The organism is Klebsiella sp. D5A (assembly GCF_001620885.1).
GTDB classification, from domain to species: domain Bacteria; phylum Pseudomonadota; class Gammaproteobacteria; order Enterobacterales; family Enterobacteriaceae; genus Klebsiella; species Klebsiella variicola.
This window is the reverse complement of sequence record NZ_LOAR01000003.1, coordinates 115,145-522,799: the sequence shown is the minus strand read 5'-3', so window position 1 is coordinate 522,799 and position 407,655 is coordinate 115,145. Positions and strand designations below refer to the sequence as shown.

Below are 407,655 nucleotides of genomic sequence, written 5' to 3'. Positions count from 1 at the left end.
ACCCCCGACCGGGGTTCGACAACTGGCAACGCCAGTTGGACAGACCGCGCACGCAGTAAGCGGGCTGCCCCGACAAAAACGCCGGGAGCGTTTTTGAACAACGCCTGCGTTGGCCCCGCAGGGGCGAGGCCCATGGATGGGCCGAGTAACGGCGAGCGAAGCGAGTCAATCCCCCCTCACCGCCATATTTTAAGAAGAGCTCGTACGCATGTACGGGCTTTTTTTTCGCATGTGGCACCGCAGACATCCCCGGGGTCGGCAGCAATGCCTCCCCCGGCTACCAGACCCTACCCGCCAGGTAGCCCGGCTAAGCGCAGCGCCGCCGGGAGGATGCCCAAAAACAACAAGGCCCGGGCTAGCCCGGGCCTTGCTCACAGTATGACGATTAATAATAGGCTTTCAGCGTCCGCTGGCAGAGAGCCGAGCGCACGCAGTCATCGGTGGTGAAACGCACGATGCCGATCATCTCGTCTTCCTCAAAACGCGCCAGCGCATCACTCAGGCCAGATCTCACACCAGAGGGCAAATCGCACTGGGTGATATCGCCATTGACGATGACCGTCACGTTCTCCCCGAGGCGGGTTAAAAACATCTTCATTTGCGCAGCGGTCACGTTCTGGGCCTCGTCCAGAATCACCACCGCATTTTCAAAGGTACGTCCGCGCATATAGGCGAACGGCGCGATTTCCACCTTGCCGATTTCCGGACGCAGGCAGTACTGCATAAAGGAAGCCCCCAACCTTTTCACCAGCACGTCGTAAACCGGTCGGAAATAGGGCGCGAACTTCTCGGCGATATCTCCCGGTAAGAAGCCAAGATCTTCATCGGCCTGCAGAACGGGACGGGTAACAATAATTCTGTCCACATCCTTATGGATCAGTGCTTCAGCTGCCTTCGCCGCACTGATCCAGGTCTTGCCGCATCCGGCTTCGCCGGTGGCGAAAATCAGCTGTTTATTGTCGATGGCATTCAGATAATGCGCCTGAGCTTCATTGCGCGCCTCAATTGGGGAAGTATCACGGCTGTCCCGCGCCATGCCAATTGCTTCTACGCCACTCATTTGCACAAGCGATGTGACCGATTCTTCTTCACGCTGTTTATGGCTACGTGAATCCCGTCTCAGCACACGTTTTGCTTCACGACGAGCTTTGATCACTGCTTTTTGTCTTCCCATGGATAGCACCTTGCGTTGTAGGTTTACATCACACGCGTCAACATCGACGCGACTATGCGCACGAACGATTGAGGTTTGGCTTCCTTGTAAGCCATTGCTTGCCGGTAGAACTGACAACGAGTCGCGGCTACGCGCACCGCGTACCCTGCCAAGGTGGTAATAATTCGAAGCGGAAGGAGAAAGGGTAAGAAAATCGCTGCCGGAAGCGGGGCTTCCGTGCTGAAGAGTACGGTCTGTGGTTTTACGTTGTCCGGTACGGGACCTTACCATTCGCGATCTCCATAGTGAAACGTCACACTGCCGGGAACTACCGCGTATGTAATAAGTACATCAAAAAAGATTCTTAATGCAACTTATTTTTCACAATGACGCAACAAATAGTTCTTAAGCAAGTGTAGGAGACTATCGGTCATTTGTATTACAGAAATATAACACATGGCAGGAAATATAATAAAAAAGAGAAAAACAGCAGAAAACGCCCTGCCCTCACGGACAGGGTCGGTATCAGGCCTGCAGCAGCGACTCTCCCAGATAGTGTTTTTCATCCACTACGCCGGGTAAAACAAAGAAGTAGCCCCCGCCGATGGGTTTGACGTACTCCTCCAGCGCCTCGCCGTTAAGCCGTTTCTGCACCGTCAGAAAACCCTTTTCCAGATCGTGCTGATAGCAAACGAATAACAGGCCCATATCCAGTTGTCCGGCGTTAGTGACGCCCAGCGAATAGCTGTAGCCGCGGCGCATCATCAGGCTGGACTGGGTTTCCGGCGTGCGAGGATTGGCCAGACGAATATGGCTATCCAGCGCGATCGTTTCGCCGCCAGGATCTTTGCTGTAATCCGGGGTATCGTGTTCGTTTTTCATCCCCAGCGGCGCACCGCTGTGCTTGTCGCGGCCAAAGATCGTCTGCTGCTCTTTCAGCGGCGTCCGATCCCAGAACTCCACGTGAAACTGGATGATGCGCGCCGCCTGATAGCTGCCGCCCACGGTCCAGGCCGGCTCGTCCTGATCGGCTGTCACCCACACGACTTTATCCATCAGCGCGCTGTCGTGGCTCGGCGGGTTAGCGGTGCCGTCCTTGAATCCCAGCAGGTTGATCGGGGTCTCTTTGCCTTTACTGCGCGCCGCGCTGTCGGAGATAAACCCTTCCCGCTTCCAGCGCACACTCAGCAGATCCGGCGTATGTTTGATGACATCGCGCAGGGCGTGGATCACCGTATCCTGAGTATTGGCGCAGATCTGCAGCAGCAGGTCGCCATGGCACAGGGCGGCATCCAGTGAATCGTTGGGGAAGCGGGTCATCGGCTGCAATTTTTTCGGCGCTTTATCCGCCAGGCCAAAACGCTCATCAAACAGTGAATGGCCAACCGAGACGGTCATGGTCAGGTTATCCGGTGCAATCCACGCCCCTAAGATGCCGGAATCCATCGGCGGCAGCCGGGGATTCGGCGTATCCGGCGCCGGGCCGCCCTGGGTTAAAAAGGCGATACGCTGGGTCAGCAGCCGAAACAGACGCTCGAGGTCAGCTTTATCTGACGCCAGCACATCGAACGCCACCAGCATCATCGAGGCCTGCTGCGGCGTCAGGATGCCCGCCTGATGCGGGCCGTAGAAGGGCTGTTTTTCCTGACGGGCGTCGGGTGTGAGCGTCCCGGGGGAACTTTCTGCTTTTGCCGCATGCGCCACCGGGGAGCCGCCGGTGATGGCCAGCGCGCCGCCAAGCGCGCCGATCCCTTTCAGTAAGCGACGACGTGACGGCTCGTTCACGTCGTGGGGTTTCTGTTGTGCCATCGACTTAGTCCAGACCCAGGATCCCGCGCAGCTGAGCCAGATCTTCCGCCAGGGTGGTGATCGGCCCTTTCAGCGCATTACGGTCAGCGGTGGTCAGCTTATCGTAGGTCTCGAAACCGTCTTTGGTGCGATATTTGCTGAGGATGCTGTCCACTTTCTTAAAGTTGGCGTCCACTTTCGCCAGCAGCGCGCTGTTCTCTTTTTGTAGCTGCGGACGCAGCAGGTCGACGATTTTCTGCGCGCCGTCAATGTTGGCCTGGAAGTCCCACAGGTCTGTGTGGCTGTAACGATCTTCTTCGCCGCTGATCTTGCTGGCTGCGACTTCCTCAATTAATCCTGCCGCCCCGCCCACCACTTTTGACGGTGGGAACGCCAGCTCGCTGATGCGTTTTTGCAGCTCCAGCACATCGCTGTTCAGCTGATCGGCATATTTTTCCATGCCCTTGACGCTGTTATCGCCAAACAGCGCCTTTTCCAGACGGTGGAAACCGGTGAATTTCGGATCTTCCGCTTTTTTCTCGAAGTCGTCTTCGCGGGCGTCGATGCTGCCGTCAAGGTCAGAGAACAGCTCGGCAATCGGCTCAATGCGCTCGTAATGCTGGCGCGTCGGGGCGTACAGCGCTTTCGCTTTTTCGATATCGCCCGCTTTCACCGCGTCGGTAAAGGCTTTGGTGCCGCTGACCAGCTGCGCGGTTTCCGCCGTCACATAGGCCTTATAAGCGGTGATCGCGTCGCCGAGGCTCAACACCGCATCCGCTTTCGCCGCGTCTTTGGTTGCTTCGCCGGTGACAATCAGTTTCCCTTTCGGGTTGGTGAGCAGGCCGCAGGTCATATCATATTCGCCTGGCTGCAGGTTAGCGGTGAGCTTTTGGGTAAAGCCCGGCGCGATGTTCTCACGCTCTTCCACCACCATGACCCCTTTCAGAATTTCCCACTCCAGCGCTTTCTGGCTATGGTTCTGAATAATAAACTGGGTTTTACCCGCTTTAACGGTCACCTGCATCGGCTCGCACTGCTTGTCGTTGACGGTGACTTTGACCTGCGGGATATCCGCAGCCTGAGCACCCAATGCAGAGCTGAGCAGCGCGGCCACGGTCGCCCGCAGCGCATTACGGCGAAAATGAATCATCATGATCATCCCTTTCGGTAAGTAGAGTGTCGCTTATAAGCTCGCAGCGCCCGGTCAGGCAGCCCGCGAGGCAGTGGTATTATTCCGCGGCGGCAGGGCAAACAGCACCAGCGCCGGGATCAGATAAAGCAGATAGACCGCCACTTCGCTAACGCTCGGGGTCTCCTGGTAGCCGAAGATCCCTTCAAGCAGTGTGCCGAACAGCGTATGCGTCGACAGCACGTTGCTCAGATCGAAGGCCGTATCCTGGAACATGTTCCACAGGCCAGCCTCGTGGAAGGCGCGGATCGCACCCGCGGCCAGGCCAGCGGCCACCAGCAGAATAAACAGGCTAGTCCATTTGAAGAACACGCCGAGGTTAAGGCGGATACCGCCCCAGTAGAGCAGGAAGCCCAGCACGATTGCCGTGGCCAGGCCCAGCAGCGCCCCCAGCGGCGGCCAGATGCCGACATCCTGCTGGAATGCCGCCAGCAGAAAGAAGACCGACTCCAGCCCCTCACGAGCAACGGCGAAAAAGACCATCATCACCAGCGCCCAGCCATGGTGATTACCGCGCTGCAGCGCCTTGTCCACGGCCTGCTCCAGTTGCTGTTTAACGTTGCGCGAGACATTGCGCATCCAGAAGACCATCCACGTCAGGATCACTACCGCGATGACCGCGACGATCCCCTCGAACAACTCCTGTTCGCGCTGAGGAAATTCCCCGGTGGTTTCGTTGATAAAAATGCCTAAGCCAAGACACAGCGCCGCCGCGAGGATCACGCCAATCCACATCACGCCAATCCAGTTGCCGCGCTGGGTGCGTTTCAGATAGCTGGCGATCAGGCTGACAATCAGCGCCGCCTCAAGGCCTTCGCGTAACATAATGAGAAATGGGACAAACATGCCAATACCCTTAAATGTAAAGCACCGTCAACGAATGCAAAAACAGGTAATATTTATGATAGTGATTATCATTACAATACTCAGAAACACAAGCGAAATGTTTAGAGAATGATGACTATCTGTAAATAAATCGCTGGCAAATAATGACTTACGAAAATATTCGCCTGTTATGAGGGAAAAGAATAAGCAAAGGATTTTTTACGCCAGATATTTACCCGTGGCGGCGGCTATGGCTAAATGGCGGCCTTATTGACCTGCGAAAAGAACAACATGACTGCATTTTTTCATTTCCTGCTGGCGCTGGTGGTGATCCTCGCCCTGGCCTGGCTTGTCAGCTACGACAGACAAAATATTCGTATTCGTTACATTCTCCAGTTGATTATTATCGAAATAGCGCTCGCCTTCTTTTTCCTGCACGCAGAAAGCGGCCTGTGGCTGGTGAAAAATATCTCCGGCTTTTTTGCTTCACTGTTAGGCTTTGCCGCTGAAGGGACCAATTTCGTCTTTGGCGGCATGAGCGAAAAAGGGTTAGCCTTTATTTTCCTGGGCGTCCTGTGTCCGATTGTGTTTATTTCCGCGCTGATTGGTATTCTTCAGCACTGGCGGATCCTGCCGATTTTCATTCGTGTCATCGGCACCCTGCTGTCGAAGGTAAACGGCATGGGTAAGCTGGAATCTTTCAACGCCGTCAGCTCGCTGATCCTCGGCCAGTCGGAGAACTTCATCGCCTACAAAGGCGTACTGGGCGACCTCTCCTCACGGCGTCTGTTCACCATGGCGGCGACGGCCATGTCGACCGTGTCACTGTCGATCGTCGGCGCCTATATGACCATGCTGGATGCCAAATATGTCGTCGCGGCGCTGATCCTGAATATGTTCAGCACCTTTATCGTGCTGTCGGTGATTAACCCGACGCGGCCGGACAGCGAGCAGGAAATAAAACTCGAGAAGCTGCACGAATCGCAGAGTTTCTTTGAAATGCTCGGGGAATATATTCTGGCCGGCTTTAAAGTGGCGATGATTATTCTGGCGATGCTGATCGGCTTTATCGCCCTGATCAGCGCCATTAACGCGCTGTTCGCTACCCTGTTTGGTCTCAGCTTCCAGCAGATCCTCGGCTACGTCTTTTATCCGCTGGCCTGGCTTATCGGCATCCCGCTGAGCGATGCGCTGAACGCCGGCAGCATCATGGCCACCAAACTGGTCGCTAACGAATTCGTGGCGATGATTGAGCTGCAAAAGATTGCCGCCAGCATGACGCCGCGCGGGCTCGGCATTCTCTCGGTCTTCCTGGTGTCGTTTGCCAACTTTGCCTCGATCGGCATTATCGCCGGGGCGATCAAAGGCCTGAATGAACCGCAGGGCAATATCGTCTCCCGCTTCGGCCTGCGGCTGGTGTATAGCGCCACGCTGGTGAGCCTGCTTTCCGCCAGCTTCGCCGGGCTGGTGCTGTAAGACAAACGGCGGGGCTGCCCCCGCCGTTTACTCAGAACTGCACGCAGACCGGCTGGTCGACACGCATCACCGACTCCTGCGCGAAGCGTGATTTATAGCCCTGGCGCAGGGCTTCAATACCGGCCTCGCTCTGCGCATCGTTGCCATGGATCACCATCAGCGCCTTACTCTGCTCCCGCACCACCTGACCATTCTGGCCAAGCCACTGGCCGCGGGCATCAAACACCGTCAGCCCATCGCGAAAGCGCGGCGTGACGTCGCGGTCGACAAACTGTTGCCACTCTTCAGCAGTGATGTCTTTCCCCGCCGGGCGGCTCAGGCCGAAATAAAGCGTGGTTTGCACCATGGACCGATCCGCCGGGCAGGCGCCGGGCTTCGGCGCGCGGGTCGACGAACTTCCACCCGCCACGCAGCCGCTGAGTAACCCTGCCAGCACCAGCGCCATTGCACCCTGTCTGAACGTCATCTTTGCTATCCTCATTGTTATTAGTCAGGAAATATCAGCGGATTTTCAAATAATTAGCAAGGGTTATAATATTCCGGCCCGGCAACAGGTAAAAAAAAGCCCGCCAGCGGCGGGCTCGTGAGCGTCAAATGACCTTACTCAGCCGTGGCGCGTACCGGCGGCGGCGTATGATAATGGGCATCCGCTTCGGCGAAGCGCTGCTGCATGCTGGCCGACGGCGCCTTATCCAGCAGGCTAAAGACCACAATTCCCAGGCTACCGAAGATAAAGCCCGGAATAATTTCATACAGGCCCAGCCAGCCAAACTGCTTCCAGACGATCACGGTCAGGGCGCCAATCACCATCCCGGCCAGCGCGCCGTTACGGGTCATGCGCGACCACATCACCGAGAACAGCACCACCGGACCAAAGGCGGCGCCGAAGCCAGCCCAGGCGTAGCTCACCAGTCCCAGCACGCGGTTTTCCGGATTGGCCGCCAGGGCAATCGCCACCAGGGCAACCACCAGCACCATCATTCGCCCCACCCACACCAGCTCTTTCTGGCCGGCGTTTTTACGCAGGAAGGCTTTATACAGATCTTCGGTGATTGCGCTGGAGCAGACCAGCAACTGACAGCTCAGGGTGGACATCACCGCCGCCAGAATCGCCGACAACAGGATCCCGGCAATCCACGGGTTAAACAGGATTTGCGCCAGTTCGATAAACACGCGCTCGGCGTTCTGGTTCACCGCGCCCGCCAGGCTCGGGTTGTTATTGAAGTAGGCGATACCAAAGAAGCCGACCGCCACCGCGCCCGCCAGGCACAGGATCATCCAGGTCATACTGATGCGACGAGCATGAACGATACTGTGGTGCGAATCCGCCGCCATAAAGCGCGCCAGAATATGCGGCTGACCGAAATAGCCCAGCCCCCAGCCCATCAGCGAAATAATTGCCACGAAGTTCAGCCCCTTGAGCATGTCGATATTTTCGATGCTCTTTTTCTTAATGACTTCCAGCGAATCCCCAAAGCCGCCGACGGAAATAATCACGATCACCGGGGTGAGGATCAGGGCAAAAATCATCAGGCTGGCCTGCACGGTGTCGGTCCAGCTGACGGCGAGGAAACCGCCGACGAAGGTATAGATAATCGTCGCCGCCGCCCCGGCCCACAGTGCGGTTTCATAACTCATGCCGAAGGTGCTTTCAAACAGACGCGCCCCCGCCACAATTCCCGATGCACAATAGATGGTAAAGAACAGCAGAATAACCAGCGCTGAAATAATTCTCAGCACCCGGCTTTTATCTTCAAAACGGCCGGTAAAATAATCGGGCAGCGTCAGGGCGTTATTATTCACCTCGGTATGCACGCGCAGGCGCCCGGCTACCAGCTTCCAGTTAATCCACGCCCCCAGCGTTAAGCCAATGGCAATCCAGCTTTCGGAAATCCCGGAGAGAAAAATGGCGCCCGGCAGGCCCATCAGCAGCCAGCCGCTCATATCCGAGGCGCCGGCGGAAAGCGCGGTCACAAATGGCCCCAGACTCCGCCCCCCGAGAATATAATCATCAAAGTTTTTGGTCGAACGCCAGGCTATAAACCCTATTAAAACCATACCAAAAATATAAACAATAAATGTCACCAGCATCGGTGTGCTAATAGCCATGCAAAGTCTCCAGAATTTTTATCGACAGCATCCCGCTTCGTCGTTTTTTTCCACTACCGGAACGGGGTAATGGTGCGTTGTTTAATTGGGCGACCGTATCCTGACGGAAGCTTCGGTTTTTCACAAATGATTTAACACAGCATTTACACGAAAACCCGACAGCGCAAAACGTCATTTTTTTAGAGGTTGCACTCTCTCACGTTTTTAAAGGTTGCACCAAACAAAAGTGTTAACTCACGCATACAAATACCCTATGAGCACGGGGTTAAAATTCTGCTATTTTAGGCATTATTTTTAACAAATCCGCCATTTCACGGCTTGCGTCACAAGCCATAATTAACAAGGTTGCACAAAGTTGCAACATAGTGGATATTTCCATGCAACCGCATAAGCCTAACGATAAATGACAGGAGTTTTGAGCATGGGCACCACCACCATGGGTGTTAAGCTTGACGACGCAACTCGCGAGCGCATTAAGTCCGCCGCGAGCCGTATTGACCGCACACCGCACTGGCTGATTAAACAGGCCATCTTCAATTATCTGGAAAAGCTGGAAAACGATGAGACGCTGCCTGAGCTGCCGGCGCTTCTGAACGGCGCCGCCAATGAAAGCGATGAAGCGGGTTCACCGGCGGAAGAGCCGTATCAACCGTTCCTCGAATTTGCCGAGCAGATCCTGCCGCAGTCGGTAAGCCGCGCGGCGATCACCGCCGCCTGGCGTCGCCCGGAAACCGACGCGGTGCCGATGCTGCTGGAACAGGCCCGTCTGCCGCAGTCGCTGGGCGAACAGGCGCACAAGCTGGCGTATCAGCTGGCGGAAAAACTGCGCAACCAGAAGACCGCCAGCGGCCGCGCCGGCATGGTGCAGAGTCTTCTGCAGGAGTTCTCCCTCTCCTCACAGGAAGGGGTGGCGCTGATGTGCCTGGCGGAAGCCCTGCTGCGTATTCCGGATAAAGCCACCCGCGATGCGCTGATCCGCGACAAAATCAGCAACGGCAACTGGCAGTCGCACATCGGCCGCAGCCCTTCGTTGTTCGTCAACGCCGCCACCTGGGGGCTGCTGTTTACCGGGAAACTGGTGTCGACCCATAACGAGACCAGCCTCTCCCGCTCCCTGAACCGCATCATCGGTAAGAGCGGCGAACCGCTGATCCGCAAGGGCGTGGATATGGCGATGCGCCTGATGGGCGAGCAGTTCGTCACCGGCGAAACCATCGCCGAAGCGCTGGCTAACGCCCGCAAGCTGGAAGAAAAAGGGTTCCGCTACTCCTACGATATGCTCGGCGAAGCGGCGCTGACCGCCGCCGACGCTCAGGCCTATATGGTCTCTTATCAGCAGGCGATCCACGCCATCGGCAAAGCCTCCAACGGCCGCGGCATTTATGAAGGGCCGGGCATCTCCATTAAGCTCTCCGCGCTGCACCCGCGCTACAGCCGCGCGCAGTATGACCGGGTGATGGAAGAGCTTTACCCGCGTCTGAAATCGCTGACCCTGCTGGCGCGCCAGTACGATATCGGCATCAACATCGACGCCGAAGAGGCCGATCGCCTGGAGATCTCCCTCGATCTGCTGGAAAAACTGTGCTTCGAGCCAGAGCTGGCCGGCTGGAACGGCATCGGTTTTGTTATTCAGGCCTACCAGAAGCGCTGTCCGTTTGTTATTGATTACCTGATTGACCTCGCCACCCGCAGCCGCCGTCGCCTGATGATCCGTCTGGTGAAAGGCGCCTACTGGGATAGCGAAATCAAACGCGCGCAGATGGAAGGCCTCGAAGGCTATCCGGTCTATACCCGCAAGGTTTACACCGACGTCTCCTACCTCGCCTGCGCGAAGAAGCTACTGGCGGTGCCGAACCTGATTTACCCGCAGTTCGCTACCCACAACGCCCATACCCTGGCGGCTATCTACCAGCTGGCGGGCCAGAACTACTACCCGGGCCAGTATGAGTTCCAGTGCCTGCACGGCATGGGCGAACCGCTGTACGAGCAGGTGGTGGGCAAAGTCGCCGACGGCAAACTGAACCGGCCGTGCCGGATCTACGCCCCGGTGGGCACCCACGAAACGCTGCTGGCGTATCTGGTGCGCCGTCTGCTGGAAAACGGCGCCAATACCTCTTTCGTCAACCGTATCGCGGACAATACCCTGCCGCTGGACGAGCTGGTGGCCGACCCGGTCAGCGCGGTAGAAAAACTGGCGCAGCAGGAAGGCCAGGCCGGCCTGCCGCATCCGAAAATCCCGCTGCCGCGTGATCTCTACGGCAGCGGCCGCAGCAACTCCGCCGGTCTCGATCTGGCGAACGAGCACCGTCTGGCCTCCCTCTCCTCTTCCCTGCTCAACAGCGCCCTGCATAAATGGCAGGCATTGCCGATGCTGGAGCAGCCAGTGGCCGAAGGCGAGATGCAGCCGGTGGTTAACCCGGCAGAGCCGAAAGATATCGTCGGCTACGTCCGCGAAGCCAGCGACGCCGAAGTGCAGCAGGCGCTGACCAGCGCTATCAACAATGCGCCGATCTGGTTCGCCACCCCGCCGCAGGAGCGCGCCGCCATTCTTGAGCGCGCCGCGGTGCTGATGGAAAGCCAGATGCCGACGCTGATGGGGATCCTGGTGCGCGAGGCGGGTAAAACCTTCAGCAACGCCATCGCCGAAGTACGCGAAGCCGTCGACTTCCTGCACTATTATGCCGGCCAGGTGCGCGACGATTTCGATAATGAAACCCACCGCCCGCTGGGCCCGGTGGTCTGTATCAGCCCGTGGAACTTCCCGCTGGCGATCTTCACCGGCCAGATTGCCGCCGCGCTGGCGGCCGGCAACAGCGTGCTGGCGAAACCAGCCGAGCAGACGCCGCTGATCGCCGCCCAGGGCGTGGCGATTCTGCTGGAGGCCGGCGTGCCGCCGGGCGTTATTCAACTGTTGCCGGGCCGCGGGGAAACCGTGGGCGCCGCGCTAACCTCCGATGAGCGCGTACGCGGCGTGATGTTCACCGGCTCCACCGAAGTGGCGACGCTGCTGCAGCGCAATATTGCCAGCCGCCTCGACCCCCAGGGTCGCCCGACGCCGCTGATCGCTGAAACCGGTGGGATGAACGCGATGATCGTCGACTCGTCGGCGCTGACCGAGCAGGTGGTGATCGACGTGCTGGCTTCCGCGTTCGACAGCGCCGGCCAGCGCTGCTCCGCCCTGCGCGTCCTCTGCCTGCAGGAGGAAGTCGCCGACCATACGTTGACCATGCTGCGCGGCGCCATGAGCGAGTGCCGGATGGGTAACCCGGGTCGGCTGACCACCGACATCGGCCCGGTTATCGATGCGGAAGCGAAAGAGAATATTGAACGCCATATTCAGGCGATGCGCGCCAAAGGACGCACCGTCTACCAGGCGGTGCGCGAGAATAGCGAAGACGCAAGCGAATGGCGCCACGGGACCTTTGTGCCGCCGACGCTTATCGAACTCGATAGCTTCGACGAGCTGAAAAAAGAGGTCTTCGGCCCGGTGCTGCACGTGGTGCGCTATAACCGTAACGAGCTGGACAAACTGGTGGAGCAGATTAACGCCTCTGGCTACGGCCTGACGCTCGGCGTGCATACCCGCATCGACGAGACCATCGCCCAGGTCACCGGCAGCGCGAAGGTGGGCAACCTGTACGTCAACCGCAATATGGTTGGCGCGGTGGTCGGCGTGCAACCGTTCGGCGGCGAAGGGTTGTCCGGTACCGGTCCGAAAGCCGGCGGTCCGCTGTATCTGTACCGTCTGCTCTCCAGCCGTCCGCAGGACGCGGTTGGCGTGACCTTCGCCCGCCAGGATGCGGAGCGCCCGCTGGACGCCCAGCTGAAAACGCTGCTGGAAAAACCACTCCTGGCGCTGCAGCAGTGGGCGGCGGGCCGTCCTGAGCTGCAGGCGCTGTGCCAGCAGTACAGCGAGCAGGCGCAAAGCGGCACCCAACGCCTGCTGCCGGGGCCAACCGGCGAGCGCAATACCCTGACGCTGATGCCGCGCGAGCGCGTGCTGTGCGTGGCGGATAATGAACAGGATGCGCTGATCCAGCTGGCGGCTGTGCTGGCGGTGGGTTGTGAAGTACTGTGGCCGGACAGCGCCCTGCAGCGCGATCTGGCGAAGAAGCTGCCGCGGGAGGTCAGCGAGCGCATTCGCTTTGCCAAAGCGGAGCAGTTACCTGGCCAGGCCTTCGACGCGGTTATCTACCACGGCGATTCCGACCAGCTGCGCGAGCTGTGCGAGCAGGTGGCGGCGCGCGATGGGGCGATAGTCTCCGTGCAGGGCTTCGCCCGCGGCGAAACCAACCTGCTGCTGGAGCGGCTGTATATTGAGCGCTCGCTGAGCGTTAACACCGCGGCGGCAGGCGGTAACGCCAGCCTGATGACCATCGGCTAAAACAGGCGCCCCCGGTGGCGCTGCGCTTACCGGGGCTACATAACACCGCCAAAGGCACAGAGGACGGCCTGTATTGTAGGTCGGGTAAGCGTAGCGCCACCCGACAATATAACAATACAACGAGGTAGCCCGGATAAGGCGCTGTGCGCCGCCATCCGGGAAATCGGCGCTGTGATCAGCTAATGACAGCCGACGTCAGCTGTGTTTAATTAAGGCTCCCGGACGGGAGCCTTTTTTATGGGAGCAGAACAATGAAACGCACGTTATTTGCCGTGATGGCCCTGCTGGCCAGCGGCGCGGCGCTGGCGGACGAGTGCAGCAACGCCAATACCCAAACCGAAATGAATCAGTGCGCGGCCGCGCAGTATCAGGCGGCCGACAAAAAGCTGAATGACACCTGGCAGCAGGCCCTGCAGCGGGCGGTGGGTAAACAACAAACATTACTGAAGCAGGCGCAGCAGGCATGGATCGCCCTGCGCGACGCCGATTGCGCCTTTCTCGCGTCCGGCGCCGAAGGCGGCAGCATGCAGCCGATGCTGGTAAGCCAGTGCATGACCGATAAGAGCGTGGAGCGGGAGTCTTTCCTCGCCTCGCTGCTGCAGTGCGAGGATGGCGATCAAAGCTGCCCGCTGCCGCCGGCCAATTAACGGACGCGAATGCCTTCGATAATCATCCGCTGGACATTATCGACCGTTTGTTCAAAAAAGGCCGCATCCTGCAGCGTGGCGCCGGTGACCGCCTCCACCTGGGTGGCGAAGTCGGCGTAATGCTGGGTGGTGGCCCAGATCATAAAGATTAAATGCTGCGGATCGACCGGCGCCAGCTTGCCGCGGTCGATCCAGCCGGAGACAATCGCCGATTTCTCATCGACCAGCGCTTTCAGGTCCCCGGTCAGTTCGCCCATCAGCAGCGGCGCCCCCTGCAGCATCTCGAGGCAGAAGAGCTTCGAGGCCTGGGGGTGATCGCGGGACACCTCCAGCTTCAGGCGAATATATTCGCGGATCGCCACCAGCGGGCTGATATCCTCACGAAACGCCTTCAGCGGCGCCAGCCAGATGGCGAGGATCTGCTGCAGGACAGCCACATACAGCGCCTCTTTCGAAGGGTAGTAATAGAGCAGATTGGTTTTCGATACCCCGGCGCGCTCAGCCACCTGCTCCAGTCGCGTACCGTGAATACCAAATTGCGAAAATGCCTCCAGCGCGGCGGCCAGGATGGCCTCCTTTTTGGCGCTGACCGCTTGTGAACGTTTGCCGTTTTTCTTCACCGCGCCCTGTGCCATACATCCTCTCCTTCAGTTGACGCCACCAGCATAGCAAAAGCCCCGCGCCGACACGACCCCGTGCACCCTGATTGCGCATGACTGCCGTTTTTTCGTGCACTGATTTTGACCATCCAGTCCACTTTTTTATCGTCCTTTTTAGCAACTCAAAAGTAACACATTAATAACATTAGCATTTATAAAACTGGCATCGCGTTTGCTTTAGCTCTTCTGCGAGGTGGTCCAGGGAGAGGCAGGATGCCGCACCACCGCAACTCCATCTTCCATGACTGCAGAGAGGTAGGTATGAAAATTGGTGTTTTCGTTCCCATTGGCAACAACGGCTGGCTGATCTCCACCCATGCCCCGCAGTATATGCCGACCTTCGAACTGAATAAGGCTATCGTGCAGAAGGCCGAGCACTACCATTTCGACTTCGCGCTCTCCATGATCAAGCTGCGCGGCTTCGGCGGGAAAACTGAATTCTGGGATCACAACCTGGAGTCCTTCACCCTGATGGCCGGCCTGGCCGCGGTGACCTCGAAGATCCAGATCTACGCCACCGCCGCCACCCTGACGCTGCCGCCGGCGATTGTCGCCCGAATGGCCTCCACTATCGACTCCATCTCCGGCGGCCGGTTTGGCGTCAATCTGGTGACCGGCTGGCAAAAACCGGAATATGACCAGATGGGCATGTGGCCGGGAGATGACTATTTCGCCAGCCGCTATGACTATCTCACCGAATACGTTCAGGTGCTCCGTGACCTGTGGGGCACCGGGCGCAGCGATTTCAAAGGTGATTACTTCACCATGAACGACTGCCGGGTCAGCCCGCGCCCTTCGCAGCCGATGAAGGTGATCTGCGCCGGGCAGAGCGATGCCGGTATGGCCTTCTCCGCCCAGCACGCGGACTACAACTTCTGCTTTGGCAAAGGAGTCAACACGCCAACGGCCTTTGCCCCAACCGCCGCACGCATGATACAGGCGGCGGAAAAAACCGGCCGCGACGTGGGGTCCTATGTGCTGTTTATGGTGATCGCCGACGAAACCGACGAGGCGGCGCGCGCCAAATGGGAACATTACAAAGCGGGCGCCGATGAAGAAGCGCTGGCGTGGCTCACCGAGCAGAGTCAGAAAGACACCCGCTCCGGCAGCGATACCAACGTGCGCCAGATGGCCGACCCCACCTCGGCGGTCAACATTAACATGGGCACCCTTGTCGGATCGTATGCCAGCGTCGCGCGGATGCTCGATGAAGTGGCGAGCGTGCCCGGCACCGACGGCGTGCTGCTGACCTTTGATGATTTTCTTGCCGGCATCGACGCCTTTGGCGAACGCATTCAGCCGCTGATGCGCTGCCGGGACCACATTGCTCCTGTTACCCGTGAGGTGGCCTGATGATTACCCTTCCCGCTCGCCCGGAATCCCTGACCTTCGCGCCGCAGCAGAGCGCGCTGATTGTGGTCGATATGCAGAATGCCTACGCCAGTCAGGGCGGTTATCTGGATCTCGCCGGCTTTGACGTCTCCGCCACCCGGCCGGTTATCGACAATATTAATACCGCCGTCGCCGCCGCCCGCGCCGCGGGCATGCTGATTATCTGGTTCCAGAATGGCTGGGATGACCAGTATGTTGAAGCTGGCGGCCCGGGCTCGCCAAACTATCACAAATCCAACGCGCTGAAAACGATGCGTCAGCGTCCGGAGCTGCAGGGCAAGCTGCTGGCGAAAGGCGGCTGGGATTATCAGCTGGTGGATGAGCTGACGCCGCAGGAAGGCGATATCGTGTTGCCGAAACCGCGTTACAGCGGCTTCTTTAACACCCCGCTCGACAGCATTTTACGCAGCCGCGGCATACGCCACCTGGTGTTCACCGGGATCGCTACCAACGTCTGCGTCGAATCGACGCTGCGCGATGGCTTCTTTCTCGAATACTTCGGCATCGTGCTGGAGGATGCCACCCATCAGGCCGGCCCGGCCTTCGCCCAGCAGGCGGCGCTGTTCAATATTGAAACCTTTTTCGGCTGGGTCAGCGACGTCGAGAGCTTCTGCCACGCGCTGTCCCCCGCCACCCCGCTGTCTTTAGCCAAGGAGAAACGTTATGCCTAAACAGGTGATTATTCCGCCAGGCACCACCACGCCGATTGCCCCCTTTGTTCCGGGAACGCTCGCCGACGGGGTGGTCTACGTCTCGGGCACCCTGCCGTTTGATAAGCAAAACAATGTGGTGCACATCGGCGACCCAAAGGCGCAAACCCGCCACGTGCTGGAGACCATCAAGAGCGTTATCGAAACGGCGGGCGGGAGTATGGCGGATGTGACTTTCAACAGCATCTTTATCACCGACTGGACAAATTACGCCGCGATTAACGAGGTCTACGCCGAGTTCTTCCCCGGCGATAAACCGGCCCGCTTCTGCATTCAGTGCGGACTGGTGAAGCCTGATGCGCTGGTGGAAATCGCCAGCGTCGCCCATATCGGCACCCCGACATGATGAGGCTCAATATTGCTCCAGCCCCATGGCCCGGCGCGCCGGTGGTGGTCCTCAGCGCCGGTCTGGGCGGCGGCGGCGGCTACTGGCTGGCGCAGCGCGCGGCGCTGGAGGCACAGTATCAGCTGGTGAGTTATGACCATAACGGGACCGGGGAAAACGCCGGCCGGCTGCCCGCCGACTACAGCATGGCGACGATGGCCCAGGAGCTGCTCAGCGCCCTGCAGGCGGCGGGGATCACCCGCTTTGCGCTGGTGGGCCACGCCCTGGGGGCGCTGATTGGCCTGCAGCTGGCGCTCGATCGCCCCGAGGCGGTGAGCGCCCTGGTGCTGGTCAACGGCTGGCTGACGCTGTCGCCACACACCCGCCGCTGCTTCCTGGTGCGCGAGCGTCTACTGCATGCCGGCGGCGCGCAGGCGTGGGTTGAAGCGCAACCGCTGTTTCTCTACCCGGCGGAATGGATGGCCGCGCGCCTGCCGCGCCTCGAAGCGGAAGATGCGCTTGCCATCAGCCATTTTCAGGGCAAAGAGAATCTGCTGAAGCGGCTGCAGGCTCTGAAGCAGGCTGATTTTTCACGCCGTGCGGCGGCCATCGCCTGCCCGACGCTGATTGTCAGCGCCGCTGACGACCTGCTGGTCCCGGCCTCCTGCTCCCGCGTGCTGCAGACGGCGATCCCCGGCAGCCAGCGTGTGGAGATGCCGTGGGGCGGCCATGCCTGTAACGTCACCGACGCCGATACCTTTAATACCATTTTACGCGACGGGCTGGCCGCTATGCTGCCGGTCGCCAGGGAGATCCGATGAACGACGCGATAAACCACACGGCCTGCGAGACGCTGTTTACCCAGGCCCGTACCCACAACGGCTGGCTCGATAAACCGGTGAGCGACGCGCAACTGCAGGCCATCTGGGACCTGATGAAAATGGGGCCCACCTCCGCCAACTGTTCGCCAGCGCGCATCGTGTTCGTCCGCAGCGCGGAAGGCAAAGAGAAGCTCCGCCCAACGCTCTCCAGCGGCAATCTGCAGAAAACCATGCAGGCGCCGGTGACCGCCATCGTGGCATGGGATAGCGCCTTCTACGACCGGCTGCCGACCCTGTTTCCCCACGGTGACGCCCGCAGCTGGTTTACCTCCAGCCCGCAGCTGGCGGAAGAGACCGCGTTTCGCAACAGCTCGCTGCAGGCGGCGTACCTGATTTTCGCCTGCCGCGCGCTGGGCCTCGACACCGGGCCGATGTCCGGTTTTGACCGGGAAAAAGTCGACGCGGCGTTTTTTGCCGACAACGGCTGGAAAAGCAACCTGCTGGTGAACATCGGCTATGGCGACCCCGGCAAGCTGTATGGTCGCCTGCCGCGTCTGTCCTTTGATGAAGCCTGCCTGCTGGCATAAGGAGTTGGCGATGGAGTTAGCGGACAAAGCGAATTTTCGTGACGCCATGGCCCACGTCGGCGCCGCGGTTAACATTATTACCACCGATGGCCCGGCGGGCCGGGCGGGGTTCACCGCCAGCGCGGTCTGCAGCGTTACCGACACGCCGCCGACCCTGCTGGTCTGCCTGAACCGCTCGGCCTCGGTGTGGCCGGTGTTCAGCGAACACCACACGCTGTGCGTCAATACCCTGGCGGCCGGACAGGAGGCCCTGTCGACGCTGTTTGGCGGTAAAACGGCAATGGACGAGCGCTTTGCCGCCGCCGACTGGCAGACCGGCGCCACCGGCTGTCCGCGGCTGGAGGCGGCGCTGGTCAGCTTCGACTGCCGCATCGACCAGCGCGTCAGCGTCGGCACGCACGACATCCTGTTTTGTCACGTCGTGGCCATTACCCGTCACCCGGAGCCCCGGGGACTGATGTGGTTTGACCGCGGTTATCACACGCTTACGCGACCCGCTTGTTAACCTTTAACCCGGGATATCATCATGGCACTCTTCGATTTTCCTCGCTGGAAGTTGACCTCCCCCGCCGCTGAGTCCGGCGTTGTCGCCCCCGATGAACGCTTGTCGGCCGGACAAACGCTGGTGATGGGCGTGCAGCACGCCGTTGCGATGTTCGGTGCGACGGTGCTGATGCCGTTGTTGATGGGGCTCGACCCCAACCTGTCGATTCTGATGTCGGGCGTCGGCACTCTGCTGTTCTTTGTCGTCACCGGCGGACGGGTGCCGAGCTATCTCGGCTCCAGCGCCGCTTTTGTCGGGGTGGTGATCGCCATTACCGGCTTTAACGGCCAGGGGCTGAACCCTCATCTGAGCGTCGCCCTTGGCGGGATCATCGCCTGCGGGCTGGTTTACACCCTGATTGGTCTGGTGGTGATGAAGATCGGCACCCGCTGGATCGAGCGCCTGATGCCGCCGGTGGTGACCGGCGCGGTGGTGATGGCAATCGGCCTGAACCTGGCGCCGATTGCCGTGCGCAGCGTGTCCGCCAGCGCCTTCGACAGCTGGATGGCGGTGTTGACCGTGCTCTGCATCGGCATAGTCGCGGTATTTACCCGCGGGATGCTGCAGCGTCTGCTGATCCTGGTCGGCCTGATCGTTGCCTGCGCACTGTACGCCCTGCTGGCTAACGGCTTTGGCCTTGGCAAACCGCTGGACTTCTCCCCCCTCGCCCAGGCGGCGTGGTTCGGGCTGCCGCACTTTACCACCCCATCCTTTAACGGTCAGGCGATGATGTTGATTGCGCCGGTCGCGGTGATCCTGGTGGCCGAGAACCTCGGGCACCTGAAGGCCGTCGCCGGGATGACCGGGCGCAATATGGACCCGTACATGGGGCGCGCCTTCGTCGGCGACGGGCTGGCGACCATGCTCTCCGGCTCGGTGGGCGGCAGCGGGGTCACGACCTATGCGGAGAACATTGGCGTCATGGCGGTGACCAAGGTTTATTCGACGCTGGTCTTTGTCGCCGCGGCGCTGATCGCGATGCTGCTCGGCTTCTCGCCGAAGTTTGGCGCATTAATCCACACTATTCCCGGGCCGGTGATCGGCGGCGCCTCGATCGTGGTCTTTGGCCTGATCGCGGTCGCCGGGGCGCGGATCTGGGTGCAAAACCGCGTCGACCTCAGCCAGAACAGCAATTTGATCATGGTGTCGGTGACCCTGGTGCTGGGCGCCGGCGATTTCGCGCTGTCGCTGGGCGGCTTTACGCTGGGCGGAATTGGTACGGCCACCTTCGGGGCGATCCTGCTGCACGCGCTGCTTCATCGCGGGACGCGCGAGGCGAAGGAGGCCAGGGTAACGCCGGTGTAAGCCACATTAGCGCGGCGTTGGCGCGTGGGCCTGGGTGGTGTGAGCCTGTAGGCCGGATAAGGCATTTATGCCGCCATCCGGCACCGCCGCAGGTACGGAGCCTGACCGACCGGCGGCGCTGCGCTGACGCGGGCCGACTGACCGTCAGGGCTGGATAATTTGATACGGTTATCGGTTTGCAACGGTTTCGCCCCGGCAAAACGGTTGTTCTGTGTTATTTCCGGGCAGATGGCGCTCCCGATAGGTCTTCTGCGTTATGCCTCTCCTGGCGCAGGGAGCGCACAGGGGGCGGCCAGTCGCCGCCGCCCCCTGTACCCCCGGGCTCCGGCCAGCAACATCGCCACTGCGTGGTACCTTCGACTTATCCCTGCAGGCTTCGGGTCGGGCCGAGGCAGCGTCCGTGCAAAACACGGCCCTCAGCCCGCATCCATGCGGGCTGCCCCGGCCTTCCGGGAACGTCTCAGCGATGTTGAGGCCGCCAACAACGGCAGTTTCAGCAGCCCCTACGCCAGCGGTGAGTTGGGGTTGTAGGCCGGGTAAGGCGCAGCCGCCACCCGGCATAAAAGCGACGCCGTGCCTGATGCCATCGCCCGGCGGCGCTGCGCTGGCGCGGGCCTGGAGACAATCAGAGCCGGACGAGTAGGCCAGCCAGGATAAGCGCCGCTGTAGGATCAGAAGCGTAAAATTATGGCTCGCGGCGATCGGCCAGGTCCGTGAGCGGCTGCGCATCGTCGTTTGTGGAAACCTGCGGCGGCGACTTGCGCTTCCACTTCAGCTCGCTTACCAGCACTCCCGCGAGGATCAAGACGCAGCCGAGCAGAGCCAGCAGCGGCAGACGCTCACCGGCCAGCCGGCCAAAAATACCGGCCCATACCGGTTCACCGGTATAGATAAGGGTGGCGCGCGTCGGCGAGACGCTGCGCTGCGCCCAGTTCATGGTCACCTGAATGATCGCGCTGAAAATCCCCAGCCCCAGCGCGACGCCGAGCAGGGCCGGCGTCAACGGCGGAACCGCCTCACCCGCCGGCTTCATGGCGGCGAAAGCCACCAGCGACGCGGTCGCCAGTTGCACGACCGTCACCCGGCGGACATCGACTTTCCCGGCCCAGGCGCTGATAAGGATAATCTCCGCCGCGATCGCCAGCGCGCTCGCCAGAGTAATCATCTCCCCCACGCCAAGCGCCAGCAGATTATTTTCCGGCCCGGCCAGCAGGATCAAACCGATAAACGCCAGCACAATCCCCACGCAGGACATCACCCCCGGCATACGACCCAGGCACAGCCACTGCAGCAGCGGTACCAGCGGCACATACATCGCCGTGATAAAGGCAGATTTACTGCTGGAGATCGACTGCAGTCCCCAGGTCTGCAGGCCATACCCCAGCGCAATCGCCACGCCAATCGCCACCCCCGCCTTCACCTCCAGCCACGTCAGCCCTCGCAGGGTGCGCAGCGAGAGCAGGCCCACCGCCAGCGCGGCAGTCGCGAAACGCAGACCGACAAAAAACAGCGGCCCGCTGAGGCTCACCGCATACTGCACGGCAAGGAACGTCCCTCCCCAGAACATGGTGATCATGATGAGAAGAGCTTCCTGGCGGGTAATGGAGAATTTTAACGAAGACATAAGGCAGCCATGACGATTAACGGGCGACCAGTGTGCAATCCGCCCGGCGGGAGCGCAACCACCGACAGATAAAAAAACCGCCGGCAGATGCCGGCGGCGAGGGCGATGCGGTTGGGTCGGGGAGATTAACACCGCATCAAAGAGAACAGTGCGAGTCGCGCGTTAACTTTCACGACTACCGTGACTGTTTTTACCCCCTTTTTTGCCAGCCTCTGAGGCGCGCTGAGGGTCATTTTTAAAATTCCCCCCGCTATGCTGGCCACCTTTACGTCCTGCTTCTGATGCTCTTTCACGGTCTTCAGCAAAGTTGCCAGAACCGCCACGATGGTTTGCCATTACTGACCTCCATTAGGTTAGACATCATAGTGCATTACGCGGGAGCGGCGACGCCGCTGTCTTACCGCGTATCTATAAGGTTAGTGAATGACTGCCGCTGACGGCGGCAAATGAAATATCCAGAAACAAACCCGGGCGAAAAAAGCCCCCTCGCGGCGCGTACGGGTTCTAACCTGCTCTGCTGGCGGAGAAAAAATAGTCGGCAAAAATGTATCCTGATGCTACACCCTTGCCACACCGGCCAAAATAGCAGGCACAACGCTTCCTCCTTCTCTCCCTTTCAGGCCGCGCGGTGCAAGGAAAAGTAAATAATGCTTTGTCATTTTGTTATAAATCAAATAAATGCCCGTTGGATTTGCACTCTCCGGCGGAGGCTTTATCTTTAAAGGTAACCAGCCATTTGGCTGGCTTATAACGCAACCGAGGAGTGATGGAAATGGCTAAAATTCTGGTGCTTTATTATTCCATGTATGGACACATTGAAACCATGGCTCACGCCGTCGCCGATGGGGCAAACCGGGTGGATGGCGTTGAGGTGGTTGTGAAGCGCGTGCCGGAAACCATGCAGGCTGAAGCATTTGCCAAAGCAGGCGGGAAAACGCAAAACGCGCCCGTCGCCACGCCGCAGGAGCTGGCAGAGTATGACGCCATCATCTTTGGTACCCCAACTCGTTTCGGCAACATGTCCGGTCAGATGCGCACCTTCCTCGATCAAACCGGCGGTCTGTGGGCGTCCGGCGCCCTGTACGGCAAGATCGCCAGCGTATTCAGCTCAACCGGCACCGGCGGCGGACAGGAACAAACCATTACCTCGACCTGGACGACGCTGGCCCACCACGGCATGATCATCGTCCCGATCGGCTACGGCGCCCAGGAGCTGTTTGATATTTCCCAGGTCCGCGGCGGTACCCCTTATGGCGCGACCACCATCGCCGGCGGAGACGGCTCGCGTCAGCCGAGCGAGGAAGAGTTAGCCATCGCCCGCTATCAGGGCGAACATGTCGCCAAACTGGCCGTTAAAGTCCACGGCTAATCTTCTGCAGGAGGAGTAACATGCCAACTCAAGAAGCAAAAGCACATCGCGTCGGCGAATGGGCAAGTTTACGTAACACCTCGCCGGAGATCGCCGAGGCGATTTTCGAAGTCGCCCACTACGATGAAAAACTGGCGGAGCAAATCTGGGAGGAAGGCAGCGACGAAGTGCTGGCGCTGGCCTTTGCCAAAACCGATAAAGATGCGCTGTTCTGGGGTGAACAGACGATTGAGCGTAAAAACGTCTAGAACGTTTATTTCCGCCAGGTCTCGCCCTAACCTGCTAAAAAACCCGGATTGCTCCGGGTTTTTTACATTATTTCGCCGCCTCGTTGATCACCTTTTTAAAGGTCTCCAGCGGACAGAATCCCTGATCGTCAACCGGGCAGCCGTTAAGCGCCAGGGTGACCCGCTGCGGCGGGGCCTGCAGGGTTAACGCGTCGGCGTTACGCAGCTGTTCAGTACTTTGATAGACATACTCAATCTTCATCAGATCGCGATTACCGGCGCTGTCATGCCAGCGCTGAAACAGCAGTTTGCCGCCAATGGGCGTGCGCTCGTACTGGCCAGGTAGTTGATAAGGCTTAAAGTCCAGGGCCGTCAGCAGCGAGGCGATGTTCGAGTCGTGCCCCACCAGCAGCGTGACTTTCGCCTTGTTGGCCTCCTCGCCCACCAGCGCGTTATCGATATATTTAACCAACGGTTTGGCGACGTTTTGTGCCACCGCTACCGAGGTAAACAGACTATCCTGGTAGCCGTTCTTCAGCTTCGACAGCACCTGCCATTGCTTATCGCTGGTGATTTCCCCCCACGCCACCTGGTCTTTCGGGAAACCTTCATAATATTGCAGGGTGAAGGCGTCCACCAGCGAGTTGCCCACCTTCAGCGGACCGGAAACCCCCGGCTCCTGTTGATAACCGGCGCTAAAGGTATCTTTACCCTCGCTCAGCGAGCAGACCTGCTTCTCTTTGCAGGAGGGCGAGTTGCGGTAATCGATCATCGTCTCCAGCAGCTTATAGCTCTCGGTCAGTTGCATCCCCTGACGCTCTTTTTCCATCGCCTGCAGCGCTTTCTCGCGAAACGCGGGGGAGTCGTCGGTAATAACCGGGTTGAAGGTCGGGTCCATGGTGCCCATCTGCGGCTGATGGTGCACCGTGATACCGCAGCCCGGGAACGCGCCGGTGATAAAGAACTGCGCGGTGGCGACGGTGCGCTGCAGGCTGTTGGCATAGGCGTAAACCGCGTTTTCCGGCGGGCACTCACCGCCGGTCACCAGCTTCTGCTGCGCCAGCCATTCGCGCATATAGTGGCCCATATACACCTCCAGCACGCCGCCTTTGGTGGTCAGCTGGCCGCCCGGCACATCCCACTGCGGCCAGGCCTTGGCGGTGGACTGCTCGAGCACGCTGCCGTTATTGGCCAGCGGCGCACGCAGGTTGTGACGGCTCATGATCAGCACCTGCTGCAGCTGATACCCCTCCGGGGCGGCCGAGTCCTGCGCCTGAGCGCCAGCGGATAACATCACCGCGCCGGCAACGGCGGCGGCAAGTAGACGTTTTTTCATCCCTTCATCCTTAGTCGTTTATTATCATCGCGTTAATTGTGACGGATTTATGACATTTTTCCTGGTAATCGCTCGCAAACTTAGACCGTAGCCGAAAATTTCCCCTGCCGGGCAAAGAGTTTTATAATGAAACAATTAACCTGGAGGCTTTCGTGAAACGTACCCGTCTGGAAAACAGCTGTTGCCCTATCGCCCGCTCCCTCGATGTTATCGGCGACTGGTGGTCGCTGCTGATCGTCCGCGATGCTCTACGCGGGGTGTGCCGGTTTAGCGAATTCCAGAAAAACCTCGGTATTGCCAAAAACATGCTCGCCGGGCGGCTGAAAATGCTGGTGGATGAAGGCATCCTGCGCCTGCAGCCGGCCTCCGATGGCAGCGCCTGGCAGGAGTATGTCCTGACCGACAAGGGCCGTGCCCTGCAGACGGTGCTGGTCGCCCTCTCCCAGTGGGCAGACGACTATCTGTTCGAGCCCGACGAACCGGCGACCCGGCTCATTGACCGTCAGCAGCGCCAGCCCCTGCGTAAGCTGGTCCTGCAGGCGGCGGATGGCCGTGAGCTGGCCCCGGCAGACATCACCATCGCTATTCCGCTGAACGACTAAACGCTGCCCGCGGCAGGCAAAAATGAAAAAGTCCGGACAAAATGGTTGCATTATTAAACCTAATATCTCATGCTGAATTTGGTTTAATAATGCAACCTTTTACGAGGCAATTCTCATGACCCAACCATCGCACACTGCTTTTATCACTGGCGCGTCCTCAGGTATCGGCGCGATCTATGCCGAACGACTCGCCGCCCGCGGCTACAACCTGATCCTCGCCGCCCGTCGTGAAGACCGGCTGCTGGCGCTCGCCGACCAGCTGCAGGCGCGCTACGCCATCCAGGCCAGCATCCTCAAAGCCGATCTTAGCGAAGAGCACGGGATTGCCGCCGTAGAGCAGCGTCTGCAGCAGGATCCCGCCATCGACCTGTTCATTAACAACGCCGGCACCGCGAAAATGGCGGGTTTTCTCGCCAGTACGCCGCGGGAGCACCAGGCGATTCATACGCTCAATACCACGGCGCTGCTGCGCCTGAGCTATGCCGCGCTGGCCGCTTTCATCCCACGACGCCGGGGAACGCTCATTAATATTGCCTCCATCCTCGCGCTACATACGCTGCCAGGTAGCGCGGTCTACAGCGCCAGTAAAGCCTGGGTGTTGAGCTTCACCCGCGGTCTGCAGGATGAGTTTGCCGACAGCGGCGTGCGTATTCAGGCGGTATTGCCGGCGGCGACCGCCACCGATCTCTGGCCGACCTCCGGCGTGGCGTTGAACGCCCTGCCCACCGGCACGGTGATGACCACAGAGGATCTGGTGGACGCCGCTCTCAGGGGGCTGGAGATGGGGGAACAGGTCACCTTACCACCGGTTCATGACCTGGGACTATGGGAGGCTTTTGAGCAGTCCAGACTGGCGCTGTTTACCAGCGCACGAACCGGACAGCCTGCGCCGCGGTATCGCTAAGCGGCACCTTGCGGCGGGCATTACTCCGGTAGCGGAACCGCCGTAAGGGTACAAATGGCCTCGTGCTCGCCGCCGCGGCGATCGGTGATCACCACCTTATCGCCCGCTTTTTTGCCTTCACACGGCTTGAGGACCTGCTCCACGATCTGCTCGCGGCTCGCCTGACGTTCACTTTCAGCCTGGCTGGCAAAGGCAGACAGCGCCAGCACCACGCCCAGCAGGCTGAGGGATTTCTTATACATGACTGACTCTCAGATCGTTCTTATTCGCGGTCAGCGTAACCCGCTGTACGCCGCACTTCTGTAAAATCACTTAACGGAGTGTTACATCCTTTCAGGTGAAACCCGGGCGGTCACATTCCTGCGGGAAATATTTTATCACAACCCCGCCGCCGGATATTCTCGCGATGAGGCGTCATCTTTCAGACATATCCCGATGTTATCTTCAAACAGAGCCCTGTATCTTTTTCCCTTTCTAAACAGAATATTAGGTTGGTCTATGTCGGGTCTTATTCTCTTTATCGTCGCGGTGGCGCTGCTGGGCGTCGCCATCTACAGCCTGGTGTCGTACCTCAAAGAGCGGCGCGCCAGTCAGTTACCTGTCCATAAAAAGAAGAAATAATACCTTCCGTTCCCCGCCGTTTTCTGCTGATTTCTTTACCGTCCTGTACTGTCCCTTACCGAACCAAAAACCAAGGCAGGCCTGTGGGCCTGCCTTGGTTCAATCGCAGCATCAAACGTTTATGACTCCCAGGCCTGCTCCGCTTTGGTGGCATCGAACTGCGGCGGCGGTTTACGGAAGCGTCGGGTCAGGTAAGCCAGGTACAGCAGGCCAAGCGCCGCCCACACCAGGCCGAGCGTTAGCGAGGTGGCCTCGAGGTTGATCCACAGCACGCCCACCGTCAACGCGCCGACCATCGGCAACAGCAGATAGTGCAGCCGATCCTTCCAGGTTTTGTTATACCCCTTGCGCCGCCAGAAGTGGTTGAACACCGACAGATTTACGAAGGTGAACGCCACCAGCGCGCCGAAGTTGATCAACGCCGTGGCGGTCACCAGGTCGAAGAACAGCGCCGACAGCGCGACAATACCCACCATAATCACGTTCAGCGCCGGGGTACGCCATTTCGGATGCACATAGCCAAAAATGCGCTCCGGGAAGACGTTGTCGCGGCCCATCACGTACAGCAGACGGGAGACGCTGGCATGCGAGGCCAGGCCCGATGCCAGGGTGTTAACAAAGGTGGTGCAGAGGAAAATCGACTGGAACAGCTTGCCGCCCACGTACAGCGCAATCTCCGGCAGCGCGGCATCGGGGTCTTTAAAGCGATGAATATCCGGGAAGAACAGCTGCATAAAGAACGACGCGACGATGAAAATAATGCCGCCGTACATCGCAGTAAGAAAAATCGCTTTCGGGATCACCCGTGCGGCGTCAGGGGTTTCTTCCGACAGCGTGGTCACCGCGTCGAAGCCGAGAAACGAGAAGCAGACAATCGTCGCGCCGGTAATAATCGGGATCAGATACGCATTCTGGCTGATAAACGGCTGCAGCGACCAGACGGTCCCTACCCCCTCGCCTTTGTGCAGCCCCTGCACCACCAGAATGACAAACACCACCATGATCGAAATCTGCACGAGCACGAACAGGGTGTTGAAGTTGGCCACCAGGTTAACGCTTTTCAGGTTCGCGGCGGTCAGAATGGCGACAAAGGTGACCACCCACACCCATGGCGGCACCTCCGGGAACAGCGCCGAGAGATAGATCTTCGCCAGCAGGACGTTGATCATCGGCAGAAACAGATAATCGAGCAGCGACGACCAGCCGACCATAAAACCGACGTGCGGACTGATGGATTTTTGCGCGTAGGTATAGGCGGAACCGGCTTCCGGGAACTGACGCACCAGTTTGCCGTAGCTGATGGCGGTGAACAGCACCCCGGCCAGCGCCAACAGATAAGACGCCGGTACGTGGCCATTGCTGATGCCGGAGACGATGCCGAAGGTATCAAACACCGTCATCGGCGTCAGATAGGCCAGCCCCATCATCACCACTTGCCAGAGTTTGAGGGATTTACGCAGGCGTGGTCTGCCCGCCTGAGCGGCGTTATGCACAGGAAGATTAATAGCCATCGCCCATTCCCCCCTTGCTGTTAACAGTTTGCGGACCCAACGTCCGCGTGACAAACCTGCTTAGCAAAGGGGTAAGGCATAGATAAAAGGGTAAGACGGACCGGTGAGCGGTAGCTGGCTGGCATTCCATGCGGCCTGAGCGGCCTCCCTCTCCCTGCGGATATTTGAACATCTGCATCATCTCATTTCCTCGTCACACACTGTGTCGTTAACTGAAGCCCCGTTGCCGCCTGCGCTCCTTAACGCGACATCCGGGAAATGGCTGGGCTCCCAGCAAAAAGGACGACCAGGCTCCGCTCAGGCCGTATGATGCTACTGATTACCAAACTCATGGGCCCCTCGCGGGGCGACCATCAGGCGTTTTTCAACATCCACTCAATTTCGGTTTCTGTGATAAGACGCTCAAACTGCAGTAATTCATCATGCTTACAGGCATGGAAAACGTGGCAGAAACGCTCACCGAGGCGCTCGCGCAGATGATCGTTCTGCATAAACTCCCACAGCGCATCGCTCTGGCGGATCGGGAACGGCAGGCCCTCTTGTTCCAGACCGTTACCTTCCACCTCTTCCTGCAAAGGCAGCTGGGGGTTATCCAGCCCGTGCAGAATGCCGGCAAAAATCGCCGCCATCACCAGATACGGGTTGGCGTCCGCCCCCGCCACGCGATACTCGACGCGGTGGTTCTGCCGCTCGCCGCACGGAATACGCAAGGCCACGGTGCGGTTGTTATGCCCCCACGAAGCCTGCGTCGGGACGTACATCCCCGGCTGGAAGCGGCGATACGAGTTCACGTTCGGCGCCAGCAGCGCCATCGAGGCCGGCATCAGATCGATCATCCCGGCCAGCGCGCGTTTGAGCAGCACAGAGTCTTCCCCGTCGCCGTCCACCAGCACGTTTTCCCCTTTATTGTTCAGCATGCTGATGTGGATGTGCATCCCGCTGCCCGCATGCTCTTCATAAGGCTTCGCCATAAAAGTGGCGTGCATCTTATGCTTCTCCGCCATTAAACGCACGAGACGTTTTAACGCCAGCGCATCATCGCAGGCATCCAGCACGTTATCGGTATGGTGAAGGTTGATTTCAAACTGGCCCGGCGAGGCTTCCGCCACCGCGCCGTCGGCGGGGATCAGCTGTAGTTTGGCCAGCTCGTCGATGTCATAAAGCACGTCGGCAAAGTGGTTCAGGTTATCGACGGAGTAGACCTGGCTTTGGGTGTTGCGATCGTCGGTGCCCGGCGCGCACGGCGGCTGGAGGTAGCCTTCTGCGTCGCGTTTGCGGTCCAGTAAATAGAACTCCAGCTCTACCGCTACCACGGGGAACAGCCCGCGCTGGCGTAACTGCTGCCAGAGGCGGTTGAGTACGTTCCGCGGCTCAACGTCAAAGGGAGCGCCATCTTCATCAACCATGGTCAGCTGTACCTGGGCTATCGATTGTGGGTCAGCCGCCGAAGGCGTTAAGGTGCCGGGTACCGGAATGCAGCTGCGATCCGGTTCGCCCATATCCTGACCCAGGCCGGCCTCTTCCACCACATTGCCAAGAATATCCATTGCAAACACCGAGGCCGGGAAATAACAGCCTTTCTCCAGTTTGCTCAGGCCGGCAACCGGAATGCGCTTGCCGCGGAAGCAGCCGTTCAGGTCGGTAAGGAGGACATCGACATACTGGGTATCGGGGTAGGTTTCGAGGTAGCGCTTCACTTCTTTCGCGAACGCGCTGACCCGTCTCTCTTCCGTCTGCTGAACAAAGTTCTCAACTTCTACGATATTGGTTTCCATGATTCACCGCCGTTGGTTGGGTTTCGGTCCTGTGCTCAGACCGTTAAATATAATGTCCACCCCATCGACTGTGTATGCAAATAAATTGTTTGTCAAATGTTAAATTAAGTTTGCAAAGGGCTATTTCCACTGCTAGATTGAGAAAATATTGAACGATATGGCCGTTAAACCCGCTATAGCGGTCATAATTTAGTCCACTTTGTGAGGGCGATCATGGAAAATATAATGTACAAGCCAGTTATTGGCGTCGTGATGTGTAGAAACAGGCTTAAGGGTCACCAGACCCAGACTCTGCAAGAAAAGTACCTGAATGCCATTGTTAACCACGGCGGATTGCCGATCGCCCTGCCGCATGCGCTGGCGGAGCCGGAGCTGCTGAACGCGTTAGTCGATAAACTGGACGGGATTTACCTGCCAGGCAGCCCCAGTAATGTGCAGCCGCACCTTTATGGTGAAAACGGCGATGAGCCTGACGCCGACCCCGGGCGTGATCTTCTGAGCATGGCGCTGATTAACGCCGCGCTCGAAAGGCGCATCCCCATTTTCGCCATCTGTCGTGGACTGCAGGAACTGGTTGTCGCCACCGGCGGGACTCTGTATCGTCGTCTGTTCGAGCAGCCTGAGCTCCTTGAACATCGTGAAGATCCTGAACTACCCGTCGAGCAGCAGTATGCGCCGTCCCATCAGGTTGAGGTTCAGGAAGGAGGATTGCTGTCGCAATTGATACCGGGCTGCAACACGTTTTGGGTAAACTCGCTACATGGGCAAGGGGCAAAAACCCTGAGTCCGCAGCTGCGCGTGGAGGCGCGAGCGCCGGATGGACTGGTGGAAGCGGTCAGCGTGAACGATCATCCTTTCGCGTTGGGCGTACAGTGGCATCCTGAATGGAACAGTAGCGAATACGCCCTGTCGCGTATGTTGTTTGATGGTTTTATCACCGCCTGTCAGGGCCATCATGCTGAAAAGCGGCGGCGCTGACCACTACCGTTAAGGAAATGCAAATATGAGCGATGACGGACTGGCGCCAGGGAAACGTCTGTCAGAGATCCGCCAACAGCTGGGTCTCTCACAGCGTCGTGCCGCCGAACTGTCTGGGTTGACACATAGTGCCATCAGCACCATAGAGCAGGACAAAGTCAGTCCTGCCATCAGTACGCTGCAAAAGCTGCTGAAAGTCTATGGGCTGTCGCTCTCGGAATTCTTTTCTGAACCCGAAAAGCCGGACGAACCCCAGGTGGTCATTAATCAGGATGACCTGATTGAGATGGGAAGTCAGGGCGTTTCCATGAAGCTGGTTCATAACGGAAATCCGAACCGTACGCTGGCGATGATTTTTGAAACTTACCAGCCTGGAACCACGACCGGGGAGAGAATTAAGCATCAGGGTGAGGAGATAGGCACCATACTGGAAGGTGAGATCGTGCTGACCATTAACGGTCAGTCGTATCACCTGGTGGCTGGACAGAGCTATGCCATTAATACCGGCATCCCGCACAGCTTCAGCAACACCTCGGCAGGCATCTGCCGCATCATCAGTGCCCACACCCCCACCACATTCTGATTATTTAGCCTGAACGAGGTTCAGGCTTTCTTCAGGCCTGTCGCGGCGGAATATCTATTTTCGTCGCGGCGAAGAAATCGTAGTAATTACGCCTGCGCCGTACGGAATATTATTTCCTGTTGGCCCCGAAATAATTAACGCCAGTGAATGGCGACTCGCTCCTGAATAATTCGGGTTGTAAACAACCTGTCGCCATTCAGGGGAATAAAACGGTATTCAACTCCGGGGATACGTTATGCCTGCGCCCGGCGCAGTGCCCCCGTGCAGCCTGAAAACGCCGAACTGATTAATGTGCCGATAATGTTTTTAAGGAGTCATGATGAATTTTCAGCACCTGGCTTACTGGCAGGAAAAAGCGAAAAACCTGGCCATTGAAACGCGCTTATTTATTAACGGCGAATATTGCGCCGCGGCCGATAATACCACCTTTGAAACTATCGACCCTGCCGCGCAGCAGACATTAGCGCAGGTCGCCCGCGGTAAAAAAGCCGACGTCGAACGGGCGGTGAAGGCCGCGCGCCAGACTTTTGATAATGGCGACTGGTCGCAGGCCTCTCCGGCCCGGCGTAAAGCGGTTCTCACTCGCTTTGCTGACCTGATGGAAACCCATTGTGAAGAGCTGGCGCTGTTGGAAACGCTGGATACCGGCAAACCGATCCGCCACAGCCTGCGCGACGATATTCCCGGCGCCGCCCGCGCCATTCGCTGGTACGCCGAGGCGCTGGATAAAGTCTATGGCGAAGTCGCGCCCACCGGCGGCAACGAGCTGGCGATGATCGTTCGTGAACCAATTGGCGTGATTGCCGCGGTGGTGCCGTGGAACTTCCCGCTACTGCTGGCCTGCTGGAAACTCGGTCCGGCGCTGGCGGCGGGCAACAGCGTGATCCTCAAACCCTCAGAAAAATCGCCGCTCACCGCCCTGCGTCTGGCCGGGCTGGCGAAAGAGGCCGGCCTGCCGGACGGCGTGTTGAACGTGGTCAGCGGCTTTGGCCACGAGGCCGGACAGGCGCTGGCCCTGCATCCTGATGTTGAAGTCATTACCTTTACCGGCTCCACCCGTACCGGCAAGCAGCTGCTGAAAGACGCCGGCGACAGCAATATGAAGCGCGTGTGGCTGGAAGCGGGCGGCAAGAGCGCCAACATCGTCTTCGCCGACTGCCCGGATCTGCAACAAGCGGTCAGCGCCACCGCCGGCGGCATCTTCTATAACCAAGGCCAGGTGTGTATCGCCGGGACCCGTCTGCTGCTGGAGGAGAGCATCGCTGACGAGTTTCTGGCGCGGCTGAAAACCGAAGCACAACACTGGCAGCCGGGTAACCCGCTCGATCCGGACACCACCATGGGCATGTTGATTGATAACGCCCATGCCGACAACGTGCACAGTTTTATCCGCGGTGGCGAAGCCAAAAGCACGCTGTTCCTCGACGGACGGAAAAATCCGTGGCCTGCCGCCGTCGGCCCGACCATTTTCGTTGACGTCGACCCGGCATCGACCCTCAGCCGGGAAGAGATCTTCGGCCCGGTACTGGTGGTCACGCGCTTCAAAAGCGAAGAACAGGCGCTGCTGCTTGCCAATGACAGCGACTACGGTCTCGGCGCCGCCGTGTGGACCCGCGATCTGTCACGCGCCCACCGCATGAGCCGTCGCCTGAAGGCTGGCTCGGTCTTCGTCAACAACTATAACGATGGTGATATGACCGTTCCGTTCGGCGGCTACAAGCAGAGCGGCAACGGGCGCGATAAATCGCTGCACGCGCTGGAAAAATTCACCGAACTGAAAACCATCTGGATTGCCCTGGAGTCTTGATCATGACTGAACATACCACTAGCTACTACGCCGCCAGCGCCAATAAGTATGAACCGTTCCCGACGCTGGAGGGCTCCATCAACTGTGACGTCTGCGTTGTCGGCGGCGGCTACACCGGCCTCTCCTCAGCTCTGCATCTGGCCGAAATGGGCTACGACGTGGTGGTGCTGGAAGGGGCGCGCATCGGCTTCGGCGCCAGCGGCCGCAACGGCGGTCAGCTGGTCAACTCCTATAGCCGCGATATCGACGTCATTGAGAAGAACTACGGCCCGGATGCGGCCAAAATGCTCGGCAGCATGATGTTCGAAGGCGGCGATATTATTCGCGAGCGCATCCAGCGGTATCAGATCCAGTGCGATTACCGCCCGGGCGGCCTGTTCGTGGCGATGAACCATAAACAGCTGGAAACCCTGGAAGAGCAGAAAGCCAACTGGGAGCGCTACGGCAACACCCAACTGGAGCTGCTGGACAGAGAGGCCATTCGTCGTGAAGTGGACAGCGACCGCTACGTCGGCGCCCTGCTTGACCACAGCGGCGGCCATATTCACCCGCTGAACCTCGCCATCGGTGAAGCGGACGCCATTCGCCTGAACGGCGGCCGGGTGTATGAGCAGTCGCCGGTCACCCGCATCCAGCACAGCAGCCCGGCGGTGGTCAGCACCGCGCGCGGCCAGGTCACCGCGCGCTACGTGATCGTCGCCGGCAACGCCTATCTTGGCGATAAACTGGAGCCGGAGCTGGCGAAACGCAGCATGCCGTGTGGCACCCAGGTGGTCACTACCGCTCCGCTGTCGGAAGAGGTCGCCCGCTCGCTGATCCCGAAAAACTACTGTGTGGAAGATTGTAACTACCTGCTGGACTACTACCGTCTGACCGGCGACAACCGTCTGCTGTACGGCGGCGGCGTGGTCTACGGCGCGCGCGATCCGGACGACGTGGAGCGGCTGATTATGCCGAAGCTGCTGAAAACCTTCCCGCAGCTGCAGGGGGTGAAAATTGACTACCGCTGGACCGGCAACTTCCTGCTGACCCTGTCGCGGATGCCGCAGTTCGGCCGTCTCGATAACAATATTTACTACATGCAGGGCTACAGCGGCCACGGCGTGACCTGTACCCACCTTGCCGGACGCTTGATTTCAGAGCTGCTGCGCGGCGACGCCGAGCGGTTCGACGCCTTCGCCAAACTGCCGCACTACCCGTTCCCGGGCGGCCGCAGCCTGCGCATTCCTTTTACCGCCATGGGCGCCGCCTACTACAGCCTGCGCGACCGCCTTGGGGTTTAATCGCCTCTGCCGACGGCGCTGGCCGTCGGCTCATGCTGCGGATAGTGCTGCTGAAAGTAGTGGCGCAGAAACTCCACGGTGGTGCGAATTTTAGCCGACGTCGCCAACCGGGAGACATAGACTGCCCAGACGTTTGCAGGCTGAAAGAATTCCGGCAGCACATGCACCAGATGGCCGCTGGCGATATTCTCCCGGACGTCCCACCATGAACGTAACGCAATCCCCTGCCCGTCAAGACACCACTGATGCACAATTTCACCATGGTTGGACGACAGCGGCCCGGTCACCTTGATCGCATGCTGCCCCTCTTTGCTGTGCAACTGCCAGATGCCAAACGGATGATCGCGTTCTTTAATCACCAGGCAGGGTAAGGCGGCCAGATCGCTCAGCTGTTTCGGCGGTGGATGGCGGGCAAGGAATTGCGGCGAGGCGCAGAGCACGCGGTGGTTGGCCGCCAGCTGGCGGGCAATCAGATTCGGCGCGATATCATCGCCCACGCGAATATCGAGATCCACCCCTTCATTGACTAAATCCACCAGCCGGTCCTGGACATCGAAACGCAGTTCCAGCTGCGGGTACTGAAGGGCCAGCGCCGACAGCGCCGGGGCCACCACCCGGCGACCAAAGCCGAAGCTACTGATAATACGCAGCGTTCCCTGCGGCACCTGACGTACGTCGGAAAGCTCGTCCATCATCTCATCGACATCCTGCAAAATGCGCTGCGCCCATTCGTAGATCCGCTCCCCCTCCTCGGTAATGGTGACCCGGCGGGTAGTCCGGTGCAGCAACACCACATTCAGGGTTTGCTCCAGCAGCGAAACCCGCTTGCTGACGAACGCCGGTGATACGCCAAGCTCTTCGGCGGCGGCGGCGAACCCGGCCCGGCGAGCGACCAGCATAAAGACGCGTAAATCATTTAGCAGCGGCAGATTATTCATGATCTGTGTTTTATGTTTCACCAGTTAGCGTGATTAATTATGAACCAGTCAATTATAGGATAGGCAGGTGGTCAAACATCATCGCTAAAAAGTGAGAACCGGAATGAAAAAAACCTATCGTATTGCCGCCATCCCGGGTGACGGAATTGGCAAAGAAGTTCTGCCTGAAGGGATTCGCGTGCTGCAAGCCGCCGCACAGCGTTGGGATCTGTCATTGAGCTTCGAGCAGATGGAGTGGGCAAGCTGCGAATATTATGCCCATCACGGCAAGATGATGCCGGACGACTGGCGCGAGCAGCTGCAGGGCTTCGATGCCATCTACTTCGGCGCCGTCGGCTGGCCGGATACCGTTCCCGACCACATTTCGCTGTGGGGGTCGCTGCTGAAGTTCCGCCGTGAGTTTGACCAATACGTCAACCTGCGTCCGGTGCGTCTGTTCCCCGGCGTCCCCTGCCCGCTGGCGGGTAAAAAGGCCGGCGATATCGATTTTTACGTGGTGCGCGAAAATACCGAGGGCGAATATTCCGCCCTCGGCGGGCGCGCCAATGAAGGCACCGAGCATGAAGTGGTGATTCAGGAGTCGGTCTTTACCCGCCGCGGCGTGGACCGGATCCTGCGCTACGCCTTCGAACTGGCGCAAAGCCGCCCACGCAAAACGCTGACTTCGGCGACCAAATCCAACGGTCTGGCGATCAGCATGCCCTACTGGGATGAGCGGGTGGAAGAGATGGCCAAAAACTATCCGGATATTCGCTGGGACAAGCAGCATATCGATATCCTGTGCGCCCGCTTCGTGCTGCAGCCGGAGCGTTTTGACGTGGTGGTCGGCTCCAACCTGTTCGGCGATATTCTCTCCGATCTCGGCCCGGCCTGTACCGGCACTATCGGTATTGCGCCGTCGGCCAATCTCAATCCGGAGCGCACCTTCCCGTCACTGTTCGAGCCGGTTCACGGATCCGCGCCGGATATCTACGGTAAAAATATCGCCAACCCGATCGCCACCATATGGGCCGGGGCGATGATGCTCGATTTCCTCGGCAACGGCGATGCGCGCTATCACGCCGCGCACAACGGCATCCTGGCGGCGATTGAGCAGGTGATTGCCAGCGGGCCGAAAACCCCGGATATGAAAGGCAGCGCGTCAACGCAACAGGTCAGCGACGCCATCTGCAAGGCCATTTTGGCGTAATTACCCCGGCCGCTCCCCGGTGGCGCGGCGCTTACCGGGGCTACAAAAGGCACGATAATGTAGATACTGTTATCGGTTTGCAACAGTTTCGCCCCGGGAAAAACGTTTGTTCTGTGTTATTTCCGGGCACATTGCGCTCCCGATATGTCTTCCGTGTTATGTCTCTTCTGGCGCAGGGAGCGCACAGGGGGCGGCCAGTCGCCGCCGCCCCCTGTACCCCCGGGCTCCGGCCAGCAACATCGCCACTTCGTGGTGCCTTCGACTTATCCCTGCAGGCTTCGGGTCGGGCCGAGGCAGCGTCCGTGCAAAACACGGCCCTCAGCCCGCATCCCTGCGGGCTGCCCCGACCTGCCGGGAACGTCTCAGCGATGTTGAGGCCGCCAACACCGGCAGTTTCAGTAGCCATAGGGACAAGGTAGAGATCTTAAGCTCGCAATGGCACGGACCGTAGGTCGGGTAAGGCGTTAGCCGCCACCCGACAAAAAAACGACACCGCGAGTAGCAAGCACGGGTAAGGCGCAGCCGCTACCCGGGAAGACCTGCGCCAACTTCCCTCTCTTTTCGCTATGCAGAATCCCCCACGATTGACAAGTGGACCGCATCACAGCGGTGAACTTTATTAATTCCTGAAAGGACAGAACCTGCGCCAATTCACCTTTTATTATTTCCGTTCCGTGTTTTATTGCTTCACGAAACGGCCAATTGTTTAATTCATGTAACGAAGAAATAATCCGATTGTTAATAGCTTTTGCTACGAACCTTGACCCTACAGCGTGATAACAACGACAGGCTAAAGCCACCGACGGGCAATCATGCCCAGGAGATCACCCATGTTGAGCAACGTAAAGAAAAAAGATGTGCCGCTGATTGCCATCAGCCTGGCGGCCATTGTTTTCATCGCCGCTACATTAAGTCTCTTCCCGCAGCAAACCGCGCAGGCGGCTGATTCGATTTTTAACGGCGTGACCCGCCTGCTGGGTTCCACGGTACAGGTACTGGTGCTGCTGGCGCTGGGACTGGTGCTCTATCTGGCGACCAGCAAATACGGCAATATCCGTCTCGGCGAAGGTAAAGTCGAATACAGTACCCTCTCATGGCTGTTTATGTTTATCTGCGCCGGGCTCGGCTCCTCCACGCTGTACTGGGGCGTTGCCGAATGGGCTTATTACTACCAGACCCCGGGCCTGAACATTGCTCCGCAATCGCCGAAAGCGCTGGAATACAGCATCCCTTATTCTTTCTTCCACTGGGGGGTTAGCGCCTGGGCGACCTACACTCTCGCTTCGCTGATCATGGCCTATCACTTCCACGTGCGGAAAAATAAAGGCCTCAGCCTCTCCGGGATCATTTCAGCGATCACCGGAGTGAGTCCGCAGGGCTTCTGGGGCCGTCTGGTCGATCTGATGTTCCTGATCGCTACCGTCGGCGCGTTAACCATTTCGCTGGTGGTCACTGCCGCCACCTTCACCCGCGGCCTGTCAGCGCTGACCGGACTGCCGGATAACTTCACCGTGCAGGCGTTTGTGATCCTGCTCTCCGGCGGTATTTTCTGCATGAGTTCGTGGATTGGCATCAACAACGGCCTGCAGCGCCTGAGCAAAATGGTCGGCTGGGGGGCGTTTCTGCTGCCGTTGGTGGTATTACTGGTTGGCCCGACCGAATTCATCACCAATAACATCATTAACGCCGTCGGCCTGACGACTCAGAACTTCCTGCAGATGAGCCTGTTTACCGATCCCCTCGGCGACGGCGCCTTTACCCGCAACTGGACCGTCTTCTACTGGCTGTGGTGGATCTCCTATACCCCGGGCGTGGCGATGTTCGTCACCCGCGTCTCCCGCGGGCGCAAAATCAAAGAGGTGATCTGGGGACTGCTCCTTGGTAGCACCGCTGGCTGCTGGTTCTTCTTTGGGGTGATGGAAAGCTACGCCATGCACCAGTTCGTTAACGGCGTGATTAACGTACCGCAGGTGATGCAAACTCTTGGCGGCGAAACCGCCGTCCAGCAGGTCCTGATGTCGCTGCCGGCGGGCAAGCTGTTCCTCGCCGCCTATCTGTTCGTGATGATCGTTTTCCTCGCCTCGCACATGGATGCGGTGGCCTACACCATGGCGGCGACCAGTACCCGTAACCTGCGCGAAGGCGACGATCCGGATCGCGGCATGCGCCTGTTCTGGTGCGTGGTGATCACCCTCATCCCGCTATCGATTCTGTTTACCGGCGCTTCGCTTGAGACCATGAAAACCACCGTGGTGCTGACCGCCCTACCATTCCTGGCCATTTTACTGATCAAGACCGGCGGCTTCGTGCGCTGGCTAAAACAGGACTACGCCCACGTGCCGGTCAATCAGATAGAAACCCATACGCCCGAGCCAATGATTAAAGCCGAGACGCTACCGGTTGGCACGGTACTCAAAGGCGACGGCCAGTCGCTGTAAAACCTCTTACTGACAATAATCACAAGGTGACCTTACATGAGCAATTTGAGCCCTGACTTTACTCTGCCGATTAACTTTTGCGCCAATCCGCAGGATGCCTGGACCATTCCGGCCCGTTTTTATACCGACAGCCAGGCGTTTGAACACGAGAAAGAGCGCATCTTCGCCAATAGCTGGATTTGCGTCGCCCACGGCAGCGAGGTCGCCCGGCCGAACGACTACATCACCCGGGAGATCATTGGCGAAAATATCGTTATCGTCCGCGGCCGCGACAATATTCTGCGCGCTTTCTATAACGTCTGCCCGCACCGCGGCCACCAGCTGCTGAGCGGTGAAGGTAAAGCCAAAAACGTGATTACCTGCCCCTATCACGCCTGGGCCTTCAAGCTTGACGGCAATCTCGCCCACGCCCGCAACTGCGAAAACGTGGCGAATTTCGATAGCGAAAAGGCAACGCTGGTGCCGGTTCGCCTGGAAGAGTATGCCGGCTTTGTGTTTATCAATATGAACCCGCAAGCGGAGAGCGTGGAAACGCAGCTGCCGGGCCTGCAGGACAAAGTGCTGGAAGCCTGCCCGGACGTACATGATCTGAAACTGGCGGCGCGCTTTACCACTCTCACCCCGGCGAACTGGAAAAATATCGTCGATAACTATCTGGAATGTTACCACTGCGGCCCGGCGCACCCGGGCTTCTCGGATTCCGTACAGGTTGACCGTTACTGGCACACCATGCACGGCAAATGGACGCTGCAGTATGGCTTCGCCAAGCCGTCCGAGCAGTCGTTTAAATTCGAAGAAGGTACCGACGCCGCGTTCCACGGTTTCTGGCTATGGCCGTGCACCATGTTCAACGTGACGCCGATCAAGGGCATGATGACCGTGATCTATGAATTCCCGGTGGATGAAGAGACCACTCTGCAGAATTACGACATCTATTTCACCAACGAAGAGCTGACTGACGATCAGAAAGCGCTGATTGAGTGGTATCGCGACGTGTTCCGCCCGGAAGATTTACGCCTGGTGGAAAGCGTGCAGAAGGGGCTGAAGTCCCGCGGCTATCGCGGACAGGGGCGCATTATGGCGGATAACAGCGGCAGCGGGATCTCCGAGCACGGGATCGCGCATTTCCACAATCTGGTGGCCCAGGTGTTCCAGCCGTAATCGTTGAAGGAGTTGGCTATGTCCGTGTTTCACTCAGATCTGTTTCGCCAGCAGGCGCTGATTGCCGGAAGCTGGCGCGACGCCGCCGACGGCACGACGCTTGCCGTCAGCAACCCTTCCACCGGCGCGACGCTCGGCCTGATCCCCAATATGGGCCGGACGGAAGCGCAGCAGGCGGTGGATGCCGCCGTGGCCGCGCTGCCGGCCTGGCGCGCGCTTACCGCCGCCCAGCGCGCCGCGTTATTGAAGAACTGGCACCGCCTGATCCTCGAAAACAAGACCGCGCTGGCGCAGATCATGACCGCCGAGCAGGGCAAGCCGCTGGCGGAGGCGGAAGGTGAAATCGCCTATGCCGCCTCGTTTATCGAGTGGTTTGCCGAACAGGGCAAACGCACCAACGGCGAAATAATCCCCTCCCCTGGCGCGGATAAACGCCTGATGGTGATCCGCCAGGGCGTGGGCGTCTGCGCGGCGATCACCCCGTGGAACTTCCCGGCGGCGATGATCACCCGCAAGGCTGGCCCGGCGCTGGCCGCTGGCTGCACGATGGTGATTAAGCCGGCTAACGAAACGCCGTTTACCGCGCTGGCGATGGCGGAACTGGCGATTCAGGCCGGGATCCCGCAGGGCGTTATTAACGTCGTTACCGGCCAGTCGCGCGAAATTGGCGCGGTGTTCACCGGCGATGAGCGGGTGCGTAAACTCTCCTTTACCGGCTCGACCGAAGTTGGCCGCGTGCTGATGCGCCAGTGCGCGGAATCCATCAAAAAGCTCTCTTTAGAGCTCGGCGGTAACGCGCCGTTTATCGTCTTTGACGATGCCGATATCGATAAAGCGGTCGAGGGAGCGCTGATCGCCAAGTTCCGCAACGCCGGGCAAACCTGCGTCTGCGTTAACCGCTTCTATATTCATCGCGCCGTCTACGACCAATTCTGCGATAAGTTCGTGGCCCGCGTCGCCGCCCTGAAAGTTGGCGATGGCAGCGAGTCCGATGTACAGATTGGCCCGCTTATCAACGCCGACGCCGGGCGCAAAGTCCAGTCCCTGCTCGACGACGCCCTGACCCGCGGCGCAACGCTGTTAACCGGCGGTAAAGCGCACCCACTGGGCGGTAATTTCTTCACCCCTACGGTTATCGGCGACGTACAGCCGGGGTCACTGCTGCTGCAGGAAGAGATCTTCGGCCCGGTGGCCGCGCTGGTGAAATTTGACGATGAGCAGCAGGTCATCGAGCAGGCGAATAACACCATCTACGGCCTCGCCTCCTATTTTTACAGCAACGATGCCGCCCGTATCTGGCGCGTCTCCGAGCAGCTGGAATACGGGATGGTCGGCATCAATACCGGGCTGATTTCCAACGAAGTCGCGCCATTTGGCGGAGTGAAGCAGTCCGGCCTTGGCCGCGAAGGGTCGGAACACGGAATCGAAGATTACCTGGAGATGAAGTACCTCTGCCAGGGGTTGTAAATGTCCTCTCCCGGCGGCGGCGCTGGCCACGCCGGGATTTTTGATGGAGTTCAGCGATGTCTGATTATCAAATGTTTGAGGCGATCGTTCGCGATGTTGAACAGATCACCGCCCAGGTGAAGCGTTTTACGCTAGTGTCGCCGACCGGCGCCCCGCTGCCGGGATTCAGCGGCGGTAGCCATATTATCGTCCAGATGCAGGATGGCGAGCAGCGCTACAGCAATGCCTATTCGCTGATGAGCTCGCCGCTGGATACCACCAGTTGGCAGATTGCGGTGCGTCTTGAGTCGCCTTCCAAAGGCGGCTCGCGCTTTATGCACCAGCAGGTGCGCCCGGGCGATACCCTGACGGTGTCCACGCCCAACAACCTGTTCGCCATCGAACCACAGGCGCGAAAACATCTGCTGATCGCCGGCGGTATCGGCATCACGCCATTCTTGTCCCATATTCCGGAACTGGAACAACAGCAGGCCAACTGGCAGCTGCACTACTGTTTCCACGACGCCGACAATAATGCTTTCGTCGATGCGCTCAGCGCCGCGCCGTGGCGAGATCGGGTCAATATTCATGTATCAGCGCTCGGCAGCCGTCTCGACCTGCCGCGCCTGTTCGCCGACCTCGAGCCCGGAACCCACGTGTATACCTGCGGCCCGGCGGCGCTTAACGAGGCGGTGAAAGCCGCCGCCGAACGCCATCAGGTGCCCGCCAGTCAGCTGCACTTTGAGCAGTTTATCGTTGAGGATAAAGGCGGAGAGGCGTTTACCCTGGTGCTGGCGCGTTCCGGACGCGAATTTACCGTACCGCAGGACATGACCATTTTGCAGGTTATTGAGAATAACAAAGCGGCGAAGGTGGAATGCCTGTGCCGCGAAGGGGTGTGCGGCACCTGCGAAACGATGATTCTGGAAGGGGAAGCGGACCACCGCGATCAGTATTACAGCGAGGAAGAGAAAGCCAGCCAGCAGAGTATGCTGATCTGCTGCTCGCGCGCCAAAGGCGGCCGCCTGGTACTGGATTTGTAAAGCGCACACCGGCCGGCACCGCTGGCCGGTGTGCAGATCACAGTTCCAGCTCGCGGCGCAGCAGGTCGGCAATATCCTCGCTGCTCTCCGCGGATACCAGAGATTGGCGGAACTCCGCGTGCATAATGCGCCGCGCCAGCCGCGAGAAGATACGCATATGCTGATCGCCCGCCGAGTGCTTGTTCAGCGTCAGCATAATCACAAACTGCGCCTCTTCATCGCCCCACACCACCGGCTGCGCCAGACGGGCGACGCTGATGGTCGACTGCTCGATATGCTCGGATTTACTGTGCGGAATGGCGAAGCTAAAGCCCAGACCGGTGGAGAACACCGCCTCGCGGGCCCACAGGTCAGCCTCCAGCTTTCGCGGATAGCGGCAGCGTCCGGCCAGCAGCAGGTTATCCGTCATCCCTTTCAGCACCTCCTCCTTGCTGCGCCAGTCGCTATTGAGCGTAATGCACTCGGCGCTCACCAGCGGCACATCCTGCTGACGCATGCGGAACTGGGCCAACAGATGCTCCACTTCCAGTGAGGTACGGCACTGCATGGCCTGATTCAGCAGCTGGCGGCAGGCGCGGCTGTCCAGTTGCGCCAGGCGCGATTTGGTCGCCGGGATCGCCGGCGCGCTCATGCTCAATTCATCTAAACCGAGGCCTACCAGCAGCGGAAGCACCGATCCTTTGGCCCCCAGTTCGCCGCACAGACCGATCCATTTCCCCTGCCGATGCACCGCCTGTACCGCATAGTCCAGCGCGCGCAGGAAGGCGGGATTCAGGCTGTTGTAGTGGCGCGTCACTTTCGCGTTATCGCGATCCACCGCCAGCAGATACTGCGTTAAGTCGTTGCTGCCGATGCTAAAGAAATCCACTTCTTCACAACACTGATCGATGATAAACATCACCGACGGCACTTCCAGCATGATGCCGAGCGGGATCTTTTCATCAAACGGGATCTGCTCGGCGCGCAGCGACTGTTTGGCCTCCGCCAGTCGCTCTTTCACCCACAGGATCTCTTCCATTGATGAAATCATGGGGATCATAATCTTCAGCGAGCCGTGCGCCGAGGCGCGTAAAATCGCCCGTAGCTGAGTGTGAAACAGCGCCTGATACTCTTCATAGATGCGCACCGCGCGGTAGCCGAGGAACGGATTGTTTTCCGCAGGGATGTTGAGATAGGCCACCGGCTTATCACCGCCGATATCCATAGTCCGCACGATAATGCTGCGCCCGGCAGCGGGTTCCAGCGCCTGGCAGAAGATGTTGTAGAGCTCATCTTCCGACGGCGCGCTCGGGCGATCCATATACAGCATTTCAGTGCGGAACAACCCTACCGACTGCGCGCCCTGGTTGAATGCCGCCACCGCTTCCACCGAATGGGCGATATTGGCGGCGATCTCCACGCGGATACCGTCTTGCGTCTGCCCGGCTTTATCCAGCCATACCTGCTGCTGTTGCCGGATTTGCGCCTGTAGCCAGGCCTCCTGCTGATAGTAGCGCGCTACCGCCGGACTCGGATCCACCACCAGCAGCCCGGCGTTGCCGTCAATCTGCACCTGCGTATCCACCCACGGCAGCAGCGCGGCTAAATCCACACCCACCAGAGTAGGGATATTGAATGAGCGTGCCAGAATCACGGTATGCGAGGTGGTGCCGCCGCTGCGCAGCAGCAGCCCTTTGAGATGCGTTTTATCCAGTTCCAGAAACTGGCTGGGGGTCAGCTCGTCGGCAAGACAAATGGCCGCTTCCCGCAACTGGCCCGGCGCCGGGAAACGGGCTTCGCCGTAGATATGCTGTAACAGCTGGAAGCAAACGTCGCGTACATCCAGTACCCGCTCCTGCAGATAGCTGTTGCCGGAGTCGCGGAACTGGGCGCAGAAGTGGTCGCCGGTGGCGACAATCGCCTGGGCGCAGCTCAACCCGGTGAGAATACCGCCAAGCAGGTGCTGGCGCAGCGAGGCATCCGTCGCCAGCGAACGGTGAGCTTCCAGGATCGCGCTGGCGGTGCCGTCATTGTCCAGCAGCCGCAGCTCGATATCTTTCACCAGCAGGCGCAGGCCATTATCCAGCGCCGCCTGCTCCTGTTCGGGACTGGCGGCGACGGGCAGTTCGCCCAGCTCGTGCAGATCGCGTGATTTGAGATGAACCAGCGTCCCTCCCGCGCTGCCGGCGCACACCGGGTGGGCATGAAACAGCGTCGGGTTCAGCCGCGAAAGCGACTCTGGCACCGGCTGGACATCCAGCGTTGGCGCAGCGGGCAGCGGCGCGTCACAGTGGGGAAATTCATCGCGCATAAAAGCCGTTAACGCGGCGAATGCCTCAGCTTCATCTTCGCCGCTGATAAGCAGCTGGCAGGCGTCGCCCTTCAGGGTATTGCTGCCGATAATCGCCAGCGCGCTCTTGGCATTTCCGCCGGTCTCGCTGCGCAAGTTCCGCCACTCAATCGCCGATGAAAAACGGTTACACAGCGTTTCGACCAGACTGGCCGGACGCGCATGCACGCCGTTGGGCAAATCACATGTAAATTCAATGACCAGAGCCATCGCCTTCCTCCAGAGCAATCCATTATTTCCTCAAAAAGTAATAAAAGACGGCCCCAGGGACTAGGTGATAAAACTGGCAATTACTGGACTATTGTACACACAATATTTTTTTATGCCCGCCATCACAATTCCACCCTGTTAGCGCTCATCTCTCCTGTCATCACTAAGATTTGAGGTGGATCGCAATTCTTTTCTCACCTTACAAATATCCAGTAAATGCACTTTTTCTCTACTGTTTAATACCCCGCCCTTTTTCTAATGTTGAGGCATCAATACTGTCACGGGCCCTACAGCGCTCAGGAGCAAGCAATGAACGAACTGGTGCAAATACTAAAAAATACCCGCCAGCATCTGATGACCGGCGTGTCACATATGATCCCCTTCGTGGTCTCCGGCGGGATCCTGCTGGCGGTCTCCGTCATGTTGTATGGCAAAGGCGCGGTACCCGATGCCGCCACCGACCCTAATCTGAAGAAACTTTTTGATATCGGCGTCGCCGGGCTGACGCTGATGGTGCCCTTTCTCGCCGCCTACATCGGCTACTCCATTTCTGACCGCGCCGCGCTGGCCCCCTGCGCCATCGGCGCCTGGGTGGGCAACAGCTTTGGCGCCGGTTTCTTCGGCGCGCTGATCGCCGGCATGATTGGCGGCCTGGTGGTCTATTACCTGAAAAAAATCCCCGTACATAAAGTTCTGCGCTCGGTGATGCCGATTTTCATCATTCCCATCGTCGGCACCTTCATCACCGCCGGGATCATGATGTGGGGGCTTGGCGAGCCGGTTGGCGCGCTGACCGCTAACCTGACCGGCTGGCTGCAGGGGATGCGCGAGGGCAGCATCGTGGTGCTGGCCATCATTATGGGTCTGATGCTGGCCTTTGATATGGGCGGCCCGGTGAACAAAGTAGCCTACGCCTTCATGCTGATTTGCGTTTCGCAGGGCGTCTACAGCGTGGTGGCTATCGCTGCCGTCGGTATCGCCGTACCGCCGCTGGGCATGGGGCTGGCGACGCTGATTGGCCGCAAATATTTCACCGCCGAAGAGCGGGAAACCGGCAAAGCCGCGCTGGTGATGGGCTGTGTCGGCGTGACCGAAGGGGCGATTCCCTTTGCCGCCGCGGATCCGCTGCGCGTCATTCCGGCCAATATGATTGGCGCCGCCAGCGGCTGCGTCACCGCCGCGCTGATGGGCGCCCAGTGTTACGCCGGCTGGGGCGGGCTCATCGTGCTGCCGGTGGTCCAGGGCAAGCTCGGGTTTGTTGCCGCGCTGCTGGTCGGCGCCTGCGTCAGCGCTGCCTGCGTCATCCTGCTGAAAGCCTTCGCCAAAAAGAAACCCACTGACGTCGCCGCTGACGATGAACTAGACCTTGATTTCGAAATTAACTAACAGACTGGAAGGAACAGATTATGACCCACATTATCGCTGTCACCGCCTGCCCGTCGGGCGTGGCTCACACCTACATGGCCGCTGAATCGCTGGAAAGCGCCGCCAAAGCCAAAGGCTGGCAGGTCAAGGTTGAAACGCAGGGTTCCATTGGCATTGAAAACGAACTGACGGCGGAGGAGATTGCCGCCGCCGATATGGTCATTCTGACCAAAGATATCGGCATCAAATTCGAAGAGCGTTTTGCCGGGAAAACTATCGTGCGCGTCAATATCAGCGATGCGGTCAAGCGCGCCGACGCCATCATGAACAAGATAGACAGCCACCTTTCCCAGAGCGCCTGAAGCCTTAAAAGGGCGCCTTCGCGCCCTTCGCCACAACATGGAGTTTATCATGACGAATCGTACCCAACGCCTGAAAGTCAGCCTGTTCGCCCAGCCGCGCGAAATCTCCCTTGAGCGCGCATTACTCTACACTGCCAGCCATCGGCAGACGGAGGGCGAGCCGGTGATTATCCGCCGGGCGAAAGCCACCGCGTGGATCCTCGATAAGGTGATGATTTCGATTCGTGAGGATGAACTGATCGCCGGCAACCGCACCGTCAAACCGCGGGCAGGGATTATGTCGCCCGAGATGGACCCCTACTGGCTGCTCAACGAGCTCGACGCCTTTCCGACCCGCCCACAGGACCGCTTCGCAATAAGCGAAGAAGATAAGCAAATCTACCGCGAAACGCTGTACCCCTACTGGGAAAAGCGTTCAATGAAAGATTTCATCAACGGCCAGATGACTGAAGAGGTCAAGGCCGCCGTCAACACCCAGATATTCAGCGTGAACCAGACCGATAAAGGCCAGGGCCATATCATCATCGACTATCCACGGCTGCTGAATCATGGCCTTGGCGCCCTGGTCGCCGAACTCAAAACGCACTGCGCCCGGCAACCGGAGAACCCCTTTTATCAGGCGGTACTGATCCTGCTGGAAGCTTCCCAGCGCCATATTCTGCGCTACGCCGCGCTGGCAGAGGAGATGGCTGGGCACTGTCAGGACCCGCAGCGTCAGCAGGAGCTGTTAACCATCGCCGCTATTTCGCGCCACAACGCGCAGCACCGGCCAACGGATTTCCCCCAGGCCTGCCAGCTGTTCTGGTATATGAATATCATTCTGCAGTACGAATCCAATGCCAGCTCGATTTCGCTGGGGCGTTTTGACCAGTATATGCTGCCGTTTTATCAGGCATCGCTGAATCAGGGTCAGGATCCCGCGTATCTCAAGGAGTTGCTGGAGTCGCTGTGGGTGAAATGCAACGATATCGTCCTGCTACGCTCCTCCAGCAGCGCGCGCTATTTCGCGGGTTTTCCCACCGGCTATACCGCCCTGCTCGGCGGGCTGACGGACACCGGGCGCAGCGCGGTCAACGTGCTGTCATTTTTATGCCTCGACGCCTATCAAAACGTTCAGCTGCCGCAGCCGAATCTGGGCGTGCGGGTCAACGAGCTGATTGATCGCCCGTTCCTGCGTAAAACCGCTGAGACCATTCGCCTGGGTACCGGGATCCCGCAGATTTTCAACGATGAGGTGGTCGTGCCGGCCTTCCTTAACCGCGGCGTGTCGCTGGAAGATGCCCGCGATTACGCGGTGGTCGGCTGCGTGGAGCTCTCTATTCCAGGGCGCACCTACGGCCTGCATGATATCGCCATGTTTAATCTGCTGAAGGTGATGGAAATTGTGCTGCAGGAAAATGAACATCAGCCTGACGTCAGCTGGGACGGCCTTATCTGCCAGATCCGCGACAAAATTCGCCATTACATCAAGCTGATGGTCGAGGGCAGCAACATTTGCGATATCGGCCACCGCGACTGGGCGCCGGTCCCGCTGCTCTCCTCGTTCATTGAAGATTGCGTGCAGCACGGCAAAGATATCACCGCCGGCGGCGCGCGCTATAACTTCTCCGGCGTCCAGGGTATCGGGATCGCTAACCTGAGCGATTCGCTGTACGCCCTGAAGGGTATGGTCTTCGACCAGCAGCGTCTCAGCTTTGACCAACTGATGGCCGTGCTGAAAGCCAATTTCCAGACGCCGGAAGGGGAAAAAATCCGCGCCCGGCTGATTAACCGTTTTGACAAATACGGCAACGATATCGACGATGTCGACAATATTAGCGCCGATCTGCTGCGTTTTTACTGCAAAGAAGTCGAGCAGTATCTGAACCCGCGCGGCGGCCATTTTACCCCCGGCTCCTACACCGTCTCCGCGCACGTGCCGCTGGGTTCGGTGGTGGGCGCCACCCCGGACGGGCGACTGGCCGGCGAACAGCTGGCGGACGGCGGCCTGTCGCCGATGGTCGGTCAGGATTCCCAGGGGCCGACGGCAGTGCTGAAATCGGTCAGCAAGCTGGATAACTATCTGCTGTCGAACGGTACGCTGCTGAACGTCAAATTCACTCCGGCAACGCTGGCCGGCGACGGCGGCCTGAACAAACTGGCCGATTTTTTACAGGCCTTCTGCAAGCTCAAGCTGCAGCATATTCAGTTCAACGTGGTCAATGCCGGCACCCTGCGTGAAGCGCAGCAGCGGCCGCAGGACTTTGCCGGTCTGGTGGTACGGGTCGCGGGCTACAGCGCCTTCTTTGTTGAGCTGTCGAAGGAGATTCAGGATGACATTATCCGCCGCACCGCGCATCAGCTGTGAGGTCATCGACACGCGCGCCGACCGGGCGCGTATTTTTAACCTCCAGCGCTACTCGCTCAACGATGGCCAGGGGATCCGCACGGTAGTCTTTTTTAAAGGCTGCCCTCATACCTGCCCGTGGTGCGCCAATCCCGAATCAATTTCACCCAGGATTCAGACCCTGCGCCGGGAGAGTAAATGCCTGCGCTGCACCCGCTGCCAGCAGGACGTCGCCGAATGTCCGTCCGGAGCGTGGGAACAGATTGGCCGCGATGTGACGCTGGATAACCTATTGCAGGAGGTGCTGAAGGATGAGGTCTTCTTTCGCGCCTCCGGCGGCGGCGTCACCCTCTCCGGGGGCGAAGTGCTCATGCAGGCCGGGTTTGCCGCCCGCTTTCTCCAGCGCCTGCGCCAGTGGGGGATCCGCACCGCCATCGAAACCGCGGGCGACGGCGCTTTTGACCGCTTCCTGCCGGTGGCCGAAGCCTGCAATGAAGTGCTGTTTGATTTTAAAATCATGGAACCTGAGCGGGCGCGGTCGCTGCTGCGAATGAATCAGCCACGGGTGCTGGACAATTTTCGCCAGCTGGCGGCGAGAAAAATCAACCTGATCCCGCGGGTGCCGCTGATCCCGGGCTACACACTGAATACCGATAATTTTCGCCAAATTCTGGCGTTCCTCGCCCCTTTCGCGCTAAAAGAAATGCACCTGTTGCCGTTTCATCAATATGGCGAGCCCAAATACCGTCTGCTGGGCAAACCCTGGACGCTGGCCAGCGTGAAAGCGCCTGACGAAGCGGAAATTCAACCATATCGGGTGATGGCCGAAGCGGCCGGTTTCCACGTCACTATCGGCGGTTAACGCCAGGAGGATGTTATGGACTTCAATATTGTCGCCGTCACCGCCTGCGTCAGCGGCGTGGCGCATACCTACATGGCCGCCGAACGACTGGAAAAGGTCGGTCATCATGAAAAATGGCACCTGAAGGTGGAAACCCAGGGGGCGCTCGGCGTAGAAAATCGGATCACCGCGGAAGATATCGCCCGCGCCGAAGTGGTGCTGCTGGTGACGGATATCGAAATCGACGACCCTCATCGCTTTCGCGGCCTGCGGACGATTAAAACCAGCATCAAGAGCTTCCTGCTGCAGCCGCAGCAGATCGTCGAGGCCGTGAAAAGCATCATGAAAAAGCCGGTCGTCTATGTAGAACTTCCCTGACCGGCGACAGACCTTATTCTACATCCAGCAGCCACTTTTGCGCCGGCGTCAGGCGGCTTGCCGTCTCCGGCGTGAGCCAACGCCGCTGGTCCTGCTGCGGCGTATCCGCACGATCGATATATAACCCATGCAGTACGCGTCGTCTGCTGCCTTCACGATTACGGGTGCCGCCGTGCCAGGCGTGGGCGTTGTAGATCATCACGCTGCCAGCCGGCGCGGCAAACACAATCTCATCGGGATGGGCCTGTTCCGGGTCGGCCAGCACCTCCTCTGGTAACTCGGGGCGGAGGTGGGTACCAGGAATGATCCGCGGCGCGCCGTTGGCGGCGCTCAAATCGTCTATCGCCCAGATGGTATTCACCAGGTGGACTTTGGGAAAATCCGGGCGAGGCTTTTTCCAGTCGGCGTGCAGCGGCTGGTGGCCGCCGTTATACAGCGCCTCGCGGGCGTTCAGGCTGGAGACTTTAAAATCCCCGTTGAAGATATAGCGACAAGCGGAGAGGATCAGCGGGTGTGACCAGACTTTCTCCCAGATAACCCCCTTATTAATCAGGTTAGCGATCCGCGTCGCCGTCGCCTCCTGATGGTGCTCCATCGCCAGATTATCGCCTTCGCGTTCAACCAGGGTGTCAATGAGCAGGCGCATTTCGCTCAGCCACTGGGCGTCAACGACGTTATGCACGACGGTGTAGCCGAAGGTGTCGAGCTCGTGTTTCATTTGCGCGCTGAGCGTCTGGCTGGCGCCTAACGCATCGAGAAAGTTAGCCGATGATGAGTTCATTTTACGTTCCTTTTTAACGTTCCGATAACACAAACAAACTCTACTGGTCCCTCCGCGGCATGACACGAGGCGAGCGCTACAAAAAACTGGACATACGTACGCGAGCCCACAAAGTGTGATGGACATCAATAATCTCTTTTCCGGCGATGCATGCGCTACAGCTGGCCGGCAATCCGCTGCGCAAAATGGCTAAACTAACGCTGCCGGGAAGGAAAAAATAGATTACCATCAACAGGATAATGCGCATGCTGAGGGCAAAGAATGATTGAAGATCTGCCGGATATACTGCATCGGTTAATCGGTCAAAAAGATCACCTACAGGTGAGATTTCCTGAGCCGGATATCTCCGTGCCTGCCCTCGCCTTCAACGTGCCGTTTCCGCGTCTGGAAATTGTGCTGGAGGGCCAACTGAATGAACAGGGACTGCCGCTGGCCGCCTCGACGTTAACCACGCTGCAGGTACTGTACGTGCAGGCGGGGAAGTGGACGCTGCCGCAGTGGACCGGTCCGGCCACTACCCTGAGCATTCTGTTTGGTCGGCAGAAACTGGGATTCAGTATTCAGCGCTGGGACGGAAAAAGCCTGCACACGGAAAAACAGAGCGTTTCCCGGCTTGGGCCGCGCGTGGGTTCCTACCTGTTGCTGAGCCTGAATGAAGTCAGCCTGCAGCCCGATCCGCTGACCGCGCGACTGGTGATCGCCGCGCTGCTGAGTCATTGTCGTGAACAGCTGGTCGGGCTGGAGATGCGCGTCAGCCGCAGCCGGGATCTGTTTCTCGCCGTCCAGGACTACCTCGAGGAAAATCTCAGTCTACCGCTGACGCGGGAATCGGTAGCCAAACGTTTTCACATCACGCCCAACTATCTATCGCATATTTTTCAGAAATCAGGCTCGGTGGGATTTAATGAATATCTGACCCGGGTTCGCCTGGAAAAGGCGAAGCAGCTATTGCGCGGCTATGACCTGAAGGTGAAAGAGATTGCGCACAATTGCGGCTTTGTCGACAGCAACTATTTTTGCCGGGTTTTTAAACGCTACACAGAACGCTCGCCATCGGAGTATCGGCGACACTGCCGTAGCGCGCAGCAGGCCTAACCTGCCGCACCGGCAGATGGCGCCCACTCCACGCGGCCGCGGCCGTTATGCTTGGCCTTGTACAGCGCCTCGTCGACTTTACGGATAAACGTCTCCTGCGCTTCGCCTGGCCGCCAGGTTCCGACGCCAATGCTGATCGACAGCGGCGTCTGATGATTGATCAGGATGGTGCGGGCGTTAGCAAGGATCGACTGCGCCAGAGCGTGCAGCTCGGGCTCGGACAGGCCATCGACGATAATGGCGAACTCTTCCCCACCGATCCGCGCCGGCTGGACCTGCTCGCTGGTTAGTTTCGCCAGCTGTTTCCCCAGCGAAAATAACACTTCATCCCCCACCAGGTGGCCCCAGCTATCATTGATTTTCTTAAAAAAATCGATATCCAGAATCATGAGTCCCAGCGCATGCCCGGACTTCTCGCGAATGGTATCAATGAAAAAACGCCGGTTGGGTAACTGGGTCAGTTCATCCTTCAGGGATTGCGAGCGCGCATCGACGTACAGCAAATTGATTCGCTCAATAATTTTGTAGACCCCCACCACGGTCAGCAGCATCCCGGAGAGGCGCAGCAGATCTTCGCAGTAGTAGCCCATCCAGCGCGGCTGAACCACGATCTCATCCATCACGTCAAAGGTGCCGCCGGCAATCCACAACAGCAGCCCATAGCGTACCCAGTTGACGGCAATGTGGCTCATCCGCACCTTCGCCGAGCTCCACAGCATAAACACCAGAAACAACAACGCCAGCAGATCGATATAGAGGCCGGGGTTAGTCAGGATCTCGTGTCGTGTACCGACCGGAGGCGACACCAGGGCGCAGCCGACAGCAACAGCGACGATAACCAGCAGCGCAGGCAGGAGCGTCACCCGGGCCACAGCGGCCGGGCCGGGGCGATTCGCAGGAGTATGGAGTTCAGGCATAGCGGTGTCTCATGGTAACAACAGGGCCGATCGCGAGACAGGATAACAGTTAAGCGTAGCGGGACGAATGAAAAAGCGACGGTTCGGTAAAATGGCGGGAACTGGACTGACCCCGCGGAATTGTTCCAACGTACTACCACTCCATGGCGACGAGGTCAGTGGCGCGGATACTAGCGGCTTCATCCGCCATCTAATTAGCTTTCCGTGCGGCGCCGTCGATAGCCGGCGCCGCCTGCTCAGGGATTAGCCGCTAAACACTCGCGCCTTGCCGCTGACCGTCAGTCTCACCATCGCGCCGGGCTGCCACGCCGGCTGGCTCACGGTTCGCAGGACAATCGGCCGCTCGTGCCCAGCCATCGACAGCGTCAACGTGGAAAGCTGGCCTGAGAAATCGACATCGCGGATAATGGCGGTACTTTCCTGCGGCCCGCTCACACTGACGCTCAGCTGTTCCGGACGCAGCATCACCCTACCTTCGCCAGCAGGATGCAGTGCGTCCGTCGCCAGGTCCCCCAGCGCGCAGCTTGCCCGGCCGGGGCTAAGGCGTGCGGGGAGGATCAGGGCATCGCCAAGAAATAACGCCGTCTCTTCATCCACCGGCTGCGAGTAAACCGTCAGCGGGGTTCCAACCTGGGCGAAGCGCCCCTGACGCATTACCGCCACCTGCGTAGCGAACGACAGCGCCTCGTTCTGGTCATGAGTCACCAGAATCGAGGCGATCCCCGTCTCGGCCAGCAGGTCCGCCGTCGCTTTGCGTGTGCTGGCGCGCAGCCCGGTATCCAGTGCAGAAAACGGCTCATCCAGCAGCATCAGCGCCGGCTGCTGAGCCAGCGCGCGGGCCAGGGCAACACGCTGCTGCTGGCCACCGGAAATTTCGTGTGGCCAGTGACTCGCCAGACCAGGGTCGAGGGCGACCATCTCCATTAGCGCCCCCACGCGGCGACGCTTCTCCTCACGGCTGGCGTCGAGCCCCCAGGCGATATTGTCCGCAACATTAAGATGAGGAAACAGCGCCCCTTCCTGCGGAACATAGCCGATCCGTCGCTGGTGGGCGGGGACAAACACACCGTCGGCAAACAGAGACTTACCGTGCATGACGATCCGCCCGCGATCGGGCGTTTCAAAACCGGCGAGAATGCGCAGCAACGTGGTCTTCCCCGAGCCGGACGGACCAACAATGGCCGTCCGGCTCCCCGGCGCTACGGTCAGATTGAGATTATCGAGGACCAGCGCATCAGCGAAGGATTTCGAAATAGAAGACAATTCCAGCATGTTACAACCCTGCCATTTTTTTCGACTGCATATAAAGAACCGCGGTCAGCGGCAGCGAAATGACGATCATCAATAGCGCGTACGGTGCCGCCGCTACGTAGTCGATCTCACTGGTTAACGCCCAGAAACCGGTCGACAAGGTGCGGGTGCCTAACGGCGAAAGCAGTAGTGTGGCGGTGAGCTCATTGCTGACGCCAAGGAACACCAGCGCGGCACCTGCGGCCGCGCCCGGCGCGGCAAGCCGCATAGTGATACTCCACAGGGCGCGGGCCGGACTGCGTCCGAGACTACGGGCAACGTTTTCCAGCTCCACCGGCGCCTGCGCGATACCGGCGCGCAGGTTAATCAGCGCACGCGGCATAAACATCAACAGATAGGCCAGAAACAGCGTCACTTCGGTCTGGTACACCGGACGGGCGTAGTGGATGGTGACCGTCACCAGCGCCAGCGCGGTGACGATGCCGGGCAGCGAGCTGGTGATGTAATTACACCCCTCCAGCAGGCGGAACAGCGGGCGCGGATAGCGCACGCCGAGCCACGCAATGGGGATCGCGCAAACCGTTGTCAGCAGCGCCCCGCCCGCCCCCAGGAGCAGGGTCTGGCGCAGAGAATGCCAGAGATCGGCATGCAGCCAGTTGTCGATGCCGCCCAGCCATAGCCAGCGGCACAGGACCAGTAAGGGAACCCCCATCGCCAGCATCACCAGCAGCAGAAGCAGTAGCTGCGCGCCAAAAGCGGCCCCTTTACCCAGCACAAGCCGCTTCTGCTCGCGGGCCGCCCCGGCGCCGATACGCGCGTAACGCGCTTTACCGCGTGAGGCGCTCTCAAGCAGCAGGATCGCCAGGCAGCACAAGGCCAGCACGCCTGCCAGCATATTGGCGGCCGGACCGCTGAAGGTCGACTGGAACTGATCGTAAATAGCGGTCGTGAAGGTATCGAAGCGGATCATCACATACAGGCCATATTCCGCCAGCAGATGCAGGGCCACCAGCAGCGCACCGCCGCAGATTGCCAGACGCAGCTGCGGGAGCACCACCCGGAAGAACACTTTCCACGGCGGCGTGCCCAGCGACGCGGCGACATCTTCAAGGGTGGGATCGAGGCGGCGCAGCACGGCCGCCACCGGCATATAAATAAACGGATAGTAGGCGAGCACCGAGAGAAACACCCCGGCGGAGAGGCCATGCAGCGAAGGCACGGCACTGACCCAGGCGTAGCTCTGGACAAAGGCCGGGATCGCCAGCGGGGCTACCGCCAGCGCCGACCACAGCTGCCGACCGGCAAGGGCAGTACGTTCCGTCAGCCAGGCCAGCGTCACGCCGAGCACAATGCTGATGGGGACCGCCAGCACCGTCAGCCACAGGGTATTGCTGAGCAGCTCCCCTACCCGCGGACGAAAGACCAGCGCTTTAATGGTCGGCCAGCCGGTGTCGAACCCAACCGCCACCACAAACCCTAACGGCAACAGCGCCAGCAATGAAAACAGCAGCGCTAACGCCACCATCGGAAATGCAGGACGCCTGCGCTCGGGCAGGCGTCCTGTTTTCTTTCCGAGCGACAAACTCAGAACAGACATAGCAACATCACTTCCTCAGGATCAGAGCAGGCCAGCCTGCGTCATCAGCTCAATGACCTTTTTACTGTTCAGCGAGGAAGGTTCTACCTTCGGTGCATCCAGATCTTTCAGCGGGGTCAGTTTCGGGTTAGAGGCCGCATCTACCCCCACGGCATATTCGAAGGCGTTATTGGTGCGCAGTGCATCCTGCCCCTGCTTGCCGGTGATCCATTTAATAAAGGCCTGCGCCTGCGCTTTATGTTTGCTGGAGGCCAGCACACCGCCACCAGAAATGCTGACGAAGGCGCCCGGATCCTGGTGTTTGAAGTAATACAGTTGGGTGTTTTTACTGTTTTCGCCGGTTTTTGACTGATCGACGAAGCGGTAGTAGTGGTAGATCACCCCGCCGTCGATCTGCCCGGCGTTGACCGCTTTCATCACCGTGCTATTGCCTTTGTAAGCGACAAAGTTGGTTTTCATCGCCTTCAGCCAGTCGAGAGTCGCCTGCTCACCCTTCAGCGCCAGCATCGCGCTGACGATAGCCTGGAAATCAGCCCCCGATGGCGAAGCCGCCCAGCGCCCTTTCCACTCCGGTTTTGCCAGATCCATCAGGGAATGCGGCAGCTGCGCCTCGCTGATTTTCGCCGGGTTGTAGACGAAAACGGTGCTGCGCGCGGCGATGCCGATCCAGCGCCCATGCTGCGGACGGTACTGCGCCGGAACCTGCTGCAGGGTGGCGGCATCCAGCGGGGCGAAAAGTTTGGCATTATCGACCAGCACCATCGACGGCGAGTTCTCGGTCAGAAACACATCGGCCGGCGACGCGGAGCCTTCCTGAACCAGCTGATTACCCAGCTCACTGTCATCGCCATTGCGCAGCGTGACCTTAATACCGGTCTCTTTGGTGAATCCATCCACCCACGACTTCACCAGATTTTCGTGCTGGGCGTTGTAAACCACAATCCCGTTCTGAGCGTCAGCCGCCATCCCCTGCGGCGCCAGAAACAGAGAAGCGGCAACCAGCGCTGCCGTACGGAGGGGCGATAAGCGAAATTTCATGAACGCATCCTTAATGAAATAGGGCAAAAAACGGTAAATAGCCTGAGCGGAGAGGATTAAATCACAGCAAAAAAAGAATGATAATGAAAACAATTATCATAAACTTAAAAAAGCAAAAAATAACGCCGGTCGGTTATTAGGGATTAGAAAATGCTTAAAACCATCCACTCCCGAAATTTAGATTAAGAAAACATTAAGCTGCGATTTTTTTATTACCTTCGTGACAGAACAGCCGCCTCTGCACGTTATCCGCGGTCTTTGCCGGCGGGTATTGTGATACTGATCATGTTTTTAATATGCGCCGTCATCACGAAAGATATCCCCCTTCTACGATCATTAAAAAGCCTTTACCGTCAGAGGGATGATTAACTTTATGCACACTCACCCTGGCACGCACGATAAATGAAAGAGATAAAGCGGCGAAACGCATGGATTGCCTTTTCCCTGGCGCTGGTGGTGTTTCTTGCTGGCGTGTTCGTCATTAACTGGCAACTGTGGCATTCGGACCAGGCGACTCATGTCGCGGCCGCCCGTCAGGCGGCGAAAAAGATCGCAGCCATTCTGGATGAGGCCCATGCGGCGACGGCCACGGCGCTGAACGTTAGCCGCAACGGTTGCTCTGGTCAGGGTCAATTTCAGCTCGGAACGGAGGCCGCCCTGCAGCCGCATCTGCGCACTATTCTGCTGATAAAAGATGGCCAGGTGTGGTGCTCGTCACTCCCCGGCAACCGAGTCCTGACGCTCCATCCGGAATCCTTGCCTGATGAGAAGCTGCAGCTGCTGCCCGCCAGGATGATGGTTAACAAGCGGCCGGTGCTGATCTATCATACGCGTTCAGCGCAGGTGAGAGTCATTGTCAGTATCAGCGACATCCATTTGCGCGATGCCTTGTATAGCGATGAGGATAACGCCGGGCTGGCGCTCTCGGTCAACCATCAGATGATCGCCAGATATGGCGATGTGGAGCCGCTGAAAGCCAGCCCACATCAGGATATATTTAGCTCACCGGACTACCCGTTTCGCATTATCTATCCCGAGTCGCCTTTTTTTAGCCCCGGCCGCTTATTTCAAAATGGTTTCGGTCTGCTGATTTTCATTTTCTCTGTCTCGCTATTGTTTTATTTCCTGCTGCGCAAATACCTCAATGTCTATACCTCTGAAGAAGAAAACCTGCGCTACGCCATCGCCCAGGGGTATATCGTTCCCTTCTACCAGCCCGTCGTGAATGGGAAAACGGGGGAGATATACGGTGTGGAAATTCTCGCCCGCTGGAAAAATGCTACCACGCAGCGGCGTTCGCCCGCGGAATTTATTCCACTGGCCGAACGTACCGGCTTAATTATCCCGCTGACCCGCAGCCTGATGGCGCAGGTCGCCGCCCAGATGAATCCCATCTTCAGTAAGCTGCCGGATGGGTTTCATATTGGCCTGAATATCAGCGTGTCACACATTAACGCCCCGTCGTTTATCGATGACTGCCTGCACTATCAGCGCGGCTTTGAGGGGAAAGCGGTGAAGCTGATGCTGGAGATCACGGAGCAGGAGCCGCTGTTGCTCAACGACGCGGTCGTGGACAAGCTCAATACGTTACACTCCCGCGGGTTTTCCATCGCGCTGGACGACTTTGGCACCGGCTATTCCGGGCTTTCCTGTCTCCACGAGCTGATTTTCGACTATATCAAAATCGATCAGAGTTTTGTCGGCCGGGTAACCGGGGAGGCGCCGTCAAGCAAGCTGCTGGACTGCGTGATAGAGATGGCCCGGACGCTGTCACTGCGCATCATTGCCGAGGGTGTCGAAACCCAGGTCCAGCTGGAGTATCTCAATCGCCAGAATATTCATCTGCTGCAGGGCTACTATTTCTGGAAGCCGATGCCCTACGTCGCGCTGGTGATGCTCCTGCTGAGCAAACCGAAGGCGCGGATTGTCGAAGAATGAGGGGCGTTGTGAAAAGTCCTGCCATGCGACGGGCTATGTATCCGTCAGCGCGCTGGGAATGAAAACATCGTCGGTCACTGTCCGGGTCATGCACGACCGACCGGACAAAGCAAGAAGGGGCTACCTTTCGGTAACCCCTTCTTTTATATGGCGGAAGCGCAGAGATTCGAACTCTGGAACCCTTTCGGGTCGCCGGTTTTCAAGACCGGTGCCTTCAACCGCTCGGCCACACTTCCGGTGTGAGGCGCACTATAAACACCTCGGCGGATGCTGTAAAGCACCATTTTGTTCAACTGCCTTAAAAACAAACAATTCTGTGTTATTCGTCTGAATTTCAGGCAGTTCGCACAGAAAATCAGCGCTCCTCACCACTATCAGATGACTATTTTTTAATGTACATGTCTTTGGTGTAGTAATACCCCAGCTTATCCGGCGTGAAACCGCCCACCCTGGGTTTCACTAAATGGGTACGCACATAGTGATAGACCGGAATGGCGGGAACATCCTGCGCCAGCAGATCTTCCGCCTGCTGATAGTATTTGCCCCGGGTCGCTACGTCGGAGGCTTTCGCCGCATTGCGCAGGGCCTCATCGTAAGCCGGGTTGCTGTACTGACTGGTGTTCTCGCTATCACCGGTACGGAACGTATTGAGGAAAGTGGCGGCATCGTCGTAATCGGCGATCCAGGCATAGCGGACGGCGTCAAAGTTATGCGTATGCATGGTATCCAGCATCGTCTTCCATTCCTGGTTCTGCAGCTTCACCTCGACGCCGAGGTTTTTCTTCCACATAGAGCTGGCGGCGATGGCGATACGCTGGTGCGACTCATAGGTGTTATACAGCAGGGTAAAGACCAATGGGTGACTGTCATCATACCCCGCCTGCGCCAGCAGTTTTTTCGCCTCAGCAATCCGCTTCTCGCGCGGCCAGCTGGCGTAGTCCGGGTTGCGCAGCGTCACGCCGCCGATATCCGGCTGGCTGATCACCCAGGCCGGGCGCTGCCCCTGGCCAAGCACTTTTCCGGCAATGATATCTTTATCAAGCGCCATATTCAGCGCGCGCCGCACGCGGGCGTCGTTAAACGGCGGGCGGGTAGTATTGAATTCGTAGTAATAGGTCGCCAGCTGCGGCGAAACGTCCAGCTGATCGCCCATGGTTTTCTGCAACTGCGCAAACTGATTGATCGGCACCGTATAAACAATATCGATCTCCCCCGCTTTGTAGCGGTTGACATCGGCAGCCTCCGAAGAGATGGGCAGGTAAGTCACTTTATTAATAACGGTGTGCGCATTATCCCAGTACTTCGCATTACGTTCAGCCACCAGCCGCTCATTCACCACCCATTGGGTCAGCTTATACGGGCCGCTGGTGACGATATGCTCTGGTCGGGTCCATTTATCGGCAAAACGCTCCACCAGCACTTTGTCGATCGGTACCAGCGAAGGGTGCGCCAGCATCGCCAGGAAAGCGGCATTCGGCTGGCTCAGAGTGACCTGCAGCGTGGAGTCATTCAGCGCTTTCACCCCCAGCGTCTCGGGTCCCTTTTGCCCCAGGGCAATTTCGCGAGCGTTGGCGATATGCATATTGCCGGGATAGCTCGCATAGGGCGAGGCGGTGGCCGGCGAGACCAGCCGTTGCCAGCTCCAGACGATATCCTGCGCCGTGATGGCCGTGCCGTCGGACCAGGTCAGACCGGGGCGTAAATGGAAGGTCCATAACAGGTTGTCCTTGTTTTCCCAGCGCTCCGCCAGCCGGGGCTGGATCGCCCCCGCAGGCGTCACGCTGACCAGCCCTTCAAAGAGATCGCTAATGATGTTGAATTCAATGTCGCTCTCGACTTTATGCGGATCGAGTGAGGCAGGTTCACTGCCGTTATTTCTGACCAGCTCCTGCTTTTCCGCCAACTGGGTGCCAGGCGGCACCTGTGCCGCCAGCGCCCCGCCGGTTATGACCATCAGACTCATTGCCAGGAGCGTCCGCGTGATGTGATTGTTTTTGTGTAATGTCATTTCCCTTTGCCTTTAACGTACGGAGTTATTCCCCCTTCCACACTTAGTCGCAGAATTTAAATAAAGCAATATATTTCAGCAACCTATAAGATTTCGATCGGCTCACCGAAGCGAAACGCGAAAACATATCGCTTTTCCCAATCCATGTAGAATTTTATGCTGGACAAAAGCGGCAAAAGCTAAGTAAAGATGGGTAAAAGCATTAGGGCTTCACGCTTGTTTTTCTTATTCTTTATCCCTAATTACATCTGTCATAAGAGAGTGACTCATGGATCGCATAATTACATCATCGCGTGACCGTTCCTCGCTGCTCAGCACGCACAAGGTTCTGCGTAACACCTACTTCCTGCTCAGCCTGACGCTGGCGTTTTCCGCTATCACCGCCACCGCCAGCACGGTGCTGATGCTCCCTTCCCCGGGGCTGATTTTAACCCTCGTGGGGATGTACGGTCTGATGTTCCTGACCTACAAAACGGCGAATAAACCCACCGGGATTATTTCCGCCTTCGCTTTCACTGGGTTCCTCGGCTATATCCTTGGGCCGATGCTGAACGCGTACCTTTCTGCCGGCATGGGCGATTTGATCGGCCTGGCGCTGGGCGGCACCGCACTGGTCTTCTTCTGCTGCTCGGCCTACGTGCTGACGACGCGCAAAGATATGTCATTCCTCGGCGGAATGCTGATGGCGGGCGTGGTGGTCGTCCTGATTGGTATGGTCGCTAACCTGTTCCTGCAGCTGCCGGCGCTTCATCTGGCGATTAGCGCGGTGTTCATCCTGATCTCTTCGGGTGCCATCCTGTTCGAGACCAGCAACATCATCCGCGGCGGTGAAACCAACTACATCCGCGCCACGGTCAGCCTGTATGTCTCGCTGTACAACATCTTTGTCAGCCTGCTGAGCATCCTGGGCTTCGCCAGCCGGGACTAACCGCTCCCCTGCTTCACCGAGGCCTCGCTTATGCGGGGCCTTTTTTTTTGCTACACTGCGGCCAGTTTCAGGCGGTATGTGAAAAATCATGTTTATTTTTGAAGGCAACGAAATTGAAACGGATAGCGAAGGCTATCTGAAAGATACCACCCAGTGGAGCGAGGCGATGGCGGAAGTCATTGCCGCGCAGGAAGGGATAACGCTCGCCGTTGAACACTGGGAAGTGGTGCGCTTTGTGCGCGAGTTTTACCTTGAGTTCAACACCTCTCCGGCGATCCGCATGCTGGTGAAGGCGATGGCCAACAAGTTTGGCGAAGAGAAAGGCAACAGCCGCTATCTCTATCGCCTGTTCCCGAAAGGCCCCGCCAAACAGGCGACCAAAATCGCCGGGCTGCCGAAGCCGGTGAAGTGCATCTAATAGAGAATCGCGAATTTTTCCCAGCTGCGGGTGGATTGATGGGGTTCGGTTAACACCCGGTCAACCCGCGCGCTGCGCGGCCCCCCGGCTTTCAGCCAGGCGATGAGTTTCTCCACCTGCTCTGCCTCGCCGCAGGCAAGCACTTCCACCCCGCCGTCGTCCAGATTACGGGCATAGCCGGTCAACCCCAGTTGCAGCGCTTCCCGCTGTGTTGAATAGCGAAATCCCACGCCCTGAACCGAACCGTAAACCCATGCCATCGTGCAGATACTGGCCATTATCATCTCCTTTTCGCTCACACTTTACGCTGAGGATAGCAAATTCGCTCAGCGTACGTGCTTCGGCAGTAAACCATAATGCTGACGGAAGCGCGCGGTAAAGCGCGATCCCGACTGATATCCGCTGTTCTGCGCGATTTCGCCTATTGGCCGCGAGGTGGTCTGCAGCTGCCCCAGGGCGTGAGCCATCCGCACCTCCTCGACGATCTGGCGAAAACTCTGCGATTCCTGCTGCAGCCGACGGCGCAGCGTGGACTCGCCGAGAAAGAGCATTTTCGCCACCCGCGACACGCTCCATGCCTGCGCCGGCGACAGCATGACCAGTTGTCGAACCTGCGCCGACAGATCCTGCTGCCGCTCGACGAGCAGCGGGCCCGCATAGCCCGCCTCGTGCAGGGCCAGCAGCAGGCCCATAGTCTGGTGGAGCTGTAGAGAGGTGGATAATCCCTCCCGCACCGCCTGCAGAACGCTTTGCCACATAAACGCCAGCTCTGTCGTCACCGGGGCGCAGAGCGAGGTCAGACGCCCTGGGGGTGGTTCGCTGAGATAACGGGTCTTAAACGTCGTCAGCAGCTCGGGGGTCAGCGACAGCAGATCGGAGCAAAACAGGCCGTTCTCCGGCTGGTTAATCACCTCCAGCTCAACGTCAGCCGGCAACACAATCAGCTGTTGCGGCGTCGCCAGCACCCGGCTCTCCCCTTGCACAATCACTTTGCTGCCGCGTTTCACCCGACAGAGCGCCGGGGAGAACAGCCGCACCCGATGCAGTCTGCACAGCCGTCGGGTGGTGACCTCTGCCGCGGTTAAGGCGTTATGCTGAAAGTGGATACTCTCCATCGGATCGACCCTTTATTTTAGCGCCCGGCCATCGCCGTCAACTGTACGCTGGCGAGAGCATGGCTGTGTAACAGATAGCCGACCAGCGCCCCGCTGGCCCCGGCATCCACCGGCAGCGTAGGGACATCCAGCGCCCATACCGTAAAGCGGTAGCGATGCGGTTTATCTCCCGCCGGCGGACAGGCGCCGCCGAAACCGGCATAGCCAAAATCGTTGCGGCCCTGTACCGCTCCGCCCGGCAGTGTAGCGCTGTTTTTATCTCCCGCGCCAGCGGGCAGCGAAAAGACGCTGCTGGCGATATTGACCACCGTCCAGTGCCACCAGCCGCTGCCGGTAGGCGCATCGGGATCTCTGACAGTGACCGCGAAGCTTCGCGTCCCCGCCGGGGCATTTTTCCATGCCAGCTGCGGAGAGACATTGCCTCCGGTACAGCCGAAACCGGCAAACCAGTGCTTCCGGGCCAGCGCCTGCCCGTCATGCATATCATCGCTGCTCACGCTAAACGGCGCAGCCATCGCGCCACTACTCACTGCCGCGACCATCGCCACGGCCATGCGGATACCTGTTTTCATCGTCTGCTCCTCGTTGGGGTGAGAAAACAGGGTATGAGAGTCCGCACAAACTGAATGTGCCGAAGCGCCTGCATTTTGTGCCGAAACGCTCACCTGTGCCTGCCGGGCGAAAGATGCTTGCGTGCGCCAGGTGTGCTACTCTACGCGCCATTTTTCGGTGCCGACATTCCCGTTGCTTAAAGGTAGCTCCATGACAGATTCCCTATTCCCCCGCTTAGTGTTAGCCAAAGGACGCGAGAAATCCCTGCTGCGTCGCCATCCGTGGATTTTCTCAGGCGGCGTCGCCCGCATGGAGGGTAAAGCCCGCAGCGGTGAAACCATCGATATTGTTGACCATCAGGGAAAATGGCTGGCCCGCGGCGCTTACTCGCCGTCGTCGCAGATCCGCGCCCGCGTGTGGACCTTCGACCGCAATGAAGCCATCGATAGCACCTTCTTTGAACGCCGCCTGCAGCAAGCGCAAACCTGGCGGGCATGGCTGGCCGAGCGCGATGGTCTCGACAGCTACCGTCTGATCGCCGGCGAGTCCGATGGGCTGCCGGGCGTCACTATCGACCGCTTTGGCAACTTTTTCGTGCTGCAGTTGCTCAGCGCAGGCGCCGAATACCAGCGGGCCGCCATCATCAGCGCCCTGCAGAACCTGTTCCCGGACTGCGCCATTTACGATCGCAGCGATGTCGCCGTGCGTAAAAAAGAGGGACTGGAGCTGGCCCAGGGGCCGGTGGTGGGCGAGCTGCCCCCGGCGCTGCTGCCGATCACCGAGCACGGCATGAAACTATTGGTTGATATCCAGGGCGGGCACAAAACCGGCTACTACCTCGACCAGCGCGACAGTCGCCTGGCTACTCGCCGCTATGTCGCGGATAAGCGGGTGCTGAACTGCTTCTCTTATACTGGCGGCTTTGCGGTGTCAGCGCTGATGGGCGGCTGCCGCCAGGTCACCAGCGTGGATACCTCTCAGGAAGCGCTGGACGTCGCCCGACAGAACGTCGAGCTCAACGGACTGGATCTGTCCAAAGCGGAATTTGTGCGCGACGACGTGTTCAAACTGCTGCGTAAATACCGCGATCAGGGAGAGAAATTCGACGTGATCGTGATGGATCCGCCGAAATTCGTGGAAAACAAAAGCCAGCTGATGGGCGCCTGCCGCGGTTATAAAGATATCAATATGCTGGCGATCCAGCTGCTGAACCCCGGCGGCGTGCTGCTGACTTTCTCCTGCTCCGGCCTGATGACCACCGATTTATTTCAGAAAATCATCGCCGATGCCGCAATTGATGCCGGGCGTGATGTACAATTTATAGAACAGTTCCGTCAGGCTGCCGACCACCCGGTGATCGCAACCTACCCGGAAGGGCTGTATCTGAAGGGGTTTGCCTGTCGCGTCATGTAACTTGAAAAACGAAACATGAGCCTCATATAGGGAGTATTCATGTTTCCCAGGAGGTGCCTATGATAGCCAGCAAATTCGGTATCGGCCAACAGGTCCGCCATACGCTCTTGGGCTACCTGGGTGTCATCGTCGATGTCGATCCCGAGTATTCACTCGCGGAACCGGAAGAGGATGAGATTGCCGCCAATGACGAACTGCGTGCGGCGCCCTGGTACCATGTGGTGATGGAAGATGATGATGGTCAGCCGATCCACACCTATCTGGCAGAAGCGCAGCTGAGCAGCGAAACCCGCGACGAACACCCGGAACAGCCGTCCCTCGACGAACTGGCCAAAACGATTCGTCAGCAGCTGCAGGCTCCGCGCCTTCGCAACTAAAACAAAACCCCGCCAGGCGGGGTTTTTTGTTATTTTGCTAATCCCAGTCGCGGTAGCTCAATGGCCGGGCAACGATCCATCACCACGTTCAATCCGGCTTCTCTGGCCAGCACCGCGGCCTGCTCATTGATCACCCCCAGCTGCAGCCACAGCGTTTTCGCGCCGATGGCTATCGCCTCCTGCGCCACGCCCCACGCCGCTTCTGAATTACGGAAGACATCAACCATGTCGACCTTTTCCGGAACGTCGGCGAGCGTCGCATACCCTTGCTGTCCCAGCAGCGTCTTGCCCGCCACCTTCGGCGAAACCGGGATAACGTGATACCCCTGATCCAACAGATACTTCATGACCCGGTAGCTCGGGCGGTCAGGTTTGTCGCTGGCGCCAACCAGCGCAATCGTCCGTGTCGACGTCAGGATGCCGGCAATATCGTTCTCTTTCATGGGTTCCTCCTGCTATTTCACCTAAGTGTATGCTAATCCGCAGCAGGCGGCCATCCAGGCTAACCCACAGATTCGACAAAATTTTCACCCCGATGCTTGCAGCGGCAGCCACATTCAGTAATCTGTCTGCAGGTCAAAATGTGGAATGAAAATATGGAACTGACAACTCGTACCCTGTCCGCGCAAAAACATATCGCGCTGGTGGCTCACGATCACTGTAAAGATATGCTGATGAAATGGGTCGCTCGCCATCAGGCGTTGCTGGCGCAACACGTTTTGTATGCCACCGGCACCACCGGTAACCTGGTCTCGCGGGCTACCGGACTGGAGGTCAATGCCATGCTGAGCGGCCCGATGGGCGGTGACCAGCAGGTTGGCGCGCTTATTTCAGAAGGCAAAATCGACGTGCTGATCTTCTTCTGGGATCCGCTGAACGCCGTGCCTCACGACCCGGACGTCAAAGCGTTGCTGCGCCTGGCCACCGTCTGGAACATTCCGGTCGCTACTAACGTCTCCACCGCTGACTTTATCATCCAGTCACCGCACTTTAATCAGCCGCTCGATATTCTGATCCCGGATTATCCGCGTTATCTTGCCGAGCGCCTGAAATAACCCACACGTGATTAGGGTTTCCTGGCCACCGGCACATCCAGGGCCTGCAGGATGTCGACAAACGGCGAAGGTTGCGCTTTGTTAAACAACAACCACACCCGATGACGTGCGCGGGTTATCGCCACGTACAGTAGTCGACGCTCCTCCGCATCAGGAAAATCTTCCGGCTGCGGCAGGAGCGCCTGCTCCATGATCGACTCGCGCGCCGGCGCGGGAAACGCATCCTCTCCCTCCTGCAGTCCCAGCACAATCACATAGTCCGCCTGCTGGCCCTTGCTGGCATGAATAGTCATAAAATCAAGCTGCAGATGCGGCCAGCGCGTCGCCGCCTTGTTGAGCGCGTCGGGCTTCAGATGATGGTAACGGGCAAGCAGTAGGATCCGCTGCTCGGGCTTAACGTAGCCGCTCAGTTTATCCAGTAAATCATCCAGCTTATCGTCGGCTAACAGCGTGACGGCCTTTTTATCGCCCGCCGTCAGGCTGTTCAGCGGCTTACTTAACTGATGCGGATTCTGCTGGATAAAGCCATTGGCGATTTCGCCAATGCGGCCGTTAAAGCGATAGGTGGTATCCAGCGCGCAGCTATCCCCTTCGCCAAAGTAATGATTAAACGCGGTGGTCAGGGAAAGCTGGGCCCCGCTGAACCGGTAAATCGCCTGCCAGTCATCCCCGACGGCAAAGAGCGTGGTTTGGCTGTTCTGCCGGCGTAATGCAGCCAACAGCGAGGCCCGCTGCGGCGAGATATCCTGAAATTCATCCACCAGAATGTGTTTCCAGGGGCTGACGAAGCGGCCTTTATCGAGAATATTGACCGCCTGATGGATCAGGCCGGAAAAATCGACCGCATTCTCGGCCTTCAGCGCCGCCTTCCACTCTTTCATCAGAGGCGACATCAGTTTCACCCGTTTACTGAACTGATCGCGTACCGCCTCCGGCGCCCCGGCAATCATCTCTGCCTGGGAGCCGCCGTGCATACGCATCAGGCTGACCCAGCGGTCGAGCCGGCTGGCCATACGCCGCTGCACCTTCTTGTCCTGCCAGAAATCGCCTTCCGGCAGTTGCCAGCCCATCTCCTCTTCCAGCCACAGGCGCCAGCCTTTCGCCTGCGCTTTTTTCTCCTGACACTGCTGCTGCCAGCTTTTCACGAGCAGCGCCTGACGAGCTGCGCTATCGCTTTCCAGTTTACTGATGGTGGGGACTTTTTTGCTGCCCTGCTGAATAATATGTAGCGCCAGCGAGTGGAAGGTACGCGCGGTGATATCGTCGGATGCAAGACGCTCGCGGATCCGCGCATCCATCTCTTGCGCCGCCTGGCGGCCGAATGCCAGTAACAAAATTTGCTCTGCTGCCGCTTCTCCCCTCGCCAGCAGCCAGCCTGCCCGCGCCACCAGCACCGAGGTTTTGCCGCTGCCCGCGCCCGCCAGCACCAGCAGGGAACGTTCGCCGTTCACCACCGCCCGCGCCTGTGAGGCATTAAGAGGGGACGACTCAACGCCGTCAAAAAAGCCGCGATACTGCTCAAGCATCGCCTCGGTGAAGGCCTGGTTATGGGCCAGGCGTGTCGCTTCAATATCCCCTAACCAGCGCTGACACTCCCGCCACAGCTCCCGACAGTTGTCAAAGGCCTCAAGCCGGCTGGTGGGCATCGGCAAACCAGTCAACGCCTGGCGAATGTTATCCTGCACATCCGCCACCTGCTGACGCGTCAACCATTTGCCTTCCGCACGGGTGCGCTCGATCGTCGCCAGCTGCCGCTTCAGTACGCCAGCGGCGATGTCACTCATTTCCGCGCTCCACTGCTCCCAGAGCGTTTGTAAATGGTGATAGAAGCGCTGCGTTTCGCTCCACTCGGTACCGTGCAAACGCACGACTTTGCTGTCAGGCAACACAAACTCCAGTTCGCCCCAGACCAGACCGCGCTTACAATGCACTGACAATAACTGATTGAAAGGGATAAGATACTCGTGACGGTCGCCGGAAACCTTTACGCCGGCGTTCAGTAACTGCACCCGATCATAAGGGTGCTGAGCCATGCGTTTGCCCAATGTTGTCGCTTTAAGTTCCATATAATGTCGATTTTCAATCAGGGTGGATTGTTTTTCAGTTTAACCGCCCGGGACCAGGTGCTCCAGCGCAAAAAAACGTTACAATTGTCAGGTCTTATTATCCACAGGGCAAAACCGAGGCTTTATGCGTACCATTCTGAATATTTTGAACTTTATCCTTGGCGGTTTCGCCACCACTCTAGGCTGGCTGCTCGCCACGCTGGTTAGCATCATTCTGGTCGTCACGCTGCCGCTGACCCGCTCCTGCTGGGAAATCACCCGACTCTCCTTATTCCCATACGGTAACGAGGCGATTCATGTGGATGAGCTGGAGCCGGGCCGTAAAAATGGCCTCCTCAACGCCGGCGGCACCGTGCTGAATATTCTGTGGTTCATTTTTTTCGGCTGGTGGTTGTGCCTGATGCATATTTTCAGCGGCATAGCTCAATGTCTGACCATTATTGGCATCCCGGTGGGGATCGCGAACTTTAAAATTGCTGCCATTGCCCTTTGGCCTGTAGGGCGCCGGGTCGTCTCTGTGGAAACCGCGCGTGCCGCACGTGAAGCCAATGCGCGTCGTCGCTTTCAGTAACCGAACGGAACACGGACATGATTAGCCCCCTGCTACGCCGCTATACCTGGAACAGTGCCTGGCTTTATAACGTACGGATCTTTATCGCGCTCTGCGGCACAACGCTGTTTCCCTGGTGGATCGGCGAAGTCAAACTGACCATCCCTCTCACCCTTGGCGTTGTTGCCGCGGCCCTGACCGACCTCGACGACCGGCTGACCGGTCGTCTGCGCAACCTCGCCATTACCCTGGTCTGTTTTTTTATCGCCTCCGCCTCCGTGGAACTGCTGTTTCCGTGGCCGCCGCTGTTTGCCCTCGGCCTGACCGTGTCTACCATCGGCTTTATTTTGCTCGGCGGCCTCGGCCAGCGCTATGCCACCATCGCCTTCGGCGCCCTGCTCATCGCCATCTACACCATGCTCGGCGTCACACTGTACGATCACTGGTATCTACAGCCGTTGTTCCTGCTGGCGGGGGCCGTGTGGTACAACCTGCTGACGCTGTCCGGGCACCTCATTTTTCCGATTCGTCCATTGCAGGACAACCTGGCGCGTAGCTATGAGCAACTGGCTCGCTATCTGGAGCTCAAATCCCGGCTGTTTGATCCTGACCTGGAGGATGAGAGCCAGGCGCCGCTGTACGATCTGGCCCTCGCCAACGGCCAGCTGGTTGCTACGCTTAACCAAACCAAGGTCTCGCTGCTAACCCGACTGCGAGGCGATCGGGGCCAGCGCGGCACCCGCCGCACCCTGCAGTACTACTTTGTGGCCCAGGATATTCATGAACGCGCCAGCTCATCGCATATTCAGTATCAGACTCTGCGCGATCAATTCCGCTACAGCGACGTGATGTTCCGTTTCCAGCGCATGCTCTCGATGCAGGCCCAGGCCTGCCAGAAGCTCTCGCGGGCGATTTTACTGCGCGAACCCTACCAACATGACGCCCATTTTGAACGCGCGTTTATGCATCTCGACGCGGCGCTTGACCGTGTGCGCGCCAGCGGCGCGTCCGACGAGCAGATCAATGCCCTTGGGTTTTTACTCAATAACCTGCGCGCTATCGATGCGCAGCTGGCCACGATTGAATCGGTGCAAACGACCGCCCCTGCCGGGAGCAACACCGAGACGCTGTTGGCCGACGACAGACTCGGCGGGCTGAACGACATCTGGCTGCGTCTGCGGCGCAACATGTCACCGGAGTCCGCTCTCTTTCGCCACGCGGTACGTATGTCGCTGGTGCTCTGCGCCGGCTATGCCTTTATCCAGTTTACCGGGCTCCAGCATGGCTACTGGATCCTGCTGACCAGCCTGTTTGTCTGTCAGCCGAACTATAACGCCACCCGCCACCGACTAGCGCTGAGGATCATCGGCACGCTGGTGGGGGTGGCGATCGGCCTGCCCGTCCTGCTGCTGGTGCCTTCGATTGAAGGGCAACTGGTGTTGATCGTGCTCACCGGCGTGCTGTTCTTTGCCTTTCGTAACGTGCAGTACGCCCATGCCACCATGTTTATTACGCTGCTGGTGCTGCTGTGCTTTAACCTGCTTGGCGAAGGTTTTGAGGTCGCGCTACCGCGCATTATTGATACCCTGATCGGCTGCGCCATCGCCTGGGCGGCGGTCAGCTTCATCTGGCCGGACTGGAAATTTCGCAATCTGCCGCGCGTCCTGGACCGGGCGATGAACGCGAACTGCCGTTATCTGGATGCCATTCTGGAGCAGTATCACCAGGGCCGCGACAACCGTCTGGCCTATCGTGTCGCCCGCCGTGATGCCTACAACCGTGATGCCGAACTGGCCTCCGTGGTCTCGAATTTGTCGACTGAACCGCGCGCGGATGGCGCCCAGCGCGAGACCGCTTTTCGCTTGCTGTGTCTCAACCATACCTTCACCAGCTACATCTCCGCTCTCGGTGCGCATCGGGAAAAACTGTCCACCCCCGATATTCTTGCCCTGCTGGATGATGCTGTTTGTTATGTTGATGACGCCCTGCACCATACCCCCGCCGATGAACATCGGGTGCAGAAGTCTTTGACCAGCCTGCAAAGCCGGATCCAGCATCTGGAACCACGCGCGGACAGTAAAGAGCCGCTGGTATTACAGCAGATTGGCTTGTTGCTCGCGCTGCTGCCTGAAATTTGCCGCCTGCAACAACGCGTTCACGCTCAGACAGAATAACGGCGGCTGTCCGCTAGCGGGCTCCAGCCCATTCGAGCAGCTCCTGACGCCGCAGCGTCGGGAGCGCGGCGGCGTGAACGCCGACAATCGCCCCCTCCAGCGCCAGCAAGACATTGAGCGACAGAGAGGCGTTGTTTTCTCGTAGCCGTTGCCAGGCCTGCTGAGCGCCTACCTCCCGAAGCGTCCTGACATCCGGTATGCCCGCGTGGATCAGCTGCAATTCCATATGAAAGCTGATATTGGGTAAATCCTTCAGACGGCCCGACGCCCGTCGGTGGTTCTTTTCACGCTGCGCACTCTGCCACGACAACAGCGACAGCCGAAAAAGCTGAGTCTCATCGCGCCACAATGCGTCGTCAATTTGATAATACTTCATCGGCACGATGCGCCCATGTCGGCGCAGCGTTAATAAAGGATTGCGATGTTCAACCCGATACGCGGCGCTCTGCTCGCAGGCCCTCAGGTAAATATCGCCCTCTGCCACCATCGCAAACACCGTATCATCAATGGCCAGGCTATAGCCGCCAAAAAGCGGACGAGAATGTAACTGACCCAGCTGCGAGACGCAGGCCTGAAATTGCGGGAACCGCGGACATACTAGTTTTCTCATGATCATTCCTTTGTTAATCATGTAATTAAACTTAAGTTGTTAACGGATCCGCTAAGAGAAAACATAAGGGACTTCCCGAACAGCAGCAAGATGATTTTCGCCGACTTTTCCACCAGAATGCGGTTTTGCGAGACGCTTTCAGAAAATCACTGACGTTGCTGCAATCAACAGGGTGGAAAGAAATCATTAGCCGGCATTAAGGATATCGTTGAGGAGAGGTGCGCATCGCTATAAATCAGACGCGGCGGGAAATGATTAAATTTCAGCCAGCAAAATGGCAAATTGCGGTTGATCTTTTCCCCAGGTAGATATACTGTATATGCATACAGTAACTACAGGCGGGATAGACTATGTTTACTTCAGCTCACGCAAATCGTTCAGCACAGGCTTCTGCTTCTGCAGGCCACTACGCTCATCGTTCTGGCGAACAGACCGCCAATGGGCTGATCAGTGAAATTGTCTATCGTGAAGATCAACCCATGATGACACAGTTACTGCTGCTACCTTTATTACAGCAGCTGGGTCAACAGTCTCGCTGGCAGCTGTGGCTCACGCCGCAACAAAAGCTTAGCCGTGAGTGGGTCCAGTCTGCCGGTCTGCCGCTGTCTAAAGTCATGCAAATTAGCCAGCTGTCACCCTGCCATACCGTAGACTCAATGATCCGCGCGCTGCGCACCGGTAATTATAGTGTGGTTATCTGCTGGCTAACGGAGGAGCTAACCGCGGAAGAACATGAGCGTCTGGTCAATGCCGCCCAGGAAGGTTGCGCGATGGGATTCATCATGCGCCCGGTGAGAAATCAAGGCACGCTCGGCAGACAACTCAGCGGGCTAAAAATTCACTCAAATTTGTATCATTGAGTGAAATTAGGATTATTCCTGGAATTTTTTTTACCGATGGTAAAGACACAGCGTTTTTCAGGGACTTTTTCGCGCAATGCCTGTCACACGGGGATTTCTGCCTTTTTTCTGCGTACGAAAATCAACCATATTTGTTAAATATTGTGTACACAACCCTTTTTTTTCATATGCCTGACAGAGTTCACACTTGTAAGTTTCGAACTAAGTTGTAGACTTTACATCGCCAGGGGTGATCGGCTTACGCTGCATGTATCAGCATAGTTAACAACAAGTCACGCCCCGGGTGAAGGATTTAACCGTGAGGTCTTTTGTAACTTCATGGCGAATTTTGGATGATAATGAGGCGCAAAAAATGAAAAAGACAGCTATCGCGATTGCAGTGGCACTGGCTGGCTTCGCTACCGTAGCGCAGGCCGCTCCGAAAGATAACACCTGGTATGCAGGTGGTAAACTGGGTTGGTCCCAGTTCCATGACACTGGCTGGTACAACAGCTCTCTGAACAACAATGGCCCGACCCACGAAAGCCAGCTGGGCGCTGGTGCGTTCGGTGGTTACCAGGTTAACCCGTACCTCGGTTTCGAAATGGGTTACGACTGGCTGGGCCGTATGCCGTACAAAGGCGACCAGGTTAATGGCGCATTCAAAGCTCAGGGCGTTCAGCTGACCGCTAAACTGGGTTACCCGATCACTGACGATCTGGACATCTACACCCGTCTGGGCGGCATGGTATGGCGCGCAGACTCCAGCAACAGCATCGCTGGCGACAACCACGACACTGGCGTATCTCCGGTATTTGCTGGCGGCGTAGAGTGGGCTGTGACTCGTGACATCGCTACCCGTCTGGAATACCAGTGGGTTAACAACATCGGTGACGCGGGCACCGTTGGCGTTCGTCCGGACAACGGCATGCTGAGCGTGGGTGTTTCCTACCGTTTCGGTCAGGAAGATGCTGCACCGGTTGTAGCTCCGGCTCCGGCTCCGGCTCCGGAAGTGACTACCAAGCACTTCACCCTGAAGTCTGACGTTCTGTTCAACTTCAACAAAGCAACCCTGAAACCGGAAGGTCAGCAGGCTCTGGATCAGCTGTACACCCAGCTGAGCAACATGGATCCGAAAGACGGTTCTGCAGTTGTTATGGGCTTCACCGACCGTATCGGTTCCGAAGCTTACAACCAGCAGCTGTCTGAGAAACGTGCTCAGTCCGTTGTTGACTACCTGGTTGCTAAAGGCATCCCGGCTGGCAAAATCTCCGCACGCGGTATGGGTAAATCCAACCCGGTTACTGGCAACACCTGTGACAACGTGAAAGCTCGCGCTGCACTGATCGACTGCCTGGCCCCGGATCGTCGTGTAGAGATCGAAGTTAAAGGCTACAAAGAAGTTGTAACTCAGCCAGCGGCTTAAGTTATAACTGATGAAAAAACCCGCCTCGGCGGGTTTTTTTATGCCTTCTCTCCCGCTTTTGCGGTGGTGGGCCCCATATCAGAGTAGCCTCTGACAGGCCGCCGTAAAGACTACTCTTTGCCTAACAGTTCCTGCAGATCGTGTTTCAGGCTCGACATTTTGCTGGCGTACTTCTCTTTATGCTCAGCATCCTCAATCAGCTGCACGATGGTTTCGGACAAGGTTTTACCCCGCCGCTGCGCCAGGCCGGCAAGACGCTGCCAGACGACAAACTCCAGATCGATAGACTTCTTGCGCGTGTGCTGATGCTCCGCGTTAAAATGCCGTTTCCGTCGCGCGCGGATGGTCTGCTTCATGCGGTTCATCAGCGCCGGATTCATATGCTGCTCAATCCAGGCATGCACCAGCACAGGTTCATTCTCGAGCGTCAGCAAGTCATCTACCGCAGCTTGCGCAGCGCTGGCCTCAATGTAGCGGGTAATCAGCTCACCTTCCCGGTGCTTCTTTACCAGATATTTCCATTTCCAGCCGCTTTCAAGATTTTCCAGTTGTTGATATTTCATTGCGATCTCAATGTGACCGTGTAACTCATTTCAGGATATCAGTTTTTTCCTGATGTGCTGAATATAAATCATTATTCGTGAGGTGTATGGCCGGGGAATCATCGGGGTAATCATAATCCTCCGTGTGCTCAGTCGCGGCATCAGGTATAATTGCGCGCTTTACATCTAACTAAAAAACAGCGACTTTGACCATTACGAAACTGACCCGAACCGACCTTGCGCCCGATATGGAACCTTATCAGGCGCTGTTTGCCCAAGCTGCTCTCTCTCAACCGGCCCCCTCTCTCTCGGGCGATCTGCAGCCGCGTCTGTTCTACGCGCTTGAGCAATTGCTGTGCACGCCGGCAGTCTCCTCCTTCATGCTGGTGAAAGCCCCCGAAGAACCGGAGTATCTGCAATGGCTGACGGCAGAAACCCGTACGCTGCATGAACCTACCGCCCCGCTCTACGGGGTCCGCTATGACGTTGACGGCGCTCGCGTGACGCTCTCCCCGGCGCAACGGGCTGAGGATAATTTTGCCAGCACCGCCCCGGTCGTCGCGGCCGATTGGGTAGAGGCGGAACAGCTGTTTGGCTGCGTACGCCAGTTTAACGGCGACATCACCCTCCAGCCAGGCCTGGTTCATCAGGCCAATGGTGGCGTGCTGGTAATCTCGCTTCGCACACTGCTGGCGCAGCCGCTTCTGTGGGTGCGCCTGAAAAATATGGTGACCCGTCAACGGTTTGACTGGCTCTCCATCGATGAGTCGCGCCCGCTGCCGGTCAGCATTCCCTCCATGCCGCTGAGCCTGAAAGTCATGCTGGTCGGCGAACGCGAATCGCTGGCGGATTTCCAGGAAATGGAACCAGAGCTTTGCGCTCAGGCGATCTACAGTGAGTATGAAGACACTTTGCAGTTTGCTGACGCCGAGACGCTGAAAGCCTGGTGCCAGTGGGTATGGCAAAATGCCCAGCAGCTGACGCTGCCAGGTCCGGCGGCCGACGCCTGGCCACTGCTGATCGATGAGGGGACGCGCTACACCGGCGATCAGGAGACCCTGCCACTCAGTCCGCTATGGATAGCCCGCCAGCTGCGAGAGGCCGCCGCGTTCTGCGAAGGCGAGGAGATTACTGGCGAAGAAATGCAGACGATGCTGGCACGCCGGGAGTGGCGTGAAGGCTACCTCGCAGAACGAATGCAGGATGAAATCCTGCAGGAACAGATCCTGATTGAAACCGAAGGCGAATGCGTCGGGCAGATCAACGCCCTGTCGGTGATTGAATTTCCCGGCCATCCGCGCGCGTTCGGTGAACCTTCGCGCATCAGCTGCGTCGTGCACATTGGTGATGGCGAGTTTATTGACGTCGAACGCAAAGCCGAGCTCGGCGGCAATATTCATGCGAAAGGCATGATGATCATGCAGGCTTTTCTGATGTCCGAGCTGGAGCTGGAGCAGCAGCTTCCCTTCTCCGCTTCGCTGACCTTCGAACAGTCCTACAGTGAAGTGGACGGCGACAGCGCCTCCATGGCTGAACTCTGCGCCTTAATCAGCGCGCTGGCCAATGTGCCGATTAATCAGAGCATTGCGATTACCGGTTCCGTTGACCAGTTTGGTCGCGTGCAGCCGGTCGGCGGTCTGAACGAAAAAATTGAAGGTTTCTTCACTATCTGTCAACAGCGCGGGCTAACCGGTAAACAGGGCGTCATTATCCCTGCGGCCAACGTGCGTCATCTCAGTCTTAGCCAGGAGCTCCGTCAGGCCGTTGCCGAAAACCAGTTTGCCATCTGGGCCATTGACGATATTACCGAAGCGCTGCCGATGCTGACCCAACTGATGTGGGACGGTGAAGGGCAGACGCTGCGACAAACCATTCAGGAGCGGATAGCGCAGGCGACCCAGCAAGAGACTCGCCATCGTTTTCCGTGGCCGCTACGCTGGTTAGGTGGGACAAGTTCTAACTGATCGGACTTGTTCAGCTTACACGTGTTAGCTATCCTGCGTCCCGAACTTAAAATAAGGCTTACTGAAAACATGGTAGATAAACGCGAATCCTATACAAAAGAAGATCTTCTTGCCTCTGGTCGTGGTGAACTGTTCGGCGCGAAAGGCCCGCAGTTGCCAGCGCCAAACATGCTGATGATGGACCGCGTCATCAAAATGAGCGAAACCGGTGGTAACTATGACAAAGGTTATGTTGAGGCGGAACTCGACATCAACCCGGACCTGTGGTTCTTCGGTTGCCACTTCATCGGCGATCCGGTGATGCCGGGCTGCCTGGGCCTGGATGCGATGTGGCAGCTGGTCGGGTTCTATCTTGGCTGGCTCGGCGGCGAAGGCAAAGGCCGTGCGCTGGGCGTTGGCGAAGTGAAATTCACCGGTCAGGTTCTGCCGACCGCGAAAAAAGTCACCTACCGCATCCACTTCAAGCGCATTGTTAACCGTCGTCTGATTATGGGCCTGGCGGATGGCGAAGTGCTGGTTGACGATCGTCTGATCTATACCGCGAACGATCTGAAAGTCGGCCTGTTCCAGGATACTTCCGCTTTCTGATAATTATCGGCAGCGATTAAAAGGCGAAGCCCCCGCTATGCGGAGGCTTCTTTTTTAAAGAGACAGTGTCAGGCCGTTAGTACCCTGTCCTCCATGGCTTCTCGCCAGCCTCCCAGCCACCATGAGCGTTGATTCAAGCTCTGGTATGGACACATTTCTTTCGATCTCCCCGCGATACCCGCTTGATATCCACGTTGATGTGCCCGTTCCAGGCGATCTCGTTTTTGTCTCTTCATGCCTCGTTTCCCTCATTCTTTGATCTGGTGGAAAAGAAAACAGTGGTCGCAAATTGTGCAGCCACGGGTTACGAATACCGCGAAATGAAGACAACGTCAATGCGCAAAATTCACGCCAGTGTCATATTTGTGACCTATATAAGAGTTCATTTTTTGTTCATTCGGCGCAGCGCTCGGTAACAAACTGACCTGGCAAAAAAAATGCCGCGCGGCTCAGATGAACCACGCGGCATATCACTTTTATGAAATTTACTTATGGCAGACGGTTAAGCTCTCCGGCAATGGCCACCGCCTCCTGGCTCCACGCCTGGGCCAGGGTCTTCACCATCGCGTCATAGCCATCCTGCTGCTGCTTGAGCACGATGTTAAACGGGCGCTTAATCAGCTGTCCCTGATGCTTCAATAGCCACTCGCCGCTGACGATAACCCGCCCGTCGTAGCGCCCGTGAAAGCCATTTACCGCCACATTGAGCGTATCCTGCTCGCTGCCCAAGGGTTGGGACGACACTACCCAGCCCGGCAACTGCTGGCTGAGGTTTGCCACCAGCGTAGTACGCAGCTGCTGGTCCAGCGGGCTGGCCCACAGATTATTATTGGCGATTACATACTGCACATCGGTGGTTTGATAGACCACTCCATTGCCCGCCAGATAATCCGGGATGCTGACCTGCTCAACCCACAGCAGACGTGCCCCCTGGCTGGCGGCGCTCTGCGCGCCGCCCTGCACCACCGGCAACTGGTAATATGTTTTGCTCTCACCGCCGCTACTGCACGCCGTCATCACGCAAACGGCTGCCACCAGTAACCATTTTTTCATTATTTCGCTCCCTTCGGCTGTGGGTCTTTTTTATCCTTCGCCTCAAATACCAGCGCATTGCTCTTATCATTGAGCGTTTTCAGGACCGGCTGCAGCTCACGCAGCACCTGATCCAGACGCTGCATATCGGCCACCATCTTATTGTAGGCCGCGGAGCCCGGCTGGAAGCCCTGCATGCTGCGGTTCAGCTCGCGCAGCGTCGTCTGCATATCGGCAGGTAGCTGCTGCATCGACTGACTGGAGGTGATCTTATTCAGACTATCCAGCGTGGTCTGTACATGCTGCATGGTCTTCTCGCTTTGCGCCAGCGTACTGGTTGCCTGTTCCAGTAGCGGATTGAGCGGCAGGTTATTGATTTTATCCAGCGCATCCATCAGACGCTGCTGGATCTGCGCCAGTCCACCGCTAATGGTCGGGATAATCGGATAGCCGTTAAACTCCTGAATTTTCCCACGCGGCGGCGCTTTCGGATAGAAGTCGAGATCGATATACAGCGCGCCGGTCACCAGGTTACCGGTTTTCAGCGAGCCGCGCAGTCCGCGGTTGATCAGATCGTCAATGTGAGCGCGAATATTCGGATCGCCGCCGAGCTGGTTGACCAGACGCTGCGGTTCAACCCGCACTTCCACCGGAATGCGATAGTCATCGTTCAAACGCTGCTTCAGCCCAGGAATAAAGAACGGCACTTTGCCGACGGTTCCCAGACGGATGCCGCGGAACTCCACCGGCGCGCCGGGCTGCAGGCCACGAACCGAGTCTTTGAAGAACATCACGTAATCGATATGCTCGGTAAAGACCGAATCCTGGATGCTCTTCTGATCGTCAAACAGGTGATATTCCGTTTTGTTCGCCACCGGCTCGCCGAGGTCCAGTCCTTCCGGAATATCGAAGCTCACCCCGCCGCCAAACAGCGTCGACAACGAGCCCATCTCGACGCGCATCCCCGCCGCGGTCAAATCAACGGCGATCCCGCTGTCCTTCCAGAAGCGAACGTTAGTGGTCACCAGGCGGTCATTAGGCGCATTGATGAACAACTGATAAGTGATATGACGTTTCTGCGCATCAAAGGTGCTGGTTTCCACCGACCCCACGCGATAGCCGCGGAACAGCACCGGGTCGCCTGGCGACAGCTGGCCTGCCTTGCTGCTTTCCAGCAAAATCCGGATCCCCTTGGCATCCGGCGAGGCCAGCGGCGGAGAATCCAGCAGCGGATACTGCGCCGGCACCGAACCTTTCGACCCCGGCTGCAGTTCAATATAGGCCCCGGACAATAATGTCCCGAGACCACTGATCCCCTCGCGCCCTACCTGCGGTTTCACCACCCAGAAGACGGAATCGTTATGCAGTAATTTCTGCATCCCGGAATTGAGGCGAGCTTTGATTTCCACGTGGGTTAAATCGTCGGTCAGCGTCGCGCTCTCTACCACCCCAACATCCACGCTGCGGCTCTTGATCCGGGTTTTTCCCCCTTCAATGCCTTCCGCGTTAGTGGTGATCAGCGTGACCTCTGGTCCCTGATGGCTGTAATGATAAAACAGGATCCACGCCCCGATCAGCGCAGTGACGATAGGGAAGATCCACACCGGTGACCAGTTCTTCACCTTCTGCACTTTCGCTTCTCCGCTCTTATTTTCCATGTTGTTGTATTTCCTCATGGCTTGAATCTGGCTCACGATCCCACAGTAAACGGGGATCAAACGTCATCGCTGAAAACATGGTCATCACCACCACCAGCGCAAACATGACCGCGCCGATGGCGGGATAGATATTCATCAACCCTCCCATGCGCACCAGCGCAGAGAGCACGGCGATGACAAAAACGTCAATCATTGACCAGCGGCCAACAAATTCCACCACTTCATAAATCAGATGCATGCGTTCCGAATCGCGCGCGCCGTTGCCGTTAGCATTCCAGCACAGCCAGGCGATAGCGATCATCTTCAGCGTCGGCACCATAATACTGGCGATAAAGATCACCAGCGCCACCGGATAGGAGCCCTCGCTCCACAGTAACACCACCCCGGCCATAATGGTCGACGGCATTTTATCGCCCAGCAGATCGGTGATCATGATCGGCATAATATTGGCGGGAAGATAGAGAATAAATGAGGTCACCAGCAGCGCCAGCGTCCACTGCAGGCTATTTTTACGCCGCGCCGTCCCTTTGCTGTGACAGCGCGGGCAGACGGTCTGGTCGGCCGGTAACACCGCCGTGCAGCAGCCGCAGGAGCGCAGCCCCTGGCGGATCCCGGCTACCCCGACCTTCAGCGGCTGGGTAATCGCCGGCATAGGGGCAATATCATCCCATAGCCAGCGGCGGTCGACGCACTGGAAGGTGCGTAACTGCAGCAGGCAAAACATGCACCAGGGAATAAAGCTCAGGCCGATGCCGATATCGCCGTAGGCCATCAGTTTGACGAAGCTCACCAGCACGCCGGCAAGAAAGATCTCCGCCATGCCCCAGGTCTTGAGGTGAAACAAAATGCGCGCCAGAAACGCCTTAAGCCCAGCGGGCATCCTGACCCGATTGACCAGCAGCAAAATGGTGACCAGACAAAAGGCCGGTACCAGTTGCACAAAGAGTAAAAAGAAGGTGCCGAGGCTGGCGTAATCCTCGGTAAACAGCACGTTGGGAATTTCCAGCAGCGCTATTTCGCTGCTGATGCCACCCACTTTCATATAGATAAAAGGAAAGAGGTTGGCCAGCAGCAGCATAAACAGCGCGACCAGCGCGTAAGCCGTGGGACGCTGGCGAGGCGCGTCCCACGTGGTGGTTAACGTTGTACCGCAGCGCGGGCAGGCGGCTTTCTGGCGATGCTCAAGCTGCGGCAAAGCCACCAGCAAATCACATTGGGGACATAAAATATGTCGCGCAGCATGATGGTGATCGCACATGACAACTCCTCGGCTCAGGCGCCGTTCTTTAATCCTTCGAGATATTCCCAGCGTTCAAAGGCGGCTTCCAGCGCCTGCTCCGCTTCGGCCAGCTGCGCCAGCACTTGCTGCGTACGATCGTGCGATTGGCCAAAGAAGTCAGGATCGGCTACCTGCTCCTGCAGCGTTTGCAGTTCGGCCTCAAGCGTTTCCAGCTTCTGCGGCAGTTGCTCCAGCTCGCGCTGCAGGTTATAGCTTAGTTTGTTCCCGCCGCGTTTGACAGTTTCTGCTTTTGGCTGAGCGACTTCCGTCGTTTTTTTAACGATCGTCTGCTTTTGCGCCAAAGACTGGGCCTGCTGACCGCGGGCGTCGTGATAACCGCCTACGTACTGACCAATATGGCCGCCGCCTTCGAAGATCCAGCACTCGGTCACGGTATTGTCGACAAACTGACGATCGTGGCTGACCAGCATCACGGTGCCCTGATAGCCATCGATCAGCTCTTCCAGCAGCTCCAGCGTTTCGACATCAAGGTCGTTTGTCGGTTCATCGAGAATCAATAAGTTACTGGGTTTCAGGAACAGTCGCGCCAGCAGCAGACGGTTACGCTCCCCGCCGGACAGCGCGCGGACTGGCGTCATCGCCCGTTTCGGATGGAACAGGAAGTCCTGCAGATAGCCCAGCACGTGCCGCGGCTTACCGTTAACCATCACCTCTTGCTTACCTTCGGCGAGGTTATCCATCACCGTCCGGTCCGGATCCAGCTCTGCACGGTGCTGGTCGAAGTAGGCGACTTCCAGCTTGGTGCCAACGTGGATCCGCCCGCTGTCGGCCTGCAACTGGCCAAGCATCAGCTTCAGCAGCGTGGTTTTCCCGCAGCCATTGGGGCCGATCAGGGCAATCTTATCGCCGCGCTGGATTTGCGCGGAGAAATCTTTCACCAGCACTTTGCCGTCAACCTGATAGTTGACGTTCTCCATTTCGAAAACGATTTTGCCGGAGCGCGAAGCCTCTTCCACCTGCATCTTCGCACTGCCCATCACTTCCCGGCGCTCGCCGCGCTCGCGACGCATCGCTTTCAGGGCGCGAACGCGGCCTTCGTTGCGGGTACGACGCGCTTTAATCCCCTGGCGGATCCACACCTCTTCCTGGGCCAGCTTGCGGTCGAATTCAGCATTCTGCAGCTCTTCAACCCGCAGCGCTTCTTCTTTTTCCAACAGATACTGATCGTAATTGCCCGGATAAGTCACCAGCTTGCCGCGATCGAGATCGACGATGCGCGTCGCCATGTTGCGGATGAAGGAGCGGTCGTGCGAAATAAAGATAATGGTGCCTTTAAAGCTTTTCAGGAACCCTTCCAGCCAGTCGATAGTTTCGATATCGAGGTGGTTCGTCGGTTCATCCAGCAACAGCACGCGCGGCCCGCTGACCAGGGCACGGCCCAGCGCCGCTTTACGCAACCAGCCGCCGGAAAGCGAAGCCAGCTGCGCGTCGGCGTTAAGACCAAGCTGCTCGATCACTTCATTGATGCGGCTATCCAGCTGCCACAGGCCCAGGTTATCCAGCTGTTCCTGCAGACGGGCCAGTTCATTTAAATTTTTGTCGCTCGGGTCGGTCATCACCTGATGCGAAACATCATGGTAGGCCTTCAGGTAAGCGGCCTGTTCGGCGATCCCTTCGGCGACGAAATCGTACACCGTACCGGCAACGTTGCGCGGCGGATCCTGCTGCAGACGCGCGACGATCAGATCCTGTTCATAAATAATACGCCCGTCATCCAGCCCCTGTTCACGGTTAAGGATCTTCATCAGGGTCGATTTACCGGCGCCGTTGCGCCCAACCAGACAGACGCGTTCGTTATCTTCGATATGCAGTTCAGCATTATCCAGCAGCGGCGCATCGCTGAATGAAAGCCAGGCGCCGTGCATACTAATCAGTGACATTCTTTATTCCTTTCAGGCTGCAGTAATCAGCCAGCAGTTGTGGATCTGACGGTTGCGGGCAAAATCCTGCGACAGCGTTTTTTGCGAAATCTCTTGCGCCTTCAGGCCAAGCGCCGCCAGCCCGTCATGATCCATACGGAAACCGCGTTTGTTGTTCGAGAACATAATGGTGCCGCCTTTACGCAGCAGACGTTTCAGATCGGTCATCAGGCGAATATGATCGCGCTGCACGTCAAAGGCATCTTCCATTCGTTTGGAGTTAGAGAAAGTCGGCGGATCGATAAAGATCAGATCGAACTGCTCGGTGCTTTCCCGCAGCCAGCCCAGCACGTCAGCCTGCATCAGGCGATGCGCACGACCGGTCAGGCCATTAAGACGCAGGTTGCGCTCCGCCCACTCCAGATAGGTACGCGACATATCCACCGTGGTCGTAGAGCGCGCGCCGCCCAGACCGGCGTGGACGCTGGCGCTGCCGGTATAGGAGAACAGGTTAAGGAAATCCTTACCCTTGCTCATCTGGCCGAGCATACGACGGGCGATACGGTGGTCGAGGAACAGACCGGTATCGAGGTAGTCGGTGAGGTTAACCCACAGGCGCGCGTTGTACTCCTGCACCTCGATAAAGTCGCCCTTCTCCGCCATCTTCTGATACTGGTTTTTACCCTTTTGCCGCTCGCGGGTCTTCAGCACCAGCTTGTTGGGGGCGATTTCCAGCACGGCGATGGTCGCCGCGATAATATCAAACAGACGCTGGCGCGCTTTGTGCGCATCGACGGTTTTCGGCGGCGCATACTCCTGGACCACCACCCAGTCACCGTAGCGATCGATCGCCACGTTATATTCCGGCAGATCGGCATCGTACAGGCGATAGCATTCAATGCCTTCCTGACGGGCCCACTTTTCAAATTTCTTCAGATTCTTACGCAGACGGTTGGCAAAATCTTCCGCCAGCATCGCCGGCTTGCCGCCTTCGCTTTCCGCCAGGTGATAGTTTTTCTGTATGCAGTCCAGCGGGCCGTTCTTCGCTTTGAACTGTTTATCGGCACGCAGCTGCAGGCAGCTCAGCAGTTCCGGCGAGGCGCTGAACACCGACAGGTTCCAGCCGCCAAACTGACTTTTCATGATCCGGCCCAGCAGGCTGTGCAGGGCAATCAGCGCCGGTTCGCTTTCCAGGCGCTCGCCGTACGGCGGGTTGCTGATCACGGTGCCGTACGGGCCTTTCGGCAGCGGGTTATTCAGCTGGGCGACGTCTTTGACTGCAAAATCGATCAGCTCGCCGATGCCGGCCCGGCGGGCGTTGCGGCGCGCGCGCTCAATGACGCGCTCGTCGACGTCAGAGCCATAGAAGCGCGACCCATAGGCCGCCAGCCCCTGGCGGGCGCGGGTTTGCGCTTCCGCCTTCACCTCTTTCCAGATAGCGTCATCGTGCTGCGCCCAACCGCCAAAGCCCCAGTGGCCGCGGTGCAGACCCGGCGCACGATCGGTCGCCAGCATCGCCGCTTCAATCAGCAGGGTACCGGAGCCGCACATCGGATCGAGCAGCGGCGTACCCGGTACCCAACCAGAGCGCATGACGATCGCCGCCGCGAGGTTTTCTTTGATCGGCGCCATACCGGTACCATCGCGGTAGCCGCGCAGATGCAACCCTTCCCCGCTCAGATCCAGGGAGATATGCGCCGTCTCTTTGTTCAGCCAGACGTTGATCCGCAGATCGGGCGACTCACGATCGACATTCGGGCGCGGCAGGTTTTTACGCGTGAAGCTGTCGACGATGGCGTCTTTGACTTTTAATGCGCCATACTGGCTGTTGCGGATCTCGTCATTGAGGCCGCTAAAATGTACCGCGAAGGTGGCGCCAGGGTTAAACATCTCCGTCCACGGAATGGCCTGTACGCCGAGGTACAGATCCAGATCGCTGTATACGCGACACTCGCCCAGCGGCAGCATGATGCGCGAAGCCAGCCGGCTCCACATCAGGCTTTGATACAGCAGGCGCGTATCCCCCTGAAAATGGACCCCGCCCTGGACGACCTGGCAGTCCGTCGCGCCAAGTCCTTCCAGTTCAGTTTTTAACAGCTCTTCCAGCCCACGAGCCGTACTGGCAAACAGAGAATTCATATCGTCACTTTTACTTAAAGAAAATTGGTGCGCATTATAGCCAATATGTGCCCTATGTCATAAAGTTATAGGCTTATTTTTGGAACCCGGAGGCAGCGTATGGTAACGCTCTCGCGACTTTTTATTCATCCCGTTAAATCCATGCGCGGCATGGGCCTGACCCACGCCTTTGCTGATATCAGCGGCCTGGCCTTCGATCGCCTGTTTATGGTCACCGAAACCGACGGGACCTTTATTACCGCCCGCCAGTTTCCGCAAATGGTAAAATTTATTCCGGCGCCGCTGCATGATGGCCTTCACCTGACCGCGCCGGACGGCAGCAGCGCCGTGGTGCGTTTTAGCGATTTCGCCCTGCAGGCCGAGCCCACCGAAGTCTGGGGCAACCATTTCACCGCCCTTATCGCACCCGCCGCCGTTAACCAGTGGCTCAGCGGCTTTTTCAAGCGCGATGTCCAGCTGCGCTGGCTGGGGCCGCAGTTAACCCGCCGGGTGAAGCGCCACGATGCGGTACCGCTCTCCTTCGCCGACGGCTACCCGTACCTGCTGGCTAACGAGGCCTCGCTGCGCGATCTGCAGCAACGCTGCCCGGCCAGCGTAAGCATAGAACAGTTTCGTCCTAACCTCGTGGTCACCGGCGCGGCCGCCTGGGATGAAGATAGCTGGAAAGTGATCCGCGTCGGCGAAGTGGTGTTTGACGTCGCTAAGCCATGCAGCCGCTGCATTTTTACCACCGTCAGTCCAGAGCGCGGGCAGAAGCATCCCACCGGGGAGCCGCTGGAAACCTTAAAGCGTTTTCGTACTGCGCTGGACAATAGCGATGTCGATTTTGGCCAGAACCTGATTGCCCGCAACAGCGGGGTGATCCGGGTGGGTGATGAAGTCGAAATCCTCGCCCGCGGCCCGGCGAAAGCCTACGGCGCCGGCGAGAGCGACGATACTCCGGCCCCGGAAGCGCAGCAGCAGGCTACGGTTGCCATCGAATGGCAGGGTCAACAGTTTAGCGGGAATAACCAGCAGGTGCTGCTGGAGCAACTGGAGCAACAGGGCATTCGCGTACCCTATTCGTGTCGGGCAGGGATCTGCGGCAGCTGCCGCATTCGGCTGGAAGAGGGCGAAGTCAGCGCGTTAAAGAAAAATGCGGTCGCCGGGGACGGCACCATTCTCGCCTGCAGCTGCGTACCGAAAACGGCGCTGCGCCTGGCGCCTTAAACCGCCTGTCCCAGGCTGTAGCTGACCGCGCTCTGTGCCGGCTGCAGCCTGTCGTTCATGATTTTAATAACGTCGCCTAACTGCATCACGCGCCCGGCAAGGGTGAGACCCGGCTGGGCCAGCAGACAAAGCGCGGCGTTATCTCCCGGCTCCACCACCAGCAAATTCACCTGCTCCCCGGTATCGCTCAGCCAGACGCAGGCGGCGTCGCCGCCGCTCGGCTGCCACTGGTGGGGATGAGCGATAAAGTGCCAGCTTTTCGGCATCTGCGGTTTGAGAAAACGGATCGCGGTTAACGCATTGAGGACTAATTCCGCTCGCTGTTCTTTCGACAGTTCGAGATCGCGACATTTTTCTTCAAAGGAGAAATAGAGCGCGGCGTCATCGACGCAGAATCCCGACGGCGCAAAGGCATCCGGGGTCAGCATTCGCCGGGCGAAGCGCGAGCGAAATAACATGCCATTGGCCAAATCGAGCATCATGCGGTCATGCTCTTCATCGTAATACCAACGCCAGTTATCGTCAGGTTTAATGCGCATTTTTCCCCCTGTCCCCTTTCATACGCCTCTGCAAAGTTGTTGCGACTTGCCGCAGAATATTTTCTAAAATTAAGAAAAGTCTAAAATGTTTAAATAAGCAACAGTGAGGGAATATAAAACAACCAGGGCCGGAAATAAAGCCCTGGGTGGGTTTCAGCGGAGGAAAAGATTAGATGTGGGTAACAATTTCTTTAATCAGCGGCGGACCTTTAAAAATAAATCCGGAATAGATCTGCACCAACGATGCTCCGGCGGCTATCTTTTCTCGCGCAGCAATCACCGAATCAATACCGCCCACGCCGATGATAGGCAAACGACCATTCAGCTCAGCGGAGAGCATACGGATAATTTCAGTGCTCTTTAATTGTAATGGACGACCGCTAAGCCCACCGGTCTCATCACAATGTTTCATTCCCTGAACCAGAGAACGATCGAGGGTGGTATTGGTTGCAATTACCCCATCAATATTATGACGCACGAGGCTATCGGCAACCTGGATCAATTCCTCTGGTAAAAGATCCGGCGCGATCTTCACGGCGACCGGAACATATTTCTGATGCTTTTGCTGCAGCTCAAGCTGCTTATTTTTAATACCGGAGAGTAAATCATCGAGCGCTTCACCGTATTGCAGCGTACGCAGCCCCGGGGTATTCGGTGAGGAGATATTAATGGCGATATACCCGGCGTAAGGATAGACTTTTTCCATACAAATCAGGTAATCATCTTTACCGTGCTCCACCGGCGTATCTTTATTTTTGCCGATATTGATGCCCAGCACGCCGTCAAAATGCGCCTTTTTCACGTTCTCAACCAGGTTATCAACGCCATGGTTATTAAAGCCCATGCGGTTGATCAACCCCTCGGCATCCACCAGACGGAAGATCCTCGGTTTATCGTTGCCCGGCTGCGGACGCGGGGTGACGGTGCCGATCTCAATCGAACCAAAACCCATCGCGCCCAGCGCGTCAATGCATTCCCCATTTTTATCCAGCCCGGCCGCCAGACCCAGCGGATTTTTAAAGGTCAGCCCCATGCAGGTAACGGGCCTGGCCGGTACCTTCTGGCGAACCAGCATTTCCAGCGGCGTCCCGGTGACACGGCGTAATTGTTGAAAGGTAACTTCATGAGCGCGCTCAGGATCGAGCTGAAAAAGGGCTTTACGAACGAAGGGGTAGTACATGAACTCTCCTGGATTCCCGGTGTGCAAACCGGGGGCGTATTATGTGCGATCCGCAGCTGAAAGGGAATTGACCTGCGACAAAAAATCACCCATCAGCGCAAACGATTACCTCTCCCCGCGCCGTTATGCGCTTTTCGGCTATCTAACGGTGGATAAATCATTTAGGGAAATAATGGTGCTCTGTCACACTCACTGCAAATGTTATCAATTATAGATAAATGCAAACATTTAGTTATAAGGAGAGAGAGATGCGCGTCATTACGCTTGCGGGCAGCCCGCGTTACCCTTCCCGTTCCAGCGCCCTGCTGGAATATGCCAGAGAGACGCTCACCGCCGCCGATATCGAAGTCTGCCACTGGCATCTGCAGAACTTTGCCCCGGAAGACCTCCTGTACGCTCGCTTTGACAACCCGGCGCTACAAACGCTCAATGAGCAACTGGCCGGGGCCGACGGTCTGATTATCGCCACGCCGGTGTATAAAGCCTCGTTTTCCGGCGCCCTGAAAACCCTGCTCGATCTGCTTCCTGAGCGCGCGCTGGAGGGCAAAATCGTGCTACCGCTGGCCACTGGCGGCACCATCGCCCACATGCTGGCGGTGGACTACGCTCTGAAACCCGTCCTGAATGCCCTGAAGGCCCAGGAGATCCTCCATGGCGTCTTCGCCGATGACAGCCAGGTCACGGATTACCAGCATAAGCCGCAGTTCACCCCTAACCTGCAGCGGCGCCTGGATGAGTCCCTGGAGACCTTCTGGCAGGCGCTGCATCGTCCCAGCAGCCGCGCCCCGTCGTTAACGTCTCTGCGTGGGGTGGAACATGTTTAATCCTCTCCGCGCGCTGACCCTCGGCGGACTGCTGTTGTTCTCCGCGCTGGGCCACGCCGCCCCGGCGGCGCCCGATGCCCTGCGCATTGGTTATCAGAAAGGCAGCGTCAGCATGGTGCTGGCGAAGAGCCATCAGCTGCTGGAGCAGCGCTATCCGGGCACCCATATCTCGTGGATTGAATTCCCGGCCGGTCCGCAGATGCTGGAGGCGCTGAACGTCGGCAGCATTGACATCGGCAGTACTGGCGACATTCCGCCTATCTTTGCTCAGGCGGCGGGCGCCGATCTGGTCTATATCGGTTCGGAGCCGCCCAAGCCGAAAGCGGAAGTCATCCTGGTGGCGCAAGGCAGTCCTATTCACAACGTTGCCGAATTAAAAGGGAAAAAGGTCGCTTTCCAGAAAGGTTCCAGCTCCCACAATCTGCTGCTGCGCGCCCTGCAGCTGGCGGGCCTGAAATTTAGCGATATTCAGCCGGTTTACCTTGCCCCCGCCGATGCGCGCGCCGCCTTCCAGCAGGGTAATGTCGACGCCTGGGCCATCTGGGATCCGTACTACTCCGCCGCGCTGCTGCAGGGCGGCGCCCGGGTACTCACTGACGGAACCGATCTGAAACAGACGGGATCGTTCTATCTTGCTTCCCGCCCCTACGCTGAACGCAATGGCGCTTTCATTGAAGGCGTACTCGATACCTTTACTCAGGCCGATGCCCTGACCCATAGCCAGCGCGCGCAAAGCATTACGCTGCTGGCGAAAACGATGGGATTACCGGAAGCGGTGATCGCCAGCTATCTGGACCATCGTCCCCCCACCTCAGTAACCCCGGTGAGTGCCGAAACCGCCGCTCGCCAGCAGCAGACGGCCGACCTGTTCTATGAGAACAAGCTGGTGCCGAAAAAAGTTGATATCCGGGCCCGTATCTGGCAGCCCGCCGCCGCACAAGGAGCGAAATCATGAGTCTGAATATGTTCTGGTTTTTACCGACCCATGGTGATGGTCGTTATCTGGGCACCGAAGAGGGCGCCCGTCCGGTCGATTACGGCTATCTGCAGCAAATCGCGCAGACGGCGGATCGGCTGGGGTTCACCGGCGTGCTGATCCCGACCGGACGCTCATGTGAAGATGCCTGGCTGGTTGCGGCCTCGATGATCCCGGTGACGCAGCGGCTGAAATTTCTTGTCGCCCTCAGGCCTAGCGTGGTGTCGCCGACGGTAGCCGCCCGCCAGGCGGCGACCCTGGACCGACTGTCAAACGGCCGGGCGCTGTTCAATCTGGTCACCGGCAGCGATCCCGCCGAGCTGGCCGGCGACGGCGTCTTCCTCGACCACACCGAGCGCTATGAGGCCTCAGCTGAATTTACCCACATCTGGCGCAAGCTGATGGAGGGAGAAACCGTCACCTTTAACGGCAAGCATCAGCGCGTTCGCGACGCTAAGCTGCTGTTCCCGCCGCTCCAGCAGCCCCGTCCACCGCTCTATTTCGGCGGATCGTCTGACGTCGCGCAGGATCTGGCCGCCGAGCAGGTCGATCTCTATCTCACCTGGGGTGAACCGCCGAAGCAGGTGGCAGAGAAGATTGCTCAGGTCCGGGAGAAAGCGGCCCGGCATGGGCGCCGGGTGCGTTTTGGCATCCGTCTGCACGTGATCGTGCGGGAAACCAACGAGGAAGCCTGGCAGGCGGCGGACAGCCTTATCTCCCACCTTGATGATGAAACGATCGCCCGCGCCCAGGCGGCCTTCGCCAGAACCGACTCCGTCGGTCAAAAGCGAATGGCTGCGCTGCACAACGGTCGACGCGATCAGCTCGAGATCAGCCCCAACCTGTGGGCCGGCGTCGGCTTAGCGCGCGGCGGCGCCGGTACTGCGCTGGTGGGCGATGCCGCCACCGTTGCCGAACGAATCAATGAATACGCTGCGCTGGGTATTGATAGCTTTATCTTCTCCGGCTATCCGCATCTGGAAGAGGCGTATCGGGTCGGCGAGCTGTTGTTCCCCCTGCTCGACGTCGCCGTGCCGTCTATCCCGCAGCCGCAAAACCTGCGCCTGCAGGGGGAAGCGGTCGCCAACGAGTTTATCCCGCGTAAAGTGGCGCAAAGCTGAGGAGACACTGATGGCAAAATCAACCCATCCCCTGTTGTTACGCCTCGCCCCCTGGCTGCTGCCGGTGGGGACGGTCATTATCTGGCAGCTGGCCTCGTCCGTCGGCTGGCTCTCGACGCGGGTGCTTCCCTCGCCGGAGGGGGTATTGAAAGCGTTCTGGACGCTCTCGGCCAGCGGTGAGCTGTGGCAGCATCTGGCCATCAGCTCGTGGCGGGCGCTGGTCGGCTTCGCCATCGGCGGCTCCATCGGGCTGGTGCTCGGCCTGATCAGCGGCCTGTCACGCTGGGGCGAGCGTCTGCTGGACACCTCGATCCAGATGCTGCGCAATGTCCCGCATCTGGCGCTGATCCCGCTGGTAATTCTGTGGTTCGGCATCGACGAGACCGCCAAGATCTTCCTTGTGTCGCTGGGCACCCTGTTCCCGATCTATATCAACACATGGCATGGGATCCGTAATATCGACCGTGGGCTGGTAGAGATGGCGCGCAGCTATGGTTTATCCGGCTTCGCGCTGTTCCGTCACGTGATTTTACCCGGCGCCCTGCCCTCAATTATGGTCGGCGTGCGTTTCGCTCTTGGCCTGATGTGGCTGACGCTTATTGTCGCTGAAACCATCTCGGCGAATGCCGGTATCGGTTATCTGGCGATGAATGCGCGTGAATTTCTACAAACCGACGTGGTGGTGGTCGCCATCATTCTTTACGCCATCCTTGGCAAACTGGCCGATGTCTGCGCCCAGCTGCTGGAACGGCTCTGGCTGCGCTGGAACCCGGCGTATCATCTTCAGGAGGCTAACGCATGAACACTGCCCGTCTGACCCCAGGTATCCCGCTGCTGCTGAACGGGGTGACGAAACGCTATGGCGATAACACTATTCTTAACGAGCTGGATCTGCATATTCCCAGCGGCCAGTTTGTGGCGGTGGTGGGCCGCAGCGGCGGCGGCAAGAGTACCCTGCTGCGCCTGCTGGCGGGTCTGGAAAAACCGAACGCTGGAGAGCTGCTGGCGGGCGCGACACCCCTGGCGGCGATCCAGGACGACACCCGGATGATGTTTCAGGATGCGCGCCTGCTGCCGTGGAAAACGGTGATTGATAACGTCGGGCTGGGGTTAAAAGGCGCCTGGCGCGACGCCGCCCTACAGGCATTGGCCAGCGTCGGACTCGAGAGCCGTGCGCAGGAGTGGCCGGCGGCGCTGTCAGGTGGGCAAAAGCAGCGCGTTGCGCTGGCCCGCGCGCTGATCCATCGCCCGCGCCTGCTGCTGCTGGACGAGCCGCTGGGAGCGCTGGACGCCCTCACCCGTCTGGAGATGCAGGAGCTGATCGTCTCCCTGTGGCAGGAGCATGGTTTTACGGTCCTGCTGGTGACGCACGACGTCAGTGAAGCGGTGGCCATGGCCGACCGGGTGCTGTTAATTGAAGAGAAGAAAATTGGCCTCGATTTGAACGTGGATATTCCGCGACCGCGGCGCACCGGGTCGGCGAAGCTGGCCGAGCTGGAGGCAGAGGTGCTGGATCGGGTGATGAAACGCGGCAAGAGCGAGAGCGCACCGCGTTTGTTTAGTCATGGCTAACTAACGTCCCCGGCCCGCGCTTCGCTCGGCCGGGCTACCAAATCGCACAGCGCTGTAGCCCCGGTAAGCGAGAGCGCAACCGGGGATTTTGCCACCGTTACGCCAGCGCCTTACTGATTTTCTCGAACAGATCGCCGGAGAGATTCTCCAGCCCCTTTAACTGCTCCAGCGCAGCGCGCATCAGCGCCTGTCGCTTCTCATCATAACGCTTCAGACGAATCAACGGCTCAATAAGACGCGACGCCACCTGCGGGTTGCGCTGGTTAAGTTCGGTCAGCATCTCCACCAGGAACTGGTAGCCGCTGCCGTCTTCAGCATGGAACGCCGCCGGGTTGCTGCTGGCGAAAGCGCCGATTAACGACCGCACACGGTTCGGGTTGCTCATGCTGAATGAACGGTGATTCAGCAGACCACGCACTGTTTCCACCACATTGGCCGCCGGGCTGGTGGACTGCAGGATAAACCACTTATCCATCACCAGACCGTCCTGATGCCATTTATCGTCATACTCCTGCATCAGCGCATCGCGGCTCGGCAGCTCGGCGGCAACCGCTGCCGACAGCGCAGCCAGCGCGTCGGTCATGTTATCCGCCTGGTGATACTGCGCCGACACCAGTTTATCGCCCAGCGTTGGCTCCGCAAACGCCAGATAGCGCAGGCAGGTATTGCGCAGGGCACGCTTACCAATATCGGCGTGCTCCACACGGTAGCTGTCGAGTTTATTGGCGTGATAAACCGCGAGGAATTCGTCCGCCAGTTCGTTCGCCAGAGTGCGGGTGAGCGCTTCGCGCACGGTGGCGATGGCGATTGGATCGATAATGGCGAACATCTCGGCGATTTCGTTGGCCGACGGCAGGGTTAAGATCTCGGCGGCCAGCGCCGGGTCAATCTTCTCGTCCAGCAGGATGGCGCGGAAGGCGTCCGCCACGTGTACCGGCAGCGACAGCGGCTGTCCCTGCTGATGACGGTTGACGTTCAGCTTGATGTAGGTCGCGAGCAGGCTCTGCGCCGCATCCCAGCGCGAGAAATCATTCCGCGCATGGCGCATCAGGAAGGTGAGCTGCTGATCGCTCCACTTATATTCCAGTTTCACTGGTGCTGAAAATTCGCACAGCAGCGCCGGCACCGGCTGGAAATAGACGTTATCGAAGACGAAAGTCTGCTCGGCCTGAGTTACATTGAGCACCGGGTGCAGCGGATGGCCGCCCTTCTGCAGGGGGATCACCTTGCCTTCGTTATCGTACAGCTCAATGGCAAACGGGATATGCAACGGCTGCTTCTCGGCCTGCTCAGCGGTCGGCGGCGTACGCTGGCTGATGGTCAGCGTGTACTGCTCGGTTTCCGGGTTGTAGTCGTCATGCACGGTGACGATTGGCGTACCGGACTGGCTGTACCAGCGGCGGAAGTGTGACAGATCGACGTTAGAGGCATCCTCCATCGCCTGGACGAAATCATCGCAGGTCGCGGCGCTGCCGTCATGGCGTTCAAAGTACAGCTGCATCCCTTTCTGGAAGTTTTCTTCACCCAGCAGGGTGTGCAGCATGCGGATCACTTCGGCACCCTTTTCATAAACCGTCAGGGTGTAGAAGTTGTTCATTTCGATAACCATATCCGGGCGGATCGGGTGCGCCATCGGGCTGGCGTCTTCAGCAAACTGCAACCCGCGCATGGTGCGCACATTGTTGATGCGGTTAACCGCCCGTGAGCCGAGGTCGGAGCTGAACTCCTGATCGCGGAACACGGTCAGCCCTTCTTTCAGGCTGAGCTGGAACCAGTCGCGGCAGGTGACGCGGTTGCCGGTCCAGTTATGGAAATACTCATGACCAATCACCCGCTCGATATCAAGATAGTCTTTATCGGTGGCGGTATCGGTACGGGCCAGGACATATTTGGAGTTAAAGACGTTGAGTCCTTTGTTCTCCATCGCGCCCATATTAAAGAAGTCGACGGCGACAATCATATAGATGTCGAGGTCATACTCGAGGCCAAAGCGCTCCTCATCCCATTTCATGGAATTTTTCAGCGAGGTCATTGCCCACGGCGCGCGGTCGAGATTGCCGCGATCGACGTACAGCTCCAGCGCCACTTCACGACCGGAGCGAGTGGTAAAGGTGTCACGCAGGACGTCAAAATCACCGGCCACCAGCGCAAACAGGTAGCACGGTTTCGGGAACGGATCCTGCCACTGTACCCAGTGACGGCCATTCTCCAGCTCTCCCTGCGCCATGCGGTTGCCGTTGGAGAGCAGGAACGGGTATTTCGCTTTGTCGGCGATGATTTTGGTGGTAAACCGCGCCAGCACGTCCGGGCGGTCCAGGTACCAGGTAATATGGCGGAAACCTTCCGCTTCGCACTGAGTACACAGCGCTTCGCCTGACTGATACAAGCCTTCCAGCGCGGTGTTCGCCGCCGGGCTGATCTCATTGACGATGGTCAGGGTGAAATGCTCCGGCAGACCGCCGATCACCAGCTGATTGTTTTCTTCTTTATAGTCACTCCACGGCTGGCCGTTCACTTGCAGCGCGATCAGGGTCAGATCTTCGCCGTCGAGGCGCAATGGCACATCAGACGCAGCCGCGTGGCGGGAGACCTTGCTCTCGGCCGTAACGACGGTTTTTGCGGCATCCAGGTCAAAGGTCAAATCGATATCGCTAATCAGATACTCCGGCGCACGATAGTCGTGGCGGTATTTGGCTTGGGGCTGTTGTGTCATAAAAAACCTTTCGCATCTTGGGTAAAGTGTCGTCCCAGTCTATTCCCGTTGTGTCAATCGCGCTATGCAGAATCTTCATCTTTTCAATGTGAAACACGAAAACCGCTACATTTTGTTAACACGCGCGGCACGAAATGCCCTCGACCCGACGCAAAGCTTGTGGTGTGATCCATGTTCAATATATTAAACTAGGCCTCGCAAATGACCGTCAGCGTCGCCATCGCTCGCCATCGCGGGACAGAGCCGGGTAATAAAGGTATACTCCGCCTCCTTTTTTCGCGTTGGTTTGGATGGAACGCTCCAGTGAGAGGATGCTACTGCGCACCATGACACAATTCACTTCTCCTGTACTGCACTCGCTGCTTGATACGGATGCCTACAAGCTGCACATGCAGCAGGCTGTCTTCCACCGCTACGGCGATGTGCATGTGGCGGCGGAGTTTCGCTGCCGCGGAGACGACCTTCTCGGCATTTATGCCGACGCGATCCGCGAGCAGGTGGAGTCCATGCGCGACCTGAGACTGCGGGATGATGAATATCACTGGTTGTCCACCCTTCCCTTTTTCCGCCAGGATTATCTCGACTGGCTGCGCGATTTTCGCTATGACCCGCGCCAGGTCACGGTCAGCAATGACAACGGCAAGCTGAACATTCGCCTTACCGGCCCGTGGCGTGAAGCCATCATGTGGGAAGTCCCGCTGCTGGCGGTGATAAGCGAGCTGGTCCATCGCTATCGTTCACCAGAAATGGGCGTCGATCAGGCGCTGAACACGCTGGAACATAAGCTAGGCGACTTCGCCAGCATGACCGCTGGCCTCGATATGCGCGCCTTCCGCCTGATGGACTTCGGCACCCGCCGTCGTTTTTCACGCGAAGTGCAAGAGGCCATTGTGCAACGTCTGCAGCAGGAGCCGTGGTTTGTCGGCACCAGCAATTACGATCTGGCTCGTCGTTTACATTTAGCCCCGATGGGCACCCAGGCGCACGAATGGTTCCAGGCCCACCAGCAGATCAGCCCGAACCTCGCCAGCAGCCAGCGGGCGGCCCTTGCCGCCTGGCTGGAAGAGTATCCCGACCAGCTGGGCATCGCGCTGACCGACTGCATCACCATGGATGCGTTCCTGCGCGATTTTGGTCCGGAATTCGCTACCCGCTATCAGGGTTTGCGCCATGACTCCGGCGACCCGGTGGAATGGGGTGAAAAAGCCATCGCCCATTATCAGAAGCTGGGCATCGATCCGCTGAGCAAAGTGCTGGTCTTCTCCGATAATCTCGATCTCGCCAAAGCGGTCGATTTGTATCGCCACTTCGCCTCGCGGGTGAAATTGAGCTTTGGTATCGGCACCCGTTTAACCTGCGATCTGCCGCAGGTTAAACCGCTCAATATCGTGATTAAGCTGGTGGAATGTAACGGCAAACCGGTGGCGAAACTCTCCGACAGCCCGGGAAAAACCATCTGCCACGATAAGGCCTTCGTCCGCGCCCTGCGCGAGGCGTTCGACCTGCCGCCGATTAAAAAGGCGAGCTAATTCCCCTAAGGAGCCTTTCAGGCTCCTTTTTCTTTATTATTTATTGCCGAATTATCCGCTTATGATGCGAAATCTACTTGTCTGATGGAAGATGACAGGTAACATAGATATCCCCCCGCTGTAGGGGGAAGAGACTTTTTTATTGGACTACATAGAGAGATTATTATGAGCGTTGTGCCTGTAGCCGACGTACTCCAGGGCCGCGTTGCCGTTGACAGCGAAGTCACGGTCCGCGGATGGGTGCGTACCCGCCGAGATTCTAAAGCTGGCTTTTCATTCCTCGCCGTCTATGACGGTTCCTGCTTTGATCCTGTACAGGCCGTTATTAATAATTCTCTGCCCAATTACAATCAGGAAGTGCTGCGTCTGACCACCGGTTGCTCGGTGATTGTCACCGGTAAAGTCGTGGCTTCCCAGGGCCAGGGTCAAAGCTTTGAGATCCAGGCGACCAGCGTGGAAGTCACCGGCTGGGTGGAAGACCCGGACACCTACCCGATGGCGGCCAAGCGCCACAGCATCGAGTATCTGCGTGAAGTAGCGCACCTGCGTCCGCGCACCAACCTGATTGGCGCGGTAGCTCGCGTGCGTCATACCCTGGCGCAGGCGCTGCACCGATTCTTCGACGAACAGGGCTTCTTCTGGGTTTCCACCCCGCTGATCACCGCTTCCGATACCGAAGGCGCCGGCGAAATGTTCCGCGTGTCGACGCTGGATCTGGAAAACCTGCCGCGTAACGATCAGGGCAAAGTCGACTTCGATAAAGACTTCTTTGGTAAAGAGTCGTTCCTGACCGTATCCGGCCAGCTGAACGGCGAGACCTATGCCTGCGCACTGTCGAAAATCTACACCTTCGGCCCAACCTTCCGCGCCGAAAACTCCAACACCAGCCGCCACCTGGCGGAGTTCTGGATGCTGGAGCCGGAAGTCGCCTTCGCGAGCCTGAACGATGTTGCTGGTCTGGCGGAAGCGATGCTCAAGTACGTCTTTAAGGCGGTACTGGAAGAGCGTGCGGATGACATGCAGTTCTTCGCCGAGCGCGTAGACAAAGACGCTATCGACCGTCTGCAGCGTTTCGTCTCCGCTGATTTTGCTCAGGTGGATTACACCGATGCCGTCACTATCCTGGAAAACTGCGGCAAGCAGTTTGAGAACCCGGTTTACTGGGGCGTGGATCTCTCCTCCGAGCACGAGCGTTATCTGGCTGAAGAACACTTCAAAGCGCCGGTCGTGGTGAAAAACTATCCGAAAGACATTAAGGCCTTCTACATGCGCCTTAACGAAGACGGTAAAACCGTCGCGGCAATGGACGTGCTGGCGCCGGGCATCGGCGAGATCATCGGTGGTTCCCAGCGTGAGGAGCGTCTCGACGTGCTGGACGCGCGTATGGCAGAGATGGGGCTCAACAAAGAAGACTACTGGTGGTATCGCGACCTGCGCCGCTACGGCACCGTACCGCACTCCGGCTTCGGTCTGGGCTTCGAACGTCTGATCGCTTACGTCACCGGCGTGCAGAACGTCCGCGATGTCATTCCGTTCCCGCGTACCCCGCGCAACGCGACATTCTAAATTTTTCTGACATAAACCTGAAAGGCCAGCGCAAGCTGGCCTTTTTTTATGTCAATTACTGTTAGCAAAATTCAACAAACTTAAACATCAAGGCCTGGAAATCACATTTATGTTACGCACTGTTTCGGTGCACACCGGTGATGCAGATCGCACTTTATGTTCATATCAGAGCAAAACCCCTGATAAATTTGCTCATTTTTTAACCATGCGCCGCACGTCTTGCCAAGACAGAGGCTGAATAAAAAGAAGACGAATTCAACACATAAAATGAACGAATTGCCGCTTATCCAAATTAATCATAAATAATTCATATAGATAGATAAGCAATGACGTTTTACCTCATCAGGTGGAACGGAATTTTGATTAAGTTCACAAAGTTCCCCAAAATACACACTTAGTTACATGATTTTTCGTTTTGTTACTCATATGAGATATTCGTAGCATTTTCCGGCTAGCGAAACGTTGTCGCGGATGGAAAGATGCCTTCAGACACCAAACTCTCATCAATGGTTCTGTAAGTTTTTATTGACAGAACTTATTGACGGCAGTGGCACGTGTTCATATAAAAAATATTAATGAGGGTAATAAATAATGATGAAGCGCAATATTCTGGCAGTGGTGATCCCTGCCCTGCTGGTAGCCGGTGCAGCCAACGCTGCAGAAATCTATAACAAAAACGGCAACAAACTGGACTTCTATGGGAAAATGGTCGGCGAGCACGTCTGGACCACCAATGGCGACACCAGCAGCGACGATACCACCTATGCCCGTATCGGCCTGAAAGGCGAAACTCAGATCAACGATCAGCTGACCGGTTACGGCCAGTGGGAATACAACATGGATGCGTCCAATGTTGAAGGTTCCCAGCCGACGAAAACCCGTCTGGCGTTCGCGGGTCTGAAAGCGGGCGAATACGGTTCATTCGACTACGGCCGTAACTACGGCGCGATCTACGACGTCGAAGCAGCAACCGATATGCTGGTTGAATGGGGCGGCGACGGCTGGAACTACACCGACAACTACATGACCGGCCGTACCAACGGCGTGGCAACCTACCGTAACTCTGACTTCTTTGGTCTGGTTGACGGCCTGAGCTTCGCGCTGCAGTACCAGGGTAAAAACGACCACGACCGTGCGGTTCGCAAGCAGAATGGCGACGGCTTCAGCACCGCAGCCACTTACGCGTTCGACAACGGTATCGCACTGTCTGCAGGCTACTCCGGCTCCAACCGTAGCGTCGATCAGAAAGCTGACGGCAATGGCGACAAAGCCGAAGCCTGGGCAACCTCTGCAAAATATGACGCCAACAACGTCTATGCAGCGGTCATGTACTCTCAGACCTACAACATGACTCCGGAAGAAGATAACCACTTCGCGGGCAAAACCCAGAACTTTGAAGCTGTCGTACAGTATCAGTTCGACTTCGGCCTGCGTCCGTCCATCGGTTACGTGCAGACCAAAGGTAAAGACCTGCAGTCACGTGCTGGCTTCTCCGGCGGCGATGCGGATCTGGTTAAATACATCGAAGTGGGTACCTGGTACTACTTCAACAAGAACATGAACGTCTACGCTGCGTATAAATTCAACCAGCTGGACGACAACGATTACACCAAAGCGGCTGGCGTAGCCACCGACGACCAGGCGGCCGTGGGTATCGTTTACCAGTTCTAATCTGCAGTACACCCCTTCGTGATATGCCTTCAAAGCAGGACTTCGGTCCTGCTTTTCTGTATTCGTGAGGCAAAGATCGTATCTTTCGAAAACCTTCTCGCTTTTTGTCGCAAACGGTTGGCAATTCGTTATTCTCCCGTTAACCTGATAGCGGATTTCCCTTCAGTAATCACAATGGAACCTCGTCATGTTTGAGAACATTACCGCCGCCCCAGCCGACCCGATTTTAGGTCTGGCCGATCTGTTTCGTGCCGATGACCGCCCTGAAAAAATTAACCTCGGAATTGGTGTTTACAAGGATGAAACCGGTAAAACACCCGTTCTGACCAGCGTCAAGAAAGCAGAGCAGTACCTGCTGGAAAATGAAACGACTAAAAACTATCTGGGCATCGATGGTATTCCTGAATTTGGTCGCTGCACTCAGGAGCTGCTGTTCGGTAAAGGCAATGCGATTATCGCTGATAAACGCGCCCGCACTGCGCAGACCCCTGGCGGTACTGGCGCTCTGCGTGTCGCAGCTGACTTCCTCGCCAAAAACACCGACGTGAAACGCGTGTGGGTGAGCAACCCAAGCTGGCCGAACCACAAGAGCGTGTTTACCTCTGCCGGGCTGGAAGTGCGCGAATATACCTACTACGACGCCGCTAACCATGCGCTGGACTTTGATGGTCTGCTGGCCAGCCTGAACGAAGCCCAGCCCGGCGACGTGGTGCTGTTCCACGGCTGCTGCCACAACCCGACCGGTATCGATCCGACGCTCGACCAGTGGCAGCAGCTGGCTCAGCTGTCAGTGGAAAAAGGCTGGCTCCCGCTGTTTGATTTCGCCTACCAGGGCTTTGCCCGCGGTCTGGAAGAAGATGCTGAAGGTCTGCGCGCCTTTGCTGCGCTGCACAAAGAGCTGCTGGTCGCCAGCTCCTACTCGAAAAACTTTGGCCTGTACAACGAGCGCGTCGGCGCCTGCACGCTGGTCGCCGCCGATCAGGAGACCGTGGACCGCGCATTCAGTCAGATGAAATCGGTGATCCGCGCCAACTACTCCAACCCGCCTGCGCATGGCGCCTCCGTGGTCGCCACCATTCTGAGCAACGATGCGCTGCGTGCGATCTGGGAGCAGGAGCTGACCGATATGCGCCAGCGCATCCAGCGTATGCGCCTGCTGTTCGTCAATACCCTGCAGGAGAAAGGCGCGAGCCGCGACTTCAGCTTTATCAGCCAGCAGAACGGCATGTTCTCATTCAGCGGCCTGACTAAAGAGCAGGTGCTGCGCCTGCGTGAAGAGTTCGCCATCTATGCGGTTGCTTCCGGACGTATCAACGTGGCCGGGATGACGCCTGACAATATGGCGCCGCTGTGCGAAGCCATCGTCGCAGTACTGTAAGCGACAGCGTGCTCTAAGCGAGATAAAAGAAAAAGGCCGCGAATGCGGCCTTTTTTATGTGTTCGCGTCATGTCTGTTACCAGACCGGCATCTCATCCTGCAGGAACGGGTTGTTACGACGTTCCTCACCCAGCGTCGACAGCGGACCATGGCCGGGAATAAAGGTCACGTCATCGCCCAGCGGCAACAGCTTATCCTTAATGGCCGCAATCAACTGTCCATGGTCGCCGCGTGGAAAATCGCTGCGCCCCACCCCGCCTTTAAAAATCACGTCTCCGGAAATGAGCAATCGGGAAGCGTCATCAAAGAAGACCACGTGACCCGGCGTATGGCCCGGACAGTGCAGTACCTGCAGCGCCACATTCCCTACATTGACCACATCGCCTTCATTGAGCCAGCGATCCGGACGCAGCGGCTGGCAATCCTCCAGGCCGAACATCCGGCTTTGCGCCGGCAATCCTTCCAGCCAGAACTCATCTTCTTTTTCCGGACCAATAACCGGTACGCCATAATGCTGCGCCAGTTCCGCAGCGGCGCCGACGTGATCGAGATGGCCATGCGTCAGCAGGATCTGCATCAGCGTGACGCCCGCCTCCGCCACCACCGCTTTGATGCGTTCAGCATCGCCGCCAGGATCGACCAGCGCCGCCAGGCGGGTTTGTTCGCACCAGATGAGAGAACAGTTCTGCGCGAACGCGGTAACCGGAATAATACGATAGTTCATGACGCTCCTTTCGTTACCAGTGCCTTACGGGACCGGTATCAATATGCACAAAGTTACTACGTGGGTAATATCCTACACCACCTGCGCGCATAGATAACGCCGCTTTGCGAATATTGCTTAACGAAATACCTTCAATATGGAAATCCATTGCCTGCCCCTTGGTGTGATAGCTGTGTTTTGCCACACCACGGCTTCGTGCGCGAAGCTCATCATTGGTATCGAGGGAACGATAACCAGAAATAAGCTGGACAGGTTTGTTAGTGCCAAGCAATCCCTGCAACCGATAAAGATGATCGAACAGATTTGGATCGATGGACTTAATTTTATTCGCGCGGTAATCACGGAAAAAATGATTAAGTCTTGCTAATTCATCCTGAATATAGCCTCTGCCATCGAAAAACTCCGCCTTGAGCGATTCACCGGTATGCAGGTTATTCAGCGTCAAAATACGCGGACGGGGGGTCGAGAGGGTGGCAAATGCCGGCGCAGGGAGAATGGCGGCAGCACCCAGCGCAGCACCACCCAACGCCAGCAATCTGCGGCGATTAGCGTCAAATTTGTCCATGATAATCAGGTCTACAGTCAATGAATCGTTATATACTTTTTCCGCATCGCGCGAGGCTAACCGCCAGCTCGCCATCGCTCGCCACAGCCGTGATGCTTTCCGGCAAAGGAGAGCGTTCGCGCTGACCGCGCTACGCATTGAGCGGAATGATATGTATATGCACTTCTGGCGCACGAAAGGCACCTTACCGGGCATTATTGCCAACGTCAAGGCAGCCTCACCCCAGGAAAATCGGGCGCTGCAGAGGAGCAGCGCCCTTTTTTACCCAGTGCTAGGACAACAAAATTCATTGAACTACTTCATTTACCTGATTAATTGTTCAGCTTTCGTCAGAATTTGTGCACTGGATCGCGCGGTGAGATCGTAATTGTAAATATCTGTTCGATATTGTGTACGTCCATCAGCGTCCACAAAAGCCGTTAAGTAATATAAATTCACCGGTATATTTTGCCGAATATTGACATAGCGCGTGTCCCCTTGCTTCAGGGCATCGGAAATACGCGTGTCGTTCCAGCCCGCGTCCTGCAGCAACATATTGGCCAGCTCCGAGGCCTTATTGACGCGTACGCAGCCGGAGCTGAGCGCGCGAACATCTTTCTGGAACAGATTATGGTTCGGCGTATCGTGCAGATAAATAGCATCTGAACTCGGCATATTAAACTTGTAGCGGCCCAGTGAGTTACGCGCTCCAGGCGCCTGCTGAAAACGGAACGGTAAATTATTCTCGGTGATGGTCGACCAGTCGACCCGATAAGGATCGATGGTCTCTTTACTGTTCCAGCCGCGCATCACGGTGTAGCCATGCTGCTCCAGATAGCCTGGATTGTTACGCACCTTCGGCAGGATATCTTTGCGCGCCAGCGTCGGCGGCACGTTCCACGGTGGATTGACCACCACGTTGTTCAGCGCGCTGCTCATCATTGGCGTTTTGCGGTCCGGACGCCCGACGATCACCCGCGAGGCCAGCACCTGGCTGCCATCCTGGTAATAGACCAGCGAGAAAGCGGGAATATTCACCATAATGCCGGTCGACAGTTTGCCCGGCAGCAGGCGTAAACGCTGAATATTCAAGGCGAGCACCCCCGCACGCTGCGCGGAAGAGACGTTGAGCCAGTCGCGGGTGGACTGGCCAATGACGCCATCCGCACCCAGCCCCTGCATGGCCTGAAAGCGCTTAACCCCCTCCACCAGCTGGCGATCGTACACGCCGCGCGCCGCGGGTTTGCTCTTTTTCTTCGCCGACGGGCTCACCACATCGCCGGGCAGAACGATATTGGCGGTATTGTCCAGCATCCCGGTACGCTGGAGGATCTCGCGCAGGGCACCGATATCATTGCTCCATTCGCCGGGGCGCAGCGAGCCGCTACCGGTCATCTGCGGCCACGGGCGAGAATCAGCCACCAGCGCCAACAACGACTGGTGCATGGCCTCATACTGCGGATGATGCGGCGCCAGGCCAGCGATAAACGCCGGCAGGGAGCCATTGTCCAGCGCCAGCTGCCACTGGTTAATCACCGATAGCGGCGGGGTCGCCATCTTGTACGGCGTCGAGCTATATAGCCAGCGGGTCCCCTGGGTGGGGATGCCGCTGATAAAGTGCAGATAGCCCATCATGGCATCCGACAACACCACATCGCGCGCCATGCCGCTGACGGCGGGATCGGTCAGCAGGCTGACCCAGGTGGTAAACTGCGGCTGAAAACCGGCGATGGCGATCTCCGCCAGCTGCTGCTGGAACGCCTGCACCGCCTCGCGGTTCTCCCACATCGGTTTCATATCCCTGGCGGCGTACAGCGACACCAGCGGATTGATAAAGACAGGTTTGTACCCTGCCGGCAACAGCGCCTCGATCTGGGCGCGACTGTTTGCCGCCGCCTCCATCGACAGCGGCTGCTCACCGGCCAGCTTCGCGACCGCCGGCGATTGCCCATCGCTTTGCGTCAGCGCGACGGAAAGCTCTCCAGGCGTAGCGGAGCTATCACCAGGTACGACTTCAGGCTCTGCGGCCTGGACATTGAACAGCGGAGCAAATGCCAGTGCCAGGCTCAGGCTGAGCGCTGACAATGGACGACCATACCGTTTCTTTAGCAACATCCCTTGCCCCCTGTTGTCACACATTGCCGCCCACAAATTAGTGGGCTTTATCACAGTATATAAAGACGGAAAGGCTTTTGCCTTACCTAATGTAAAGAAGCTTAAAGATTATACCACCCAGGCATACCAGGCTGGATAGCAAAAAGGGCAACTTAACGTTGCCCTTTTCAGCGCTTAGCCGCCAGAATTTAGCCGCAGCCTCAGGAGGCGTCGGCCGTACCCGGCAGTGCTTCCGGTACCGGCGCGGCAAAACCGCGCAGGCCGACAACGTGTACGTGTTCGTGATTATTAAACACTTTACGCACCAGTTTATAGGTCGTGCCTTTTTCCGGGCTGATATTTTCCGGCGCCGCGATAATCAGCTGCATCTCCAGACGTTCGCACAGCTCGAACAACGTGGCGATGGAGCGGGCGTCGAGACGCGCCGCTTCATCGAGGAACAGCAGACGGCAAGGCGAGATATCCTTGCCGCGCAGGCGACGAGACTCATCTTCCCAGCTCTGCACCACCATTACCAGAATCGACATCCCGGTACCGATCGCTTCCCCGGTCGACAGCGCGCCGGACTCCGCGCGCAGCCAGCCGTCAGAGCCGCGGTTAACTTCCACTTCCATCTCCAGATAGTTGCGGTAGTCGAGTAGCTCTTCGCCGATGGTTTGCGGCGTGCGCTGCCCCATGTCGATCTGCGGGTTCAGGCGCTGATACAGCTTGGCCAGCGCTTCCGAGAAGGTCAGGCGATTGCTGTTAAACAGATCCTGATGCTGCTCATGCTGTTCAGACAGGACATCCAGCAGCGTCGAGTGGGTCTCGCGCACGTTAACGTTCAGACGCACGCTGTTAACCTGGCCGAACGAGACGCTCTGCAGCCCCTGGTTGAGCATCCGGATACGGTTCTGCTCACGCTGAATAGTTTTGCGAATGATATTCGCCACGCTGCGGGAACTGATCGCCAGCTTCTGTTCGCGGTTGGTCAGCTCTTCGGTCAGACGACTGAGCTCGATCTCCATCTGCTCGATCGCTTCCACCGGGTCATCGGTACGAATAATATCCTGACGGATACGCTCGCGCAGATGCTGATAGACGGCGACGAAGAACTGGATTTTGCGCTCCGGACGTTTCGGATCTTCCGATATACGCAGCACGTCGCGCAGATGTTCGTTATCGGCGACCGCCAGACGCAGCGCACCGAGCGCCTTATCCGACATCGAACGCAGTTCGTCGGCAGAGAGATAGGCCAGTTCGCGGCGATGCAGACGACGTTCGACGCCATTGTCTTTCACCAGACGCATCACCGCGCACCAGCCCGCCTTGGCGCTGACAACCTGCTCACGCATTTCGCAGTAATCGCGTTCCAGCTTGCGCAGTTTACGGGTCAGGTTGTCCATTTCCGCTTCGCAGAAGGTCAACGCTTTTTCCAGCTGATTGCGACGGGAGCGGTTGTTGCTCAGCTGCGTGTGCAGCTCGTCACGACGCTGACGCGCGCGCTCTTCCGCCCCGGCATCGGCACGCACGCCGATATCCTGCAGCTCTTTATACAGATCGTTGAGCAGCTCTTTTTTGGTGTCATACGAGCTCTTCAGCGACGCCAGCACCTGGTTGTACTGGTTCAACTGCGCAACGTGGCTACGCATCGCTTCGCGCGCGCGGCTACGCTCAGATTCCGCTTGTTGCAGACGCTGGCGCAGCTTCTCGTTGAGATCGCTGTTGCCACTGAGCATCTCCGCCGAATCGGAGTAGCTGAAGTGGGCCCGGCGCTGCACGACTTCCGCCAGCGCAAAGGCCTGCTGACGCGCATCGCGCTGGGTTTGCTGCGCATAGGCGTAATCTTCTTTCAGCTGCTCAAACTGCTCCGGATCGCTCTGCAATACCGAGACGATCGGCTCCAGCTTCGCCAGCTGATTGCCATGCTGCTGAATAAAGCGCACTGCCTCCTGCGCTTCGTCCAGACGTTCCTGGATCTCGTCCACGCGGTCAGCCAGCGTATCATCCGCCAGCAGGTTCAGGCGCGGCAGCAGGCGGTTGAGCGCCGACACGCCCTCTTTCGCCTGCTCATACTGCACGCGGTTCTGTTGGTTATCGCTCTCATGGGCGTTCAGCGCACGCTCCAGCTCGCCGCGGCGGCTGTTAAGCTTGCGGATCTCTTCTTCCGGATCGTCCTCGAAAGCCACCGCCAGATGGCTGCCAATGAAGCGGCTGAAAGCCTGGTGCAGACGCTGGGTTTTCTGCACGTCGAACGACAGGGTCGCGAAACGCTCGGAGAGACTCTCACGCTCAGCATGCAGTGTTTCGATGCGATTTTCGCGCGCCGCGCGACCAAACAGCGGCAGCGTTGGGAAACGTGAATAACGCCACTGGCGGTCGGCAATCTTCACCACCACCGCTTTTTCCAGCTCGTCAACGCTGAACACGCTGTCGTCGAAGGACTGCGGATCGCCTTCGATCAGATACAGGTCTTCCGGACAATCTTCCAGCCCTTCGAGCTGCTCCGCCACCTGCGACAGATCCGGCACCACGATCGCATGGCGCGATGGGCCATACAGCGCGGAGAAGTACGGCGCATCTTCGAGGCTAACGTCGTCATAAATTTCCGACAACAGGACGCCGCCAAAGCGCTCCGCCAGCGCGTTCAGACGCGGGTCTTCAGAGCCGCCCGGCTGACTGAGTCGCTCGATCTCTTCGTCGATGGCACGCTTGCGGGCGCCGACCTCGTCACGTTCAACGATAGCCTCGCGCTCGCGCTCCAGCAGCTGCTGCAGGTATTCGGTGACCTCCTGGCCGGACTCAAACTGTTCGCCGCTCTGCTCGCACAGCTGGTTGAGGCTGTTTTGCGCCGCCAGCCAGATCGGCGCCCGGCGCATCAGCGTCTGGGTGCGCGACTGCAGTTGCTCCAGCTCCTGACGCAAGGTCATGCGCTGTTCCTGAGCGTTAGAGACGCTGTCGGCCAGCGACGCGATGCGCGCTTCCAGCTCCTGATGCAGCGTTTCCAGATCGTCGATATCGTAGCGTTTGCCCTGGCGTTTGCAGAACTCAGCCAGCTGACGCTCGGCGTCCTGCTGCTCGCGCAGACGCTGTTCCAGCTCGTTGAGACGGCTGCGCAGCCCCTGCGCCTGCTCGGCCTGATGGCGCTGGTTAACGCCGTCGCGCAGCAATTCGCGCGCCACGTCCCAGGCTTCATTACGCGCCAGCGGGCCGTTAATCGCCGCCACCAGCTGGTACGCCTGTTCGAACTGGCTGTGCGCGGTTTGCGCCACGCTCATTTTCTGTTCCAGCGACAGCATTTTCTCCGTCGCTTCCTGCTCTTTCGCCTGGAAGGTTTCCAGCCACTCGTCGGCGCTCTCAGGCGTCAGATCCGGCAGATGGCACAGCGCCTTCGCGCGCTCCAGCGCCTGCAGCGCCTGGTTATACTGAATGGCGCGGGTCTGCTGGACGTCGAGCGCCTGCTGATAGTCGGCGAGCTGGTTTTTCAGCTCATCCACTTCCAGTTCGGCGGCTTCGGCGCGGGCTTCGTTCTCTTCCTGCTGGTCGGCGGCTTCCGCCACCACTTCATTCTGCTCTTCCAGACGGATCTGCAGCTCGTCGAGATCCGCTTCGTAGCGCTCAATTTTTTCCTGCTGACGCAGGGCGGTCTGCACCAGGTTCAGGTGATCGCTGGCGGCCTGGTAATCGGCTTCCAGATCGCCCTCCGCGCCGTTGTGCTCCTGCAGCTCGCGCGCCATCTCGACGTGCTTATACTGCTCGGCCGCCAACTGCGAACGCGAGGTAAAGAGATCGCGACGATACTCCAGCGCCTTATCCAGGTGAATGCGCCGCTCGTTGGCGTGACGCATATAGTCCGCCGCCACGTAGTTGGTGGCTTCGCTGATCAGGTGTTTAAACAGATCGCGGTCAGACTGGGTTACGCGAATGGCTTCCAGCGTCATGCGGTTTTCCCGCAGCGCCGCTTCCATATCCTGGAACGCTTTACGCACGCCGCTGTTTTCCGGCAGCAGGTAGTCGCGCAGCGAGCGGGTAATGGTGCTGGAGATCCCGCCGTACAGCGAGGCCTCAATCAGGCGGTAGTATTTGCTACGATCGGAGGCGGAACGCAGACGACGCGCCACCACGCCCAGATCGAACATTAGCGAGTGATATTCGGTGATCGAGTTGAACTGTTTAAACTGGACGCCTTCCATCGCCTCGAGTTTGTCTTTCAGCTCATTGAGACTGACCACGCGCGCCTGACGATCGTTCAGCGTTTCGGTCAACAGCTGGGTCGGCAGGATAGAGGTCGGCAGCCCCTGAATGGCGAACGGCTTAATATCGACTTTACGATCGCGTCCGGCGACCTGCTGCAGGCGCACGCCGACCACCACGCGCTGGTGGCGGGAGTTGATCACATCAAGCACCGAGTAACACACCCCGGCGCGCAGCTTACCATGCAGGCCTTTATCGCGTGAGCCGCTGGTGGCCCCCGCTTCAGTGGTGTTACGGAAGTGCAGCAGGGTTAAATCCGGGATCAGCGCCGTGACGAAAGCCGCCATGGTCGTGGACTTACCCGCGCCGTTCCCCCCGGAGAGGGTGGTCACCAGTTCATCAAGATCAAAGGTCCGGGCAAAGAAACCGTTCCAGTTCACCAGCGTTAGCGAGCGAAACTTACCGCGTTCAATCATTACTCTTCCTCCCCGCTATCCGGCTGGTTTTCTTCATTCTCATCATTGAGCTGCAGGTGATTTTCCAGAGCCATCGCTTCCCCGTCGCGGATCAGGCGGCGCTGCGCCTCGCGCGGGTCGTCGCCGGCGCGCACATCGGCGCCAAAGCGGAATACCGATTCGGTAATGCGAAACTTGCTACTGTCATGGCCCATAAACCACACCATCCCCAGGCGGCGCAGGCGGTTAAGCGACGCGCGCATTTTTTCCTGCAGCTTCTGGCGGTCCAGATCCGAACCGGTGGAACGATTGTTCACCAGCTTCAGCAGCCTGGATTCATCCGCCAGGGTCAGCAGTTCGTCATAGAGCTCCTGCTGGGTGAAAATCCCTTCGTTTGCCAGGCGCTCCGGGCTGAGATAGAGATAGCAAAGAATTTTGCCCACCATCATATCCAGCTCCGACAGCACCGAGCGCGAAATCAGCGTGGTGGAGCGCGGGCGCAGATAGAAGAACCCTTCCGGTGCGCGGATCAACTCGACGTTATAGCGAGCGTAAAATTCTTCCAGGTAATCCTGGAAATCCATCAAAAATGCGTGATTATCCAGCTCGTCGAGACCGATATGACGGCCCGCGCGCAGGGCGCTGTCCAGCGCCGGAAATAACGGATTGGCCAACGCCTGCGCCAGCTTAACCGGCATCACTTGTTCAATATTTGTCAATGACATGCGCCTGTACCTTGGCTCCGTAATCATTAATCGGCTGCCATTTTGCCGGCAGTCCGGTGAAATCTGCCTGGGCGACGCCCAGCTGTACCGCCTGATCCACGACGATCCGCGCCACGTCGAAGTGACGTCCGCGCGGATACTGCGCCAGGAACTCCCGCGCCACCAGGCCGAGGTCCAGCGGTATTCCCTTCTCTTTATAGACCGCCAGCTGCGCTTCGATCAGCGCCGCCAGCTGCTCGCGAATTTCGTTAAACTCTTCAAATTCGAGATCCGCCGGCAGTTCGCCGGTGACCTCTTCATCGCGCAGCGCCATCTCTTCATCGCGCATATCCAGCAGACGGTCGGCGTTGGCGTAAGTCAGCGCCCACGGTTCATCAAAATAGGTCTGTACCGACTGGCGCAGACGCTGGGCGAAGACGCGGTTCTTATCCATATCGATAGCGGTACGGATAAACTTGTGCACATGGCGGTCGTAGCCGATCCACAGGTCAATCGCCTGCTGACCCCAGCTGACGATGCGGTCGAGTTTGCTTTGCAGGTCGAATACCAGCCGGTCGACAAAATGCAAATCGTCGCGCGCCATGGTCGAATCCTGAATGCGCAGCAGATTCGCCTGCAGTTTATCCCCCGCCGCATCCAGCGTATCCTGCAGTTCGCGCAGGGTGCCGGAGGTTTCCGACAGCAGCAGTTCACAGCTGGAAATCGCCGCGCGCCAGTCTTTATTTAACAACTGTGCGATATCGTCTTTCACCAGCTGCTGCTGCTCATCCATAATGCGCTGCGTCAGGTCGATGCTGTCGAAAATTTCCGCCACGGAATATTTCAGCGGAGCGAAAACATTGCGATGCCAGTGGAACTCATCCCCGCCCTCTTCTGCCGCATCCGCCGCACGCTTCAGCTCGCCGGCGACGATCGACAGCTGCATCGAGAGACGCAGCGTCGAGAATTCACGCTGACGGATATAGTAATCGGTGATCCCGATCCCCAACGGCGTCAGGCGATAGATCGCATTGCCTTCGGTAATTTCGCTGGTAAAGCGGTTCAGCAGACGCTGGCGCACCAAATCGTTGATCGCATTATTGGCGCGCTGGCTGATGGTTTCGCTGGTCTGCTCAAACGCATCACTGACGTGGCGGAACGCATCCACCAGTTCTCCCTCGCTCATTTCCCCTTCCAGCCGTTCGCCGTTCAGCGTGGCGACCGCCAGCAGAAAAGAGAGTCTGTCGACCGGCAGCGAGATAGAAAAATCATTTTTCCTGGCCCAGGCAACCAGTTCGGGGACTGTCTGGGAAAATTCACTCATACTTTATCCTTGCATCTGCGGCTATGAGCCTGGCTCTTAAGCGCGGTGACATGAATATAACGGCCCAGGCTGAGATACGGCTCCTGACGACAGTAGCGCGTTTCCAGCTCCAGCAGCGCCGCATAGCTGTCATGCTGTTGGCGTTTTTCACGCAGATAATCATGAAACACCCGCACGCCGGTTTTGCTGACAATCTGCCAGCCAATCTCTTCCAGCCAGTGATAAACCTGCTGCGGCTCACGCGGATAATCCGGCGACAGCGTGCGTTTTTTCTTTTTTGGCATGCCCAATTGTACGTAATCGAAATTACCGGCCACCATATTGTGCATCAGCAGGCCGTTAGCATTGTAGAACATCAACGACAGCCCACCGCCAGGACGCAGTGTCGACCACAGCGTACGCAGCACCTCCTGGGGCTCCGCCACCCACTCCAGCACCGCATGAAACAGTACCAGATCAACCGGGCTTTCCAAATGCTGCGCAATATCCTGAGCCGCGCATTGTACAAAATGCATGTTGTCGATCACACCTTTATCGACGGCCGCCTGGCGGGCGCGCGCCACCATTTCAGCGGAGAGATCGCACAGCGTCACGTGATGGCCCAGTTGCGCCACTTTAATGGCTGTTTGCCCTTCGCCGCCGCCGGCATCCAGCACCCTCAGCGGTCCCGGCCCCAGCTGCGCCAGCAGCGGTTCCAGATCCTGCCAGAGGATCGCCTGGCGCAGCTGACCTTTTGTGGTGCCGTAAATATTGCGCGAAAACTTTTCAGCAATGTCATCGAAATTGCGATCCTGCACGGGCGACTCCACAAGCCAACACAAAACCGCTATTTTGTCATACCCACGCCGAGAATGAAGCGATCTGTTATAAGATCCGAACATAACTTTGGTTATATGGTTAAAAAAGGAACCATCTGGCATGCTTTTCACGCTAAAAAAGATCGTCGGCGGTCTGCTGTTGCCGCTTCCCGCCCTGCTGTTGCTGATCGGGATCGGGATCGCGCTGTTATGGTTCAGCCGCTTTCAACGTACCGGCAAGCTATGCGTGAGCCTCGGCTGGCTGCTGCTGGCGCTGCTGAGCCTGCAACCGGTGGCCGACAGCCTGTTGAAACCGATTGAAGATAGCTACCCCACCTGGCGCGGCGAGCAGCCGGTGAGCTACGTGGTGGTGTTGGGCGGCGGCTATACCTGGAATCCGGAGTGGGCGCCAAGCTCTAATCTTATCAATAACAGCCTGCCGCGCCTGACGGAGGGCATTCGCCTGTGGCAGGCGAATCCCGGGTCGAAAATGATCTTCACCGGCGCGGCAGCGAAAACGAATCCCGTCAGCACGGCAGAAGCTGGGGCGAGAGTGGCCGAGAGCCTCGGCGTACCACGCAGCGATATCATCGTGCTCGATCGGCCGAAAGATACAGAAGAGGAAGCGCAGGCGGTGAAGCGCGCCATCGGCGATGCGCCCTTCCTGCTGGTCACTTCGGCGTCACACCTGCCACGGGCGATGATTTTCTTTCGTCATGCCGGTCTGGATCCCCTGCCCGCGCCGGCAAATCAGTTAGCGGTGACCTCGCCGCTTAATCCGTGGGAACGAGCCATCCCCTCCCCGGTATGGCTGATGCACAGCGACCGGGTCGGCTATGAAACCCTCGGTCGCGTCTGGCAATGGCTGAAAGGTGGCTCAGGCGAGCCAGGGCAGGAGTGATTTTGTCGCGAGGTCGAAACGGGCGCGGTCAAAGCGCCCGGTATTGACCAGATTATCCACCTCATCCCACAGCAGATAGAGCCAGCGCCGCCAGACAAAGGCCTCGGAAACTGGCGCCTGCTGCAGGTAGCGCCACAGCAACTGTTCCGCCTGGCCGCCTTCTGCAAGGCGGAACAGTTCATACTCGCGTGGCGCCCACAGCATCATCCCCGGGCCCACCATCGCCAGCAGCTGATCGCTGCGTGGGTCTTTCAGCATACTGCGCAAGGTGAAATTACCGTGTACCAGCACGGCATTGTCATTGAAATCGCGAAACAGCTCCGGAAGGCACTCGCGGGAGCGGAACAAAATACGCTTATCCTGCATCGTCAGGCCGGTATCCTGATACAGGTTCAGGGTGCTCCACAGCATCTCTACCCGCTGACGGTACCAGTTCGACCACAGATTGTCCTGGGTATTGTCGACCATTCCTACGCAGCCGCCGCTGTCCTGACGATGCCAGGCGAGCAGCGCCTCGACGATTTGCTCCTGCAGTTGCTCCCAGCGCGCTGGTGTGCGCGTGGGGGCCTCCACCGGAACGCCGCGCAAGCGCTCAAGCAGCAGCACATCCGGCCCGGGATGCTCTTCATGCGTCATCACGCCGTAAACCACCGGCATGCGCACTGTACCACTGCGCGCGAGGGTGGAGATCTTCCATGCCAGTTGCCGCGCCACACCGGGCGTGGTGAAACTGCGCGCCAGCAGCGGCATCGGGTTTCCCTGCGCGTCGTACAGGGACCACAGCGCCGTAGCGGGTTTTTCACTGACACACTCCACCCGGCTCAGCTTTTCGCCAAGCAGGTGACTGAGTTCGGTTCGCAACTGTTCCATTGTCGATTACCCCTATGAACACTACTGGTTTCATAATGAGCGCCCGCACCTGGGTTGTCATCGAATAAGATCAAAAAGGGACAAAAAAAGCGAAAAACCGGCGGGGATATCCCCCCCTGCAAGGAGGGGACAGGGGATTAACGCAGTTCAGCGCGGACGCGCTCCAGATCTTCCGGGGTATCCACACCGGTGCCGGGCACTTCTGCCGCCACGGCAACATGGATTTTCTCGCCATACCACAGCACCCGCAGCTGCTCGAGCATTTCAATCTGCTCCAGCGGGCTCGGCGCCCAGCTGACATAGCGGCGAATAAAGCCAGCGCGGTAGCCATAAATGCCGATGTGACGCAGCAGGGAATCACCGATGTTCTCGCGGGAGTGGGCAAAGCGATCGCGATCCCAGGGAATGGTGGCACGTGAAAAATAGAGCGCATAGCCCTGGGCATCCATCACCACTTTCACCGCATTTGGATTAAACGCCTCTTCCGCATCGTGGATCGGTACCGCCAGCGTCGCCATTCCACTGCTGCTGGACGCCAGATTCTCCGCCACCTGGCGGACGATCGCCGGGGGGATCATCGGCTCATCGCCCTGAATATTGACGATAATAGTGTCATCGCTGAACGCGCACTTCTCCACCACTTCCGCCAGCCGTTCGGTGCCGGACTGGTGATCGGCGCGGGTCATGCACACTTCACCACCCGCCGCTTCAACGGCGCTGGCTACGTCCGGATGATCGGTGGCGACAATAATGCGATCCGCGCCGGATTCGCGCGCGCGCTCCAGCACGTGGACAATCATCGGTTTGCCGTTAATGTCCTGCAGTGGTTTTCCCGGCAGGCGCGTAGAGGCGAAACGCGCAGGAATAATAACCACGAAACTCATGAGTGACTCTCTTCAACCGTCAGCGCTCGGGCCTCTGTCTCCAGCAGCACAGGAATACCATCGCGCAGCGGAAACGCCAGACTATCAAGTTTGCAAATAAGTTCTTGCTTATCCTGACTGTAATACAGCTTACCGTTACAGACCGGGCAGGCGATGATTTCAAGTAAACGGTGATCCATGTTTCCTCCTGATGGACCGGATAGATTTCACAGCAGCATATCACAGGAAGGTCGGCGCCGGGATCAATCGGCGTTGATTTCCCACCCCTGCTCCTGGCCGACAAACAGCCCTTCCGGCAAGCGTCGGCACAGGATCCGCTCCGCCGATTGCCATCGCGCGAAGTCGTTAATCGCCCGGCGCAGCCCCTGCTCAAGGCCACGGGTGATCTTCACCCCCTCCTCCAGCCACAGGGAGAAGATCTCCAGCTCCTGGCTTTTGCGATGTATTTTACTGTCCATCCGCCCAACCAGTTTTCCCTGGTGCAGCAGGGGCAGTACGAAGTAGCCATACTGCCGCTTCGGCGCTGGGGTATAGCACTCCAGGCGATAGCTGAAGTTGAAGAGTTGCTCCGCGCGTTTCCGATCCCAGACCACCGGGTCAAAAGGAGAGAGCACGGCGCTATGGCTGGCGATCAGCTTACCGCCAGGCGCTGACTCAAGCTGCGCCAGCGCGTCGCGATGCAACCACATCTCGCCGAGTGCTTCCACGTTAACCAGCACCACCAGGCCCTCTTCCTGCCAGGCAGCCAGCAGACCCGGTAGCGACGGCTGGCGCAAGCGATAGTAATCGGCCAGCCACTGGGGACGAAAGATACCGAGGCTGCGGGCGCTGTTGCGCAGCATGATGGCCTCTGCGTCTTCGCGGGACAGCGCGTCGCGTTCGTCATCCCAGTCCGGCATCACCCGCTGGGTTAAATCATACACGCGGTGAAAATTGCGCCGTTCCACCACCATCACTTCGCCGGCGGTAAACAGCCCTTCCAGATGGCGCTTATGCGGTTTCCACTCCCACCAGCCGCTGGCGCCTTTGCGCGGGTGGGTAAAATCCGCCGAGCGAACCGGGCCGTTTTGCCCGATATGCGCCAGCAGCTCTGCAATACTCCCGGCATGCTCCTCCATCCACGCGCGATGGTATTTCCAGCCCATATTGTCGGGATTCAACATGCGATGGCGCACCAGGGCGAAATCGCTGCGCGGTAGAAAGCAGGCTTCATGCGCCCAGTATTCCATTAGCTCGCCGCTGCGCAACGACTCATCCAGCCAGTGCTGCGGATAGCTGCCGAGGCGGCTGAACAGCACCAGATAGGGGCTGCGGGCCACCACGTTGATGGTATCGATTTGCAGCAGCGACATCTGCTGGATGGTGGAAAGAATGTCTTTCGGGCGAGCGCGACGTCGGGGCTTCTTTAACAACCCCTGCGCCGCGAGATGGAGGTGGCGCGCCTCGTTAAGCGATAATTGCAATACCGACATGCAGGTTCTCCGTCAGGAATTCCAGCACAGCGGCGAGCAAAGCCGGCGCGTCAGTTAACGTTGCGCCAACGTCGCTAAGTCCGCAAGCAACCGCTGTGCGCGTTCATCGGCCATTATGGCGTCGACCGGTAAATACCACCAGTTTGCGGCGGCGAAATCGCGACATTTCACCGCGTCTTTCTCGGTCATTAGCAGCGTCTGCCCGGTGGTTACCAGGGCGGCGACATCGGCCTGGCTCAGCGCCTGATGGTCCGCCAGCGCCACGGTTTTGACCGGCTGGACGCCACAGCTTTCAAGGGTGGCGAAAAAGCGCGGCGGATGGCCGATGCCAGCCATCGCCACTACGTTCGTGAAAGTCGAGACATCGCGACGTTCGCCGGTAAGCAGGTTAACCACCATCCCTGGACGCAGTTGCATCGGGATCTCCCCCGGACGCGCCACGCCGCCGTTAACGATAACCGCATCAACGCTTTGCAAGCGCGACGCCCGCTCGCGCATCGGCCCGGCAGGCAGCCACCAGCCGTTGCCAAAGCGGCGCACGCCGTCGATAACGACAATTTCTCTGTCCCGCGCCAGCTTATAGTGCTGCAACCCGTCGTCGGTCACGATAATCTGCAGATCGTGCGCGCTGAGCAGCGCTTTCACCGCGTCGCTGCGCAGCGGAGAAACCGCCACCGGCGCGCCGGTACGCTGATGAATTAACACCGGCTCATCACCCGCCTGCGCCGTACTGGTCCGGTCAGTTAATACCAGTGGGTAGCGGTCGGCTTTACCGCCGTAGCCGCGAGAGACCACCCCCACGCGAATACCGCGCTGCTGCAGCTGCTCCACCAGCCAGATCACCACCGGCGTTTTACCATTGCCGCCGGCGGTCAGGTTACCGACCACCACCACCGGCACCGGCGCGCGCCAGGCTTTTTGCCACCCCAGCTTATAGCTGAGGCGAATCACCGCGCTCACCAGGCCATACAGCCAGGAGAGTGGCAGCAGCAGGCGCCACAGCGGCGATTCCCCGGACCAGATGCGCGCGATCATTCGCCGAATTGCATCTTATGCAGCTGGGCGTACACGCCCTTATGCTCCAGCAGATCGTGGTGCGTTCCGCGTTCCACGATCCGCCCATCTTCAACCACCACAATTTCATCAGCCTGCTCAATGGTCGACAGACGGTGGGCGATAACCAGCGAGGTGCGGTTTTTCTGCAGCTCATCCAGCGCTGCCTGAATGGCTCGCTCGGACTCGGTATCCAGCGCCGAGGTGGCTTCATCAAGGATCAGGATCGGGCTGTTACGCAGCAGCGCACGGGCGATAGCAATACGCTGGCGCTGGCCACCGGACAGCATTACGCCATTCTCACCAATGATCGTATCCAGACCATTGTCCATCTTGTTGATGAAGTCCATGGCGTAGGCCATTCGCGCGGCCTCTTCAATCTGCTCGCGGCTGTACTCTTCGGTACGGGCATAGGCGATGTTGTTGGCGACAGTATCGTTGAACAGATGCACGTTCTGTGAAACGAGTGCCACCTGGTCGCGCAGCGAGCTCAGCTTGTACTCGCGCAGGTCGTGACCATCCAGCAGGATCTGGCCGTCGTCAACATCGTAGAAGCGGGTGATCAGGCTGGCAATGGTCGATTTACCCGACCCTGAGCGCCCCACCAGCGCGACGGTTTTCCCTTCCGGGATATCGAGATTGATATTGCGCAGCGCGGCCACTTCGCGCCCCGGATAGGTGAACGTGACGTTCTCAAACTTGAGATTGCCTTTGGCCCGCTCAATGACCCGCGTACCTTCGTCTTTTTCCTGCTCGGAATCGAGGATCGCAAACAGCGTCTGGCACGCCGCCATCCCACGCTGGAACTGGGCATTGACGTTGGTCAGCGACTTCAGCGGGCGCATCAGCGCAATCATTGAGGAGAAGACCACGGTAATGGTCCCGGCGGTCAGGGTGTCCATTACGCTCGGGAAGCTGGCGGCATACAGGACAAAGGCCAGCGCCAGCGACGCGATAAGCTGAATGATCGGGTCGGAGATAGACGAGGCAGAAACCATCTTCATCCCCTGCAGACGCATTTTATTGCTGACCTTATCAAAACGTTTGGTTTCCACCTCCTGGCCACCAAACATCAGCACCTCTTTGTGCCCTTTCAGCATCTGCTCAGCGCTGGTGGTGACCTGCCCCATCGTGTTCTGCATATTCTTACTGATATTACGAAAACGCTTGGAGACCACGCGGATTGCTACCGACACGATCGGCGCCAGTACGATCAGGATCAGCGACAGCTGCCAGCTGTAATAGAACATCATCACGAACAGGCCGATAATCGATGCCCCTTCGCGGACCACGGTGATCAGCGCGCTGGAGGAAGATGAGGCGACCTGCTCAGAATCATAGGTAATGCGTGACAGCAGCGTCCCGGTAGACTGCTTGTCAAAGAAGGCCACCGGCATGCCCATCATGTGGCCGAACAGGCGACGACGCATGGTCATCACGACTTTGCCGGAAACCCAGGAGATACAATAGCTCGAGATGTAGCTGGTGATCCCACGCAGCACCATCAGCCCGATAACCACCAGCGGCATCCATAGCAGCACTGAGCGATCCGTTTTACCAAAACCATCATCCAATAACGGTTTAAGAAGCGATAACATGAAGGTGTCACTGCCCGCGTTAAGCACTAACGCCACCGCCGCGACGATTAGCCCGGCTTTAAACGGTGCAATAATCGGCCAAAGTCGGCGGAAGGTCTGCCACGTGGAGAGATCTTTATCGTTCTGCATTCAATAAACCAGCTTGTGTTGAAATAGCCGCATATTCTACCCGTTATCGGCGGGCGCGCCAAACCACTGATGATACCAACGTGGTAAAACTTGATCCCGTAAGCTATGGATTTGCCACCCTTCTGCGGAAAAAACCACCGTTATCTGTCCCTGCTGCGGCGTGGCGAACCAGCGATACCCCCGCTGGCGATAGCGCTGAACCACCTTGTACGAGGGCATCCGCCACGCATTGTAGCGCGAAGCGGATGCCAGCGCGGCCTCACCCTCTACCCGGTGGACCAGCAATTCGCTGGAAGAGGTGTTGCTACCGTGGTGGGGAACCTGGATAAGTGTAGACGTCAGATGCTGCCAGTAACGGCTGATCATCGCCTGCTCTGCCTGACGTTCTATATCGCCGGTGAGCAGGATGCTGGAGCGACCATCATCGATGCGCACCACGCAGGAGTGATTATTACCCTTTGCCGTGCTGCCCGGCAGCGGCCACAGGGCCTGGAAGTTGAGTCCCTGCCATTGCCAGCGCTCGCCGCGATGACACGGCAGATGACGCGCCCAGCCTAAAGGGCTGCGCACCCACGCCTGCGGCCATGCCTGTAGCACTGAATTAAGGCCGCCGCGATGATCCAGATGCTCGTGGCTTAGCACAATGCCCTGCAGCTGCAGATGATGCCAGCGCAGCCACGGGATAATCACCTGCTGACCGCTGTCGCCCTGCGGCCATGCTGGCCCGGTATCATAGAGGAGCGCCTTGCCGTGACGTTCGATAACCATCGCCAGCCCCTGCCCGACATCCAGCATCGTCACCCGCCATTCGTCCGCGGGAAACGGCCTCCAGAAGGGCCGCATCAGCAGGAACAGCACGCTCAGACACAGGGCCGGGAAATGCCGCCAGCTCTGAAAGCGCCAGCCCATCACCAGCAGCCACGGCAGGCTACTGATCCAGAGCCAGCGGGCGTCCAGCGGCAGCCAGCCGTCCGGTAAACGCCGTAATGCCCAGAACAGCAGCGCCAGCACGCGATCGGCCGCCAGCCAGAGCAGCGACTCCACCATCCCCGGTCCTGTGAGATGCAGCAGCATCGCGCCGAGAATAAGCGGCACCGCCAGCAGGGTCACTAAGGGTACCGCCAGCAAATTGGCGGCCATGGACGTCAGGCTGACGCCATGGAAGAGCAGGAGCTGGAGCGGCATCAGCAACAGCGTCACGCCAGCCTGCAAATGAACGAGGGCGAACAGTGCCTTCCATGGCCAGCGCCAGCGACCGGCAGGCAGCGGTACCCACTGAAACCAGAAGATCAGCCCCGCCACGGCGAAAGCGGATAGCCACAGGCTTTGCGACAGCACCGCCAGCGGGTCGGTAACGAGTATCGCCCCCAGACAGCAGAGCCACACCTGCCACGCCGTCCAGCGTTGGCCCGACAAGCGTAAGGCGCAGCACACGCCCAACCCTACGCAGGTGCGCAGCGCCGGCGGCTGCATGCCGGTCAGCCAGGCATAGCAGACGGCGCCGGCCAGCCCGGCCAGCAGCGGCAACCGCCAGCCGATCCAGCGGCCCGGGAGAATATACTGCACGCCGCGCAGCAGGAGCACGATAAGGGAAGCCGCGAGGGCGATATGGAGACCAGAGATGGCCATCAGATGGGAGGTGCCCGTGTTCTGCATCAGGACCTTAATCGCCGTCGGCAGGGTCAGTCGCTCCCCCATCCCTAATCCCAGCATCACCGCACGCCAGGGATAAGGCTCCAGACGCCGGGTCAACGACGCCAGGTAGCGGGCGCGCAGGCTGCAGCGGGGATCCAGCGCGGAAGCTGCAACAATCCCCCCGCTCAGCGGCCGGTGCTGCGCCAGCGCATAACGCTGGCTGTCGAAGCCCCCGTCGTTGAGCTGCCCGTGCACCGGGCGCAGGCGCAGCGTCATCAACCAGTGCTGACCCGCACAGGCGGGCGCAGGTGTAAGTTCCCCGTACAGCGTCACGCCCACCGGGGGAAACAGGTAGCGGCCCGCCAGGCGCACAATCTGACAACGGTGCAGGGCCTGGCCATCCGTCTCGCTGAGGATCACTTCCGCCTGCCGGATGGCGCCGGTAAGGTGCCGGGTCGGCCACAGCGCCTGATGCGCGCTCAATACTCCCCAGATCATCAGCAGAAGCGTCATCGCCACACAAGCCATGGCCGTTCCGCGCAGGCGGGTCAGCAACAGCGCCGCAAGGCACGCGCTCGCCAGAACGTGCGGGCCCGGCAAGACGGGTAGCCAGAGTAGCGGCAGCATCGCGATGCTGGCGCATCCGGCAAGCCATGGTAGACGCATAAACACCTCCCTGTGAGCAGGCAGTGTTACGCAAAGCGACGGTGGCGTCCCGCCGCTGAATTCAGGCGTGCGTAGCGCCTTCCAGACAATCGTATCTGTTGCAGTCAGGCACGGTTTTTTTGCGAAGCTGGAGGTAAATCGCGGACACAAAAAAAGCACCCGCAGGTGCTTTTTTTATCATCAGGCAGGTTGCACGTCGTGCAACTTACTCTTCATAAATATTGGCGCGGTCACGTAATTCTTTCCCGGGCTTAAAGTGCGGAACGTACTTACCTTCCAGTTCGACTTTATCACCAGTTTTCGGGTTACGTCCGGTGCGAGGTGCTCGATAGTGCAGAGAGAAGCTGCCGAAACCGCGGATTTCAATGCGCTCACCTTGAGCAAGCGTTGAGGCCATATGTTCCAGCATTTCTTTAACAGCATCTTCCACCGCTTTCGCCGGAATGTGAGATTGCTGGCTGGCAAGTCTTTCAATCAATTCTGACTTGGTCATTATTCCTCCGGTTTCCTTCAAGGCAAAAATTAGCTAACAGCTTAAACAAGGGCGGCCGTAGCCGCCCTTTGTGCTTGATTACAGGACGAATCCTGCAATCTGTCAAGTAAACTCGTCACTATTCAGGTTGTTATTACCTGAATGACAAAGATTACTCGCCTTTCGCTGCTTTGAACGCTTCAGCCATAGCGTTGTTGGAGAAGTTCGCGTCTTCCTGCTTGTTCACGGTAGCGATAGCGTCTTTTTCTTCCGCTTCGTCTTTCGCACGTACAGACAGGCTCACTACGCGGTTCTTACGATCCACGCCGGTGAATTTCGCTTCAACTTCGTCGCCAACGCTCAGAACCAGAGTTGCGTCTTCAACGCGGTCACGGGATGCTTCAGAAGCACGCAGGTAACCTTCTACGCCGTCAGCCAGTTCTACGGTTGCGCCTTTAGCGTCAACTGCAGTGACTTTACCAACAACGATAGCGCCTTTCTTGTTCAGAGCAACGTAGTTGTTGAACGGATCTTCCGCGAGCTGTTTAACGCCCAGGGAGATACGCTCACGCTCTGCGTCAACCTGCAGAACAACTGCTGCGATTTCGTCGCCTTTTTTGTATTCACGAACTGCTTCTTCGCCTGCAACGTTCCAGGAGATGTCAGACAGGTGAACCAGGCCGTCGATGCCGCCGTCCAGGCCGATGAAGATACCGAAGTCAGTGATAGACTTGATTTTACCTTCAACACGGTCGCCCTTGTTGTGGGTTTCCGCGAACTGCTGCCATGGGTTAGATTTGCACTGCTTCAGACCCAGGGAGATACGACGACGCTCTTCGTCGATATCCAGAACCATCACTTCCACAACGTCGCCAACGTTAACAACTTTGGACGGGTGGATGTTTTTGTTGGTCCAATCCATTTCGGAAACGTGAACCAGGCCTTCAACGCCTTCTTCGATTTCAACGAAGCAGCCGTAGTCGGTCAGGTTGGTCACGCGACCGGTCAGTTTGGTACCTTCCGGATAACGTTTAGCGATAGCTACCCACGGATCTTCGCCCAGCTGTTTCAGGCCCAGGGATACACGGGTACGCTCGCGGTCGAACTTCAGCACTTTAACAGTGATTTCGTCGCCAACGTTTACGATTTCGCTCGGATGCTTAACGCGTTTCCAGGCCATATCGGTGATGTGCAGCAGGCCGTCAACGCCGCCCAGATCAACGAATGCACCGTAGTCAGTGAGGTTCTTAACGATACCTTTGACTTCCATGCCTTCCTGCAGGTTTTCCAGCAGCTGATCGCGCTCTGCGCTGTTTTCGGATTCGATAACGGCACGACGAGAAACAACAACGTTGTTACGCTTCTGGTCCAGCTTGATGACTTTGAACTCAAGCTCTTTGCCTTCCAGGTGCAGCGTGTCGCGCACCGGACGAACGTCTACCAGGGAACCCGGCAGGAACGCACGAATACCGTTCAGCTCAACAGTGAAGCCACCTTTAACTTTGCCGTTGATAACACCGGTAACAGTTTCAGCGTCTTCGTAAGCTTTTTCCAGCGTGATCCAAGCTTCGTGACGTTTAGCTTTCTCACGGGACAGCAGAGTTTCACCGAAGCCGTCTTCTACTGCATCCAGAGCAACGTCAACTTCGTCACCAACCTGGATTTCCAGCTCGCCCTGGGCGTTTTTGAACTGCTCAGCCGGGATGGCGGACTCAGATTTCAGACCGGCGTCAACCAGTACTACGTCTTTGTCGATAGCAACAACAACACCACGAACGATGGAACCCGGGCGGGTTTCGATTTCTTTTAAGGATTCTTCAAACAGTTGAGCAAAAGATTCAGTCATGTTTAATCTTCAGGTTAATATTAACGTCCACCTGGCTCCGTGCCGGATGGGGTTGTTTCACATACCCGCTGACCATCCATTGCCGCGGGGTACTGCTATAATTCGGAGGCTTCGGCGCGCTACCGGTTAAGGCTCACGCAACGGCCAATTTTTCGCGCGCATATTGTAGCGCTTTTTCAATCACTTGCTCAATGTTTAGTTCTGTTGAATCGAGAACTAATGCATCGGCAGCCGGGACAAGCGGCGCCACGGCGCGATTTCGGTCGCGATCGTCACGCTCTTTTATCTCGGACAAAAGACGTTCAAAGTTAACATCAAAGCCCTTTTCCTGCAACTGCCGCATGCGGCGATGCGCCCGCTCATCGGCCGAGGCATCGAGGAAAATTTTCACCGGCGCGTCCGGGAAAACCACCGTGCCCATATCGCGCCCGTCGGCGATGAGCCCCGGCAGTTCACGGAAAGCACGCTGGCGGCGCAGCAGCGCTTCGCGAACGCGGGGGAAAGCGGCCACTTTCGAGGCGGCATTGGCGACCTCCTGAGTGCGAATTTCGCCGCTGACATCTTCCCCTTCCAGCACCACTTCCAGGGTGCCGTCAGTAGAAATAAAGCGCACGTCAAGATGGGCCGCCAGGGGCACCAGCGCCTCTTCGGACTCTACGTCAACATGATGATGCAGCGCCGCCAGCGCCAGAACGCGGTAGATCGCGCCTGAATCTAACAGATGCCAGCCCAGCGCTTCCGCCATTGCCTTGCACAACGTACCTTTACCCGCACCGCCAGGCCCATCAATGGTGATTACCGGAATATTCGCCGTCATCTTTTTCTCCTTCAGCAAGGCGCATGGAATATAAACGCCGCGCATTATACGCATCAATACGCCGGAAAGTGAGCATTGCTTGTAAATTACGGACTACAGGAAATGAAAAGCAGAAGTTTTGCGCAATTATAGCGGGCTGACAGGACATCAGCCCGCGGGATGACAAAGTTTTACTCAGGCGAGGGTACTGATCCGCGCCAGTTGCTCAAAATAGTCCGGGAACGTTTTGGCCGTACATTTGGGATCAAGGATGGTCACCGGCGTATCAGACAGCGCCACCAGCGAGAAGCACATCGCCATCCGGTGGTCGTTATAGGTGCCGATTTCAGCATATTTCAACTTTGCCGGCGGGGTGATGCGAATATAATCTTCACCCTCTTCCACCTCGGCGCCCACTTTACGCAACTCGGTCGTCATGGCGAACAGACGGTCCGTCTCTTTGACCCGCCAGTTGTAGATATTGCGCAGCGTAGTGGTCCCTTGCGCGAACAGCGCGGCGGTGGTGATGGTCATCGCCGCGTCCGGGATATGGTTCATATCCATATCGATAGCCTTGAGCTCGCCGCGGGTGCAGGCGATAAAATCGTCGCCCCAGGTCACGGTAGCGCCCATTTTCTCCAGGACGTCGGCGAAACGGATATCGCCCTGCACACTGCCGCGGCCGATACCGGTGACTTTTACCGTGCCGCCCTTAATGGCGCCAGCGGCGAGGAAATACGAGGCCGAGGAAGCATCGCCTTCCACCAGGTAATCCCCTGGCGACTGATACTGCTGCTTGCCGCGCACCACAAAACGCTGATAAGACTGATTGTCCACCTCAACGCCGAAGGTTTTCATCAGGTGCAGCGTAATGTCGATATAGGGTTTCGACACCAGATCGCCCTTAATGGCGATCACGGTATCCTGCGGCGCCAGCGGCGCGGTCATCAGCAGCGCGGTCAGGAACTGACTGGAGACGCTGCCGTCAACCTCGACGTTCCCGCCCTGAAAACCGCCGCGCAGGCGCAGCGGTGGATAATTTTCCTGCTCAAGATAGTCGATCTGAGCGCCGCCCTGACGCAGGGCATCCACCAGATGGCCGATCGGGCGCTCTTTCATCCGCGGTTCGCCGGTCAGCACAATATCGTTGCTGCCAAGGCACAGGGCCGCCGCCAGCGGACGCATCGCGGTTCCGGCGTTGCCGAGGAATAGCTCCAGCGCCGCAGCAGCGCGCAGCGGGCCGCCGTTGCCGGTCACTTCGCAGCGGGTGCGGTCGGCAGACAGGGTATATTGAACCCCCAGCGCACTCAGGGCATTCAGCATATGGCGCACATCGTCGCTGTCCAGCAGGTTGGTCAGCACCGTCGTGCCGCGGGCCAGAGCGGCCAGCAGCAGCGCGCGGTTGGAGACGCTTTTCGAACCTGGCAGGTTCACGGTGCCCTCTACGCGTGCGATGGGTTGTAACGTCAGGGATTCCATCAAACTTCACTCTCAAACAAACAGAATAAAAACCCCGCAGACAGGCCGCGGGGAGGAAGAAAGAAACAGGCGATTAACCGTGGCGGCGTTCGAAGTCCAGCATAAAGTCGGTTAACGCCTTCACGCCGTCCAGCGGCATCGCATTGTAGATGGAGGCGCGCATGCCGCCCACCACGCGGTGGCCCTTCAGCGCGTGCAGCCCGGCGGCAAACGACTCTTCGAGGAACAGTTTGTCCAGTGCGCTGTCCGCCAGCTGGAACGGCACGTTCATGCGTGAGCGGTTGGCTTGCGCCACATCGTTACGGTAGAACCCGCTGTTATCGATAACGCCATAAAGCAGTTCGGCTTTCTGCTGGTTGATTTTATCCATCGCAGCGACGCCGCCCTGCTGTTTCAGCCACTTAAACACCAGACCAGCCAGATACCAGGCGAACGTCGGCGGCGTGTTAAACATCGAGTCGTTCTCGCTTAACACGGTATAGTCGAGGATCGACGGACAGGCCACGCTGGCTTTGCCCAGCAGATCTTCACGCACGATGACCAGCGTCAGCCCTGCCGGGCCAATATTTTTCTGCGCGCCGGCGTAGATTACACCGAAGCGGTTGACGTCAATTTCGCGGGACAGAATGGTGGAGGAGAAATCAGCAGCGACGATGACGTCGTCGCCGAAATTCGGCGTATCATCAATCGCGATACCGTCAATGGTTTCGTTCGGGCAGTAATGCAGATAGGCCGCGCCCGGCGTCAGCTGCCACTCGCTCATCGGCGTAACAGCTCGCTTGCCATCGACAGTGATTTTCGCGTCGATAACGTTCGGCGTGCAGTATTTCTTCGCCTCTTTGACCGCGCTGGCGGCCCAGTAGCCGGCGTCCACATAGTCAGCGACGTTTTTATCGCCGAGGATGTTCAGCGGGATCCCCGCGAACTGGCCGCGGCCGCCGCCGTGGCAGAACAAAACTTTATAGTTGGAAGGGATATTCAGCAGAGAGCGGAAGTCCTGTTCTGCCTCTTCTGCCACCTGGATAAACTCCTTACCACGGTGACTGATCTCCATGACCGACGTACCCAGACCGTGCCAGTCGCACAGTTCTTGCTGAGCCAGTTTGAGTACTTCCGCCGGCAGCATTGCCGGGCCCGAACTGAAGTTATAGACCTGAGCCATTTCCCCTCACCACGTTGCTATGTTGTTTTGCCCGCGAACCGCCGCGGGCATAAGTTATTCCTGTGGCTATCGGTTTTATCATTCAGTGACACGGTCCGCAATGGCTAAAACTCGCCGACGGTAAAACGCGGCCACCGTCACACAACAGAATCTATCGGCTTGACGTAATAAAACCGACATATTTGCTGTCAGGTGAGTCGTTTCGCTCGGCTGGCCTTCGACCATTCTGCATTTGCGCAGCGGGAACATATTCGCTTTTCTCCCGCCTGCATCGCCATCACGATGCTGCAGCGTACGCAGGCATAGATCCCCTCCTGCGGAATCGTGGTGTAACGCGCAGTACAGTGGGTAGGCAGGATAGACAACCCCGCTCTGACCTCTTCATCCGGATAATAAAACACGCTGATCTGCCCGTTGGTTTCAAGGATCGCCAGCCGGACCTGGCCAAGCTGCTCGACGCTGTTGACCCGCAGCTCCATAAAGAATTCGAATTCGGTCATGTTTTCCGCATGCAGCTTCTCCCACGCCAACTGCCCCTCCTCGACCACCACGATAGGTTTACCTTCCAGGAGATCCTCCAGCTTTTCGCTGTGCCCCATCAGCCACATGATGCCGCGATACAGCAGCGCCAGCGTGATGAAGACCACCAGCACCGGCAGTAGCGGTACATCGTCATAAAACGCCACGTCCCCTGCCGCCGAACCGAGGGTCAGAATAATCAACACCTCGAACAGCGACATCTGCCGCACGCCGCGCCGTCCGGTAATCTTGAGGAAAATAAAGACCAGAACGAAGGTATAGAGGCTGCGCAACGCCACCTCGGCAAGAAACTCCACCGGCACTTTATCGAGCGCCATCCGCTGCCAGTCAAAGGCTTTCATCTATCATCTCCCTGTGGGTCATAAGTTGCCTCTAAGCATAGCCAGATGATGGAGATAGCACCTGTCAGATAAAAGCCGTATCATTGCGCGCTTTCCGTACGACAAAAGTGATCGCCATGACCCAAACGTTTATTCCCGGCAAAGATGCCGCCCTGGAAGATTCCATCGCTCGCTTCCAGCAAAAATTGCTCGACCTCGGATTTGATATCGAAGAGGCCTCGTGGCTGAACCCGGTGCCGCACGTGTGGTCCGTTCACATTCGCGATAAAGAATGCGCGCTGTGCTTTACCAATGGTAAAGGCGCCACCAAAAAGGCAGCCCTGGCCTCCGCGCTGGGCGAATATTTCGAGCGCCTGTCCACCAACTATTTCTTCGCCGACTTCTGGTTAGGCGACACTATCGCTAATGGCCCGTTTGTTCACTACCCGAACGAAAAGTGGTTCCCGCTGACCGAAAACGACGATGTCCCGGAAGGTCTGCTGGATGCCCGTCTGCTCGCGTTCTACGATCCGGACGATCAGCTGACCGCCAGCATGCTGGTGGATCTGCAGTCGGGGAACGATGAGCGCGGCGTATGCGGCCTGCCCTTTACCCGCCAGTCCGACGGCGAAACCGTCTATATTCCGATGAATATCGTTGGCAACTTGTACGTATCCAACGGTATGTCTGCAGGGAATACCCCGAATGAAGCACGTGTGCAGGGCCTGTCAGAGGTCTTTGAACGTCACATAAAAAACCGCATCATCGCAGAGAGCATCAGCCTGCCGGAGATCCCGGCGGAAGTCATGGCGCGCTATCCTGGCGTCGTGGAGTCGATCGCAAAACTTGAAGCCGAAGGCTTCCCGATTTTCGCCTACGATGGTTCGCTGGGCGGCAAATACCCGGTTATCTGCGTCGTGCTGTTTAACCCGACTAACGGCACCTGCTTCGCTTCCTTTGGCGCCCACCCGGACTTCGGCGTGGCGCTGGAGCGTACGGTCACAGAACTGCTGCAGGGTCGCAGCCTGAAAGACCTTGATGTCTTTACGCCGCCGACCTTTGATGACGAAGAAGTCGCCGAGCACGCGAACCTCGAAACCCACTTCATCGACTCCAGCGGCCTGATCTCCTGGGATATGTTCAAGCAGGATGCCGACTATCCGTTCGTTGACTGGAGTTTCTCCGGCACCACCGAAGAAGAGTTCGCCACCCTGATGGCCATCTTCAAGGCCGAAGATAAAGAAGTGTACATTGCCGACTACGAGCATCTGGGCGTTTACGCCTGCCGTATCATCGTTCCGGGCATGTCGGATATTTATCCGGCAGAAGACCTGTGGCTGGCAAACAACAGCATGGGCGCCCATCTGCGGGACACAATTCTGTCTCTGCCGGGCAGCGAGTGGGAAAAAGAAGATTATCTGGCGCTCATCGAACAAATGGATGACGAAGGCCTGGATGATTTCACCCGCGTTCGCGAACTGCTGGGCCTTGCCACCGGGAAAGACAACGGCTGGTATACCCTGCGCGTCGGCGAGCTGAAAGCGATGCTGGCCCTGGCTGGCGGCGATCTGGAACAGGCGCTGATCTGGACCGAATGGACCATGGAATTCAATGCCTCTGTCTTCAGCCCTGAGCGCGCAAACTACTATCGCTGCCTGCAGACCCTGCTGCTGCTGAGCCAGGAAGAGGAGCGTCAGCCGCTGCAGTATCTGAACGCCTTCATCCGTATGTATGGCGCCGATGCGGTCGAAGCCGCCAGCGCTGCGCTGAGCGGCGAAGCCCCGTTCTATGGCCTTCAGGCTGTCGACAGCGATCTGCAAGCCTTCCCGGCTCATCAGTCGCTGCTGAAAGCGTATGAAAAGCTGCAGCGGGCGAAAGCGGCGTTCTGGGCAAAATAAGCCCCCATTACGCCAACATGCTTGCCAACAACGGAGCCCGATGCGGCTCCGTTATTTTAACCTGGCGAGGGAGCCACTATAGTTTGTAGTTGTAAAGTTAATTAATAGTAAATATCGCACTTATATCATTTACCAATTGTTAATTTAAAATAAAATACTCCATTTTAATTAACTCAAATACTGGGGCAAAAACGAAAAAATTCAACATAACTTATAAATTTTAAAATTTATTTTCCATAAAAAATTCAAATAGTTAAGCATCAAACAAGCAAAAACCACACACTAAAAAGGCATATAGTTCCGGTGAGATATGATCTATATCAATTTCCCTTCTATAATGCTTTGTTAGTATCTCACCGCCAACTTATATAAAGAGAGAGTTAGTGTGAAAGCTGACAACCCTTTTGATCTTTTGCTCCCTGCCGCGATGGCGAAAGTCGCCGAAGAAGCAGGTGTCTATAAAGCAACGAAGCATCCGATGAAGACCTTTTATCTGGCGATCACCGCTGGCGTTTTCATCTCCATCGCTTTCGTATTCTATATCACCGCGACCACCGGCACTGCCGCGATGCCTTTTGGGATTGCCAAGCTTATCGGTGGGGTCTGTTTTTCCCTGGGTCTGATTCTGTGCGTTATCTGCGGCGCTGACCTCTTTACCTCTACTGTGCTGATCGTGGTGGCGAAAGCCAGCGGTCGAATCACCTGGGGGCAACTGGCAAAAAACTGGCTCAACGTCTATTTTGGTAACCTGGTGGGCGCACTGCTGTTTGTGCTGCTGATGTGGTTATCAGGCGAATATATGACTGCCAACGGCGGTTGGGGGCTAAACGTCCTGCAGACCGCTGACCACAAATTGCACCATACTTTTGTGGAGGCCGTGAGCCTGGGTATCCTCGCTAACCTGATGGTTTGTCTCGCCGTATGGATGAGCTATTCCGGTCGTAGCCTGATGGATAAAGCGATGATCATGGTCCTGCCGGTAGCGATGTTTGTTGCCAGCGGCTTTGAGCACAGCATCGCCAACATGTTTATGATCCCGATGGGTATCGTAATCCGCAATTTTGCGAGCCCGGAATTCTGGACCGCTATCGGTTCAACTCCGGAAAGTTTCTCACACTTGACCGTTATGAACTTCATCACTGATAACCTGATTCCGGTGACTATCGGGAACATTATCGGCGGAGGTTTGCTGGTCGGGTTGACATACTGGGTCATTTACCTGCGTGGCAACGACCATCACTAAGGGTTGTTTCAGGCAGTAAATAAAAAATCCACTTAAGAAGGTAGGTGTTACATGTCCGAGCTTAATGAAAAGTTAGCCACAGCCTGGGAAGGTTTTGCGAAAGGTGACTGGCAGAATGAAGTCAACGTCCGTGACTTTATTCAGAAAAACTACACCCCATATGAAGGCGACGAATCCTTCCTGGCTGGCGCAACTGAAGCGACCACCAAGCTGTGGGACACCGTAATGGAAGGTGTAAAACAGGAAAACCGCACTCACGCGCCTGTTGATTTTGACACTGCCCTGGCTTCCACCATCACCTCTCACGACGCTGGCTATATCGAGAAAGGTCTGGAAAAAATCGTTGGTCTGCAGACCGAAGCGCCGCTGAAACGTGCGATCATCCCGTTCGGTGGTATTAAAATGGTTGAAGGTTCCTGCAAAGCGTACAATCGCGAGCTGGATCCGATGCTGAAAAAAATCTTTACCGAGTACCGTAAAACCCACAACCAGGGCGTATTTGATGTTTACACCAAAGACATCCTGAACTGCCGTAAATCCGGCGTGCTGACCGGTCTGCCGGATGCTTACGGCCGCGGTCGTATCATCGGTGACTACCGTCGCGTTGCGCTGTACGGTATCGACTTCCTGATGAAAGACAAATACGCTCAGTTCCAGTCTCTGCAAGAAAAACTGGAAAGCGGCGAAGATCTGGAAGCGACCATCCGTCTGCGTGAAGAGATCTCTGAACAACACCGTGCACTGGGTCAGATCAAAGAGATGGCGGCTAAATATGGCTACGACATCTCCGGTCCGGCAACGACTGCTCAGGAAGCTATCCAGTGGACCTACTTCGGTTACCTGGCTGCCGTGAAATCTCAGAACGGCGCAGCAATGTCCTTCGGTCGTACCTCCAGCTTCCTGGATATCTACATCGAACGTGACCTTCAGGCCGGTAAAATCACCGAGCAAGACGCGCAGGAAATGGTTGACCACCTGGTCATGAAACTGCGTATGGTTCGCTTCCTGCGTACCCCGGAATATGATGAACTGTTCTCCGGCGACCCGATTTGGGCAACAGAATCCATCGGCGGTATGGGTGTTGACGGCCGTACTCTGGTCACCAAAAACAGCTTCCGCTTCCTGAACACCCTGTACACCATGGGGCCGTCTCCGGAGCCGAACATTACTATCCTGTGGTCTGAAAAACTGCCACTGAGCTTCAAGAAATTCGCGGCTAAAGTGTCCATCGATACCTCTTCTCTGCAGTATGAGAACGATGACCTGATGCGTCCGGACTTCAACAACGACGACTACGCTATCGCATGCTGCGTAAGCCCGATGGTTGTTGGTAAGCAAATGCAGTTCTTCGGTGCTCGTGCTAACCTCGCGAAAACCATGCTGTACGCTATCAACGGCGGCGTGGATGAAAAACTGAAAATGCAGGTAGGTCCGAAATCTGAACCGATCAAAGGCGACGTCCTGAACTTCGACGAAGTCATGGATCGCATGGATCACTTCATGGACTGGCTGGCGAAACAGTATGTCACCGCGCTGAACATCATCCACTACATGCACGACAAGTACAGCTACGAAGCCTCTCTGATGGCGCTGCACGACCGTGACGTTATCCGCACCATGGCGTGTGGTATCGCTGGTCTGTCCGTTGCTGCTGACTCCCTGTCTGCTATCAAATATGCGAAAGTTAAACCGATTCGTGACGAAGACGGTCTGGCTATCGACTTCGAAATCGAAGGCGAATACCCGCAGTTTGGTAACAACGATGCTCGCGTCGATGACATGGCCGTTGACCTGGTTGAACGTTTCATGAAGAAAATTCAGAAACTGCACACCTACCGCAACGCTATCCCGACTCAGTCTGTTCTGACCATCACCTCTAACGTGGTATATGGTAAGAAAACCGGTAACACCCCAGACGGTCGTCGCGCTGGCGCGCCGTTCGGACCAGGTGCTAACCCGATGCACGGTCGTGACCAGAAAGGTGCTGTTGCCTCACTGACTTCCGTTGCTAAACTGCCGTTTGCTTACGCGAAAGATGGTATCTCTTACACCTTCTCTATCGTGCCGAACGCGCTGGGTAAAGATGACGAAGTTCGTAAGACCAACCTGGCCGGTCTGATGGATGGTTACTTCCACCACGAAGCGTCCATCGAAGGTGGTCAGCACCTGAACGTGAACGTCATGAACCGCGAAATGCTGCTCGACGCGATGGAAAACCCGGAAAAATATCCGCAGCTGACCATCCGCGTATCTGGCTACGCCGTACGTTTTAACTCCCTGACCAAAGAACAGCAGCAGGACGTTATTACCCGTACCTTCACTCAGACCATGTAATTCCCAGTCTGACTGAAAAAGCGTACAATAAAGGCCCCACATCAGTGGGGCCTTTTTAACAAGTGATCCCCGCCCCAGCCTGCTTTGCCAGTTATCTATACTTTGGGTACCTGTCAAAACAGACTCGACGCAGCCGCTGAGCTGTGCACCAACACGGCCCCGGATGGGCCACATCTGGAGAAAACACCGCAATGTCAGTTATTGGTCGCATTCACTCCTTTGAATCCTGTGGCACCGTTGATGGCCCGGGCATCCGCTTTATTACCTTTTTCCAGGGCTGCCTGATGCGCTGCCTGTACTGCCATAACCGTGACACCTGGGATACCCACGGCGGCAAAGAAATCACCGTTGAAGAGTTAATGAAAGAGGTGGTGACCTATCGTCACTTTATGAATGCCTCCGGCGGCGGCGTTACGGCATCAGGCGGCGAAGCGATCCTGCAGGCGGAGTTTGTTCGCGACTGGTTCCGCGCCTGTAAAAAGGAAGGTATTCATACCTGTCTCGATACCAACGGCTTTGTCCGTCGCTACGATCCGGTTATCGACGAACTGCTGGAGGTGACTGACCTGGTCATGCTGGATCTTAAGCAGATGAACGATGAGATCCACCAGAACCTGGTCGGCGTTTCCAACCACCGCACCCTCGAGTTTGCCCAGTATCTGGCGAAAAAGAATATCAATGTCTGGATCCGCTACGTCGTGGTTCCGGGCTGGTCAGACGATGATGACTCCGCGCACCGCCTGGGCGAATTTACCCGCGATATGGGCAACGTCGAGAAAATTGAACTGCTGCCCTACCATGAGCTGGGCAAACACAAATGGGTAGCGATGGGCGAAGAGTACAAGCTGGACGGCGTTCATCCGCCGAAAAAAGAGACCATGGAGCGGGTGAAAGGCATTCTTGAGCAGTATGGTCACAAGGTGATGTACTAAGAGCCTCATCAGGGTCGGTGGTGCGCTTACGCCGGCCCGAAGCGACACTGGAAATCATTCCAGCCCCGCCGTTGATCCTCATGAAAAGCGCAATGCCGTCTCTCTGCAGTGGAAAACATGCGATAGAAACAGATGACGTGCAGCCTTCGCTGCACGTCAGAATGGTTATGCGTGCGCCACCGGCGTCGGATGATGCCCGGCTTTACGCAGCAGGGTCAGCAGATAGATAAACGACACGCTGGCGATCATGATAAATAACAGATTGTCTGAGAAATTCTGCATCAGCATTGCTGTCAGGGTCGGGCCCAGCAGACTGCCGATGGTATAACTCATCAGCAGCGCCTGATTCATCGCCACCAGTTGGTGATGTTCGACTTTTTCGCAGGCCCAGGCCATCGCCACCGGATACAGCGTGAAACCGGATGCCCCAAGCACAAACAGCGCCGGGGCCATTGCCGCCTGACTCAGCATCGCCATACAGCCCAGAATGACCACAAAGACCTGCACCCGCAGCACCAGCAGACGGCCATAGCGGTCAGCCAGGCGCCCTACCGGCCACTGGCCGAGGATCCCCGCGCTCACCATCACCGCCATCCAGAAGCCAATGCCGGAGTCGCTCACACCCTGATGGTTCAGCCACAGCGGCATCAGGCCATACAGCGAACCGAGGACAATCCCCGAGATAATACAGCCATTGACCCCGTGGCGCGCCTGGCGCAGCTTCAGCATTGGCCAGATACGAACTGTTTCGTGCGGCTCTTCAGCCTGTCCCATAATACGGGTGAACAGCAGCGGCAGGATCGCCGCCAGCGCCAGGCCAGTCACCCACGGCAGGACGCTCATTAAATCGGTAGGTAACTTACTGACCATCAGCTGGCCCAGTACGGTACCGACATAATAGACCATCATGTACGCCGCCAGCAGACGGCCGCGGCTGCGGGAAGTCCCGCTGCAGACCAGCGCGCTTTCCACCACCACCCAAATCATCGCGCAGCCTACGCCAGCGATAAACCGCCAGCTCAGCCACGTCCAGAAGCCAACGGTGATCCCCAGCCCTACGCAGCCGACGGCGAAAATTAACGACGCGAGATAATAGCTGCGGTTAAACCCAAGGCGCTTAATCACCCAACCAGCCAGCAACGTACCGGCCAGGTTGCCGGTAAAATAGGATGACCCCACCATGCCGACCTGCCAGGTTGGCATATTTTCATGGGCGAGCCAGAGCGGGACGAGCGTATTCAGCACCGCTATCGCCAGGGTCAATAAAAGCAGGCCACAGAGCAGCATTTGCACTGGCCGGGTGTAGATGGTCATGGGTAAAAAACCGTGAGGAATGTTCAGATCGCGAGCGCATCATGCCACCGCTAAAAACATTGTCAATCCACCTGAAATCAGGCGTGATGCGGTTTTGCAGGCTACGATAGAAGTTTTTTATCCACAGAATGGGTAAAGGTGAGGCAACAGATAATACACTGTTGTTTTTCTTAATTTATTAATAAATGTCGACGTTGATTTCAGTTGAAAAATTTCATCTATCGACAGCACGTTTTCATCATGCCGGCGTATGACCGCCGGCATGATGACGCCGATTAACTGGCGATAGCCATCCCCACGGTCATATGCAGACCATAGAATACGCCGCGGCCAATCATCTCTCCCGCCAGCACCAGAACAAACGCCAGGCTAAGCAGCGAGACCGCCGGCTTGCGGCCGCGGATCTGCGGCACGCACCAGCAGGCCAGGGCCAGCGCCAGCAGCACCATACGCCAGGCCATAAGCAACCCATAATCCGGCACCAGAGCGGAGGCCTGCTGGATTGAACTGCGGATAGTGGCGAGTTCACTCCCCTGCATCAGGACCACGACAATACTCGCCAGCAGCGCCAACAAAGTAACCACCGGCAGCAAGCGCAGCGCCCAACCGTCAACGCCTGCCACGCGCAGCAGCAGGTAGCCCAGCAGCGGACCGCCGATAAACAGCGTCAGGAAGAAGCTCAGCGGCGTCCAGACGGTGTACCAGGTCGGCACCGTGTCGATAGTGTTGTATACCCGCACCATCATCCAGACGAAGATCACGCCCAGCACCATGGTGACTATCAGCCACAGGCTACGCAGGCCGGCAGGCAGTTTTTTACACACGGCCAGTAGCCAGCCAATCCCGCCGACGGCGAAGAAGATCGCCCCGCTGGCTATCTCATTACTCAGCGACGAGGCTCCCACGCGATTCAGCGAGTTAAAGGCCCGTAGCGGCGAACCGAGGTGCATTGTCGAGGCGATAAACCCGATCCCCATCAATACCCACAGGCCAAACATACTCCCAACCACGCGCTGCTCCTGCTCGCGAGAAAGATTGCCCGTCATCAGCGCCAGGGCCATGACGATAAACCCGCCCGCGACGCACTGGCCGAAGACAGTAAAGATCATCAGCGGCCATTCATGCCATCCGTTTCCCATCTCACACCTCCTTCGGATTCGCCAGGTAACCGGTGGTATCGCCACACGGCCGGGCATTGGCGTTAGGTTTAATAACGATACTCGGCCTGGTAAAGTGCGCCGACGGCAGCGGGGCTACCGCGGCCAGCTGGCCATGCTTAGCGCGCAGCTCGGCAATCGGCCCGAAATCAAGCGCCCGCAGCGGGCAGGACTCGACGCAGATCGGCTTTTTCCCCTCGGCGACGCGCTCATGGCAACCGTCGCACTTGGTCATGTGGCCCTTGTCGGCGTTGTACTGCGGGGCGCCGTACGGGCAGGCCATATGGCAGTAACGGCAGCCAATGCACACCTCTTCGTTGACCACAACAAAACCATCTTCACGCTTGTGCATTGCCCCGCTCGGACAGACCTTGGTGCAGGCCGGATCTTCGCAGTGGTTACAGGCGATGGAGAGGTAATAAGCAAAAACGTTCTGATTCCAGACACCGTTATCCTCCTGCCAGTCGCCACCGGCATACTCATAGATGCGGCGGAAGCTGACCTCCGGGGTCAGGTTCTTGTAATCCTTACAGGCCAGTTCGCAGGTCTTGCAACCGGTGCAACGGGCGGAATCAATAAAAAATCCATACTGAGTTGTCATCGGTTACTCCTTACAGCTTCTCAACCTGGACGAGGTTGGTATGCGACGGGTTCCCCTTCGCCAGCGGCGACGGACGCTGGGTGGTCAGCACGTTAATGCTGCCCGCCTGATCCACCCGTGAAGCGTCCGGGTTATACCAGGCCCCTTCCCCCAGCGCGACAACGCCCGGCATCATGCGCGGCGTCACCTTCGCTTCAATATGCACTTCTCCACGGTCGTTGAAGATGCGAATGCGATCGCCGTTGGCAATGCCGCGTTGCTTCGCGTCGATCGGGTTAATCCACATCTCCTGCCGACAGGCGGCCTTCAGTACATCGACGTTGCCGTAAGTTGAGTGAACGCGCGATTTATAGTGGAAGCCGGTCAGCTGTAGCGGGTATTTCGCCGTCAATGGATCGTTGTAGTTTTCGAAGCCCGGGGTGTAGATCGGCAGTGGATCGATAACATCCCCTTCCGGCAGCTCCCAGGTGGCCGCGATTTTCGCCAGCGCCTGCGAGTAGATTTCGATCTTGCCCGACGGCGTGGTCAGCGGATTGGCCTGCGGATCCTCGCGGAAGGCTTTGTAGGCCACATGGTGTCCTTGCGGATCGCGCTGCTTATAAATGCCCTGCTGGCGGAAGGTGTCGAAATCTGGTAGGTCAGGAATCGCTTTCTGCGACTGTTCATACAGATGGCGCATCCAGCCTTCCTGGGTACGGCCTTCGGTAAACTGCTGCTCCACACCGAGGCGTTTTGCCAGCTCGGTGGTCATCTCATAGATGGTTTTGCATTCGAAACGCGGCTTGATGGCCTGATCGGCAAAGATGACGTAGGACATGTTGCCGCAGGAGGCATCCAGCGCGAAATCCATCTGCTCGGAGGCGGTGCAGTCCGGCAGCAGAATATCGGCGTATTTCGCGGACGAGGTCATATGGCAGTCGATGACTACGATCATCTCGCACTTCTTGTCGTCCTGCAGGATCTCATGGGTACGGTTGATCTCAGAATGCTGGTTAATCAGGCAATTGCCCGCATAGTTCCAGATCATTTTGATCGGCACGTCGAGCTTATCTTTGCCACGAACGCCGTCGCGCAGCGCGGTCATTTCCGGACCACGCTCAATAGCGTCGGTCCACATAAACATCGAGATACTGGTCTGAACCGGATTCTCCAGCGTCGGCATGCGCTCAAAGGGCAGGCTGTAAGAGCCCTCGCGCGCGCCGCTGTTGCCGCCGTTGATCCCGACGTTACCCGTCAGGATAGCGAGCATCGAGATAGCCCGGGTGGCGATTTCGCCGTTGGCGTGACGCTGCGGCCCCCAACCCTGGCTGATATAGGCCGGTTTGGCGGTGGCAATTTCGCGCGCCAGTTTAACAATGCGTTCGCGCGGAATACCGGTAATCGTCGAGGCCCACTCCGGCGTTTTGGCGATACCGTCCGTGCCCTGGCCAAGAATGTAAGCTTTGTAGTGACCATTGGCTGGCGCATCGGCGGGCAGCGTTTTCTCGTCGTATCCCACGCAGTATTTATCGAGGAACGGCTGATCGACCAGATTCTCGGTGATCATCACCCACGCCAGACCCGATACCAGCGCCGCATCGGTGCCGGGGCGAATCGGGATCCATTCATCTTCGCGTCCGGCGCCGGTGTCGGTATAGCGTGGATCGATAATGATCATCCGGGCATTGGATTTCTGCCGCGCCTGCTCAAGGTAGTACGTCACCCCGCCGCCGCTCATCCGCGTTTCGCCGGGATTATTGCCGAACAGCACCACCAGCTGGCTGTTTTCAATATCCGACGGGCTATTGCCGTCGGCCCAGCCGCCGTAGGTATAATTGAGGCCCTCGGCAATCTGCGCCGAAGAGTAATCGCCATAGTGGTTCAGATAACCGCCGCAGCAGTTCATCAGACGGGCAATCAGCGTTTTTCCTGGCGGCCAGGAACGAGTCAGCGTGCCGCCGAGCGTACCGGTGCCGTAGTTCAGATAGATGGATTCGTTGCCGTATTCTTTAATCAGCCGCTGCATATTGCTGGCGATAGTATCGAACGCCTCTTCCCAGCTGATTTGCTCGAATTTCCCTTCCCCGCGTTTGCCAACGCGCTTCATCGGGTACTTCAGGCGATCCGGGTTATAGACGCGGCGGCGCATCGAACGCCCGCGCAGGCAGGCGCGGACCTGGTGCAAACCGTCATAGTTATCGTCACCGGTATTATCGGTTTCGACGTATTTAATCGCGCCATCCACCACGTGCATGCGCAGCGGGCAGCGGCTGCCGCAGTTGACGGTACAGGCACTCCAGACCACCTTCTCGTTGGCGGGTGCCGGCGTATCGGCGGCATGCGCCAGTCGGGTAAAGGGTAATGTTAGTGCGTTGCTGGCCAGCGCCAGGCCGCCTATTGCCGTGGTTTTCATCAGACCACGGCGGCTTACCTCAGCAGCCAGTAAAGCATCGGGGGCTTTAATTTTCATGGATACTCGCTTTGGTTGCTCACAATAAACTGAAAAGCGCTATATAGTCATATATATATTGCTTTGAAATATTATTGGTTTTTTATGCTGATTTAATCCAAAGGGAGTATCACTGCATTCGTAGAATGGATTATTGCCCGGTATCAATAAGGGCGTAAAAAAAGCGCCCGCAGGCGCTTTTAAAAGAGAGGAAGAAAAAATTACCCGATATATTCGAGGCCACGCATATACGGGCGCAGAATTTCCGGGATCTCAATACGGCCATCGGCCTGCTGATAGTTTTCCATCAGCGCCACCAGGGTACGACCTACCGCCAGACCAGAACCATTCAGAGTATGAACGAGGCGAGTCTTCTTGTCGGACTTGCTGCGGCAGCGGGCCTGCATACGACGCGCCTGGAAATCCCAGACGTTAGAGCAGGAAGAGATTTCACGGTAGGTGTTCTGCGCCGGAACCCACACTTCCAGGTCGTAGGTTTTGCAGGCGCTGAAGCCCATATCGCCGGTGCACAGCGCGACCTTACGGTACGGCAGACCCAGCAGCTGCAGCACTTTCTCGGCGTGACCGGTCATCTCTTCCAGCGCGGCCATGGAGTCTTCCGGACGCACGATCTGCACCATTTCAACTTTGTCGAACTGGTGCATGCGGATCAGACCGCGGGTGTCGCGACCATAGGAACCGGCTTCAGAGCGGAAGCACGGCGTATGGGCGGTCATTTTGATCGGCAGGTCGTCTTCGTCGATGATTTCATCGCGTACCAGGTTGGTCAGCGGCACTTCCGCCGTCGGGATCAGCGCGTAGTTGCTGCTGTCGGCTTCTTCTTCCAGCGGACGAGTATGGAACAGGTCGCCAGCGAATTTCGGCAACTGGCCGGTGCCATACAGCGTGTCCTGGTTCACCAGGTACGGGACATAGTTTTCGCTATAGCCATGCTGTTCGGTGTGCAGATCCAGCATGAACTGCGCCAGGGCGCGGTGCAGACGGGCCAGCTGGCCTTTCATCACCACAAAACGCGAACCAGTCAGCTTAACGGCGGCGGCAAAATCCAGCCCCCCGTGCATTTCCCCCAGCGTCACGTGATCGCGCACTTCAAAATCGAACTGGCGCGGCGTGCCCCAGCGGCTGACTTCAACGTTGTCGTTTTCGTCACGGCCAACCGGCACATCATCATGAGGAATATTCGGGATCGCCAGCGCGATATCGCGAATTTCCGCCAGCAGCGTTTCCAGCTCGGACTTTGCAGCATCCAACTGTTCGCCGAGTTTGTTCACTTCCAGGCGTAATGGCTCGATGTCTTCCCCGCGCGCTTTCGCCTGGCCAATGGATTTCGATCGGGAGTTACGCTCCGCCTGCAGGTTTTCCGTTTGCACCTGCAGAACTTTACGACGCTCTTCAAGCGCGCGAAGTTTATCTACATCCAGCTTAAAGCCCCGGCGTGCCAGTTTTTCTGCGACTGCGTCTGGCTCGGTACGCAGCAGATTGGGATCGAGCATGCTTATCCTGTGCTTATCGAATTAAATAAAGAAAAGTGGCCGCAGACTACGACCACGGAAATAGAGTAATAACCTTACCGCAACGCCTCAATTAGCGGTAGCGTTTTATCGGGCTATTTTGATCCTGTTCAGCGAGCCAGGCGAGCTTTTCGCCAATTTTGCCCTCAAGCCCCCGGTTTGTCGGGTGATAATAGCGCGTTTGCGCCATTTCCTGCGGGAAGTACTGTTCGCCGGCGGCGTAGGCGTTGGGTTCGTCATGAGCGTAACGATACTCCTGTCCGTAACCCATCTCTTTCATCAGCTTCGTCGGCGCATTGCGCAGATGCACCGGAACGTCGTAGTCAGGACGATCCCGCGCGTCGGACAGCGCCGCTTTAAAGGCGGTGTAGACGGCGTTACTTTTCGGCGCGCAGGCCAGATAGACAATGGCCTGGGCAATCGCCCGTTCGCCTTCCGCCGGCCCGACGCGGGTAAAGCAATCCCACGCCGAAATGGCGACCTGCATCGCCCGTGGGTCGGCGTTGCCGACATCTTCCGAGGCTATCGCCAGACAGCGGCGGGCAACGTACAGCGGATCGCCGCCGGCGGTGATGATCCGCGCATACCAGTAAAGTGCCGCATCCGGCGCGCTACCGCGCACCGACTTATGCAGAGCAGAAATCAAATCGTAGAACCGGTCGCCTTTGTTATCAAAGCGCGCGCTGCGCTCGCCAGCGATCTCGGTCAGCAGTTCCGCCTTCAGCACCCGCTTGCCCGAGTCATCGCTCTCGGCCATATCAGCCATCATTTCCAGGGTATTCAGCGCCCGCCTCGCGTCGCCGTTCACCAGTTCGGCGATGGCCTTGCGGGTCTCTTCCGGCAGAATAATATCCTGCCCGCCGTAGCCGCGGGACTTATCGTTCATCGCCTGGTCAAGCACCCGCTCGATATCGTCGGTGGTCAGCGATTTCAGTAAGTAGACGCGGGCGCGGGAGAGCAGCGCTGAATTAAGCTCAAAGGAGGGGTTTTCGGTGGTCGCGCCAATAAAAGTGATGGTGCCGTCTTCAATATGGGGCAGAAAGGCATCCTGCTGGCTTTTATTAAAGCGATGCACTTCGTCAACAAACAGGATGGTCCGCCGGCCGGCGTTGCGATTTTGCCGCGCGCGCTCAATAGCCTCGCGAATCTCTTTCACCCCTGAGGTCACCGCCGAGATCCGTTCGACATCGGCGCTGGCGTAGCGGGCAATCACTTCCGCGAGGGTGGTCTTGCCGGTGCCCGGCGGCCCCCAGAGGATCATTGAATGCAGGTGCCCGGCTTCAATCGCCCGCGGCAGGGGTTTACCCGGCGCCAGCAGATGCTGCTGGCCAATATACTGCGCTAAATTTTCTGGCCGCATGCGAGCGGCCAGAGGTTGAAACGCGTTGTCGGAAAAATCGAGCGACAGATTGCTCACTTTCGCCTCTACTTACGTTGATCGTCCACCGTCACCCCTTTCGGCGGCGTAAAGGTGAACTTAGATGCGTCGACGGCGCCGTTCTGCTGCGACTTCAGCTGATAGCTGCTGCGCTGGTCATCCTGCTCGACGGCGCTGAACTGATGGATGGTGCCGTCCCGACCGACGTTGATCGTGAACTGCTTCAGGTTACCGCTGCCGCTTTTCGGCGTCAGCACAAAATCATCGCCGTTTTGTTTGATATTGTACTGCTGCCAGTCACTGGACTGGTTGCGGGCAATCAACATAAACGGCGTGTTGCTGGTAGCATCTTTCAGCCAGGTCGCCGTAGCCTGCTCAACGAACGGGTTGTAGAACCACAGCGTTTTGCCATCCGAGACAAGAACGCTTTCATCTGGCTGGGTCATATGCCAGTTAAACAGGTTCGGACGTTTTACCCACAGGTCGCCCTGTCCGTCCTGGACGGCGTTACCGCTGCCGTCGGTGACTTTCTGCGTGAAGCTGGCATGGAAACTGCTCACTTTATCAAGACGGCTTTTTAAGTCACTGGCCGCATCTGCCCAGACCTGGCTGACGACCATACCAGACAGTAATGCACAGGTGATTGCGAGTTTTTTCATTGTTATTCCTTAATGTGCGTCACTCCCGACGCGAGAGCCTCTTCTGTCCCTAATGTAGGACCGCCGACGGCGGCGGAACAGAAGAATTGGCTGATTTTGCGCTTATTTACCCAACTTTGCACTCATTCAAAGGGCGGCGGCGCCAGCACTTCGCGGTTACCGTTATGGCCCTGTTCGCTGACGATCCCCTGCGCTTCCATCTGTTCGATAATGCGTGCTGCCCGGTTATAGCCAATGCGGAACTGACGCTGGACCCCGGAAATCGACGCTTTGCGCTTCTCAGTCACAAAACTGACCGCCTGATCGAACAGCGGGTCCAGCTCTTCACCGCCGTCGAAACCACCGCCGCCGCCTTCGCTTTCGCTGTCGGAGGTAATGCCATCGACGTACTGCGGACGGCCGCGGGCTTTCCAGTCCTGAACCACAGCGTGGACTTCCTGGTCGCGCACAAACGCCCCGTGGACGCGCACCGGCGTGGTAGAGTTCGGTCCGGAGTAAAGCATATCCCCCATACCCAGCAGCGATTCCGCGCCGCCCTGATCGAGAATGGTACGCGAGTCAATTTTACTCGACACGGTAAAGGCGATGCGCGTCGGAATGTTAGCCTTAATCAGGCCGGTAATAACATCTACCGACGGACGCTGCGTCGCCAGCACCAGGTGGATCCCCGCCGCACGCGCTTTTTGCGCCAGACGGGCAATCAGCTCTTCCACCTTCTTACCGACGGTCATCATCAGGTCGGCGAACTCGTCCACCAGCACCACGATATACGGCAGTTTTTCCAGCACCGGATGAACGGCATCCATGCTGTCGCCCGGCTTCCAGTACGGATCCGGAATCGGACGCCCCATGCGCGCGGCCTCGGCGATCTTCTCGTTATAGCCCGCCAGGTTACGCACGCCCAGCGCTGACATCAGCTTGTAGCGGCGCTCCATCTCGTTGACGCTCCAGCGCAGCGCATTGGCGGCGTCTTTCATGTCGGTGACCACTTCCGTCAGCAGATGCGGAATACCTTCGTAGACCGACAGCTCGAGCATTTTCGGGTCGATCATGATGAAACGCACATCTTCCGGCTGCGCTTTGTAGAGCATGCTGAGGATCATGGCGTTCACACCGACTGACTTACCGGAACCGGTAGTACCAGCAACCAGCAGGTGCGGCATTTTCGCCAGGTCAGCTACCACCGGGTCGCCAGCGATATCTTTACCCAGCACCACGGTCAGCGGCGATGGGTTATCGCGGAACTTGGCGTTGTCGAGCACTTCACGCAGATAGACGGTCTGACGCTTTTTATTCGGCAGCTCAAGACCGACATACGGTTTACCCGGGATCACTTCCACCACGCGCACGGCAACCGTCGACAGCGAACGCGCCAGATCGCGTGACAGGTTAGAGATTCGAGCCGCTTTGACGCCAGGCGCCAGATTCAGTTCGAAGCGGGTGATCACCGGCCCCGGCGAGTAGTTCACCACATCCGCTTTAATGCGGAAATCGGCCAGACGTGCTTCCACCAGTCGCGCCATCTGCTCGAGAGCAAAGGTATCCACCGGCTCGACTTCACTGGGTGGTGGGGTTAACAGATCCAGCGACGGCAACGGCGTGGTCGGCTTTTGCAGCGGACGGCTATCGCCATTGCGCATCAGCAGCGGGTGGATCAGGCTCTCCTGCGGCGCGGGCGCGGCAGGCTGATGCCCCTGCGGGACAACCGGCTGTTGCTGCTGCACGGGCTGCGGTGCAGTCTGGTAAGGCTGCGGCGGCACTGGCTGAGGGTGTACCGGCTGGTGCTGCGCAGGTTGATAACCCTGCTGCGGAGCGGCGGCCGGTTGTTGATAGTGCGGGGCCGGTTGTTGCGGCTGGACTTCCGGCGTCGGCGTAAACAGCGGCTCGCTCGGCCCCTCATTGACCAGCGTTTTCATCGGCGAGAATTCATAATCCGCCGGCGAGAACGGATTAGCGCCCGGCGGCTGCTCAGCGGAGTAGCGCTGCTGCTGGGTGGCGGCAAACTGGCGCGCCAGCTCCGCTTCCGCCGCAGTGTCGGCGTCATCGTCATCAGTCGCGTTATCGTCTTCCCAGCGATGGCCATAGCGCTGCTGCTGGATGGCGGCGAACTGGCGAGCCAGTTCATCCTGCTCCATAGCATCCGCTTCCTCATCCGAGAGCAGCTCATCGTCATAATGGGGGTCGCGCTCCGCCTGCCGCGCACGCTGTTCCGCCTCCCGTTGCGACGGTAGCTTGATGCCGTAAGAGGCCAGCTCCCGACGCGTCGGGACACGAACGCGGTTTGGTCGCGGTAGTTTTGGACCAATACCTTCTTTCACCTGGACCCGCGGTCCGCTGGATGCCGGGCTGAACAATGGCGCAGCCGCAGCGGATGCGGCCGTCGCCGAGGTTGCCGCCGCCGCGCCGCCGCTGGCGGCCGTTGCCTGATGCACCCCTGCCGCGACCGCAGAGACCACGGTTGTCTCCACTGGCGGTTTGGACGAGGAGGCTGGCGGCGTCAGCGGTTTAGTGGCAATCGGACTTTCAGGCTCCGGAATTGGCTGATACCAGGAGGCCAGCAGCTCGCGTTCACGTGCCCGCTTCTCTTCGACTTCTTCGAAGTAATAGAGCGGTGGACGTTTCACCTCTTCCGGCGCAACCTCTGGTTCTGGCTCCGGTGACGGCACTGGCGCGCTTTGCGGCTGATACGCCTGCGGCGCAGGCTGAGCGGCATGCGGATCGTAAGTCGGCTGCTGATACGGCGCCGGCTCTGGCTGATACCCTTGCGGCGCAGGCTGAGCGGCATACGGATCGTAAGTCGGCTGCTGATACGGCGCCGGCTCTGGCTGATACCCTTGCGGCGCAGGCTGAGCGGCATACGGATCGTAAGTCGGCTGCTGATACGGCGCCGGCTCTGGCTGATACGCCTGCGGCGCCGGCTGACCGGCATGCGGAGCATAAGCCGGCTGCTGATACGGCGCCGACTCTGGCTGGTACGCCTGCGGCGCCGGCTGAGCGGCATACGGATCGTAAGTCGGCTGCTGATACGGCGCCGGCTCTGGCTGATACGCCTGCGGCGCAGGCTGAGCAGCATGCGAAGCATAAGCCGGCTGCTGATACGGCGCCGGCTCTGGCTGGTACGCCTGCGGCGCCGGCTGACCAGCATGCGGATCGTAAACCGGCTGCTGATACGGCGCCGGCTCTGGCTGGTACGCCTGCGGCGGGTAACCCGCTTCCGGCTGATAAGCAGGCGCAGCGCCCTGATGGCCAGCCGCGGATTCAGCCCACGCCTGTGGCGCGGCAGTGGCCGCCGCCGCTGCACCCACGGGCTCAGCGATACTATGACCATTCAGCAACGGATCGTAAGGGTCGAAATCTCCAGGGCGCGCGGCGCTGGCGCCGGAGAACAGCACATCATCCTCTGTGGGACGTGCCGCGCTGGCGCCGGAAAACAGGACATCGTCGGCGGCGACAGGCGCACCGCTGGCGCTGTATTGCACCGCCTCTTCACCGTCATCCATCCGTTTGCCGGAGAAAAGCGCCGCGTCGGTTTTACGCCCCATGGGGTTGGTAAACTTCTCGGCCAGACGCTTACGTCGCGCCAGCGCGCTGCGTAAAATACGGGCACGACGCGACTCCTGAGGGGTTGCCGCCTCTTCGTCGTCGTACTCTTCATCGTCATCTTCGTATTCGCCTTCATCGGCCCAGGTATCATCGCGACGGGTACGGTTGCTGGCAAAGGTGAGTACCGACAGGATCCCGCCGCCCAATTTTTCCGCAATGCTGACCCACGACCAACCGGTGAACAGCGTCAGGCCGGCCGCCCAGATGCATAACAGGGCGATGGTGCCGCCGCTGCTGTGCAGCAGCGGTTGCAGCGTGGTGCTCAGCAGGCTGCCGATCACTCCGCCCGAGGCAAAGTACCAGATATCATCGGCGTTAATGGCTGCCAGACCACAGGAGGTCAGGATCAGGGCTAACGCGCCAATGAGGCGCAGGGAAACGGCGAAATAATCAATGTATTCGTCGTTTTCCTGATGCCGCCAGGCAAACCAGCATCCGCCAATAATGATGACCGGGATGGTGTAGGCCATGACGCCAAAAATGAAAAAGAGGGTATCGGCAAGCCACGCACCGGGGGCGCCGCCTAAATTATGAATAGGCTCATGCCACGCCGTCTGCGACCAGCTTGGATCCGAGGGGTTAAAGCTCAGTAGTGCCGCCATCAGCCAGATGGCGAAGAGGGAGCAAAGGATGAGCATCGCCTCAAGGAGTCGGCGCCCGCTGCTGAGTTTGGTTAGTTTGACTTCTTTGTCTTCGGTGTATTCCTGGCTCAAGAAAGGCTCTCCAGGTATCAGGCTGTTTCCTGCCTGCTGCTAAAACGGACAACAGCGCCGGGTCTCCCCGGCACTGTTGCTGTATGGATTAACAGGAGTGTAATCAAACTACGTCGATTTTGCACCTGTTCCGTGTTAGCGCGTCTTAATAACCAGACGATTACTTTGCTTGACTTCTTCCATCACCACGTAGGTACGGGTGTCGTTTACGCCCGGCAGGCGCAGCAAGGTCTCGCCCAGTAATTTACGATACGCTGACATATCCGGTACGCGGGTTTTCAACAGGTAGTCGAAATCACCGGAAACCAGATGACACTCTTGAATTTCTTCAAGTTTTTGCACTGCGGCGTTAAATTGCTCAAACACATCCGGTGCGCCACGATTCAGAGTAATCTCAACAAATACCAGAAGTGATGCATCCAGATAATGCGGGTTGAGCAGCGCCGTATAGCCCTGAATAAAACCCTGTCTTTCAAGACGACGCACGCGCTCAAGGCAAGGCGTCGGAGAAAGTCCCACCCGTTTAGAAAGCTCGACGTTAGAAATTCGCCCATCTTTTTGCAATTCATTCAGGATGTTACGATCAATGCGGTCGAGATCTTTGCCAGGGCGCTTCTTGCTATCTACCATTATTATTGTCTCTCTGTATTCCTTCCCTACTCCTGTTCCGGCTCTGTGCCTTCACTGCCAGAGCCCATCCTGTTATTACCCGTACGACAATGGGTAACCCAGGGGTACGTGAGAAGCCCGTTGCCTGACGGCAGTCACCGACATCACGCATGGCGTCTGTCCACACCATGCGTAGATTTCGTTAACCCGGATAAAAATGGCATTTGCGTGCATGAAAATTCGCCGCACGCTAAATACTGCTTTTCTTCTTCCATGAATGTTTTCGCAAAAGCACAGGGGATTGTCAAAGCAAAACATCGATTTTTAGTACAAGATGCCAGATATTCATCATCCCCCCTGGTTGATTCTCATTTTTTCGTCTTATAATTGTCCCGCTGACAGTAGAAATAGTTATATTCTTTGCCGGTAAAATCGCCAATTCATCGGTCGCTTCTATTGCACACATCGTTAACAAAATCGCTGCGCTCTTTTTTTACGACAACAAATTCCCTACAATCTCTGCCCAATGTATGCCAATTATTATGGGGATCTCATGGGCACAGCCAAACACAGTAAACTGCTTATCCTTGGTTCTGGACCTGCGGGATACACCGCGGCGGTCTATGCCGCACGCGCCAACCTGCAGCCGGTGCTGATCACCGGGATGGAAAAAGGCGGTCAGCTGACCACCACGACGGAAGTGGAAAACTGGCCGGGCGATCCTAACGATCTCACCGGCCCGCTGCTGATGGAGCGCATGCACGAGCATGCCGCGAAATTTGAAACGGAAATTATTTTCGACCACATTAGCCGCGTCGATCTGCAAAACCGTCCGTTCCGTCTGACAGGCGATAGCGGTGAGTACACCTGTGATGCGCTGATCATTGCCACAGGCGCATCGGCGCGCTACCTCGGTCTGCCATCGGAAGAGGCGTTTAAAGGCCGTGGCGTTTCAGCTTGCGCCACCTGTGACGGATTCTTCTATCGCAATCAGAAAGTGGCGGTGATCGGCGGCGGTAACACCGCGGTTGAAGAGGCTCTGTATCTGTCCAATATTGCCTCTGAGGTGCATCTGATCCACCGTCGCGACGCCTTCCGCGCGGAAAAAATCCTCATCAAACGTCTGATGGATAAAGTGGCGAGCGGCAACATCGTGCTGCATACCGATCGCACCCTCGAAGAGGTGACCGGCGACCAGATGGGCGTCAGCGGCCTGCGCCTGCGCGATACCAAAAACAGCGACAACGTCGAGTCTCTGGAAGTGGCAGGCTTGTTCGTTGCCATTGGCCACAGCCCGAACACCGCCATCTTTGAAGGTCAGCTGGAACTGGAAAACGGCTATATCAAAGTGCAGTCCGGGATCCACGGCAACGCCACGCAAACCAGTATCCCGGGCGTATTTGCCGCTGGCGATGTCATGGACCATATCTATCGTCAGGCGATCACCTCCGCTGGCACCGGCTGCATGGCGGCGCTGGACGCCGAGCGTTACCTGGACGGTTTGGCCGACGCTTGCAAATAATCTTTACAAGTCAGTAACAAAGGTAAAGAAGGCGACGAAAAGTCGCCTTTATTTTTGCCGCGATGTAACATTGCCGTGCCCAATATTCCCATAACGATACCTGCAAAGCGCGCAATGAATAAAACCCGTCAACAAGAGTTAACCCGCTGGTTAAAACAGCAAAGTATTATCTCCCGTCGCTGGTTGATGATTTCCCGCCTGCTTGGCGTGGCAAGCGGTCTGCTGATCGTCGCGCAGGCCTGGTTCCTGGCGCGGATCCTGCACCGGATGGTGATGGAAAATATTCCGGCAACCGCCCTGCTGCTGCCGCTGACGCTGCTGGTACTGGTCTTTGTGCTGCGCGCCTGGGTGGTCTGGCTGCGTGAGCGGGTTGGTTTTCAGGCCGGGCAGCATATCCGCTATGAAATTCGCCGTCAGGTTCTCGACCGCCTCCAGCAGGCGGGCCCCGCCTGGATCCAGGGCAAACCGGCCGGCAGTTGGGCAACGCTTATCCTTGAGCAGATCGATGATATGCACGATTATTATGCGCGCTACCTGCCCCAGATGACGCTGGCGGCCTGCGTGCCGCTGCTGATCGTTATCACTATTTTCCCGATTAACTGGGCCGCCGCATTGATCCTCCTCGGCACCGCCCCGCTGATCCCGCTTTTCATGGCGCTGGTCGGGATGGGCGCCGCCGATGCCAACCGGCGTAACTTCCAGGCGCTGGCCCGCCTGAGCGGCCATTTCCTCGATCGCCTGCGCGGCATGGAAACCCTGCGTATTTTTCACCGCGGTCAGGCAGAAATCGATAATATTCGCGACGCCTCGCAGGATTTTCGCCAACGCACCATGGAAGTCCTGCGTCTGGCCTTCCTCTCCTCCGGGGTGCTGGAGTTTTTCACCTCCCTCTCCATTGCGCTGGTGGCGGTCTATTTTGGCTTCTCTTACCTTGGCGAGCTGAACTTCGGCCACTACGGCGCGGGCGTCACGCTGATGGCAGGCTTCCTGACGCTGATCCTCGCGCCGGAATTTTTCCAGCCGTTACGTGACCTGGGCACTTTCTACCATGCCAAAGCTCAGGCCGTGGGCGCCGCAGACAGCCTGAAAACGTTTATGGAAACCCCATTGACTCAGGTGGAGCGCGGCGAGAAAACCTTAAACGATAACGATCTGATTGGCGTGGAAGCGCGCGATCTGGTGATCACCTCTCCGGAAGGTAAAGTCCTGGCCGGGCCGCTTAACTTTTCACTGCCTGCTGGCGCACGCGTTGTGCTGGTCGGTCAGAGCGGCTCCGGGAAAAGTTCACTGCTGAACACACTGCTTGGCTTCTTGCCCTACGAGGGCTCGCTGAAGGTCAACGGCGCGGAGCTGCGCGAACTGGACGCCGATCGCTGGCGCCGCCTGTTAAGTTGGGTGGGACAGAATCCTCAACTACCTGCCGCCACGCTGCGGGAGAATGTGCTGCTGGCGTGGCCGGAAGCCAGCGATGCCCAGCTTCGGCTGGCGCTGGATAAAGCCTGGGTCAGTGAGTTTATCGCCCTGTTGCCGGACGGGATCCATACCGCCGTGGGCGATCAGGCGGGTCGCCTGTCGGTAGGACAGGCGCAGCGTATCGCGGTTGCTCGCGCGCTGTTGGTGCCCTGCCGCCTGCTGTTGCTGGATGAACCCGCCGCCAGCCTCGACGCCCATAGCGAACAGCGGGTGATGCAGGCCCTGACCCATGCCTCCACCGAGCAAACCACGCTGCTGGTCACCCACCAGCTCGAGGGACTGGCTGACTGGGATGCCGTCTGGGTCATGAAGGACGGACAGATTATCGAACAAGGCGACTACGCCACGCTGGCCCGTGCCGGTGGGGTCTTCTCGGCGCTGCTGGCCCATCGTCAGGAGGAGATTTAAATGCGCGCACTTTTACCCTATCTGGCGCTCTATAAACGCCATAAATGGATGCTGCTGCTCGGCGTCGTGCTGGCCATCGTGACTCTGCTGGCCAGCATCGGCCTGCTGACGCTCTCCGGCTGGTTCCTCTCCGCCTCAGCGGTGGTGGGTGTCGCCGGGATCTACAGTTTTAACTATATGCTGCCTGCCGCGGGCGTCCGCGGCGCGGCGATTATCCGTACCGCCGGGCGCTACTTCGAGCGTCTGGTCAGTCATGACGCGACCTTCCGCGTGCTGCAGCACCTGCGCGTCTTCACCTTCAGCAAACTACTCCCCCTCTCTCCCGCGGGGCTGGCGCGCTTTCGCCAGGGTGAACTGCTCAACCGGGTGGTGGCCGATGTCGATACCCTGGATCATCTCTACCTGCGGGTGATTTCACCGCTGGTCGGCGCGCTGGTGGTGATTGTAGTGGTCACCTGCGGATTAAGCCTGCTCGACGTTACCCTTGCGCTGACGCTCGGCGGCATCATGCTGGTCACCCTGCTGGTTATGCCGCCGCTGTTCTATCGCGCAGGTAAACCAGCCGGCGAAAGTATGACGCAGTTGCGCGGCCAGTATCGCCAACAGCTCACTGCCTGGCTGCAGGGCCAGGCAGAGCTGATGGTGTTTAACGCCAGCGACCGCTACCGCGCGCAAATGGAAAAGACCGAGCTCAGCTGGCAGGACGCACAGCGCCGTCAGGCCGAGCTGACCGCGCTTTCGCAGGCAGTAATGCTATTAATCGGCGGCATCGCCGTGGTGGCCATGCTCTGGCTGGCGTCCGCCGGCATCGGGGGTAACAGCCAGCCAGGGGCGCTGATCGCGCTGTTTGTTTTCTGCGCCCTGGCGACCTTCGAAGCCCTGGCGCCAGTCACTGGCGCTTTCCAGCATTTAGGTCAGGTGATCGCCTCCGCACGGCGGATCTCGCAGATCACCGACCAGCAGCCGGAGGTCACTTTCGTCGAGGGTGAAGCCAGCGTGCCTGCGCAGGTGGCCTTAACCTTCACCCAGGTTACCTTCCGCTACCCGCACCAACCCTCCCCCGCCCTGGAGAATATCTCCCTGCAGATTGCCGCCGGAGAACACATCGCCATTCTTGGCCGGACCGGCTGCGGAAAGTCGACGCTGTTGCAACTCCTCACCCGGGCCTGGGATCCAACGCAGGGAGAGATTTTGCTCAACGACCAGCCGCTGTCCCAGCTCAGCGAAGCCACCCTGCGTCAGGCGATGAGCGTGGTGCCGCAGCGCGTGCACCTGTTCAGCGCTACGCTGCGCGACAACCTGCTGCTGGCGGCGCCAGACGCTGACGATACCGCGCTCTGCGCGACCCTCGAGAAAGTGGGGCTGGAAAAACTGCTGGAAGATGGCGGACTGAACAGCTGGCTGGGGGAAGGCGGGCGCCAGCTATCCGGCGGCGAACTGCGCCGGCTGGCGATTGCCCGCGCACTGCTCCACGATGCGCCGCTGATGCTGCTCGATGAGCCGACAGAAGGCCTGGATGCGGCCACCGAAAGCCAGATCCTGCATCTTCTGGCGGAAGTGATGCGCGAGAAAACCGTGCTGATGGTGACTCACCGCCTGCGGGGCCTGGCGCGTTTTAATCAGATAATAGTCATGGACAACGGCCAGATAATTGAGCAAGGTAGTCACGCGGATCTGCTCGCTAAACAGGGCCGGTACTTCCAGTTTAAACAGCGTCTGTAGGCTATTATCTAATTTTTGCTGATGCGTATTGAGGTTAAAATGCGTCTGGTTCAGCTCTCCCGGCATTCTATCGCCTTCCCTTCCCCGGAAGGCGCCCTGCGTGAACCTAACGGCCTGCTGGCGCTCGGCGGCGATCTGAGCCCGGCACGTCTGCTGATGGCCTATCAGCGCGGTATCTTTCCATGGTTTTCTCCGGGCGACCCGATCCTCTGGTGGTCGCCCGATCCCCGGGCGGTGCTCTGGCCGGAACAGTTTCATCTCAGCCGCAGCATGAAGCGTTTTCATCAGCGTTCGCCTTATCGCGTCACGCTGAATCATGCCTTTGGTGAGGTCATTGAAGGCTGCGCCAGCGATCGTGACGAAGGCACCTGGATAACCAGCAGTATCGTTCGCGCCTATCACCAACTCCATGAGCTGGGCCATGCCCATTCCATTGAAGTCTGGCAAGAGAATACGCTGGTAGGTGGAATGTACGGCGTGGCGCAGGGGGCGCTGTTTTGCGGCGAATCGATGTTCAGCCGGGCAGAAAATGCCTCCAAAACCGCGCTGCTGGTATTCTGTCAGGCTTTTACGCAGAGTGGTGGTAAATTAATCGACTGCCAGGTACTGAACAACCATACCGCCTCATTAGGCGCGGTGGATATTCCCCGCCGCGATTATCTTGACTACCTGTCAGTATTACGCGGCTACCGCCTGCCCGAGCTATTTTGGGTGCCGCGGGTGCTATTTCCGGGCGCGCAATAAAAATGTTTTCAGCACATTTTGCGTCAGGATGGTATAATTGCGCGGTAGAGTAGCTTCTGCCTGTTGCCCCGCCGCCGTTTGGGAATAATAAGAGTCAGATAACGCCCATCGTTCTGTCACTCCCCTTTACGTTTGCGCCTGTCACGCGGCATAGCCGTGTGTGTTCCGGGCAATGCGCCAAAACTACTTCGGCGATTCATACCCGTCATATATCCGTTGCCGGTGTGCTGACTGCGCACCTTGCGGCAAGGCGAATGATTCAGAGTAGATACGTAAAACTTTACTTACATGATGAACTTCGGCATTATCTTGCCGGTTCAAAACTACGGTAGTGATACCCCAGAGGACTAGATGGCCAAAGAAGACAATATTGAAATGCAGGGCACCGTACTTGAAACGTTGCCTAACACTATGTTCCGCGTAGAACTGGAAAACGGTCACGTGGTAACTGCGCATATTTCCGGTAAAATGCGTAAAAACTACATCCGCATTCTGACGGGCGACAAAGTGACTGTTGAGCTGACCCCGTACGACCTGAGCAAAGGCCGCATTGTCTTCCGTAGTCGCTGATTGTTTTCGCCCTTAAGGCGTCAGATGCTGAAGGCCGGGATAATTCCCGGTCTTTTCATATCTGCCGCCGGCAAAAAAAAACCGGCCCAGGGCCGGTTTTTACGTTGAAGACATCGCTTTAGTGGGCGGCTTCCGGTTTGTGCTTCTGCGCGCTCTGGAAATCGTAGGTCAGCGCATTCTTCGCGCTGTCCAGAGACACTGTCACCTGGCCACCATCGACCAGCGAGCCGAACAGCAGCTCGTTCGCCAGCGGCTTTTTCAGGTTGTCCTGAATGACGCGTCCCATTGGACGTGCACCCATCGCCCGGTCGTAACCTTTCTCCGCCAGCCAGTCGCGCGCTTCCTGACTGACTTCCAGGGAGACGCCTTTCTGGTCCAGCTGGACCTGCAGCTCGACGATAAACTTGTCGACAACCTGATGGATCACCGTGGTAGAGAGATGATCGAACCAGATAATGTTGTCGAGGCGGTTACGGAACTCCGGCGTAAAGATCTTCTTGATCTCATCCATTGCATCCGGACTGTTGTCCTGCTGAATAAGGCCAATCGATTTACGCTCAGTTTCCCGCACCCCGGCGTTAGTGGTCATCACCAGCACCACGTTGCGGAAGTCCGCTTTACGCCCGTTGTTATCGGTCAGCGTACCGTTATCCATCACCTGCAGCAGCAGGTTGAACACATCCGGATGCGCTTTTTCGATCTCATCAAGCAGCAGCACCGCGTGCGGATGTTTAATCACCGCATCGGTCAGCAGCCCGCCCTGATCGAAGCCAACGTAGCCCGGAGGCGCCCCGATTAAACGGCTGACGGTATGACGTTCCATATATTCGGACATGTCAAAACGCAGCAGCTCAATACCCAGCGCCTTCGCCAGCTGCACGGTCACTTCGGTTTTCCCGACCCCGGTAGGCCCGGCGAACAGGAATGACCCAACCGGCTTGTGCTCATGGCCCAGCCCGGCGCGCGCCATTTTGATGGCTTCGGTCAGCGCCTCAATGGCTTTATCCTGACCGAAGACCAGCATTTTCAGACGGTCGCCAAGGTTTTTCAGCGTATCGCGATCGCTCTGGGAGACGCTCTTCTCAGGGATCCGCGCAATCCGCGCCACCACTGACTCGATATCCGCCACATTGACCGTTTTCTTACGCTTGCTGACCGGCATTAAGCGCGCCCGCGCGCCCGCTTCGTCAATGACGTCAATTGCCTTATCCGGCAGATGACGATCGTTAATGTATTTTACCGCCAGCTCAACCGCCGCACGCACCGCCTTAGCGGTATAACGCACGTCATGGTGCGCTTCGTACTTCGGCTTCAGGCCGTTGATAATCTGCACCGTCTCTTCCACCGACGGTTCGGTGATATCGATCTTCTGGAAACGACGGGCCAGCGCACGATCTTTCTCAAAGATGTTGCTGAACTCCTGGTAGGTGGTGGAGCCGATCACCCGGATCTTGCCGCTGGAAAGCAGCGGTTTAATCAGGTTAGCCGCATCGACCTGGCCGCCAGAAGCCGCCCCCGCACCGATAATGGTGTGGATTTCATCAATAAACAGGATGCTGTTGGTATCCTGCTCCAGCTGTTTGAGCAACGCTTTGAAACGTTTTTCAAAATCGCCACGATATTTGGTCCCTGCCAGCAAAGAGCCAATGTCGAGCGAGTAGATGGTGCAGTCGGCCATCACTTCCGGCACATCGCCCTGCACAATGCGCCAGGCAAGGCCTTCGGCGATCGCAGTTTTACCGACGCCGGATTCACCCACCAGCAATGGGTTATTTTTACGGCGACGGCACAGGACCTGAATCGCACGCTCCAGCTCTTTTTCACGGCCGATCAGGGGATCAATGCCGCCGACGCGAGCAAGCTGATTGAGGTTGGTGGTGAAGTTTTCCATACGTTCCTCCCCGCCGGCTTGCTCTTCATTGCCAGGCTGGCTTCCGCTGTTATCGGAAGACTGGCTCGGCTCGTCTTTGCGTGTACCATGAGAAATGAAGTTCACCACATCGAGTCGGCTGACTTCATGTTTACGCAGCAGGTAAGCGGCCTGCGACTCCTGCTCGCTGAAAATGGCCACCAGTACGTTGGCGCCGGTCACTTCGCTGCGGCCAGAAGATTGCACGTGGAAGACGGCGCGCTGCAGCACACGCTGGAAGCTCAGCGTCGGCTGGGTGTCGCGCTCTTCTTCCGTGGCTGGCAGGACGGGTGTGGTTTGTTCGATGAAGGCTTCAAGTTCCTGACGCAATGCCACCAGGTCCACTGAACACGCTTCCAGGGCCTCACGGGCCGAGGGGTTGCTTAGCAGAGCCAGCAGCAAGTGCTCGACGGTCATAAACTCATGACGGTGCTCGCGCGCTCTGGCGAAAGCCATATTTAAACTGAGTTCCAGTTCTTGATTGAGCATAGGCACCTCCCCCAATTTTCATGCCTGTATTCAGGCTTTTTCCAGCGTACACAGCAATGGATGCTCGTTCTCCCTCGCGTACTGATTCACCATAGCGACTTTGGTCTCCGCCACTTCCGCGGTAAACACGCCACAAATCGCCTTACCTTCATAGTGAACCGTGAGCATCAGTTGCGTTGCACGTTCAACATCATAAGAAAAGAATTTTTGTAACACGTCAATAACAAACTCCATTGGAGTGTAGTCATCATTGACTAATATCACTTTATACATAGATGGCGGTTTAATCGCATCACGAACTTCGTCGTCAACCAGGTGCTCGAAGTCCAGCCAATCTCTCTTACTCATCGTCAGTGTTCATCATCGGTTGCTGTTGCCAACAGGCGGAGGCCTGTCGATGACCAGAGGTTATGCTCATCACAAATCTACAACAGATCATAGATAACTATCATCTATCGCTTCTATCCGCGACGGCTGTCACATTCCCCGGCAATAGCGTTAACTGCTTCAAATTTTGACGCATTTTTCGCCGTTCCCCCTCCTCAATCGCTTGACGCGTTTTCGTATTTCTCTAAATTGTAGTGGCGAGAGTTGGCGAGCAATTGAACAACTCGTCACTCCACCACCGGTTCATTCCATCTTACTTATAAAGATTTACGAAGGATGTCGAAGTATGGAAATGGGTACTGTTAAGTGGTTCAACAATGCCAAAGGGTTCGGTTTTATCTGCCCTGAGGGCGGCGGCGAAGACATTTTCGCCCATTACTCCACCATCCAGATGGATGGTTACAGAACGCTAAAAGCCGGACAAGCCGTTCGGTTTGATGTTCACCAGGGGCCAAAAGGCAACCACGCCAGCGTGATCGTCCCTGTGGAAGCGGAAACGGCTGCATAACTCTTTTGCTTCATTGTGTACATCCTGCTAATAAAATGCCAGTCCTTCTGACTGGCATTTTTATTTCTATTCGCGTGCCAGCGCATCCACCGGATCGAGCCGTGCCGCGTTGCGCGCTGGCAGCCAACCAAACAGCACCCCGGTCAACGTCGAACAGAGAAAAGCCGTTAGCAGAGCCAGCGGGGAAAAACCGATCTCCCAGCCGGGCAGAAACAGCTGCAGAATAAATGCGATCATCAGCGATAATGTGACCCCCAGCGCGCCACCGACCAGGCAAACCAGCACCGCTTCGATGAGAAACTGCTGCAGTACATCGCTGGCCCGCGCGCCAACCGCCATGCGGATGCCGATTTCGCGCGTCCGTTCGGTCACCGACACCAGCATAATATTCATTACACCAATACCGCCAACCACCAGGGCAATCACCGCCACCAATGTCAGGAACAGCTGTAAGGTATGTGTGGTCCTTTCTGCAGTTTTCAAGATGCTGTCCATATTCCAGGTGAATACATCTTTTTTACCATGCCGCAGCTCCAGTAGACGCAGCAGCTGTTTCTCCGCGGTTTCACTGTCATAACCTTCATGAACGCGTACCGTAATGGAGTTCAGCCACGACTGGCCCATCACTCTTCCCGCCATGGTGGTGTAAGGCAACCAGACGCGGAGAATTTTACTGCTGCCAAACATTGACTGTTTTTCATCCGCGACGCCGATCACCGTGGCCGGCATATTGCCCACCAGAATCACCTCGCCCACCACTTTCGCTTTATTGGGAAACAGCTGGCGACGGGTATTGCTGTCGAGCACTACCACCTGCGCCCGACTGTTGAGCTGCAGTTCATTAAAGGTATTGCCTTCGCTGAAGGTCATGCCGTAAACATTAAAGTACTGCGGCCCGACCCCCTCCGCGCTGGCGGCAACGTCAATATTGTTGGCGCGCAGGCGCAGGCTTTTCGATACCGCCGGCGTGGCGGAACGCACCCATGGCTGTTTCTGGATCGCCAGCAAATCGTCATACTTCAGCGCCTGCTGATAACGCGGGTCGTCATCGCCAAAATCCTTTCCGGGATAGACATCGATGGTGTTGGTGCCGATGGCGCGAATATCCGCCAGCACCATCTGTTTGGCGGCATCACCGACCACCACGATCGATACCACCGACGCAATGCCGATAATAATGCCGAGCATGGTCAGCAGGGTACGCATTTTATTCGCCGCCATCGCCCGCCACGCCATAACCAGCGCTTCGCGAAAGCCACTGGTAAACTGACGCCACGCCGAGGGTTCCGGCTGCTGACGGGCGCGCAGCCCACCGCCCTGGCGGCTGCCGGGCGGATTGCGGACGATCTCGCCATCGCGGATCTCAATGATCCGTTCCGCCTGGGCCGCGACCTGCGGATCGTGGGTGACAATGATGACCGTATGGCCCTGAGCTTTGAGCTGATGCAGGATCGCCATCACCTCTTCGCCGGAATGGCTGTCCAGCGCGCCGGTCGGTTCATCCGCCAGAATCACTTCCCCGCCGTTCATCAGCGCACGGGCGATACTCACCCGCTGCTGCTGGCCGCCGGACAGTTGCGACGGCTGATAGTCAGCCCGATCGCCAAGCCCCAGACGCACCAGCAGATCATGGGCGCGCGCCAGGCGTGCCCGTCGCTCGCTGCCGGCATACACCGCAGGCACTTCAACGTTCTGCGCGGCGGTAAGATGTGACAGCAAGTGGTAGCGTTGAAAGATAAAACCAAAGTGTTCCCGCCGCAGCCGAGCCAGCGCATCGCCATTCAACTGCGCGATATCGGTTCCCGCCACCCGGTAGGTGCCGCTGGTCGGTTTGTCGAGACATCCGAGAATATTCATCAGCGTCGATTTGCCCGAGCCGGAGGCACCCACGATCGCCACCATCTCCCCCGCATTGATGCTGAGGGTGATCCCCTTCAGTACCTCAACGCTGCCGTCGCCGGAAGGGTAGCTGCGACGAATATCACGCAGCTCAAGCAGCGCCGTCATTTTGCCGCCCCGCTCGCGCTCTCGCCGACGATCACTTCATCTCCCTCATCCAGCCCCTGCACCACCGCGACGTCGGTATCGTTGCGGGCGCCAATGGCAACCTCACGCTCTTTTACCTCGCCGGTGCGCAACAACCGGACGTGATAGCGGTTATCACCCACCGCGTCACCCAGGGCGCTCAGCGGGATGGTAATCACGTTTTTCACCTCGGCCAGCTGGATATGCACCTGCGCGGTCATGTCGAGACGCAGGATGCCCTGCGGATTCGGCACCTCGAAGCGGGCATAGTAGAAGATGGCGTCATTGACTTTTTCCGGCGTCGGCAAAATGTCTTTCAGCGTGCCTTCATAGCGAGTCAGCGGATCCCCCAGCACGGTAAACCACGCCTTTTGCCCCGGTCTGAGGTGGATGACATCCGCTTCAGAGACCTGCGCTTTGACCAGCATGGTGCTGAGATCCGCCAGCGTCAGAATGTTCGGCGCCTGCTGGGCGGCGATCACCGTCTGTCCCTGCAGGGTGGTAATTTGCGTCACTTCGCCAGCCATCGGCGCCAGGATCCGCGTGTAGTCGAGGTTGGTCTTCGCGGTGTCGAGCGTCGCCTGGTTACGCTTGATTTGCGCTTCAATAGTGCCGATCTGCGCTTGTTTCACCGCCAGATCGGTGGCCGCGGTATCAAGGTCCTGTCGCGAGACCAGCTGGCGCTGCGCCAGCTGCTGCTGACGGGCCAGAGTCACCTGCGCCAGTTTGCTCTCCGCGCGCGCCTGATTGAGCTGGGCACGCAGTTCCATCAGCGTCGCTTCAACCTCTTTAATTTGGTTTTGCGCCTGCTCCGGATCGATAACCCCCAGCAACTGGTCCTTTTTGACCTTATCGCCGATATTGACGTGCAGCGTTTTCAGCTGTCCGCTGACCTGGGCGCCGACGTCAACTTTCCGCAGGGCATCCAGCTTACCGGTGGCCAGCACGCTCTGCTGGAGGTCACCTTTGCGCACCACCAGCGTCTGGTAGTTCGGCAGCGGCGCATTCAGGATCCGCCATCCCCAGACGGCCAGACCCAGCACAACGATCGCTAACAACCACCAGATTGTCCTGCGTTTTCCCTTCACTTTCATTATCCGATTCCTGCTGTTTCCCTGCCGCTCCAGACGGTGATTCTATCCAAACCCGTCGACAACAGAACACCCATTTTTAACGTTGCTTACGTTTTGTTTAGCTACCGGAGAGCTTTGCGCCAGCCCTACGGCGCAGGTTAATCTGCACGACCACGAGCCAGCCACAGTACCCGCGAGAACATTTTCTTTAACAGCGTCGGCACCGCGTCCACCCCGCGTCGGCCGGCCTCCATCGCCACCTCAATCGCCAGGTCGGGCTTGGATGAACGATGGATGGCCTTGGTGATCACCCGCCGCATATTCATAGGGACATTATCCGGGATCTGCGCCACCCGGTGATAAACGTCATCAAATCCCTGGCGATACATAAAGTGCTCCATATCCATCGCTGGCAGGCTCGTCAAATGGTCACGCTCCAGCTCGCGATCGTTATTCAGCAGGCCGAGCACGGTGGCGGCATATTTTTTCCCCGCCTCATCGCCATCCACCAGCACGTGCCACTGGATCCCCATCCGGCGGGCAAATTTGATCAGTGGTTTAAGGCCTGACTGGGCGAACTCGATCACCTTCACGCCCTCGGCATCAAAATGATGGCCACACTGGCGGGCCAGTTCGTTGATAACCCAGGTCTCCGTCTCCCCTTCCACCAGCAGCCAACAGCGGGCGAAGAGCGATGAGGCGCGATTGAAGCGAATATGGAAGGCGATACGCCGGCTGTCTTCGGCATTCATTCCGCCGGGTCCCAGCCGCCATGCCGACACCCTCGACGACTCACGAACCAGTCGACAGACCTGCTCCACCGGCGTCAGGGACAACAGCTCCCCGGAGTTGGTGGTGGTCACGCGCTGCAGCGGCAATAAATTCAGCAGGTGCCAGGCGACAGAGAGCATAATCGGATGCAAACGCGTCTCCGGATCTTCAATCAGCAACAGCGGCCGCGCGTCGCGATCGAGGCGCACCGTCCCTTTTGCCTGCAGGAGGGTGGAAAACAGTCCCAGCAGAATCACCCGATGGCTGCGCCCGCCGGGTTTATCGATCATCCGGTTGATAATATCCAGATAGCGCCAGCTGCGCTGCTCATCATGGGAGCGCCGCCGCATCAGACGATGCCGTGTCTGGGCGCTGCTTTGCTCGGCAAAGTAATGCTCCAGCAGTTGCACCATGGCCGACAACCCCTCGCGGATCTGACCGTCCGATAAATTTTGCGGATGGCTGACCAGCTCCCGGGAGAGAAAATCGAGCTGGCGGGCGGTGATCTCTATCTGCGGCGAATGCGGTACCGTCCCGTTATGGATGCGCCGCATAAAGCGCGCGTCGCGCAGGCGCAGCACCGGCATCAGACGCACCAGGTGTCTGGCCAGATCATCAATATCCTCAACCGCCAGCGCTTCGCCTTCGCCATCGATAAAGCTCCGCAGGGTCATCACGCTGTCGTCATCGGCGAGCTCACCTTCCAGACGGTAGAACACCCGATGATAACCATCGTCACAAGGTACCCAGCAGCGCTGAAGCGGACGAAAACGCCGGACCCGATGGCGGCCCGGTTCGGTTTCGCGGAAGGTCAGGATAATATGCAAATGGTGCTCGCGCCCCTGGATGTCGCCCGGGGGAAACCAGAAGTCATCGCGTACAAAGTGATAAAGATCGAACTCAGGGGACAAAAGCAGGGTCAGCGCATCAAGCAGACTGGACTTCCCCCACGCGTTCTCCCCGATCAGGACGTTATTTTGCTCCAGCATCAACGACAAACGATTGATACCGCGAAAACCGACGATTTCTACGCGCTCAAGAAGCATATCCCCTCCGCTAAACCACCACTCTCCTTCAGTAATCAACAGTATAGCGAGGGCAGCGGCAAGATGACACTCTGCTTAATCGCATCGGCGCATCATATTCAGCAGATTAAATATATTCATAAAATTACTCACTTATCGCCTATTACCGGCTGTTGATTATTCATCAAACAAAATAGTTTTATTTCAGGCGTTATGATCTACACTATTGATAATCTTCCACGGATATAAGGAAAGACTACACTGGCAAACGGAATCCCTTCACCTTGCCCTAAATCAAATAATATCAATATATTTAACTGGCTCTGGGATGGCGATTATCTCTAGAATAACGCCGCTTTATTTTTATCGTCATCCCTTATCACGATAAATAAAGACCGGCACGGTCCGCTCGTGCGCGTATACATTTTAATTGAGGTGGTTATGTTCAGAAAATTAGCAGCAGAATGCTTCGGCACTTTCTGGCTTGTATTTGGTGGCTGCGGTAGCGCCGTGCTTGCCGCAGCCTTCCCTGAGCTCGGTATTGGTTTTGCCGGCGTCGCGCTGGCATTTGGCTTAACGGTATTAACCATGGCATTTGCGGTCGGCCATATTTCCGGGGGGCATTTCAACCCGGCGGTGACCCTGGGCCTGTGGGCCGGCGGCCGTTTCCCGGCGAAAGAAGTCATTGGCTATATTATCGCTCAGGTGGTCGGCGGCATTATTGCCGCGGCGGTGCTGTACGTGGTGGCCAGCGGTAAAGCCGGCTTTGATGCCGCCGCCAGCGGATTTGCCTCCAATGGCTATGGCGAACACTCCCCGGGCGGCTTCTCCATGCTGTCGGCTATCGTCATTGAAATTGTCCTGACCTGTGGCTTCCTGCTGGTTATCCATGGCGCGACCGATAAATACGCACCGGCGGGCTTTGCGCCGATCGCTATCGGCCTGGCGCTGACCCTCATCCATTTGATCAGCATTCCGGTTACCAACACCTCGGTCAACCCGGCGCGCAGCACCGCGGTAGCGATTTTCCAGGGCGGCTGGGCTCTGCAGCAGCTGTGGCTGTTCTGGGTCATGCCGATCGTCGGCGGGATCCTCGGCGGCGTGCTGTATCGCACCCTGCTGGAAAAACGCGATTAATCCTTTGTAAAGCCCGGGTTTCCGGGCTTTTTCTTTCTGGTGGCAGCTTTACTCGGCCCGGTGATTTGGGTAGTGTCATGGGCGCTATTCTCATTATGCAAGGGCTGCATCGTTCATGTTATCGGGACTCTTCATCATTCTGTTGCCGCTGGTTGTCGGCTATCTGGTGCCACTTCGTCAACCCTCCGCGCTAAAACTGATTAACCGGATGCTCAGCTGGATTGTCTATGTCATCCTTTTTTTTATGGGGATCAGCCTGGCATTCCTCGACAATCTGGCCATCAACCTGCTGGCCATATTGCATTACGCTGCAGTGAGCGTGGTCATCATTTTACTGTGTAATATTGCCGCCCTGTTGTGGCTGGAAAGTAAAATGCCATGGCGCAGTCAGCATCGGCAGGAGAAATTACCTTCGCGCCTGGCCATGGCCCTGGAATCGCTGCAGCTGTGCGGCGTGGTGGTGCTCGGTTTTCTGCTCGGCCTGACCGGCCTGTCTTTTTTACAGCACGCGACCGAAGCCAGCGAATATACGCTGATCTTTCTCCTGTTCCTCGTCGGTATTCAATTACGCAATAATGGAATGAGTCTGCGACAAATAGTCCTTAACCGTCGGGGAATGATCGTCGCCGTGGTGGTTATGGCCAGTTCATTACTTGGCGGGATACTTAACGCCTTTATTCTCGGTCTGCCGTTAAAGACCGGTCTGGCGATGGCGAGCGGTTTCGGCTGGTATTCGCTCTCCGGTATTTTACTCACTGAATCCTTTGGCCCGGTGATCGGCAGTGCGGCGTTCTTTAACGATCTGTGTCGCGAGCTGCTGGCTATCATGTTAATTCCGGGCCTTGTTCGCCGCAGCCGCTCCACAGCGCTGGGGCTGTGCGGCGCCACTTCGATGGACTTCACCTTACCGGTACTCCAGCGTTCCGGCGGCGTCGAGATTGTTCCTGCCGCCATCGTGCACGGTTTTCTGCTTAGCCTGCTGGTCCCGATCCTGATCGCCTTTTTTACCGCCTGAATACCCGCTGGCGGCAGACTTACTGCCGCCAAATTTGCGCTAAATCAATCTCCCTTTAAGTTGTATCAGAAATGCCTTTTCACCTTGTGCCATGCGGCATAACCTTAAACATGTATATTAAATATAACTTTAAAGGTGTGACCATGTTTTGTGTGCAATGTGAACAAACCATTCGTACCCCAGCCGGCAACGGCTGCTCTTACGCGCAGGGGATGTGCGGTAAAACAGCGGAAACCTCCGATCTGCAGGATCTGCTGATTGCGTCACTGCAAGGCCTGTCCGCCTGGGCGCTCAAGGCCCGCGAATATGGCATTATCGATCATGAGGTCGACAGTTTCGCCCCCCGCGCCTTCTTCTCCACCCTGACCAACGTCAACTTCGATTCTCCGCGTATCGTCGGCTACGCCCGCCAGGCGATTGCCCTGCGTGAGGCGCTGAAAGCGCAGTGCCAGAACCTCGACGCCAGCGCCGCGGTTGATAACCCGGTAGCCGATTTACACCTGGTCAGCGACGATCTGGGTGACCTGCAGCGTCAGGCGGCAGACTATGCCCCAAATAAAGATAAAGCCGCCATCGGCGAGAATATTCTCGGTCTGCGTCTGCTGTGCCTGTACGGCCTGAAAGGCGCGGCGGCCTATATGGAGCACGCCCACGTACTCGGCCAGTACGACAACGCGATTTATGCCCAGTACCATAAAATCATGGCATGGCTGGGAACCTGGCCGGCGGATATGAACGCGCTGCTGGAATGTTCGATGGAAATCGGCCAGATGAACTTCCAGGTGATGAGCATCCTTGACGCCGGTGAAACCACTAAATATGGCCACCCGACGCCGACTCAGGTGAACGTTAAAGCCACCGAAGGGAAGTGCATCCTGATCTCCGGCCATGATCTGAAAGATCTGTATAACCTGCTTGAGCAGACGGAAGGCACCGGCGTTAACGTCTATACCCACGGCGAAATGCTGCCGGCGCACGGCTATCCGGAGCTGCGTAAATTCAAACATCTGATCGGCAACTACGGCAGCGGCTGGCAAAACCAGCAAGTGGAATTCGCCCGCTTCCCGGGCCCTATCGTGATGACCTCGAACTGCATCATCGACCCCACCGTCGGCGCCTACGACGACCGCATCTGGACCCGCAGCATCGTCGGCTGGCCGGGCGTGAACCATCTGGAAGGTGAAGACTTCGCCCCGGTTATCACCCAGGCACAGCAGATGGCGGGCTTCCCGTACAGCGAAATCCCGCATCTGATCACCGTCGGCTTTGGCCGTCAGACCCTGCTTGGCGCGGCGGATACGCTGATCGATCTGGTCAGCCGTGAAAAACTGCGCCATATCTTCCTCGTCGGCGGCTGCGACGGCGCCCGCGGGGAGCGTAACTACTTCACCGATTTCGCCACCAGCGTGCCGGATGACTGCCTGATCCTGACCCTGGCCTGCGGTAAATACCGCTTTAACAAGCTGGACTTCGGCGATATCGAAGGTCTGCCGCGTCTGGTCGACGCCGGGCAGTGCAACGATGCCTACTCGGCAATTATTCTCGCGGTTACGCTGGCGGAAAAACTGGGCTGCGGTGTTAACGACCTACCGCTGTCGCTGGTGCTCTCCTGGTTCGAACAGAAAGCGATCGTCATCCTGCTGACGCTGCTGTCGCTGGGGGTGAAAAACATCGTCACCGGCCCGACGGCGCCTGGCTTCTTCACCCCGGATCTGCTGGCGATCCTCAATGAGAAGTTTGGACTGCGTTCCGTGACCACCGTGGAACAAGATATGCAGCAGCTGCTGAGCGCTTAAGGAGTCCCTGATGACCATGCCAACCTCCCAGTGCCCGTGGCGGATGCAGGTTCACCACATTCACCAGGAAACCCCGGACGTGTGGACCCTTTCGCTGCTGTGCCACGATTACTATCCGTACCGCGCCGGCCAGTATGCCCTGGTCAGCGTGCGTCACTCGGCGGAAACGCTGCGCGCCTATACCCTTTCCTCCACGCCGGGGGTCAGCGAGTACATTACGCTGACCGTTCGCGGTATTGACGAGGGCGCGGGTTCGCAGTGGTTGACCCGCGAGGTCAAACGCGGCGATTACCTTTGGCTGTCCGATGCGATGGGCGAGTTTACCTGCGACGATAAAGCGGAAGATAAATTCCTGCTGCTGGCCGCCGGCTGCGGCGTAACGCCGATAATGTCGATGCGTCGCTGGCTGGCGAAGTATCGACCGCAGGCCGACGTGCAGGTGATCTATAGCGTGCGTTCGCCGGAAGATGTGATCTTTGCCGAGGAGTGGCGCCAGTATCCGGTCACCCTGGTGGCAGAGCACCATGCCACTCATGGCTTTGTCGCCGGCCGTCTGACCCGGGAGCTGCTGCAGAGCGTGCCGGATTTAGCCAGCCGCACCGTGATGACCTGCGGCCCGGCGCCTTATATGGAGAAGGTCGAGCAGGATGTTGCCGCCCTGGGCGTCACCCGCTTCTTTAAGGAGAAGTTCTTCACCCCGGTGGCGGAAGCCGCGACCAGTGGACTGAAATTTACCAAACTGCAGCCGGCGCGCGAGTTTTACGCGCCGGTGGGCACCACACTGCTTGATGCGCTAGAGAGCAATAAAGTGCCGGTGACCGTCGCCTGCCGCGCCGGTGTCTGCGGCTGCTGTAAAACCAAAGTGGTTTCCGGGAAGTACAGCGTCACCAGCACCATGACGTTAACCGACGCCGAAATCGCCGACGGCTATGTGCTGGCCTGCTCCTGCCATCCGCAGAGCGATCTGGTTCTCGCCTGAGGTCAAAATCCCCGGTGGCGCTACCGCTTACCGGGGCTACAGCGCTGTGCGATTGGGTAGCCCGGAGAAGGCGCAATGCGCCGCCTCCGGGAAAATCCCGGGCGACAATAAACGCTCAGGCGACATGAGATAAACATTTTCTCAGACTGAAAAAGTTGCAAACCGGCAACAGTATCGACTTTACGCCCCAGGACGAATGAGGCATTTTTACCGCCAGGCCGACTGGCCGGCCAGCGAATAACGCCCTGCGCCGAGTAGCGCAATCGCCAGTGCGCCAACAAAGAAATAGACCAGGTTCTCAATGGCCCACGCCCCCACCGCATCAAGCGCAAACGTCTTGCCGAGACCGACCATCAGCCACGCCACCACCATGGTGAACGCCAGCACCAGCGCCGCCGGGCGGGTCAGGACGCCGAGAATTAACAAGCAGGGAGCGACCACTTCCCCCACCAGCACACCGTAGGCGATGAACCCCGGCAACCCCTTCGCCACCAGCATGCCGCTGATCCCGCCCACGCCGTCCAGCAGCTTGTGCAGACCGTGAAACAGCATTAACCCGCCGACGGCGAGTCGTAACAAGAGTTTACCGGCGTCGTCATGCGACAGCGTTTTATTTACTGCGTTTAACATTCCCTTAACCATCTGATGTGCTTCCTGTTTTACAACCTGTGAGGTCCCTGAGTATGCACAATTTTTCAGCAATAAAACCAGCAAAAAATAAGGGACAATCAGCAACGTAACCTGCAGTTTCATCTAAGCTTGAAGGCGTTATCACAAAAAGGAGATGGAGATCATGAAACAAACCGTGGCCGCATACATTGCCAAAACGCTGGAACAGGCCGGCGTGAAACGTATCTGGGGCGTCACCGGAGATTCCCTCAATGGATTGAGCGACAGTCTGAACCGCATGGGCACCATCGACTGGATGCCCACCCGGCACGAAGAGGTGGCTGCTTTCGCCGCTGGCGCCGAGGCGCAGCTGACCGGCGAACTGGCGGTCTGCGCCGGCTCCTGCGGGCCGGGCAACCTGCATCTGATTAACGGTCTGTTTGACTGTCATCGTAACCATGTGCCGGTGCTGGCCATTGCCGCCCACATCCCCTCCAGCGAAATCGGCAGCGGCTATTTTCAGGAGACCCATCCCCAGGAGCTGTTCCGCGAATGCAGCCACTACTGCGAGCTGGTCTCCACCCCGGAACAGATTCCGCAGGTGCTGGCCATCGCCATGCGTAAAGCGGTGATTAACCGCGGCGTCTCGGTGGTGGTGCTGCCCGGCGACGTGGCGCTGAAGGCTGCCCCGGAGAGCGCCAGCAGCCACTGGTATCATGCGCCGTTGCCGACGGTCACTCCGGCGGAAGAAGAACTGCGCAAGCTGGCGCAGCTTATTCGCTACTCCAGCAATATCGCGCTCATGTGCGGCAGCGGCTGCGCCGGCGCTCATCAGGAGCTGGTGGAGTTCGCGGCCAAAATTAAAGCCCCCATCGTCCACGCCCTGCGCGGCAAAGAGCACGTGGAGTACGACAATCCGTACGATGTCGGCATGACCGGGCTGATTGGCTTCTCCTCTGGCTTCCACACCATGATGAACGCCGATACCCTGATCCTGCTGGGCACCCAGTTCCCCTATCGCGCCTTCTATCCAACCGACGCCAAAATTATTCAGATCGACATCAATCCCGGCAGCATCGGCGCCCACAGTAAGGTCGATATGGCGCTGGTGGGCGATATTAAATCGACGCTAAAAGCGCTGCTGCCGCTGCTGGAAGAGAAAACCGATCGCCACTTCCTGGATAAAGCGCTGGAGCACTATCGCGACGCGCGAAAAGGGCTCGACGATCTGGCAAAACCCAGCGATAAGGCAATCCACCCGCAATATCTGGCACAGCAGATCAGTCATTTTGCCGATGAAGACGCCATTTTCACCTGCGATGTCGGCACCCCAACCGTCTGGGCGGCACGCTACCTCAAAATGAACGGCAAACGCCGCCTGCTGGGCTCGTTCAACCACGGCTCAATGGCCAACGCCATGCCGCAGGCCATCGGCGCCCAGGCTACTGCCCCGGAGCGGCAGGTGGTGGCCATGTGCGGCGACGGCGGGTTCAGCATGCTGATGGGCGATTTTCTGTCGCTGGCGCAGATGAAGCTGCCGGTGAAAATTGTCATCTTTAACAACAGCGTGCTGGGCTTCGTGGCGATGGAGATGAAGGCCGGGGGCTATCTCACCGACGGTACGGAGCTCCACGATACCAACTTCGCCCGCATCGCCGAGGCCTGCGGTATCAAAGGTATACGCGTTGAAAAAGCCTCCGAGGTGGATGAAGCGCTGCAGACCGCCTTCCGCACCGACGGTCCGGTGCTGGTCGACGTCGTCGTCGCCAAAGAGGAGCTGGCTATCCCGCCGCAGATCAAGCTGGAGCAGGCGAAAGGCTTTAGCCTGTATATGCTGCGGGCGATCATCAGCGGGCGCGGCGATGAGGTCATCGAACTGGCGAAAACCAACTGGCTCAGGTAAAACAGAAGCAATACGTTGAACCAGACCAAGGAAAAGCCGTGATCGATTTACGCAGTGATACCGTTACCCGTCCCGGGCGCGCCATGCTGGAGGCCATGATGGCCGCCCCGGTCGGGGACGATGTGTATGGCGACGACCCTACCGTCAATGAACTGCAGCGCTATGCCGCCGACCTCGCGGGCAAAGAGGCGGCGCTGTTTCTGCCCACTGGCACCCAGGCCAACCTCGTTGGCCTGCTCAGCCACTGTCAGCGCGGCGAAGAGTATATCGTCGGCCAGGGGGCGCACAACTATCTGTACGAAGCCGGCGGCGCGGCAGTACTCGGCAGTATTCAGCCACAGCCGATTGACGCCGCAGCCGATGGTTCGCTGCCGCTGGATAAAGTGGCGGCGAAAATCAAACCCGACGATATCCATTTTGCCCCCACCCGCCTGCTGAGCCTGGAAAACACCCACAACGGTAAGGTGCTGCCGCGCGACTATCTGCAGGAAGCCTGGGCGTTTACCCGCCAGCGCGACCTGGCGCTGCACGTCGACGGCGCGCGTATCTTTAACGCCGTAGTGGCCTACGGCTGCGAACTGCGTGATATCGCTCAGTACTGCGACTCCTTCACCATCTGCCTGTCAAAGGGGCTTGGCACCCCGGTAGGCTCGCTATTGCTGGGCAGCGAGGCATACATTCGCCGTGCTATCCGCTGGCGGAAAATGGTCGGCGGCGGGATGCGCCAGGCGGGCATACTGGCCGCTGCCGGGCTGTACGCGCTGAAAAATAACGTGCAGCGCTTGCAGGAGGATCATGACAACGCCGCGTGGATGGCGGAGCAGCTTCGCGCCATCGGCGCCGACGTCACCCGCCATGATACCAACATGCTGTTTGTGCGCGTTGGCGAAGCGCAGGCCCCGGCGCTCGGCGAGTTTATGCAGGCGCGCGGCGTGTTGATTAACGCCTCGCCTGTTGTCCGTCTGGTCACTCACCTGGATGTCAACCGTCAGCAGCTGAGCGAGGTGGTCGCTCACTGGCAGGCTTTTTTACAGCGCTAAGGAGTCAGGCGTGTCGCAATCGGTTCTGGTGCTCGGCGCCAGCGGCTATATTGGCCAGCATTTGGTGCGCGAGTTAAGCGCGCGGGGTTATCCAGTGCTGGCGGCGGCACGCCATATCGACCGACTGCAAAAGCTCGATTTGCCCGGCGTCACCTGTCGGTCAGTCGATCTTAATCAGCCGCAGGCTCTGCCTGCACTGCTCGCCGGCATCGATACCCTTTATTATCTGGTCCACGGTATGGGCGAAGGCGGCGATTTTATCGCCCATGAACGCCGGGTGGCCACGCATGTGCGCGATGCCCTGCGTCAGTCGTCAGTGCGCCAGGTGATATTTCTCAGTTCGCTACAGGCCCCGGCGCAGGAGCAATCTGACCATTTGCGCGCCCGCCAGGTGACCGGTGAGGTCCTGCGTGAGTCGGGCGTGCCGGTGACCGAACTGCGGGCCGGGATTATCGTCGGCGCCGGCTCTGCCGCCTTCGAGGTGATGCGCGATATGGTTTATAACCTGCCAGTGCTCACTCCCCCGCGCTGGGTACGCTCGCGTACCACCCCTGTCGCCCTGGAAAATCTGCTCTTTGACCTGGTTGAGCTGCTGAATCATCCGTCCAACGCGCATCGCGTCTTCGAAGCCGCCGGTCCGGAGGTGTTAAGCTATCAGCAGCAGTTTATCCACTTTATGGCCGTCAGCGGTAAACATCGCCCGCTCATTCCCATTCCCCTGCCGACGCGCTGGATCTCAGTGTGGTTTCTTAACGTTATCACCTCGGTGCCGCCTACCATCGCCAGGGCGCTGATTCAGGGGCTGAAGCACGATCTGATCGCCGACGACCGGGCGCTGCGAGCGCTGATCCCGCAAACGCTGATCCCCTTCGATCAGGCGGTTCGCCGCACGCTGAAAGAAGAAGAGCAGCTGGTAAACTCCAGCGACTGGGGCTACGACGCCCAGGCTTTCGCCCGCTGGCGACCGGAGTACGGCTACTTTCCGAAACAGGCTGGCTGCACCGTCACCACCCAGGCGAGCCGCCAGGCCTTGTGGCAGGTCGTTAACCAAATCGGTGGTAAAGAGGGGTATTTTTTCGGCAATCTGCTGTGGAAAACCCGTGGTGCGATGGACCTGCTGGTCGGCCATCGGTTAGCCAAAGGACGGCCGCAGCGCGACTATCTGCAAACCGGCGATACGGTCGACAGCTGGAAGGTAATTATCGTGGAGGAAGAAAAACAGCTCACCCTGCTGTTCGGTATGAAAGCGCCGGGGCTGGGCCGGTTAAGCTTTACGATAAACGATAAAGGCGACCATCGCGAACTGGACGTGCGCGCCTGGTGGCACCCGCACGGTATGCCCGGACTGATCTACTGGCTGCTGATGATCCCGGCGCACCTGTTTATTTTCCGCGGTATGGCGCAACGCATCGCCCGGCTGGCCGAACAAATCTCAGGCAGAGACCAAGGATAAGCATTATTCTTTCATGATTCTCATTGCATAGTCGGGAGAATCACGGAAAAATGCGCACGAAATTCTTTTCTGGGACAGTAGAGTGATATGAAGGTACTGGTTACCGGTGCGACCAGCGGATTAGGCCGCAACGCAGTGGAATATCTGCGCAATAAGGGCATCAGCGTGAGAGCCACCGGGCGCAACGAAGCGATGGGTAAGCTTCTGAGCAAAATGGGGGCAGAATTCATCCCGGCCGATTTAACCGAGCTGGTCTCTTCGCAGGCTAAAGTGATGCTCGCCGGTATCGATACCCTGTGGCACTGCTCCAGCTTTACCTCGCCCTGGGGCACCCAGCAGGCTTTCGATCTCGCTAACGTCCGCGCCACCCGCCGTCTGGGCGAATGGTCTGTGGCATGGGGGGTGCGCAATTTCGTCCATATCTCTTCGCCATCGCTCTATTTCGATTATCACCACCATCGCGATATCCAGGAAGATTTCCGCCCGCATCGCTTCGCCAACGAGTTTGCCCGCAGCAAGGCGGCCAGCGAGGAGGTGATCAACCTGCTGGCGCAGGCCAACCCGCACACCCGTTTTACCATTCTGCGTCCGCAGAGCTTGTTCGGGCCGCACGATAAAGTCTTTATTCCCCGGCTGGCGCAAATGATGCAGCATTATGGCAGCGTCCTGTTGCCGCGTGGCGGCAGCGCGCTGGTCGACATGACCTATTATGAAAACGCCGTGCATGCGATGTGGCTGGCGAGCCAGTCGGCCTGCGATCATCTTCCTTCCGCCCGCGCGTGGAATATCAGCAACGGCGAACCGCGCACCTTGCGAAGCATCGTGCAGAAACTGATCGACGAGCTGGGCATCAAGTGCCGGATCCGCTCAGTTCCCTACCCGATGCTGGATATTATTGCCCGCAGCATGGAACGTTTTGGCGATAAAACAGCCAAAGAGCCCGCCTTTACCCACTACGGCGTTTCCAAACTTAACTTTGATTTTACGCTCGACATCACCCGCGCGCAGGATGAACTGGGCTATCAGCCGGTGGTGACGCTTGACGACGGCATTGTGCGTACCGCCGCCTGGCTACGCGACCACGGTAAACTTCACCGCTAACCCTGGCCATATTTTTCTAACAGCGCCTCGGCTATCGCTTCAGTTTGCGCATCCGCTACGCCATCCCAGCGCTGCGGACGGAAGTGCATCTGGAAGGCGATAATCACCCGCTTCTTCTGCGCGGGGGTCATCTCCGGCGTCACCTGATAGCCGTAGCGCGCCAGTAAATCCAGCACCACCTCTGGGTCAACGGGATCGCTGGCCGGCCGTCCGTTCAGATAAAAGGCCACTCGCTGCTCGTCAGGCCAGGCGCCAATCCCCTGCTGCGCCAGCTGTTGCCAGGGAAACAGCGGCCCCGGATCGTCTTTACGCTGCGGCGCGATATCGGCATGGGCCACCACGTTCTGCGGCGCGATGTGGTAGCGGGTGATAATATCGCGCGCCAGCGGGATCAGGGCCGCTATCTGTTCCGGGTGGAAGGGGGTAAAGCTTTTGACGCCCGCCGTCTTCTGCCAGCCGCGGTTCTCCAGCTCAATGCCGATGGACGTATCATTGATACGCGTACTGCCGCGCCAGTAGCTCACCCCGGCGTGCCAGGCTAAATCCTCTTCCGGCACCAGCTGCCAGATCCGCGGTTTATGCTGATAACGCGGCGGCTGCTCGGGGATTAAATAGTGGGAGCTGACCTCTTTATCGGTCAACGTCGCCAGAGAAACATCAAAATTGTCTGCCGTATAGTGGATCACCAGCACTTTTATTCGCGGATAGGCCGCCTGCGCCGGATGGCGAGTGTCCAGCTGGTATCCATCGCGATCGATAATTCCCTTTTCCCCGGCACAGCCGGTTAACAGCAGCGCCAGCAGGGCGACCTGCGCAATCCGTTTCATCCCCTTTCCCTCGCCCGGCAGTGGAGCCGGGTTAATAAGACCATTGATTACGTCCTTTATTTTTAGCCTGGTACAACGCACTGTCCGCCCGGGCGATCAGCGTCTCCATCGGGACCGTGCCGTCGGAAGCCACCACGCCCATGCTGACGGTCACTACCGCCGCCACCGCAGAGGCTTCATGCGGCAAGGCCGCGTCGTGGATTTTCTGCTGAATGCGCTCGGCAATGACGGTGGCGTGCGCTAAGGAAACCCCCGGCAGCGACACGACAAACTCCTCGCCGCCGTAGCGGGCCACCAAATCGTCCTCAGCCCGCACCGCCATTTTAAGCACCTGCGCGACAGACGATAAGCAGTCATCGCCGGCCTGATGGCCGTAATGGTCGTTATAACGCTTAAAGTAATCGACATCGATCATGATCAGCGCTAACGGCGCTTTTTGCTCCCAGAGCTGCGCCAGAAAAGCATTCAGTGCCCGGCGATTGGCCGTTCCGGTTAAGGCATCCCGGTTAGCGATACTTTCCAGCCGCTGGATAAGCTGCATATTTTCCTGATGCGTATCCCAGGCTTCATCATACCAGCGCTGCAGAATACGCCGTCCATAAAGTAAAATCGCGGTGAAAATAGCCCATAAGGTCAAAAAACGAAATTCACCGTCATAGTGAATCTGCACCCCTGCCAGCAAGGCGGTCACCCACATTGGGAGCATAAAGGCGATAATGCCGGGCCAGTGGTGATAGAGCGCGGTGAGCCCGGTGGTCATTAAAATCACCAGCAGCGGCCAGGCGAAGGGCAAGGTCCAGAAAAAGATAAAACAGTAATTACTCAGGGACCAGCACAGGCTGAGCGCCAGCAGCAGCCCGGTGATGATATTCAGCGTATATCGCCCCTGCGCCAGCCGCGGCGTGACGGCAATAATCACTAAAATGGCCGAAATAATAATAACCGCGATCAGCGCCACTTCGATATAAGGAATAACCGCCCGGTGCGTCAGTAACTTCTTATCAAAATAGGTAAAGATAAAATTGCGGAAGAAAATCATTAACGCAAAAGCGATATTGACAAAGGCCAGCCAGGGCATACTCATGGACAGCGCATGGCGCTGAACATTATCTTTGGTGGCCCACAACGCGGCTCGCTGCTGCCGGGCCTGCTCTCGCTTATTTGTTAACATCTTATCTCCCTGGTGACCTGCATGACCATGGGTGCAGCCCCTGCTGTTCTATATAATAAACCATGTTACCGGGAATGTCTGTCAGCGTCCCGGCCCCTTCTCCTGCGTGCGCCTCAGCTAATTTTCAGCTAACCACAGTAAAAAAAGGTCTTGCGTCGCCTCAATGTTCATTCCGCAAAAAAAAGCAAGCATTATCAATGAGAACCTCGTCATCTTTTCTTTAAAAAAGCGTTAACTAATCGTCATAAAATTGCAGTATTTTGCTTGAAAAAAAAGCGGCGTTAGTACAATCTGAAATCGCTCATTGGTGAGTTAAAACAAGAGCATGATGATAGCAAAATAAACAATGGAGTCTAAAAATATGAAATATGCAGCTTTAGTGGCAGGTGCAGCATTGTTTTTAACGGCGAACGCCTTCTCCGCTGAGATTTTAACGAAAGAAGCCTTTAATAAGGTCCATACGCAATATACCAAAATCGGCACCATTTCCTCTACCGGCCAGACTGCGCCGAGCGATGCCCGTGAAGAGCTGATTAAAAAGGCCGATGAAAAAGGCGCGGACGTTATCGTGCTCTCTTCCGGTAATACCGATAAAAAACTGCACGTCTCCGCTAACATCTATAAGAAGAAGTAATTAATCTTATATCTCAAGAAACATTATCCTATTGTCCGGGTAATGTTTCTTGTTTGCCCAAAAAGTCTGTTTATTTTTAAACGGCGCCTGGTTTTTCCTGCCTGAATATCATTCGGTGATGCTCATTGTCGATTTCCTGCCCTAAGGCCGTTGTCACATCAAGGTCTTAGCTCTTTGCGTCAAGTACAATCCGCACGCTATACGCTATGCTTTAACGGAAACTGAAAACGTAGTTCGCTTATAAGGAAATCATCATGCGCTACAAACTTCTTGCTGTACTTCTCCCTTGCGCGCTGGCGCTCAGCGCCTGTACGACCGTCACCCCGGCCTATAAAGATAATGGTACCCGCAGCGGCCCCTGTGTCGAAGGCGGCCCTGACGACGTAGCGCAAAAATTCTATGACACTCAGATCCAGAACCGCACTCAGGATCCGGCGGCGCTGCGCCCCTATCTGAGCGACGGACTGGCGCAGTTACTCAATGACGCCCGCCAGGATCCGGCCAACAGCAAACTGCTGCAGGCTAACCCGTTCTCCAGCAGCAGCACCCCAGCAGACAGCGCCGTGGTCGCCAGCGCCTCCACCATCCCGAACCGTGATGCGCGCAATATTCCGCTGCGCGTCGAACTAAAACAGGGCACCCAGAGCTGGAAAGATGAAGTGCTGATGATCCAGGAAGGCCAGTGCTGGGCTGTCGATGACGTCCGCTATCTCGGCAACAACAGCCATGCGCCAGCCGGGACGCTGCGACAGAGTCTGGAGAAACGCTGATTCCGGAGTTGAAGCCACCCCGCTGAAACGATAACCCCGGTAAAATGTCGGTATTCGCCCCAGGAATGCCGACATTTGCGCCCCCCTCACCCACCAGGCCATATTTTGTGCTAACTTTAAAGCTAAACGTGGTTTAGATTTAACTTTTAACGCATAAATATTGCATAACTATTCTGCCAAAGGTAGTATTTGCGGCCTCAATAGCTATTCGTATCAGACTGCCCAGATGAGTATTAAACTAAACGGCATTAATTGCTTCTACGGCGCACACCAGGCGCTGTTCGACATCACGCTGGATTGCCCGCAGGGGGAAACGCTGGTGCTGCTCGGCCCCAGCGGTGCCGGGAAGAGCTCGCTGCTGCGCGTACTCAACCTGCTGGAGATGCCGCGGTCCGGTTCGTTATCCATCGCCGGCAACCAATTCGACTTCACCAAAGCGCCATCCGATAAAGCGATTCGCGAGCTGCGTCAGAACGTCGGCATGGTCTTCCAGCAATACAACCTGTGGCCGCACCTGACGGTACAGCAGAACCTGATCGAAGCCCCCTGCCGCGTACTGGGGTTAAGCAAGGATCAGGCGCTGGCTCGCGCAGAGAAACTGCTGGAGCGTCTGCGTCTGAAGCCTTACAGCGATCGCTACCCGCTGCATTTATCCGGCGGCCAGCAGCAGCGTGTGGCTATCGCCCGCGCGCTGATGATGGAGCCGCAGGTCCTGCTGTTCGATGAGCCTACCGCGGCGCTTGACCCGGAAATCACGGCTCAGATCGTCAGCATCATTCGCGAGCTGGCTGAAACCGGCATCACCCAGGTTATCGTCACCCACGAAGTTGAAGTGGCGCGCAAGACGGCCAGCCGGGTGGTGTATATGGAAAATGGCCATATCGTCGAGCAAGGGGATGCCTCCTGCTTCACGCATCCGCAAACTGACGCGTTTAAAAACTATCTTTCACATTGATGTTCTTCGGGGAAATGACGATGAAAAAAGTACTGATAGCCGCCCTGCTCGCAGGCATGAGCCTCTCCGCTTCCGCCGCGCAGACCATTCGTTTCGCCACCGAGGCCTCCTACCCTCCGTTTGAGCTGGTGGACGCCAACAACCAGATCGTCGGTTTCGATGTCGATCTGGCGAACGCGCTGTGTAAAGAGATCGATGCCACTTGTACCTTTACCAACCAGGCCTTTGACAGCCTGATCCCGGGACTGAAATTCCGCCGTTTCGACGCGGTCATGGCCGGGATGGACATCACGCCGGAGCGTGAAAAGCAGGTGCTGTTCTCTACCCCGTATTATGACAACTCGGCGCTGTTCGTCGGTCAGCAGGGTAAGTTCACCAGCATTGACCAGCTGAAGGGCAAAAAAGTGGGCGTGCAGAACGGCACCACCCACCAGAAATTCATCACCGATAAACATCCGGAAATTACTACCGTTCCTTACGACAGCTACCAGAATGCGAAGCTGGATCTGCAGAATGGTCGTATTGACGCGGTCTTTGGCGATACCGCCGTGGTGACCGAATGGCTGAAGAGCAATCCGAAGCTGGCGGCCGTGGGCGATAAAGTGACCGACAAAGCCTATTTCGGCACCGGGCTGGGCATTGCCGTACGTCAGGGCAACACCGACCTGCAGCAGAAATTTAACGCTGCGCTGGAAAAAGTGAAGAAAGACGGCACTTACCAGACCATCTATAACAAATGGTTCCAGAAGTAAGACTGAATGAACGAAATTTTTCCATTAGCAAGCGCCGCCGGGATGACCGTCGGCCTTGCCGTTTGCGCGCTCGTCATCGGCCTGGTCCTGGCGATGCTCTTTGCGGTACTGGAGTCAGTGAAATGGCGCCCGGTAGCCTGGCTTGCAACCGGCATTGTGACCATCCTGCGCGGACTACCGGAAATTCTGGTGGTGCTGTTTATCTATTTCGGCTCTTCCCAGCTGCTGCTGACGCTCTCTGACGGTTTTACCATCCCGCTCGGGTTCACGCAGATCCCGGTGCAGATGCAGATTGAGAACTTTGACGTCAGTCCGTTCCTCTGCGGGGCGATCGCCCTGTCGCTGCTGTATGCCGCCTACGCCTCGCAAACGCTGCGCGGCGCGCTGAAAGCCGTTCCGCAGGGTCAGTGGGAGTCCGGCCAGGCGCTGGGGCTGTCGAAAGCGGCTATATTCTTCCGTCTGGTGATGCCGCAGATGTGGCGCCATGCTCTGCCTGGCCTCGGTAACCAGTGGCTGGTGCTGCTGAAGGACACCGCGCTGGTGAGCCTGATCAGCGTCAACGATCTGATGCTGCAGACCAAAAGCATCGCCACCCGCACTCAGGAACCCTTTAACTGGTATATCATTGCGGCGGCAATCTATCTCGTCATCACCCTGTTGAGTCAATACATCCTTAAGCGGATTGACCAGCGTGCGACGCGCTTCGAACGGAGACCAGGCTGATGCTCGACTACTTACCCGAACTGCTGAAAGGGCTTCATACCAGCCTGACGCTGACCGTGGCGTCGATTATCGTGGCGCTGATCCTGTCGCTGATTTTTACCATTATCCTGACGCTGAAGACGCCGGGGCTGGTGTGGATAGTCCGCGGCTATATCACCCTGTTTACCGGTACGCCGCTGCTGGTGCAGATCTTCCTGATTTACTACGGCCCCGGACAGTTTCCTTCGCTGCAGGATTATCCGTGGCTGTGGCATCTTATCTCTGAACCGTGGCTGTGCGCTCTGATCGCCCTGTCGCTCAACAGCGCCGCCTACACCACTCAGTTGTTTTATGGCGCCATCCGGGCGATCCCCGACGGGCAATGGCAGTCGTGCAGCGCACTGGGGATGAGTAAAAAGGATACCCTGGCGATCCTGCTGCCGTATGCCTTTAAGCGTGCGCTGTCGTCCTATTCCAACGAAGTGGTGCTGGTTTTCAAGAGTACCTCTCTGGCCTACACCATCACCCTGATGGAAGTAATGGGCCACGGCCAGCTGCTGTACGGACGCACCTACGACGTGATGGTGTTCGGCGCCGCCGGGATTATCTATCTCATCGTCAACGGACTGCTGACGCTGCTGATGCGCCTGGTGGAACGTAAAGCGCTGGCCTTCGAGCGACGTAACTAGCGCCTGAGCCTTATTGCATAAAAAGCAGACAACAAGACGGACAAGTCTAACACCTGTCCGTCTTTTTTTATGGCATTAAAAATATTTAATCATATTTATTGCATATAAATTCATTTAATGGCATTGTCACTCTATGCCGCAGACACGGCGAATAATCATAAGATTGACAGACGGGAGTTCCACGATGAAAAAGTTAGTTCTGGCTGCACTGCTCACCACGTTCACCTTCGGCGCTGCCGCCGCAGAGAAAATCAGCTTCGGCGTGTCCGCAACCTATCCGCCGTTTGAATCGATGGATGCCAATAATCAGATTGTTGGTTTCGATCTCGACCTGGCCAAAGCGCTGTGCAAACAAATGCAGGCAGAATGTACCTTTACCAACCACGCTTTTGACAGCCTGATCCCGGCACTGAAGTTCAAGAAATATGATGCGGTGATTTCCGGAATGGATATTACGCCGGAACGCAGCAAGCAGGTGGCCTTCACCGACCCGTACTACGCCAACTCGGCGCTGGTGATCGCCAAAAAAGACGCGTTCCATTCCTTCGATGACCTGAAAAGCAAACGGATCGGCATGGAAAACGGCACCACCCATCAGAAATATCTGCAGGATAAACATCCTGAGGTGAAGACCGTCGCCTATGACAGCTACCAGAATGCGATTATCGATCTGAAAAATGGCCGTATCGACGGCGTGTTCGGCGATACCGCAGTGGTCAACGAGTGGCTGAAAACCAACCCGCAGTTGGGCGCAGCCACGCCGAAAGTGACGGATCCGCAATACTTCGGCACCGGACTCGGCATTGCCGTGCGCCCGGATAACAAGGCGCTGCTGGAGAAACTGAACGCCGCGCTGAAAGCGATTAAGGCCGACGGTACCTACCAGAAAATCAGCAACCAATGGTTCCCGGAGTAAATTTTTTGCCGGGTGGCACTGCGCTTACCCGGCCTACTCTTCCCCCGTAGCCGGGTAAGGCGTATCCGCCATCCGGCAATGTCTTAAAGTGGCACGAAGAACCTGAACCGCGCCCCGCTTACCGACTCCACCAGTCTGATACCGCCCCCGTGCAACTCCAGCATTCGTTTCACAATCAGTAGCCCTAACCCGCCGCGATCCTCCCGCGATGCCTGGGTAGACAACGCCGACGGCCGCTGGAACAGATCGTCGCGCAGCGCGGCATCGACGCCCGTTCCGTTGTCGGCCACTTCCACCTGGAGCTGTTGTTCCTCCTGCCAGACCGCCAGACGGATCTCCCCGCCGACGGGCGTATGCCGCATCGCGTTATCGAGCAGGTTGGTCACCACCCTCTCAATCATCGACACATCGGCGTTAATCAGCGGCAGCGGTCCCGGCACATCAATACGCAGGTTCACCTCGCGCGTGCGGGCAGTTAATTCAAACTTCTGCGCGACATCGGAGATCAGCTCCCCCATCGCAAAACGCTCGCGCTGCGGCTTAATGCTCCCATGCTCCAGTCGCGCCAGCTCAAACAGCTGCTGCGAGAGATGGCGCACTTTGTTGCCCTGACGCAGGGCGATGGTGAGATATTGCCTGCGCTCCTCGGCGGTCAGCCGTTCATCCTTCAGCGTCAGCGTTTCCAGATACCCCAGCAGCGAGGTGAGCGGCGTACGCAAATCATGGGAGATATTGGCCACAAATTCGCGGCGCTGGCGGTCGCTGTCGGCCAGCCGATCCCACTGGCCGGCTATCTGCTGCGCAAGGTCAATAAAGCGATTCTCGAGCACCGCCACCTCGTTACCAGGCAGGGGCTCCGGCGTGCGGGCCGCCAGGGTTTTGATGGCGCTGATGCTGTCCTGGCCGCTCGCCGCGACCTGGGCGGTGAGCTGGCGGACCGGCCGGGTGACCCAGAACCATGCCAGCCCCCCTGTCAGAAGGCCAAACAGGGCCACCAGCAGCAGCGTCCACAGAACAATGCTCCACAGCGTTTTTTGCCAGGCGTCGGCCGCCAGCTGATTAAAGGTCTCTCCCTGCAAAATGATATACAGGTAGCCGCGCAGCTGCCCGTCGACGCGCAGCGGAGCGGCGCTGAAGACTTTTCGTCCGTCGAGACTACGTGGATCGTCGCCATACACCGGCGACGCACTGCCGGTGAGAAAAGCCTGCACTGGCGCCATATCGATACGCTGGCGCTGGATATGTCCCGGCGGCGCCGCATCGGCCAGCAGGTCGCCATCCGGCGACAACAGATAGAGCTCCACGCTGGGATTAAAGGTCATCAGGCGGTCAAACAACGACTTCAGGGTTTGTCGGTTGACCTCGCCGTGGGCGTCCAGCAGCGGCTCGCGGGCGACAATCTGCTGAGCCAGCCCGGCGGAGAGGCGCTGCACCATGGCGTTGCCATACTGCGCGCTGCTGTGTAACTGAACGGCGCATACTGCCGCCGCGCACAGCATCAGCAGGGAGACCACCACCAGCGCCAACCGCTGGCTGAGGCTCAGGCGGCGGATCACGGGGCGACCTCTTGCGACATCGGGGCGAATTTATAGCCTTTACCCCAGACGGTAAGAATGATGTCCGGCTCCGCCGGGTCACGTTCGATTTTGCTGCGCAGGCGGTTGATATGGGTATTAACCGTGTGCTCATAGCCCTCGTGCTGATATCCCCAGACCTGCTCCAGCAGCGCCAGCCGCGAAAACACCTCACCGGGATGGCGGGCGAAGTAATAGAGCAGATCGAATTCGCGCGGCGTAAGGTCCACCACCTCGCCGCGCAGCTTCACTTCGCGCGACAGCGGATCGATGCTCAGGCCATGGCAGGACAGGCGCCCGGCGTCCATCAGCAGGTTCTGCCCCATAGCCTCCTGGCGACGAAACAGCGCTTTGACGCGGGCGATAAGCTCCAGCAGTGAAAAGGGCTTCGCCAGATAATCATCGGCGCCCATCTCCAGGCCCAGCACGCGGTGCATTTCGCTGGTGCGAGCGCTGATGATAATTACTGGCAGGTAACGGGTCATCTGACGGATACGCCGGCAGATCTCCAGGCCATCGACGCCAGGCAGCATCAAATCAAGGATCACCGCATCCCAGACCTGCTTTTCCAGCTGGACAAGGGCCTGGTCGCCGTCGGCTTCATGCACAATCTGATAGCCCTCATCCTGAAGATTGAGCCGCAGCAGCGTGGCAATATCCTCGTCATCTTCCACCAGCAGAATGGTTTTGGCCATTAGATTCCCCCCACCAATAACAAAACATGCAGCGCCAAGCTTACCTGATTTCAGCGGCGCAAAGCCTTCACATTTTGTTTAAACTTCGCGGACCAGCAGGGTCAGCACTTCGTAGTGCGCGGTGTGAGGGAACATATCAAACAGCTGGACCCGCTCGACGCGATAGCCGCGAAGACGGGCAATATCGGTCGCCATGGTGCGAGCGTTACAGCTGGAATAGATGATATAGGGCGGCGCCATGCGGCTTAAATAGTCGCACAGTTCGGCGCCAATGCCGCGGCGCGGCGGGTTGACCAACACCAGCTGCGGGATATCCGCTTCATGAGTGGCGAACTGCGTCGAGTCCAGCGCCTGAAAATGCAGATTGCTGAGCCCCAGCTGCGCGGCTGACTGTCTGGCGCAGGCGATCGCTTCCGGGGCAATCTCGATACCGGTCAGGCGCATCGCCGGCGTCGCGCAGTGCAGGCCAAATCCCCCGACGCCGCAAAACAGATCCCACATATGCTGGACCGGCAGCGCGCGCACCCAGTCGCGGGCGGTGGCATACAGCCGACTGGCTACCGCCGGGTTGGTCTGAAAGAAACTTTGCGGGCGGATCCACAGCGGCACCTCGTTAAAGACCTCCCCCAGCGCCTGCTGTTCGGTGAAGAAGATCTCCTGCTCGCCTTCCATGATTGCCATATGCACCGGCTGGATATTCGCCGTGATCACCTTGAGCTGCGGGAGCTGCGCCTGCAGCCACGGCAGCGCGGCGCGCAGCTGAGCCAGCTTGGCCTCTGAGCGCAGTACGAAGCGCAGCATCATCTCCCCCTGCTGGCTGGCGGTTAGCAGCAGATATTTCAGCTCCCCGCGCTTGCGCGCGACGTTATAGGGGGTTAACCCGGCGCGGGCGATAAAGGGCTTCAGGACGGCAAACACCGGCGCAAACGATGAAGGATAGAGCGGGCAGTCGGTGAGATCCACCGGGGTGCCATCGCGATGCAGCATCCCCAGCAGCGGACGCTCAACGCTGCCGCTGACCACCATCTTGGCCTTGTTACGAAAGGCCGTCTCTGGCCCGCTGACCGGCTCGCCCCAGGCAGCGACCGGGATCGCCGCCAGCAGCGTGCGCAGATCGGCCATTTTATCGGCGAGCTGTTGCGGGACCGGCCGCTCCAGCCATTGACAGGAGCGGCAGCGGCCGGCGTCGTAGAGTGCGCAATGCATAATTGACCTTCAAAAATCCAGGGGCGGGGATTGTATCACCGTTATTGCAGGCGGAAAAACCGACGGCAGTTCGCCGGCACAAACAGCAGCGTCAGAACCAGCAGATCCGGCAGTTTTTGCATCACCAGCGAGTGGAAGATCTCCCGTTTGGATTCGCCGGGAATGCTGAACAGTTCCGGATACCCGTAGCCCAGCGACGCCGCCCACAGGTAGCCGGCGGCGATAATCTGCGTCAGCAGATAGACCCAGCGCGCCCAGTTGCGCCCTTTCACCAGCGAGAAGGCGCACCAGATTTCGACAAATACCAGCGCCAGGCTGCCGAGGAAGACCAGCGTCAGGTTCCAGGTCTGGACGCTGCGGTGTATGAATTCGTTCAGCCCCTGCAGACCCAACAGATTGAGGATCATCAGCAGGTCCAGAGCGCGGATCAAAATAATAGCAAAGGCCGCCACCTGCACCAGCGCAGGGACGTTAAGGCGGGCATGCGATGAGCGAGTTTTCGTAAACAATCCCAACGTAATGTCTTCCATGAAAACGGCGCCACAGGGTGGCGCCGACCGGAGGCTGCTGTACCGATTTTAGGTGGTTCAGCCTTGTCTTGCACGCTGGATATCGCGCACTCGCTGCTTTTCTGCGCGGGCCATCAAATACCAGGCGATAAAACCAACAATACCGACCACGCCAAGGATGAGCGTCGCCAGGGCGTTAATCTCCGGGTTGACCCCCATACGCACGCTGGAGAAGACCAGCATCGGTAACGTCGTGGCCCCGGGACCGGAGACAAAGCTGGCGATCACCAGGTCATCCAGCGACAGCGTGAACGCCAGCAGCCAGCCGGAGATCACCGCTGGCATAATCATCGGCAGCGTGATGACGAAAAAGACCTTCAGCGGCGCGGCGCCCAGATCCATCGCCGCCTCTTCAATCGAGTGGTCCAGCTCACGCAGCCGCGAGGAGATCACCACCGCCACGTAGGCGGTACAGAAGGTGACGTGCGCCAGCCAGATGGTCAACATCCCGCGATCCGACGGCCAGCCAATGGCATGTCCCAGCGCCACGAACAGCAGCAGCAGCGAGAGACCGGTGATCACGTCCGGCATAACCAGCGGCGCGGTGATCATAAATGCGAAGCCATTAGACCCGCGAAAGCGTCCAAAGCGCACCATCACCACCGCGGCGATGGTACCGAGGATCGCCGCCGCCGTCGCCGCGCAGGCGGCGATGGTCAGGCTCAACCCTACCGCGCTCATCATCGCATCATCGTGGAACAGTTCGCTATACCAGCGCGTCGACCACCCGGCCCAGACCGTTACCAGCTTCGAGCTGTTGAACGAGTAGATCACCAGCATCAGCATCGGGGCATAGAGGAAGGTGAACCCAAGCACGAGGATCAGAATGCGCCACGGCGAGCGTACTACCGGCAAGTCGTTCATCCCTGCTCTCCCATCTGTTTTTGCTGGTGCTTGTGGAACCACATGATCGGCACGATCAGCAGCAGCAGCATGACAATCGCCACCGCCGAGGCGACCGGCCAGTCGCGGTTGTTAAAGAACTCCTGCCACAGCACGCGGCCAATCATGATGCTGTCCGGCCCGCCCAGCAGTTCCGGGATCACGAACTCCCCCACCGCCGGGATAAACACCAGCATCGAACCGGCAATAATGCCGCCTTTGGTGAGCGGGACGATCACCTGGAAGAAGGTCTTCAGCGGCCGGGCGCCGAGATCCAGCGAGGCCTCCACCAGCGAATAGTCGATGCGGGTCAGCGCGGTGTAGATCGGCAGCACCATAAACGGCAGATAGGCATACACAATACCGATATACACCGCCAGGTTGGTGTGCAGGATCTCCAGCGGTTGATCGATAACCCCTAACCACAGCAGGAAGTTATTCAACACGCCGTTGCTTTTCAGCAGCCCCATCCAGGCATAAACGCGGATTAAGAATGACGTCCACGACGGCAGGATCACCAGCAGCAGCAGAATATTGCGCGTCGACGGCTTGCTGTGCGCCACCGCCCAGGCCAGCGGATAGCCCAGCAGCAGGCAGCAGATCGTCGATATGCCCGCCACCTGCAGCGACTGGAGATAAGCTTCGAAATAGAGCGGATCGTCAGTCAACTGCAGGAAGTTGGCAAAGTTGAGGGTCAGCGTCAGCTGGCCATCCGCCCACTCCATCAGCTCGGTGTAGGGAGGGATCGCCCGCGCCATCTCGGCAAGACTTATCTTGAACACGATCAGGAACGGCAGCATGAACAACAGGATCAGCCACAGATAGGGCAGCGCAATCACCAGCTTGCGGCCATGCGCCATCTGCAGGCGCGCCGCCCACAGCCCGAAGCCGCCCGGTTTTTTCGCCCCTGACGGGGATTCAACGGTACTCATCGCCCTCTCCTTACACCGTCAGCACTACGCAGCTATCCGCATCCCAGCATAAACGCACCTCGTCACCCCAGGTGGGCGTTCCTTTCCGATGGCGGTGTTCATTCTGCAACTGGGCGCTGATCATCTGCCCGCTTTGCAGGCGCACATGATAGATAGAGAGATCCCCGAGATAGGCGATATGAATCACCTCGCCGACGGCAAAATTGTAGCCGTCCGCCGGTGGTTCATCGCACAGCATGATCTTCTCCGGGCGCAGCGCCACCCAGACCGGCACGTTATCCACCACCGACGCGTCGGGGTCGACCTTCAGCGGATGCATCAATCCCGGCGAGCTTAGCACCAGGCCATCCTCCAGACGCTCCTTCACCAGCCCTTCAAAGACGTTTACCGAGCCGATGAACTCGGCGCTATAGCGGGTGGTCGGGTGCTCGTAAATCTCTTCCGGTTCGCCAATCTGCACAAACTTGCCGCGGTTCATGATGGCGATACGGCCCGCCATGGTCATCGCCTCTTCCTGGTCGTGAGTCACCATCACGCAGGTCACGCCAACGCGTTCGAGAATATCCACTACCTCCAGCTGCATGCGATCGCGCAGCTTTTTGTCCAGCGCGCCCATCGGCTCATCGAGTAGCAGCAGCTTCGGCCGTTTCGCCAGGCTACGCGCCAGCGCGACGCGCTGGCGCTGGCCGCCAGAGAGCTGGTGCGGCTTGCGTTTGGCATATTCCTGCATATGCACCAGAGCCAGCATCTCCTGCACCCGGGCGGTGATTTCCGCCTTAGGCAGACGATCCTGCTTCAGACCGAAGGCGATATTCTGCTCAACGGTCATATGGGGAAACAGGGCGTAGGACTGGAACATCATATTGATAGGCCGCTGATAGGGCGGCACGCGCGCCAGATCCACGCCGTCGAGCATAATCTGCCCGGCGGTCGGTTGTTCAAAGCCCGCCAGCATACGCAGCAGGGTCGATTTCCCGCAGCCTGATGCGCCCAGCAGAGCAAAAATTTCGCCTTTATAGATAGTGAGACTGACGTCGTCGACCGCGTGCTGGCCATCGAACGACTTGGTTAAGTTACGGATTTCCAGTAGCGGGGTCAGCGCTTTGGGGGCTTTCGCCTGTGGGCGGGGCATTACGTCGTTCAATCGGGTGCTCTCCGGCAAAAAAACGATCACCATATGGTCCGGTGCCATACTTCGTGCTTAACAGTGCAATTGCACCATCCTGGTGCTTCTGCTCGCCGGGCGCGCTGCCATTTCCCGGCGAGTGCAGATCTGATTCGGCCCGTGTTCGACGGGCCGTCAGAGATTATTTGCCGCTCTTCACTTTGGTCCACGCGCGAGTGCGCACGCGGTCAATCTTCGGATCCTGCACCTTCAGCGTGAACAGTTTGGCGAACACATCCGCTGGCGGATAAATCGCCGGGTTGTTACGGATCGTCTCGCTGACCAGCGGTGTGGAGGCCTTGTTGCCGTTGGCGTAGAACACCTGGTCGCTGATTTTAGCGATCACATCCGGGCGCATCAGATAGTTAAGGAACTGATAGGCTTCATCTTTATTCTTGGCGTCGGCCGGCATGGCAAAGACATCAAAGAACGCCAGCGCGCCTTCTTTCGGAATAAAGTAGGAGACGTTAACGCCGTTCTTCGCCTCTTTCGCGCGGTTGGCCGCCTGCCAGACATCCCCTGCCCAGCCGATCGCCACGCAGATGTCGCCGTTGGCAAGGTCATTAATATATTGCGAAGAGTGGAAGTAGCGAATGTTCGGCCGCAGCTTCAGCAGCAGATCGGTCGCCGGGCCGGTGTAATCATCCGCTTTGCTGCTGTTCGGATCCTTGCCGAGGTAGTTCAGCACGGTGGCGAAAATCTCTTCCGGCGCGTCGAGGAAGGAGACGCCGCAGCTTTTCAGTTTTTCAAGGTTCTCCGGCTTCAGCACCAGATCCCAGCTGTCCACCGGCGCATCTTTACCGAGGACGGCTTTCACCTTATCCACGTTGTAGCCAATGCCCGTCGTCGCCCACAGGTAAGGCATGGCGTATTTATTCTCAGGGTCATGCTTGGCGACCAGCTTCAACACTTCGGGATCAAGGTTCTTCCAGTTGGGCAGCTTGCTCTTGTCCAGCGGCTGGAACACGCCCGCCGCCAGCTGGCGCTCAAGGAAGCTTGCCGACGGTACCACCAGGTCGAAACCGGTGCTGCCGGCCATTAATTTGCCTTCCAGTACTTCGTTGGAATCAAAAACGTCATACACGACTTTAATCCCGGTCTCTTTTTCAAAATTCGCTACCGTGTCCGGCGCAATATAATCAGACCAGTTATAAACATGCAGGGTTTTTTGTTCGGCGGCGAGCGAACCGGCAGAGACGGCCATCAGCGCACCCGTAACCAGACCTGTTAACCATTTTTTACCAAAGGCGGTCATATCTCTTATCCTTCTCAACGCCCGTTAATTTACGGGCTCAAATATACGCATTTCAACGCATGCAAGAATCATGCATATTTTTTCATTGCCTGAGAAAAGGAGAGCGGATCTCTCCCGGAGTGGTTGCTCGCAACTGGAAGCATCGCCAGAATAACTGTAGCCAGAATAAGAGGCTATAGCCCAGGTAAAAAAACGCCTTTTATCAAATTTTTATGCAATAACGGTCTACGTGATAAGCCAAAACGGCCTGAATGGCGGTGAATAATGCTTTAAGAGAAGGATAAACGCAGAATAAAAGCGGGTAATACGCAGCCGCTGCGGTAGTGGCTGCGCTAATTTTAGGCAGGTTTAGTGAAGAAAATGGTATTGCACGTTTTCCGCCGCGGGCTCTTCTTCTTCGCCTTTGTACAGCAGCTGGTTGGCGCCGGCTTCGAGGATCACCATTGAGATCTGCTCTTCGCTTTGGCGGAAGAACCAGGCGAACTGCTCCATGGTCACCCCCGGGCCGATAGACAACGACTGACAGACCACCAGCTTGGGCAAGTTATCGTCCTGAATATCGATAAACGCCTTCACAGTTAACGAACTGGCGTTGATAGCCGAGAGATCCGCCGACAGCGCCAGCAGAGCGGACGGCTTCACCTCCGCGAGGGCGGAAAAGAGCACCACGTTGTCTACCAGGTCAATTTTGGCATCAAAAATACCGTCGAAATTCTGCATATGCGGCAGATGCAATGCCTGGCAGGAATCGCACTCAAAAAAGCTGATGCCGATCTCATCCAGCCAGCGGCGTAGCGTATCCAGACCTGGAACGACCAGTGAATCCATAGTGCCTGTGACCCCTTACAATGAAAAAACGACGCCATAGCTTACGCAAAAAAAGCGCCGCATACCATGACAGACTTGCATCCAGCGGCTAGCCGCCTATTTTCAAACAGAATTCCGGCGTCGCCTGGCGCTCGATCCAGGCGATCATCCGGCTGGCGATGTCCACGCCGGTGGTGGTTTCCACCCCTTCCAGCCCCGGCGAGGCATTCACCTCCATCACCAGCGGCCCGCGGGTGGCGCGTAAAATATCGACACCGGCGACATCGAGCCCAAGGGTTTGCGTCGCCTTGATGGCAATCGCCCGCTCCTCGTCGCTAATCTGCGCCACCGTGGCCATGCCGCCGCGGTGCAGGTTAGAACGAAAGTCGCCCTCTTTAGCCCGCCGTTCGATCGCCGCCACCACCTCATTGCCGACCACCAGGCAGCGAATATCGCAGCCTTTCGCCTCGGCAATATATTCCTGCACCAGAATATGCGCATTCAGCCCGCGAAAGGCGTCGATCACGCTCTCCGCCGCCTGACGGGTCTCCGCCAGCACCACGCCGATCCCCTGGGTGCCTTCCACCAGCTTCACCACCAGCGGTGCCCCGCCCACCATGGCGATCAGGTCGCTGGTGTCATCGGGGGAGTGAGCGATGCCGGTCAGCGGCAAATCGATACCCTGGCGCGCCAGCAGCTGCAGCGAGCGCAGCTTATCGCGAGCGCGGGTGATGGCGACCGACTCATTCAGCGGATAGCTTCCCAATAGTTCAAACTGACGCAAAGCCGCGGTGCCATAGTAGGTGATCGCCGAGCCAATCCGCGGGATCACCGCATCAAAATGCGGTAGCTGACGCCCTTTGTAGTGGATGGACGACGCCACCGGACTGACATTCATATAGCAGGAAAGCGGATCGAGGATCTCGACCTGATGCCCGCGCTGTTGCGCCGCTTCGCGCAGGCGTCGACATGAATAAAGCGTTCCATCCCGGGATAATATGGCAATTTTCATCCTGCACCTCTGCAAAAAGACCCGCTCTGGCGGGCCTCAGCTATCGAACACACTTTCACCTTTCCTGCGGCCGGCGGCGGAGATCACCTGGCCGGAGCAGCAGTGTACACGTAATCAGCGTGTTGCCCACCCCTGCTTATGCAGATAGTCGAGAATAAACGGACGACTCTCTTTCACGATAGTGCGACGGATATGATCGCTCCAGGTATCGCGGCGGGCGTTGCTGCCGCGCGACAGATAATAGTGCGCCAGCTGGTCGTCATAGTCCGCCAGCAGCGCGTTATCCAGCGGCTGATAGCGGTTCTCATGCACCAGCATGGCGGCCGGCATCCGCGGCTTGATGTCCGGGTTATCCGCCGGCCAGCCAAGGCAAAGACCGAACAGCGGCAGGACGTGCTGCGGCAGCGCCAGCAGCTCAGTCACCGCCTCGATGCTATTACGCAACCCGCCGATATAGACGCCGCCCAGCCCGAGGGACTCGGCGGCAATCAGCGCGTTTTGCGCCAGCAGCGCCGTATCGACGACGCCGATCAGCAGCTGTTCAGCCAGCCCCAGCTGCGCCTGTGGGCAAATCTGCAGGTGGCGGTTAAAGTCGGCGCAGAAAACCCAAAACTCCGCCGCCTGGGCGACGTGCTGCTGGCCGCCGGTCAGCGGGACCAGTTGCTCACGCAGCGCGGGGTCGGTAATACGGATGATGGAGGTGCACTGTAAAAAACTCGAGGTAGATGCCGCTTGCGCGCTGGCGATAATCTCTGCGCGCTGTTCGTCGCTCACGGGGGCATCGGTGAAGTGGCGGATGGAACGATGGCTGCGCAGCAGCTCAATGGTCGGCGTCATTACGTTTTTCTCTGTCAGACAAGGATTCAGGCTTTGGAGAGTGCGTTAACTGCGGGGCCACGATCTGCGCCATCCGCCACATAACGACGATGGCGGCGGGGATCATCAGCACGATCCCGGCAAAGAGCATCACCAGCGCCGCGGTCGGGCTGGCAATGGGCGCAGGCAGCTGGACATACTGGTTAAGCGAGAGCCAGGCGAGGGTTAACAGCCCCATCCCGAGGATCTCAACCAGCAGAATGCTTTTCGGCAACGGGGCAAATTTTCGCATCACACCTCTCCGGTTGATAAGCGCGGCGCATCAGACAATCTCACTACGCCGCCGGGTCAGTATACGGGTTTTGATAGTACGACATTTATCAAACATAGCCGTAAACCATCGAAGCAAAAGGCAGAACCTTCTTTCCCTCACCGGTCAATGCAGGCATCATAAGCGCCATTCGCCATCCGGCTGAGGTTTAAGGAGAGAAGCAATGTTTACCGTTATTTTTGGTCGTCCAGGCTGCCCTTACTGCGTTCGCGCCAAAGAGCTGGCAGAAAAACTGACCAACGAGCGTGATGACTTTAACTACCGTTACGTGGATATTCACGCCGAAGGCATCAGCAAAGCTGACCTGGAAAAGACCGTCGGCAAACCGGTTGAAACCGTGCCGCAGATCTTCGTCGACCAGAAACACATCGGCGGTTGCACCGATTTCGAAGCCTGGGCGAAAGAGAACCTTGGCCTGTTTGCCTGAGTCAATTTATTTGCTCGATGAGTGACTGCGCCAGGTATCAAGCCAGGCGCAGATAAACAAAAAGCACAACGCCCCGAGTGCGCACCAGAACACCGCGCTCAGTACCCACGCCATCTCCTGCCAGAACGTTCTGTGCGTCACGAAGAACAGCCGCATCGTCACCATACAGACCGGCGCCGCCAGCATCGCACCCAGCAAAGGACGCAGTACCCGCTGTCCGGGAGAGAGGCAGCTCGCCGCCGCCCCTGGCAGCAAAAAGAAGAGCAGGCCCAGCTCCGGGTTGCCGCTGGCGCGAAAGGCCCCTTTCATATGTAGTAGCAGCGATAAGCACACCACAATGAACAGAACGAAGCCGCAGATAATACCGGCCCAACTACGCTCAGACTTCACCGTATCCTCCTGATGTTGCCTCTAACTCACGTCCACGTCGCCCAGTCAGATAAAGCATTTCGGCAATCCATGCCAATAACTCCCCAACCAGCCTAAAAACGATTGTCACTAGCCGCCGCATCCAGGAAGGATTAAACTAGCGGGTATATTTTTGCTGGTTATAACAGGGTGCCAGAATAGGTTCGCCACAACGCGAACGCCTGAGCAACCTTAGACCAAATAACCATTTCCTTCAACAACTTACTAGTAAATGAGAAGTTGGCTTTCGTGAATATAAACGTCGCAGATTTGTTAAACGGGAATTACATCCTGTTATTATTCGTTGTACTTGCATTAGGACTATGCCTGGGAAAACTGCGTCTCGGCTCAGTACAACTTGGTAATTCCATTGGCGTTTTAGTCGTTTCTCTCTTATTAGGTCAACAGCATTTCGCGATTAACACTGATGCCCTTAATCTCGGCTTTATGCTGTTTATTTTTTGCGTCGGCGTGGAAGCCGGGCCCAACTTTTTTTCCATTTTTTTCCGCGACGGCAAAAACTACCTGATGCTGGCGTTGGTGATGGTCGGCAGCGCGATGCTGATCGCCACCGTGCTGGGCAAAGTGTTCGGCTGGGATATTGGTCTTACCGCCGGTATGCTGGCGGGCGCCATGACCTCCACCCCGGTGCTGGTGGGCGCGGGCGACACCCTGCGCCATTTCGGCCTGCCCAGCGATCAGCTGGCGCAGTCGCTTGACCATCTGAGCCTCGGCTATGCCCTGACCTACCTGGTCGGCCTGGTGAGTCTGATCGTCGGCGCCCGTTATATGCCCAAGCTGCAGCATCAGGATCTGCAGACCAGCGCCCAACAAATCGCCCGTGAGCGCGGCCTCGATACCGATTCAAAACGTAAAGTGTACCTGCCTGTGATCCGCGCCTACCGCGTTGGCCCGGAGCTGGTGGCCTGGGCGGATGGCAAAAATCTGCGCGAGCTGGGGATTTATCGCCAGACCGGCTGCTATATCGAACGCATCCGCCGCAACGGCATTCTGGCCAACCCGGACGGCGACGCGGTGCTGCAGATGGGCGACGATATTGCGCTGGTGGGTTATCCGGACGCGCACGCTCGCCTCGACCCGAGCTTCCGTAACGGCAAAGAGGTATTCGACCGCGATCTGCTCGACATGCGCATCGTCACCGAAGAGATTGTGGTCAAAAACCACAACGCCGTCGGCCGCCGCCTGGCGCAGCTGAAGCTCACCGACCACGGCTGCTTCTTAAACCGGGTGATCCGCAGCCAGATTGAAATGCCTATCGACGATAACGTGGTGCTGAACAAAGGCGACGTGCTGCAGGTCAGCGGCGACGCCCGCCGCGTAAAAACCGTGGCCGACCGCATCGGCTTCATCTCCATTCACAGCCAGGTGACCGACCTGCTGGCCTTCTGCGCCTTCTTTATCGTCGGCCTGATGATCGGCATGATCACCTTCCAGTTCAGCTCTTTTAGCTTCGGAATCGGCAACGCCGCCGGCCTGCTGTTCGCCGGCATTATGCTTGGCTTCCTGCGCGCCAACCACCCAACCTTCGGCTATATCCCGCAGGGGGCGCTGAACATGGTGAAAGAGTTTGGCCTGATGGTGTTTATGGCCGGGGTCGGACTCAGCGCCGGGGCCGGGATCAATAACGGTCTGGGCGCCGTCGGCGGTCAGATGCTGGCGGCAGGGCTTATTGTCAGCCTGTTGCCGGTGGTGATCTGCTTCCTGTTCGGCGCCTATGTGCTGCGCATGAACCGGGCGATGCTGTTTGGCGCCATGATGGGCGCCCGCACCTGCGCCCCGGCAATGGAGATCATCAGCGATACCGCGCGCAGCAACATTCCGGCGCTCGGCTACGCAGGCACCTACGCCATCGCCAACGTGCTGCTTACCCTTGCCGGGACGCTCATCGTGATCATCTGGCCAGGGCTACAATAAATTTTTGAGAAAAAAGCCGTCACAGGCAGAACTTTTTCTCAGGGCATCAGTCATAAGTAATGCCACTGCTTTTCTTTGATGTCCCCATTTTGTGGAGCCCATCAACCCCGCCACTTCGGTTCAAGGTTGATGGGTTTTTTGTTGCCTGAATTTATCCCTCACGCATGTCTCGCACCGCCTCAGCGCCCCTCTTCCTGCGCCCTCTCCCCCGCCAGCTGCCCAACCAGCAGCCGGATTGCCGCCTTCGACAGCGGCGCGCGGTCGGTGACAAAGTGCAAAGTCATTCCTTCAATAAAGGCGTCGAGGCCGCGGGCGGTATCGGGGGCGAACCATTGCTCCAGCGTCTGCTGGCTGCGCCGCATCCAGTTCTGCATCACCCCCTTTAGCGCCGGCTGACTGCTGCAGAACGCGTACAGCTGATACATCAGCTCCATATTGCGCGCCGTGGTCACCTGGGCGCTGAAGATCAGCTCCGCGATGGCATCGCAGGCTTGTTCCCGGTTCGTTACCCCGGCAAAGCATTGCTGATACTGCGCCGACATCTCGGCGGTAAACAGGCTGAACGCCTCCTCGACCAGCGCCTCGATGCCGCTGAAATAATAGGTCAACGACCCCAGCGGCACATTCGCGCAGAGGGCGATTTTGCGGTGCGTCACCGCCTGGACGCCGTGCGCCGCGATGGTGTCCAGCGTCGCTTGCAGGATGCGCTCGCGGCGCTGCGGATCGTTCGGTCTACGGGCCATAATTTTCCTCTTCCGGTTTATGTACAAATGTACACATGCTTGCTACTGTTGTCTTCACTCTTCTCCTTTAAGGCGTTTACGGATGACGACGCAAACCTCGCGCAGAGCGCTCCAGCTTCGGCTGTGGGCGCTGTTTATGTTCTTTTTCATCCCCGGCTTATTAATGGCCTCCTGGGCCACCCGCACGCCGGCGATCCGCGATCAGTTGATGCTTTCTACGGCAAAAATGGGCGTGGTGCTGTTTGGTCTGTCGGTGGGGTCGATGAGCGGTATTCTCTGCTCAGCGTGGCTGGTGAAGCGCTTTGGTACCCGCAAGGTTATCCGCACCACCATGTCCTTCGCCGTACTCGGCATGCTGGTGCTCAGCCTGGCCCTGTGGGTCTCTTCCGCCCCGCTGTTCGCCTTCGGCCTGGCCATCTTTGGCGCCAGCTTTGGCTCCGCCGAAGTCGCTATTAACGTCGAAGGCGCGGCCATCGAGCGAGAGATGAATAAAACGGTGCTGCCGATGATGCATGGCTTCTACAGCTTTGGCACCCTGTTCGGCGCCGGGGTGGGCATGGCAGTGACCGGATTCGGCCTGCCTGCCGCCCCGCATATCCTGGCGGCCGCGCTGGTGGCTATTCTGCCCATCGCCATTGCCATCCGCGCCATTCCCGATGGCACCGGTAAAAACGCCGCCGAAGCCGCCCACGGTGAGGCGAAAGGTCTGCCGGTATGGCGCGACGCGCAGTTGCTGCTGATCGGGGTCATCGTCCTGGCGATGGCATTTGCCGAAGGCTCGGCCAACGACTGGCTGCCGCTGCTGATGGTGGACGGCCACGGCTTTAGCCCCACCTCCGGCTCGCTGATCTATGCCGGCTTCACCCTCGGCATGACGCTGGGCCGCTTTACCGGCGGCTGGTTTATCGATCGCTACAGCCGGGTGACGGTGGTCCGCGGCAGCGCGGTGATGGGCGCCCTGGGTATTGGCCTGATCATCTTCGTCGATAACCCCTGGGTGGCGGGCATCTCGGTACTGCTGTGGGGCATTGGCGCCTCGCTCGGCTTCCCGCTGACCATCTCCGCCGCCAGCGATACCGGGCCGGACGCGCCCAAGCGTGTCAGCGTGGTGGCGATTACCGGTTATCTTGCTTTCCTCGTCGGGCCGCCGCTGCTGGGCTTCCTCGGCGAACACTTCGGCCTGCGCAGCGCCATGATGGTGGTGCTGGGTCTGGTCATGGTGGCGGCACTGGTCGCCCGCGCGGTGGCTAAGCCACAATCTGAACCCGTTATGGAGAACAGCTAATGAGCATCAAACTGATTGCGGTGGATATGGACGGCACCTTTTTAAGCGATGCCAAAACTTACAACCGGCCGCGCTTCCTCGCCCAGTACCAGCGAATGCGTGAACAGAATATTCGCTTCGTGGTCGCCAGCGGCAACCAGTATTATCAGCTGATCTCCTTTTTCCCGGAGATCGCCCATCAGATCGCCTTTGTGGCGGAAAACGGCGGCTGGGTGGTGAGCGGCAATGAAGACGTCTTCAACTGCCAGCTGCCGCTCCACCATTTCAACGCCGTGGTCGATCATCTGCAGACCCTGCCGAATATCGAAATCATCGCCTGCGGGAAGCGCAGCGCCTACACTCTCAACCGCTATAACGACGCGCTGAAGAATGTGGCGGCGAAGTATTATCACCGCCTCGAACTGGTGGATGATTTTAACCACCTTGATGACGCGATCCTCAAATTTGGTCTCAACGTACCGGACAGCCTGATCCCGGAAATTCAGCCGAAGCTGCACGCGGCGCTGGGGGATATGGTCACCGCGGTGGCCACCGGCTACGGCAGTATTGACTTAATTATGCCTGGGGTGCACAAAGCCAACGGCTTGCGCATTTTGCAGCAGCGCTGGGGCATTGAGGATCATGAGGTGGTGGCGTTCGGCGATAGCGGCAATGATATCGAGATGCTGCAGCACGCCGGATTTGGCTTTGCCATGGCCAACGCCCGGGAAGACGTCAAAGCCGTCGCCAGCCATCACGCGCCGCACAACAACGAAGAAGGCGTGCTGCAGATTATTGATAAGGTGTTAAATCGCGAAGCGCCGTTCGCCTGATAAGACCCCGGATGCCTTTGTGCATCCGGGTTTGCCACCGGTTACGCCTGCTGCGAATTGCCGACGCTTTTATCTTTCAGGAAGTAGATCATCAGCCCCAGCCACAGTACCCCGCCCAGCAGGTTAAACAGGCTGAACAAGCCGTTGCCCCCCAGTTCATAAGCATGTTTGCTGAGCTCGATGCCGACGGTGAAGATCAGCATCTGCAGCATTCCCATCGCCGCCGAGACCGTGCCTTTGCTCATCTCGCTGGCGAACAGCGTTAAGCGCACCAGACCGGCATTCGCGAGGCCAATTCCGAAGGCGTAAAAGCTCAGGCCGGCGGTCATCCACAGATAAGCGTGGGAAGAGACCACGGTCGCCGCCGCGGAGAGGATCAGACCAAACATGATCGGCCAGCCGCCCATGATAATCAGCGAGCGCACGGTACGGCGCGAAGTGAGGCGCGCCAGCACCAGGTTACCGGCAATCAGCGCGCCGAAAATCGGCACCTGCAGCATGCCATACTCATAGCTGGTGGCCTGTTCGCCGCTGATAATAATCACCGGCGACTGGGCAATCCACGCCAGCAACGGCAGGCTGACGAAGCCTGTCGCCAGCGCGCCGGCGACGAAGCGCAGGTTTTTCAGCACCAGGCGATAATCGCGGCCCAGCTCTTTAACCGACAGCTTTTCGCCCAACCGCGTCGCGGTTTCCGGCATCGCCCGCTGCAGCCCGACGAATGAGATGGCCGCCAGCACGGCGAACAGGACGAACATCATCTCCCATGGCAGCACGTGCACCCAGGCGGCGCCCACCAGCGGCCCCAGCAGCGGAGCAATCAGCGCCACGTTGGCCATCAGGGCGGTGATTTTGATACACACCGCCTCCTCAAAGGACTCCTGAATCGCCGCATAGCCTACCGCGCCGATAAAGCACAGGCTGATCCCCTGCAGGAAGCGCAGCAGGGTAAACTGCTCAATGGTCTGCGCCAGCAGCGTCGCCAGACAGGTGACGATAAACCATACCACCCCGGTCAACATCACCGGGCGGCGGCCAATACGGTCCGACAGCGGCCCCAGCAGCCACTGTAAAAACATGCCGCCGGCCAGATAGGCGGTCATCGAGGTAGGTACCCATTCGTTGCCCACCTGAAACTCCTGAACCACGGCCAGCATACCCGGCTGGATCATATCGTTGCCGATATAGGTGGAAAACTCGTACAGCACCAGACATAGCGGGAACAGCAACGCCTGCCTTCCGAGGCGGCGGCCTGAAAGCGAATAATTTTGCATGAAATCTCTTATCTATCAAAAATCGCGCAAAGTGTAATGAAACTCCCGGCGCGGAGATAGTGAATTGTGGGTGACACCGCACAATATTGCGAATTGCGCGCCGCCGTCCGCACTCTCCCCCTGCTATTCAGCCTGCGTATATATTCCGTTTATGTTTCAGCAATGTGACAAACGATATACTGGCGCTTTTCAGGCGGTTAGCATTGAAATCCATTTGCAAGATTTCTTAACAACCTGATCTTTAAGACAATGCTGCTTTATCTCCACACCGCTTTTTTTTAGGGTAGGCGGCTTATTTGCTATCGGACCAACGAGCCTGGAAGTCTATGCTGGAAAATATTAACTACGCGCTGTTCGCCCTGATCAACGCGACGCCGGCCTCGCCGCAGTGGGCCATTGAGGTGGCGATCCTGATCGCCAAAGATCTGATTCTGATCGTGCCCTTGCTGGTAGTGACATTATGGCTGTGGGGGCCTGCCCAGCGGCAGATGGTGTTTAAGCTGATGCTGGCGCTGATGATTAGCCTGACCGTGTCGTGGGCGATCGGCCACCTCTATCCGCACGATCGGCCGTTTGTCGCCGGCGTAGGCTATAACTTCCTGCATCACGCGGCGGACGACTCCTTCCCCAGCGATCATGGCACCGTCAGCTTTACCTTTGCCCTGGCTTTTCTGTTCTGGCACCGCCTGTGGTCCGGCGCGCTGCTGATGGCCATCGCCGCCGCCATCGCCTGGTCCCGCGTCTATCTCGGCGTGCACTGGCCGCTGGATATGGTCGGTGGTCTGCTGGCCGGAATGTGCGGCTGCCTTGGCGCGGCGCTGATCTGGCATACGTTCGGCCCGGCGCTGTATCGCCAGCTGCAGCGACTGTATCGTCTCTGCTTCTCCCTGCCGATCCGCAAAGGCTGGGTACGCGGCTAAACGCCAGCCGTCGCTGCGGCCACCGCGTGACTAACCCGTAAGCGACAGGTAAAATCCCGCTAACGCCCTGCCCCCGCAGGGCGATTTTAGCGCAGAGGGAATATGGAAACTCGCCGTGACGAACGTATCAGTCAGCTCATTCAGGCACTCAAACGCAGCGATAAGCTACATCTGAAAGAAGCCGCCTCCCTGCTTGGGGTGTCGGAAATGACCATTCGTCGCGACCTCAATGGCCACAGCGGCCCGGTTGTGCTGCTCGGCGGATACATTGTGCTGGAGCCGCGCAGCGCCACCCATTACCTGCTCAGCGATCAAAAAACCCGGCTGGTCGAGGAAAAGCGCCGCGCCGCTCGCCATGCGGCCGCGCTGCTGGAGGCCCATCAGATGGCTTTCTTCGACTGCGGGACCACCACGCCGTGGATCATTGACGCCATCGATGATGCCCTGCCCTTCACCGGCGTCTGTTACTCCCTGAATACCTTCCTGGCCCTGCAGGAGAAACCGCAGTGTCGCGCGGTCCTGTGCGGTGGGGAATTTCACGCCAGCAACGCGATTTTTATGCCGCTGAGCCTTGAGGACACCCTCAGCCATCTGAGCCCTGACATCGCCTTTTACTCGGCGGCAGGCATTGACTGCGAGCAGGGGGCGACCTGCTATAACCTGGAGGAGCTGCCGGTCAAGCACTGGGCGATGCGTCACGCGCGCTACCACGTGCTGGTGGTCGACCACAGCAAGTTTGGCAAAGTGCGTCCGGCGCGCATGGGGGCGTTAGCGAAATTTGACGTGATCGCCAGCGATATCTGCCCGGATGATGAGCTGGTCGCGCTGGCGAAGGCGCAGCAGATCTCCCTGCTGTATTGAGGCGTCACTGACCGCGCCCCGCCGGGCGCGGTCATGGCATCAGGAGAACCAGCTGCCGAACCAGCCGTGGAGTTTCATCAGTACGAAGTCGATCATCCGGCTGAAGAAACCGCCCTCTTTCACCGGCTCCATGACGATCAGCGGGCGCTGCTCGATGGTTTTATCATTCAGCTTAAAGTCGATAGTCCCGACCACCTGCCCCTTCTCCAGCGGCGCGGTAAGCTGCGGCTGATTTAAGGTGTAGCTGGCTTTCAGGTTTTTCAGCTGGCCCTTCGGCAGGGTGATAGAGCCCGCCTCGCCGGCTCCCAGTTTCGCTTCGCTGCTGTCGCCAAACCATACGCGCTGGGTAACGAAGGTGGCATCCGGTTTAATCGGCGTCACGGTTTCATAGAAGCGGAAGCCCCAGGTCAGCAGTTTTTCTGACTCGTTAAAGCGAATGCGGTCAGTTTTGGTCCCCAGTACCACGGCGATCAGACGCATATCACCCTGGGTGGCCGAGGAGACCAGGTTATAGCCGGCCCCGGCGGTGGTCCCGGTTTTTACACCATCGGCGTTGAGGTTGGTGCTCCACAGCAGACGGTTGCGGTTCGGCTGGCGAATTTTATTGAAGGTGAACTCTTTCTCTTTATGTACCGCGTACTCTTCCGGCACATCGTGGATCATCGCTTTGGTCAGCAGCGCCATATCGCGGGCGGTACTGAACTGACCCGGCGCATCAAGGCCGTGGACGGTCATAAAGGTGGTGTTGGTCAGCCCCATTTTTTTGGCATAGCCGTTCATCAGGCTGACGAATGCATCCTGGCTGCCCGCCACGTAGTCGGCAATGGCAATACTGGCGTCGTTACCGGACTGAATAATGACCCCTTTGTTCAGATCTTCCACCGAGACCTGCATGCCAGGCTTGAGGAACATCACCGATGAGCCGCGCAGCGCCGGGTTGCCGGTCGCCCAGGCATCACGTCCGACGGTCACCATATCGGTGAGCTTGATTTTTCCCGCTTTTATCGCCTGCCCCACCACGTAGCTGGTCATGATCTTCGTCAGACTGGCCGGGTCGAGTTTTTCATCGGCATTGCCTTCGCTGAGCACCTTCCCGCTGGCGTAGTCCATCAGGATCCAGGCGCGAGCGTCAATCGAAGGGGCGTCGGGGAGTTGTTCTGCAGCCTGCACCGCAGGTGCGACAAGAAATAACAGCGCGCAACCTGCAGCGAGGCCGCGAAGGGAAAAAGCGTCATGCATCATAAGAGCCACCCAAGTATCCTTTCCAAACAAAATATGCCGCACCACTCTGACCGCGCCGCAGCAACCGGTGAGTAAAGCGTACAAATGACCTTAAAGAAACAGCGAGTTGGTAAAGTTTTTAAAGTTTACGCAATAACGTGCCGCTGTGCTTTAATCAGAACAACTTTTTTGATCGTGATTGCCTAAATATTAACTTTATCCCAACATGATCGCCGATCGCGCTGCAACGGCAGTGAAACAAACTCAGGAGCGAAAATGATTACACTGTGGGGACGTAATAACTCGACCAACGTGAAGAAAGTACGCTGGGTGCTGGAGGAGTTGGATCTTCCTTATGAGCAGATCCTCGCCGGGCTGGAGTTTGGTCTCAATCATGACCCGGAATATCTGGCGATGAACCCGAACGGGCTGGTGCCGCTGTTAAAAGACGATGCTACCGGGGTGGTGTTGTGGGAATCAAATACCATTATTCGCTACCTTGCCGCCCAGTACGGCGTCGATCGCCTGTGGCTGGCCGCACCGGCGCAGCGCGCGCAAGGGGAAAAGTGGATGGACTGGTCCAACGGCACGCTCTCTCCCGCCCATCGCCCGGTGTTAATGGGCCTGGTCAGGACGCCGCCGGAGCAGCGCGATCCGGCGGTCATCGCCGCGGGGATCGGCGCCTGTGAATCGCTGTTTGCCATGCTTGATGACGAACTGGCGAAAACGCCATGGCTCTCTGGCGAGCACTTCGGCCTTGGCGATATTGCCGTTGCCCCCTTCGTCTACAATCTGCTGACGATCCTCGATACCTGGCAACCGCGACCCCATCTGCAGCGCTGGTATCAGCAGATTAGCCAGCGCCCCGCCTGGCACGCGGTCGTGAAGATCCCGGTCACCTGAGGTTAACCCTCCGGACTCAAGCGCAACAGTTCGCCGTTAGACTCGTCGGTTAATACGTACAGATAGCCGTCGGGTCCCACGCGGACGTCGCGGATACGCTTCCCGCGCGCCTCCAGTAACCTCCCCTCCTCGCGGACCTGATTACCGTCCACCGATAAGACGATAAGCGACGTCTCCTTCAGCGCGCCGATAAACAGCTTATGCTGCCACTGGGGAAAAGTCTGCGCCGCGTAAAAGGCCATCCCGCTCACCCCGGGGGAGACCGGCCAGACATACAGGGGAGGCTCGGTACCCGGGGCCGTCTTGCCCTTGGCCTCCGGGATCGGCAGGCCGCTGTAGTTAATGCCATGCGTCGCCAGCGGCCAGCCGTAGTTTTTCCCCGCCTGCGGGATGTTAATTTCATCCCCGCCGCGCGGGCCGTGCTCATTGAGCCACAGCGCGTCGCTCCATGGGTTCATCGCCATGCCCTGCGGATTGCGAATACCGTAGGCCCAGATCTCTGGCCTGGCGTCAGCCCGGCCGACAAAGGGATTATCCGGTGGAACGTCCCCGCTCTCCGTCAGGCGGACCACTTTCCCCTGCAGCTTGCTGAGCTCCTGGGCGGTGGCGCGCTGATTGTTCTCTCCCAGACCGATAAACAGATACCCTTTGCCGTCGAACACCAGCCGGCCACCGAAATGATTGCCCACGGAGAGCTTCGGCTGCTGGCGAAACACCACGGTAAAGTTCGACAGCTGCGTGGCATCCTCACTTAACCGCCCGTAGCCTACCGCGGTGCCCGCTTTGCCGCTGGCGTCGCTTTCCGCATAGCTCAGCCAAACCCGTCGCGACTGCGCAAAATCCGGCGCCAGCGCTACATCCAGTAAGCCGCCCTGACCGTTGGCCCACACCTGCGGCACGCCGGATATCGGCGCCGACAGGCCTTTACCTGACTGCCAGCGCTTGAGCTCGCCGCCGCGCAGGGTAATCAACATGCCCTGATCGTCGGGGAGAAACGCCAGACCCCACGGATGGGCCAGCCGGTTTTGCAATACCTCCACCCGCACCGCGGCCTGGCTCAGGGCTGGCAGCGCTAAGGCGCTCAATATCAACAGCAGCGGGATTGGACGCATGGCATTCTCCTTTAGTCAGCTCTGCGCTAAAGGGTAGCCAGCGGGGAAATTTGCGCGGGGATTTTTACATAACCTTTAACAGGGGAAGCGTCCACTTCCCCTGAGTTTCAGCCGATCAGGCATGAGTGATTGGCGACAATTTATTCAATTTATGAATATTTGAAGTCAATCCTGTCAGACAGCGTTCTAGCTTCTCTACGTTAACAGCGATGTACAGCGGACAATCATGATGCCCGCTCATCAGGCATACTGCAGCGGCGGCGAGGGACTCGCCCGCCAGGCGAAGGGCCTCCTTCTCCTCCGGTGAAACGACATTCTGCAGGCGCGGGGCCTGCGCACGCATTTCACGGCAAAGCTCAAACAAGTTATCACGCAGATGGTCATTTTCGCTGACTGACATGTAGCCTTTAGCCTTTCGCAGCTGCAGATAGGCATCAATATCGATATTGGCATTGATGAGCTTCTGCAAAAGATGGCGATATTGTCTGTCAACGGTCATCACAGTTCCTCCTCTGTCGTCCTTTACCCTATCCATAATACGGTTATTTTTTGTGCAAAATGATGCGCCAGGTCAATTATTCCCAAGCCTGTAACACCCTTTACAATGTGACAACCTTACCGCTTTGTAGGATATATACCAAAGATAATGTCATACGATCACAATTAATTTCAAAAAGAAATTAACTCGCAATCATTACCATTAAAAGGCGGAAATAGTGCTGCTAAGATCACACTATACCACAAATGCTATTGCGCGATCGCCAGCCAGAATGCCATAACAAACCATTAATGTAATACGTATAACATTTCATAAAAACAGCGAACGCGGCCCGCGGATCGCTGATAATCTCTCTGCCCGTTTGCAAGGAACTGAAACATGACGCCCGGTAAAAGAAACTACCTCCTGTTGAGTCTTTTCGATTTCCTCTACCTGTTCGCCTGGTCGTCGACCATGGCTTTCTTCGTCATCTGGACCACCCAGCATCTTGGCATCAGCGCCACGAAGACTGGCCTGCTGTACTCGGTCAACGCTTTTATCGCCCTGCTGATGCAACCTTTCTTCGGCTTTATCTCCGACAAGTTCGGCCTGAAAAAACGGCTTATCTGGCTGCTGGTCGCCCTGCTCCTGCCGGTGGGCCCCTTCTTTATCTATGTTTACGCGCCGCTGCTGGTGCACAATTTCTGGTTCGGCGCGCTGCTGGGGGGGATCTATCTGGGGATCATCTTTAACTCCGGCTGCGGGGTGATCGACTCTTACATCGATAAGATTTCCCGTCGCTACCAGTTCGAATACGGTCGGGTGCGGATGTGGGGCTCGTTAGGCTGGGCAGCGGCGGCCTGGATTGTGGGTAAATATATCGACAGCAATCCTAATCTGGCCTTCTGGCTCGCCAGCCTCGCCATCGTCATCGCCGCCATCTGCTTTATGCTGACCAAAATTGAATTAACCGACGCCGATGTGGCGCGAAGCGAATCGCTGAAGGTCTCCCATGCCCTCGAGCTGGCGAAGAACGGTCAGTTCTGGATGCTGCTGCTCTTTACCCTGTTCGTCACGCAAATTTATGACACCTACGATCAGCAGTTTGCCCAGTATTTCTCGCTGCAGTTCTCGACGCCGGAGGAAGGCAACCGCTGGTATGGGATCCTCGCCTCCATTCAGGTGTGCGGCGAAACGCTGTTCTTATGCCTGATGCCGTGGTTTGTTAACCGGACCGGCGCCAAATGGGCGCTGATCATCGCCGGGTTGATCATGTCGGTACGTATTGTCGGGTCAGCCGTGCCCCTCGGTCCGGTGTGGATTGGCGCGGTGAAAATGATGCATGCCCTGGAGAAACCGTTAATTCTGGTATCGGTCTTTAAATTCATCGCTGCCAACTTCGACCACAAGCTCTCTTCGACGGTCTATTTGCTGGTGCTGTTTGTCGCCTCGATCGCCACCGCCATCTACTCTCCGCTGGCAGGCTATCTGTACGATACCATTGGCTTCGCCGACACCTATCTGATCCTCGGCGGCATCGCCGGGCTCTTTACGCTGATCTCCATTTTCACCCTGAAGGATAAGCGCGAGCCGAAAAAGCCCAGCGCCAGGCCTTCCGGGGCCGTTACGCCGGCGCAATAGTCCTCTGCCCGGTAGCCACGCCGGGCGCTACACGTTGCGCGCGACTAACGGCTTTTGCAGGAGCGTTTCCAGCACCCGCAGCGGCGAGAGCTGCGGGTGACTCATCGCTTTCACCGGCAACAGAAAGGTCTGCTCAAGCAGATACTGGCCGCGCATCGCGGCGTGCGGGGTCTGATCGGAAAAGCAGATCCAGGTACTGCCGGCGGCAAAGTCGATCTCCTGCTGCACCCCCTGTCGCTGGTACTCAGGGGTGCTTTTCATCGCATCGTGCAGGGCCAGCATCAGATGATCGTAATGGCTACGCCGACTTTTGGTGATCCCCAGCGCTGCCAGCAGCCAGGCGCCTGACGGCGACCAGGGTTTCAGCCGCGGCAGAAAGCGTGCCGCGAGGGTATCGAAATGCTCCCCTGTCCGCCAGGTTCGCGGTTCGCCGCGGGGATGAATATTGCAAAAGATGCGCAGAATACGATCACCCTTGACCGGGCGCGACGGGAATGCGTCCACATGCAGGCGCGAATCGTCTTTGCGCCAGGAGGTCGTTTCACGCCAGGCGGTAATGGGATGCAGACGCAGACTGGTTTGCGGATGGTGCAGCGCCTCGCCATAGCCTGGCAATAACGCGTCGATCAGCTGCAGCGTCATCTGGTGGTAACGCGCCATCAACCGGGCGATGGCAGCCGTTTTCTGCTTATCCGCCACGCCTCTGAGCATGCGGGTGTCGGGTTGATAGCTGATATTCTTGCGCCTCGGCGCGACCAGCTCAGGGGTCAGCAATGCCTGCTCCGTGGCGGTTAATGAAAACGCCAGCTGCGGCAGATAGAGCACATTTCCCTGCTCAAGGGAGTGTTGGATCTGCGGCGGTTGCGGGGGGATCTCCAGATTACTGAATGGCAGGGTGGCTATCGCCACCGGGGAGCCTGTTGGTGTCATTTCCTTGCCTCTTCTCCTCGCGGTCATCGAGGTATTTAGTAAAGAAATTGTTATCACTTTGTAGATTACAACGTAAATGACGGGCGTTTTTATCAGGAATGGCGGTTTTGACCCGGTGCTGAAGCCCACGCGCTCCTCACCCGAGCGCTTTTTCACCATTAACCGCGACGGAGCTATACTCTTTTTCGCAAAGATCTGTAGAATTCCTGCCCTGACCATTCCAATAATTGAACACTTTTTAAGCTATGAGCAATGTCACGCACCAGCCGAAAATCGGCTTCGTCTCCCTGGGCTGCCCGAAAAATCTCGTGGACTCAGAGCGTATCCTGACCGAACTGCGCACCGAAGGTTATGACGTCGTCCCTACCTACGACAACGCCGATATGGTCATCGTTAACACCTGCGGCTTTATCGATAGCGCTGTGCAGGAATCGCTGGAAGCGATCGGCGAAGCGTTAAAAGAGAACGGCAAGGTGATCGTCACCGGCTGCCTTGGCGCGAAAGAGGATCAGATCCGCGAAGTTCACCCGAAGGTGCTGGAGATCACCGGTCCGCACAGCTATGAGCAGGTGCTGGAGCACGTCCACCACTACTCGCCGAAGCCGAAGCACAACCCGTTCCTCAGCCTGGTGCCGGAACAGGGCGTTAAGCTGACGCCGCGTCACTACGCCTACTTAAAAATTTCTGAAGGCTGCAACCATCGCTGCACCTTCTGCATCATCCCGTCCATGCGTGGCGATCTGGTGAGCCGTCCGATTGGCGAAGTGCTGGCGGAAGCCAAACGCCTCGCTGACGCCGGCGTGAAAGAGCTGCTGGTGATTTCTCAGGACACCTCCGCCTACGGCGTCGATGTCAAGCACCGTACCGGTTTCCACAACGGCATGCCGGTGAAGACCAGCATGGTCAGCCTGTGCGAAGAGCTGGCGAAGCTCGGCATCTGGGTGCGCCTGCATTATGTTTACCCGTATCCGCACGTCGACGATGTGATCCCGCTGATGGCGGAAGGCAAAATTCTGCCGTACCTCGATATTCCGCTGCAGCACGCCAGCCCGCGTATTCTGAAGCTGATGAAGCGTCCTGGCTCTGCAGACCGCCAGCTGGCGCGCATTAAGCAGTGGCGTGAAATTTGCCCGGATCTGACCCTGCGCTCTACCTTTATCGTGGGCTTCCCGGGCGAAACGGAAGAAGATTTCCAGATGCTGCTCGACTTCCTGAAAGAGGCGCGTCTCGACCGCGTCGGCTGCTTCAAGTACAGCCCGGTTGAAGGCGCCACCGCCAACGAACTGGCGGATCAGGTGCCGGAAGAGGTGAAAGAGGAGCGCTGGAACCGCTTTATGCAGCTGCAGCAGCAGATCTCTGCCGAGCGTCTGCAGGAGAAAGTGGGCCGCGAAATCCTGGTGCTGGTGGATGAAGTTGACGAAGAAGGCGCCATTGGCCGCAGCATGGCCGACGCCCCGGAAATCGACGGCGCGGTCTACCTGAACGGCGAAACCCGCGTTAAGCCGGGCGACGTGGTGCGGGTGAAAGTCGAGCATGCCGACGAATACGACCTGTGGGGTACCCGGGTCTAGTCCAGCTTCCCGGATAGCGGCTTATCGCATTCCCCAGCCTACGGGGTCCTCCCGTAGGCTCACCCCCCAGGTCCGCGCAAGCGCAGCGCCGCCGGGCAAGCATTGATTATCTTCCAGGCAGCCCTGTTGCGCCGTTATTTTGCCGGGTGGCGCTACGCTTACCCGGCCTACAAATGCCGCCTGTAAGCACAGATACGGTAGGCCCGCGCAAGCGCAGCGCCGCCGGGCAAGCATTGATTACCTTCCAGGCACCCCTGTTGCGCCGTTATTTTGCCGGGTGGCGCTACGCTTACCCGGCCTACGGGATCCAGTCCCAATATGTGAATCGCCGCCGGACATGGGGCCGCTGAAACTGCCGGTGCTGGCGGCCTCAACATCGCTAAGACGTTCCCGGAAGGCCGGGGCAGCCCGCAGGGATGCGGGCTGAGGGCCGTGTTTTGCACGGACGCTGCCTCGGCCCGACCCGAAGCCTGCAGGGATAAGTCGAAGGCACCACGCCGTGGCGATGTTGCTGGCCGGAGCCCGGGGGTACAGGGGGCGGCGGCGACTGGCCGCCCCCTGTACGCTCCCTGCGCTATGAGAGACATAACGCAGAAGATTAACCGGGAGCGCAATGTGCGCTGAAGCCACAAATAATATAAAGCACCGCACGGCGAAGCTTTCCCTCACCCTAACCCTCTCCCGGAGGGCGAGGGAACCGTCCGGCAGTCGTTTCGCCCCACACCGCTCCCTGCGCTATGAGAGACATAACCCAGAAGATTAACCGGGAGCGCAATGTGCACTGAAGCCACAAATAATATAAAGCACCGCACGGCGAAGCTTTCCCTCACCCTAACCCTCTCCCGGAGGGAGAGGGAACCGTCCGGCAGTCGTTTCGCCCCACACCGCTCCCTGTGCTATGAGAGACATAACGCAGAAGACTAACCGGGAGCGCAATGTGCGCTGAAGCCGCAAATAATATAAAGCACCGCACGGCGGTGCTTTCCCTCACCCTACCCCTTTAACTTCGGATCCAGCGCATCGCGCAGGCCATCGCCCAGCAGATTAAACGCCAGCACGGTCACAAAAATCGCCACCGCCGGAAACAGCGCTACGTGCGGGGACATCACCATATCCGCCCGCGCCTCGTTGAGCATCGCGCCCCACTCTGGCGTGGGCGGCTGCGCGCCGAGGCCGAGAAACGACAGACTGGCCGCCGAAATAATCGATACCCCAATGCGCATCGTGAAATAAACCACGATCGATGACACCGTCCCCGGCAGAATATGGTTGAACAGAATGGTGGCGTCGCTGGCGCCGATGCTGCGCGCCGATTCAATAAAGGTCTGCTGCTTTAACACCAGCGTATTGCCGCGCACCAGACGAGCAAACGCCGGGATCGAGAAGATCGCCACGGCGATGATCACGTTGGCCATCCCGCTGCCCATGACAGCGACCACCGCGATCGCCAGCAGGATCCCCGGAAAGGCGAACAGCACGTCGCAAAGTCGCATAATGAGCCGGTCCCACCAGCCCTCATAGTAGCCGGCCAGCAGCCCAAGCACCGTGCCGATAGCCGCGCCAATCAGCACCGCCAGTACCCCGGCAGCCAGCGAGATCTGCGCCCCGACCAGCACCCGGCTGAAAATATCGCGCCCCAGCGAGTCGACACCGAACCAGTGCACCAGCGAGGGCCCCTCGTTAAGCCGGTCATAATCGAAATAATTTTCCGCATCGTACGGCGCTATCCATGGCGCAACGATGGCTACCGCAATCAGCAACAGCACGAAAATACCAGCGCCCATCGCCACCGGCTGGCGACGAAAGCGCCGCCAGAACTCATGCCATGGGGTATGGATCTCGCCGGGTCTGATACCCGGCATGGCGTTCAGCGCCGCCTGCCTTCTCCAGTTGAGCAATCGCACCTTACTTATACCTGATAGCCGGGTTAATGGCCGCGTACAGCACATCCACCACTAAATTGATAAGAATAAACTCCAGCGAAAAGAGCAGGACTTCCGCCTGAATTACCGGGTAATCGCGCATCTCTACCGAATCGACCAACAGGCGCCCAAGTCCCGGCCAGTTAAACACCTTTTCCACGACGATCGACCCACCGAGCAGAAAGCCGAACTGTAGCCCCATCATGGTCACCACCGGGATCATCGCATTGCGCAGGCCATGCTTGAGCACCACCCACGTTTCGCTCACCCCTTTCGCCCGCGCGGTACGCATATAGTCTTCATGCAACACATCAACGAACGACGCGCGGGTAAAGCGCGCCATGACCGCCGCTACCGCCGCGCCAAGGGTCAACGACGGCAAAATATAGTGCCGCCAGCTGTCGGCCCCCACCGTCGGCAGCCAGCCCAGCTCAACCGAAAACACCTGCATCAGCAGCATGCCGAGAGCAAAAGCCGGAAACGAAATGCCGCTCACCGCCAGCGCCATTCCCAGACGGTCGGGCCAGCGATTGCGCCACACCGCGGCCGCGATCCCCGCCGCCATCCCGAACAGTACCGCCCAGCTCATGCTGGCCAGCGTCAGCCACAGCGTGGGCATAAAGCGGCTGGCTATTTCACTGGAAACGGGACGCCGCGAGGCCATGGAAATGCCAAAATCGCCGCGCAGCACGTTGGTGATATAGTGCCAGAACTGGACATGCAGCGGCTGGTCAAGCCCCAGCTGCTGGCGCACCATCGCCACCACCTGGGCATCGGCCTCCGGTCCGGCAATCAGCCGCGCCGGGTCACCGGGCAGCATATGGACGAACAGAAACACCAGTACTGCGACGATAAGCAGGGTGGGGATCAGCCCCAGCAGGCGCTTAATCACATAGTTGAGCATCATACCTCCGCAACCCGCCCCGCGGAAAAACCGCCCCCCGCGCGCTGGCGCCGGAGAGCATCATCCCATCCTTCACGGTGTTAAATCTGCCTGTTCAAAACTAAAGCCAGTATCCGGCTGGATATAGAAACCGGTGAGGTTCTTGCTGTGGGCGGAGACCAGTTTCTCGACCACCAGCGGTACCCACGGCGACTCTTTCCAGATAATATCCTGCGCCTCTTTATAGAGTTTGGTTTTCTCTTGCGGGTCGGTGGTTTTCAGCGCCTCGCTCAGCGCGTTATCCACCTGCGGGTTGCTGTAAAACGCGGTATTAAACAGCGTCGGCGGCCAGTTTTGCGAGGCGAACAGCGGCGACAACGCCCAGTCGGCTTCACCGGTGGAGGCGGACCAGCCGGTATAGAACATCCGTACACCGCTCTCTTTCTGCCCTTTACCTTCCACTTCCGCCGCCCGCTGACCAGCGTCCATCGCCGTCACCTGCGCCTTAATCCCCACCTGCGCCAGCTGCTGCTGGGTGAACTGCAGTACTTTCTGCGAGGTGCTGTGATTATGTGATGACCATAGCGTGGTGCTGAAACCGTTAGGGTAGCCAGCCTCTTTCAGCAACTGGCGAGCTTTCGCCGGATCGTAGGGCCAGGCGGTGTAAGTCTGGGCGTAGGCAATCGACGGCGGCACCACCCCGGTCGCCGGGGTGGCGTATCCGGCAAACGCCACCTTGACCAGCGCCTGACGGTTAATCGCATAGTTGATGGCTTCACGCACCTTCGGATTATCGAACGGCTTCTGCGTCACGTTCATGCTGATGTAGCGCTGCATGATCGACGGGCTGGCCACCAGCTCCAGTTTGCTGTTTTTTGCCAGCAGCGGCGCCTGTTCGTAAGGGATCGGGAAAGCAAACTGCGCTTCGCCGGTCTGCAGCATCGCCGCCCGGGTGTTGTTATCCACCACCGGACGCCAGGTGATGGAGTCCAGCTTCGGCAGGCCTGGCTGCCAGTAACCATCGAACTTGCTGACCTTCACGAAATCGGTCTGGTTCCAGGTGTCGAGCTTATACGGCCCGGTACCCACCGGATGGAAGCCAATATCCTTGCCATATTTTTTCAGCGCCGCCGGCGAAATCATCGCCGTCGCCGGATGGGCGAGAATGTTAATAAATGCCGAGAAGGGCTGCTTCAGGGTAATTTTGACCGTGGTCGGATCGACCGCCTCGGTGCTGGCGATATTTTTATACAGGTTATAGCGCTTGAGATGGTTATCCGGGTTACTCGCGCGGTCGAGGTTAGCCTTGACCGCCTCGGCGTTAAAGTCGGTGCCATCCTGGAATTTCACCCCGCTGTGCAGCTTGATGGTGTACACCAGGCCGTCCGGTGACACGGTATAGCTCTCGGCAAGAACATTTTGTAGCTTCATCTCTTTATCAAGGCCGAACAGGCCTTGATAAAAGGACTTCGCCACCGCCTGCGACAGGGTATCGTTGGCATCATAGGGATCGAGCGTCGTAAAGTTAGACCCGACCGCCACGACCACATCTTTGGCGGCAAAGGCAGGGGCGCTCGCCAGGGCCGCCGCGATACTCAGCGCCAGCCACCATTTGCGTGAAACAGGTTGTGTCATCGTATTCTCCTGAAAAGGTGCGTTATGTGTTGTTATGCTCTGCCCAGCACATCGGCGGATTCGCGGGCGACAAAGTGGCCCGGCCCAACCTGCTGCAATGGCACGCTGGCCATCTCCTCGCCCCGCTTATAGATATTGCCCGGGACGTCATCAGACAGCAGGACCCGCTGCGGATGACGGTAGGCCGGGTCGGCCACCGGTACGGCGGCCATTAGCTTACGGGTATAGGGGTGCTGCGGGTTTTCAAACACCGCGCGGCGCGGGCCTATTTCGACAATGCGACCGCGATACATCACCGCCACGCGGTGGCTGATGCGCTCTACCACCGCCATATCATGGGAAATAAACAGAAACGCGATACCCATCTCGCGCTGCAGGTCGAGCATCAGATTGATAATCTGCGCCCGAATGGAGACATCCAGGGCCGACACCGACTCATCGGCTATCACCACCTTCGGATTCAGCGCCAGCGCGCGGGCAATGCAGATCCGCTGCCGCTGGCCGCCGGAAAAGGCATGGGGGTAACGCCAGGCATGCTCCGGCTGAAGCCCCACGCGCTTCAGTAGCCAGGAAACCCGCTCACGCGCGGCTTCACCATGCAGCAGGCCATGCACCCGCAGCGGCTCCATGATCGAGTCACCGACCGTCTGACGCGGGTCAAGCGAAGCGTAAGGATCCTGAAAAATAAACTGAATATTACGGCGCAGGGATTGCAGCTTGCTGCCGGAGAGCGTATCAATCCGTTGGCCGTCGAAGGTAATGGTGCCGCCCTGGGTTTCGACCAGTCTCAGCAGCGCCCGGCCGGTGGTCGACTTGCCGCAGCCGGACTCTCCCACCAGCGACAGGGTCTCTCCCGGCCAGAGATCAAAACTGATCTTCTCCACCGCATGCACTTCGCGCGTCACGCGATTGAGCAGCCCACCGCGCACCGGAAAACGGGCCACCAGGTCGCGCACCTGCAGGATAGGCTCCCCCGCCGCCACCGTGTCTGGCGTTTCGGTCTCCGCCTGCGGCTGACCGGGAAGCGAAAAACGGCGCGGCAGATCCTGACCCCGCATCTCCCCCAGCCGCGGAACCGCCGCCAGCAGCGACTGAGTATAAGGGTGCTGCGGCGAACGAAAGATCTCCTCAACGCTGCCGGTCTCTACCGCCTCACCGCGATACATCACCAGCACCCGATCGGCGATATCGGCCACGACGCCCATATCGTGGGTAATAAAGATCACCCCCATCGCCATCTCCTTTTGCAGGACGGCAATGAGTTGCAAAATTTGCGCCTGGATGGTGACATCCAGGGCCGTGGTCGGCTCATCGGCTATCAACACCGCCGGCCGGCAGGAGAGCGCCATGGCGATCATCACCCGCTGGCGCATGCCGCCGGAGAGCTGGTGCGGATAGCGTGAGAGCATCTCTTCCGCCTGGGGAATACGCACCTGGTCGAGCATCTTTTTCGCCGCGCGCAGCGCCTCTTCGCGCCCCAGCCCCTGGTGCAGGCGCAGGGATTCGGCGATTTGTTCGCCGATGGTAAAAACCGGATTCAGCGAGGTCATCGGCTCCTGAAAAATCATGGCCAGATCCGCGCCGCGCACCCGGCGCATCTCGGCGTCCGTTTGCTCATTGAGCGCGATCACCTGCCGGTTACGCCGCCGCAGCCACAGCCCCTCGCTGCTCACTTCGCTGCTGGCGGCGTCAAGCAAACGCATCAGCGCCAGCGCGGTCACCGATTTTCCCGAACCGGACTCACCCACTATCGCCAGCGTCTCGCCGCGACGCAGGCTGAAGGATAGCTGACGCACGGCCTGCACCTCTGGCGCATCCTGTTGGCGAAAGGCCACGTTCAGGTTGCGCACTACCAGCACTTCGCAGGTATCGGTTTCGTGAGTTTGCGACACTCTCCCTCTCCCTTCTTCTATTCGCGATAAATGCCAATGGTCGGCGTATCGCCGGCATAGCACCAGGCGCGGTACATGCCTTCACTGTTAAACGGTAAAACGACGTTACCTTCGCGATCGACGGCAATCAGCCCGCCGCTACCGCCGAGAGCCGGCAGTTTCTCCATCACCACCCGCTCGCAGGCGGTGTAGAGACTCAACTGACCATACTCCATTAAGGCGGCGATATCGTAGGCCGCCAGGGTGCGCATAAAGACTTCGCCGGTGCCGGTGCAGGAGACCGCCACGCTGGCATTGTTGGCATAGCATCCCGCGCCCGGCAGCGGGCTGTCGCCGACGCGTCCGGGCAATTTGTTGGTCATGCCGCCGGTGGAGGTTGCCGCCGCCAAATTGCCAGCCAGGTCGAGCGCCACCGCGCCGACGGTGCCCATTTTCTGGCGTTCATCGAGCGGGGCGGCGTGGTGGTCGAGGATAATCTCCCCGCCCGCTTTCGCCTCCTGCAGCTGCAGCAGGCGCTCGGGCGTGGAGAAGAGATCGTTTTCCACGCGTTCCATCCCCCGGGAGAAGGCGAAATTTTCCGCGCCCTCGCCAATCAGCAGCACGTGCGGGCTCTCCTCCAGTACCAGACGCGCCGCCAGCACCGGATTACGCAAATGTTTGACCCCGGCCACCGCGCCCGCCTGCAGGCTGTAGCCATCCATTACGCAGGCGTCCAGCTCATGGGTTTGATCGTGGGTAAATACCGCGCCCATCCCGGCGTTAAACAGCGGGCACTCTTCCAGCAGCCGAACGGCCTCGGTTACGGTATCCAGCGCACTGGCGCCCGCAGCCAACATCTTCTGCCCGCTTTCGACGATAGTCGACAGCGCCGCCACATACTCTCGCTCCCGCTCCGGCGTCATCTGCGCGCGAGAAATCGCCCCTGCGCCGCCGTGAATTGCTATAACCGCCTTGCCCATTTCGCCAGTCCTTAACGATGAAGTGGATCGCCCCTGCCCCGTCGTACCGCGGCGCGGCGCTGGTCACGTCAGGAATAAGGGTATTGATATCATTATATTGCTGAATGTCTTATACAATTTTTGAATATAGAAAGAGCGGCGGGCGATGTAAAGCCTCGTACCCAAGTGGCATACAGCCCGCGCCGCTTTTCTGCCATAATAGGCGTTTTCGCTGTTTTGCCCGCAGGAGTGACCCATGGATTTTACCGCCGGACTGATGCCGCTCGACACAGCCCTCGCCCAGATGCTCGATCGTATTACGCCGCTGAACGCGACGGAAACTGTACCGCTGTTGCAGGCCTTCTCGCGTGTGACTGCCCATGACATCGTCTCCCCGCTGGATGTGCCCGGCTTTGATAACGCCGCGATGGATGGCTATGCCGTCCGGCTGAACGACCTTCGCGACGGCGCGGCGCTGCCGGTCGCCGGTAAGGCCTTTGCCGGCCAGCCTTTCAACGACGCCTGGCCCACCGGCACCTGTATTCGCATCATGACCGGCGCGCCGGTGCCTGCGGGCTGCGACGCGGTGGTCATGCAGGAAGAGACCGAACAGACCGACGCCGGCGTGCATTTTACCGCGCCGGTGAAAGCCGGGCAGCACATTCGCCGTCGCGGAGAAGATATCGCCCACGGCGCGGTGGTCTTCCCGGCGGGGACGCCCCTGACGGTGGCCGAGCTGCCGGTGCTGGCCTCGCTGGGCATTGCCGAGGTCGAGGTGGTGCGCAAGGTCCGCGTCGCGGTCTTCTCAACCGGCGATGAGCTGCAGCTGCCGGGTCAACAGCTCGGCGACGGCCAGATTTACGATACCAACCGCCTGGCGGTGCACCTGATGCTGCAGCAGCTGGGCTACGAGGTCATTAACCTCGGCATTATTCCTGACGACCCGGCGAAGCTGCGTGACGCGTTTATCGCCGCCGACCAGCAGGCCGACGTGGTCATCAGCTCCGGTGGCGTCTCGGTGGGCGAAGCCGACTACACCAAAACCATTCTTGAAGAGCTGGGGGAGATCGGCTTCTGGAAACTGGCGATCAAGCCGGGGAAACCCTTCGCCTTCGGCAAACTCAGTAGCAGCTGGTTCTGCGGCCTGCCGGGTAACCCGGTTTCCGCCACCGTCACCTTCTGTCAGTTGGTGCAGCCGCTGCTGGCGAAACTCTCGGGCAAGCACGGCCCGCTTCAGGCAACCCGCCTGCGGGTACGCGCCGCCACGCGACTGAAGAAGTCGCCGGGCCGTCTCGACTTCCAGCGCGGTATTCTGCAGCGCAACCCCGACGGCGAGCTGGTGGTGACCACCACCGGCCATCAGGGCTCGCACATTTTCAGCTCATTCAGCCTCGGTAACTGCTTTATCGTACTGGAGCGCGAACGCGGCCACGTCGAAGCGGGCGAATGGGTCGAAGTCGAGCCCTTTAATCATCTGTTTGGGGGGCTGTAATGGCCGTTGAGCTGAGCGACGAGGAGATGCTGCGCTATAACCGGCAGATCGTCTTGCGCGGTTTTGATTTCGACGGTCAGGAGCGGCTAAAAGCCGCTCGCGTACTGGTGGTCGGCCTCGGCGGGCTCGGCTGCGCCACCGCTCAATATCTGGCGGCGGCCGGCGTGGGTCAGCTCACCCTGCTCGATTTCGACACCGTCTCGCTGTCCAACCTCCAGCGCCAGACGCTGCACAGCGACGCGACCATCGGCCAACCCAAGGTGGATTCTGCCCGCGAGGCGCTGGCGCGCATTAACCCGTACGTCCGGCTGGTCCCGCTCAATGCTTTGCTGGATGAGACCGCGCTGGCGGGGCAGATTGCCGATCACGATCTGGTGCTGGACTGCACCGACAACGTCGCCATTCGTAACCAGCTCAACGCCGGCTGTTTCCAGCACACCACCCCGCTGGTCTCCGGGGCGGCGATCCGCATGGAGGGGCAAATCAGCGTCTTCACGTATCAGGATGGCGAACCCTGCTACCGCTGCCTGAGCCGTCTGTTCGGCGAAAATGCCCTCACCTGCGTCGAAGCCGGGGTAATGGCCCCGCTGGTGGGCACTATCGGTTCACTGCAGGCGATGGAGGCCATTAAACTGCTGACCGGCTACGGCACCCCTGCCAGCGGAAAAATCGTGATGTACGACGCCATGACCTGCCAGTTTCGTGAAATGAAGCTGATGCGTCATCCGCAGTGCGAGGTATGCGGCTCGCACTAACCCCCACACCGGCGACGAGGGTCGTCGGTGGTTTTGTGACCTCTCTCGTTTTTTTATCCCCAGGAGCTTAGCCCCATCCCGCTTGTTGATTTGCGTCAATATAACTTTCATTCGAAAGTGTTTTTATATTCATACGCAAAAAAGAGGATAAGCCATGATCTTCAACATCCAGCGCTACTCCACCCATGACGGCCCAGGGATCCGTACCGTCGTCTTCCTGAAAGGCTGCTCGCTGGGCTGCCGCTGGTGCCAGAACCCGGAAAGCCGCGCCCGCAGCGAAGATCTGCTGTATGACTCGCGGCTGTGCCTGGCCGGCTGCGATCTGTGCCAGCAGGCGGCGCCGGAGGTTATCACCCGTACCCTCGATGGTTTGATCATTGATCGGCAAAACGTTAACGACAAGCATATTACTGCGCTGCGTGACTGCTGCCCCACCACCGCGCTAACGGTCTGCGGCGAGGAGAAAAACGTCGAAGCGATCATGGCGACGGTGCTGCGTGATAAACCGTTCTACGATCGCAGCGGCGGCGGCATCACCCTTTCCGGCGGCGAACCCTTTATGAACCCGACGCTGGCGCAGGCGCTTTTCGAAGCCAGCCATCAGGCAGGTATTCACACCGCCGTGGAAACCTGCCTGCACGTGCCGTGGAAATACATTGAACCGGCTTTACCCTTTGTCGACCTGTTTCTCGCCGACCTGAAACACGTCGACGAGGCCGTTTTCCAGCAGTGGACCGACGGCAGCGCCCGCCGGGTGCTGGATAACCTGCAGCGACTGGCGCAGGCAGGGAAAAAAATGATTATTCGCGTGCCGCTGATCCAGGGATTCAACGCCAGTGAAGCCGACATTGCCGCGATCACCGATTTTGCCGCCGACCGCCTGCAGGTCAGCGAGATCCATTTCCTGCCGTACCACACGCTGGGAATGAACAAATACCAGTTACTCAGTCAGCCCTACACCGCACCGGACAAACCGCTGGATGCTCCTGAGCTGCTCGCCTTCGCGCAGGATTATGCGCGGAGCAAGGGGCTAACGGCGATCTTACGAGGATAACCTTATGACGACTCTCAAACTCAATACCCTCAGCGCCCGCATCCAGGCCCATAAAATGGCGCTGGTGCATATTGTCAAACCGCCGGTCTGTACCGAACGCGCCCGCCACTACACCGAGATGTATCAGCAGCATCTTGATAAGCCAATCCCGGTACGTCGCGCCCTGGCGCTGGCACATCACCTTGCCGAGCGCACCATCTGGATCAAGCACGACGAACTGATCGTCGGCAACCAGGCCAGCGAAGTGCGCGCCGCGCCGATTTTCCCGGAATACACCGTCAGCTGGATTGAGAAAGAGATCGACGATCTTGCCGACCGCCCCGGCGCCGGCTTCTCGGTCAGCGAAGAGAACAAACGCGTGCTGCATGAAGTGTGCCCATGGTGGCGCGGTCAGACCGTACAGGACCGCTGCTACGGTATGTTTACCGATGAGCAAAAAGCGCTGCTCGCCACCGGCATTATTAAGGCGGAAGGCAATATGACCTCCGGTGACGCTCACCTGGCGGTCAACTACCAGCTGCTGCTGGAGAAAGGCCTCGACGGTATGCGCGCCAAGGTCGCCGAACGCCGGTCGCGCATTAACCTGACGGTACTGGAAGACCTGCACGGCGAGCAGTTCCTGAAAGCGATTGATATCGTTCTGGAAGCGGTCAGCGACCACAGCAAACGCTTCGCCGCGCTGGCGCGCGAGATGGCGACAGCAGAATCCCGTGAATCACGCCGCCACGAACTGCTGACGATAGCCGAAAACTGCGACATCATCGCCCATGAGCCGCCGAAAACCTTCTGGCAGGCGCTGCAGCTGTGCTACTTCATTCAGCTGATCCTGCAGATTGAATCCAATGGCCACTCGGTCTCCTTTGGCCGTATGGACCAGTACCTCTATCCGTACTACCGTCGCGACGTTGAACTGCAGCAGTCGCTGGATCGCGAACAGGCCATTGAGCTGCTGCACAGCTGCTGGCTGAAGCTGCTGGAGGTCAACAAAATTCGCTCCGGCTCGCACTCCAAGGCCTCTGCCGGCAGCCCGCTGTACCAGAACGTCACCATTGGCGGCCAGAACCTGGTCGACGGCCAGCCGCAGGACGCCGTCAACCCGCTGTCGTATGCCATCCTGGAATCCTGTGGTCGTCTGCGCTCTACCCAGCCGAACCTCAGCGTGCGTTACCATGCCGGGATGAGCAACGACTTCCTCGACGCCTGCGTCCAGGTGATCCGCTGCGGCTTCGGCATGCCGGCGTTTAATAACGACGAAATCGTCATCCCGGAATTTATCAAACTCGGCATCGAGCCGCAGGACGCCTACGATTACGCCGCCATCGGCTGCATCGAAACCGCGGTTGGCGGCAAATGGGGCTACCGCTGCACCGGCATGAGCTTTATCAACTTCGCGCGGGTGATGCTGGCGACGCTGGAAGGTGGCCGCGATGCCACCAGCGGTCAGGTATTCCTACCCCAGGAGCATGCCCTGTCGAAAGGCAACTTCGCTAATTTCGACCAGGTGCTGGCAGACTGGGATAACCAGATCCGCTACTACACCCGTAAATCCATTGAGATTGAGTACGTGGTCGATACCATGCTGGAGGAAAACGTCCACGATATTCTCTGTTCGGCGCTGGTGGATGACTGTATCGAACGGGCGAAAAGCATCAAGCAAGGCGGCGCGAAATATGACTGGGTTTCCGGCCTGCAGGTGGGTATCGCCAACCTCGGCAACAGCCTGGCGGCGGTGAAAAAACTGGTCTTCGATCAGGGCGCCATCGGCCAGCAGGAACTGGCGAAGGCGCTGGCGGAAGATTTCGACGGTCTGACCCACGAGCAACTGCGCCAGCGGTTGATCAACGGCGCGCCGAAGTACGGTAACGATGATGACAGCGTCGACGAGTTGCTGGCGCGGGCCTACCAGACCTATATCGACGAGCTGAAGCAGTATCACAACCCGCGCTATGGCCGCGGCCCAATCGGCGGCAACTATTACGCTGGCACGTCGTCTATCTCCGCCAACGTTCCGTTCGGCGCCCAGACGATGGCGACACCGGATGGCCGTAAAGCGCACACCCCGCTGGCGGAAGGGGCCAGCCCGGCCTCCGGTACCGACCATCTGGGGCCGACAGCGGTCATCAGTTCGGTGGGCAAACTCCCCACCGGCGCGATCCTCGGCGGCGTGCTGCTTAACCAGAAGCTGAATCCGTCCACCCTGGAGAATGAGTCCGACAAGCAGAAGCTGATGGTGCTGCTGCGCACCTTCTTCGAGGTGCACAAAGGCTGGCATATCCAGTACAACATCGTGTCCCGCGACACGCTGCTGGAGGCGAAGAAACACCCTGACCAGTACCGCGATTTAGTGGTCCGCGTCGCCGGATACTCGGCGTTCTTCACCGCCCTGTCGCCGGATACCCAGGACGATATCATCGCCCGAACCGAACATACGCTGTAACCCTTCGTGCCCGCTGGCGCTATGCTTAGCGGGCCTACCCTGTTCTGCAGGCCGGGTAAGGCAACGTTGCCACCCGGCATTTTCTGCGCTGAGTGAACTTTCATTCGAAATAAATTTGTGCTCCCCATCACATTGTAATTAGAATGTTACTGGTCGAAGTTAAGCCAGGAGCATCCCCTTATGACCGTTAAAGTTATCGTCACCGATATGGACGGAACTTTTCTCAATGACGCCAAAACCTACGATCGCTCACGGTTTCTGGCGCAATTCGCCCAGCTGCAGCAGCGCGGCATTGAATTTGTTGTCGCCAGCGGCAACCAGTACTATCAGTTGATCTCCTTCTTCCCGGAGATCCGCGAGCAGATTTCGTTCGTCGCCGAAAACGGCGCGCTGGTCTTTGAGCATGGCAAGCAGCTGTTCCACGGCGAACTGACCCGCCACGAATCACAGGTGGTGATTGGCGAATTGCTCAAAGATCCGCAGCTCAACTTTGTCGCCTGCGGCCTGCAGAGCGCGTATGTGAGCGATAAAGCTCCGGATGCCTTCGTCGACCTGATGTCAAAGCACTACCACCGTCTGCAGCGGGTAAGCGATTACCATCGCATCGACGACACGCTGTTCAAATTCTCCCTCAACCTGCCGGACAGCGAGATCCCACAGCTGATCGATAAACTGCACGTGTCGCTCGACGGGATCATGAAGCCGGTCACCAGCGGCTTTGGCTTTGTCGATTTGATTATCCCCGGCCTGCATAAAGCCAACGGCATCAGCCGCCTGCTCAAACGCTGGAACCTTTCGCCCCAGCAGTGCGTGGCCATCGGCGACAGCGGCAACGACGCCGAAATGCTGAAGCTGGTGAAATACGCTTTCGCCATGGGTAACGCCGCCGACACCATCAAGGCTATCGCCGGCTACGCCACTGACGATAATAACCATGACGGCGCGCTGAACGTCATTCAGGCCGTCCTCGATAATACCGCTCCCTTCAACGCGTGACCCTTCGCCGGGGCATCGCGCCCCGGTTTTTCCATTTTGTGCGCCGTAGCGAGATTTTAAACTTGCATTAACTCCATTTTAACTTAAATTAACGTTTGTAAGATTTAACACTTTCAAATGAAAGATACAGCGAGGTTATTATGGCTGCTCTCCCGACCCACGAAACATTACCTGCCGACCACAAAGCGGCAATTCGCCAGATGAAACAGGCCTTACGGGCACAAATTGGCGATGTCCAGGCAGTGTTCGATAAACTCTCGGCGCGTATCAGCGAGCGCCTGGACGAGATTAATGCCCTGAAAGCCACAGGCCAGGAGGTCTGGCCGACGATCCCGTTCAGCGATATCGCCGAAGGAAAAGTGAGCGATGAGCAGCGCGCGGCGATTAAGCGCCGGGGCTGCGCAGTGATCAAAGGACACTACCCGCGCGAACAGGCGCTGGCCTGGGACAACGCGATGCTGGAATACCTCGATCTGAACCATTTCGATGATGTTTACAAAGGACCTGGCGACAGCTTCTTCGGTTCGCTGGAGGCTTCGCGTCCGGAAATCTATCCGATCTACTGGTCCCCCTCGCAAATGCAGGCGCGACAGAGTGATGAAATGGCGGCGGTGCAATCCTTCCTCAATCGCCTGTGGCGCTTTGAACAGAATGGCAAGCGCTGGTTCGATCCGGATGTCAGCGTGATTTACCCTGACCGTATCCGCCGCCGCCCGCCGGGAACCACGTCAAAGGGGCTGGGGGCGCATACCGATTCTGGCGCGCTGGAGCGCTGGCTGCTTCCCGCCTATCAGCAGGTTTTCGCCAACGTCTTTAATGGCAATATCGACGCCTACGATCCGTGGGACGCCGCGCACCGTACCGAAGTGGAAGAGTACACCGTCGACAACACCACCAAATGCTCGGTGTTCCGCACCTTCCAGGGCTGGACCGCGCTGTCGGACATGATCCCGGGTCAGGGGCTGCTACACGTGGTGCCGATCCCGGAGGCGATGGCTTATGTGCTGCTGCGCCCCCTGCTCGACGATGTGCCGGAAGATGAGCTGTGCGGCGTCGCGCCGGGCAGAGTGCTGCCGATCTCTGAGCAATGGCACCCACTCTTAATTAAAGCGTTAAGCTCGATTCCGGCGCTGAACGCTGGCGATTCCGTCTGGTGGCACTGCGATGTTATTCACTCAGTGGCGCCGGTGGAAAATCAACAGGGCTGGGGCAACGTGATGTACATCCCGGCCGCGCCGATGTGCGAAAAGAACCTCGCCTACGCGCAGAAAGTGAAAATTGCTCTGGAAAAAGGGGCCTCGCCGGGGGATTTCCCGCGCGAGGACTATGAGGCCAGCTGGCAGGGGCGCTTCACCCTGGAAGATCTGAATATTCACGGGAAACGGGCGCTGGGTATCCCGGTTTAATCGTCATACAGCCCCTGCGGCTCCACGGCGGTATGGCCTTTGCCCGGCCGGATCCGCCGTACCGAATCACGTACCACCAGCGTGCCGTGCAACAGTAGCGAGCCGTGCGGCGCCTCCGGGCGCAGCAGGCGCTGCTGCAGGAGATGCACCGCCTCGCTGCCCAGCTCATCTCGCGGCACATGCACCGCGGTCAGCGGCACCTCCTGGATCGCCGCCAGATTAAACCCGTCGATACTCATTACCGAAACATCCTGCGGCACCCGCAGGCCTCGTTTTTGCAGGGCGCTGACGGTGCCGGCGGCCATAAAATCGCCGCCTACCAGGAAGGCGGTAGGCATCGGGCGCCCCTGTAAGCCGTCAAGCCAGGCCCCTACCTGCTCTTCCGTCTCTCTGGCGCTAAAGTTGGCGACGCTGATGAGATCCCGGCTGGCGGTAAAGCGCAGATTGCGCGCGCGCCATGCTTCCTGGATCCCGCCCAGCCGCAGCTCCATGGTATAGCGGCGCAGGCACATCACGTTCATCACCGCCCGATGGCCCATATCAAACAGATAGCGGGCGGCGCACTGGCCAATCAGACGATGGTCGGGGGCAATGGACGGCAGCCGCATCCCTTCATCCCGACAGTTGATCAATACGCAGGGTTTGCCCACATCCGCCGCCAGGCCATGAATATGCGGATCGTCGATCCCCAGCAGCACCGCGGCCTGGGTCTCCGCTTCGTTCATGCGGGCAAGAAACAGGTTGGCGTCGCTGTCGTTCTCGTCCAGTGCGCAGTAGCGCAGGCGCACTTCATGCGCCGCCAGCGCGTTATTGATGCTCTGGATCACCCGGTAGTAGAAGATATCCGATCGCTCATCGAAGGCGCGCTGCGGAGCAAACACCAGCAGATTATTGAGCAGCAGACGCCCGGCGGCCAGTCCCTGCATGACCCCCAGCTCGCGGGCGCACTCCAGCACCGCCCGGCGCGCCTTATCGCTGGTATTCGCCTTTCCGGCCAGGACGCGCGAAACGGTGCTGGCCGACAGCCCGGTGCGGGCGGCGATTTCGGCGACGCGCAGCTTTTTATCCATTTTGTGATCCAGCTCCAATTGGAAAATGAAAGAATTTTCATAATCGCCAAAGCGCTTCCTGTAAGCAAATGACAGAGCGAAATTTGAGATCTCGGTCATTTCATGAAAAAAGTTGCATAAATAGCACTTTGCCCGACGTTTTTTCTCCCTTAGCCTGAATTGGTCCAACATCTCCCATACTAGTTATACCAATGATGTTGAGATAAAAAATAGACTATTCAAATAGTTAAAAAAACTATGTGACCACTCAGGGAAAGAGGCCGTCACTTTCCCCCTACAACGTCTTGTGGAGTGTGCTATGAGTCAAGGCCTCAACAATGATATCGCGGTCAGTAAAACGCGCCGGGTGGTAAAAAACCTGCGCTGGTGGGTGCTGGTCCTGTTTTTACTCGGCGTCACCGTCAACTACATCACACGTAACTCGCTGGGGATTATCGCCCCGGAACTGAAAGCGACGCTCGGTATTACCACCGAACAATATTCCTGGATCGTCGGCGCGTTTCAGCTGGCTTACACGATTTTCCAGCCGCTCTGTGGCTGGCTTATCGACGTCATCGGCCTGAAGCTCGGGTTTATGATCTGCGCTACCCTGTGGGCGCTGGCCTGTATCGCCCACGCCGGGGCTGGCAGCTGGCTGCACCTGGCTATGTTGCGCTTCTTTATGGGCGGCGCCGAGGCGGCCGCCACGCCGGCGAACGCCAAAACCATCGGCGAATGGTTCCCGAAATCTGAACGGCCAATCGCCGCCGGCTGGGCTGGCGTCGGCTTCTCTATCGGCGCGATGCTGGCCCCGCCGATTATCTACTTCGCCCACGCCTCCTTCGGCTGGCAGGGGGCGTTTATGTTTACCGGCGCGCTGGCGCTGCTGTGGGTGGTGCTGTGGTGGGCTTTCTATCAGAACCCGGAAAAGCACCCGAACCTCAGCAAAAGCGAGCTGGAGTACATCAAGCAGGATAACGAAGCCCCGCCGGTGAAACAGCCCTTCTTTACCGCGCTCAAAACCGTCTCGAAGAATAAACGTTTCTATGGGATCGCCATCCCCGCCTTTATGGCCGAGCCTGCCTGGGCGGTACTGAGCTTCTGGGTGCCGCTGTACCTGGCGAAAGAGCACGGCATGGATCTGAAGCAGATCGCGATGTTCGCCTGGCTGCCGTTCCTCGCCGCCGATCTTGGCAGCGTGGTCAGCGGCTATCTCACCCGCCTGTACGTTCGCTGGTTCGGCTGCACGCGAGTCAACTCGGTTATCGCCAGCTCGGTAACCGGCGCGTTTCTGATGATCTCGCTGGCCCTGGTCGCCATTACTCGCGATCCCTATATCACCATCATCCTGATCTCCATTGGTGGTTTCGGCCATCAGATCATCTCCTGCATGCTCAGCGCGCTGGTGGTGGAATCTTTCGACAAGGGACAAATGGCGACGGTCAACGGTATGCGCGGCTCCGCGGCGTGGATCGCCAGCTTCCTGTTCTCATTATTAATCGGGGTGACCGCCGACAAAATTGGCTTCAACCCGCTGTTTATCGCCATGGGTTTCTTTGACCTCATTGGCGCCGTTTTCCTGGTGGCATTTATTGCTGAACGTCGCGCCAAGCGCGCCTGAGAGTGGATGTAAAATATGAAGACGTTGAAACACTGGAGTTTGCACCAACAGCTGGAGCATCACGTTGAACTGACCGTTGATGGTCAGCACACTTTGTGTCTGTATGTGCTGGAAGAGAATTTATTCCGCGTCCTGCTGAAGCGCCAGGGCCAACTGGCGCTGGATCGCACCTGGAGTATCGCCCCGCAGCAGGATGTGCCGTGGGAAGGCCGCGCGCGGGATGACCTCAGCGGTTTTAGCCTCCCGGCCTGGCAGATGACCAAAGAAGATGACGCGCTGACCATCGCCACCCGCCAGCTGCGCGTCACCGTCCACCAGCCGCTATGGCTGGAGTGGAGCTATCGCGACGACGCCGGCGAGTGGCAGACGCTCGCCAGTGACCGCCCCACCAGCGCCTATCTGGCAAACGCTCACGGCGACGGCGTCGCCCATTATCTGAGCCGCCGCAAAGATGAGCGTTTCTACGGCCTGGGCGAAAAGGCCGGCGACCTGCAGCGTAACGGCAAACGCTATGAAATGCGTAACCTCGATGCCATGGGCTACAACGCCGTCAGCACCGACCCGCTGTATAAACATATTCCGTTTACCATCACCCAGCGCAGCGATATCAGCTACGGCCTGTTCTATGACAACCTGAGCAGCTGCTGGCTGGATCTGGGCAATGAAATCGACAACTACCACACCGCCTATCGCCGCTGGCAGGCGGAGGCCGGCGATATCGATTATTACCTGTTTACCGGTAAACAGGTGCTGGATGTGACCAAAGCCTTCGTCCGCCTGACCGGTAAAACCTTGTTCGGGCCAAAATGGAGCCTCGGCTACAGCGGCTCCACGATGCACTATACCGACGCGCCGGATGCGCAAAATCAGCTGATGAACTTCATCCGCCTGTGCGAGCAGCACGCGATCCCTTGCGACTCGTTCCAGCTCTCTTCCGGCTATACCTCGATCAACGGCAAGCGCTACGTCTTTAACTGGAACTACGACAAGGTGCCGCAGCCAAAAGTGATGAGCCAGTCGTTCCATGATGCCGGGCTGAAGCTGGCCGCCAATATCAAACCCTGCCTGCTGCAGGATCATCCGCGCTATGGCGAAGTGGCGGAGCGCGGTCTTTTTATTCGCGATTCGCAAACCGACGCGCCGGAGCGCTCCAGCTTCTGGGATGATGAAGGGTCGCATCTCGACTTCACCAACCCGCACACCGTGGCCTGGTGGCAGGAAGGCGTGACCACCCAGCTACTGGAGATGGGTATCGATTCGACCTGGAACGATAATAACGAGTATGAGGTGTGGGACGGCGAGGCGCGCTGCTACGGCTTTGGCCGCGAAATCGCCATTAAACATATTCGCCCGGTGATGCCGTTGCTGATGATGCGCGCCTCCATGGAAGCCCAGCAGCGCTTTGCGCCGCAAAAGCGCCCGTATCTGATCTCCCGCTCCGGCTGCGCCGGGATGCAGCGCTACGTACAGACCTGGAGCGGCGACAACCGCACCAACTGGGATACGCTGCGCTATAACACCCGTATGGGATTAGGGATGAGTCTTTCCGGCTTGTTTAACGTCGGCCATGACGTCGGCGGTTTCTCCGGCGATAAACCCGAGCCGGAGCTGTTCGTGCGCTGGGTACAAAACGGCGTGATGCATCCGCGCTTTACCATTCATTCGTGGAATGACGACCAGACGGTCAATGAAGCCTGGATGTACCCGGAAATCACCCCGGCGATCCGCTCAGCCATCGAGCTGCGCTACCGTCTGCTGCCCTATTTGTACACCCTGTTATGGCAGGCGCATGCCGATGACGAACCGATGCTGCGCCCGACCTTCCTCGATCACCAGCACGATACCCAGACCTTCGCCGAGTGCGATGACTTCCTGCTGGGTCGCGATCTGCTGGTGGCCAGCGTGGTCGAGCCCGGCGCCCGTCAACGCCAGCTGTGGCTGCCCGATAATCAGGACGGCTGGTACGATTTTTACAGCCACCAGTGGTTCGCCGGCGGCCAGTGGGTGACGCTGGACGCGCCGCTGGAAAAACTGCCGCTGCTGGTCCGCGCCGGCGCCGGTCTGCCGCTTAGTGAACGTATCAGCCACGTCGATGCGCAAAAAGACGATCGTCGCGAACTGCAGTTGTTCCCGCTGAAAGGTACCGGCTCAACCCGCGGTCTGCTGTTTGAAGACGACGGCGAAAGCTGGGGCTATAAAGAAGGTGATGCGCTATGGCTGGAGTGGGAAATGATCTGCAGCGCCAACAGCATAAACCTGAATATCAACGCTCGCGGCAGCTACCGTCCGGCGTGGAAAGCGCTGAAGCTGTCATTACCGGCGGGAGAAAAGCGCAAGCTGCTGGTGAATGGCGTTGAAGGGACCGAGTGGAGGCGCTAAGCGATATGCCAGGCGGCGGCTTACGCCTTGCCCGGCCTGGATTTTATGATGTTCCCGGATTGCGCTACGCTAATCCGGGCTACAAACGGGTGGCCTCAAAATCCCCGGTGGCGCTACCGCTTACCGGGGCTACAGCACTGTGCGGTTTGGTAGCCCGGGTAACGGACAGTTTCAGTAACCATGGGTACAAGATAGCGCTCTTAAGCTCACAATGGCACGGATCGTAGGCCGGATAAGGCGCAACCGCCATCCGGCGCGAAAGTGGCTCTTTATCCGCGGTTATTGCCCGGCGGCGCTACGCTTGCGCGGGCCTACAGATCACATGCCAGGCGTAGCCCGGGTAAGGCGTAGCCGCTACCCGGGTAACGGACAGGGATTACTCGATACCTTTGCTGCGCAGGTAGTCTTCGTAGTTACCGCTGAAATCGATCACGCGTTCTGGGGTGATCTCCAGGACGCGGGTCGCCAGCGAGCTGACGAACTCGCGGTCGTGAGAAACGAAGATCAGGGTGCCCTGATACATCTCCAGCGCCATGTTCAGCGATTCGATCGATTCCATATCCAGGTGGTTGGTCGGTTCGTCCATGATCAGGATGTTTGGCTTCTGCATCATCAGCTTACCGAACAGCATGCGCCCTTTCTCACCACCAGAAAGGACTTTCGCCGGCTTTTTGATATCGTCCTGGCTAAACAACAGACGGCCGAGGATACTGCGTACCGCCTGCTCGTCGTCGCTTTCCTGCTTCCACTGGCTCATCCACTCGAAGACCGTCAGGTCGTTTTCGAACTCGTACTCATGATCCTGCGCGTAGTAACCAATTTGCGCGTTTTCAGACCATTTCACGGTGCCGTTGTCCGGCTGCAGTTCGCCTACCAGAGTTTTCAGCATGGTGGATTTACCCACGCCATTGGCGCCCAGAATGGCAATCTTCTCGCCCACTTCCAGCAACAGGTTGACCTTTTTGAACAGCGGACCTTCATCAAAGCCTTTGGTAAGGGCTTCCACTTCCAGCGCGTTACGGAACAGTTTCTTGTCCTGTTCGAAGCGGATAAACGGGTTCTGACGGCTGGAGGCTTTAACCTCTTCCAGCTTGATTTTGTCAATCTGGCGCGCGCGCGAGGTGGCCTGACGTGATTTAGAAGCGTTGGCGCTAAAGCGGCTAACGAAGGACTGCAGGTCCGCAATCTGCGCTTTTTTCTTGGCGTTGTCCGCCAGCAGACGCTCACGCGCCTGGGTGGCCGCGGTCATGTATTCGTCGTAGTTGCCCGGATAGACGCGCAGCTCGCCGTAGTCGAGGTCCGCCATGTGGGTGCAGACCATGTTCAGGAAGTGACGGTCGTGCGAGATGATGATCATGGTGCTGTCGCGATCGTTCAGCGTCTGCTCCAGCCAGCGGATGGTGTCGATGTCCAGGTTGTTCGTCGGTTCGTCGAGCAGCAGGATATCCGGATTGGAGAACAGCGCCTGCGCCAGCAGGACGCGCAGTTTCCAGCCCGGCGCGACTTCGCTCATCGGGCCGTAATGCTGTTCAACCGGAATGCCGACGCCGAGCAGCAGTTCGCCGGCGCGCGCTTCGGCGGAGTAACCGTCCATCTCGCCGTATTTGACTTCCAGGTCGGCCACTTTATAGCCGTCTTCCTCGCTCATTTCGGGCAGCGCGTAGATGCGATCGCGCTCTTGCTTCACTTCCCACAGCTCGCCGTGGCCCATGATAACCGTATCCAGCACGGTGAATGCTTCGAAGGCGAACTGATCCTGGCGCAGCTTACCGATACGCTCGTTCGGGTCGAGAGAAACGTTGCCCAGCGTCGGCTCGAGATCGCCGCCGAGGATCTTCATAAAGGTCGATTTACCGCTGCCGTTGGCGCCGATCAGACCATAACGGTTGCCGCCGCCAAATTTAACGGAGATATTTTCGAACAGCGGCTTACTGCCAAACTGCATGGTAACGTTGCTGGATACTAGCACGGGGATATCCTGAAAAAAGAGAATGAGGGGTGTGACACAACAGACATTATGCCAGCAAATGACACACTTTTCACGGCCTGCGGTAAATTCCGCCGCGGCGCTTGTGCTAAGGTCTTTGTCAGATGAGCCGCAGACCAGGGCTCAAACGGTTATTCTGTACGTCATTATGAGGAACCCCATGACCACCAGCCTACCGCGACACCCGGCTTTTTTATCCCTGCAGGGCGGTATCAATTTTCGCGACCTCGGCGGCCAGCGCGCCGCCGACGGACGCACGGTACGCAGCGGCAAGCTGCTACGCTCCGGCGCGCTAAATCGGTTGACGGCGGACGATCTCAACCATCTGGCGACGCTGCCGCTCAGTCGGGTGCTCGACTATCGCGACCCCGGCGAAGTGCAGCGCACCCCTGACAAGCTTAGCCCGCTCACTCACTATTTAAACGCGCCCGCTAATCCGCCGCTCGGCGATGTGAATGCGAAAGTCACCGAGCTGAATGCTGCCACCCTTAACGCGCTGAACGGGGAGCAGTTTATGCTGCAACTGTATCGCCAGTTGCCCTTTAATAACCCGGCCTATCGCCAGCTCGCCGCCTGGCTGACCACGCCTTTTGAAGGCGCTTTACTGCAACACTGCGCCGTCGGCAAAGATCGCACCGGCGTCGGCTGCGCGTTAACCCTGTTTGCCGTCGGATGCGACAGCGAGACGGTCATGGAGGAGTATCTGCTCACCCACGGCATGCTGACACAAGTGGAAGCCTGGATGCTGGAGATGCTGGGCAACGACCTGACGCCCCAGGGACGCCAGAGTCTGGCGGATATCCTGACGGTGAAAGAGTCCTATCTCGCCGCCGCGCTGTCAGCCATCCACCAGCGCTATGGCACGGTCGACGCCTGGCTGGCAGAAGAGTACCAGCTCACCGCCCCGGCACGCGCTTCGCTACAGGACCGGTTACTGGAAGGATAACCTCCCTGTCACCCGCGTGAGAGGCGGCGATTGCATCATCCGCCAGCCCCGTCAGCCGAGGCGACAGGGAAAAAAATGTGATTTCGTACACATCTGATTTACCTGTTTAGCGGAATGCACATATAATGCGCTCCCATCTACTGTCTCAATCATTAACAAAGGCCTGTGTGGCGTTGATTTCGCACACGACATTAAAGACTATGAAATTATCTACACTCTTAGCGGCAGCCTTCGCCCTCGTAGGCTTTTGCAATACAGCGTCTGCTGTCACCTATCCTTTGCCGACCGACGGCAGCCGTTTGGTTGGTCAGAATCAGGTCATCACCATTCCGGATGATAACAAGCAGCCGCTGGAATACTTTGCGGCGAAATATCAGATGGGGCTGTCCAACATGCTGGAAGCCAACCCGGGGGTGGACACCTATCTGCCAAAAGGCGGTAGCGTCCTGAACATCCCGCAGCAGCTGATCCTGCCGGACACCGTCCACGAAGGCATCGTCATCAACAGCGCCGAGATGCGTCTGTATTACTATCCGAAAGGCACCAACACCGTGATCGTTCTGCCGATCGGTATCGGCCAGTTAGGTAAAGATACGCCGATTAACTGGACCACCAAAGTCGAACGCAAGAAGGCCGGCCCGACCTGGACGCCGACCGCCAAGATGCACGCTGAATACGCCGCTGCCGGCAACCCGCTGCCAGCCGTCGTACCGGCCGGTCCGGATAACCCGATGGGTCTGTACGCGTTATATATTGGCCGTCTGTACGCCATCCACGGCACCAACGCTAACTTTGGTATTGGCCTGCGCGTGAGCCACGGCTGCGTGCGTCTGCGCAACGATGACATCAAATTCCTGTTTGAGAATGTGCCGGTCGGCACCCGCGTGCAGTTTATCGATGAGCCGGTAAAAGCGACCACCGAGCCGGACGGCAGCCGTTACATTGAGGTTCACAACCCGCTGTCGACCACCGAAGCGCAGTTCCAGGGCGGCGAAATCGTGCCGATCACCCTGACTCAGCCGGTACAGGCGATCACCAGCCAGTCTGATGTCGATCAGAACGTGGTTGAGCAGGCTATCCAGAACCGCTCCGGTATGCCGGTGCGTCTGAACTAAGTTCTGCATGACAAGAAAAACGGCGGGCCTGATGCCCGCCGTTTTTTTATCTGCATTTCCCCGGGCTGCGGCTGACGCCTTGCCTGGGTTACCAAACCTGACAACACCCTGGGCCTGCTAAGCGCTGCGCAAACAGGGGTCCCCGGTCTAGCCGTTATTCACCAGAATAATCCCGCCGTGATCGTAGCGATAGTGACAGTGGGCATACTCCAGCGGCGTACCGTCTTCGAGGTAGATCACCTGTTCAACCTCCAGCACCGGGTCGGAGAGGTCGCAGTGAAGATGTAATTTATCCAGTTCATCCGGCTTCATCGCACGCACCACGCGGTAAGATCCCATCAGCTTCAGCCCCAGCGTCTCCTGGATATAGCGAAACACCGAGCTTTCCAGATGGCTTTTATTGAGCCCCGGCACCAGCCCCACCGGCATGACCGTCAGATCCAGCGACACCGGTTCCCCGTTGAGCAACCGCAGGCGAACGAAGTCATACACCGGCGCATCGGCGTCAATCAGCAGCGAACTCTGCTCTTTGTCGCTGGGAAAACGCACCTCAAAGCGCACCACTTCGCTTTGTACCTCGCCAAGATGCTCCCAGGTTTTGGTGGCGCCAAAATAGTCGCTGCCGGGCAACTCCCACTGCGACAGCTGGAGAAAATTTTTCCGCACAAAGGTACCCAGTCCTTTGCGGGTATAGATAAGCCCTTCGACGATTAACTGACGCATCGCCTGCTGGATCGTCATCCGGCTGGTGTTGAACTCCGCCGCCAGCGCAAACTGGTCGGGTAGCGGCGCGCTGGCAGGATACTGCTGGCTGATGATGCGTTTTTTTATTTCCCGCGCGATTTGCAGATACTTCGCCGTCATTCCCGGTCCTTTTACATTCTGTGTGTGGCTGGCGGACAGCATACTTGACCTGACCGCCAGGACACTGTTACATCGCTTCGCCGTTGCTGTGGATCACCTGCTTTAGCCACGCATAGCTCTTCTTCGGCACCCGCCGCAGATCCTTGAGGTCATGGTTCTCACGATTGACGTACACCACGCCGTAGCGCTTACGCATATCGCCCTGAGAGCTGAGGATATCGATTAATCCCCAGCCGAGATAGCCAATCACCTGCGCGCCGTCCTCAAATATCGCCGCTTTCATGGCGTTAATATGGTCGCGATGGTAGGCGATGCGGTAATCATCGGCAATGGGATGTTCGCCATCCCAGGATTCGATCACCCCGATGCCATTTTCAATCGGGAACACCGGTAGCCGCCAGTCATTGTAATAGCGGGTGATGATCATGCGAAATCCCAGCGGATCGATCTGCCAGTTCCATTCCGTCGCTTTCAGGTACGGGTTATCCTGATTACCGAATAGCATGTAATTGTTGACCGCCGTTCCCGGCGGGATCGCGTCGCTATTGAGCGCACGGCTGGCGTAATAGCTGAACGCCAGATAATCGACCTTCACCGTCGCCATCAGCGCGATATCTTCAGGGCGATAAATATCGTCAAAGCCTTGGCGAGCGACAAAATGCATCACCTCCGGGCTATAACCCTCGCCGGCGTAGGCGCGCAGCAGGTTCTGGTTTAAAAACTCGTCCAGTTGCTGGGCGCAGAGAATATCGCGTGGTTTGCAGGTAGCCGGATAGACCAGCGCATGGGCCAGCATTCCGCCCATCAGGCACTGCGGCTTCGTCTGATGCAGATAGTGGGTCAGATGGACATGCGCCATCATCACGTGGTGCTGGATCTGGTAGAGTTCGCGCAGCGTTTTATCGCCACGCAAATAGCCGGTGATCAGGAAGGCTTCCGGCGAATGGTAGAGGTTCTGTTCATTGAAGGTCAGCCAGTACTTCACCTTATCGCCGTAACAGTCGATCATCTTCTGGCCATAGCGGATAAAGGCGTCCATGACCCGGCGGTCGGTAAAACCGTTGTAACGCTCCGCCAGCGACAGCGGCATATCAAAGTGATACAGGCAGATCATCGGTTCAATACCGCGGGCAATGAGTTCATCGATAAACTGATGGTAGAACGCGATCCCCTCTTCATTGAATTCGCCGTCCCCTTCCGGGCACACCCGGCTCCAGGCGATCTGGAAGCGGTAGCAGTTCATGCCCAGATCCTGCATCAGATCGAAATCTTCGCGAAAGCGATGATAGGAGTCGGTCGCGACCTTCCAGTCCGAGGCGAATTCCGCCGGTTGACGAATATCGTACACCGACATCCCCTTGCCCCCCTCGTTCCACGCCCCCTCCGTCTGCATGCTGGAGACGGAATTACCCCATAAAAAATCTGCCGGTAGTGTGTTCTTCATGCTGCGCCTCGGTATATGACTAGTCATTTAACTGTAATGACTAGTCATATACAAAAGATCCGCCACCGAAGCAAAAGTCGGATCGTTTTCTGTGAGCCAGGCAAACAAAAAAGATCGCCGCAAGCGGCGATCTTTATAGGCACGGAAAAAACGGCGTTACTGCGCGTCAAGCTGATGACGACGATATTCCCCCTGTCGCTCCAGCATCCAGCCCGGATATTCGCGCGGCAGGGCGCTGACCGCGTCAAGCTGGCGCAACTCATCATCGCTCAGGCGGATAGCGGTCGCAGCGATGTTATCCTGCAACTGCTCGGCCCGTTTGGCGCCAATAATGACGCTGGTCACCGCCGGCTGATGCAGCAGCCACGCCAGGGCAATCTGCGCCACCGATACCCCTTTTGCTTCAGCTATCACCCGCATGACGTCGATGCAATCAAATGCGCGCGCTTTATCCACGGGCGGAAAGTCGAACGCCAGGCGACGACCACCCGCTTCCGCCTCGCCGTCGCGGCGGTATTTCCCGCTCAGCAGGCCGCCCGCCAGCGGGCTCCAGACCATCAGGCCGAGTCCTTCGCTTTGCAGCATCGGCACCAGCTCACGTTCCAGGTCACGCCCGGCAATCGTGTAGTAGGCCTGCAGAGAAGCAAAGCGCGAGAGTCCAAGGCGTTCCGCGATGCCCAGCGCTTTGGCGATTTGCCAGGCCGCCCAGTTTGAAACACCGATGTAGCGCACATGCCCCTGCTGTACCAGGGTATCCAGGGCCGATAGCGTCTCTTCGATCGGCGTCGCCGGATCGAAGCCATGCAATTGATAGAGATCGATATGATCGAGCTGCAGGCGGCGCAGGCTCTCCTTCACGCTGCCCATGATGTGGTACCGTGAGCTGCCGCGCGAGTTCACGCCGGCGGTGCCGGTTTCGCCAAACACTTTGGTCGCCACCACCACGTTTTCACGCGGGATTTTCAGGTTTTTCAGCGCCTGACCGGTAATCTCTTCAGAGCGCCCTTCCGAGTAGACGTTGGCGGTATCGATAAAGTTGATCCCGGCGTCCAGCGCGCTGCCGACCAGCTGTTCGGCTTCAGCCTGGCGCAGCTGGCCGATTTTGCCCCACATCCCTTCTTCGCCGCCGAAGGTCATGGTGCCCAGGCACAGCTCAGAGACAAACAGACCGGTATTGCCCAGTTTTTGATATCGCATAGCACTCTCCTCAACAGGATGGTTAACGTCAGCGGTATAGTTATACCGCTGTGTCGAGGCGTGCGAATGGGGTGTTTCTGTCAGTTTCTTGCCCAATTCTGCAGAAATCAGGCGCAGAGTTTAAAGAGCCAATAGCCGCTGATGGCCGCCCATAGCAGCATAGGAATGGAGTAAAGATGGAAGCGCCACCAGATCCGCCGATCGCTGGCCATGCGCAGGGCGATGATATTGGCCAGCGATCCTGGCAGCAGACCAAAGCCGCCCACGTTAACCGCCCAGGCAAGCAGTATCGACGGCGGGACATAGTTGAGCAGCAGAATGGTCGAGGGCACATTACTGATCACCTGAGACAGGCCGATGGCGGTCAGCCACAGTCCGCCGCCGGAAAGCGTCCCGACGCCGCTCAGCACATGATGCAGCGCCGGAAGCTGGGTCAGCAGGTGGACGTCGATAAACATCACCATAAACACCAGCAGCAGCGACCAGTCCACATGGACGATCACCGCCCGGGCCAGAATCAGGAAGCCCAGCAGCACCAGCGCCAGCCCCCACAGCGCCTGATTCATCTCCAGCGCCGTCAGGAACACCAGATACAATCCCAGACAGCTCCAGACCAGCTTAGGCTGCCACGATGGCGCCTTATCGCTACTCTGGTAGCTGAGCCGGTTTGCCGGGAAACAGAACCAGCACAGCACCAGCAGGGTCAACATCATTGCCGCCGCCAGGGGTAACATCTCGCCGATAAACCCGACGAAAGAGAGGCCGGACCGTCCCCACAGCAAAATGTTCTGCGGGTTGCCGATCGGCGTCAGCAGCGACCCGGCGTTAACCGCCAGCGCTTCGAAGATAATCAGACGGTTAACCGGGATCGCACACCACTTTTTCAGCGTCAGCGTCAGCGGCACCACAATAAACAGGGCCACATCGTTGGTCAGGAAGGTGGACAGGAGCGCTGCCGCCAGCACCATAAAGATGGCCAGCTGGCGCTCAGTCACGAAGCGGCGGGCCATTTTCCGCCCCAGCACGTCAAAGTAGCCGCTCAGTTCAATGCCCTTGGTCAACAGCATCAGGCCGCTGAGCGTGATGATGGTATGCCAGTCAATGGCCGCCGGCCAGCTTGCCGGGACAAACGGCACGATGGCGCTGAGCACGCAGGCGATAATCAGCAGCAGGTGTAAAAAACGGTCGCGCAGCAGCGACTGAACAAAGGGAAGAGTCATGCTTCCTGGGATCCCTGTTTCTGGGTAAATTTCAGGAACATCGCCAGCGTCTCTTCACTCACGTGATGCTCCATTCCCTCCGCATCGCGGCGGGCGATTTCCGGACTGACGCCAATGGCCAGCAGAAAGTTTTCCACAATCTGGTGGCGTTCGCGACTTTCCTGGGCCAGCTTTTCCCCTTCCGGGGTTAAGAAGATCCCGCGCCAGGGGATCTGTTCGATCAGACCCACGCTGGCCAGGCGTTTGAGCATTTTGGCGACCGTGGGCTGCGAAACGCCAAGACGCGCCGCCATATCCACCTGGCGCGCCTCCCCCACTTCGTTGATCAGATCGGAGATCAGCTCCACATAGTCATCGATCAGTTCGCGGCGATGCGCTTCCCGCACCTGACGGAACCCCTCAACGTGCTCTTCAACATTTACTAACTGCGTCACTTTTTTTGTTATTGGCTTACCTGCGCGACGGTTCATTGTGCTTCCTCATTCGTGTGACGCGTCAAGCATCATATAAAAAGATCCACATTGTAATGGATTGCGCCAAGAGCACAAAAAATTAACGTTTTAGCCATAGCTATAAAATATAGCCTGTGCTATATCTGTATGTAATGCAAACAGCCATCATGGATTGACGGCGTGAACAGGCAGGAGGAGAGCAGATGAACGAATTCAAGAGGTGCTTAAACGTGTTTAGCCATTCACCCTTTAAAGTACGATTAATGCTGATCGGTATGCTGTGCGAGATGATCAACGGTAAACCACAGCAGGGCAAACCCCATTCCTAAGGCGGCGTCGCGGTACGCCGCTTCATTTTTCTGTCATCTTCTGCCGGCAAAATGACCGGTTTCCCCCGTTTCCCTGACCTTTTTTCAAGTTTTGTAAGCGCCCTCGCAAAACAATCTGTTATGTCTGGTTGACCTTACCATTTACAAGCCCTATCTTTGCACAGCCCTGCCACATTCGCGGCTCGCAGAGACCCTCTTCACGCACTGTCCAGCAGGTTTTACCCCTTGTCGCCAGGGGATGCGCATGGCCTCTTTTTGATTGTTTACTATGAATGTCACCACCCTGAAAGATACGCTGGTCGCCCGCCGACTGGCACTGAACCCATGGACAGGATTCTACTTTTTACAATCGCTGTTGATTAACCTGGCGCTGGGCTATGAATTTAGCCTGCTCTATACCGTGGCATTTACCTGCGTGTTACATCTTCTGTGGCGCGCTTTTCCGCGCGTCCAGAAAGGGGTAGTCGGCGCCTATTCGCTGCTGGCGGCCCTGTATTACCCCTTTGGCCAGGCTTACGGCGCCCCCAATTTCAACACCTTGCTGGCGCTGCACGCGACCAACGTGGAAGAATCTACGGAAATTCTGACCATCTTCCCGTGGTACAACTATCTGCTGGCGGTCTTCATTTTCGCACTGGGGATCATTGCGGTCCGCCGCAGGATCGTTGAGCCCTCCCGCTGGGGAAAAATGGAGACCCTGGGCCTGCTGTTCAGCGTCGGGATCTTCTTTCTGCAGCCGGTGCAAAACCTCGCCTGGGGCGGCGTGTTCAAGGTGATTGACACCGGTTATCCGGCCTTTCGTTTTGTGAAAGACGTGGTGGTGAATAATAACGAGGTGCTGGACGAGCAGGCGCGAATGGCGCAGCTGGCCGGCATGAAAGACAGCTGGCACGTGCTGGCGGTGAAGCCAAAGTACCATCTCTATGTGGTGGTGATTGGCGAGAGCGCCCGTCGCGACGCCCTCGGCGCCTTCGGCGGCCACTGGGATAACACGCCGTTTGCCAGCTCAGTAAACGGTTATCTGTTTAACAACTATGTCGCCGCCAGCGGCTCGACGCAGAAATCGCTCGGCCTGACGCTTAACCGGGTGGTCGACGGCAAACCGCAGTTTCAGGATAACTTTGTCACCCTCGCCAACCGCGCGGGTTTCCAGACCTGGTGGTTCTCCAACCAGGGGCAGATTGGCGAGTACGACACCGCTATCGCCAGCATCGCCAAACGTGCGGATGAAGTCCAGTTCCTGAAAAACGGCGATTTCGAGGCCAATAAAAATACTCAGGACGAGCAGTTATTAAAGCTGACCGAGCAGGTACTCTCTACGCAGCGCACCCAGCCGCAGCTGATTGTCCTGCATCTGATGGGTTCTCACCCGCAGGCCTGCGATCGGACCAAAGGCAAGTACACGGTTTTCGTCCAGTCGAAAGAGACCTCCTGTTATCTCTACAGCATGACGCAGACCGATTCGCTGCTGGCTAAGCTATACAGTCAGTTGCAAAACTCCGGCGATACCTTTTCACTGACCTACTTTTCCGATCATGGTCTGGCGTTCAAGGAGCGGGGAAAAGAGGTGCAGTATCTGGCGCATGACGATAAGTTCCAGCAGAACTTCCAGGTGCCGTTTATGGTGCTATCCAGCGATGACAAAGCGCATAAAGTGATTAAAGCGCAGCGCTCAGCGAATGATTTCCTCAGTTTCTTCTCCCAGTGGACCGGGATCAAGGCGGCGGAAATCGTCCCGCGCTATCGTTTTATCTCTGAGCAAAAGGCCGGTCCGGTGTACATCACCAACTTCCAGCTGCAGAAGGTGGACTACGCTCACCTCGGTACCGATGAGTTCACCGTCAATTAATCGTGCAGGCCCGGCCAGTCGCTCAGGCTGGCCGGCAACAGGCAAAAAAAATCCGCCCCGAAAGGCGGATTTTTTATATCACCGGAGTGATTAGAAGCGGTAACCCACGCCAGCAATCCAGGTACCGACGTCAACGTTACGAATACGAGACTGCTCGTAGGAGAAGTCCAGAGCAACGTTTTCGATCGGGTTGAACTGCAGACCAGCACCGTAGGAGAAACCGTAGTCGCTCATATCGGATTTCTGGTTCGGGAAGTTGTTGTTCTGGAATTTACCGTAACCAACACCCACTACACCGTAGATGCTTGCCCAGTCGTTCAGACGGTAAGCCGGACCTGCGGTGATGCCGTAGTACTGACCTTTGTTGTAAGTACCGTTGCTGGTGTTATCCTTTTCGGTGTAGGTGAAGGAACCGATAACGCCCAGCGGGTTGTTATCTTGCTCGTAACGGTATTTCAGGTTGAAACCGCCAGCTTTGTTCGCTTTACCCTGCATGTCGCTCTGCGCGTAACCGCCGGTTACGGTAGAAGTTGCAGCAAATGCAGTGGTACCTACGGATGCAGCCAGAACAACGGCCAGTGCTGAAAGACGTGCAATTTTATTCATAACCACCTCAAATGTGTTTCTAATAAGTCCTAAGCCTTAAATATATCAAAAACTTTTGGGAAACTCTTTGGAGTTTACATTGTCTAACATACTTTTTCATGTAACCAAAAGTTTCCATATTTCTATAACAATATGGAAAACAACAATTTTTGGCGTTAACGTACATCTTAACGCTCATTAAGAAATTCGCAAGCATCCAGATTAATCTTAATCACCTGGCGAATTTCTCAGCAACGTGCGCCATTCTACTGTTTTCGCCTCTGTTTTTTTCAACATTAGCTCAACCGTCAGCAGGTTATTCCAGTACACTGGCACTTTTACGACTTTTGACAAAACCTGACAGGAGAAAGGATGCCCGGTCCATCCCGAAAAGCGGCGGCATGGTTGCCGATTCTGGTGATTTTAATCGCCATGACCTCGATTCAGAGCGGCGCATCGCTCGCCAAATCGCTGTTCCCGTTGGTCGGCGCCCCGGGGGTCACCGCCCTGCGCCTGGCGCTCGGGACGCTGATTCTGGTGGTCGTGTTCAAGCCATGGCGGTTACGTTTCTCCCCGACACAGCGCGTGCCGCTGCTACTGTACGGCCTGGCGCTCGGCGCGATGAACTATCTCTTTTATTTATCCCTGCAGCGTATTCCGCTCGGCGTGGCGGTAGCCCTGGAGTTTACCGGCCCGCTGGCGGTGGCGCTGTTTGGTTCGCGCCGACCGCTGGATTTTGTCTGGGTGGCGCTGGCGATCCTCGGACTGTGGTATCTCCTGCCGCTGGGGCAGAATGTGGCGCAGGTCGATTTAACCGGCGCGCTCTTTGCCCTGGGCGCCGGCGCCTGCTGGGCGGTCTATATTCTGACCGGGCAGCGCGCCGGTGAAGAGCATGGGCCAGCCACGGTGGCGATGGGGTCGCTCATCGCCTCGCTGGTGTTTGTTCCGTTAGGCATGGCGCAGGCTACGGATACACTGTGGCAATGGTCGCTGCTGCCGATGGGGCTGGGGATTGCTATTCTCTCAACCGCGCTGCCCTACTCTCTCGAAATGATGGCCTTGACGCGCCTGCCGACGCGCACCTTCGGCACGCTGATGAGCCTTGAACCAGCATTAGCCGCCCTTTCCGGTATGGTCTTCCTCGGCGAAACGTTGAAGCTCTCCCAGACCCTGGCGCTGGGCGCGATCATTATCGCCTCGATGGGCGCCACGCTGACCATGCAGCGACAAAGTAAAATCGAGCAAGTCGATATCAATTAACATTCTGTTACGCCGCCGGCCCGTGAGAAATCCGGGCCGTTCAGCTAAATATAACCCTATGATATTTAGCGACTTTCAAAATAACCAACCACTTTGCGCTATCGAAGTGATATGGCCTGCCGATGCCTCACTCTTTGAAACCCTTGCTATACTTAGTCCCGAAGTTACCTGGGACAACGCTCCACATCATTCAGATTTGAAGTGTGACGAGCATCAATATCAAGAGGATATGAAACGATGAGTACCGCAAAACTGGTTAAATCAAAAGCATCTAATCTGGTCTATACCCGCAACGATGTCGCTGACAGCGAAAAGAAAGCGACCATTGAGCTGTTGAATCGCCAGGTGATCCAGTTCATTGACCTGTCACTTATCACCAAGCAGGCACACTGGAATATGCGCGGTGCGAACTTTATCGCCGTGCACGAAATGCTGGATGGCTTCCGTACCGCGCTAACCGAGCACCTGGACACCATGGCGGAGCGCGCCGTGCAGCTGGGCGGCGTCGCACTGGGCACCACTCAGGTCATTAACAGCAAAACGCCGCTGCAGAGCTACCCGCTCGATATCCATCACGTTCAGGATCACCTGAAAGCGCTGGCTGACCGCTATGCCGTCGTCGCTAACGATGTGCGCAAGGCGATCGATGAAGCCAAAGACGAGGATACTGCGGATATTTTCACCGCGGCCTCCCGCGATCTGGATAAATTCCTGTGGTTCATTGAAGCGAATATCGAGTAAGGCTTTGCCGCCGGCCGCAGCGCGGTCGGCGGCGCCTTTACTTTTCTCGCCCACCTTTCTGTTTTCCGTTCTATCCGTTTCCCCTTCTATGCTTTTCGTCCCCCTGCTGGCCATGCACTGTTTTAGGGCGCCAAATTGATGAAAATGCGCGCAAAAGTAAAACAATTGTAATAATAACCTCACACAATCGTTACGTTGAGATTGTTTTCCCATCAGGGTTTGCGCTAAAAATGTGCTCGTTATTCAGCAACTCTATAACGCACCAAAGTGACGCCCCATCCTGGTGCAGTGAGTGCCTGTCATGATCGAAATTGTGCAACCGCTCGCGCTTCGTTTGTTGAAAAACAACAGCTTGTAAAAGTGGCACGATTTTTTCATTAGGCTAGTCGTTCTCGCAGGGGATCGTCCCGTGGATATAAAAGGAAATGCTATGAAGTCTGTATTTAAAGTTTCACTGGCTGCACTGACCCTGGCTTTTGCGGTTTCTTCCCATGCCGCCAATAAGACCCTGGTTGTCGCCACCGATACGGCGTTCGTCCCGTTCGAATTTAAGCAAGGCGATAAATATGTCGGGTTTGACGTTGACCTGTGGGCGGCTATCGCCAAAGAGCTGAAGCTCGACTACACCCTGAAGCCAATGGACTTCAGCGGCATTATCCCGGCGCTGCAAACTAAAAATATCGATCTGGCGCTGGCCGGGATCACCATCACCGACGAACGTAAAAAAGCGATCGACTTCTCCGACGGCTACTACAAAAGCGGCCTGCTGGTGATGGTCAACGCCAATAATAACGACATCAAAGATGTGAAAGATCTGAACGGTAAAGTGGTCGCGGTGAAGAGCGGTACCGGCTCCGTTGATTACGCGAAAGCCAATATCAAAACCAAAGATCTGCGTCAGTTCCCGAACATCGATAACGCCTATATGGAACTGGGTACCGGCCGCGCTGATGCCGTGCTGCACGATACGCCAAATATTCTGTACTTCATCAAAACCGCAGGCAACGGCAAGTTCAAAGCGGTAGGCGAATCACTGGAAGCGCAAAACTACGGTATCGCTTTCCCGAAAGGCAGCGACGAGCTGCGTGAGAAAGTGAACGGTGCGCTGAAAACGCTGCGCGAGAATGGTACCTACAACGAAATTTATAAAAAATGGTTCGGCACTGAACCAAAATAATAAGAACACACTTCGCCAGACGCAGCTCCGGCGACATCACAACGGTCTTCCGGCACAGACTCGGCGGGAGACCGTATTTTGGCGGAGGATTTCCTCTGCTCTCGACACGGTAACAGGAACGTATTATGCAGTTTGACTGGAGTGCCATCTGGCCTGCCATTCCGATTTTGCTGGAAGGCGCCAAAATGACGCTGTGGATTTCCGTCCTCGGCCTGGCCGGCGGCCTGATAATCGGTCTGGTGGCCGGTTTCGCCCGCTGCTTCGGCGGCTGGATCGCCAACCACATCGCACTGGTGTTTATTGAAATCATTCGCGGCACCCCGATTGTGGTGCAGGTCATGTTCATCTACTTTGCGCTGCCGATGGCCTTTAGCGACCTGCGCATCGACCCCTTCTCCGCAGCGGTAGTGACCATCATGATTAACTCGGGCGCCTATATCGCGGAAATTACCCGCGGCGCGGTGCTGTCCATTCATAAAGGCTTCCGCGAAGCGGGCCTGGCGCTGGGCCTGTCGCGTCGCGAAACCATTCGCCACGTGATCCTGCCGCTTGCGCTACGCCGCATGCTGCCGCCGCTGGGCAACCAGTGGATTATCAGCATCAAGGATACCTCGCTGTTCATCGTCATCGGCGTCGCCGAACTGACCCGTCAGGGACAGGAGATCATCGCGGGCAACTTCCGCGCCCTGGAAATCTGGAGCGCCGTTGCTGTTATCTACCTGATTATCACCCTGGTCCTGAGCTTTATTCTGCGTCGTCTTGAAAGAAGGATGAAAATCCTGTGATTGAATTTAAAAACGTCTCCAAGCACTTTGGCCCGACCCAGGTGCTGCACGATATCTCCCTGAAAATTAATCAGGGTGAAGTGGTGGTCATTATCGGCCCGTCCGGCTCCGGTAAATCAACGATGCTGCGCTGCATCAATAAACTGGAAGAGATCACCAGCGGCGATCTGATTGTCGATGGCCTGAAGGTCAACGACCCGAAGGTGGACGAACGTCTGATTCGTCAGGAAGCCGGGATGGTATTTCAGCAGTTTTATCTGTTCCCGCACCTCACGGCGCTGGAGAACGTCATGTTTGGTCCGCTGCGGGTGCGCGGCGCCAGCAAGCAGGCGGCAGAGAAGCAGGCGAAAGATCTGCTGGCGAAAGTCGGCCTGGCCGAGCGCGCGCATCACTATCCGTCTGAACTCTCCGGCGGCCAGCAGCAGCGTGTGGCCATTGCCCGCGCGCTGGCGGTGAAGCCAAAGATGATGCTGTTTGATGAACCGACCTCCGCGCTCGACCCGGAACTGCGCCATGAAGTGCTCAAGGTGATGCAGGATCTGGCTGAAGAGGGGATGACGATGGTGATCGTAACCCACGAAATCGGCTTTGCCGAAAAAGTGGCTTCGCGATTGATCTTTATCGACAAAGGACGCATTGCTGAAGACGGCAACCCGCAGGAGCTGGTGAAGAACCCGCCAAGCCCGCGCCTGCGCGAATTCCTGCAGCACGTCGCCTGACCCGCAACGGCTCTCTTCCTCCGCGGAGAGAGCCGCTTTTCCAGATTCCTCTTCCCTCCCCTTCCGCCATCGGCTTCTATACTTACCCGTTTACGTTGCAACGGAGGTGCCCATGCCGTGGATCCTGCTTTTGCTCGCTGCACTGTTTACTGCCCCGCTTTCCGCCGCCGCCCTGCCCGGCGTGCCGACAGCTAACGCCGATAAAACCAGCGCCAGCGAACCCGATGCGGAACAGAAAAGAGCGGCCTACGCCGCGCTGGCTGACGTGCTGGCTAACGACAGCGCCCGTCAGGAGCTCATTGACCAGTTACGTAAAGCAGCCGCCACGCCGCCGCCAGACAGCACCCCGACGCTGACGCCGCCGGCGGTGAAAGAAGAGACCACGGTGCTGGAGAACGTCACGCAGATCAGCCGGGAATACGGCGAGCAGCTCTCGTCTCGCTTCTCTCAACTGTGGCGCAATATCACCGGCTCACCGCATAAACCTTTTAATTCGCAAACCTTCACCAGCGCGGCCTGGCATTTTTTACTGCTGGCCGGCCTGGTCTTTGCCTTCTGGTGGCTGGTGCGTCTTGCGGCGCTGCCGCTGTATCGCAAAATGGGTGAATGGGGGCGGCATAAAAACCGCGATCGCGGAAACTGGCTCCAGCTGCCCCTGACCATCGCCGGGGCGTTTGTTATCGACCTGCTGCTGCTGGCGCTGACCCTGTTTGTCGGCCAGTTGTTAAGCGATCGCCTGAATGGTAATAACCCCACCATCGCCTTCCAGCAGAGTCTTTTCCTCAATGCCTTCGCGTTGATCGAGTTTTTTAAAGCCATTCTGCGGCTCATTTTCTGCCCGCGCATCCCGGCGCTCCGGCCTTTTAACCTCAGCGACGAAGCCGCGTCATACTGGAGCCTGCGCCTGAGCGCGCTCAGCAGCCTGATTGGCTATGGCCTGATCGTCGCGGTGCCGATTATCTCCAATCAGGTGAATGTTCAGGTTGGCGCGCTGGCTAACGTCGTCATCATGCTGTGCATTACGCTGTGGGCGCTGTACCTGATTTTTCATAACAAGACCTTGATTACGCAGGGGCTAATCCATCTGGCCGACCGTTCGCTCTCCTTCTTTAGCCTGTTTATCCGCGCCTTCGCGCTGGTCTGGCACTGGCTGGCCTGCGCCTACTTTGTGGTGCTCTTTTTCTTCTCCCTGTTCGACCCGGGCAATAGCCTGAAATTCATGATGGGCGCCACCCTGCGCAGCCTGGCCATTATCGGCGGCGCGGCGCTGGTGTCCGGCATCCTGTCGCGCTGGATAGCCAAAACCATCACCCTGTCACCCGCCACCCAGCGCAATTATCCTGAGCTGCAAAAGCGGCTGAATGGCTGGATCTCCGCCTCGCTGAAGGCCGCGCGCATTCTCACCGTCTGCGTCGCCGTCATGCTGCTGCTGAGCGCCTGGGGCCTGTTTGACTTCCGCGAATGGCTGCATAACGATGCCGGGCAAAAAACGGTGGATGTGCTGATCCGCATCGCCCTCATCCTCTTCTTCTCTGCCATCGGCTGGACGGTGCTGGCCAGCCTGATCGAAAACCGGCTGGCCTCGGATATCCATGGTCGCCCGCTGCCCAGCGCGCGGGCCCGGACGCTGCTGACCCTGTTTCGCAACGCGCTGGCGGTGGTGATCAGCACCATCACGGTGATGATCCTGCTTTCGGAGATTGGGGTTAACATTGCGCCGCTGCTGGCGGGCGCCGGGGCGTTAGGGCTGGCGATTTCGTTTGGCGCGCAAACGCTGGTTAAAGATATTATCACCGGCATATTTATCCAGTTTGAGAACGGGATGAATACCGGCGACCTGGTCACCATCGGCCCTTTGACCGGCACCGTGGAACGAATGTCGATTCGCTCCGTGGGGGTACGGCAGGATACCGGCGCCTATCACATTATTCCCTGGTCCTCGATCACCACTTTTGCCAACTTCGTGCGCGGCATTGGCTCGGTAGTCGCCAACTATGATGTCGACCGTCATGAGGATCTGGATAAAGCCAGCCAGGCTCTGAAGGCGGCGGTGGACGATCTGCTGGCCCAGGAGGAGATCCGCGGCCTGATCATTGGCGAACCGTCATTCGCCGGGCTGGTGGGGCTGAGCAATACCGCCTTTACGCTACGCGTCAGCTTCACCACCCTGCCGCTGAAGCAGTGGACGGTGCGCTTTGCCCTCGACACTCAGGTGAAAAAGCACTTCGATCGCGCCGGGGTTCGCGCCCCGGTACAGACCTGGCAACAGCTGCCGATGCCGGGCTCAGACAGCCCGGCCGCCGAGTAGTTAGAACGGACGGCGGCGTTTGGCGTCGTCCATAAAGCTCCAGGCGATAAAGCGGCTCTGCTTTTGACCCTGGGCCATCTCTTTTTTCACCACTTTCACGGCCCCAACCTCGGTCAGCAGGCGGTAGAGCGGCGGCAGATTGTCGCCGCGCGACACCAGCGAGGTAAACCATTTAACCTGGCGGGCGAAGGCCTGACTTTCGCGGATCATCTGCGAGATAAAGGCCACTTCGCCTCCTTCGCACCACAGCTCCTGCTGCTGACCGCCAAAGTTAAGCGCGCTGTCGGCGCCGAGTCCGAGATTGCGGCGCTTGCGCTCACCGCCCGCCCGGGCGCTCTCTGCGGAGTCATGGAACGGCGGATTACACAGCGTGGCGTCATAGGTCTCGTTTTTGTGGATGACGCCGTGGAAGATGGCCTGGCTCTCTTTTTGCCGACGCAGACGGATCTGCCGGGTCAATCCGGGGTTGCCATTGACAATCGCCTGCGCGCTGGCGAAGGCTTCCGGGCTGATTTCGCTGCCGGTAAAGCGCCAGCCGTACTCGTGAACGCCGATCAGGGGATAGATGAGGTTGGCGCCGGTACCAATATCAAGGATCGTGGCTTGCTTCGGCACCTCGCCACTATCCTGCGCCAGCAGATCCGCCAGATGATGAATATAATCGGCACGCCCGGGCACCGGCGGACAGAGAAAACCGTCAGGAATGTCCCAGTGTTTGACCGCGTAGAAATGCGCCAGCAGCGCTTTATTCAACGCCTTTACTGCCTGCGGATTGGCAAAATCAATGGTCTGCTCACCCAGCGGATTGAGCGTAATGTATCCCTGCAGGTCAGGATGCGCCTGGCAGAGCGCAGGCAGGTCGTAGCGTTGATGGTGGCGGTTACGCGGGTGTAACCCCGGTTTCTGGGCTTTCATGACAATCTCCTTTGAACAGCCGCGTAAGATACCCGTTGACGGCGGCGCGGTAAATAAGGGAGTCTGGATATCTCCTTTATCCGTGACAGGTGCAGCATGTACTTTTATCAACCTTCGCAGGGCCACGGCCTGCCGCACGACCCGCTGAACGCGATAATCGGGCCTCGCCCGATAGGCTGGATCGCCTCGCAGGACGCCGAGGGCCAGCGAAATCTGGCGCCATACAGCTTTTTTAACTGCTTTAACTATCGCCCGCCGATCATTGGTTTCGCCAGCAGCGGCTGGAAAGACAGCGTGCGAAATATCGTCGAAACAAAGGAGTTCGTCTGGAACCTGGCGACGCGACCGCTGGCCGTGGCGATGAATGAAACGTCTGCCTCGATCCCGCACCATGAGGACGAGTTCGTGCGCGCCGGTCTCACCGCCGCCGCCAGCCGCCTGGTCAGCGCCCCCCGAGTCGCGGAGAGTCCGGTGAACTTTGAGTGCCGTCTGTCACAATGTATTCAACTCACCACCGCCGACGGTAACCCTGTTGATACGTGGCTGGTGCTCGGCGAAGTGGTCGCCGTGCATATTGATGAATCACTGCTGGACAACGGCATCTATCAAACCGCCCGCGCCCAGCCGATCCTGCGCGCCGGAGGTCCGAGCGCCTATTACAGTATTGATGATAGTCTGCGTTTTGACATGATCCGCCCTGACGCCCGCTAAATAATCTACCGGCCAGAGTACCGCTGCCCTGCGCCGGTAGCCTACTAAACGCCTTGTTTTGCATTAAAAATTCCCTATCGCACGGTCGGGAAAGACCTACACTTAAGCTATGTCCCATGCTGTTTATGAGGATATGCTGATGAAAATCACCTCGCTGCTATTCGCCGCTGCGCTCAGCGCTCATGCCACCGCGGCCTCTCCCCTGCCACCGACACCCGTACTGCCCTATGCCGGGCCGCTCCGCCCTGTCGGCACCGTCTCCGCCTCCGGTGCCAGCACCCTTGATGATCTGGTGGCCGCCCTCGCGGATAAGGCCCACCGCCAGGGGGCGATAGCCTGGCGGGTCAATGCCGCCAGTAGCGGTAACCGACTGCACGGTTCAGCTATAATTTATCAATAACCTTTCACAGGAGGCAGACGATGGCATCAGGTTGGGCAGGCGATGGGGCCGTTCAGGATCAGATCGACAGCACCATTGACGATGCGGTGGCTCGCGCGCGCCGTGAGCTTCCGCGCGGCGAAAGCAACAAATTTTGTGATGAATGTGGAGAGCCGATTCCGGAGGCCCGTCGACAGGCCATCCCAGGGGTCAGATATTGCGTGAAGTGCCAACAGGAGAAAGATTTACATAACAATACATTTTCAGGATATAATCGCCGCGGATCCAAGGATAGCCAGCTACGCTGACTTTCCTTTACCGTTCATGACAGCCTTTCGCATTATCTTTTCGCGCACATTTTTTGGCGGAAAAAGTCGCAATATGTGCCCTTAAACGCGTCGGTCTACCTCGCTACGCTTCGTGACGAAAAGAATGAGAAATAATTTATTAATAATCAGTAAATTATTAATCATTCAAAAAATTCGATGAAGACTGTGAATTTCCTTCGATTTTATCTCCCGCAAAAAAGCGTGATACTTATCACATCGACGGAACATCGTCCCCTGAACAGAACAACCTGCGAGAGATTAACTATGAAAAACATCAAATATGCTGCCGCTGCCATCGCTCTGACCGCCCTTTCCTTCGGCGCCTTTGCCGCCGAACCGGTCACCCCCGCTCAGGCTGAAAGCATGAATAAAATCGGTGTGGTGTCTGCGCAAGGCGCAACCACTTTAGATGGTCTGGAAGCAAAACTGGCTGCTAAAGCCGAAGCCGCTGGCGCGACCGGCTACAGCATTACTTCCGCTAACACCAACAACAAACTGAGCGGTACTGCGGTTATCTATAAATAATCGCTGTTCCCTCTGTAAGCCACTGAATTAACCCTGAAAAGACCTTTAATACCCTTGCCTTGCCCGTCCGAGCCACCGGACGGGCTTTTTTTTATCCTGCAGATCCGATCACCAGCAGTCGTTGACGCGGCTGAGGCCCTGTTCCAGGGTGGTGACTTCCCCGCTGGCCAGCAGACAACAGGCAAGCTGAATTTTCAACGAGTGGGGCACCGGTTCAACGCCGGCGACGCAGCGCTCGATCCAGCGCGCCGTGACCTCGGGATCTTTCGAGGCCGGCAGGACCACCGCCTCCGCTGCCGTCTCAGTCTGGCGTTCGTACAGCACCCGCACGCCCTGCTCATCGATCAGGCTGATCTGCGGGCAGCGCTGCGGGTTGGCATACACTTCGCCCTCGGTACCGTGCATCAACAGCGCGCGGCCACCGGTCTCACGAAAGAAGTTCGCCACCCGCGGAACATATTCCGGATGCGACACGCTGGAGAGACGCAATGCCTCCGCTTCGCCAAACGGTGTAGCCAGCTTGGCCAGGGTATGGGCGCTGTTGCGCACGCCCATCCGCCAGCGCATCGCCAGCTGTTTCTCCAGCGGCGGACAGAAAGCCCCCACCGGGATATACACCGGTTCATGGCCCTCCAGCTGCGCCTGAGCCTGTCCGGCGTGCCGGGTGGCCGGAATATCCAGCAGGGTAAAAATGGTCTCGGTCAGCACCCGGGTGGGATCGTGACTGACGCCGTGAACCACCACCGGAAACCCCAGCTTGTGCAGAAGCATCGCCAGCAGGGGCGTCAGGTTCGCCTGCTTGCGCGCGCCGTTGTAGCTGGGGATGACAATCGGCATCGGCTTGCCGGCCGGCGGGGTCAGGCGCAGCGTATGCTGCTGCATCGCCGCGTAAAACCCTTTCATCTCCGCTTCGCCTTCGCCTTTGATGCGCAGGGCGATTAATATTCCCCCCAGCTCCAGCTCCGGCACCTCGCCGTCCAGCATCCGCGCATAGAGCGCACGGGCGGTCTCTTCATCGAGGTCGCGGGCATGATTCTTACCGCGACCCACCTCTTTTATAATTTTGCTGTACTCCATGGCTCCCCCTGGTGCATCACGCGCCGGCGTCAGCGACGTTTGCGGCCTGACTGTTTTGCTGTCTGTTTTGCTTTCCGTTTTACTATAACCTCCGGGACGCCCGGCTGCTCTATGGGAAAAACAGGTAACGCGTTCAGTAGACGCGCGCCATAGTTTTTGGTCAACAGACGCTTATCGTAAATCACCACCTCTCCCCAGCAGTGATGGCTGCGGATCAGACGCCCCACCTGCTGAATAAGATTAAAGGAGGCGCTGGGCAAACTCTGTACCTCGAAAGGGTAACGATTAAGGCTTTTCAGCCATTCGCCTTCGGTGATCACCACCGGGCTGTCGATGGGCGGAAAGGCGATTTTATGGATATGTACCTGGCTTAGCAGATCGCCCTTTAAATCCAGCCCTTCGGCAAAGGACTGCAGACCCACCAGCACGCTGCGCTCGCCGCTTTCCACCCGTTTGCGATGCAGCTCCACCAGCCGATAGCGCGGCTGGTCGCCCTGCACCAGCAGCATCAGGCGCAGATCGGTCACATGCTCCAGGAAGCGGTTCATCGCCCGCCCGCTGGCAAACAGCACCAGCATCCCGAGATGTTTCTTGCTCTCTACCTGCTGGCGAAAATAGGCCGCCATCTCGGCAATGTGCTGCTCTTCGTTATCCATCAGCGGTTCATAGCGCATTTGAGGAATAATAATTTTCCCCTGCTCCACGTGGTTGAACGGCGAATCCAGCGCCACGAAGCGGTCACCCGCTTTCTCCTTCAGACCACTCATCTCCTGCAGGCGCGAGAAGCTGTTTAGCGAGCGCAGCGTCGCTGACGTCACGACGATATGCGGTACGCTGCGCCACAGCAGCCGTTCCAGCTGATCGCTGACGCGGATGCCGACACAGTGGAACCAGACATGGATCTGGCCGTCGCGCACCACTCGCGTCGCCCATTTGGTTACCGGCGCGCCTGAGGATTGCGCCAGCGACGCCAGGCGCCATAGCTTGCTTTGGCTTTCAAACATGCCGAGCGCGCGGTTCATCTGCAGCAGCACCCGATGCAGGCGCACCACGTCATGGCTGCCGGTCTTTTCGCTGAGATCGTTAAGAAACAGCTCCGCCAGCCCGCGCAGCATCTCGGTGAGCTTCGCCAGCCGCTGGCAGATCTCCATCACCTCCTGCGGCAGTTCGCCCATCGGGAAGCGATGCTCCGCTTCCTGACCGGCGGGCATGTAGAGATTGAGAATATTATTCAACGACGCAATCAGCTCGAACAGCTCTTCGCAATGGCCGGTGAGCCGCTCCGGATTGGCCAGCGGCGGTGTGGTTTTCGGACGAAACTGCTCCATGCAGGTGGCGACCAGCTTGCAGAACAGATCCAGCTGCAGGCGAAACCAGGGGGCGGTGATCTCAGCGCTCATCTCCAGCGCGTCGCGGGCGACGTCCGGCAGATGATGGCCTTCATCGAGGACCAACAGCAGGTTTTTCGGCTCCGGCAGCACTGCCTCGCTCTCCATCGCCGCCATCACCAGCGCATGGTTGGCCACCACCACTTCCGCCTCCTGAATTTCCCGCCGTGCCACGAAGAACGGGCACTCGCGATAGTAGTGGCAGTTGCGGTTCAGGCAGCTGGCCTTATCGGTGCTCAGCCGGCTCCACAGCGCGTCATCGATGGCTTTATCGGTATGATCGCGCAGGCCGTCCCAGCGGTAGCTGTCGAGGTCCTGCTTCAGGGTCGCACACAGCTTCTGCTCGGCCTGGTTGTTCGGGGTGAGATCGTCATCGAGGAAGGCCAGCAGATCCTGCTGCGACGGCTCGGTGCTGGCCAGCGCCGTCAGGTTACGCGGACAGACGTAGCGCCCACGACCGAAGGCGGCGGTAAAGCGCAGGTCGGGAATAATTTTACGCAGCAGCGGCAGGTCTTTACTGTAGATTTGATCCTGCAGGGCGACGTTGGCGGTGCTGACCACCAGCGTTTTTTGTTCCTCCCGGGCGATGGCGATGCCCGGGATCAGGTATGACAGCGTTTTACCTACGCCGGTCGGCGCTTCGATAGCCAGATGCCTGCCCTCTTCCCCGGCGAGAGTTTTCGCCACATCGGCGATCATCTGCCGCTGCGGGGGGCGGGGAATAAAGTCCGGGATCTGTTCCTGAAGCGCCTTATACCAGGCGGCGATTTGCGCTTTCAGCGCAGCGGTCAAAGCCATGAGAAAACCTGAATACTGTATAAACAGCCACTATTGTGCCATTTTTGCCCGCCTGGAGGTATTGCTTTCTGCTGAGTGTGGAAGCGTGCTCGACAAATAGTGTAATGGAAAGAAAAAGGCCCGCCGCCGCGTAGCGGACAGACGGGCCTGAGCCGGGCCGCGTTATCGCGGCCGGGGCATCAGCGTGTTATTCGCCAGCCGGTTTACGCGGACGACGGCGGCGCGGCGGTTTGCCGTCCTGCGTACGCGCTTTCGGCGCCTCGCCGTCCTGACGGCGCGGGGCGCTGTTCTGGCTGCGCGGCTGTCCGCTGCGTCCCTGACCCTGGCCACCGCGTCCCTGACCTTGCCCACGACCGCCGCCGCGCTGCTGGCGACCGTTCTGGATAGGTTCGGCTTTAATGGACGGATCCGGCTCATAGCCGGCAATCGCGATGCGCGGGATCTCTTTTTTCAGCAGGCGCTCGATATCGCGCAGCAGCTTATGCTCATCCACACACACCAGCGACAAGGCTTCACCGGTGGCCGCCGCGCGACCGGTACGGCCGATACGGTGGACGTAATCTTCCGGTACGTTCGGCAGCTCGTAGTTCACCACGTGCGGCAGCTCTTCGATATCCAGACCACGGGCGGCGATATCGGTCGCCACCAGCACGCGAATGCCGCCGGATTTAAAGTCGGCCAGCGCGCGGGTACGCGCTCCCTGGCTCTTGTTGCCATGGATCGCCGCGCTGCGGATGCCGTCTTTATTAAGCTGCTCCGCGAGGTGGTTGGCGCCATGCTTGGTGCGGGTAAACACCAGCACCTGCTGCCAGTTGCCTTCGCCGATCAGCTGCGACAACAGTTCGCGCTTGCGGTTCTTATCAACGAAATGGACGTGCTGGGTGATCTGCTCGGACGCGGTGTTGCGACGCGCCACTTCCACTTCCAGCGGGTTGTGCAGCAGTTTCTCGGCCAGGCCCTTGATCTCGTCGGAGAAGGTGGCCGAGAACAGCAGGTTCTGTCGACGCGCCGGCAGTTTAGCCAGTACGCGACGGATGTCATGGATAAAGCCCATATCCAGCATGCGGTCCGCTTCGTCCAGCACAAGGATTTCCACGCTATCAAGGCTGACCGCGTTCTGATGTTCGAGGTCCAGCAGACGGCCCGGGGTGGCAACGAGGATGTCGACGCCACCGCGCAGCTTCATCATCTGCGGGTTGATGCTCACGCCGCCGAATACCACCAGCGAGCGAATATTCAGGTACTTGCTGTAATCGCGGACGTTCTCGCCCACCTGCGCCGCCAGCTCACGGGTCGGGGTCAGGATCAGCGCGCGCACCGGGCGGCGACCCTTTGCGTGCGGCTCTTTGTCAATCAGGCGCTGCAGCAGCGGCAGGGTAAAGCCCGCCGTCTTACCGGTACCGGTCTGGGCGCTGGCCATCAGGTCGCGCCCCTGCATTACTGCCGGGATCGCCTGCTGTTGGATAGGGGTCGGCTCAACGTAGCCCTGCTCAGCGACAGCGCGCAGGATATCGGGATTCAGGCCAAGGGAATCAAAAGACATAACAACTCCGAACCGCCCCGGCCCGGTGAAGGGCGTAGTTTTCAGGGAGATTATTGCGATAAGAGATGGCAAAAACCACAATGCCATGAAGGGGCGCAGTCTAGCAGATTTTGTGACAGGCCGCATAAAATCTGCAAAAGAATACCGCGCCTGGCTGGCGGGCATGAGAAGGCCGCTGAGCGAGCTCAGCGGCCTGGTGCGTCATGGCAAAGCGATTAACGCAGACGATACTTAAGTTTTTCAACGATCTTCGCGGTGGAGATGCCGTAACGATCGTGAAGGGTCGGCAGCGCACCGGCTAACAGGAACGCGTCGGGCAGCCCCACAGTATCCAGCTCACAGCGCACACCCTTACGCATCAACAGCGCGGCCACCGCCTCCCCCAGGCCGCCGACCGCGGTGTGGTTTTCCGCAGTCACCACCAGACGACCTGGCTTCGACGCCTGTTCAATAATCGCTTTTTCATCCAGCGGTTTGATGGTCGGCACGTGCAGGACCGCCACGCTGATGTTATCGGCCCGCAGCTTTTCAGCCGCCTCCAGCGCGCGCATGGTCATCAGCCCGGAGGAGATGATCAGCACATCGTTGCCGTCCTCCAGCAGCTTTGCTTTACCCAGTTCGAACTGATAGTCGTATTTATCCAGCACCAGCGGCACCTTACCGCGCAGCAGGCGCATATACACCGGCCCCTGGTGATCGGCAATGGCCGGCACCGCCTGCTCTATCTCCAGCGCATCGCAAGGATCGACGATGACCATGCCGGGGATACCGCGCATAATCGCCAGATCTTCAGTGGCCTGATGGCTGGGGCCATAACCGGTCGTCAGGCCCGGCAGCGCCGCGCAGATCTTCACGTTCAGATGCTCTTCGGCGATGACCTGATGAATAAAATCATAGGCGCGACGGGTTGCAAAGGCGGCATAGGTGGTGGCGAAAGGAATAAATCCCTCCTTCGCCATTCCCCCCGCCGCCGCCATCAGCAGCTGCTCGGCCATGCCCATCTGGAAGAAACGATCCGGGAAGGCCTGGGCGAAAATATGCAGATCGGTATATTTTGACAGGTCCGCGGTCATGCCGACGATTTCCGGACGCTGCGCCGCCAGTTTTGACAGCGCGACGCCGAAGGGCGCAGAGATGGTCGCCTGGCCCTCATCGGCAATCGAGGCGATCATCGCCGACGTTTTTAAACGGGGTTGACTCTGGCTCATTACAGCACTCCTTCTGGTTTGTTAGCATCCAGCACCGCAATCGCTTTTTGCCATTCGTCGGCATCGACGCGAATAAAATGGTTTTTATCGCGGGTTTCGAGGAACGGCACCCCTTTGCCCATCAGCGTGTCGCATAAAATGACCCGCGGCTGGTTGCCGGAATAACTTTTCGCGTTGTCAAAGGCGGCCATCACCGCCGGCAGATCGTTACCGTCCACGCGCTGTACGTACCAGCCGAAGGCGGCCCATTTTTCATGCAGCGGCTCAAAGCCGAGGATTTTGCGTGAATCGCCGTCGGCCTGCTGTTTGTTGACGTCGACAAGGTTAATCAGGTTGCTCAGGCCATAGTGAGCCGCCGACATCGCCGCTTCCCAGGTCGACCCTTCGTCCAGCTCCCCATCGGACATGGAGTTGTAGACCCAGGCCGTGCTCTGTTTCTGCCGCAGCCCAAGCGCCATGCCGACGGCAATGGACAGCCCCTGTCCCAGCGAACCGCCGGACATCTCCATCCCCGGGGTGTAGGTCGCCATGCCGGACATCGGCAGGCGGCTGTCGTCGGAGCCGTAAGTTTCCAGCTCGGCTTCCGGGATAATGCCCGCCTCCAGCAGCGCGGCATAATAAGCGATAGCGTAATGGCCATGAGAGAGCAGGAAGCGATCGCGCCCCTCCCACTCGGGATCTTCCGGACGATAGGTCATGGCGTGGCTGAAGGCGGTGGCCAGCACATCGGCATAGCCCAGCGCCTGGCCGATATAGCCCTGCCCCTGCACTTCCCCCATTTGCAGGGCGTAACGGCGAATACGCCACGCCGCCGCGGCGACTTTTTGTGATTCGGTCATCTTCATCTGTTGCCTCGCTTAGTGAATTAACATGCCGCCGTTAACGTCCAGGGTGATACCGGTGGAGTAGGAAGAGAGGTCGCTGCCGAGGAACAGCGCAGCGCGCGCGATGTCTACCGCATCGCCGAGGCGGTTCATCGGGATCCCGGCAAGAATGTTGGCCGTCATGTCGTCGGTCAGCTTGCCGGCGGTAATGTCGGTCTGAATCAGCCCCGGGGTGATGCAGTTAACGCGGACGTTATCCGGGCCAAGCTCGCGCGCCATCGCCCGCGCCAGACCCAGCACCCCGGCTTTTGCCGCGCTGTAGTGCGGGCCGCCGAAGATACCGCCGCCGCGCTGGGCGGAAACGGACGAGATGCAGACGATGCTGCCGGATTTTTGCGCCCGCATGGTGGGAATAACCGCCTGCGACATCAGCAGCGTACCGCGCAGGCTGACATCAAGTACCGCGTCATAGTTGGCGCGCTTGATCTCCATCAGCTTCAGCGGCTGGGTAATCCCGGCGTTATTCACCAGCACATCAACCCGGCCATATTTCGCCAGAATTTGTTCGATGGCCGCCTGTACCTGCACTTCATCAGCGACGTTCGCCGCCAGGCCGAGATGGCCTTCGCCTAATGCCGCCGCCGCGGTTTTGCTGGCTTCACCATTGAGGTCGATAATGACCACTTTCGCGCCGTTGTCGGCGAATAATTTCGCGGTGGCGAAACCCAAACCGCGAGCGGAGGCCGCGCCAGTAATAATGGCGACTTTATCTTTTAATAACATAGTTTCACTCCATGACATTACGTCATATTAATTAACAGGATATATTTCCGTTATTGTGGTTCATCGAGGAAAAGAATCACCACCAAACCAATGGCGGCGCAGATACCAAAATAGGTAAATACAGAATTAAAACTCCCGGTTTTATCAAGTAAGAAACCGGCTGCCATCGGCGCGACAAATCCACCGAGGTTGCCGCCGCTATTAATTATGGAAGAGGCAATTGGATAGGTTTTGCTGTCCGAAACGGCCATACCGTAGGCGGTAAAAGCCGGCCAGCCGATATTCAAACAAAAACCGACAAAAAATAATCCAATACAGACCGCCAGGGTGCTTGCCGGGATATTCAGCATAATTAACATCATGACCACCGTTGACACGGCAGTAAACATCATGGTGGGTTTACGTCGGCGGCCCAGGACTTTATCTGAAATCCACCCGCCGCCAATCGCGCCAATAAAGCCGCCGATGCACGGCATACTGGCCACGAAACCCATACTCATTACATCAAAGCCACGCTCTTTGACTAAATACAGGGGGATCCAGGTTAATAATCCGTACAGCACGCTAACCATCATAAAATACGCCAGGCAGTCACCGAGAATATTTTTTGAGGTGAATAAGCCTTTCGCCGTATCAATTGGCGCCATCTTCTTTACCCGAATGATTTTATCCAGCCAGGTGAATCGATCGGCAATTAATATATTTTCGCGTACGCTATTATTATGACTTTCACGCCCGGCATTAATCTCTGCCAGTTCACTTTGTGAAACAAATCCGCTTTCTGATGGCTTTGACTTCACCAATAGATACCAGGCTATCGCTGCCACAATCCCGGGTATCGCGAAGGAGAAAAAGACCCACCGCCAGCCCCAGGTCACCGCAATCCACACCGCCAGCGGCGGGACAATAATCGGCGCAAACATGGTCGCCGCGATGTAAACGCCGGTTGCCGTGGCTTTCTCTTTTGGTGGAAACCAGTTATTTATGGTGGAAGCCAGCCCCACCGGGCAAGGCCCTTCGCTTAGCCCCAGTCCCAGCCGCACCAGCTTCAGGCCAAACACGGAGCTCACCGTGCCCATCAGCCAGGTAAAGGCGGAGAAGCCGAAAATGGACAGCGAAACCAGCCCCCGGGTACCACGTTTGGCGATGAAAAAACCGGCCGGGATCTGGCTTACCGCATAGCCGAGGAAAAACATACTGGCGATGGCCCCGGCTTCAAAATTATTGATATGAAACTCATCAATGATAAACGGCAGAACCGCGCCAATATTGGTTCTGTCGGCGTAATTGATGGCATATACCAGGAAAATCATCGTCAAAACCACGAAACGATATTTCGTTTTCCTGGCGCCAGTACAGACTAGAGTATCTATACGTGACATAGGGTTTCCTCATCTTATACCTCATCCACTTCGCTGCCCGTTGCCGCTTCGGATCACCGCGTTTTCACGTTCCATACAGCAGCAAAAGATAAATATCTTTTCGCTCAGCTAAACAGGTGGTTAGGTGTTTTATAATGGCGATCTCAACGCATCGCCGTTTGTGATCAGGCCTGTGAGAGGAATATAACAACCCCAAAATGAAACGGTATTCAAAAAACCTCAATTATGATTGAGAAAAATTGAGTTAGTGACTTCCCGCAAATTTTTAGTCTTTACTGACACGCGCGCTTTTAACGAGATAAATTGTTAAGCCCATCACAAATTAAAATCATTTTTTTCCTTTTCCCTATGCTGGCTATCACGACTGCGCCACGCTGTTCGCTATTTTCTTTTAGAAACGCCCTGCCCAGGATGCTGCCATGAGTCAACCGCTGCCCAATAAAAATTTGCCGATGCCCTCTTTACGCAATATCCAGGCCTTTATTGAAGTCGCCGCTACCGGCAGCCTCAACCTGGCCGCAGAGAATCTCAATATTACCGCCTCGGCGGTCAGCCATCAGATAGCCAGCCTGGAGCACTTTCTGGGGAAAAAACTGTTCTCCCGCAGCAGTAAAGGCGTCATGTTAACGGCGGTGGGAGAAAAATATCTCAAAGAGGTCTCCGGGGCGCTGAATATGATTGGCCAGGCCACCAGCCAGGTGATCAATGATATCCATCAGGATTATTTACGTATTCACTCGGCGCCGAGCTTCGGCCTGCTGTGGTTGATGCCTCGCCTGGATAAATTTCGCCAGGCGTGGCCGGAGTTAAAAATCAGCCTGACCTGTTCCTACGAAAGCATCCAGTTCTCCCGGGATAATATTGATATCGATATTCGTCACGGGCTATCACAGTGGCCAACGCTGTTGGTCAGAACCATTAAAAATGAGTGTGTCCTGCCCTACAGCGCAGCGTCTTATTTAGCCAGCCATCCTGTGCATGCGGTGGAAGATCTGCTGGCCTGCGATCTGATCCACTCCGACAGCACCTTAATTAACTGGAGCAGTTGGCTGTCGTGGCACAAGGTCCGCGGCTGGCATAAAAACTTCATTTTTAATTTCGACCGGTCGTACATGAGCATCGAGGCGGCCAGAATGGGGATGGGCGTGATCCTCGAAAGCAATCTGCTGGCCGGCGGGCACGTGCGTCAGGGGCAGCTGACGCCGGTATTTGACGACGAGCGGAGTATGCCGGTCGGCGCGCACCACTTCGTTCTTCCCCATGCCAATGAACAGAAGGAGAAGGTCCAGCGTTTCTTCGCCTGGGTCGCCGGGGAGCTGAAGGAGGAAGGATTCCATATTTGATCCCGGCTGGTGGACAAACCGCCGATCGAGGCCTAAAGTTAATCAATCGATTGATTAACTTTTACCGAGCGCGATGACCAGTAAAGGCGAACAGGCAAAAAATCAGCTTATCGCGGCCGCTATCGCCCAGTTTGGCGAGTATGGTCAGCATGCCACCACCCGCGATATCGCCGCCCAGGCCGGGCAGAATATCGCCGCTATCACCTATTATTTTGGCTCGAAAGACGACTTATATCTCGCCTGTGCCCAATGGATCGCCGATTTTATCGGCGACAATTTTCGCCCACAGGCCGAAGCGGCGGAGGCCCTGCTCGCCGGGAAGTCGCCGGATCGCCAGGCAATACGCGCCCTCATTCTCAACGCCTGCCATAACATGATCCTGCTGCTGACCCAGGATGATACGGTCAACTTAAGCAAATTCATTTCCCGTGAGCAGCTGGCGCCGACCGCCGCCTACCATCTGATCCACCAGCAGGTGATCGCCCCCCTGCACCACTATCTCACCCGGCTGATTGCCGCCTGGACAGGCCGCGATGCCGGTGATACGCAAATGATCCTCCACACCCACGCCCTGCTGGGCGAGGTGCTGGCTTTCCGTCTTGGGCGTGAAACCATCCTGCTACGCACCGGCTGGACGCAGTTTGACGCGCAAAAGACCGAACAGATTTTCGAGGTCATTACCTGTCATATCGATTTCATTCTGCATGGGTTATCGCAAAGGAGTTTGGGCTGATGAAAAAACCCGTCGTCGTCATTCTGCTGATCGTGATTCTTCTCGCCGCGCTGGGCGGCGGCTGGTGGTGGTACCAGAGCAGCCAGCAGCAGCCGCTGACCCTGTATGGCAATGTCGATATCCGCACCGTCAACATGAGCTTCCGCGTCGGCGGCAGACTGGCTTCGCTGACCGTCGACGAAGGCGACAGCATCCGCGCCGGGCAAACTCTCGGCGAGCTTGATCGCGCGCCGTATGAAAATGCCCTGCTGCAGGCCCAGGCCAACGTCTCTACCGCCCAGGCGCAGTATGACCTGATGATGGCCGGCTACCGCGCGGAAGAGATTGCCCAGGCCGCGGCGGCGGTGAAACAGGCGCAGGCCGCTTACGACTATGCGCAAAACTTTTATCAGCGCCAGCTCGGGCTGCGCGCCAGCAGCGCGATTTCCGCCAACGATCTGGAGAATGCCCGCTCCTCGCGCGACCAGGCGCAGGCAACGCTCAAATCGGCGCAGGACAAACTGCGTCAGTACCGCGCCGGTAACCGCCCGCAGGAAATTGCGCAGGCCAAAGCCAGTCTGGAACAGGCGCAGGCGGCGCTGGCCCAGGCCAAACTGGACCTGCACGATACCGTGCTCACCGCCCCTTCCGACGGTACGCTGATGACCCGCGCCGTCGAGCCCGGCACCATGCTCAACGCCGGCGGCACCGTACTGACGCTGTCGTTAACCCATCCGGTATGGGTCCGCGCCTATGTTGACGAAAAAAACCTTGGTCAGGCGCAGCCGGGACGTGAAGTGCTGCTGTATACCGACAGCCGGCCGGATAAGCCCTATCACGGCAAAATCGGCTTTGTCTCGCCAAGCGCTGAATTCACGCCGAAGACCGTTGAAACGCCGGATCTGCGTACCGACCTCGTTTATCGTCTGCGTATTGTGGTGAACGATGCCGACGGCGCCCTGCGCCAGGGGATGCCGGTGACCGTCTCCTTTAACCACGGGAACGGACATGAGTGAGGCCATCATTGCCTTAAACGGTCTGAGCCGCCGTTTTCCCGGAATGGACAGGCCAGCGGTGGCGCCGCTCACCTGCACGATCCACGCCGGCTACGTCACCGGGCTGGTGGGGCCCGACGGCGCGGGGAAAACCACCCTGATGCGAATGCTGGCCGGTTTGCTCAAGCCTGATGAGGGCCGCGCCAGCGTGATCGGCTTCGACCCGCTAAAAGACGACAGCGCCCTGCACGCGGTGCTCGGCTATATGCCGCAGAAGTTCGGCCTGTATGAAGATCTGACGGTGATGGAAAACCTGACCCTGTACGCCGACCTGCGCAGCGTCACCGGCGAGGCGCGGAAGAAAATTTTCGACCGTCTGCTGGAGTTCACCTCCCTTGGCCCGTTCACCGAACGGCTGGCAGGCAAGCTTTCCGGCGGCATGAAGCAAAAGCTGGGGCTCGCCTGTACCCTGGTGGGCGACCCGAAAGTACTGCTGCTGGATGAGCCCGGCGTCGGCGTCGACCCTATCTCGCGCCGCGAGCTGTGGCAGATGGTGCACGAGCTGGCCGGCGACGGCATGCTGATCCTGTGGAGCACCTCCTATCTCGATGAAGCGGAACAATGCCGCGACGTGCTGCTGATGAACGAAGGCAAACTGCTCTACCAGGGTGAGCCGACGGCGCTGACGCAAACCATGGCCGGGCGCAGTTTCCTCGTCTCCAGCCCACAGGAAAACAACCGCCGTCTGCTGCAGCGGGCGCTGAAGCTGCCGCAGGTCAGCGATGGCGTGATCCAGGGCAAATCGGTGCGCCTGATCCTGAAAAAGGACGCCCGCATTGAGGAAGTCCAGCAGCATGGCGACATGCCGCCGCTGCAGGTGGCCGACACCGCGCCGCGCTTTGAAGATGCGTTTATCGATCTGCTCGGCGGAGCGGGAACCGCCGAATCGCCGTTGGGAGCGATTATCCATCGTGTTGACGGCAGCAAAGACGAAACGGTCATTGAAGCCCAGTCGTTAACGAAAAAGTTTGGTGATTTCGCCGCTACCGACCACGTCGATTTCCAGGTTAAGCGCGGTGAAATTTTCGGCCTGCTCGGCCCCAACGGCGCCGGGAAATCCACCACCTTCAAAATGATGTGCGGCCTGCTGGTGCCCACCTCCGGCAAAGCGCTGGTGCTGGGGATGGATCTTAAGGTCAGCTCTGGCAAGGCGCGCCAGCATCTGGGCTATATGGCGCAAAAATTTTCGCTGTACGGCAACCTCAGCGTCGAGCAGAACCTGCGCTTTTTCTCCGGCGTCTATGGCCTGCGCGGCCGGGCGCAAAATGAAAAAATCGCCCGAATGAGCGATGCCTTTGGCCTGAAAAGTATCGCCCGTCACGCCGCCGACGAGCTGCCGCTCGGCTACAAGCAGCGGCTGGCGCTGGCCTGCTCGCTGATGCATGAGCCCGATATTCTGTTTCTCGATGAACCGACCTCCGGCGTCGACCCCCTCACCCGCCGCGAGTTCTGGCTGCATATCAACAGCATGGTCGATAAAGGGGTGACGGTGATGGTGACCACCCACTTTATGGATGAGGCGGAATACTGCGACCGTATCGGGCTGGTTTACCACGGTAAACTTATCGCCAGCGGCACCCCGGACGCGCTGAAGGCCCAGGCGGCGGATGACAGCCAGACGGACCCGACCATGGAGCAGGCGTTCATTACCCTGATTAACCGCTGGGATAAGGAGAATAGCCATGAGCAATAGCATTCTCTCCTGGCGGCGGGTCCGCGCCCTGTGCGTCAAAGAGACCCGGCAGATCGTCCGCGATCCCAGCAGCTGGCTGATCGCGGTGGTGATCCCGCTACTCCTGCTGTTTATCTTCGGCTATGGCATTAACCTCGACTCCAGCAAACTGCGGGTCGGCGTATTGCTGGAGCAACAGAGCGAAGAGGCGCTGGATTTCGTCCATACCATGACCGGCTCGCCCTATATCGACGCCACGGTCAGCGATAATCGCCAGCAACTGATTCAAATGATGCAGGCCGGGCGCATCCGCGCCATGGTGGTCATTCCGGTGGACTTCGACCGCCAGATGGCCCGCGCCGGCGCCGACGCACCGCTGCAGCTCATCACCGACGGCAGCGAGCCCAATACCGCCAACTTCGCTCAGGGCTACGTGGAAGGTATCTGGCAGATCTGGCAGCAGCAGCGGGCGGAAGACCGCGGCGAAACCTTTGAACCGCTGATCGACGTGCAGATGCGCTACTGGTTTAACCCGGCGGCTATTAGCCAGCACTTTATTATCCCCGGCGCAATTACCATCATCATGACCGTGGTCGGCGCGATCCTGACCTCGCTGGTGGTGGCGCGCGAATGGGAGCGCGGCACCATGGAGGCGCTGCTGTCGACGGAGATCACCCGCGCCGAACTGCTGCTGTGCAAGCTCATTCCCTACTATTTCCTCGGCATGCTGGCGATGTTGCTCTGTATGCTGGTGTCGGTATTTATTCTCGGCGTGCCCTATCGCGGCTCGCTGCCGATCCTGTTTGTCATCACCAGTCTGTTTTTGCTCAGCACCCTGGGGATGGGGCTGCTGATCTCAACCATTACCCGCAACCAGTTTAACGCCGCGCAGGTGGCGCTGAATGCCGCGTTTTTACCGTCGATTATGCTGTCCGGGTTTATTTTCCAGATAGACAGTATGCCGGCGGTGATCCGCGCGGTGACCTACGTGATCCCGGCGCGCTATTTCGTCAACACCCTGCAAAGCCTGTTTCTGGCGGGCAATATTCCGGTGGTGCTGCTGGTGAATGTGCTGTTTTTGATTGCGTCGGCGGTGATGTTTATCGGCCTGACGTGGTTAAAAACCAAGCGGCGTCTGGATTAGGTTTTGCCAGGTGGCGCTGCGCTGACCGGGCCTACGGTTTAACCAACATCGATTATACGGTTCGCCGATCCCCCAGGCCGGGCAAACGCAGTGCCGCCCGGCGTGGTTGAATGGGCCAAAGGAGCAATTATGTTTCACCGTTTATGGACATTGATCCGCAAAGAGCTGCAGTCGCTGCTGCGCGAGCCGCAAACGCGGGCAATTTTAATCATGCCGGTGCTGATTCAGGTATTGTTGTTTCCCTTTGCCGCGACGCTGGAGGTGACCAACGCCACCATCGCCATCTACAACGAAGACAGCGGCCGCCACGCGGTGGAACTCACTCAGCGCTTCGCCCGCGCCAAAGCCTTTACCCACGTCCTGTTGCTGAAAAGCCCGCAGGCGATCCAGCCGACCATCGATGAACAAAAAGCCCTGCTGGTGGTACGCTTCCCGGCGGATTTCTCGCGTAATCTCGACAACTATCAAACCGCCCCGCTGCAGCTCCTGCTCGACGGGCGCAACTCCAACAGCGCGCAAATCGCCGCCAACTACCTGCAGCAGATCGTAAAAAACTATCAGCAGGAGCTGCTGGAGGGGAAAGCGAAGCCGAACAACAGCGAACTGGTGGTGCGCAACTGGTACAACCCGAATCTCGACTATAAGTGGTTCGTGGTGCCGTCGCTTATCGCCATGATCACCACCATCGGAGTGATGATCGTGACGTCGTTGTCGGTGGCCCGTGAGCGCGAACAGGGTACCCTCGATCAGTTGCTGGTCTCGCCCCTCGCCACCTGGCAAATCTTCGTTGGCAAAGCAGTGCCGGCGCTGATCGTCGCCACCCTGCAGGCGACTATCGTGCTGGCGATTGGTATCTGGGCCTATCAAATCCCGTTTGCCGGCTCGCTGCTGCTGTTCTATTTCACGATGGTGATTTATGGCTTATCGCTGGTGGGCTTCGGTTTATTGATTTCATCGCTGTGCGCCACCCAGCAGCAGGCGTTTATCGGCGTGTTCGTCTTTATGATGCCGGCGATCCTGCTTTCGGGCTACGTTTCACCGGTGGAAAATATGCCGCAGTGGCTGCAGGATCTGACCTGGATAAACCCGATCCGCCATTTTACCGATATCACCAAGCAAATTTATCTGAAGGATGCGAGTCTGAAGATTGTGTGGGGAAGTTTGTGGCCGCTACTGGTCATAGCGGCCACCACCGGCTCAGCGGCGTATGCGATGTTCCGAAGAAAGATTGCGTAGTTTTTTATCTTTCGCCAGCAGCGAGACCACCGCCGGGCCTGCCAGTATCACCAGCCCGGCGAGGGCCAGCAGCAGGTTGTTGTGCAGCACGCGCGACAGCAGCCACAGCGCTATCATGGCCGCGCCAAAGTACCAGGTGGTGGTGAGCTCCTCAAGGAAGTCTCCCACATCACGCCAGCGCGCCTCGTGGTGACGCTGCAAAAACAGCATCGCCAGCAGCGTGACGCTATAGAGGACGCACAGCCCCAATCCGACGCGCACCAGCGCGCCGCTCATCCATCCCATCACCAGCACTGCCACGACCAGTAGATGCAACATAATCTGCCAGCAACTAAGACCTGTTGCGACGCGTACACGTTGTTGCCACTTCATGGCTTCTCTCCTGAAGGATTTTTCTCTGCTACTCAGAGTACCGCACTTTACGGAAAATTCCGTAACACCGCATCTTTTTGTGACGTCTACTACACTATTTTATTCAGGAAAGTGACATTTACTGGAGAATTATGGCTGAGCCAACGTCGGGATTTTCGTTGAACGTGCTGACAATTAACACCCATAAAGGCTTTACGGCGTTTAATCGGCGTTTTATTTTGCCCGAGTTGCGCGACGCCGTGCGCAGCGTCAGCGCGGATATTGTTTGCCTGCAGGAAGTGATGGGCGCTCACGAGGTTCACCCGCTGCACATCGAGAACTGGCCAGATACCACCCATTATGAATTTCTCGCCGACACCATGTGGAGCGATTACGCCTACGGGCGCAACGCGGTCTATCCGGAAGGCCACCACGGCAATGCCGTACTGTCGCGCTTTCCCATTGAATACTATGAAAATCGGGATATTTCAGTCGGCAACGGCGAGAAACGCGGTCTGCTTTACTGCCGCATCGTGCCGCCAGAGAGCGGCGTGACGATCCATGTGATCTGCGTTCACCTGGGTTTACGCGCCGACCAACGGCAGGCGCAGTTGACCATGCTGGCAGAATGGGTCAATACCCTCCCCGCCGGTGAGCCGGTGGTGGTGGCCGGGGATTTTAACGACTGGCGTCAGCAGGCGAATCAGCCGTTAAAAGCGCAAGCCGGGCTGGAAGAGATCTTTACCCGCGCCCGCGGACGGCCGGCGCGTACGTTTCCGGTCAGTTTTCCGCTGCTGCGCCTCGATCGTATTTATGTCAAAAACGCCCACGCCAGCCACCCGAAGGCGCTGGCCCTCAAACAATGGCGGCATCTGTCCGATCATGCGCCCCTTAGCGTGGAGATACACTTGTGAAATGTCGTTGGCAGGAAGGCAACCGCATTACGCTACTGGAGAACGGCGACCAGTACTATCCGGCGCTGTTTGCGGCTATTGGTCGCGCCAGCCGGCGGGTGATCCTCGAATCCTTTATCTGGTTTGAAGATGAGGTGGGCTGGCGGCTGCACGCGGTGCTGCTGAAAGCCGCCCGCCGCGGTATTCAGGTGGAGGTGCTGCTTGACGGCTACGGCTCGCCGGATCTCAGCGATGAGTTTGTCGGCGAACTGACCGCCGCCGGGGTGATTTTTCGCTACTACGATCCGCGCCCTAAGCTGATGGGGATGCGCACCAACCTGTTCCGTCGGATGCACCGTAAAATCGTGGTGATTGACGACACCACCGCCTTTGTCGGCGGCATCAACTACTCCGCCGAGCATATGAGCGACTACGGCCCGGAGGCGAAACAGGATTATGCGGTGCAGGTCGAGGGGCCGGTGGTGCTTGATATTCTCCAGTTCGAGCTGGAGAACCTGCCCAACAGCGAAACCGCCCGCCGCTGGTGGCGCCGCCGTCGCCACCAGCCAGAGATCAACCAGACTCCCGGCGAGGCGCAGGCGCTGTTCATCTGGCGCGACAACCAGGATCACCGCGACGATATCGAACGCCACTACCTGAAGATGCTCACCAGCGCCCGCCGGGAGGTGATCATTGCCAACGCCTATTTCTTTCCCGGCTACCGCCTGCTGCATGCGATGCGCAACGCTGCGCGACGCGGCGTGCGGGTCAAGCTGATCGTCCAGGGCGAGCCGGATATTCCGATTGTGAAGTTTGGCGCCCACCTGCTCTATCACTATCTCGTTAAGGGCGGGGTGCAGATCTACGAATATCGCCGCCGTCCGCTGCATGGCAAGGTCGCCCTGGCGGATGACCACTGGGCCACCGTCGGGTCGAGCAACCTGGATCCATTGAGCCTGTCGCTGAATCTGGAAGCCAATCTGATTATCCACGACCGGGTGTTTAACCAGACGCTGCGCGATAACCTTAACGGGCTTATCGCCAGGGATTGCCAGCGGATCGATAAAACGATGCTGCCGAAACGCAACTGGTGGCGGCTGGGCGTCAGCGTGATGGCCTTCCACTTTCTGCGCCACTTCCCGGCGTGGGTCGGCTGGCTACCAGCCCATACGCCGCGGCTGGCCAGGGTCAGCCCGCCGGTGCAGCCGGAGATTGAAACCCAGGATCGTGTCGACTCACAAACCAGGGATAATCCGCTATGAGCAAATCGCATCCCCGCTGGCGGATGGCGAAAAGAGTACTTACCGTGCTCTTTTTTATCGCGGTGATCGTCCTGCTGGTGATTTACGCGCAAAAAGTCGACTGGCAGGACGTGTGGAAGGTGATCCGCGGCTACGATCGGCTGGCCTTGTTTAGCGCCATTGCGCTGGTCATCGTCAGCTATCTGATCTACGGCTGCTACGATCTGCTTGGCCGGGCCTATTGTGGGCATAAGCTGGCGAAACGCCAGGTGATGCTGGTGTCGTTTATCTGCTATGCCTTTAACCTGACGCTCAGCACCTGGGTCGGCGGGATCGGCATGCGCTACCGGCTGTACTCGCGGCTGGGGCTCAACGGCGGCACCATCACCCGTATTTTTTCATTAAGCATTACCACCAACTGGCTGGGCTATATCCTGCTCGGTGGGGTGATATTTACGGCGGATCTGGTGAAGCTGCCGCCGCACTGGTACATCAGCCAGACCACTCTGCGCATTATCGGCGGGGTGATGCTGATCCTTACGCTTTGCTATCTGTTCGGTTGCGCGTTTGCCAAACGCCGTCACCTGACGATTAAAGGCCAGCGGCTGGTGCTGCCCTCCTGGCGCTTCGCGTTGCTGCAGATGGGGATTTCGGCGGCGAACTGGATGGCGATGGGGGCGATAATCTGGCTGCTGTTGGGCAGCGAAATTAACTATTTCCTGGTATTAGGGGTGCTGCTGGTGAGCAGTATCGCCGGGGTGATCGTTCATATTCCGGCCGGTATCGGCGTGCTGGAGGCGGTGTTTATCGCCATGCTCTCCGGAGAGGAGATTTCGAAGGGCGCGATTATCGCCGCCCTGCTCGCCTGGCGCGCGCTCTATTATTTCCTGCCGCTGCTGCTGGCGACGGTGGCTTATCTGCTGCTGGAGAGTCGAGCGAAAAAGCTGCGGCAAAAGAACCAGCGTAAGCTGGCCCGCGAATGACACGGCCAGGTCGCGCTGCGCTTGGCAGGTCTAAACGCCAGCCGGACGGTTCCCTCTCCCTCCGGGAGAGGGACAGGGTGAGGGGAAGCACTGCGGTGTGGTTGTTTATATTATCTGTGGCTTCAGCGTAGTTTGCGCTCCCGGTTAGTCTTCTGCGTTATGTCATTCATGGCGCAGGGAGCGCACAGGGGGCGGCCAGTCGCCGCCGCCCCCTGTACCCCCGGGCTCCGGCCAGCAAAATCGCCACTTCGTGGTGCCTTCGACTTATCCCTGCAGGCTTCGGGTCGGGCCGAGGCAGCGTCCCTGCAAAACACGGCCCTCAGCCCGCATCCATGCGGGCTGCCCCGGCCTTCCGGGAACGTCTCAGCGATTTTGAGGCCGTCAGCACCGGCAGTTTCAGCAAGAAAGGTGAATAAATTAACGACAGGTCGCACGCACCGTAGGGCGGATAAGGCGCCAGCCGCCACCCGGCAAAATCACGGGTACCGTCCCTGATATATCGCCCGGCGGCGCTGCGCTTACCGGGCGTTAGGAGATGCAACTCTTTGATATTAAGAGGTTAGCGGCGGTTGCCCATAATACGCAGCAGCATCAGGAACAGGTTGATAAAGTCCAGGTACAGCGTTAAGGCCCCGAGGATCGAGTATTTACGCAGCGTGGCGCTGTCGCGGGTGTCAATCTGCTCGCCGATGTTTTTCAGCTTCTGGGTGTCATACGCCGTCAGGCCGACAAACAGCACCACCCCAATGTAGGTCACCGCCCACATCAGCGCCTCGCTCTTCAGCCACAGGTTGACCAGCGATGCCAGCACGATGCCAATCAGCCCCATAAACAGCATGCTGCCGAAGCCGCTCAGATCGCGCTTCGTGGTGTAACCATACAAGCTCATCGCCCCGAACATCCCGCCGGTGACCACAAAGGTGCTGGCGATCGATGAGTAGGTATAGGCGATAAAAATGCTCGACAGCGTCAGCCCGGTCAGCGCCGAGTAGAGCATAAACAGCGTGGTGGCCATCCCGGCGCTCAGCCGCTGCACCATCCCCGACAGCACAAACACCAGCGCCAGCTGGGCAATAATCAGCCCGAAGAAAGTGATTTTGCTCGAAAAGACGAACATCATCACCGCCGGGGTATTCGCCGCAAACCACGCGATAAACGCCGTCAGCAGCAGGCCGACCGTCATCCAGCCGTATACCTGCGCCATGTAAGTCTGCAGGCCGGTACGGCCCTGCACGATTGAATCGGAACGCGGATATCTGTCCATGACTCTCTCCTGATTAACAAAGTTTCACCCTGTAAGCGTATCACACTACCAGCGCTCTGCCGCCTGACGATCGCTGTCGCGGGCGTCGACCCAGCGTTCCCCTTCCGGCGTCGCCTCACGCTTCCAGAACGGCGCGCGGGTTTTCAGGTAGTCCATAATAAACTCGCCCGCGGCGAAGGCGCTGCCGCGGTGGGCGCTGGTGACGCCGACAAACACAATCTCTTCCCCCGGCCACATTTCGCCGATGCGGTGGATAACCGTCACCCGGCCCAGCGGCCAGCGCTCGCGCGCCAGGTCGACGATCTCCGCCAGCGATTTTTCAGTCATCCCCGGATAGTGCTCCAGCGTTAACGCTTTCACGCTGTCGCCAAGATTGTGATTGCGCACTTTACCGGTGAAGGTAACCACCGCACCGTCTTCATCGCGCTCGGCCAGCCACGGATACTCATCGCCGACGCTAAAGCGTGCCGGGCTAACCACGATACGAGTTTGCGTCATCTTAGCCTCCGGTCACCGGCGGGAAGAACGCCACTTCGTCGCCGCTGGCGACAGGATGGTCAAACGCGGTCAGCGTCTGGTTGACTGCCGCCAGCAGCTTGCCCTCTTCCAGGGCCAGCGCCCAGCGGTCGCCGCGCGCGGCAAGCTGCTGGCGCACGGCCTCGACGGTTGCCAGGTCGCGGGCGTCGAGTGTCAGGGCATCGGTGCCGACCAGTTCGCGCACCTGGGCGAAAAACAGAACCTTAATCATGGCGTTCGTCCACCTTAAAATCGCCGGACTTGCCGCCGCTTTTCGCCAGCAGGCGCAGCGGGCCAATGACCATATCTTTTTGCACCGCCTTGCACATGTCGTAGATGGTCAGCGCGGCAACGGAGGCGGCGGTCAATGCTTCCATCTCAACGCCGGTTTTACCGGTCAGACGGCAGAGCGACTCAATGCGCACCCGGTTATGTTCCGGCTGCGCCTGCAGATTGACTTCCACTTTGCTGAGCATCAGCGGATGACACAGCGGGATCAGCTCCCAGGTACGTTTTGCCGCCTGGATCCCGGCGATACGCGCGGTGGCGAACACATCGCCTTTGTGGTGGCTGCCGTCGATAATCATCGCCAGCGTCGCCGCCTGCATTTCGACATAAGCCTCGGCGCGCGCTTCGCGCACCGTTTCCGCTTTGCCGGAGACATCCACCATATGGGCTTCGCCCGCGGCGTTAATATGGGTCAGTTGTGACATAGATTATTTCTTCAGGTGAGGAATGAAGTTACACGGACGGGTGCGGGCATCCAGCTGCGGGGCAATGATGTTGTCCCACGCCGTGCGGCAGGCTTTGGTCGAGCCCGGCATGGCAAAAATCAGCGTGCGGTTGGCGACGCCGGCCACGGCCCGGGACTGCAGCGTCGAGGTGCCGATCTCTTCGAACGACAGCATGCGGAACACTTCGCCAAAGCCTTCGACCTCACGGTCAAACAGCGGCAGCAGCGCTTCCGGCGCCTGGTCACCCTCGGTGAACCCGGTCCCGCCGGTGATCAGCACCACCTGCACGTCATCGCTGGCGATCCACGCCGACACCTGGGCGCGGATGGCGTAGCGGTTTTCTTTCACAATCGCCTTATCGACGACATGGTGTCCCGCCTCCTGCGCCGCCTCGCGCAGCCAGTGGCCGGAGGTATCATCCTCTTCGCCACGGCGGCTGGAAACAGTAAGAATAGCAATACGGGTCGGAATAAACTCAGCGCTAGCCTGGCTCATCTGAATGCTCCTTTCGAAAACGATTAACCGCCAATATAGGACAGGTTCTGCGTAATACCGGTGTTGCCCTGATGCAGGAAATGGGTCTGCTTTTTATGGGTCAAGGCTTCCGCTATCCGCGCTTCCAGCTCGGCCTGTTGTTCGTCCTCAGCCATCAGGTCGCGCAGGTCGACGCCGCCTTCGCCAAACAGACACAGGTGCAGTTTGCCAACGGATGAGACGCGCAGACGGTTGCAGGTGGCGCAGAAGTCTTTTTCATACGGCATGATGAGGCCGATTTCACCGGCGTAATCCGGGTGACAAAAGACCTGCGCCGGGCCATCGCTGCGCTGGCGGATCTGGTGGATCCAGCCGCGGCGCAGCAGCTCGTCGCGCAGCACCATGCCGGAAAGATGGTGACGGCGGAACAGATCGCTGCCCTCTCCGGTTTCCATCAGCTCAATAAAACGCAGCTGAATACGACGGGGTTGGATCCACGCGAGAAAGGTATCGAGCTGGTGATGATTAACATCACGCATCAGCACGGTATTGACCTTCACCTTGTCAAAGCCCGCGGCGAAAGCAGCATCAATGCCGTCCATCACCTGGTGGAACTTGTCCTGGCCGGTGATGGCATGAAATTGACGGGCGTCGAGGCTATCAACGCTGACGTTAATCGCCGTCAGCCCGGCATCGCGCCAGCGTTCGACATCGCGCGCCAGGCGGTAACCGTTGGTGGTAACCGCAATCTGACGGATCGCCGGGTTTTCACGCACCGCGGCAATGATTTCGGTGAAGTCGCGACGCAGAGAGGGTTCCCCACCGGTGAGGCGAACTTTTTCGGTGCCCAGGGCGGAGAAAGCGCGCGTGACGCGGCGCACTTCGTCTACGCTGAGAAAGCCGTTGTTATTGACGGCGCCGGGTTTGTAGCCGTCCGGCAGGCAGTAGGTGCAACGGAAGTTGCACACATCGGTAATCGACAGACGCAGGTAAAAAAACTTACGCGCGAATGCATCGGTAAGCTGTGAGGCCATATACACCTTTCCAAATACGGGAGGCGCGGTCATTTCTTCCCACGCCCTGGCGACACCCGGAGGGGTCGCGGCCAAACCGCCATATCTTTTGACACAGGCGAAGAGGCTAGAGTGTTAACAGGTTATGCCGATAGTAGCGCGTTACGGACGGTTTCGCCATTTGCGATTTCGTTATATAACATTGTATATATCGCTACCTTCGTGCATTTTCGCTACAGAATAGCCATAAATCATTTTTTTGCCTTGATGTCGGTCAGTTTGTCGGGCTCCTCCCATCGTCTTTTAGGGGTAGATCGGGTAGTGTGTGGCCGTTTATGTGAAATAAGGAATTTCTATGCGCAATCGTACATTCGCTGACCTCGATCGGGTGGTCGCGCTCGGCGGCGGGCATGGTCTGGGCCGGGTGATGTCCTCCCTCTCCTCGCTCGGCTCGCGGCTGACCGGCATTGTCACCACCACCGACAACGGGGGCTCCACCGGGCGGATCCGCCGCTCGGAAGGCGGCATTGCCTGGGGCGATATGCGCAACTGCATCAATCAGTTAATTGCCGAGCCCAGCGTGGCGTCGGCGATGTTCGAGTATCGTTTTAGCGGTAATGGCGAACTTTCCGGGCATAACCTCGGAAATCTGATGTTAAAGGCGCTGGACCACCTGAGCGTGCGGCCTTTAGAAGCTATCAATTTAATCAGAAACCTGCTCAAAGTAGACGCGTTTCTTATCCCGATGTCGGAACAACCGGTGGATTTGATGGCGCTCGATCATGAAGGCCATGAAGTTTACGGCGAAGTGAATATCGATCAGCTCGACAACCTACCGCAGGAGCTGATGCTTACCCCACCGGTACCCGCCACCCGCGAGGCGGTGGAAGCGATCGCCGAAGCCGATCTGATCCTCATCGGCCCGGGCAGCTTTTACACCAGCCTGCTGCCGATCCTGCTGCTCGACGAGATGGCCCAGGCGCTGCGCCGCACCCCGGCGCCGATGGTGTTTATCGATAACCTCGGCAAAGAGCACAGCCCGGCGGCGAGGCTGTCGCTGGCGGAACGCATTGCGATTATGGAGCGCTATGTGGGTAAGCGGGTGGTGGATGCGGTGATCGCCGGGCCAAAAGCCGATATCCGCGGCATCAACGACCGGCTGGTGATCCAGACGCCGCTGGAGGCCAGTGACGTGCCCTATCGCCATGATCGGGCGCTGCTCCGCGGCGCGCTGGAAAAGGCGATTCAGCTTCCTGGCTGACGCTGCGCGCCGGAGGGCCAACCTTCGGTGCACCTTAAAATCTTAAGGTTGTCTTAAAATAGGGCTGGCACTATACGCTTATCTCTTTCTGTGGGTAGGTATTATGTCGTTATTGCCTCTGCGTCGGCCGCTCTTCAGCCGCACGACTTATTTGATTCTCTTTGCTTGCTATATCGGTATCTTTCTCAACCTGGCTTTTTATCGCCAGGTTTTCCCGTTACTGCCGGTAAACAGCCTGCATAACTGGCTGGTATTCCTCAGTATGCCGATCGTGGCCATTAGCGTGATGAATATCATCACCACCCTCGCCTCGTTCCTGAAGCTCGATCGGGTGGTCATCAGCCTGTTTATTCTGCTCAGCGCGTCGGCGCAGTACTTTATCTGGAACTTCGGGGTAGTGATCGACCGCAGCATGATCACCAATATCCTCGACACCACTCCGGCGGAGAGCTTTGCTCTGCTCTCCGGCGAAATGATCGCCGTCCTCGGCCTCTCGGGGGTTTTAGCCGTATTCGTCGCCTGGTGGGTGAAAATCCGTAAGCCCGCCACACGGTGGCGCGGCGCGGCGATGCGCCTGCTCAATATTGCCGTTTCGGCGCTGCTGATTATTCTGGTGGCCGCGCTGTTCTACAAAGATTACGCCTCGGTGTTCCGTAACAACAAAGAGCTGGTGAAATCCCTGAGTCCCTCCAACAGCATTGTGGCGCTGAACTCGTGGTATGCGCACAACCGCATGGACAATCTGCCGCTGGTGAAGATTGGCGAAGATGCCAGGCAGAAACCGGTGATGCATAGCGGCCCCCGCAAAAACCTGACGATTGTGGTGCTGGGCGAAACCTCGCGCGCCGGGAACTTCTCGCTGGGCGGCTACGATCGGGAGACTAACCCACGCCTGCAACAGGACGACGTGGTGTACTTCCCGAAAACCACCTCCTGCGGCACGGCAACTGCGGTTTCCGTCCCCTGTATGTTCTCCAATATGCCGCGCGCGCATTACGATGAAGAACTGGCGCACCATCAGGAAGGCGTCCTGGATATTCTGCAGCGCGCCGGTGTTCAGGTGCTGTGGAACGACAATGACGGTGGCTGTAAGGGCGCCTGTGACCGCGTACCGCACCAAAACGTCACCGATCTGCACCTCAGCGGTCAGTGCATCGACGGCGAGTGCTACGATGAGGTCCTGTTCCATAATCTGGACAGTTACATCGACAACCTGAAACAGGATGGCATTATCGTACTGCATACTATCGGCAGCCACGGCCCGACCTATTACAACCGCTATCCGGCTGAATTCAAAAAATTCACCCCGACCTGCGATACCAATGAAATCCAAAGTTGTACGCAACAACAGTTGACCAATACCTACGACAACACCATTCTGTATGTCGACTATGTTGTTGATAAAGCGATAAAATTACTACAATCCAAACAGGATAAATTTACCACTAGCCTGGTTTATTTGTCCGATCACGGCGAATCGCTGGGTGAAGATGGCGTCTATTTGCATGGTCTGCCGTACTCAATTGCGCCGGATACGCAAAAACACGTGCCCATGCTGCTGTGGCTGTCGCCGGATTACCAGCAACGTTACGGTGTCTCCAGCCAGTGTTTGCAACAACAGGCCAAGACGAAGGATTATTCACAAGATAATCTGTTCTCCACCCTGCTCGGCCTGCTCGGCGTCAGCACCCACGAGTACCAGGCAGCAGATGATATTTTAACGCCATGTAGAGAGGCTGGTTGATGAAAATCTTAGTCATTGAAGACGATGCGCTGCTGTTGCAGGGGTTGATTCTGGCGATGCAAAGTGAAGGATACGTATGCGACGGCGTCTCCACAGCGCACGAAGCGGCGCTATCGTTGGCCAGCAATCACTACAGCCTGATCGTACTCGACCTCGGCCTGCCGGATGAAGACGGTCTGCATTTTCTCACCCGCATGCGGCGGGAGAAGATGACCCAGCCGGTGCTGATCCTCACCGCCCGCGATACGCTTGAGGATCGCATTAGCGGTCTCGATACCGGCGCGGATGACTATCTGGTGAAACCCTTTGCCCTGGAAGAGCTGAATGCGCGCATTCGCGCCCTGCTCCGCCGGCATAATAACCAGGGCGATAACGAAATCAGCGTCGGCGATCTGCGCCTCAACGTCACCCGCCGCCTGGTATGGCTGGGTGAGACGGCGCTGGAATTGACGCCAAAAGAGTATGCCCTGCTGTCGCGGCTGATGATGAAAGCCGGTAGCCCGGTGCATCGTGAAATCCTCTACAACGACATCTACAGCTGGGACAACGAGCCGGCGACCAATACCCTTGAGGTGCATATTCATAACCTGCGCGAAAAGATTGGCAAATCGCGGATCCGCACCGTCAGGGGTTTTGGCTATATGCTGGCTAACCACATCGACACGGAATAGACCATGGCTCTGTTTGCAACCGAAACCTGGACCATGCGCCACCGACTGCTGCTGACCATTGGCGCCATCCTGGTGGTCTGCCAGCTGATCAGCGTCTTCTGGCTATGGCATGAGAGCAAAGAGCAGATCCAGTTGCTGGTGGCCAGCGCCATCGAAGGCCACAATAACCAGAAACATGTGGAGCATGAGGTACGGGAAGCGGTCGCCAGCCTGCTGGTGCCGAGCCTGTTGATCGTTGGCCTGGCGCTGTATATCAGCATGCTGGCGGTGCGCAAGATCACCCGCCCGCTCTCCCGACTGCAAAGCGAGCTGGAGAGCCGCACGCCGGACAACCTCACCCCCATCGTGCTCAGCGAATCGGTGCCCGAAGTCACGGCGGTGACCACCGCCCTGAATCAGCTGGTTTCCCGCCTCAATCTGACCCTCGACCGTGAGCGGCTGTTTACCGCCGACGTGGCGCATGAGCTACGTACCCCGCTGGCCGGCCTGCGGTTGCACCTCGAACTACTGGCGAAAGTGCACGGCGTGGGCGTCGACCCGCTGATCCAGCGCCTCGACCAGATGACCACCAGCATTTCGCAGCTGCTGCAGCTGGCGCGCGTCGGACAGTCTTTTTCCGCCGGCAGCTATCAGCAGGTGCTGCTGCTGGATGACGTGGTCAAACCGCTGCAGGATGAGCTGGAGACCATGCTGGCGCAGCGTCAGCAGCGGCTGCTGCTGACGGATGTCGAAAGCGAGGCCATCGTCTCTGGCGACGCGACGTTAATCCGTGTGATCCTGCGCAATCTGGTGGAGAATGCTCACCGCTACAGCCCGGAAGGGTCAACTATCCGCGTGTCGGTGAAAGCGGGCCTGATGCCGGTGATGGCGGTGGAAGATGAAGGCCCAGGGATTGATGAGGCGAAAAGCGGCGAACTCAGTAAAGCGTTTGTGCGCATGGACAGTCGCTACGGCGGCATAGGCCTCGGACTGAGTATCGTCACGCGCATTGCTCAGCTGCATGACGCCCAGTTCTTCCTGCACAACCGCCAGCCGGGGCCCGGCGTCCGCGCGTGGGTGTTATTCCCGCGGCGCGCGGGTCAGAACGTCAGTACCCACTGATGGAAAAAGGCAACAATAATAACCAGGGCGGTGGCGACCGCCAGATATTCACGGAAGTTGATTTTTTGCATGGGCGCTATCCTCATCATGGGGAGGTTAGTGTCGCCTGGCGAGATTAAGCAAACATTAAGAAGGCCGCAATGCGGCCTTTTTTCTTCTCAAAGGTTTGCTATCTGGTAGCGGGACAATGAGAGAAGCGTCCCGCCTTCACTACGCCCCACACGCCCACTCCGGCAGTATGCGCCGGGACTCAGGAGGCGGCGATAAACAGCTCGCGCAGCTGATGCAACTGGTCGCGAATTTGCGCCGCCTCTTCGAACTCGAGGTTCTGGGCGTGCTGCATCATCTGCCCTTCCAGCTCGTGGATCTTCTGCTGCAGCGCTTTTGGCGTCATCTCCACGGCGCTAAGCCCGGCAGGCTCAACGGCCTTCGCTTTACCGCGCCCTTTGGCTTTAGTTTTCGCCAGGCCCTGGCCCAACTGCAGGATATCCACCACTTTCTTGTTGAGGCCCTGCGGTACGATGCCATGCTCTTCGTTATAACGCTGCTGTTTCTCCCGTCGACGCTCGGTCTCGCCAATGGCTTTGGCCATGGAAGGGGTGATCTTATCGCCGTAAAGGATGGCCTTGCCGTTGATGTTTCGCGCCGCGCGGCCGATGGTCTGGATAAGCGAGCGTTCGGAGCGCAGGAAGCCCTCTTTATCGGCATCCAGGATCGCCACCAGCGACACCTCCGGCATATCCAGCCCCTCACGCAGCAGGTTGATCCCTACCAGCACGTCAAACTCGCCAAGGCGCAGGTCGCGGATAATCTCCATGCGCTCGACGGTGTCGATATCCGAGTGCAGATAGCGCACCCGCTCGCCGTGCTCCTCAAGATACTCGGTTAAATCCTCCGCCATCCGCTTAGTGAGGGTGGTCACCAGCACGCGCTCGTTGATGGCCGTGCGCAGGCGGATCTCTGACAACAGATCGTCTACCTGGGTGGCTACCGGCCGCACTTCGATGATCGGGTCAAGCAGACCGGTCGGCCGCACCACCTGATCCACCACTTCGCCGCCGGATTTATCCAGCTCGTAGGCGCCCGGGGTTGCCGAGACGTAGATGGTTTGCGGGGCCAGCGCTTCAAATTCTTCAAACTTCATCGGCCGGTTATCCAGCGCCGACGGTAGGCGGAAACCGTACTCCACCAGCGTCTCTTTGCGCGCCCGGTCGCCCCGGTACATACCGCCGATCTGCGGCACCGTAACGTGGGATTCGTCTATCACCAGCAGACCGTCTGCCGGCAGATAGTCAAACAGAGTGGGCGGCGGCTCGCCGGGCCCGCGACCGGAAAGGAAGCGCGAGTAGTTTTCAATGCCCGAGCAGTAGCCCAGTTCGTTCATCATTTCGAGGTCGAACTGGGTACGCTGGGTTAAGCGCTGCTCTTCCAGAAGCTTGTTGTTGGCCAGCAGAACCTTGCGCCGCTCCGCCAGCTCCAGCTTGATCTCTTCCATCGCCTGGACGATGCGTTCCCGCGGCGTCACGTAGTGGGTCTTGGGATAAATGGTGTAGCGCGGCACCGTCGATTCCACGTGGCCGGTGAGCGGGTCGAACAGCGACAGGCGCTCGACCTCTTCATCAAACAGCTCAATGCGCAGCGCGATATCGTCGGATTCCGCCGGGAAGACGTCGATCACCTCGCCGCGCACGCGAAAGGTGCCGCGCTGGAAGGCCTGATCGTTGCGGGTATACTGCAGTTCGGCCAGACGGCGCAGGATAGCGCGCTGGTCAATCAGCATCCCGACCGTCAGGTGCAGCATCATCTTCAGGTACAGGTCCGGGTCGCCGAGGCCGTAGATAGCCGAGACTGACGCCACCACCACCACGTCGCGCCGCTCGAGCAGCGCTTTGGTCGCCGACAAGCGCATCTGCTCGATATGTTCGTTTACCGAGGCGTCCTTCTCAATGAAGGTATCTGAGCTGGGGACGTAGGCTTCCGGCTGATAGTAATCGTAGTAGGAGACGAAATACTCGACGGCATTCTCCGGGAAAAACTCTTTCATCTCGCCATAGAGCTGGGCCGCCAGGGTTTTGTTTGGCGCCAGCACCATCGTCGGCCGCTGCAGGTCGGCAATCACGTTGGCGATGGTGAAGGTTTTACCGGAGCCGGTGACCCCCAGCAGCGTTTGATGCGCGAGCCCATCCTCCAGCCCCTCTTCCAGGCGGCGGATGGCTTCCGGTTGGTCTCCGGAGGGGCGAAAGGCGGAATGCAGAACAAACGATTTACTCATTGATCAAAACCTGAAGATGGATTTAGCGGCCGGTGTTTAATTCTACCCTCCGGGCCATTTTTTGCCAACAAATTATACTGGATATTTAAACAGTAAATCACTATGATAGCGTCAGTAAACGGCTTATTTCGGCGCCATGGTGCGCATAAAACGCGCGCCGGGTGGAATAATCCTCCGGCCGGCAGGGTTATCCCCAGAAATTTTTACCTTTTAACATTTGTCAAGCGGACGGGTGAAAGTTTTATGGCAGTAGATGACGCTTTTCTTACACCCATTGATTTTATATAACACGCTGATATTTAAGTACTTTAACGAAAAGACGCCTTTCGCGCCAATTCAGCCGCAGGCCGCGTACGCTCTAGCTTACCGCAGGTTTTCTAACTCTAATACACAAGGTTATCCACAGGAATAGTGGATAACTGTCTGCAGCCCAAGACCGCCGCCGCCCGGCGCAAATCGACTTTCGCTGTAAACCGTGCGGCGAAAAATTTTTATCGAACTATTTTTGATAACTATCCGTTTAAAGCCGCTCGATTTTTGCTGCTTTTTGCACCACCCTTTAGCGTCGGGCACCGGAAAAGTGCAGCGCCCGCGCTGACTGTGCCCGATGGTGTCGGCGTTTCGCGGTTTTTTCCGAGCGTTCTTTTTCCTGGCAAGAGTTTTGCAGCATCTTTCTGTCGCCCTGACGCCAGGATAAGGAGAAAACGTCCATGTTGAATTTACAGGCAGTAAATCATTTTTACGGTAATCAGCACTCGCTGTGGAATGTCGATCTTGAACTACGCCCCGGAGAGTGCATTGGCGTACTGGGACGCGAGGGAATGGGAAAAACCACCCTGGTCAACTGCATTGCCGGCCATCTGCCGGTGGCCAGCGGTCGGATGACCTGGCATGACATTGGCGCCCCGCCGTGCGATCTCACCCCCCTGTCCGCTCAGTCGCGCAGCGCCATCGGCATCGGCTACGTGCCGCAGGATAAACGCATCTTTTCCCAGCTCAGCGTGGAAGAGAACCTGCATATTGCCCTGGCGGCCGGGAAACCCGGGGCTAACGCCAGCGGCGGCGAAATTTATGACCATTTTCCCGAACTCTATGCGCTACGGCAGCGCAAAGGCGCTTCGCTAAGCGCCGACGATCAGTACCAGCTGGCGCTGGCCAGGGCGCTGATCGTCCAGCCACGACTGCTGATCCTTGACGAACCCTCACGCGGCGCAGGGCCGCGCTGCCTGCAAAAGCTGGCGGAATTGCTGCTGCGGTTAAATCGCGATATCGGTCTGACGGTGCTGCTCGCCGAGCAGCACCTGCCCTTTATCCGCCGGGTGGCGGATCGGTTCTGTGTCCTTCACCGGGGGCGTAATGTCGCCGAGGGCGATATTATGGCGCTGGATGAACCGCTGCTGGCGCAGTGGATGACGCCAGATCCAGCGCGCTGAGATCCAGATACTGGCCGAGATCGTCGCGCTGCGCGATATCGACAAGCCACGGTATTTCACCAAGAAACGGCGCGGCCAACCGGTTTTTCAGCGTCGCCAGATATTCGCCATGGCGCTTGCCCGGCGGCTGCACGTCATTGGCGATCCAGCCCGCCAGCGGCAGCCCCGCCTGGCGCACCGCCTGGGCGGAAAGCATCGCATGGTTGATACAGCCGAGCTTGACCCCCACCACCAGAATCACCGGCAGCTGCTCCTGCTGCGCCCAGTCGGCGAAGGTCAGGGTGTCCGAGAGCGGCGTAAACCAGCCGCCGGCCCCTTCCACCAGTACCCAGTCTGCCAGGCGCTCCAGTTCGCGTAAGCCACTGGAAAGCGCCGCCGCGGCAATCGGTCGCCCTTCATCGGCGCTAATAATATGCGGCGAGGTCGGTTCGGCAAAAGTATAAGGGTTGACCTGTTCATAGCTCAGCGCCACCCGGCTATTACGCTGCAGGGCCAGCGCATCTTCATTGCGTAACCCTTGTGCGGTCAGGTCGCTACCGGACGCCACCGGTTTATAGCCGGCGGTGTTAAAACCCAACTGGTTCGCCGCCTGCAGCAGCGCGCTGCTGGCGACCGTTTTCCCGACTTCAGTATCGGTTCCGGTGACGAAAAAACGTTTAGTCACGTTCAATGACTCCTGTAAAAAGATAATACGTCAGCGGGCAGATACCCTGCTGTTGCGGCCAGGCCAGCTGCAGTTCGCGCAGTTTGCCGCGGCCAAGCGGGGCGGATGCCCTCCCTTGGTGCAAATGGGTAGCGCCGATGCCCTTCAGGGAGCGCATAGCGCTCAGCGCATCGGCGAACGGCAGGCTAATCTGATGAACGATGCCTTCGGCGCGCAGGCCGCTCAGCGCCGCCCTTACCGCCGGTTCGCTGAGAAAACGGTTGGCATGCGGACGGTCGTCAATAGCCTGCCACGCCTGATTAAGCTCCGGCAGCGATCCGGCCAGCAGCGTGGTAAACGCCACCCGCCCGCCGGGTCGCACCACCCGGCACAGCTCGCCGATCGCCGCGCGCAGATCGTCGCACCACTGCACCGCCAGGTTGCTCCATGCCAGATCGACGCAGCCATCCGGCAGCGGCAGCGCTTCGATATCGCCCTGCAGATAATGCTGCGCGGCGTCGTGGCGCTGCGCCTGGGCCAGCATGCCGGCGGAGAGATCCAGCGCGGTCACCACGCTGCCCGCCTCACGCCAGTAGCGGCTCATGCTGCCGGGGCCGCAGCCAGCATCCAGCACCTGAGCAAAATCGCGGCGCGCCAGCTGGCGCAGCAGCAGATCGGCGCTGCGCCGCTGCAGTTCATCATGTTGCGTATAGCCGCTGGCCGCCCGGCCAAACGCCGCGGCCACCGCCTGCTTATTCACCGTGACCATGCAGCGCCTCCAGTAAACGGTTAATGTCCTCAGCCTGATGAGCGGCGGTCAGGGTCAGACGCAGGCGAGCGCTGCCGACCGGCACCGTCGGTGGACGGATCGCCGTCGCCCAGCAGCCGGCCTCGCGCAGACGGCAGGCCAGGCTCAGCGCTCGCGCGTTATCGCCGACGATCAGCGGCTGGATCGCGCTGACGGAATCGGTCAGCCCCAGCGACACATCGCCCATCCCTGCACGGAACTGACGGATGCGGGCGGCCAGGGTTTCCCGCCGCTGCTGGCCCTCATCGCTACGAATGACCCGCAGCGCCGCGCTCAGCGCCACCGCCTGGGCGGGCGGCATGGCGGTGCTGTAGATCAGATGACGGGCAAACTGCAGCAGATAATCGGCCATCGATTCGCTGCACAGTACCGCCGCGCCGCTCACCCCAAACGCCTTACCGAAGGTGACCACCAGCAGCTCCGGGCGCACCCCCTGCGCGGCGCAGCTTCCACGCCCTTCCTCACCAACCACGCCGATGCCATGGGCGTCATCCGCCAGCAATACCGCCCCGGCGGTCTGCGCTGCGGCATGAATGGCCGCCAGCGGCGCGCTGTCGCCGTCCATACTGAAAATGCCTTCAGTCACCACTAACTGCAGACCGTCCAGCGGTTTCGCCAGCAGTTGCGCGAGCTGCTGCGGATCGTTGTGGGCAAAGCGCCGCAGCTGGGCCGGGCTGAGGCTCGCCGCTTCCAGCAGGGAGGCGTGGCTCAGGCGGTCGGCGACAATCCGATCCTCTTTTTCCGCCAGCGCGGCAACCAGCGCCTGATTGGCGGCAAAGCCGGAGATAAACAGTAGCGCGCGCGGGTAACCGAGCCAGTCGGCAAGTTCCTCTTCCAGCGCGCGGTGGGCTTCGCTATAGCCGCTCACGTGGCCCGAGCCGCCGGAGCCGACGCCATAACGTTCCGCCCCCTGCTGCCAAGCGGCGATAATGCCGGCATGCTGGCTCAGGCCCAGGTAATCATTGCTGGAGAAGTTGAGCCAGCGCTCCCCTTCGCGCTCCAGCCAGCGTCCGGCGCCGTGGCTTACCGGCAGGCGTTGGCGAAACGCATCCGTCTGCCGCCGCTCGTCCAGCGCCCGCTCGATTCGTTGCTGCCAGGTCATAGCGCCGCCGCGTTGTAATATTCCTCAGTGTCGGGGGTGAGTAAGGCCTGCTCCAGGCGCTGCTGCTGCTCATTATCGCCCTCCAGTACAGCCGTCTGCTGCGGGTTGATCCCCAGCTTGCGGAACAGCTGCAGGTCTTTGTCCTCTTCCGGGTTCGGCGTGGTGAGCAGCTTGCAGCCGTAGAAAATCGAGTTCGCCCCGGCCATAAAGCACATCGCCTGGGTCTGCTCGTTCATCTGTTCGCGGCCGGCGGAGAGACGCACGTAAGAGGTGGGCATCATGATGCGTGCGATGGCGATGGTGCGGATGAAATCGAAAGCGTCGACATCGTCGTTATCCGCCAGCGGCGTGCCTTTAACTTTCACCAGCATGTTGATCGGCACACTCTCCGGCGGCGTCGGCAGATTAGCCAGCTGCAGCAGCAGCCCGGCGCGATCTTTTACGGTCTCTCCCAGCCCGACGATGCCGCCGGAGCAGACTTTGATCCCGGCATCGCGCACTTTATCCAGCGTATCAAGACGCTCCTGATAGGTACGGGTGGTGATGATGTTGCCGTAAAATTCCGGCGAGGTGTCGAGGTTATGGTTGTAGTAATCAAGCCCCGCACCGGCCAGGCGCTGCGCCTGGCTATCGGTAAGGGTACCGAGCGTCATACAGGACTCCAGACCCAGCGCCTTGACGCCTTTCACCATCTGCTCCAGATAGGGCATATCGCGGTCATTGGGGTTCTTCCACGCCGCGCCCATGCAGAAGCGAGTGGAGCCGGCGTTTTTCGCCTGACGCGCTGACTCCAGCACCTGCTCGACTTCCATCAGGCGCTCGGATTCAAGACCGGTTTTGTAGCGTGCGCTTTGCGGGCAATATTTACAGTCTTCCGGACAAGCGCCGGTTTTAATCGACAGCAACGTACTGACCTGCACCTGACGCGGGTCAAAATGCTGGCGGTGGATTTGCTGCGCTTCGAATAACAGATCGATGAGTGGTTTATTAAATAACTCAGTAACTTGCGACATTGTCCAGCGTGCGTGGTGAGCCATTAGCCTCTCCAAAAGGTTTTGTTAATTTGCGGTTCGGTTTATACTCGTAAACCTAAATGTTTTCAAAATGGTTTACAAGTCGCTTATGACACTGGACGATCTCGCCTTCGATCGGCGCCACATCTGGCACCCCTACACCTCTATGACTTCCCCCCTGCCGGTCTACCCGGTGGTTTCCGCCCACGGGTGCGAGCTGTCCCTCGCCGGCGGTGAACAACTGGTTGACGGCATGTCCTCCTGGTGGGCGGCGATCCACGGCTACAATCACCCGCGCCTCAATGCGGCGATGAAAGCGCAGATCGATCAGATGTCGCACGTGATGTTTGGCGGGATCACCCATCCGTCGGCGGTGGCGCTGTGCCGCCAACTGGTGGCGATGACCCCGGAATCGCTGGAGTGCGTTTTCCTCGCCGATTCCGGTTCGGTGGCGGTAGAGGTGGCGATGAAAATGGCGCTGCAGTACTGGCAGGCCAAAGGCCAGCCGCGTCGTCGTTTCCTGACCTTCCGCAACGGCTATCATGGCGACACGTTCGGCGCGATGTCGGTCTGCGATCCGCAGAATTCAATGCACAGCCTGTGGCAGGGCTATCTGCCGGATAACCTGTTTGCCCCCGCGCCGCAAAGCCGCTTCGACGGCGAGTGGGATGAGCTGGATATGGTGCCGTTTGCCCGCCTGATGGCCGCGCATCGCCACGACATCGCCGCGGTGATCCTCGAACCGATCGTCCAGGGCGCCGGCGGAATGCGGATGTACCATCCGGAGTGGCTGAGGCGGGTGCGTAAAATGTGCGACCGGGAAGGGATTTTGCTGATCGCCGATGAGATTGCTACCGGCTTTGGCCGCACCGGCAAACTGTTCGCCTGCGAACACGCTGGTATCGCCGCCGATATTCTGTGTCTGGGTAAAGCGCTGACCGGCGGCACCATGACTCTTTCCGCCGCACTGACCACCCGCGAGATCGCGGAAACCATCAGCAATGGCGAAGCCGGCTGCTTTATGCACGGCCCCACCTTTATGGGCAATCCGCTGGCCTGCGCGGTGGCAAGCGAAAGCCTGCGCCTGCTGGAGAGCGGCGAGTGGCAACAGCAGGTGGCGGCGATTGAAGCCCAACTACAGGCCGAGCTGGCTTCGGCGCGGGGATCTGCGCTGGTCGCCGATGTGCGCGTGCTGGGCGCGATTGGCGTGGTTGAAACCCGGCGTCCGGTAAATATGGCCGCCCTGCAGCGCTTTTTCGTCGAACAAGGGGTGTGGATCCGCCCGTTTGGCCGTCTGATTTATCTGATGCCCCCGTACATCATCACGCCCAAACAGCTGACCCGCCTGACCCGTGCGGTCAACCTGGCCGTGCAGGACGAAACATTTTTTAGCGAATAAACAGCGGATTCGCGCCGCCGGGAAGGCTACACTTCTTTGTTAATCTGCACATTATCAATGAGGATGAAGCATGAAATTGATCAGTCACGATCTCCAGGACGGCGGCAAGCTGCCTAATCGTCACGTCTTCAACGGCATGGGATATGATGGCGACAATATTTCGCCGCACCTGATGTGGGATGATGTGCCCGCGGGCACCAAAAGCTTTGTCGTCACCTGCTACGACCCGGATGCACCGACCGGCTCCGGCTGGTGGCACTGGGTGGTAGCCAACCTGCCTGCCGATACTCGAGTGCTACCACAGGGTGCCGGCTCCGGTCAGGCGGAGCTACCGGAAGAGGCCGTTCAGACCCGCACCGATTTTGGTAAGGCAGGCTACGGCGGCGCGGCGCCGCCGAAGGGTGAAACCCACCGCTACATTTTTACCGTCCACGCCCTGGATATCGATAAGATTGATGTCGATGCCGAGGCCAGCGGCGCGATGGTCGGCTTTAACGTCCATTTCCATTCCCTCGCCAGCGCTTCCATCACCGCCCTGTTCAGTTAATTATCCCCCCGGATAGCGGCTTGCGCCTTATCCGGGCAACCCACGGTGCCGGTATATTGTCGGGTGGCGCTGCGCTTACCCGACCTACGGTCCGTGCGGCCTGCCTTTAATCTATTCACCATGCTTGCTGAAACTGCCGATGCTGGCGGCCTCAACATCGCTGAGACGTTCCCGGAAGGCCGGGGCAGCCCGCATGGATGCGGGCTGAGGGCCGTGTTTTGCAGGGACGCTGCCTCGGCCCGACCCGAAGCCTGCAGGGATAAGTCGAAGGCACCACGAAGTGGCGATGTTGCTGGCCGGAGCCCGGGGGTACAGGGGGCGGCGGCGACTGGCCGCCCCCTGTGCGCTCCCTGCGCCATGAGGGACATAACGCAGAAGAAATATTGGGAGCGCAATGTGTCGGAATTAACACAAAGCACATGTTTTCCCCGACCAAAACCGTTGCAAACCGATAACAGTATCTACGGTCCAAACGTAGCCCCGGTAAGCGCAGCGCCACCGGGGAGATTGACCTTACTGTTCAGTGGCCACCTGCAGCGCGGTTTTACGCACCCGCGCGTACCACACCACCGTCAGCAGCCCCAACCAGACCAGCCCGGCTAACAGCGCCACGCGCGTCTCTTCCACCATTCCCAGCACGGCGATCACCAGCCCCATAAACAGTAGCGTCAACAGCGGGCCAACCGGCCAGAAGGGGATCGGGAATTCGATCTTACTGCGCTCTTCGGCCGACAAACCGCGACGCATCGAGAAATGAGAGAGCAGGATCATCAGCCATACCCAGACGGTAGCGAACGCCGCCAGCGAGGCAATCAGGACAAAGACCTGTTCCGGCATCAGATAGTTAAGCACCACCGCCACCAGCAGCGCCACGCCCATCACCACCACCGTCATCCAGGGTACACCGTTGCTGGCGAGCCGCTGGAAGCACTTCGGCGCCAGCCCCTCTTTCGACATGCCGTACATCATGCGCCCGGCGCCAAAAATATCGCTGTTAATCGCCGAGATACTGGCGCTAATCACGATGATATTCAGCACGGTCGCCGCCGCCGGGATCCCCAGACCATCGAAGATCAGCACAAACGGACTGCCCTGCTCGCCAAAACTATTCCACGGGAAGATCGCCATCAGCACCGCCAGGGTGCAGACGTAAAACAGAATAATACGCAGCGGAATGGTGTTGATGGCCTGCGGGATGACCTTCTTCGGGTTCTGCGCTTCCGCCGCCGTGACGCCGATAATTTCCACGCCGCCGAAAGCGAACATCACGATGCCAAGCGAGGCGATGATCCCCTGCCAGCCATGTGGCGCAAAGCCGCCGTGGCTCCACAAATTTTCCAGCCCGGTAGCCGGGAAACTATGGCCAAAGCCAAAGAAGATGATCCCCGCGCCCGCCGCCATCATGGCGATAATCGCCACCACTTTAATCAGCGACAGCCAGAACTCCATCTCGCCGAACACCCGCACGTTGCACAGGTTCATCGCGCCAATAAAGAAAATGATGCTGAGGATCCAGATCCAGCGCGGCACATCGGGATACCACAACCCCATATAGATACCGAACGCGGTGACGTCGGCCAGCGCCACGATCACCATTTCAAAGGTATAGGTCCAGCCGGTGATAAACCCGGCGAGCGGCCCGAGATACTGGCGCGCATAGCTGCCAAAGGAGCCGGAAACCGGATTGCGCACCGCCATTTCACCCAGCGCGCGCATGACCATAAAGACCGCCGCGCCGCCAATCAGGTAGGCCAGCAGCACCGCCGGGCCCGCCGCCTTAATGGCGGAGGCCGAACCGTAGAACAGCCCGGTGCCGATAGCGGAACCGAGCGCAATAAAACGAATGTGTCGGGCATTCAGCCCGCGCAGCAGATGCGGTTTGTGTTGTTGTTGCATATACAGGTGTCCTGATTTTTTTATATGACGACAAATATGCGATGTAGGTCGGCCGGGGGAATGACTTCCCCCGACGCGGGTACAGAGAACAACGGTGATTAATGCAGTACGGCAGGCAGCAGACGCGTCAGGTGACGTGCAGCCAAAAGTGCAATGGCATTTTCAATATCAGGGGCGAAGAAACGATCCTGCGTATAGTGCGGCACGCGTTCGCGCAGCAGATGACGCGCCTCTTCCAGCAGCGGACTGGTAGTCAGCCCTTCGCGCATATCCAGGCCCTGCGCCGCCGCCAGCCACTCAACGGCCAGCACCCCGCGGGTGTTTTCCGCCATCGCCCACAGGCGACGACCGGCAGCCGGCGCCATCGAGACGTGGTCTTCCTGGTTGGCGGACGTCGGCAGGCTGTCAACGCTATGCGGGTGTGACAGCGCTTTGTTTTCACTGGCCAAAGCCGCCGCTGTGACCTGGGCAATCATAAACCCGGAGTTGACGCCGCCATTTTTCACGAGGAACGGCGGCAGCTGCGACATATGGCTGTCCATCATCAGCGCGATACGACGCTCGGAGAGCGAGCCGATTTCGGCGATCGCCAGCGCGATATTATCCGCCGCCATCGCCACCGGTTCGGCGTGGAAGTTACCGCCGGAGATGACGTCATTTTCGGCGGCAAAGACCAGCGGGTTATCGGAGACCGCATTCGCTTCGGCTAACAGTACTTCCGCCGCCTGGCGGATCTGCGTCAGGCAGGCGCCCATCACTTGCGGCTGGCAGCGCAGTGAGTACGGATCCTGAACCTTGGTGCAATTATGATGCGACCGCGAGATCGCGCTGTCATCGGTCAACAGGTGACGATACAGTGCCGCCGCATCAATCTGCCCGCGCTGGCCGCGCACCTCGTGAATACGCGCGTCGAACGGACGACGCGAACCCAGCGCCGCTTCAGTGGTTAACGCCCCGCAGACGACCGCGGAGGCGAACAGATCTTCGGCTTCGAACAGACCGCGCAGGGCAAAAGCGGTTGAGGCCTGGGTGCCGTTGAGTAGCGCCAGGCCCTCTTTCGCCGCCAGGGTTATCGGCTCCAGCCCCGCCTGACGCAGCGCGTCGGTCGCTGGCAGCCATTCGCCACCGCGAACCCGCGCTTTGCCTTCACCCAGCAGGGTCAGCGACATATGCGCCAGCGGCGCGAGGTCACCGGAGGCGCCGACGGAACCTTTCGCCGGGATCCACGGCGTCACGCCGGCATTCACCAGGCCAATCAGCGCCTGGATCACGCTCAGGCGGATCCCGGAGAAACCGCGAGACAGGCTGTTAATCTTCAGCACCATAATCAGGCGCGCCAGGTCGTCGTCCAGCGGCTCACCTACGCCCGCCGCATGGGACAGCACCAGCGAACGCTGCAGGTTCTCCAGATCGTCCGTCGAGATACGGGTTTGCGCCAGCAGGCCAAAACCGGTGTTGATACCGTAGGCGGTACGCCCTTCGGCAAGGATGGCGTTGACGCAGGCCACGCTCTCATCAATGGCGGCAAACGCGCTGCTGTCGAGGGTAATGTTCAGCGGGTGGCTGTAAACCTCGCGGAGCTGCGACAGGCTCAGTTTCCCCGGAATGAGCGTTAACGATTTCATTTAGCGTTCCCCTGCGTTGCTGCCACCATCGGAAGATTCAGACCCTGTTCTGCTGCGCATTCAATAGCAATATCGTAACCCGCATCGGCATGACGCATCACGCCGGTCGCCGGGTCGTTGCGCAGGACGCGAGCGATACGCGCCGCCGCTTCATCGGTACCGTCACAGACGATAACCATCCCGGAGTGCTGCGAGAAGCCCATACCTACGCCGCCGCCGTGGTGCAGCGACACCCAGGTCGCGCCGCTGGCGGTATTAAGCAAGGCGTTCAGCAGCGGCCAGTCGGATACCGCATCTGAGCCGTCGCGCATGGCTTCGGTTTCGCGGTTCGGGCTGGCGACGGAGCCGGAATCAAGGTGATCGCGGCCAATCACGATCGGCGCGGAGACTTCGCCGCTGCGCACCATTTCGTTAAACGCCAGACCGAGCTTCTGACGCCACTCCAGACCTACCCAGCAGATACGCGCCGGCAGTCCCTGGAAGCTGATGCGCTCGCGCGCCATATCCAGCCAGTGGTGCAGATGCTTATCATCTTTAATGATCTCTTTCACTTTCGCGTCGGTTTTGTAGATATCCTGCGGATCGCCGGACAGCGCTACCCAACGGAACGGGCCGATACCCCGGCAGAACAGCGGGCGGATATACGCCGGCACGAAACCCGGGAAATCGAAGGCGTTGCTGACGCCCACTTCCTGCGCCATCTGGCGAATGTTGTTGCCGTAGTCGAAGGTCGGCACCCCCATCTCGTGGAAGGCCAGCATCGCCTGCACGTGGTCGGCCATTGAGCGTTTCGCCGCCAGAATGGTGCCCTGCGGATCGGATTCGGCTTTCTGCTGATACTCCTCCCAGCTCCAGCCTTTCGGCAGATAGCCATGCAGCGGATCGTGGGCGCTGGTCTGATCGGTAACCATATCCGGGCGCACGCCGCGTTTCACCAGCTCTGGCACGATATCCGCAGCGTTGCCGCACAGCGCGATGGAGATGGCGCGGCCTTCGGCGGTGTATTTTTTGATGCGCGCCAGGGCGTCATCCAGAGAAGTGGCCTGTTCATCCACGTAGCGGGTACGCAGACGGAAATCGATGCGGCTCTGCTGACATTCGATGTTCAGCGAGCAGGCACCCGCCAGCGTCGCGGCCAGCGGCTGCGCACCGCCCATGCCGCCCAGACCGGCGGTTAACACCCAGCGCCCTTTCAGGCTGCCCTGATAGTGCTGGCGACCGGCTTCGACGAAGGTTTCGTAGGTGCCCTGCACGATGCCCTGGCTACCGATGTAGATCCAGCTGCCGGCGGTCATCTGGCCGTACATCGCCAGCCCTTTGGCATCCAGTTCGTTGAAGTGTTCCCAGGTGGCCCAGTGCGGAACCAGGTTGGAGTTAGCGATCAGCACGCGCGGCGAGTTTTCATGCGTTTTAAAGACGCCGACCGGTTTGCCGGACTGCACCAGCAGAGTCTCGTCGTTTTCCAGGTTTTTCAGCGCCTTCACGATAGCGTCATAGCATTCCCAGTTGCGCGCAGCGCGACCAATACCGCCATAGACCACCAGCTCATGCGGGTTTTCAGCGACATCGGGATCGAGGTTGTTCATTAACATACGCAGCGGCGCTTCGGTCAACCAGCTCCTGGCGGTCAGCGTCGTGCCTCTCGGGGCACGGACGTCCAGCTGGCGATATTTGCTTTGCGACATCGGGGTTTCTCCTGACAATTAACGTTGTGTACGTAGATACATATACTTGTCTATACAACTCTGCGCAAGCCAGGATTTAACAGAAATGATACAATTTTGTTATATTGCGTCAGCAATCACGTTTTGCTGACGCCAGGGAAAATTACGAGCTGAAATGGCCCTGCAGACGGTAGCGCGCGCCGGGGAACAGCAGGCGAGCGTGAGAGACAATATGCGTCTTCGACCAGGTGCGACGGCGAATGAGCAGGCAGGGATCGTGCGGCAGAATGCGCAGCAACGCGCACTCCTCTGACGTCGCCTGCACCGCCTCGACAATATGTTCGCCTTCGGTTAATGGCGCGATCAGCGACAGATAATCATGCGGCGTGGTAGTGGTGTAATCCTGTAACAAGTAATCCGGCACCACCGCAGCATTCACGCAGCGATCTTCGATTTGTACCGGAACCTCGTTTTCGAAATGCACCATCCGTGAATGAAAGATACGCGTGCCTTCGGCGACGGTGAGCGCCTCCGCCTGAATGAGATCGGCTTCGGTCTCCTCCAGCAGCAGCACTTCACAGCGGTGCTGATGGCGACGAGAGACAATTTCATCGGCAATGCTGCGCACTTCAAACAGCGCCGACTGCCCTTTCGGCTCGGCGACGAAGGTCCCGACCCCCTGCAGCCTGACCAGCAGGCCTTCATCCGTCAGCTCGCGCAGCGCGCGGTTGATGGTCATCCGGCTGAAGCCGAACTGGGCAACCAGTTCAGCCTCCGAGGGAATTCGGTCGTGCGGACGCCACTCGCCGCGGTAGATTTTTTCGCTAATCGCCTGCTTCACCTTTTCATAGAAAGGCGCGGGCGCGGAACGAGGTTGTTGTGCAAACATGGCCTGGCTTTCCTTATGCATAATAAGCGGAGCGGCGAAGCGAAAATAATAGCGCGGATCGCTAGCGCCACCAATGGGCGATTTGCCATGCCAGACGGGCCGCCGCGCGGGCACCCTGTCCGTCGATGTCAAATTGCGGATTAAACTCGACCAAATCCACCGCCTGCAGCTTTCCGCTGCGGCACAACGGCTCAACGATGCGCAGCAGGATTGCCAGCGGCACGCCCAGCGCCGCCGGCGCGGAAACCGCCGGCATTTCGCGCGCCGGCAGCACGTCGAGATCGATGGTCAGATACAGACGATCGTACTGCGCGATATTGCGCTCCAGCTCCGGCAACACGTGAGTGTCGAAGTCCGCCAGCACCGCCAGATCCTCAACGACAGCCACCTGGCGGCGCGCTGCTTCATCCCATAGCGCCTGGGTGTTCGCCGCCCGGCTGACGCCGATGCAGGTATAGTGAAAACCGCGCTGCTGGGCGTCACACTCCAGCGCCAGCTGGCGGAACGGCGTCCCGGAGCTGGCGCATTCGGCAAAGCGTAAATCCAGATGCGCATCGAGATTAATAATGCCCACTTTTTCGCCCGGGAAGGCATCCAGTACCCCAGCGCCGTGGCCGAAGGCCGTCTCGTGGCCGCCGCCCAGGACCAGCGTACGTTTACCGGCACGCTGGCAGGCGGCCACCGCCTCGCGCAGCGCCTGATGCGCGGCTTCTAACTGTTCGCCGTCGACGCTGATGGTGCCCATATCCACGCAGCGGTCGTGGCCCTGATGGCTGGCCATATTGGCCAGCGCCCGGCGCAGCGCTTCCGGACCATGCCCGGCGCCGGTACGACCTTTGTTACGCCGGACGCCTTCGTCACAGGCGAAGCCGAGCAGCGCGATATCGCCGGGCATCTCCTGCGGCGCGAAGCGTTCCGCGCGGGCGATAGTCTGGAACAGGCGCAGCGCATTGGGCGCTTCCGCGCTATCATCGCGTCCCTGCCAGAGACTGGCGGGCGTAGCTTGCCACAGCATCATTGCCGTTCTCCTCGTACCACGCGTCCCCAGAGCGGCGCGCGCCCCGGCTCATACACCATCTCGACCGGATGCTCGGCATCCCAGATGGCAAAGTTAGCCACAAAGCCCGCCGCCAGCTGACCGTGGCTGTCCTGCCGCCCCAGCGCCCGCGCGGCATGGCGCGTTACCCCGGCCCAGGCCTCTTCCGGCGTTAAACCAAACTTGACGCAGGCCATGTTCATCGCCAGATGCAGGCTGGCGAAGGGGCTGGTGCCGGGGTTGAAATCGGTCGCCACCGCCATCGGCACCTGGTATTTGCGCAGCAGTTCCACCGGCGGTTTGCGGGTTTCATTAAGGAAGTAGAACGCGCCGGGGAGCAGAGCTGCCACGGTGCCGCTTTCGCGCATCGCCGCCACGCCCTCTTCCGTCAGATACTCGATATGGTCGGCGGACAGTCCGTGATAGCGGCTCACCAGCTGCGCACCGCCCAGCGACGAGAGCTGCTCAACGTGGCCTTTTACCGGAATGCCCAGCGCCTGCGCCGCCTGAAATACGCGCTCGGTTTGCTGCGGGCTGAAGCCAACTTTTTCACAGAAGACGTCAACGCTTTCAAACAGTCCCTCCTGCCACAGCGTCGGCAGTATGGTCTCGCAGACCAGTGAGATATAGCCATCGGCATCTCCTTGATGTTCCGGCGGCGTGGCGTGGGCGGAGAGCAACGTCGCCGACAGTTCCACGCCATTGTCGTCGGCCAGCTGGCGGGCGACCCGCAGCATTTTGCGTTCGTTTTGCAGATCGAGACCGTAGCCTGATTTAATCTCCAGGGTGGTCACCCCTTCACGCAGCAGGCGCGCCAGACGCGTCTGCGCCAGCGCCAGTAGTTCAGCTTCGCTGCTGTCGCGCGTGGCGTGCACGGTGGAATTAATCCCACCGCCGTTAGCGCTGATGGTTTGATAGGAGACGCCGTTCAGCCGCTGCTCCCACTCCTGCGCCCGGCTGCCGCCAAAGATCAGGTGGGTATGGCAGTCGATTAAACCCGGCGTAACCAGCCGGCCTTCGAGATCGATACTGCGCCCGCCGGGAGCGTCAGCGTCGGCGACAATTGCCTCAATGCGGCCATTGCGCACCAGCAGCGCATGGCGCTCCAGCAGACCGTAGGGTTGAGAGTAATCAGGGTTCAGGGTGGCGAGACGCGCGTTTCGCCAGATAACGCGTTCAGAGGTGGCTTGAGTCATAGCGCTTAACTTGTCATGGGTTGTATAGACATTTATTTTCATAACGCCGATAAAGTCAACAATAGCGCGGGGAAATGTTATTTTTTTGTGACTAAAGACCATCCAGCAGGACTGAACGTTGCGTAAAGACGGTAAGTTTTTCCGCCCATGTCTTCCCGTTTCGTTCAAGTTAGTATAAAACAGCAGGTTTTAAAGGACTTATACCCTGGCGTCTCAGCCGGGGTATTTCACTACGCTTAATTTTGCCCGGAGCAACATGAACACATATTCCGTTTCCCGTCTGGCGCTGGCGCTGGCCTTCGGCGTGACGCTGTCCGCCTGTAGCTCGACGCCTGCCGATCAACAGCCCTCTACGCAGACTGCACCGGGCACCACCGCGCGTCCCATTCTGAACGCCGATGAAGCGAAAAACTTTACCCCGGCGGCCTATTTCCAGTCGCTGACTCCCAATGCCGCGGCCTGGACGCCATCTGCCATCAGCCTGCCGGCGCAGCCTGACTTTATCGTTGGCCCGGCGGGAACCCAGGGCGTGACCCATACCACCGTCCAGGCGGCGGTCGATGCGGCGATTGCCCGTCATTCAAATCGCCGTCTGTTTATTGCCATCATGCCTGGCGAGTACCCGGGAACGGTTTACGTACCGGCGGCGCCTGGCGCCCTGACCCTGTATGGTACTGGCGATAAACCGATTGACGTGAAAATCAGCGAAGCCATTGATTCTGAAATGGATCGCAACACCTGGCGCCGTCTGGTCAATCCGGGCGGTAAATATATGCCAGGCAAACCGGCATGGTATATGTTCGATAGCTGCCAGAATAAATCCGCGGCCACCGTCGGCGTGATGTGCTCCGCGGTCTTCTGGTCGCAGAATAACGGCCTGCAGCTGCAGAACCTGACCATCGCCAACAACCTTGGCGACAGCGTCGACGCCGGTACTCACCAGGCCGTCGCCCTGCGCACCGATGGCGATCAGGTGCAGATCAACAAGGTCAATATTCTTGGCCGTCAGAACACCTTCTTTGTGACCAACAGCGGCGTGCAGAACCGTCTGCAGGATAACCGCCAGACCCGCACCCTGGTGACCAACAGCTACATTGAAGGCGATGTGGATATCGTGTCCGGTCGCGGCGCGGTGGTATTTGATAACACCGATTTCCGCGTGGTGAACTCGCGTACCCAGAAAGAAGCCTATGTTTTCGCGCCGGCTACCCTGAAGAGCGTGACCTACGGCTTCCTGGCGACCAACAGCCGCTTTACCGCGTCCGGCGATAACGTCGCGCAGCTGGGCCGCGCGCTGGACGTTGACGGCAACAGCAATGGCCAGGTCGTGATCCGCGACAGCGTCATCAATGAAGGCTTTAACATCGCCCAGCCGTGGGCGGCAGCGGTCGGTTCAAACCGTGCCTTTAGCGGTAACGTTGGCGCAGTAGATGCCAAAGGCAATCTGCAGCGCAACCTCAACGACAATAGCGTCAATCGCATGTGGGAATATAACAACCGCGGCGTGGGAAGCACTGTGGTCGCCGAGCCGAAACAGTAACGCGCAACAAGCGTGAACCATAATAAAAGAGAGGGCGATGCCCTCTCCCAGACTGCTGACAACGTGCAATCTTCAGGAATTGCCCGGCGGCGCTGCGCTTGCGCGGGCCTACAGCTAACTGCATAACGGTTTGATATTGAAGTCTTTCGTAGGCCGGGTAAGGCGAATGCCGCCACCCGGCAGAAATGCGAGCACAATGACGAAACAGGTTTGTCGTCAGCCAGAGAGGGGGCGATGCCCCCTCTTCTCTTTTGCGTGTTCTCTTTTGCGTACTGCACGTCACGCCGTCAGGCGGTTCGCCATTTGCGGGTCAGCGGTTTTTCCAGTTCAACGATCAGGAACATCGCGAAGCCGATGATGAAGGTGATCACCCAGTAGCGGAACGGCAGCCCGGTGGTACCGAACAGCATCTGCATAAACGGCGCATAGATAATCAGCAGCTGCAGCACCAGCAGCACGCCGCTGACAATCCAGATCCCTTTGTTAGCCAGCAGACTTTTCGTCAACGAGAAACCATCCGACACGCGGCAGTTCAGCATATAGAACCATTGGGCGGTGACCAGGGTCTGCAACAGCACGGTACGGATAAACTCCGGCGAATAGCCGCGCGGCTGCAGCCAGGCTTCGAGAATAAATGCGCTGACCGCAATCATCGACCCCACAAACGCCACGCGCCAGATGGCAAAGCCGTCCATGACGTGAATTTTCGGATCACGCGGCGGCCGCCGCATAATATTTTTCTCACCGGCTTCAAACGCCAGACCAAACGACAGCGTGGCGGAAGTGGCCATGTTCATCCACAGGATCAGCACCGGCGTCAGCGGCAGTACGTTGCCCGCCAGCAGCGCGATCACGATCAGTAACCCCTGCGCAAGGTTGGTCGGCATGACAAAGAGAATGGTTTTCTTCAGGTTGTCATACACCCGACGCCCCTCGCGGACCGCGCTGGCGATGGTGGCGAAGTTATCATCGGTCAGCACCATATCGGCGGCTTCCTTGGTCACCTCGGTCCCCTTGATCCCCATCGCCACGCCGACGTCAGCCTGCTTCAGCGCCGGAGCATCGTTCACCCCGTCGCCGGTCATCCCGACAATCTCTTTCTTGCTCTGCAGGGCCTGCACCAGGCGGAACTTATCTTCCGGGCTGGTTCGGGCAAAGATATCATACTGCTGCGCGGCCACGCTCAGCTGCGCGTCGTCCATCACCTCCAGTTCGCGCCCGGTAATGGCATTCCCCGCATTGCCAATCCCCAGCATCTTGCCGATACTCATCGCCGTTTGCGGATGGTCGCCGGTGATCATCTTCACGCGGATCCCGGCCTGCAGGCAGTCGGCAATCGCCGTGATGGCCTCCGGACGCGGCGGATCCATCATCCCGGCAACCCCTAACAAAATCACCCCCTGCTGCAGATCCTGATGGGTTAGTTCCGTCTGGCCTGCGGAAGCCGGCTTCCAGGCCGCGGCCACCATCCGTAGCCCTTCCCGGGCGTACTCTTCAATTTTGCCTTCCCAGTACGGTAGATCCAGCGGCTGCAATCCGCTGTCGCTCTGCTGATATTGACACAGGCGGAACAGGACATCCGGCGCGCCAGTGACCAGCACCACCTCCTCTTCACCCAGCCGGTAGAGGGTCGACATGTATTTATATTGCGAATCAAAAGGAATTTTACTGCGCAGCTCGCTGGTCAGCGGCGGCAGAGTAACCTTCGCCGCCAATACCTTCAGCGCCCCCTCGGTCGGGCCACCGGTGATTTTCCACAACCCGCTCTCATCTTTAATAAGCTGACTGTCGTTACACAGATCGATGGTACGCAGATAGCGTTCGAACAGCGTGCCAGGCGCGACCGCGACCGGCGTCGGGTCATCAATGGCGTGGATCTTACCGACCGGCTCATAGCTATCCCCTTCCACCCGATAGACGCTGTCCGCGGTGATCACCGCCTTCACCGTCATTTCGTTCATGGTGAGGGTCCCGGTTTTATCCGAACAGATAACCGTCATCGCGCCGAGGGTTTCCACCGTCGGCAGCTTGCGGATAATCGCTTTCTGGCGCGCCATCGCCTGCACACCGAGCGACAGAATAATCGAGATAATCGCCGGCAAGCCTTCCGGGACTGACGCCACCGCGAGGCTAATCAGCGACAGCATCAGTTCGGAGACCGGCATATCGCGGAACAGCAGGCTAAAGACGAACAGCGCCGCCATCATCATCAGAATGAGGATAAAGATGGCTTTGCCCAGCTTGTCCATTTGCACCAGCAGCGGCGTACGGTGTTTTTCAATGCCCGCCATCATCTGGTTGATGTGACCCAGCTCGGTATCGCCGCCGGTCGCCACCACGATCCCTTTGCCCGCCCCTGAGCTGACGGTGGTACCGGAAAACAACAGGTTGCTGCGATCGCCGAGCGGTAAATCGCCGCTCAGCGGCTCGGTGGTTTTTTCCACCACCGTTGACTCCCCGGTGAGGATGGCCTCTTCCACCCGCAGGTTGTGCGCCTCAATCACCCGTAAATCAGCGGGGATACGGTCGCCGGCGCGGATCACCACGATATCGCCGGGTACCAGCGAGGTGGTGGGGATGGTTTCATGGTTACCCTGGCGGATCACTACCGCTTCGCTGGACAGCATATTGCGGATACTCTGCAGCGATTTCTCCGCATTACTTTCCTGGATGAAGCCAATCAGCGCATTGACGACCGCCACCGCGAGGATCACCGCCATGTCGATCCAATGGCCCATCACCGCCTTCAGCAGCGCCGCCGCCAGCAGCACGTAGATCAGTACATCGTTAAAATGCACGATAAAACGCAGCCAGGCTGGCTTACCCGGCTTCTGCGGCAGGGCGTTTTCGCCATACTGCTGCAGGCGTGTGGCCGCTTCTGTCCCGCTAATGCCCTCCGGCGTACTTTGCACGCTGGCGAGCGTCTCCTCGACGGAACGCTGATAGAAGGGCGCCCCCGGTTTATCTGTATTCATACTCTCTCCCTCGATTTCTGAAGCGGAAGTCAGGACGACATCCCGCCGTCATCAGCGCACAACGAAAACCGGTACATGGGCGTAGCGCACGATGTTTGCCGCTTCAGAGCCCAGAAGATGGGTCTGGATCCCCGGATTGCGCGAACCGACAATCACCACGTCCGCTTTCAGCTCATCGGCCAGGTCAATCACTTGATCGCGAATATTGCCACTGCGCACATAAAGATGGCTGGTCTCTTCCGCCAGAGAATTTTTCTTTACCAGATCGCTGAGTTTTTCCTTAGCGGTAGAAATCAAATGCTCTTCCATCTTTCGCGCATCAGAGATAAATCCACGCGTTAATACCGGTGAAAATGCCGGAATAACATGCACAAGATGAATTTGCCCGGCAGAGTGCTGGGCGAGGAATTTCGCATGAGAGAGGGCTTTGTCGGCCAGGCCTGCATCAAACACGTCAACGGGAACAACGATATTTTTATACATGAGATAATCCTTTTATTACCAATACAATGCGTAGTGATGAATAGCCCCATACTTGGGGAGGAAGCAAATCTCAACAACAGAAGCGGCAAGCGGAATCGATGTTATTAAACGTAGCACAGGAAAATTAACATTAGAAAATGAGCCATTAATAGACTGAAAAATATTATAAAAGCCCGCGAAAGCCCGCAGATCTCCTGCCCTTAACCCCTTGACGCCAACAGCGACGCGGTATTCTCTTTTTTAACACTTCATGTTTTCTCCGACTATGCTGATTACAAGCAGGAGTGCCGCACCGAATGTCCGACGGTCACACATTGTGCCGGGCGAAATGACATTCGCGGTTCGGGTGGGAGTTAAGGGAGAAAATCATGTTTGGTTATAGCCTGTTACGTCTGGGATTGTTTGTCGCGCTGGCCATTGTCGCCTGTACACTGGTAGGACTATTCACCTATCTGGTTGTCGCCGCCCTCGCAGAATAAGCGTGCGCCGCCTAATAAAAACGTAAAATAAATCATGAGTCTGAGGGGAATACTGTGAACCGTTATTTTTCTCTCATCCCGGTTGTTATTTTATTAACAACCGCTTGCGATCAGAAAGCGCCGTCCGTCGAAGCCGCTCCCCGGATGGTCAAGGTGGCGCAAGTCACCGCCGTGGGTAACACCCAGCAGCGGACGTTTCCAGCCCGCATCGAGTCTGGCGACTCCACCGAACTGTCGTTTAAACGGGGTGGTCAGGTGGAGTCACTGGATATTCGCCAGGGTGCAACCCTAACTCAGGGACAAACGCTGGCGCGTCTGAATGCCCGCGAAGCCCAGCAGCGGGTCAATGAGCGACAAACGGCGGCAACCCTCGCCCAGCGTCAGTTTGATCGTTTCCAGACCCTGGCAGGACGTCAGGCGATTTCCCAGGCGGAGATGGACGTGCAGCGCGCCAATCGCGATGCCGCCAACGCGGCCTTGAAAATTGCCCGTGAAGAGCTGGCGCAAATGAGTCTCACCGCCCCCTTCGGCGGGATTGCCGCCGGCGTGCATATCCGTAATCATCAGGTGGTCGCCGCTGGCCAGCCGGTGATTACCCTGACGCGTACCGACCTGCTCGATGTGGTCTTCAGCATTCCGGAAAATCTGTTCACCTCGCTCGATATCCGCAATACCGCCTACCGCCCCGTCGTCAGGATCAATACTCTGCCGGGCCGCGAGTTTACCGCGGAATACAAAGAGCATACCGGCAGCAGCGACAACAGCACCCTCACCTGGCAGATCATTTTAACCATGCCGCGACCAGATGATTTTCCCACCGTCGGCGGGGTTAGCGGCACCGTGACGGTCAATCTCGGCAATTTGCCGGCCAGCGCCGGACGGGAAACCCTCGTAGTGCCCGTGGAAGCAGTGTTTAACCCCGATAACCGACCGAAGAATGAACCGGTCGTCTGGGTGGTAAAAGGCGAAAACGCCCATCTGTATCTTGAGGAGCGCAGAGTCACGGTCGGGGAAGTGACCTCGCAGGGAGTGATGATCACCGAAGGGCTCCGTGCGGGCGAACAGGTGGTTGCAGCGGGGGTAAGCGAACTCCACGACCGGCAGCCGGTGCGGATCTGGACGCGTGAACGAGGATTATAAATGGACATTTCCCGTCAGTTTATTAACAACCCGACCCGCGTCTGGTTAGCCATTTTGCTGTTGGGGGTGGGTGGCCTGTTCGCCCTGCTCAATATTGGCCGCCTGGAAGATCCCGCCTTCACCATCAAAACGGCGGTGATCGTCACCCACTACCCTGGCGCGTCCGCTCAGCAGGTGGAGGAGGAGGTGACCCTGCCGCTGGAAAACGCGATTCAGCAGCTTCCCTCGCTGGATAACGTCAGCTCCATCTCCTCGAATGGCTTATCGCAAATTACAGTGAATATTGCTTCGCAGTACCATTCCAGCGAACTGCCGCAAATCTGGGATGAGCTGCGTCGCCGCGTCGGTGACGCCAGCCGGCTTTTTCCCCCGGGGGTAGTCCCCTCCTTCGTCAATGATGACTTTGGCGATGTGTTTGGCTTTTTCTTCGCCATTTCGGGCGACAGTTTTACCAATCCTGAGCTGGTGCGCTATGCCGAGCAGTTGCGCCGTGAGCTGGTGCTGGTGCCGGGCGTCGGCAAAGTCGCCATTGGCGGCGCGATTCCACAGCAGATCAATGTTGATATCTCGCTGGCGAAAATGGCGGCGCGCGGTATTACGCTTAACCAGCTTGCCGCTATCCTGACCCGGCTCAACGTGGTATCCAGCGCCGGGGAGATCCGCGCCGGCAGCGAATCGATCCGCCTTCACCCCACCGGGGAGTTTCAGAATATCGATGAACTGGGGGATCTTCTGGTCAGCCCTCATGGCGCCAGCGCCACCACCCGACTGCGGGATATTGCCACGTTGTCGCGCGGGCTGACCGACTCTCCCTCCAGTATCTATCATGCCAACGGCCGCCAGGCGGTGACCATGGGGGTCTCCTTTATCCCCGGGGTCAACGTCATTGACGTGGGGCATGCCCTCGAAGCCCGACTTCAGCAGATGGCCGCCGATAAACCAGCGGGTATCGATATCGCCATTTTTTACGATCAGGCGGCAGAGGTCGCCCACTCGGTCAATGGCTTTATTACCAACTTCCTGATGGCCCTGGCGATCGTCGTCGGCGTGCTGCTGGTGTTCATGGGGGTGCGCAGCGGGATCATTATTGCTTTGTCGCTGGCGCTCAACGTCCTCGGCACTCTGCTTATCATGTATATCTGGGGGATCGAGTTACAACGGATCTCGCTCGGGGCGCTGATCATCGCCCTGAGTATGCTGGTGGACAATGCCATTGTCATTGTCGAAGGGGTGCTGATCGCCCGCCAGCAAGGCTCTCCGCTGCTGGGCGCAATTAATTATGTGATCCGCCGCTCCGCCCTGCCGCTGCTCGGCGCCACCGTTATTGCCATCCTCGCCTTCGCGCCAATTGGCCTCTCACAAGACTCCACCGGGGAATATTGCAAATCCCTGTTCCAGGTGCTGCTGATCTCCCTGATGCTCAGCTGGTTTTCCGCCCTGACCATCACGCCGGTACTCATCAAGTGGTGGTTGTTTAAAAACGCCCCGTCGGCCGAGGCGCCGAAGGAAAAAGCCGATCCCTACCGCGGCCGCTTTTATCGCGGCTATCAGCAGACGCTGCGAATACTGCTGCAGCAAAAGACCCTGACGCTGGTGCTGATGGGCGCGCTGTTAGCCGGGGCGATCTGGGGCTTCACCTTCGTCCGGCAGAATTTCTTTCCGTCATCGAATACGCCCATTTTCTTTGTCGACCTGTGGTTGCCCTACGGTACCGATATTAACGCCACCGAGCAGATGACCCGCGATATTGAGCGGTCGATCGCCAGCCAGCCGGGGGTGGCTACCACCGTCTCCACCATTGGCCAGGGCAGTATGCGATTTATTCTCACCTACAGCGGGCAGCGCCAGTACAGCAACTACGCGCAGATTATGGTGCGGATGGACGACCAGCGCAGTATCGCCCCCGTCACCCGCCACGTCGAGGCCTGGATTGCCAGAAACTACCCGCAGGTGAACGCCAGCACCAAACGCATTATGTTCGGCCCGTCCGGCGATAGCGCGATTGAAGTGCGCATTAAGGGCCCTGATCCGGATACCCTGCGCGCGCTGGCCAGTCAGGTGGGCGACATTCTCGCCGCGGATCCGGCGACCGACAGCGTACGTAACGACTGGCAGAACCGCAGCAAGGTGATCCGCCCGCAATACTCTCTGGCGTTGGGACGTGAGCTGGGGGTGGATAAACAGGATATTGATAGCGCGCTGGAGATGAATTTCTCCGGCAGTCGCGCCGGGTTATATCGCGAGGGCGCCGACCTGCTGCCGGTTATCGTCCGTCCGCCGGAAGCGGAGCGACAGGATGCCAATCACCTGAATAACGTGCTGGTCTGGAGCCAGAGCCGGCAGCAGTATATTCCGTTGAGTAACGTCATCCATGGCTTCTCGCTGGAGTGGGAAGATCCATTGATTCTCCGTCGCGATCGCACCCGCGTGCTTACCGTTCAGACCGACCCCAGCCCGCAAAGCGGCCAAACGTCGGGCGATATCCTTGCCAGGGTGAAACCACGCATTGACGCGCTGACGCTGCCGCATGGCTACCGCATCGAATGGGGCGGCGATGCGGAGAACTCCAGTGAAGCGCAGCAAGGGCTGTTCACGACCCTACCGCTTGGCTATCTGGTGATGTTTATCATTACGGTGCTGATGTTCAGTTCGCTGAAAAACGCTGTTGCCATCTGGCTGACCGTCCCGCTGGCGCTGATCGGCGTCACGCCCGGTTTTTTGCTGACCGGCATCCCTTTCGGCTTTATGGCCTTAATCGGCCTGCTTAGCCTCAGCGGTATGCTGATCCGCAACGGCATTGTGCTGGTGGAAGAGATAGAGCAACAAAAACAGGAGAAAGATCAAAGACAAGCAATCATTGATGCGGCAACCTCTCGTCTGCGGCCGATCCTGCTGACCGCCTTTACTACTGTGCTTGGCCTTGCCCCGCTGCTGCGCGATGTCTTTTTCCAGAGTATGGCGGTGGTGATCATGTTCGGCCTCGCCTTTGCCACCGTACTGACGCTACTGGTTCTGCCGGTAATTTACGCTTGCTTCCACCATAAGGATATGACGCCTCAACGATGAACAGTACCGGTCTCAGCATTATCAAGACATTAGGCTGTATGACAGCGGTGACCTTTTTCACTATCTATAACACCTGGGATCACTATGATTATGACTATCACTGGATCCTCGGGCTGCTGACCTTTATCTCGACCATCGCGACGCCGTTGTTTTTTGTGGTGGCTGGTTATCTTGATGCACAGACGCGTCACGATGCTAACTGGCAAATCGGCAAAATTAAAAGCGTGGTCATCGTCTTTCTGTTCTGGGTAACGGTCTATTATGTCTGGGAGCCTTATCAGCGCGGCTACCTGATCCAGCCCTGGTTTATTTTCGCCCTGATCGTGATCTATACCTTCCATCCCTTTATCGCCTGGCTCAGCCAGCGGCGGGGCCTGTTTTTCACCGTGGTTCTGACGCTGCTGTGCTGCGCTTATGGTTACGACCTGCTCTCGGTGCTCTACCCGGACAAACATCTCTTCAGCCTGCCGCCGCAGTATCGTCTGTGGACATGGCTACTTTTTTATTTAACCGGGCAGTTGTTTAACGATCCGCGAGTCACGGAGTGGATACGCGACCCGCGGGTGATTAAAGCCTCCATTATCGCCCTGCCCTTTGTCTATTTATTTACCTGGTTTTATGAACGCCATTTTTTCTTCGCGCTGTTTAAAGCCGATCGCAATGCGTTCATTCTGACGGGATCGCAAATTTATATTCTGATCGTCCTGCTGGTGATCGCCGCTAACGCCGTGCAGTTTAAAAAGAACCGCGAACTGAAGGAGGCGGTGCTGGCGACGGTTAGCAAAGCGATGACCGGGGTCTATATTCTGCACTACTCCGTTTTCCACCTGCTGGTGATGCTGATCCCTATTCACTCGTTAGCCACCAAGCTGGGCGTGATTGCGCTAACGTTTATCCTGTCGGTGCTCATTTCTCTCGCTGTGCTCTCCAGCACGCTGCTCAAGAAGGTGATAACCCTGTGACAAACGACGCGGCAACTTAGCGGAAACTCCACTGGATGCTAATCACAAACACGCTGGGAATAATGATGCCGCTCTCAAGGGCGAAATAGTCGGTAAAGTTGTACTGAATGGCATGGTAGATATAGGGGGAAAAGCCGATCCCGGTGGCGTCCTTAAAATCTTTGTAGGAGCCATGATCGCCGCAATGCTCAAAGGCGTCGAAGAAGAATTCGCCGGTGTAGCCGTAGACCCCTTTAAAGGTCCATCCACTGCCGTTGTGGTACCAGTCTCTTCTCACCCCCAGCGCCAGGCAACGATCGTCGAAACTATTGTTCATCGTGCCAATCAGCAGACTATATTTCGAATCTTCCGAGAATTTCCGCTCTACCGAGAAAAAGTGGTTTTCAAAATTCTCAGTATATTGTCCGTGGTTATTGGTCAGATGGTAAACATAGGAACCAGTATTTACCGAATAGAGATTAATTTCTTTCGCCTGCGCGAAAGCGGCTAACCCGGCCAGGAGCATCACGCTTTTACCACGCATCATCCCTCCTCAGTCCTCTATGCCTGTCCATGAACAGAATGCTTTTGCCGTATTTACCGGTCGTTATGCTGGTGCGACACCCGACAGGAAAATGGGGGAAGATAACCGTGCCGAAATGAAAATGGAGTTCCAGAAAAGCGTAGCACACGCCTAATCCGCCAACAAACCGACCATGGCGATAGCGGAGTGGTTGATATTTCTCTCTTTACTATATTGTGCAAAAAACAGACAAAACCTCACCTGTTTTCCGCTATGCTCAGGGTCCGACGCGGAAGTTAGCCACCTGTCGACGACAGAGTTGCTGTGTACCCCTTCCTGCGTCGGCGCTCTTTCTGCTCAAGTGACGTAAACCGACAGAGCCCGTATTCCGATCGGGTCTGCGTCATTATCCCCTGTCTGATTGCCCTGTATCCGCATCCTGCACAGAACCGCTTTTTTGTACAAGTTAATAAAATTAAAAATACCTTTAAAATCAACAAATAAAATTAAAACGAAAAAATAAATCGTCTCGCTGTACATATCGCTATGAAAAAAGTTGTACATCCTGAGATCACCGACTATAGTTTTTGAGTGTTAACTGCTTGTTGCGCAACAAAGCGGGAACGCTAAACGGTTGCGTGGCGAGTCTGGCGGTGGTTCCTGGTTTTGCATTTCCTGTTAGTGACTTTTCGCGTACCACCGGTACGCTGCGACTTTTATGGTCAGTTTGCTTTATACGTGGGAGAGTTCGAGCTATGCATATTAAAAATACCATTCCAGCAGAATTTGTCTTCAATTCAGCCCTGATGAAGAATATTGAAAACACGCTCATGAAGCAGCACAGCACGATCAATAATGAGCGGATGATTACGGAAATCCAGCACCGCCTGCAAACGGAAAGTAATGAAATACTTTCCGACCTCTATCTGCAGGCGTTGGATATGCTGTACAGCAAAAAACATCATCATTAAGTGATCCCACCGCGCCGACAGCAGGGACAGCCCTGCTGTGCCGGCACGCCTGGGTTTTCATCTGCTAACTGGGGCTCAAAAAATGTCACACCATAATACTTGCTATCGTTCAGAGCATTACGATCTGTGGTTTGATAATCGTTTTCTTCTCTACGGGATGTCGCTGATCCTGAATACCTTGCCGGCATCTTATTTTCGTAAAAAACATGTTTTTTTTACCAGCGACAATTATTTCGCGGTGCTTGAGCATAACTATAATCGGCGGGATACGTTATTTATTCTGTTAACTGAGGGAAACGATCTTAATTTTCTCAGTGAACTGCCTATGTTGCGCTTGCCGGCAAATTCGACGCCGGAAGAATTAAAAATCTTCCTGCATCAGCCCACCCGCTATTACAAAACGCACCCGGCGCCGGGCGCCTCGGTGCAGTTTACCGAACGGGAAAAGAAAGTTATTCAGCTTATCAGCAATGGCGAAGCGGTTGCCAGCATTGGTCGTTCGCTAAATCTGCACATCAAAACCATTTATCAGATCCGGCTGAATCTGATTAAAAAGCTCGGCTGTAGCGGTAGGACCGATTTTTTTAATATCAGTCGTAGTGAAACCTTTAAATCCTGGAGTCAGATTCACCTGTAGTCAGGTGCAATAGCCCCGGCCTGTCCCCCAGACGGGGCTATTGCGTACCGTGAAAATGAATGCTGAAGCCCTGCTCCTGCCAGTGGCTGAGCAGTTCCTCCTGCAGTGGCGTGGCGGCGCGTCCGGTCCAGACAAAGATATGCTGCCCGGGGAAGAGCTCGGGCCGCGGCGACTCCAGCGGTTCAGCGAGAACATTGACATGCCAACCGCGCTGCGAAAGACGCCATGCCTCCAGCCACAGACGCGTCCGGTCTTCATTGCTCCAGCCCACCAGCAGTGTCTCTTTACCATTTTTTTTACGCGCTTCGGCGAGAAACAGCGCCACGCAGTCAATGAGCAAGCCATCCAGCAGGCTGCTAATCACCAACGAGGTATTCTGATCGAGCTTGAGACGCTGTCGTACCGGCACTAACAGGCTATCGATGAGGGTATCAACGGGGTGTTGATGGCTCAGCGCCATTAATTTGGCGCGGATTCTGGCGGGCTGCATATAACGCAGAATGGACATCATCTCTTCCTGAAGATGCGCGGATTCGTCGCGCGCCGCCGGCAGATTATCCTCCAGCAGCGCTTTGACTTTCCCTACGGATACACCGCGCTCTATCCAGCGCTTGATCTCTTCTATGCGCAGGATATCTTCTTCATCAAACTGTCGATGCCCGCCTTCGCTGCGCTGCGGTTTCAGTAGACCGTAACGCCGCTGCCAGGCGCGCAATGTAACCGGATTGATTCCGCAACGTTCGGCGACTTCACCGATACTGTAAAACGCCATAGCAGCCTCACATCAACCTGATACTTTTTACCTAAACTAACGAATTCAGGCATCCTGTACAACTCTATTTTCTTGTACAGATAAAGATATCAGGTTGTGGCTCACAGCGCGCGGGGAAAAAGATGAAAAAATAGTAAGCTGATTTCGCGGTGGATCATTTCTTCTCCGGCCAGGCAACGGCGGGCAGGCCCCCCAGGCGGGCACCCGCGAATAAATTGCCCTGAAACTGCGAAATCCCGGCTGATTCAAGCCACATCCACTCTTCAGCACGCTCAACGCCGACGGCTGAGACCGCAATCTCCAGAGAAGTACAGCATTTGATAATCGCCTGTACAATCGACTGGCGCGGCCCGTCCTGGTGGATATTGCGGATCAGCTCATGGTCGATTTTAATTCTGTCGGGTTGGTATTGCGCCAGCAGCGACAGCCCGGCAAACCCGGCGCCGAAGTGATCGATGGCAAGATTAATCCCCGCGCCCTTCAGTTTGCGCACCGCATCGGTAAAATCGGCCATCCGCGAAATCACTTCCCGCTCAGTGAACTCGACAATAATCTGCTCCGGGATCAGGTCATTGCGACTAATTTCGTCGAGCAGGAAAGCCACCGCATTCGGCGCTTTGACCAGCGTCATCGGCAGCAAATTAATGCTTAACGCCTTATTACGTAAACCTAATTTACCCGCCAGAGACAGCGCGACGCGCTTACTGTGCAGGTCGGCGAGATAAATATCATCCCCTGCCAGCCCGGCAAAATAGGCGCCAGGAGACTGGCCGTCCGGTGTACGCAGCAGCGCTTCCCACGAGATAATTTCGCAGGCGAAAGGATCGACAATCGGCTGAAAGGCAAAAGACCAGCTTTCCGTATTATCGATAATGGGGGTGTCCGGATAAAAAGTGTCCTTATCGGGAATAAAAACCCAACTGTCCGCCGAAGGGATCTCAAAATAGTTCGCTTTTTCCGTGGATTCGACAAAAGTACGGAAAAATTGCAGCGCCCGGTCGTCGTAGGTGAGCTGATATTTTGTCGTGCCCCGGTCCATCACTGTCTGTAGTACTTCCTCACGATCATGTTCCCGTAAATCAAACAGTTCCATACCGACCTTACCAAATCGACGGGACGGTGCATAATCGCAAAACAACTCCACCAGATTATAATGACGAGGATCGAGGACAATTTTTTGATAAATATCCCTTACCTTTTCTTCCGGTCCTTCAATAAGTTGAAAAAAATGCGTCCCGTTAAACAGTAATATACCGGTGACATCCGCCTGCCCATTTCTCTCGTTTGCCCTGGCAACCATGGCCTCGATCGATTTGAATGAGACATTGTCGCAAATATGGCTGCGATAAATGATGGTGGTAAGCATAGTGATTCCAGATGGGAGGGATAAGCATTCACAGTAGCAGTTATCAGGCTAATCGTCTTGCAAAACTACGTTTTATCTTAACAAAAAAGATACACTAAAAATCCACTCTTTGTGCAAGGTTTTTTTCTTTTTTTCTTTCCTTGTACAACATGCAACGCTAACCCCTACCTTTACAAGCCAGGATCGTCGCAAACAAAAACAAATATTACATTAAAAATCATCATGATAGCAACGATCGCTGCAATATTACGCAACTTTCTATGTACAACTTATTAATTATTGTATAAGTTTATTTGCAGTTAACAGATGAATGAAATGAAAGGAGCACATATGCAGCAGAATGGTTACATTCCAGATACAGCGAACGCAATTGCCCAGTATTTCAACAAAGCATCGTTACCTTCCCAGCAGGAAACGCTGGGTCAGATCGTGATGGATATTCTCAACGAAGGGCGCCATCTCAACCGCAAGGCCCTGTGCACCAAACTGTTGAGCCGCCTTGACAGCGCCCGTGCGCCTGAGGAAGAGAGCCACTATCAAACCTTAATTGGTTTGTTGTTTGCCGGTCAGGAATAACGTCATCGATCGTCGCCTGTTGCAACCGCAGTAGCAGATGAGGGGCGATCGCTTCCATAAACCTGCTGCTGACCTGAATGCCCGTTATCAGATTCAGGAAGAGTGTGGCATGCAGAGAGACGGTTATGAATAGCAGTGATACTGAGGAAATAACCGATGAGATCATCGGCGAGGCGGTGCTCGCGCTTCTGAAAACGAATCGCCCGATTACCACCCCGACCCTGCTGGTTCGGCTTCGGTTGATGCAGGCCACAGAGTCAGATCGCCAGCGAAGGAAAATCATCGCTGCCGTTATTGAAGAAATTTGCGCGAAGCTCGCCCTCCAGCGGAAGCACGCGCCTTTGCAGGTTAAGAAAATCAATGGCCGTTGGGAAAGCAGAGGAACGCTGGCGCAGAGCAGCATGGCGCCGGAAGCTAAAAAAATCCACTGATTGTCCCAACCATGGTGAATAAAACAGAGTGAGAATGTGATGAGACAGACTATGCATCAGCAACCCGATATTTACGCAGGACTGCAGGACACCGCGCTCTCAGATTATTTCCGTACCGCCGGTGATAAACTGGTTGATGAGTCCGCCGTCATGTCGCTCGCCATCAACAGTATTCTTCAGTCCGAGGGGCACCTGAACAATAAGGCCATTATATTATGGCTGATTCAGGCGCTGGAAAGCACCGATGATGTGGTGACCGCCGACGTGATCCGTAAAACGCTGGAGATTGTCGTCGGCTACACCATGGACGATATCTAAAGCCGTCACGCTTCAGGCCCGCCAGGGCAACAGCTTCTCTACAGAGCCTGTCCGCTCTGATCAAAAAACCTCGCTGACGCGAGGTTTTTCTTTTACCGCCTGACCCTTCAGTGGGCGTTGACCACCACCCACATCGGCCCCTGCCCAACCGCATAGCGGCCTTTCTCATGCAGCAGCCCCTGCTCACCCTCAATTTCATACACTGCGATATGGTGCGATTTCTGCCCTGCGGCAATCAGATACTTACCGCTGTGATCGAGGTTAAAGCCGCGTGGCTGAGTTTCCGTCGGCTGATAGCCTTCCACTGCCAGCACGCTGCCATCTTCCGAGACGCTGAACACCGTAATGATGCTGGCGGTACGATCGCAGGCGTACAGATGACGACCGTCAGGGGTGATGTGAATATCCGCCGCCCAGCGCACGCCGGTGAAATCCTGCGGCATCATATCCAGGGTTTGTACACATTCGATGTTGCCATTCGGGTCTTTCAGCTCCCAGACGTCAACGGAGCTGTTGAGTTCATTGACGCAATAACCATACTGCTGGTTCGGATGGAACACCATGTGGCGCGGACCGGCGCCCTCGACGGTGGTCACTTCCGCCGGTTCCTGAGCGGAGAGGAAACCATCCTCGCTAAGGGTAAACAGGCAGATGCGATCCTGCTTCAGCGCCGGCACCCACAGGGTGCGGTTGTCCGGGGAGATATTGGCCGAGTGACACCCTTCCAGGCCTTCCACCACGGTGACGGTTTCGCCCGGCAGGCCGTCCTGCAGCGGCGTCACGCTGACGCAACCCTGATTGTAGGAGGCGCTGAAGACAAAGCGGCCATGATGATCGGTAGAAATGTGGGTCGGGCTGCCCGGCAGCGCCGCTTCCCCCGCAAAGGTCAACGCTCCGTTATCCGGCGTGATGCGATACGCTAACACGCGAAACTCCGGACGAACGCCAACGTACAGATACTCCTTATTGGGACTGACCACCATCGGCTGTACCTGCCCCGGGGCATCAACCACCTGCACCAGCGTCAGTTTGCCGTCCGCTTCAAGACTCCAGACGTGGATTTGTTGGCTTTCCGGGCTGGCGGTATAAACGGTTTGTTTCATGACTACTCCTTCCCTCACTGCACGTGGAATTTTCATTTTCAGGATAACAGCACCCTGAAAATTATAAGACATCCGCCCATGATACTCGCAAAGTCCGCTGAATTTCCGACGGACGGCGGCACAAAGGGCATACAGGCATTCACGGCAGATGTGGAAAAATTGGTCCTGACGCCACGGCGGTGTACCATCATGGCCAGGTCACTTTTCAACATCAACCGGAAATAACACATGACAACACGCGTGATTGCCCTGGATTTAGACGGCACCCTGCTCACCAGCAAAAAAACCATCCTGCCCGCTTCGCTGGAGGCACTGGCCCGTGCCAGAGAGGCGGGCTACCAGGTTATCGTCGTTACCGGACGTCATCACGTCGCTATCCATCCTTTTTATCAGGCACTGGCTCTCGATACACCTGCAATTTGTTGTAATGGCACTTATTTGTATGATTATCACGCAAAAGAGGTTTTGGCAGCCGATCCTATGCCGGTAGCGCAAGCGGTAAGCCTGACGGCCATGCTCGCCGAACAGCAGATCCATGGCCTGGCGTATGTGGATGATGCGATGCTTTATGAACAGCCCACCGGGCATGTGATCCGCACCCGCAACTGGGCGCAGGCGCTGCCGGAGGATCAGCGCCCGGTCTTCCGCCAGGTCGATTCGCTGGCGCAGGCGGTCCGCGAGGTCAACGCGGTATGGAAATTTGCCCTCACCGATGAAGACATTCCCCGCCTGCAGCGCTTTGCCCGCGAGGTCGGCGAGACGCTGGGCCTGGAGTGCGAATGGTCGTGGCACGATCAAGTGGATATCGCGCGCGCCGGCAACAGCAAAGGCAAACGCCTGGCGCAATGGGTGGCCAGCCAGGGGCTGTCGATGCAGGATGTGGTGGCCTTCGGCGATAACTACAACGATCTTAGCATGCTGGAAGCGGCGGGCACTGGGGTGGCGATGGGCAATGCGGTGGACGAGGTGAAAGCTCGCGCCAGGGTGGTCATCGGCGACAATGAGTCCACCAGCATCGCCGAGTTTATCTACCGCCAGCTGCTGTAATCAGGCGGCGATCGACACGCTTTTGATCTGAGCAAACACCTGCTGACCTGGCGCTATCGCCAGGTCGTCCCGCGCCCATGGGCTAATCCTGGCCCATAGCAGACGGCCACTCACTCTGAGCTGCACTTCAATCTGTCCGTTGACCTCCAGACACTGAGCCACCTCGGCGCGCAAGATATTGCGGATGCTGGTCCCGGACGGCTGGGCCAGTGTCAGCGAAACGTCCGACGCCTGAATGCGGATCCGTGCGGTGTCGCCTGCGGGACGTTCGAGCCGGTTGACCCACAGCAGCTGGTCACCCAGCGTCAGAGCCGTCATCGCGTACTGCGGATGCTGCGCGGCGACGGTGGCGCTGAGGATCGTACTCTGCTGTTCCGCCGGCAGCCAGGGGTGCATCACGCTGCTGCTCCAGACCTCCTCCAGCGGACCAAAAGCCTTCACCTTACCGGCCTCCAGCACCAGCACGCGATCGGCCAGATGCTGGATCTCATCCAGCGAGTGGCTGACGTAGAGCATCGGAATATGGATCTCCTGCGCCAGCCGCTGCAGGTAGGGCAACAGTTCGCGTTTGCGCGGAATATCCAGCGAGGCCAGCGGCTCATCCAGCAGCAGTAGCTCCGGTGCGGTCAGCAGGGCGCGGCCGATGGCCACTCGCTGCTTTTCGCCGCCGGATAACCGGCCCGGCAGGCGATCCAGCAAGGGCGCGATCCCCAGCAATTCCACCAGCTTATCGAACTGGCTGACCATGGATTTCGCCATCCCGTAGCGCAGATTACCGCGCACTTTATAGTGGGGAAACAGGCGCGCGTCCTGAAACACATAGCCGATACGGCGCTGCTCCGGCGCCAGACAGATACGCTGTGCGGTGTCGTTCAGCACCCGGCCGTTGAGCACGATGCGCCCCGTCTGCGGCCGGGTCAGGCCGCTAATGGCGTTAATCAACGAGGTTTTGCCAGCGCCGGAGACGCCAAAGATGGCGGTGATCCCGCTGGCGGGCAGGGTTTCACGGATCTGCAGGCAGTGACTGCCGAGGGTCTGGGTAAAGTCCAGCTCCAGCATCATTATCCTCCCATGCGCTGGCGGCTCACGCGGGCCAGCCATTCCGAAATCAGCAGCGAAACCAGCGCCAGTCCGATGGCGATGAGGCAGAGGCGAGCCGCCGCCCCCTCCCCGCCCGGGGTCTGGATCAAGGTGTACATCGCCGAAGGCAGGGTGCGCGTTTCGCCGGGAATATTGGAGACGAACGTGATGGTCGCGCCAAACTCCCCTAACGAGCGGGCGAAGGCCAGCACTGTGCCGACAATAATCCCCGGCAGAGTCAGCGGTAGCGTAATAGTCATAAACACTCGCCAGCGGCTGGCCCCGAGGGTTCTCGCCGCTTGCTCCAGTTTGACGTCCACCCCTTCCAGCGCCAGGCGAATGGCGCGCACCATCAGCGGGAAAGACATCACCGCCGCCGCCAGCACCGCCCCGCGCCAACTGAAGGCAAAGCTGATGCCGAACCAGTCATACAGCCAACTGCCAATAAACCCGCGCCGCCCCATGGCCACCAGCAGCAGATACCCCACCACCACCGGCGGCAGCACCAGCGGTAAATGGAGAATACTGTCGAGCAGCGCCTTGCCGGGAAAGGTGCGCCGAACCAGCAGCCAGGAAAAAAAGATGCCAAAAGGCAAGCTCAAGGCCACCGCCAGGGAGGAGACTTTCAGGCTCAGCAGCACCGCCTGCCATTCGGGTTCGCTCAGAAACATCAGCGGGTGGTAAATCCGTAACGTTTAAAAATCGCGGACGCTTCCGGCCCTTTCAGGTAGTCATAGAAAGCGCTCACGGCCGCATTGCGATGACCATCGACAATCGCCAGCGGGTACTCGACTTTCTGATGCGAGGCCTCCGGGAAGGTGCCGACCACTTTAACCCCTTTGCTGGCCACGGCATCGGAGCCATAGACAATCCCCAGCGGCGCTTCGTTGCGCTCCACCAGGGCCAGCGCGCCGCGCACGTCTTCCGCCGGGGCAAGTTTCGGCGACAAGGTCTCCCAGGCGCCGAGTTTCTGCAGCGCCTCTTTAGCGTAGATGCCTGCCGGAACGTGCTGCGGATCGCCCACCGCCAGACGGCCTCCTTTCAGCAGGCTGGTCCAGTCGGTTTTCTCATCAATGGTAATCGCCCCCTGCGCGCTGGCTTTCGGCGCGACCACCACCAGGCTGTTGCCAAGCAGGGTGGCACGGGTTGCCGGGTCGATGGCCTTTTTGTCTGCGGCGTAATCCATCCATTTCTGATCGGCGGAGATAAACAGATCGGCTGGTGCGCCCGCTTCAATTTGCCGCGCCAGCGTCGACGACGAGGCAAACGACGACACGACATCGACGTTTTTCTCTTTCTTATACGCCTGGGCAATATCCTGCATCGCGTTGGTTAACGATGCGGCGGCGAAAACGGTCACTTTCCCCTCTGCCGCCTGCGCCTGACCCGCGACGCACAGCGTGAGTGATACCCCGATAACCCCGCGTAACCAAGAACCTGCCATCTGAATCTCCTGTCAATGCGTTATGTATTCGACAATATAACGATATGCAGAGCATTTTTATAGTGACACAGGACAATAAAACGAAGGGAAATGATACAGGAGGGAAATAGCACAGCGCCCGGTTAAACCGGGCGCCGGGAAATCAATGATTTTGCTGGCTGCGATCTTTGTGGCCTACGCCGGAGAAGAGGTTGAACACTTCGCCAAGACCGTAAATCAGTCCCAGGATGACCGCCATCACCACCGGTACCATGATGACCGCAAAAACCAGACTTTTCAAAAGCTCTAACATGGTTCACTCCAGATAGTATGATTTGCTGATTGTAACGGTTTCAGCCGAAAAAACACGCCCCATTTGTGCGGTGGGTAATGACAAAACCGCGCACAGAGGTTTTGCAAGCGGGTGACTATCGGTCACAATACCCTTTTTTGTCAGGAAACGATTATGCAGGCCGAAATTCTTCTTACCCTTAAGCTACAGCAGCGCCTGTTTGCCGATCCCCGGCGGATCGCCCTGCTCAAACAAATTGACCAGACCGGTTCGATAAGCCAGGGGGCCAAGCACGCGGGTATCAGCTACAAAAGCGCGTGGGATGCCATCAACGAGATGAACCAGCTCAGCGAACAACCGCTGGTGGATCGCGCCACCGGCGGTAAAGGCGGCGGCGGCGCAGTGCTGACCCGCTATGGGCAGCGGCTGATCCAACTGTACGATCTGCTGGCGCAGATCCAGCAGAAAGCGTTTGATGTGCTCAGCGATGACGATGCCCTGCCGCTGGACAGCCTGCTGGCGGCCATCTCACGCTTTTCCCTGCAGACCAGCGCCCGCAACCAGTGGTTCGGCACCATAACCGGCCGCGATCGCCAGCAGGTGCAGCAGCACGTCGAGGTACTGCTGGCCGACGGGCAGACGCGCCTGACCGTCGCCATCACCGCGCAAAGCGCTGAGAAGCTGGGGCTCGATGAGGGCCAGGAGGTGCTGGTCCTGCTGAAGGCCCCCTGGGTCGGCATCACCCTCGACCCCGACGTGGCCCGCCAGGCCGATAACCAGCTGTCGGGACGTATCAGCCATATCGAATGCGGGTCCGGGCAGTGCGAAGTACTGATGACGCTGGCCGACGGTCAGACCCTGTGCGCCACTCTGCCACAGGCGCAGACGTCTGGCCTGGCGGAAGGGACGGAGGCGATCGCTTACTTCAATGCCGATCGCATCATTCTCGCGACGTTATGCTGACCCCATTGACATTACGCGCCCGAAGTCGTATCCCTGATGCACATCGCTGCAAAAAATGGGATACATCATGTCATCATTGCAAATTTCGCAAGGCACGTTTCGCCTGAGCGATACAAAAACCTTAAAAATAGACCAGCTGAACCTGAGAGCGGGTCAAAGCTGGGCGTTTGTCGGTAGCAACGGCAGCGGCAAATCCGCCCTCGCGCGGGCTCTGGCTGGCGACCTGACCCTGCTCAGCGGCCAGCACGAAAGCCACTTCTCCCGCGTAACCCGCCTCTCCTTCGAGCAGTTGCAGAAGCTGGTCAGCGACGAGTGGCAGCGCAATAACACCGACCTGCTCAGCCCCGGCGAAGAAGACACCGGCCGCACCACCGCAGAGATTATCCAGGATGAGGTAAAAGATCCTGCCCGCTGCGCGCGCCTGGCCGAACAGTTTGGCATCAGCGCCCTGCTGGACCGCCGGTTTAAGTACCTGTCGACCGGGGAAACGCGTAAGACCCTGCTGTGTCAGGCCCTGATGACCGATCCGCAACTGCTGATCCTCGACGAACCTTTCGACGGCCTCGACGTCAACTCCCGCCAGCAGCTGGCTGCCCTGCTGGCCGACCTGCACCGCGCCGGCATCACCCTGGTGCTGGTCCTCAACCGCTTCGATGAGATCCCGGAGTTTGTACAATTCGCCGGCGTGCTGGCTGACTGCACCCTCAGCGAGACCGGCGAGAAGTCTTCCCTGCTGCAGCAGGCGCTGGTCGCCCAGCTGGCGCACAGTGAAAAACTGGACGGCATCACCCTGCCGGAGCCGGATGTTCCACCAGCCCGTCATGCGCTGGCAGACTCGGCGCCGCGTATCGTGCTCAATGACGGGGTGGTCTCCTACAACGATCACCCTGTCATCAATCACCTCTCATGGACCGTGAACCCGGGCGAACACTGGCAGATCGTCGGCCCCAACGGCGCCGGTAAATCCACGCTGCTGAGCCTTATCACCGGCGATCATCCACAGGGTTACAGCAACGATCTGACGCTGTTTGGCCGCCGTCGCGGCAGCGGTGAGACCATCTGGGATATTAAAAAGCATATCGGCTACGTCAGCAGCAGCCTGCATCTGGACTACCGGGTCAGCACCAACGTCCGCAACGTCATCCTGTCGGGCTATTTTGACTCTATCGGCATTTATCAGGCGGTCTCGGACAAGCAACACAAGCTGGTGCAACAGTGGCTGGATATTCTCGGCATTGATAAACGCACCGCCGACGCGCCGTTTCATAGCCTGTCGTGGGGCCAGCAGCGGCTGGCGCTTATCGTTCGCGCGCTGGTGAAGCATCCGACCCTGCTGATCCTCGATGAACCACTGCAGGGGCTGGATCCCCTCAATCGCCAGCTGGTGCGCCGCTTTGTCGACGTGTTGATTGGCGAAGGGGCCACACAGCTGCTGTTTGTCTCGCACCATGCGGAAGATGCCCCGGACTGTATTACCCATCGCCTGGCGTTCGTTCCCAGTGGAGACGGTTACACTTATCAGCTCGGTCCTGTGGCCTGATGCCCCCTGCCGGGGGTCGAAAGATCCCTGGTATTTTTCAGAAAAATAGCGGAAAAGCCACCTAACCATCTGTATTAAAAATAAAAAATTTGAATTTATGTCGTTTCACCATCAAGTGTAAACGATTCCACTAACTTGCCCTGTGTCACACTTTTCACTTCTTTGATATGCTATCTTCCTCATACACGATAAGCCGAATGGAGCGAATCATGAAAGTTCTGGTTACAGGTGGTAGCGGTTACATTGGAAGTCATACCTGCGTTCAACTGCTGCAGCAGGGACATGAGGTGGTGATCCTCGACAATCTCTGCAACAGCAAGCGCAGCGTACTGCCGGTGATTGAGCGTCTCGGCGGCAAAGAAGCCACCTTTATTGAAGGCGATATTCGTAACGAAGCGCTGATGACGGAGATCCTCCACGATCACGCCATTGAGGCGGTGATCCACTTCGCCGGGCTGAAAGCCGTCGGGGAGTCCGTCGCCAAGCCGCTGGAATATTACGACAATAACGTCACCGGCACACTGAAATTAGTTTCTGCCATGCGCGCCGCGGGCGTGAAGAACTTCATCTTTAGCTCCTCCGCCACCGTCTACGGCGATCAGCCGAAAATCCCGTATGTCGAAAGTTTCCCGACCGGCACCCCGCAGAGCCCGTACGGCAAAAGCAAGCTGATGGTGGAGCAGATCCTGACTGACCTGCAAAAAGCCCAGCCAGAGTGGAGCATTGCCCTGCTGCGTTACTTCAACCCGGTTGGCGCCCATCCGTCGGGCGACATGGGGGAAGACCCGCAGGGGATCCCTAACAACCTGATGCCGTACATTGCCCAGGTCGCCGTTGGCCGTCGCGACTCGCTGGCCGTCTTTGGTAACGACTACCCGACTGAAGATGGCACCGGCGTACGCGATTATATCCACGTGATGGACCTCGCCGATGGCCACGTCGCGGCCATGGAAAAACTGGCTGACAAAGCCGGGGTCCATATCTACAACCTTGGCGCCGGCGTCGGCAGCAGCGTGCTCGACGTGGTCAATGCTTTCAGCAAGGCCTGCGGCAAACCGATTAACTACCATTTCGCGCCGCGCCGCGATGGCGACCTCCCGGCCTACTGGGCGGATGCTGCCAAGGCCGACCGCGAGCTGAACTGGCGCGTGACGCGCAACCTGGACGAAATGGCGCAGGACACCTGGCACTGGCAGTCCCGTCATCCGCAGGGTTATCCAGACTAAGGAACCTTCATGAGCGTATTTAACCCCGTTGACCATCCACATCGTCGTTATAACCCGTTAACCGGGCAGTGGATTCTGGTTTCTCCGCATCGCGCCAAGCGCCCCTGGCAGGGGGCGCAGGAAACGCCGGCAAAACAGACCTTGCCAGCCCACGATCCGGACTGTTTCCTGTGCCCAGGTAATACCCGGGTCACCGGCGACACCAACCCGAATTACACCGGTACCTACGTGTTTACCAACGACTTTGCGGCCCTGATGACCGACACTCCGGACGCACCGGAGAGTGACGATCCGCTGATGCGCTGTCAGAGCGCGCGCGGCACCAGTCGGGTGATCTGCTTCTCGCCAGACCACAGCAAAACGCTGCCGGAACTGAGCCTTGAAGCGCTGGAAGGCGTGGTTAAAGCGTGGCAGGAACAGACCGCGGACCTCGGGAAACGCTACCCGTGGGTCCAGGTCTTTGAAAACAAAGGGGCAGCGATGGGCTGCTCCAACCCTCACCCGCATGGTCAGGTGTGGGCCAATAGCTTCCTGCCCAATGAAGCGGAACGGGAAGACCGTCTGCAGAAAGAGTATTACGCCGGACAAGGTCAGCCGATGCTGCTGGACTATGTTCAGCGCGAACTGGCCGACGGCAGCCGCACGGTGGTGGACACCGAGCACTGGCTGGCGGTCGTGCCCTACTGGGCCGCCTGGCCATTCGAAACGCTGCTGTTGCCGAAAGCGCACGTGCAGCGTATTACCGATCTCACCGACGCCCAGCGCAGCGATCTGGCGCTGGCGTTGAAAAAGCTGACCAGCCGTTACGACAACCTGTTCCAGTGCTCATTCCCCTACTCCATGGGCTGGCACGGCGCGCCGTTTAACGACGAAGACCATCACCACTGGCAGCTTCATGCCCACTTTTTTCCGCCGCTGCTGCGCTCCGCGACGGTCCGCAAGTTTATGGTTGGCTATGAAATGCTGGCCGAAACCCAGCGCGATCTGACCGCCGAGCAAGCTGCCGAACGACTGCGCGCCGTCAGCGACGTCCATTTTCGTGAATCCGGAGTGTAATGATGAGTCTGAAAGAGAAAACCCAAACCCTGTTTGCTGACGCCTTCGGTTATCCGGCCAGCCATGTCATTCAGGCGCCAGGCCGCGTCAACCTGATCGGCGAGCATACCGATTACAACGACGGTTTTGTGCTGCCCTGCGCCATCGACTACCAGACGGTGATCAGCTGCGCGCCGCGCGACGATCGTACGGTGCGGGTGATTGCCGCCGATTACGACAATCAGACCGATGAGTTCTCTCTCGACGCGCCGATTATCAGCCACGACACCCAGCAGTGGTCGAACTATGTCCGCGGCGTGGTAAAGCATCTGCAGCAGCGGAACAGCCACTTTGGCGGCGCGGATCTGGTGATCAGCGGCAATGTACCGCAGGGCGCGGGATTAAGTTCCTCAGCCTCGCTGGAAGTCGCCGTCGGGACCGTTTTCCAGCAGCTGTATCATCTGCCGCTGGATGGCGCGCAAATTGCGCTGAACGGCCAGGAGGCGGAAAACCAGTTCGTCGGCTGCAACTGCGGCATCATGGATCAGCTGATTTCGGCGCTGGGTAAAAAAGACCACGCGCTGCTGATCGACTGCCGTTCGCTGGGCACCAAAGCCGTCTCGATGCCGAAAGGCGTGGCGGTGGTGATCATCAACAGCAACTTTAAGCGCACCCTCGTCGGCAGCGAGTACAACACCCGTCGTGAACAGTGCGAAACCGGCGCGCGCTTCTTCCAGCAGCCCGCCCTGCGCGATGTTACCCTCGAGCAATTTAACGCCGTCGCCCATGAGCTGGATCCGGTCGTCGCGAAGCGCGTACGCCATGTGCTGACGGAGAATGCCCGCACCGTGGAAGCCGCCAGCGCCCTCGAAAAAGGCGACCTGAAGCGGATGGGTGAGCTGATGGCCGAATCCCATGCCTCGATGCGCGATGATTTCGAGATCACCGTCCCGCAGATCGACACTCTGGTGGAGATCGTTAAGGCCGCGATCGGTGATAAAGGCGGCGTACGCATGACCGGCGGCGGCTTTGGCGGCTGCGTGGTAGCGCTGGTCCCGGAAGATCTGGTCGATACCGTTCAGCAGGCCGTTGCTAAAACGTATGAAGCGAAAACCGGTATTAAAGAGACATTCTATGTCTGCAAACCGTCACAGGGGGCAGGCCAATGGTAACGCAAACCACCGCGCTGGCGCCGGACGGCCAGCCCTGGCAGCAGGTGACCCTGCGCAATAAGGCGGGGATGACCGTTACCGTGGCGGATTGGGGCGCGACGCTGCTCAGCGCCGAGGTGCCGCTGGCTGATGGCAGCCTGCGCCATCCGCTGCTGGGCTGTGCGAAGCTGGAGGACTATGCCCGCCAGGCCGCGTTTCTTGGCGCCTCGGTAGGCCGCTACGCCAACCGTATCGGCAATAGCCGCTTCCCGCTTGACGGCCAGCTCGTCAACGTCACGCCGTCAAACGACGCGGGCCACCAGCTCCACGGCGGCCCGGAAGGGTTTGATAAGCGCCGCTGGCGCATTGTCCGCGCCGACGAGCAGGAAGTGCTGTTCGCCCTGACCTCGCCCGATGGCGATCAAGGCTTCCCCGGCACTCTGCAGGCCACCGCGCACTATCGTCTGACCGACGATAACCGCATCGCGATTACCTATCGCGCCACCGTGGACCAACCCTGCCCGGTGAACATGACCAATCACGTCTATTTCAACCTCGACGGTGACCAGCGCGACGTGCGCCAGCACCAGTTGCAGATCCTCGCCCAGAGGTATCTGCCGGTGGAAAGCGACGGTATCCCGGGTGGTGAACTCAAAGATGTTGCTAACACCAGCTTTGATTTCCGCCAGCCGAAAACCATCGCCGCCGACTTCCTCGCCGACGCCGATCAGCAAAAGGTGAAGGGATACGATCATGCCTTCCTGCTGGATGCCAAAGGCGACGCCAGCCAGCCTGCGGCGCAGGTCTGGTCGCAGGACGGCAAGCTGCAGATGACGGTCTATACCTCCGCTCCGGCGCTGCAGTTTTACTCCGGCAACTATCTCGGCGGCACCCCGTCGCAGACGACGGAGCCCTACGCCGACTGGCAGGGGCTGGCGCTGGAGAGCGAATTCCTGCCGGATTCGCCGAATCATCCGGAATGGCCGCAGCCGGACTGTGTGTTACGTCCGGGCCAGGAGTACGTCAGCCTGACGGAATATCAGTTTATCGCCTGTTAATCGCCAGCGCCCTCCGCCGGGGGCGCTGTTTTTCGTCCCCGCCCTCCTCTCTGTCGCCTCTTTTTTCAGCAACCTGCTCTATTTTCCGTCACCAAAGGACAAAAAAATAACCTGTGTTTTACAAGCACCTTACACTGAGCCACTATTTTCGCTATGGTTAGGGATAAGCATTGCCGTGAGCCAAATCACGGCAATATAATGAGAATAGTTATCAATCAATAACACATACACCAACATATTCAGCGCACCGTTCGCGGCGCGAGGGATGGCGTGTAGAGAGGAGTAAGAGAATGGCTGTAACTAAGCTGGTACTGGTTCGTCATGGCGAAAGCCAGTGGAACAACGAAAACCGCTTCACCGGTTGGTACGACGTTGATCTGTCCGAGAAAGGCGTTAGCGAAGCGAAAGCGGCAGGTAAACTGCTGAAGGCTGAAGGCTTCAGCTTTGATTTTGCTTATACCTCCGTGCTGAAACGTGCCATCCACACCCTGTGGAACGTGCTGGACGAACTGGATCAGGCCTGGCTGCCGGTTGAGAAATCCTGGAAGCTGAACGAGCGTCATTACGGCGCGCTGCAGGGCCTGAACAAAGCGGAAACCGCTGAGAAATACGGTGACGAGCAGGTTAAACAGTGGCGTCGCGGCTTCGCTGTCACTCCGCCGGAGCTGACCAAAGACGACGAGCGCTACCCGGGCCACGATCCGCGCTATGCAAAACTGACCGACGCCGAACTGCCGACCACTGAAAGCCTGGCGCTGACCATCGACCGCGTCGTGCCTTACTGGAACGAAACCATTCTGCCGCGCCTGAAAAGCGGTGAGCGCGTGATCATCGCCGCTCACGGTAACTCCCTGCGCGCGCTGGTGAAATACCTCGACAACATGGGCGAAGACGAGATCCTCGAACTGAACATCCCGACCGGCGTACCGCTGGTGTATGAGTTCGATGAAAACTTCAAGCCGATCAAACATTACTATCTGGGCAATGCGGAAGAGATCGCGGCGAAAGCGGCTGCCGTCGCCAACCAGGGTAAAGCGAAGTAATTCCTCCCGGTAAAAACAAAAAAGCGTGGAAATCTCCACGCTTTTTTTATTGCCTGCGCCAGCGCAGATTCGCTTAGCCGCGGCGGGTTTTCACCGCTTCCGCCAGCTGACGCAGGATCGTTTCGGTATCCTCCCAGCCGATGCAGGCATCGGTGACGCTCTTGCCGTAGGTCAGCGGTTCACCGCTCTCGAGGCTCTGGTTGCCTTCCACCAGATGGCTTTCAATCATCACGCCCATGATCGCCCGCTCACCGCCGGCAATCTGCTGGCATACGTCCGCGCCCACTTCCATCTGCTTCTTGAACTGCTTGCTGGAGTTGGCATGGCTGAAGTCGATCATCACCTGAGCCGGCAGGCCCGCTTTCGCCAGGCCGATCTTCACGTCCGCCACGTGCTTCGCGCTGTAGTTCGGCTCTTTGCCGCCGCGCAGAATAATATGGCAGTCGCCGTTACCGCTGGTATTCACGATAGCGGAGTGGCCCCACTTAGTGACCGACAGGAAACAGTGCGGTGCGCCAGCGGCGTTAATCGCGTCGATAGCCACCTTGATGGTGCCATCGGTACCATTCTTAAAGCCCACCGGGCAGGAGAGTCCGGAGGCAAGTTCACGGTGAACCTGGGATTCGGTGGTACGCGCCCCAATGGCGCCCCAGCTCATCAGATCGGCGACATACTGCGGGGTGATCATATCGAGGAATTCCCCCGCCGCCGGCAGGCCGCTGTCGTTAATGTCCAGCAGCAGTTTGCGCGCGATGCGCAACCCGTCGTTGATGCGGAAGCTATTATCCATATGGGGATCGTTGATAAGCCCTTTCCAGCCGACGGTGGTGCGCGGTTTTTCAAAATAGACCCGCATGACGATCTCGAGCTCGCCCTTCAATGCCTCGCGCAGGGGCAGCAGACGGGAAGCGTACTCTTTCGCCGCTGCCGGATCGTGAATCGAACAGGGCCCAATCACTACCAGCAGACGATCATCGTCGCCCTTGAGGATCTGATGGATCGCTTTGCGAGCATGCGCAACGGTATTTGCAGCATTTTCGGTAGCAGGGAATTTTTCCAGGAGCGCAACGGGAGGTAATAATTCGTTGATCTCTTTAATGCGTAAATCGTCGTTCTGATAATTCATCTTCTTTCCAGCGTTGCCATACTTATTCAATGAAATGCAATCCCTCCAATCTATCTCTTCGCCGAAAAAGTGTAAACGTGATTTTACAGTAGTGATGGAATAATCCTGGAAATAGGCAAAAATACGCCATAAAGTAGCGAAACCAGGCTCATGCACTACAATAATTAACTGTTAAAGCTAATTAAGTCTTACGTTTCAGGATTATATAGTGACACTGCGATCGTCTGCGGAGTCTTTAACCATAGCGAGTCAGATCCCTGGCACACTCACCGCGGGAAGCGCATTTCCCCTTCCCGGTTTAACAGGAGTATCCGATGAATATGAAAAAACTGACGACCCTTTTACTCACCGCCACCTTAGGTCTTGCCAGCGGCGCGGCCCTGGCGGCAGACACCGGCGCCCAGTCCAATAATGGCCAGGCCAACTCTTCCGCGGATGCCGGTCAGGTGGCGCCGGATGCCCGTGAGAACGTGGCGCCAAACAATGTGGACAATAACCAGATTAATTCTGGCTCTGGCGGCACCATGCTCCATCCTGATGGCTCGACGATGAGCCAGGACAATATGTCGAGCGATGAAGTGCATAAAAACTCGATGTGTAAAGACGGCCGCTGTCCGGACACCGGTAAGAAACTGGACAATGGCGGCAGCATGAACCACGATAACAGCAAAACCGACGGTACCACCCAGTAAGTGATACGCTGGGAACAAACGAAGAAAAGGCGAGCCAGGCTCGCCTTTTCTTCGTTTGTTATCGCTCTCTGTTTATGATGTCATAGCGTAATAATGATAACTATCAAGGGACGACACGATGGCCCACCCGCATTCGCACTCCCCTGCCCAGGCTCCGGACAGCAGTAACGCTCGCCGGCTGCGATGGGCGTTTATCGTCACCGCCGGTTTTATGTTGATTGAAGCCGTCGGCGGCGCAATCTCCGGCTCACTGGCCCTGCTGGCAGATGCCGGCCATATGCTCACCGATTCCGCCGCCCTGCTGTTTGCGCTGCTGGCGGTTCGCTTCGCCAGTCGCCCACCGAATACCCGCCATACCTTTGGCTGGTTGCGTTTGACCACCCTCGCGGCGTTTCTCAATGCCATTGCCCTGGTGGTGATTACCATTTTGATTGTCTGGGAGGCCATTCAGCGCTTCCAGCATCCGCAGCCGGTGGCCGGCGTGACGATGATGGTGATTGCGGTCGCCGGCCTGCTGGCCAACGTGCTGGCCTTCTGGATCCTGCATCGGGGGAGTGAAGAGCAGAATCTCAACGTGCGCGCTGCGGCGCTACACGTGCTGGGCGACCTGCTGGGCTCGGTCGGCGCGATCGTGGCGGCCGTGGTGATCCTCACCACCGGCTGGACGCCTGTCGATCCGATCCTTTCCGTACTGGTTTCCTGCCTGGTATTACGTAGCGCCTGGCGATTACTGAAGGAGAGTCTGAATGAACTGCTGGAAGGCGCGCCGCGTTCGCTGGATGTGGCGGCCCTGCAGCGGGATATCCGTCGCTCTATCCCGGAGGTACGCGATGTTCACCACGTCCACGTCTGGCTGGTGGGGGAAAAACCGGTGATGACGCTCCATGTTCAGGTGGTCCCGCCGCACGATCATGATGCGTTACTCAACCGCATCCTGCATTTCCTGGAACATAAATATGAAATTGAGCATGCCACGGTGCAGATGGAGTACCAGCCCTGCAGCGGCCCGGAGTGCCATCTCAACACGATGCACGCCGGGCACGATCATCACCACCACCATTAGCCAGAAAACGCGTGAGAACCTCGCTCACGCGCGCTGTTTATCCACATCCGGCTGCCGTTCAGCGCAATGAACGTCAGCAAGAGGTATTCCAGCGACATGGCATAGACGCCCTGGCGGGCAAAAATCACCACGCTTATCACGTTGACAATCACCCACAGCAGCCAGTTCTCGACATACTTGCGGGTCATTAAGATCATCGCCACCACCGACAGCACCGTCATGCAGGAGTCCCAGAACGGGAAGGCATCCGGCTGCAGCACCGGCATGGAGACCTGCAGACCCAGCGCTTGCATCAGGCTGACCGCGATCCGCGTCAGGAAAGCAAAGAACGGGTTGATAAACAGGGTCAGCAAGCCGATCGCCACCACGCAGGCCGCCAGCCAGCCCAGCGCTTTGCTGCGCGGCAGCCAGCGGATCTGCAGCTCAGCCTCATGGTTGCTGCTTTGTCGCGACCAGGCATACCAGCCGTAAACGTTAGCGGCAAAGAAGAACAGCTGCAGCAGCAGGCTGGCATACAGCTGGATCTGAAAGAAGATGATGGCGAACAGCGTGACGTTGACCAGCCCGAAAGCATAGTTACTGATCTTCTCCAGGCTCGCCAGCCAGATGCACAGCAGCCCGGCGATGGTCCCCACGGCCTCTATCCAGGAGAGATCATACCCCCCGGCGCCGATGGGTATATGTACTAAGATATTCTGCGTGCTAAAAAAATCCATTTCATCCCCTCAGCGTCTTGCGACGCGACAATACGTTATCCCCGTAGTGTAGCCGCAAAATCCAGCATCCGGTTAAGCGGAATCAATGCCCCGGTGCGCAGCGCTTCGTCGACGTGGATTTCGTGTTCAGCGCCGCCCTGTTCGAGTCCCTCGGCAATGGCTTTCAGGCCGTTCATCGCCATCCACGGGCAGTGCGCGCAGCTGCGGCAGGTCGCCCCTTCGCCGGCAGTGGGCGCTTCCAGCAGCGTTTTCTCCGGTACCGCCTGCTGCATTTTATAGAAGATACCGCGATCGGTGGCCACGATCAGCTGGCGCTGGGGCAAGCTTTTCGCCGCCGCAATCAGCTGGCTGGTGGATCCCACGGCATCCGCCATCTCGACGATCGCCTGCGGCGATTCAGGATGGACCAGTACAGCAGCTTCAGGATAGAGGGCCTTCATACGCGTCAGTGCCTGGGTTTTAAACTCATCGTGCACGATGCACGCCCCCTGCCAGCACAGCACGTCTGCGCCGGTCTGACGCTGGACATAGCGGCCAAGGTGGCGGTCCGGCGCCCAGAGGATCTTTTGACCCAGGCTGTCCAGATGATCAATGAGTTCCACGGCGATACTGGAGGTAACCACCCAGTCAGCGCGGGCCTTCACCGCGGCGGACGTATTGGCATAAACCACCACGGTGCGATCGGGATGGGCATCGCAGAAGGCGTTGAATTCCTCAATCGGACAGCCCAGATCCAGCGAACACTCCGCGTTCAGGGTCGGCATCAGAATGGTCTTTTCCGGGCTGAGGATTTTGGCGGTTTCCCCCATAAAACGCACCCCGGCGACCAGCAGCGTGGAGGCCGAATGACGGGCGCCAAAACGCGCCATCTCCAGCGAGTCGGCGATACAGCCGCCGGTTTCTTCCGCCAGTTGTTGAATTTCAGGATCGGTGTAGTAATGCGCCACCATCACGGCGTCGCGCTCGCGCAACAGGCGCTTGATTTTTTCGCGATAAAACTGCTTTTCGTCGACGGTCAGCGGTTGTGGTTTCGCTGGGAAAGGATAAATCGCCGTTTCAGGATCAAACATTACGCTCATCATGCAATCTCGTTTTACTGGCTTAACTCTAAGACCGTCACTATGGCCTGTCTGCGCCTTAACACGGTCATGGTGTTTTATATGCTAAACAAGATAGCGGATTACGAGCAAAAAGTCGTGATGAATTTTGTACATCAGCCCGTATGCCGCGGACGATGCTACACATCTGCCCAAACGACCGGTTCGTACCCTGTGTAGCCACGGTAAGCGCAGCGTGACCGTGGAGTCATGCTGAAGTCGAATTTTGGAGTATGGCGGATAGCAAAAAGGCGCCTTTAGGGCGCCTTTTTACATTGGTGGGTCGTGCAGGATTCGAACCTGCGACCAATTGATTAAAAGTCAACTGCTCTACCAACTGAGCTAACGACCCCTTGCGGGATTTTGCTACTGTAATCATTCAGGATGGTGGGTCGTGCAGGATTCGAACCTGCGACCAATTGATTAAAAGTCAACTGCTCTACCAACTGAGCTAACGACCCGCTCTGGTACTACCTGAATAATTTCACTCGACACCAATATTGAAATTGGTGGGTCGTGCAGGATGACTCGGCTTCGCCTCGCCCTTCGGGCCATTGCTGACGCAACGTTATCCTTCACGTTCAACATTTGAGTTAAATGCTGAAATTGGTGGGTCGTGCAGGATTCGAACCTGCGACCAATTGATTAAAAGTCAACTGCTCTACCAACTGAGCTAACGACCCGAGTGGTGGGTGATGACGGGATCGAACCGCCGACCCCCTCCTTGTAAGGGAGGTGCTCTCCCAGCTGAGCTAATCACCCGAAACTGCGCTGGATACTACCGATACTGCGTCCACCGACCCCATCATTAAGATGGTGGGTCGTGCAGGATGACTCGCTTCGCTCGCCCTTCGGGCCGTTGCGGAAGCAACGTTATCCTCCACGTTTAACACCGACGTTCGATGTTAAAGATGGTGGGTCGTGCAGGATTCGAACCTGCGACCAATTGATTAAAAGTCAACTGCTCTACCAACTGAGCTAACGACCCGGTGGTGGGTGATGACGGGATCGAACCGCCGACCCCCTCCTTGTAAGGGAGGTGCTCTCCCAGCTGAGCTAATCACCCGATACTGCGCTGGATACTGCTAAGTGGTGGGTCGTGCAGGATGACTCGGCTTCGCCTCGCCCTATGGGCCGTTGCTGTCGCAACGTTATCCTTCACGTTTTACTATCGCGTTCCACCAGAACGATTGGTGGGTCGTGCAGGATTCGAACCTGCGACCAATTGATTAAAAGTCAACTGCTCTACCAACTGAGCTAACGACCCACTCTGGCATCGCTTTGGGCTTGTTTGATATCCCTTGGCAACGGCGGCATATATTACTGATTTCAGAATTCAGCGCAACTAAAATTTCGATAAAGATCACTTAACTGCTGGTGATTCAGGCGACAAGACCAGAAATAACGCGATTTCTGGTCATGCCGTAATCAACCAAGAGCATTAAGACGTTTTTGCGCTTGTTTCGCACCGTCGGTGCCGGGGAATTTACTGATCACCTGCTGGTAAACCGCTTTCGCTTTCGCGGTATCACCCTTGTCCTGCATGATCACGCCGACCTTAAACATGGCGTCAGGCGCTTTTGGCGATTTCGGGTAGTTCTTCACCACCGAGGCGAAGTAAAACGCCGCATCGTCTTTTTTCCCCTTATTGTAATTCAACTGTCCGAGCCAATAGTTGGCGTTCGGCTGATAAGTTGAATCCGGGTACTTTTTAACGAAGTTCTGAAACGCCACCATTGCGTCATCCTGGCGTGAAGCATCCTTCACCAGGGCAATGGCCGCATTGTAATCGGTGTTCGCATCGCCGGTCATCGCCGGGGCGCCTGACGAGGCCGCTGGCGCTGCGCTGGTAGCAGCCGCGCTCTGATCGCCGGAAGACGATGGAGCCTGCGTACCTGATGCTGCCGCTGCGCCGCCGCCACCGCTGCTCAGACTATCTATCTGCAGCAGAATCTGCTTCTGGCGCTCAACGATCTGATTCAGCTGATATTGGTTCTCCTGGATCTGGCCACGGAGAGAATCAATGTCAGTCTGGTTATCAGAGAGTTGTTGCTGGAGTTGGGTTAAAAGCTGGCTGTGAGCATTGGAAATACGCTCGAGTTGAGTGACGCGGTCTTCGACCGAGCCTGAGCCGACACTACTGATTGGCGCCTGAGCAAAAGCGGCCCAGGGGGCCGCTATGCCAACCAGTAACGACAGACTCAATAAATGATGTCTGAAGTTACTGCTCATGCAATTCTCTTAGTAAACCAGTACGGCGCGACGGTTTTTGGCATATGCCGCTTCGTCATGACCCAGTACTGCTGGTTTTTCTTTACCGTAAGAAACGATGGAGATCTGATCGGCAGAAACACCTTTGCCCTGCAGATACATCTTAACGGCGTTAGCACGACGCTCACCCAGAGCGATGTTGTATTCCGGCGTACCGCGCTCATCCGCGTGACCTTCTACAGTCACTTTGTAGGACGGGTTGCTGCGCAGGAAGTTCGCATGCGCGTCCAGCATGGCAGCGAAGTCAGAACGGATATCGTACTTGTCCAGATCGAAGTAAACGATGTTGTTCTGTTGCAGCTGCTGCATCTGCAGACGAGCTTGCTCTTCAGAAGACATGTTGCCGCCGTTACCGTTAGCGTCCATACCAGTGCCGGCACCCAGCATGCCTTCACCGCTCTGGTCGTTGCTGGCGTTCTTGTTAGAAGAACATGCCGCGATTGCCATAACCGGCAGAGCGATCATCAGCCCTTTCAGCACTTTGTTCAGTTGCATTTCTTTGATTCCTTTAATAATCAATTATTTATTATCACAGATACGGCGACCAGGCAGGCGATTTTACCTGTCCATCAGTTGCCGGAAGACGCGCTTTGAAACGCCCATCTGTAGAAACCAGATTCAGCACGGATCCCATCCCCTGAGAAGAGCTGTAGATTACCATAGTGCCGTTAGGTGCCAGACTTGGCGTTTCGTCTAAAAACGTTGATGACAGAACCTGTACACCACCCGCTTCCAGATCTTGTTTGGCAATGTGCTGCTGACCGCCGGCCGAGCTGACCATTACCATGGTTTTACCATCTGCGCTCACGTCGGCGTCCTGGTTCTGTGAACCTTCCCAGGTGATACGCTGCGGCGTGCCGCCATTGATGTTGACTTTATACACCTGCGGACGACCGGCCTGGTCAGAGGTGAAGGCCAGGTTCTGGCTGTCCGGGAACCAGCTTGGTTCGGTGTTGTTGCTGCGACCGTTAGTCACCTGACGAATCTGACCGGAGCCCAGATCCATCACGTACAGGTTCAGGCTACCGGTTTTCGACAGCGCGAAGGCCAACTTAGAGCCATCCGGAGAGAACGCCGGCGCGCCGTTGTGCTGCGGGAAGGAGGCGATCTGACGCACAGCGCCGTTCGCCAGGGTCTGAACCACCAGCGCAGAACGACCACTTTCAAAGGTCACGTAAGCCAGTTTAGAACCGTCCGGAGACCAGGCCGGGGACATCAGCGGCTGGGAGGAACGGTGAACAAGGAACTGGTTGTAACCATCGTAGTCGGACACGCGCAGTTCGTAAGGGAACTGGCCGCCGTTTTTCTGCACCACGTAGGCGATACGGGTACGGAAGGCGCCCTTGATGCCGGTCAGCTTCTCAAATACCGCGTCGCTGGCAGCGTGCGCTGCGTAGCGCAGGTACTGTTTAGTGACTTTAAAAGAGCCTTGCGCCAGCGTTGTACCCGGCGCACCGCCGGTATCCACCAGCTGATATGCTACCTGATAAGAACCATCCGGGTTTGACGTGACCTGACCGACGACCACGGCGTCGATACCCAGCGCAGACCAGGCAGCAGGCTGCACTTCCTGGGCACTGGTCGGCTGCTGCGGCAGACGCGAGCGATCCAGCGGGTTGAATTTACCACTGTTGCGCAGGTCAGCTGCCACGATACCGCCAACATCTTCAGGCGCAGCGCCCTGGCCGGCCCACTGGAACGGTACCACGCCGATAGGGCGTGCCGAGTCCACCCCCTGGGTGATCTCGATACGTACTTCTGCGTGCAGCACCGCCGCCCACAGCATTAAAAAACCAAATGCTACTCGTAATGCCTGCTTCATCATATCTCCCTTATCCGGGCGGAAAGCCCACGATAATTTAGCAGAATGTTAACAAACTCAAATATACAAAACTACCAAAACCCTGTGACTACCATAGATTGTTTTTCCCCGTTTGCACGGGGAAAAATATCACTGAGGTTTGAAGTCCAGTGGCGCATTTTTGAAGACTTCATATACTGCCTGGCTAGGTGGTTTCGGGAACTTAGCCTGCCGGGCTGCGGCAAGAGCGGCCTGGCACAGAGCAGGATCACCACCTTCGGACTGTATATTTAACAACAGGCCGTCAGGAGCAAGTTTGATACGCAAGGTACATGTTTTGCCTGCATAGGACGATGCGTCATAAAACTTACTTTCAATCGCCGACTTTATCTGCCCGGCATAGTTATTGATATCAGCCCCCGAGGCACTGTTTTTAGTATTACCACTCCCGGCAGCAGAGGCATTGTTTCCTTTGGCTCCTCCGCCTGTTTTAGGCGCATTCTTACCCGAACTCAGATCGCCAAGCAGGTCGTCAACGCCGTCCGCTTCTTTCGCGGCAGCCGCTTTCTTCGCTGCCGCCGCTTTTGCTGCTGCCGCTTTGGCCGCTTTATCGGCCGCTGCCTTCTCTGCCGCAGCCGCTTTGGCTGCCGCCGCTTTTTCAGCTGCGGCGGCTTTCTCGGCGGCGGCCTTCTCTGCGGCCGCTTTTTGGGCGGCAGCTTTCTCAGCGGCTTTTTCGGCGGCTTTTTCTGCTGCCGCTTTTTCAGCCGCAGCTTGCTTAGCCGCCTCCTGCTGGGCCTTCTTCTCTGCTTCCTGCTGCGCTTTCTTCGCCGCTGCCGCTTCCGCTTTCTTCTGCGCTTCTGCTGCGGCTTTCGCCGCTTCGGCTTCCGCCTGTTTCTTCGCATCGGCTGCCGCTTTCGCGGCGGCGGCATCGGCCTGTTTCTTCGCGTCAGCGGCGGCTTTAGCCGCTGCCAGCTCAGCCGCTTTTGCCTGGGCATCCGCCTTCGCTTTTGCGTCGGCAGCCGCTTTGGCAGCCGCTTCCTGCGCTTCTTTAGCCTGCGCATCCGCTTTGGCTTTCGCCGCCGCGGCAGCCTTGGCAGCCGCTTCCTCAGCCTGCTTCTGCTGTTCCTTCGCTTCTTTCGCCGCTTCCTGCGCCTGCAGCCGTTCCTGTTCGAGCTGTTTCAGCCGTTCCTGTTCCGCTGCCTGTTTCTCACGTAACTCTTCCGCCTGCTGCTGCGCCTGTTTTTCACGCTGCTCAGCGGCGCGACGTGCGCTGGCCTGCTGCTGTTGCTGACGGTTATAGTTATTTACCACCGCCCCCGGATCGACCATGACGGCATCAATGGACGATCCCCCGCCGCCGCCGGCAGAGGCATCCAGATGCTCGTCAAACGAACTCCAGATCAGCAGCGCGATCAGAATGATGTGCAGCGCGACTGAAATGATGATCGCTCGTTTAAGCTTGTCGTTTTGTTCGGTTGCCTTTGACACTATCGGTTCCCAAAAACTGTTCGCCTGTACCCGCGATGCACGCCGACGGCGAGCGATACTCACCATCGGACGCCACGCGGACGCACATACCTGAAGCGATTAAATAGGTTTGGTCATCAAGCCGACCGATTTAACCCCTGCACTATGCAACAGGTTCAGCGCTTTAATAATTTCATCGTAAGGGACGTCTTTCGCACCGCCGATCAGGAATACCGTTTTCTCATTGGCTTCAAGACGACGCTTCGCTTCGGCAATCACCTGCTCCGGCGGCAGCTGGGACAGCGTCTCCTGCCCCACTTTCACGCTGTACTGCCCTACCCCGGAGACTTCCACAATCACCGGCGGATCGTCATTGCTTTTCACCGCTTGCGATTCCGTGGCGTCCGGCAGATCGACTTCCACGCTCTGCGTAATGATGGGCGCCGTTGCCATAAAGATCAGCAGCAGTACCAGCAGGACATCCAGCAGCGGAACGATGTTGATCTCGGACTTCAGTTCGCGACGTCCGCGTCCACGTGCTCTGGCCATGGCTTACCCCTTATTGCTTTCGCTGGTGGTAAAGGCCTGACGGTGCAGAATAGCGGTGAACTCTTCCATAAAGTTGTCGTAGTTCAGTTCAAGCTTGTTCACGCGCTGGTTCAGGCGGTTGTACGCCATGACCGCCGGGATCGCGGCGAACAGACCGATCGCGGTGGCGATCAGCGCTTCGGCGATACCTGGCGCCACCATCTGCAGGGTGGCCTGCTTCACCGCGCCAAGGGCGATAAAGGCATGCATAATCCCCCAGACAGTACCGAACAGACCGATATACGGGCTGATGGAGCCTACGGTGCCGAGGAACGGGATATGGGTTTCCAGCGTTTCCAGCTCGCGGTTCATCGAAATACGCATCGCGCGCGATGCCCCTTCGACAATCGCTTCCGGCGCATGGCTGTTGGCCCGATGCAGGCGCGCAAATTCTTTGAAACCGCTGTAGAAGATTTGTTCCGAACCGGTCAGGTTATCGCGACGCCCCTGGCTCTCCTGGTACAAACGGGACAGCTCGATCCCGGACCAGAATTTGTCCTCGAACGCTTCAGCTTCACGCGCGGCCGAGTTAAGGATACGCGTTCTCTGAATAATGATAGCCCAGGAAGCGATAGAAAAACCAATCAAAATCAACATGATAAGTTTAACCAGAAGGCTCGCCTTCAGGAACAAATCAAGGATATTCATGTCAGTCACTGCTTAAACTCCGCGACAATAGACTTGGGAAGCGCACGTGGCTTCATTAAGAGTGGATCAACGCACACAATGAGAACCTCAGCTTCGTTTAACACTGTATTCTCGGCGTTGACGATTCGCTGCGTGAAAACCAAAGAGGTGCCGCGCATCGAGGTAATTTCCGTCTGGACTTCGAGCATGTCGTCGAGTCTGGCGGGGGCAAAATACTCCAGCGTCATTTTGCGAACCACGAAGGCAACGCGTTCAGCCAACAGCACCTGTTGACTAAAGTGATGGTGGCGCAGCATCTCTGTGCGTGCTCTTTCATAAAAAGCGACGTAACTGGCGTGGTAAACCACACCACCGGCGTCGGTATCTTCGTAGTAGACCCGAACCGGCCATCGAAACAGCGTTGTATTCACTTTACATCCCGGTAATGCAAAAAAAGGTTAGAGCTTTCAAACTTCGCTACTATACGCGCGGGAAAGGTGGTTTGGAATGGGGGAAAGTAAACGGGGCGTAAATTTTTATGGGCTTATGCAAGCCCATACCATTAACAGAGATCTCTTATTCAAAAGAAGAAAAAGAAGAGACCCAAAGCGAGCACGATATCAGCGATAAGCGGACAAAAAATCCCCTGCCAGTGAACGGCACGCGGACGGAAGCCCACGCCGTGAATAACGCCGCTGCAAACCGCCCACATCAGCAAGAAACCATGCCAGATTTCCAGCTCGCTGGTCTTCGCCGCAAAGCGCGACGGATCCCAGAAGATGCAGCCTGCCAGCAGCAGCGCCATCAATAAGGAAAGCGCCCTTAACGGGCGCTTGTCCATTATCGCATACATATACTTTATCATTCACGTCGCCTCTTTGTTGGCTACGTCTGCTTACCCCAGTCACTTACTGGTGTAAGCTCCTGGGGATTCACAGACTTGCCGCCTCGATGCAATCCGAATGATTTCGTATATCGCATCACGATAATACTCATCAGTGTTCTTCTTTACCTGCTTTGGTGGCTTCCACGTGCTCAAGCGCCAGCGCGGTAATCACCCCAAAGGCACAGGCAAGAAGCGTTCCCAAAATCCATGCGAAGTACCACATATATAGCTCCTTACCTTAGTACAGCGAGTGGGTGTTCTTTTCGATGTCTTCGCGCGTAATGCGGCCGAACATCTTCCAGTAACACCAGCTGGTGTAGGCCAGAATGATCGGCACGAAGACAATCGCCACGTAGGTCATCAGGTTCAGCGTCCGCTGACTGGAGGTCGCGTCCCACATCGTCAGGCTGGCGTTCAGCATGGTGCTGGACGGCATGATGAACGGGAACATCGCAATACCGGCGGTCAGAATGATGCAGGCCAGGGTCAGCGAGGAGAACAGGAATGCCCACGCGCCTTTATCCGCTTTAGTCGAGACGACGGTCAGCAGCGGCAGCACCACGCCCAGGGCAGGAACGGCCCACAGCGCTGGCATGTTATTAAAGTTCACCATCCATGCACCGGCCTCACGCACGACTTCTTTAGTCAGCGGGTTAGACGGGCCGCTATGATCCATTACTGATTTCACCACATAGCCGTCGATGCCGTAGTAGACCCACACGCCCGCCAGCGCGAAGCAGACCAGCGTCACCAGCGCCGCCACCGTGGAAACGGTGCGGGTACGCAGGTGCAGTTCGCCTACGGTACGCATCTGCAGGTAGGTGGCACCCTGAGTCAGGATCATCGCCACGCTGACGATACCGGCCAGCAGACCAAACGGGTTCAGCAGCTGGAAGAAGTTTCCGGTATAGAACAGACGCAGGTATTCATCGACGTGGAACGGCACGCCCTGCAACAGGTTGCCGAAGGCCACACCAATCACCAGCGGCGGCACGAAGCTACCGATGAAGATGCCCCAGTCCCACATGTTGCGCCAGCGGGTGTCCTCGATCTTGGAACGGTAGTCAAAACCGACCGGACGGAAGAACAGCGAAGCCAGCACCAGAATCATCGCCACATAGAAGCCAGAGAACGCTGCGGCGTAAACCATCGGCCAGGCCGCGAACAGCGCGCCGCCGGCGGTGATCAGCCACACCTGGTTACCGTCCCAGTGCGGAGCGATGGCGTTGATCATAATCCGACGCTCGGTGTCGTTACGGCCGAGGAAACGGGTGAGCATGCCCACCCCCATGTCGAACCCGTCGGCGACAGCGAAGCCAATCAGCAGAATGCCAATCAGCAGCCACCAGATAAAACGCAATACTTCATAATCGATCATTTGACGACTCCTGTCTTAGCGTGCCGACTGAATAGCCGCAGAGGACTGTTCAAAGTGATAGCGGCCGGTTTTCAGGCTGCTAGGTCCTTTGCGGGCAAACTTGAACATCAGGAACAGTTCAGCCACCAGGAACAGCGTGTACAGACCGCAGATCAGCAACATTGAGAAGATCAGATCGCCTGCGGTCAGCGACGAGTTGGCCACCGCGGTCGGCAGGACCTCACCAATCGCCCACGGCTGACGGCCATACTCGGCAACAAACCAGCCCGACTCCACGGCAATCCACGGCAGCGGCAGGCCAAAGAACGCGGCGCGCAGCAGCCATTTTTTCTCGCCAATGCGGTTACGAATCACGCTCCAGAAGGAGGCGCCGATAATCAACAGCATCAGGATGCCGCACGCCACCATGATACGGAAGGCGAAGTACAGCGGGGCGACGCTTGGAATAGAGTCTTTGGTCGCTTTGGCGATCTGCTCTTCCGTGGCGTCAGCGACGTTCGGGGTATAGCGCTTCAGCAACAGGCCATAGCCGAGGTCTTTCTTCACGCTATTGAACTGGTCACGCACGGCCTGGTCGGTCGAACCGGCGCGCAGCTGCTCCAGTAGCGCGTACGCTTTCATCCCGTTACGGATACGCTCTTCGTGCTGAACCATCAGATCTTTCAGGCCGATAACCGGCTTATCCACCGAGCGGGTGGCGATGATGCCCAGCGCGTAAGGGATCTGGATCGCGAAGTGGTTGGTCTGCGCATTCTGATCGGGAATACCAAACAGAGTAAAGGCAGCCGGCGCCGGCTGGGTTTCCCACTCAGCTTCGATAGCCGCCAGTTTGGTTTTCTGCACGTCACCCATTTCGTAACCGGATTCGTCACCCAGCACAATAACGGAGAGGATCGCCGCCATACCGAAGCTGGCTGCGATGGCAAAGGAGCGCTTAGCAAAGGCAAAGTCGCGGCCTTTCAGCATATACCAGGAGCTGATAGCCAGGATGAACATCGCGCCGGTGACATAGCCAGACGCCACGGTGTGAACGAACTTCACCTGGGCGACCGGGTTGAGCACCAGTTCAGAGAAGCTGACCATCTCCATACGCATGGTTTCGAAGTTGAAGTCCGATGCGATAGGGTTCTGCATCCAGCCGTTGGCGACGAGGATCCACAGCGCGGAGAGGTTGGAGCCCAGCGCAACCAGCCAGGTGACCGCCATGTGCTGAACTTTACCCAGACGATCCCAACCGAAGAAGAACAGACCTACAAAGGTGGATTCGAGGAAGAAGGCCATCAGACCTTCAATGGCCAGCGGCGCACCGAAGATATCGCCCACGTAGTGTGAGTAATACGACCAGTTAGTCCCGAACTGGAACTCCATGGTCAGACCGGTCGCCACACCCAGCGCGAAGTTGATACCAAACAACTTGCCCCAGAATTTGGTCATATCTTTATAAATCTGTTTGCCGGAAAGGACGTAAACCGTTTCCATGATGGCCAGCAGGAACGCCATACCGAGCGTTAGCGGCACAAAAAGGAAGTGGTACATCGCGGTCAAGGCAAACTGTAAGCGCGACAGTTCGACTATATCTAACATCATGACTCCTTGCTCATCGCATGAAGACTCCGAAAATGAACCGAGAAGCTCTGGCTCATACGCATGCCCCAATACAAAAGTTATTTGTTGGCCCGTCCGCAGCGCGTTTCACCTGAAAGTGAAGCCACGCCACGACAAGGTTACAAATACGTTAACGAAAACCCAATTGATTCCCCAATATATTACGCCGCAATAACCTTACAATAAATATGTTTTTATTGTTCCAGTTTTACATTTTTCGACGGTGATCAATATATAGCGAAGATAGCCTGTTTAGGCCAATTTGACTTGCGACAATTTAACGTTTTTTGAAGAATTTTTCCAAGCATTAAGCATTGATATAAATCAATTTTTACTCTACGTGTTAATTATGTAGCTCAATAAAGAATATTGGTGAACTTAATGTTAATGTTGTGTTTAAAGTATGGCTTGCTTGGTTACTGAAAAGAGAGATATGAGAATCATAGGTAATATTATTTAACGCCGCGGGGAAAAATGAAAAAAAATGCGCCGATCCTAATAATGCTAGACTGCTCACAGTATTTTTCCTGTTTTCTTATGCCCTTCTCTTCTGTTTTTTCACTATCTAAAACCCTTGCCTGTCGCGAATTGCGGAAATATTTCCTTCAGCAACCACGCTGCCGGGATTATATTCATGAAATAATTCATAAAATCAATATGATAGATAAGGTTTTTCACGGAGCAGGCATTCCGCCGGTTCAGCGGATGTTCTGGCGAGATGGATAACGCCCATAAAAAAGGCCACCTGACGGTGGCCAACCATGTCGAAATCGGACAGATTTCTGCTTCGGAGAAGCAGAGAGGGTTTACTTGATGATAGCTTTCAGCGCTTCGCCGATATCGGCCAGGCTGCGAACGGTTTTCACACCAGCGGCTTCCAGGGCGGCGAATTTCTCATCAGCAGTACCTTTACCGCCAGCGATGATGGCGCCCGCGTGGCCCATACGCTTGCCTTTCGGCGCGGTCACGCCCGCGATGTAGCCGACAACCGGCTTGGTCACGTGCTCTTTGATGTAGGCTGCCGCTTCTTCTTCCGCGCTGCCGCCGATCTCACCGATCATCACGATCGCTTCGGTCTGCGGATCTTCCTGGAACAGCTTCAGGATATCGATGAAGTTGGAGCCCGGGATCGGGTCGCCGCCGATACCGACGCAGGTAGACTGGCCGAAGCCGTAGTCGGTGGTCTGCTTAACCGCTTCATAGGTCAGGGTACCGGAACGGGAAACGATGCCCACTTTACCCGGCTTGTGAATGTGACCCGGCATGATGCCGATTTTGCATTCGCCCGGGGTGATAACGCCTGGGCAGTTCGGGCCAATCATGCGCACGCCCGCTTCGTCCAGCTTCACTTTCACGGTCAGCATATCCAGCGTCGGGATACCTTCGGTGATGGTGATAATCAGCTTAATGCCCGCGTCGATTGCTTCCAGAATGGAGTCTTTGCAGAACGGCGCCGGAACGTAGATAACGGTCGCGGTCGCGCCGGTCGCTTCAACAGCTTCGCGCACGGTATTAAATACCGGCAGGCCCAGGTGGGTGGTGCCGCCTTTGCCTGGCGTCACGCCGCCAACCATTTGCGTACCGTAAGCGATCGCTTGTTCAGAGTGGAAGGTCCCCTGGCTACCGGTGAAGCCCTGGCAGATAACCTTGGTATCTTTATTAATTAAAACTGACATTATTTCCCCTCCACTGCGGCAACAACCTGCTGTGCTGCGTCCGTCAGACTTTTCGCTGCAATAATATTCAGGCCGCTGTCAGCCAGTTTTTTCGCGCCCAGTTCGGCGTTGTTACCTTCCAGACGAACCACGACCGGAACGTTAACCCCAACTTCCGCTACCGCGCCGATGATGCCGTCAGCGATCAGGTCGCAACGCACGATGCCGCCGAAGATGTTAACCAGCACTGCTTTCACATTGTCATCAGAAAGGATGATTTTGAACGCTTCGGTCACGCGCTCTTTGGTGGCGCCGCCGCCAACGTCGAGGAAGTTAGCCGGTTCGCCGCCGTGCAGCTTAACGATGTCCATGGTGCCCATCGCCAGGCCTGCGCCGTTAACCATGCAGCCGATGTTGCCATCCAGCGCCACGTAGTTCAGTTCCCACTGCGCCGCCTGCGCTTCGCGCGGATCTTCCTGAGACTGGTCGCGCATTTCGCGCAGATCCGGCTGGCGGAACAGCGCGTTGCCGTCAGCGCCCAGTTTGCCGTCGAGGCAGATCAGGTCGCCCTGCTTAGTGATAACCAGCGGGTTGATTTCGATCAGCGCCAGGTCGCGCTCAAGGAAAATGGTCGCCAGACCCATGAAAATCTTGGTGAACTGCTGAACCTGCTTACCTTCCAGACCCAGTTTGAACGCCAGTTCACGCCCCTGATAAGGCATCGGGCCCGCCAGCGGATCGATGGCGATCTTGTGGATCAGGTGCGGGGTTTCTTCCGCGACTTTTTCGATTTCCACGCCGCCTTCAGTCGACGCCATGAACACCACGCGACGGGAGCTACGATCAACGACCGCGCCCAGATACAGCTCTTTATCAATATCGGTCGCCGCTTCAACCAGAATCTGGTTTACCGGCTGGCCGTTGGCATCGGTTTGGTAAGTCACCAGGCGTTTGCCCAGCCAATGCTCAGCAAAAGCGCGGATCTCTTCTTTGCTCTTAACTACTTTCACACCGCCCGCTTTACCGCGGCCACCAGCGTGAACCTGACATTTCACTACCCACGGACCCGCGCCGATTTTTGAAGCGGCTTCTTCTGCTTCACGCGGAGTAGTACAGGCATAACCCACCGGCGCCGGTAAGCCATAGCGGGCAAAAAGTTGTTTTGCCTGATATTCATGTAAGTTCATGTGTTCAGTCCATCCTTCAGGGTGTAATTATCTTTAAACCTGTAGGCCTGATAAGACGCGCTAGCGTCGCCATCAGGCATCTCATCAACGCCGGATGGCGGCAAAAATGCCTTATCCGGCCTACGGTAAGTCATACTCTTACTGACTACACGTCCAGCAGCAGACGAGTCGGATCTTCCAGCAGCTCTTTAATCGCCACCAGGAAGCCAACCGATTCACGCCCATCGATCAGACGGTGGTCATAGGAGAGCGCCAGGTACATCATCGGCAGGATCTCTACCTTGCCATTCACCGCCATCGGACGGTCTTTAATGGCATGCATACCCAGGATGGCGCTCTGCGGTGGGTTGATGATCGGCGTGGACATCAGGGAACCGAAGACGCCGCCGTTGGTAATGGTGAAGTTACCGCCGGTCAGGTCATCTACGGTCAGCTTGCCGTCACGGCCTTTCACCGCCAGCTCTTTGATATTCTTTTCGATGTCCGCCATGCCCAGCAGGTCAACGTCACGCAGAACCGGGGTTACCAGGCCGCGCGGAGTGGACACTGCCATGCTGACGTCAAAGTAGTTGTGGTAAACCACGTCGTCGCCATCGATGGAAGCGTTCACTTCCGGATAGCGTTTCAGCGCTTCAACCACCGCTTTCACGTAGAAGGACATGAAGCCCAGACGGATACCGTGACGTTTTTCGAAGGCATCGCCGTACTGCTTACGCAGATCCATAATCGGCTTCATGTTGACTTCGTTAAAGGTCGTCAGCATGGCGGTGGAATTTTTCGCTTCCAGCAGACGCTCGGCCACGCGTTTACGCAGACGGGTCATCGGGACGCGTTTTTCTGAACGGTGACCCAGCTGCGGCGCTGGTGTCGCTGCCGCGGTAGCCGCTGGCGCTTTGGCTTCAGCCGCCGCCGGGGCTTTCGCCAGATGTTTCTCGACGTCTTCACGAGTCAGACGGCCACCCACGCCGGTACCTTTGATGGCAGCGGCGTCGAGGTTGTGCTCCGCCAGCAGACGACGGATCGCCGGGCTGAGCGCATCGTTGTTCTGCTCTTCCAGAGAAGCCTGCTGGCGCTGCGCCGGGGTGGACGCTTTCGCATCCGCTTTTTCGCTGGTTTCTTTACCTGCGCTGTTGCCCTCACGCAGGCGGCCAAGGATCTGGCGAGACAGGACGGTAGCGCCCTCGTCTTCCAGCACTGCATCCAGAATGCCGTCCGCTGATGCCGGTACTTCCAGTACCACTTTGTCAGTTTCGATTTCGACCAGAACTTCGTCACGGACGACCGCGTCGCCCGGTTTTTTATGCCAGGTGGCGACGGTTGCGTCAGCTACGGACTCAGGCAGGTCGGGAACCAGAATATCTACGCTACTCATTGTGTATCCTTTAATTAATCGACGTTCAGCGCGTCATTGACCAGATCTTGTTGCTGTTTCTGGTGAACGGACATGTACCCTACCGCCGGAGAGGCGGAGGCCGGGCGGCCTGCATAACGCAGAGAGGCCCCAAATGGAACTACTTCACGAAGGTGGTGCTGGCTGCAGTACCATGCGCCCTGGTTGAGCGGCTCTTCCTGGCACCAGACAAAATCATGTACGTGCGAGTAAGCTTTCAGCGCTTCCTGCACCGCCTGATGCGGGAACGGGTAGAGCTGTTCGATACGCACAATGGCGACATCTTTTTGCTCGTTTTTGCGGCGCTGTTCCAGCAGGTCGTAGTAAACCTTACCAGAGCACAGTACGACGCGCTTCACGGCTTGCGGATCGAGTTCGTCGATTTCGCCGATGGCCGGCATAAAGGTGCCGTTCGCCAGTTCGTCCATGCTGGAGACCGCCAGCGGGTGGCGCAGCAGAGACTTCGGCGACATCACCACCAGCGGACGGCGCATACCGCGCAGCGCCTGACGACGCAGCATATGGTAAACCTGTGCCGGGGTGGACGGTACGCAAACCTGCATGTTCTGCTCAGCGCACAGTTGCAGATAGCGTTCCAGACGCGCGGAGGAGTGCTCCGGGCCCTGCCCTTCGTAGCCGTGCGGCAGCAACATCACCAGACCGCACATCCGGCCCCATTTCTGTTCGCCAGAGGAGATGAACTGATCAATCACCACCTGCGCGCCGTTGGCGAAGTCGCCGAACTGCGCTTCCCAGATGGTCAGCGTACGCGGCTCTGCGGTGGCGTAACCGTATTCGAACGCCAGCACGGCTTCTTCAGACAGCACCGAGTCCCAGACGCGGAACTGGCCCTGGCCGTTGTGCACATGCTGCAGCGGGGTATAGGTAGAACCGTTGCTCTGGTTATGGATAACCGCGTGACGGTGGAAGAAGGTGCCGCGACCGGAGTCTTCACCGGACAGGCGCACCGGAATGCCTTCGTCAACCAGGGTGGCATAAGCCAGGTTTTCAGCGCCGCCCCAATCGAACAGCTTCTCGCCGGCGGCCATCAGTTGGCGATCGCCGTAGATTTTCGCTACACGGGACTGCATTTCGATACCTTCCGGCACCGTACTGATGCGTTTAGCCAGCTCTTGCAGACGTTTCGGATCCACTTTATCCGGATAGCTCTCGTCCCACTCGTGGTTGAGGTAGGGAGACCAGGTAAAGGAGTGCATATTCATCGGACGCCACTCCTCTACCACGCATTCGCCGGCATCCAGCGCATCGCGGTAAAGGTTAACCTGCTCAGTCGCGTCTTCCAGCGTCGCAACTTTCTCCTGCTCCAGCTTGTCAGCATAGATTTTGCGCGGGGTCGGATGCTTTTTGATTTTCTGGTACATCAGCGGCTGGGTTGCGCTCGGCTCGTCGGCTTCGTTATGGCCGTGACGGCGGTAGCACACCAGGTCGATAAAGACATCGCGTTTGAAGGTATTACGGAAATCCAGCGCCAGACGGGTAACGAAAGCAACGGCTTCCGGGTCATCCGCGTTAACGTGGAAAATCGGCGCCTGAACCATCTTACCGATATCGGTACAGTATGGCGTAGAACGCGCATCCAGCGGGTTGGAGGTGGTAAAGCCAACCTGGTTGTTGATAACGATACGCACGGTACCGCCGACTTCGTAACCGCGGGCTTTCGACATGTTCAGGGTTTCCTGAACCACGCCCTGGCCGGTAACGGCGGCGTCGCCGTGGATGGTAATAGGCAGAACTTTGTTGCTGCTTGGCTCGTCCAGACGATCCAGACGGGCGCGTACGGAACCGATAACCACCGGGCTAACGATCTCCAGGTGCGACGGGTTAAACGCCAGCGCCAGGTGGACCAGACCGCCTTCGGTTTCCATATCGGAAGAGAAGCCCATGTGGTACTTCACGTCGCCGGTGCCGAGGTGTTCTTTATGTTTGCCCGCGAACTCGTCGAACAGGTCCTGCGGTTTTTTACCCAGCACGTTGACCAGCACGTTCAGACGGCCACGGTGCGCCATGCCCAGCACCACTTCGCGGGTGCCGCTTTTGCCTGCATGGCGGATCATCTCTTTGAGCATCGGGATCAGGGCATCACCCCCTTCCAGCGAGAAGCGTTTCGCCCCCGGGAATTTGGCGCCGAGGTAGCGTTCCAGCCCTTCTGCAGCGGTCAGTTCACTGAGGAAGCGCTTTTTCTCTGCCGCGGTGAAGCTCGCTTTACCGGCTACCGATTCAATACGCTGCTGGATCCAGCGTTTTTCCTCAGTAGAGGTGATATGCATGTATTCCGCGCCGATGGAGCCGCAGTAGGTTTGCTTGAGGGCGGCAATCAGGTCGCCCAGCTTCATCGTGTCTTTACCGATGGCGAATGAACCTACGTTATAGCTATCCTGGAAATCGGCCTCGGTCAGATCGTGGTAGGCCGGATCAAGATCCGCCACTCTCTCTTGCTTCCACAGTCCCAGCGGATCGAGATTCGCATGCTGGTGGCCACGGAAACGGTATGCGTTGATGAGCTGCAGGACTTTAACCTGCTTCACATTGGTGTCAGGGTCGGAAATCGAAGAAGTGTAACGTGAGGCATCCTTCGCCAGTCGACGGAAATAATCACGTGTTTTGGAATGGAATTGATCCGGTTTAACTCCGGTGCCAGGTAACTGCTGGAACATCGAACGCCAGTTGGCGTCAACAGAGTCAGGATCGGTTAAGAAGTCTTCATAGAGCTGTTCTATCCAGCTCTGGTTCGAACCAGAGAGGAAAGAAGAGTCCAGCCAGGCTTTCATTGCGCCGTTCTGCATCGTGATCCCTTAAGCACTTTTATGCTTATTTCGCCGTAGAAACTACCACGCACACCGAGTGCACGTGCCGGGGTTCACTTGTTGCGGACGAGTTGTGGTTTCTATCCGCTAAGGAACCTTTAAAAACTGCCATTAATCTTCAGCGTTCAGGCTGCGGTTGCGTTGGCTGCCTTCGCTTACCCCGGTCACATAGTTCACTATGCTCCCGGGGATGCGCTCAGTTGCCGCCTTACCTCGCACTGAACGCCTCGATTACTGGTACATCTTGTGGCGGTTTTTAAAGATTTCCTGCTATCTGTCCCCCGGCAGCGCTAACGCTTGCCGGGGCTACTGCTTTGGTAGCCCGGATAAGCGCAAGCGCCATCCGGGACAGACCGTGTTGCTTACGCGCTGCGCTGCAGCAGCATCGACTTAATATGGCCGATGGCGCGCGTCGGGTTAAGCCCTTTAGGACACACACTGACGCAGTTCATAATGCTGTGACAGCGGAATACGCTGAAAGCATCGCTCAGGCCTTCCAGGCGCTCGCTGGTTTCGGTATCGCGACTGTCGATCAGGAAGCGATACGCAGCCAGCAGGCCAGCCGGGCCGATGAACTTGTCCGGGTTCCACCAGAACGACGGGCACGAGGTTGAACAACATGCGCACAGAATACACTCGTACAGACCATCGAGTTTCTCACGCTGCTCAGGCATCTGCAGATGCTCGCGAGCCGGAGGATTTTGCCCATTATTCAACAAGTAAGGCTTAATCTTCTCATATTGTGCATAGAATTGCCCCATGTCCACCACCAAATCACGGATAACCGGTAATCCTGGCAGCGGACGGATAACAATCTTCTTGCCCGGCTGATTCAGCGCGGAGATTGGCGTGATGCACGCCAGACCGTTTTTCCCGTTCATGTTCAGACCATCGGAACCGCAAACCCCTTCACGGCAGGAGCGGCGGAACGACAGCGACGGATCTTTTTCTTTCAGCTGGATCAGCGCATCCAGCAGCATCATGTCACGACCTTCTTCCGCTTCGAGGGTGTAATCCTGCATATGCGGAGCGTCGTCAACATCCGGGTTATAGCGATAAATTGAAAACTCGAGTTTCATTTTCCTGTCTCCGCATTAGTAAGTACGAATCTTCGGCGGGAATGCCGGACGCAGTTTCGGTTCCATGTTGACGCTACGACGCGTCATGGATTCCGACTCTGGCAGATACAGGGAATGGCACAGCCAGTTTTCATCATCACGATCCGGGAAGTCGAAGCGGCTATGGGCGCCACGGCTTTCAGTACGGAAGTTAGCGGACACGGCGGTCGCAAACGCGGTCTCCATCAGGTTGTCCAACTCCAGGCACTCGACGCGCTGGGTGTTGAACTCGCTGGAAGTATCGTCGAGACGCGCGTTTTTCAGGCGCTCGCGGATCACTTTCAGTTGCTCCAGACCTTTGTGCATCGCATCGCCTTCGCGGAACACCGAGAAGTTGTGCTGCATACATTCCTGCAGTGCTTTGCGGATTTCCACCGGGTCTTCGCCGGAGCGGGTATTGTTCCAGCGATTGAGGCGGTCCAGCGAGCCTTCGACATCCGATTCGCTGGCGTCGCGCAGCGTGCCCTGCTCGGCGATGGACTCCTGCAGATGCAGGCCCGCCGCGCGGCCGAAGACCACCAGGTCGAGCAGCGAGTTGCCGCCCAGACGGTTGGCGCCGTGGACCGATACGCAGGCAATTTCGCCTACCGCGAACAGGCCCGGGATCACCACGTCTTCGCCCTTCTCATTCACGGTCAGCGCCTGACCGGTGACTTTGGTCGGGATACCGCCCATCATGTAGTGGCAGGTTGGGATAACCGGGATTGGCTCTTTCACCGGATCGACGTGAGCAAAGGTACGGGACAGCTCAAGGATACCTGGCAGACGAGATTCCAGAACCTCTTTACCCAGGTGATCCAGTTTCAGTTTCGCATGCGGGCCCCACGGACCATCGCAGCCGCGGCCTTCGCGAATTTCGATCATGATGGAACGCGCCACCACGTCACGACCCGCCAGGTCTTTGGCGTTCGGGGCATAACGCTCCATAAAGCGCTCGCCGTGTTTGTTCAGCAGGTAACCGCCTTCGCCGCGGCAACCTTCGGTGACCAGCACCCCTGCCCCGGCGATGCCGGTCGGGTGGAACTGCCACATTTCCATATCCTGCACCGGAACGCCGGCGCGGATGGCCATCCCGACGCCGTCACCGGTGTTGATGTGGGCGTTGGTGGTGGACTGATAAATACGGCCTGCGCCGCCGGTCGCCAGCACGGTGGCGCGGGCTTTAAAGTAGACCACTTCGCCGGTCTCGATGCACAGGGCGGTACAACCGACCACCGCGCCGTCCTGGTTTTTCACCAGATCGAGGGCATACCATTCGGAGAAGATAGTGGTGTGGTTTTTCAGGTTCTGTTGATACAGGGTGTGCAACAGCGCGTGGCCGGTACGGTCAGCCGCCGCCGCGGTGCGTGCCGCTTGCTCGCCGCCGAAGTTTTTCGACTGGCCGCCGAACGGGCGCTGATAAATACGGCCGTCGTCAAGACGGGAGAACGGCAGGCCCATGTGCTCCAGCTCAAGAATCGCTTCCGGGCCGGTCTTACACATATATTCGATGGCGTCCTGGTCGCCAATATAGTCCGACCCTTTTACGGTGTCGTACATATGCCATTCCCAGTTATCTTCATGGGAGTTACCGAGCGCGACGGTGATACCACCCTGCGCGGATACGGTATGGGAACGGGTAGGGAACACTTTGGAGAGCAGTGCACAGGTCTGTCCGCTCTGGGAAATTTGCAGCGCCGCGCGCATACCTGCGCCGCCGGCACCGATAACAACAGCATCAAACTCTCTGACTGGCAATTTCATTACACACCCCACACCACAACAAATCCATAAAGAACGTAAGCCACCAGCGCCACAACGATAGCCAGTTGCAGAACCAGGCGCAGAGCCAGTGGTTTAACGTAGTCCGTTAACACCTGCCACATCCCGATCCAGGCATGGATGAGAATGGAGACGAGAGCCAGCAGAGTGAAGACTTTAGTGAAGCCGGAGGCAAAGAATCCGGACCACACTTCCCATGAGATTTCACCGGTGGTGGCGAAGAAGCCAACCATGTAGATGATGTAGAGGGTCAGAACGATGGCGGTAGCACGGACCAGAATAAAGTCATGTACGCCGTTGCGTCCCAGTGCTGAGGCGTTGCTTACCATACGAGGACTCCTGCGAGAAGTGAAAGCACGACAGTAATAACAAAAGAGATTTTGGCGGAACGTTTCCCTGCTTCGAGGGTTTCGTCCAGGTAGCCAAAGTCCATCATCAGATGGCGGATACCGACAACGACATGATAGGCCAGTGCGGTGAGAATGCCCCACATGATGAACTTCACAAAGAAGCTATCCATGATCGAGGCCGCCGTCAGAAAACCTTCAGGGGAGGAAAGGCTGGTGCCCAGCAACCAAAGCAGAATTCCGACCGCCACGAAGGTGATGACACCGGAAACGCGATGGAGAATGGACGCTATCGCCGTGATTGGGAACCGTATCGTTTGTAGATCCAGATTGACAGGTCTTTGTTTTTTCACATTTCTTACCATGAATAACGCCCACATGCTGTTCTTATTGTTTCCTTCCTCCGGTCTGCTTGCGGGTCAGACAGCGTCCTTTCTATAACCAGAAGTCATGTTAAAACGTCTTTTCAGGCATTAAAACATCACTAAACAACGCTGGGTGGCTCGGGATTGCAGGGTGTTCCGGAGACCTGGCCGCAGTATAGGCCGTTCACAAAATCATTACAATTAACCTACATATAGTTTGTTGGGTTTTCTCCGGAACAGTGATCAAGGTCACGATAACAACATTTTTTTAATTTTTAATCACCTGATTTGACAAATATTAAACATTCTTGTTACAACCATTACCAGTTAAATGCAATAATGCTCAAAAGTTATGGGGTCACTCTTTCACCTGAGAATAAGTTATGTAACAGTGTGTCAGTATTGACCGATGTAATCAGGACAGTTATTAGTGGTATACAGGTTTTAATATTCGGACTGCTAAAACGCTGATTTGCTGTTGTTTCACCGCAGCCCTGAAGGACGTACCATCAAGCGCCGTTGCTCTGTACCCTGCCCTTTTCGCTGACGCAGAGCTGTGTGCAACATAACAAACTGGTAACGTATGCAGGCGCGGGCCGAAAGCAAATCCACCACCCGGCAGTCTTAAGCAATAAAGGCGCTAAGGAGACCATAAATGTCTGATGCTAAAGCAAAAATCACCCTGGGTGGTGACACTGCTATTGAACTGGATGTGCTAAAAGGCACGCTCGGTCAGGATGTTATTGATATTCGTAGTCTTGGTTCAAAAGGCGTATTTACTTTTGACCCAGGTTTCACATCCACTGCTTCTTGTGAATCTAAAATTACGTTTATCGATGGTGACGAGGGGATCCTGCTGCACCGCGGCTTCCCGATCGACCAGTTAGCGACCGAATCTAACTATCTCGAAGTATGTTATATTCTGCTGTACGGTGAAAAACCGACTCAGGCCGAATATGACGAATTCAAAACCACCGTCACCCGCCACACCATGATTCATGAGCAGATCACGCGTCTGTTCCATGCATTCCGTCGCGATTCCCACCCGATGGCCGTGATGTGCGGGATCACCGGCGCCCTGGCGGCGTTCTATCATGACTCCCTCGACGTGAATAACCCACGTCACCGCGAGATTGCTGCCTACCGTCTGCTGTCCAAAATGCCAACCATGGCAGCCATGTGTTACAAGTATTCTATCGGCCAGCCGTTTGTTTATCCGCGCAACGACCTCTCCTACGCCGGCAACTTCCTGCGCATGATGTTCGCGACACCGTGCGAAGAGTATGAAGTCAATCCGGTGCTTGAACGCGCGATGGATCGTATTCTGATCCTGCACGCCGATCACGAGCAGAACGCGTCGACCTCGACGGTACGTACCGCCGGCTCCTCCGGCGCTAACCCGTTCGCCTGTATCGCTGCTGGCATCGCCTCCCTGTGGGGACCGGCGCACGGCGGCGCCAACGAAGCGGCGCTGAAGATGCTGGAAGAGATCAGCTCCGTTGAGCACATTCCGGAATTTGTTCGTCGTGCGAAAGACAAGAATGACTCTTTCCGCCTGATGGGCTTCGGCCATCGTGTTTACAAAAACTACGACCCGCGCGCCACCGTGATGCGTGAAACCTGCCATGAAGTGCTGAAAGAGCTGGGCACCAAAGACGATCTGCTGCAGGTAGCCATGGAGCTGGAGCATATCGCGCTGAACGACCCGTACTTCATCGAGAAGAAACTCTACCCGAACGTCGACTTCTACTCCGGTATCATCCTGAAAGCGATGGGTATTCCGTCCTCCATGTTTACCGTTATCTTCGCCATGGCGCGTACCGTGGGCTGGATTGCGCACTGGAACGAAATGCACAGCGATGGCATGAAGATCGCCCGTCCGCGTCAGCTGTACACTGGCTACACCAAACGCGATTACCAGTCCGACATTAAGCGCTAATCTTGCCGTCCGGATGAAAAAAAACGCGCCACCTGGCGCGTTTTTTTATCTGCCTGACTGCCGGGCTTAATGCTGACATCCGGGACACCAGTAAAACGGCCGCGAGGAGAGTGTCGTCTTCTCAATCACACCCCCACAGCGCTCGCACCTTTCCCCGTCGCGATGGAAGACCTTAAAGCGAAACAGCGCGCCGTGATGCTTGTTGTCATCGGCCTGGCCGCGGGTGTGATACGACAACCGCGGAATAGCCAGCAGCGCGTGCGCCAGCGCATCCAGCTGACTATCGCTCAGTTCAGCGGCTTTACGCTTTCCGCTTAATCCCACCTGCCAGAGGATCTCCACCCGCAGATAGTTACCGAGCCCGGCCAGAAAAGCCTGATCCAGCAGCAGGCCGGAAAACTGACGATGGCGGAATTTGGCCGACAGCAGCCGCGCTTTCACCTCCTCCACGGTTAACGTCATATCCAGCACATCTGGCCCCACGCGCAGTAAAAACGGGTGATGGGCAACCTGCTCCGCCGTGAGCATCTCGATGTCCGAGGCGCTGTAAAGCAGAATCGCCTTGCGGGCGGTCTGCAGCCTGACGCGCAGCACCCGGTTAGAGGCGGGCTGTTCCCCGGCATCGACCACGCGCCAGACACCGTACAGCTGATTATGGCTGTACAGGGTCAGCCCGCCGGAGAAGTGTGTTAACAGGGCCTTGCCGTGGGTGGCGATATGGGTCACCCGCTGGCCAATCAACAGGCTTTGATAGGGTTGCAACTGCGGAAAGGCGAACCAGGCATCGGTTAAGGGTTCGCCTTTGATTGCCGCCTCCAGTTTATCCGCCGCGCGGCGGATCTCCGGACCTTCCGGCATACTGTCATCCTTCTGTTAATGGGTGGCGCCGCCGCCCAGTTTACTATCCACCGACTGGCGCAGCGCCACGGCAATGGCCGTTTCCAGCGCTTCCCGCACGGTGGCGGTCGCCATACTCGGCTCGCCGGGATGGGCCGCCGCCTGCGCCGGTAGCCATGGAATATGGATAAAGCCGCCCCTGACGCCAGCCTGCTCCTGCAGCTTATGTAGCAAACCATACATCACGTGATTGCAGACGAAGGTGCCGGCGGTTTGGGAGACCGAAGCCGGGATCCCGCGATCGCGCAACGCGCTGACGATCGCTTTGATCGGTAAGGTACTGAACCACGCCGCCGGCCCCCCGTCGACGATCGGCGTGTCGACAGGCTGCTGGCCTTTGTTATCGGGAATGCGCGCATCATCGACGTTGATAGCCACACGTTCAACGCTGATATCGACGCGACCGCCGGCCTGCCCAACGGCAATGACCAGCCTCGGCTGCAGGTCTTCTATCGCCGCGTAAAGCACCGACAGCGCCTCGCCAAACACACAGGGGAGCTGGCGGGCGATCACCGGCTGCCCGGCAATCATCGTCCCGTCCAGCTGCTTCACCACTTCCCATGAAGGGTTAACCGTTTCGCCATCAAAGGGTTCAAAACCGGTGAGCAATACTCCCGCCATCATCCTCTCCTTCGCGGTCATTCAGGTTGTCACGCTTCAGCGTCCAGTTGCGCGCTGACCAGAATATGGCGCCCGGCAAAGGCCGCCCGCAGACGGCGGGCAAAATCCAGCGCGTGCGGGCCATCGCCGTGCAGACACACCGTCTGCGCCACCACGTTCGCCCACTCGCCGCTGATGCTGCGCACCCGGTGGTGCTGCACCATCTCGAGGGTTTGCGCCAGAGCCTGCTCTTCGCTGTCGATCAGCGCGCCGGGCTGGCTGCGCGGCACCAGGCTACCGTCGGCCAGGTAGCCGCGGTCGGCAAACACCTCCTGGCGCGTCGTCAGACCATAGTGCTGCCCGGCGCGGATCAGTTCGCTGCCCGCCAGCCCCACCAGCACCAGCTTCGGGTTAACATCACGGATCGCGCGGGCGATCGCGTCCGCCAGCGGCGGCGACTTGGCCGCCTGGTTATAGAGCATGCCGTGCGGCTTCACATGCTGTAGCTCGCCGCCCTGCGCCTGAACGATCGCCGCCAGGGCGCCAATCTGATACAGCATCTGGGCATAGACCGTTTCCGGCGGCAGATCCATCGCCGTACGGCCAAAATTTTCCCGGTCGGGGTATCCCGGATGGGCGCCCACCGCCACGCCGTACTTCAGCGCCTCGCGTACGCTCTGCACCATCAGTCCGGCGTCGCCGGCATGAAAGCCGCAGGCGATATTCGCCGACGAGACCAGCTGGAGCAGCGCGCTATCGTTCGCGCCCCCTTCCCCGAGATCGGCATTGAGATCAATCATCATCGTGGAGTCTCCAGGCCAGTTGTTCAAGATAACGCTGGCGATCGGCCCGTGCTTTTAAGGCCTCCTCCAGCGAGCAGGCGACAAAGTGGATCGGCTGCCCCAGCGGGATCTGCGCCAGCTGGTACATATCAGCCTCAATAATGCAGGCGATGCGCGGATAGCCGCCGGTGGTTTGCGCATCGTTCATCAGGACGATGGGCTGGCCGTTATGCGGCACCTGCACTACGCCCGGCAGCAGACCGTGCGACAGCATCTCGCGATCGGTGATCCGTTTCAACGGCTGCCCCTGCAGGCGGTAGCCCATGCGATTGCTCTGCGGGCTGAGCTGCCAGGGGGAGCGCCAGAACGACGCCTGCGAGGCCGCATCAAACTCATGATACTCCGGGCCCGGCAGCGCGCGAATGCGGTTGCCCAGCGGCAGCTGCTTGACACCGCGCGAGGTGGTAAAGCGCCGAGCGGCTTTCCCGAGCTTCAGCTGATCGCCATCCTGCAGGCGGCGTCCTTCCAGACCGCCAATCCCCGCCTTAAGATCCGTGCTGCGCGAGCCAAGCACCACCGGGACCGCGACCCCGCCCGCCACCGCCAGATAGCTGCGGATGCCATGCTGCGGCGTTTTCAGCACCAACCGTTGCCCGGCCCGGTAGGCGGTGCGCCAACCCACCCAGACCGCTTTGCCGTCCAGCGTCGCTTCGCAGGCGGCGCCGGTCAGCGCGAACCAGCCGCTGCGGGCAAATTCGATCTCCACCTGACCGAGGGTAATCTCCAGCCCGGCGGCGTTCGCCTCGTTGCCAACCAGCAGATTGGCAATCACCAGCGAGGGATAATCCAGAGCGCCGCAGCGGCTGATGCCAGACTGGCGCAGGCCTTCTCGTCCACCGTCCTGTACCGAGGTGTACAGACCGGCGCGGATCAGGGTTAACATACCCCCTCCTTTTGCGGCACAAAGCGAATTTTATCGCCCACGCGCAACAGCGCAGGCTCCTTACGCGCCGGGTCAAACAGCGTCAACGCGGTCCGCCCCAGCAGCTGCCAGCCGCCGGGCGTCGCCAGCGGATAGATGCCGGTTTGCGCGCCGCCAATGCCCACCGATCCGGCCGGGACCCGCACGCGCGGTTCGGCGCGACGCGGGGTCGCCAGCGCCGGCGGCAGCCCGCCCAGGTAGGGGAATCCCGGCTGAAAACCAATAAACCAGACCAGGTATTCCACCGAGGCATGCAGCTCCACAACCTGTTTTTCACTCAGGCCGCTGTGTTGCGCCACCACCCCGAGATCCGGCCCGGCCTCGCCGCCGTACACGACCGGGATGGTTAATGACCTCGACTCCGGCTCCAGCGCAAGACTCTCCTCCCACCAGCGCTGCAGACGGTCTATCGCCTCCCACGCCATCTCCTGCGGGCGGCGGAGCACCACGGTGATATTGTTCATGCCGGGAATGGCGTCAACCACCTCTTCATGGTGAGACAGACGCTGGGCCAATCCCCAGATCCGTTGCTGGCTCTCGAGCGTGACCGGCGGCTCCAGCTCCAGCACGACGGCCGTTTCTCCTAACAGATAACAACGCGCTCGCTGCACTTTTCTCTCTCCCGTCAGGCAGGGTTAGGAATATCAATAAAGGTGACATCCAGGTCGGTCGTTTCCGTCAGCCATTCACTGAGGGCGCGAATGCCGCCCCGCTCGGTGGCGTGGTGGCCGGCGGCATAAAAATGCAGCCCCTGTTCGCGGGCAGAGTGAATAGTTTGTTCCGACACCTCGCCGGTAATAAACGCATCCACCCCAAAGCGCGCCGCGGCGTCGATAAAGCTCTGGCCGCCGCCGGTACACCAGGCGACGCGGCTGACGGTGTCCGGCCCGGTATCGCCGCACCATAACGGCTTGCGCCCCAGCCGCGCTTCGATCCACGAGGCCAGTTCGAGGCCGGAAACCGGCATCGACAGTTCGCCCCAAGGCACCAGCGGTTCGATTTCACCCAGCACGTTAATCCCCAGCAGATGCGCCAGTTGCGCGTTGTTGCCCAGCTCCGGGTGGGCATCCAGCGGCAGGTGCCAGCCGTAGAGATTGATATCGTTGGCCAGCAGAGTCTTCAGGCGGCGGCGCTTCATGCCGCGGATCACCGGCGACTCGTTTTTCCAGAAATAGCCATGATGGACGATCACCGCATCCGCCTGCAGCCGAACGGCTTCATCCAGCAGCGCCTGGCTGGCCGTCACCCCGGTGACGATCGTTTGCACCGTATCACGTCCTTCCACCTGCAGACCGTTAGGGGCGAAATCACTGATGGCCGCACTATTGAGCTTGTCGTTTATCAGTTGTTCCAGTTCGCTATTTTTCATCGCCACTCCAGCAGATAATCAGGGTATACAAAGGCATAACATAACCAGATCCATTCGGGCCGTCGATAGTCCACAACCGGCACCGACCATGACTTTTTTGTTAATCCCGCATTTTGTCTACCCACCCCATCGCGCATTCGTGTATATTTATGCATTAATAAAGCATATTAAATAAACAGAAAGCCCCTCAAGCCATGAATATGACTAATAAAGCGCTATTCATGCAGAACGATCGACTTTCGCTTTACGCCAGGAAACCACACTTCTCATGAAGACAACATCATCGCAACCGCGGGCGATTTACTACGTCGTGGCGCTGCAAATCTGGGAATATTTTAGCTTCTACGGCATGCGCGCCCTGCTGATCCTCTATCTCACCAATCAGCTCAAATATGACGATAACCACGCCTATGCCCTGTTCAGCGCCTACTGTTCGCTGGTCTATGTCACGCCGATCCTCGGCGGCTATCTGGCCGATAAGCTGTTAGGCAACCGGATGGCGGTCATGCTCGGCGCGCTGCTGATGGCCATTGGCCATCTGGTGCTCGGAGCCAGCGAAACCGCCCCAGTCTTCCTCTACCTGTCGCTGGCGATCATCGTCTGCGGCTACGGGTTGTTTAAATCCAACGTCAGCTGTCTGCTGGGCGAACTCTACGAACCTGCCGATCCGCGTCGCGACGGCGGCTTCTCGCTGATGTATGCCGCGGGCAATATCGGCTCGATTATCGCGCCGATCGCCTGCGGCTACGTACAGGAGGAGTATAGCTGGGCGATGGGCTTTGCCCTGGCGGCCATCGGCATGGTGGCGGGACTGGTGATTTTTCTCTGCGGCAACCGTCACTTCCAGCATACTGCCGGCGTCAACCGCCAGGCGCTGTGCGCGCGCCGCTTCCTGCTGCCGAACTGGGGCTGGCTGCTGGTGCTGCTGGTTACCGCCCCGCTGCTGATCGCCGTGCTGTTCTGGCAGGAGTGGTCGGTGTATGCCCTGATCGTGGCCACCGTTATCGGCCTGGCGGTGCTGGCGCGGATCTACCTGCGCGCTGAAACCGATAAACAGCGTAAGGATCTGCGCCTGATCGTCGTCCTCACCGCGTTTAGCCTGCTGTTCTGGGCCTTCGCCCAGCAGGGCGGGAGCTCCATCAGCCTGTATATTGACCGCTTCGTTAATCGCCATATCATGAGCTACGAAGTCCCTACCGCCATGTTCCAGTCGGTCAACGCCTTCGCGGTGATGCTCTGCGGGATGGTGCTGGCGTGGCTGGTGAAAGAGAGCGTCGGTGGCAATCGCACCGTGCGCATCTGGGGGAAATTTGCCCTCGGTCTGGGCCTGATGAGCGCCGGGTTCTGCATCCTGACCCTCAGCGCCCGCTGGTCGGCGGCCTATGGCCAGTCGTCCATGCCGCTGATGGTGCTGGGGCTGGCGGTGATGGGTTTTGCCGAACTGTTTATCGACCCGGTCGCCATGTCGCAAATCACCCGCATTGAGATCCCGGGGGTCACCGGGGTGCTGACCGGTATCTATATGCTGCTCTCCGGGGCCATCGCCAACTATCTGGCCGGCGTCATCGCCGACCAGACCTCGCAGGCGTCCTTCGACGCCGCCGGGGCAGTGAACTACTCCATTGACGCCTACATCAAGGTCTTCAGCCAGATCACCTGGGGCGCGCTGGCCTGTGTCGGCGTGGTGCTGGTCATCTGGCTGTATCACTCGCTGAAGGTCAGGACCCGCCGTCTGGCGGTGGAGTAATTCCTTTTCTGGCGGCCTCCCAGGCCGCCAGCGTCTCCTGCCGCGCCTGTTTGTGATCGACTATCGGGCGCGGATAATCCAGTTTGATCCCCTGTTTATCCGCCCACGCCCACGGCTGATGCAGCGCCTTCTCCGGCACCTTTGCCAGCTCAGGCAGCCATCGACGCATAAACACCCCCTGCTTATCAAACTTCTCGCCCTGGGTGGTGGGGTTAAATATGCGGAAATAGGGCGCGGCGTCGGTGCCTGTCGAGGCCGCCCACTGCCAGCCGCCGTTGTTCGCCGCCAGGTCGCCATCAATCAGTTGACTCATGAAGTAGCGCTCCCCTGCCCGCCAGTCGAGGCGCAGATCTTTCGTCAGGAAGCTGGCGACAATCATGCGCAACCGGTTATGCATCCAGCCGGTGGCGTTAAGCTGGCGCATCGCGGCATCGACTATCGGAAAGCCGGTCTCCCCGCGCTGCCAGGCCTGCAGGGCGGCGTCATCTTCACGCCAGGCGACCTTATCAGTCCATGCGATAAACGGGCGTCCTTTACAGAGTTTCGGATAGTAGACCATCAGATGGCGGTAAAACTCGCGCCAGATCAGCTCATTAAGCCAGGTGGCACCTGCCCCACCGTCCAGCGCGGCGGGGTGTTCCGTCAGCAGACGATGCAGGCACTGGCGCGGTGACAACACCCCGGTGGCCAGGCAGGGCGACAGGCGACTGGTCCCTTCCACGGCGGGGAAGTCACGCTGCCCCTCATACTCCGCCGCCGGTTGCTGACAAAACGCGCGCAGCCGCGCCAGCGCCGTTTTTTCATCCGCGGCAAACAGCAGCCCATCGAACGGCGTTTGCGGGTAGTTGAGCTCAGGCAGCGGCGGCGCCTGGCGGGCAGGCGCCTGGCGCGGCTTCGGCGCCGCCACGCACGCCGGGAGCCCGTCCCGCAGACGGCGAATAAACGCATTCTTAAACGGCGTGAAAACTTTATACATTTCGCCGCTGCCGGTCATGACGCTGCCGGGCGGCAACAGGACGCTGTCTTCAAAGCCCTGGCAAATGACATCGCGCAAGGTGTTCTCAACGGCGGCATCGCGCTGACGTTCATTGAATTCGTACTGATAGTTGTAGAACAGGTGACTGACCTGGTGCTGCTGGCAGAAATGGGCCAGCCGTTCGACGCTGGCGGTAAAATCGTCCGCCTCTTCGACCCACAGCGGTATGCCCCGTTCCGCCAGCGCGGTGTGCAGACTGTGCAAATGGCTGACGATAAACGCGGCCTGCCGCGGCGCCAGGTGATGCTCACGCCACTGCCCCGGGGTGGCGATATACAGCGCCAGCACCTGCGCCTGCGGATCCCGGCAGGCGGCGGCCAGCGCCAGGTTATCGTGAATGCGTAAATCCGTGCGTAACCAGACCAGATGGGTGGCCATATAACTCCTCGATATCCGTCAGCAAAACTCATCTCATGATATAAGCCGGAAAAAATAGCGCGCTCCGGCAAAATAAGCACCTGCCAATTCCACTGCGGTGCATGAAAACGAGTGTAGACAAGCGACGAAAAAAAACCGCCGGGGGCAACCGGCGGTTTTCTTGTCTTCGTCGCAGCAGGACGGATTAATAGAAATCGTGAGCGGCTTTTTCCGCCTGCGCCATCCACACCGGCTGCTCGCTGGTTTTCGACCACACCCGGTGCAGCCAGCTGTAATAGCGGGCGCGATCTTTCCAGAACAGCATCACCGGCAGCGCCGCGACGCCAGCCACGACGGCGAAAGCACGACGCAGTAAAATAATATGAGCAGGATAAGCTTTGTACAACGCCATCATTTCTCTCCCCTTTGTCAGGCCGGCAAGCAGCGCCGGTAAAATTAATCATGTTTGTCTGAGCAAAATAATACCGCTCTGGTTGTAATTTTACTACTCATCCGACCACTAAAAAGCACGTATTTATACTTAATTTACATTCACCACGTAAATTAGTTACAAAAAAGTTAAATTAATACTAACCATCAGTTAAATTGTGCCTTTGTCATTTTTATACTTTTTTTACACCGCGCCCGCCGATTTTTGCGAAATCTTTGCGCCGTAATTCCTATTCTCCTGGTAAATCAAAAAAGACACCCGGAGGTGGATTGTGACTGCAGGCGTACTCACTGGCGTTGGGCTGGTGTTCCTGTTACTGGCTTATCTGGTTTATGCCTTGATACACGCGGAGGCATTCTGATGGCTGCCCAGGGATTTTTATTATTAGCCAGCTACCTGCTGGTGCTGCTGGTGCTGGCGCGCCCGCTGGGGACGTGTCTGGCGAGGATGGTGAACGATATCCCGCTTCCCGGCCTGGCCGGCGTCGAGCGCGTCCTGTGGCGCGTGGCCGGGATCCGCGCCGAGGAGATGGGCTGGCTGCAGTATTTGCTGGCGATCCTGCTGTTTAACGCCCTCGGCGGCCTGGCCCTGTTTGCCCTGCTGATGCTCCAGGGCGTGTTGCCGTTTAACCCGCAGCATCTACCGGGATTGTCATGGGATCTGGCGCTCAATACCGCGGTCAGCTTTGTCAGCAATACCAACTGGCAGGCTTACGCCGGCGAAAGCACCATGAGCTATCTCAGCCAGATGGTCGGCCTGACGGTGCAGAATTTTCTCTCTGCCGCCACCGGGATCGCCGTGGTATTCGCCCTGACCCGCGCCTTCGCCCGGCAGAAAATGTCCACCCTTGGCAATGCCTGGGTCGACCTGACGCGCATTACCCTGTGGCTGCTGCTGCCGCTCTCCCTGCTGGTGGCCCTGTTCTTTATTCAGCAGGGTGTGCCGCAGAATCTGCTGGCCTACCAGCCCTTTACCACCCTCGAAGGGGCGCACCAGCTGTTGCCGATGGGGCCTGTCGCCTCGCAGGAAGCGATTAAGCTGCTGGGCACCAACGGCGGCGGTTTCTTTAACGCCAACTCCGCTCACCCGTTTGAAAACCCGACCGCGCTGACCAATCTCGTGCAGATGCTGGCAATCTTCCTGATCCCGGCGGCACTGTGCTTCGCCTTCGGCGAGGTGGTGAGCGATCGACGTCAGGGACGCGCCATCCTGTGGGCAATGACGTTGATCTTTATCCTCTGCGTCGCCGTGGTGATGTGGGCGGAAACTCGCGGCAACCCCCACCTGCTGACGCTGGGCGCTGACAGTAGCCTGAATATGGAAGGTAAAGAGAGTCGCTTCGGTATTCTCGCCAGCAGTCTGTTCGCGGTGATCACCACTGCCGCCTCCTGCGGCGCGGTCAATGCCATGCATGACTCCTTCACCGCGCTGGGCGGCATGGTGCCGATGTGGCTGATGCAGATTGGCGAAGTGGTGTTCGGCGGCGTCGGTTCGGGCCTGTACGGCATGCTGCTGTTCGTTATGCTGGCGGTATTTATCGCCGGGCTGATGGTCGGCCGCACTCCGGAGTATCTCGGGAAGAAAATCGATGTCCGGGAAATGAAAATGATCGCCCTCGCCATTCTGGTCACCCCGACGCTGGTGCTGCTTGGCACGGCGCTGGCGATGATGACCGACGCCGGCCGCGCCGGGATGTTCAACCCTGGACCGCACGGCTTTAGCGAAGTGCTGTACGCCGTCACCTCGGCGGCTAATAACAACGGCAGCGCCTTCGCTGGCCTGGGTGCGGCGACGCCGTTCTGGAACCTGCTGCTGGCGTTCTGCATGCTGGTCGGCCGCTTCGCCGTCATCATTCCGGTGATGGCCATCGCCGGCTCGCTGGTGGCGAAGAAAATTCAACCGGCCAGCCCCGGTACCCTCGCCACCCACGACGCCCTGTTTATCGGTTTACTGATCGGCACCGTGCTGCTGGTGGGCGCCCTGACCTTTATTCCTGCGCTGGCGCTTGGCCCGCTGGCTGAACACTTTTCCTTACTTTGAGCGATGCGGAGCACCCTGTTATGAGTCGCAAACAATTAGCCCTGCTGGAGCCGACGCTGGTGCGCCAGGCGCTGCTGGATGCCGTGAAAAAACTCAGCCCGATGGTGCAATGGCGCAATCCGGTGATGTTTATCGTCTGGGTGGGCAGCCTGTTAACTACCCTGCTGGCGATCGCCATGGCTGGCGGCGCCCTGACCGGTAGCGCCACCTTTACCGCCGCCGTCAGCATCTGGCTGTGGTTTACCGTGCTGTTCGCTAACTTTGCCGAAGCGATGGCGGAAGGCCGCAGCAAAGCCCAGGCCAACAGCCTGAAAGGGGTGAAAAAAACGGCCTTCGCCCGCAAACTGCGCGCCCCGCAGCATGACGCGACGGTCGACCACGTGCCAGCGGAAGACCTGCGCAAAGGCGACGTGGTGCTGGTGGAAGCCGGGGATATTATCCCCTGCGATGGCGAAGTCATCGAAGGCGGCGCCTCGGTGGACGAAAGCGCCATTACCGGCGAGTCTGCCCCGGTGATCCGTGAATCCGGTGGCGATTTTGCCTCGGTGACCGGCGGGACACGCATTCTCTCCGACTGGCTGGTGATCCGCTGCAGCGTGAACCCGGGAGAAACCTTCCTCGACCGGATGATCGCCATGGTGGAAGGCGCCCAGCGCCGTAAAACGCCGAACGAGATCGCCCTGACGATCCTGCTGATCGCCCTGACGCTGGTGTTCCTGCTGGCCACCGCCACCATCTGGCCCTTCTCGGCGTGGAGCGGCAATGCGGTCAGCGTTACCGTGCTGGTCGCCCTGCTGGTGTGCCTGATCCCGACCACCATCGGCGGGCTGCTGTCGGCCATCGGCGTCGCCGGGATGAGTCGTATGCTCGGCGCCAACGTCATCGCCACCAGTGGCCGCGCGGTGGAGGCCGCTGGCGACGTCGATGTCCTGCTGCTGGATAAAACCGGGACCATTACCCTTGGCAACCGTCAGGCTTCCGCCTTCCTGCCGGCGCGCGGCGTGGAAGAGCGAACCCTCGCCGACGCCGCCCAGCTCTCCTCGCTGGCGGATGAAACCCCTGAGGGGCGCAGCATCGTGGTGCTGGCGAAACAGCGCTTTAACCTGCGCGAACGCGATCTGCAGTCGCTGCACGCCACCTTTGTCCCCTTTACCGCGCAAACGCGGATGAGCGGCATCAATATTGATCAACGCATGATCCGCAAAGGGTCGGTGGACGCCATTCGCCGCCACGTGGAGGCCAACGGCGGCCACTTCCCTGCCGATGTCGATAAGCAGGTGGAAGAGGTCGCCCGCCAGGGGGCCACACCGCTGGTGGTCGCCGAAGGGGAAAAGGTGCTGGGGATTATTTCGCTCAAAGATATCGTTAAAGGCGGTATCAAAGAACGTTTCGCCCAGCTGCGCAAAATGGGCATTAAAACGGTGATGATCACCGGCGATAACCGCCTGACCGCCGCGGCGATCGCCGCCGAGGCCGGGGTCGATGATTTCCTCGCCGAAGCGACGCCGGAAGCCAAGCTGGCGTTGATCCGCCAGTATCAGTCGGAAGGTCGGCTGGTGGCGATGACCGGCGACGGCACCAACGATGCGCCCGCGCTGGCTCAGGCCGACGTGGCGGTGGCCATGAACTCCGGCACCCAGGCGGCGAAGGAAGCAGGCAACATGGTCGACCTGGATTCCAACCCCACCAAGCTGATTGAGGTGGTCCATATCGGCAAACAGATGTTAATGACGCGCGGCTCGCTGACTACCTTCAGTATTGCCAACGACGTGGCGAAATATTTCGCCATTATTCCGGCGGCATTTGCCGCGGTCTATCCCCAGCTGGCCATGCTGAACGTGATGGGCCTGCATTCGCCGTCGTCAGCGATCCTTAGCGCCGTTATCTTTAACGCGCTGATCATCGTCTTCCTGATCCCGCTGGCCCTGAAAGGCGTGAGCTATCGCCCACTCTCCGCCTCGGCGATGCTGCGCCGCAACCTGTGGATCTACGGCCTCGGCGGTCTGCTGGTGCCCTTTATCGGTATTAAAGCCATCGACCTGCTGCTGACCCTGAGCGGTCTGGTGTGAGGAAAAAACTATGTCATTGATTCGTCCAGCACTTGTGCTATTTATTCTGTTAACGCTGCTCACCGGCGGCGTCTATCCTCTGCTGACCACCAGCCTGGGACAATGGTGGTTTAACTCACAGGCCAACGGCTCGCTGATCCGCCTGAACGGTGAGGTGCGCGGCTCCGGACTGATTGGCCAGAACTATACTGCCGCAGGCTATTTCCAGGGCCGCCCGTCGGCCACCGCTGAGACGGCGGATAATCCCATGGCGTCAGGCGGCAGCAACCTTGCCGCCAGCAACCCGGCGCTGGATAAAGCGGTGAGCGAGCGCGTACAGGCCCTGCGCGCCGCGAACCCGGACGCCGACCCGCGGGTGCCGGTCGAGCTGGTCACCACCTCGGCGAGCGGTCTCGATAACAACCTGACCCCGGCCGCCGCGCTGTGGCAGGTCCCCCGGGTGGCTAAAGCGCGCCAGCTGAGCGTTGAGCAGGTAAGCCAGCTGGTGAACCAGGCCACACAAACCCCGCTGCTGAGCTTCCTTGGTCAGCCGGTGGTCAATATACTGCAACTCAATATGGCGCTGGATGCCCTGAAGGATAAGTAAATGAGTGACGAGCCGCTGCGCCCGGACCCTGACCGCCTGCTGCAGCACACCGCCGCCCCGCATCGCGGCAAACTGAAAGTGTTCTTCGGCGCCTGCGCCGGGGTGGGGAAAACCTGGGCGATGCTGGCGGAAGCGCAGCGGCTGCGCGCCCAGGGGCTGGATATTCTGATTGGCGTGGCGGAGACCCACGGCCGAAAAGAGACCGCTGCGATGCTGGAGGGCCTGAGCACCCTGCCGCCGCGGCGGCTCGCTCATCGCGGGCGGTACGTGTATGAGTTCGATCTCGACGCCGCCCTCGCCCGCCGTCCGGCGCTGATTCTGGTGGATGAGCTGGCGCACAGCAATGCGCCCGGCTCCCGCCATCCGAAGCGCTGGCAGGATGTGGATGAACTGCTGGAGGCCGGAATTGATGTCTTTACCACCGTCAACGTCCAGCATCTGGAAAGCCTGAACGACGTCGTCAGCGGGATCACCGGCGTGCAGGTGCGGGAGACCGTTCCCGACCCCTTCTTTGACGCCGCGGACGACGTGGTGCTGGTGGACCTCCCCCCTGACGATCTGCGCCAGCGGCTCAATGAGGGCAAAGTCTATATCGGCGGCCAGGCCGAGCGCGCCATCGAAAACTTTTTCCGCAAGGGAAACCTGATTGCGCTGCGCGAGCTGGCTCTGCGCCGCACCGCCGACCGCGTCGATGAACAGATGCGCGCCTGGCGCGACCGCCAGGGCCAGGAGAAAGTCTGGCACACCCGCGATGCGATCCTGCTCTGTATCGGGCACAACACCGGCAGCGAAAAGCTGGTGCGCGCCGCCGCCCGGCTCGCCGCCCGCCTGGGCAGCGTCTGGCATGCAGTGTATGTCGAGACCCCTTCCCTGCACCGCCTGCCGGAAGCCCGGCGGCGGGCTATTCTCGCCGCGCTGCGTCTGGCCCAGGAGCTGGGGGCCGAAACCGCCACCCTCTCCGACCCGTCGGAAGAGAAAGCGGTCCTCCATTACGCCCGCGAGCATAACCTCGGCAAAATCGTCATCGGCCGCCAGCGCAAACGCCGCTGGTGGGATCGCAGCGGCTTCGCCGACCGTCTGGCTCGCCATGCGCCGGACCTCGATCTGGTGGTGATCGCCCTCGATGAAAAACCGTCCCCTCTCCCTGCCCGGGCCAACGACAGCCGTACGGCGCTGGAAAAGTGGCGCCTGCAGCTGCAGGGCTGCGCGGTGGCGGTGGCGCTATGCGCCATCATCACCCTGGTGGCCATGCAGTGGTTGATGGCCTTCGAAGCCGCCAACCTGGTGATGCTCTATCTGCTGGGGGTGGTGATCATCGCCCTGGTCTATGGCCGCTGGCCGTCGGTGCTGGCGACGGTGATCAACGTTATCAGCTTCGATCTGTTTTTTGTCGCCCCGCGCGGGACGCTGGCGGTGTCAGATGTCCAGTATCTGCTCACCTTCGGCGTGATGCTCACTGTGGGCCTGCTTATCGGTAACCTCACCGCTGGCGTACGCTACCAGGCGCGGGTGGCGCGCTACCGTGAACGCCGTACCCGCCACCTGTATGAGATGTCTAAAGCGCTGGCGGTGGGTCGTAGCCAGCAGGATATCGCCACCACCAGCGAGCGCTTCATCGCCTCCACCTTTCAGGCCCGCAGCCAGTTGCTGCTGCCGGACGCCCAGGGAAAACTGCTGCCCTTAACCCACCAGCCAGGGCTGACCCCATGGGATGACGCCATCGCCCGCTGGAGCTTTGATAAGGGGCAGCCTGCCGGCGCCGGCACCGATACCCTGCCCGGCGTGCCGTACCAAATTTTACCGCTGAAGAGCGCCGCCCGCACCTGGGGACTACTGGTGGTGGAACCGGAGAATCTGCGCCAGCTGATGATCCCGGAGCAGCAGCGGCTGCTGGAGACCTTTACCCTGCTGGTGGCCAGCGCCCTGGAGCGCCTCACCCTGACCGCCAGCGAAGAGCAGGCCCGGCTGACCAGCGAGCGGGAAAGCCTGCGTAACTCGCTGCTCGCCGCCCTGTCGCACGATCTGCGTACTCCGCTAACCGTGCTGTTTGGCCAGGCGGAAATTCTGACCCTCGATCTGGCCAGCGAAGGTTCAAAGCATGCTCCTCAGGCCAATGAAATTCGCCAGCATGTGCTCAACACCACCCGTCTGGTGAACAACCTGCTGGATATGGCGCGGATCCAGTCCGGCGGCTTTAATCTGCATAAGGAGTGGCTGACGCTGGAGGAAGTGGTCGGCAGCGCGCTGCGCATGCTCGAACCGAGCCTCGGCGGCCAGCACATTCAGTTGGATCTCCCCGATCCCCTCCAGCTGGTGCATGTCGACGGGCCGCTGTTCGAGCGGGTGCTGATCAACCTGCTGGAAAATGCCCATAAGTATGCCGGCGCCCGGGCGAACATCGGCATCCGCGCCGAGGCGGACGCCCGGCAGCTGTCGCTGGAGGTATGGGATAACGGTCCGGGGATCCCGGCAGGCCAGGAACAGGCTATCTTTGATAAATTCGCCCGCGGCAACAAAGAGTCGGCGATCCCTGGCGTCGGGCTGGGCCTTGCCATATGTCAGGCCATCGTCGACGTTCACGGCGGGACCATCTCCGCCAGCAACCGGCCCGAGGGCGGTGCCTCATTCCGTGTTACACTGCCGGGAGAAACGCCCCCTGAACTGGAAGAGCTACCTGAGGAATTGTGATTAACGTTCTGATTATCGAAGACGAACACGCTATCCGACGCTTTCTGCGCACCGCGCTGGAAGCCGACGGCATGCGCGTATTTGAAGCGGAAACCCTGCAGCGTGGGCTGATTGAAGCCGCCACCCGCAAGCCCGACCTCGCGATCCTCGATCTGGGCCTGCCGGATGGTGACGGCATTGATTTTATTCGCGACCTGCGTCAGTGGAGCCAGATGCCGATTATCGTCCTGTCAGCGCGTAGCGAAGAGCATGACAAAATTGCCGCCCTGGATGCCGGCGCCGATGACTACTTAAGTAAACCCTTTGGCATCGGCGAGCTACAGGCCCGCCTGCGCGTCGCGCTGCGTCGCCACGGCGCGGCGCAGGCCGATGAGCCAGTGGTGCGCTTCGCTGACCTGGAGGTCAATATCCCCGCCCGCCGCATCCTGCGCGGCAGCGAAGAGATCCACCTGACGCCCATCGAGTTTCGTCTGCTGACGGCGCTGTTGAATAATCCCGGCAAAGTGCTTACCCAGCGCCAGTTGCTGAATCAGGTGTGGGGGCCTAACGCCGTGGAGCACAGCCACTATCTGCGGATCTATATGGGTCATTTGCGACAAAAGCTGGAGGCCGATCCGGCACGGCCGCAGCATTTGCTGACCGAAACCGGCATTGGCTATCGCTTTATGCCCTGAGCGCCGCCTCTGCAGTACCAGAGGCTGGCGATTTTCAGCCCTTCAGAGAGCAGCAAAAAACCGGCCAGGATCGCTACATGCCTGACGCCGGCAGCCTGAATCAGCCACAGACCCAGCGACAGCGAAGGCTGCATAAACACCAGTCTGAGCGGCGCCTGCCCCCAGGCCAGCCACAGCGCATAGCGGCTCTGACGGAAAAAGAGGATCATCGATAGCGGGATGCTGATAATCAGCAGAACATTCAGCGGATACAGCCAGACCGCCCCAGAGCCGTAAGTATGCAGCAGCTGGAGATAAGCCAGCAGGTCGTCGTAAAAAGGGAGGCGGCGGTGGGCAATATTCCACCATAAGAATTGCAGGACGAAAAAGAGATCCATCCACGCCCAGAATAAAAACAGGGACTTCCGTTGTATTTTCATCGCTATCCTTGCGAAAAAAATCAGGCCCACAAGGGGCCTGATGTTTGGCTGCGGTTACGCGTTCTTCAGCACTTCGCTGACAATCTCTACCGCTTCTTTTTCAATCAGCTTGCGATGCTCTTCGCCGAGGAAGCTTTCGCAGTAGATCTTGTAGGCGTCTTCGGTGCCTGACGGACGCGCCGCGAACCAGCCGTTGTCGGTCATCACCTTCAGGCCGCCAATCGCCGCCCCGTTGCCCGGCGCCGCGGTCAGACGAGCAGTGATCGGATCGCCCGCCAGGGTGTCAGCGCTGACCATTTCCGGAGAGAGCTTGGACAGCGCCGCTTTTTGCGCGGAGGTCGCGGAAGCCTGCAGGCGGTTGTAGCTCGGCGCACCAAAGCGTTCCGCCAGTTCGTTGTAATGCTCCTGCGGGTTTTTCCCGGTCACCGCGGTGATTTCCGCCGCCAGCAGGCACATGATGATGCCGTCTTTATCGGTGGACCATGGCGTGCCGTCAAAGCGCAGGAAGGAGGCCCCGGCGCTCTCTTCGCCGCCGAAGCCGAAGCTGCCGTCGAACAGGCCGTCGACAAACCATTTAAAGCCCACCGGCACTTCCACCAGCTTGCGGCCCAGATCGTTCACCACGCGGTCAATCATCGCTGAGGAGACCAGCGTTTTACCCACCGCCACCTCTTTGCCCCACTGCGGACGATGCTGGAACAGGTAGTTGATCGCTACCGCCAGGTAGTGGTTCGGGTTCATCAGCCCGGCTGGGGTGACAATCCCGTGGCGGTCGTAATCCGGATCGTTAGCAAACGCCAGATCGAACTTATCGCGCAGCGCCAGCAGGCCCGCCATCGCACACTCTGAGGAGCAGTCCATACGGATGGCGCCGTCTTTATCGAGGTGCATAAAGCGGAAAGTCTGGTCAACCTGATCGTTCACAATGGTCAGATTGAGCTTGTAGTGTTCGCCAATGCGTTTCCAGTATTCGATACCGGACCCGCCCAGCGGATCGACGCCCAGTGTCAGGCCCGCTTTCTGGATCGCCGCCATGTCGACGATGTCCGCCAGCCCCTCAATGAACGGCTGCACCAGATCCTGTTCTTTAACGTGACCAGAAGCCAGCGCCGCGTCCAGAGAAATGCGTTTCACGCCCTGCAGGCCGGCGGCCAGCAGTTCGTTGGCGCGGTTTTCCACCACTTTGGTGACGTTGGTATCAGCCGGGCCGCCGTTTGGCGGGTTGTACTTGATACCACCATCTTCCGGCGGGTTGTGTGACGGGGTGATCACAATGCCGTCTGCCAGCGGACCGCCTTTCTTGTTATGCACCAGAATCGCATTGGAGACCGCCGGCGTCGGAGTGAAGCCGTTGTTTTCCTGCACGATCACGTCAACGCCGTTGGCGGTTAACACTTCCAGCACCGAAATAAACGCCGGCTCGGAGAGAGCGTGGGTATCTTTGCCGACATAGCACGGACCGGTGATCCCGTTCTTCGCACGATCTTCCGCAATGGCCTGGGCGATGGCCAGGATATGCGGTTCGTTGAAGTTGTGGCGCGCCGCGCTACCGCGATGGCCAGAGGTGCCGAATTTTACCGCATGCTCCGCATTACCGACTTCAGGCTTCAGCACGTAGTACTGAGCAGTCAGTTGGGCGACGTTAATCAAATCACTCTGTTGCGCAGGCTGCCCCGCACGTTTATCGATTGCCATTGCCTGATCCTTCTGGTGCAAATGTTAAAAAGCTAGATCGTGCCGCAAACCTTTTCAATCAGCTCCGCAGGGAACTGCATCGACTGCATGATGTGCTCAATCATGCTGCATTTACGGCCGGTATTGGTATTAGTGATAACCCACCACGGTGTACCAGGAACCTGTTTTGGTTTGGTCTGATTACCGCTTTTCAGCAGCGTACGCGCATCTTCTGCAAAGTAGACGCGCGTGCGGCCATGCAGAGACTCAGTCGCCTCGGCAAATGCTTTATTGTCCAGAGAATAGAGGGTCGTCAACACCAGCATGAAACGGTTCACCGCACGCTTCTGCTCGGCGTATTCATCAGATAACAACAGCTCACGCATGGCGCGGACTTTATCTTTCGCCGGGTTAGCGGGTTTCACCTCCACGGCAGGCGCTGGCGCCAGTGCCGGCGCGGCTTTGCTGACCGGTGTAGCCGGTTGGGAAACGGCGGAAAATTTCAGCATGCGCCGTAAAATGTCGGATGCGCTCTCGCCGATATGCAGAGTGTGGCTGGCAATATAGCGATAGAGTTCATCATCAACTTCAATTGTTTTCATCTTAATCCAGTGCGATATCTTTTCTGAATACAAATCGTTGGGATTATAAGTACAAATCCCAACCGCGGATAGCGTCAAACCAGGATGGCGGTAAAACTCAGAAAACTTCTGGGTCTTGCAGCCGGATGGCAGAATGTCCAACATAATACCCTAACCCGACGGAGCGAAAAAAAGAACTTTGCCATGAAATTAAATAGCCGAGCGCAATCTGCACAGAATCCGCACAACCACTCCCCGATCGTGCTGGTCCACGGTCTGTTTGGCAGCCTGGACAACCTGGGCATCCTCGCCCGCGACCTGATCGCCGACCACGATATTGTGCAGGTCGATATGCGCAACCACGGTTTGTCGCCGCGATCGCCAGAGATGACCTACCCCGCCATGGCGCAGGATCTGCTTGATACGCTCGACGCGCACCAGATCGAGCGCGCCACCTTTATCGGCCATTCGATGGGCGGGAAAGCGGTGATGGCGTTGACCGCCCTGGCGCCGGAACGCATCAGCGGACTGGTGGCGATCGATATCGCGCCGGTGGATTATCATGTGCGCCGCCATGATGAGATCTTCGCCGCTATCCGCGCCGTCAGCGAATCCTCCGCCAACAGCCGCCAGCAGGCGGCGCAGGTGATGCGTGAGCATCTGCGGGAAGAGGGCGTGATTCAGTTCCTGCTGAAATCTTTTGTCGACGGCGAATGGCGCTTTAACGTGCCGGTGCTGTGGGACCAGTACCCGCATATCGTCGGCTGGGAAACCATTCCGGCCTGGCCGCACCCGACGCAGTTTATTCCCGGCGGCAACTCGCCCTATGTGACCGACGCCTACCGCGACGCGCTGCTGGCGCAGTTCCCGCAGGCCCGGGCGCACGTCATCGCTGGCGCCGGACACTGGGTGCATGCCGAGAAACCCGAGGCGGTGTTACGCGCCATCCGCCGCTATCTGACGAGCATCGCCGCCTGATTGGCTAAAATATGCCCGACCGCGCCGCAGAATGCCCGCGGTCGTTGGCGCAGCCGTTCGCCTGATGTATGATGGCGCGCTATCTGCGCCGGCTAGAGCCCGGCAGCTTGTTTCCCCGAAGTCACTCAGAATCATGGCAAAAGAACAAACGGACCGTACGACATTAGATTTGTTCGCAAACGAGCGTCGCCCGGGAAGACCGAAAACCAATCCGCTGTCGCGCGATGAACAACTGCGCATCAACAAACGTAACCAGCTGAAACGCGATAAGGTTCGCGGGCTGAAGCGCGTCGAGTTAAAACTCAACGCCGACGCGGTCGATGCGCTCAATGAACTGGCGGAAGCGCGTAATATGAGCCGCAGCGATCTCATTGAAGAGATGCTGATGACTCAATTGCGCGCCCTGCACAGCCAGGGAAAAGTCTAACTTTCCGCGAAAAATCCGCATTCGTGTAGCAGAGTGTGCAGTCGGGCGTGATTGCTGTTTCCGCGCCCTTGCCTGTTCTGCTATGATTGCCGTTATCTATGGGCATCGCGTCCCTACCACATCATTTAAGTTTCAAGAGGTTATTTTACTCATGGCAATCATCGGCATCTTTTTTGGCAGCGACACCGGCAACACCGAAAATATTGCAAAAATGATTCAAAAGCAGCTTGGTAAAGATGTTGCTGATGTTCACGACATTGCCAAAAGCAGCAAAGAAGACCTGGAAGCCCACGACATTCTGCTGCTCGGTATCCCGACCTGGTACTACGGCGAAGCGCAGTGTGACTGGGACGACTTCTTCCCGACGCTGGAAGAGATCGACTTCAATGGTAAACTGGTGGCGCTGTTCGGCTGTGGCGACCAGGAAGACTACGCAGAATACTTCTGCGACGCGCTGGGCACCATCCGCGACATCATTGAGCCGCGCGGCGCGACCATCGTCGGTCACTGGCCGACAGCCGGGTATCATTTTGAGGCCTCCAAAGGCCTGGCGGATGACGACCACTTCGTCGGCCTCGCCATTGATGAAGACCGCCAGCCGGAGCTGACCAACGAGCGCGTTGAGAAATGGGTGAAGCAGGTTGCCGAAGAGCTGCACCTCGAAGAAATCAAAAACGCCTGATGATTAAGCGGCGCAATCATTGAGTTGCGTCGCATTAATAGACAAAAGCAATCAAACTAATAGCTACAAGTTTTTAACTTTTAATCACATATCTGTACAATGTCCTCTGATTCTACGAGGCACGTGACGCAGTTTGTAGCTGGTGCCTCGTTTTTGACAGCAAACCAGGCCTGATGCTTGCAGTTTTCATTTACCAGTGGCAGTTCTATAATGAGACGCATTACGTCGGGTTAATTTCTGTATGACTTCCGTTGAAGGAAGTAGATCGTTTAGCAACAGGACAGATTCCGCATGACTGACAACAATACCGCATTAAAGAAGGCTGGCCTGAAAGTCACACTTCCTCGACTGAAAATCCTTGAAGTGCTGCAGGAACCGGATAACCATCATGTCAGTGCGGAAGACTTATATAAACGCCTGATCGACATGGGCGAAGAGATCGGTCTGGCGACCGTTTACCGCGTACTCAACCAGTTTGATGATGCCGGTATCGTGACTCGTCATAATTTTGAAGGCGGTAAATCCGTTTTCGAACTGACCCAGCAGCATCACCACGATCACCTGATTTGCCTCGACTGCGGCAAAGTGATCGAATTCAGCGATGACTCGATCGAATTACGCCAGCGTGAAATTGCCTCCCGCCACGGCATCCGCCTGACCAACCACAGTCTGTATCTGTACGGCCACTGTGCGGAAGGTGATTGCCGCGAGGACGAACACGCCCACGACGCGGTGGAAAAATAATTCCCCGCTTCGCTGAGACTGAAAAGCCAACCTGCCGGTTGGCTTTTTTATGGGCGCCTCTGCTGCCCTTACCGCTCTCGTCCCACAGGTGACCTTCCCGCGTCCCCGTTTTGTCCGGAGAGTTGATATGGAACTTCGCCAGCTACGCTATTTTGTGCGCATTGTTGAAACCGGCAGCATGGGGCGCGCCGCGCTTGATCTTAATATCGGCGTCTCGGCGCTCAGCCAGCAGATCGCACGCCTGGAAAACGAACTGGCCATTCGCCTGCTGCAGCGGACCTCCCGCGGGGTCACGCCCACCAGCGCGGGTCTCGCTTTCTACTCGCAGGCACAGCTGGCGCTGCGCCATGCCGATGATGCCATCCTCGCCGCCCGCGAGGCGCGCCTGTCAGGCCACGTTAGCGTCGGCATGGCCCCCAGCACCGCCTCCGTTCTCGGCGTCCCGTTCATCAATGCGATGCGCGAAAGCTATCCCGACGTGCGCCTGCATTTGGTGGAAAGCCTCTCCGGTAATCTGGAGCGGATGATCAACACCCGCCAGCTCGATTTAGCTATCGTTTTCCAGCAGGAAAAGATCCTGCGCTGGAGCGCCAGACCGGTGCTGGAAGAACGCCTGTTCCTGATTGGCACCCATGCGCTGTTGGCCCCCCTGCAGGAGGACCACATCTCCCCTGACCAGCTCACCTCCCTGCCGTTGATTATGCCAAGCCAGGGCCATGGCCTGCGCGGCAGGCTGGAGGCAGTTTGCCAGCAGCATCATCTCAGCGTTGAGGTGGTGGCGGACATTGACGGTCTGGCCCTGCTGATGCAGGCCGTGCGCAGCGGACTGGGGGCCACCCTGCAGCCCGGGGCCGCCATCTCCCACCTCGACCATCAGGCGCTGAGGGTGATCGACGTCGTCAACCCGATACTCAGTCGCCCCAACTTTCTGGTCAGTCTGTCTGATGATGAACTCACTCCGGCAGGCCTTGCGGCTCGAGTGATACTCAGCAAAGTCATGCGCCAGCTGGTGGAGTCTGACCGCTGGCCGGGTGCTACCCTTTACGCTCACTAAACCCCTCTTTAGCATTACACCATAGCGCCTCACCGCTGTTACCACCTACATTCCCATTACAAATTTAACAATTAATTAAATTGTAAGGGAGCCGATAATGGTGGATGTACTGGTGATTGGCGGCGGCAATGCCGCGCTATGCGCCGCCTTAACCGCCCGGGAGGCCGGCGCCTCGGTGCTGCTGCTGGAGGCGGCGCCGCGGGAGTGGCGCGGCGGCAACTCGCAGCACACGCGTAACCTGCGCTGTATGCACGATGCGCCGCAGGACGTGCTGGTCGACAGCTACCCGGAAGAAGAGTACTGGCAGGATCTGCTGCGCGTCACCGAGGGGAATACCAACGAAGCGCTGGCCCGAATGGTGATCCGCACCTCGTCACAATGCCGGGACTGGATGCGCCAGCACGGAGTTAACTTTCAGCCGCCGCTCTCCGGCGCCCTGCACGTAGCCCGCACCAACGCCTTTTTTATGGGCGGCGGCAAAGCGCTGGTCAATGCCTATTACCGCAGCGCGGAGCAAATGGGGGTGCAGATCCGCTACAACACGCCGGTGCAGGCTCTCGAGCTGCGCAACGGCGAATTTGTCGCCGCGCTGGCGGGCGAGGAACGGATTGTTGCAAAAAGCTGCGTCCTCGCCGCCGGCGGATTTGAATCCAACCGCGAATGGCTGCGCGAGGCCTGGGGGCAAAATGACCGCGGTGAATGGCCCGCCGATAACTTTCTCATCCGCGGCACCCGCTTCAACCAGGGGGTGCTGCTCAAGTTTATGATCGACGCCGGGGCCGATATTATCGGCGATCCCTCGCAGTCCCACTGCGTCGCCATTGACGCCCGGGCGCCGCTCTACGATGGCGGGATCTGTACCCGCGTCGACTGCGTGTCGCTGGGGGTAGTGGTCAACCGCGATGCCGACCGTTTTTACGATGAAGGAGAAGATTTCTGGCCCAAACGCTATGCCATCTGGGGCCGGCTGGTCGCCCACCAGCCCGGGCAAATCGGCTACTCGATCATCGACAGCAAAGCCATCGGCCACTTTATGCCGCCCGTCTTTCCCGGCGCTCAGGCCAACACCCTTCCCGAGCTGGCCCGCCAGCTCGGCCTGGACAGCGAACGCTTTACGCAAACCATCGCCGACTATAATGCCGCCTGCGCGCCAGGCCAGTTCGATCATACCCGCCTGGATAACTGCGCCACCGCCGGCCTGACGCCGCCAAAGACCCACTGGGCGCGGCCTATCGATACGCCGCCTTACTACGGCTATGCCTTACGTCCGGGGATCACCTTCACCTACCTCGGGCTCTACGTCGACGACACCGCCGCCGTCCACTTCGCCGGTAAACCCAGCCGCAACCTGTTTGTCGCCGGGGAAATGATGGCTGGCAACGTGCTGGGCAAAGGCTATACCGCCGGCGTCGGGATGTCGATCGGCACCACCTTCGGCCGCATTGCCGGCCAGCAAGCCGCCCGGGCGGCACAGCAGGAGAAACACCATGAAGTCGCTTGAGAAGCTGATCATTGAGGCGCAGATCATCACCGAGCCGGAGGCGGAAGTGGAAAGGGTGATGCAGGTATGTAACGCCTGCCGCTACTGCGAAGGGTTTTGCGCCGTATTCCCGGCGATGACCCAGCGCCTGGCCTTTGGCAAAGCAGATATTAACTATCTGGCTAACCTGTGTCATAACTGCGGCGCCTGCCTGCACGCCTGTCAGTACGCGCCGCCGCACGAATTCGCGATTAACGTGCCGAAGGCGATGGCCGAAGTTCGGCTGGAAACTTATCAGCATTACGCCCAGCCCGCCGCCTTTGGCAGCCTGTACCGCCGGGCTGGCGTGACCACCGTACTGGCGCTGGTCGGCGGACTGATTTTCTTTCTGCTGCTGGCGATGGGGCTCAAAGGCTCGCTGCTTCATCCGCCGCTGGCGGGCGATTTCTATCAGATATTCCCGCATAACCTGCTGGCGTGGATGTTTGGCTCGGTCTTCGTGCTGGCCTTTGGCTTGCTGATGACCGGGGTGATCCGCTTCTGGCGCGAGATCTCCCCGGGCCAGCCGCACGCGGTTGATATCGCCAAGGCCTCACAGGATGCGTTGACGCTGAAATATCTCGATGGCGGGCATGGCAAAGGCTGCAACGAAGCCGATGACGCCTTCACGCTGATGCGCCGCCGTTTCCACCACTTCACCTTCTACGGCTTTATGCTCTGCTTCGCCGCCACCGTGGTGGCCACGGGCTATCACTATTTCGCCGACCGGGAAGCTCCCTACCCGTTCTTCAGCGTCCCGGTGCTGCTGGGGACCCTTGGCGGCATCGGCCTGCTGGTGGGGCCGGCTGGCCTGCTGTGGCTAAACCTGCGCCGGTCGCCGTTGCACGGCGATGCACGACAAAAACCGATGGACCGCGGCTTTATCCTGCTACTGCTGCTGACCAGCTTCACCGGCCTGGCGCTGCTGGCGGGACGGGATACCTCATGGATGGGTATTTTGCTCGCTGTTCACCTCGGGGTGGTAATGGCCCTGTTCTTAACCCTTCCCTACGGAAAATTTGCCCACGGATTTTATCGCTGTGCGGCGCTACTCAAGTGGGCAATTGAGAAGCGGCGCGGAAAACAGGCGGCAGTCGCAGGCGACTAACCCGCTCCCTCTTACCTCTATAAAAACAAGATAAAGACAATGGAGAGCACACCCTATGACGCAACAATCCACGCGCGCCGGCACCGTCGGCGCTATCCTCCGCGTGACCAGCGGTAATTTTCTCGAACAGTTCGACTTTTTCCTGTTTGGCTTTTATGCCACCTATATCGCCCGCACCTTCTTTCCGGCGGAGAGCGAGTTCGCAGCGCTGATGCTGACCTTTGCGGTGTTTGGTTCGGGCTTCCTGATGCGCCCCATCGGCGCGGTGGTCCTCGGCGCCTATATCGACAGAATCGGGCGCCGCAAAGGGCTGATGGTCACCCTGGCGATCATGGGCTGCGGGACGCTTCTGATAGCCCTGGTCCCTGGCTATCAGACCATCGGCGTGCTGGCGCCGATCCTCGTGTTAGTGGGCCGCTTGCTGCAGGGGTTTTCCGCGGGCGTCGAGCTTGGCGGGGTGTCGGTTTATCTGTCGGAAATCGCCACGCCGGGCAATAAAGGCTTCTATACCAGCTGGCAATCCGCCAGCCAGCAGGTGGCTATCGTCATGGCGGCGCTGATTGGCTACGCGCTAAACGCCACGCTGGAGCATGAGGAGATCGCCGACTGGGGCTGGCGCATTCCCTTCTTCATTGGCTGTCTGATTATTCCGCTGATTTTCGTGCTGCGCCGCTCGCTGCAGGAGACTGAGGAGTTCCTGCAGCGTAAACATCGCCCGGATACTAAAGAGATCCTGACCACTATCGCCAGGAACTGGCGCATTATTACCGCCGGGACGTTGCTGGTGGCGATGACCACCACCACCTTTTATTTTATCACCGTCTATACGCCGACCTACGGCAGAGCGGTGCTGCACCTCAGCGCTCGCGACAGCCTGCTGGTGACCATGCTGGTGGGCATCTCTAACTTTATCTGGTTACCGATTGGCGGGGCGATCTCTGACCGGATCGGTCGTCGCCCGGTGCTGATGGGCATTACCGTGCTGGCGCTGCTCACCACCTGGCCGGTGATGCACTGGCTCACCGCCGCGCCCGATTTCACCCGTATGACGCTGGTCCTGCTGTGGTTCTCGTTCTTTTTTGGCATGTATAACGGCGCGATGGTGGCGGCGCTCACCGAAGTGATGCCGGTGTACGTCCGCACTGTGGGATTCTCTCTGGCCTTTAGTCTCGCTACTGCCATTTTCGGCGGCCTGACGCCGGCTATCTCTACCGCCCTGGTCGAGCTCACCGGCGATAAAAGCGCGCCGGGCTGGTGGCTAATGTGCGCCGCGCTGTGCGGGTTCATTGCCACCGCGCTGCTGTTCGTGCGGCTGAGCCGAGGCTATCAGCCGGCGGAGAGTCAGCGCTAAAAAAACAAACGGGCGGAGGTATGCTCCGCCCGTTTGCCGCTAACGTCTGATTTAATGGGTCGTATTATTGCTGCGGATCTCCTTCCAGATCTGGTCGCAGCGCGCTTTCACCGCCTGATCGTTGCCGGTGCGGGTGGCCTGAATACACTGTTGGTAATCCAGGACGCGAACGCTCTCCTGATTGGCAAATTGCTGGTGCTGTTTATCCTCTTTCAGTACATTCAGTACGCTCTGACAGGCTTCAATCTTGTCCGGATTCCCCTCCGCCGTATTAATACAGGCGCTATAGGCATCTTTCAGTTTGGTGTCTTCTTTCGGTGCCGGCGACGTGGCGCAGGCCACCAGACCCGAGGCCATCATGGCAATAAGCAGCATTTTTTTCATTGTCGTTCTCCCAGAGGTGCGGCAGGCTCACGCCCGCCGCGCAGGCATCAGAAAATAGTGAACGGGGCGATAACCATGAACTTCACGTCGCGCTCATCCTGGAAGATGTTGCCGTAGCCGCCGCTCCAGCTCGGAATATCGGAATGTTTGTCGTACTGGGTAAAGTGCAGTTTGAACAGGGTGCCCTTCGCCCGACCTTCCTGCACGGTATACAACGCATCCAGGCTGTAAGCCGATTCTTTCAGGCGATAGTCAGGGTCATAGTACGCATCCGGAGAGGACATTCTTCCCGGCTTCGCATCCCAGGCGTAGACATAAGACGCGCCAAACGCCCAGCCAGGCATATCCCAGTTTTTCATGTCATACATCGCGCCGAAGAAGACCGCTTTTTCGCCGTTGGCGTTAAAGTCGGAGCGGTTATCCCACCAGATATCGAGCCGACCGTTGGAAGAGGCATAGGTCGGCGTCATACGCTGCAGGAAGTAGCCCTGCTGGCCATCGGCCTTCACCCAGGTGCCTTCCAGACGCAGGTCCAGCACATCCGCCACTTTATAGCCGAAGGTTAACGCCTGCAGCCATGCGGTGCCGTCATAGATGTCATTGACCCCGCCGTTGCTGACCTTATCGCGGGTGCCGTAGAACTGGTAGCTGGTGCTCAGCGGCGCGCCGGCGACGTCAAACTTGTAGCTGGCTTTAGCAAAGTACTGATCGATATAGCCCTGAGCCTGACCAAATGCCGCCTCCAGCACCAGGTCGTTTTTGAAATCATATTTGGCGCCGACGGAGTGGAGATAATCAACTTTGGTTTTCTTGTCGTTCTGATAGAAATCGTCCATCTCGATATGCCATGGCGCTTTATACTCGTTCGTCCACATATAGGAAAAACTTAACGCGCCCGCCGTGCCATAGTCGAAGTTAGCCCCGGCCTCCGCCCCCTGATAGGTACCTGGCATAAAGCTCCAGTGCGGGGCCAGCAGAGTCTGGCCGGTTGGCTGGATATAGCCCGCACGTGCCCACGCCGGACCGTATTTGAATTTCGCGGCGGCTTTATACAGGCTGATACCGCTCTTATCGCCGGAGTAGTCTTCGTCATAGGCTTTGTTGCGCGATGAGAAGGCAATTTCGTTCGGGTGGCCGCTATCGCCGTTCTCGGCCATTTCAATCGCGGTAAATGCAGCAATATCAAGGCCAAACATATCGGCAGCATAGCCGGACTGGAAGTCCAGGTTAGCGTTCCAGGTGGAGTGGGAAAGGTTGGTTTTATATTTGTCGCCGTCGGTGACATCTTTACGGTCACGCTCACGCTGCCAGTAATAGATACCGCCGGTTAAGGTTGAATCATCGATAAAGCCTGCTGCGCTGGCCTGCGGAACCACAACCCAGCCCGACATCGCGGTGACGGCGGCAATAGCCAGCGCCAGCGTACTACGTTTGCCACTAAACGTACGCATGTGCATATCCTCTTTGACGTTTTAAAAGGCGAAGACCAACGGTCATTCGCTAAAAAAATAAATAAAACTGCAAAATGTGGGGCGGTGAAAAAGGCCGCGAAACCACTGTAGATAGACTATTTTTCGTGACGCGAATTATCAATGTTTTTCGTGAGGCAAAGCTTAAGATTATGACAAAGCGCACATAATTTATGTCTTTTTGTTACAGTCTTATCCCTGATAATTTTGTCATGGAAGTCATTGCAAAATCAGGGAAAAATAGAAGAACCGAAAGCGATTACATTGGTTTTTTGTATATAACAGGAAACATCAGAAGCGCTATTTATTACCGCGCAGTAACAGGATTAATTCGCATCGCGAAAATGAAAAGTTTAATTGGCTGATTCTGAAACAAAAAAAAGCGCCGCAAGGTGCGACGCTTTTACGGGAGGGAAATTTATTCGCCGACTTTCGCCCAGGTATCACGCAGCCCGACAGTGCGGTTGAACACCAGACTGGAGGCGTTTGCATAGCGACTGTCGAGGCAGAAGTAACCTTCACGCTCAAACTGGTAAGCTTTGCCTGCTTCGGCCTGCGCCAGGCTCGGCTCCGCATATCCCTGCTTAATCACCAGCGAATCCGGGTTGATTACCGCGAGGAAATCTTCCTCCGCCCCCGGGTTTGGTACGCTGAACAGGCGATCGTAGAGACGGATCTCCACCGGCAGCGCATGCGCCGCACTCACCCAGTGGATCACGCCTTTGACCTTGCGACCGTCGGCCGGATCTTTACTCAGGGTATCGGCATCGTAGGTGCAGAAAATAGTGGTGATATTGCCTTCGGCATCTTTCTCCACGCGTTCTGCTTTGATCACGTAGGCATTGCGCAGACGCACTTCTTTACCCAGCACCAGACGCTTGTACTGTTTGTTGGCTTCTTCACGGAAGTCAGCGCGATCGATCCAGATTTCGGCGCTGAACGGCACTTCACGACTGCCCATTTCCGGCTTGTTCGGATGGTTCGGCATCGCCACCATTTCGCTTTCGCCCTGCGGATAGTTCTCGATAACCAGTTTCACCGGATCGATCACCGCCATCGCGCGCGGGGCGTTTTCGTTCAGATCTTCACGAATGCAGGACTCCAGCGATGCCATCTCGATGGTGTTGTCCTGCTTGGTCACGCCGATGCGCTTGCAGAACTCGCGGATGGATTCAGCGGTGTAGCCACGGCGACGCAGACCAGAGATGGTCGGCATACGCGGGTCATCCCAGCCTTCCACGTGCTTCTCGGTCACCAGCTGGTTCAGCTTACGCTTGGACATCACGGTGTATTCGAGATTCAGGCGCGAGAATTCATACTGACGCGGGTGAACCGGAATGCTGATGTTGTCGAGCACCCAGTCGTACAGGCGGCGGTTGTCCTGGAACTCCAGGGTACACAGCGAGTGGGTGATGCCTTCCAGCGCATCGCTGATGCAGTGGGTGAAGTCATACATCGGGTAGATGCACCACTTGTTGCCGGTCTGATGATGCTCAGCGAACTTAATGCGGTACAGCACCGGATCGCGCATCACGATGAACGGCGATGCCATATCGATCTTCGCGCGCAGGCAGGCTTTACCCTCTTCGAAGCCGCCGCTGCGCATTTTTTCAAACAGCGCCAGGTTTTCTTCCACGCTGCGGTCGCGATACGGGCTGTTTTTACCCGGCGCTTTCAGGGTGCCGCGGTATTCGCGAATTTCATCAGGAGAGAGTTCATCAACATAGGCCAGACCTTTGTTGATCAGCTCAACCGCATACTGATGCAGCTGATCAAAGTAATCAGACGAGTAGCAAACGTCCCCGGACCAGTGGAAACCTAACCACTGCACGTCGTTTTTAATCGACTCCACGTATTCGATATCTTCTTTCACCGGGTTGGTGTCATCGAAACGCAGGTTGCATTGACCCTGATAATCCTGCGCGATGCCGAAGTTCAGGCAGATGGATTTCGCATGGCCAATGTGCAGATAACCGTTCGGCTCCGGCGGGAAGCGAGTGTGAACGGTGGTATGTTTACCGGTAGCCAGATCTTCATCAATGATCTGACGGATAAAGTTAGTCGGGCGGGCTTCTGCCTCACTCATCACGGGTTCCTCAAAGCGTAAACAACGTATAACGGCACATGATCTTACAAGCAGGACGTAGTGACAACTATTAGTTACGTAAAATAGGTATCAGAAGAGGATTATGGGGCCGATTGCTGGAAAAAAAAGCGGCGAAGGTTTCCCTTCGCCGCTGAGGCATAAACTCGACTCAGGAGCCTTACTTGCCTTTAATCTCATACAGCGGCGTCTGGCCGGCAACGACCTTACCGCTCGCCAGTATCACCAGCGCGCTGTAGTCATCGCTGTTGCTGCAGACGACCGGACTGATCATTGAGCGCGCGTTGGCGTTGAGGAAGTCCAGATCCATTTCCAGGATCGGCTCACCGGCCTTCACGTCCGTGCCCTCTTCAACCAAACGTTTGAAGCCCTTGCCTTCCAGCGCCACGGTGTCGATACCCATGTGGACGACGATTTCCGCGCCGTTGTTGGTTTCGAGGCAGAACGCGTGGTTAGTGTTGAAAATTTTCACCACAGTACCCGCCGCTGGCGCGACAACGATGTTGCTGGTCGGTTTCACCGCGATACCGTCGCCGACGGCTTTGCTGGCGAAGGCTTCGTCCGGCACCTGTTCGAGCGCCACCACGTCACCGGTAATCGGCGAAACCAGCGACTCAACGGTCTTCGCATTCGCTACCGCCTGCGGTTTAGCCGCTGGCGCTGCGGTGGCGACATTGCCAGCCGGTGCGGCTGCTGCTGCCGCTACCGGGCCGCGGGTAACCACTTTTTTCATCTCATCGCCGATAGATTCTGCTTTCGCACCGACGATAACCTGGATGGTTTGCTTATTCAGTTTCACCACCCCGGACGCGCCGAGACGTTTACAGGCCGCGTCGTTCACTTTCGCCGAATCGCCCACAGTCAGACGCAGACGGGTGATACAGGCGTCAATGGCTTTCAGGTTGTCCGTTCCGCCCACCGCGGCGATATAGCTGGTCGCCAGCTGGGTCAGGCCCTCTTCAGTATTGCTGTTGGCTTCTTCCGTTACCACGTCAGCGGCTTTGTCTTCACGACCCGGCGTTTTCAGGTTGAACATGCGGATCACCGCGCTGAACAGCAGGAAGTAGACGAAGAAGAACACCACGCCCATCACCAGCAGCATCCAGACGTTTTTGCTGGCCGCTGGCAGGCTGTACATCAGCACATAGTCAATTGCACCTGCGGAGAAGGAGAAGCCCGCATGGATACCCAGCGCCGTTGCGATGAACAGGCTGATACCGGTCAGCACCGCATGCAGGAGGTACAGCAGCGGAGCCAGGAACATGAACAGGAATTCCAGCGGCTCGGTTACCCCGGTCAGGAACGCGGTGATGGCTACGGACAGCAGCATACCGCCGACCATCGGACGACGCGCTTTCGGCGCCGCCAGATACATCGCCAGCGCCGCACCCGGCAGACCAAACATCATGATCGGGAAGAAGCCGGACATGAACATCCCCGCGGTGCCGTCGCCGGCGTAGAAGCGGTTGATGTCGCCGTGGAACACAGCGCCAGCGGCGTTAGTGAACTCACCAATCTGGAACCAGGCGATGGTGTTCAGCACCTGATGCAGACCGGTTGGGATCAGCAGACGGTTGATGAAACCAAAGATACCGGAACCGAGCGCCCCTGCGGAGACGATCCATTCGCCACCAGAGTGGATAGCGTGTTGCACCGGCGGCCAGACGTAGCCGAAGATCGCGGCGAGGATCAGACAGAAGAAGCCGGTGGCGATCGGCACGAAGCGTTTGCCGCCGAAGAAACTCAGGAAGTCCGGCAGCTTGATGCCGGCCCAGCGGTTGTACACCGCCCCTGCCACCAGACCGGTAATGATACCGGCCAGCACGCCCATGTTAATTTCCGGGTTGATGGTGACCATCGCTTTGGTCATCACGAAATACCCTACTGCGCCGGCCAGCGCCGCAGAACCCGCGTTATCCTTGGACCAGCTTGATGCCACACCAATTGCGAAGATCAGCGCCAGATTATCGAAGATCGCCCCACCCGCTTGCGCGATGAAGGGTACATTCAACAGGTCTGGTTGCCCGAAACGCAGCAGCAATGCCGCGACCGGCAGCACTGCGATAGGGAGCTGCAACGCCCTACCCAGTCGCTGAAAGAAACCTAAAATATTCATCTTATTCCCCCTATGAGACCCCGATGAGGCTCATTTTCAAAGCCACTTTTTTATTGTGTAACAAGGTCGGTTTTATCACTTACCGGCAAAGTGTGTGAAAAATTAATTCGTATCGCAAATTAAACGGGTATTTTTTGTGATAATTATCACCAAATATCGTATTCCCCCCTCCCTTTCACTGGCTAACATCGAAAACTTATTTTATCATTCAAAAAATCAACACGGATTGACCCCGGTCGGCGCAGTTGCTGCAATACTCTCCTCAGAGTGCTGGCGCCAATCCGCCAGAATCTACTTTAACTATAGAGGTGAAGAATGAGACTGATCCCCCTGGTAACCGCTGAGCAGGTCGGTAAATGGGCTGCCCGCCACATCGTTAACCGTATTAATGCATTCAAACCGACCGCGGACCGCCCGTTCGTGCTGGGTCTGCCTACCGGTGGCACTCCGCTGACCGCCTACAAAGCGCTGGTTGAAATGCATAAAGCAGGCCAGGTTAGCTTCAAACACGTCGTCACCTTTAATATGGATGAATATGTCGGCCTGCCAAAAGAGCATCCGGAAAGCTATCATAGCTTCATGCACCGTAATTTCTTTGACCACGTTGATATTCCGGCAGAAAATATCAACCTGCTGAATGGTAACGCGCCGGACATCGATGCGGAATGCCGTCGCTATGAAGAAAAAATTCGTTCCTACGGTAAAATCCACCTGTTCATGGGCGGTGTAGGCAACGATGGTCACATCGCGTTCAACGAACCGGCCTCTTCTCTGGCGTCCCGCACCCGTATTAAGACCCTGACCCATGACACCCGTGTGGCGAACTCCCGCTTCTTCGATGGTGATGTGGATCTGGTGCCGAAATACGCGTTGACCGTGGGCGTAGGCACCCTGCTGGATGCAGAAGAAGTGATGATTCTGGTGCTGGGTCATCAGAAAGCGCTGGCGCTGCAGGCGGCGGTAGAAGGTAACGTCAACCATATGTGGACCATTACCTGCCTGCAGCTGCATCCGAAGGCGGTGATTGTCTGCGACGAGCCGTCCACCATGGAGCTGAAAGTGAAAACCCTGAAATATTTCAACGAATTAGAAGCTGAAAATATTAAAGGTCTGTAATGTAGTCGTGTCCCGCCACTTGCGCGGGACCCTCTTTTTCTTTGTATGCATCATCATGCCGGCGGCAAATGAACGATCGCTGACCTGATGGGGCGTATATACCGGGGGTCGTAATGTATGCATTAACCCAGGGCCGGGTTTATACCGGTCATGAAATTCTCGATGACCATGCGGTTGTTATCGCCGATGGCCTAATCGAACGTCTCTGTCCGCTGGCGGATTTGCCGTCTGACATGGAGCAGCGCTCGGTCAACGGCGCAATAATTGCCCCCGGTTTTATCGACGTTCAGCTCAATGGCTGCGGCGGCGTGCAGTTTAACGACAGCCCAGAGGCGGTCACCGTTGAAACGCTGGAGATCATGCAGAAGGCGAACGAACGTTCAGGCTGCACCAGCTTCCTGCCGACGCTGATTACCTCCAGTGACGATCTGATGAAGCAAGGTATCCGCGTCATGCGCGAATACCTGCAAAAACACCCGAATCAGGCGCTGGGTCTGCATCTTGAAGGGCCGTGGCTGAATATCGTCAAGAAAGGCACCCACAACCCGGACTACGTGCGTAAACCGGACGCCGCGCTGGTCGATTTCCTCTGCGATAACGCCGATGTGATCACCAAGGTGACCCTCGCCCCTGAGCGCGTTGAGCCGGAAGTGATCCGCAAGCTGGTTGCCGCCGGGATCGTCGTCTCCGCCGGCCACTCCAACGCCACGCTGAAAGAGGCGAAAGTCGGCTTCCGCGCCGGCATTACCTTCGCCACTCACCTGTATAACGCGATGCCGTATATTACCGGACGCGAACCGGGTCTGGCCGGGGCGATTTTTGACGAGCCGGATGTCTACTGCGGTATTATTGTCGACGGGATGCATGTCGATTATGCCAACGTACGTAACGCCAAGCGCCTGAAAGGCGACAAACTGTGCCTGGTCACCGACGCCACCGCGCCGGCGGGGGCGAATATTGACCAGTTCATTTTTGCCGGGAAAACAATATACTACCGCAATGGACTGTGCGTAGATGAAAACGGCACGCTCAGCGGCTCCTCCCTGACCATGATTGAAGGGGTGCGTAATCTGGTGGAGCATTGCGGCGTGGCACTGGACGAAGTATTGCGGATGGCGACGCTCTATCCCGCGCGCGCTATCGGTGTGGACAAGCAGCTCGGCAGCATTGCGCCGGGCATGGTCGCTAACCTGACCGCCTTTACACGCGATTATAAAATCACCAAGACCATCGTTAATGGTAACGAGGTCGTCACTGAGTAAGTAAAAGTATGACAGCAGGCGGACAAGCTCAAATTGGTAACGTTGACCTCGTAAAACAACTGAACAGCGCGGCCGTGTACCGCCTGATTGACCAGCATGGGCCTATCTCGCGCATTCAGATAGCCGAACAAAGCCAGCTTGCCCCTGCCAGCGTGACCAAAATCACGCGTCAGCTTATTGAGCGCGGCCTGATCAAAGAAGTCGATCAGCAGGCCTCCACCGGAGGCCGCCGCGCTATCTCTATCATCGCTGAAACCCGCAACTTCAACGCCATCGGCGTGCGGCTTGGCCGCTATGACGCCACTCTGACCCTGTATGATTTAAGCAGCAAGACCCTGGAAGAGGAACATTTTCCCCTGCCCGAGCGCACCCAGGAAACGCTGGAACACGCCCTGCTGAATATCATCGCCACCTTTATCGAAAACTGTCAGCGCAAAATTCGCGAGCTGATCGCCATCTCGGTGATCCTGCCAGGCCTCGTCGACCCGGAAAGCGGCGTGATCCGCTATATGCCGCATATTGCGGTGGAAAACTGGGGCCTCGTCGGGGCGCTGGAAAAACGCTTCAACGTCACCTGCTATGTCGGGCACGACATCCGCAGCCTGGCGCTGGCCGAGCACTATTTCGGTGCAAGTCATGACTGCGAAGACTCCATTCTGGTGCGTGTACACCGCGGTACCGGCGCGGGCATCATCTCCAACGGGCGCATTTTTATTGGCCGGAACGGCAACGTCGGCGAAATTGGCCACATTCAGGTCGACCCGCTGGGCGAGCGCTGCCACTGCGGTAACTTCGGTTGTCTGGAAACCGTCGCGGCCAATGCCGCCATCGAACAGCGGGTTCGCCACCTGCTTGAGCAGGGCTACCAGAGCCGCCTGACGCCGGATGACTGCACGATCAAAACTATCTGCAAAGCGGCCAACAAGGGCGATGCCCTGGCCTGCGAGGTGATTGAGTACGTGGGGCGTCACCTCGGGAAAACGATCGCCATCGCGATTAACCTGTTCAACCCACAAAAAATCGTTGTCGCCGGCGAAATAGTGGAAGCTGAAAAGGTCCTTCTTCCGGCCATCGAAGGCTGCATTAACGCCCAGGCGCTGAAAGCGTTTCGCAAGAACCTGCCGGTGGTGCGTTCTACCCTCGACCATCGCTCAGCGATTGGCGCCTTCGCGCTGGTCAAACGCGCTATGCTCAATGGCACGCTGCTGCAGCGTTTGCTTGAGAGCTAATCGCCTCTTTATTGATAGCGCGAAACGATCCGCATCACCCTGTCGCTGGTGGGTATGGTCCACCAGCGATGTGAAACCTCATCGATGACGAGTATAGTTTCGTCTTTGTTAATGATTCTGGACCCACCATGACCATTCAAAACATAATTTGTGATATTGACGGCGTACTGATGCACGATAACGTCGCCGTTCCCGGCGCTGCCGAGTTTATCAAACGCATCCTCGATAAAGGCATGCCGCTGGTAATGCTGACCAACTACCCGTCGCAAACCGGCCAGGATCTGGCGAACCGTTTCGCCACCGCTGGAATTGATGTTCCGGATAGCGCCTTTTACACCTCAGCGATGGCCACCGCCGATTTTCTGCGTCGCCAGGAAGGCAAAAAAGCCTACGTGGTGGGAGAAGGGGCGCTGATCCACGAGCTGTACAAAGCCGGCTTTACCATTACCGATGTGAACCCGGATTTTGTCATCGTCGGGGAAACTCGCTCCTTTAACTGGGAAATGATGCATAAGGCCGCCTTCTTCGTCGCCAACGGCGCCCGCTTCATTGCCACTAACCCGGATACGCACGGTCGCGGCTTCTACCCTGCCTGCGGCGCGCTGTGCGCCGGGATCGAGAAGATCTCCGGCCGTAAGCCGTTTTACGTCGGCAAACCCAGCCCGTGGATCATCCGTTCAGCACTGAATAAAATGCAAGCTCACTCCGAGCAGACGGTGATCGTCGGCGATAACCTGCGCACTGACATTCTGGCCGGTTTCCAGGCGGGGCTGGAGACGATTCTGGTGCTCTCCGGCGTCTCCACCCTCGATGACATCGACAGCATGCCGTTCCGCCCGTCGTGGATTTACCCTTCCGTCGCGGAAATCGATATTTTCTGATGCCAACCACGTCGCAGGACGTGGTTTTTCATTTATAGCGCCTGCCAAAAGTCATCCATCTAATAAAAACGGCCTATAAATGCGTATTCCTCAATAAATTCGCTCAAAAGATACTCTTTTTTTACTGTTCAATAATCACAGTTGCGTTTTTTCTTTTTCAGGCCGCAAAACCCTTGCGCCAGCGCCCCCTTTACGGCATTTTCTTAAGCACGCACTCAGGCTTCGCCACGAGACGAAGCCAGCACAACATCAAACACGACAGGGTAATGGAGAAGGCTATGTGTTCTATTTTTGGCGTACTGGATATTAAAACTGACGCAGGCGAGCTGCGTAAAAAGGCGCTGGAGCTTTCCCGCCTGATGCGCCACCGCGGTCCGGACTGGTCTGGCGTATATGCCAGCGACAAAGCGATTCTGGCGCACGAGCGCCTGTCGATTGTCGACGTCAACGCCGGGGCCCAGCCGCTGTACAACGCCGAAAAAACCCATGCGCTGGCCGTTAACGGCGAGATCTACAACCATCAGGCGCTGCGCGCGGAGTATGGCGATCGCTATCAGTTCCAGACCGGCTCTGACTGCGAAGTGATCCTCGCGCTGTATCAGGAAAAAGGCCCTGAGTTCCTCGACGACCTGCAGGGGATGTTCGCCTTCGCCCTGTACGACAGCGAGAAAGACGCGTACTTAATTGGTCGCGACCATATCGGTATTATTCCGCTGTATATGGGCCATGACGAACACGGCAACTTCTATGTCGCCTCCGAAATGAAAGCGCTGGTGCCGGTATGCCGCACCATTAAAGAGTTCCCGGCGGGCAGCTACCTGTGGAGCAAAGACGGCGAAATTCGCCAGTACTATCAGCGTGACTGGTTCGATTACGACGCGGTGAAAGACAACGTTACCGATAAGAACGAGCTGCGCCAGGCGCTGGAAGAGTCGGTGAAAAGCCACCTGATGTCCGACGTGCCTTACGGCGTGCTGCTCTCCGGCGGTCTTGATTCATCGGTCATCTCGGCTATCACCAAGAAATTCGCCGCCCGTCGCGTCGAAGATCAGGAGCGTAGCGAAGCCTGGTGGCCGCAGTTGCACTCTTTCGCGGTCGGTCTGGAAGGCTCTCCTGACCTGAAAGCGGCGCAGGAAGTGGCCAACCACCTCGGCACCGTACACCACGAAATTCACTTTACGGTCCAGGAAGGGCTGGATGCGATCCGCGACGTTATCTATCACATCGAAACGTATGACGTGACCACCATTCGCGCCTCGACGCCGATGTACCTGATGTCGCGTAAAATTAAAGCCATGGGCATCAAAATGGTGCTTTCCGGCGAAGGTTCGGACGAAGTGTTCGGCGGCTACCTCTATTTCCATAAGGCGCCGAACGCCAAAGAACTGCACGAAGAGACGGTGCGCAAGCTGCAGGCGCTGCATATGTTTGACTGCGCCCGCGCCAACAAAGCGATGTCCGCCTGGGGCGTGGAAGCCCGCGTGCCGTTCCTCGACAAGAAGTTCCTCGACGTGGCGATGCGCATCAACCCGCAGGATAAGATGTGCGGCAACGGCAAAATGGAAAAACACGTGCTGCGTGAATGCTTTGAATCCTACCTGCCGGCCAGCGTTGCCTGGCGGCAGAAAGAGCAGTTCTCTGACGGCGTCGGCTACAGCTGGATCGATACGCTGAAAGAAGTGGCCGCGAAGCAGATCAGCGATCAGCAGCTGGAAACGGCGAGCTTCCGTTTCCCGTACAACACGCCGACCTCCAAAGAAGGCTATCTGTACCGCGAGATCTTCGAAGAGCTGTTCCCGCTGCCGAGCGCGGCGGAGTGTGTCCCTGGCGGTCCGTCGGTGGCCTGCTCTTCAGCGAAAGCCATTGAGTGGGATGAAGCGTTCAAGACCATGAACGATCCATCAGGCCGTGCGGTGGGCGTCCACCAGTCTGCCTACAAATAAGCCCTGACGGGCGGTGAAACGCGAAACGGACCCTCCGGGGTCCGTTTTCTTTTTGCAGGATTTATGCCGCTGAAAAACGATAAATAACCAATAATTGCCGAATATTGCAGCGAGCTGTTCGCAACCTAACCAAACAGTCACATTACAACGATTTTCCTTGAAAAAGAGGTTGACGCTCGCAGGCCCAATACGCATAATGCGCCCCGCAACGCCGATAAGGTTACGCGAAAAAAAGATGGCTACGTAGCTCAGCTGGTTAGAGCACATCACTCATAATGATGGGGTCACAGGTTCGAATCCCGTCGTAGCCACCATCTTTTTTGCGGGAGTGGCGAAATTGGTAGACGCACCAGATTTAGGTTCTGGCGCCGCAAGGTGTGCGAGTTCAAGTCTCGCCTCCCGCACCATTCACCAGTTAGCGTTGTACGGATGGGGTATCGCCAAGCGGTAAGGCACCGGTTTTTGATACCGGCATTCCCTGGTTCGAATCCAGGTACCCCAGCCATATTTCTTCGATATTTGCGGTTCACCGCGACGGTATTGGGGTATCGCCAAGCGGTAAGGCACCGGTTTTTGATACCGGCATTCCCTGGTTCGAATCCAGGTACCCCAGCCATCGAAGAAACAGTAAGACAATTTGGCTACGTAGCTCAGCTGGTTAGAGCACATCACTCATAATGATGGGGTCACAGGTTCGAATCCCGTCGTAGCCACCATATTCAGGACGTATCGATACGCATCGATAATTCCGAAACAATTTGTTGGGGTATCGCCAAGCGGTAAGGCACCGGATTCTGATTCCGGCATTCCGAGGTTCGAATCCTCGTACCCCAGCCAAATTAAAAAGTCGTTCAGCAGTGAACGCACTGTTGCCCTCAACCGGGGTAGTTACGGTAAAGCGCAACAGACAATTGGGGTATCGCCAAGCGGTAAGGCACCGGATTCTGATTCCGGCATTCCGAGGTTCGAATCCTCGTACCCCAGCCACTTAAATGCAAAAAAGCTCACTTCGGTGAGCTTTTTTGCTATTGGCGTCCTGACACGCTTACGCAGTACTGACTGCCGGGCAGGCGCTCTCCACTACGCCCCTGCCCGGGAAGCCGGTTTTACAAGCCTAAGGCATACTTCAGCGCCTGACGCTTCAACACCCCGGCGCGTTCAGCCGCCATCAGGCCAATATTACGCAGCATCCGCACCGGCGCCAGGTCATTGCTGAAACCGGCATAAAACAGATCCATCCCCGACTGCATGATAAAATTATCCGCTCGCCGCCGCGCCTGGTAGCGCTTCAGCACCGGCAGGCTGGCCCAGTCTTCGCCGCGACCGCGCGCTTCCGCCAGGATCTCCAGCAGGGCATCCACATCGCGGTAGCCAAGGTTAACCCCCTGCCCCGCCAGCGGATGAATGGTATGCGCCGCATCGCCCACCAGCGCCAGGCCGGGCTGGACATACTGCAGCGCATGACGCCGGGTGAGCGGAAAAGCGCCGGCCGCCTGCGGCGTCACACGACCCAGCCGCGCCGGAAAGTGACTGGCGATCTCCTGCTGGAGTTGCGCCATGGTCATGCCCTGCAGCTGACGGATCCGCGCCGGAGTGTCGTACCAGACCAGCGAGGCCCAGTGGTCGAACAGCGGCAGGAAGGCGCGCGGCCCGCTGGGGGTAAACTGCTGCCAGGTGCTGTCGCCGGGATCGTCGACGCATTCGACGCTGATCAGCATACAGGACTGCTGATATTGCCAGGCGTGTACGCCGATGCCGGCCATCTCCCGCACCTGGGAATTGGCGCCGTCGGCGCCGATCACCAGCCGGGCGTGGATCGCCTCTCCCTCGCGTAAATACAGCGCGGTATGCGCCTCGCCGCGCTGCATCGCCTCCAGTTCGCTACCAACGCGCAGGGTGACCCCTTCATGCGCCGCCAGCGCTTGCCAGAGGCCCCATTGCAGGACCTTGTTCTCGACCATGTAGCCCAGCTCCGGCAGTTTGAGCTCAGCGGCGTCAAAGGCGACGTGCGCGCTCTCCCACTCCCAGGTCTCCAGACGACGATAAGCGTGGACGCGCATCGCCCGTACGGCATCCCAGACGCCGAGGCTCTTCAGCAGGCCGACCGAAGCTGCGCTGATAGCCGAGATCCGCACATCCGGGGCGGATGCCGGATCGAAAGCCGGAGGCGCCGTTTTCTCAAGCACCGTCACGGTAAATCCCTGTTGCGCCAGCCCCAACGCCAGGGCGCCGCCGACCATGCCGCCGCCCACGATGGCGACATCTGTTGCGTGAATTGTCATGGCTATTATCCTTAAAGCAGAATCCGTTAAGTTTACCGGATTTTTTGTTCCCTTGCGGTGATAACGCTCGCACTGGTCAGGGGGCGACCAAAGCATTACAATACGCGCCCTGGAAAGCGAAATTCACCCTGTATATATCCCCGCGTTTTGGATATCTATTACTGAGCATGAGCAAGTCAATGACAAAAAAACTCCATATTAAAACCTGGGGCTGTCAGATGAACGAGTATGATTCATCAAAGATGGCCGATCTGCTGGATGCGACACATGGGTATCAACTGACCGAAGTGGCGGAAGAAGCAGATGTGCTGTTGCTCAATACCTGCTCAATTCGTGAGAAGGCCCAGGAAAAAGTTTTCCATCAGCTCGGACGCTGGAAGCTGCTGAAAGAGAAAAACCCGGACCTGATTATTGGCGTTGGCGGCTGCGTGGCCTCCCAGGAAGGCGACCATATTCGTCAGCGCGCACACTATGTCGATATTATTTTCGGGCCGCAAACCCTGCACCGCCTGCCGGAGATGATTAACGCCGTGCGCGGCAACCGCAGCCCGGTGGTGGATATCAGCTTCCCGGAAATTGAAAAGTTCGATCGCCTGCCAGAGCCGCGCGCCGACGGCCCGACCGCCTTTGTTTCGATTATGGAAGGCTGCAACAAATACTGTACCTACTGCGTGGTGCCGTACACCCGCGGAGAAGAGGTCAGCCGTCCGTGCGACGATATCCTGTTTGAAATCGCCCAGCTGGCGGCGCAGGGCGTGCGTGAGGTCAATCTGCTGGGCCAGAACGTTAACGCCTGGCGCGGTGAGAATTACGACGGCACCACCGGCAGCTTTGCCGATCTGCTGCGTCTGGTCGCCGCCATCGACGGCATCGATCGTATTCGCTTCACCACCAGCCACCCGATCGAATTTACCGACGATATCATCGAGGTCTATCGCGATACGCCGGAACTGGTGAGCTTCCTGCACCTGCCGGTGCAGAGCGGTTCTGACCGGGTTCTGAATCTGATGGGACGCACCCATACCGCGCTGGAGTACAAAGCGATTATTCGCAAGCTGCGTGAGGCGCGCCCGGATATTCAGATAAGCTCTGACTTTATTGTCGGCTTCCCCGGCGAAACCACAGACGATTTCGAAAAGACGATGAAGCTTATCGCCGACGTCAATTTCGATATGAGCTACAGCTTTATCTTCTCCGCTCGTTCGGGCACCCCGGCGGCCGATATGGTCGATGACGTGCCGGAGGAGGATAAAAAGCAGCGTCTGTATATTCTGCAGGAGCGAATCAACCAGCAGGCGATGGCCTGGAGTCGTCGCATGCTCGGCACGGTACAGCGCATTCTGGTGGAAGGCACGTCGCGTAAGAGCCTGATGGAGCTTTCCGGGCGCACCGAGAACAACCGCGTGGTCAACTTCGAAGGTACGCCGGATATGGTCGGTAAATTCGTCGATGTTGAAATCGTCGATGTTTACACCAACTCGCTGCGCGGCAAAATCGTGCGTACCGAGGCGGAGATGGGTCTGCGTATCGCTGAATCACCTGAATCAGTGATTGCCCGCACCCGTAAAGAGAACGATCTTGGCGTGGGTATCTATCAGCCGTGATCCCTTCAGGCCTGTCGGTTCCGGCAGGCCTTGTAATTCCTCTCTCCGTCCCTATATCTACAGCAATGCTTGCGCCATTTTCCTGTGACGTAAATAATTTCCTGATTAGCCGGCCACGCGCCGCGTCCGGCCACCTGCGTAAAGAGGAACAGTTTGAACATAGACACTCGTGAAATTACCCTGGAGCCAGCGGATAACGCACGCCTGTTAGCCTTGTGCGGCCCGTTTGACGACAACATCAAACAGCTGGAGCGTCGGTTAGGCATTGAGATCAACCGCCGTGACAATCACTTTAAACTGACCGGACGCGCTATTTGCGTACACGCCGCCGCCGATATTCTGCGCAGCCTGTATGTCGATACGGCGCCGATGCGCGGTCAGATTCAGGATATTGAGCCGGAGCAGATCCATCTGGCGATCAAAGAGGCGCGCGTGCTGGAGCAGAGCGCCGAGAGCGTGCCGGAGTACGGGAAAGCCGTCAATATCAAGACCAAGCGCGGGGTGATCAAACCGCGTACGCCGAACCAGGCGCAGTACATCGCCAATATCCTCGATCATGACATCACTTTCGGCGTGGGTCCGGCGGGGACGGGTAAAACCTATCTGGCGGTGGCGGCGGCGGTCGATGCGCTGGAGCGTCAGGAGATCCGCCGTATTCTGCTGACCCGTCCGGCCGTCGAGGCTGGCGAAAAGCTCGGCTTCCTGCCCGGCGATCTGAGCCAGAAAGTCGACCCATATCTGCGCCCGCTGTATGACGCGCTGTTTGAGATGCTCGGCTTTGAGAAAGTGGAGAAGCTGATTGAGCGTAACGTCATCGAAGTGGCCCCGCTGGCCTATATGCGCGGACGAACGCTGAATGACGCCTTTATCATTCTTGATGAAAGCCAGAACACCACCATCGAACAGATGAAGATGTTCCTGACCCGCATCGGCTTTAACTCAAAGGCGGTGATCACCGGCGACATCACGCAGATTGACCTGCCGCGCAGCACCAAATCCGGTCTGCGCCACGCCATCGAAGTGCTGGCCGAAGTCGATGAGATCAGCTTTAACTTCTTCCATAGCGAAGACGTGGTGCGCCATCCGGTGGTTGCCCGTATCGTTAACGCCTATGAGGCGTGGGAAGCCGCAGACCAGAAACGTAAAGCAGAACTGGCCGCCGAGCGCAAACGCGAAGCCCAGGAACAGGAGCAAAAATGAGTCAGGTGATCCTCGATTTACAGCTGGCCTGCGAAGAGACCAGCGGCCTGCCGGACGAAGCCCTTTTTCAGCGCTGGGTCGATGCCGTCATTCCGCCATTTCAGGAGGAGTCAGAGTTAACGATTCGTCTGGTCGATGTTGCAGAAAGCCACGAGCTGAACCTGACCTACCGCGGCAAGGATAAGCCGACCAACGTCCTCTCCTTCCCGTTTGAAGCGCCGCCGGGGATTGAAATGCCGCTGCTCGGCGATCTGATCATCTGCCGTCAGGTGGTGGAGCAGGAAGCCAGCGAGCAAGGTAAACCGCTGGAGGCGCACTGGGCGCATATGGTGGTGCACGGCAGCCTGCATCTGCTGGGCTACGATCATATCGAAGACGACGAAGCGGAAGAGATGGAAGGCCTTGAAACAGAGATAATGCTTGCTCTGGGCTATGAGGACCCGTACATTTCCGAGAAGATTGCTGAATAGCCCCCTGCCGGATGGCGGCGCTTGCGCCGCATCCGGCCGCTGTTCCTGCATTTTGCCAGCCTGAACGTCAGGCAACCCATGCCGTCCGGCGCTGAGTTTACGCGCGACGAGCGACAGTTAAATCAACATGAGAACCCAAACGACGCCATGAGCGACGACAATTCACACAGTAGTGACACAGTAAACAGCAAAAAGGGATTTTTCTCCCTGTTACTCAGCCAGCTTTTTCACGGGGAACCGAAAAACCGTGATGAACTGCTGGCGCTGATCCGTGATTCCGGGCAGAACGATCTTATCGATGAAGATACGCGTGACATGCTCGAAGGGGTAATGGATATCGCCGACCAGCGGGTCCGCGACATTATGATCCCCCGTTCACAAATGATAACCCTGAAACGTAACCAGACGCTGGACGAGTGCCTGGATGTCATTATCGAATCCGCCCACTCGCGTTTCCCGGTCATCAGTGAAGATAAAGATCACATCGAAGGGATTCTGATGGCCAAGGATCTGCTGCCGTTTATGCGCAGCGACGCCGAAGCCTTCAGCATGGAAAAAGTGTTACGGCCGGCGGTTGTCGTCCCGGAAAGCAAGCGGGTCGACCGCATGCTGAAAGAGTTTCGCTCACAGCGCTACCATATGGCGATCGTTATTGACGAATTCGGCGGCGTCTCCGGCCTGGTGACCATCGAGGATATCCTTGAGCTCATCGTCGGGGAAATTGAAGACGAATACGACGAAGAAGAAGATATCGATTTCCGCCAGCTGAGCCGCCACACCTGGACGGTGCGCGCTCTGGCCTCCATCGAAGACTTCAACGACGCCTTCGACACGCACTTCAGCGATGAAGAAGTGGATACCATTGGCGGGCTGGTGATGCAGGCCTTCGGCCATCTGCCGGCCCGCGGCGAATCTATCGACATTGATGGTTACCAATTCAAGGTGGCAATGGCAGATAGCCGTCGTATCATTCAGGTGCATGTAAAGCTGCCCGATGACGCTCCCCAGCCGAAGCTGGAAGAGTAAGCCGCGGCGCTGAAGGTCACGGCCAGCCGGGAGACAGACCGTGGGCGATCCCCGGCTGTCCCCTCCCCCTGCTGGCAAACAGCATAGCCTGTGGCAACAGGCGTTAATTTACGGGACGATTAGCCTAAATGGTATTTGCCTCTCTTCTTGAACGCCAGCGCGTACGTCTGCTGCTGGCGCTGCTATTCGGAGCCAGCGGAACGCTGGCTTTTTCACCTTATGACTTCTGGCCGGCAGCTATCGTTTCGCTGATCGGTCTGCAGGCGTTGACCCTCAACCGACGCCCGCTGCAAAGCGCCGGGATCGGCTATTTCTGGGGATTCGGGCTGTTTGGCACCGGTATCAACTGGGTCTATGTCAGCATCGCGCAATTCGGCGGTATGCCAGGTCCGGTTAACGTCTTCCTCGTCGTTCTGCTGGCGGCCTATCTCTCGCTCTATACCGGCCTGTTTGCCGGCCTGCTCTCCCGGCTGTGGCCCAAAACCAGCTGGCTGCGGGTGGCTATCGCCGCCCCCGTCGTCTGGCAAATCACCGAGTTCCTGCGCGGCTGGGTGCTGACCGGCTTCCCGTGGCTGCAGTTCGGCTACAGCCAGATCGACGGCCCGCTGAAAGGTCTCGCGCCGGTGATGGGCGTCGAGGCGATCAACTTCCTGCTGATGATGGTTAGCGGCCTGCTGGCCCTGGCCCTCGTCCAGCGCAACTGGAAGCCGCTGGCTATTGCCGCGCTGCTGTTCGCCCTGCCGTTCCCGCTGCGCTATATCCAGTGGTATCAGCTGCTGCCGGAGCGCGCGACCCAGGTCTCGCTGGTGCAAGGCGATATCCCACAGGCCATGAAGTGGGACGAGAAGCAGCTGGTCAACACCCTGAAAACCTACCTGGCGCTGACCCAGCCGCATATCGGCCACTCGCAGCTGATTATCTGGCCCGAGTCGGCGATCCCGGATCTGGAGATCAACCAGCAGCAGTTCCTCAGCATGATGGACGATCTGCTGCGCGCAAAAGACAGTTCGCTGATCACCGGCATTGTCGATGCGCGTCTCAATAAGCAGAACCGCTACGATACCTACAACACCATCATTACCCTCGGTAAAGATAACCCGTACCGCTACGACTCGACCAACCGTTACAACAAGAACCATCTGGTGCCGTTCGGTGAGTTTGTGCCGCTGGAATCGATTCTGCGTCCGCTGGCGCCGTTCTTTGACCTGCCAATGTCCTCCTTCAGCCGCGGCCCCTACGTGCAGCCGCAGTTGATGGCGCATAACCTGAAGCTGACCGCCGCCATCTGCTACGAGATCATCCTCGGGGAACAGGTACGCGATAACTTCCGGCCGGACACCGACTTCCTGCTGACCATCTCCAACGACGCCTGGTTCGGTAAGTCCATCGGTCCGTGGCAACACTTCCAGATGGCGCGGATGCGCGCCCTGGAGCTGGCCCGCCCACTCCTGCGCAGCACCAACAACGGCATTACTGCGGTGATCGGCCCGCGCGGCGAGATCCAGAAGATGATCCCGCAGTTTACCCGCGAGGTGTTGACCACCACCGTGACGCCCACCAGCGGCTTAACCCCTTACGCCCGCACCGGCAACTGGCCGCTATGGGCGCTGACGGCGCTGTTTGGCTTCGCTGCGCTACTGATGAGCCTGCGTCAGCGTCGCCGATAAGTTTCTCCGCCGGCGACGCCCGTCGCCGGCATTTTTCTCCCCGCGCCAGCCATCCTGGCACAGTCATTGCTTTATTCTCCCTGGTAGCGCCATCGTCCGACCCAGTGCAACCGGGTTGCACCATAAACGTTCGGCGGTCGCGCTATTTTGGTGCAATGGAAGATCTTTGCCTCCCATTGGTGCGGAGCACTTCGCAAAAATAAACAATAAAACAGCAAAATCTTTACATTAAGCCAAACTAAATGCTAACAAACACATACAAATGCGGCACGTGGACGCGTGCCTCGAATAACAACACACACAATCACAATGGGTATCAATAGCGCCGCTGACGCTACGGATAAGGAGTTGGATATGCAATTACGTAAACTGGCCGCCGCAATGCTGGTCATGGGTGTGACCGCCGGTCTGGCACACGCAGAAGATGCCGCCCCGGCGGCAGGCCAGAGCACCCTGGATAAGATCGCCAAAAATGGGGTTATCGTTGTCGGCCATCGTGAATCTTCAGTCCCGTTCTCTTACTACGATAACCAGCAGAAGGTTGTGGGCTACTCTCAGGACTACTCCAACGCCATCGTTGATGCCATCAAGAAAAAGCTGAACAAGCCGGACCTGCAGGTCAAACTGATCCCTGTCACCTCGCAGAACCGTATCCCGCTGCTGCAGAATGGCACCTTTGATTTCGAGTGCGGCTCAACCACCAACAACCTTGAGCGCCAGAAACAGGCGGCCTTCTCCGATACCATCTTCGTGGTCGGCACCCGTCTGCTGGTGAAGAAAGGCGGTCCGATCAAAGATTTCCCGGACCTGAAGGATAAAGCGGTCGTTGTCACCTCCGGAACCACCTCAGAGATCCTGCTGCATAAGCTGAACGATGAGAAAAAAATGAATATGCGCATTATCAGCGCCAAAGATCATGGCGACTCTTTCCGCACCCTGGAAAGCGGACGCGCCGTGGCCTTTATGATGGATGACGCTCTGCTGGCCGGCGAACGCGCCAAGGCGAAGAAACCGGATAACTGGGAAATCGTCGGCACCGCACAGTCGAAAGAAGCCTATGGCTGCATGCTGCGTAAAGACGATCCGTCGTTCAAAGCGCTGGTCGATGAAACCGTTGCTCAGGCTCAGACCTCTGGCGAAGCGGCGAAATGGTTTGATAAATGGTTCAAAAATCCAATTCCGCCGAAAAACCTTAACCTGAACTTCGAACTGTCTGACGACATGAAAGCGCTGTTCAAATCACCTAATGACAAAGCACTGAACTAATTATAACAACCAGGGGCGGGATATCCTGCCCTCCCGATGATTGTCACAGCACGGACAGACTATACGGTGGCTGGTCGTTCCCCAGCCGCCGCGAATACCGAAACAAGCTGGACAACCGTCTTCGAGGGTAGCAATGGCTACCCTTTTTTTTCCAGGAGTCATGTATGTCAATAGACTGGAACTGGGGGATATTCCTGCAACAGGCCCCCTTCGGCAACACTACCTACCTGGGCTGGCTGTGGAGCGGTTTTCAGATAACCGTCGCCCTCTCCATCTCGGCCTGGATCATCGCTTTTCTCGTCGGCTCACTGTTTGGCATTTTACGCACGGTCCCCAATCGCTTCCTCTCGGGCATTGGCACCTGCTATGTCGAACTGTTTCGCAACGTGCCGCTGATCGTGCAGTTCTTTACCTGGTACCTGGTGGTGCCGGAATTCCTGCCGGAAAATATCGGCATGTGGTTTAAATCGGAGCTGGACCCAAACATTCAGTTCTTTGTCTCCTCCATGCTGTGCCTGGGGCTGTTTACCGCCGCCCGCGTCTGCGAGCAGGTACGCGCCGCCATTCAGTCGCTGCCGCGCGGGCAGAAGAACGCCGGTCTGGCGATGGGCCTGACCCTGCCGCAAACCTACCGCTACGTGCTGCTGCCGAACGCCTACCGCGTTATCGTGCCGCCGATGACCTCGGAAATGATGAACCTGGTGAAAAACTCGGCCATCGCCTCCACCATCGGTCTTGCCGATATGGCCGCGCAGGCGGGCAAACTGCTGGACTACTCCGCTCATGCCTGGGAGTCTTTTACGGCCATCACCCTGGCCTACGTCTTCATCAACGCGGTGATTATGCTGATTATGTATGTGGTCGAGCGTAAGGTTCGCCTGCCTGGCAATATGGGAGGCAAATAATGTACGATTTTGACTGGAGTTCGATCGTTCCGTCTATGCCCTATCTGCTGGCAGGGCTGGTGATCACCCTGAAGATTACGGTGATCGCCATCGTGGTCGGTATCGTCTGGGGCACCCTGCTGGCGGTGATGCGCCTGTCCAGTTTTCTGCCGCTGGCCTGGTTTGCTAAAACCTACGTTAACGTATTCCGTTCTATCCCGCTGGTGATGGTCCTGCTGTGGTTCTACCTGATTGTCCCGGGCTTCCTGCAGAACGTGCTGGGGCTGTCGCCGAAAACGGATATTCGCCTGATCTCGGCGATGGTGGCCTTTTCGATGTTCGAAGCCGCCTACTACTCAGAGATTATCCGCGCTGGCATCCAGAGCATCTCCCGCGGCCAGTCCGGCGCCGCGTTGGCGCTGGGGATGACCCACTGGCAGTCAATGCGGCTGGTGATCCTGCCGCAGGCCTTCCGCGCCATGGTACCGCTGCTGCTTACCCAGGGGATCGTCCTGTTCCAGGATACCTCGCTGGTGTATGTATTGAGCCTCGCCGACTTCTTCCGTACCGCCTCCACCATTGGCGAGCGTGACGGAACCCAGGTCGAAATGATCCTGTTCGCGGGCGGCGTCTATTTTGTGATTAGCCTCAGCGCCTCGCTGTTGGTCAGCTGGTTGAAGAAAAGGACTGTGTAATGATTACCCTGAAAAACGTTTCAAAATGGTATGGTCACTTTCAGGTGCTGACCGATTGCTCCACGGAAGTGAAAAAAGGTGAAGTCGTGGTGGTCTGCGGGCCGTCAGGCTCCGGTAAATCCACGCTGATTAAAACCGTAAACGGCCTTGAGCCTGTGCAACAGGGGCAGATTATCGTCGACGGCACCGTGGTTAACGATAAAAAGACCAACCTGGCTAAACTGCGTTCGCACGTCGGAATGGTCTTTCAGCATTTTGAACTGTTCCCTCATCTGTCGATTATCGACAACCTGACGCTGGCGCAGGTCAAAGTGCTTAACCGCGATAAAGCATCAGCGCGCAAGAAAGGCCTCAAATTGCTGGAGCGCGTTGGCCTGGCGGCGCATGCGGAAAAATATCCGGCGCAGCTCTCCGGTGGTCAGCAGCAGCGCGTGGCCATTGCCCGTGCCCTGTGTATGGACCCGATCGCTATGCTGTTTGATGAGCCCACCTCAGCGCTTGACCCGGAGATGATTAACGAGGTGCTGGACGTCATGGTCGAACTGGCCAACGAGGGGATGACCATGATGGTCGTGACCCATGAAATGGGTTTTGCCCGCAAGGTGGCGAACCGGGTGATCTTTATGGATGAAGGGAAGATTGTCGAAGATGCCGATAAAGAAGCCTTCTTTGCCAATCCGCAATCCGATCGCGCCAAAGATTTCCTCGCCAAAATTCTGCATTAATCGTTATTCGCTGCGCATACCGCCCGGTATGCGCAGCTTATCTTTCCCGCCATATTATTCTTCTATATTATTTATGCGGCCGGTTATCGCTACTATCATTTACGTACCAAATAAACCTCAGTGATAAAAGCTGAACTTATTTATTAAATTGATCAATTCATAAAGAATTCACTAATGAATTCGTGGATCTGCTTCACTACCGCCGCTAGCATATAACGCCTCGTAACAGGTTCGTCGCACGATTATTTTATTAATTGAATATAATATTCTTGCCTGACCTCGCCTGCGCGAAATAAAGGCCATCAATATTCTCTGCCGCACGCAGAATAACGGATGCGCCACCGAACCAATGAAACAAATGGATATTGCTTCATGTTAATTCGATCTCGCACGCTCACCGGGCTACTGTTTATCACTCTGGCGGGCACCTCAGCCGCCGGGGCCGCACAGTTGACCACCTCGGCTCACCAGACGGAACAGGATAAAGCCCGCCAGGAGGCGCTGGCGCCACAGCAACAGGACTTTCAGTCTTCACAACAGCGCGTGGCGCCGCAGGGTATCCCTTTCCCTGAGGAAACGCATTGTAAATTGATCAACCGGGTCGATATCGACTCCGATAACCAGGCGCTCACCCGGAAATTACTGGCGAAAACCGCGCAGCAGGCGCAGGGCCGCTGCCTCGGCAGCGAAGGTATTCGCCTGCTGGCCTATACCTTGCAAAACGAGCTGATTGCGCAAGGCTACATCACCTCGCTGATTGATGTGCCCTCCCAGTCGCTGGAGCACGGCATGCTCAGGCTGACGCTGCACTATGGCAAAGTGGGCGCTATCGGCTATGCCGACGGCTCAGACACCACCCGCCTGTGGAATTCACTGCCAACCTCTTCCGGCACAATCCTGCGCTTAAGCGATCTTGAGCAGGGGATGGCCAATCTGCAGCGTCTGCCCGGCGCGACGGCGCACATGAAACTGCTGCCGGGGCAGCACGAGGGGGAAAGCGATATCCAGATTGCCCGCAGCCTGGCGAAAAAATGGCAGCTTGGCGCCTGGCTTGACGACGCCGGCAGCAAAGCCAGCGGCCGCTACCAGGCCGGCGGCGCCCTCTATCTCTACGACCTGACCACCCTCAACGATATCCTGTACCTTTCCGGCGGGGGCGATATTGAATTCAATCAGCATAACGACGGCAACCACAACGGCAGCCTGTATTACTCCATCCCCTTCGGCTACTGGACA

The 407,655-nt window shown here is 57.9% G+C and carries 356 protein-coding genes, 15 tRNA genes, 4 pseudogenes and 1 riboswitch (1 of these 376 running past the window's edge); of the genes and pseudogenes, 187 read left to right on the top strand and 188 right to left on the bottom strand.

Going from position 1 to position 407,655, the window contains the following annotated elements; all coding sequences use genetic code 11:
• Window positions 1-385: 385 nt before the first annotated feature.
• The 4 genes from phoH to efeU form a co-directional block, all read right to left on the bottom strand.
• On the bottom strand, window positions 386-1,174 hold the full coding sequence (gene phoH, locus AS136_RS05920) for a phosphate starvation-inducible protein PhoH (protein ID WP_002898923.1): 789 nt from the start codon (window positions 1,172-1,174) through the stop codon (window positions 386-388).
• A 504-nt stretch (window positions 1,175-1,678) separates the two neighbouring features.
• Entirely contained in the window at window positions 1,679-2,962 is a 1,284-nt protein-coding gene (gene efeB / locus AS136_RS05915; RefSeq protein WP_063266699.1) for an iron uptake transporter deferrochelatase/peroxidase subunit, read from the bottom strand.
• A 4-nt stretch (window positions 2,963-2,966) separates the two neighbouring features.
• Entirely contained in the window at window positions 2,967-4,094 is a 1,128-nt protein-coding gene (efeO, locus tag AS136_RS05910) for an iron uptake system protein EfeO (protein WP_008805949.1), read from the bottom strand.
• A gap of 51 nt (window positions 4,095-4,145) precedes the next feature.
• Window positions 4,146-4,976 (bottom strand): iron uptake transporter permease EfeU, encoded by an 831-nt coding sequence (gene efeU / locus AS136_RS05905; protein WP_063266698.1) that lies wholly within the window; start codon window positions 4,974-4,976, stop codon window positions 4,146-4,148.
• Between the two features lie 270 nt (window positions 4,977-5,246).
• Here efeU and AS136_RS05900 point away from each other — a divergent pair, with 270 nt between their 5' ends.
• Window positions 5,247-6,431: a NupC/NupG family nucleoside CNT transporter gene (locus tag AS136_RS05900; RefSeq protein ID WP_012968585.1), complete on the top strand. Its 1,185-nt coding sequence runs from the start codon at window positions 5,247-5,249 to the stop codon at window positions 6,429-6,431.
• 31 nt (window positions 6,432-6,462) lie between these two features.
• On the opposite strand, the gene AS136_RS05895 is transcribed toward AS136_RS05900, so the two are convergent.
• Window positions 6,463-6,897 (bottom strand): DUF3574 domain-containing protein, encoded by a 435-nt coding sequence (locus AS136_RS05895; protein ID WP_008805946.1) that lies wholly within the window; start codon window positions 6,895-6,897, stop codon window positions 6,463-6,465.
• Window positions 6,898-7,031: 134 nt separating this feature from the next.
• A complete protein-coding gene (gene putP, locus AS136_RS05890) occupies window positions 7,032-8,540 on the bottom strand; it encodes a sodium/proline symporter PutP (protein ID WP_063266697.1) in 1,509 nt (502 codons plus the stop codon).
• A 421-nt stretch (window positions 8,541-8,961) separates the two neighbouring features.
• Between putP and putA the strand changes: the two genes are divergently transcribed.
• Window positions 8,962-12,924: a trifunctional transcriptional regulator/proline dehydrogenase/L-glutamate gamma-semialdehyde dehydrogenase gene (putA, locus tag AS136_RS05885; RefSeq protein WP_063266696.1), complete on the top strand. Its 3,963-nt coding sequence runs from the start codon at window positions 8,962-8,964 to the stop codon at window positions 12,922-12,924.
• 251 nt (window positions 12,925-13,175) lie between these two features.
• Window positions 13,176-13,571 (top strand): lysozyme inhibitor LprI family protein, encoded by a 396-nt coding sequence (locus AS136_RS05880; RefSeq protein WP_008805943.1) that lies wholly within the window; start codon window positions 13,176-13,178, stop codon window positions 13,569-13,571.
• On the opposite strand, the gene rutR is transcribed toward AS136_RS05880, so the two are convergent.
• Window positions 13,568-14,206, bottom strand: a complete 639-nt coding sequence (gene rutR, locus AS136_RS05875; protein WP_004204508.1) for an HTH-type transcriptional regulator RutR — start codon at window positions 14,204-14,206, stop codon at window positions 13,568-13,570. The two genes, AS136_RS05880 and rutR, sit on opposite strands and share 4 nt — an antisense overlap.
• A gap of 285 nt (window positions 14,207-14,491) precedes the next feature.
• Between rutR and rutA the strand changes: the two genes are divergently transcribed.
• Genes rutA through rutG form a run of 7 tightly spaced genes read left to right on the top strand, consistent with a single transcriptional unit; the run spans window position 14,492 to window position 19,914 of the window.
• Window positions 14,492-15,583, top strand: a complete 1,092-nt coding sequence (rutA, locus tag AS136_RS05870) for a pyrimidine utilization protein A (protein ID WP_063266700.1) — start codon at window positions 14,492-14,494, stop codon at window positions 15,581-15,583.
• Complete coding sequence (rutB, locus tag AS136_RS05865) at window positions 15,583-16,293, top strand: pyrimidine utilization protein B (protein ID WP_008805941.1); 711 nt, start codon at window positions 15,583-15,585, stop codon at window positions 16,291-16,293. The genes rutA and rutB overlap by 1 nt, the downstream gene beginning before the upstream one ends.
• A complete protein-coding gene (gene rutC, locus AS136_RS05860; protein ID WP_004204505.1) occupies window positions 16,286-16,678 on the top strand; it encodes a pyrimidine utilization protein C in 393 nt (130 codons plus the stop codon). Before rutB ends, rutC begins: the two co-directional genes overlap by 8 nt.
• Entirely contained in the window at window positions 16,675-17,478 is an 804-nt protein-coding gene (rutD, locus tag AS136_RS05855) for a pyrimidine utilization protein D (RefSeq protein ID WP_063266695.1), read from the top strand. The genes rutC and rutD overlap by 4 nt, the downstream gene beginning before the upstream one ends.
• Window positions 17,475-18,065: a malonic semialdehyde reductase gene (locus AS136_RS05850; RefSeq protein ID WP_008805939.1), complete on the top strand. Its 591-nt coding sequence runs from the start codon at window positions 17,475-17,477 to the stop codon at window positions 18,063-18,065. Before rutD ends, AS136_RS05850 begins: the two co-directional genes overlap by 4 nt.
• Before the next feature lie 10 nt (window positions 18,066-18,075).
• On the top strand, window positions 18,076-18,570 hold the full coding sequence (rutF, locus tag AS136_RS05845) for an NADH-dependent FMN reductase RutF (protein WP_063266694.1): 495 nt from the start codon (window positions 18,076-18,078) through the stop codon (window positions 18,568-18,570).
• Window positions 18,571-18,591: 21 nt separating this feature from the next.
• Complete coding sequence (rutG, locus tag AS136_RS05840; RefSeq protein WP_008805937.1) at window positions 18,592-19,914, top strand: pyrimidine utilization transport protein G; 1,323 nt, start codon at window positions 18,592-18,594, stop codon at window positions 19,912-19,914.
• Window positions 19,915-20,599: 685 nt separating this feature from the next.
• Here the strand turns inward: rutG and AS136_RS05835 are convergent.
• Together AS136_RS05835 and AS136_RS05830 are read right to left on the bottom strand one after the other, a co-directional pair.
• Window positions 20,600-21,538, bottom strand: coding sequence for a DMT family transporter (locus AS136_RS05835; protein WP_008805936.1), 939 nt, complete (start codon window positions 21,536-21,538; stop codon window positions 20,600-20,602).
• Window positions 21,539-21,700: 162 nt separating this feature from the next.
• Entirely contained in the window at window positions 21,701-21,874 is a 174-nt protein-coding gene (locus AS136_RS05830) for a con-10 family general stress protein (protein ID WP_002898708.1), read from the bottom strand.
• A 117-nt stretch (window positions 21,875-21,991) separates the two neighbouring features.
• Between AS136_RS05830 and AS136_RS28575 the strand changes: the two genes are divergently transcribed.
• The 3 genes from AS136_RS28575 to AS136_RS05820 all read left to right on the top strand — a co-directional run bounded on the left by AS136_RS28575 (window position 21,992) and on the right by AS136_RS05820 (window position 23,155).
• Window positions 21,992-22,093 carry a hypothetical protein gene (locus tag AS136_RS28575; protein WP_224224868.1) on the top strand — a complete coding sequence of 34 codons (102 nt, stop codon included), beginning with the start codon at window positions 21,992-21,994 and terminating at the stop codon, window positions 22,091-22,093.
• 217 nt (window positions 22,094-22,310) lie between these two features.
• A complete protein-coding gene (gene wrbA, locus AS136_RS05825; RefSeq protein WP_008805935.1) occupies window positions 22,311-22,907 on the top strand; it encodes an NAD(P)H:quinone oxidoreductase in 597 nt (198 codons plus the stop codon).
• 20 nt (window positions 22,908-22,927) lie between these two features.
• Window positions 22,928-23,155, top strand: a complete 228-nt coding sequence (locus AS136_RS05820; protein WP_008805934.1) for a YccJ family protein — start codon at window positions 22,928-22,930, stop codon at window positions 23,153-23,155.
• 67 nt (window positions 23,156-23,222) lie between these two features.
• Here AS136_RS05820 and agp read toward each other — a convergent pair whose 3' ends face one another.
• Window positions 23,223-24,470 (bottom strand): bifunctional glucose-1-phosphatase/inositol phosphatase, encoded by a 1,248-nt coding sequence (gene agp, locus AS136_RS05815; RefSeq protein WP_012968594.1) that lies wholly within the window; start codon window positions 24,468-24,470, stop codon window positions 23,223-23,225.
• Window positions 24,471-24,622: 152 nt separating this feature from the next.
• On the opposite strand from agp, the gene AS136_RS05810 reads away from it, so the two are divergent.
• Together AS136_RS05810 and AS136_RS05805 are read left to right on the top strand one after the other, a co-directional pair.
• Window positions 24,623-25,072: a winged helix-turn-helix transcriptional regulator gene (locus tag AS136_RS05810; protein ID WP_063266693.1), complete on the top strand. Its 450-nt coding sequence runs from the start codon at window positions 24,623-24,625 to the stop codon at window positions 25,070-25,072.
• A 115-nt stretch (window positions 25,073-25,187) separates the two neighbouring features.
• Complete coding sequence (locus AS136_RS05805) at window positions 25,188-25,976, top strand: SDR family NAD(P)-dependent oxidoreductase (RefSeq protein ID WP_008805931.1); 789 nt, start codon at window positions 25,188-25,190, stop codon at window positions 25,974-25,976.
• Between the two features lie 20 nt (window positions 25,977-25,996).
• On the opposite strand, the gene AS136_RS05800 is transcribed toward AS136_RS05805, so the two are convergent.
• Window positions 25,997-26,218, bottom strand: a complete 222-nt coding sequence (locus tag AS136_RS05800; RefSeq protein ID WP_008805930.1) for a hypothetical protein — start codon at window positions 26,216-26,218, stop codon at window positions 25,997-25,999.
• A 256-nt stretch (window positions 26,219-26,474) separates the two neighbouring features.
• Here AS136_RS05800 and AS136_RS26375 point away from each other — a divergent pair, with 256 nt between their 5' ends.
• Entirely contained in the window at window positions 26,475-26,597 is a 123-nt protein-coding gene (locus tag AS136_RS26375; RefSeq protein WP_002898600.1) for a small membrane protein, read from the top strand.
• Between the two features lie 119 nt (window positions 26,598-26,716).
• Here the strand turns inward: AS136_RS26375 and AS136_RS05795 are convergent, their stop codons facing one another.
• Window positions 26,717-28,108, bottom strand: coding sequence for an APC family permease (locus tag AS136_RS05795; protein WP_063266692.1), 1,392 nt, complete (start codon window positions 28,106-28,108; stop codon window positions 26,717-26,719).
• A gap of 353 nt (window positions 28,109-28,461) precedes the next feature.
• Window positions 28,462-29,883: a glutamine synthetase family protein gene (locus tag AS136_RS05790; RefSeq protein ID WP_008805927.1), complete on the bottom strand. Its 1,422-nt coding sequence runs from the start codon at window positions 29,881-29,883 to the stop codon at window positions 28,462-28,464.
• A 225-nt stretch (window positions 29,884-30,108) separates the two neighbouring features.
• Here AS136_RS05790 and puuD point away from each other — a divergent pair, with 225 nt between their 5' ends.
• The 4 genes from puuD (at window position 30,109) to AS136_RS05770 (ending at window position 34,534) form a co-directional block, all read left to right on the top strand.
• The gene (gene puuD / locus AS136_RS05785; RefSeq protein WP_162494428.1) at window positions 30,109-30,861 is read left to right on the top strand and encodes a gamma-glutamyl-gamma-aminobutyrate hydrolase; all 753 of its coding nucleotides are present in this window, start codon (window positions 30,109-30,111) and stop codon (window positions 30,859-30,861) included.
• A gap of 25 nt (window positions 30,862-30,886) precedes the next feature.
• A complete protein-coding gene (gene puuR, locus AS136_RS05780; RefSeq protein ID WP_002898590.1) occupies window positions 30,887-31,444 on the top strand; it encodes an HTH-type transcriptional regulator PuuR in 558 nt (185 codons plus the stop codon).
• Between the two features lie 319 nt (window positions 31,445-31,763).
• Entirely contained in the window at window positions 31,764-33,251 is a 1,488-nt protein-coding gene (gene puuC / locus AS136_RS05775) for an aldehyde dehydrogenase PuuC (RefSeq protein ID WP_063266691.1), read from the top strand.
• A 2-nt stretch (window positions 33,252-33,253) separates the two neighbouring features.
• Window positions 33,254-34,534: an NAD(P)/FAD-dependent oxidoreductase gene (locus AS136_RS05770; protein WP_008805924.1), complete on the top strand. Its 1,281-nt coding sequence runs from the start codon at window positions 33,254-33,256 to the stop codon at window positions 34,532-34,534.
• Here the strand turns inward: AS136_RS05770 and AS136_RS05765 are convergent.
• Window positions 34,531-35,493, bottom strand: a complete 963-nt coding sequence (locus AS136_RS05765) for a LysR substrate-binding domain-containing protein (protein ID WP_008805923.1) — start codon at window positions 35,491-35,493, stop codon at window positions 34,531-34,533. The genes AS136_RS05770 and AS136_RS05765 overlap by 4 nt on opposite strands.
• Before the next feature lie 82 nt (window positions 35,494-35,575).
• Here AS136_RS05765 and AS136_RS05760 point away from each other — a divergent pair, with 82 nt between their 5' ends.
• From AS136_RS05760 to AS136_RS05740, 5 genes are all read left to right on the top strand, one after another.
• Window positions 35,576-36,661 (top strand): tartrate dehydrogenase, encoded by a 1,086-nt coding sequence (locus tag AS136_RS05760; protein WP_008805922.1) that lies wholly within the window; start codon window positions 35,576-35,578, stop codon window positions 36,659-36,661.
• Between the two features lie 830 nt (window positions 36,662-37,491).
• Window positions 37,492-39,099, top strand: a complete 1,608-nt coding sequence (locus AS136_RS05755) for a BCCT family transporter (protein ID WP_004201469.1) — start codon at window positions 37,492-37,494, stop codon at window positions 39,097-39,099.
• 36 nt (window positions 39,100-39,135) lie between these two features.
• Window positions 39,136-40,260 carry a carnitine monooxygenase, oxygenase subunit YeaW gene (gene yeaW / locus AS136_RS05750; protein ID WP_008805921.1) on the top strand — a complete coding sequence of 375 codons (1,125 nt, stop codon included), beginning with the start codon at window positions 39,136-39,138 and terminating at the stop codon, window positions 40,258-40,260.
• A gap of 18 nt (window positions 40,261-40,278) precedes the next feature.
• On the top strand, window positions 40,279-41,727 hold the full coding sequence (locus AS136_RS05745) for an NAD-dependent succinate-semialdehyde dehydrogenase (protein ID WP_063266690.1): 1,449 nt from the start codon (window positions 40,279-40,281) through the stop codon (window positions 41,725-41,727).
• A gap of 56 nt (window positions 41,728-41,783) precedes the next feature.
• Window positions 41,784-42,749 (top strand): PDR/VanB family oxidoreductase, encoded by a 966-nt coding sequence (locus tag AS136_RS05740; protein ID WP_039103051.1) that lies wholly within the window; start codon window positions 41,784-41,786, stop codon window positions 42,747-42,749.
• Between the two features lie 37 nt (window positions 42,750-42,786).
• Here the strand turns inward: AS136_RS05740 and ptsP are convergent, their stop codons facing one another.
• On the bottom strand, window positions 42,787-45,288 hold the full coding sequence (ptsP, locus tag AS136_RS05735; RefSeq protein ID WP_023322294.1) for a phosphoenolpyruvate--protein phosphotransferase: 2,502 nt from the start codon (window positions 45,286-45,288) through the stop codon (window positions 42,787-42,789).
• Between the two features lie 309 nt (window positions 45,289-45,597).
• Here ptsP and AS136_RS05730 point away from each other — a divergent pair, with 309 nt between their 5' ends.
• Genes AS136_RS05730 through AS136_RS05710 form a run of 5 tightly spaced genes read left to right on the top strand, consistent with a single transcriptional unit; the run spans window position 45,598 to window position 50,560 of the window.
• Window positions 45,598-46,674, top strand: a complete 1,077-nt coding sequence (locus AS136_RS05730) for a PTS fructose transporter subunit EIIC (RefSeq protein WP_008805917.1) — start codon at window positions 45,598-45,600, stop codon at window positions 46,672-46,674.
• A gap of 20 nt (window positions 46,675-46,694) precedes the next feature.
• On the top strand, window positions 46,695-47,015 hold the full coding sequence (locus AS136_RS05725) for a PTS fructose-like transporter subunit IIB (RefSeq protein WP_004179264.1): 321 nt from the start codon (window positions 46,695-46,697) through the stop codon (window positions 47,013-47,015).
• A gap of 49 nt (window positions 47,016-47,064) precedes the next feature.
• The gene (locus AS136_RS05720) at window positions 47,065-49,362 is read left to right on the top strand and encodes a formate C-acetyltransferase (protein ID WP_063266689.1); all 2,298 of its coding nucleotides are present in this window, start codon (window positions 47,065-47,067) and stop codon (window positions 49,360-49,362) included.
• A complete protein-coding gene (locus AS136_RS05715; protein ID WP_008805914.1) occupies window positions 49,328-50,203 on the top strand; it encodes a [formate-C-acetyltransferase]-activating enzyme in 876 nt (291 codons plus the stop codon). The genes AS136_RS05720 and AS136_RS05715 overlap by 35 nt, the downstream gene beginning before the upstream one ends.
• A 15-nt stretch (window positions 50,204-50,218) precedes the next feature.
• Window positions 50,219-50,560 (top strand): PTS fructose-like transporter subunit IIB, encoded by a 342-nt coding sequence (locus tag AS136_RS05710; RefSeq protein WP_004179260.1) that lies wholly within the window; start codon window positions 50,219-50,221, stop codon window positions 50,558-50,560.
• Window positions 50,561-50,573: 13 nt separating this feature from the next.
• Here the strand turns inward: AS136_RS05710 and AS136_RS05705 are convergent, their stop codons facing one another.
• Window positions 50,574-51,341, bottom strand: coding sequence for a phytanoyl-CoA dioxygenase family protein (locus AS136_RS05705; RefSeq protein WP_048267721.1), 768 nt, complete (start codon window positions 51,339-51,341; stop codon window positions 50,574-50,576).
• A gap of 261 nt (window positions 51,342-51,602) precedes the next feature.
• On the opposite strand from AS136_RS05705, the gene AS136_RS05700 reads away from it, so the two are divergent.
• Complete coding sequence (locus AS136_RS05700) at window positions 51,603-52,436, top strand: helix-turn-helix transcriptional regulator (RefSeq protein WP_008805911.1); 834 nt, start codon at window positions 51,603-51,605, stop codon at window positions 52,434-52,436.
• On the opposite strand, the gene AS136_RS05695 is transcribed toward AS136_RS05700, so the two are convergent.
• The 4 genes from AS136_RS05695 to AS136_RS05680 form a co-directional block, all read right to left on the bottom strand.
• Complete coding sequence (locus AS136_RS05695; protein ID WP_008805910.1) at window positions 52,433-53,353, bottom strand: GGDEF domain-containing protein; 921 nt, start codon at window positions 53,351-53,353, stop codon at window positions 52,433-52,435. The two genes, AS136_RS05700 and AS136_RS05695, sit on opposite strands and share 4 nt — an antisense overlap.
• A 243-nt stretch (window positions 53,354-53,596) precedes the next feature.
• Window positions 53,597-54,625 (bottom strand): ABC transporter ATP-binding protein, encoded by a 1,029-nt coding sequence (locus tag AS136_RS05690; RefSeq protein ID WP_023297343.1) that lies wholly within the window; start codon window positions 54,623-54,625, stop codon window positions 53,597-53,599.
• Window position 54,626: 1 nt separating this feature from the next.
• Window positions 54,627-56,201, bottom strand: coding sequence for an ABC transporter permease (locus tag AS136_RS05685; protein WP_008805909.1), 1,575 nt, complete (start codon window positions 56,199-56,201; stop codon window positions 54,627-54,629).
• A 21-nt stretch (window positions 56,202-56,222) separates the two neighbouring features.
• A complete protein-coding gene (locus AS136_RS05680) occupies window positions 56,223-57,239 on the bottom strand; it encodes an iron ABC transporter substrate-binding protein (protein ID WP_004179245.1) in 1,017 nt (338 codons plus the stop codon).
• A gap of 402 nt (window positions 57,240-57,641) precedes the next feature.
• Between AS136_RS05680 and AS136_RS28965 the strand changes: the two are divergent.
• Together AS136_RS28965 and AS136_RS28960 are read left to right on the top strand one after the other, a co-directional pair.
• Window positions 57,642-58,256 (top strand): annotated as a pseudogene (locus AS136_RS28965) (CSS-motif domain-containing protein); the annotation flags it as partial.
• 96 nt (window positions 58,257-58,352) lie between these two features.
• Window positions 58,353-59,177 (top strand): EAL domain-containing protein, encoded by an 825-nt coding sequence (locus AS136_RS28960; protein ID WP_168225328.1) that lies wholly within the window; start codon window positions 58,353-58,355, stop codon window positions 59,175-59,177.
• Between the two features lie 148 nt (window positions 59,178-59,325).
• Here AS136_RS28960 and AS136_RS05670 read toward each other — a convergent pair.
• Window positions 59,326-59,413: transfer RNA gene (locus tag AS136_RS05670), tRNA-Ser, on the bottom strand.
• Window positions 59,414-59,559: 146 nt separating this feature from the next.
• On the bottom strand, window positions 59,560-61,185 hold the full coding sequence (locus AS136_RS05665; RefSeq protein WP_016160587.1) for an ABC transporter substrate-binding protein: 1,626 nt from the start codon (window positions 61,183-61,185) through the stop codon (window positions 59,560-59,562).
• A 268-nt stretch (window positions 61,186-61,453) separates the two neighbouring features.
• On the opposite strand from AS136_RS05665, the gene yccA reads away from it, so the two are divergent.
• Together yccA and tusE are read left to right on the top strand one after the other, a co-directional pair.
• Window positions 61,454-62,113: an FtsH protease modulator YccA gene (gene yccA, locus AS136_RS05660; protein WP_002898458.1), complete on the top strand. Its 660-nt coding sequence runs from the start codon at window positions 61,454-61,456 to the stop codon at window positions 62,111-62,113.
• A gap of 88 nt (window positions 62,114-62,201) precedes the next feature.
• Complete coding sequence (gene tusE, locus AS136_RS05655; protein ID WP_002898457.1) at window positions 62,202-62,531, top strand: sulfurtransferase TusE; 330 nt, start codon at window positions 62,202-62,204, stop codon at window positions 62,529-62,531.
• Here tusE and yccX read toward each other — a convergent pair.
• The 3 genes from yccX to AS136_RS05640 are packed head-to-tail and all read right to left on the bottom strand — an operon-like array spanning window position 62,528 to window position 64,218.
• Window positions 62,528-62,809, bottom strand: coding sequence for an acylphosphatase (yccX, locus tag AS136_RS05650; RefSeq protein ID WP_063266687.1), 282 nt, complete (start codon window positions 62,807-62,809; stop codon window positions 62,528-62,530). The two genes, tusE and yccX, sit on opposite strands and share 4 nt — an antisense overlap.
• A 48-nt stretch (window positions 62,810-62,857) precedes the next feature.
• Window positions 62,858-63,646 (bottom strand): AraC family transcriptional regulator, encoded by a 789-nt coding sequence (locus AS136_RS05645; protein WP_008805902.1) that lies wholly within the window; start codon window positions 63,644-63,646, stop codon window positions 62,858-62,860.
• 17 nt (window positions 63,647-63,663) lie between these two features.
• The gene (locus AS136_RS05640) at window positions 63,664-64,218 is read right to left on the bottom strand and encodes a YbhB/YbcL family Raf kinase inhibitor-like protein (protein WP_008805901.1); all 555 of its coding nucleotides are present in this window, start codon (window positions 64,216-64,218) and stop codon (window positions 63,664-63,666) included.
• Window positions 64,219-64,408: 190 nt separating this feature from the next.
• Between AS136_RS05640 and rlmI the strand changes: the two genes are divergently transcribed.
• Window positions 64,409-65,611: a 23S rRNA (cytosine(1962)-C(5))-methyltransferase RlmI gene (gene rlmI, locus AS136_RS05635; protein WP_008805900.1), complete on the top strand. Its 1,203-nt coding sequence runs from the start codon at window positions 64,409-64,411 to the stop codon at window positions 65,609-65,611.
• 59 nt (window positions 65,612-65,670) lie between these two features.
• The gene (gene hspQ, locus AS136_RS05630; RefSeq protein WP_002898441.1) at window positions 65,671-65,988 is read left to right on the top strand and encodes a heat shock protein HspQ; all 318 of its coding nucleotides are present in this window, start codon (window positions 65,671-65,673) and stop codon (window positions 65,986-65,988) included.
• 29 nt (window positions 65,989-66,017) lie between these two features.
• On the opposite strand, the gene AS136_RS05625 is transcribed toward hspQ, so the two are convergent.
• Window positions 66,018-66,431, bottom strand: coding sequence for a CoA-binding protein (locus AS136_RS05625; protein WP_002898434.1), 414 nt, complete (start codon window positions 66,429-66,431; stop codon window positions 66,018-66,020).
• 153 nt (window positions 66,432-66,584) lie between these two features.
• Here AS136_RS05625 and mgsA point away from each other — a divergent pair, with 153 nt between their 5' ends.
• Complete coding sequence (gene mgsA / locus AS136_RS05620) at window positions 66,585-67,043, top strand: methylglyoxal synthase (protein ID WP_008805898.1); 459 nt, start codon at window positions 66,585-66,587, stop codon at window positions 67,041-67,043.
• Window positions 67,044-67,054: 11 nt separating this feature from the next.
• Here mgsA and helD read toward each other — a convergent pair whose 3' ends face one another.
• Window positions 67,055-69,109, bottom strand: coding sequence for a DNA helicase IV (gene helD / locus AS136_RS05615; protein ID WP_012968608.1), 2,055 nt, complete (start codon window positions 69,107-69,109; stop codon window positions 67,055-67,057).
• A gap of 124 nt (window positions 69,110-69,233) precedes the next feature.
• Here helD and AS136_RS05610 point away from each other — a divergent pair, with 124 nt between their 5' ends.
• Together AS136_RS05610 and yccS are read left to right on the top strand one after the other, a co-directional pair.
• The gene (locus AS136_RS05610; RefSeq protein ID WP_012542294.1) at window positions 69,234-69,680 is read left to right on the top strand and encodes a YccF domain-containing protein; all 447 of its coding nucleotides are present in this window, start codon (window positions 69,234-69,236) and stop codon (window positions 69,678-69,680) included.
• A gap of 17 nt (window positions 69,681-69,697) precedes the next feature.
• On the top strand, window positions 69,698-71,833 hold the full coding sequence (gene yccS, locus AS136_RS05605) for a YccS family putative transporter (protein WP_008805895.1): 2,136 nt from the start codon (window positions 69,698-69,700) through the stop codon (window positions 71,831-71,833).
• A 13-nt stretch (window positions 71,834-71,846) separates the two neighbouring features.
• On the opposite strand, the gene AS136_RS05600 is transcribed toward yccS, so the two are convergent.
• On the bottom strand, window positions 71,847-72,443 hold the full coding sequence (locus AS136_RS05600) for a TfoX/Sxy family DNA transformation protein (RefSeq protein ID WP_063266686.1): 597 nt from the start codon (window positions 72,441-72,443) through the stop codon (window positions 71,847-71,849).
• A 350-nt stretch (window positions 72,444-72,793) separates the two neighbouring features.
• Between AS136_RS05600 and sulA the strand changes: the two genes are divergently transcribed.
• The gene (gene sulA / locus AS136_RS05595; protein WP_008805893.1) at window positions 72,794-73,303 is read left to right on the top strand and encodes an SOS-induced cell division inhibitor SulA; all 510 of its coding nucleotides are present in this window, start codon (window positions 72,794-72,796) and stop codon (window positions 73,301-73,303) included.
• Window positions 73,304-73,655: 352 nt separating this feature from the next.
• Window positions 73,656-74,708, top strand: a complete 1,053-nt coding sequence (gene ompA / locus AS136_RS05590) for a porin OmpA (RefSeq protein WP_008805892.1) — start codon at window positions 73,656-73,658, stop codon at window positions 74,706-74,708.
• A gap of 110 nt (window positions 74,709-74,818) precedes the next feature.
• Here the strand turns inward: ompA and matP are convergent, their stop codons facing one another.
• Window positions 74,819-75,271 (bottom strand): macrodomain Ter protein MatP, encoded by a 453-nt coding sequence (gene matP, locus AS136_RS05585; protein WP_008805891.1) that lies wholly within the window; start codon window positions 75,269-75,271, stop codon window positions 74,819-74,821.
• Window positions 75,272-75,456: 185 nt separating this feature from the next.
• Between matP and AS136_RS05580 the strand changes: the two genes are divergently transcribed.
• Together AS136_RS05580 and fabA are read left to right on the top strand one after the other, a co-directional pair.
• Complete coding sequence (locus AS136_RS05580; protein WP_039103045.1) at window positions 75,457-77,214, top strand: AAA family ATPase; 1,758 nt, start codon at window positions 75,457-75,459, stop codon at window positions 77,212-77,214.
• A gap of 69 nt (window positions 77,215-77,283) precedes the next feature.
• The gene (gene fabA, locus AS136_RS05575; RefSeq protein WP_012542300.1) at window positions 77,284-77,802 is read left to right on the top strand and encodes a bifunctional 3-hydroxydecanoyl-ACP dehydratase/trans-2-decenoyl-ACP isomerase; all 519 of its coding nucleotides are present in this window, start codon (window positions 77,284-77,286) and stop codon (window positions 77,800-77,802) included.
• Window positions 77,803-77,870: 68 nt separating this feature from the next.
• On the opposite strand, the gene rmf is transcribed toward fabA, so the two are convergent.
• From rmf to rlmKL, 6 genes are all read right to left on the bottom strand, one after another.
• Window positions 77,871-78,038: a ribosome modulation factor gene (gene rmf, locus AS136_RS26355; RefSeq protein ID WP_002898396.1), complete on the bottom strand. Its 168-nt coding sequence runs from the start codon at window positions 78,036-78,038 to the stop codon at window positions 77,871-77,873.
• A gap of 253 nt (window positions 78,039-78,291) precedes the next feature.
• Window positions 78,292-78,855: a membrane integrity-associated transporter subunit PqiC gene (gene pqiC / locus AS136_RS05570; RefSeq protein ID WP_008805888.1), complete on the bottom strand. Its 564-nt coding sequence runs from the start codon at window positions 78,853-78,855 to the stop codon at window positions 78,292-78,294.
• Window positions 78,855-80,492, bottom strand: a complete 1,638-nt coding sequence (gene pqiB, locus AS136_RS05565) for an intermembrane transport protein PqiB (protein WP_008805887.1) — start codon at window positions 80,490-80,492, stop codon at window positions 78,855-78,857. Before pqiB ends, pqiC begins: the two co-directional genes overlap by 1 nt.
• Window positions 80,482-81,750: a membrane integrity-associated transporter subunit PqiA gene (pqiA, locus tag AS136_RS05560; RefSeq protein ID WP_012542302.1), complete on the bottom strand. Its 1,269-nt coding sequence runs from the start codon at window positions 81,748-81,750 to the stop codon at window positions 80,482-80,484. The genes pqiB and pqiA overlap by 11 nt, the downstream gene beginning before the upstream one ends.
• 14 nt (window positions 81,751-81,764) lie before the next feature.
• Window positions 81,765-83,672, bottom strand: coding sequence for an ABC transporter ATP-binding protein (locus AS136_RS05555; protein WP_063266685.1), 1,908 nt, complete (start codon window positions 83,670-83,672; stop codon window positions 81,765-81,767).
• A 12-nt stretch (window positions 83,673-83,684) separates the two neighbouring features.
• Window positions 83,685-85,790, bottom strand: coding sequence for a bifunctional 23S rRNA (guanine(2069)-N(7))-methyltransferase RlmK/23S rRNA (guanine(2445)-N(2))-methyltransferase RlmL (gene rlmKL, locus AS136_RS05550; RefSeq protein ID WP_008805884.1), 2,106 nt, complete (start codon window positions 85,788-85,790; stop codon window positions 83,685-83,687).
• A 99-nt stretch (window positions 85,791-85,889) separates the two neighbouring features.
• Here rlmKL and AS136_RS05545 point away from each other — a divergent pair, with 99 nt between their 5' ends.
• Window positions 85,890-86,999: a YcbX family protein gene (locus AS136_RS05545; protein ID WP_048964873.1), complete on the top strand. Its 1,110-nt coding sequence runs from the start codon at window positions 85,890-85,892 to the stop codon at window positions 86,997-86,999.
• Here the strand turns inward: AS136_RS05545 and zapC are convergent.
• Together zapC and pyrD are read right to left on the bottom strand one after the other, a co-directional pair.
• Window positions 86,996-87,538 (bottom strand): cell division protein ZapC, encoded by a 543-nt coding sequence (gene zapC, locus AS136_RS05540; RefSeq protein WP_012542305.1) that lies wholly within the window; start codon window positions 87,536-87,538, stop codon window positions 86,996-86,998. The genes AS136_RS05545 and zapC overlap by 4 nt on opposite strands.
• 169 nt (window positions 87,539-87,707) lie before the next feature.
• A complete protein-coding gene (pyrD, locus tag AS136_RS05535) occupies window positions 87,708-88,718 on the bottom strand; it encodes a quinone-dependent dihydroorotate dehydrogenase (RefSeq protein ID WP_002898303.1) in 1,011 nt (336 codons plus the stop codon).
• 248 nt (window positions 88,719-88,966) lie between these two features.
• Here pyrD and ssuE point away from each other — a divergent pair, with 248 nt between their 5' ends.
• Genes ssuE through ssuB form a run of 5 tightly spaced genes read left to right on the top strand, consistent with a single transcriptional unit; the run spans window position 88,967 to window position 93,211 of the window.
• Window positions 88,967-89,542, top strand: a complete 576-nt coding sequence (ssuE, locus tag AS136_RS05530) for an NADPH-dependent FMN reductase (protein ID WP_008805880.1) — start codon at window positions 88,967-88,969, stop codon at window positions 89,540-89,542.
• Window positions 89,535-90,497, top strand: a complete 963-nt coding sequence (locus AS136_RS05525; RefSeq protein ID WP_012542306.1) for a sulfonate ABC transporter substrate-binding protein — start codon at window positions 89,535-89,537, stop codon at window positions 90,495-90,497. The genes ssuE and AS136_RS05525 overlap by 8 nt, the downstream gene beginning before the upstream one ends.
• Window positions 90,494-91,639, top strand: a complete 1,146-nt coding sequence (gene ssuD / locus AS136_RS05520) for an FMNH2-dependent alkanesulfonate monooxygenase (protein ID WP_008805878.1) — start codon at window positions 90,494-90,496, stop codon at window positions 91,637-91,639. The genes AS136_RS05525 and ssuD overlap by 4 nt, the downstream gene beginning before the upstream one ends.
• Window positions 91,640-91,649: 10 nt before the next feature.
• A complete protein-coding gene (gene ssuC, locus AS136_RS05515; protein WP_016160580.1) occupies window positions 91,650-92,441 on the top strand; it encodes an aliphatic sulfonate ABC transporter permease SsuC in 792 nt (263 codons plus the stop codon).
• Window positions 92,438-93,211 carry an aliphatic sulfonates ABC transporter ATP-binding protein gene (ssuB, locus tag AS136_RS05510; RefSeq protein ID WP_016160579.1) on the top strand — a complete coding sequence of 258 codons (774 nt, stop codon included), beginning with the start codon at window positions 92,438-92,440 and terminating at the stop codon, window positions 93,209-93,211. The genes ssuC and ssuB overlap by 4 nt, the downstream gene beginning before the upstream one ends.
• Window positions 93,212-93,308: 97 nt before the next feature.
• Here the strand turns inward: ssuB and pepN are convergent, their stop codons facing one another.
• Window positions 93,309-95,924, bottom strand: coding sequence for an aminopeptidase N (gene pepN, locus AS136_RS05505; protein ID WP_008805875.1), 2,616 nt, complete (start codon window positions 95,922-95,924; stop codon window positions 93,309-93,311).
• A 326-nt stretch (window positions 95,925-96,250) separates the two neighbouring features.
• On the opposite strand from pepN, the gene pncB reads away from it, so the two are divergent.
• The 4 genes from pncB to AS136_RS05485 all read left to right on the top strand — a co-directional run bounded on the left by pncB (window position 96,251) and on the right by AS136_RS05485 (window position 102,068).
• Complete coding sequence (gene pncB, locus AS136_RS05500) at window positions 96,251-97,453, top strand: nicotinate phosphoribosyltransferase (protein WP_012968615.1); 1,203 nt, start codon at window positions 96,251-96,253, stop codon at window positions 97,451-97,453.
• Between the two features lie 165 nt (window positions 97,454-97,618).
• Window positions 97,619-99,019: an asparagine--tRNA ligase gene (asnS, locus tag AS136_RS05495; protein WP_012542310.1), complete on the top strand. Its 1,401-nt coding sequence runs from the start codon at window positions 97,619-97,621 to the stop codon at window positions 99,017-99,019.
• A 591-nt stretch (window positions 99,020-99,610) separates the two neighbouring features.
• Window positions 99,611-100,690 carry a porin OmpK35 gene (gene ompK35 / locus AS136_RS05490; RefSeq protein ID WP_008805872.1) on the top strand — a complete coding sequence of 360 codons (1,080 nt, stop codon included), beginning with the start codon at window positions 99,611-99,613 and terminating at the stop codon, window positions 100,688-100,690.
• 187 nt (window positions 100,691-100,877) lie between these two features.
• Entirely contained in the window at window positions 100,878-102,068 is a 1,191-nt protein-coding gene (locus tag AS136_RS05485) for an amino acid aminotransferase (RefSeq protein ID WP_023322285.1), read from the top strand.
• A gap of 76 nt (window positions 102,069-102,144) precedes the next feature.
• On the opposite strand, the gene AS136_RS05480 is transcribed toward AS136_RS05485, so the two are convergent.
• The 7 genes from AS136_RS05480 to cmoM all read right to left on the bottom strand — a co-directional run bounded on the left by AS136_RS05480 (window position 102,145) and on the right by cmoM (window position 112,904).
• Window positions 102,145-102,792: an MBL fold metallo-hydrolase gene (locus AS136_RS05480; protein ID WP_008805870.1), complete on the bottom strand. Its 648-nt coding sequence runs from the start codon at window positions 102,790-102,792 to the stop codon at window positions 102,145-102,147.
• A 13-nt stretch (window positions 102,793-102,805) separates the two neighbouring features.
• Window positions 102,806-103,357, bottom strand: a complete 552-nt coding sequence (locus AS136_RS05475; protein ID WP_004201403.1) for a YcbK family protein — start codon at window positions 103,355-103,357, stop codon at window positions 102,806-102,808.
• Window positions 103,358-103,660: 303 nt separating this feature from the next.
• Entirely contained in the window at window positions 103,661-105,451 is a 1,791-nt protein-coding gene (gene ldtD, locus AS136_RS05470) for a L,D-transpeptidase (protein ID WP_012542312.1), read from the bottom strand.
• A gap of 200 nt (window positions 105,452-105,651) precedes the next feature.
• Window positions 105,652-110,100, bottom strand: a complete 4,449-nt coding sequence (gene mukB, locus AS136_RS05465) for a chromosome partition protein MukB (protein WP_023339852.1) — start codon at window positions 110,098-110,100, stop codon at window positions 105,652-105,654.
• Complete coding sequence (mukE, locus tag AS136_RS05460; RefSeq protein ID WP_004150840.1) at window positions 110,100-110,804, bottom strand: chromosome partition protein MukE; 705 nt, start codon at window positions 110,802-110,804, stop codon at window positions 110,100-110,102. Before mukE ends, mukB begins: the two co-directional genes overlap by 1 nt.
• Entirely contained in the window at window positions 110,785-112,107 is a 1,323-nt protein-coding gene (gene mukF, locus AS136_RS05455) for a chromosome partition protein MukF (RefSeq protein ID WP_008805866.1), read from the bottom strand. The genes mukE and mukF overlap by 20 nt, the downstream gene beginning before the upstream one ends.
• Entirely contained in the window at window positions 112,104-112,904 is an 801-nt protein-coding gene (gene cmoM / locus AS136_RS05450) for a tRNA uridine 5-oxyacetic acid(34) methyltransferase CmoM (protein WP_016160569.1), read from the bottom strand. The genes mukF and cmoM overlap by 4 nt, the downstream gene beginning before the upstream one ends.
• A gap of 121 nt (window positions 112,905-113,025) precedes the next feature.
• Between cmoM and elyC the strand changes: the two genes are divergently transcribed.
• A complete protein-coding gene (gene elyC, locus AS136_RS05445; RefSeq protein WP_008805864.1) occupies window positions 113,026-113,805 on the top strand; it encodes an envelope biogenesis factor ElyC in 780 nt (259 codons plus the stop codon).
• On the opposite strand, the gene AS136_RS05440 is transcribed toward elyC, so the two are convergent.
• The 13 genes from AS136_RS05440 to AS136_RS05380 form a co-directional block, all read right to left on the bottom strand.
• The gene (locus AS136_RS05440; RefSeq protein WP_008805863.1) at window positions 113,782-114,675 is read right to left on the bottom strand and encodes a YcbJ family phosphotransferase; all 894 of its coding nucleotides are present in this window, start codon (window positions 114,673-114,675) and stop codon (window positions 113,782-113,784) included. The genes elyC and AS136_RS05440 overlap by 24 nt on opposite strands.
• 137 nt (window positions 114,676-114,812) lie before the next feature.
• On the bottom strand, window positions 114,813-115,559 hold the full coding sequence (gene kdsB, locus AS136_RS05435) for a 3-deoxy-manno-octulosonate cytidylyltransferase (RefSeq protein WP_040975163.1): 747 nt from the start codon (window positions 115,557-115,559) through the stop codon (window positions 114,813-114,815).
• Window positions 115,556-115,738, bottom strand: coding sequence for a protein YcaR (ycaR, locus tag AS136_RS05430; RefSeq protein ID WP_012542316.1), 183 nt, complete (start codon window positions 115,736-115,738; stop codon window positions 115,556-115,558). Before ycaR ends, kdsB begins: the two co-directional genes overlap by 4 nt.
• 63 nt (window positions 115,739-115,801) lie before the next feature.
• Window positions 115,802-117,031 carry a winged helix-turn-helix domain-containing protein gene (locus AS136_RS05425; RefSeq protein WP_063266684.1) on the bottom strand — a complete coding sequence of 410 codons (1,230 nt, stop codon included), beginning with the start codon at window positions 117,029-117,031 and terminating at the stop codon, window positions 115,802-115,804.
• A gap of 54 nt (window positions 117,032-117,085) precedes the next feature.
• Complete coding sequence (gene lpxK, locus AS136_RS05420; protein ID WP_063266683.1) at window positions 117,086-118,066, bottom strand: tetraacyldisaccharide 4'-kinase; 981 nt, start codon at window positions 118,064-118,066, stop codon at window positions 117,086-117,088.
• Window positions 118,063-119,811 carry a lipid A ABC transporter ATP-binding protein/permease MsbA gene (msbA, locus tag AS136_RS05415; RefSeq protein ID WP_004201387.1) on the bottom strand — a complete coding sequence of 583 codons (1,749 nt, stop codon included), beginning with the start codon at window positions 119,809-119,811 and terminating at the stop codon, window positions 118,063-118,065. Before msbA ends, lpxK begins: the two co-directional genes overlap by 4 nt.
• Before the next feature lie 36 nt (window positions 119,812-119,847).
• Window positions 119,848-122,112: a ComEC family protein gene (locus AS136_RS05410; protein ID WP_063266682.1), complete on the bottom strand. Its 2,265-nt coding sequence runs from the start codon at window positions 122,110-122,112 to the stop codon at window positions 119,848-119,850.
• Between the two features lie 205 nt (window positions 122,113-122,317).
• Complete coding sequence (gene ihfB / locus AS136_RS05405; protein ID WP_004100704.1) at window positions 122,318-122,605, bottom strand: integration host factor subunit beta; 288 nt, start codon at window positions 122,603-122,605, stop codon at window positions 122,318-122,320.
• Between the two features lie 151 nt (window positions 122,606-122,756).
• Window positions 122,757-124,430: a 30S ribosomal protein S1 gene (gene rpsA / locus AS136_RS05400; protein WP_002898162.1), complete on the bottom strand. Its 1,674-nt coding sequence runs from the start codon at window positions 124,428-124,430 to the stop codon at window positions 122,757-122,759.
• A 133-nt stretch (window positions 124,431-124,563) separates the two neighbouring features.
• A complete protein-coding gene (gene cmk / locus AS136_RS05395) occupies window positions 124,564-125,247 on the bottom strand; it encodes a (d)CMP kinase (protein ID WP_012542319.1) in 684 nt (227 codons plus the stop codon).
• 174 nt (window positions 125,248-125,421) lie between these two features.
• Window positions 125,422-126,705: a 3-phosphoshikimate 1-carboxyvinyltransferase gene (gene aroA, locus AS136_RS05390; protein ID WP_063266681.1), complete on the bottom strand. Its 1,284-nt coding sequence runs from the start codon at window positions 126,703-126,705 to the stop codon at window positions 125,422-125,424.
• A 73-nt stretch (window positions 126,706-126,778) separates the two neighbouring features.
• A complete protein-coding gene (serC, locus tag AS136_RS05385) occupies window positions 126,779-127,867 on the bottom strand; it encodes a 3-phosphoserine/phosphohydroxythreonine transaminase (RefSeq protein ID WP_008805856.1) in 1,089 nt (362 codons plus the stop codon).
• A gap of 188 nt (window positions 127,868-128,055) precedes the next feature.
• The gene (locus AS136_RS05380) at window positions 128,056-128,748 is read right to left on the bottom strand and encodes a DUF421 domain-containing protein (RefSeq protein WP_012542321.1); all 693 of its coding nucleotides are present in this window, start codon (window positions 128,746-128,748) and stop codon (window positions 128,056-128,058) included.
• Between the two features lie 116 nt (window positions 128,749-128,864).
• Here AS136_RS05380 and ycaO point away from each other — a divergent pair, with 116 nt between their 5' ends.
• From ycaO to pflA, 4 genes are all read left to right on the top strand, one after another.
• Entirely contained in the window at window positions 128,865-130,625 is a 1,761-nt protein-coding gene (gene ycaO / locus AS136_RS05375; protein WP_012968619.1) for a 30S ribosomal protein S12 methylthiotransferase accessory factor YcaO, read from the top strand.
• Between the two features lie 385 nt (window positions 130,626-131,010).
• Entirely contained in the window at window positions 131,011-131,868 is an 858-nt protein-coding gene (gene focA, locus AS136_RS05370) for a formate transporter FocA (RefSeq protein ID WP_008805853.1), read from the top strand.
• 51 nt (window positions 131,869-131,919) lie between these two features.
• Window positions 131,920-134,202, top strand: a complete 2,283-nt coding sequence (pflB, locus tag AS136_RS05365) for a formate C-acetyltransferase (protein WP_008805852.1) — start codon at window positions 131,920-131,922, stop codon at window positions 134,200-134,202.
• A 191-nt stretch (window positions 134,203-134,393) separates the two neighbouring features.
• The gene (pflA, locus tag AS136_RS05360; protein ID WP_002898145.1) at window positions 134,394-135,134 is read left to right on the top strand and encodes a pyruvate formate lyase 1-activating protein; all 741 of its coding nucleotides are present in this window, start codon (window positions 134,394-134,396) and stop codon (window positions 135,132-135,134) included.
• 165 nt (window positions 135,135-135,299) lie between these two features.
• On the opposite strand, the gene AS136_RS05355 is transcribed toward pflA, so the two are convergent.
• The 9 genes from AS136_RS05355 to lrp form a co-directional block, all read right to left on the bottom strand.
• The gene (locus tag AS136_RS05355) at window positions 135,300-136,448 is read right to left on the bottom strand and encodes an MFS transporter (RefSeq protein ID WP_023322277.1); all 1,149 of its coding nucleotides are present in this window, start codon (window positions 136,446-136,448) and stop codon (window positions 135,300-135,302) included.
• A 275-nt stretch (window positions 136,449-136,723) separates the two neighbouring features.
• On the bottom strand, window positions 136,724-137,587 hold the full coding sequence (locus AS136_RS05350; protein ID WP_022066091.1) for a dimethyl sulfoxide reductase anchor subunit family protein: 864 nt from the start codon (window positions 137,585-137,587) through the stop codon (window positions 136,724-136,726).
• A 1-nt stretch (window position 137,588) separates the two neighbouring features.
• Window positions 137,589-138,206: a DMSO/selenate family reductase complex B subunit gene (locus AS136_RS05345; protein WP_004201375.1), complete on the bottom strand. Its 618-nt coding sequence runs from the start codon at window positions 138,204-138,206 to the stop codon at window positions 137,589-137,591.
• A 10-nt stretch (window positions 138,207-138,216) separates the two neighbouring features.
• A complete protein-coding gene (dmsA, locus tag AS136_RS05340; protein WP_016160562.1) occupies window positions 138,217-140,655 on the bottom strand; it encodes a dimethylsulfoxide reductase subunit A in 2,439 nt (812 codons plus the stop codon).
• 200 nt (window positions 140,656-140,855) lie between these two features.
• Window positions 140,856-142,148, bottom strand: coding sequence for a serine--tRNA ligase (serS, locus tag AS136_RS05335; protein ID WP_008805848.1), 1,293 nt, complete (start codon window positions 142,146-142,148; stop codon window positions 140,856-140,858).
• Window positions 142,149-142,239: 91 nt separating this feature from the next.
• Window positions 142,240-143,583 (bottom strand): replication-associated recombination protein RarA, encoded by a 1,344-nt coding sequence (rarA, locus tag AS136_RS05330; protein ID WP_012542326.1) that lies wholly within the window; start codon window positions 143,581-143,583, stop codon window positions 142,240-142,242.
• 8 nt (window positions 143,584-143,591) lie between these two features.
• A complete protein-coding gene (lolA, locus tag AS136_RS05325) occupies window positions 143,592-144,203 on the bottom strand; it encodes an outer membrane lipoprotein periplasmic chaperone LolA (protein ID WP_004201368.1) in 612 nt (203 codons plus the stop codon).
• Between the two features lie 122 nt (window positions 144,204-144,325).
• The gene (ftsK, locus tag AS136_RS05320; protein ID WP_063266680.1) at window positions 144,326-148,519 is read right to left on the bottom strand and encodes a DNA translocase FtsK; all 4,194 of its coding nucleotides are present in this window, start codon (window positions 148,517-148,519) and stop codon (window positions 144,326-144,328) included.
• A gap of 135 nt (window positions 148,520-148,654) precedes the next feature.
• Window positions 148,655-149,149: a leucine-responsive transcriptional regulator Lrp gene (lrp, locus tag AS136_RS05315; RefSeq protein ID WP_000228469.1), complete on the bottom strand. Its 495-nt coding sequence runs from the start codon at window positions 149,147-149,149 to the stop codon at window positions 148,655-148,657.
• Window positions 149,150-149,681: 532 nt separating this feature from the next.
• On the opposite strand from lrp, the gene trxB reads away from it, so the two are divergent.
• The 5 genes from trxB to infA all read left to right on the top strand — a co-directional run bounded on the left by trxB (window position 149,682) and on the right by infA (window position 155,567).
• Window positions 149,682-150,650: a thioredoxin-disulfide reductase gene (gene trxB, locus AS136_RS05310; RefSeq protein ID WP_012542328.1), complete on the top strand. Its 969-nt coding sequence runs from the start codon at window positions 149,682-149,684 to the stop codon at window positions 150,648-150,650.
• Between the two features lie 114 nt (window positions 150,651-150,764).
• The gene (cydD, locus tag AS136_RS05305) at window positions 150,765-152,531 is read left to right on the top strand and encodes a heme ABC transporter permease/ATP-binding protein CydD (RefSeq protein WP_023297318.1); all 1,767 of its coding nucleotides are present in this window, start codon (window positions 150,765-150,767) and stop codon (window positions 152,529-152,531) included.
• A complete protein-coding gene (gene cydC, locus AS136_RS05300; RefSeq protein WP_063266679.1) occupies window positions 152,532-154,253 on the top strand; it encodes a heme ABC transporter ATP-binding protein/permease CydC in 1,722 nt (573 codons plus the stop codon).
• Between the two features lie 39 nt (window positions 154,254-154,292).
• Window positions 154,293-154,997 carry a leucyl/phenylalanyl-tRNA--protein transferase gene (gene aat, locus AS136_RS05295; protein WP_008805841.1) on the top strand — a complete coding sequence of 235 codons (705 nt, stop codon included), beginning with the start codon at window positions 154,293-154,295 and terminating at the stop codon, window positions 154,995-154,997.
• A gap of 351 nt (window positions 154,998-155,348) precedes the next feature.
• A complete protein-coding gene (gene infA, locus AS136_RS05290; protein ID WP_001040187.1) occupies window positions 155,349-155,567 on the top strand; it encodes a translation initiation factor IF-1 in 219 nt (72 codons plus the stop codon).
• Between the two features lie 118 nt (window positions 155,568-155,685).
• Here the strand turns inward: infA and clpA are convergent, their stop codons facing one another.
• Together clpA and clpS are read right to left on the bottom strand one after the other, a co-directional pair.
• Complete coding sequence (gene clpA / locus AS136_RS05285; RefSeq protein ID WP_012542332.1) at window positions 155,686-157,965, bottom strand: ATP-dependent Clp protease ATP-binding subunit ClpA; 2,280 nt, start codon at window positions 157,963-157,965, stop codon at window positions 155,686-155,688.
• A gap of 30 nt (window positions 157,966-157,995) precedes the next feature.
• A complete protein-coding gene (gene clpS / locus AS136_RS05280) occupies window positions 157,996-158,313 on the bottom strand; it encodes an ATP-dependent Clp protease adapter ClpS (protein WP_002896520.1) in 318 nt (105 codons plus the stop codon).
• A gap of 325 nt (window positions 158,314-158,638) precedes the next feature.
• On the opposite strand from clpS, the gene cspD reads away from it, so the two are divergent.
• On the top strand, window positions 158,639-158,860 hold the full coding sequence (gene cspD, locus AS136_RS05275) for a cold shock-like protein CspD (protein WP_002896516.1): 222 nt from the start codon (window positions 158,639-158,641) through the stop codon (window positions 158,858-158,860).
• Window positions 158,861-158,926: 66 nt separating this feature from the next.
• Here cspD and macB read toward each other — a convergent pair whose 3' ends face one another.
• From macB to AS136_RS05260, 3 genes are all read right to left on the bottom strand, one after another.
• Window positions 158,927-160,867 (bottom strand): macrolide ABC transporter ATP-binding protein/permease MacB, encoded by a 1,941-nt coding sequence (gene macB, locus AS136_RS05270; RefSeq protein WP_008805839.1) that lies wholly within the window; start codon window positions 160,865-160,867, stop codon window positions 158,927-158,929.
• On the bottom strand, window positions 160,864-161,979 hold the full coding sequence (gene macA, locus AS136_RS05265; RefSeq protein ID WP_008805838.1) for a macrolide transporter subunit MacA: 1,116 nt from the start codon (window positions 161,977-161,979) through the stop codon (window positions 160,864-160,866). Before macA ends, macB begins: the two co-directional genes overlap by 4 nt.
• A gap of 137 nt (window positions 161,980-162,116) precedes the next feature.
• Window positions 162,117-163,775 carry an ATP-dependent endonuclease gene (locus AS136_RS05260; RefSeq protein WP_008805837.1) on the bottom strand — a complete coding sequence of 553 codons (1,659 nt, stop codon included), beginning with the start codon at window positions 163,773-163,775 and terminating at the stop codon, window positions 162,117-162,119.
• 420 nt (window positions 163,776-164,195) lie between these two features.
• Between AS136_RS05260 and aqpZ the strand changes: the two genes are divergently transcribed.
• The 4 genes from aqpZ to hcr all read left to right on the top strand — a co-directional run bounded on the left by aqpZ (window position 164,196) and on the right by hcr (window position 168,681).
• The gene (gene aqpZ / locus AS136_RS05255) at window positions 164,196-164,891 is read left to right on the top strand and encodes an aquaporin Z (protein ID WP_023322274.1); all 696 of its coding nucleotides are present in this window, start codon (window positions 164,196-164,198) and stop codon (window positions 164,889-164,891) included.
• Between the two features lie 115 nt (window positions 164,892-165,006).
• Complete coding sequence (locus AS136_RS05250; RefSeq protein WP_023322273.1) at window positions 165,007-165,906, top strand: LysO family transporter; 900 nt, start codon at window positions 165,007-165,009, stop codon at window positions 165,904-165,906.
• A gap of 143 nt (window positions 165,907-166,049) precedes the next feature.
• Window positions 166,050-167,702 carry a hydroxylamine reductase gene (hcp, locus tag AS136_RS05245; protein WP_012968625.1) on the top strand — a complete coding sequence of 551 codons (1,653 nt, stop codon included), beginning with the start codon at window positions 166,050-166,052 and terminating at the stop codon, window positions 167,700-167,702.
• 10 nt (window positions 167,703-167,712) lie between these two features.
• Window positions 167,713-168,681, top strand: a complete 969-nt coding sequence (gene hcr, locus AS136_RS05240; protein ID WP_063266678.1) for an NADH oxidoreductase — start codon at window positions 167,713-167,715, stop codon at window positions 168,679-168,681.
• 207 nt (window positions 168,682-168,888) lie between these two features.
• Here hcr and AS136_RS05235 read toward each other — a convergent pair whose 3' ends face one another.
• On the bottom strand, window positions 168,889-169,323 hold the full coding sequence (locus AS136_RS05235; protein ID WP_016160554.1) for a DoxX family protein: 435 nt from the start codon (window positions 169,321-169,323) through the stop codon (window positions 168,889-168,891).
• A 151-nt stretch (window positions 169,324-169,474) separates the two neighbouring features.
• Between AS136_RS05235 and poxB the strand changes: the two genes are divergently transcribed.
• The 4 genes from poxB (at window position 169,475) to AS136_RS05215 (ending at window position 174,787) form a co-directional block, all read left to right on the top strand.
• Window positions 169,475-171,193: a ubiquinone-dependent pyruvate dehydrogenase gene (gene poxB, locus AS136_RS05230; protein WP_008805831.1), complete on the top strand. Its 1,719-nt coding sequence runs from the start codon at window positions 169,475-169,477 to the stop codon at window positions 171,191-171,193.
• A gap of 38 nt (window positions 171,194-171,231) precedes the next feature.
• A complete protein-coding gene (ltaE, locus tag AS136_RS05225) occupies window positions 171,232-172,233 on the top strand; it encodes a low-specificity L-threonine aldolase (RefSeq protein WP_023297312.1) in 1,002 nt (333 codons plus the stop codon).
• Between the two features lie 10 nt (window positions 172,234-172,243).
• Window positions 172,244-173,686, top strand: a complete 1,443-nt coding sequence (locus AS136_RS05220; protein WP_023322270.1) for an SDR family oxidoreductase — start codon at window positions 172,244-172,246, stop codon at window positions 173,684-173,686.
• Between the two features lie 87 nt (window positions 173,687-173,773).
• Window positions 173,774-174,787 carry an NAD-dependent epimerase/dehydratase family protein gene (locus tag AS136_RS05215; RefSeq protein WP_008805828.1) on the top strand — a complete coding sequence of 338 codons (1,014 nt, stop codon included), beginning with the start codon at window positions 173,774-173,776 and terminating at the stop codon, window positions 174,785-174,787.
• Here the strand turns inward: AS136_RS05215 and AS136_RS05210 are convergent.
• Both AS136_RS05210 and AS136_RS05205 read right to left on the bottom strand, forming a co-directional pair.
• Window positions 174,784-175,614, bottom strand: a complete 831-nt coding sequence (locus tag AS136_RS05210; RefSeq protein WP_008805827.1) for an N-acetylmuramoyl-L-alanine amidase — start codon at window positions 175,612-175,614, stop codon at window positions 174,784-174,786. The genes AS136_RS05215 and AS136_RS05210 overlap by 4 nt on opposite strands.
• Window positions 175,615-175,645: 31 nt before the next feature.
• A complete protein-coding gene (locus AS136_RS05205; protein WP_016160551.1) occupies window positions 175,646-176,785 on the bottom strand; it encodes a GGDEF domain-containing protein in 1,140 nt (379 codons plus the stop codon).
• Window positions 176,786-177,146: 361 nt separating this feature from the next.
• Here AS136_RS05205 and yahO point away from each other — a divergent pair, with 361 nt between their 5' ends.
• From yahO to artJ, 7 genes are all read left to right on the top strand, one after another.
• Entirely contained in the window at window positions 177,147-177,419 is a 273-nt protein-coding gene (gene yahO / locus AS136_RS05200; RefSeq protein ID WP_008805825.1) for a DUF1471 family periplasmic protein YahO, read from the top strand.
• Window positions 177,420-177,673: 254 nt separating this feature from the next.
• Entirely contained in the window at window positions 177,674-178,189 is a 516-nt protein-coding gene (locus AS136_RS05195; protein WP_012968629.1) for a lipoprotein, read from the top strand.
• Window positions 178,190-178,415: 226 nt separating this feature from the next.
• Window positions 178,416-179,144 (top strand): arginine ABC transporter ATP-binding protein ArtP, encoded by a 729-nt coding sequence (gene artP / locus AS136_RS05190; RefSeq protein ID WP_012968630.1) that lies wholly within the window; start codon window positions 178,416-178,418, stop codon window positions 179,142-179,144.
• Between the two features lie 20 nt (window positions 179,145-179,164).
• Window positions 179,165-179,896 (top strand): arginine ABC transporter substrate-binding protein ArtI, encoded by a 732-nt coding sequence (gene artI, locus AS136_RS05185; RefSeq protein ID WP_002896390.1) that lies wholly within the window; start codon window positions 179,165-179,167, stop codon window positions 179,894-179,896.
• 6 nt (window positions 179,897-179,902) lie between these two features.
• Window positions 179,903-180,619 carry an arginine ABC transporter permease ArtQ gene (artQ, locus tag AS136_RS05180; RefSeq protein WP_002896386.1) on the top strand — a complete coding sequence of 239 codons (717 nt, stop codon included), beginning with the start codon at window positions 179,903-179,905 and terminating at the stop codon, window positions 180,617-180,619.
• The gene (gene artM, locus AS136_RS05175; RefSeq protein WP_008805822.1) at window positions 180,619-181,287 is read left to right on the top strand and encodes an arginine ABC transporter permease ArtM; all 669 of its coding nucleotides are present in this window, start codon (window positions 180,619-180,621) and stop codon (window positions 181,285-181,287) included. Before artQ ends, artM begins: the two co-directional genes overlap by 1 nt.
• A gap of 184 nt (window positions 181,288-181,471) precedes the next feature.
• Complete coding sequence (gene artJ, locus AS136_RS05170; protein ID WP_023322268.1) at window positions 181,472-182,203, top strand: arginine ABC transporter substrate-binding protein ArtJ; 732 nt, start codon at window positions 181,472-181,474, stop codon at window positions 182,201-182,203.
• A gap of 83 nt (window positions 182,204-182,286) precedes the next feature.
• Here the strand turns inward: artJ and AS136_RS05165 are convergent, their stop codons facing one another.
• From AS136_RS05165 to AS136_RS05110, 12 genes are all read right to left on the bottom strand, one after another.
• A complete protein-coding gene (locus AS136_RS05165; RefSeq protein ID WP_023322267.1) occupies window positions 182,287-183,759 on the bottom strand; it encodes a sensor histidine kinase in 1,473 nt (490 codons plus the stop codon).
• A complete protein-coding gene (locus AS136_RS05160) occupies window positions 183,756-184,472 on the bottom strand; it encodes a response regulator transcription factor (protein WP_012542345.1) in 717 nt (238 codons plus the stop codon). Before AS136_RS05160 ends, AS136_RS05165 begins: the two co-directional genes overlap by 4 nt.
• A 78-nt stretch (window positions 184,473-184,550) precedes the next feature.
• Window positions 184,551-185,678 (bottom strand): 23S rRNA (uracil(747)-C(5))-methyltransferase RlmC, encoded by a 1,128-nt coding sequence (rlmC, locus tag AS136_RS05155; protein ID WP_016160549.1) that lies wholly within the window; start codon window positions 185,676-185,678, stop codon window positions 184,551-184,553.
• Window positions 185,679-185,719: 41 nt separating this feature from the next.
• Entirely contained in the window at window positions 185,720-186,208 is a 489-nt protein-coding gene (locus tag AS136_RS05150) for a YbjO family protein (protein WP_008805817.1), read from the bottom strand.
• A gap of 57 nt (window positions 186,209-186,265) precedes the next feature.
• Window positions 186,266-187,111 (bottom strand): putrescine ABC transporter permease PotI, encoded by an 846-nt coding sequence (gene potI / locus AS136_RS05145; RefSeq protein ID WP_002896372.1) that lies wholly within the window; start codon window positions 187,109-187,111, stop codon window positions 186,266-186,268.
• A complete protein-coding gene (gene potH / locus AS136_RS05140) occupies window positions 187,108-188,061 on the bottom strand; it encodes a putrescine ABC transporter permease PotH (RefSeq protein WP_008805816.1) in 954 nt (317 codons plus the stop codon). Before potH ends, potI begins: the two co-directional genes overlap by 4 nt.
• 10 nt (window positions 188,062-188,071) lie before the next feature.
• Complete coding sequence (potG, locus tag AS136_RS05135) at window positions 188,072-189,205, bottom strand: putrescine ABC transporter ATP-binding subunit PotG (protein WP_046622770.1); 1,134 nt, start codon at window positions 189,203-189,205, stop codon at window positions 188,072-188,074.
• A 163-nt stretch (window positions 189,206-189,368) separates the two neighbouring features.
• Window positions 189,369-190,481 carry a spermidine/putrescine ABC transporter substrate-binding protein PotF gene (gene potF / locus AS136_RS05130; protein WP_002896368.1) on the bottom strand — a complete coding sequence of 371 codons (1,113 nt, stop codon included), beginning with the start codon at window positions 190,479-190,481 and terminating at the stop codon, window positions 189,369-189,371.
• A gap of 348 nt (window positions 190,482-190,829) precedes the next feature.
• Complete coding sequence (locus tag AS136_RS05125; protein ID WP_002896365.1) at window positions 190,830-191,309, bottom strand: type III secretion system chaperone family protein; 480 nt, start codon at window positions 191,307-191,309, stop codon at window positions 190,830-190,832.
• 88 nt (window positions 191,310-191,397) lie between these two features.
• A complete protein-coding gene (gene rimK, locus AS136_RS05120) occupies window positions 191,398-192,300 on the bottom strand; it encodes a 30S ribosomal protein S6--L-glutamate ligase (protein WP_012542349.1) in 903 nt (300 codons plus the stop codon).
• A 114-nt stretch (window positions 192,301-192,414) separates the two neighbouring features.
• The gene (nfsA, locus tag AS136_RS05115) at window positions 192,415-193,137 is read right to left on the bottom strand and encodes a nitroreductase NfsA (protein WP_016160548.1); all 723 of its coding nucleotides are present in this window, start codon (window positions 193,135-193,137) and stop codon (window positions 192,415-192,417) included.
• Window positions 193,121-193,408 (bottom strand): YbjC family protein, encoded by a 288-nt coding sequence (locus tag AS136_RS05110; protein WP_008805812.1) that lies wholly within the window; start codon window positions 193,406-193,408, stop codon window positions 193,121-193,123. Before AS136_RS05110 ends, nfsA begins: the two co-directional genes overlap by 17 nt.
• Before the next feature lie 202 nt (window positions 193,409-193,610).
• Between AS136_RS05110 and AS136_RS05105 the strand changes: the two genes are divergently transcribed.
• Window positions 193,611-193,874 carry a GrxA family glutaredoxin gene (locus tag AS136_RS05105; RefSeq protein ID WP_002896352.1) on the top strand — a complete coding sequence of 88 codons (264 nt, stop codon included), beginning with the start codon at window positions 193,611-193,613 and terminating at the stop codon, window positions 193,872-193,874.
• Window positions 193,875-193,880: 6 nt separating this feature from the next.
• Here the strand turns inward: AS136_RS05105 and ybjM are convergent, their stop codons facing one another.
• On the bottom strand, window positions 193,881-194,264 hold the full coding sequence (ybjM, locus tag AS136_RS05100; protein WP_008805811.1) for an inner membrane protein YbjM: 384 nt from the start codon (window positions 194,262-194,264) through the stop codon (window positions 193,881-193,883).
• Window positions 194,265-194,531: 267 nt separating this feature from the next.
• On the opposite strand from ybjM, the gene AS136_RS05095 reads away from it, so the two are divergent.
• Complete coding sequence (locus AS136_RS05095) at window positions 194,532-196,217, top strand: aspartate:alanine antiporter (RefSeq protein ID WP_008805810.1); 1,686 nt, start codon at window positions 194,532-194,534, stop codon at window positions 196,215-196,217.
• A gap of 179 nt (window positions 196,218-196,396) precedes the next feature.
• Here the strand turns inward: AS136_RS05095 and AS136_RS05090 are convergent, their stop codons facing one another.
• Window positions 196,397-196,960, bottom strand: coding sequence for a TetR/AcrR family transcriptional regulator (locus tag AS136_RS05090; protein ID WP_012542353.1), 564 nt, complete (start codon window positions 196,958-196,960; stop codon window positions 196,397-196,399).
• An 82-nt stretch (window positions 196,961-197,042) separates the two neighbouring features.
• Between AS136_RS05090 and AS136_RS05085 the strand changes: the two genes are divergently transcribed.
• Both AS136_RS05085 and AS136_RS05080 read left to right on the top strand, forming a co-directional pair.
• Window positions 197,043-198,245, top strand: coding sequence for an MFS transporter (locus AS136_RS05085; RefSeq protein WP_023322266.1), 1,203 nt, complete (start codon window positions 197,043-197,045; stop codon window positions 198,243-198,245).
• Window positions 198,245-199,057 (top strand): Cof-type HAD-IIB family hydrolase, encoded by an 813-nt coding sequence (locus AS136_RS05080; RefSeq protein ID WP_012968637.1) that lies wholly within the window; start codon window positions 198,245-198,247, stop codon window positions 199,055-199,057. Before AS136_RS05085 ends, AS136_RS05080 begins: the two co-directional genes overlap by 1 nt.
• Before the next feature lie 41 nt (window positions 199,058-199,098).
• On the opposite strand, the gene kdeA is transcribed toward AS136_RS05080, so the two are convergent.
• On the bottom strand, window positions 199,099-200,331 hold the full coding sequence (gene kdeA, locus AS136_RS05075; RefSeq protein WP_008805806.1) for a multidrug efflux MFS transporter KdeA: 1,233 nt from the start codon (window positions 200,329-200,331) through the stop codon (window positions 199,099-199,101).
• Between the two features lie 326 nt (window positions 200,332-200,657).
• Here kdeA and ybjG point away from each other — a divergent pair, with 326 nt between their 5' ends.
• The gene (gene ybjG / locus AS136_RS05070; protein ID WP_012542354.1) at window positions 200,658-201,251 is read left to right on the top strand and encodes an undecaprenyl-diphosphate phosphatase; all 594 of its coding nucleotides are present in this window, start codon (window positions 200,658-200,660) and stop codon (window positions 201,249-201,251) included.
• A gap of 102 nt (window positions 201,252-201,353) precedes the next feature.
• Complete coding sequence (deoR, locus tag AS136_RS05065) at window positions 201,354-202,112, top strand: DNA-binding transcriptional repressor DeoR (RefSeq protein ID WP_004151717.1); 759 nt, start codon at window positions 201,354-201,356, stop codon at window positions 202,110-202,112.
• 39 nt (window positions 202,113-202,151) lie between these two features.
• On the opposite strand, the gene dacC is transcribed toward deoR, so the two are convergent.
• Window positions 202,152-203,354 (bottom strand): serine-type D-Ala-D-Ala carboxypeptidase, encoded by a 1,203-nt coding sequence (dacC, locus tag AS136_RS05060; protein WP_004201290.1) that lies wholly within the window; start codon window positions 203,352-203,354, stop codon window positions 202,152-202,154.
• 255 nt (window positions 203,355-203,609) lie between these two features.
• Here dacC and AS136_RS05055 point away from each other — a divergent pair, with 255 nt between their 5' ends.
• Window positions 203,610-204,236: a glutathione S-transferase family protein gene (locus AS136_RS05055; protein ID WP_008805804.1), complete on the top strand. Its 627-nt coding sequence runs from the start codon at window positions 203,610-203,612 to the stop codon at window positions 204,234-204,236.
• Between the two features lie 2 nt (window positions 204,237-204,238).
• Here the strand turns inward: AS136_RS05055 and AS136_RS05050 are convergent, their stop codons facing one another.
• On the bottom strand, window positions 204,239-205,348 hold the full coding sequence (locus tag AS136_RS05050; protein WP_016160544.1) for a PQQ-dependent sugar dehydrogenase: 1,110 nt from the start codon (window positions 205,346-205,348) through the stop codon (window positions 204,239-204,241).
• Between the two features lie 115 nt (window positions 205,349-205,463).
• Entirely contained in the window at window positions 205,464-205,847 is a 384-nt protein-coding gene (bssR, locus tag AS136_RS05045; RefSeq protein WP_012968643.1) for a biofilm formation regulator BssR, read from the bottom strand.
• 378 nt (window positions 205,848-206,225) lie between these two features.
• Between bssR and AS136_RS05040 the strand changes: the two genes are divergently transcribed.
• Window positions 206,226-207,467, top strand: coding sequence for an oligosaccharide MFS transporter (locus AS136_RS05040; protein WP_016160543.1), 1,242 nt, complete (start codon window positions 206,226-206,228; stop codon window positions 207,465-207,467).
• Window positions 207,468-207,494: 27 nt separating this feature from the next.
• Here the strand turns inward: AS136_RS05040 and AS136_RS05035 are convergent, their stop codons facing one another.
• Window positions 207,495-208,397 (bottom strand): Kdo hydroxylase family protein, encoded by a 903-nt coding sequence (locus AS136_RS05035; protein WP_016160542.1) that lies wholly within the window; start codon window positions 208,395-208,397, stop codon window positions 207,495-207,497.
• A gap of 245 nt (window positions 208,398-208,642) precedes the next feature.
• Here AS136_RS05035 and rimO point away from each other — a divergent pair, with 245 nt between their 5' ends.
• On the top strand, window positions 208,643-209,968 hold the full coding sequence (rimO, locus tag AS136_RS05030) for a 30S ribosomal protein S12 methylthiotransferase RimO (RefSeq protein WP_008805799.1): 1,326 nt from the start codon (window positions 208,643-208,645) through the stop codon (window positions 209,966-209,968).
• A 992-nt stretch (window positions 209,969-210,960) separates the two neighbouring features.
• Here rimO and gsiD read toward each other — a convergent pair.
• The 5 genes from gsiD to iaaA all read right to left on the bottom strand — a co-directional run bounded on the left by gsiD (window position 210,961) and on the right by iaaA (window position 217,259).
• Window positions 210,961-211,872, bottom strand: a complete 912-nt coding sequence (gene gsiD / locus AS136_RS05025; protein ID WP_004147729.1) for a glutathione ABC transporter permease GsiD — start codon at window positions 211,870-211,872, stop codon at window positions 210,961-210,963.
• 1 nt (window position 211,873) lies between these two features.
• Window positions 211,874-212,794 carry a glutathione ABC transporter permease GsiC gene (gsiC, locus tag AS136_RS05020; RefSeq protein ID WP_008805798.1) on the bottom strand — a complete coding sequence of 307 codons (921 nt, stop codon included), beginning with the start codon at window positions 212,792-212,794 and terminating at the stop codon, window positions 211,874-211,876.
• A gap of 72 nt (window positions 212,795-212,866) precedes the next feature.
• On the bottom strand, window positions 212,867-214,408 hold the full coding sequence (gene gsiB / locus AS136_RS05015; RefSeq protein WP_063266677.1) for a glutathione ABC transporter substrate-binding protein GsiB: 1,542 nt from the start codon (window positions 214,406-214,408) through the stop codon (window positions 212,867-212,869).
• Window positions 214,409-214,440: 32 nt separating this feature from the next.
• The gene (gene gsiA / locus AS136_RS05010) at window positions 214,441-216,300 is read right to left on the bottom strand and encodes a glutathione ABC transporter ATP-binding protein GsiA (protein ID WP_023322265.1); all 1,860 of its coding nucleotides are present in this window, start codon (window positions 216,298-216,300) and stop codon (window positions 214,441-214,443) included.
• Window positions 216,301-216,317: 17 nt separating this feature from the next.
• The gene (gene iaaA, locus AS136_RS05005) at window positions 216,318-217,259 is read right to left on the bottom strand and encodes a beta-aspartyl-peptidase (protein WP_008805796.1); all 942 of its coding nucleotides are present in this window, start codon (window positions 217,257-217,259) and stop codon (window positions 216,318-216,320) included.
• A 235-nt stretch (window positions 217,260-217,494) separates the two neighbouring features.
• On the opposite strand from iaaA, the gene moeA reads away from it, so the two are divergent.
• The 6 genes from moeA (at window position 217,495) to AS136_RS04975 (ending at window position 225,378) form a co-directional block, all read left to right on the top strand.
• Complete coding sequence (gene moeA / locus AS136_RS05000; RefSeq protein WP_023322264.1) at window positions 217,495-218,730, top strand: molybdopterin molybdotransferase MoeA; 1,236 nt, start codon at window positions 217,495-217,497, stop codon at window positions 218,728-218,730.
• The gene (moeB, locus tag AS136_RS04995) at window positions 218,730-219,485 is read left to right on the top strand and encodes a molybdopterin-synthase adenylyltransferase MoeB (protein WP_023322263.1); all 756 of its coding nucleotides are present in this window, start codon (window positions 218,730-218,732) and stop codon (window positions 219,483-219,485) included. The genes moeA and moeB overlap by 1 nt, the downstream gene beginning before the upstream one ends.
• A 154-nt stretch (window positions 219,486-219,639) precedes the next feature.
• The gene (locus AS136_RS04990) at window positions 219,640-220,539 is read left to right on the top strand and encodes a glycyl-radical enzyme activating protein (RefSeq protein WP_008805793.1); all 900 of its coding nucleotides are present in this window, start codon (window positions 219,640-219,642) and stop codon (window positions 220,537-220,539) included.
• Between the two features lie 4 nt (window positions 220,540-220,543).
• Window positions 220,544-222,976 carry a formate C-acetyltransferase/glycerol dehydratase family glycyl radical enzyme gene (locus AS136_RS04985; protein ID WP_023322262.1) on the top strand — a complete coding sequence of 811 codons (2,433 nt, stop codon included), beginning with the start codon at window positions 220,544-220,546 and terminating at the stop codon, window positions 222,974-222,976.
• 180 nt (window positions 222,977-223,156) lie between these two features.
• Window positions 223,157-223,972, top strand: a complete 816-nt coding sequence (locus tag AS136_RS04980; protein ID WP_008805791.1) for a Cof-type HAD-IIB family hydrolase — start codon at window positions 223,157-223,159, stop codon at window positions 223,970-223,972.
• 140 nt (window positions 223,973-224,112) lie between these two features.
• Entirely contained in the window at window positions 224,113-225,378 is a 1,266-nt protein-coding gene (locus AS136_RS04975) for a DUF1479 domain-containing protein (protein WP_008805790.1), read from the top strand.
• Here the strand turns inward: AS136_RS04975 and AS136_RS04970 are convergent.
• Window positions 225,375-226,448, bottom strand: coding sequence for a LacI family DNA-binding transcriptional regulator (locus AS136_RS04970; protein ID WP_016160537.1), 1,074 nt, complete (start codon window positions 226,446-226,448; stop codon window positions 225,375-225,377). The genes AS136_RS04975 and AS136_RS04970 overlap by 4 nt on opposite strands.
• Before the next feature lie 298 nt (window positions 226,449-226,746).
• On the opposite strand from AS136_RS04970, the gene AS136_RS04965 reads away from it, so the two are divergent.
• Window positions 226,747-228,048, top strand: a complete 1,302-nt coding sequence (locus tag AS136_RS04965) for an MFS transporter (protein WP_012968650.1) — start codon at window positions 226,747-226,749, stop codon at window positions 228,046-228,048.
• A gap of 15 nt (window positions 228,049-228,063) precedes the next feature.
• Window positions 228,064-230,427 carry a glycoside hydrolase family 31 protein gene (locus AS136_RS04960; protein ID WP_023322261.1) on the top strand — a complete coding sequence of 788 codons (2,364 nt, stop codon included), beginning with the start codon at window positions 228,064-228,066 and terminating at the stop codon, window positions 230,425-230,427.
• A 376-nt stretch (window positions 230,428-230,803) separates the two neighbouring features.
• Here AS136_RS04960 and AS136_RS04955 read toward each other — a convergent pair whose 3' ends face one another.
• The gene (locus tag AS136_RS04955; RefSeq protein ID WP_008805786.1) at window positions 230,804-232,396 is read right to left on the bottom strand and encodes an ABC-F family ATPase; all 1,593 of its coding nucleotides are present in this window, start codon (window positions 232,394-232,396) and stop codon (window positions 230,804-230,806) included.
• Window positions 232,397-232,444: 48 nt separating this feature from the next.
• On the opposite strand from AS136_RS04955, the pseudogene AS136_RS04950 reads away from it, so the two are divergent.
• Both AS136_RS04950 and ldtB read left to right on the top strand, forming a co-directional pair.
• Window positions 232,445-233,360: pseudogene (locus tag AS136_RS04950) on the top strand (tyrosine-protein phosphatase).
• A 200-nt stretch (window positions 233,361-233,560) separates the two neighbouring features.
• Window positions 233,561-234,475: a L,D-transpeptidase gene (gene ldtB / locus AS136_RS04945; protein WP_008805784.1), complete on the top strand. Its 915-nt coding sequence runs from the start codon at window positions 233,561-233,563 to the stop codon at window positions 234,473-234,475.
• A gap of 147 nt (window positions 234,476-234,622) precedes the next feature.
• Here the strand turns inward: ldtB and AS136_RS04940 are convergent, their stop codons facing one another.
• The 5 genes from AS136_RS04940 to mntR form a co-directional block, all read right to left on the bottom strand.
• A complete protein-coding gene (locus tag AS136_RS04940) occupies window positions 234,623-235,339 on the bottom strand; it encodes a GntR family transcriptional regulator (RefSeq protein ID WP_023322260.1) in 717 nt (238 codons plus the stop codon).
• Between the two features lie 67 nt (window positions 235,340-235,406).
• Complete coding sequence (locus AS136_RS04935; RefSeq protein ID WP_012542372.1) at window positions 235,407-236,783, bottom strand: glycoside hydrolase family 1 protein; 1,377 nt, start codon at window positions 236,781-236,783, stop codon at window positions 235,407-235,409.
• 156 nt (window positions 236,784-236,939) lie between these two features.
• Complete coding sequence (locus tag AS136_RS04930; protein WP_008805781.1) at window positions 236,940-237,980, bottom strand: aldo/keto reductase; 1,041 nt, start codon at window positions 237,978-237,980, stop codon at window positions 236,940-236,942.
• 107 nt (window positions 237,981-238,087) lie between these two features.
• Window positions 238,088-239,200 (bottom strand): anion transporter, encoded by a 1,113-nt coding sequence (locus AS136_RS04925; RefSeq protein WP_012542373.1) that lies wholly within the window; start codon window positions 239,198-239,200, stop codon window positions 238,088-238,090.
• Window positions 239,197-239,670 carry a manganese-binding transcriptional regulator MntR gene (gene mntR / locus AS136_RS04920; RefSeq protein ID WP_008805779.1) on the bottom strand — a complete coding sequence of 158 codons (474 nt, stop codon included), beginning with the start codon at window positions 239,668-239,670 and terminating at the stop codon, window positions 239,197-239,199. Before mntR ends, AS136_RS04925 begins: the two co-directional genes overlap by 4 nt.
• 185 nt (window positions 239,671-239,855) lie before the next feature.
• Here mntR and mntS point away from each other — a divergent pair, with 185 nt between their 5' ends.
• On the top strand, window positions 239,856-239,981 hold the full coding sequence (gene mntS / locus AS136_RS04915; RefSeq protein ID WP_012542374.1) for a manganase accumulation protein MntS: 126 nt from the start codon (window positions 239,856-239,858) through the stop codon (window positions 239,979-239,981).
• 268 nt (window positions 239,982-240,249) lie between these two features.
• Window positions 240,250-241,830, top strand: a complete 1,581-nt coding sequence (locus AS136_RS04910; RefSeq protein WP_012968654.1) for a phosphoethanolamine transferase — start codon at window positions 240,250-240,252, stop codon at window positions 241,828-241,830.
• 90 nt (window positions 241,831-241,920) lie between these two features.
• Here AS136_RS04910 and ompX read toward each other — a convergent pair whose 3' ends face one another.
• Window positions 241,921-242,436, bottom strand: a complete 516-nt coding sequence (gene ompX / locus AS136_RS04905; RefSeq protein ID WP_008805777.1) for an outer membrane protein OmpX — start codon at window positions 242,434-242,436, stop codon at window positions 241,921-241,923.
• 351 nt (window positions 242,437-242,787) lie between these two features.
• On the opposite strand from ompX, the gene rhtA reads away from it, so the two are divergent.
• From rhtA to ybiO, 6 genes are all read left to right on the top strand, one after another.
• The gene (gene rhtA, locus AS136_RS04900) at window positions 242,788-243,675 is read left to right on the top strand and encodes a threonine/homoserine exporter RhtA (RefSeq protein ID WP_012968655.1); all 888 of its coding nucleotides are present in this window, start codon (window positions 242,788-242,790) and stop codon (window positions 243,673-243,675) included.
• Window positions 243,676-243,912: 237 nt separating this feature from the next.
• Window positions 243,913-244,416 (top strand): DNA starvation/stationary phase protection protein Dps, encoded by a 504-nt coding sequence (gene dps, locus AS136_RS04895; protein ID WP_002895841.1) that lies wholly within the window; start codon window positions 243,913-243,915, stop codon window positions 244,414-244,416.
• A 430-nt stretch (window positions 244,417-244,846) separates the two neighbouring features.
• Window positions 244,847-245,593, top strand: a complete 747-nt coding sequence (glnH, locus tag AS136_RS04890; RefSeq protein WP_004886198.1) for a glutamine ABC transporter substrate-binding protein GlnH — start codon at window positions 244,847-244,849, stop codon at window positions 245,591-245,593.
• Between the two features lie 125 nt (window positions 245,594-245,718).
• The gene (gene glnP, locus AS136_RS04885; RefSeq protein WP_002895837.1) at window positions 245,719-246,378 is read left to right on the top strand and encodes a glutamine ABC transporter permease GlnP; all 660 of its coding nucleotides are present in this window, start codon (window positions 245,719-245,721) and stop codon (window positions 246,376-246,378) included.
• The gene (gene glnQ / locus AS136_RS04880; RefSeq protein WP_008805775.1) at window positions 246,375-247,097 is read left to right on the top strand and encodes a glutamine ABC transporter ATP-binding protein GlnQ; all 723 of its coding nucleotides are present in this window, start codon (window positions 246,375-246,377) and stop codon (window positions 247,095-247,097) included. The genes glnP and glnQ overlap by 4 nt, the downstream gene beginning before the upstream one ends.
• Before the next feature lie 112 nt (window positions 247,098-247,209).
• A complete protein-coding gene (gene ybiO / locus AS136_RS04875; RefSeq protein ID WP_012542377.1) occupies window positions 247,210-249,405 on the top strand; it encodes a mechanosensitive channel protein in 2,196 nt (731 codons plus the stop codon).
• On the opposite strand, the gene rlmF is transcribed toward ybiO, so the two are convergent.
• Window positions 249,406-250,320, bottom strand: coding sequence for a 23S rRNA (adenine(1618)-N(6))-methyltransferase RlmF (gene rlmF / locus AS136_RS04870; RefSeq protein ID WP_008805773.1), 915 nt, complete (start codon window positions 250,318-250,320; stop codon window positions 249,406-249,408).
• A 96-nt stretch (window positions 250,321-250,416) separates the two neighbouring features.
• Between rlmF and AS136_RS04865 the strand changes: the two genes are divergently transcribed.
• The 4 genes from AS136_RS04865 to ybiJ all read left to right on the top strand — a co-directional run bounded on the left by AS136_RS04865 (window position 250,417) and on the right by ybiJ (window position 252,264).
• Entirely contained in the window at window positions 250,417-251,031 is a 615-nt protein-coding gene (locus tag AS136_RS04865) for a flavin reductase family protein (RefSeq protein ID WP_012968656.1), read from the top strand.
• 139 nt (window positions 251,032-251,170) lie between these two features.
• Window positions 251,171-251,431 carry a YdgH/BhsA/McbA family protein gene (locus AS136_RS04860; protein WP_023322259.1) on the top strand — a complete coding sequence of 87 codons (261 nt, stop codon included), beginning with the start codon at window positions 251,171-251,173 and terminating at the stop codon, window positions 251,429-251,431.
• 20 nt (window positions 251,432-251,451) lie between these two features.
• Window positions 251,452-251,718, top strand: coding sequence for a DksA/TraR family C4-type zinc finger protein (locus tag AS136_RS04855; protein WP_002895824.1), 267 nt, complete (start codon window positions 251,452-251,454; stop codon window positions 251,716-251,718).
• A gap of 285 nt (window positions 251,719-252,003) precedes the next feature.
• Window positions 252,004-252,264, top strand: a complete 261-nt coding sequence (ybiJ, locus tag AS136_RS04850) for a DUF1471 family protein YbiJ (RefSeq protein ID WP_004176772.1) — start codon at window positions 252,004-252,006, stop codon at window positions 252,262-252,264.
• A gap of 108 nt (window positions 252,265-252,372) precedes the next feature.
• Here the strand turns inward: ybiJ and ybiB are convergent, their stop codons facing one another.
• The 7 genes from ybiB to AS136_RS04815 form a co-directional block, all read right to left on the bottom strand.
• The gene (gene ybiB / locus AS136_RS04845) at window positions 252,373-253,341 is read right to left on the bottom strand and encodes a DNA-binding protein YbiB (RefSeq protein ID WP_008805768.1); all 969 of its coding nucleotides are present in this window, start codon (window positions 253,339-253,341) and stop codon (window positions 252,373-252,375) included.
• A gap of 29 nt (window positions 253,342-253,370) precedes the next feature.
• Window positions 253,371-255,527: an ATP-dependent DNA helicase DinG gene (gene dinG, locus AS136_RS04840; RefSeq protein WP_008805767.1), complete on the bottom strand. Its 2,157-nt coding sequence runs from the start codon at window positions 255,525-255,527 to the stop codon at window positions 253,371-253,373.
• A gap of 187 nt (window positions 255,528-255,714) precedes the next feature.
• The gene (rhlE, locus tag AS136_RS04835; RefSeq protein ID WP_008805766.1) at window positions 255,715-257,070 is read right to left on the bottom strand and encodes an ATP-dependent RNA helicase RhlE; all 1,356 of its coding nucleotides are present in this window, start codon (window positions 257,068-257,070) and stop codon (window positions 255,715-255,717) included.
• 215 nt (window positions 257,071-257,285) lie between these two features.
• Entirely contained in the window at window positions 257,286-258,278 is a 993-nt protein-coding gene (locus AS136_RS04830) for a transketolase family protein (RefSeq protein WP_023322258.1), read from the bottom strand.
• Window positions 258,278-259,123 carry a transketolase gene (locus tag AS136_RS04825; RefSeq protein ID WP_016160531.1) on the bottom strand — a complete coding sequence of 282 codons (846 nt, stop codon included), beginning with the start codon at window positions 259,121-259,123 and terminating at the stop codon, window positions 258,278-258,280. The genes AS136_RS04830 and AS136_RS04825 overlap by 1 nt, the downstream gene beginning before the upstream one ends.
• 12 nt (window positions 259,124-259,135) lie before the next feature.
• Window positions 259,136-259,885, bottom strand: coding sequence for an SDR family NAD(P)-dependent oxidoreductase (locus AS136_RS04820; protein WP_008805763.1), 750 nt, complete (start codon window positions 259,883-259,885; stop codon window positions 259,136-259,138).
• A gap of 50 nt (window positions 259,886-259,935) precedes the next feature.
• The gene (locus AS136_RS04815) at window positions 259,936-261,267 is read right to left on the bottom strand and encodes an MFS transporter (RefSeq protein ID WP_023322257.1); all 1,332 of its coding nucleotides are present in this window, start codon (window positions 261,265-261,267) and stop codon (window positions 259,936-259,938) included.
• 419 nt (window positions 261,268-261,686) lie between these two features.
• Between AS136_RS04815 and AS136_RS04810 the strand changes: the two genes are divergently transcribed.
• The 6 genes from AS136_RS04810 to AS136_RS04785 all read left to right on the top strand — a co-directional run bounded on the left by AS136_RS04810 (window position 261,687) and on the right by AS136_RS04785 (window position 268,429).
• Window positions 261,687-262,610, top strand: a complete 924-nt coding sequence (locus AS136_RS04810) for a LysR substrate-binding domain-containing protein (protein ID WP_012542386.1) — start codon at window positions 261,687-261,689, stop codon at window positions 262,608-262,610.
• A 73-nt stretch (window positions 262,611-262,683) separates the two neighbouring features.
• Window positions 262,684-263,343, top strand: a complete 660-nt coding sequence (gene cecR / locus AS136_RS04805; RefSeq protein WP_008805760.1) for a transcriptional regulator CecR — start codon at window positions 262,684-262,686, stop codon at window positions 263,341-263,343.
• Window positions 263,343-264,338: a secretion protein HlyD gene (gene hlyD, locus AS136_RS04800; RefSeq protein ID WP_023322256.1), complete on the top strand. Its 996-nt coding sequence runs from the start codon at window positions 263,343-263,345 to the stop codon at window positions 264,336-264,338. Before cecR ends, hlyD begins: the two co-directional genes overlap by 1 nt.
• The gene (locus AS136_RS04795; RefSeq protein ID WP_012968663.1) at window positions 264,331-266,070 is read left to right on the top strand and encodes an ATP-binding cassette domain-containing protein; all 1,740 of its coding nucleotides are present in this window, start codon (window positions 264,331-264,333) and stop codon (window positions 266,068-266,070) included. The genes hlyD and AS136_RS04795 overlap by 8 nt, the downstream gene beginning before the upstream one ends.
• On the top strand, window positions 266,060-267,193 hold the full coding sequence (locus tag AS136_RS04790; protein ID WP_008805757.1) for an ABC transporter permease: 1,134 nt from the start codon (window positions 266,060-266,062) through the stop codon (window positions 267,191-267,193). Before AS136_RS04795 ends, AS136_RS04790 begins: the two co-directional genes overlap by 11 nt.
• A gap of 129 nt (window positions 267,194-267,322) precedes the next feature.
• Window positions 267,323-268,429 (top strand): ABC transporter permease, encoded by a 1,107-nt coding sequence (locus AS136_RS04785; RefSeq protein ID WP_012542389.1) that lies wholly within the window; start codon window positions 267,323-267,325, stop codon window positions 268,427-268,429.
• On the opposite strand, the gene AS136_RS04780 is transcribed toward AS136_RS04785, so the two are convergent.
• Complete coding sequence (locus tag AS136_RS04780) at window positions 268,391-268,801, bottom strand: YbhQ family protein (RefSeq protein ID WP_012542390.1); 411 nt, start codon at window positions 268,799-268,801, stop codon at window positions 268,391-268,393. The two genes, AS136_RS04785 and AS136_RS04780, sit on opposite strands and share 39 nt — an antisense overlap.
• Before the next feature lie 131 nt (window positions 268,802-268,932).
• On the opposite strand from AS136_RS04780, the gene AS136_RS04775 reads away from it, so the two are divergent.
• The 3 genes from AS136_RS04775 to AS136_RS04765 are packed head-to-tail and all read left to right on the top strand — an operon-like array spanning window position 268,933 to window position 271,897.
• Entirely contained in the window at window positions 268,933-269,694 is a 762-nt protein-coding gene (locus tag AS136_RS04775; RefSeq protein WP_008805754.1) for an endonuclease/exonuclease/phosphatase family protein, read from the top strand.
• On the top strand, window positions 269,691-270,935 hold the full coding sequence (gene clsB, locus AS136_RS04770) for a cardiolipin synthase ClsB (RefSeq protein WP_008805753.1): 1,245 nt from the start codon (window positions 269,691-269,693) through the stop codon (window positions 270,933-270,935). Before AS136_RS04775 ends, clsB begins: the two co-directional genes overlap by 4 nt.
• Complete coding sequence (locus tag AS136_RS04765) at window positions 270,932-271,897, top strand: lysylphosphatidylglycerol synthase domain-containing protein (protein WP_023322254.1); 966 nt, start codon at window positions 270,932-270,934, stop codon at window positions 271,895-271,897. The genes clsB and AS136_RS04765 overlap by 4 nt, the downstream gene beginning before the upstream one ends.
• Window positions 271,898-272,456: 559 nt before the next feature.
• On the opposite strand, the gene AS136_RS04760 is transcribed toward AS136_RS04765, so the two are convergent.
• From AS136_RS04760 to moaA, 6 genes are all read right to left on the bottom strand, one after another.
• Window positions 272,457-273,161, bottom strand: a complete 705-nt coding sequence (locus AS136_RS04760; protein WP_004142079.1) for a Bax inhibitor-1/YccA family protein — start codon at window positions 273,159-273,161, stop codon at window positions 272,457-272,459.
• 45 nt (window positions 273,162-273,206) lie between these two features.
• On the bottom strand, window positions 273,207-273,659 hold the full coding sequence (moaE, locus tag AS136_RS04755) for a molybdopterin synthase catalytic subunit MoaE (protein ID WP_023322253.1): 453 nt from the start codon (window positions 273,657-273,659) through the stop codon (window positions 273,207-273,209).
• Window position 273,660: 1 nt separating this feature from the next.
• Complete coding sequence (gene moaD, locus AS136_RS04750) at window positions 273,661-273,909, bottom strand: molybdopterin synthase sulfur carrier subunit (RefSeq protein WP_012968665.1); 249 nt, start codon at window positions 273,907-273,909, stop codon at window positions 273,661-273,663.
• Entirely contained in the window at window positions 273,902-274,390 is a 489-nt protein-coding gene (moaC, locus tag AS136_RS04745) for a cyclic pyranopterin monophosphate synthase MoaC (RefSeq protein WP_008805748.1), read from the bottom strand. Before moaC ends, moaD begins: the two co-directional genes overlap by 8 nt.
• Before the next feature lie 3 nt (window positions 274,391-274,393).
• Window positions 274,394-274,906: a molybdenum cofactor biosynthesis protein B gene (gene moaB / locus AS136_RS04740; RefSeq protein ID WP_008805747.1), complete on the bottom strand. Its 513-nt coding sequence runs from the start codon at window positions 274,904-274,906 to the stop codon at window positions 274,394-274,396.
• A gap of 23 nt (window positions 274,907-274,929) precedes the next feature.
• A complete protein-coding gene (moaA, locus tag AS136_RS04735) occupies window positions 274,930-275,919 on the bottom strand; it encodes a GTP 3',8-cyclase MoaA (RefSeq protein WP_022065255.1) in 990 nt (329 codons plus the stop codon).
• Window positions 275,907-276,045: riboswitch (molybdenum cofactor riboswitch) on the bottom strand. It overlaps the preceding gene by 13 nt.
• A 208-nt stretch (window positions 276,046-276,253) precedes the next feature.
• Between moaA and yvcK the strand changes: the two genes are divergently transcribed.
• The 4 genes from yvcK (at window position 276,254) to pmrB (ending at window position 280,675) form a co-directional block, all read left to right on the top strand.
• A complete protein-coding gene (gene yvcK / locus AS136_RS04730; RefSeq protein WP_008805745.1) occupies window positions 276,254-277,159 on the top strand; it encodes a uridine diphosphate-N-acetylglucosamine-binding protein YvcK in 906 nt (301 codons plus the stop codon).
• A 103-nt stretch (window positions 277,160-277,262) separates the two neighbouring features.
• Entirely contained in the window at window positions 277,263-278,903 is a 1,641-nt protein-coding gene (eptA, locus tag AS136_RS04725; RefSeq protein WP_012542393.1) for a phosphoethanolamine transferase EptA, read from the top strand.
• On the top strand, window positions 278,903-279,574 hold the full coding sequence (gene pmrA / locus AS136_RS04720; protein WP_008805743.1) for a two-component system response regulator PmrA: 672 nt from the start codon (window positions 278,903-278,905) through the stop codon (window positions 279,572-279,574). The genes eptA and pmrA overlap by 1 nt, the downstream gene beginning before the upstream one ends.
• A gap of 3 nt (window positions 279,575-279,577) precedes the next feature.
• The gene (pmrB, locus tag AS136_RS04715; RefSeq protein WP_012968668.1) at window positions 279,578-280,675 is read left to right on the top strand and encodes a two-component system sensor histidine kinase PmrB; all 1,098 of its coding nucleotides are present in this window, start codon (window positions 279,578-279,580) and stop codon (window positions 280,673-280,675) included.
• A 250-nt stretch (window positions 280,676-280,925) separates the two neighbouring features.
• Here pmrB and uvrB read toward each other — a convergent pair whose 3' ends face one another.
• Entirely contained in the window at window positions 280,926-282,947 is a 2,022-nt protein-coding gene (uvrB, locus tag AS136_RS04710) for an excinuclease ABC subunit UvrB (RefSeq protein WP_008805740.1), read from the bottom strand.
• A 411-nt stretch (window positions 282,948-283,358) separates the two neighbouring features.
• Here uvrB and AS136_RS26305 point away from each other — a divergent pair.
• A pseudogene (locus AS136_RS26305) lies at window positions 283,359-283,568 on the top strand (hypothetical protein); the annotation flags it as partial.
• 89 nt (window positions 283,569-283,657) lie between these two features.
• Complete coding sequence (locus tag AS136_RS04705; protein ID WP_008805739.1) at window positions 283,658-284,380, top strand: ABC transporter ATP-binding protein; 723 nt, start codon at window positions 283,658-283,660, stop codon at window positions 284,378-284,380.
• Here the strand turns inward: AS136_RS04705 and bioD are convergent.
• From bioD to bioB, 4 genes are read right to left on the bottom strand one after another with little or no spacing between them, the layout of a single operon-like run.
• Window positions 284,322-285,044, bottom strand: coding sequence for a dethiobiotin synthase (gene bioD / locus AS136_RS04700; protein ID WP_023322250.1), 723 nt, complete (start codon window positions 285,042-285,044; stop codon window positions 284,322-284,324). The genes AS136_RS04705 and bioD overlap by 59 nt on opposite strands.
• A complete protein-coding gene (gene bioC, locus AS136_RS04695; RefSeq protein WP_023322249.1) occupies window positions 285,037-285,792 on the bottom strand; it encodes a malonyl-ACP O-methyltransferase BioC in 756 nt (251 codons plus the stop codon). The genes bioD and bioC overlap by 8 nt, the downstream gene beginning before the upstream one ends.
• Entirely contained in the window at window positions 285,776-286,933 is a 1,158-nt protein-coding gene (gene bioF / locus AS136_RS04690) for an 8-amino-7-oxononanoate synthase (protein ID WP_023322248.1), read from the bottom strand. Before bioF ends, bioC begins: the two co-directional genes overlap by 17 nt.
• Window positions 286,930-287,970: a biotin synthase BioB gene (gene bioB / locus AS136_RS04685; RefSeq protein ID WP_008805734.1), complete on the bottom strand. Its 1,041-nt coding sequence runs from the start codon at window positions 287,968-287,970 to the stop codon at window positions 286,930-286,932. The genes bioF and bioB overlap by 4 nt, the downstream gene beginning before the upstream one ends.
• An 85-nt stretch (window positions 287,971-288,055) precedes the next feature.
• On the opposite strand from bioB, the gene bioA reads away from it, so the two are divergent.
• Together bioA and AS136_RS04675 are read left to right on the top strand one after the other, a co-directional pair.
• Complete coding sequence (gene bioA, locus AS136_RS04680) at window positions 288,056-289,345, top strand: adenosylmethionine--8-amino-7-oxononanoate transaminase (protein WP_012542401.1); 1,290 nt, start codon at window positions 288,056-288,058, stop codon at window positions 289,343-289,345.
• Between the two features lie 70 nt (window positions 289,346-289,415).
• A complete protein-coding gene (locus tag AS136_RS04675; RefSeq protein ID WP_008805732.1) occupies window positions 289,416-289,892 on the top strand; it encodes a kinase inhibitor in 477 nt (158 codons plus the stop codon).
• A gap of 513 nt (window positions 289,893-290,405) precedes the next feature.
• Here the strand turns inward: AS136_RS04675 and AS136_RS04670 are convergent.
• From AS136_RS04670 to hutI, 6 genes are all read right to left on the bottom strand, one after another.
• Window positions 290,406-291,788 carry an amino acid permease gene (locus AS136_RS04670; protein ID WP_012968669.1) on the bottom strand — a complete coding sequence of 461 codons (1,383 nt, stop codon included), beginning with the start codon at window positions 291,786-291,788 and terminating at the stop codon, window positions 290,406-290,408.
• Between the two features lie 98 nt (window positions 291,789-291,886).
• On the bottom strand, window positions 291,887-293,413 hold the full coding sequence (gene hutH, locus AS136_RS04665; RefSeq protein WP_008805730.1) for a histidine ammonia-lyase: 1,527 nt from the start codon (window positions 293,411-293,413) through the stop codon (window positions 291,887-291,889).
• A complete protein-coding gene (gene hutU / locus AS136_RS28955; RefSeq protein ID WP_023322247.1) occupies window positions 293,410-295,098 on the bottom strand; it encodes a urocanate hydratase in 1,689 nt (562 codons plus the stop codon). The genes hutH and hutU overlap by 4 nt, the downstream gene beginning before the upstream one ends.
• 142 nt (window positions 295,099-295,240) lie before the next feature.
• Entirely contained in the window at window positions 295,241-295,966 is a 726-nt protein-coding gene (locus tag AS136_RS04655) for a histidine utilization repressor (RefSeq protein WP_008805728.1), read from the bottom strand.
• A gap of 61 nt (window positions 295,967-296,027) precedes the next feature.
• Complete coding sequence (gene hutG, locus AS136_RS04650) at window positions 296,028-296,984, bottom strand: formimidoylglutamase (protein WP_008805727.1); 957 nt, start codon at window positions 296,982-296,984, stop codon at window positions 296,028-296,030.
• Window positions 296,981-298,300, bottom strand: coding sequence for an imidazolonepropionase (gene hutI / locus AS136_RS04645; protein ID WP_199487194.1), 1,320 nt, complete (start codon window positions 298,298-298,300; stop codon window positions 296,981-296,983). The genes hutG and hutI overlap by 4 nt, the downstream gene beginning before the upstream one ends.
• Window positions 298,301-298,454: 154 nt before the next feature.
• Between hutI and AS136_RS04640 the strand changes: the two genes are divergently transcribed.
• A complete protein-coding gene (locus AS136_RS04640) occupies window positions 298,455-299,738 on the top strand; it encodes a putative acyl-CoA thioester hydrolase (RefSeq protein ID WP_008805725.1) in 1,284 nt (427 codons plus the stop codon).
• A 287-nt stretch (window positions 299,739-300,025) separates the two neighbouring features.
• On the opposite strand, the gene AS136_RS04635 is transcribed toward AS136_RS04640, so the two are convergent.
• Entirely contained in the window at window positions 300,026-302,713 is a 2,688-nt protein-coding gene (locus AS136_RS04635) for a cation-transporting P-type ATPase (protein ID WP_063266675.1), read from the bottom strand.
• Between the two features lie 51 nt (window positions 302,714-302,764).
• Entirely contained in the window at window positions 302,765-303,196 is a 432-nt protein-coding gene (locus AS136_RS04630; RefSeq protein ID WP_008805723.1) for a universal stress protein, read from the bottom strand.
• 533 nt (window positions 303,197-303,729) lie between these two features.
• Here AS136_RS04630 and AS136_RS04625 point away from each other — a divergent pair.
• From AS136_RS04625 to AS136_RS04615, 3 genes are read left to right on the top strand one after another with little or no spacing between them, the layout of a single operon-like run.
• The gene (locus AS136_RS04625; RefSeq protein WP_012542406.1) at window positions 303,730-304,815 is read left to right on the top strand and encodes an efflux RND transporter periplasmic adaptor subunit; all 1,086 of its coding nucleotides are present in this window, start codon (window positions 303,730-303,732) and stop codon (window positions 304,813-304,815) included.
• On the top strand, window positions 304,816-307,881 hold the full coding sequence (locus AS136_RS04620; protein WP_012542407.1) for an efflux RND transporter permease subunit: 3,066 nt from the start codon (window positions 304,816-304,818) through the stop codon (window positions 307,879-307,881).
• Between the two features lie 38 nt (window positions 307,882-307,919).
• The gene (locus AS136_RS04615) at window positions 307,920-308,843 is read left to right on the top strand and encodes an acyltransferase (RefSeq protein WP_162493330.1); all 924 of its coding nucleotides are present in this window, start codon (window positions 307,920-307,922) and stop codon (window positions 308,841-308,843) included.
• Between the two features lie 16 nt (window positions 308,844-308,859).
• Here the strand turns inward: AS136_RS04615 and AS136_RS04610 are convergent, their stop codons facing one another.
• Window positions 308,860-309,366, bottom strand: coding sequence for a hypothetical protein (locus AS136_RS04610; RefSeq protein WP_012542408.1), 507 nt, complete (start codon window positions 309,364-309,366; stop codon window positions 308,860-308,862).
• Between the two features lie 734 nt (window positions 309,367-310,100).
• Here AS136_RS04610 and AS136_RS04600 point away from each other — a divergent pair.
• On the top strand, window positions 310,101-310,316 hold the full coding sequence (locus AS136_RS04600) for a biofilm development regulator YmgB/AriR family protein (protein WP_012968674.1): 216 nt from the start codon (window positions 310,101-310,103) through the stop codon (window positions 310,314-310,316).
• 82 nt (window positions 310,317-310,398) lie between these two features.
• Window positions 310,399-310,953: a helix-turn-helix transcriptional regulator gene (locus tag AS136_RS04595; protein WP_008805716.1), complete on the top strand. Its 555-nt coding sequence runs from the start codon at window positions 310,399-310,401 to the stop codon at window positions 310,951-310,953.
• A 37-nt stretch (window positions 310,954-310,990) separates the two neighbouring features.
• On the opposite strand, the gene AS136_RS04590 is transcribed toward AS136_RS04595, so the two are convergent.
• The gene (locus AS136_RS04590) at window positions 310,991-311,725 is read right to left on the bottom strand and encodes a MerR family transcriptional regulator (RefSeq protein ID WP_008805715.1); all 735 of its coding nucleotides are present in this window, start codon (window positions 311,723-311,725) and stop codon (window positions 310,991-310,993) included.
• Window positions 311,726-311,879: 154 nt separating this feature from the next.
• Window positions 311,880-313,091 carry a diguanylate phosphodiesterase gene (locus AS136_RS04585; protein ID WP_012968675.1) on the bottom strand — a complete coding sequence of 404 codons (1,212 nt, stop codon included), beginning with the start codon at window positions 313,089-313,091 and terminating at the stop codon, window positions 311,880-311,882.
• Window positions 313,092-313,421: 330 nt separating this feature from the next.
• On the opposite strand from AS136_RS04585, the gene ycgZ reads away from it, so the two are divergent.
• From ycgZ to AS136_RS04570, 3 genes are all read left to right on the top strand, one after another.
• On the top strand, window positions 313,422-313,667 hold the full coding sequence (gene ycgZ / locus AS136_RS04580; protein ID WP_012542413.1) for a regulatory protein YcgZ: 246 nt from the start codon (window positions 313,422-313,424) through the stop codon (window positions 313,665-313,667).
• A gap of 125 nt (window positions 313,668-313,792) precedes the next feature.
• On the top strand, window positions 313,793-314,098 hold the full coding sequence (locus AS136_RS04575) for a hypothetical protein (RefSeq protein WP_008805712.1): 306 nt from the start codon (window positions 313,793-313,795) through the stop codon (window positions 314,096-314,098).
• Between the two features lie 51 nt (window positions 314,099-314,149).
• A complete protein-coding gene (locus AS136_RS04570) occupies window positions 314,150-314,416 on the top strand; it encodes a biofilm development regulator YmgB/AriR family protein (RefSeq protein WP_012542414.1) in 267 nt (88 codons plus the stop codon).
• 107 nt (window positions 314,417-314,523) lie between these two features.
• Here AS136_RS04570 and pgl read toward each other — a convergent pair whose 3' ends face one another.
• The gene (gene pgl, locus AS136_RS04565) at window positions 314,524-315,519 is read right to left on the bottom strand and encodes a 6-phosphogluconolactonase (protein WP_016160516.1); all 996 of its coding nucleotides are present in this window, start codon (window positions 315,517-315,519) and stop codon (window positions 314,524-314,526) included.
• 228 nt (window positions 315,520-315,747) lie between these two features.
• Here pgl and AS136_RS04560 point away from each other — a divergent pair, with 228 nt between their 5' ends.
• A complete protein-coding gene (locus AS136_RS04560; RefSeq protein ID WP_008805709.1) occupies window positions 315,748-316,566 on the top strand; it encodes a pyridoxal phosphatase in 819 nt (272 codons plus the stop codon).
• On the opposite strand, the gene modC is transcribed toward AS136_RS04560, so the two are convergent.
• From modC to AS136_RS25980, 4 genes are all read right to left on the bottom strand, one after another.
• Window positions 316,567-317,625, bottom strand: a complete 1,059-nt coding sequence (modC, locus tag AS136_RS04555; protein WP_012968677.1) for a molybdenum ABC transporter ATP-binding protein ModC — start codon at window positions 317,623-317,625, stop codon at window positions 316,567-316,569.
• 2 nt (window positions 317,626-317,627) lie between these two features.
• Window positions 317,628-318,317 carry a molybdate ABC transporter permease subunit gene (gene modB / locus AS136_RS04550; protein ID WP_008805707.1) on the bottom strand — a complete coding sequence of 230 codons (690 nt, stop codon included), beginning with the start codon at window positions 318,315-318,317 and terminating at the stop codon, window positions 317,628-317,630.
• Complete coding sequence (modA, locus tag AS136_RS04545) at window positions 318,317-319,090, bottom strand: molybdate ABC transporter substrate-binding protein (RefSeq protein ID WP_016160514.1); 774 nt, start codon at window positions 319,088-319,090, stop codon at window positions 318,317-318,319. Before modA ends, modB begins: the two co-directional genes overlap by 1 nt.
• 142 nt (window positions 319,091-319,232) lie before the next feature.
• Window positions 319,233-319,382: an AcrZ family multidrug efflux pump-associated protein gene (locus tag AS136_RS25980; protein ID WP_002895156.1), complete on the bottom strand. Its 150-nt coding sequence runs from the start codon at window positions 319,380-319,382 to the stop codon at window positions 319,233-319,235.
• 153 nt (window positions 319,383-319,535) lie between these two features.
• Between AS136_RS25980 and modE the strand changes: the two genes are divergently transcribed.
• The 7 genes from modE to gpmA all read left to right on the top strand — a co-directional run bounded on the left by modE (window position 319,536) and on the right by gpmA (window position 327,377).
• Window positions 319,536-320,324: a molybdenum-dependent transcriptional regulator gene (modE, locus tag AS136_RS04540; protein ID WP_023322245.1), complete on the top strand. Its 789-nt coding sequence runs from the start codon at window positions 319,536-319,538 to the stop codon at window positions 320,322-320,324.
• 67 nt (window positions 320,325-320,391) lie between these two features.
• Window positions 320,392-321,864, top strand: coding sequence for a molybdate ABC transporter ATP-binding protein ModF (gene modF, locus AS136_RS04535; RefSeq protein WP_063266674.1), 1,473 nt, complete (start codon window positions 320,392-320,394; stop codon window positions 321,862-321,864).
• Window positions 321,865-322,073: 209 nt separating this feature from the next.
• Window positions 322,074-323,090, top strand: a complete 1,017-nt coding sequence (gene galE, locus AS136_RS04530) for a UDP-glucose 4-epimerase GalE (RefSeq protein WP_012542419.1) — start codon at window positions 322,074-322,076, stop codon at window positions 323,088-323,090.
• A gap of 9 nt (window positions 323,091-323,099) precedes the next feature.
• Entirely contained in the window at window positions 323,100-324,146 is a 1,047-nt protein-coding gene (gene galT / locus AS136_RS04525) for a galactose-1-phosphate uridylyltransferase (RefSeq protein ID WP_063266673.1), read from the top strand.
• A 2-nt stretch (window positions 324,147-324,148) separates the two neighbouring features.
• Complete coding sequence (gene galK / locus AS136_RS04520; protein WP_061155300.1) at window positions 324,149-325,297, top strand: galactokinase; 1,149 nt, start codon at window positions 324,149-324,151, stop codon at window positions 325,295-325,297.
• A complete protein-coding gene (galM, locus tag AS136_RS04515; RefSeq protein WP_008805700.1) occupies window positions 325,291-326,334 on the top strand; it encodes a galactose-1-epimerase in 1,044 nt (347 codons plus the stop codon). Before galK ends, galM begins: the two co-directional genes overlap by 7 nt.
• 290 nt (window positions 326,335-326,624) lie before the next feature.
• The gene (gene gpmA / locus AS136_RS04510) at window positions 326,625-327,377 is read left to right on the top strand and encodes a 2,3-diphosphoglycerate-dependent phosphoglycerate mutase (RefSeq protein WP_002895089.1); all 753 of its coding nucleotides are present in this window, start codon (window positions 326,625-326,627) and stop codon (window positions 327,375-327,377) included.
• Between the two features lie 73 nt (window positions 327,378-327,450).
• Here gpmA and aroG read toward each other — a convergent pair whose 3' ends face one another.
• Window positions 327,451-328,503, bottom strand: a complete 1,053-nt coding sequence (gene aroG / locus AS136_RS04505) for a 3-deoxy-7-phosphoheptulonate synthase AroG (RefSeq protein ID WP_012542422.1) — start codon at window positions 328,501-328,503, stop codon at window positions 327,451-327,453.
• 314 nt (window positions 328,504-328,817) lie between these two features.
• Between aroG and AS136_RS04500 the strand changes: the two genes are divergently transcribed.
• Window positions 328,818-329,195, top strand: coding sequence for a YbgS-like family protein (locus AS136_RS04500; RefSeq protein WP_012542423.1), 378 nt, complete (start codon window positions 328,818-328,820; stop codon window positions 329,193-329,195).
• 118 nt (window positions 329,196-329,313) lie between these two features.
• Entirely contained in the window at window positions 329,314-330,258 is a 945-nt protein-coding gene (gene zitB, locus AS136_RS04495; protein ID WP_008805697.1) for a CDF family zinc transporter ZitB, read from the top strand.
• Here zitB and pnuC read toward each other — a convergent pair.
• Together pnuC and nadA are read right to left on the bottom strand one after the other, a co-directional pair.
• Window positions 330,255-330,974: a nicotinamide riboside transporter PnuC gene (pnuC, locus tag AS136_RS04490; RefSeq protein WP_008805696.1), complete on the bottom strand. Its 720-nt coding sequence runs from the start codon at window positions 330,972-330,974 to the stop codon at window positions 330,255-330,257. The genes zitB and pnuC overlap by 4 nt on opposite strands.
• 35 nt (window positions 330,975-331,009) lie before the next feature.
• On the bottom strand, window positions 331,010-332,053 hold the full coding sequence (nadA, locus tag AS136_RS04485; RefSeq protein WP_012968682.1) for a quinolinate synthase NadA: 1,044 nt from the start codon (window positions 332,051-332,053) through the stop codon (window positions 331,010-331,012).
• 69 nt (window positions 332,054-332,122) lie between these two features.
• On the opposite strand from nadA, the pseudogene AS136_RS28560 reads away from it, so the two are divergent.
• Window positions 332,123-332,271: pseudogene (locus tag AS136_RS28560) on the top strand (hypothetical protein).
• A 76-nt stretch (window positions 332,272-332,347) separates the two neighbouring features.
• On the opposite strand, the gene AS136_RS04480 reads toward AS136_RS28560, so the two are convergent.
• The 26 genes from AS136_RS04480 to sdhC all read right to left on the bottom strand — a co-directional run bounded on the left by AS136_RS04480 (window position 332,348) and on the right by sdhC (window position 353,357).
• Window positions 332,348-332,423 (bottom strand) — tRNA-Lys (locus tag AS136_RS04480).
• Between the two features lie 33 nt (window positions 332,424-332,456).
• Window positions 332,457-332,532, bottom strand: a tRNA-Lys gene (locus tag AS136_RS04475).
• A 146-nt stretch (window positions 332,533-332,678) separates the two neighbouring features.
• A tRNA-Lys gene (locus AS136_RS04465) sits at window positions 332,679-332,754 on the bottom strand.
• Between the two features lie 3 nt (window positions 332,755-332,757).
• Window positions 332,758-332,833: transfer RNA gene (locus AS136_RS04460), tRNA-Val, on the bottom strand.
• 150 nt (window positions 332,834-332,983) lie between these two features.
• Window positions 332,984-333,059 (bottom strand) — tRNA-Lys (locus tag AS136_RS04450).
• A gap of 2 nt (window positions 333,060-333,061) precedes the next feature.
• Window positions 333,062-333,137, bottom strand: a tRNA-Val gene (locus AS136_RS04445).
• Window positions 333,138-333,262: 125 nt separating this feature from the next.
• Window positions 333,263-333,338 (bottom strand) — tRNA-Lys (locus AS136_RS04435).
• Window positions 333,339-333,499: 161 nt separating this feature from the next.
• Window positions 333,500-334,303, bottom strand: a complete 804-nt coding sequence (gene cpoB / locus AS136_RS04430; RefSeq protein ID WP_023297237.1) for a cell division protein CpoB — start codon at window positions 334,301-334,303, stop codon at window positions 333,500-333,502.
• 9 nt (window positions 334,304-334,312) lie between these two features.
• Entirely contained in the window at window positions 334,313-334,837 is a 525-nt protein-coding gene (gene pal / locus AS136_RS04425) for a peptidoglycan-associated lipoprotein Pal (protein ID WP_002895068.1), read from the bottom strand.
• 34 nt (window positions 334,838-334,871) lie between these two features.
• Window positions 334,872-336,164 (bottom strand): Tol-Pal system beta propeller repeat protein TolB, encoded by a 1,293-nt coding sequence (gene tolB / locus AS136_RS04420; protein ID WP_008805693.1) that lies wholly within the window; start codon window positions 336,162-336,164, stop codon window positions 334,872-334,874.
• Between the two features lie 129 nt (window positions 336,165-336,293).
• Window positions 336,294-337,631 carry a cell envelope integrity protein TolA gene (gene tolA, locus AS136_RS04415; protein ID WP_023322242.1) on the bottom strand — a complete coding sequence of 446 codons (1,338 nt, stop codon included), beginning with the start codon at window positions 337,629-337,631 and terminating at the stop codon, window positions 336,294-336,296.
• 99 nt (window positions 337,632-337,730) lie between these two features.
• Window positions 337,731-338,159: a colicin uptake protein TolR gene (gene tolR / locus AS136_RS04410; protein ID WP_002895061.1), complete on the bottom strand. Its 429-nt coding sequence runs from the start codon at window positions 338,157-338,159 to the stop codon at window positions 337,731-337,733.
• A gap of 3 nt (window positions 338,160-338,162) precedes the next feature.
• Window positions 338,163-338,855, bottom strand: coding sequence for a Tol-Pal system protein TolQ (gene tolQ / locus AS136_RS04405; RefSeq protein WP_004152221.1), 693 nt, complete (start codon window positions 338,853-338,855; stop codon window positions 338,163-338,165).
• Entirely contained in the window at window positions 338,852-339,256 is a 405-nt protein-coding gene (gene ybgC / locus AS136_RS04400) for a tol-pal system-associated acyl-CoA thioesterase (RefSeq protein ID WP_002895056.1), read from the bottom strand. Before ybgC ends, tolQ begins: the two co-directional genes overlap by 4 nt.
• A 149-nt stretch (window positions 339,257-339,405) precedes the next feature.
• Complete coding sequence (gene ybgE / locus AS136_RS04395) at window positions 339,406-339,690, bottom strand: cyd operon protein YbgE (RefSeq protein WP_008805691.1); 285 nt, start codon at window positions 339,688-339,690, stop codon at window positions 339,406-339,408.
• A gap of 130 nt (window positions 339,691-339,820) precedes the next feature.
• Window positions 339,821-339,934, bottom strand: a complete 114-nt coding sequence (gene cydX / locus AS136_RS04390; RefSeq protein WP_004100325.1) for a cytochrome bd-I oxidase subunit CydX — start codon at window positions 339,932-339,934, stop codon at window positions 339,821-339,823.
• A 15-nt stretch (window positions 339,935-339,949) separates the two neighbouring features.
• Entirely contained in the window at window positions 339,950-341,089 is a 1,140-nt protein-coding gene (cydB, locus tag AS136_RS04385; RefSeq protein WP_008805690.1) for a cytochrome d ubiquinol oxidase subunit II, read from the bottom strand.
• 15 nt (window positions 341,090-341,104) lie between these two features.
• Window positions 341,105-342,673 carry a cytochrome ubiquinol oxidase subunit I gene (gene cydA / locus AS136_RS04380; protein ID WP_012542427.1) on the bottom strand — a complete coding sequence of 523 codons (1,569 nt, stop codon included), beginning with the start codon at window positions 342,671-342,673 and terminating at the stop codon, window positions 341,105-341,107.
• An 827-nt stretch (window positions 342,674-343,500) separates the two neighbouring features.
• The gene (sucD, locus tag AS136_RS04375; protein WP_004885990.1) at window positions 343,501-344,370 is read right to left on the bottom strand and encodes a succinate--CoA ligase subunit alpha; all 870 of its coding nucleotides are present in this window, start codon (window positions 344,368-344,370) and stop codon (window positions 343,501-343,503) included.
• Window positions 344,370-345,536 (bottom strand): ADP-forming succinate--CoA ligase subunit beta, encoded by a 1,167-nt coding sequence (sucC, locus tag AS136_RS04370; protein WP_002895039.1) that lies wholly within the window; start codon window positions 345,534-345,536, stop codon window positions 344,370-344,372. The genes sucD and sucC overlap by 1 nt, the downstream gene beginning before the upstream one ends.
• Window positions 345,537-345,681: 145 nt before the next feature.
• On the bottom strand, window positions 345,682-346,908 hold the full coding sequence (odhB, locus tag AS136_RS04365; RefSeq protein ID WP_012542428.1) for a 2-oxoglutarate dehydrogenase complex dihydrolipoyllysine-residue succinyltransferase: 1,227 nt from the start codon (window positions 346,906-346,908) through the stop codon (window positions 345,682-345,684).
• A 14-nt stretch (window positions 346,909-346,922) separates the two neighbouring features.
• A complete protein-coding gene (gene sucA, locus AS136_RS04360; RefSeq protein ID WP_008805687.1) occupies window positions 346,923-349,730 on the bottom strand; it encodes a 2-oxoglutarate dehydrogenase E1 component in 2,808 nt (935 codons plus the stop codon).
• 383 nt (window positions 349,731-350,113) lie between these two features.
• Window positions 350,114-350,830 carry a succinate dehydrogenase iron-sulfur subunit SdhB gene (gene sdhB, locus AS136_RS04355; protein WP_008805686.1) on the bottom strand — a complete coding sequence of 239 codons (717 nt, stop codon included), beginning with the start codon at window positions 350,828-350,830 and terminating at the stop codon, window positions 350,114-350,116.
• 15 nt (window positions 350,831-350,845) lie between these two features.
• A complete protein-coding gene (sdhA, locus tag AS136_RS04350; RefSeq protein ID WP_008805685.1) occupies window positions 350,846-352,612 on the bottom strand; it encodes a succinate dehydrogenase flavoprotein subunit in 1,767 nt (588 codons plus the stop codon).
• Window positions 352,612-352,959: a succinate dehydrogenase membrane anchor subunit gene (gene sdhD / locus AS136_RS04345; RefSeq protein WP_023322241.1), complete on the bottom strand. Its 348-nt coding sequence runs from the start codon at window positions 352,957-352,959 to the stop codon at window positions 352,612-352,614. Before sdhD ends, sdhA begins: the two co-directional genes overlap by 1 nt.
• Entirely contained in the window at window positions 352,953-353,357 is a 405-nt protein-coding gene (gene sdhC, locus AS136_RS04340; protein ID WP_004142216.1) for a succinate dehydrogenase cytochrome b556 subunit, read from the bottom strand. The genes sdhD and sdhC overlap by 7 nt, the downstream gene beginning before the upstream one ends.
• Window positions 353,358-353,681: 324 nt before the next feature.
• On the opposite strand from sdhC, the gene AS136_RS29310 reads away from it, so the two are divergent.
• Window positions 353,682-353,813, top strand: a complete 132-nt coding sequence (locus AS136_RS29310) for a hypothetical protein (RefSeq protein ID WP_418268517.1) — start codon at window positions 353,682-353,684, stop codon at window positions 353,811-353,813.
• Window positions 353,814-353,997: 184 nt separating this feature from the next.
• Complete coding sequence (gene gltA, locus AS136_RS04335; RefSeq protein WP_008805683.1) at window positions 353,998-355,281, top strand: citrate synthase; 1,284 nt, start codon at window positions 353,998-354,000, stop codon at window positions 355,279-355,281.
• 66 nt (window positions 355,282-355,347) lie between these two features.
• Here gltA and nei read toward each other — a convergent pair whose 3' ends face one another.
• From nei to AS136_RS04305, 6 genes are read right to left on the bottom strand one after another with little or no spacing between them, the layout of a single operon-like run.
• The gene (gene nei, locus AS136_RS04330; protein WP_023322240.1) at window positions 355,348-356,139 is read right to left on the bottom strand and encodes an endonuclease VIII; all 792 of its coding nucleotides are present in this window, start codon (window positions 356,137-356,139) and stop codon (window positions 355,348-355,350) included.
• 15 nt (window positions 356,140-356,154) lie between these two features.
• A complete protein-coding gene (gene pcp, locus AS136_RS04325; RefSeq protein WP_012542429.1) occupies window positions 356,155-356,799 on the bottom strand; it encodes a pyroglutamyl-peptidase I in 645 nt (214 codons plus the stop codon).
• Window positions 356,800-356,828: 29 nt separating this feature from the next.
• On the bottom strand, window positions 356,829-357,581 hold the full coding sequence (gene pxpA, locus AS136_RS04320; RefSeq protein ID WP_012542430.1) for a 5-oxoprolinase subunit PxpA: 753 nt from the start codon (window positions 357,579-357,581) through the stop codon (window positions 356,829-356,831).
• The gene (gene pxpC, locus AS136_RS04315) at window positions 357,571-358,503 is read right to left on the bottom strand and encodes a 5-oxoprolinase subunit PxpC (protein WP_012542431.1); all 933 of its coding nucleotides are present in this window, start codon (window positions 358,501-358,503) and stop codon (window positions 357,571-357,573) included. Before pxpC ends, pxpA begins: the two co-directional genes overlap by 11 nt.
• Window positions 358,497-359,153 (bottom strand): 5-oxoprolinase subunit PxpB, encoded by a 657-nt coding sequence (gene pxpB, locus AS136_RS04310; protein ID WP_012542432.1) that lies wholly within the window; start codon window positions 359,151-359,153, stop codon window positions 358,497-358,499. The genes pxpC and pxpB overlap by 7 nt, the downstream gene beginning before the upstream one ends.
• A 14-nt stretch (window positions 359,154-359,167) precedes the next feature.
• Complete coding sequence (locus tag AS136_RS04305) at window positions 359,168-359,911, bottom strand: type 2 GTP cyclohydrolase I (protein ID WP_008805677.1); 744 nt, start codon at window positions 359,909-359,911, stop codon at window positions 359,168-359,170.
• Between the two features lie 268 nt (window positions 359,912-360,179).
• Here AS136_RS04305 and AS136_RS04300 point away from each other — a divergent pair, with 268 nt between their 5' ends.
• Window positions 360,180-361,658, top strand: coding sequence for an MFS transporter (locus AS136_RS04300; RefSeq protein ID WP_012542433.1), 1,479 nt, complete (start codon window positions 360,180-360,182; stop codon window positions 361,656-361,658).
• On the opposite strand, the gene phrB is transcribed toward AS136_RS04300, so the two are convergent.
• Both phrB and AS136_RS04290 read right to left on the bottom strand, forming a co-directional pair.
• Window positions 361,630-363,072: a deoxyribodipyrimidine photo-lyase gene (gene phrB, locus AS136_RS04295; RefSeq protein ID WP_023322239.1), complete on the bottom strand. Its 1,443-nt coding sequence runs from the start codon at window positions 363,070-363,072 to the stop codon at window positions 361,630-361,632. The genes AS136_RS04300 and phrB overlap by 29 nt on opposite strands.
• A gap of 184 nt (window positions 363,073-363,256) precedes the next feature.
• A complete protein-coding gene (locus tag AS136_RS04290) occupies window positions 363,257-363,466 on the bottom strand; it encodes a DUF2517 family protein (protein WP_004142243.1) in 210 nt (69 codons plus the stop codon).
• A gap of 307 nt (window positions 363,467-363,773) precedes the next feature.
• On the opposite strand from AS136_RS04290, the gene kdpF reads away from it, so the two are divergent.
• The 6 genes from kdpF to kdpE are packed head-to-tail and all read left to right on the top strand — an operon-like array spanning window position 363,774 to window position 371,559.
• On the top strand, window positions 363,774-363,863 hold the full coding sequence (kdpF, locus tag AS136_RS28030) for a K(+)-transporting ATPase subunit F (RefSeq protein ID WP_020323459.1): 90 nt from the start codon (window positions 363,774-363,776) through the stop codon (window positions 363,861-363,863).
• Complete coding sequence (gene kdpA / locus AS136_RS04285; protein WP_023322238.1) at window positions 363,863-365,542, top strand: potassium-transporting ATPase subunit KdpA; 1,680 nt, start codon at window positions 363,863-363,865, stop codon at window positions 365,540-365,542. Before kdpF ends, kdpA begins: the two co-directional genes overlap by 1 nt.
• A 20-nt stretch (window positions 365,543-365,562) precedes the next feature.
• Window positions 365,563-367,611: a potassium-transporting ATPase subunit KdpB gene (gene kdpB, locus AS136_RS04280; RefSeq protein ID WP_008805672.1), complete on the top strand. Its 2,049-nt coding sequence runs from the start codon at window positions 365,563-365,565 to the stop codon at window positions 367,609-367,611.
• Window positions 367,612-367,621: 10 nt separating this feature from the next.
• Window positions 367,622-368,197 (top strand): potassium-transporting ATPase subunit KdpC, encoded by a 576-nt coding sequence (gene kdpC, locus AS136_RS04275; RefSeq protein ID WP_012542436.1) that lies wholly within the window; start codon window positions 367,622-367,624, stop codon window positions 368,195-368,197.
• Window positions 368,198-370,885, top strand: a complete 2,688-nt coding sequence (kdpD, locus tag AS136_RS04270) for a two-component system sensor histidine kinase KdpD (RefSeq protein ID WP_012542437.1) — start codon at window positions 368,198-368,200, stop codon at window positions 370,883-370,885.
• Complete coding sequence (gene kdpE / locus AS136_RS04265; protein ID WP_023322237.1) at window positions 370,882-371,559, top strand: two-component system response regulator KdpE; 678 nt, start codon at window positions 370,882-370,884, stop codon at window positions 371,557-371,559. The genes kdpD and kdpE overlap by 4 nt, the downstream gene beginning before the upstream one ends.
• Here the strand turns inward: kdpE and AS136_RS04260 are convergent.
• The 3 genes from AS136_RS04260 to seqA are packed head-to-tail and all read right to left on the bottom strand — an operon-like array spanning window position 371,541 to window position 374,254.
• Complete coding sequence (locus tag AS136_RS04260) at window positions 371,541-371,978, bottom strand: hypothetical protein (protein WP_008805669.1); 438 nt, start codon at window positions 371,976-371,978, stop codon at window positions 371,541-371,543. The two genes, kdpE and AS136_RS04260, sit on opposite strands and share 19 nt — an antisense overlap.
• Window positions 371,979-372,032: 54 nt before the next feature.
• Window positions 372,033-373,673 carry a phosphoglucomutase (alpha-D-glucose-1,6-bisphosphate-dependent) gene (gene pgm / locus AS136_RS04255; protein WP_002894773.1) on the bottom strand — a complete coding sequence of 547 codons (1,641 nt, stop codon included), beginning with the start codon at window positions 373,671-373,673 and terminating at the stop codon, window positions 372,033-372,035.
• A gap of 32 nt (window positions 373,674-373,705) precedes the next feature.
• On the bottom strand, window positions 373,706-374,254 hold the full coding sequence (seqA, locus tag AS136_RS04250) for a replication initiation negative regulator SeqA (protein WP_012542439.1): 549 nt from the start codon (window positions 374,252-374,254) through the stop codon (window positions 373,706-373,708).
• A 183-nt stretch (window positions 374,255-374,437) separates the two neighbouring features.
• Between seqA and ybfF the strand changes: the two genes are divergently transcribed.
• The 8 genes from ybfF to tcuC all read left to right on the top strand — a co-directional run bounded on the left by ybfF (window position 374,438) and on the right by tcuC (window position 382,096).
• Entirely contained in the window at window positions 374,438-375,211 is a 774-nt protein-coding gene (gene ybfF, locus AS136_RS04245) for an esterase (RefSeq protein ID WP_008805666.1), read from the top strand.
• A 133-nt stretch (window positions 375,212-375,344) separates the two neighbouring features.
• Window positions 375,345-375,638: a LexA regulated protein gene (gene ybfE, locus AS136_RS04240; protein WP_012542441.1), complete on the top strand. Its 294-nt coding sequence runs from the start codon at window positions 375,345-375,347 to the stop codon at window positions 375,636-375,638.
• 151 nt (window positions 375,639-375,789) lie between these two features.
• Window positions 375,790-376,320, top strand: coding sequence for a flavodoxin FldA (gene fldA / locus AS136_RS04235; RefSeq protein ID WP_002894765.1), 531 nt, complete (start codon window positions 375,790-375,792; stop codon window positions 376,318-376,320).
• 291 nt (window positions 376,321-376,611) lie between these two features.
• Window positions 376,612-377,064 carry a ferric iron uptake transcriptional regulator gene (gene fur / locus AS136_RS04230; RefSeq protein WP_002894761.1) on the top strand — a complete coding sequence of 151 codons (453 nt, stop codon included), beginning with the start codon at window positions 376,612-376,614 and terminating at the stop codon, window positions 377,062-377,064.
• A 127-nt stretch (window positions 377,065-377,191) separates the two neighbouring features.
• Window positions 377,192-378,118 carry a tricarballylate utilization LysR family transcriptional regulator TcuR gene (gene tcuR / locus AS136_RS04225; RefSeq protein WP_008805663.1) on the top strand — a complete coding sequence of 309 codons (927 nt, stop codon included), beginning with the start codon at window positions 377,192-377,194 and terminating at the stop codon, window positions 378,116-378,118.
• Between the two features lie 97 nt (window positions 378,119-378,215).
• Window positions 378,216-379,619, top strand: coding sequence for an FAD-dependent tricarballylate dehydrogenase TcuA (gene tcuA / locus AS136_RS04220; protein WP_022065690.1), 1,404 nt, complete (start codon window positions 378,216-378,218; stop codon window positions 379,617-379,619).
• Window positions 379,606-380,745, top strand: a complete 1,140-nt coding sequence (gene tcuB, locus AS136_RS04215) for a tricarballylate utilization 4Fe-4S protein TcuB (protein ID WP_023322236.1) — start codon at window positions 379,606-379,608, stop codon at window positions 380,743-380,745. Before tcuA ends, tcuB begins: the two co-directional genes overlap by 14 nt.
• Before the next feature lie 55 nt (window positions 380,746-380,800).
• Window positions 380,801-382,096, top strand: a complete 1,296-nt coding sequence (gene tcuC, locus AS136_RS04210; RefSeq protein WP_008805660.1) for an MFS transporter — start codon at window positions 380,801-380,803, stop codon at window positions 382,094-382,096.
• Between the two features lie 51 nt (window positions 382,097-382,147).
• Here tcuC and AS136_RS04205 read toward each other — a convergent pair whose 3' ends face one another.
• From AS136_RS04205 to nagE, 4 genes are all read right to left on the bottom strand, one after another.
• Window positions 382,148-382,480 carry a ChiQ/YbfN family lipoprotein gene (locus AS136_RS04205; RefSeq protein ID WP_008805659.1) on the bottom strand — a complete coding sequence of 111 codons (333 nt, stop codon included), beginning with the start codon at window positions 382,478-382,480 and terminating at the stop codon, window positions 382,148-382,150.
• A gap of 47 nt (window positions 382,481-382,527) precedes the next feature.
• On the bottom strand, window positions 382,528-383,931 hold the full coding sequence (gene chiP, locus AS136_RS04200) for a chitoporin ChiP (RefSeq protein ID WP_063266672.1): 1,404 nt from the start codon (window positions 383,929-383,931) through the stop codon (window positions 382,528-382,530).
• Window positions 383,932-384,367: 436 nt separating this feature from the next.
• Window positions 384,368-386,035: a glutamine--tRNA ligase gene (glnS, locus tag AS136_RS04195; protein WP_012542445.1), complete on the bottom strand. Its 1,668-nt coding sequence runs from the start codon at window positions 386,033-386,035 to the stop codon at window positions 384,368-384,370.
• A 178-nt stretch (window positions 386,036-386,213) separates the two neighbouring features.
• Window positions 386,214-388,169 (bottom strand): PTS N-acetyl glucosamine transporter subunit IIABC, encoded by a 1,956-nt coding sequence (gene nagE / locus AS136_RS04190; protein ID WP_004147599.1) that lies wholly within the window; start codon window positions 388,167-388,169, stop codon window positions 386,214-386,216.
• A gap of 315 nt (window positions 388,170-388,484) precedes the next feature.
• Between nagE and nagB the strand changes: the two genes are divergently transcribed.
• The 12 genes from nagB (at window position 388,485) to AS136_RS04130 (ending at window position 395,587) form a co-directional block, all read left to right on the top strand.
• Window positions 388,485-389,285 (top strand): glucosamine-6-phosphate deaminase, encoded by an 801-nt coding sequence (nagB, locus tag AS136_RS04185; RefSeq protein WP_012542446.1) that lies wholly within the window; start codon window positions 388,485-388,487, stop codon window positions 389,283-389,285.
• A gap of 113 nt (window positions 389,286-389,398) precedes the next feature.
• Window positions 389,399-390,547 carry an N-acetylglucosamine-6-phosphate deacetylase gene (gene nagA / locus AS136_RS04180; RefSeq protein WP_012542447.1) on the top strand — a complete coding sequence of 383 codons (1,149 nt, stop codon included), beginning with the start codon at window positions 389,399-389,401 and terminating at the stop codon, window positions 390,545-390,547.
• 8 nt (window positions 390,548-390,555) lie between these two features.
• Window positions 390,556-391,776 carry a DNA-binding transcriptional regulator NagC gene (nagC, locus tag AS136_RS04175; protein WP_023322235.1) on the top strand — a complete coding sequence of 407 codons (1,221 nt, stop codon included), beginning with the start codon at window positions 390,556-390,558 and terminating at the stop codon, window positions 391,774-391,776.
• 128 nt (window positions 391,777-391,904) lie between these two features.
• A complete protein-coding gene (locus AS136_RS04170; RefSeq protein ID WP_002894738.1) occupies window positions 391,905-392,657 on the top strand; it encodes an HAD-IIA family hydrolase in 753 nt (250 codons plus the stop codon).
• Window positions 392,658-392,935: 278 nt separating this feature from the next.
• Window positions 392,936-394,600, top strand: a complete 1,665-nt coding sequence (gene asnB / locus AS136_RS04165) for an asparagine synthase B (RefSeq protein ID WP_008805652.1) — start codon at window positions 392,936-392,938, stop codon at window positions 394,598-394,600.
• A gap of 237 nt (window positions 394,601-394,837) precedes the next feature.
• Window positions 394,838-394,914: transfer RNA gene (locus AS136_RS04160), tRNA-Met, on the top strand.
• 8 nt (window positions 394,915-394,922) lie between these two features.
• Window positions 394,923-395,007: transfer RNA gene (locus AS136_RS04155), tRNA-Leu, on the top strand.
• Between the two features lie 23 nt (window positions 395,008-395,030).
• A tRNA-Gln gene (locus AS136_RS04150) sits at window positions 395,031-395,105 on the top strand.
• A gap of 36 nt (window positions 395,106-395,141) precedes the next feature.
• A tRNA-Gln gene (locus AS136_RS04145) sits at window positions 395,142-395,216 on the top strand.
• Between the two features lie 23 nt (window positions 395,217-395,239).
• A tRNA-Met gene (locus AS136_RS04140) sits at window positions 395,240-395,316 on the top strand.
• 46 nt (window positions 395,317-395,362) lie between these two features.
• Window positions 395,363-395,437 (top strand) — tRNA-Gln (locus tag AS136_RS04135).
• Between the two features lie 75 nt (window positions 395,438-395,512).
• Window positions 395,513-395,587: transfer RNA gene (locus AS136_RS04130), tRNA-Gln, on the top strand.
• Window positions 395,588-395,706: 119 nt separating this feature from the next.
• Here the strand turns inward: AS136_RS04130 and ubiF are convergent.
• Window positions 395,707-396,882: a 3-demethoxyubiquinol 3-hydroxylase gene (gene ubiF, locus AS136_RS04125; RefSeq protein ID WP_023322234.1), complete on the bottom strand. Its 1,176-nt coding sequence runs from the start codon at window positions 396,880-396,882 to the stop codon at window positions 395,707-395,709.
• Between the two features lie 179 nt (window positions 396,883-397,061).
• On the opposite strand from ubiF, the gene miaB reads away from it, so the two are divergent.
• The 10 genes from miaB to AS136_RS04075 form a co-directional block, all read left to right on the top strand.
• Window positions 397,062-398,486 carry a tRNA (N6-isopentenyl adenosine(37)-C2)-methylthiotransferase MiaB gene (gene miaB / locus AS136_RS04120; protein WP_063266671.1) on the top strand — a complete coding sequence of 475 codons (1,425 nt, stop codon included), beginning with the start codon at window positions 397,062-397,064 and terminating at the stop codon, window positions 398,484-398,486.
• A gap of 153 nt (window positions 398,487-398,639) precedes the next feature.
• Complete coding sequence (locus AS136_RS04115; protein ID WP_008805649.1) at window positions 398,640-399,686, top strand: PhoH family protein; 1,047 nt, start codon at window positions 398,640-398,642, stop codon at window positions 399,684-399,686.
• Window positions 399,683-400,156 (top strand): rRNA maturation RNase YbeY, encoded by a 474-nt coding sequence (gene ybeY / locus AS136_RS04110; RefSeq protein WP_002894722.1) that lies wholly within the window; start codon window positions 399,683-399,685, stop codon window positions 400,154-400,156. The genes AS136_RS04115 and ybeY overlap by 4 nt, the downstream gene beginning before the upstream one ends.
• Window positions 400,157-400,303: 147 nt before the next feature.
• Window positions 400,304-401,182, top strand: a complete 879-nt coding sequence (gene corC / locus AS136_RS04105; RefSeq protein WP_004197606.1) for a CNNM family magnesium/cobalt transport protein CorC — start codon at window positions 400,304-400,306, stop codon at window positions 401,180-401,182.
• 128 nt (window positions 401,183-401,310) lie between these two features.
• Window positions 401,311-402,849: an apolipoprotein N-acyltransferase gene (gene lnt / locus AS136_RS04100; protein WP_012542449.1), complete on the top strand. Its 1,539-nt coding sequence runs from the start codon at window positions 401,311-401,313 to the stop codon at window positions 402,847-402,849.
• 354 nt (window positions 402,850-403,203) lie between these two features.
• On the top strand, window positions 403,204-404,115 hold the full coding sequence (locus tag AS136_RS04095) for an amino acid ABC transporter substrate-binding protein (protein WP_012542450.1): 912 nt from the start codon (window positions 403,204-403,206) through the stop codon (window positions 404,113-404,115).
• A 164-nt stretch (window positions 404,116-404,279) separates the two neighbouring features.
• The gene (locus AS136_RS04090; protein ID WP_002894709.1) at window positions 404,280-405,020 is read left to right on the top strand and encodes an amino acid ABC transporter permease; all 741 of its coding nucleotides are present in this window, start codon (window positions 404,280-404,282) and stop codon (window positions 405,018-405,020) included.
• Window positions 405,020-405,694 (top strand): glutamate/aspartate ABC transporter permease GltK, encoded by a 675-nt coding sequence (gltK, locus tag AS136_RS04085; protein ID WP_012542451.1) that lies wholly within the window; start codon window positions 405,020-405,022, stop codon window positions 405,692-405,694. The genes AS136_RS04090 and gltK overlap by 1 nt, the downstream gene beginning before the upstream one ends.
• The gene (locus tag AS136_RS04080) at window positions 405,694-406,419 is read left to right on the top strand and encodes an amino acid ABC transporter ATP-binding protein (protein WP_008805645.1); all 726 of its coding nucleotides are present in this window, start codon (window positions 405,694-405,696) and stop codon (window positions 406,417-406,419) included. Before gltK ends, AS136_RS04080 begins: the two co-directional genes overlap by 1 nt.
• Before the next feature lie 372 nt (window positions 406,420-406,791).
• Window positions 406,792-407,655, top strand: partial view of a ShlB/FhaC/HecB family hemolysin secretion/activation protein gene (locus AS136_RS04075; RefSeq protein ID WP_023322233.1) — the 5' portion only. The gene runs 807 nt beyond the window's last position; only the first 864 of its 1,671 coding nucleotides appear in the window; the start codon lies at window positions 406,792-406,794; its stop codon lies beyond the right edge, outside the window.

What these genes read in the sequence shown, in the direction of transcription:
- phoH (WP_002898923.1), bottom strand. Translation starts at nt 1,174, where the DNA reads ATGGGAAGACAAAAAGCAGTGATCAAAGCTCGTCGTGAAGCAAAACGT.
- efeB (WP_063266699.1), bottom strand. Translation starts at nt 2,962, where the DNA reads ATGGCACAACAGAAACCCCACGACGTGAACGAGCCGTCACGTCGTCGC.
- efeO (WP_008805949.1), bottom strand. Translation starts at nt 4,094, where the DNA reads ATGATGATTCATTTTCGCCGTAATGCGCTGCGGGCGACCGTGGCCGCG.
- efeU (WP_063266698.1), bottom strand. Translation starts at nt 4,976, where the DNA reads ATGTTTGTCCCATTTCTCATTATGTTACGCGAAGGCCTTGAGGCGGCG.
- AS136_RS05900 (WP_012968585.1), top strand. Translation starts at nt 5,247, where the DNA reads ATGACTGCATTTTTTCATTTCCTGCTGGCGCTGGTGGTGATCCTCGCC.
- AS136_RS05895 (WP_008805946.1), bottom strand. Translation starts at nt 6,897, where the DNA reads ATGACGTTCAGACAGGGTGCAATGGCGCTGGTGCTGGCAGGGTTACTC.
- putP (WP_063266697.1), bottom strand. Translation starts at nt 8,540, where the DNA reads ATGGCTATTAGCACACCGATGCTGGTGACATTTATTGTTTATATTTTT.
- putA (WP_063266696.1), top strand. Translation starts at nt 8,962, where the DNA reads ATGGGCACCACCACCATGGGTGTTAAGCTTGACGACGCAACTCGCGAG.
- AS136_RS05880 (WP_008805943.1), top strand. Translation starts at nt 13,176, where the DNA reads ATGAAACGCACGTTATTTGCCGTGATGGCCCTGCTGGCCAGCGGCGCG.
- rutR (WP_004204508.1), bottom strand. Translation starts at nt 14,206, where the DNA reads ATGGCACAGGGCGCGGTGAAGAAAAACGGCAAACGTTCACAAGCGGTC.
- rutA (WP_063266700.1), top strand. Translation starts at nt 14,492, where the DNA reads ATGAAAATTGGTGTTTTCGTTCCCATTGGCAACAACGGCTGGCTGATC.
- rutB (WP_008805941.1), top strand. Translation starts at nt 15,583, where the DNA reads ATGATTACCCTTCCCGCTCGCCCGGAATCCCTGACCTTCGCGCCGCAG.
- rutC (WP_004204505.1), top strand. Translation starts at nt 16,286, where the DNA reads ATGCCTAAACAGGTGATTATTCCGCCAGGCACCACCACGCCGATTGCC.
- rutD (WP_063266695.1), top strand. Translation starts at nt 16,675, where the DNA reads ATGATGAGGCTCAATATTGCTCCAGCCCCATGGCCCGGCGCGCCGGTG.
- AS136_RS05850 (WP_008805939.1), top strand. Translation starts at nt 17,475, where the DNA reads ATGAACGACGCGATAAACCACACGGCCTGCGAGACGCTGTTTACCCAG.
- rutF (WP_063266694.1), top strand. Translation starts at nt 18,076, where the DNA reads ATGGAGTTAGCGGACAAAGCGAATTTTCGTGACGCCATGGCCCACGTC.
- rutG (WP_008805937.1), top strand. Translation starts at nt 18,592, where the DNA reads ATGGCACTCTTCGATTTTCCTCGCTGGAAGTTGACCTCCCCCGCCGCT.
- AS136_RS05835 (WP_008805936.1), bottom strand. Translation starts at nt 21,538, where the DNA reads ATGTCTTCGTTAAAATTCTCCATTACCCGCCAGGAAGCTCTTCTCATC.
- AS136_RS05830 (WP_002898708.1), bottom strand. Translation starts at nt 21,874, where the DNA reads ATGGCAAACCATCGTGGCGGTTCTGGCAACTTTGCTGAAGACCGTGAA.
- wrbA (WP_008805935.1), top strand. Translation starts at nt 22,311, where the DNA reads ATGGCTAAAATTCTGGTGCTTTATTATTCCATGTATGGACACATTGAA.
- AS136_RS05820 (WP_008805934.1), top strand. Translation starts at nt 22,928, where the DNA reads ATGCCAACTCAAGAAGCAAAAGCACATCGCGTCGGCGAATGGGCAAGT.
- agp (WP_012968594.1), bottom strand. Translation starts at nt 24,470, where the DNA reads ATGAAAAAACGTCTACTTGCCGCCGCCGTTGCCGGCGCGGTGATGTTA.
- AS136_RS05805 (WP_008805931.1), top strand. Translation starts at nt 25,188, where the DNA reads ATGACCCAACCATCGCACACTGCTTTTATCACTGGCGCGTCCTCAGGT.
- AS136_RS05800 (WP_008805930.1), bottom strand. Translation starts at nt 26,218, where the DNA reads ATGTATAAGAAATCCCTCAGCCTGCTGGGCGTGGTGCTGGCGCTGTCT.
- AS136_RS26375 (WP_002898600.1), top strand. Translation starts at nt 26,475, where the DNA reads ATGTCGGGTCTTATTCTCTTTATCGTCGCGGTGGCGCTGCTGGGCGTC.
- AS136_RS05795 (WP_063266692.1), bottom strand. Translation starts at nt 28,108, where the DNA reads ATGGCTATTAATCTTCCTGTGCATAACGCCGCTCAGGCGGGCAGACCA.
- AS136_RS05790 (WP_008805927.1), bottom strand. Translation starts at nt 29,883, where the DNA reads ATGGAAACCAATATCGTAGAAGTTGAGAACTTTGTTCAGCAGACGGAA.
- puuD (WP_162494428.1), top strand. Translation starts at nt 30,109, where the DNA reads ATGTACAAGCCAGTTATTGGCGTCGTGATGTGTAGAAACAGGCTTAAG.
- puuR (WP_002898590.1), top strand. Translation starts at nt 30,887, where the DNA reads ATGAGCGATGACGGACTGGCGCCAGGGAAACGTCTGTCAGAGATCCGC.
- puuC (WP_063266691.1), top strand. Translation starts at nt 31,764, where the DNA reads ATGAATTTTCAGCACCTGGCTTACTGGCAGGAAAAAGCGAAAAACCTG.
- AS136_RS05770 (WP_008805924.1), top strand. Translation starts at nt 33,254, where the DNA reads ATGACTGAACATACCACTAGCTACTACGCCGCCAGCGCCAATAAGTAT.
- AS136_RS05760 (WP_008805922.1), top strand. Translation starts at nt 35,576, where the DNA reads ATGAAAAAAACCTATCGTATTGCCGCCATCCCGGGTGACGGAATTGGC.
- AS136_RS05755 (WP_004201469.1), top strand. Translation starts at nt 37,492, where the DNA reads ATGTTGAGCAACGTAAAGAAAAAAGATGTGCCGCTGATTGCCATCAGC.
- yeaW (WP_008805921.1), top strand. Translation starts at nt 39,136, where the DNA reads ATGAGCAATTTGAGCCCTGACTTTACTCTGCCGATTAACTTTTGCGCC.
- AS136_RS05745 (WP_063266690.1), top strand. Translation starts at nt 40,279, where the DNA reads ATGTCCGTGTTTCACTCAGATCTGTTTCGCCAGCAGGCGCTGATTGCC.
- AS136_RS05740 (WP_039103051.1), top strand. Translation starts at nt 41,784, where the DNA reads ATGTCTGATTATCAAATGTTTGAGGCGATCGTTCGCGATGTTGAACAG.
- ptsP (WP_023322294.1), bottom strand. Translation starts at nt 45,288, where the DNA reads ATGGCTCTGGTCATTGAATTTACATGTGATTTGCCCAACGGCGTGCAT.
- AS136_RS05730 (WP_008805917.1), top strand. Translation starts at nt 45,598, where the DNA reads ATGAACGAACTGGTGCAAATACTAAAAAATACCCGCCAGCATCTGATG.
- AS136_RS05725 (WP_004179264.1), top strand. Translation starts at nt 46,695, where the DNA reads ATGACCCACATTATCGCTGTCACCGCCTGCCCGTCGGGCGTGGCTCAC.
- AS136_RS05720 (WP_063266689.1), top strand. Translation starts at nt 47,065, where the DNA reads ATGACGAATCGTACCCAACGCCTGAAAGTCAGCCTGTTCGCCCAGCCG.
- AS136_RS05715 (WP_008805914.1), top strand. Translation starts at nt 49,328, where the DNA reads ATGACATTATCCGCCGCACCGCGCATCAGCTGTGAGGTCATCGACACG.
- AS136_RS05710 (WP_004179260.1), top strand. Translation starts at nt 50,219, where the DNA reads ATGGACTTCAATATTGTCGCCGTCACCGCCTGCGTCAGCGGCGTGGCG.
- AS136_RS05705 (WP_048267721.1), bottom strand. Translation starts at nt 51,341, where the DNA reads ATGAACTCATCATCGGCTAACTTTCTCGATGCGTTAGGCGCCAGCCAG.
- AS136_RS05700 (WP_008805911.1), top strand. Translation starts at nt 51,603, where the DNA reads ATGATTGAAGATCTGCCGGATATACTGCATCGGTTAATCGGTCAAAAA.
- AS136_RS05695 (WP_008805910.1), bottom strand. Translation starts at nt 53,353, where the DNA reads ATGCCTGAACTCCATACTCCTGCGAATCGCCCCGGCCCGGCCGCTGTG.
- AS136_RS05690 (WP_023297343.1), bottom strand. Translation starts at nt 54,625, where the DNA reads ATGCTGGAATTGTCTTCTATTTCGAAATCCTTCGCTGATGCGCTGGTC.
- AS136_RS05685 (WP_008805909.1), bottom strand. Translation starts at nt 56,201, where the DNA reads ATGTCTGTTCTGAGTTTGTCGCTCGGAAAGAAAACAGGACGCCTGCCC.
- AS136_RS05680 (WP_004179245.1), bottom strand. Translation starts at nt 57,239, where the DNA reads ATGAAATTTCGCTTATCGCCCCTCCGTACGGCAGCGCTGGTTGCCGCT.
- AS136_RS05665 (WP_016160587.1), bottom strand. Translation starts at nt 61,185, where the DNA reads ATGACATTACACAAAAACAATCACATCACGCGGACGCTCCTGGCAATG.
- yccA (WP_002898458.1), top strand. Translation starts at nt 61,454, where the DNA reads ATGGATCGCATAATTACATCATCGCGTGACCGTTCCTCGCTGCTCAGC.
- tusE (WP_002898457.1), top strand. Translation starts at nt 62,202, where the DNA reads ATGTTTATTTTTGAAGGCAACGAAATTGAAACGGATAGCGAAGGCTAT.
- yccX (WP_063266687.1), bottom strand. Translation starts at nt 62,809, where the DNA reads ATGGCCAGTATCTGCACGATGGCATGGGTTTACGGTTCGGTTCAGGGC.
- AS136_RS05645 (WP_008805902.1), bottom strand. Translation starts at nt 63,646, where the DNA reads ATGGAGAGTATCCACTTTCAGCATAACGCCTTAACCGCGGCAGAGGTC.
- AS136_RS05640 (WP_008805901.1), bottom strand. Translation starts at nt 64,218, where the DNA reads ATGAAAACAGGTATCCGCATGGCCGTGGCGATGGTCGCGGCAGTGAGT.
- rlmI (WP_008805900.1), top strand. Translation starts at nt 64,409, where the DNA reads ATGACAGATTCCCTATTCCCCCGCTTAGTGTTAGCCAAAGGACGCGAG.
- hspQ (WP_002898441.1), top strand. Translation starts at nt 65,671, where the DNA reads ATGATAGCCAGCAAATTCGGTATCGGCCAACAGGTCCGCCATACGCTC.
- AS136_RS05625 (WP_002898434.1), bottom strand. Translation starts at nt 66,431, where the DNA reads ATGAAAGAGAACGATATTGCCGGCATCCTGACGTCGACACGGACGATT.
- mgsA (WP_008805898.1), top strand. Translation starts at nt 66,585, where the DNA reads ATGGAACTGACAACTCGTACCCTGTCCGCGCAAAAACATATCGCGCTG.
- helD (WP_012968608.1), bottom strand. Translation starts at nt 69,109, where the DNA reads ATGGAACTTAAAGCGACAACATTGGGCAAACGCATGGCTCAGCACCCT.
- AS136_RS05610 (WP_012542294.1), top strand. Translation starts at nt 69,234, where the DNA reads ATGCGTACCATTCTGAATATTTTGAACTTTATCCTTGGCGGTTTCGCC.
- yccS (WP_008805895.1), top strand. Translation starts at nt 69,698, where the DNA reads ATGATTAGCCCCCTGCTACGCCGCTATACCTGGAACAGTGCCTGGCTT.
- AS136_RS05600 (WP_063266686.1), bottom strand. Translation starts at nt 72,443, where the DNA reads ATGAGAAAACTAGTATGTCCGCGGTTCCCGCAATTTCAGGCCTGCGTC.
- sulA (WP_008805893.1), top strand. Translation starts at nt 72,794, where the DNA reads ATGTTTACTTCAGCTCACGCAAATCGTTCAGCACAGGCTTCTGCTTCT.
- ompA (WP_008805892.1), top strand. Translation starts at nt 73,656, where the DNA reads ATGAAAAAGACAGCTATCGCGATTGCAGTGGCACTGGCTGGCTTCGCT.
- matP (WP_008805891.1), bottom strand. Translation starts at nt 75,271, where the DNA reads ATGAAATATCAACAACTGGAAAATCTTGAAAGCGGCTGGAAATGGAAA.
- fabA (WP_012542300.1), top strand. Translation starts at nt 77,284, where the DNA reads ATGGTAGATAAACGCGAATCCTATACAAAAGAAGATCTTCTTGCCTCT.
- rmf (WP_002898396.1), bottom strand. Translation starts at nt 78,038, where the DNA reads ATGAAGAGACAAAAACGAGATCGCCTGGAACGGGCACATCAACGTGGA.
- pqiC (WP_008805888.1), bottom strand. Translation starts at nt 78,855, where the DNA reads ATGAAAAAATGGTTACTGGTGGCAGCCGTTTGCGTGATGACGGCGTGC.
- pqiB (WP_008805887.1), bottom strand. Translation starts at nt 80,492, where the DNA reads ATGGAAAATAAGAGCGGAGAAGCGAAAGTGCAGAAGGTGAAGAACTGG.
- pqiA (WP_012542302.1), bottom strand. Translation starts at nt 81,750, where the DNA reads ATGTGCGATCACCATCATGCTGCGCGACATATTTTATGTCCCCAATGT.
- AS136_RS05555 (WP_063266685.1), bottom strand. Translation starts at nt 83,672, where the DNA reads ATGTCACTGATTAGTATGCACGGCGCCTGGCTTTCATTCAGCGATGCG.
- rlmKL (WP_008805884.1), bottom strand. Translation starts at nt 85,790, where the DNA reads ATGAATTCTCTGTTTGCCAGTACGGCTCGTGGGCTGGAAGAGCTGTTA.
- AS136_RS05545 (WP_048964873.1), top strand. Translation starts at nt 85,890, where the DNA reads ATGGTAACGCTCTCGCGACTTTTTATTCATCCCGTTAAATCCATGCGC.
- zapC (WP_012542305.1), bottom strand. Translation starts at nt 87,538, where the DNA reads ATGCGCATTAAACCTGACGATAACTGGCGTTGGTATTACGATGAAGAG.
- pyrD (WP_002898303.1), bottom strand. Translation starts at nt 88,718, where the DNA reads ATGTACTACCCCTTCGTTCGTAAAGCCCTTTTTCAGCTCGATCCTGAG.
- ssuE (WP_008805880.1), top strand. Translation starts at nt 88,967, where the DNA reads ATGCGCGTCATTACGCTTGCGGGCAGCCCGCGTTACCCTTCCCGTTCC.
- AS136_RS05525 (WP_012542306.1), top strand. Translation starts at nt 89,535, where the DNA reads ATGTTTAATCCTCTCCGCGCGCTGACCCTCGGCGGACTGCTGTTGTTC.
- ssuD (WP_008805878.1), top strand. Translation starts at nt 90,494, where the DNA reads ATGAGTCTGAATATGTTCTGGTTTTTACCGACCCATGGTGATGGTCGT.
- ssuC (WP_016160580.1), top strand. Translation starts at nt 91,650, where the DNA reads ATGGCAAAATCAACCCATCCCCTGTTGTTACGCCTCGCCCCCTGGCTG.
- ssuB (WP_016160579.1), top strand. Translation starts at nt 92,438, where the DNA reads ATGAACACTGCCCGTCTGACCCCAGGTATCCCGCTGCTGCTGAACGGG.
- pepN (WP_008805875.1), bottom strand. Translation starts at nt 95,924, where the DNA reads ATGACACAACAGCCCCAAGCCAAATACCGCCACGACTATCGTGCGCCG.
- pncB (WP_012968615.1), top strand. Translation starts at nt 96,251, where the DNA reads ATGACACAATTCACTTCTCCTGTACTGCACTCGCTGCTTGATACGGAT.
- asnS (WP_012542310.1), top strand. Translation starts at nt 97,619, where the DNA reads ATGAGCGTTGTGCCTGTAGCCGACGTACTCCAGGGCCGCGTTGCCGTT.
- ompK35 (WP_008805872.1), top strand. Translation starts at nt 99,611, where the DNA reads ATGATGAAGCGCAATATTCTGGCAGTGGTGATCCCTGCCCTGCTGGTA.
- AS136_RS05485 (WP_023322285.1), top strand. Translation starts at nt 100,878, where the DNA reads ATGTTTGAGAACATTACCGCCGCCCCAGCCGACCCGATTTTAGGTCTG.
- AS136_RS05480 (WP_008805870.1), bottom strand. Translation starts at nt 102,792, where the DNA reads ATGAACTATCGTATTATTCCGGTTACCGCGTTCGCGCAGAACTGTTCT.
- AS136_RS05475 (WP_004201403.1), bottom strand. Translation starts at nt 103,357, where the DNA reads ATGGACAAATTTGACGCTAATCGCCGCAGATTGCTGGCGTTGGGTGGT.
- ldtD (WP_012542312.1), bottom strand. Translation starts at nt 105,451, where the DNA reads ATGTTGCTAAAGAAACGGTATGGTCGTCCATTGTCAGCGCTCAGCCTG.
- mukB (WP_023339852.1), bottom strand. Translation starts at nt 110,100, where the DNA reads ATGATTGAACGCGGTAAGTTTCGCTCGCTAACGCTGGTGAACTGGAAC.
- mukE (WP_004150840.1), bottom strand. Translation starts at nt 110,804, where the DNA reads ATGTCATTGACAAATATTGAACAAGTGATGCCGGTTAAGCTGGCGCAG.
- mukF (WP_008805866.1), bottom strand. Translation starts at nt 112,107, where the DNA reads ATGAGTGAATTTTCCCAGACAGTCCCCGAACTGGTTGCCTGGGCCAGG.
- elyC (WP_008805864.1), top strand. Translation starts at nt 113,026, where the DNA reads ATGCTTTTCACGCTAAAAAAGATCGTCGGCGGTCTGCTGTTGCCGCTT.
- AS136_RS05440 (WP_008805863.1), bottom strand. Translation starts at nt 114,675, where the DNA reads ATGGAACAGTTGCGAACCGAACTCAGTCACCTGCTTGGCGAAAAGCTG.
- kdsB (WP_040975163.1), bottom strand. Translation starts at nt 115,559, where the DNA reads ATGAGTTTCGTGGTTATTATTCCTGCGCGTTTCGCCTCTACGCGCCTG.
- ycaR (WP_012542316.1), bottom strand. Translation starts at nt 115,738, where the DNA reads ATGGATCACCGTTTACTTGAAATCATCGCCTGCCCGGTCTGTAACGGT.
- AS136_RS05425 (WP_063266684.1), bottom strand. Translation starts at nt 117,031, where the DNA reads ATGTCGGTATTGCAATTATCGCTTAACGAGGCGCGCCACCTCCATCTC.
- lpxK (WP_063266683.1), bottom strand. Translation starts at nt 118,066, where the DNA reads ATGATCGCGCGCATCTGGTCCGGGGAATCGCCGCTGTGGCGCCTGCTG.
- msbA (WP_004201387.1), bottom strand. Translation starts at nt 119,811, where the DNA reads ATGCAGAACGATAAAGATCTCTCCACGTGGCAGACCTTCCGCCGACTT.
- AS136_RS05410 (WP_063266682.1), bottom strand. Translation starts at nt 122,112, where the DNA reads ATGCGTCTACCATGGCTTGCCGGATGCGCCAGCATCGCGATGCTGCCG.
- ihfB (WP_004100704.1), bottom strand. Translation starts at nt 122,605, where the DNA reads ATGACCAAGTCAGAATTGATTGAAAGACTTGCCAGCCAGCAATCTCAC.
- rpsA (WP_002898162.1), bottom strand. Translation starts at nt 124,430, where the DNA reads ATGACTGAATCTTTTGCTCAACTGTTTGAAGAATCCTTAAAAGAAATC.
- cmk (WP_012542319.1), bottom strand. Translation starts at nt 125,247, where the DNA reads ATGACGGCGAATATTCCGGTAATCACCATTGATGGGCCTGGCGGTGCG.
- aroA (WP_063266681.1), bottom strand. Translation starts at nt 126,705, where the DNA reads ATGGAATCCCTGACGTTACAACCCATCGCACGCGTAGAGGGCACCGTG.
- serC (WP_008805856.1), bottom strand. Translation starts at nt 127,867, where the DNA reads ATGGCTCAGGTCTATAACTTCAGTTCGGGCCCGGCAATGCTGCCGGCG.
- AS136_RS05380 (WP_012542321.1), bottom strand. Translation starts at nt 128,748, where the DNA reads ATGAAAGCCTTTGACTGGCAGCGGATGGCGCTCGATAAAGTGCCGGTG.
- ycaO (WP_012968619.1), top strand. Translation starts at nt 128,865, where the DNA reads ATGACCCAAACGTTTATTCCCGGCAAAGATGCCGCCCTGGAAGATTCC.
- pflB (WP_008805852.1), top strand. Translation starts at nt 131,920, where the DNA reads ATGTCCGAGCTTAATGAAAAGTTAGCCACAGCCTGGGAAGGTTTTGCG.
- pflA (WP_002898145.1), top strand. Translation starts at nt 134,394, where the DNA reads ATGTCAGTTATTGGTCGCATTCACTCCTTTGAATCCTGTGGCACCGTT.
- AS136_RS05355 (WP_023322277.1), bottom strand. Translation starts at nt 136,448, where the DNA reads ATGACCATCTACACCCGGCCAGTGCAAATGCTGCTCTGTGGCCTGCTT.
- AS136_RS05350 (WP_022066091.1), bottom strand. Translation starts at nt 137,587, where the DNA reads ATGGGAAACGGATGGCATGAATGGCCGCTGATGATCTTTACTGTCTTC.
- AS136_RS05345 (WP_004201375.1), bottom strand. Translation starts at nt 138,206, where the DNA reads ATGACAACTCAGTATGGATTTTTTATTGATTCCGCCCGTTGCACCGGT.
- dmsA (WP_016160562.1), bottom strand. Translation starts at nt 140,655, where the DNA reads ATGAAAATTAAAGCCCCCGATGCTTTACTGGCTGCTGAGGTAAGCCGC.
- serS (WP_008805848.1), bottom strand. Translation starts at nt 142,148, where the DNA reads ATGCTCGATCCCAATCTGCTGCGTACCGAGCCAGACGCAGTCGCAGAA.
- lolA (WP_004201368.1), bottom strand. Translation starts at nt 144,203, where the DNA reads ATGAAAAAACTCGCAATCACCTGTGCATTACTGTCTGGTATGGTCGTC.
- lrp (WP_000228469.1), bottom strand. Translation starts at nt 149,149, where the DNA reads ATGGTAGATAGCAAGAAGCGCCCTGGCAAAGATCTCGACCGCATTGAT.
- trxB (WP_012542328.1), top strand. Translation starts at nt 149,682, where the DNA reads ATGGGCACAGCCAAACACAGTAAACTGCTTATCCTTGGTTCTGGACCT.
- cydD (WP_023297318.1), top strand. Translation starts at nt 150,765, where the DNA reads ATGAATAAAACCCGTCAACAAGAGTTAACCCGCTGGTTAAAACAGCAA.
- cydC (WP_063266679.1), top strand. Translation starts at nt 152,532, where the DNA reads ATGCGCGCACTTTTACCCTATCTGGCGCTCTATAAACGCCATAAATGG.
- aat (WP_008805841.1), top strand. Translation starts at nt 154,293, where the DNA reads ATGCGTCTGGTTCAGCTCTCCCGGCATTCTATCGCCTTCCCTTCCCCG.
- infA (WP_001040187.1), top strand. Translation starts at nt 155,349, where the DNA reads ATGGCCAAAGAAGACAATATTGAAATGCAGGGCACCGTACTTGAAACG.
- clpA (WP_012542332.1), bottom strand. Translation starts at nt 157,965, where the DNA reads ATGCTCAATCAAGAACTGGAACTCAGTTTAAATATGGCTTTCGCCAGA.
- clpS (WP_002896520.1), bottom strand. Translation starts at nt 158,313, where the DNA reads ATGAGTAAGAGAGATTGGCTGGACTTCGAGCACCTGGTTGACGACGAA.
- cspD (WP_002896516.1), top strand. Translation starts at nt 158,639, where the DNA reads ATGGAAATGGGTACTGTTAAGTGGTTCAACAATGCCAAAGGGTTCGGT.
- macB (WP_008805839.1), bottom strand. Translation starts at nt 160,867, where the DNA reads ATGACGGCGCTGCTTGAGCTGCGTGATATTCGTCGCAGCTACCCTTCC.
- macA (WP_008805838.1), bottom strand. Translation starts at nt 161,979, where the DNA reads ATGAAAGTGAAGGGAAAACGCAGGACAATCTGGTGGTTGTTAGCGATC.
- AS136_RS05260 (WP_008805837.1), bottom strand. Translation starts at nt 163,775, where the DNA reads ATGCTTCTTGAGCGCGTAGAAATCGTCGGTTTTCGCGGTATCAATCGT.
- aqpZ (WP_023322274.1), top strand. Translation starts at nt 164,196, where the DNA reads ATGTTCAGAAAATTAGCAGCAGAATGCTTCGGCACTTTCTGGCTTGTA.
- AS136_RS05250 (WP_023322273.1), top strand. Translation starts at nt 165,007, where the DNA reads ATGTTATCGGGACTCTTCATCATTCTGTTGCCGCTGGTTGTCGGCTAT.
- hcp (WP_012968625.1), top strand. Translation starts at nt 166,050, where the DNA reads ATGTTTTGTGTGCAATGTGAACAAACCATTCGTACCCCAGCCGGCAAC.
- hcr (WP_063266678.1), top strand. Translation starts at nt 167,713, where the DNA reads ATGACCATGCCAACCTCCCAGTGCCCGTGGCGGATGCAGGTTCACCAC.
- AS136_RS05235 (WP_016160554.1), bottom strand. Translation starts at nt 169,323, where the DNA reads ATGGTTAAGGGAATGTTAAACGCAGTAAATAAAACGCTGTCGCATGAC.
- poxB (WP_008805831.1), top strand. Translation starts at nt 169,475, where the DNA reads ATGAAACAAACCGTGGCCGCATACATTGCCAAAACGCTGGAACAGGCC.
- AS136_RS05215 (WP_008805828.1), top strand. Translation starts at nt 173,774, where the DNA reads ATGAAGGTACTGGTTACCGGTGCGACCAGCGGATTAGGCCGCAACGCA.
- AS136_RS05210 (WP_008805827.1), bottom strand. Translation starts at nt 175,614, where the DNA reads ATGAAACGGATTGCGCAGGTCGCCCTGCTGGCGCTGCTGTTAACCGGC.
- AS136_RS05205 (WP_016160551.1), bottom strand. Translation starts at nt 176,785, where the DNA reads ATGTTAACAAATAAGCGAGAGCAGGCCCGGCAGCAGCGAGCCGCGTTG.
- yahO (WP_008805825.1), top strand. Translation starts at nt 177,147, where the DNA reads ATGAAATATGCAGCTTTAGTGGCAGGTGCAGCATTGTTTTTAACGGCG.
- AS136_RS05195 (WP_012968629.1), top strand. Translation starts at nt 177,674, where the DNA reads ATGCGCTACAAACTTCTTGCTGTACTTCTCCCTTGCGCGCTGGCGCTC.
- artP (WP_012968630.1), top strand. Translation starts at nt 178,416, where the DNA reads ATGAGTATTAAACTAAACGGCATTAATTGCTTCTACGGCGCACACCAG.
- artI (WP_002896390.1), top strand. Translation starts at nt 179,165, where the DNA reads ATGAAAAAAGTACTGATAGCCGCCCTGCTCGCAGGCATGAGCCTCTCC.
- artQ (WP_002896386.1), top strand. Translation starts at nt 179,903, where the DNA reads ATGAACGAAATTTTTCCATTAGCAAGCGCCGCCGGGATGACCGTCGGC.
- artM (WP_008805822.1), top strand. Translation starts at nt 180,619, where the DNA reads ATGCTCGACTACTTACCCGAACTGCTGAAAGGGCTTCATACCAGCCTG.
- artJ (WP_023322268.1), top strand. Translation starts at nt 181,472, where the DNA reads ATGAAAAAGTTAGTTCTGGCTGCACTGCTCACCACGTTCACCTTCGGC.
- AS136_RS05160 (WP_012542345.1), bottom strand. Translation starts at nt 184,472, where the DNA reads ATGGCCAAAACCATTCTGCTGGTGGAAGATGACGAGGATATTGCCACG.
- rlmC (WP_016160549.1), bottom strand. Translation starts at nt 185,678, where the DNA reads ATGCATTGCGCACTCTACGACGCCGGCCGCTGCCGCTCCTGTCAATGG.
- AS136_RS05150 (WP_008805817.1), bottom strand. Translation starts at nt 186,208, where the DNA reads ATGGAAGACATTACGTTGGGATTGTTTACGAAAACTCGCTCATCGCAT.
- potI (WP_002896372.1), bottom strand. Translation starts at nt 187,111, where the DNA reads ATGAACGACTTGCCGGTAGTACGCTCGCCGTGGCGCATTCTGATCCTC.
- potH (WP_008805816.1), bottom strand. Translation starts at nt 188,061, where the DNA reads ATGAGTACCGTTGAATCCCCGTCAGGGGCGAAAAAACCGGGCGGCTTC.
- potF (WP_002896368.1), bottom strand. Translation starts at nt 190,481, where the DNA reads ATGACCGCCTTTGGTAAAAAATGGTTAACAGGTCTGGTTACGGGTGCG.
- AS136_RS05125 (WP_002896365.1), bottom strand. Translation starts at nt 191,309, where the DNA reads ATGGATTCACTGGTCGTTCCAGGTCTGGATACGCTACGCCGCTGGCTG.
- rimK (WP_012542349.1), bottom strand. Translation starts at nt 192,300, where the DNA reads ATGAAAATTGCCATATTATCCCGGGATGGAACGCTTTATTCATGTCGA.
- nfsA (WP_016160548.1), bottom strand. Translation starts at nt 193,137, where the DNA reads ATGACGCCGACCATTGAGCTGCTGCGCAGCCATCGTTCCATCCGCCAC.
- AS136_RS05110 (WP_008805812.1), bottom strand. Translation starts at nt 193,408, where the DNA reads ATGCGAAAATTTGCCCCGTTGCCGAAAAGCATTCTGCTGGTTGAGATC.
- AS136_RS05105 (WP_002896352.1), top strand. Translation starts at nt 193,611, where the DNA reads ATGTTTACCGTTATTTTTGGTCGTCCAGGCTGCCCTTACTGCGTTCGC.
- AS136_RS05090 (WP_012542353.1), bottom strand. Translation starts at nt 196,960, where the DNA reads ATGGCCCGTAGACCGAACGATCCGCAGCGCCGCGAGCGCATCCTGCAA.
- AS136_RS05085 (WP_023322266.1), top strand. Translation starts at nt 197,043, where the DNA reads ATGACGACGCAAACCTCGCGCAGAGCGCTCCAGCTTCGGCTGTGGGCG.
- AS136_RS05080 (WP_012968637.1), top strand. Translation starts at nt 198,245, where the DNA reads ATGAGCATCAAACTGATTGCGGTGGATATGGACGGCACCTTTTTAAGC.
- kdeA (WP_008805806.1), bottom strand. Translation starts at nt 200,331, where the DNA reads ATGCAAAATTATTCGCTTTCAGGCCGCCGCCTCGGAAGGCAGGCGTTG.
- ybjG (WP_012542354.1), top strand. Translation starts at nt 200,658, where the DNA reads ATGCTGGAAAATATTAACTACGCGCTGTTCGCCCTGATCAACGCGACG.
- deoR (WP_004151717.1), top strand. Translation starts at nt 201,354, where the DNA reads ATGGAAACTCGCCGTGACGAACGTATCAGTCAGCTCATTCAGGCACTC.
- dacC (WP_004201290.1), bottom strand. Translation starts at nt 203,354, where the DNA reads ATGATGCATGACGCTTTTTCCCTTCGCGGCCTCGCTGCAGGTTGCGCG.
- AS136_RS05055 (WP_008805804.1), top strand. Translation starts at nt 203,610, where the DNA reads ATGATTACACTGTGGGGACGTAATAACTCGACCAACGTGAAGAAAGTA.
- AS136_RS05050 (WP_016160544.1), bottom strand. Translation starts at nt 205,348, where the DNA reads ATGCGTCCAATCCCGCTGCTGTTGATATTGAGCGCCTTAGCGCTGCCA.
- bssR (WP_012968643.1), bottom strand. Translation starts at nt 205,847, where the DNA reads ATGACCGTTGACAGACAATATCGCCATCTTTTGCAGAAGCTCATCAAT.
- AS136_RS05040 (WP_016160543.1), top strand. Translation starts at nt 206,226, where the DNA reads ATGACGCCCGGTAAAAGAAACTACCTCCTGTTGAGTCTTTTCGATTTC.
- AS136_RS05035 (WP_016160542.1), bottom strand. Translation starts at nt 208,397, where the DNA reads ATGACACCAACAGGCTCCCCGGTGGCGATAGCCACCCTGCCATTCAGT.
- rimO (WP_008805799.1), top strand. Translation starts at nt 208,643, where the DNA reads ATGAGCAATGTCACGCACCAGCCGAAAATCGGCTTCGTCTCCCTGGGC.
- gsiC (WP_008805798.1), bottom strand. Translation starts at nt 212,794, where the DNA reads ATGCTCAACTATGTGATTAAGCGCCTGCTGGGGCTGATCCCCACCCTG.
- gsiB (WP_063266677.1), bottom strand. Translation starts at nt 214,408, where the DNA reads ATGACACAACCTGTTTCACGCAAATGGTGGCTGGCGCTGAGTATCGCG.
- iaaA (WP_008805796.1), bottom strand. Translation starts at nt 217,259, where the DNA reads ATGGGCAAGGCGGTTATAGCAATTCACGGCGGCGCAGGGGCGATTTCT.
- moeA (WP_023322264.1), top strand. Translation starts at nt 217,495, where the DNA reads ATGGATTTTACCGCCGGACTGATGCCGCTCGACACAGCCCTCGCCCAG.
- moeB (WP_023322263.1), top strand. Translation starts at nt 218,730, where the DNA reads ATGGCCGTTGAGCTGAGCGACGAGGAGATGCTGCGCTATAACCGGCAG.
- AS136_RS04990 (WP_008805793.1), top strand. Translation starts at nt 219,640, where the DNA reads ATGATCTTCAACATCCAGCGCTACTCCACCCATGACGGCCCAGGGATC.
- AS136_RS04985 (WP_023322262.1), top strand. Translation starts at nt 220,544, where the DNA reads ATGACGACTCTCAAACTCAATACCCTCAGCGCCCGCATCCAGGCCCAT.
- AS136_RS04980 (WP_008805791.1), top strand. Translation starts at nt 223,157, where the DNA reads ATGACCGTTAAAGTTATCGTCACCGATATGGACGGAACTTTTCTCAAT.
- AS136_RS04975 (WP_008805790.1), top strand. Translation starts at nt 224,113, where the DNA reads ATGGCTGCTCTCCCGACCCACGAAACATTACCTGCCGACCACAAAGCG.
- AS136_RS04970 (WP_016160537.1), bottom strand. Translation starts at nt 226,448, where the DNA reads ATGGATAAAAAGCTGCGCGTCGCCGAAATCGCCGCCCGCACCGGGCTG.
- AS136_RS04965 (WP_012968650.1), top strand. Translation starts at nt 226,747, where the DNA reads ATGAGTCAAGGCCTCAACAATGATATCGCGGTCAGTAAAACGCGCCGG.
- AS136_RS04960 (WP_023322261.1), top strand. Translation starts at nt 228,064, where the DNA reads ATGAAGACGTTGAAACACTGGAGTTTGCACCAACAGCTGGAGCATCAC.
- ldtB (WP_008805784.1), top strand. Translation starts at nt 233,561, where the DNA reads ATGAAATTATCTACACTCTTAGCGGCAGCCTTCGCCCTCGTAGGCTTT.
- AS136_RS04940 (WP_023322260.1), bottom strand. Translation starts at nt 235,339, where the DNA reads ATGACGGCGAAGTATCTGCAAATCGCGCGGGAAATAAAAAAACGCATC.
- AS136_RS04935 (WP_012542372.1), bottom strand. Translation starts at nt 236,783, where the DNA reads ATGAAGAACACACTACCGGCAGATTTTTTATGGGGTAATTCCGTCTCC.
- AS136_RS04930 (WP_008805781.1), bottom strand. Translation starts at nt 237,980, where the DNA reads ATGCGATATCAAAAACTGGGCAATACCGGTCTGTTTGTCTCTGAGCTG.
- AS136_RS04925 (WP_012542373.1), bottom strand. Translation starts at nt 239,200, where the DNA reads ATGACTCTTCCCTTTGTTCAGTCGCTGCTGCGCGACCGTTTTTTACAC.
- mntR (WP_008805779.1), bottom strand. Translation starts at nt 239,670, where the DNA reads ATGAACCGTCGCGCAGGTAAGCCAATAACAAAAAAAGTGACGCAGTTA.
- mntS (WP_012542374.1), top strand. Translation starts at nt 239,856, where the DNA reads ATGAACGAATTCAAGAGGTGCTTAAACGTGTTTAGCCATTCACCCTTT.
- AS136_RS04910 (WP_012968654.1), top strand. Translation starts at nt 240,250, where the DNA reads ATGAATGTCACCACCCTGAAAGATACGCTGGTCGCCCGCCGACTGGCA.
- ompX (WP_008805777.1), bottom strand. Translation starts at nt 242,436, where the DNA reads ATGAATAAAATTGCACGTCTTTCAGCACTGGCCGTTGTTCTGGCTGCA.
- rhtA (WP_012968655.1), top strand. Translation starts at nt 242,788, where the DNA reads ATGCCCGGTCCATCCCGAAAAGCGGCGGCATGGTTGCCGATTCTGGTG.
- dps (WP_002895841.1), top strand. Translation starts at nt 243,913, where the DNA reads ATGAGTACCGCAAAACTGGTTAAATCAAAAGCATCTAATCTGGTCTAT.
- glnH (WP_004886198.1), top strand. Translation starts at nt 244,847, where the DNA reads ATGAAGTCTGTATTTAAAGTTTCACTGGCTGCACTGACCCTGGCTTTT.
- glnP (WP_002895837.1), top strand. Translation starts at nt 245,719, where the DNA reads ATGCAGTTTGACTGGAGTGCCATCTGGCCTGCCATTCCGATTTTGCTG.
- ybiO (WP_012542377.1), top strand. Translation starts at nt 247,210, where the DNA reads ATGCCGTGGATCCTGCTTTTGCTCGCTGCACTGTTTACTGCCCCGCTT.
- rlmF (WP_008805773.1), bottom strand. Translation starts at nt 250,320, where the DNA reads ATGAAAGCCCAGAAACCGGGGTTACACCCGCGTAACCGCCACCATCAA.
- AS136_RS04865 (WP_012968656.1), top strand. Translation starts at nt 250,417, where the DNA reads ATGTACTTTTATCAACCTTCGCAGGGCCACGGCCTGCCGCACGACCCG.
- AS136_RS04860 (WP_023322259.1), top strand. Translation starts at nt 251,171, where the DNA reads ATGAAAATCACCTCGCTGCTATTCGCCGCTGCGCTCAGCGCTCATGCC.
- AS136_RS04855 (WP_002895824.1), top strand. Translation starts at nt 251,452, where the DNA reads ATGGCATCAGGTTGGGCAGGCGATGGGGCCGTTCAGGATCAGATCGAC.
- ybiJ (WP_004176772.1), top strand. Translation starts at nt 252,004, where the DNA reads ATGAAAAACATCAAATATGCTGCCGCTGCCATCGCTCTGACCGCCCTT.
- ybiB (WP_008805768.1), bottom strand. Translation starts at nt 253,341, where the DNA reads ATGGAGTACAGCAAAATTATAAAAGAGGTGGGTCGCGGTAAGAATCAT.
- dinG (WP_008805767.1), bottom strand. Translation starts at nt 255,527, where the DNA reads ATGGCTTTGACCGCTGCGCTGAAAGCGCAAATCGCCGCCTGGTATAAG.
- rhlE (WP_008805766.1), bottom strand. Translation starts at nt 257,070, where the DNA reads ATGTCTTTTGATTCCCTTGGCCTGAATCCCGATATCCTGCGCGCTGTC.
- AS136_RS04830 (WP_023322258.1), bottom strand. Translation starts at nt 258,278, where the DNA reads ATGAGCCAGAGTCAACCCCGTTTAAAAACGTCGGCGATGATCGCCTCG.
- AS136_RS04825 (WP_016160531.1), bottom strand. Translation starts at nt 259,123, where the DNA reads ATGAAGATGACCGAATCACAAAAAGTCGCCGCGGCGGCGTGGCGTATT.
- AS136_RS04820 (WP_008805763.1), bottom strand. Translation starts at nt 259,885, where the DNA reads ATGTTATTAAAAGATAAAGTCGCCATTATTACTGGCGCGGCCTCCGCT.
- AS136_RS04815 (WP_023322257.1), bottom strand. Translation starts at nt 261,267, where the DNA reads ATGTCACGTATAGATACTCTAGTCTGTACTGGCGCCAGGAAAACGAAA.
- AS136_RS04810 (WP_012542386.1), top strand. Translation starts at nt 261,687, where the DNA reads ATGAGTCAACCGCTGCCCAATAAAAATTTGCCGATGCCCTCTTTACGC.
- cecR (WP_008805760.1), top strand. Translation starts at nt 262,684, where the DNA reads ATGACCAGTAAAGGCGAACAGGCAAAAAATCAGCTTATCGCGGCCGCT.
- hlyD (WP_023322256.1), top strand. Translation starts at nt 263,343, where the DNA reads ATGAAAAAACCCGTCGTCGTCATTCTGCTGATCGTGATTCTTCTCGCC.
- AS136_RS04795 (WP_012968663.1), top strand. Translation starts at nt 264,331, where the DNA reads ATGAGTGAGGCCATCATTGCCTTAAACGGTCTGAGCCGCCGTTTTCCC.
- AS136_RS04790 (WP_008805757.1), top strand. Translation starts at nt 266,060, where the DNA reads ATGAGCAATAGCATTCTCTCCTGGCGGCGGGTCCGCGCCCTGTGCGTC.
- AS136_RS04785 (WP_012542389.1), top strand. Translation starts at nt 267,323, where the DNA reads ATGTTTCACCGTTTATGGACATTGATCCGCAAAGAGCTGCAGTCGCTG.
- AS136_RS04780 (WP_012542390.1), bottom strand. Translation starts at nt 268,801, where the DNA reads ATGAAGTGGCAACAACGTGTACGCGTCGCAACAGGTCTTAGTTGCTGG.
- AS136_RS04775 (WP_008805754.1), top strand. Translation starts at nt 268,933, where the DNA reads ATGGCTGAGCCAACGTCGGGATTTTCGTTGAACGTGCTGACAATTAAC.
- AS136_RS04765 (WP_023322254.1), top strand. Translation starts at nt 270,932, where the DNA reads ATGAGCAAATCGCATCCCCGCTGGCGGATGGCGAAAAGAGTACTTACC.
- AS136_RS04760 (WP_004142079.1), bottom strand. Translation starts at nt 273,161, where the DNA reads ATGGACAGATATCCGCGTTCCGATTCAATCGTGCAGGGCCGTACCGGC.
- moaE (WP_023322253.1), bottom strand. Translation starts at nt 273,659, where the DNA reads ATGACGCAAACTCGTATCGTGGTTAGCCCGGCACGCTTTAGCGTCGGC.
- moaD (WP_012968665.1), bottom strand. Translation starts at nt 273,909, where the DNA reads ATGATTAAGGTTCTGTTTTTCGCCCAGGTGCGCGAACTGGTCGGCACC.
- moaC (WP_008805748.1), bottom strand. Translation starts at nt 274,390, where the DNA reads ATGTCACAACTGACCCATATTAACGCCGCGGGCGAAGCCCATATGGTG.
- moaB (WP_008805747.1), bottom strand. Translation starts at nt 274,906, where the DNA reads ATGAGCCAGGCTAGCGCTGAGTTTATTCCGACCCGTATTGCTATTCTT.
- moaA (WP_022065255.1), bottom strand. Translation starts at nt 275,919, where the DNA reads ATGGCCTCACAGCTTACCGATGCATTCGCGCGTAAGTTTTTTTACCTG.
- yvcK (WP_008805745.1), top strand. Translation starts at nt 276,254, where the DNA reads ATGCGCAATCGTACATTCGCTGACCTCGATCGGGTGGTCGCGCTCGGC.
- eptA (WP_012542393.1), top strand. Translation starts at nt 277,263, where the DNA reads ATGTCGTTATTGCCTCTGCGTCGGCCGCTCTTCAGCCGCACGACTTAT.
- pmrA (WP_008805743.1), top strand. Translation starts at nt 278,903, where the DNA reads ATGAAAATCTTAGTCATTGAAGACGATGCGCTGCTGTTGCAGGGGTTG.
- pmrB (WP_012968668.1), top strand. Translation starts at nt 279,578, where the DNA reads ATGGCTCTGTTTGCAACCGAAACCTGGACCATGCGCCACCGACTGCTG.
- uvrB (WP_008805740.1), bottom strand. Translation starts at nt 282,947, where the DNA reads ATGAGTAAATCGTTTGTTCTGCATTCCGCCTTTCGCCCCTCCGGAGAC.
- AS136_RS04705 (WP_008805739.1), top strand. Translation starts at nt 283,658, where the DNA reads ATGTTGAATTTACAGGCAGTAAATCATTTTTACGGTAATCAGCACTCG.
- bioC (WP_023322249.1), bottom strand. Translation starts at nt 285,792, where the DNA reads ATGGTCACGGTGAATAAGCAGGCGGTGGCCGCGGCGTTTGGCCGGGCG.
- bioF (WP_023322248.1), bottom strand. Translation starts at nt 286,933, where the DNA reads ATGACCTGGCAGCAACGAATCGAGCGGGCGCTGGACGAGCGGCGGCAG.
- bioB (WP_008805734.1), bottom strand. Translation starts at nt 287,970, where the DNA reads ATGGCTCACCACGCACGCTGGACAATGTCGCAAGTTACTGAGTTATTT.
- bioA (WP_012542401.1), top strand. Translation starts at nt 288,056, where the DNA reads ATGACACTGGACGATCTCGCCTTCGATCGGCGCCACATCTGGCACCCC.
- AS136_RS04675 (WP_008805732.1), top strand. Translation starts at nt 289,416, where the DNA reads ATGAAATTGATCAGTCACGATCTCCAGGACGGCGGCAAGCTGCCTAAT.
- AS136_RS04670 (WP_012968669.1), bottom strand. Translation starts at nt 291,788, where the DNA reads ATGCAACAACAACACAAACCGCATCTGCTGCGCGGGCTGAATGCCCGA.
- hutH (WP_008805730.1), bottom strand. Translation starts at nt 293,413, where the DNA reads ATGAAATCGTTAACGCTCATTCCGGGGAAACTGAGCCTGTCGCAGCTC.
- hutU (WP_023322247.1), bottom strand. Translation starts at nt 295,098, where the DNA reads ATGTCGCAAAGCAAATATCGCCAGCTGGACGTCCGTGCCCCGAGAGGC.
- AS136_RS04655 (WP_008805728.1), bottom strand. Translation starts at nt 295,966, where the DNA reads ATGTTTGCACAACAACCTCGTTCCGCGCCCGCGCCTTTCTATGAAAAG.
- hutG (WP_008805727.1), bottom strand. Translation starts at nt 296,984, where the DNA reads ATGATGCTGTGGCAAGCTACGCCCGCCAGTCTCTGGCAGGGACGCGAT.
- hutI (WP_199487194.1), bottom strand. Translation starts at nt 298,300, where the DNA reads ATGGTCTTTAGTCACAAAAAAATAACATTTCCCCGCGCTATTGTTGAC.
- AS136_RS04640 (WP_008805725.1), top strand. Translation starts at nt 298,455, where the DNA reads ATGAACACATATTCCGTTTCCCGTCTGGCGCTGGCGCTGGCCTTCGGC.
- AS136_RS04635 (WP_063266675.1), bottom strand. Translation starts at nt 302,713, where the DNA reads ATGAATACAGATAAACCGGGGGCGCCCTTCTATCAGCGTTCCGTCGAG.
- AS136_RS04630 (WP_008805723.1), bottom strand. Translation starts at nt 303,196, where the DNA reads ATGTATAAAAATATCGTTGTTCCCGTTGACGTGTTTGATGCAGGCCTG.
- AS136_RS04620 (WP_012542407.1), top strand. Translation starts at nt 304,816, where the DNA reads ATGGACATTTCCCGTCAGTTTATTAACAACCCGACCCGCGTCTGGTTA.
- AS136_RS04615 (WP_162493330.1), top strand. Translation starts at nt 307,920, where the DNA reads ATGACAGCGGTGACCTTTTTCACTATCTATAACACCTGGGATCACTAT.
- AS136_RS04610 (WP_012542408.1), bottom strand. Translation starts at nt 309,366, where the DNA reads ATGCGTGGTAAAAGCGTGATGCTCCTGGCCGGGTTAGCCGCTTTCGCG.
- AS136_RS04600 (WP_012968674.1), top strand. Translation starts at nt 310,101, where the DNA reads ATGCATATTAAAAATACCATTCCAGCAGAATTTGTCTTCAATTCAGCC.
- AS136_RS04595 (WP_008805716.1), top strand. Translation starts at nt 310,399, where the DNA reads ATGTCACACCATAATACTTGCTATCGTTCAGAGCATTACGATCTGTGG.
- AS136_RS04590 (WP_008805715.1), bottom strand. Translation starts at nt 311,725, where the DNA reads ATGGCGTTTTACAGTATCGGTGAAGTCGCCGAACGTTGCGGAATCAAT.
- AS136_RS04585 (WP_012968675.1), bottom strand. Translation starts at nt 313,091, where the DNA reads ATGCTTACCACCATCATTTATCGCAGCCATATTTGCGACAATGTCTCA.
- ycgZ (WP_012542413.1), top strand. Translation starts at nt 313,422, where the DNA reads ATGCAGCAGAATGGTTACATTCCAGATACAGCGAACGCAATTGCCCAG.
- AS136_RS04575 (WP_008805712.1), top strand. Translation starts at nt 313,793, where the DNA reads ATGAATAGCAGTGATACTGAGGAAATAACCGATGAGATCATCGGCGAG.
- AS136_RS04570 (WP_012542414.1), top strand. Translation starts at nt 314,150, where the DNA reads ATGCATCAGCAACCCGATATTTACGCAGGACTGCAGGACACCGCGCTC.
- pgl (WP_016160516.1), bottom strand. Translation starts at nt 315,519, where the DNA reads ATGAAACAAACCGTTTATACCGCCAGCCCGGAAAGCCAACAAATCCAC.
- AS136_RS04560 (WP_008805709.1), top strand. Translation starts at nt 315,748, where the DNA reads ATGACAACACGCGTGATTGCCCTGGATTTAGACGGCACCCTGCTCACC.
- modC (WP_012968677.1), bottom strand. Translation starts at nt 317,625, where the DNA reads ATGCTGGAGCTGGACTTTACCCAGACCCTCGGCAGTCACTGCCTGCAG.
- modB (WP_008805707.1), bottom strand. Translation starts at nt 318,317, where the DNA reads ATGTTTCTGAGCGAACCCGAATGGCAGGCGGTGCTGCTGAGCCTGAAA.
- modA (WP_016160514.1), bottom strand. Translation starts at nt 319,090, where the DNA reads ATGGCAGGTTCTTGGTTACGCGGGGTTATCGGGGTATCACTCACGCTG.
- AS136_RS25980 (WP_002895156.1), bottom strand. Translation starts at nt 319,382, where the DNA reads ATGTTAGAGCTTTTGAAAAGTCTGGTTTTTGCGGTCATCATGGTACCG.
- modE (WP_023322245.1), top strand. Translation starts at nt 319,536, where the DNA reads ATGCAGGCCGAAATTCTTCTTACCCTTAAGCTACAGCAGCGCCTGTTT.
- modF (WP_063266674.1), top strand. Translation starts at nt 320,392, where the DNA reads ATGTCATCATTGCAAATTTCGCAAGGCACGTTTCGCCTGAGCGATACA.
- galE (WP_012542419.1), top strand. Translation starts at nt 322,074, where the DNA reads ATGAAAGTTCTGGTTACAGGTGGTAGCGGTTACATTGGAAGTCATACC.
- galT (WP_063266673.1), top strand. Translation starts at nt 323,100, where the DNA reads ATGAGCGTATTTAACCCCGTTGACCATCCACATCGTCGTTATAACCCG.
- galK (WP_061155300.1), top strand. Translation starts at nt 324,149, where the DNA reads ATGAGTCTGAAAGAGAAAACCCAAACCCTGTTTGCTGACGCCTTCGGT.
- galM (WP_008805700.1), top strand. Translation starts at nt 325,291, where the DNA reads ATGGTAACGCAAACCACCGCGCTGGCGCCGGACGGCCAGCCCTGGCAG.
- gpmA (WP_002895089.1), top strand. Translation starts at nt 326,625, where the DNA reads ATGGCTGTAACTAAGCTGGTACTGGTTCGTCATGGCGAAAGCCAGTGG.
- aroG (WP_012542422.1), bottom strand. Translation starts at nt 328,503, where the DNA reads ATGAATTATCAGAACGACGATTTACGCATTAAAGAGATCAACGAATTA.
- AS136_RS04500 (WP_012542423.1), top strand. Translation starts at nt 328,818, where the DNA reads ATGAATATGAAAAAACTGACGACCCTTTTACTCACCGCCACCTTAGGT.
- zitB (WP_008805697.1), top strand. Translation starts at nt 329,314, where the DNA reads ATGGCCCACCCGCATTCGCACTCCCCTGCCCAGGCTCCGGACAGCAGT.
- pnuC (WP_008805696.1), bottom strand. Translation starts at nt 330,974, where the DNA reads ATGGATTTTTTTAGCACGCAGAATATCTTAGTACATATACCCATCGGC.
- nadA (WP_012968682.1), bottom strand. Translation starts at nt 332,053, where the DNA reads ATGAGCGTAATGTTTGATCCTGAAACGGCGATTTATCCTTTCCCAGCG.
- cpoB (WP_023297237.1), bottom strand. Translation starts at nt 334,303, where the DNA reads ATGAGCAGTAACTTCAGACATCATTTATTGAGTCTGTCGTTACTGGTT.
- pal (WP_002895068.1), bottom strand. Translation starts at nt 334,837, where the DNA reads ATGCAACTGAACAAAGTGCTGAAAGGGCTGATGATCGCTCTGCCGGTT.
- tolB (WP_008805693.1), bottom strand. Translation starts at nt 336,164, where the DNA reads ATGAAGCAGGCATTACGAGTAGCATTTGGTTTTTTAATGCTGTGGGCG.
- tolR (WP_002895061.1), bottom strand. Translation starts at nt 338,159, where the DNA reads ATGGCCAGAGCACGTGGACGCGGACGTCGCGAACTGAAGTCCGAGATC.
- ybgE (WP_008805691.1), bottom strand. Translation starts at nt 339,690, where the DNA reads ATGATAAAGTATATGTATGCGATAATGGACAAGCGCCCGTTAAGGGCG.
- cydX (WP_004100325.1), bottom strand. Translation starts at nt 339,934, where the DNA reads ATGTGGTACTTCGCATGGATTTTGGGAACGCTTCTTGCCTGTGCCTTT.
- cydB (WP_008805690.1), bottom strand. Translation starts at nt 341,089, where the DNA reads ATGATCGATTATGAAGTATTGCGTTTTATCTGGTGGCTGCTGATTGGC.
- cydA (WP_012542427.1), bottom strand. Translation starts at nt 342,673, where the DNA reads ATGTTAGATATAGTCGAACTGTCGCGCTTACAGTTTGCCTTGACCGCG.
- sucD (WP_004885990.1), bottom strand. Translation starts at nt 344,370, where the DNA reads ATGTCAGTTTTAATTAATAAAGATACCAAGGTTATCTGCCAGGGCTTC.
- sucC (WP_002895039.1), bottom strand. Translation starts at nt 345,536, where the DNA reads ATGAACTTACATGAATATCAGGCAAAACAACTTTTTGCCCGCTATGGC.
- odhB (WP_012542428.1), bottom strand. Translation starts at nt 346,908, where the DNA reads ATGAGTAGCGTAGATATTCTGGTTCCCGACCTGCCTGAGTCCGTAGCT.
- sucA (WP_008805687.1), bottom strand. Translation starts at nt 349,730, where the DNA reads ATGCAGAACGGCGCAATGAAAGCCTGGCTGGACTCTTCTTTCCTCTCT.
- sdhB (WP_008805686.1), bottom strand. Translation starts at nt 350,830, where the DNA reads ATGAAACTCGAGTTTTCAATTTATCGCTATAACCCGGATGTTGACGAC.
- sdhA (WP_008805685.1), bottom strand. Translation starts at nt 352,612, where the DNA reads ATGAAATTGCCAGTCAGAGAGTTTGATGCTGTTGTTATCGGTGCCGGC.
- sdhD (WP_023322241.1), bottom strand. Translation starts at nt 352,959, where the DNA reads ATGGTAAGCAACGCCTCAGCACTGGGACGCAACGGCGTACATGACTTT.
- sdhC (WP_004142216.1), bottom strand. Translation starts at nt 353,357, where the DNA reads ATGTGGGCGTTATTCATGGTAAGAAATGTGAAAAAACAAAGACCTGTC.
- AS136_RS29310 (WP_418268517.1), top strand. Translation starts at nt 353,682, where the DNA reads ATGCTCAAAAGTTATGGGGTCACTCTTTCACCTGAGAATAAGTTATGT.
- gltA (WP_008805683.1), top strand. Translation starts at nt 353,998, where the DNA reads ATGTCTGATGCTAAAGCAAAAATCACCCTGGGTGGTGACACTGCTATT.
- nei (WP_023322240.1), bottom strand. Translation starts at nt 356,139, where the DNA reads ATGCCGGAAGGTCCGGAGATCCGCCGCGCGGCGGATAAACTGGAGGCG.
- pcp (WP_012542429.1), bottom strand. Translation starts at nt 356,799, where the DNA reads ATGGCGGGAGTATTGCTCACCGGTTTTGAACCCTTTGATGGCGAAACG.
- pxpA (WP_012542430.1), bottom strand. Translation starts at nt 357,581, where the DNA reads ATGATGATTGATCTCAATGCCGATCTCGGGGAAGGGGGCGCGAACGAT.
- pxpC (WP_012542431.1), bottom strand. Translation starts at nt 358,503, where the DNA reads ATGTTAACCCTGATCCGCGCCGGTCTGTACACCTCGGTACAGGACGGT.
- AS136_RS04305 (WP_008805677.1), bottom strand. Translation starts at nt 359,911, where the DNA reads ATGAAAAATAGCGAACTGGAACAACTGATAAACGACAAGCTCAATAGT.
- AS136_RS04300 (WP_012542433.1), top strand. Translation starts at nt 360,180, where the DNA reads ATGAAGACAACATCATCGCAACCGCGGGCGATTTACTACGTCGTGGCG.
- phrB (WP_023322239.1), bottom strand. Translation starts at nt 363,072, where the DNA reads ATGGCCACCCATCTGGTCTGGTTACGCACGGATTTACGCATTCACGAT.
- AS136_RS04290 (WP_004142243.1), bottom strand. Translation starts at nt 363,466, where the DNA reads ATGATGGCGTTGTACAAAGCTTATCCTGCTCATATTATTTTACTGCGT.
- kdpA (WP_023322238.1), top strand. Translation starts at nt 363,863, where the DNA reads ATGGCTGCCCAGGGATTTTTATTATTAGCCAGCTACCTGCTGGTGCTG.
- kdpB (WP_008805672.1), top strand. Translation starts at nt 365,563, where the DNA reads ATGAGTCGCAAACAATTAGCCCTGCTGGAGCCGACGCTGGTGCGCCAG.
- kdpC (WP_012542436.1), top strand. Translation starts at nt 367,622, where the DNA reads ATGTCATTGATTCGTCCAGCACTTGTGCTATTTATTCTGTTAACGCTG.
- kdpD (WP_012542437.1), top strand. Translation starts at nt 368,198, where the DNA reads ATGAGTGACGAGCCGCTGCGCCCGGACCCTGACCGCCTGCTGCAGCAC.
- AS136_RS04260 (WP_008805669.1), bottom strand. Translation starts at nt 371,978, where the DNA reads ATGAAAATACAACGGAAGTCCCTGTTTTTATTCTGGGCGTGGATGGAT.
- pgm (WP_002894773.1), bottom strand. Translation starts at nt 373,673, where the DNA reads ATGGCAATCGATAAACGTGCGGGGCAGCCTGCGCAACAGAGTGATTTG.
- seqA (WP_012542439.1), bottom strand. Translation starts at nt 374,254, where the DNA reads ATGAAAACAATTGAAGTTGATGATGAACTCTATCGCTATATTGCCAGC.
- ybfF (WP_008805666.1), top strand. Translation starts at nt 374,438, where the DNA reads ATGAAATTAAATAGCCGAGCGCAATCTGCACAGAATCCGCACAACCAC.
- ybfE (WP_012542441.1), top strand. Translation starts at nt 375,345, where the DNA reads ATGGCAAAAGAACAAACGGACCGTACGACATTAGATTTGTTCGCAAAC.
- fldA (WP_002894765.1), top strand. Translation starts at nt 375,790, where the DNA reads ATGGCAATCATCGGCATCTTTTTTGGCAGCGACACCGGCAACACCGAA.
- fur (WP_002894761.1), top strand. Translation starts at nt 376,612, where the DNA reads ATGACTGACAACAATACCGCATTAAAGAAGGCTGGCCTGAAAGTCACA.
- tcuR (WP_008805663.1), top strand. Translation starts at nt 377,192, where the DNA reads ATGGAACTTCGCCAGCTACGCTATTTTGTGCGCATTGTTGAAACCGGC.
- tcuA (WP_022065690.1), top strand. Translation starts at nt 378,216, where the DNA reads ATGGTGGATGTACTGGTGATTGGCGGCGGCAATGCCGCGCTATGCGCC.
- tcuB (WP_023322236.1), top strand. Translation starts at nt 379,606, where the DNA reads ATGAAGTCGCTTGAGAAGCTGATCATTGAGGCGCAGATCATCACCGAG.
- tcuC (WP_008805660.1), top strand. Translation starts at nt 380,801, where the DNA reads ATGACGCAACAATCCACGCGCGCCGGCACCGTCGGCGCTATCCTCCGC.
- AS136_RS04205 (WP_008805659.1), bottom strand. Translation starts at nt 382,480, where the DNA reads ATGAAAAAAATGCTGCTTATTGCCATGATGGCCTCGGGTCTGGTGGCC.
- chiP (WP_063266672.1), bottom strand. Translation starts at nt 383,931, where the DNA reads ATGCGTACGTTTAGTGGCAAACGTAGTACGCTGGCGCTGGCTATTGCC.
- glnS (WP_012542445.1), bottom strand. Translation starts at nt 386,035, where the DNA reads ATGAGTGAGGCAGAAGCCCGCCCGACTAACTTTATCCGTCAGATCATT.
- nagE (WP_004147599.1), bottom strand. Translation starts at nt 388,169, where the DNA reads ATGAATATTTTAGGTTTCTTTCAGCGACTGGGTAGGGCGTTGCAGCTC.
- nagB (WP_012542446.1), top strand. Translation starts at nt 388,485, where the DNA reads ATGAGACTGATCCCCCTGGTAACCGCTGAGCAGGTCGGTAAATGGGCT.
- nagA (WP_012542447.1), top strand. Translation starts at nt 389,399, where the DNA reads ATGTATGCATTAACCCAGGGCCGGGTTTATACCGGTCATGAAATTCTC.
- nagC (WP_023322235.1), top strand. Translation starts at nt 390,556, where the DNA reads ATGACAGCAGGCGGACAAGCTCAAATTGGTAACGTTGACCTCGTAAAA.
- AS136_RS04170 (WP_002894738.1), top strand. Translation starts at nt 391,905, where the DNA reads ATGACCATTCAAAACATAATTTGTGATATTGACGGCGTACTGATGCAC.
- asnB (WP_008805652.1), top strand. Translation starts at nt 392,936, where the DNA reads ATGTGTTCTATTTTTGGCGTACTGGATATTAAAACTGACGCAGGCGAG.
- ubiF (WP_023322234.1), bottom strand. Translation starts at nt 396,882, where the DNA reads ATGACAATTCACGCAACAGATGTCGCCATCGTGGGCGGCGGCATGGTC.
- miaB (WP_063266671.1), top strand. Translation starts at nt 397,062, where the DNA reads ATGACAAAAAAACTCCATATTAAAACCTGGGGCTGTCAGATGAACGAG.
- ybeY (WP_002894722.1), top strand. Translation starts at nt 399,683, where the DNA reads ATGAGTCAGGTGATCCTCGATTTACAGCTGGCCTGCGAAGAGACCAGC.
- corC (WP_004197606.1), top strand. Translation starts at nt 400,304, where the DNA reads ATGAGCGACGACAATTCACACAGTAGTGACACAGTAAACAGCAAAAAG.
- lnt (WP_012542449.1), top strand. Translation starts at nt 401,311, where the DNA reads ATGGTATTTGCCTCTCTTCTTGAACGCCAGCGCGTACGTCTGCTGCTG.
- AS136_RS04095 (WP_012542450.1), top strand. Translation starts at nt 403,204, where the DNA reads ATGCAATTACGTAAACTGGCCGCCGCAATGCTGGTCATGGGTGTGACC.
- AS136_RS04090 (WP_002894709.1), top strand. Translation starts at nt 404,280, where the DNA reads ATGTCAATAGACTGGAACTGGGGGATATTCCTGCAACAGGCCCCCTTC.
- gltK (WP_012542451.1), top strand. Translation starts at nt 405,020, where the DNA reads ATGTACGATTTTGACTGGAGTTCGATCGTTCCGTCTATGCCCTATCTG.
- AS136_RS04080 (WP_008805645.1), top strand. Translation starts at nt 405,694, where the DNA reads ATGATTACCCTGAAAAACGTTTCAAAATGGTATGGTCACTTTCAGGTG.